442 protein-coding genes, 4 tRNA genes and 3 pseudogenes (2 of these 449 only partly in view) are annotated in these 461,373 nt (G+C 44.5%); 186 read left to right on the forward strand and 263 right to left on the reverse strand.

All coding sequences use genetic code 11. The annotated features are described in order from the left end of the window. Window positions 1–440 carry the 3' end of a helix-turn-helix domain-containing protein gene (locus MAR181_RS14020; RefSeq protein WP_013797257.1) on the forward strand. It extends 478 nt beyond the left edge of the window, so only the last 440 of its 918 coding nucleotides appear in the window; its start codon lies beyond the left edge, outside the window; the stop codon is at window positions 438–440. Window positions 441–770: 330 nt separating this feature from the next. Then, entirely contained in the window at window positions 771–1,685 is a 915-nt protein-coding gene (ygfZ, locus tag MAR181_RS14025) for a CAF17-like 4Fe-4S cluster assembly/insertion protein YgfZ (RefSeq protein WP_013797258.1), read from the forward strand. Window positions 1,686–1,717: 32 nt separating this feature from the next. On the opposite strand, the gene ung is transcribed toward ygfZ, so the two are convergent. Beyond that, the gene (gene ung, locus MAR181_RS14030) at window positions 1,718–2,440 is read right to left on the reverse strand and encodes a uracil-DNA glycosylase (RefSeq protein WP_013797259.1); all 723 of its coding nucleotides are present in this window, start codon (window positions 2,438–2,440) and stop codon (window positions 1,718–1,720) included. Then, window positions 2,437–3,330, reverse strand: a complete 894-nt coding sequence (locus MAR181_RS14035) for a phosphotransferase (RefSeq protein ID WP_013797260.1) — start codon at window positions 3,328–3,330, stop codon at window positions 2,437–2,439. Before MAR181_RS14035 ends, ung begins: the two co-directional genes overlap by 4 nt. Before the next feature lie 88 nt (window positions 3,331–3,418). Here MAR181_RS14035 and hexR point away from each other — a divergent pair, with 88 nt between their 5' ends. Together hexR and putP are read left to right on the forward strand one after the other, a co-directional pair. Further along, window positions 3,419–4,282 carry a transcriptional regulator HexR gene (gene hexR, locus MAR181_RS14040; RefSeq protein WP_013797261.1) on the forward strand — a complete coding sequence of 288 codons (864 nt, stop codon included), beginning with the start codon at window positions 3,419–3,421 and terminating at the stop codon, window positions 4,280–4,282. A gap of 410 nt (window positions 4,283–4,692) precedes the next feature. Next, a complete protein-coding gene (gene putP, locus MAR181_RS14045; RefSeq protein WP_013797262.1) occupies window positions 4,693–6,189 on the forward strand; it encodes a sodium/proline symporter PutP in 1,497 nt (498 codons plus the stop codon). A 361-nt stretch (window positions 6,190–6,550) separates the two neighbouring features. Here the strand turns inward: putP and edd are convergent, their stop codons facing one another. Then, complete coding sequence (gene edd / locus MAR181_RS14050) at window positions 6,551–8,365, reverse strand: phosphogluconate dehydratase (protein WP_013797263.1); 1,815 nt, start codon at window positions 8,363–8,365, stop codon at window positions 6,551–6,553. A gap of 382 nt (window positions 8,366–8,747) precedes the next feature. Between edd and gap the strand changes: the two genes are divergently transcribed. From gap to MAR181_RS14080, 6 genes are all read left to right on the forward strand, one after another. Further along, window positions 8,748–9,761 carry a type I glyceraldehyde-3-phosphate dehydrogenase gene (gene gap, locus MAR181_RS14055; protein ID WP_013797264.1) on the forward strand — a complete coding sequence of 338 codons (1,014 nt, stop codon included), beginning with the start codon at window positions 8,748–8,750 and terminating at the stop codon, window positions 9,759–9,761. 81 nt (window positions 9,762–9,842) lie between these two features. Continuing rightward, window positions 9,843–11,288 (forward strand): pyruvate kinase, encoded by a 1,446-nt coding sequence (pyk, locus tag MAR181_RS14060; RefSeq protein WP_013797265.1) that lies wholly within the window; start codon window positions 9,843–9,845, stop codon window positions 11,286–11,288. Window positions 11,289–11,340: 52 nt separating this feature from the next. After that, on the forward strand, window positions 11,341–11,784 hold the full coding sequence (locus MAR181_RS14065) for a methylglyoxal synthase (RefSeq protein ID WP_041651367.1): 444 nt from the start codon (window positions 11,341–11,343) through the stop codon (window positions 11,782–11,784). A 235-nt stretch (window positions 11,785–12,019) separates the two neighbouring features. Then, window positions 12,020–12,511: a 5-(carboxyamino)imidazole ribonucleotide mutase gene (purE, locus tag MAR181_RS14070; protein ID WP_013797267.1), complete on the forward strand. Its 492-nt coding sequence runs from the start codon at window positions 12,020–12,022 to the stop codon at window positions 12,509–12,511. 3 nt (window positions 12,512–12,514) lie between these two features. After that, window positions 12,515–13,582: a 5-(carboxyamino)imidazole ribonucleotide synthase gene (purK, locus tag MAR181_RS14075; RefSeq protein WP_013797268.1), complete on the forward strand. Its 1,068-nt coding sequence runs from the start codon at window positions 12,515–12,517 to the stop codon at window positions 13,580–13,582. Window positions 13,583–13,842: 260 nt separating this feature from the next. Continuing rightward, window positions 13,843–14,316, forward strand: coding sequence for an Lrp/AsnC family transcriptional regulator (locus tag MAR181_RS14080; protein ID WP_013797269.1), 474 nt, complete (start codon window positions 13,843–13,845; stop codon window positions 14,314–14,316). Window positions 14,317–14,375: 59 nt separating this feature from the next. Here the strand turns inward: MAR181_RS14080 and MAR181_RS14085 are convergent, their stop codons facing one another. Both MAR181_RS14085 and MAR181_RS14090 read right to left on the reverse strand, forming a co-directional pair. After that, window positions 14,376–15,653, reverse strand: a complete 1,278-nt coding sequence (locus MAR181_RS14085) for an MFS transporter (protein WP_144011253.1) — start codon at window positions 15,651–15,653, stop codon at window positions 14,376–14,378. Window positions 15,654–15,746: 93 nt separating this feature from the next. Next, window positions 15,747–16,904, reverse strand: coding sequence for a methyltransferase (locus MAR181_RS14090; protein WP_171810325.1), 1,158 nt, complete (start codon window positions 16,902–16,904; stop codon window positions 15,747–15,749). 198 nt (window positions 16,905–17,102) lie between these two features. Here MAR181_RS14090 and MAR181_RS14095 point away from each other — a divergent pair, with 198 nt between their 5' ends. Next, window positions 17,103–18,299 (forward strand): amino acid aminotransferase, encoded by a 1,197-nt coding sequence (locus MAR181_RS14095; protein WP_013797272.1) that lies wholly within the window; start codon window positions 17,103–17,105, stop codon window positions 18,297–18,299. A gap of 72 nt (window positions 18,300–18,371) precedes the next feature. Here MAR181_RS14095 and MAR181_RS14100 read toward each other — a convergent pair whose 3' ends face one another. The 6 genes from MAR181_RS14100 to MAR181_RS14125 form a co-directional block, all read right to left on the reverse strand. Continuing rightward, a complete protein-coding gene (locus MAR181_RS14100) occupies window positions 18,372–18,986 on the reverse strand; it encodes a UPF0149 family protein (protein ID WP_013797273.1) in 615 nt (204 codons plus the stop codon). A gap of 70 nt (window positions 18,987–19,056) precedes the next feature. Further along, complete coding sequence (gene parE, locus MAR181_RS14105; protein WP_013797274.1) at window positions 19,057–20,955, reverse strand: DNA topoisomerase IV subunit B; 1,899 nt, start codon at window positions 20,953–20,955, stop codon at window positions 19,057–19,059. Window positions 20,956–21,085: 130 nt separating this feature from the next. Further along, entirely contained in the window at window positions 21,086–21,667 is a 582-nt protein-coding gene (locus MAR181_RS14110; protein WP_013797275.1) for a YqiA/YcfP family alpha/beta fold hydrolase, read from the reverse strand. 26 nt (window positions 21,668–21,693) lie between these two features. Further along, on the reverse strand, window positions 21,694–22,158 hold the full coding sequence (locus tag MAR181_RS14115; RefSeq protein ID WP_245546165.1) for a DUF1249 domain-containing protein: 465 nt from the start codon (window positions 22,156–22,158) through the stop codon (window positions 21,694–21,696). A gap of 17 nt (window positions 22,159–22,175) precedes the next feature. Continuing rightward, window positions 22,176–23,102, reverse strand: a complete 927-nt coding sequence (locus MAR181_RS14120) for an acetyltransferase (protein ID WP_245546166.1) — start codon at window positions 23,100–23,102, stop codon at window positions 22,176–22,178. A gap of 47 nt (window positions 23,103–23,149) precedes the next feature. Further along, window positions 23,150–23,773, reverse strand: coding sequence for an NUDIX domain-containing protein (locus tag MAR181_RS14125; RefSeq protein WP_013797278.1), 624 nt, complete (start codon window positions 23,771–23,773; stop codon window positions 23,150–23,152). 92 nt (window positions 23,774–23,865) lie between these two features. Here MAR181_RS14125 and MAR181_RS14130 point away from each other — a divergent pair, with 92 nt between their 5' ends. The 4 genes from MAR181_RS14130 to pseF all read left to right on the forward strand — a co-directional run bounded on the left by MAR181_RS14130 (window position 23,866) and on the right by pseF (window position 27,425). Next, a complete protein-coding gene (locus MAR181_RS14130; protein ID WP_013797279.1) occupies window positions 23,866–24,435 on the forward strand; it encodes a DNA-3-methyladenine glycosylase I in 570 nt (189 codons plus the stop codon). A 122-nt stretch (window positions 24,436–24,557) separates the two neighbouring features. Next, window positions 24,558–25,553, forward strand: coding sequence for a UDP-N-acetylglucosamine 4,6-dehydratase (inverting) (gene pseB, locus MAR181_RS14135; protein ID WP_013797280.1), 996 nt, complete (start codon window positions 24,558–24,560; stop codon window positions 25,551–25,553). Next, window positions 25,540–26,724, forward strand: coding sequence for a UDP-4-amino-4,6-dideoxy-N-acetyl-beta-L-altrosamine transaminase (gene pseC / locus MAR181_RS14140; protein WP_013797281.1), 1,185 nt, complete (start codon window positions 25,540–25,542; stop codon window positions 26,722–26,724). The genes pseB and pseC overlap by 14 nt, the downstream gene beginning before the upstream one ends. Beyond that, window positions 26,724–27,425 carry a pseudaminic acid cytidylyltransferase gene (pseF, locus tag MAR181_RS14145; protein ID WP_013797282.1) on the forward strand — a complete coding sequence of 234 codons (702 nt, stop codon included), beginning with the start codon at window positions 26,724–26,726 and terminating at the stop codon, window positions 27,423–27,425. Before pseC ends, pseF begins: the two co-directional genes overlap by 1 nt. Here pseF and pseG read toward each other — a convergent pair. The 10 genes and pseudogenes from pseG to MAR181_RS18560 all read right to left on the reverse strand — a co-directional run. Next, window positions 27,422–28,390 (reverse strand): UDP-2,4-diacetamido-2,4,6-trideoxy-beta-L-altropyranose hydrolase, encoded by a 969-nt coding sequence (gene pseG / locus MAR181_RS14150; protein ID WP_013797283.1) that lies wholly within the window; start codon window positions 28,388–28,390, stop codon window positions 27,422–27,424. The genes pseF and pseG overlap by 4 nt on opposite strands. Continuing rightward, entirely contained in the window at window positions 28,387–29,406 is a 1,020-nt protein-coding gene (gene pseI, locus MAR181_RS14155) for a pseudaminic acid synthase (protein ID WP_013797284.1), read from the reverse strand. The genes pseG and pseI overlap by 4 nt, the downstream gene beginning before the upstream one ends. A 2-nt stretch (window positions 29,407–29,408) precedes the next feature. Then, entirely contained in the window at window positions 29,409–31,517 is a 2,109-nt protein-coding gene (locus MAR181_RS14160) for a motility associated factor glycosyltransferase family protein (protein ID WP_013797285.1), read from the reverse strand. Further along, complete coding sequence (locus tag MAR181_RS14165) at window positions 31,507–31,803, reverse strand: hypothetical protein (protein ID WP_013797286.1); 297 nt, start codon at window positions 31,801–31,803, stop codon at window positions 31,507–31,509. Before MAR181_RS14165 ends, MAR181_RS14160 begins: the two co-directional genes overlap by 11 nt. Further along, complete coding sequence (gene fliS / locus MAR181_RS14170) at window positions 31,796–32,236, reverse strand: flagellar export chaperone FliS (protein ID WP_013797287.1); 441 nt, start codon at window positions 32,234–32,236, stop codon at window positions 31,796–31,798. The genes MAR181_RS14165 and fliS overlap by 8 nt, the downstream gene beginning before the upstream one ends. A gap of 43 nt (window positions 32,237–32,279) precedes the next feature. Next, on the reverse strand, window positions 32,280–33,632 hold the full coding sequence (gene fliD / locus MAR181_RS14175; protein ID WP_013797288.1) for a flagellar filament capping protein FliD: 1,353 nt from the start codon (window positions 33,630–33,632) through the stop codon (window positions 32,280–32,282). A gap of 40 nt (window positions 33,633–33,672) precedes the next feature. Beyond that, a complete protein-coding gene (locus MAR181_RS14180; protein WP_013797289.1) occupies window positions 33,673–34,092 on the reverse strand; it encodes a flagellar protein FlaG in 420 nt (139 codons plus the stop codon). A 62-nt stretch (window positions 34,093–34,154) separates the two neighbouring features. Beyond that, window positions 34,155–35,186, reverse strand: coding sequence for a flagellin N-terminal helical domain-containing protein (locus MAR181_RS14185; protein WP_013797290.1), 1,032 nt, complete (start codon window positions 35,184–35,186; stop codon window positions 34,155–34,157). A 2,741-nt stretch (window positions 35,187–37,927) separates the two neighbouring features. Continuing rightward, the gene (locus MAR181_RS18715) at window positions 37,928–38,788 is read right to left on the reverse strand and encodes a flagellin (RefSeq protein ID WP_216086381.1); all 861 of its coding nucleotides are present in this window, start codon (window positions 38,786–38,788) and stop codon (window positions 37,928–37,930) included. Beyond that, a pseudogene (locus tag MAR181_RS18560) lies at window positions 38,785–39,265 on the reverse strand (flagellin N-terminal helical domain-containing protein); the annotation flags it as partial. The gene MAR181_RS18715 and the pseudogene MAR181_RS18560, both read right to left, overlap by 4 nt. Before the next feature lie 815 nt (window positions 39,266–40,080). On the opposite strand from MAR181_RS18560, the pseudogene MAR181_RS14195 reads away from it, so the two are divergent. Further along, window positions 40,081–41,084: pseudogene (locus MAR181_RS14195) on the forward strand (IS5 family transposase). Between the two features lie 153 nt (window positions 41,085–41,237). Here the strand turns inward: MAR181_RS14195 and MAR181_RS14200 are convergent. From MAR181_RS14200 to MAR181_RS14265, 14 genes are all read right to left on the reverse strand, one after another. Next, complete coding sequence (locus MAR181_RS14200) at window positions 41,238–42,779, reverse strand: HD-GYP domain-containing protein (protein ID WP_013797292.1); 1,542 nt, start codon at window positions 42,777–42,779, stop codon at window positions 41,238–41,240. Window positions 42,780–42,802: 23 nt separating this feature from the next. Then, window positions 42,803–44,098, reverse strand: coding sequence for a flagellar hook-associated protein FlgL (flgL, locus tag MAR181_RS14205; RefSeq protein WP_013797293.1), 1,296 nt, complete (start codon window positions 44,096–44,098; stop codon window positions 42,803–42,805). A 4-nt stretch (window positions 44,099–44,102) separates the two neighbouring features. Beyond that, a complete protein-coding gene (gene flgK, locus MAR181_RS14210) occupies window positions 44,103–46,079 on the reverse strand; it encodes a flagellar hook-associated protein FlgK (RefSeq protein ID WP_013797294.1) in 1,977 nt (658 codons plus the stop codon). Window positions 46,080–46,192: 113 nt separating this feature from the next. Continuing rightward, on the reverse strand, window positions 46,193–47,173 hold the full coding sequence (gene flgJ / locus MAR181_RS14215; RefSeq protein WP_013797295.1) for a flagellar assembly peptidoglycan hydrolase FlgJ: 981 nt from the start codon (window positions 47,171–47,173) through the stop codon (window positions 46,193–46,195). A 3-nt stretch (window positions 47,174–47,176) separates the two neighbouring features. Further along, window positions 47,177–48,265, reverse strand: a complete 1,089-nt coding sequence (locus MAR181_RS14220) for a flagellar basal body P-ring protein FlgI (RefSeq protein WP_013797296.1) — start codon at window positions 48,263–48,265, stop codon at window positions 47,177–47,179. A gap of 51 nt (window positions 48,266–48,316) precedes the next feature. After that, window positions 48,317–49,165, reverse strand: a complete 849-nt coding sequence (locus tag MAR181_RS14225; RefSeq protein ID WP_013797297.1) for a flagellar basal body L-ring protein FlgH — start codon at window positions 49,163–49,165, stop codon at window positions 48,317–48,319. A gap of 15 nt (window positions 49,166–49,180) precedes the next feature. Beyond that, on the reverse strand, window positions 49,181–49,966 hold the full coding sequence (flgG, locus tag MAR181_RS14230; RefSeq protein WP_013797298.1) for a flagellar basal-body rod protein FlgG: 786 nt from the start codon (window positions 49,964–49,966) through the stop codon (window positions 49,181–49,183). A gap of 65 nt (window positions 49,967–50,031) precedes the next feature. Beyond that, a complete protein-coding gene (gene flgF / locus MAR181_RS14235; RefSeq protein ID WP_013797299.1) occupies window positions 50,032–50,775 on the reverse strand; it encodes a flagellar basal-body rod protein FlgF in 744 nt (247 codons plus the stop codon). A gap of 130 nt (window positions 50,776–50,905) precedes the next feature. Further along, window positions 50,906–52,603 carry a flagellar hook-basal body complex protein gene (locus tag MAR181_RS14240; RefSeq protein ID WP_013797300.1) on the reverse strand — a complete coding sequence of 566 codons (1,698 nt, stop codon included), beginning with the start codon at window positions 52,601–52,603 and terminating at the stop codon, window positions 50,906–50,908. Window positions 52,604–52,615: 12 nt separating this feature from the next. After that, on the reverse strand, window positions 52,616–53,320 hold the full coding sequence (locus MAR181_RS14245; RefSeq protein ID WP_013797301.1) for a flagellar hook assembly protein FlgD: 705 nt from the start codon (window positions 53,318–53,320) through the stop codon (window positions 52,616–52,618). A 10-nt stretch (window positions 53,321–53,330) separates the two neighbouring features. Then, the gene (gene flgC / locus MAR181_RS14250; protein WP_013797302.1) at window positions 53,331–53,780 is read right to left on the reverse strand and encodes a flagellar basal body rod protein FlgC; all 450 of its coding nucleotides are present in this window, start codon (window positions 53,778–53,780) and stop codon (window positions 53,331–53,333) included. Between the two features lie 5 nt (window positions 53,781–53,785). After that, window positions 53,786–54,178 carry a flagellar basal body rod protein FlgB gene (gene flgB, locus MAR181_RS14255; RefSeq protein ID WP_013797303.1) on the reverse strand — a complete coding sequence of 131 codons (393 nt, stop codon included), beginning with the start codon at window positions 54,176–54,178 and terminating at the stop codon, window positions 53,786–53,788. Window positions 54,179–54,376: 198 nt separating this feature from the next. Then, window positions 54,377–55,213, reverse strand: a complete 837-nt coding sequence (locus MAR181_RS14260) for a CheR family methyltransferase (RefSeq protein WP_013797304.1) — start codon at window positions 55,211–55,213, stop codon at window positions 54,377–54,379. A gap of 57 nt (window positions 55,214–55,270) precedes the next feature. Beyond that, window positions 55,271–56,200, reverse strand: coding sequence for a chemotaxis protein CheV (locus MAR181_RS14265; RefSeq protein ID WP_013797305.1), 930 nt, complete (start codon window positions 56,198–56,200; stop codon window positions 55,271–55,273). A 136-nt stretch (window positions 56,201–56,336) separates the two neighbouring features. On the opposite strand from MAR181_RS14265, the gene flgA reads away from it, so the two are divergent. The 4 genes from flgA to MAR181_RS14285 all read left to right on the forward strand — a co-directional run bounded on the left by flgA (window position 56,337) and on the right by MAR181_RS14285 (window position 58,131). Further along, window positions 56,337–57,029 (forward strand): flagellar basal body P-ring formation chaperone FlgA, encoded by a 693-nt coding sequence (gene flgA / locus MAR181_RS14270; protein WP_013797306.1) that lies wholly within the window; start codon window positions 56,337–56,339, stop codon window positions 57,027–57,029. 113 nt (window positions 57,030–57,142) lie between these two features. Next, window positions 57,143–57,457, forward strand: a complete 315-nt coding sequence (gene flgM / locus MAR181_RS14275) for a flagellar biosynthesis anti-sigma factor FlgM (RefSeq protein ID WP_013797307.1) — start codon at window positions 57,143–57,145, stop codon at window positions 57,455–57,457. A gap of 37 nt (window positions 57,458–57,494) precedes the next feature. Then, on the forward strand, window positions 57,495–57,974 hold the full coding sequence (locus MAR181_RS14280; RefSeq protein WP_013797308.1) for a flagella synthesis protein FlgN: 480 nt from the start codon (window positions 57,495–57,497) through the stop codon (window positions 57,972–57,974). Window positions 57,975–58,055: 81 nt separating this feature from the next. Continuing rightward, a tRNA-Arg gene (locus tag MAR181_RS14285) sits at window positions 58,056–58,131 on the forward strand. Between the two features lie 84 nt (window positions 58,132–58,215). Here the strand turns inward: MAR181_RS14285 and MAR181_RS14290 are convergent. Genes MAR181_RS14290 through MAR181_RS14305 form a run of 4 tightly spaced genes read right to left on the reverse strand, consistent with a single transcriptional unit; the run spans window position 58,216 to window position 61,102 of the window. After that, the gene (locus MAR181_RS14290; RefSeq protein ID WP_013797309.1) at window positions 58,216–58,623 is read right to left on the reverse strand and encodes an OsmC family protein; all 408 of its coding nucleotides are present in this window, start codon (window positions 58,621–58,623) and stop codon (window positions 58,216–58,218) included. 21 nt (window positions 58,624–58,644) lie between these two features. Further along, window positions 58,645–59,457 carry an indole-3-glycerol phosphate synthase TrpC gene (trpC, locus tag MAR181_RS14295; protein WP_013797310.1) on the reverse strand — a complete coding sequence of 271 codons (813 nt, stop codon included), beginning with the start codon at window positions 59,455–59,457 and terminating at the stop codon, window positions 58,645–58,647. A 19-nt stretch (window positions 59,458–59,476) separates the two neighbouring features. Continuing rightward, window positions 59,477–60,514, reverse strand: a complete 1,038-nt coding sequence (trpD, locus tag MAR181_RS14300; protein ID WP_013797311.1) for an anthranilate phosphoribosyltransferase — start codon at window positions 60,512–60,514, stop codon at window positions 59,477–59,479. A 9-nt stretch (window positions 60,515–60,523) separates the two neighbouring features. Continuing rightward, window positions 60,524–61,102 carry an anthranilate synthase component II gene (locus MAR181_RS14305; RefSeq protein ID WP_013797312.1) on the reverse strand — a complete coding sequence of 193 codons (579 nt, stop codon included), beginning with the start codon at window positions 61,100–61,102 and terminating at the stop codon, window positions 60,524–60,526. A gap of 272 nt (window positions 61,103–61,374) precedes the next feature. Here MAR181_RS14305 and MAR181_RS14310 point away from each other — a divergent pair, with 272 nt between their 5' ends. Then, window positions 61,375–62,706, forward strand: coding sequence for a magnesium transporter (locus tag MAR181_RS14310; protein WP_013797313.1), 1,332 nt, complete (start codon window positions 61,375–61,377; stop codon window positions 62,704–62,706). 51 nt (window positions 62,707–62,757) lie between these two features. After that, the gene (locus MAR181_RS14315; RefSeq protein ID WP_013797314.1) at window positions 62,758–63,912 is read left to right on the forward strand and encodes a mechanosensitive ion channel family protein; all 1,155 of its coding nucleotides are present in this window, start codon (window positions 62,758–62,760) and stop codon (window positions 63,910–63,912) included. Window positions 63,913–63,989: 77 nt separating this feature from the next. On the opposite strand, the gene MAR181_RS14320 is transcribed toward MAR181_RS14315, so the two are convergent. Then, window positions 63,990–64,670 carry a phosphoglycolate phosphatase gene (locus MAR181_RS14320; protein WP_013797315.1) on the reverse strand — a complete coding sequence of 227 codons (681 nt, stop codon included), beginning with the start codon at window positions 64,668–64,670 and terminating at the stop codon, window positions 63,990–63,992. Beyond that, window positions 64,670–65,341: a ribulose-phosphate 3-epimerase gene (rpe, locus tag MAR181_RS14325; RefSeq protein WP_013797316.1), complete on the reverse strand. Its 672-nt coding sequence runs from the start codon at window positions 65,339–65,341 to the stop codon at window positions 64,670–64,672. The genes MAR181_RS14320 and rpe overlap by 1 nt, the downstream gene beginning before the upstream one ends. Before the next feature lie 100 nt (window positions 65,342–65,441). Between rpe and MAR181_RS14330 the strand changes: the two genes are divergently transcribed. After that, a complete protein-coding gene (locus MAR181_RS14330) occupies window positions 65,442–66,380 on the forward strand; it encodes a DUF3530 family protein (RefSeq protein ID WP_013797317.1) in 939 nt (312 codons plus the stop codon). Between the two features lie 25 nt (window positions 66,381–66,405). On the opposite strand, the gene djlA is transcribed toward MAR181_RS14330, so the two are convergent. Further along, window positions 66,406–67,197, reverse strand: coding sequence for a co-chaperone DjlA (gene djlA, locus MAR181_RS14335; protein ID WP_013797318.1), 792 nt, complete (start codon window positions 67,195–67,197; stop codon window positions 66,406–66,408). A gap of 179 nt (window positions 67,198–67,376) precedes the next feature. Between djlA and MAR181_RS14340 the strand changes: the two genes are divergently transcribed. From MAR181_RS14340 to MAR181_RS18690, 8 genes are read left to right on the forward strand one after another with little or no spacing between them, the layout of a single operon-like run. Then, window positions 67,377–69,581 carry an LPS-assembly protein LptD gene (locus MAR181_RS14340; RefSeq protein ID WP_245546167.1) on the forward strand — a complete coding sequence of 735 codons (2,205 nt, stop codon included), beginning with the start codon at window positions 67,377–67,379 and terminating at the stop codon, window positions 69,579–69,581. A gap of 2 nt (window positions 69,582–69,583) precedes the next feature. Then, window positions 69,584–70,834 (forward strand): peptidylprolyl isomerase, encoded by a 1,251-nt coding sequence (locus tag MAR181_RS14345; RefSeq protein ID WP_013797320.1) that lies wholly within the window; start codon window positions 69,584–69,586, stop codon window positions 70,832–70,834. A 6-nt stretch (window positions 70,835–70,840) separates the two neighbouring features. Next, the gene (gene pdxA, locus MAR181_RS14350; protein ID WP_013797321.1) at window positions 70,841–71,860 is read left to right on the forward strand and encodes a 4-hydroxythreonine-4-phosphate dehydrogenase PdxA; all 1,020 of its coding nucleotides are present in this window, start codon (window positions 70,841–70,843) and stop codon (window positions 71,858–71,860) included. Beyond that, entirely contained in the window at window positions 71,857–72,657 is an 801-nt protein-coding gene (gene rsmA, locus MAR181_RS14355) for a 16S rRNA (adenine(1518)-N(6)/adenine(1519)-N(6))-dimethyltransferase RsmA (RefSeq protein ID WP_013797322.1), read from the forward strand. The genes pdxA and rsmA overlap by 4 nt, the downstream gene beginning before the upstream one ends. Further along, window positions 72,658–73,032, forward strand: coding sequence for a Co2+/Mg2+ efflux protein ApaG (gene apaG, locus MAR181_RS14360; protein ID WP_013797323.1), 375 nt, complete (start codon window positions 72,658–72,660; stop codon window positions 73,030–73,032). 7 nt (window positions 73,033–73,039) lie between these two features. Further along, window positions 73,040–73,867, forward strand: a complete 828-nt coding sequence (locus MAR181_RS14365; protein WP_013797324.1) for a symmetrical bis(5'-nucleosyl)-tetraphosphatase — start codon at window positions 73,040–73,042, stop codon at window positions 73,865–73,867. Beyond that, window positions 73,864–74,187, forward strand: coding sequence for a thiosulfate sulfurtransferase GlpE (glpE, locus tag MAR181_RS14370; protein ID WP_013797325.1), 324 nt, complete (start codon window positions 73,864–73,866; stop codon window positions 74,185–74,187). The genes MAR181_RS14365 and glpE overlap by 4 nt, the downstream gene beginning before the upstream one ends. Continuing rightward, window positions 74,188–75,282, forward strand: a complete 1,095-nt coding sequence (locus MAR181_RS18690) for a tRNA nucleotidyltransferase/poly(A) polymerase-related protein (protein ID WP_013797326.1) — start codon at window positions 74,188–74,190, stop codon at window positions 75,280–75,282. It abuts the gene before it with no gap. A 32-nt stretch (window positions 75,283–75,314) separates the two neighbouring features. Here the strand turns inward: MAR181_RS18690 and folB are convergent, their stop codons facing one another. Both folB and tsaD read right to left on the reverse strand, forming a co-directional pair. After that, the gene (folB, locus tag MAR181_RS14380; protein WP_013797327.1) at window positions 75,315–75,674 is read right to left on the reverse strand and encodes a dihydroneopterin aldolase; all 360 of its coding nucleotides are present in this window, start codon (window positions 75,672–75,674) and stop codon (window positions 75,315–75,317) included. Continuing rightward, window positions 75,667–76,713, reverse strand: a complete 1,047-nt coding sequence (tsaD, locus tag MAR181_RS14385; protein WP_013797328.1) for a tRNA (adenosine(37)-N6)-threonylcarbamoyltransferase complex transferase subunit TsaD — start codon at window positions 76,711–76,713, stop codon at window positions 75,667–75,669. The genes folB and tsaD overlap by 8 nt, the downstream gene beginning before the upstream one ends. A 364-nt stretch (window positions 76,714–77,077) precedes the next feature. Between tsaD and rpsU the strand changes: the two genes are divergently transcribed. The 5 genes from rpsU (at window position 77,078) to MAR181_RS14410 (ending at window position 83,562) form a co-directional block, all read left to right on the forward strand. Continuing rightward, complete coding sequence (rpsU, locus tag MAR181_RS14390; RefSeq protein WP_009835737.1) at window positions 77,078–77,293, forward strand: 30S ribosomal protein S21; 216 nt, start codon at window positions 77,078–77,080, stop codon at window positions 77,291–77,293. Window positions 77,294–77,416: 123 nt separating this feature from the next. Next, the gene (locus tag MAR181_RS14395) at window positions 77,417–77,863 is read left to right on the forward strand and encodes a GatB/YqeY domain-containing protein (protein ID WP_013797330.1); all 447 of its coding nucleotides are present in this window, start codon (window positions 77,417–77,419) and stop codon (window positions 77,861–77,863) included. 4 nt (window positions 77,864–77,867) lie between these two features. Continuing rightward, the gene (gene dnaG / locus MAR181_RS14400) at window positions 77,868–79,841 is read left to right on the forward strand and encodes a DNA primase (protein ID WP_013797331.1); all 1,974 of its coding nucleotides are present in this window, start codon (window positions 77,868–77,870) and stop codon (window positions 79,839–79,841) included. Between the two features lie 114 nt (window positions 79,842–79,955). Continuing rightward, on the forward strand, window positions 79,956–81,797 hold the full coding sequence (rpoD, locus tag MAR181_RS14405) for an RNA polymerase sigma factor RpoD (RefSeq protein ID WP_013797332.1): 1,842 nt from the start codon (window positions 79,956–79,958) through the stop codon (window positions 81,795–81,797). Window positions 81,798–82,152: 355 nt separating this feature from the next. Further along, window positions 82,153–83,562 (forward strand): PhoH family protein, encoded by a 1,410-nt coding sequence (locus tag MAR181_RS14410; RefSeq protein ID WP_013797333.1) that lies wholly within the window; start codon window positions 82,153–82,155, stop codon window positions 83,560–83,562. A 78-nt stretch (window positions 83,563–83,640) separates the two neighbouring features. On the opposite strand, the gene MAR181_RS14415 is transcribed toward MAR181_RS14410, so the two are convergent. From MAR181_RS14415 to MAR181_RS14430, 4 genes are all read right to left on the reverse strand, one after another. After that, a complete protein-coding gene (locus MAR181_RS14415; protein ID WP_013797334.1) occupies window positions 83,641–84,264 on the reverse strand; it encodes a bifunctional 4-hydroxy-2-oxoglutarate aldolase/2-dehydro-3-deoxy-phosphogluconate aldolase in 624 nt (207 codons plus the stop codon). Between the two features lie 58 nt (window positions 84,265–84,322). Further along, the gene (gene zwf, locus MAR181_RS14420) at window positions 84,323–85,798 is read right to left on the reverse strand and encodes a glucose-6-phosphate dehydrogenase (protein WP_013797335.1); all 1,476 of its coding nucleotides are present in this window, start codon (window positions 85,796–85,798) and stop codon (window positions 84,323–84,325) included. Between the two features lie 19 nt (window positions 85,799–85,817). Next, the gene (gene glk, locus MAR181_RS14425; RefSeq protein ID WP_013797336.1) at window positions 85,818–86,792 is read right to left on the reverse strand and encodes a glucokinase; all 975 of its coding nucleotides are present in this window, start codon (window positions 86,790–86,792) and stop codon (window positions 85,818–85,820) included. Between the two features lie 104 nt (window positions 86,793–86,896). Next, window positions 86,897–87,961, reverse strand: coding sequence for a GGDEF domain-containing protein (locus tag MAR181_RS14430; protein WP_013797337.1), 1,065 nt, complete (start codon window positions 87,959–87,961; stop codon window positions 86,897–86,899). 288 nt (window positions 87,962–88,249) lie between these two features. On the opposite strand from MAR181_RS14430, the gene MAR181_RS14435 reads away from it, so the two are divergent. Further along, the gene (locus MAR181_RS14435; protein ID WP_013797338.1) at window positions 88,250–88,573 is read left to right on the forward strand and encodes a hypothetical protein; all 324 of its coding nucleotides are present in this window, start codon (window positions 88,250–88,252) and stop codon (window positions 88,571–88,573) included. Window position 88,574: 1 nt separating this feature from the next. Here the strand turns inward: MAR181_RS14435 and MAR181_RS14440 are convergent, their stop codons facing one another. Further along, window positions 88,575–89,600 carry a DUF3080 family protein gene (locus tag MAR181_RS14440; RefSeq protein ID WP_013797339.1) on the reverse strand — a complete coding sequence of 342 codons (1,026 nt, stop codon included), beginning with the start codon at window positions 89,598–89,600 and terminating at the stop codon, window positions 88,575–88,577. Between MAR181_RS14440 and MAR181_RS14445 the strand changes: the two genes are divergently transcribed. After that, complete coding sequence (locus MAR181_RS14445; protein WP_013797340.1) at window positions 89,599–90,009, forward strand: acyl-CoA thioesterase; 411 nt, start codon at window positions 89,599–89,601, stop codon at window positions 90,007–90,009. The genes MAR181_RS14440 and MAR181_RS14445 overlap by 2 nt on opposite strands. A gap of 106 nt (window positions 90,010–90,115) precedes the next feature. Here MAR181_RS14445 and MAR181_RS14450 read toward each other — a convergent pair whose 3' ends face one another. The 15 genes from MAR181_RS14450 to rlmE all read right to left on the reverse strand — a co-directional run bounded on the left by MAR181_RS14450 (window position 90,116) and on the right by rlmE (window position 105,808). Then, window positions 90,116–90,706 (reverse strand): LPP20 family lipoprotein, encoded by a 591-nt coding sequence (locus tag MAR181_RS14450; RefSeq protein ID WP_013797341.1) that lies wholly within the window; start codon window positions 90,704–90,706, stop codon window positions 90,116–90,118. Window positions 90,707–90,844: 138 nt separating this feature from the next. Further along, window positions 90,845–92,953, reverse strand: coding sequence for a polyribonucleotide nucleotidyltransferase (gene pnp / locus MAR181_RS14455; RefSeq protein WP_013797342.1), 2,109 nt, complete (start codon window positions 92,951–92,953; stop codon window positions 90,845–90,847). A gap of 164 nt (window positions 92,954–93,117) precedes the next feature. Continuing rightward, on the reverse strand, window positions 93,118–93,387 hold the full coding sequence (rpsO, locus tag MAR181_RS14460; RefSeq protein ID WP_012068748.1) for a 30S ribosomal protein S15: 270 nt from the start codon (window positions 93,385–93,387) through the stop codon (window positions 93,118–93,120). Window positions 93,388–93,473: 86 nt separating this feature from the next. After that, a complete protein-coding gene (gene truB, locus MAR181_RS14465; RefSeq protein WP_013797343.1) occupies window positions 93,474–94,403 on the reverse strand; it encodes a tRNA pseudouridine(55) synthase TruB in 930 nt (309 codons plus the stop codon). A 9-nt stretch (window positions 94,404–94,412) separates the two neighbouring features. Beyond that, window positions 94,413–94,802 (reverse strand): 30S ribosome-binding factor RbfA, encoded by a 390-nt coding sequence (gene rbfA / locus MAR181_RS14470; RefSeq protein ID WP_013797344.1) that lies wholly within the window; start codon window positions 94,800–94,802, stop codon window positions 94,413–94,415. A 12-nt stretch (window positions 94,803–94,814) separates the two neighbouring features. Further along, entirely contained in the window at window positions 94,815–97,388 is a 2,574-nt protein-coding gene (infB, locus tag MAR181_RS14475) for a translation initiation factor IF-2 (protein ID WP_013797345.1), read from the reverse strand. A gap of 26 nt (window positions 97,389–97,414) precedes the next feature. After that, window positions 97,415–98,905 (reverse strand): transcription termination factor NusA, encoded by a 1,491-nt coding sequence (gene nusA, locus MAR181_RS14480; RefSeq protein WP_013797346.1) that lies wholly within the window; start codon window positions 98,903–98,905, stop codon window positions 97,415–97,417. A gap of 28 nt (window positions 98,906–98,933) precedes the next feature. Beyond that, a complete protein-coding gene (rimP, locus tag MAR181_RS14485; protein WP_013797347.1) occupies window positions 98,934–99,395 on the reverse strand; it encodes a ribosome maturation factor RimP in 462 nt (153 codons plus the stop codon). 240 nt (window positions 99,396–99,635) lie between these two features. Beyond that, window positions 99,636–99,721, reverse strand: a tRNA-Leu gene (locus MAR181_RS14490). A 22-nt stretch (window positions 99,722–99,743) separates the two neighbouring features. Next, window positions 99,744–100,100, reverse strand: a complete 357-nt coding sequence (secG, locus tag MAR181_RS14495; protein WP_013797348.1) for a preprotein translocase subunit SecG — start codon at window positions 100,098–100,100, stop codon at window positions 99,744–99,746. Between the two features lie 3 nt (window positions 100,101–100,103). Next, window positions 100,104–100,856, reverse strand: a complete 753-nt coding sequence (gene tpiA, locus MAR181_RS14500; protein WP_013797349.1) for a triose-phosphate isomerase — start codon at window positions 100,854–100,856, stop codon at window positions 100,104–100,106. Window positions 100,857–100,950: 94 nt separating this feature from the next. After that, entirely contained in the window at window positions 100,951–102,297 is a 1,347-nt protein-coding gene (gene glmM / locus MAR181_RS14505) for a phosphoglucosamine mutase (RefSeq protein ID WP_013797350.1), read from the reverse strand. Further along, a complete protein-coding gene (gene folP / locus MAR181_RS14510) occupies window positions 102,297–103,130 on the reverse strand; it encodes a dihydropteroate synthase (RefSeq protein ID WP_013797351.1) in 834 nt (277 codons plus the stop codon). The genes glmM and folP overlap by 1 nt, the downstream gene beginning before the upstream one ends. A gap of 28 nt (window positions 103,131–103,158) precedes the next feature. Continuing rightward, window positions 103,159–105,126, reverse strand: coding sequence for an ATP-dependent zinc metalloprotease FtsH (gene ftsH, locus MAR181_RS14515; RefSeq protein WP_013797352.1), 1,968 nt, complete (start codon window positions 105,124–105,126; stop codon window positions 103,159–103,161). 61 nt (window positions 105,127–105,187) lie between these two features. After that, a complete protein-coding gene (gene rlmE / locus MAR181_RS14520) occupies window positions 105,188–105,808 on the reverse strand; it encodes a 23S rRNA (uridine(2552)-2'-O)-methyltransferase RlmE (RefSeq protein ID WP_013797353.1) in 621 nt (206 codons plus the stop codon). 99 nt (window positions 105,809–105,907) lie between these two features. Between rlmE and MAR181_RS14525 the strand changes: the two genes are divergently transcribed. After that, window positions 105,908–106,210, forward strand: coding sequence for a YhbY family RNA-binding protein (locus tag MAR181_RS14525; protein ID WP_013797354.1), 303 nt, complete (start codon window positions 105,908–105,910; stop codon window positions 106,208–106,210). Between the two features lie 208 nt (window positions 106,211–106,418). Further along, window positions 106,419–107,258 (forward strand): hypothetical protein, encoded by an 840-nt coding sequence (locus tag MAR181_RS14530; RefSeq protein WP_013797355.1) that lies wholly within the window; start codon window positions 106,419–106,421, stop codon window positions 107,256–107,258. 85 nt (window positions 107,259–107,343) lie between these two features. Here the strand turns inward: MAR181_RS14530 and erpA are convergent, their stop codons facing one another. Beyond that, window positions 107,344–107,691, reverse strand: a complete 348-nt coding sequence (erpA, locus tag MAR181_RS14535) for an iron-sulfur cluster insertion protein ErpA (RefSeq protein ID WP_013797356.1) — start codon at window positions 107,689–107,691, stop codon at window positions 107,344–107,346. 73 nt (window positions 107,692–107,764) lie between these two features. Then, window positions 107,765–109,354, reverse strand: a complete 1,590-nt coding sequence (prfC, locus tag MAR181_RS14540; protein WP_013797357.1) for a peptide chain release factor 3 — start codon at window positions 109,352–109,354, stop codon at window positions 107,765–107,767. A gap of 446 nt (window positions 109,355–109,800) precedes the next feature. Here prfC and MAR181_RS14545 point away from each other — a divergent pair, with 446 nt between their 5' ends. The 9 genes from MAR181_RS14545 (at window position 109,801) to phnE (MAR181_RS14585) (ending at window position 120,753) form a co-directional block, all read left to right on the forward strand. Further along, window positions 109,801–110,565, forward strand: coding sequence for an ABC transporter ATP-binding protein (locus MAR181_RS14545; RefSeq protein ID WP_013797358.1), 765 nt, complete (start codon window positions 109,801–109,803; stop codon window positions 110,563–110,565). 33 nt (window positions 110,566–110,598) lie between these two features. After that, a complete protein-coding gene (locus MAR181_RS14550) occupies window positions 110,599–111,471 on the forward strand; it encodes an ABC transporter substrate-binding protein (protein WP_013797359.1) in 873 nt (290 codons plus the stop codon). Further along, window positions 111,471–113,447 (forward strand): Fe(3+)-hydroxamate ABC transporter permease FhuB, encoded by a 1,977-nt coding sequence (gene fhuB / locus MAR181_RS14555; protein WP_013797360.1) that lies wholly within the window; start codon window positions 111,471–111,473, stop codon window positions 113,445–113,447. The genes MAR181_RS14550 and fhuB overlap by 1 nt, the downstream gene beginning before the upstream one ends. A gap of 300 nt (window positions 113,448–113,747) precedes the next feature. Beyond that, window positions 113,748–115,640, forward strand: a complete 1,893-nt coding sequence (locus MAR181_RS14560; protein ID WP_013797361.1) for an ATP-binding protein — start codon at window positions 113,748–113,750, stop codon at window positions 115,638–115,640. Next, the gene (locus MAR181_RS14565; protein WP_013797362.1) at window positions 115,641–117,008 is read left to right on the forward strand and encodes a sigma-54-dependent transcriptional regulator; all 1,368 of its coding nucleotides are present in this window, start codon (window positions 115,641–115,643) and stop codon (window positions 117,006–117,008) included. A gap of 219 nt (window positions 117,009–117,227) precedes the next feature. Further along, complete coding sequence (phnD, locus tag MAR181_RS14570; protein ID WP_013797363.1) at window positions 117,228–118,277, forward strand: phosphate/phosphite/phosphonate ABC transporter substrate-binding protein; 1,050 nt, start codon at window positions 117,228–117,230, stop codon at window positions 118,275–118,277. Between the two features lie 89 nt (window positions 118,278–118,366). Then, a complete protein-coding gene (phnC, locus tag MAR181_RS14575; RefSeq protein WP_013797364.1) occupies window positions 118,367–119,152 on the forward strand; it encodes a phosphonate ABC transporter ATP-binding protein in 786 nt (261 codons plus the stop codon). Next, on the forward strand, window positions 119,140–119,934 hold the full coding sequence (gene phnE / locus MAR181_RS14580) for a phosphonate ABC transporter, permease protein PhnE (RefSeq protein WP_013797365.1): 795 nt from the start codon (window positions 119,140–119,142) through the stop codon (window positions 119,932–119,934). The genes phnC and phnE (MAR181_RS14580) overlap by 13 nt, the downstream gene beginning before the upstream one ends. 21 nt (window positions 119,935–119,955) lie before the next feature. Further along, the gene (gene phnE / locus MAR181_RS14585; protein WP_013797366.1) at window positions 119,956–120,753 is read left to right on the forward strand and encodes a phosphonate ABC transporter, permease protein PhnE; all 798 of its coding nucleotides are present in this window, start codon (window positions 119,956–119,958) and stop codon (window positions 120,751–120,753) included. A gap of 79 nt (window positions 120,754–120,832) precedes the next feature. Here phnE (MAR181_RS14585) and MAR181_RS14590 read toward each other — a convergent pair whose 3' ends face one another. Together MAR181_RS14590 and MAR181_RS14595 are read right to left on the reverse strand one after the other, a co-directional pair. Beyond that, window positions 120,833–123,961, reverse strand: coding sequence for an efflux RND transporter permease subunit (locus MAR181_RS14590; protein ID WP_013797367.1), 3,129 nt, complete (start codon window positions 123,959–123,961; stop codon window positions 120,833–120,835). Between the two features lie 3 nt (window positions 123,962–123,964). Continuing rightward, complete coding sequence (locus MAR181_RS14595; RefSeq protein WP_013797368.1) at window positions 123,965–125,155, reverse strand: efflux RND transporter periplasmic adaptor subunit; 1,191 nt, start codon at window positions 125,153–125,155, stop codon at window positions 123,965–123,967. Window positions 125,156–125,248: 93 nt separating this feature from the next. Here MAR181_RS14595 and MAR181_RS14600 point away from each other — a divergent pair, with 93 nt between their 5' ends. After that, window positions 125,249–125,821, forward strand: a complete 573-nt coding sequence (locus MAR181_RS14600; RefSeq protein WP_013797369.1) for a TetR/AcrR family transcriptional regulator — start codon at window positions 125,249–125,251, stop codon at window positions 125,819–125,821. On the opposite strand, the gene MAR181_RS14605 is transcribed toward MAR181_RS14600, so the two are convergent. Together MAR181_RS14605 and MAR181_RS14615 are read right to left on the reverse strand one after the other, a co-directional pair. Beyond that, window positions 125,818–126,708: a DMT family transporter gene (locus MAR181_RS14605; RefSeq protein WP_013797370.1), complete on the reverse strand. Its 891-nt coding sequence runs from the start codon at window positions 126,706–126,708 to the stop codon at window positions 125,818–125,820. The genes MAR181_RS14600 and MAR181_RS14605 overlap by 4 nt on opposite strands. A 459-nt stretch (window positions 126,709–127,167) precedes the next feature. Then, complete coding sequence (locus tag MAR181_RS14615; RefSeq protein WP_013797371.1) at window positions 127,168–128,355, reverse strand: FAD-dependent monooxygenase; 1,188 nt, start codon at window positions 128,353–128,355, stop codon at window positions 127,168–127,170. Between the two features lie 186 nt (window positions 128,356–128,541). On the opposite strand from MAR181_RS14615, the gene MAR181_RS14620 reads away from it, so the two are divergent. Next, window positions 128,542–129,915 carry a DEAD/DEAH box helicase gene (locus MAR181_RS14620; protein WP_013797372.1) on the forward strand — a complete coding sequence of 458 codons (1,374 nt, stop codon included), beginning with the start codon at window positions 128,542–128,544 and terminating at the stop codon, window positions 129,913–129,915. Window positions 129,916–130,093: 178 nt separating this feature from the next. Here MAR181_RS14620 and MAR181_RS14625 read toward each other — a convergent pair. The 4 genes from MAR181_RS14625 to MAR181_RS14640 form a co-directional block, all read right to left on the reverse strand. Continuing rightward, window positions 130,094–130,170, reverse strand: a tRNA-Ile gene (locus MAR181_RS14625). Between the two features lie 319 nt (window positions 130,171–130,489). Then, window positions 130,490–130,972: a GNAT family N-acetyltransferase gene (locus MAR181_RS14630; protein WP_013797373.1), complete on the reverse strand. Its 483-nt coding sequence runs from the start codon at window positions 130,970–130,972 to the stop codon at window positions 130,490–130,492. Between the two features lie 91 nt (window positions 130,973–131,063). Further along, window positions 131,064–131,591 (reverse strand): hypothetical protein, encoded by a 528-nt coding sequence (locus MAR181_RS14635; protein WP_013797374.1) that lies wholly within the window; start codon window positions 131,589–131,591, stop codon window positions 131,064–131,066. Window positions 131,592–131,714: 123 nt separating this feature from the next. Further along, window positions 131,715–132,635: a LysR family transcriptional regulator gene (locus tag MAR181_RS14640; protein WP_013797375.1), complete on the reverse strand. Its 921-nt coding sequence runs from the start codon at window positions 132,633–132,635 to the stop codon at window positions 131,715–131,717. A gap of 91 nt (window positions 132,636–132,726) precedes the next feature. On the opposite strand from MAR181_RS14640, the gene MAR181_RS14645 reads away from it, so the two are divergent. The 3 genes from MAR181_RS14645 (at window position 132,727) to MAR181_RS14655 (ending at window position 134,782) form a co-directional block, all read left to right on the forward strand. Next, window positions 132,727–133,002: a DUF1330 domain-containing protein gene (locus MAR181_RS14645; protein ID WP_013797376.1), complete on the forward strand. Its 276-nt coding sequence runs from the start codon at window positions 132,727–132,729 to the stop codon at window positions 133,000–133,002. 141 nt (window positions 133,003–133,143) lie between these two features. Further along, window positions 133,144–133,614, forward strand: a complete 471-nt coding sequence (locus MAR181_RS14650; protein ID WP_013797377.1) for a DUF2867 domain-containing protein — start codon at window positions 133,144–133,146, stop codon at window positions 133,612–133,614. 244 nt (window positions 133,615–133,858) lie between these two features. Further along, window positions 133,859–134,782 (forward strand): homocysteine S-methyltransferase family protein, encoded by a 924-nt coding sequence (locus tag MAR181_RS14655; RefSeq protein WP_013797378.1) that lies wholly within the window; start codon window positions 133,859–133,861, stop codon window positions 134,780–134,782. 66 nt (window positions 134,783–134,848) lie between these two features. On the opposite strand, the gene MAR181_RS14660 is transcribed toward MAR181_RS14655, so the two are convergent. After that, window positions 134,849–136,225, reverse strand: a complete 1,377-nt coding sequence (locus MAR181_RS14660) for a glycine--tRNA ligase (protein ID WP_013797379.1) — start codon at window positions 136,223–136,225, stop codon at window positions 134,849–134,851. A 236-nt stretch (window positions 136,226–136,461) separates the two neighbouring features. On the opposite strand from MAR181_RS14660, the gene MAR181_RS14665 reads away from it, so the two are divergent. The 3 genes from MAR181_RS14665 to MAR181_RS14675 all read left to right on the forward strand — a co-directional run bounded on the left by MAR181_RS14665 (window position 136,462) and on the right by MAR181_RS14675 (window position 138,123). Further along, window positions 136,462–136,917 carry a DUF3429 domain-containing protein gene (locus MAR181_RS14665; protein ID WP_013797380.1) on the forward strand — a complete coding sequence of 152 codons (456 nt, stop codon included), beginning with the start codon at window positions 136,462–136,464 and terminating at the stop codon, window positions 136,915–136,917. Window positions 136,918–136,988: 71 nt separating this feature from the next. After that, window positions 136,989–137,381 carry a thiol-disulfide oxidoreductase DCC family protein gene (locus MAR181_RS14670; RefSeq protein WP_013797381.1) on the forward strand — a complete coding sequence of 131 codons (393 nt, stop codon included), beginning with the start codon at window positions 136,989–136,991 and terminating at the stop codon, window positions 137,379–137,381. 16 nt (window positions 137,382–137,397) lie between these two features. Continuing rightward, on the forward strand, window positions 137,398–138,123 hold the full coding sequence (locus MAR181_RS14675) for an SDR family NAD(P)-dependent oxidoreductase (RefSeq protein ID WP_013797382.1): 726 nt from the start codon (window positions 137,398–137,400) through the stop codon (window positions 138,121–138,123). Window positions 138,124–138,176: 53 nt separating this feature from the next. On the opposite strand, the gene MAR181_RS14680 is transcribed toward MAR181_RS14675, so the two are convergent. Both MAR181_RS14680 and MAR181_RS14685 read right to left on the reverse strand, forming a co-directional pair. Beyond that, on the reverse strand, window positions 138,177–138,920 hold the full coding sequence (locus tag MAR181_RS14680) for a DUF1826 domain-containing protein (RefSeq protein ID WP_013797383.1): 744 nt from the start codon (window positions 138,918–138,920) through the stop codon (window positions 138,177–138,179). Window positions 138,921–139,053: 133 nt separating this feature from the next. Continuing rightward, window positions 139,054–139,314 carry a DUF5062 family protein gene (locus tag MAR181_RS14685; protein ID WP_013797384.1) on the reverse strand — a complete coding sequence of 87 codons (261 nt, stop codon included), beginning with the start codon at window positions 139,312–139,314 and terminating at the stop codon, window positions 139,054–139,056. Between the two features lie 239 nt (window positions 139,315–139,553). On the opposite strand from MAR181_RS14685, the gene MAR181_RS14690 reads away from it, so the two are divergent. The 9 genes from MAR181_RS14690 to MAR181_RS14730 all read left to right on the forward strand — a co-directional run bounded on the left by MAR181_RS14690 (window position 139,554) and on the right by MAR181_RS14730 (window position 152,171). Beyond that, window positions 139,554–140,249, forward strand: coding sequence for a GntR family transcriptional regulator (locus tag MAR181_RS14690; protein WP_013797385.1), 696 nt, complete (start codon window positions 139,554–139,556; stop codon window positions 140,247–140,249). A gap of 14 nt (window positions 140,250–140,263) precedes the next feature. Beyond that, window positions 140,264–141,142 carry a methylisocitrate lyase gene (prpB, locus tag MAR181_RS14695; protein ID WP_013797386.1) on the forward strand — a complete coding sequence of 293 codons (879 nt, stop codon included), beginning with the start codon at window positions 140,264–140,266 and terminating at the stop codon, window positions 141,140–141,142. Between the two features lie 139 nt (window positions 141,143–141,281). Continuing rightward, window positions 141,282–142,409, forward strand: coding sequence for a bifunctional 2-methylcitrate synthase/citrate synthase (gene prpC / locus MAR181_RS14700; protein ID WP_013797387.1), 1,128 nt, complete (start codon window positions 141,282–141,284; stop codon window positions 142,407–142,409). Window positions 142,410–142,439: 30 nt separating this feature from the next. Next, on the forward strand, window positions 142,440–143,924 hold the full coding sequence (gene prpD / locus MAR181_RS14705; RefSeq protein WP_013797388.1) for a 2-methylcitrate dehydratase: 1,485 nt from the start codon (window positions 142,440–142,442) through the stop codon (window positions 143,922–143,924). Window positions 143,925–144,363: 439 nt separating this feature from the next. Then, a complete protein-coding gene (locus tag MAR181_RS14710; RefSeq protein WP_245546168.1) occupies window positions 144,364–146,319 on the forward strand; it encodes a methyl-accepting chemotaxis protein in 1,956 nt (651 codons plus the stop codon). A gap of 53 nt (window positions 146,320–146,372) precedes the next feature. Then, on the forward strand, window positions 146,373–148,454 hold the full coding sequence (locus MAR181_RS14715) for a tRNA(Met) cytidine acetyltransferase TmcA domain-containing protein (protein ID WP_013797390.1): 2,082 nt from the start codon (window positions 146,373–146,375) through the stop codon (window positions 148,452–148,454). A 263-nt stretch (window positions 148,455–148,717) separates the two neighbouring features. Further along, on the forward strand, window positions 148,718–149,710 hold the full coding sequence (locus tag MAR181_RS14720) for a TRAP transporter substrate-binding protein (protein WP_013797391.1): 993 nt from the start codon (window positions 148,718–148,720) through the stop codon (window positions 149,708–149,710). Window positions 149,711–149,864: 154 nt separating this feature from the next. Beyond that, window positions 149,865–150,542: a TRAP transporter small permease gene (locus MAR181_RS14725; protein ID WP_013797392.1), complete on the forward strand. Its 678-nt coding sequence runs from the start codon at window positions 149,865–149,867 to the stop codon at window positions 150,540–150,542. Between the two features lie 15 nt (window positions 150,543–150,557). Continuing rightward, window positions 150,558–152,171 (forward strand): TRAP transporter large permease, encoded by a 1,614-nt coding sequence (locus MAR181_RS14730; RefSeq protein ID WP_013797393.1) that lies wholly within the window; start codon window positions 150,558–150,560, stop codon window positions 152,169–152,171. 103 nt (window positions 152,172–152,274) lie between these two features. On the opposite strand, the gene kduD is transcribed toward MAR181_RS14730, so the two are convergent. The 11 genes from kduD to MAR181_RS14785 all read right to left on the reverse strand — a co-directional run bounded on the left by kduD (window position 152,275) and on the right by MAR181_RS14785 (window position 164,231). Continuing rightward, window positions 152,275–153,033, reverse strand: a complete 759-nt coding sequence (gene kduD / locus MAR181_RS14735; RefSeq protein WP_013797394.1) for a 2-dehydro-3-deoxy-D-gluconate 5-dehydrogenase KduD — start codon at window positions 153,031–153,033, stop codon at window positions 152,275–152,277. 261 nt (window positions 153,034–153,294) lie between these two features. Beyond that, window positions 153,295–154,581: an ABC transporter substrate-binding protein gene (locus MAR181_RS14740; protein ID WP_013797395.1), complete on the reverse strand. Its 1,287-nt coding sequence runs from the start codon at window positions 154,579–154,581 to the stop codon at window positions 153,295–153,297. Window positions 154,582–154,661: 80 nt separating this feature from the next. Continuing rightward, window positions 154,662–155,801, reverse strand: a complete 1,140-nt coding sequence (locus tag MAR181_RS14745) for an ABC transporter ATP-binding protein (RefSeq protein ID WP_013797396.1) — start codon at window positions 155,799–155,801, stop codon at window positions 154,662–154,664. 9 nt (window positions 155,802–155,810) lie between these two features. Further along, window positions 155,811–156,719 (reverse strand): carbohydrate ABC transporter permease, encoded by a 909-nt coding sequence (locus MAR181_RS14750; protein ID WP_013797397.1) that lies wholly within the window; start codon window positions 156,717–156,719, stop codon window positions 155,811–155,813. A gap of 2 nt (window positions 156,720–156,721) precedes the next feature. Next, window positions 156,722–157,603: a carbohydrate ABC transporter permease gene (locus MAR181_RS14755; RefSeq protein ID WP_013797398.1), complete on the reverse strand. Its 882-nt coding sequence runs from the start codon at window positions 157,601–157,603 to the stop codon at window positions 156,722–156,724. A gap of 231 nt (window positions 157,604–157,834) precedes the next feature. Beyond that, window positions 157,835–159,418, reverse strand: a complete 1,584-nt coding sequence (locus tag MAR181_RS14760; protein WP_013797399.1) for an aldehyde dehydrogenase (NADP(+)) — start codon at window positions 159,416–159,418, stop codon at window positions 157,835–157,837. 62 nt (window positions 159,419–159,480) lie between these two features. Beyond that, entirely contained in the window at window positions 159,481–160,392 is a 912-nt protein-coding gene (locus MAR181_RS14765) for a 5-dehydro-4-deoxyglucarate dehydratase (RefSeq protein ID WP_013797400.1), read from the reverse strand. 119 nt (window positions 160,393–160,511) lie between these two features. Next, the gene (locus tag MAR181_RS14770; protein ID WP_013797401.1) at window positions 160,512–161,312 is read right to left on the reverse strand and encodes an NAD-dependent epimerase/dehydratase family protein; all 801 of its coding nucleotides are present in this window, start codon (window positions 161,310–161,312) and stop codon (window positions 160,512–160,514) included. A 10-nt stretch (window positions 161,313–161,322) separates the two neighbouring features. Beyond that, entirely contained in the window at window positions 161,323–162,606 is a 1,284-nt protein-coding gene (locus MAR181_RS14775) for a TRAP transporter large permease (protein WP_013797402.1), read from the reverse strand. A gap of 1 nt (window position 162,607) precedes the next feature. Further along, the gene (locus MAR181_RS14780; RefSeq protein ID WP_216086346.1) at window positions 162,608–163,207 is read right to left on the reverse strand and encodes a TRAP transporter small permease; all 600 of its coding nucleotides are present in this window, start codon (window positions 163,205–163,207) and stop codon (window positions 162,608–162,610) included. A gap of 25 nt (window positions 163,208–163,232) precedes the next feature. Continuing rightward, complete coding sequence (locus MAR181_RS14785; protein ID WP_013797404.1) at window positions 163,233–164,231, reverse strand: TRAP transporter substrate-binding protein; 999 nt, start codon at window positions 164,229–164,231, stop codon at window positions 163,233–163,235. 262 nt (window positions 164,232–164,493) lie between these two features. Between MAR181_RS14785 and MAR181_RS14790 the strand changes: the two genes are divergently transcribed. The 3 genes from MAR181_RS14790 to MAR181_RS14800 all read left to right on the forward strand — a co-directional run bounded on the left by MAR181_RS14790 (window position 164,494) and on the right by MAR181_RS14800 (window position 167,304). Beyond that, window positions 164,494–165,219 carry a FadR/GntR family transcriptional regulator gene (locus tag MAR181_RS14790; RefSeq protein WP_013797405.1) on the forward strand — a complete coding sequence of 242 codons (726 nt, stop codon included), beginning with the start codon at window positions 164,494–164,496 and terminating at the stop codon, window positions 165,217–165,219. An 85-nt stretch (window positions 165,220–165,304) separates the two neighbouring features. After that, a complete protein-coding gene (locus MAR181_RS14795; protein ID WP_013797406.1) occupies window positions 165,305–166,444 on the forward strand; it encodes a mandelate racemase/muconate lactonizing enzyme family protein in 1,140 nt (379 codons plus the stop codon). Window positions 166,445–166,455: 11 nt separating this feature from the next. After that, window positions 166,456–167,304: an amidohydrolase family protein gene (locus tag MAR181_RS14800; RefSeq protein ID WP_013797407.1), complete on the forward strand. Its 849-nt coding sequence runs from the start codon at window positions 166,456–166,458 to the stop codon at window positions 167,302–167,304. Window positions 167,305–167,351: 47 nt separating this feature from the next. On the opposite strand, the gene MAR181_RS14805 is transcribed toward MAR181_RS14800, so the two are convergent. From MAR181_RS14805 to MAR181_RS14825, 5 genes are all read right to left on the reverse strand, one after another. Next, on the reverse strand, window positions 167,352–168,113 hold the full coding sequence (locus MAR181_RS14805) for a GGDEF domain-containing protein (protein WP_013797408.1): 762 nt from the start codon (window positions 168,111–168,113) through the stop codon (window positions 167,352–167,354). Between the two features lie 151 nt (window positions 168,114–168,264). After that, entirely contained in the window at window positions 168,265–169,623 is a 1,359-nt protein-coding gene (locus MAR181_RS14810; protein WP_013797409.1) for a sigma-54-dependent transcriptional regulator, read from the reverse strand. Window positions 169,624–169,638: 15 nt separating this feature from the next. Beyond that, window positions 169,639–171,903 carry an ATP-binding protein gene (locus tag MAR181_RS14815; protein ID WP_013797410.1) on the reverse strand — a complete coding sequence of 755 codons (2,265 nt, stop codon included), beginning with the start codon at window positions 171,901–171,903 and terminating at the stop codon, window positions 169,639–169,641. 25 nt (window positions 171,904–171,928) lie between these two features. Continuing rightward, window positions 171,929–172,903, reverse strand: a complete 975-nt coding sequence (gene epmA / locus MAR181_RS14820) for an EF-P lysine aminoacylase EpmA (protein ID WP_013797411.1) — start codon at window positions 172,901–172,903, stop codon at window positions 171,929–171,931. Between the two features lie 62 nt (window positions 172,904–172,965). Further along, window positions 172,966–173,205 (reverse strand): hypothetical protein, encoded by a 240-nt coding sequence (locus tag MAR181_RS14825; protein ID WP_041651388.1) that lies wholly within the window; start codon window positions 173,203–173,205, stop codon window positions 172,966–172,968. Window positions 173,206–173,340: 135 nt separating this feature from the next. Here MAR181_RS14825 and MAR181_RS14830 point away from each other — a divergent pair, with 135 nt between their 5' ends. Next, window positions 173,341–174,156, forward strand: coding sequence for a LysR family transcriptional regulator (locus MAR181_RS14830; RefSeq protein WP_013797413.1), 816 nt, complete (start codon window positions 173,341–173,343; stop codon window positions 174,154–174,156). Between the two features lie 39 nt (window positions 174,157–174,195). On the opposite strand, the gene MAR181_RS14835 is transcribed toward MAR181_RS14830, so the two are convergent. Beyond that, window positions 174,196–174,822, reverse strand: coding sequence for a LysE family translocator (locus MAR181_RS14835; RefSeq protein ID WP_013797414.1), 627 nt, complete (start codon window positions 174,820–174,822; stop codon window positions 174,196–174,198). A gap of 46 nt (window positions 174,823–174,868) precedes the next feature. Further along, window positions 174,869–175,750, reverse strand: coding sequence for an EamA family transporter (locus tag MAR181_RS14840; protein ID WP_013797415.1), 882 nt, complete (start codon window positions 175,748–175,750; stop codon window positions 174,869–174,871). A 139-nt stretch (window positions 175,751–175,889) separates the two neighbouring features. Here MAR181_RS14840 and MAR181_RS14845 point away from each other — a divergent pair, with 139 nt between their 5' ends. Together MAR181_RS14845 and MAR181_RS14850 are read left to right on the forward strand one after the other, a co-directional pair. Beyond that, window positions 175,890–177,308: an aminotransferase-like domain-containing protein gene (locus MAR181_RS14845; protein ID WP_013797416.1), complete on the forward strand. Its 1,419-nt coding sequence runs from the start codon at window positions 175,890–175,892 to the stop codon at window positions 177,306–177,308. Between the two features lie 144 nt (window positions 177,309–177,452). Then, a complete protein-coding gene (locus MAR181_RS14850) occupies window positions 177,453–177,887 on the forward strand; it encodes a DoxX family protein (RefSeq protein ID WP_013797417.1) in 435 nt (144 codons plus the stop codon). A 54-nt stretch (window positions 177,888–177,941) separates the two neighbouring features. Here MAR181_RS14850 and MAR181_RS14855 read toward each other — a convergent pair whose 3' ends face one another. Then, window positions 177,942–178,607, reverse strand: coding sequence for an FMN-dependent NADH-azoreductase (locus MAR181_RS14855; protein ID WP_013797418.1), 666 nt, complete (start codon window positions 178,605–178,607; stop codon window positions 177,942–177,944). Window positions 178,608–178,726: 119 nt separating this feature from the next. On the opposite strand from MAR181_RS14855, the gene MAR181_RS14860 reads away from it, so the two are divergent. The 3 genes from MAR181_RS14860 (at window position 178,727) to MAR181_RS14870 (ending at window position 182,434) form a co-directional block, all read left to right on the forward strand. Further along, window positions 178,727–179,635: a LysR family transcriptional regulator gene (locus tag MAR181_RS14860; RefSeq protein WP_013797419.1), complete on the forward strand. Its 909-nt coding sequence runs from the start codon at window positions 178,727–178,729 to the stop codon at window positions 179,633–179,635. Window positions 179,636–179,709: 74 nt separating this feature from the next. Beyond that, complete coding sequence (locus MAR181_RS14865; RefSeq protein WP_013797420.1) at window positions 179,710–180,702, forward strand: NADP-dependent oxidoreductase; 993 nt, start codon at window positions 179,710–179,712, stop codon at window positions 180,700–180,702. Between the two features lie 121 nt (window positions 180,703–180,823). Next, window positions 180,824–182,434 carry a GMC family oxidoreductase gene (locus MAR181_RS14870; protein WP_013797421.1) on the forward strand — a complete coding sequence of 537 codons (1,611 nt, stop codon included), beginning with the start codon at window positions 180,824–180,826 and terminating at the stop codon, window positions 182,432–182,434. Window positions 182,435–182,534: 100 nt separating this feature from the next. Here the strand turns inward: MAR181_RS14870 and efp are convergent, their stop codons facing one another. Then, window positions 182,535–183,110, reverse strand: coding sequence for an elongation factor P (gene efp, locus MAR181_RS14875; protein ID WP_013797422.1), 576 nt, complete (start codon window positions 183,108–183,110; stop codon window positions 182,535–182,537). A 194-nt stretch (window positions 183,111–183,304) separates the two neighbouring features. Between efp and epmB the strand changes: the two genes are divergently transcribed. Beyond that, on the forward strand, window positions 183,305–184,324 hold the full coding sequence (gene epmB, locus MAR181_RS14880; protein WP_013797423.1) for an EF-P beta-lysylation protein EpmB: 1,020 nt from the start codon (window positions 183,305–183,307) through the stop codon (window positions 184,322–184,324). On the opposite strand, the gene MAR181_RS14885 is transcribed toward epmB, so the two are convergent. Next, window positions 184,321–185,604: a ribonuclease J gene (locus tag MAR181_RS14885; RefSeq protein ID WP_216086347.1), complete on the reverse strand. Its 1,284-nt coding sequence runs from the start codon at window positions 185,602–185,604 to the stop codon at window positions 184,321–184,323. The genes epmB and MAR181_RS14885 overlap by 4 nt on opposite strands. Window positions 185,605–185,819: 215 nt before the next feature. Here MAR181_RS14885 and MAR181_RS14890 point away from each other — a divergent pair, with 215 nt between their 5' ends. The 3 genes from MAR181_RS14890 to MAR181_RS14900 all read left to right on the forward strand — a co-directional run bounded on the left by MAR181_RS14890 (window position 185,820) and on the right by MAR181_RS14900 (window position 188,386). After that, window positions 185,820–186,740 (forward strand): hypothetical protein, encoded by a 921-nt coding sequence (locus MAR181_RS14890; protein WP_144011254.1) that lies wholly within the window; start codon window positions 185,820–185,822, stop codon window positions 186,738–186,740. 42 nt (window positions 186,741–186,782) lie between these two features. Then, window positions 186,783–187,259: a LabA-like NYN domain-containing protein gene (locus MAR181_RS14895; protein ID WP_013797426.1), complete on the forward strand. Its 477-nt coding sequence runs from the start codon at window positions 186,783–186,785 to the stop codon at window positions 187,257–187,259. An 80-nt stretch (window positions 187,260–187,339) separates the two neighbouring features. Then, entirely contained in the window at window positions 187,340–188,386 is a 1,047-nt protein-coding gene (locus MAR181_RS14900) for a GGDEF domain-containing protein (protein WP_013797427.1), read from the forward strand. 4 nt (window positions 188,387–188,390) lie between these two features. Here MAR181_RS14900 and MAR181_RS14905 read toward each other — a convergent pair whose 3' ends face one another. Further along, complete coding sequence (locus MAR181_RS14905) at window positions 188,391–188,615, reverse strand: VF530 family protein (RefSeq protein ID WP_013797428.1); 225 nt, start codon at window positions 188,613–188,615, stop codon at window positions 188,391–188,393. Between the two features lie 131 nt (window positions 188,616–188,746). On the opposite strand from MAR181_RS14905, the gene MAR181_RS14910 reads away from it, so the two are divergent. Both MAR181_RS14910 and MAR181_RS14915 read left to right on the forward strand, forming a co-directional pair. Further along, window positions 188,747–189,034 (forward strand): HlyU family transcriptional regulator, encoded by a 288-nt coding sequence (locus MAR181_RS14910; protein ID WP_013797429.1) that lies wholly within the window; start codon window positions 188,747–188,749, stop codon window positions 189,032–189,034. Between the two features lie 34 nt (window positions 189,035–189,068). Further along, the gene (locus MAR181_RS14915) at window positions 189,069–190,094 is read left to right on the forward strand and encodes an alpha/beta hydrolase (protein ID WP_013797430.1); all 1,026 of its coding nucleotides are present in this window, start codon (window positions 189,069–189,071) and stop codon (window positions 190,092–190,094) included. Here MAR181_RS14915 and MAR181_RS14920 read toward each other — a convergent pair. Beyond that, window positions 190,091–190,942 (reverse strand): SDR family NAD(P)-dependent oxidoreductase, encoded by an 852-nt coding sequence (locus MAR181_RS14920; RefSeq protein WP_013797431.1) that lies wholly within the window; start codon window positions 190,940–190,942, stop codon window positions 190,091–190,093. The genes MAR181_RS14915 and MAR181_RS14920 overlap by 4 nt on opposite strands. Before the next feature lie 376 nt (window positions 190,943–191,318). On the opposite strand from MAR181_RS14920, the gene MAR181_RS14925 reads away from it, so the two are divergent. From MAR181_RS14925 to MAR181_RS14940, 4 genes are read left to right on the forward strand one after another with little or no spacing between them, the layout of a single operon-like run. Next, entirely contained in the window at window positions 191,319–191,984 is a 666-nt protein-coding gene (locus tag MAR181_RS14925; RefSeq protein ID WP_013797432.1) for a TetR/AcrR family transcriptional regulator, read from the forward strand. Next, complete coding sequence (locus MAR181_RS14930) at window positions 191,981–192,928, forward strand: HlyD family secretion protein (protein WP_013797433.1); 948 nt, start codon at window positions 191,981–191,983, stop codon at window positions 192,926–192,928. The genes MAR181_RS14925 and MAR181_RS14930 overlap by 4 nt, the downstream gene beginning before the upstream one ends. Further along, complete coding sequence (locus MAR181_RS14935) at window positions 192,925–193,869, forward strand: ABC transporter ATP-binding protein (protein ID WP_013797434.1); 945 nt, start codon at window positions 192,925–192,927, stop codon at window positions 193,867–193,869. Before MAR181_RS14930 ends, MAR181_RS14935 begins: the two co-directional genes overlap by 4 nt. Continuing rightward, a complete protein-coding gene (locus MAR181_RS14940) occupies window positions 193,859–194,986 on the forward strand; it encodes an ABC transporter permease (RefSeq protein ID WP_013797435.1) in 1,128 nt (375 codons plus the stop codon). Before MAR181_RS14935 ends, MAR181_RS14940 begins: the two co-directional genes overlap by 11 nt. A 51-nt stretch (window positions 194,987–195,037) precedes the next feature. On the opposite strand, the gene MAR181_RS14945 is transcribed toward MAR181_RS14940, so the two are convergent. The 4 genes from MAR181_RS14945 to MAR181_RS14960 form a co-directional block, all read right to left on the reverse strand. Further along, a complete protein-coding gene (locus tag MAR181_RS14945; protein WP_013797436.1) occupies window positions 195,038–195,811 on the reverse strand; it encodes a helix-turn-helix transcriptional regulator in 774 nt (257 codons plus the stop codon). A 23-nt stretch (window positions 195,812–195,834) separates the two neighbouring features. Then, window positions 195,835–196,368, reverse strand: a complete 534-nt coding sequence (locus MAR181_RS14950; RefSeq protein ID WP_013797437.1) for a YbhB/YbcL family Raf kinase inhibitor-like protein — start codon at window positions 196,366–196,368, stop codon at window positions 195,835–195,837. 332 nt (window positions 196,369–196,700) lie between these two features. Further along, window positions 196,701–197,531 (reverse strand): S-formylglutathione hydrolase, encoded by an 831-nt coding sequence (fghA, locus tag MAR181_RS14955; protein ID WP_013797438.1) that lies wholly within the window; start codon window positions 197,529–197,531, stop codon window positions 196,701–196,703. Window positions 197,532–197,640: 109 nt separating this feature from the next. After that, window positions 197,641–198,756 (reverse strand): S-(hydroxymethyl)glutathione dehydrogenase/class III alcohol dehydrogenase, encoded by a 1,116-nt coding sequence (locus MAR181_RS14960; protein WP_013797439.1) that lies wholly within the window; start codon window positions 198,754–198,756, stop codon window positions 197,641–197,643. Window positions 198,757–198,942: 186 nt separating this feature from the next. On the opposite strand from MAR181_RS14960, the gene MAR181_RS14965 reads away from it, so the two are divergent. Both MAR181_RS14965 and MAR181_RS14970 read left to right on the forward strand, forming a co-directional pair. Further along, window positions 198,943–199,848: a LysR family transcriptional regulator gene (locus MAR181_RS14965; protein WP_013797440.1), complete on the forward strand. Its 906-nt coding sequence runs from the start codon at window positions 198,943–198,945 to the stop codon at window positions 199,846–199,848. A 30-nt stretch (window positions 199,849–199,878) separates the two neighbouring features. Beyond that, window positions 199,879–200,142, forward strand: coding sequence for a DUF3820 family protein (locus MAR181_RS14970; RefSeq protein WP_013797441.1), 264 nt, complete (start codon window positions 199,879–199,881; stop codon window positions 200,140–200,142). A gap of 9 nt (window positions 200,143–200,151) precedes the next feature. Here MAR181_RS14970 and MAR181_RS14975 read toward each other — a convergent pair whose 3' ends face one another. Continuing rightward, entirely contained in the window at window positions 200,152–200,592 is a 441-nt protein-coding gene (locus MAR181_RS14975) for a GNAT family N-acetyltransferase (RefSeq protein WP_013797442.1), read from the reverse strand. A 117-nt stretch (window positions 200,593–200,709) separates the two neighbouring features. Between MAR181_RS14975 and MAR181_RS14980 the strand changes: the two genes are divergently transcribed. Then, a complete protein-coding gene (locus MAR181_RS14980) occupies window positions 200,710–201,165 on the forward strand; it encodes a GNAT family N-acetyltransferase (protein WP_013797443.1) in 456 nt (151 codons plus the stop codon). 83 nt (window positions 201,166–201,248) lie between these two features. On the opposite strand, the gene MAR181_RS14985 is transcribed toward MAR181_RS14980, so the two are convergent. From MAR181_RS14985 to MAR181_RS15005, 5 genes are all read right to left on the reverse strand, one after another. Further along, on the reverse strand, window positions 201,249–202,625 hold the full coding sequence (locus MAR181_RS14985) for a class II fumarate hydratase (RefSeq protein WP_013797444.1): 1,377 nt from the start codon (window positions 202,623–202,625) through the stop codon (window positions 201,249–201,251). A 20-nt stretch (window positions 202,626–202,645) separates the two neighbouring features. Continuing rightward, complete coding sequence (locus MAR181_RS14990) at window positions 202,646–202,999, reverse strand: hypothetical protein (RefSeq protein WP_013797445.1); 354 nt, start codon at window positions 202,997–202,999, stop codon at window positions 202,646–202,648. A gap of 205 nt (window positions 203,000–203,204) precedes the next feature. Beyond that, on the reverse strand, window positions 203,205–203,684 hold the full coding sequence (locus MAR181_RS14995; RefSeq protein WP_013797446.1) for an FKBP-type peptidyl-prolyl cis-trans isomerase: 480 nt from the start codon (window positions 203,682–203,684) through the stop codon (window positions 203,205–203,207). Between the two features lie 82 nt (window positions 203,685–203,766). Then, complete coding sequence (locus MAR181_RS15000) at window positions 203,767–204,354, reverse strand: DUF1439 domain-containing protein (RefSeq protein ID WP_013797447.1); 588 nt, start codon at window positions 204,352–204,354, stop codon at window positions 203,767–203,769. Window positions 204,355–204,363: 9 nt separating this feature from the next. Further along, on the reverse strand, window positions 204,364–205,227 hold the full coding sequence (locus MAR181_RS15005) for a mechanosensitive ion channel family protein (protein ID WP_013797448.1): 864 nt from the start codon (window positions 205,225–205,227) through the stop codon (window positions 204,364–204,366). 124 nt (window positions 205,228–205,351) lie between these two features. On the opposite strand from MAR181_RS15005, the gene MAR181_RS15010 reads away from it, so the two are divergent. Then, the gene (locus MAR181_RS15010) at window positions 205,352–205,768 is read left to right on the forward strand and encodes a YebG family protein (RefSeq protein ID WP_013797449.1); all 417 of its coding nucleotides are present in this window, start codon (window positions 205,352–205,354) and stop codon (window positions 205,766–205,768) included. Between the two features lie 323 nt (window positions 205,769–206,091). On the opposite strand, the gene MAR181_RS15015 is transcribed toward MAR181_RS15010, so the two are convergent. From MAR181_RS15015 to MAR181_RS15035, 5 genes are all read right to left on the reverse strand, one after another. Next, window positions 206,092–206,991 carry a LysR substrate-binding domain-containing protein gene (locus MAR181_RS15015; RefSeq protein WP_013797450.1) on the reverse strand — a complete coding sequence of 300 codons (900 nt, stop codon included), beginning with the start codon at window positions 206,989–206,991 and terminating at the stop codon, window positions 206,092–206,094. Window positions 206,992–207,073: 82 nt separating this feature from the next. Then, window positions 207,074–207,820 (reverse strand): amino acid ABC transporter ATP-binding protein, encoded by a 747-nt coding sequence (locus MAR181_RS15020; protein WP_013797451.1) that lies wholly within the window; start codon window positions 207,818–207,820, stop codon window positions 207,074–207,076. Then, window positions 207,813–208,763 (reverse strand): amino acid ABC transporter permease, encoded by a 951-nt coding sequence (locus MAR181_RS15025; protein WP_013797452.1) that lies wholly within the window; start codon window positions 208,761–208,763, stop codon window positions 207,813–207,815. The genes MAR181_RS15020 and MAR181_RS15025 overlap by 8 nt, the downstream gene beginning before the upstream one ends. A gap of 154 nt (window positions 208,764–208,917) precedes the next feature. Next, window positions 208,918–209,724, reverse strand: coding sequence for a transporter substrate-binding domain-containing protein (locus tag MAR181_RS15030; protein WP_013797453.1), 807 nt, complete (start codon window positions 209,722–209,724; stop codon window positions 208,918–208,920). Window positions 209,725–209,908: 184 nt separating this feature from the next. Continuing rightward, window positions 209,909–211,111 carry a cystathionine gamma-synthase family protein gene (locus MAR181_RS15035; RefSeq protein ID WP_013797454.1) on the reverse strand — a complete coding sequence of 401 codons (1,203 nt, stop codon included), beginning with the start codon at window positions 211,109–211,111 and terminating at the stop codon, window positions 209,909–209,911. A gap of 716 nt (window positions 211,112–211,827) precedes the next feature. Between MAR181_RS15035 and MAR181_RS15040 the strand changes: the two genes are divergently transcribed. The 4 genes from MAR181_RS15040 (at window position 211,828) to gshA (ending at window position 216,798) form a co-directional block, all read left to right on the forward strand. Beyond that, window positions 211,828–212,838 (forward strand): LacI family DNA-binding transcriptional regulator, encoded by a 1,011-nt coding sequence (locus MAR181_RS15040; RefSeq protein WP_013797455.1) that lies wholly within the window; start codon window positions 211,828–211,830, stop codon window positions 212,836–212,838. A 106-nt stretch (window positions 212,839–212,944) separates the two neighbouring features. Beyond that, the gene (locus tag MAR181_RS15045; protein WP_013797456.1) at window positions 212,945–213,898 is read left to right on the forward strand and encodes a sugar kinase; all 954 of its coding nucleotides are present in this window, start codon (window positions 212,945–212,947) and stop codon (window positions 213,896–213,898) included. A gap of 1 nt (window position 213,899) precedes the next feature. Further along, on the forward strand, window positions 213,900–214,886 hold the full coding sequence (locus MAR181_RS15050) for a 2-hydroxyacid dehydrogenase (protein ID WP_013797457.1): 987 nt from the start codon (window positions 213,900–213,902) through the stop codon (window positions 214,884–214,886). 319 nt (window positions 214,887–215,205) lie between these two features. Next, window positions 215,206–216,798, forward strand: coding sequence for a glutamate--cysteine ligase (gene gshA / locus MAR181_RS15055; RefSeq protein ID WP_013797458.1), 1,593 nt, complete (start codon window positions 215,206–215,208; stop codon window positions 216,796–216,798). Between the two features lie 55 nt (window positions 216,799–216,853). On the opposite strand, the gene MAR181_RS15060 is transcribed toward gshA, so the two are convergent. Beyond that, the gene (locus tag MAR181_RS15060) at window positions 216,854–218,218 is read right to left on the reverse strand and encodes a GGDEF domain-containing protein (RefSeq protein WP_245546170.1); all 1,365 of its coding nucleotides are present in this window, start codon (window positions 218,216–218,218) and stop codon (window positions 216,854–216,856) included. Window positions 218,219–218,342: 124 nt separating this feature from the next. Next, window positions 218,343–219,533, reverse strand: coding sequence for a sugar transporter (locus MAR181_RS15065; RefSeq protein WP_013797460.1), 1,191 nt, complete (start codon window positions 219,531–219,533; stop codon window positions 218,343–218,345). A 506-nt stretch (window positions 219,534–220,039) separates the two neighbouring features. Here MAR181_RS15065 and MAR181_RS18280 point away from each other — a divergent pair. After that, complete coding sequence (locus MAR181_RS18280) at window positions 220,040–220,246, forward strand: type 2 periplasmic-binding domain-containing protein (protein ID WP_083815574.1); 207 nt, start codon at window positions 220,040–220,042, stop codon at window positions 220,244–220,246. 315 nt (window positions 220,247–220,561) lie between these two features. Beyond that, a complete protein-coding gene (locus tag MAR181_RS15070) occupies window positions 220,562–222,175 on the forward strand; it encodes a methyl-accepting chemotaxis protein (protein WP_013797461.1) in 1,614 nt (537 codons plus the stop codon). A gap of 128 nt (window positions 222,176–222,303) precedes the next feature. On the opposite strand, the gene ilvY is transcribed toward MAR181_RS15070, so the two are convergent. Further along, window positions 222,304–223,191, reverse strand: coding sequence for an HTH-type transcriptional activator IlvY (gene ilvY / locus MAR181_RS15075; RefSeq protein WP_013797462.1), 888 nt, complete (start codon window positions 223,189–223,191; stop codon window positions 222,304–222,306). A 218-nt stretch (window positions 223,192–223,409) separates the two neighbouring features. On the opposite strand from ilvY, the gene ilvC reads away from it, so the two are divergent. Next, complete coding sequence (ilvC, locus tag MAR181_RS15080) at window positions 223,410–224,882, forward strand: ketol-acid reductoisomerase (protein ID WP_013797463.1); 1,473 nt, start codon at window positions 223,410–223,412, stop codon at window positions 224,880–224,882. Between the two features lie 127 nt (window positions 224,883–225,009). Beyond that, entirely contained in the window at window positions 225,010–226,464 is a 1,455-nt protein-coding gene (gene modF / locus MAR181_RS15085) for a molybdate ABC transporter ATP-binding protein ModF (protein WP_013797464.1), read from the forward strand. Between the two features lie 62 nt (window positions 226,465–226,526). Here the strand turns inward: modF and thiI are convergent, their stop codons facing one another. Next, on the reverse strand, window positions 226,527–227,978 hold the full coding sequence (gene thiI, locus MAR181_RS15090; protein ID WP_013797465.1) for a tRNA uracil 4-sulfurtransferase ThiI: 1,452 nt from the start codon (window positions 227,976–227,978) through the stop codon (window positions 226,527–226,529). A gap of 332 nt (window positions 227,979–228,310) precedes the next feature. Here thiI and glnA point away from each other — a divergent pair, with 332 nt between their 5' ends. The 5 genes from glnA to tsaC all read left to right on the forward strand — a co-directional run bounded on the left by glnA (window position 228,311) and on the right by tsaC (window position 233,648). Then, a complete protein-coding gene (glnA, locus tag MAR181_RS15095) occupies window positions 228,311–229,717 on the forward strand; it encodes a glutamate--ammonia ligase (protein WP_013797466.1) in 1,407 nt (468 codons plus the stop codon). 205 nt (window positions 229,718–229,922) lie between these two features. Further along, window positions 229,923–231,008 (forward strand): nitrogen regulation protein NR(II), encoded by a 1,086-nt coding sequence (glnL, locus tag MAR181_RS15100; RefSeq protein ID WP_013797467.1) that lies wholly within the window; start codon window positions 229,923–229,925, stop codon window positions 231,006–231,008. Continuing rightward, a complete protein-coding gene (gene ntrC / locus MAR181_RS15105) occupies window positions 231,005–232,438 on the forward strand; it encodes a nitrogen regulation protein NR(I) (protein ID WP_013797468.1) in 1,434 nt (477 codons plus the stop codon). Before glnL ends, ntrC begins: the two co-directional genes overlap by 4 nt. 145 nt (window positions 232,439–232,583) lie before the next feature. Then, the gene (locus MAR181_RS15110) at window positions 232,584–232,964 is read left to right on the forward strand and encodes a DUF3461 family protein (protein ID WP_013797469.1); all 381 of its coding nucleotides are present in this window, start codon (window positions 232,584–232,586) and stop codon (window positions 232,962–232,964) included. A 126-nt stretch (window positions 232,965–233,090) separates the two neighbouring features. Next, a complete protein-coding gene (gene tsaC, locus MAR181_RS15115; protein ID WP_013797470.1) occupies window positions 233,091–233,648 on the forward strand; it encodes an L-threonylcarbamoyladenylate synthase type 1 TsaC in 558 nt (185 codons plus the stop codon). Window positions 233,649–233,757: 109 nt separating this feature from the next. On the opposite strand, the gene MAR181_RS15120 is transcribed toward tsaC, so the two are convergent. The 12 genes from MAR181_RS15120 to amaB form a co-directional block, all read right to left on the reverse strand. Further along, the gene (locus MAR181_RS15120; RefSeq protein WP_013797471.1) at window positions 233,758–234,471 is read right to left on the reverse strand and encodes an ABC transporter ATP-binding protein; all 714 of its coding nucleotides are present in this window, start codon (window positions 234,469–234,471) and stop codon (window positions 233,758–233,760) included. Further along, the gene (locus MAR181_RS15125) at window positions 234,468–235,349 is read right to left on the reverse strand and encodes an ABC transporter ATP-binding protein (protein WP_013797472.1); all 882 of its coding nucleotides are present in this window, start codon (window positions 235,347–235,349) and stop codon (window positions 234,468–234,470) included. Before MAR181_RS15125 ends, MAR181_RS15120 begins: the two co-directional genes overlap by 4 nt. Beyond that, window positions 235,346–236,626 (reverse strand): high-affinity branched-chain amino acid ABC transporter permease LivM, encoded by a 1,281-nt coding sequence (livM, locus tag MAR181_RS15130; RefSeq protein WP_013797473.1) that lies wholly within the window; start codon window positions 236,624–236,626, stop codon window positions 235,346–235,348. Before livM ends, MAR181_RS15125 begins: the two co-directional genes overlap by 4 nt. Continuing rightward, window positions 236,626–237,537 carry an ABC transporter permease subunit gene (locus MAR181_RS15135; RefSeq protein ID WP_013797474.1) on the reverse strand — a complete coding sequence of 304 codons (912 nt, stop codon included), beginning with the start codon at window positions 237,535–237,537 and terminating at the stop codon, window positions 236,626–236,628. Before MAR181_RS15135 ends, livM begins: the two co-directional genes overlap by 1 nt. Before the next feature lie 82 nt (window positions 237,538–237,619). Beyond that, window positions 237,620–238,735 (reverse strand): branched-chain amino acid ABC transporter substrate-binding protein, encoded by a 1,116-nt coding sequence (locus MAR181_RS15140; RefSeq protein ID WP_013797475.1) that lies wholly within the window; start codon window positions 238,733–238,735, stop codon window positions 237,620–237,622. A 445-nt stretch (window positions 238,736–239,180) separates the two neighbouring features. Then, complete coding sequence (locus MAR181_RS18150; RefSeq protein WP_013797476.1) at window positions 239,181–240,290, reverse strand: divergent polysaccharide deacetylase family protein; 1,110 nt, start codon at window positions 240,288–240,290, stop codon at window positions 239,181–239,183. Between the two features lie 5 nt (window positions 240,291–240,295). Beyond that, the gene (locus MAR181_RS15150; protein ID WP_013797477.1) at window positions 240,296–241,567 is read right to left on the reverse strand and encodes a S41 family peptidase; all 1,272 of its coding nucleotides are present in this window, start codon (window positions 241,565–241,567) and stop codon (window positions 240,296–240,298) included. A gap of 22 nt (window positions 241,568–241,589) precedes the next feature. Next, window positions 241,590–242,723 (reverse strand): murein hydrolase activator EnvC family protein, encoded by a 1,134-nt coding sequence (locus tag MAR181_RS15155; protein ID WP_013797478.1) that lies wholly within the window; start codon window positions 242,721–242,723, stop codon window positions 241,590–241,592. A gap of 7 nt (window positions 242,724–242,730) precedes the next feature. Continuing rightward, window positions 242,731–244,260, reverse strand: a complete 1,530-nt coding sequence (gene gpmI / locus MAR181_RS15160) for a 2,3-bisphosphoglycerate-independent phosphoglycerate mutase (RefSeq protein ID WP_013797479.1) — start codon at window positions 244,258–244,260, stop codon at window positions 242,731–242,733. A gap of 91 nt (window positions 244,261–244,351) precedes the next feature. Next, the gene (locus MAR181_RS15165) at window positions 244,352–245,260 is read right to left on the reverse strand and encodes a LysR substrate-binding domain-containing protein (protein WP_013797480.1); all 909 of its coding nucleotides are present in this window, start codon (window positions 245,258–245,260) and stop codon (window positions 244,352–244,354) included. A gap of 122 nt (window positions 245,261–245,382) precedes the next feature. Then, the gene (locus tag MAR181_RS15170) at window positions 245,383–246,654 is read right to left on the reverse strand and encodes an NAD(P)/FAD-dependent oxidoreductase (protein WP_013797481.1); all 1,272 of its coding nucleotides are present in this window, start codon (window positions 246,652–246,654) and stop codon (window positions 245,383–245,385) included. Between the two features lie 29 nt (window positions 246,655–246,683). Beyond that, window positions 246,684–248,228: an L-piperidine-6-carboxylate dehydrogenase gene (gene amaB / locus MAR181_RS15175; protein WP_013797482.1), complete on the reverse strand. Its 1,545-nt coding sequence runs from the start codon at window positions 248,226–248,228 to the stop codon at window positions 246,684–246,686. Window positions 248,229–248,391: 163 nt separating this feature from the next. On the opposite strand from amaB, the gene MAR181_RS15180 reads away from it, so the two are divergent. From MAR181_RS15180 to MAR181_RS15215, 8 genes are all read left to right on the forward strand, one after another. Beyond that, window positions 248,392–249,267, forward strand: a complete 876-nt coding sequence (locus tag MAR181_RS15180; protein ID WP_013797483.1) for a LysR family transcriptional regulator — start codon at window positions 248,392–248,394, stop codon at window positions 249,265–249,267. A 123-nt stretch (window positions 249,268–249,390) separates the two neighbouring features. Beyond that, window positions 249,391–250,194 carry a DUF1338 domain-containing protein gene (locus MAR181_RS15185; protein ID WP_013797484.1) on the forward strand — a complete coding sequence of 268 codons (804 nt, stop codon included), beginning with the start codon at window positions 249,391–249,393 and terminating at the stop codon, window positions 250,192–250,194. A 176-nt stretch (window positions 250,195–250,370) separates the two neighbouring features. Further along, complete coding sequence (locus MAR181_RS15190) at window positions 250,371–250,790, forward strand: rhodanese-like domain-containing protein (protein WP_245546172.1); 420 nt, start codon at window positions 250,371–250,373, stop codon at window positions 250,788–250,790. Window positions 250,791–250,799: 9 nt separating this feature from the next. Further along, window positions 250,800–251,054, forward strand: coding sequence for a glutaredoxin 3 (gene grxC / locus MAR181_RS15195; protein ID WP_013797486.1), 255 nt, complete (start codon window positions 250,800–250,802; stop codon window positions 251,052–251,054). Window positions 251,055–251,123: 69 nt separating this feature from the next. Continuing rightward, window positions 251,124–251,588, forward strand: coding sequence for a protein-export chaperone SecB (gene secB / locus MAR181_RS15200; protein ID WP_013797487.1), 465 nt, complete (start codon window positions 251,124–251,126; stop codon window positions 251,586–251,588). A 246-nt stretch (window positions 251,589–251,834) separates the two neighbouring features. Then, complete coding sequence (locus tag MAR181_RS15205) at window positions 251,835–253,508, forward strand: COG3014 family protein (protein WP_013797488.1); 1,674 nt, start codon at window positions 251,835–251,837, stop codon at window positions 253,506–253,508. Between the two features lie 63 nt (window positions 253,509–253,571). Next, the gene (locus MAR181_RS15210) at window positions 253,572–254,201 is read left to right on the forward strand and encodes a penicillin-binding protein activator LpoB (protein ID WP_013797489.1); all 630 of its coding nucleotides are present in this window, start codon (window positions 253,572–253,574) and stop codon (window positions 254,199–254,201) included. Then, window positions 254,201–255,220, forward strand: a complete 1,020-nt coding sequence (locus MAR181_RS15215; protein ID WP_013797490.1) for an LPP20 family lipoprotein — start codon at window positions 254,201–254,203, stop codon at window positions 255,218–255,220. Before MAR181_RS15210 ends, MAR181_RS15215 begins: the two co-directional genes overlap by 1 nt. A 90-nt stretch (window positions 255,221–255,310) precedes the next feature. Here the strand turns inward: MAR181_RS15215 and pobA are convergent, their stop codons facing one another. After that, entirely contained in the window at window positions 255,311–256,507 is a 1,197-nt protein-coding gene (pobA, locus tag MAR181_RS15220) for a 4-hydroxybenzoate 3-monooxygenase (protein ID WP_013797491.1), read from the reverse strand. A gap of 263 nt (window positions 256,508–256,770) precedes the next feature. On the opposite strand from pobA, the gene MAR181_RS15225 reads away from it, so the two are divergent. The 4 genes from MAR181_RS15225 (at window position 256,771) to MAR181_RS15240 (ending at window position 260,838) form a co-directional block, all read left to right on the forward strand. Next, entirely contained in the window at window positions 256,771–257,664 is an 894-nt protein-coding gene (locus tag MAR181_RS15225; protein ID WP_013797492.1) for a helix-turn-helix domain-containing protein, read from the forward strand. A 107-nt stretch (window positions 257,665–257,771) separates the two neighbouring features. Beyond that, window positions 257,772–257,954, forward strand: a complete 183-nt coding sequence (locus tag MAR181_RS15230) for an RSP_7527 family protein (protein WP_013797493.1) — start codon at window positions 257,772–257,774, stop codon at window positions 257,952–257,954. Window positions 257,955–258,170: 216 nt separating this feature from the next. Next, window positions 258,171–259,940: a GGDEF domain-containing protein gene (locus tag MAR181_RS15235; RefSeq protein ID WP_013797494.1), complete on the forward strand. Its 1,770-nt coding sequence runs from the start codon at window positions 258,171–258,173 to the stop codon at window positions 259,938–259,940. 88 nt (window positions 259,941–260,028) lie between these two features. Then, entirely contained in the window at window positions 260,029–260,838 is an 810-nt protein-coding gene (locus tag MAR181_RS15240) for a UDP-2,3-diacylglucosamine diphosphatase (RefSeq protein ID WP_013797495.1), read from the forward strand. A gap of 49 nt (window positions 260,839–260,887) precedes the next feature. On the opposite strand, the gene MAR181_RS15245 is transcribed toward MAR181_RS15240, so the two are convergent. Beyond that, the gene (locus MAR181_RS15245) at window positions 260,888–261,550 is read right to left on the reverse strand and encodes a 3'-5' exonuclease (RefSeq protein ID WP_013797496.1); all 663 of its coding nucleotides are present in this window, start codon (window positions 261,548–261,550) and stop codon (window positions 260,888–260,890) included. Further along, on the reverse strand, window positions 261,551–263,416 hold the full coding sequence (locus MAR181_RS15250) for a DUF294 nucleotidyltransferase-like domain-containing protein (RefSeq protein ID WP_013797497.1): 1,866 nt from the start codon (window positions 263,414–263,416) through the stop codon (window positions 261,551–261,553). Between the two features lie 242 nt (window positions 263,417–263,658). Here MAR181_RS15250 and MAR181_RS15255 point away from each other — a divergent pair, with 242 nt between their 5' ends. The 4 genes from MAR181_RS15255 to fecE are packed head-to-tail and all read left to right on the forward strand — an operon-like array spanning window position 263,659 to window position 267,278. Next, window positions 263,659–264,546 carry a Fe(3+) dicitrate ABC transporter substrate-binding protein gene (locus MAR181_RS15255; RefSeq protein WP_013797498.1) on the forward strand — a complete coding sequence of 296 codons (888 nt, stop codon included), beginning with the start codon at window positions 263,659–263,661 and terminating at the stop codon, window positions 264,544–264,546. Next, window positions 264,547–265,548, forward strand: a complete 1,002-nt coding sequence (locus tag MAR181_RS15260; RefSeq protein WP_013797499.1) for an iron chelate uptake ABC transporter family permease subunit — start codon at window positions 264,547–264,549, stop codon at window positions 265,546–265,548. Then, the gene (gene fecD, locus MAR181_RS15265; RefSeq protein ID WP_013797500.1) at window positions 265,545–266,507 is read left to right on the forward strand and encodes a Fe(3+) dicitrate ABC transporter permease subunit FecD; all 963 of its coding nucleotides are present in this window, start codon (window positions 265,545–265,547) and stop codon (window positions 266,505–266,507) included. The genes MAR181_RS15260 and fecD overlap by 4 nt, the downstream gene beginning before the upstream one ends. Window positions 266,508–266,510: 3 nt before the next feature. Then, the gene (gene fecE / locus MAR181_RS15270; protein ID WP_013797501.1) at window positions 266,511–267,278 is read left to right on the forward strand and encodes a Fe(3+) dicitrate ABC transporter ATP-binding protein FecE; all 768 of its coding nucleotides are present in this window, start codon (window positions 266,511–266,513) and stop codon (window positions 267,276–267,278) included. Between the two features lie 6 nt (window positions 267,279–267,284). Here fecE and MAR181_RS15275 read toward each other — a convergent pair whose 3' ends face one another. After that, a complete protein-coding gene (locus tag MAR181_RS15275) occupies window positions 267,285–267,860 on the reverse strand; it encodes a cysteine hydrolase family protein (RefSeq protein WP_013797502.1) in 576 nt (191 codons plus the stop codon). A 5-nt stretch (window positions 267,861–267,865) separates the two neighbouring features. Beyond that, complete coding sequence (locus tag MAR181_RS15280) at window positions 267,866–268,204, reverse strand: hypothetical protein (protein ID WP_041651396.1); 339 nt, start codon at window positions 268,202–268,204, stop codon at window positions 267,866–267,868. 176 nt (window positions 268,205–268,380) lie between these two features. Between MAR181_RS15280 and MAR181_RS15285 the strand changes: the two genes are divergently transcribed. After that, window positions 268,381–268,971, forward strand: a complete 591-nt coding sequence (locus MAR181_RS15285) for a LysE family translocator (RefSeq protein ID WP_013797504.1) — start codon at window positions 268,381–268,383, stop codon at window positions 268,969–268,971. Between the two features lie 20 nt (window positions 268,972–268,991). On the opposite strand, the gene MAR181_RS15290 is transcribed toward MAR181_RS15285, so the two are convergent. The 7 genes from MAR181_RS15290 to MAR181_RS15320 form a co-directional block, all read right to left on the reverse strand. Continuing rightward, window positions 268,992–269,816, reverse strand: coding sequence for an AraC family transcriptional regulator (locus tag MAR181_RS15290; RefSeq protein ID WP_013797505.1), 825 nt, complete (start codon window positions 269,814–269,816; stop codon window positions 268,992–268,994). 24 nt (window positions 269,817–269,840) lie between these two features. After that, entirely contained in the window at window positions 269,841–270,689 is an 849-nt protein-coding gene (dapF, locus tag MAR181_RS15295) for a diaminopimelate epimerase (protein WP_013797506.1), read from the reverse strand. 21 nt (window positions 270,690–270,710) lie between these two features. Then, the gene (locus MAR181_RS15300; RefSeq protein ID WP_245546173.1) at window positions 270,711–271,352 is read right to left on the reverse strand and encodes a GDSL-type esterase/lipase family protein; all 642 of its coding nucleotides are present in this window, start codon (window positions 271,350–271,352) and stop codon (window positions 270,711–270,713) included. Between the two features lie 135 nt (window positions 271,353–271,487). Then, window positions 271,488–272,150: an anthranilate synthase component II gene (locus MAR181_RS15305; protein WP_013797508.1), complete on the reverse strand. Its 663-nt coding sequence runs from the start codon at window positions 272,148–272,150 to the stop codon at window positions 271,488–271,490. Continuing rightward, a complete protein-coding gene (locus tag MAR181_RS15310; RefSeq protein ID WP_013797509.1) occupies window positions 272,147–273,550 on the reverse strand; it encodes an anthranilate synthase component I in 1,404 nt (467 codons plus the stop codon). Before MAR181_RS15310 ends, MAR181_RS15305 begins: the two co-directional genes overlap by 4 nt. Beyond that, a complete protein-coding gene (locus MAR181_RS15315; RefSeq protein ID WP_013797510.1) occupies window positions 273,540–273,776 on the reverse strand; it encodes a Trp family transcriptional regulator in 237 nt (78 codons plus the stop codon). The genes MAR181_RS15310 and MAR181_RS15315 overlap by 11 nt, the downstream gene beginning before the upstream one ends. Before the next feature lie 159 nt (window positions 273,777–273,935). Then, window positions 273,936–275,966, reverse strand: coding sequence for a hypothetical protein (locus tag MAR181_RS15320; protein WP_013797511.1), 2,031 nt, complete (start codon window positions 275,964–275,966; stop codon window positions 273,936–273,938). Window positions 275,967–276,339: 373 nt separating this feature from the next. On the opposite strand from MAR181_RS15320, the gene MAR181_RS15325 reads away from it, so the two are divergent. Then, complete coding sequence (locus tag MAR181_RS15325) at window positions 276,340–276,648, forward strand: hypothetical protein (protein WP_013797512.1); 309 nt, start codon at window positions 276,340–276,342, stop codon at window positions 276,646–276,648. 40 nt (window positions 276,649–276,688) lie between these two features. Here MAR181_RS15325 and MAR181_RS15330 read toward each other — a convergent pair whose 3' ends face one another. Further along, entirely contained in the window at window positions 276,689–278,206 is a 1,518-nt protein-coding gene (locus MAR181_RS15330; protein ID WP_013797513.1) for a Ppx/GppA phosphatase family protein, read from the reverse strand. A gap of 113 nt (window positions 278,207–278,319) precedes the next feature. Here MAR181_RS15330 and MAR181_RS15335 point away from each other — a divergent pair, with 113 nt between their 5' ends. From MAR181_RS15335 to MAR181_RS15345, 3 genes are all read left to right on the forward strand, one after another. After that, a complete protein-coding gene (locus tag MAR181_RS15335) occupies window positions 278,320–278,517 on the forward strand; it encodes a hypothetical protein (protein WP_041651397.1) in 198 nt (65 codons plus the stop codon). Between the two features lie 209 nt (window positions 278,518–278,726). Beyond that, entirely contained in the window at window positions 278,727–279,992 is a 1,266-nt protein-coding gene (gene rho / locus MAR181_RS15340; protein WP_013797514.1) for a transcription termination factor Rho, read from the forward strand. A 109-nt stretch (window positions 279,993–280,101) separates the two neighbouring features. After that, the gene (locus tag MAR181_RS15345) at window positions 280,102–280,830 is read left to right on the forward strand and encodes an NAD(P)H-flavin reductase (protein WP_013797515.1); all 729 of its coding nucleotides are present in this window, start codon (window positions 280,102–280,104) and stop codon (window positions 280,828–280,830) included. Window positions 280,831–280,927: 97 nt separating this feature from the next. On the opposite strand, the gene MAR181_RS15350 is transcribed toward MAR181_RS15345, so the two are convergent. Continuing rightward, a complete protein-coding gene (locus MAR181_RS15350) occupies window positions 280,928–281,191 on the reverse strand; it encodes a YfcL family protein (RefSeq protein WP_013797516.1) in 264 nt (87 codons plus the stop codon). A gap of 76 nt (window positions 281,192–281,267) precedes the next feature. Then, entirely contained in the window at window positions 281,268–282,764 is a 1,497-nt protein-coding gene (mqo, locus tag MAR181_RS15355) for a malate dehydrogenase (quinone) (RefSeq protein WP_281001991.1), read from the reverse strand. Window positions 282,765–283,169: 405 nt separating this feature from the next. Between mqo and MAR181_RS15360 the strand changes: the two genes are divergently transcribed. Continuing rightward, window positions 283,170–283,571, forward strand: a complete 402-nt coding sequence (locus MAR181_RS15360) for a CBS domain-containing protein (protein ID WP_013797518.1) — start codon at window positions 283,170–283,172, stop codon at window positions 283,569–283,571. A gap of 19 nt (window positions 283,572–283,590) precedes the next feature. Here the strand turns inward: MAR181_RS15360 and hslO are convergent, their stop codons facing one another. Then, entirely contained in the window at window positions 283,591–284,466 is an 876-nt protein-coding gene (gene hslO, locus MAR181_RS15365; protein ID WP_013797519.1) for an Hsp33 family molecular chaperone HslO, read from the reverse strand. Window positions 284,467–284,666: 200 nt separating this feature from the next. On the opposite strand from hslO, the gene MAR181_RS15370 reads away from it, so the two are divergent. From MAR181_RS15370 to ppk1, 3 genes are all read left to right on the forward strand, one after another. After that, window positions 284,667–286,589, forward strand: coding sequence for an ABC-F family ATP-binding cassette domain-containing protein (locus MAR181_RS15370; RefSeq protein WP_013797520.1), 1,923 nt, complete (start codon window positions 284,667–284,669; stop codon window positions 286,587–286,589). A gap of 130 nt (window positions 286,590–286,719) precedes the next feature. Further along, window positions 286,720–287,709, forward strand: a complete 990-nt coding sequence (gene hemB, locus MAR181_RS15375; RefSeq protein ID WP_013797521.1) for a porphobilinogen synthase — start codon at window positions 286,720–286,722, stop codon at window positions 287,707–287,709. Window positions 287,710–287,889: 180 nt separating this feature from the next. After that, the gene (ppk1, locus tag MAR181_RS15380) at window positions 287,890–290,115 is read left to right on the forward strand and encodes a polyphosphate kinase 1 (RefSeq protein WP_013797522.1); all 2,226 of its coding nucleotides are present in this window, start codon (window positions 287,890–287,892) and stop codon (window positions 290,113–290,115) included. Window positions 290,116–290,184: 69 nt separating this feature from the next. Here the strand turns inward: ppk1 and MAR181_RS15385 are convergent, their stop codons facing one another. The 10 genes from MAR181_RS15385 to radC form a co-directional block, all read right to left on the reverse strand. Continuing rightward, window positions 290,185–290,592 carry a cytidine deaminase gene (locus MAR181_RS15385; protein WP_013797523.1) on the reverse strand — a complete coding sequence of 136 codons (408 nt, stop codon included), beginning with the start codon at window positions 290,590–290,592 and terminating at the stop codon, window positions 290,185–290,187. 1 nt (window position 290,593) lies between these two features. Next, window positions 290,594–291,562, reverse strand: a complete 969-nt coding sequence (locus MAR181_RS15390) for an ABC transporter permease (protein ID WP_013797524.1) — start codon at window positions 291,560–291,562, stop codon at window positions 290,594–290,596. Between the two features lie 10 nt (window positions 291,563–291,572). Further along, on the reverse strand, window positions 291,573–292,670 hold the full coding sequence (locus tag MAR181_RS15395; protein ID WP_013797525.1) for an ABC transporter permease: 1,098 nt from the start codon (window positions 292,668–292,670) through the stop codon (window positions 291,573–291,575). Further along, window positions 292,667–294,223: an ABC transporter ATP-binding protein gene (locus tag MAR181_RS15400; RefSeq protein ID WP_013797526.1), complete on the reverse strand. Its 1,557-nt coding sequence runs from the start codon at window positions 294,221–294,223 to the stop codon at window positions 292,667–292,669. Before MAR181_RS15400 ends, MAR181_RS15395 begins: the two co-directional genes overlap by 4 nt. 251 nt (window positions 294,224–294,474) lie before the next feature. Further along, a complete protein-coding gene (locus MAR181_RS15405; protein ID WP_013797527.1) occupies window positions 294,475–295,464 on the reverse strand; it encodes a BMP family lipoprotein in 990 nt (329 codons plus the stop codon). Between the two features lie 210 nt (window positions 295,465–295,674). Continuing rightward, a complete protein-coding gene (mutM, locus tag MAR181_RS15410) occupies window positions 295,675–296,493 on the reverse strand; it encodes a bifunctional DNA-formamidopyrimidine glycosylase/DNA-(apurinic or apyrimidinic site) lyase (protein ID WP_013797528.1) in 819 nt (272 codons plus the stop codon). A 110-nt stretch (window positions 296,494–296,603) separates the two neighbouring features. Next, window positions 296,604–296,774 carry a 50S ribosomal protein L33 gene (rpmG, locus tag MAR181_RS15415; RefSeq protein ID WP_011978459.1) on the reverse strand — a complete coding sequence of 57 codons (171 nt, stop codon included), beginning with the start codon at window positions 296,772–296,774 and terminating at the stop codon, window positions 296,604–296,606. Window positions 296,775–296,785: 11 nt separating this feature from the next. Then, a complete protein-coding gene (gene rpmB, locus MAR181_RS15420) occupies window positions 296,786–297,022 on the reverse strand; it encodes a 50S ribosomal protein L28 (RefSeq protein ID WP_013797529.1) in 237 nt (78 codons plus the stop codon). A 192-nt stretch (window positions 297,023–297,214) separates the two neighbouring features. Continuing rightward, window positions 297,215–298,282 (reverse strand): alpha/beta hydrolase family protein, encoded by a 1,068-nt coding sequence (locus MAR181_RS15425; protein WP_013797530.1) that lies wholly within the window; start codon window positions 298,280–298,282, stop codon window positions 297,215–297,217. A gap of 104 nt (window positions 298,283–298,386) precedes the next feature. Then, window positions 298,387–299,061, reverse strand: coding sequence for a RadC family protein (radC, locus tag MAR181_RS15430; protein WP_013797531.1), 675 nt, complete (start codon window positions 299,059–299,061; stop codon window positions 298,387–298,389). A gap of 94 nt (window positions 299,062–299,155) precedes the next feature. Between radC and coaBC the strand changes: the two genes are divergently transcribed. From coaBC to slmA, 4 genes are all read left to right on the forward strand, one after another. Continuing rightward, complete coding sequence (gene coaBC, locus MAR181_RS15435; protein ID WP_013797532.1) at window positions 299,156–300,400, forward strand: bifunctional phosphopantothenoylcysteine decarboxylase/phosphopantothenate--cysteine ligase CoaBC; 1,245 nt, start codon at window positions 299,156–299,158, stop codon at window positions 300,398–300,400. 9 nt (window positions 300,401–300,409) lie between these two features. Next, on the forward strand, window positions 300,410–300,868 hold the full coding sequence (dut, locus tag MAR181_RS15440; RefSeq protein WP_013797533.1) for a dUTP diphosphatase: 459 nt from the start codon (window positions 300,410–300,412) through the stop codon (window positions 300,866–300,868). Window positions 300,869–301,190: 322 nt separating this feature from the next. Continuing rightward, window positions 301,191–302,102 (forward strand): acetylglutamate kinase, encoded by a 912-nt coding sequence (gene argB / locus MAR181_RS15445; RefSeq protein WP_013797534.1) that lies wholly within the window; start codon window positions 301,191–301,193, stop codon window positions 302,100–302,102. Window positions 302,103–302,156: 54 nt separating this feature from the next. After that, complete coding sequence (slmA, locus tag MAR181_RS15450) at window positions 302,157–302,750, forward strand: nucleoid occlusion factor SlmA (protein ID WP_013797535.1); 594 nt, start codon at window positions 302,157–302,159, stop codon at window positions 302,748–302,750. Between the two features lie 31 nt (window positions 302,751–302,781). On the opposite strand, the gene pyrE is transcribed toward slmA, so the two are convergent. Next, the gene (pyrE, locus tag MAR181_RS15455; protein ID WP_013797536.1) at window positions 302,782–303,429 is read right to left on the reverse strand and encodes an orotate phosphoribosyltransferase; all 648 of its coding nucleotides are present in this window, start codon (window positions 303,427–303,429) and stop codon (window positions 302,782–302,784) included. A 117-nt stretch (window positions 303,430–303,546) separates the two neighbouring features. Here pyrE and MAR181_RS15460 point away from each other — a divergent pair, with 117 nt between their 5' ends. Beyond that, window positions 303,547–304,323, forward strand: coding sequence for an exodeoxyribonuclease III (locus MAR181_RS15460; RefSeq protein WP_013797537.1), 777 nt, complete (start codon window positions 303,547–303,549; stop codon window positions 304,321–304,323). Window positions 304,324–304,403: 80 nt separating this feature from the next. On the opposite strand, the gene MAR181_RS15465 is transcribed toward MAR181_RS15460, so the two are convergent. The 4 genes from MAR181_RS15465 to MAR181_RS15480 form a co-directional block, all read right to left on the reverse strand. Next, window positions 304,404–305,324 carry a D-hexose-6-phosphate mutarotase gene (locus tag MAR181_RS15465; RefSeq protein WP_013797538.1) on the reverse strand — a complete coding sequence of 307 codons (921 nt, stop codon included), beginning with the start codon at window positions 305,322–305,324 and terminating at the stop codon, window positions 304,404–304,406. 225 nt (window positions 305,325–305,549) lie between these two features. Beyond that, window positions 305,550–306,017 (reverse strand): PAS domain-containing protein, encoded by a 468-nt coding sequence (locus MAR181_RS15470; protein ID WP_013797539.1) that lies wholly within the window; start codon window positions 306,015–306,017, stop codon window positions 305,550–305,552. After that, window positions 306,014–307,027 carry a response regulator gene (locus MAR181_RS15475; protein WP_013797540.1) on the reverse strand — a complete coding sequence of 338 codons (1,014 nt, stop codon included), beginning with the start codon at window positions 307,025–307,027 and terminating at the stop codon, window positions 306,014–306,016. Before MAR181_RS15475 ends, MAR181_RS15470 begins: the two co-directional genes overlap by 4 nt. 177 nt (window positions 307,028–307,204) lie before the next feature. Beyond that, the gene (locus MAR181_RS15480) at window positions 307,205–308,389 is read right to left on the reverse strand and encodes a GAK system CofD-like protein (RefSeq protein WP_013797541.1); all 1,185 of its coding nucleotides are present in this window, start codon (window positions 308,387–308,389) and stop codon (window positions 307,205–307,207) included. Between the two features lie 133 nt (window positions 308,390–308,522). Between MAR181_RS15480 and MAR181_RS15485 the strand changes: the two genes are divergently transcribed. Beyond that, window positions 308,523–309,305, forward strand: coding sequence for an IclR family transcriptional regulator (locus MAR181_RS15485; protein ID WP_013797542.1), 783 nt, complete (start codon window positions 308,523–308,525; stop codon window positions 309,303–309,305). 4 nt (window positions 309,306–309,309) lie between these two features. Here the strand turns inward: MAR181_RS15485 and MAR181_RS15490 are convergent, their stop codons facing one another. The 10 genes from MAR181_RS15490 to MAR181_RS15535 form a co-directional block, all read right to left on the reverse strand. Next, window positions 309,310–310,113, reverse strand: coding sequence for an HAD-IIB family hydrolase (locus tag MAR181_RS15490; protein WP_013797543.1), 804 nt, complete (start codon window positions 310,111–310,113; stop codon window positions 309,310–309,312). 7 nt (window positions 310,114–310,120) lie between these two features. Continuing rightward, window positions 310,121–310,879 carry a DeoR/GlpR family DNA-binding transcription regulator gene (locus MAR181_RS15495; RefSeq protein WP_013797544.1) on the reverse strand — a complete coding sequence of 253 codons (759 nt, stop codon included), beginning with the start codon at window positions 310,877–310,879 and terminating at the stop codon, window positions 310,121–310,123. Window position 310,880: 1 nt separating this feature from the next. Continuing rightward, a complete protein-coding gene (locus MAR181_RS15500) occupies window positions 310,881–311,636 on the reverse strand; it encodes a glycerophosphoryl diester phosphodiesterase (protein WP_013797545.1) in 756 nt (251 codons plus the stop codon). Between the two features lie 8 nt (window positions 311,637–311,644). Next, a complete protein-coding gene (gene ugpC / locus MAR181_RS15505; RefSeq protein WP_013797546.1) occupies window positions 311,645–312,709 on the reverse strand; it encodes a sn-glycerol-3-phosphate ABC transporter ATP-binding protein UgpC in 1,065 nt (354 codons plus the stop codon). Window positions 312,710–312,713: 4 nt separating this feature from the next. Next, complete coding sequence (gene ugpE, locus MAR181_RS15510; RefSeq protein WP_013797547.1) at window positions 312,714–313,562, reverse strand: sn-glycerol-3-phosphate ABC transporter permease UgpE; 849 nt, start codon at window positions 313,560–313,562, stop codon at window positions 312,714–312,716. Then, window positions 313,562–314,437, reverse strand: coding sequence for a sn-glycerol-3-phosphate ABC transporter permease UgpA (gene ugpA, locus MAR181_RS15515; protein ID WP_013797548.1), 876 nt, complete (start codon window positions 314,435–314,437; stop codon window positions 313,562–313,564). Before ugpA ends, ugpE begins: the two co-directional genes overlap by 1 nt. An 81-nt stretch (window positions 314,438–314,518) precedes the next feature. Next, window positions 314,519–315,820 carry a sn-glycerol-3-phosphate ABC transporter substrate-binding protein UgpB gene (gene ugpB / locus MAR181_RS15520; RefSeq protein WP_013797549.1) on the reverse strand — a complete coding sequence of 434 codons (1,302 nt, stop codon included), beginning with the start codon at window positions 315,818–315,820 and terminating at the stop codon, window positions 314,519–314,521. Window positions 315,821–316,057: 237 nt separating this feature from the next. Further along, window positions 316,058–316,402: a hypothetical protein gene (locus MAR181_RS15525; RefSeq protein WP_013797550.1), complete on the reverse strand. Its 345-nt coding sequence runs from the start codon at window positions 316,400–316,402 to the stop codon at window positions 316,058–316,060. A 14-nt stretch (window positions 316,403–316,416) separates the two neighbouring features. After that, window positions 316,417–319,590 carry an ATP-binding protein gene (locus tag MAR181_RS15530; protein WP_013797551.1) on the reverse strand — a complete coding sequence of 1,058 codons (3,174 nt, stop codon included), beginning with the start codon at window positions 319,588–319,590 and terminating at the stop codon, window positions 316,417–316,419. Between the two features lie 141 nt (window positions 319,591–319,731). Continuing rightward, a tRNA-Phe gene (locus tag MAR181_RS15535) sits at window positions 319,732–319,807 on the reverse strand. A 120-nt stretch (window positions 319,808–319,927) separates the two neighbouring features. Between MAR181_RS15535 and trmL the strand changes: the two genes are divergently transcribed. Further along, window positions 319,928–320,404, forward strand: coding sequence for a tRNA (uridine(34)/cytosine(34)/5-carboxymethylaminomethyluridine(34)-2'-O)-methyltransferase TrmL (gene trmL / locus MAR181_RS15540; RefSeq protein WP_013797552.1), 477 nt, complete (start codon window positions 319,928–319,930; stop codon window positions 320,402–320,404). Between the two features lie 7 nt (window positions 320,405–320,411). Next, on the forward strand, window positions 320,412–321,512 hold the full coding sequence (locus MAR181_RS15545) for a potassium channel family protein (RefSeq protein WP_013797553.1): 1,101 nt from the start codon (window positions 320,412–320,414) through the stop codon (window positions 321,510–321,512). Between the two features lie 170 nt (window positions 321,513–321,682). Here the strand turns inward: MAR181_RS15545 and MAR181_RS15550 are convergent, their stop codons facing one another. From MAR181_RS15550 to MAR181_RS15600, 11 genes are all read right to left on the reverse strand, one after another. Next, entirely contained in the window at window positions 321,683–321,934 is a 252-nt protein-coding gene (locus tag MAR181_RS15550) for a YfhL family 4Fe-4S dicluster ferredoxin (RefSeq protein WP_013797554.1), read from the reverse strand. A gap of 53 nt (window positions 321,935–321,987) precedes the next feature. Further along, entirely contained in the window at window positions 321,988–322,473 is a 486-nt protein-coding gene (coaD, locus tag MAR181_RS15555) for a pantetheine-phosphate adenylyltransferase (RefSeq protein ID WP_013797555.1), read from the reverse strand. A gap of 169 nt (window positions 322,474–322,642) precedes the next feature. Next, window positions 322,643–323,188, reverse strand: a complete 546-nt coding sequence (locus tag MAR181_RS15560) for a YggT family protein (protein ID WP_013797556.1) — start codon at window positions 323,186–323,188, stop codon at window positions 322,643–322,645. A 26-nt stretch (window positions 323,189–323,214) separates the two neighbouring features. Continuing rightward, entirely contained in the window at window positions 323,215–324,033 is an 819-nt protein-coding gene (gene proC / locus MAR181_RS15565) for a pyrroline-5-carboxylate reductase (RefSeq protein WP_013797557.1), read from the reverse strand. A 63-nt stretch (window positions 324,034–324,096) separates the two neighbouring features. Then, entirely contained in the window at window positions 324,097–324,819 is a 723-nt protein-coding gene (locus tag MAR181_RS15570; protein ID WP_013797558.1) for a YggS family pyridoxal phosphate-dependent enzyme, read from the reverse strand. Window positions 324,820–324,913: 94 nt separating this feature from the next. Further along, window positions 324,914–326,020 (reverse strand): diguanylate cyclase domain-containing protein, encoded by a 1,107-nt coding sequence (locus MAR181_RS15575; protein WP_013797559.1) that lies wholly within the window; start codon window positions 326,018–326,020, stop codon window positions 324,914–324,916. 114 nt (window positions 326,021–326,134) lie between these two features. After that, complete coding sequence (locus MAR181_RS15580) at window positions 326,135–327,412, reverse strand: dihydroorotase (RefSeq protein WP_013797560.1); 1,278 nt, start codon at window positions 327,410–327,412, stop codon at window positions 326,135–326,137. 1 nt (window position 327,413) lies between these two features. Then, a complete protein-coding gene (locus MAR181_RS15585; protein ID WP_013797561.1) occupies window positions 327,414–328,421 on the reverse strand; it encodes an aspartate carbamoyltransferase catalytic subunit in 1,008 nt (335 codons plus the stop codon). Window positions 328,422–328,651: 230 nt separating this feature from the next. Then, on the reverse strand, window positions 328,652–329,149 hold the full coding sequence (gene pyrR, locus MAR181_RS15590) for a bifunctional pyr operon transcriptional regulator/uracil phosphoribosyltransferase PyrR (protein ID WP_013797562.1): 498 nt from the start codon (window positions 329,147–329,149) through the stop codon (window positions 328,652–328,654). Between the two features lie 65 nt (window positions 329,150–329,214). After that, window positions 329,215–329,676: a Holliday junction resolvase RuvX gene (gene ruvX / locus MAR181_RS15595; protein ID WP_013797563.1), complete on the reverse strand. Its 462-nt coding sequence runs from the start codon at window positions 329,674–329,676 to the stop codon at window positions 329,215–329,217. Further along, window positions 329,676–330,239, reverse strand: a complete 564-nt coding sequence (locus tag MAR181_RS15600; RefSeq protein ID WP_013797564.1) for a YqgE/AlgH family protein — start codon at window positions 330,237–330,239, stop codon at window positions 329,676–329,678. Before MAR181_RS15600 ends, ruvX begins: the two co-directional genes overlap by 1 nt. A gap of 270 nt (window positions 330,240–330,509) precedes the next feature. Here MAR181_RS15600 and MAR181_RS18505 point away from each other — a divergent pair, with 270 nt between their 5' ends. From MAR181_RS18505 to MAR181_RS15610, 3 genes are all read left to right on the forward strand, one after another. Further along, complete coding sequence (locus MAR181_RS18505) at window positions 330,510–330,665, forward strand: hypothetical protein (protein WP_013797565.1); 156 nt, start codon at window positions 330,510–330,512, stop codon at window positions 330,663–330,665. A gap of 94 nt (window positions 330,666–330,759) precedes the next feature. Then, window positions 330,760–331,599, forward strand: coding sequence for a 2OG-Fe(II) oxygenase family protein (locus MAR181_RS15605; protein WP_013797566.1), 840 nt, complete (start codon window positions 330,760–330,762; stop codon window positions 331,597–331,599). Window positions 331,600–331,795: 196 nt separating this feature from the next. After that, the gene (locus tag MAR181_RS15610; protein WP_013797567.1) at window positions 331,796–332,449 is read left to right on the forward strand and encodes a DsbA family oxidoreductase; all 654 of its coding nucleotides are present in this window, start codon (window positions 331,796–331,798) and stop codon (window positions 332,447–332,449) included. A gap of 83 nt (window positions 332,450–332,532) precedes the next feature. On the opposite strand, the gene MAR181_RS15615 is transcribed toward MAR181_RS15610, so the two are convergent. Further along, window positions 332,533–333,993 (reverse strand): benzaldehyde dehydrogenase, encoded by a 1,461-nt coding sequence (locus tag MAR181_RS15615; RefSeq protein ID WP_013797568.1) that lies wholly within the window; start codon window positions 333,991–333,993, stop codon window positions 332,533–332,535. 273 nt (window positions 333,994–334,266) lie between these two features. Here MAR181_RS15615 and MAR181_RS15620 point away from each other — a divergent pair, with 273 nt between their 5' ends. Then, on the forward strand, window positions 334,267–336,030 hold the full coding sequence (locus tag MAR181_RS15620) for a sigma-54-dependent Fis family transcriptional regulator (protein WP_013797569.1): 1,764 nt from the start codon (window positions 334,267–334,269) through the stop codon (window positions 336,028–336,030). A gap of 25 nt (window positions 336,031–336,055) precedes the next feature. Here the strand turns inward: MAR181_RS15620 and MAR181_RS15625 are convergent, their stop codons facing one another. The 7 genes from MAR181_RS15625 to MAR181_RS15655 all read right to left on the reverse strand — a co-directional run bounded on the left by MAR181_RS15625 (window position 336,056) and on the right by MAR181_RS15655 (window position 343,223). After that, entirely contained in the window at window positions 336,056–336,823 is a 768-nt protein-coding gene (locus tag MAR181_RS15625; protein ID WP_013797570.1) for a coniferyl-alcohol dehydrogenase, read from the reverse strand. Between the two features lie 277 nt (window positions 336,824–337,100). Beyond that, window positions 337,101–337,697: a Crp/Fnr family transcriptional regulator gene (locus tag MAR181_RS15630; RefSeq protein ID WP_013797571.1), complete on the reverse strand. Its 597-nt coding sequence runs from the start codon at window positions 337,695–337,697 to the stop codon at window positions 337,101–337,103. 21 nt (window positions 337,698–337,718) lie between these two features. After that, entirely contained in the window at window positions 337,719–338,654 is a 936-nt protein-coding gene (locus MAR181_RS15635; protein ID WP_013797572.1) for a DMT family transporter, read from the reverse strand. Further along, window positions 338,651–339,478, reverse strand: coding sequence for an arylamine N-acetyltransferase family protein (locus MAR181_RS15640; RefSeq protein ID WP_013797573.1), 828 nt, complete (start codon window positions 339,476–339,478; stop codon window positions 338,651–338,653). The genes MAR181_RS15635 and MAR181_RS15640 overlap by 4 nt, the downstream gene beginning before the upstream one ends. A gap of 72 nt (window positions 339,479–339,550) precedes the next feature. After that, window positions 339,551–340,630 (reverse strand): sterol desaturase family protein, encoded by a 1,080-nt coding sequence (locus MAR181_RS15645; RefSeq protein ID WP_013797574.1) that lies wholly within the window; start codon window positions 340,628–340,630, stop codon window positions 339,551–339,553. Window positions 340,631–340,657: 27 nt separating this feature from the next. After that, a complete protein-coding gene (locus tag MAR181_RS15650) occupies window positions 340,658–342,055 on the reverse strand; it encodes a DUF4856 domain-containing protein (RefSeq protein WP_013797575.1) in 1,398 nt (465 codons plus the stop codon). Window positions 342,056–342,248: 193 nt separating this feature from the next. Then, window positions 342,249–343,223 carry a helix-turn-helix domain-containing protein gene (locus MAR181_RS15655; RefSeq protein ID WP_013797576.1) on the reverse strand — a complete coding sequence of 325 codons (975 nt, stop codon included), beginning with the start codon at window positions 343,221–343,223 and terminating at the stop codon, window positions 342,249–342,251. Window positions 343,224–343,412: 189 nt separating this feature from the next. On the opposite strand from MAR181_RS15655, the gene MAR181_RS15660 reads away from it, so the two are divergent. The 9 genes from MAR181_RS15660 to MAR181_RS15695 all read left to right on the forward strand — a co-directional run bounded on the left by MAR181_RS15660 (window position 343,413) and on the right by MAR181_RS15695 (window position 353,392). Continuing rightward, complete coding sequence (locus MAR181_RS15660) at window positions 343,413–344,834, forward strand: ethanolamine ammonia-lyase subunit EutB (RefSeq protein ID WP_013797577.1); 1,422 nt, start codon at window positions 343,413–343,415, stop codon at window positions 344,832–344,834. Further along, window positions 344,831–345,682, forward strand: a complete 852-nt coding sequence (gene eutC / locus MAR181_RS15665) for an ethanolamine ammonia-lyase subunit EutC (protein ID WP_013797578.1) — start codon at window positions 344,831–344,833, stop codon at window positions 345,680–345,682. Before MAR181_RS15660 ends, eutC begins: the two co-directional genes overlap by 4 nt. A gap of 199 nt (window positions 345,683–345,881) precedes the next feature. After that, window positions 345,882–347,243, forward strand: a complete 1,362-nt coding sequence (locus tag MAR181_RS15670) for an ammonium transporter (protein WP_013797579.1) — start codon at window positions 345,882–345,884, stop codon at window positions 347,241–347,243. A 2-nt stretch (window positions 347,244–347,245) separates the two neighbouring features. Continuing rightward, entirely contained in the window at window positions 347,246–347,410 is a 165-nt protein-coding gene (locus MAR181_RS18510) for a hypothetical protein (protein WP_013797580.1), read from the forward strand. Window positions 347,411–347,566: 156 nt separating this feature from the next. Then, complete coding sequence (locus tag MAR181_RS15675; protein ID WP_013797581.1) at window positions 347,567–348,202, forward strand: LysE family translocator; 636 nt, start codon at window positions 347,567–347,569, stop codon at window positions 348,200–348,202. 47 nt (window positions 348,203–348,249) lie between these two features. Continuing rightward, a complete protein-coding gene (gene puuE / locus MAR181_RS15680) occupies window positions 348,250–349,179 on the forward strand; it encodes an allantoinase PuuE (RefSeq protein WP_013797582.1) in 930 nt (309 codons plus the stop codon). Between the two features lie 252 nt (window positions 349,180–349,431). After that, window positions 349,432–349,905 carry a sigma-70 family RNA polymerase sigma factor gene (locus MAR181_RS15685; protein WP_281003468.1) on the forward strand — a complete coding sequence of 158 codons (474 nt, stop codon included), beginning with the start codon at window positions 349,432–349,434 and terminating at the stop codon, window positions 349,903–349,905. Continuing rightward, the gene (locus MAR181_RS15690; protein WP_013797584.1) at window positions 349,898–350,857 is read left to right on the forward strand and encodes a FecR domain-containing protein; all 960 of its coding nucleotides are present in this window, start codon (window positions 349,898–349,900) and stop codon (window positions 350,855–350,857) included. The genes MAR181_RS15685 and MAR181_RS15690 overlap by 8 nt, the downstream gene beginning before the upstream one ends. Window positions 350,858–350,986: 129 nt before the next feature. Next, on the forward strand, window positions 350,987–353,392 hold the full coding sequence (locus tag MAR181_RS15695; RefSeq protein WP_013797585.1) for a TonB-dependent receptor: 2,406 nt from the start codon (window positions 350,987–350,989) through the stop codon (window positions 353,390–353,392). 36 nt (window positions 353,393–353,428) lie between these two features. Here the strand turns inward: MAR181_RS15695 and MAR181_RS15700 are convergent, their stop codons facing one another. From MAR181_RS15700 to MAR181_RS15725, 6 genes are all read right to left on the reverse strand, one after another. Beyond that, window positions 353,429–354,217: an IucA/IucC family C-terminal-domain containing protein gene (locus MAR181_RS15700; RefSeq protein WP_013797586.1), complete on the reverse strand. Its 789-nt coding sequence runs from the start codon at window positions 354,215–354,217 to the stop codon at window positions 353,429–353,431. Then, window positions 354,210–355,055, reverse strand: a complete 846-nt coding sequence (locus MAR181_RS15705) for an ABC transporter ATP-binding protein (protein WP_013797587.1) — start codon at window positions 355,053–355,055, stop codon at window positions 354,210–354,212. The genes MAR181_RS15700 and MAR181_RS15705 overlap by 8 nt, the downstream gene beginning before the upstream one ends. A gap of 29 nt (window positions 355,056–355,084) precedes the next feature. Beyond that, complete coding sequence (locus MAR181_RS15710) at window positions 355,085–356,116, reverse strand: FecCD family ABC transporter permease (protein WP_013797588.1); 1,032 nt, start codon at window positions 356,114–356,116, stop codon at window positions 355,085–355,087. Next, complete coding sequence (locus tag MAR181_RS15715; RefSeq protein ID WP_013797589.1) at window positions 356,109–357,116, reverse strand: FecCD family ABC transporter permease; 1,008 nt, start codon at window positions 357,114–357,116, stop codon at window positions 356,109–356,111. Before MAR181_RS15715 ends, MAR181_RS15710 begins: the two co-directional genes overlap by 8 nt. Before the next feature lie 7 nt (window positions 357,117–357,123). Next, window positions 357,124–358,068, reverse strand: coding sequence for an ABC transporter substrate-binding protein (locus MAR181_RS15720; RefSeq protein WP_013797590.1), 945 nt, complete (start codon window positions 358,066–358,068; stop codon window positions 357,124–357,126). Window positions 358,069–358,315: 247 nt separating this feature from the next. Next, on the reverse strand, window positions 358,316–359,149 hold the full coding sequence (locus MAR181_RS15725; protein ID WP_013797591.1) for an AraC family transcriptional regulator: 834 nt from the start codon (window positions 359,147–359,149) through the stop codon (window positions 358,316–358,318). A gap of 236 nt (window positions 359,150–359,385) precedes the next feature. Between MAR181_RS15725 and MAR181_RS15730 the strand changes: the two genes are divergently transcribed. The 5 genes and pseudogenes from MAR181_RS15730 to MAR181_RS18755 form a co-directional block, all read left to right on the forward strand. Next, the gene (locus tag MAR181_RS15730) at window positions 359,386–360,525 is read left to right on the forward strand and encodes an ornithine cyclodeaminase family protein (protein WP_013797592.1); all 1,140 of its coding nucleotides are present in this window, start codon (window positions 359,386–359,388) and stop codon (window positions 360,523–360,525) included. A gap of 65 nt (window positions 360,526–360,590) precedes the next feature. Beyond that, a complete protein-coding gene (locus MAR181_RS15735; RefSeq protein WP_013797593.1) occupies window positions 360,591–361,013 on the forward strand; it encodes a RidA family protein in 423 nt (140 codons plus the stop codon). A 54-nt stretch (window positions 361,014–361,067) separates the two neighbouring features. Further along, a complete protein-coding gene (locus MAR181_RS15740) occupies window positions 361,068–362,360 on the forward strand; it encodes an NAD(P)/FAD-dependent oxidoreductase (protein ID WP_013797594.1) in 1,293 nt (430 codons plus the stop codon). A gap of 51 nt (window positions 362,361–362,411) precedes the next feature. Then, window positions 362,412–363,803 (forward strand): APC family permease, encoded by a 1,392-nt coding sequence (locus tag MAR181_RS15745; RefSeq protein WP_013797595.1) that lies wholly within the window; start codon window positions 362,412–362,414, stop codon window positions 363,801–363,803. Between the two features lie 767 nt (window positions 363,804–364,570). Then, window positions 364,571–365,242, forward strand: a pseudogene (locus MAR181_RS18755) (methyl-accepting chemotaxis protein); the annotation flags it as partial. An 85-nt stretch (window positions 365,243–365,327) separates the two neighbouring features. Here the strand turns inward: MAR181_RS18755 and MAR181_RS15755 are convergent. The 7 genes from MAR181_RS15755 to MAR181_RS15785 form a co-directional block, all read right to left on the reverse strand. Further along, on the reverse strand, window positions 365,328–365,696 hold the full coding sequence (locus MAR181_RS15755) for a cupin domain-containing protein (RefSeq protein ID WP_013797597.1): 369 nt from the start codon (window positions 365,694–365,696) through the stop codon (window positions 365,328–365,330). A gap of 36 nt (window positions 365,697–365,732) precedes the next feature. Then, entirely contained in the window at window positions 365,733–366,962 is a 1,230-nt protein-coding gene (locus MAR181_RS15760) for an allantoate amidohydrolase (RefSeq protein WP_013797598.1), read from the reverse strand. Then, entirely contained in the window at window positions 366,955–368,190 is a 1,236-nt protein-coding gene (locus tag MAR181_RS15765; protein WP_013797599.1) for a pyridoxal-phosphate-dependent aminotransferase family protein, read from the reverse strand. Before MAR181_RS15765 ends, MAR181_RS15760 begins: the two co-directional genes overlap by 8 nt. Window positions 368,191–368,199: 9 nt before the next feature. Next, window positions 368,200–369,018 carry a sulfite exporter TauE/SafE family protein gene (locus MAR181_RS15770; protein ID WP_013797600.1) on the reverse strand — a complete coding sequence of 273 codons (819 nt, stop codon included), beginning with the start codon at window positions 369,016–369,018 and terminating at the stop codon, window positions 368,200–368,202. Between the two features lie 89 nt (window positions 369,019–369,107). Then, window positions 369,108–370,688: a gamma-glutamyltransferase family protein gene (locus MAR181_RS15775; RefSeq protein WP_013797601.1), complete on the reverse strand. Its 1,581-nt coding sequence runs from the start codon at window positions 370,686–370,688 to the stop codon at window positions 369,108–369,110. A gap of 5 nt (window positions 370,689–370,693) precedes the next feature. Next, window positions 370,694–371,887 (reverse strand): amidase, encoded by a 1,194-nt coding sequence (locus MAR181_RS15780; RefSeq protein WP_013797602.1) that lies wholly within the window; start codon window positions 371,885–371,887, stop codon window positions 370,694–370,696. A 98-nt stretch (window positions 371,888–371,985) separates the two neighbouring features. Next, complete coding sequence (locus tag MAR181_RS15785; protein ID WP_013797603.1) at window positions 371,986–372,804, reverse strand: MurR/RpiR family transcriptional regulator; 819 nt, start codon at window positions 372,802–372,804, stop codon at window positions 371,986–371,988. 318 nt (window positions 372,805–373,122) lie between these two features. On the opposite strand from MAR181_RS15785, the gene MAR181_RS15790 reads away from it, so the two are divergent. The 5 genes from MAR181_RS15790 (at window position 373,123) to MAR181_RS15810 (ending at window position 377,494) form a co-directional block, all read left to right on the forward strand. Further along, window positions 373,123–373,914 carry a transporter substrate-binding domain-containing protein gene (locus MAR181_RS15790; protein ID WP_013797604.1) on the forward strand — a complete coding sequence of 264 codons (792 nt, stop codon included), beginning with the start codon at window positions 373,123–373,125 and terminating at the stop codon, window positions 373,912–373,914. A gap of 9 nt (window positions 373,915–373,923) precedes the next feature. Further along, window positions 373,924–374,586 (forward strand): amino acid ABC transporter permease, encoded by a 663-nt coding sequence (locus MAR181_RS15795; RefSeq protein WP_013797605.1) that lies wholly within the window; start codon window positions 373,924–373,926, stop codon window positions 374,584–374,586. Beyond that, entirely contained in the window at window positions 374,583–375,233 is a 651-nt protein-coding gene (locus MAR181_RS15800) for an amino acid ABC transporter permease (RefSeq protein WP_013797606.1), read from the forward strand. Before MAR181_RS15795 ends, MAR181_RS15800 begins: the two co-directional genes overlap by 4 nt. Then, on the forward strand, window positions 375,220–375,948 hold the full coding sequence (locus MAR181_RS15805) for an amino acid ABC transporter ATP-binding protein (RefSeq protein ID WP_013797607.1): 729 nt from the start codon (window positions 375,220–375,222) through the stop codon (window positions 375,946–375,948). Before MAR181_RS15800 ends, MAR181_RS15805 begins: the two co-directional genes overlap by 14 nt. A gap of 190 nt (window positions 375,949–376,138) precedes the next feature. Beyond that, window positions 376,139–377,494: a GGDEF domain-containing protein gene (locus MAR181_RS15810; RefSeq protein WP_013797608.1), complete on the forward strand. Its 1,356-nt coding sequence runs from the start codon at window positions 376,139–376,141 to the stop codon at window positions 377,492–377,494. Between the two features lie 83 nt (window positions 377,495–377,577). Here MAR181_RS15810 and amt read toward each other — a convergent pair whose 3' ends face one another. The 3 genes from amt to MAR181_RS15825 form a co-directional block, all read right to left on the reverse strand. Continuing rightward, complete coding sequence (gene amt / locus MAR181_RS15815) at window positions 377,578–379,788, reverse strand: ammonium transporter (RefSeq protein ID WP_013797609.1); 2,211 nt, start codon at window positions 379,786–379,788, stop codon at window positions 377,578–377,580. 104 nt (window positions 379,789–379,892) lie between these two features. Continuing rightward, the gene (locus MAR181_RS15820) at window positions 379,893–380,471 is read right to left on the reverse strand and encodes a hypothetical protein (RefSeq protein WP_013797610.1); all 579 of its coding nucleotides are present in this window, start codon (window positions 380,469–380,471) and stop codon (window positions 379,893–379,895) included. A gap of 12 nt (window positions 380,472–380,483) precedes the next feature. Then, complete coding sequence (locus MAR181_RS15825) at window positions 380,484–380,837, reverse strand: DUF805 domain-containing protein (protein ID WP_013797611.1); 354 nt, start codon at window positions 380,835–380,837, stop codon at window positions 380,484–380,486. Window positions 380,838–381,007: 170 nt separating this feature from the next. Here MAR181_RS15825 and MAR181_RS15830 point away from each other — a divergent pair, with 170 nt between their 5' ends. Continuing rightward, window positions 381,008–382,075 carry a helix-turn-helix domain-containing protein gene (locus MAR181_RS15830; RefSeq protein WP_013797612.1) on the forward strand — a complete coding sequence of 356 codons (1,068 nt, stop codon included), beginning with the start codon at window positions 381,008–381,010 and terminating at the stop codon, window positions 382,073–382,075. Between the two features lie 8 nt (window positions 382,076–382,083). Here MAR181_RS15830 and MAR181_RS15835 read toward each other — a convergent pair whose 3' ends face one another. Continuing rightward, the gene (locus MAR181_RS15835; protein ID WP_245546175.1) at window positions 382,084–383,100 is read right to left on the reverse strand and encodes an alpha/beta hydrolase family protein; all 1,017 of its coding nucleotides are present in this window, start codon (window positions 383,098–383,100) and stop codon (window positions 382,084–382,086) included. 208 nt (window positions 383,101–383,308) lie between these two features. Here MAR181_RS15835 and MAR181_RS18160 point away from each other — a divergent pair, with 208 nt between their 5' ends. Next, window positions 383,309–384,061, forward strand: a complete 753-nt coding sequence (locus MAR181_RS18160) for a helix-turn-helix transcriptional regulator (RefSeq protein WP_013797614.1) — start codon at window positions 383,309–383,311, stop codon at window positions 384,059–384,061. A gap of 68 nt (window positions 384,062–384,129) precedes the next feature. Here MAR181_RS18160 and MAR181_RS15845 read toward each other — a convergent pair whose 3' ends face one another. Together MAR181_RS15845 and MAR181_RS15850 are read right to left on the reverse strand one after the other, a co-directional pair. Then, window positions 384,130–384,552 carry an organic hydroperoxide resistance protein gene (locus MAR181_RS15845; RefSeq protein ID WP_013797615.1) on the reverse strand — a complete coding sequence of 141 codons (423 nt, stop codon included), beginning with the start codon at window positions 384,550–384,552 and terminating at the stop codon, window positions 384,130–384,132. A 119-nt stretch (window positions 384,553–384,671) separates the two neighbouring features. Continuing rightward, window positions 384,672–385,106 carry a MarR family winged helix-turn-helix transcriptional regulator gene (locus tag MAR181_RS15850; protein ID WP_013797616.1) on the reverse strand — a complete coding sequence of 145 codons (435 nt, stop codon included), beginning with the start codon at window positions 385,104–385,106 and terminating at the stop codon, window positions 384,672–384,674. A 94-nt stretch (window positions 385,107–385,200) separates the two neighbouring features. On the opposite strand from MAR181_RS15850, the gene MAR181_RS15855 reads away from it, so the two are divergent. Next, the gene (locus tag MAR181_RS15855; protein ID WP_013797617.1) at window positions 385,201–385,482 is read left to right on the forward strand and encodes a putative quinol monooxygenase; all 282 of its coding nucleotides are present in this window, start codon (window positions 385,201–385,203) and stop codon (window positions 385,480–385,482) included. Between the two features lie 5 nt (window positions 385,483–385,487). Here MAR181_RS15855 and MAR181_RS15860 read toward each other — a convergent pair whose 3' ends face one another. Together MAR181_RS15860 and MAR181_RS18410 are read right to left on the reverse strand one after the other, a co-directional pair. Then, complete coding sequence (locus MAR181_RS15860; RefSeq protein ID WP_013797618.1) at window positions 385,488–386,081, reverse strand: DJ-1/PfpI family protein; 594 nt, start codon at window positions 386,079–386,081, stop codon at window positions 385,488–385,490. A gap of 27 nt (window positions 386,082–386,108) precedes the next feature. Beyond that, window positions 386,109–386,270, reverse strand: coding sequence for a hypothetical protein (locus tag MAR181_RS18410; RefSeq protein WP_245546176.1), 162 nt, complete (start codon window positions 386,268–386,270; stop codon window positions 386,109–386,111). Window positions 386,271–386,735: 465 nt separating this feature from the next. Here MAR181_RS18410 and MAR181_RS18515 point away from each other — a divergent pair, with 465 nt between their 5' ends. After that, window positions 386,736–386,879 carry a putative quinol monooxygenase gene (locus MAR181_RS18515; RefSeq protein ID WP_171810326.1) on the forward strand — a complete coding sequence of 48 codons (144 nt, stop codon included), beginning with the start codon at window positions 386,736–386,738 and terminating at the stop codon, window positions 386,877–386,879. 377 nt (window positions 386,880–387,256) lie between these two features. On the opposite strand, the gene MAR181_RS18520 is transcribed toward MAR181_RS18515, so the two are convergent. The 6 genes from MAR181_RS18520 to MAR181_RS15895 all read right to left on the reverse strand — a co-directional run bounded on the left by MAR181_RS18520 (window position 387,257) and on the right by MAR181_RS15895 (window position 393,836). Continuing rightward, window positions 387,257–387,412: a hypothetical protein gene (locus MAR181_RS18520; RefSeq protein WP_013797619.1), complete on the reverse strand. Its 156-nt coding sequence runs from the start codon at window positions 387,410–387,412 to the stop codon at window positions 387,257–387,259. A 250-nt stretch (window positions 387,413–387,662) separates the two neighbouring features. Then, window positions 387,663–388,310, reverse strand: coding sequence for a hypothetical protein (locus MAR181_RS15875; RefSeq protein ID WP_013797620.1), 648 nt, complete (start codon window positions 388,308–388,310; stop codon window positions 387,663–387,665). 87 nt (window positions 388,311–388,397) lie between these two features. Beyond that, the gene (locus tag MAR181_RS15880; RefSeq protein WP_013797621.1) at window positions 388,398–389,024 is read right to left on the reverse strand and encodes a hypothetical protein; all 627 of its coding nucleotides are present in this window, start codon (window positions 389,022–389,024) and stop codon (window positions 388,398–388,400) included. A 215-nt stretch (window positions 389,025–389,239) separates the two neighbouring features. After that, on the reverse strand, window positions 389,240–390,001 hold the full coding sequence (locus tag MAR181_RS18165) for a phage tail protein (RefSeq protein WP_013797622.1): 762 nt from the start codon (window positions 389,999–390,001) through the stop codon (window positions 389,240–389,242). A 4-nt stretch (window positions 390,002–390,005) separates the two neighbouring features. Further along, window positions 390,006–393,224: a hypothetical protein gene (locus MAR181_RS15890; RefSeq protein WP_013797623.1), complete on the reverse strand. Its 3,219-nt coding sequence runs from the start codon at window positions 393,222–393,224 to the stop codon at window positions 390,006–390,008. 15 nt (window positions 393,225–393,239) lie between these two features. Continuing rightward, window positions 393,240–393,836, reverse strand: coding sequence for an RNA polymerase sigma factor (locus MAR181_RS15895; RefSeq protein WP_013797624.1), 597 nt, complete (start codon window positions 393,834–393,836; stop codon window positions 393,240–393,242). 520 nt (window positions 393,837–394,356) lie between these two features. Between MAR181_RS15895 and MAR181_RS15900 the strand changes: the two genes are divergently transcribed. Continuing rightward, window positions 394,357–395,397 (forward strand): DUF4347 domain-containing protein, encoded by a 1,041-nt coding sequence (locus tag MAR181_RS15900; RefSeq protein ID WP_013797625.1) that lies wholly within the window; start codon window positions 394,357–394,359, stop codon window positions 395,395–395,397. Window positions 395,398–395,584: 187 nt separating this feature from the next. Here MAR181_RS15900 and MAR181_RS15905 read toward each other — a convergent pair whose 3' ends face one another. Continuing rightward, window positions 395,585–396,451 (reverse strand): LysR family transcriptional regulator, encoded by an 867-nt coding sequence (locus tag MAR181_RS15905; protein ID WP_144011262.1) that lies wholly within the window; start codon window positions 396,449–396,451, stop codon window positions 395,585–395,587. Between the two features lie 113 nt (window positions 396,452–396,564). On the opposite strand from MAR181_RS15905, the gene MAR181_RS15910 reads away from it, so the two are divergent. From MAR181_RS15910 to MAR181_RS15935, 6 genes are all read left to right on the forward strand, one after another. Beyond that, window positions 396,565–397,179, forward strand: a complete 615-nt coding sequence (locus tag MAR181_RS15910) for a glutathione S-transferase family protein (protein ID WP_013797627.1) — start codon at window positions 396,565–396,567, stop codon at window positions 397,177–397,179. A gap of 504 nt (window positions 397,180–397,683) precedes the next feature. Next, on the forward strand, window positions 397,684–399,303 hold the full coding sequence (locus MAR181_RS15915; RefSeq protein WP_013797628.1) for a methyl-accepting chemotaxis protein: 1,620 nt from the start codon (window positions 397,684–397,686) through the stop codon (window positions 399,301–399,303). A 368-nt stretch (window positions 399,304–399,671) separates the two neighbouring features. Further along, a complete protein-coding gene (locus MAR181_RS15920) occupies window positions 399,672–400,481 on the forward strand; it encodes an ABC transporter ATP-binding protein (RefSeq protein ID WP_013797629.1) in 810 nt (269 codons plus the stop codon). 3 nt (window positions 400,482–400,484) lie between these two features. Continuing rightward, the gene (locus MAR181_RS15925) at window positions 400,485–401,465 is read left to right on the forward strand and encodes an ABC transporter substrate-binding protein (protein WP_013797630.1); all 981 of its coding nucleotides are present in this window, start codon (window positions 400,485–400,487) and stop codon (window positions 401,463–401,465) included. After that, the gene (locus MAR181_RS15930; RefSeq protein WP_013797631.1) at window positions 401,462–402,520 is read left to right on the forward strand and encodes a FecCD family ABC transporter permease; all 1,059 of its coding nucleotides are present in this window, start codon (window positions 401,462–401,464) and stop codon (window positions 402,518–402,520) included. Before MAR181_RS15925 ends, MAR181_RS15930 begins: the two co-directional genes overlap by 4 nt. Window positions 402,521–402,630: 110 nt before the next feature. Further along, window positions 402,631–403,743 (forward strand): PA0069 family radical SAM protein, encoded by a 1,113-nt coding sequence (locus tag MAR181_RS15935; RefSeq protein ID WP_013797632.1) that lies wholly within the window; start codon window positions 402,631–402,633, stop codon window positions 403,741–403,743. On the opposite strand, the gene MAR181_RS15940 is transcribed toward MAR181_RS15935, so the two are convergent. The 16 genes from MAR181_RS15940 to MAR181_RS16015 form a co-directional block, all read right to left on the reverse strand. Beyond that, window positions 403,744–404,658 (reverse strand): response regulator transcription factor, encoded by a 915-nt coding sequence (locus tag MAR181_RS15940; protein ID WP_041651904.1) that lies wholly within the window; start codon window positions 404,656–404,658, stop codon window positions 403,744–403,746. A gap of 13 nt (window positions 404,659–404,671) precedes the next feature. Continuing rightward, on the reverse strand, window positions 404,672–408,088 hold the full coding sequence (locus MAR181_RS15945) for a hybrid sensor histidine kinase/response regulator (protein WP_013797634.1): 3,417 nt from the start codon (window positions 408,086–408,088) through the stop codon (window positions 404,672–404,674). A gap of 12 nt (window positions 408,089–408,100) precedes the next feature. Continuing rightward, window positions 408,101–408,682, reverse strand: coding sequence for a HupE/UreJ family protein (locus tag MAR181_RS15950; RefSeq protein ID WP_013797635.1), 582 nt, complete (start codon window positions 408,680–408,682; stop codon window positions 408,101–408,103). A gap of 15 nt (window positions 408,683–408,697) precedes the next feature. Further along, window positions 408,698–409,345 (reverse strand): urease accessory protein UreG, encoded by a 648-nt coding sequence (gene ureG / locus MAR181_RS15955; RefSeq protein ID WP_013797636.1) that lies wholly within the window; start codon window positions 409,343–409,345, stop codon window positions 408,698–408,700. 91 nt (window positions 409,346–409,436) lie between these two features. Further along, window positions 409,437–410,114 carry an urease accessory protein UreF gene (locus MAR181_RS15960; RefSeq protein ID WP_013797637.1) on the reverse strand — a complete coding sequence of 226 codons (678 nt, stop codon included), beginning with the start codon at window positions 410,112–410,114 and terminating at the stop codon, window positions 409,437–409,439. Beyond that, window positions 410,095–410,538, reverse strand: coding sequence for an urease accessory protein UreE (locus MAR181_RS15965; RefSeq protein ID WP_013797638.1), 444 nt, complete (start codon window positions 410,536–410,538; stop codon window positions 410,095–410,097). Before MAR181_RS15965 ends, MAR181_RS15960 begins: the two co-directional genes overlap by 20 nt. 30 nt (window positions 410,539–410,568) lie before the next feature. Continuing rightward, window positions 410,569–412,275, reverse strand: coding sequence for an urease subunit alpha (gene ureC / locus MAR181_RS15970; protein WP_013797639.1), 1,707 nt, complete (start codon window positions 412,273–412,275; stop codon window positions 410,569–410,571). Further along, complete coding sequence (locus MAR181_RS15975; RefSeq protein ID WP_013797640.1) at window positions 412,275–412,598, reverse strand: urease subunit beta; 324 nt, start codon at window positions 412,596–412,598, stop codon at window positions 412,275–412,277. The genes ureC and MAR181_RS15975 overlap by 1 nt, the downstream gene beginning before the upstream one ends. Window positions 412,599–412,611: 13 nt before the next feature. Continuing rightward, window positions 412,612–412,914 carry an urease subunit gamma gene (locus MAR181_RS15980; protein ID WP_013797641.1) on the reverse strand — a complete coding sequence of 101 codons (303 nt, stop codon included), beginning with the start codon at window positions 412,912–412,914 and terminating at the stop codon, window positions 412,612–412,614. A 19-nt stretch (window positions 412,915–412,933) separates the two neighbouring features. Further along, a complete protein-coding gene (locus MAR181_RS15985; RefSeq protein ID WP_013797642.1) occupies window positions 412,934–413,806 on the reverse strand; it encodes an urease accessory protein UreD in 873 nt (290 codons plus the stop codon). Further along, window positions 413,803–414,492, reverse strand: coding sequence for an urea ABC transporter ATP-binding subunit UrtE (gene urtE, locus MAR181_RS15990; protein ID WP_013797643.1), 690 nt, complete (start codon window positions 414,490–414,492; stop codon window positions 413,803–413,805). The genes MAR181_RS15985 and urtE overlap by 4 nt, the downstream gene beginning before the upstream one ends. Beyond that, a complete protein-coding gene (gene urtD, locus MAR181_RS15995; RefSeq protein ID WP_013797644.1) occupies window positions 414,489–415,352 on the reverse strand; it encodes an urea ABC transporter ATP-binding protein UrtD in 864 nt (287 codons plus the stop codon). The genes urtE and urtD overlap by 4 nt, the downstream gene beginning before the upstream one ends. Continuing rightward, window positions 415,349–416,482 carry an urea ABC transporter permease subunit UrtC gene (gene urtC, locus MAR181_RS16000; protein WP_013797645.1) on the reverse strand — a complete coding sequence of 378 codons (1,134 nt, stop codon included), beginning with the start codon at window positions 416,480–416,482 and terminating at the stop codon, window positions 415,349–415,351. Before urtC ends, urtD begins: the two co-directional genes overlap by 4 nt. Continuing rightward, complete coding sequence (gene urtB, locus MAR181_RS16005) at window positions 416,479–418,074, reverse strand: urea ABC transporter permease subunit UrtB (protein ID WP_013797646.1); 1,596 nt, start codon at window positions 418,072–418,074, stop codon at window positions 416,479–416,481. The genes urtC and urtB overlap by 4 nt, the downstream gene beginning before the upstream one ends. Window positions 418,075–418,164: 90 nt before the next feature. Continuing rightward, on the reverse strand, window positions 418,165–419,448 hold the full coding sequence (gene urtA / locus MAR181_RS16010) for an urea ABC transporter substrate-binding protein (RefSeq protein ID WP_013797647.1): 1,284 nt from the start codon (window positions 419,446–419,448) through the stop codon (window positions 418,165–418,167). A gap of 263 nt (window positions 419,449–419,711) precedes the next feature. After that, a complete protein-coding gene (locus MAR181_RS16015) occupies window positions 419,712–420,494 on the reverse strand; it encodes a helix-turn-helix domain-containing protein (RefSeq protein WP_013797649.1) in 783 nt (260 codons plus the stop codon). Between the two features lie 121 nt (window positions 420,495–420,615). Here MAR181_RS16015 and MAR181_RS16020 point away from each other — a divergent pair, with 121 nt between their 5' ends. Both MAR181_RS16020 and MAR181_RS16025 read left to right on the forward strand, forming a co-directional pair. Continuing rightward, window positions 420,616–421,236, forward strand: coding sequence for a LysE family translocator (locus MAR181_RS16020; RefSeq protein ID WP_013797650.1), 621 nt, complete (start codon window positions 420,616–420,618; stop codon window positions 421,234–421,236). Between the two features lie 38 nt (window positions 421,237–421,274). Further along, window positions 421,275–421,901: an MOSC domain-containing protein gene (locus tag MAR181_RS16025; protein WP_216086350.1), complete on the forward strand. Its 627-nt coding sequence runs from the start codon at window positions 421,275–421,277 to the stop codon at window positions 421,899–421,901. Between the two features lie 191 nt (window positions 421,902–422,092). Here the strand turns inward: MAR181_RS16025 and MAR181_RS16035 are convergent, their stop codons facing one another. Beyond that, entirely contained in the window at window positions 422,093–423,004 is a 912-nt protein-coding gene (locus tag MAR181_RS16035) for a LysR family transcriptional regulator (RefSeq protein ID WP_013797652.1), read from the reverse strand. 99 nt (window positions 423,005–423,103) lie between these two features. Here MAR181_RS16035 and MAR181_RS16040 point away from each other — a divergent pair, with 99 nt between their 5' ends. Further along, window positions 423,104–424,009, forward strand: coding sequence for a DMT family transporter (locus MAR181_RS16040; protein ID WP_041651906.1), 906 nt, complete (start codon window positions 423,104–423,106; stop codon window positions 424,007–424,009). 147 nt (window positions 424,010–424,156) lie between these two features. On the opposite strand, the gene fabG is transcribed toward MAR181_RS16040, so the two are convergent. Next, window positions 424,157–424,936 (reverse strand): 3-oxoacyl-ACP reductase FabG, encoded by a 780-nt coding sequence (fabG, locus tag MAR181_RS16045; RefSeq protein WP_013797654.1) that lies wholly within the window; start codon window positions 424,934–424,936, stop codon window positions 424,157–424,159. Window positions 424,937–425,090: 154 nt separating this feature from the next. Here fabG and MAR181_RS16050 point away from each other — a divergent pair, with 154 nt between their 5' ends. Then, the gene (locus MAR181_RS16050; RefSeq protein ID WP_013797655.1) at window positions 425,091–426,104 is read left to right on the forward strand and encodes a phosphotransferase enzyme family protein; all 1,014 of its coding nucleotides are present in this window, start codon (window positions 425,091–425,093) and stop codon (window positions 426,102–426,104) included. Window positions 426,105–426,106: 2 nt separating this feature from the next. Then, a complete protein-coding gene (locus tag MAR181_RS16055) occupies window positions 426,107–427,432 on the forward strand; it encodes an aspartate aminotransferase family protein (protein ID WP_013797656.1) in 1,326 nt (441 codons plus the stop codon). Between the two features lie 54 nt (window positions 427,433–427,486). Here the strand turns inward: MAR181_RS16055 and MAR181_RS16060 are convergent, their stop codons facing one another. Both MAR181_RS16060 and MAR181_RS16065 read right to left on the reverse strand, forming a co-directional pair. After that, window positions 427,487–428,323: a DUF6279 family lipoprotein gene (locus MAR181_RS16060; RefSeq protein WP_013797657.1), complete on the reverse strand. Its 837-nt coding sequence runs from the start codon at window positions 428,321–428,323 to the stop codon at window positions 427,487–427,489. A gap of 282 nt (window positions 428,324–428,605) precedes the next feature. Continuing rightward, complete coding sequence (locus MAR181_RS16065; protein ID WP_041651413.1) at window positions 428,606–428,839, reverse strand: putative antibiotic biosynthesis monooxygenase; 234 nt, start codon at window positions 428,837–428,839, stop codon at window positions 428,606–428,608. Window positions 428,840–429,060: 221 nt separating this feature from the next. Here MAR181_RS16065 and MAR181_RS18170 point away from each other — a divergent pair, with 221 nt between their 5' ends. Beyond that, window positions 429,061–430,008, forward strand: a complete 948-nt coding sequence (locus tag MAR181_RS18170; protein WP_013797658.1) for a helix-turn-helix transcriptional regulator — start codon at window positions 429,061–429,063, stop codon at window positions 430,006–430,008. A 13-nt stretch (window positions 430,009–430,021) separates the two neighbouring features. On the opposite strand, the gene MAR181_RS16075 is transcribed toward MAR181_RS18170, so the two are convergent. From MAR181_RS16075 to MAR181_RS16110, 8 genes are all read right to left on the reverse strand, one after another. Next, window positions 430,022–430,558: a DUF3833 domain-containing protein gene (locus MAR181_RS16075; protein WP_013797659.1), complete on the reverse strand. Its 537-nt coding sequence runs from the start codon at window positions 430,556–430,558 to the stop codon at window positions 430,022–430,024. Window positions 430,559–430,576: 18 nt separating this feature from the next. Continuing rightward, window positions 430,577–431,290: a hypothetical protein gene (locus tag MAR181_RS16080; RefSeq protein WP_013797660.1), complete on the reverse strand. Its 714-nt coding sequence runs from the start codon at window positions 431,288–431,290 to the stop codon at window positions 430,577–430,579. A gap of 1 nt (window position 431,291) precedes the next feature. Next, window positions 431,292–431,813: a DUF2878 domain-containing protein gene (locus tag MAR181_RS16085; protein WP_013797661.1), complete on the reverse strand. Its 522-nt coding sequence runs from the start codon at window positions 431,811–431,813 to the stop codon at window positions 431,292–431,294. 4 nt (window positions 431,814–431,817) lie between these two features. Then, window positions 431,818–433,089, reverse strand: a complete 1,272-nt coding sequence (locus tag MAR181_RS16090) for an SAM-dependent methyltransferase (protein WP_013797662.1) — start codon at window positions 433,087–433,089, stop codon at window positions 431,818–431,820. A gap of 21 nt (window positions 433,090–433,110) precedes the next feature. Then, the gene (locus tag MAR181_RS16095) at window positions 433,111–433,902 is read right to left on the reverse strand and encodes a DUF1365 domain-containing protein (RefSeq protein WP_013797663.1); all 792 of its coding nucleotides are present in this window, start codon (window positions 433,900–433,902) and stop codon (window positions 433,111–433,113) included. Between the two features lie 16 nt (window positions 433,903–433,918). Next, window positions 433,919–435,169 carry an NAD(P)/FAD-dependent oxidoreductase gene (locus MAR181_RS16100; protein ID WP_013797664.1) on the reverse strand — a complete coding sequence of 417 codons (1,251 nt, stop codon included), beginning with the start codon at window positions 435,167–435,169 and terminating at the stop codon, window positions 433,919–433,921. Window positions 435,170–435,230: 61 nt separating this feature from the next. Next, window positions 435,231–436,004 (reverse strand): SDR family NAD(P)-dependent oxidoreductase, encoded by a 774-nt coding sequence (locus tag MAR181_RS16105; RefSeq protein ID WP_013797665.1) that lies wholly within the window; start codon window positions 436,002–436,004, stop codon window positions 435,231–435,233. Window positions 436,005–436,021: 17 nt separating this feature from the next. Next, a complete protein-coding gene (locus MAR181_RS16110) occupies window positions 436,022–436,465 on the reverse strand; it encodes a nuclear transport factor 2 family protein (RefSeq protein ID WP_013797666.1) in 444 nt (147 codons plus the stop codon). A gap of 222 nt (window positions 436,466–436,687) precedes the next feature. On the opposite strand from MAR181_RS16110, the gene MAR181_RS16115 reads away from it, so the two are divergent. The 5 genes from MAR181_RS16115 (at window position 436,688) to olsF (ending at window position 440,517) form a co-directional block, all read left to right on the forward strand. Continuing rightward, window positions 436,688–437,263: a sigma-70 family RNA polymerase sigma factor gene (locus MAR181_RS16115; RefSeq protein WP_013797667.1), complete on the forward strand. Its 576-nt coding sequence runs from the start codon at window positions 436,688–436,690 to the stop codon at window positions 437,261–437,263. 6 nt (window positions 437,264–437,269) lie between these two features. Next, window positions 437,270–437,962 (forward strand): ChrR family anti-sigma-E factor, encoded by a 693-nt coding sequence (locus MAR181_RS16120; RefSeq protein ID WP_013797668.1) that lies wholly within the window; start codon window positions 437,270–437,272, stop codon window positions 437,960–437,962. Between the two features lie 168 nt (window positions 437,963–438,130). Then, window positions 438,131–438,313 (forward strand): hypothetical protein, encoded by a 183-nt coding sequence (locus tag MAR181_RS16125; RefSeq protein ID WP_013797669.1) that lies wholly within the window; start codon window positions 438,131–438,133, stop codon window positions 438,311–438,313. A 111-nt stretch (window positions 438,314–438,424) separates the two neighbouring features. After that, the gene (locus MAR181_RS16130) at window positions 438,425–438,631 is read left to right on the forward strand and encodes a hypothetical protein (protein WP_013797670.1); all 207 of its coding nucleotides are present in this window, start codon (window positions 438,425–438,427) and stop codon (window positions 438,629–438,631) included. 176 nt (window positions 438,632–438,807) lie between these two features. Then, entirely contained in the window at window positions 438,808–440,517 is a 1,710-nt protein-coding gene (olsF, locus tag MAR181_RS16135; RefSeq protein ID WP_013797671.1) for a bifunctional ornithine lipid synthase OlsF, read from the forward strand. Between the two features lie 27 nt (window positions 440,518–440,544). Here the strand turns inward: olsF and MAR181_RS18700 are convergent, their stop codons facing one another. Continuing rightward, window positions 440,545–440,679, reverse strand: coding sequence for a hypothetical protein (locus tag MAR181_RS18700; RefSeq protein WP_013797672.1), 135 nt, complete (start codon window positions 440,677–440,679; stop codon window positions 440,545–440,547). A gap of 304 nt (window positions 440,680–440,983) precedes the next feature. Between MAR181_RS18700 and MAR181_RS16140 the strand changes: the two genes are divergently transcribed. From MAR181_RS16140 to betA, 3 genes are all read left to right on the forward strand, one after another. After that, complete coding sequence (locus tag MAR181_RS16140) at window positions 440,984–441,289, forward strand: isoamylase early set domain-containing protein (RefSeq protein WP_013797673.1); 306 nt, start codon at window positions 440,984–440,986, stop codon at window positions 441,287–441,289. 387 nt (window positions 441,290–441,676) lie between these two features. After that, window positions 441,677–443,134: a betaine-aldehyde dehydrogenase gene (betB, locus tag MAR181_RS16145; RefSeq protein ID WP_013797674.1), complete on the forward strand. Its 1,458-nt coding sequence runs from the start codon at window positions 441,677–441,679 to the stop codon at window positions 443,132–443,134. Window positions 443,135–443,146: 12 nt separating this feature from the next. Then, complete coding sequence (betA, locus tag MAR181_RS16150; protein ID WP_013797675.1) at window positions 443,147–444,814, forward strand: choline dehydrogenase; 1,668 nt, start codon at window positions 443,147–443,149, stop codon at window positions 444,812–444,814. An 81-nt stretch (window positions 444,815–444,895) separates the two neighbouring features. On the opposite strand, the gene MAR181_RS16155 is transcribed toward betA, so the two are convergent. The 3 genes from MAR181_RS16155 to MAR181_RS16165 all read right to left on the reverse strand — a co-directional run bounded on the left by MAR181_RS16155 (window position 444,896) and on the right by MAR181_RS16165 (window position 448,826). After that, window positions 444,896–446,830, reverse strand: coding sequence for a bifunctional 2',3'-cyclic-nucleotide 2'-phosphodiesterase/3'-nucleotidase (locus MAR181_RS16155; protein WP_013797676.1), 1,935 nt, complete (start codon window positions 446,828–446,830; stop codon window positions 444,896–444,898). A 163-nt stretch (window positions 446,831–446,993) separates the two neighbouring features. Then, the gene (locus MAR181_RS16160; RefSeq protein ID WP_013797677.1) at window positions 446,994–447,758 is read right to left on the reverse strand and encodes a class I SAM-dependent methyltransferase; all 765 of its coding nucleotides are present in this window, start codon (window positions 447,756–447,758) and stop codon (window positions 446,994–446,996) included. Between the two features lie 390 nt (window positions 447,759–448,148). Then, a complete protein-coding gene (locus MAR181_RS16165; RefSeq protein WP_013797678.1) occupies window positions 448,149–448,826 on the reverse strand; it encodes a zinc metallopeptidase in 678 nt (225 codons plus the stop codon). Window positions 448,827–448,921: 95 nt separating this feature from the next. Here MAR181_RS16165 and MAR181_RS16170 point away from each other — a divergent pair, with 95 nt between their 5' ends. Next, complete coding sequence (locus tag MAR181_RS16170; protein WP_013797679.1) at window positions 448,922–449,509, forward strand: DNA-J related domain-containing protein; 588 nt, start codon at window positions 448,922–448,924, stop codon at window positions 449,507–449,509. A 127-nt stretch (window positions 449,510–449,636) separates the two neighbouring features. After that, window positions 449,637–450,782, forward strand: coding sequence for a murein transglycosylase A (gene mltA / locus MAR181_RS16175; protein ID WP_013797680.1), 1,146 nt, complete (start codon window positions 449,637–449,639; stop codon window positions 450,780–450,782). A 91-nt stretch (window positions 450,783–450,873) separates the two neighbouring features. Here mltA and MAR181_RS16180 read toward each other — a convergent pair whose 3' ends face one another. The 9 genes from MAR181_RS16180 to MAR181_RS16220 form a co-directional block, all read right to left on the reverse strand. Then, complete coding sequence (locus MAR181_RS16180; RefSeq protein WP_013797681.1) at window positions 450,874–451,746, reverse strand: energy transducer TonB; 873 nt, start codon at window positions 451,744–451,746, stop codon at window positions 450,874–450,876. Next, entirely contained in the window at window positions 451,743–452,174 is a 432-nt protein-coding gene (locus MAR181_RS16185) for an ExbD/TolR family protein (RefSeq protein WP_013797682.1), read from the reverse strand. Before MAR181_RS16185 ends, MAR181_RS16180 begins: the two co-directional genes overlap by 4 nt. Continuing rightward, window positions 452,171–452,599 (reverse strand): ExbD/TolR family protein, encoded by a 429-nt coding sequence (locus MAR181_RS16190; RefSeq protein WP_013797683.1) that lies wholly within the window; start codon window positions 452,597–452,599, stop codon window positions 452,171–452,173. Before MAR181_RS16190 ends, MAR181_RS16185 begins: the two co-directional genes overlap by 4 nt. Beyond that, on the reverse strand, window positions 452,589–453,266 hold the full coding sequence (locus tag MAR181_RS16195; protein ID WP_013797684.1) for a MotA/TolQ/ExbB proton channel family protein: 678 nt from the start codon (window positions 453,264–453,266) through the stop codon (window positions 452,589–452,591). Before MAR181_RS16195 ends, MAR181_RS16190 begins: the two co-directional genes overlap by 11 nt. 166 nt (window positions 453,267–453,432) lie before the next feature. Next, window positions 453,433–454,176: an amino acid ABC transporter ATP-binding protein gene (locus tag MAR181_RS16200; protein WP_013797685.1), complete on the reverse strand. Its 744-nt coding sequence runs from the start codon at window positions 454,174–454,176 to the stop codon at window positions 453,433–453,435. Between the two features lie 12 nt (window positions 454,177–454,188). After that, window positions 454,189–455,307, reverse strand: a complete 1,119-nt coding sequence (locus tag MAR181_RS16205; protein ID WP_013797686.1) for an amino acid ABC transporter permease — start codon at window positions 455,305–455,307, stop codon at window positions 454,189–454,191. Window position 455,308: 1 nt separating this feature from the next. Beyond that, entirely contained in the window at window positions 455,309–456,442 is a 1,134-nt protein-coding gene (locus MAR181_RS16210; protein ID WP_013797687.1) for an ABC transporter permease subunit, read from the reverse strand. A gap of 84 nt (window positions 456,443–456,526) precedes the next feature. Then, a complete protein-coding gene (locus MAR181_RS16215; protein WP_013797688.1) occupies window positions 456,527–457,546 on the reverse strand; it encodes an amino acid ABC transporter substrate-binding protein in 1,020 nt (339 codons plus the stop codon). 248 nt (window positions 457,547–457,794) lie between these two features. Next, window positions 457,795–458,466: a GntR family transcriptional regulator gene (locus MAR181_RS16220; RefSeq protein WP_013797689.1), complete on the reverse strand. Its 672-nt coding sequence runs from the start codon at window positions 458,464–458,466 to the stop codon at window positions 457,795–457,797. Window positions 458,467–458,624: 158 nt separating this feature from the next. Here MAR181_RS16220 and iadA point away from each other — a divergent pair, with 158 nt between their 5' ends. After that, window positions 458,625–459,806, forward strand: coding sequence for a beta-aspartyl-peptidase (gene iadA / locus MAR181_RS16225; RefSeq protein WP_013797690.1), 1,182 nt, complete (start codon window positions 458,625–458,627; stop codon window positions 459,804–459,806). Window positions 459,807–459,868: 62 nt separating this feature from the next. On the opposite strand, the gene MAR181_RS16230 is transcribed toward iadA, so the two are convergent. The 3 genes from MAR181_RS16230 to MAR181_RS16240 all read right to left on the reverse strand — a co-directional run. Continuing rightward, the gene (locus MAR181_RS16230; protein WP_013797691.1) at window positions 459,869–460,072 is read right to left on the reverse strand and encodes a hypothetical protein; all 204 of its coding nucleotides are present in this window, start codon (window positions 460,070–460,072) and stop codon (window positions 459,869–459,871) included. A gap of 248 nt (window positions 460,073–460,320) precedes the next feature. Next, window positions 460,321–460,902, reverse strand: coding sequence for a LysE family translocator (locus MAR181_RS16235; RefSeq protein ID WP_013797692.1), 582 nt, complete (start codon window positions 460,900–460,902; stop codon window positions 460,321–460,323). Window positions 460,903–460,967: 65 nt separating this feature from the next. Beyond that, window positions 460,968–461,373, reverse strand: partial view of an AraC family transcriptional regulator gene (locus tag MAR181_RS16240; protein ID WP_013797693.1) — the 3' end only. It continues 440 nt past the right edge of the window; 406 of the gene's 846 nt are visible here — the last part of the coding sequence; its start codon lies beyond the right edge, outside the window; it ends in the stop codon at window positions 460,968–460,970.

Raw genomic sequence — 461,373 nt, forward strand, 5'->3', positions numbered from 1 at the left:
ATCTTGCCCAAAGTGCAGATTATCGCCTATTGTCCACCGTACAGATTGATTTAAAATCCAATGAAGCCCTACAACGAAAAATCAACACTGTGGTTGATTATGTCACTCAAAACTACGATCAAGACATTTCACTGGCGGATGTATCAAGTCTAATCGGCATGTCTGATAGCCACTTTTCGCGTTTTTTTAAAAAGGCAACTGGCAACCGTTTTATCGAATTCGTCAATCGTGTTCGTATTAGTCGAGCTTGCAATTTACTGACGGAAACTGACGATCAAATCGCCAACATTTGCTTTCAAGTAGGCTTTAACAATGTGGCCAATTTCAATCGACGCTTTCACGAATTAAAAGGCGTCACGCCTAGAGATTTTCGCACTCAAAGCAATTTAAACACCAAAACCAATATATTGCCGATCTTTACGGACCCATCAAACGCTTAAGGAAGGTGCGAATAAGTCTTCCGAACATCAGTCTTATCAGAGAAACCGTCTATCAAGGCAAGAGTGAGCAGGAAGGTTAATACCTTTCAATCACGTTTAACACAGAGAGGCTGTTGCCGTAGCCAGTGAACTTGTTCGTACCTTCCTTAACCTTACATCTAACACGGGTTACGGTAATAATGAAGGTACCAGCTTACAGCAAGCTCTAACCTCTTCCCTCTCTATAAAGAGCAATGTATGAATGGCAACTCAGAGCATTGAAAAAAGTCTTTTCGACTCCATTAATAGGGCTTTAGACCCAACTGATCTCAACCGCCAATGGAATTCATTATGTTAGTGTCATCCGAACTTGTCAGTAAACACCTGTCTAACCCTGCGACCTACCCTAAACATGACATTGGCGTACTCAGCATCACAGGTGCCGATTCGAAAAAGTTCCTGCAAGGACAAACCACTTGCGATATGAACAAACTTTCCGCCGAAGCCGGTCTGTACGGTGCTATTTGCAGTAACAAAGGTCGCATCATCTGTAATTTCTTCATGCTGCAAAAAGACGACGTGATTCTAATGCTAATGAACCAGGATTTAATCGCCAGCAGTTTGGCCCATCTTAAAAAGTACGCGGTCTTCTTCAAAACAGACTTAACTGACGCAACCGAGACGTTTCAAATAACTGAAACCTTGTCTATCAGCCCTGAGTCGGCTAAACCAGAACAATTAGCCGAACAGCTCCCCATAGAAACAGACATGAACAGCATGCGAATGCATTTGCTGAATTACCCTTTCAACATCCACTGGCAAGTCACTGAAGCGAAACAACCTGAAGACGACATAAGTAATGCAAAGGTTGCTGGATTATCTTTATTAGCGGCTCGCCCATTGATCAAGCTAGAACAGAGTGAAAGCCTATTGCCACAGTGGATAAACATGCAAACAACGGGTGGCATCAGTTTCACGAAAGGTTGTTATACAGGACAAGAAATCGTGGCTCGTATGCAGTATCGCGGCAAATCTAAGAAACAATTGGCGCTGGCAACCTGGCAAGGTGACATAGACACCCAACAAGCCTTACTTGATGGCGAAGGCAAAAACCTTGGACAAGTCTTATCAGTGGAGCAGGTAGGCGATGATCATATTGCGCAAATCATCCTCAACCAAGATATCACAGAATTTTCTGAGCTGTTCCTTGACGGAGCAAAGATTCATTTAATTGAGCTGCCTTATCAACTGCCTTTTGCAGACTGAGTTTTATCGTCAATCAAACACACCAAACCACATCAGAAGGGCAAATGAATTTGCCCTTCTTTTTCGTCATCTTGCTCAATATCTTCTAATGCCCATTCAATGGGGTGTTTTCCTTGTTGACGTAAATACTCGTTGGTCTTAGAAAAATGCCCACAACCAAAGAAGCCACGATAGGCTGATAAAGGCGAAGGATGCACCGCTTCCAATACGCAATGTGTTTGCCGATCAATAAAGCGGCCTTTTTGCTGGGCATAACTTCCCCACAACAGAAACACAACCCCCTGTTTTTGTTCATTAAGCAGGGCAATGATTTTGTCAGTAAAGGTTTCCCAACCTTTATTCTGATGGGAACCCGCTTTACCGGCCTCTACCGTCAGAACGCTGTTTAATAACAACACGCCTTGTTCAGCCCAAGCTTTTAAATAGCCATGATTAGCAGGCTTGATGCCCACATCTTGTTGTAATTCCTTGTACATATTCACCAAAGAAGGCGGGATTTTCGTGCCAGGTTTCACGGAAAATGACAAACCATGTGCCTGTCCTTCACCGTGATAAGGGTCTTGTCCTAAAATCACCACCTTCACTTTCTCAAAGCTCGTCTGATTTAACGCCGCTAAATAGAGACTCTCTTCTGGATACACAGAAACATCAGATTGGGAGGCTAAAAACGCCTGCAGTGACACCATGTAAGCTTGGTTGAATTCGTCCGCCAATTTGGCTTGCCAATCGTTCTCCAACGTCATCCATGCCGTCATTTTTGCGCACCATTCAGCGGGGTCATAAAAGGGTTCAAACTGGGCGTTCCTTTAAATTCAAAATAATAGTCTAACGATAAAGTATCAGTAGGATTCAGTAAGTATTTTAACAGAAGCCAAGCCATTTCCCGTAATGCATAAGCGCGACAATATCTATCTAAACAATCAAGTGCCTGCTGTTGCGGCAAGGTCAACTGATATGCATCCAATAAAATTTTGGTTTGTCGTCGCGTTAGGTTATGAGATTTCACCACCACAGCCAGATCAAATAGAGGATCGCCAACACCAGTGTATTCCCAATCGATTAACCAGGTTCGCTGCTTATCCATTAAAACGTTTTTAGGATTAAGATCATTATGACAAAGCACCGCAGGCAAACCACTGGGCTGAATATCTAATTGATTCAACAATACTTGTAAATACGCCGCTTCCGCCTTTAATGCCGGATCCACCGTCAGTGCTTTGATTCGCGCAACATACAAAGCAATCACTTGCTCAACCCGATATTCATGCGAAATCAAAGAAAGCTGATGGGCCTGTTTGAGTCGCTTAGCAATTCGTTCAATGTCTTGATGACTATGATTGACTTGCCAATCCAAAGACGCTTGAGGTACAAAACGCGTCACCACAACCGGACCACTTTGCCAAATCAGTTCAGGAGACAAGCCTAATGACGCCGCCTCTCCCATCACCTGTAGTTCAGCCTGACGATTGATATAAAAAGCCTCTTCATCAATGTCAGCCAGACGCAGAATCAGTGTCGGTAAATCATTCTGGGACAGCAAAAAAACTTGATTGGTAAAACCTTCCTCTAATGCACTCATTTGATAGGCATCAATTTCAGGAAAATAGACAGAAATTTCTATTAGAAAATCAGATAGTTTGCTCATTTTTCATCATTTTATTGCCAGAATTGTAAGTGGCTGTCAGAATGACTAACTGAATCATCCGAGTCAATAGACAACTTGAAGCAGATCAATGAATAAACACGAAGACATTATTCGTAAAATACAAGAGCGCCTGAGCACATTAAGCAAATCTGAGCGAAAGGTGGCAGAAGCCATTTTGGCGGACCCCAAAACCACTATACACTCTAGTATTGCGAAACTTGCCGCCAGAGCCGAGGTTAGTGAACCAACGGTTAACCGTTTTTGCCGCAGTTTAATTGGCAGTGGCTTCCCAGACTTTAAAGTATCGCTAGCACAAAGCTTAGCGACGGGCACGCCTTATGTTAATTTAAACGTTGAACCAGACGACGCCCCAGGCGCCGTCACAGCGAAAATTTTTGAAGCGGCGAAAAGCAATCTAACCCGTGCCCAGGAACTTCTCCCTGAATCCTTAATTAGCCGAGCCGTTGACGTATTAGCGCAAGCTCGCCGAATTGAGTTTTACGGATTAGGCGCTTCTGGTCCCGTTGCGAAAGACGCTCATCATAAATTCTTCCGTTTAAACATGCCGGTTGTTGCTTATACCGATATATTGGTACAACGCATGGCCGCGGCAGGAACACACCCGGGCGATGCGGTGGTTTTAATTTCCTACACTGGTCGAACCCTGCCTCTTATCGAAACTGCTCGCGTAGCACGTGAAGCTGGTGCATCCGTTATTGGGATAACCAATCCAGGCTCTCCTCTTACGGAACATTGCTCCATTGTATTGCCGATAGAAGAGACAGAAGATACCGATATCTATACACCAATGAGCTCTCGTATTGTCTATTTGACGCTAATCGATGCACTGGCAACCGGTGTATTGTTGAAACGTGGTCCAGAATTCAATGCGCACCTCAAAAAGCTTAAGCAAAGCGTACAAGATACTCGATTGCCAAAAGTCGAAAAATAACCCCTTGTCGCCTATATAAAGAATGAAGGTCAGCCCCCTTCATTCTTTTTTTTGGTCAACCCCAAAACAAAGTAATCGCAACAAAACTACTTTATTCAGAGTTTTTTGTAATTTTGTCAGAGAATTCTGAAAGATAATCCCGCTTCAGCCCCATAGAATCGCAGTATGTCTTAAATGTGTTAAAACGAAATTCATTATCTTTACGCAAATGACGATCTTTTTAACATCTAGGCTCAAAGACTATCACAATAAAAAATCGTAATTTAACGCTTCGGATGTGGTCTAGAAATTCATTTTTATACCTCAGCTTTTCAGTTTGACTGTTTAATTAAATTCATTCTGAGATTTGTCAAATAATGCTGCTTCAAAACGCATTATTCTCTCCGTAGCATCTCAATGAGGGGACAATAATGATAGAAAACAATATGGCTATCAGCTTTACCTTTCTGGCTTACCTTGTGGTAATGCTAGGAATCGGTTTATACGCATACAAACGTACATCCAGTTCTGAAGACTACTTCTTGGGTGGACGCTCATTAGGCCCTTGGCCTACGGCACTCTCTGCTGGTGCATCTGACATGAGTGGCTGGTTACTACTTGGTCTTCCTGGTTATGCCTATGCGGCCGGCATGGAAGCCATCTGGATTGCTGGCGGCTTATTAGTAGGTACTTGGTTAAACTGGCTAATTTGCGCAAAACGTTTACGTACTTACAGTATCCAAGCAGATAACTCACTGACTCTACCTGACTTTCTATCTAAGCGCTTCAATGATAAGTCGAAACTTATCCAGACAATCTCTGCCCTATTCATCCTGTTGTTTTTCCTTTTTTACACAAGCTCTGGCTTAGTCGCAGGTGGCAAGTTATTCGAAACGGTATTTGGTCTTGATTACACTTACGCTGTCATCATTGGTACGGTCTGTGTTGTGTCATACACTCTATTCGGTGGCTTCTTAGCCGTTGCTTGGACTGACCTTGTTCAAGGACTAATGATGAGCGCTGCATTGGTCATTGTTCCTGTCATTGCGCTTGATGGCGGTTTCTCGCAATTGAGCAGTACATTGATGGACAAAAACCCTGAATTGTTAAACATCTGGACCAATACTAAAGGCGAAGCATTAAGTGCGATTGCCATTATTTCATTAGTAGCATGGGGATTGGGTTACTTTGGCCAACCTCATATCCTAGCGCGTTTCAAAGCATCTCGCTCCAACAAAGACATCAAGGTTGCTCGTCGCATTGCTGTCATTTGGACCTTCATCTCTATGGCGGGCGCCTTACTAATCGGTCTAGTCGGTTTAACATACGTCGATGCCAATCTAGCAGGTCAGTTAGACGATCCTGAAAAAATCTTCATGATTTTGGTCAATGCGATCTTCCACCCTGTTGTTGCTGGTATCCTGTTAGCCGCAATTCTTGCTGCCATCATGAGTACTGCCGATTCTCAATTGCTGGTGTCTTCTTCTGCTCTAGCCGAGGATTTCTACAAACAATTGTTCAACAGAGAGGCGACTCAACAACAAATCGTTATGGTGGGCCGTTTTGCAGTAGTCGCTATCTCAATCATTGCATTAATCTTGGCATTAAACCCTGAAAGCTCGGTACTGGGCCTAGTATCCTACGCATGGGCAGGTTTTGGTGCTGCATTTGGTCCAGCCATCATCTTAAGTTTGTTCTGGCGTAAAATGAACCGTAACGGCGCACTCGCTGGCATCGTCATCGGTGGTGTCACTGTGGTTGTTTGGAAACAGCTGTCTGGCGGACTCTTTGACGTTTATGAAATTGTTCCTGGTTTTATTCTAGCAACCTCGGCAATCTTTATTGTGAGCCTAGCAAGCGGTGAACCAGAAGAAGAAGTAACTCAATCTTTTGATGAATACGAGAAAGCATTGGATACCATGGAATAAGATAATTAGATAATCGCTTTTCCAATTAAAAGCTCGCATTCTTGATGCGAGCTTTTTTATGTCCATCATCTGGCAATAAAAGAGCACGACACCATTTCGTAAGGTACAAATAAGTCTGCTGAACTTTAGCCTTATCACTCTCTCCCAACCTCTCATCATCAAACCACATAGAACAGGCACAGCAGCGGCCAAAACCATTGATGCTTAGTTTATAGATAAGATCTAGACCAAAAAAAGGGCTCAAATGAGCCCTAAACACCATTTACTAACAAATGTTAGTAGCCAGAGGAAAAGTTAAAGAAGATGAGCATTAAGTTTGCCAATCCACTGATGGCAAACCTGAGACGCTCTCACCTCTTTATTAATCATTAAATAAGCTGCAAGCGCCTTGTTCGGCACCACTCACCAGAATACGTTGCCCACTGAATAGTTCACGACCCATTCCCTGATGTGAGGCGGTTAAATCCTGTGTCGCCGCTTCGCGATTTTGCATCTCTTCTTCAGAAATCAACAAAGACAAAGTACCTTCGTTGGCATCCAAACGCACCATGTCACCGTCTTGAATCTTAGCAATCAAACCGCCCGCCAAGGCTTCAGGGGTTAAATGAATGGCTGCAGGCACCTTACCAGAAGCACCGGACATACGTCCGTCCGTCACCAAAGCCACTTTGTAGCCTTGATCCTGCAAGTTACCTAGGAAAGGCGTAAGCTTATGAAGTTCGGGCATGCCCATGGCCTTTGGCCCTTGAAAACGAATCACGGCAATACAATCACGTTTTAATTCACCACTGCCAATGGCATCCGCCAATTCATGTTGGCTATGGAAAACGGCTGCAGGTGCTTCAATGACTCGGTTCTCTTCTTTCACGGCTGAGACTTTGATCACAGAACGACCTAAATTACCTTTCAGCAAGGACAAACCACCTTCTTTACTGAATGGGTTATCAATAGGACGAACCACATCCAGATCCAGACTTTCACCTGGACCATCACGCCAAATCAACTTACCATTTTCTAAGAAAGGTTCTTTGGTGTAGTGCTCTAAACCTTGACCAACAATAGTATGAACATCCTCGTGCAACAACCCACCTTTGAGCAGTTGCTTCACCAAGAACGCCATGCCACCTGCCGCATGGAAGTGGTTAATGTCCGCTTGACCATTTGGGTAAATACGCGTCAATAAAGGCACGACTTTGGACAACTCCGCAAAATCATCCCAAGTGACAATAATGCCCGCAGCGCGTGCATACGCCACAATGTGCATAGTGTGATTGGTTGAACCACCCGTTGCCAATAGACCGACAATGGAGTTCACGATACTTCGCTCGTCAATGACTTTATACAAAGGACGATAGTCACGACCAAGAGCGGTAATTTTAGTTGATAATTGTGCTGCGTATTCTGTTAAAGAATCGCGCAATGGATCCGTAGGATTAACAAAAGACGAGCCTGGCAATTGCAAGCCCATCATTTCCACCAATAACTGGTTGGAGTTCGCAGTACCATAGAAGGTACAGGTACCTGCACTGTGATAAGAAGCGGATTCAGCCTCCAGCAATTCATCACGAGTCGCATCACCTTGCGCGTAACGCTGACGCACCGCCGCCTTCTCCGCATTGGTAATACCAGACTGCATTGGACCTGCAGGAATAAACAGAGAAGGCAATTGACCAAAACGCAATGCCGCAATCAACAGCCCTGGAACGATCTTGTCACAAATTCCTAAGAAGATAGCGGAATCAAACATATTATGAGACAGACCAATGGCCGCACCTTGAGCAATGTTGTCACGGCTGAATAAACTCAGCTCCATGCCATCTTGGCCCTGAGTCACACCATCACACATGGCTGGAACACAACCGGCCACTTGAGCAACTGACCCCATTGCCTTAACAGCGGCACGAATTTTATCTGGATAGGCTTCATAAGGCTGGTGCGCAGACAACATGTCGTTGTAAGAAGAGATAATGCCGACATTCGCCTCTTCCATCATGGTCAGCTTTTGCTTTTCTTGTGGCTGACAAGCAGCAAAGCCATGTGCCAAGTTACCACAGGACAAAGTTCCACGATGCGGACCTTGCTCTTCAGCCTGCTTCATATCTTTAAGGTATTGATCTCGCAGCGTCTTACTTCGCGCAATAATGTCGTTCGTTACCTTAGCAACAATCGAATTCATGACTCTCTCCGCCTATTAATCTGTTTGATCACATCCCACAATGCGATCGATATTTTATGTAATATTACTACATTTTTATTTTATTTCACCCCTAAAAACCCTTTAAACGAGATTATTTTTGGCTTTTCTTGTAATTTTTTTACATAAAGAGTTCGATATTCTCACCAAATACGCTAAAATCTACTTCAACTTGTAACATCTCTCAGTATAGACTCTGATTCAGATCAAGAGTTGATTAAAACTCAATCAACTTTATAAGAATTTGTTACAAATCCTTGCTTAAAAAATTACTTATGTAGTATTTTTACGTCAAAGAACAATATTGAACGCTGAATGTTCGAATTCGAACATTCAGTCTATTTCACACTAGTTAGAGGTGAGTATGACTATTAAGGTAGCTATCAACGGATATGGACGTATCGGACGCAACACGCTTAGAGCTTTATATGAATCAGGTAAGCGTGACCAAATCCAAATAGTAGCCATCAACGACCTTGGTGACTCGAAAACCAACGCTCATTTAACCAAATACGACACTGTACACGGCCGTTTTGCTGGCGAAGTGACGTTTGATGATGAAGCTCTGTACATCAATCAAGATAAAATTCGCACTTTCTCTGAGCGCAACCCTGCCGACCTTCCATGGGCTGAATTGGGTGTGGATGTGGTTTATGAATGTACCGGTTTCTTTACCACTAAAGAAAAAGCCAGTGCACACATTTCTGCCGGTGCGAAAAAAGTCATCATTTCAGCGCCTGGTAAAGAAGTAGACGCTACTGTAGTTTACGGTGTTAACCAAGACGTCTTGACTGCCGACATGACGGTCATCTCTAACGCTTCTTGTACCACTAACTGCTTGGCACCTGTTGCTAAACCATTAAGTGATAAGCTGGGCATCGAAAGTGGCTTGATGACGACTATCCACGCTTACACGAACGACCAACGCCTATCTGATGTGTACCACGAAGACTTATACCGTGCTCGTGCAGCGGCACAGAACATGATCCCAAGTAAAACCGGGGCCGCCGCCGCCGTTGGCCTAGTGGTTCCAGAATTGGTTGGTAAGTTCGATGGTATGGCGGTTCGTGTGCCAACCATCAATGTGTCTTTGGTTGATTTGACCTTCCTAGCACCACGCGAAACGACTGCAGAAGAAGTAAACCAGATCATCGAAGATGCGATTAAAGCGGACCCTGTTTTAGCACAAGTTCTGCATGTTAATTATGATCCATTAGTGTCTTCTGACTTTAACCACAGCACTTACACGTCGAACTTTGATGCAACGCAAACTCGTGTTCAAGGTAAACTGGTTAAAATCATGGCTTGGTATGATAATGAGTGGGGCTTCTCGAACCGAATGCTCGACAATACCATTGCATTAATGAGTGCAAAATAATCAAAATACACGAAGGCTGCTGACGCAGCCTTCGTCGTCTCTTATACTTCACTTCTAGCTTACTACTCTTTGGTAAATAAAATGACTCGTAGAACTAAAATCGTTGCCACTTTAGGCCCTGCTTCAAGCTCTCCTGAAATGATCGAAAAGTTAATCTTGGCAGGCGCGAACGTCTTCCGTTTAAACTTCTCACATGGTCAACCAGAAGATCACATCAATCGTGCTGACGTGGTTCGCGCTATGGCAGAGAAAAACAATCGCCATGTTGCGATCTTGGGAGACCTACAAGGCCCTAAGATTCGTATCGCACGATTCAAAAACACCAAGGTAGAATTACAAGATGGCGCCACGTTTATTCTGGATGTGGGCTTTGATAAAAATGCCGGTGATGAAACACGAGTTGGCATCGACTACCCACAACTGGCTGAAGATTCAAACCCAGGCAATATCCTGTTATTAGATGACGGTCGAGTGGTACTAGAAGTATTAGAAGTTAAAGGCACAGAAGTCATTACCAAAGTCATTGTTGGCGGCCCATTGTCTAACAACAAAGGCATCAACCGCCAAGGCGGTGGTTTGTCTGCCGCAGCGCTGACAGAAAAAGATAAAGAAGACATCAAAACAGCCGCGGCACTAAAAGCCGATTACCTTGCTGTTTCTTTCCCTCGCAGTGCCGATGACCTTCACGAAGCCCGTGAATTGGCTCTAGCAGCAGGTTTGAAAGCTGGCATAGTATCAAAAGTAGAACGCGCTGAAGCCGTTGCTGATAACGAAACCCTAGACAGTATCATTCTTGCTTCCGACGCCGTTATGGTGGCACGTGGCGACCTAGGTGTGGAAATTGGTGATGCCGAGTTGATTGGTGTGCAAAAACACATGATCAAGCGTTGTCGCCAACTAAACCGCCCTGTGATTACAGCGACACAAATGATGGAAACCATGATCACCAGCGCCATGCCAACTCGTGCTGAAGTATTCGATGTTGCCAACGCTGTACTAGATGGCACAGATGCGGTCATGCTGTCGGCTGAAACCGCGGCGGGCGATTACCCAGAAGAAGTTATCCAGACGATGAACCGTGTTTGCTTAGGTGCAGAAAAACAGCCTGCGATTAACCGCTCTAAGCACCGTATTGATGTTACTTTCACTAGCATTGATGAAACCATTGCCTTGTCAGCTATGTACGCTGCTAACCACCTTGAAGGCGTGAAAGCCATCATCAGCTTAACTGAATCAGGCACAACACCACTATTGATGTCTCGTATCAGCTCAGGCTTGCCGATTTTTGCCCTGTCCCCAAACCAGGCAACATTGAACAAAGCGGCTCTTTATCGTGGTGTGACACCTGTGTCATTCTCATCCCAAGAATACAATGTCGACAACATCATCTCTGGTTTAGTCGATCACGTTAAATCTCTAGGCTACATTGCCGATGGTGACCTTGTGATCGTGACGAAAGGCGATCACCTTGTCAGCTATGGCACAACCAATGCTATGAAAATTGTCAAAGTGGGCGACATCGTCTAACCATCATTACCTAACTCATATAGAACGAGAGGGTTTTAGATTGCACACAAAAATGGTCACGATGGCCGCTAAAAAGCGTATCGCTTTGGTGGCCCATGACAATATGAAAAGCGAGCTCCTAAAATGGGCTCGTGTTCATAAGGACAAATTGGTCCCTCATAAATTAATGGCCACCGGTACTACCGGGAATCTGCTTCAAAAAGAGTTAGGGGTTAGCCTAGACGCTCTAATTAGCGGTCCGCTTGGGGGTGACCAACAATTGGGAGGCATGATTGCCGAAGGTAAGATCGATGTGCTCATCTTCTTTTGGGACCCATTCGAACCTATGCCTCATGATCCAGATATCAAAGCACTGCTTCGTGTTGCCGCGGTTTGGAATATTCCCATTGCTTGCAGCGTGACCTCAGCCAATTTTTTGATCTCTTCCCCTTTGTTCGACAGTGAATTTGAACGCCAAATACCCGATTACGATCGATATCTACAAGAGCGACTTTAAGTCGCTCTTTGCTTTCTAAACCAAACCAAAAGCAACGCCCCTAACCTCCTAACAACGAAGACTAAAAAATTTCGTAAGACTCGCTGTTTTGACCAAAATCAGCTATATTAGCGCCCTAAATTCGCAGCGTTTTTCTGTGTAGGCTACAAAAAGCGTCAAAACTGCGTTAAACCCCATTACCAACGTTATTCGTTACCCCTCAACACCACGTTGGTTCAAAAACAGGAGAGATATTTTGCAAGCTGAAGTCGCATTAATCATGGGATCTAAAAGTGATTGGGCCACAATGGAAGGCGCTACCGAAATCATGGATACCTTGGGCGTGTCTTACCACGTTGAAGTGGTTTCCGCACACCGAACCCCTGTCAAGCTTGCAGAATTTTCAGAAAGTGCCGCCGACAAAGGCTTTAAAGTCATTATAGGTGGCGCTGGCGGTGCCGCTCATTTACCCGGCATGGTCGCAGCACACACGCATTTACCCGTATTAGGTGTGCCCGTTCAAAGCAAAGCCTTAAACGGCATGGATAGCCTGCTTTCCATTGCGCAAATGCCCAAAGGGGTTGCGGTCGGTACATTGGCGATTGGCACAGCTGGCGCGTTCAACGCTGGTCTATTAGCGTGTCAAATTCTAGCCACTTCAAACCCAGAGTTGGCTGAGCGTATTAAGACCTTCCGCCAACAACAAACCGATACGGTTTTGGCTAACCCAGATCCAAGAGAGGTGTAAGCCATGTCTGTATTGTGGGTACTTGGCGCAGGTCAACTTGGCGCCATGCTGAAACACGCTGGCACACCACTGGGTTTAGACATTCGTCCGGTGGACATCGAAAGCCATGACACTTTACCACTGCAGCCAGATGACATTGTCACGGCGGAACGTGAAGATTGGCCAAAAACCGATGCCACAACTCAACTTGCGTCTCATCCTAACTTTGTCAATCTGTCTACTTTCCCTCAGCTGGCAGACCGTCTGACGCAAAAGCAGTGGATTGATAAGCTGGAACTGGCCACTGCACCTTGGTTTCCAGTAGAAGCCGACAGCAGCGCCGACTACGCCTACCAAACATTAGGCGACCGCGTACTCATGAAACGTCGTCGCGGTGGTTACGATGGCAAAGGTCAATACTGGCTGAAACAAACGGAAGGAACTGACATTCCTGATGACTGGAAAGGCCAAGCCATTGCCGAACAAGCCATTAATTTTGACGAAGAAGTCTCTTTAGTAGGGGTACGAGGAGCCAATGGTGAAACACACTTTTATCCTCTGACATTAAACCTACACATTAATGGCATTCTCTACGCTTCCATTTCACCACTACAGCGCCTCGCGCCTTTGCAAAGCAAAGCTGAAGCCATGCTAAGTAAACTTATGGATGCGTTAGACTACGTAGGTGTGATGGCGATGGAATGTTTCCGTGTTGGCGACGAACTCCTAATCAATGAACTTGCACCTAGGGTTCACAACAGTGGTCACTGGACGCAGGCTGGTGCCAGTGTCAGTCAATTTGAAAACCACGTACGCGCCGTAAGCGGACAGCCTTTGTCACCTGCGGAAATCAAAGGCCAAAGCATGATGGTTAACCTAATAGGCGTACCTGTGGATTACCAATGGCTTAACATTCAGGGACTTGAGTTGTACTGGTACCAAAAAGAAGTGCGCCCTGGTCGCAAAGTCGGCCACCTTAACTTCTGCTCAAATCAGCCTGACGTTCTTCAAAACGCGCTACAAACCTTGACGTTGCCAGCACCTTACCCAGAGGCCCTAGACTGGCTGAGTCAGAATTTACCGACGGACTAACCCTCCTTGCTAACATGCCGTATTCCTTACGGCATGTTATTTATACTTTGCGTTATCCCATCCTTCAATCTTGCAAAAAAATGTCTAGAAATTTGCAAATAATGAAGATTATATCTTGTTTAGTTTTCAAAACGCCTTATTCTAAAAGCACGAACTAAGCCTTCCGACTGAAACCCATTCAGCACTCAAAAAGGCAAGCCTAATAAAAAAAGCACTAATATAAAAAAACAGCACGCTACGATGCTGATAAGGAACCTTGAATGAACCATATTGAACTTGATTGCTATGATTGGCGGCTATTACGCGCCTTACAGGAAAACGCCCGACTAACCAATGTTGCACTCTCTGAACAGGTCAATCTTTCTCCCTCCCAATGTTCAAGACGCCTTCAAAGGCTTGAACAAAGCAATTTGATCGAGGCTTACTTTACGCAACTGAATGCCACCGAACTGGGTTACCATGTCACGGCCTTTGTGAACATCACCCTAGATAAGGGCAACAAAGAAGCCGATCACCACTTCAAAGAAGCCATTGCGGCCATGCCCAAAGTCTTGGAATGTTATTCTGTCAGTGGCGACGCAGATTATTGGCTCAGAGTGATTAGTGAAGACTTACCTTCTCTTTCCAACTTCCTCAATGGGTCCATTTCGGCGTTACCCAGTGTGCGAAACCTAACCTCAACACTGGTGCTGAATCGCATCAAAAACGCCCCATCAATTCCATTGCCGAACTGATATCTGTGCTGATCAATAGAAGCACACTGCATGAGTGTAAGAGTCTCTTCGCTCTTACACTAAGCCTCCGGCAAGCGAACCACCACCAACACACCAATCAATGCCAACAGAGAAAACACCAAAACCAAAGCCGGTAATGAAATCAAATTGGTTAAAAGACCAAAAACACTCATTACTAACAACATAATCCCAATCACAGTGTTGCTAACCGCCACGTACCGCGTTCTGTCATTCCCTTCTGCTAAATCCACCAAATACGTTTTACGTCCAATACGCACGCCCTGATGAGCAACACACAATACAAAATACAAAATCGGCATAAACCAAACCGTTCCGGCAAAATCCGGTAACAACCACATTATGATGAATAACAATACCCCCACCAACACACCAAGCAAGGTAGAAAACATCATTACCTGACGACTGGAATAATCAGAAAAACGCCCCCAAAAGGGCGAAGAAAGTAAAGAAGCCAAACCACTGGCAGCCATAAAAGCCCCCAATACCCAAAGGCCATTGCCCAAATGCTGCTGCGCAATCAACACATAATAGGGTGCACTCAAAGCAGTACACAGCAACAACGAGCGAGCGATCACAAAGGTCCGAAAAGACGCATTGGTTTTTAATAAAGAAAGGCTGGAAAACAATTGCCAAAAACGCACTTGAGTTTGATCTATTTCACTCTTTGGCTCATCAATAAAAGCGTATACCATGGCCGCAAAACACCAGACTAAAGCGCCAATCATCAAACTACTGGCATAAAAAATGGTGTTGCCTTCCAGTTCAAAAAAGCCGCTAAACACCATCATGAAAGCCACGCCAACGGTAATCAATCCCGCCGCGCTAGAGGACCAACCTGACACTCGACCTCGACGCCCTTTGGCAATGGTTTTCCCCAAGACATCCTTAGAGGTAATGGAATTTAAGCCTCGAGCCAAGCTAAACACCACCATCAGAGCAATGACACACCAACCTGCCTTAGCACCTTCTAAAAGCAGAGCCACCACGCCAATCAGTACCACACATAAAGCTTGCAACACACTGCCAATCACCCAAAGCCATTTTCTCAATGCCACACGGCGAATGTAATTGGCCATCACCAATTGCGGCAATAAGGCTCCCGACTCTCGGATGGGCACCAGCCAACCTAACAAATAAACCGGTACACCAGCACCTTGTAATATCCACGGCAAGGTCACTTTAGGATTGATCAAAGCATCACCTAGGTTGATCAATATCTGCGACCAAACCAGCTTTACCACATTGTCTGACTCATTTCCCTTCGACTTTGCTTTAGGCTTCGACCTATGCTCTTGCTCAGGACTCACTTGCGACATCCACAACCCCAACATTCAAAAAATAATCACACTAGCATAGCATGGCCACAACCTCATAAGGCGGAACAAGAATGAGGCAAATTAATAACATAACTAGGAGAAGGAGGTTGCTAGTGTTGCTCTGATCATCCAGTTTCTTGGGGTTAACGAGCCATCACAGAAGGCGCCAATGTCTACTTGGTAACCCTGCTCTTGCAGGAAAATCGCACGATCTAAGACGAGCCAGTATTCTAAGGCTGGTCGAAACCATTGGCTGATGGCTTGTTGTTTTTGCATGGCATGATAGCGTTGTTCAGCAAGGTGTTGGAAGGCTTCGAACGGCTGCTGAACGATCAAGTGTGTCAGCTGTTTTTGTTCGGCGGCCCATTGGCAAAACCCGACGAAGCCCTGGCTTAGGAGGGCTTTTTGAATGGAAGGCACAGCAAGATATTGGTCTGTTTGTCGGACATGACGCTGCCAAAGATCAAACCCCAAGCGATAGGTCAGTTCTTGCTTTTGCAATCGCTGCTCTCTGGCATTGGCCGTAGCAATTTGTTTTACCGCCAACTTTAAATCCGCTTTGCGTAAGCTCAGTTTAGCCTGTGAAGCCAATCTAGATAAAGGGTGATATTCTTCAGCTCGGGTAAGATGATAACAACAAGGCGCAATACAGATATGAGGCGTGTTGAGTCTGCTGACCTGCTCTAACAGCACTCGATGCAAGTCTCCGCAGGCATGCAATGCCACGACGCACTCAGCCGTTTCTAGAGGCTCTATTGACGGGTTTGTCAGCACATCCGCACAATGAAAATGCTGCTTAAGGGAAAGTTGTTGTGCTTTTTGCTGCCCTGCATCACATAAACTCTTTTGCCATTCAATACTGGCCACTTGTTTGTTCCCTTGAAAAGCCAGATATTTACCAAGGTGCCCCTTACCCGCACACCACTCCAAATAGCGATCAACCACGGGTGTACGAGCCGCAAACGCTTCAATCTGTGACCATTTACGCCCTTTGACGCCTGCCGCCAAATAAGCGGGCGGTTGAGAAGCGTCTCGCCTAGCCTGTATCGTCGCTAAAAAGGTTTGTGGCCAATGAAAAAATTGCGCTAGGCTGGGCTGCACATTGATTATCTCATCGACTTGGTCAGCATCTTCAAGGTCCACTTCCTGTTGAGCATTTAACCACTTAGCTAAGGCGGGATACGCCTCCTGCCAAGGCAAGTTTAAATTGGCAAAACTATCAAATTGCCACAGCGATTTATGTTGATGCAACCACAGATCTAAAGCTTGGAAACGGGTTTGAAGATGGTTCATAAGTAGAAGGAGTTACGCGGCCAATTAAAGTGTCTTGATTTCTTGACAGTGAGAGGGAAATTTCCCTTTTGATTGCATTGTATTTTGCCATAAATACGGCAGAATGACGTATTGTATATTGTAATCAAAAATACACTCAAGGACCCCAACCAAATCATGTTTAAGCATCTTCAAGTCGTACCAGGCGATCCACTTTTAGCTCTTATCATTGCTCACCAAAAAGACACCAACCCGAAGAAAATTGACCTTGGAGTCGGTGTCTATAAAGACGATAAGGGTAAAACACCTATTTTAAATAGTATAAAAAAAGCGGAAGCCATTTTGCTTGAGCAAGAAGAGTCTAAAAGCTACTTAGGCATTTACGGCGCAGCCGAATTCGAAGCCATTATTCAAGATCTAATCTTGGGCGACAACAACCCGATCCTAGGTTCTGGCCGTATTCGCTCAACCCAAACACCGGGTGGCACAGGCGCGTTAAAAGTCGCCGCTGATTTCATTAGTGCAAACCTATCCGGTGCGCGTCTTTGGGTAAGCGATCCAACATGGGGAAATCACGAATCCATCTTTAACTCGGCCGGTGTGGAAGTAATACCTTACCCATACTACGATCCAGCAACAAATGGCTTGCGCTTTAACGATATGATGAGCAAGTTGGAAGCTGACGCCAAAGAAGGTGATGTATTACTATTGCACGCTTGCTGCCACAACCCAACGGGGATTGATCTGCAGTTAGAGCAATGGAAGGTCATTACTGACTTTGTTAAACGTCGTGGCTTACTACCATTGGTCGATGCCGCTTACCAAGGCTTCGGCGACGGTTTAGATGAAGACATGGCTGGCCTACGTCATATGGCAGCCAATGTTGATAACATGCTGATTGCGAACTCTTTCTCGAAGAATTTCGGCATTTATCGCGAGCGTTGTGGTGGTTTAAGTGTCATTGCGACAACGACAACAGAAGCCGATGCTGCCTTCTCTATTATCGGTAAAGCCATTCGTGCCAATTACTCTATGCCACCTGCACATGGTGCGGCGGTGGTTTACACCATTATGAGTCGTCCTGAACTGAAAGCAGAATGGCAGCAAGAAGTGGCTGAGATGCGCAACCGCATCAATGGTTTGCGTGAGAAATTAGTCATGAAGTTAGCCGCATCAGGAGTCAGCAAAGATTTCAGCTTTATTAAGGATCAGCGCGGTATGTTCTCCTATTCTGGCTTGACACTAGAGCAAGTTCGTCGTCTGCGCAGTGATTACGCCATCTACATTGCCGACACAGGCCGTATGAGTGTGGCAGGCGTTAGCGATGACAACATAGATTATCTATGCGAAAGCATTGCTAAGGTCGTTGGTTAAAGCCAAGGTAGCAAGCATAAAAAACGGAGCAATGTGATTGCTCCGTTTTTTTGATTCATAGCGCCGTATCAATTAATGCAAAATACGAGTATCGGAAGCGTTTTCACCGACCTGCATTTCTGGGTGGTAATGTTGAATCAAGCGTTGCACTGAAGGCTCGATCATTTCTCGCCAAAAGCTCACTTCTTCTTCCATCATTTTATTCAGTTTGGCTATCCCGGCATCCGTACCAAACAATCTAACCGGTGCTAATGTCTCATCAAAAAAGTCACGATCACCGCCAATGCCGACCCCCAATAACTTAGCACCACGCACAAAACCAGCACACCATTCTTCCACAAGAATTTTAGATTCGCCTTCGTATTCTTGCTCCAGATAAACTGGGCTAAACTCACCGAACAATAAGCTGTTCATGGCTTCCATGTACATGATTAACACTAAGCTGAGGAACTCATCTTCTTGTTCCGCAGACTCCCAGACAGGCTGATCTTCGTCAGCCCCCCAAATAGCATTAAGCCAGAGATCAGGCTCTAATTCTTTTGCAGAACAGCCAAGTGAGGTCAGAAAACCATCTAATTCAGACACACAAAGCAGCGATCTGTCTGTACCGAATTTCAGTAAATAGTGGTCAATTTTTTCGTACAGCACTTCTTCACTGATAATTTCATCATCTATTTCTTCAGACATTCACTTATTCCAATTCATTGGACAATACTCTAAGTTTAGCTCGCCTTATTGAAGACGAAAGGTCTTTTTACTAATCCACAATCGCTAGATTACCGTAGGTTTCCAACCAATTTTTACGGTCCCCTGCGCGTTTCTTAGACAACAGTTTATCGAGCAGTTCGTCTGTATCCAGCTTATCTTCCATGGTCAATTGGATTAAGCGGCGAGTATCAGGTGCCATTGTCGTTTCACGCAATTGCGATGGATTCATCTCACCCAAACCTTTGAATCGCTGTACATTCGGTGTGCTGCGTTTGTTCTCCGCGGCAATCTTATGCAGGATGATGTCTTTTTCTTCATCATCCAACGCATAGTGAACTTCTTTGCCAACATCAATTCGATACAAAGGTGGCATGGCCACAAAAACATGACCTTTGTTTACTAAGGCGGGGAAATGACGAACAAACAGAGCACAAATCAAGGTCGCGATGTGCAAACCATCTGAGTCGGCATCGGCTAAAATACACACCTTACCATAACGCAAACTGCTTAAGTCCTCATCACTTGGATCGACTCCAAGCGCCACTGAGATATCGTGAATTTCTTGCGAGGCTAATACTTGACCGGAGTCCACTTCCCAAGAATTTAGGATCTTACCGCGCAACGGCAAAATCGCTTGAAAGTCTTTTTCTCGGGCCTGTTTTGCCGATCCACCAGCCGAATCCCCTTCCACTAAAAAAAGCTCACTTCGAGTCGAATCTTGACCAGCACAATCTGCTAGCTTACCTGGCAGTGCCGGACCTTGAGTGACTTTCTTACGAACCACTTTTTTACTGGCTTTCAATCGTTTTTGAGCACTATTAATGACCAACTCAGCGATTTTTTTACCATCTTCTACATGCTTGTTTAACCATAAGCTAAACGCATCTTTTACCGTAGCAGAAATGAAAGGCACGATTTGACGAGATGAAAGTCTTTCTTTAGTTTGACCAGAAAACTGCGGTTCTTGCAACTTAGCAGATAAAACATAACTGCAACGATCCCACACATCTTCCGCCGTTAATTTAATGCCACGGGGCAACAGACTGTGAAAGTCACAAAACTCCCGAATCGCATCCAATAATCCTGTGCGTAAACCATTCACATGGGTACCGCCCTGTGCTGTTGGGATTAAGTTGACATAACTTTCTGTCACCAACTCGCCACCTTCAGGCAGCCATTGTACGGCCCAATCTACGCCCTGTGTTTTTTCTGTCAGACCGCCCACGAATGGTTGTTCAGGCAATAAAACAAAGCCTTCATTCGCCGCAGCTAGGTAATCATTCAGTCCTTCTTGGAAGAACCATTCTTCTCGTTCTTCTTCGCTGCCACTCTGGTCAATAAAGACCATATGCAAACCAGAACACAGAACCGCTTTGGCTTTTAACAAATGCTTTAATCGAGACAGGGAAAACTTCGGACTATCGAAGTACTTTGGATCGGCACTGAACTTGACCTTAGTTCCGGTATTTTTCTTCCCAACCGTGCCAATTTCTTTTAACTCGGAGGTTTTAAAACCATGTTCAAAACCAATATGGTATTGAATTCCGTTACGCTTAACCCACACTTCTAACGAGGTCGACAAAGCATTCACCACGGACACCCCTACCCCGTGGAGACCACCGGAGAACTGGTAATTATCACCAGAAAATTTACCACCAGCATGCAGCTTTGTCAGAATCAATTCGACCCCTGATACACCTTCTTCTGGGTGAATATCCACTGGCATACCACGGCCATTGTCTTCCACACTCAATGAGCCATCTTTATACAATATGACTTCAATTCGATCGGCATGTTTGGCTAACGCTTCATCCACTGAGTTATCGATGACTTCTTGTCCAAGATGATTTGGACGGGTTGTGTCCGTATACATTCCAGGACGCTTTTGTACTGGTTCTAGTCCGCTGAGAACCTCTATCGATCCGGCGTTATATTCTTTTACTGACATGCGAGTTTTTTCTTCCAAGTTGATCGTGCCAACCTTTTGTCATTTGGTATGGCAGGCGAGTATAAAAAGATTGCACTAGAGTCTATCACTGCTTTTACAAAGTTTGAAATAGTGCAATAAAAGCATGATCTTAGTTGGTTGTTATTTCAGCAAATTTAAAAATATCGGCACTGAAACGTTGAAAGTCTGTGAAGCTATGATCACCGCCCTTTTCGTGCGTCAATTTAGCCGCATCGGGAAAAGCTTGCAATGCGGCCCGGTAGTCCAATACTTCATCCCCTTCCTGCACCATTAACCAATAACGCGGCGATGTCGGCGCGGCAACCACTAGCGCCTCTAATTCCACCATGTGCTCATCGGTCAGCTCATACATTTCATTTGTATAGGGATTCAATTGGGGACCTAAATAGTCTTTAAGTAACATCGGCGCTTGCATCGCAGGATTCACTAAAATGCTCTTGATAGCATATTTTTCCGTCAAATAAACAGCATAAAAACCACCTAAAGAACTGCCTATTAAGGTGACGCCTTGCCACAGGTTGGCTTCTATTAGTTCTTCAAGTTGCTGTATGGCCAATTTAGGCTGCCATGATAACCTAGGTGAAATAAAAGTGTCTTCTGCATGAAAGGAATGTGCCGCTTGTTTTAAGACATTGGCTTTATGAGAACACTCTGAGCTGTTAAAACCATGAATGTAGATTAAAACCGCCATTTAATCCTCTCTTAAGCAAATAGGAATTAGGCAAATTGAAAAGGTAAAGGATTGTTTAACCTGTGTCCCTGTTTCAGGCAAAGCTCTAGCAAGTCTGCCAACTGCTGATTCAGACGAAATTTTTCATCCCGATGCAACATGGCATCATTTGGATAAGGGTAAACCCCACTGTACTGGCGATGACCATCGGTTATTTCAGCAATGCCCACATCATGATACAAACGAATCGTCATAGACAATGAGGTTTCAAACAACAATTTTTTTTCGGTTTGTGGACCAAACTCTAACGCCATCTCTGAAGTGAATTTACTTTCCTGACCAAGAGTGAGTCGCAAACGGCTTTCCTGATCGCCATTCGAATGGATTGAAAAATGCCATTCCACAGCGTCCTCTTGGCCACGCATAATCCGACCGATCCGACGATAATTTAATTCGCCGAGCAGCTGTAAGCTAACCAGATCTGGGACATATTGCTTGTTTGCTTTTTTCATCACGTCAATCATTCAAGTTAAGTATTTCCTTCAGAAATCGATTTATCCGTACAGGCGTCTTTCGTTGTCAAAGCCTCTAATTGATAACCCATTCTGACATCTTTGTCGTGCCAGTATAGGTTAAACCAGTCAAAAAACACCTCTCTGTCGTTATCAGTTGGGCGAAACTCCGGTGCTAAAAATCGATCTGGTAAAGCGACTTCGCGCGTCATCACTTTTGCTTTACTCAAACGCCCACACAATACATCCCAACCGGAAATGTTGGCCTGATCATACAAGACATTGATGTCCGTAATACTGGTGATTTTATGTGGCATAGTTTGCAAGATAAACGCCACACCACCCGCTTTAGGCTTGAGTAAATTGCTATATTCACAACCTTGAGCTTGATGCTTTCGTTGAGTAAAACGCGTCCCTTCCACAAAGGTTAGAATTGAATTAGGGCGATTTAAAAGTCGCTCACAAGAACGTCGTGTCGTTTCCAAATCTTTGCCGACAAGATGAGGCTTCTTCGCCAAGGTCTCTTTACTGTAACGTTTCATATAGGGAAAGCCCATAATATAAGTCGCCGTGCCGACAAATGGCATCCAGAATAAGGCTTGCTTCATGAAGACTCTCGGTAAAGGCCGTCGACCTTTAATTTGCGCCAAGATAATAAATACATCGACCCAAGACCTATGATTGGACACCATTAAATTCCAACGACTGAAGTCGCTGGGCATACTGTCATCCAAATCCCAGTGTATATCCAGCACAGTTTGGAACCACCATTCATTCGCACTCACCCAACCATTAAATAAGCGATCAAAATAGTCTTCCGCTAGGGCTTTATGCTTCGCACTGCCCAATAACAGTGGCGCGAACAAGTGAGCCATTAAAGACCAGAAACACACATTCATGCACATGAATAAGAATGACACTAAGCCAACCACAGGCTCCAACATTGGTCTCTTTCTTAAATCCTTTAAGTTGTCTTTTATCATTGCCTTACTCACACCGTTTGCCACTTTTTAACAAGCTCTGATTTATTCAAGGCAAACCATTGCAACCCCATTATGGTACTGGCGTTTTCTATGTCTTGGCGCAGCAAATCAATGGCTTCCTGTGCCGTCATAAGATGCAATTTAATGTCTTCATTTTCATCGTCTAAACCATGTGTTCGTGTTACATCAACCAAACTGGCATCAAACTCCCCTGCGTACATACGCAGATACTCCACCAGCCCGCCTGGTGACGGCACAAACTTAAACATGTATTCAAGGCGTTTTACTTCAACACCAGCTTCTTCCATCGCTTCACGGCGCGCAACGTCTTCATCCTGCTCGCCTTCTTCTACCATACCGGCCACGAGCTCCAGCAACCAAGGAGAGGAATTTCTTAAGACTGCTGGACGAAATTGCTCTATTAACAAGACCTTATCGACTTTTGGATCAAACAACAAAACGCAAACCGCATCGTTCCGAACCATCATTTCCCTGGTCATTGGTTGGCTCCAATCACCATTAAACTTCCTGTGTCTTAACGTCAATTTGCGCATTTCAAAGAAGCCTTTATAAACGCATTCGTCCTGCAATACTTCAACATCTTCGCGACGATAACTTGGCGTAAACTTCATACTCGATTGTCCCATCCGATTCTACTAATGCTTGGCTATTTGTATTATGGTGTTTTGCTACAGATCAATTATTCCTATGAAGGAGCACGTCAATGGATAACCTACGTTGTAGCTGGTGTTTAGGATCTCCTGAGTACATTCATTATCATGACACTGAATGGGGAATCCCGATCTATGATGACCACAGCTTATTTGAATGTATTGTACTCGAAAGCGCTCAAGCAGGTCTAAGCTGGATTACCATTTTGCGAAAAAGAGACGGTTATCGTGCTGCTTTTCATGATTTTGATCCGCATAAAGTCGCTAACATGACGGAGCAAGACGTGGTTCGCTTGTTACAGGATGAGAGCATTGTTCGTCATCGAGCAAAGATTGAAGCGACCATCAACAATGCAAACGCCTTTTTAAAGATAGTCGACGAATTTGGTTCTTTTAGTGATTATTTTTGGGCTTTTTCAGGCCATAAAGTTATTGATAATCATCCCCTCTCAGCCAAAGACGTTCCTGCCCTAACGGAACTTTCTACGCTGCTTTCAAAAGACTTAAAAAAACGAGGATTCAAATTCTTAGGTGCGACGACCTGCTACGCCTTTATGCAGGCAACCGGCATGGTCAATGATCATGTTATCGGCTGCACGGCACGTGAAGCCCATAAGTCATAAACAGACGCTTGATTTAATTAATGTTTCCATCACACTAGCCGATACAGAAGGACAGTCTTTATGACTGCGTTTTGTACTTTTAGGTCGACGATTCATTTATTTACTTGGTTTGGTATTCATTCATGTTTAATAACAAAAGTATTCTTATTACTGGTGGCACAGGCTCTTTTGGCCGCCAGTATGTCAAAACTCTTTTAGCCAATTACCAACCCAAGCGACTGGTTATTTATTCCCGCGACGAGCTAAAACAGTATGAAATGCAACAGGATTTTGATGCACCTTGTATGCGTTATTTCATCGGTGATGTACGTGATAAAGACCGTATGACACAAGCCATGCGAGACGTGGATTTTGTGATTCATGCGGCAGCCCTAAAACAAGTTCCAGCGGCCGAATACAACCCTATGGAATGCATTAAAACCAACATTCATGGTGCCGAAAATGTCATCGCAGCAGCCATCGCCAACGATGTCGAGAAAGTCATTGCCTTATCCACCGATAAAGCCGCAGCGCCTATTAATCTGTACGGTGCGACCAAATTGGCTTCAGATAAACTATTTGTTGCCGCCAACAACATGGTGGGACAAGGACGAACTCGCTTTTCCGTCGTTCGTTATGGCAATGTCGTCGGTTCACGCGGTTCGGTTGTGCCTTTCTTCCAAAAACTGGTCGCCGATGGTGCTGACGCCATTCCGATCACACACCCAGAAATGACACGCTTTTGGATCACTTTACCCATGGGCGTCAACTTTGTGTTGAAAAACTTCCAGCGTATGCAGGGGGGGGAAATCTTCATCCCGAAAATTCCATCCGTGCAAATCATGGACCTAGCAACCGCTTACGCCCCAGACCTGCCAACCAAAGAAGTCGGCATTCGCCCTGGCGAAAAACTTCATGAAGTCATGTGCCCTGCTGACGATTCTTTCCACACATTCGAATTCGATGATCATTATGTCATTGCCCCCAGCATCAAGTTCCATCAGGAAGATATGAATTTTGGTCTGAATGCACTGGGTGAAAATGGCCGTTTAGTCACACCTGGGTACGAGTATCAATCTGGTAGTAACCCTCACTTTCTAAGTGTGGAAGAGATTTTGGCGTTTGATGATGGCCACTGAGTTTATTCCTTATGGTCGTCAGACCATAGATCAGGCCGATATCGATGCCGTGACAGAAGTACTGACATCTTCTCACCTTACTCAAGGCCCCAAGGTGACCGCGTTCGAGCAAGCACTGGCAACTAAGGTACATGCTCGACACGCTGTTGCGGCAAACAGTGCTACTTCCGCCTTACATTTGGCCTGTCTAGCATTAGGTGTCCAACAAGGTGATTGGGTATGGACGTCTCCCAATACTTTTATTGCTTCAGCCAATTGTGCCCGTTATTGTTCTGCCAAGGTGGATTTTGTCGACATAGACCCAGTGACATACAATCTTTGTCCTAATGCATTGGCCAAAAAATTAACCCAAGCTAAGCTCGACAATCGTTTGCCTAAAGTGGTCATCCCGGTGCATTTTGCTGGCCAATCCTGTGATATGAAGGCCATCCATCAACTTAGCTTAGAGTACGGTTTTCAGATTATTGAAGACGCGTCTCATGCCATTGGCGGACAATACCAAGGTAAACCAATTGGCGACTGTCGCTACAGTGACATTTGTGTGTTCAGCTTCCACCCTGTCAAAATCATCACATCGGGTGAAGGTGGCATGGCCACCACGAATTCTTCTGAATACGCCAATCACATGCGAACGCATGCACAGCAAGGCACGACAAAAGACCCAGAAGTATTAAGCCAACACCCTGGCGATTGGTATTACGAACAACACAGCCTAGGCTTCAACTACCGCATGACCGAGTTACAAGCGGCATTAGGTCTGTCTCAGTTAACCAAGTTAGACGACTTTATTGCGCAACGTCATGCTCAATTTGAATATTATTCAGACAAGTTGAAACACTTACCTATCACGCTTCCTCAACAAGATATTGACACCCATTCAGCGCTGCACTTATACCCAATACTGCTTCCTAAAGCACATCATAACTCAAGGAAGGCGGTATTTGATGCCTTACGGTTGGCCGGTATTGGCACTCAGGTTCATTACATTCCAGTGCATACACAGCCTTATTATCAGGCGCTCGGTTTTGCATGGGGCGATTTCCCCATAGCAGAAAGCTACTATCAAAGAACCTTAAGCTTGCCCTTGTTTTATGATTTAACTCAGGCGCAGCAAGACACAGTAATCAAAGCACTAACACAAGCATTACAAGACCATGGAGTGATCAACTAATGTTAGACAATACATCCTATCGTGTGGCGATCATCCCAGCTCGCGGTGGCTCTCAACGAATCAGCCGCAAAAATATTCGCTTACTCAATGGCAAGCCGCTCATTGCCTATTCCATTGAAGCGGCACTCAAATCCAAACTGTTTGATCGAATCATTGTGTCAACCGATGATAATGACATTGCAGAAATTGCTCGGTATTTCGGCGCAGAAACCCCATTTGAACGCCCTCCAGAGCTGGCTGATCACACCACTGGTACCACACCTGTGATGCAACATGCTCTGAACTTTTTAAGTGCTGAAGGCAAAATGCCAGACGTCGCCTGCTTAATTTACGCAACCTGCCCTTTGCTAACCGAAAAAGATTTACTCGCGGGTTTGGAATCCCTCCCTCAAAAAGGCTTTTGCTTTTCCGCTACCACGTTCGACTTTCCCATTCTACGGGCATTACATACGACCGAAACGGGTGAATTAGCCCCAATGTTTCCAGAACACATTGGCAAACGTTCACAGGATTTGGTTGAAGCAATTCATGATGCTGGGCAGTTTTATTGGGCTCGCCCAGATGACTGGTTTAACCGTGATATTTTCGGCCCCAGCTCTAAGCCATTATTATTACCAAGACACCGGATTCAGGATCTAGACACAGAAGAAGATTGGCTTCGTCTCACACAATTGATGGCATTGCAAAAACACCAAAGTTAGTCGTGCCGCATGACCTCAGCCACAACACGCTCAGCGCCCTTACCATCCACCAAATGTTGAGCGGTCAGACTAGCCTTTTCAAGCCAATCTGAATTCTCCCAAGCCTCTAAGGCCATCACCACAAGCTGACTAATCTGTGTACTCAATTGGTCTTTAGAAAGGTGATCAAATCGAATGGATCGACACCAGTTTAAAGGCAAATGCTGCTCTAATGAGCGAGTTTGATTATCCGCTATTTGCGCAAAAATAGCCGGTACACCAAGACAAGCTAATTCGTATAAGGTACTGCCCGCCGCCGAGATAGCCAATTTAGCGTCCTTCATTACCACACTGACTTCCCTCAAACCTTGATGAAAGCTGATTCCATGTTGTAGGCACAATTGCCTCACTTGCTTGGCTTGTTTCGCATTCGCCCCCATTAACACCACGATATTTTGTGCAGCAAAGCCCGCCGCCATCAAATGCTCCACAATCGGTAACGTCAAACCTAATGGATCAGTTCCCCCCATGGTAATGAGCAGTTTGTCTGCGGAAGGGCTTTTTACGGCATGAATAAATTCATCTCTCAACAAAGTATATTGGCTGCCGATTAAAGGCCGTTGGATTTGCTTTGAATAGTCTTCTTGCAGTGGGTTCAAAAGCCATTTGGCCGGAAAGGTTCCTCTGTCATTCATATCATCCAACACCAACAAATTGGGCTGGTGCTGATAGAGTTCGGCGATGTCTTGTGCCTGATAAGCGTAATGATCAAGAATGACTAAGTCCACCTGCTTTGCCATAGAAAAAAAAGCCGACTCGTGATCAATAATCAAGTCGGCTTCATTCGCAAAGGCTTTACATTGCCGTTGAACCACAAATTGACATTGCCAACCTTGTTTTTCAAATGCGGACATCAAAGCCTGGCATCGCACTCTATGCCCCATGCCAATTTCCACAGAAGCATCAGCACGAACCAAGACCATCATGCCAATAAGTCCCACGCCAATGGCTGGCCCTTTTTGACATCGACTGAAAGCGTTTTACCCAACACTTTTGGCCAGTGCTTTGGCGCCAAACCAAAAGCTGGGCGAATAATTTGCAAGTGATTTTCTGTCAGTTCAGTACCTGCGGGCAAATCTTTTGTGAGGTAAATGGAACGACGGTATTTCTTCGCCGCCTGTTCTGCATCAGAACCACCATAGATTACTTTGCCCAATGAGGCATGGGCATCACGGCAAGCCTCAACCATGGCTTTCATTTCCGCCGGTTCCATTGAGAACTCAGCATCCACACCACCCGCCTGCCGGTCTAAGACGAAATGCTTTTCGATCACATTTGCCCCCAACGCGGTCGCGGCCACCGCCACACCTAATCCTTTAGTGTGATCTGACAAGCCAACAGGACAGCCAGTATGCGCAGCTAAATCCGCCATGGTCAGCAGATTTGAGTCCGCAATTTTTGCCGGGTAAGTACTGGTACATTTGAGCAAGGTTAAAGGGTTATCGCCAATGGCTCGAATGGTCGCCACGGCGTCATCGATCTCTTCTTTGGTCGCCATCCCCGTCGACATAATGATGGGTTTGCCGGTTTTAGCGACCGCTTCAATCAATGGAATGTCCGTCATCTCAAAGGAGGCAATTTTGTACAAAGGCACATTGAGGGTTTCTAAAAATGCCACCGCGGTCAAATCGAACGGCGAACTAAACGCCACCAACCCCAATGACTCAGCCAACTCAAACAAAGGCTGATGCCACTCCCAAGGGGTCGAGGCTTTGGCATATAAATCGTATAAATTATTGCCTTTCCAAAGGCTATCGCTTTCCGACACCATAAATTCACCTTCACGCACATCCAACGTCATGGTATCAGCGGTATAGGTCTGCAACTTAATGGCATCCACCCCAGCTTCTGCCGCGGCGTGAATCATGGCTTTTGCTAATTCAAAATCCTGATCATGGTTACCAGACAATTCAGCAATAATAAAAGGCGAAGATTCAAACATAATTAGCCATTGTAGTAAGTAATAAGGTGATCATTACCCTGATCGACGTATTCGGATGCTTGTTGAAGCATGTTTGGCATTTCTTGCAAAAATTCACACCAAGGCTCAAATAGATGACGAGCACGTTTTACGGTTTCCTGCTCATCTTTGTATGCAAATAAGAATTGCACTATCAAGAATGCAGAATAGGTAAAAGATCCTAATAAAAGATCATGAATGTGTCGGTGCACACTGCCTTTTAAAAAGAAAATATGACGATGTTGAGACCACAGTAAATCGCAGACTTGCTCACGAGTGGTAAAATTTTCGTCCCACCCTTGTTGTAATTCATGACTCATCTTACTGAAATCTTCAACTGAAATGAGCGACTCTGCCGTTTCATTTAGCAAACACTCTGGTGGCTCTGTAAAAAACACGTCTTCCAGAAGAGCAATCACCTTGGCTTTATCAATTTCAGGGTTTGTTATCAGAACATCATCCACTCTCAAAGGCGTCACACCTTCTATTTTTGCGACATCTGATAAATTATAGCTCTCAAAATTTCGACGTTTTTTTAGTAAACGAATTAATGATTCTAGCTGAACTCGAGAGGTATCCATTATTCCAGTAGCGTAAACCGTGCCACCAAAGTTCCCCTCACGTTCTACCAACTTAGCTTCCTGAAATGTCTGAAAACCGGTCTCTTTACCATCTTTATAATAACCACTGTGTACTGAATGGTGGCTGGATTTATCTTTAAACCCATTATCAACCCCGATAAAGTAAACGTTGTTAAAACCAAATAAATGCACATATGACAAAGCCAGATTTGCCACAATAGGGTTGCAAAAATTTAACTGTACATAATTTTTTTGATCGCCATGATCCCTTGCCTGACTCAGGATTAATGACGTAACAGCTTCCCCCGGTTTCAACCCCATCCCAGTACGATCAAAATAATCAAAAAATTCAGGGTGCATAACATCGACTGTTAGCCCCCATATACCTTTTAAATATTCTTTATCTAAAAATAGAAATTTATCGACGGTTTGTTTCATGCGTTCAATATCAACATGAAGATCAGGGGTTATCCCTAATTTATGAAGCGTATTTAAGGTTGAGCCGCACGAAATCAATAGAACTTGGTTGCGAACGGCTTGGATCAATTCGATGCTCTGATCTAACGAAGGGCCATTTCCGAGAATAAAAACTGGAATATTCGTTACTGACTTTGGTATAGCATCTCGCCCCTGAAAATGCGCTAACTTAGTCTTAGGCAATGAACGAAGTCCTTGAGCAATACCAATCAAGGCGTCATCAAAGAACCCCCACCCCATTACTTGACGAGAGTAGTGCTTCTTAAAGTACTCAAAGGCCTTATTATTTTCTGGACTTTTATAACCCATGAACAGGTATGTTTCAGGAGCTAAAAAGTAACCATTTTCCTGTAATTGCAAGAGATAAGTGTCCGTAAATTCTTCCGGTTGAATCCCTAGAAAGAAGTGGACAGTGCGACCATCTTGATTGAAATACTCAAGAATATTTTCCCAATCAATTGCATACAATGAATAGTGGAAAAAATCTAAGTCACTCTCATATAAATATAAATGCTTGATTTCTCTCTGCTCTAACAACAGCTCAAGTTGATATCCAAGCTCTATACCAAAAACAATGGTCGCTCCAACAAAATCAGGCCACCCTTCTTGCTTCTGCATTCCTTTATTCTGACGCTCAATCTCATCTAAAATTTTATTGCTATAGAATACATGACGACTCTGATTACCGACTGAACGCTCGAGATTAAGCAATGTCTTTACGGGATACGCTAACGCGTAATCAACTTTTTCTGTTGCTTGGGATCTAGGTGAAGTAGAGAAAAGAGAAGCCCCAATGTCTTCTCTGTATACGTTCATGTCTCCCGCTTCTTCCATGTAGACATAACGTTTTTTAGGTACGTAATCTTTTAACTCTTCGTAGATGTGAGGCATGACTTCAGAAAACATCGTCATATTTTTAATATAACGGTCTGTCAGTTCATGATCTTTTTCTTTTAACCGAGCAACACCTGCTCTAAAGCTTTCTAGAAAATTTTCTGCATGCTCAATTTTCGTAGCCTGCTTATCATTCTGCATGCTTTATGCCTTTATATTTGCTTATACTTTTTCGAACTTTGATGGACTGGTACAACTGATCTTGCATTTCGAGGTGGCTCTCTTTTACCAGCTGAACAGCTGATTGATGTATAACAATGAGAGCTTTTACTTTTTCACTAAATAAGGCGTGTTTTTTTTCAGGAACAAGAGAATAAATAAAATCATTATACTCCGAGCACAAGTGCAAAATTTCTTCTATATCTTTTGATAAAACAGCTTGTTGCAGGTCATCCACTAATTTGGATAACCTTCCTATATCATGCATTCACCGCACCAGCAGACTCATTATTTGCTGTATGATAAGCCTGTTGTTTATCCGCCTCTGTTATCAAATCCCAAGCCCCCTTAATTTGTAACATCAAGGCAATAACTTGATCAATAACAGCACAGTCTTTTGAAACACTCGCTTCGTTAATACGTACGATCATATAATCGTATAAACTATCTAAATTATCGACAAGTTCAGGGTTAGCATCACGATCCAAACCATCTCTTAGCGCATTTATTATTTCAATTGAACGAGTAAGCGCTGCCGCTTTCCCTTCCCAATCTGAACGCTCAATATAGCCTTTTCCTAACGCTAATCGGTCCAACACGCCCTGCATCAAAAGCTGTATCACCCTATGAGGGTCTGCCGAGGCCAAATCGGATTTTAATGAGTCCTTTTTGTAGGCCTGAATCCCTTTTTTCCCGTACATATAACAACCTCAATAATATCTACAAAACCAACAAATCGCAGTTTTAAAGTTTAGTCAGCATAGAGTTAAGATAGTCACCTTGAGCATTCATGTTTGCTAGTTGTGTATCGAGACTAGTAAACTTGCTTCGTAAAGATGCTTCATACTTTTCCATACGTTCTTCATAGTCAGAAAGTGACTCTTCTGTATCATTTATCGACTTGTTTACGGAATCCTTTAGGGTATTATTCATTCCTCTAGGGCCAACATAGTTATCTAATAAAACATCCAGAGACTTAGCTAAACCATTTGACCCGACAAACAGTGTAGCAACACTGTCAAAATCAGATTCTACAGCACGATTAAACTTGTCTTCATCAAAGGCAAGCATCCCGTTGTCTTGCAAATCAACACCGACATCAAAAATTGAGGTAAATGGGCTGTCATCACTCGCATGAGTAGACATTAGCTCACCAGCCAACGAACTGCTTAAATTCCGTATCATGCTATTACCATTTAATACGGCTCCTCTCGCAGTACTTTGTTTGAATACCGTAATTAAATCATTATAGGCGCCAACAAATCCCTGCATGGTCTCTTTAACCTGCTCCTGATTGTAAGTTACGGCAACTTTTGCAGGACCATTTGATACGTCTAATGCCTCTATTGATAAACCAGCAATAGCATCATCAAAATTATTAGAATCACTACGAACAGTAATACCATCTACCGTAATGAATGCATCCTGGGCTTCTCCACCCTCAGAAACACTCATGCCTGGAAAAAAGCCGCCAAGAGCTGCACTGTCAAGTGTTAGGTTACTACTGTCAATATGCAGTGTATTGCCTTCCCCAGTGGTTGTTGAGGTAATGGTAAAAAAAGTATGACCTTCACCATCATTTACAAGGTTAGCTGAGACACCATGATCTTTCCCTTCGGCATTAATTTGCTCCCGAAGTCCAGATAACGTTGTATCCGGCTTAACCTCTATCTCAAAGCTTTTTTCACCAATTGATAGGCTTAACTTACCACCAGAAGAGGTGACGACTTCATCTCTAGATGAAAAAGAGGAAATATCAGAAATTAATCGGCTACCTTTGGCTAGCTGATTTACTTGAATTGAGTATTGATCTGTCGATGCTGTTTTGTCAGGTGTGACAGAGAATGTTGTCCCATCATCACCTTCAATAACGGCGTTACGACCTGAAAAAAGCTCTTCTTTATTCAGATCTTTAACATAATTTTTAAAATTGTCGATAGCAGAGCTCACTGTCCCTAGAGCAGAGAGCTCAGCTTCATAGCCTGCTAATTTGTCTTGGTATAATTTTACTTTTGTATCTCGTCTGGCGCTCACCATATCACTTACGAGGCTTTCTAGATCCATTCCTGAACCTGCACCCAATGAGCCAATTGCCATACTAAATCTCCCAGCAAAAACTGCTTATTCTCAAAACAAATCAAACTTCACTATTAACCAATGTCCCTTTAACATCACTTAATTGATTCATAATAGCATCAATTCGTTCCGACATCTTTAGAAACTCTTCCGTCGGCATTTGTCGAACTACATCACCGGTTGCTTGATCCAATACCTTAACAATATTTTTACTACGATCTTCGGTCATTTCAAATGATAGTTGAACATTTAATTGAGACATTTTGCGATTCGCACTCTCAACGGCCTCTCTATCTATCTTTGTAGTTCCAGTAAATCCTTGTTTATTTTGATTATTGGCTTTATTACTATCGGACAAATTTTGAACGGTTTTAGCACCTGCGTCCTGCTGCGATCTAAATTGCTCGCCCATACGTTGATCTTGTCTAGTCGCAACAACCCCTACAGACTGCTTAGAAAAATCACTAGAATTAATTGACATATAAGTAGCCCTCTAAAAGAAACAAAAGCTGGAACGAGGTTCCAGCTTTTTGTATCGCTATATTAACCCAATAGAGACAACGCTGTTTGTGGACGTTGATTCGCTTGAGCCAAGATAGATGAACTTGCTTGCTGTAGAATCTGTGAACTTGTAAGTTGAGCAGTTTCTTCTGCAAAATCAGCATCACGTACACGAGAACGTGCAGCCGATACATTTTCAGAAATATTACTCAAGTTACTAATACTGGAACCCAATCGGTTTTGAATCGCACCCAATTCCGCACGCTTAGAACCCACAGCAGCAATCATATTATCTAAAATATCAATCATACTTTGAGCATTCTGCATTGAGGTTACAGACGGAGTACCAAACCCCTCTTCTGTATCACCAAAGCTGCTTGATCGGCTTGCCGGTGGCTCAGGCATTGCTGGTGGAGTACCGTCAAACTCCTCACCATTTGCTTCGGCTGCAGCTTTCGAAGCTTCATAGTCAGCTACTCGGGCATCATAACTGTCCACTTCTGCTTGGTACTGTGCTTCCTCTTCAGCGTTAGAGGACAAACCAGCCATAGTAAAACCGCCATTACCGGCATAATCCTGATTTTCACCTTGACTTAGGTCAAAGCTGATTGTTTGATTAGCATCCGCACCAACTTGATAAACACCATTATAGCTTCCATCAAGTAATGCTCGTCCACCAAAGGTAGTATCCGAAGCGATACGATCAATCTCAGTAGACAACTGAGTCACTTCCTGCTGAAGCGCTTTACGGTCATCATCAGAGTTAGAACCGTTTGCAGACTGAATAGACAAAGTACGCATACGTTGCAACATATTAGTAGTTTCGTCTAATGCACCTTCCGCAGTTTGTGCAACAGAAATACCATCATTCGCGTTACGAACCGCCTGATTCAAACCATTAACCTGAGAAGTCAAACGGTTAGAAACCTGAAGGCCTGCCGCATCATCTGCCGCACTGTTAATACGTAAACCAGAAGACAAGCGCTGGAAAGACGTATCCAAAGATTTACTTGAATTCATCAACTGACGCTGAGCATTGATTGACGAAGTATTTGTATTTACGTAAAGAGCCATTATAGCCTCCTAGTTTTTTAAAAGCTGCCAAAAGCAGATCGTATAAAGTTTTCGACAAGGTTTTGAAAACCTTTAGTCAGTTTGGGAATCTTTTTTCCTCAAAGCGGAAAAAAACCTCCCTCAAAGCGGCAAAAAAATGCCTTAACTAATTGTTTTAACAAGAAAAACAAAAACAATTAAATTATTTGATTTTTTTTCTAAAAATGCCTTTTTAACGCTATAAAGCGATAAAAAAACCAAAAAAAGCGCACATTCGTGCACATATAAAAAGCACAGCCAAAAGAAACGCCTTTTCACACACTTCCTATTCTTTTAAGCACAACAAAAAAGCACCACCTTAGGCAAAAAACACCCCTTTAAGCGGCGACCTTTTACCCCTTCAGAAGGGGCAATGCCTTGCCATTGCGATTTGCGCGCTTTAGCCAACACCACTGCGATCAAAACCGTCTCAGGTGGCGCAAAAACAACCGACTATCGCAACACAAATTCATTTACTCGATAGCACTTAGCCAAGCGACCTTAACTAGTCCGCCAAAATACGAGCTAGAGTCCGAACCTCACAGCCTAGCTATCATAAAAAATCTCACTAATCGCACTAATTCCAATAAGGGACATCCCCTCTCAACCTGACAGCACGATGACTGAGTTGACACAAGTCAGCGAAAAACGATCAAGTAGCAAGTAACACCATTACAGAGAAGCTGCGAACAAATCACTTTCTCTAAAAATCTCAGTTTTGTGCCATTCAGTTAGCCAGCTCGGTTACAACTTAATTCACAATGAACACAGAATACGCATTGCATTAATCAACCAATCGACTAGTAATCTATCTATGTGCAATCACTCAAAACTAAGCTTGCAATATCGCTTCTCCGCTTATTCGAAAAACATCATTTCAGTAAGTCCTTGCCCACATCCTTAATCACTAAAACAATCAACAGGATCCTTTAGACAGCTCACCAAATTTGTTCGAACAAGACTAAGCTTCACCAAAGTAAGCGGCAGTTTTATGAGTTAGGCATGACCCAAACCAACAAAAAAAGCAACGCTCCTTCATAGGCTCAACCCGGCAACAACCCAAAAATAAAAAGCAACTTGCAGCCTGCTATCACTCAGATATACTGATGCTGCCGACTAAGCCGACACTTGATGATCATGCCCTTGGCATTTAGGCACAAAGCTACCCTGCCAAATAACATCAGCACTTGCTTACGCTACGCAAAAGCATCTTTATCCGGATCAACGCCCACATACATTGAGACGCGATTAAGATAAAACCTTATAGAAAACAAAAATCTAGCGATCAAAGACACCATTATTTTGCTCCCCAAGGCAGCTACTATTAGCAAGCATCAAGACCATTGAGACAGATTTCTCATGCCTTCAAATTCGGACTCGCCGCCCCATAAGATCAGGTCATCTGACACAATCTCTTTGCGCACTGCGATATAGGTATTTTTCGCTCTTTCCGAGCGTGCATTTCGTTAAAATTTCTCTATAAATCCACCTTCGATATCACTCGAATTCATTAATCCCACAATACAAACAGCAATCATTTAGACAAGCTAAATGCCGTTAAACCTCAAACATTCTTTATTTAAAGGAGTCATTTGCTAATCTACTTTTTACCTTGAGCTTGCTCCCTCTGTAATACCAAACTAATAACAACACAGATAGAATCACTCTCATGAAAATAAGGTCTGACAATAAACGTGAGATTCCCACCCAAACACTGTTAACAGATATCCAGGCCCTCCAAATATCCATCTATTTCTTCTCTCACTATCCCAGCCCCCCAAAGCCAAAAGCATTCACTTTTTAACCTCGGTCAAAACTGAGTTCGATGCTTTCACTCATAATCGAATGATTACGATCTTGATCTGGCCAAAGAGCTCTCATTTAAGAATTCACTACTCGTAACAAAAAACGCTTAATCAAAGCCACCAGTGAACATCATCAACTTCGCACTCAAGCTTCCCGCTAATTTATCTTTAATCTATTGACCAAGCTCCAGCAAAGAAGCGATAGATAGCCACATTTCTCACCTTACGACTCATTTCATGTGCTCAAATAGCAACCTCTAAACAAGTCAAATAACTTAGTAAAGTGAGCCTCAACAATCTATTCTTCGCTCCAAACATGTCACTATGTATCCTCTCATCCGCCCTTCAAAATGAAGCGCATTTACTAAGATACAAAATGACCTCCTTTTCTTTGACTGCAAGCCTCAAGTAATTTTCTTGCCGCCATCTATTTACGAATGACGTTCCTATCAAGCAATCTAGTAGTAAGCCTTTAATAATGAAGCAGTCTCTTATTCAGGCACTGATAAGCCTCGATACAATTCAAGCGAGACTCATCCCCTTTAGCCTAGCCACAACTTCCTTAGCAACACTTTTTCTACAAAACAATGACCTACAAGAACCCTCTCTCAAGCATTTTTGTTCTTCTAAGCTAATCTCATAATTGACCTAATATCACTGAGTCCTAAATTCCTAAACTCAGCCAACAAGCTAACTATGGCATTAGCCTAATAGATTCCCACTACAACAATTTCACTTTGCAACTCCATTAAATACGCCATTCCCATCAACACACAAAATCACAAATTTTTGGCATAAAAAAAGCCGGGAGAATATCTCCCGGCTAAAAGGCACCTCTAGGAGAGAGAAGTTGCCTACAATCCGAGAAGGGCTCACACCTCAATTTACAATCTAAAGTAGAGAGTCCTCACCGAAAAATTAATTACCCAACAATGCTAATGCTGCCTGCGGTCTTTGATTCGCTTGCGCTAGGATCGTAGAACTCGCTTGTTGAATAATTTGTGAGCTTGTTAGTGCTGCCGTTTCTGCAGCATAATCAGCGTCTCTGACTCGAGATCGTGCAGCAGATACGTTCTCTGAAATACTAGACAAGTTGTTAACTGTTGAGCTAAAGCGATTCTGTACAGCACCTAATTCCGCTCGCTTTGAGTCAACTGCTTGAATCATCACATCCAACATAGCGATCATACTCTGTGAGTTTTTCACATCGGTAATCGATACAGAGTCTGCTGTAATTAAAGGCGTACCATACTTCTTCTCTGCCTCAATTACCGTTCCATCAGGCTGCGTAACAGAGCCATCTGGATGATTAATCGTTCCATCTGGATGCGTGATAGATCCATCCGGTTGTACAACACGTCCATCCGGGAAGGAAATGCTTCCATCGTTTAATGTTGTGGTACCGTCAGCATTCAGAATAGTACCGTCTTCATTAACGACATCTTCTCTTGGCGTACCATCTTCATTAATCGGAGTACCAGTCTCATCAATCAGAACACCATGTTCATTAATCAGACGACCCTGCTCGTCGATTAAGTCATCGTTCTCATTAACTAGCTTCCCTTCTTCATTAATCAGCTCGCCGTTTTCATTAATCAAATGGCCTTGCTCGTTTATTGCATCACCATATTGATTCACAAAACCACCTTGCTCAGTTGGAATCACTTGAACAGGCTCTTTTTCCGGCTCCTCATAAGGAACACCAGAGGTTAGGCCTGAAACGGTAAATCCACCGTTACCTACAAGGTTAATCGAGTTATTAACACCACCATATTCCATCGAGAAACTGATCGTCTGATTGGCATCAGCCCCCACCTGGAAAATACCTTGATAGCTTCCATCTAGAAGGCTTCGCCCACCAAAAGTGGTAATATCAGCAATTCGGTTAATTTCATGTGCCAGTTGGCCCATTTCTTGTTGCAGTGCTATACGGTCTTCATCAGCGTTTGAACCATTTGCAGATTGAATAGATAAGGTTCTCATGCGCTGAAGCATGTTTGTTGTTTCTTGAAGCGCTCCCTCTGCCGTTTGAGCTAAAGAGATACCATCGTTTGCGTTTCGAATAGATTGATTCAAACCATTAATCTGGGAAGTCAATCGATTGGAAATTTGCAAACCTGCCGCATCATCGCCCGCACTGTTAATACGCAGACCGGAAGATAACCTTTGAAAAGCAGTGTCTAATGCCTTACCACTACTTGTTAATTGTCGCTGAGCATTCAGCGAGGACACATTCGTATTTACATATAAAGCCATTTTAATCTCTCCTAATTTTTTAATTAAAGAGACCGGCCTTTTATTTTATTTAATTATCAAGGCTTCTTTTGTCTCTTATTAAATTTATCGTCATCTCGACTTATATCTTTAATATTTTTTTCGTTTTTTACCATTAGAGCTTATTGGTTTTATAAGGTTGCTCTTTTAGGCGATACTTGGTTTATCGAACAGGATAAAAAGAACTTTAAATTTTTTTATATCTTTTTTCTAAAAAACAACACCAACCAAATAAAACACAATGAAAACAACATGTTATAACAAAACGCCTACTATATAGCAACGTCAAAAAAAACTAAAATAGATCATTTATTAAACGAAAAAAATGTTATTTTTTTTGTTTTTTTTGTTAAAGTTTTTCTGCACTTTGCCGAGCTCAAGAAGCCAAATCAATTAACTCATCACTAATAAGTCAACAACCTTAATAAAAGCCATTATCTAAAAGCCAGGAAATTTAAAAACAATTATAAAAAACCAAAATAATATGATGGTTATTTTTTAATTCAGTATTATTTGATACTAATATTTTTTTGAAAAAACCTTATCACTAAAAAGTTCAGGTAATGAAGAGATACAGGAAGAATTTAGCAAGATAGCTACGATAATCGCTCAATAGAAAGAAGAAAGAAGAAAGACTGAAATTAATAGAACAATTCCTACAGACTAAGCCACCATACTCGCTGATATCAAAATCAAAGGTAATGTTAGGGAAGATGCGAATAATTTCCTCTCATAAGACAATCGCGTTTTAAGCGTTCAAGCCTCAAGCCTCAAGCCTCAAGCCTCAAGCCTCAAGCATGTCACACCAACTCACCTTTGCCGACTGCGAGTTCAACAACAAACACCGTAAAACAGGTAAGGAAATTTCCCTTTCTCACATGAATGAGTTGATGCCTTGGGATCAACTAGAAGCGGTTATTGAGCCGTTTTATCCTAAACCAGGGAATGGCAGAAGACCTTATCAGCTATCAACCATGTTCCGCATTCACTGCACGCAACATTGGTATAACATGAGTGATCCAGCGATGGAGGATGCCTTGAAGGAGATCTCTTCCATGCGCTTGTTTGCTGACTTGTCGTTAGATAAAAACCAATTCCTGATCACACCACTATCATGAATTTCAGACACTTATTAGAGAAACACACACTTTCGCGCCAGCTTTTTAAAGAGGTGAATAGATGGCTGTCTGATGCAGACATTTACCTCAAAGAAGACACCATATCGTAGACGTGACTATAAATAGAAGCGACCAGCTCTGCCAAGAATAAAACCAAAGGAAGAGAACCTGAGATGCACCAAACTCAAAAAGGTAAGCAGTGGTTCTTTGGTTTAAAAGCCCATTTTGGTATTAACGCAAGAACGGGATTAACTCACAGCGTGAGTACAACGGCGGCCAACGTTCATGACATCACGGAAAAAGCGAACCTTCTTCATGGCGAAGAGTGTTTTGTCTCGGCCGATTCTGTCTATCGTGGCGCTCAAAAGAAAGAAGCGTAAAAAGAAGTCAAAGCAGACTGGTTGATTGCCGCTATTTGTTTTGAAACGATTGGCAAGCAAATAAGAATCTTAAAAAAACACCCTAGGAAAAATAAACAGCCCATCCGAACGGACTAGATCAAAGCCAGTATTCGAGCAAAAGTCGAACATCCCTTTAGAATCATCAAGTGTCAGTTTGGTTTTAGAAAAGCTATTTATCGTGGGTTGGCTAAAAATGACCGTAAGCTCGCCATGCTGTTTGCTCTTGCAAACGTGTTTCGAGTTAACCTGATGACCCGAGCCGCAAGGGGGGAATCCGCTTAAAAACCACTAAACAAAGTTCAATTATCTTATTTGGCGACAGAAAAGTGATAAAACAGCCATATTACTGACTGCCATTGGGCTTTTCAGAATGTTAAGACACGCAGCTCGACTTGATTGCATGTTCCTTAGAAAGATCAGAAAAGGTTTTGGTATTTATGAGATATGATTGATGAATTGCAAACCGTATTGTTGTGGATTCACTCCTTCTTCAATCATCAAATCAGATTTCAAATTAGCAGATTTATTCAGCTCAATATCAGTTTCTTCAATGAAGGCTTTGCTGGTAACACTGTACACCTGACGCACTAGGTTAGGCTGAAACGCCTTATTCAGAGTAAGAACAAAACCGATCCGACCATTTGATAAAGACACACAAGAACCCACCGGCACCCGGCCAATACTTTTCAGAAAGACCTTTATTAACTCTTTATCAAATGCCAATCCAGCTTCACGCTCAAGTTTCTCGCAGGCATTGATCGGCCCCATAGAAGGTTTATGAGCTTGCTCTGAAGTAATTGCATCATAAGCATCAATGATGGCTGCGATTTTGCCGTAAACAGAAATTTCTTGGTCCTGTTTCCCTGCGGGATAGCCCGAGCCGTCCACTTTCTCGTGATGATCATACAGCATTTGATAAACGGCTTTGGGAACACCTTCACATTTTTGTAGAATTTGTTCACCAAACTGGATGTGCTTGCGGAACAAGTCAAACTCACCATCAGTCATTTTCGTCGTCTTTGATATCATTGCAGCCGGTAATCGAAAACGCCCAAGGTCAAACAGTAAAGCCCCTAATGAAATCGCTTCTACATAAGCATTATTAAGTCCCAATGCTTTAGCAAAATGAATGCCTAGTACCGCCATACCTATAGCATGTTGCTCTAAATACATATCAGTATCTTTAACATGGCGTAGTGCCATGACCGCGAAATTATTACGAGTATGGGAATCAATTAAACGTCGACATAGCTTCTTTAACGCCTCAACATCCAGTTGCTGGCCACGTTTAAAATATTCTACCTGTTGTGCAAGCAACTCGTGGCCATCACGGAAGATTTTCAACCCTGTAACCACTTCGTCATCAAATTGAGTCGGTATAAAACGAATGTCTTTTGGCGCTTTCCTCATTAAAGCGGCACGAGCTTTTTGCTCTGCCGCCCTCTCTTTGGTCAATTTCGTCTCGCCATCAGCACCTTTCATATTGTTGTTCATACGCGCTTTATGAGACAACACCTGTTCACGAGTATTCTCATTCAATTCTTGGCGAAAATAGCGAAACAGACTCTGCCCGCGGGCATGCTTTGCTCTAAGCTCTTTAGTACTTAAGCTTGGATTCAGCTTTTTCAAACTACGCACAGAACGCCCTGCAGCCAAAGACATGCATAAAGTTAAAAAGCGCTCTTGCGCATCATAAAGGCGTTCACGACGACTGTTTAGCAAAGTGCCATCATTAAAATAAGGATCATAAGGCAGAAAGGATTCATCGAGCGGCACACGAAGTACATCAAAAGCCACTTGGCGCATTGCAATGCCGACGATACGATCTTTTTTGCCATGCATGCCTATAAGGCTTTTTATGCGTTTACTACCAAGCACTTGCGACTTGATTTTCATGATGCCGAGAATTTCCTCAACATCAAAGTAACCAACATTAATATCAGCCCCAAAACAAGACTCTATTTTAAACGCTGACATTGCTCAGTTTGAACTCCACATGATTACATTTTATTAAACAAAGATAGATTACTAACACGGGAAAATACTTTTTGTGATGCATCCAAAGCGGCTTCTCTCATTGAAAGCTGTGTGGCGGCATCGCCCATATTCAGCTCACCTTCACGACTTTGCGCTACAGCATTATTCAGATGATTAGCGGAACTAAAGTCCTCTCTATCACTGATAATATTAAGTCTTGCACCAATTTCTGAACGGCTATCACCAATTCTCTGCTGGGCACTATTGATACTGTATGTCGCACTAAAAAAAGCTTCTTCCCGATCTTCCTTGGTAGAATTTACATCCGTTAATACGGCAAGTGAATCCTTAATTTGATTTAAAACATTATCTTTTTTAGGTTTGTTTAACGTGATATCAACATTCGCTTCTGGCGCGCCCTCTAATATAAAAGACATGCCTGCAAATACAATCGGCTTCCCAATAGAATAACTACCTGAATCTATAATTTCCCCTTGACTATTGGTAATAGCATATTGCGCTTCTTTCCCTGTATAAAATTGATAATCATCCTCGGAAACATTCTCATCACGGTAATCTAATGCTGGATTTGTATCATCCATCTCTGGATAAGAAGTAACAAGATGATACTTATTCAATTCAGGCGACTCTGGATCATAGTTTTTTGCCATAAAACTATCAAAATCGGCTTGATCCTGAACCTTATCGGTTAACAACACATTGCCTGACATCAACTTTGAGGTAAAAGTTCGGTTGGTCCAAATATCTTGAAATAAGGATTTCCCAGAGTTTGTTACTGGTATTTTTAAGTCTTCTGATATTTGAGCATACTTTTGCCCTTCATTTCCTGACCAGTGATAATGACCATCACTACCAAGCATAAAAGCAGGACTAAGAGAATCAGTACCAGCAAAAATATAACTGCCATCGGCACTTCTAGAATTCATAAGATCTGCCATAGACTCAGTAATCAAAGATATTTCATGCACAATGGCGTTTATATCTTCCTGAGTATTGATGTCATTTTGGGCTTGAATGAATAAGGTGCGAGCTGAATCCAAATAAGCATTCATGCCATCTAATGCGACTTCTTGGTATTCCAAGTTTCCCGTCGCCATCTTAATGGCTTCATCATATTGTTCTAATGTACGGTTCTTACCTTCATACAATAGAATTTGACTTGCTCCAACAGGGTCGTCACTTGGCTTTATTATGTTTGTCTGAGCGGCAATTTTTCCTTGTACATCAAGAATTTTATCATTTGCTTGAGTTATCGACTTACTTGCTTGGCCATAGATTAAATTATTCGTCACTCGCATAACATTACCTCATAATCCCAAGCAAGGTCTCAAACGTCGTTCGAGCCGCAGTGACTACTTGCGCAGATGCTGAATAAGATTGTTGGTACTTTAATAAGTTCACCGCCTCTTCATCTAAACTGACTGCAGACAGCCTATCACGACGTGCAACGCTTTCATCCATCACTATTTTGGAAGCATCGGCATGACCTTCCACTTCAGCTGTTTTACTACCAACATAAGATATAAAACCTGAAAATGCCTTCATTAGAGTCGCTTTACCTGCTACTAAACCTTTAGTTTGTAAGTCAGCAAGTGCAAGGCCATTAAAATTATCAGAGACTCCCAAGTTCTCTGTCGTAATAGTAAACTCATCTCCGCGCTTGGGCTTTGAAGAAACCGATACCTCAAAACCAGCCTCTTCTGCTAAACCCGCTTGTTCAAGTAACTTCGTATACTGAGTTACATTACTAACCGAAGCAATCTCAACTCCAGATGCATCTCTTACAACGTAGGAACTCGGTGATGTAAAGTAAATTTGATGTGGTGCACTTGGATAAAGGCTTCCATCAGATGAAAAGGCCGAAGTGCCTGAATTTGTATTCGTAACAGATGTTAATGATATACGCGAATCGGATAAATTATCTGAGCTTGTATTTACTACTAGAGGAGCACCTAGGGCTAACGCCTCACCATTTTTCGCAAACATGGATAGACTAGTAGCGGCACCTTCTGTTGGCGTAAAGCGAAACACATCATCCCCATCAATCTCCTCAATATCCGCTAAACTCAAATCAAGACCAAGCTCAGCGATATTAAAATAGCCATGACTGTCTTTTACCAAGTTGTCTGGATTAAATGTAACAGGTTGATCAACATATTTTCCATTAAGGTCTATTGTCTTAATGACAAAATGATCACTATCAGTACGAGTCAACTCAAACGTATTCTTAGACACTTTACTAGATTGACCATCAGCAACTTTTACTGAGATATTTTCTGCTTTATGGAGGTTCTCTAATGATGAATAGACCTGGACTTTACCTAAAGTAAATAGATTCTGGCCAAACTCACCATTGGCATCAATGCCCTTTTTATTTTGAGTATTCATTGCATCAGCTAATGATATGGCATGTTGACCTAATGTTCTGTCAGCATACACACTAAATTCTGTGCGATAGTCAATTAAACCACCAAGACTCCCCCCTAAATTTTCAGTTTTTAAACCGACTTCATAATCACCAAAGCTAACACTCAAGTCTACTTTTTTAGGGTCAAGAGCATTAGGACGAATCATTAGCTCCGTTGTAGTTTTATCCATTACTAAGGGTTGTCCGTTCGCTAACTGAACTGTCATTAACCCATCTTTATTAAACTGGATACTAACGTCTAGATACTTAGATAATTTTTTTGCTAATAATTCCTGCTGATCACGCAATTCATTAGCTGGCGAAATAGAAAAAGTTTCATTTTTTAAAATCGCCTTATTTAAATTCGATATTTCTGACGTTATGGCATTTAAGTCATCAAGTGATGAAGCTAACTGCTCATCAATCAGCCCCTCTTGGTCACTAACAATTCCTGATAATACTTGATATTGCTGTACCAAATTTTCAAGACTCGAATAAGCTAACCCTCGTAGAGAAGAAGAAGTAGGGTCATTGTTTACTGCCTGCAAGGCGTCAAACGAATTATTAAGATAGGTGTTTAGAGAAATGCTGTCTTCAGCCAATAAATTATCTGAAGTTGAAATCATGGAAAGATAAGCGTCATAGTAGGAATGCTTAGCAGTATCGGTACGCACCTGTTGACTAACAAAATTATCCACAAGACGAGATGTATCACGAATCACAACACCGCCCACAGGGGAGCTTACCGTGTCGGTTCTTTGACGGCTGTAACCTTCTGTATCCACATTGGTTGTATTTTGCCCCGTAGTATTAATACGTGCATTACTGGACAAGAGTCCAGTCAAACCAACCGAATATAAATTTGAGCTCATAGCCCACACCTCTAGCCTTAGTTTAAATTCGCTTAAAGACGCAAAAAATCGCCTCTAAGAACTAGAGAATGCAAGAACTTTACCAATAGTGTTTTTTCAGCGAGAATATTTTTCTAAAGTCGCTCAAACCACTGACTGGACAATATGTTATCTATCTTATCTGCGTACTTAGGATCGGTTGCATACCCCCCAGCTTGCAGAGATGCGGCAAACTTTGACGTATCCTCCCCAGCGCCAAGGGCATCTTTATACCGCTCACTTGAACTCAGAAAATCCGCATAGTCATCAAAGCTTTGCGCAAAAGAGTCATAAGCTCGAAAAGCCGCTTTCTCACGCTGTGCTACACCATTTCGAAACTCTAACGTATTGACCACAGCGCGATCACCAGACCAACGTGTGTCCGCTTTTATACCAAATAAGTTAAAACTTGCCGTACCATCTTCTTTTGCTATTGGATACTTGCCCCAACCCGTTTCAAGGGCCGCTTGCGCCAGAATCGCTTTTGGATTAACACCCAATTCGTCGCCAGCTTTTTGAGCATGAGGCCACAAGGTTTCAACAAACTCTTGCGGTGACTCAAACACCACAGAAAGCGCCGACGGAGCTTTCGCTATTGATAGCGGAGGCGTCTCATCTTGCTCTTGAATAGATTGAATAAAATCGGATGAAGCACGTTTAGCCAACGCTTGAATACGCAACATATCTTGTTTGGCCACTTGATTTAGGAAATTTGTATCCTCTGTACCACCATTAGAGGACGAGGGCAGGCTCACCCGGTTTTGCTGTTGAGTTTGATATTGGCGTATCAAGGCATCGGACAATCCAATCCCCCCAGATTTAGCCATACTCTGCGCCATCTGTGAGTCCATCATTTCTTGATATTGCTTGGTTTGCGTACTGGAAAACAAGCCATCACCAATAGCTTCATTAGTACTGCGCATGTTCTTTAGCAGCATATTAATGAAAATCGACTCAAACTGCTGAGCCACTTCTTTCAAGGCGGAATCAGGGTCTTTTTTCGCCTTAGTTTTCAAATCCGTTAAGGACGAAAAGTCAGCAAAAAAATCTTGTTTTGGAGGAATTGAGTTCATCATGATTTAAATCACTACCAGATCCGCATTGATAGCCCCAGCCTGTTTTAGCCCCTCAAGGATAGCCATCACATCACCAGGTGCTGCCCCTACCTGATTGACAGCGCGTACTATGTCATTCAAAGAAGCTCCGGGATCAAACATAAACATATGGCCACTATCGTCAGCAATCTCAATTCCTGCACGTGGGGAGACTATGGTTTCCCCTCCGGTCACCTCGCCATCTTGACCGACTTGCGGGGGCTCTTCAGTAATCGTAACCGTTAAACTGCCATGAGTAATGGCGGCAGGAGAAACCTTCACATGTTGACCAATAATAATGGTGCCGGTTCTGGAGTTCACAACGATGCGAGCCCGCTCTTCCGCCACATCCACTTCCAAATTTTCTAAGATAGAGAGAAAAGTCACACGCTGACTGGGGTCACGAGGGGCCGACACACGGATAGACGTAGCGTCTAGTGTGGTGGCAACACCTTGTCCAAGCAAGTCATTGATTTTATCTGAGACATGTTTCGCTGTGGTAAAGTCAGGCCGATTCAAATTAAAGGTCAGCGTGTCGCCACGGTTAAAACTGCTCGGGACAATACGTTCCACGCTAGCACCATTTGGAATTCGACCAACCGTGGGCACATTACCTGAAGTACGAGAACCGTCAGCACCATTGCCTCCTAAACCGCCCACCACAACATTACCCTGAGCAATTGCGTAAACAGCGCCATCTGCGCCTTTTAACGTGGATAACAGTAAGGTGCCACCACTTAAGGCACTGGCATTACCAATGGAAGACGTTGTCACATCAATTTTCTGACCAGGTTTAGAAAAAGCGGGCAAAGTCGCCGTCAATGAAACCGCCGCCACATTTTTAGACGTCGCACTCACCCCTTCCGGTAAGGTCACACCAAAACGCGATAACATGCTAGCAAAACTTTGATTTGTAAAGGGTGTGCTATCGCCCGTACCATTGAGGCCAATCACCAAGCCATAACCAAATAATTGGTTATCTCGAACACCTTGTACACTTGCGATGTCTTTCAGACGCTCTGCCTGAGCCGATACTGACAAGAACCAAACGATCATTAATGCAAAATACTTCATTCAATCACCTATTGTGAGAAACCCATCGTTTCTCAATTTCAACCTTCAAGATTAATAAGGCATATCTCGAGTATTTAATAAACGGCTTACCCAACCTTGCTCACTGCCCGCGGCGACTTCACCAGTGCCAGAGTAAGTAATCCTGGCGTCCGCAACACGCTGGGATTCAACAGTATTGTCTGGGGATATGTCTTGTTTACGCACTAATCCAGAAAAACGAATGTACTCATCCCCTTGATTTAAACGTAGCCATTTTTCACCCCTCACCGCCAACAGACCATTTGAGTATGCCTTGTATACGGTTACCGTTATCGTACCACTTAAACTGTTATTCTGGTTAGCTGAAGCATTACCGGAGAAATCGGTTCCTTGCTGCGGCAATGTCGTATCCATCCTTAACTCCTGCCCCAGCACAGTCGGGTTTTCAATGGTCGCTGATGATGATTTAGAGACTGTCGCCCCATTGGCTTTATTCGAAGTCGTTGTTTCATTGAGGTTGATCGTCAATATATCACCGACCTTACTGGCTTTTTGATCACCAAAAAAGACATCCCCCATACCTGCTTGATAAATGCCACCTGTTGGCGCTTGAGCCGAGCCCATGCCATTATCATAAATAGGCGTATAATATGGGTCATCTTGCTGGATCGCCTCAGTAACCTCTGGCCCATTCAAGGGATCATTCGGGTCGGGGACAAATCCTTTACGATCTTCTTCTGCTGGCGTATCTTCTGACGCGTCATCATCTTCATCTGTTACGGCATCCACCACCGCATCGGCTACCGCACCCGCCGCACCCGCCGCGGCGGCATTCGCAACGGCCTGCTGATCGATGTCCCAAGTTAAACAGCCTGTTAAGCAGAAACTGAGTGAGGCCAACAGAAAAAGTTTTATCTTCATTCTTAATTACTCTTGTTATAACTGCTGAATCGCAAAGCTCATCATGCCATCAGCAGAGGCGATGACTTTCGAATTCATCTCATAAGCTCGCTGTGTCGTAATCATGTTCACAAGCTCTTCAATCGAATTCACATTGGATGCTTCCAACATACCTTGACCCAAAGTTCCCAGAGAATCCTCTCCCGGCGCGCCCACAATTGGTGGCCCACTGGCATTGGTTTCAGTGAAAATATTCTGACCTGCTGCGCCTAAACCAGTTGGGTTAATAAAGCCCGCTATATTGATCGCCCCTACTTCTTGAGGGTCAGCCTCCCCACTCATTCTCACAGAAACCACACCATCATCCGACACAATAATTTCTATCGCATTAGGATCAATTTGAATGCCAGGTTCTAACACCATACCACCTGAGGTCGATATGAGCCCCTCACTGTTCAGCTGGAAGCTACCATCGCGAGTGTACGCAACGGTGCCATCAGGTTGTAAAACTTGAAAAAAACCCTTGCCTTGGATAGCAATGTCTAATTGTCTATCCGTCATGTTGTAATCGCCATTAGAAAAGTCTTTCTGCGTCGCACCGACTTTTACCCCCGTCCCTAATTGCAACCCAGATGGCAATTCAGCATTTTGAGCACTTAAGCCACCCGGAGCTCGAACCGTTTTATACATTAGGTCTTCAAAGACAGCTCGATCTTTTTTAAAGGCGGTAGTCGATACGTTTGCCAAGTTGTTGGCAACCGTATTCAATTGTTTGTCCATTGCGCTTAAGCCAGTTTTACTTACCCATAATGCCGAATTCATAACCGCTCCATTCTTTCTGTCAATCTATGCTTACTATTGGTATGCACGCTTAAATGTCATCTTTGTTAAGCGGTACGTTGTAATATTCGTGCCGATGAATTGGCATTCTCTCTTACCGTATCCATCATTTTTACATTCATTTCGAAACGTCGTGCCAAATTCATAATGTGCGTCATTTCCTCAACAGCATTCACATTACTGCCTTCAATAAAACCACTAACTAATTGCACATTTAAATCGGCCTCTAAAAACTGGCCATCTCGAGTATGGATCAAACCGTCTTGCCCCTTACGAAGATTCTGAGGGTCTGGATTGACCAACTTAATCTGGTTAATCACCGCCACTTCATTTGCGGCTCCACCTTGAGGAACAACTGAAATAGAGCCATCGGCCATAATATTGATATTATCGACAGGCGGAAGAAAAATTGGTCCACCAACACCAGCTACTGGCAAACCTCGTCCTGTTACCAGTTGCCCTGCGGCATTTATTTGCAAATCACCAGCACGGGTATAAGCCTCTTGCCCCATCTCATCGTAGACCGTCATAAAACCATCACCGCTAATGGCCACATCCAAATTACGATCCGTTTGAATCATGTCACCTTGTGTGTATCGCGTCGCTGGGTTCTCTGTCATCGCATACACACGACTGGGGTAATAGTCCCCATATACTTGCATTGAACGCGCCTGCTCAAAATCTGATCGAAAGCCCGTCGTATTCACATTGGCTAAATTATTCGCATGAATTGCTTGAGCATTCATGGTCTGAACACCACCGCTCATTGCCAAATATAATGCTTTATCCATTGCCCACTCCAAACAAAAATCAGGTTATCTAGATAAGGCTCTTACAAGATTCATACCAACTTAAAAAAGGCACAAAAAAAAGCCGAAGCAAACAAACTGCTTCGGCCATAAAACTTCTCTCTCCAGAAAATTAACGAAGGTTAATGATCGTCTGCGTGACAGTATTTTCTGTTTCTAATGTTTTACTGTTCGCTTGGTAATTACGCTGTGCCTCAATAAGAGAGACCAGTTCAGACGTCAGATCAACGTTAGATTCTTCTAACGCCCCCCCTTGGATTTTCCCTAATGTTCCACTGTTTGGACGACCAATATCAGCGGCACCAGATCCTTTACTCGCCAACCATGACGTATGCCCAGACGGTATCAAACCGTCTGTACTATCGAAAGAGGCTAAAGCAATCTGGCCAAGTGTTGCCGTTTGTTGGTTAGTATAACTGGCAACTAGGAAACCATCGCTATCAAAAGACACCCCTTGCAGCTCACCAGCCGAAAAGCCATCCTGCTCAAAGGTATCAGAATTTTCTAAAGCAAATTGAGTCGAACCCACTAAATCCAGTGGCGCAATTTTACCGCGATTAGTTGGATCCAAGCCGACAATTTCAAGGTTAATAGGTTGAGCCACTTCAAAAGGCGGCAAACCACGGTAAGCCCCCATTAAATTACCCGCTGCATCAAAACTTACAGCCGTGTCCTTTTCTAAAAAACGAGTATCTTCACCCGTCAGAGGATCTTTAAATGTCTCTTCACCATCAACCGTGATTCTCATCTCATAGGTATTATTTTCACCTTGCTTAATAAAGTAATAACCCATCGTATGAGGTTCACCTAAGGAGTCATAAATACTTCGAGTATTACCATAGGTATAGGTTTCAGGACTTAACGGATCAAACGCTTCACGTGCTACAGAGCTAGGATCTCGCACATTAGTTGCTTCAAGCGTCGACGTTAAGGCCATCCCACCCAAGGTTCCAGTCACAGTAATCGGAGCTTTCGTTCCTGCCTCAATGTCAGTAACGCCTGGATTAGCCGCTCCCAGGTAGAGCAACTCAAAAGGCGCTTCATTGATACCATCACCATTGAAATCTTCACCCGCTTCAGCCGAGTTATAGGTCGCATAGGTTTCACCAAGGAAAGCCGCGCCCGTATCATCAGTGATATTACCGTCTACAGTGGCGTGCACTCGATAGGTATTTGGTAACTCACTTTTCGCATAATAATAGGTAACGATGTGGGTATTACCTTCAGCGTCTGCCACACCCTGTGTTTGGGTATAATTGTAAGTATCAGGATTAAGTGGATCGAAATCTTCCTTTATGAACGGCGGCACATCGTCACTGTTAGAGTTAAGATTGACCTGCAACTCCATTTCCGTAGTCGCTTCAGGAGAAATACGATCGGTCGGAATCTTCAAATCATCCAAGTTACCACCCACCACACCTTCCACGGCATTAAAGCCTTGAACATGACTACCAGTATTGGTTACTAGGAAACCGTTTTCGTCTAATTTGAAGTTACCTGCTCGTGTATAGGATTGGGCAATCCCAGCATCCAAAACAAAAAAGCCACTACCATCAATCGCGAGGTCTAAATTGTTGTCTGTGTAAGACAGGTTACCTGGTGAAAACTCTTGCGCCACCTTACTCACGCTCACACCGGAACCAATGCTATTACCACTACCCGCACCTAATACACTGGTATTGTATAGGTCATCAAATTCAATTCTCGATTTCTTAAAGCCCGTGGTATCAGCGTTGGCAATATTATTACCTGTAACACCTAAATAATCAGCCGAGGCTTTAATGCCAGACAGTGCAGTATTAAATCCCATAACGCTCTCCAGTTACCCTAAGATTTCTAATTCATTGGTTAATTTAATCTTGCCGTGATTTTCAACGTTCAAGATCGTGCCATCTTCACCATTAATAGTGACTCCTTGAATCCGAGTCGGGACTCGAGTTGACATCGACGATGTCTCACCCTGAGCATTGGTTGAAGTGGCGGCAAAACGATATTCACCAGACGGCAAAGAATTACCTTCATCGTCTAACTTATCCCAACTGAACTCACCCGTATCCAATGGTGCCGTTCTGACCAGGCTGTTGTTTGAATCATAGATTTTCAGGACCGCGCTCTTAGACGATTCAGGCACAACGGCTTTCACCACTAAAGGGTCTACACCATCAGTCATCTTCGCCTTATCACCATCCATCAAAATTGATTTACCAACCAAGGTGGATGCACTCAATGCCTGATTCGACGTTAACGATGTCGCCATGGTTTCCAGTTGATCCGAAATACTGGTCAATCTTTCCAATGAACTGAACTGCGACATTTGTGCCACCATATCGTTCGCATCTTGAGGCGCAGTTGGGTCTTGCCCTTTCAACTGCTCAATATAGAGCTTTAAAAAGACATTCTGGTCAGCTAACGCGCCTTCTTCCGGCTTCACTTCTGGTTTTTCGATACCGGCTTTCGATTTTGCCGCCTCGGTACCGTATTGTGAAATCAGCCCACCAAGCCCATTTTTATCAGATATATTTGCCATCTATCTGCTCCTAAGATTGCCCAAGCGTCAGCATTTTTTGCATCATGCTTTTTGCAGAGTTCATAATTTCCACGTTCGTTTGAAATGATCTGGAAGCCGACATCATGTCCGCCATCTCTTCCATTGGATTAACATTTGGATAAAAAACGTAACCCTCTTCATTCGCCATTGGATGATCTGGTTCGTAGCGAGGTTGCAGCGGCGCATCAGATTCCACTATCGCCTGAACTTGCACGCCAACGCCAGCGCCCGTCTCATCCAGTTTAGTATTTTGCCAACCGCGATCACGCATGCTGTTATTCATCATTTGAGAAAACACTGGCTTGCGAGCACGGTAAGTCTGATCCGCTGAACTGGCCGCACTGTCGACGTTTGCCATATTACTGGCAATGGTATTCAAACGAACCGTTTGAGCGCTCATTGCCGAGCCAGAAATGGTAAAGATATTACTTAAAGACATCGTCATTAATTCCCAGTCAGCGCTTTTCTCATGCCACTGATCTTACGATCCAGAAACATGAAGCTTGTATCAAATTGCATCGAGTTCTGCGCATATTCTGCCTGCTCTCTCTGCATGTCTACGGTATTCCCATCTAATGAAGGCTGCTCTGGATTGCGATAAAGCAAATCACCCGAAACATCACTTTCTGCTGCGTGAGCAAAATGTCGATCATTGGTACCTTGTAATTGCAGTCGCTTCATTTCATCACTAAAAGCTGCATCAAAACTAACGTCTCGTGCTTTATAGTTTGGAGTATCTGCATTCGCGATATTGTTCGCCAATATCGCCGCACGAGCACTACGAAATTCTAATGCTTTATCATGTCCAGCAAAGGCACCTGCAAAGGAAATCGCCATTTAACCCTCAAACAAAAAATCAAAGATAATCTTATATAGCAATTATGATGCCAAAAAAAATATTCATATTTTTCAATTGGTTATATCCATCATTTTCTAAAACGGCAAAAAGCGGCAACTTAAAAGATAGGCTATAAAAACAAAAAAAGCCCATCCTAAGGTCTAAGATGGGCTTTTCATATTCCAATGAAAGAAGGTCTAACGCGGCTTGGCTTTATAGACAATCCCAGGATGACATTGCACTATTTCAAAATAATCTGACAACCCACTCAAGGCTTCAGAACCGCCAAGAAATAAATACCCACCTGGTTTAAGGGAGGCATGCATTCTTCGTAAAATATCCTGCTTCAAATCCACCGTAAAATAAATGAGCACATTGCGGCAAAAAATCACATCAAATTTTCCCAATCCGGCAAACGAATCAATCAAATTCAGATACTTAAAATCCACACGAGAACTCAGGTGACTTTTAATCTTCCAAGTCGAATCATCTAATTTATCAAAGTAGCGACCTTGTAAGTCTGGTCCTAAACCACGAGCAATCGCCAAACTATCATACTCACCCTGTTTTGCGTGCTGCAAAATATTGGTACAAATGTCTGTCGCAACAATCCTTTCCCCAGGTTTCAATACGCCAGGGCGAGCATTCTTAAACTCTTCAATGACCATACTAATGGAATAAGGCTCTTGACCTGTTGATGAAGCCGCAGACCAAATACGCAAGGGAGCCCCCGTCATTTCTGGCAGGACTTTCTCACGAAGGATGGTAAAAGGATGTGTATCGCGAAACCATAAGGTCTCGTTAGTGGTCATCGCGTTGATGACTTCTTCCTTTAGCTTAGCATTCATTGGTCTATCAAGCGCGTCTACCAACTGCTCTATTTTAGAAAAATTTTCTCTTTCTAAAATCTTACCTAATCGGCTTGCCACCAAATATTGCTTATTATCACTTAAAGATATTCCACACACTTTCTGTAGATATTCCCTAAAGCGACCATAGCCAGCTGGGGTGATTGTGTTTGTACTGCTGAGCATTAAAACTCCATAATAAGCAGACTAAAGGACGAGCTCAGCTCGTCCCAATCCATTACGTTACTCAGATTGCACTTGTACTGTTTCAATCGCCAAACGTGCCAGCTCATCCGGCTGGAACTTGGCCAAGAAACCATCTGCACCTACTTTCTTCACCATGGCTTCGTTAAAGACACCACTTAAGGAAGTGTGTAGAAGAATGAATAAATCCTGCAATCGACTGTCATTTCGAATCGCTGTTGTTAAGGTGTAACCATCCATTTCTGGCATTTCAATATCCGAAATCACCATAGAAAATTCTTCTGTTACATCTTTACCTTCAGCGACCAAATTCTGTAAAAACTCAAGTGCTTCTCGACCATCGCATAAAACCGTGGTTGCAAAACCAACTTGTTCCATACAACGTTTGATTTGTTTTCGAGCAACTGATGAATCATCCACAATAAGAATGTGATGTTTTTTCGCATTCTCTTGTGTCCCCGAATCCACAATACCTTCTGAGATATCTTGTCGCATTGGCGCCACTTCAGAAAGAATTTGCTCCACATCAATGATCTCCACCATCTCTTTGTCAACCTGACAAACCGCCGTCAAATAATTATCATTTGATAGGCCTTTTGGTGGTGGCTGAATATCACTCCAGTTCATATTCACAATACGTTCAACACCACGTACCAAGAATCCTTGAATACGACGGTTATATTCCGTAATGATCACAAAGCACTGGCTGATGTTTTCTATTGGACTTGCCCCCGTTGCCAAACCCAAATCCAATATTGGAATGGTTCCACCACGAATGTGTGCAACACCACGAACCACAGGTGAACTATGAGGCATAGTGGTAAGTTTAGGACACTGAAGAACTTCCTTTACTTTAAAGACATTGATGCCGTAAATTTGCTTACCATTCAAGCGAAACAGCAACAACTCAAGTCTATTTTCCCCGACCAGCTGTGTACGTTGATTGACAGTATCTAAAACCCCAGCCATATACGCCTCCAAAATGTATAAACTGCATAATGAGGTAACCCCTCAAAATTGTTAAAATGCATTCACCAATGATAGAGTGAATATCAACAATTTACTAACTTATTCATAACGAAATCATAAACAAAGAGTGTTCATCATGCGAATCTCAAGGCTTTTAATAGCCTTTATTTGTCTTCAACCCCACTTTACTTACGCTCAGGCGCTTGAAGAAATAGTTAATCGCTTCATTAGTCAAGTGGAAATTCCTCGCTTGTCCGAGGTTTATCCCCACGCAACCATAACCATAAAACTGAACAATCTTGCATCTCTAAATTACCTACCTGATTGCAAAGACAATCAAATTAGCATTCAAAATCAACGACCAGAAGCTCGAAAACGAACCAACTATGAAATCAGTTGCCCTGATCCAGTTTGGAAGTCCTATCTGCCCGCCATTCAATCAATCAGCATTCCAGCCATTCGTGCCATCACACCGATCAATCGCGGTCAAATTATCTCTCAATCTAATACCGACACGGGTGAAGTGGATATAGCAGACCTAAGAGGCCAAGTTTATACTCAACAAAAACCACCCTATGGACTGATCGCTTCCCGCAACATTCGTCTCAACACCTTCATCACGGATAATTTAACGCGTCTTCCCACCCTAATAAAAAAAGGTGACGCCATTCAAATCACAGCCAGTAGTGGCACCATTACTGTTCGTATGAATGGTGTCGCGCTAGAGAATGGCGTTAAAGGTCAACAAATTCGCGTAAAAAACGCAAGTTCTGGACGAATTGTATACGCTAAAGTTGTAACTGACAGTGAGGTTCTTGTAAACTATTGAGTATATACAACTCGGCGAATATAAATTTCCTTTTTCTAAGGTAATTGACTAAAGTTTTCGTAGACCCAGCCGAAATCATAGACAGGCAAATCATTTAAGGGCGGAAAAACCCAATGGCAATTCATTTAACAGGTCTATCAAATCAGAGCACTATAAACAAAAGTGAGCGCACGCATAAAGACGATGCGGCCGCTGGTGCGACTGAACAAAAAGGCGGTGTGCAAAGTGGTGGCACACTGGCGGAAGACACAGTAAAACTTAGCGGAACAGCTCAAACGCTACAAAATCAACAAGCTAAACTGAATAACTTACCAGATGTTGATATGGATAAAGTTGAGCAAATTAAAAACGCCATTGCAGCGGGTGAATATAAGATTGACACCCAAAAACTAGCTAACAATATGGCTTCTATGGACACGCTATTTTAACCAGCGTGCCCTACACAGCCTATAAAGGGCTTATTCTATGATCCCCATCGCCCCCATCTTCATCAAAAGCAAAGGCATTTTAATTGAACTGTCTCAACTTCTTGATGAAGAACGCTCTGCTTACGGCGAACAGAACAGCGAAAACATCATTGCATTAGCAGAAAAAAAACAAACTCTACTTGATGAAATGAATGAACTAAATGAAAAACGCATCAAGGTTCTGGTTAAATTTGATGTGGTTGATCGTAAAAATCCGACTGAAGAAGAATTCAAAAGCTGGCTAAAATTACAAGATAGCTCGATGGATGAGGTTCGTTTACTCATGAAAGAGTGCGAAGCACTTCTCAAAAGCTGCAAAACAAAAAACAACACTAACGCTCAAATACTCAGCACCCTGCAAAAACGCAACAAACATCTATATGAGCTTTTACAGGGTCATAGCACTAAAAATAAAGTTTACACATCTCGTGGCTCCACTCGCCCTATCAGCAGCAAGCAAACCTTAGGTCGAGCTTAAAATCATATATAAATCAAAGTGATAAAGACTTATCGTTTGTAATCACAAGCGTTTAAGGTTTAAAATACACTCGACCACTGAGTCCTCATAGGTAAACAGGATATACCGGCCGCCTCCTAAGCAGCTATTCCAGGTTCGAGTCCTGGTGAGGACGCCATTCAACACATGACAAAAGAACCACTCTCTTGGCCAAAAAAAAGAGCCTCTCAGCTCTTTTCCTAAACCATCTAACGCCACAAAACTAGTCAGCCTCAACCAGCTCAAAGCTGTGGACAATCTTCACACCACCGCGCTCTAACATTAATGACGCCGAGCAATACTCTTCAGCAGACAGCTTCACAGCTCTGGCCACAACACTTTCTTTTAACTTTCGTCCTGTTACCACAAAGTGCACGCGAATTTCAGTAAATACGGCTGGCACAGCATCCGCACGATCAGCCTCAATCTGTGCCACACAAGACACAACATCTTGGCGTGACTTTTTTAAAATCCCCACCACATCATAAGAGGTACAACCACCTAATCCAGCTAACAAAAGTTCCATTGGTCTCGGACCAGCAAGCTGGTTTCCATCAATTTCTACTTTAAAACCCGATCCTGTTTCGGCTGAAAAATGGACATCTTCTTGCCAACTTACATTCGTCTTCATATCACACCTATCTGTCTGTCTTTACTGAAACAATTCAGCCAATTTCTCACCTGGATCAGGCGCACGCATGAAAGCTTCTCCCACTAAAAAGGCATAGATCTCATGATTGCGCATTAATGCCACATCTTCCTGGGTATGAATACCGCTCTCGGTAACAATCAGTCTTTCTTTCGGCACACTTTTCATGAGTTCAAAAGTGTGGTCTAAACTAAGCTCAAAAGTATGTAAATCTCGATTATTAATGCCCAACAGTTCTGTTTCTGTGAATTCCAAGGCCAAGTCTAATTCCGCTCGATTATGAACTTCCACCAATACGTCCATACCCAAATCTCTGGCCATGATATCTAAAGCTCTGAGCTTTTCACCAGACAAGCAAGCTGCAATCAATAAAATACAATCCGCACCAATGGATCTGGCTTCAATCACCTGATACTCATCAACGATAAAGTCTTTACGGATCACAGGCAATTGACAAGCAGAGCGAGCTTCAACCAAGTAATCCTCATGCCCCTGAAAAAAGTCTTTATCTGTCAATACAGACAAACAAGCAGCACCTGCACTTTCATACGACTTCGCTATTTCTCCTGGATAAAAAGGCTCACGCAAAATACCTTTACTCGGCGAAGCCTGTTTAATTTCTGCAATCACACCGGCTTTGCCTAAAGCAATCTGGTGCTTCAATGACTGTGCGAAACCACGCGGAGCATTGTGTACATTAGCAACGGATGCCGCCACCTCTAAGTTTCTGTATGGTGTATGCGCTTTCCTCTCAGCAATCTCTTCGAATTTACGCGCTACAATTTTCTTCAAAATGGTGGGGGTTTCTACTTGCATAACCAAGCAACTCCTATTTTTATGTGTTAGGTTCCATAAAACAGCGCGTAAAACTCGCTAGTTCAGACATTTTCACTTTCGCTGTTCCACCACCAATAACATCTTCAGCAATGTTCACACCCTCGGCTAGCGAGTCGGCTATGCCAGAAACATAAATAGCGGCTCCGGCATTTAATGCCACAATATCACGGGCAGGGTTTACTTTCCCTTTACCCTCTAGCGCAGACTTAATTAAAGACAAACTTTCATCGGCATCGAACGCTTGTATATCATCTGTGGACTGCAGAGGAATATTGAAATCCTCTGGCGAAATACGATATTCCGTAATGTCGCCCCCTTTCAGCTCTGCCACGTAAGTAGGAGCGGCAATACTGATTTCATCCAAACCATCTTCGGAGTGCACAACCATAACGTGCTGACTTCCTAATGCTTTTAAAACTTCCGCAATAGGTCGAACCCATTTGTGGTGAAAAACCCCCATTACCTGACGCTTTGCATTGGCCGGATTCGTTAAAGGTCCTAACAAATTAAAAATGGTTCTTGTGGCCATTTCTTTGCGAGGTCCAACCGCATATTTCATAGCCGCATGATGATTCGGTGCGAACATGAACCCCAAACCGATTTCTTCTACACAGCGACACACTTGCTCAGCATTTAGACCTAGAAAAATACCGGCCTGTTCCAAAACATCAGCACTACCTGATTTAGATGAAACTGAACGACCACCATGTTTGGCGACCTTGCCACCAGCGGCCGCGACCACAAACGCAGCCGCCGTCGAAACATTAAATAAGTTGCCACCATCGCCACCAGTACCGCAGGTATCCACAATGTCTTCGATCGGCAAACTGACTTTACTGGAAAGTTCTCGCATGACTTGCGCAGCCGCAGTAATTTCTTCAACCGTTTCACCTTTCATTCGCAACGCAATCAAAAAACCACCAATCTGAGCTGGCGTTGCTTTGCCGGTCATAATATCTGTCATCACAGATTGCATGTCTTCTGCAGACAGACTTTGATGCTCCACAACGGCTGCAATTGCTTTTTGGATATCCACCAGACACTCCTATCGTTTTAAAAAGTTAGCTAACAAGGCATGCCCAGCCTCTGTCAGAATAGATTCAGGGTGAAATTGCACCCCTTCAATATCAAATACTTTATGACGCAGGCCCATGATTTCATCATGCTCTCCTTCATCATTTTGGCTCCAAGCCGTCACCTCAAGGCAATCTGGCAAATTCTCTTGCTCAACAACAAGGGAATGATAACGAGTGGCCGTTTGAGGGTTAGGCAAACCAGTAAATACACCTTGATTAAGGTGATGAATTAAAGATGTTTTTCCATGCATGACATTTTTAGCACGAATCACTTTGCCACCAAAGGCCTGAGCAATACTTTGATGGCCTAAGCAAATACCCAAAATAGGCATTTTGCCAGCAAACGCCTTTATTGCCGCAATCGAAATCCCCGCTTCACTTGGCGTACAAGGTCCTGGGGAGATGACCAACTGACTTGGCGACAAGCGTTCAATGTCAGCAATGGAGATCTGATTATTTCGATGTACCACCACTTCAGCCCCTAACTCACTAAAATATTGCACTAGGTTGTAGGTGAAAGAGTCGTAATTATCTATGACTAGCAACATGTTTTAAAATAAGATCCAAAGCGAACAAAATACCCAATCGAAAGCAGCATTCAAAAGGCTAAATTCTACACCTAAGCGAGCGAACTGTCTCCTGCTGGACAAACTCAAAAAGCGCAAACTGGCTACTTTCAGTCCATTAGTCATTAAGATTCGTCATCAATCCCTAAGTAATGAAATAATATATTGCAAAAACAAAGCCTTGTTTGATAATCCCAAATGAATACCGCACACTAACCGTCAAGTATCCAAACCCGTGTTTGTAAGAGCTTCCAATGCAAAGCCAAGTTACTCAATTAATTGAACATTTGATTCATGACGAGCATTCGCCCAACTCGATCAGCCAGATGATGTCTGAATTCAGTCCAGACGATATTGCTCTTGCTCTGGAATCCATTCCATTAGACCAAAGAAAACAAGCTTGGGAGAACATAAAACAAGCCAACCGTTTAGACATCTTGGTTGAAATGCGTGGTGAATCTCGTCAATTACTACTGAAAGAGCTGGATGATAGTGAAATTGAAAATCTATTTGCCGACGTTGATGCAGCAGGCCTGCTGGAGATCACCGACTCGTTACCAGATAGATTGGTTGACCTTGCGCTTAAGCAAATGGACAACAAACAGCGTGAATATTACCAACAAGGTATCGTTTACGATGATGACATTGTCGGCCGCTGGATAGATCACGAACTCTTGATCGCCTCACAGTCTATTCGAGTTGCGGAAGCAATGCGGTTATTGAAAAAGGCCACACCAACCTATACGGACATGATTTATCTGGTGAACCGAACTGGGCGCTGGGTTGGCTGTGTCAAATTCGACAAACTGTTTAAAGCCCATGAACAGGACCCCATCTCCAACTTAATTGATGAAGAGTGTGCTGTTATTCAAGCAGACATGACTTTAACGAAAGCAGCAGAACAACTGGAAAAATCAACATTATCGGCCCTGCCCGTGGTCGACAATAATCTCATATTATTAGGCCGCTTTCATGCTGGTCTGGCCTTAGAAACCTTACGCCTTGAAAATGAAGCGCAACAAATGTCCACGGCAGGCTTAAATGAAGAGTCAGACCTATTCGCTCCAGTAAAACGCAGCGCCGCCACCCGCGGTATCTGGCTGGGTATTAACTTATTGACCGCCTTTCTTGCCTCAGCTTTTATTGGTTTATTTGAAGCGACCTTACAACAAGTGGTCGCTTTAGCTGTATTAATGCCAGTTGTCGCCTCAATGGGCGGCATTGCAGGCAGTCAAACACTAACCTTGATTGTACGTGGCTTGGCCCTTGGGCAAATCACTCGAAGCAACCTAAAGTCCCTATTAAGTAAGGAATTAAAGGTTGGTTGGCTAAATGGCATGGTATGGGCCATCATCATCGGCCTAGTGACCTATTGGTGGTTTAATAACTCCCTGCTAGGGGCTGTCATTGGTCTGGCGATTATCATCAATATTTTGATGGCCGCACTGTCAGGTGTTTTAATCCCTGTTTTACTCGATATACTGCACATTGACCCAGCCCTATCGGGCTCGGTCATACTCACCACGGTGACCGACATTGCAGGCTTTGTGGCTTTCTTAGGCTTAGGCACCTTACTGCTTATTTAAACCATTTAAACCATTTAAACCATATTACATTCATCAATACAGAGAGATTTTATGAACTGGGAAACAATGCAAACTTACTTCGGCTTAGGCGATACCGAAATGCACTGGGTCGTCAGAGTCTTTTTGGTGGTCTTAAGCACCCTAGTCGTTAACTTTATTGCCAGTCGCTTATTAATTCGCTTAAACAAGCAACTGGAACGAACCAAGACCCCTTGGGACAATGTGTTAGTGATTGCCGCCCAAAAACCCATTGGTATGTTTATCTGGTTAGTCGGATTAAGCCTAGCAGCTGAAATTTCAGGTACCAATATTGACCCTGGACTGTCCTCTCTAATAAGTTCGATTAGAGAAGTGGGCGTTATCGTTATATTAACCTGGTTTATTTTACGCTGCATTTCTCAAAGTGAAAAAGCCGTCACAAGTTCTAGCAAGGTCAAAATCAAGGTTGATTACACGACAGCCAGTGCCATTAGTAAGCTACTGAGGGCGTCCATTATCATTACTTCCGCTCTGGTTGTCCTGCAAACATTAGGCTACAGCATTTCTGGTGTCTTAGCGTTTGGTGGTATCGGCGGTATCGCGGTCGGCTTTGCCGCCAAAGATTTGCTGGCCAATTTTTTCGGTGGGCTGATGGTCTACCTAGATCGCCCTTTCGCCATTGGTGACTGGATACGCTCCCCCGATCAAAACATAGAAGGTACAGTTGAGCACATAGGTTGGCGCCAAACTCGCATTCGCACCTTTGAAAAACGCCCTCTGTATGTTCCAAACTCAACGTTTTCATTGATTTCTGTTGAAAACCCATCGCGCATGACACACAGACGCATCAATGAAACCATTGGTGTGCGCTACTCTGATTTCAGCATTCTGCCAGACATACTCAAAGACATTAAAGAGATGGTGGCAAATCATGAAGACTTAGACACCCAACAAATTTATATGGTGAATTTCAACCAATTTGGCCCTTCTTCCCTCGACTTCTTTATTTACACCTACACCAAAACAGTCGATTGGCGAACCTACCATAACGTCAAACAAGATGTACTTTTCCAAGCTATGAAGATTATTGAAGATCGTGGCGCGGAAGTTGCCTTCCCAACACAAACACTGCATTTTGGCGACGATGGTCAAATCCATTTTAGCAATAATCAATCAGCACCAAACCAACCCGTTTCCAACCAGTCAATACCTAACGAACAAGGCTAATTTCCAATAAAAAACGGTCAAGCTTGATGATGTCATCAGCCTTGGCCGTTTTTAGTCGTTCAGGCAAGCACTTGCTGTTAAACGAGTAGCTCCGCCAAATCATCAATAATGGCATCGGCTCCTAGTCCTTTCAGGTCCACCCCTTGATGGTAACCATAGGTCACTAAAGCCGACTTAAACCCCGCGTTCTGTGCGGCTTTAAAGTCCGTAATGGAATCGCCTATCATCAAGCAACGTTCAGGTTGAGCCTCAATGGATTCACTGCAATGCAACAATGGCAAAGCAGAAGGCTTCTTCTCATCTAACGTATCGCCTCCAAGGAACCAAGCAAACTCTTCGGTGATGCCAAATTCATCCAGTATCGGCTTGATGAAGACACTGGGCTTATTCGTAATCAAGGCAACTGGCACACTGTTGTACTTAAAGGCTTTTAGAATCGCAACCACATTGGGATACAGTTTAGAATGATCCGTCAGATGCTGATGGTAATGGATTAAAAACAGGCGATACGCTTCTTCATGCTTGTCTTGGCTTAGTCCAGCCCAATCCAATGCTTGCTCAATTAACTTGGCTGCGCCAAATCCCACCCAAGCTCGGACTTGCTCTTCACCCGCCAAGGGTGCCTGATATTCTGACAAAAAAGCATCTACGGCTGCGGCAATATCCGGCACACTGTCTACCAATGTTCCGTCCAAATCCAAGCACACTAGATCAGGCCAACCGTCAAACCATTTAGAAAAATACTTGGGGGTTTTCATTAACGCACACTCGCCAATTCAGCTCTCATGGCATCAATCACGGCCTGATAATCTGTCTTCCCAAAAATCGCCGACCCTGCTACAAACGTATCCGCACCAGCCTTAGCAATCTCAGCGATATTTTTTTCACTGACACCACCATCCACTTCAAGGCGGATATTACGACCACTGGCCTCAATCAGCGCACGCGCTTCGCGAAGTTTATCCAGCGCCCCAGGAATAAAAGATTGCCCTCCAAAACCTGGATTCACCGACATCAGTAGCACCATATCTATCTTATCTAAAACATGTTTCAAATGATGTAAAGGCGTCGCAGGATTAAAAACCAAACCAGCTTTACAGCCGCCATCTTTAATCATCTGTAAAGATCGATCAATGTGTTCGCTGGCCTCTGGATGAAAAGTAATATAAGAAGCACCCGCTTCAATAAAGTCACCAATCATGCGATCGACGGGTTTCACCATTAAATGCACGTCAATGTCGGCTGTCACTCCATGCTTGCGTAACGCTTTACAGACCATAGGCCCAATCGTTAAATTGGGAACATAGTGATTATCCATGACGTCAAAATGTATGATGTCGGCTCCCGCTTCCAGAACATGATCGACTTCTTCCCCTAAGCGGGCAAAATCAGCAGAAAGAATTGAAGGGGCAATGATAAAATCATTCATATCTGTCTCCAGCAGTGACACAATAAATGCAACTTAATAAAAAACACCAAACGTCGAAGACGATATTTTAACAAGGCCATCGAAAGAAGTATTGAAAACAATGCAGAAAATTCATCTCTTACTGAAGATAACATTGATTGGCTGGTTGCTCGGCCCCGCGATCAACGCTCAAGCAGAAGATGCTTCATCGGCTGACCCTGCTGCACAAAAATACGTCAAACCACAACCACAAGTAAGTCGAATTAACGCGCTAAAAGCCTCATTAGAGGGAGTTCAACTTGAACACCAAATACAAGTATTAGACGCCGAAGGTGGTCCATTTTTATCCCTCTATAAAAAATCTCAGACTCGCTCAACCCAAGGTTGCGCCATTCTTTTACACTCAGATAATGAACACCCAGATTGGCCTGAGGCGATCGCCCCCCTGCGCGATAAGCTAACAGAGTACAGTTGGTGCACGCTGTCGATAGAAGTTCCTGATGTCACTAAACGTGGTCAAGCCATTAAGACACCCAGTACAGCCCCTGCATCAGAAAGCACTGAAGAAAAGACTGTTAGTCTAGCCAATCAGGCGATTGTGTTTGCTCGAATTGAAGCGGCCATAGAGTTAGCCAAAGCCGATGGAGTTAATGAGTTTGCTTTGATTGGTTATCGAACTGGCGCCAGCTATGCCTTAGCTTTTTCTGCGCAAAACAAGTTAGCCGTACAAGCCCTAGCGCTCATTGATATTCAAACGCCAGCTGATACGTCGAGCTATCAGATCGCACAACTCATTAGAGAGACACCACAACCAATATTGGATTACTACTTAAGTCAGCCAAGTAGAAACCAACAATTTGCCCAATGGCGACAACAAGCAGGCCGTCAGAGAGAAAAACCTCAAGGCCAATACATTCAAAAAGACGCCATTCCAGATCGTGTTACAGGGCAAGACAGTCAAGCGTTATTAGTTCAAAGAGTACGCGGTTTTTTAAAACAAAATACCAAGCAAATTAGTCAACGTCGTCCACTACCTCAAGTGAATAAAGGTCTTTTTTAACCCCTTTATTCACTAAACAATCCCGTTACTTACGTGCGTTTTTAATTAATTCATAAGCCGATTGAATTTCTTGAGTACGCTCCTTTGCCAACTCAATCATTTCATCCGGTAAACCTTGAGAACTCAGCTTATCAGGGTGATTTTTACTCATTAGGCGACGGTACGCTTTTTTAATGTCAGCATCCGACATGTCCGGCGTCACCCCCAAAGCCTCATAGGCCGACTTTAATAAGTCTTTAGATCCCATACTATTATTGGAAGATTGATAGCCCTGTCTAAAGTGCGCTTGCTGTTTCACTTGAATGTGTAAAGCGTCAAACTCCGCCACACTAATGCCTAAGTTGGCACAGACTTGAGAGACAAAGGATTTCTCTTCAATACTGAAATGACCATCCGCATACGCAGACACCAACAAAACTTCTAGTAACGTTCGAGTTAAATCCCCAGGACCAACAATGCTTTTAAAATGATTCAGTTCAGCCACTAAATCAAAATTCGCCGATTTACCTTCATTAAATAGACGCTTAGCTTGCTCTTGTGCTTCAGGAGACAAACGCAATCGTTGCATAACCGACTGAGCCAGTTGAATTTCCGCCTCGGAAACCTGCCCATCCGACTTGGCCAAACGCCCCATCAATAAAAATAAAGTTCGAAAAAAGGTTTCTTGCTGAAGGCGTATATTGCCTCGCTTTGCTTGATTAAACGCACCACCTTTTTGGGCCCTATCCAACAGGCTACCAACAACATACCCCAATATTGCGCCAAGGAAATTTGACATCAAAACATAGCCCAGAATGGCGCACACAATTTTCCACATAAAGATATTTCTCCAGAATCGGTAGCCCCTATGGGCCTGCATAGATTATCATTTGTCTTATTACGTGGAGCCTCAATTGGCAGCCTCCGATTTCGGACAACAATTATTGGTAAATAAGTATACCCTGCATGGTTAAGCATTTACGCAACTACGCCCTATTTTTTCAAGGTCTTTTCATATTGCCACTTGCTCATGGGCAAGTAGATCAATGGGATTGGGCTCCTCGAGAATCCCTGACCACTGAACAAAAAGCTCAGCTAGGTCGCTATTGCCAAGGCCAATACATTAATCAATGGCAAACCAGTCAAGGGAATAGTACACAACTTCAAGCCGATCTAATCACCCGAGATCAAACAGGGGTTGTTCACTTAGAAGGCCGCGCTAACATTGCTCAGCCCAACTCTCAACTCTCTGCAGATACCATTGAAGGTGTTCCAGATGACTATTATCAAGCTTCAGGCAATGTCACACTGAGATCCGCCAATGCCCTGATTCGAAGCTCTAATAGCTACATTTCCAATAACGGTAGCACTGACACAGAATTTGAAAATGCCTCGTTTTTAAATCACAGTAGTAAATTTCGAGGTGAGGCAAAATCGTTAACGCAAGAAACAAACGGCGTCGTATTCATTGAAGAAGGTTTTTTTACCACTTGTGAGCCTAATCAAGAAAGTTGGAGCTTATATGGCAGCAGCATTGAGCTTAATCCAACGTCAGGCTTCGGGACCGCCAAGCACGTTCAGGTTCGCATTGCTGGCATCCCGATTTTTTACTCGCCTTGGTTACGCTTTCCGATTGATGACAGACGCCAAAGTGGTTTTTTATTCCCTAGTTTTGGTTATTCAGACAATGATGGCTTAAGTCTATCCACGCCTTTTTACTGGAACATAGCGAGCAACTATGACGCCACCTTCACTCCCCAATACATTCAAGAAAAAGGCGAAGGCATCGATGTTGAGTTTCGTCATCTAAGTTCATTCGGCGAAACAACCTATGAGCAATCCTATTTCTCAGATCAAGATGAAGGAGATCAGATATTACTCAAGCTAACCTCTAGTCAGCGCTTTAACCAATATCTGCAATCCGGCTTTATTTATGAAGCCAATCCCACAGAAAACGAATTCCCTGAAGCCAACAGCACTTCTATTGGTGAAAAAGACCATTATCAGCAGAGTGCTTATGTGTCTTTAAACAGTGGCAACTTCTTCAACAAGTTAACCTATTTAACCTATCAGACACCAAGCAGTTCGGATGACGAGCCCTTTGAATGGAAACCTCGTTTTGAAAGTTCATACCAAAATGTTAATAGCCTTACCGATTACAGCGCCACATTACAGTACACGGACTTTTATGATCCAGCCGAAGACAACTTTGATGGAGAAAGAATTGTTTTAAATCAGGATCTTAGCTTTGACTTTGGTAACGACTGGCTAACTTTAACACCAGGTATATTCGCTCAATATCGAGACTACCAACTGCATGACTATAGTAACAGCACGGATTCAGATGCATCTCTAGAACACATTACCAGCTACCTTGACACAGGATTAGCGTTTGAGCGCCGTTACACCAACGAAAATGGAGCATGGCGTCAAACCCTGTCGCCAAGACTGAACTACCTGTACTCACCCTACGAAAATCAAACGGATATCCCTGACTTTGATGCCAGCGAGTCTACTATTACTTACTCTAGAGCCTTCAGCCACGAGCGATTCAATGGCAATGACAGAGTGGGCGATACAGAACAAGTCAGTTTTGGGTTAGAAAGTCGTCTATATGATGAAAATAATAATGAAAAGTGGTCTTTAAAAGCTGGTCAGGTCTTCTACTTAGAGGATCGATATGTTGGTATTAGTGGCACTACCAGTGACAGCAGCCCAGTAGACGATAGCAAACACAGTAATCTGTTAACCTCTGCCAGCTATTATGGCTCTGATTTTAGTCTGACTGCCAACCTGAATTACGACCCTGATGAAGATAACATCAATCTGGCCCAACTTGTCGCTAAGCTAACGCCAGCGGACCGGATTAAAGTTAATCTGAGTTATTTGTACTCAATTAATAATTCAGACTCGGATGATGACGCAAAACAAGCCAGTTTTGGTACAGTATTCCCAATCAACCAAAATTGGTCAGCGTTCGCTCAGTACACCTACGACTTCATGGATGACGAAGCAACCAAACAAGTGTCTGGTGTTGGCTATGAAAACTGTTGCATAAAAGTCTCACTGAGCTATCAAGACTGGATTGACGATGATAATGACGCCGATCGAGGCATCTTTTTACAATTTATTTTACGTAGTTTAAGCACCGCTGGACGTAGCAACAGTAACGCCACTAGCATTGCAGACACCTACTGGAACCAAGGAAAAATCGGATATTAATCATGAAGTTATTCTCTTTTTTCGTCCTCATGCTAACATTTTCTAGTTTACAAGCAGTACAGGCCGACACCACCAAAATTGATGGCATCGCTGCCATCATCGATGCCACACCTATCCTTGAAAGCGACATTCAAAATCGCTTTCAAATCGTCAAAGACAGAGTGCCTGGCGGCATTATGACGGACAACATTCACCGTCAAATCCTCAATCAATTGGTCGATGAAACCCTGCAAGCTAACTATGCCGAAAAAATCGGCATGAGAGCCTCCAGCTCCGATTTGGATAAAGCTATTCTAGGAGTGGCAAAGAATATGAACCTTGATCTACAAGGTTTAAAAACAGTATTAGCGAGCAAAGGTATAAACTACAGTCGCTACCGTAAACAAATTGAACACGAAATCCTGATCAACAACATTAAACGCGAAATCATTAAGCGTCGTATCGTCATTTCGGAACAAGAAATTGATGATTACATGAGCTCAGAAACCAGCATCACCAAAGATAAAGACCAGATTCATCTGCGTCATATCTTGATTCGAGCCAGTAATCCAGAAGAAGCGAAAACTGAGATCAATACCATCACCCAGCAAATTCAAAACGAAGAGGATTTTATCCAACAAGCCGTTGCAAAATCAGCTGGCCAGTTTGCCATAGAAGGTGGTGACCTTGGATGGCGTCCGTTGAACCAGTTACCCCCTTTGTTTGTCAGAGCGCTTGATGCAGAACAAGGCCCTCTTGTCGGCCCACTGCAAAGTAATGCGGGTTACCACTTACTTTGGGTGATCGACAAACGCTCTGCTTCAGTGACACTGCAACAACAAACCAAAACCCGTCATATTCTGGTACGACCCAATGAAATTCGTGATATGGCGCAAACTCAAGCCTTTGCAGACGAACTCTATAATAAGCTTCAAAATGGCGCCGACTTCGCAGAATTAGCCAAAGAATACAGTGAAGACCAAGGCTCAACCCTGCAAGGCGGTGATCTTGGCTGGGTCACCCCTGGCACTATGGTACCGGCTTTTGAAGACATGATGAATGAGACAACGGTTGGTCATATCAGCAAACCTTTCCGCACGCAATTTGGCTGGCACATATTGCAAGTGGAAGGTCGTCGTGAAGCCGACATCAGTGATCAAGTCAAACGCAGTAACGCTAAACAAGCCCTAACCAAACAAAAGCAAGACATTGTATTGGGCAATTGGTTAGACGAATTGCGTGCTGACGCCTTTATTGACATCAAGGACAAGTAACGCCTCATGAAGCAAGCATCACCTGACACACTCCCAATCATCGCGATCACTTCAGGTGAACCGGCTGGCATCGGACCAGACATTATTTTAAGCGCACTAAATGAGTCGTCTTTTGCGGCTCGTTTAGTGGTTCTGGGTGATATCGATTTACTGCGCTCAAGAGCGAAGACCCTCAACCTCAAACTTGACATCAAAGCGCTTGCCACCCACTCCAAGCTGCCAGCCCATCAACCAGGGAAAATAAGTTTAATCCACATCCCCATGGCGCAAATAGCACAACCTGGACAACTTAATATAGCCAACGCACCTTATGTACTGGAGACGTTAAAGCAAGCTGGAGAAGGCTGTTTATCTGGGCAATTTGATGCCATTGTCACCCCTCCTGTGCATAAAGGGATTCTCTGTCAAACAGGCACGCATTTTTCCGGACATACTGAATTCTTTCAAGCCCAATGCAATTCACCCCACGTGGTGATGATGTTGGCAAGTGAGGCAATGAAAGTCGCTCTGGTAACGACCCATCTTCCTTTAAAGGACGTGTCTTCTGCAATAACAGAAGAGGCACTTCGCAAGGTAACACTGGCATTGCATCGAGATTTACAGACAAAATTTGGTATCGAGCACCCACGTATCTTAGTATGTGGGTTAAACCCCCATGCAGGCGAAGACGGCCATCTCGGCAAAGAAGAAATAGAGACTATTATCCCGGCACTAGACAAGTTACGTTCAGAGGGCTTGGATCTAATCGGACCACTTCCTGCGGACACCCTGTTTACACCAAAGTATTTAGAGAATGCAGACTGCGCCCTCGCCATGTATCACGATCAGGGCTTACCTGTGTTAAAATACTCTGGATTTGGTAATGCTGTGAATATTACATTGGGCTTACCCATCATTCGTACGTCCGTGGATCACGGCACAGCAATTGATTTAGCCGGCACAGGTAGCGCCAACCATGGCAGCCTAAACGTCGCCATTCAACACGCCATTAATATGGCCAATAACGCGAAAAAGTTTTCTAAATGAGCAAAGTACAACCCCATAAAGCCAGAAAAAGATTCGGCCAGAATTTCCTCCACGATCATGGTGTGATTCGCCGTATCGTTGCCTGTATTGCGCCCAAGAAAGGCCAACGCATTGTTGAAATTGGCCCAGGTAAAGGCGCCTTAACAGAAGGTATTATCAGTGTCACTGAGCGTATGGATGTTGTCGAACTTGACCGCGATCTGATTCCGATCCTGAAAGTCAATTTATTCCGTTATCCTGAGCTTACCGTTCACGAAGCGGACGCCATGAAATTTGATTTCAGCTCGTTGGTACAAGATGAACAAACGATCCGTGTTGTCGGCAACTTACCTTACAACATTTCCACCCCATTAATTTTTCATTTGCTCAGCCAAGCAAACAGCATCACTGACATGCACTTTATGCTGCAGAAAGAAGTGGTGGATCGCTTAGCCTCTCGTCCCGGTGATAACTTGTACGGACGACTCAGTGTCATGGCGCAGTATTATTGTGCCGTGGATTCTCTTTTCGTGGTTGGTCCTGAATCGTTTGATCCAGCGCCTAAAGTCGATTCCGCCATTGTTCGCATGACACCCTATAAAACTCTGCCTTTCTCAACGGCCGACGTGAAAAAGCTAGAGGATGTGGTACGCATCGGCTTCCAACAGCGCCGTAAGACATTACGCAACAACTACAAAGGTGTGTTAGATCAAGATGACTTTGCACACTTAGGCATTGATCCAAGCCTACGCCCTGAACGCTTAGACGTGAAAGAGTTTGTTGCCATCACCAACTACCTTCTTGAGAAGGAAAGTTAAATGGAAGAATACGATATTGTGGTGGACGTTAGAACCGAATATTTGGCCAGACAGTCCACACCGGATGAGTCTCGTTATGTATTCGCTTACCACATCACGATCACAAACTGCGGAACTCATGCGGCTAAACTGCAAACTCGTCACTGGATTATTACCAATGGCGATGAGCAAGTACAAGAAGTCAAAGGCAGTGGCGTGATAGGTGAATACCCTCATTTACAACCTGGGGATTCTTATCAATACACCAGTGGCACCGTCATTGAGACGGTTGTCGGTGTCATGCACGGAAGCTATCAATTCATTGCTGACGATGGCACCGAATTTAGCGCCCCCATACGCCCATTCACCCTATCTGTTCCAAATAAAGTTCACTGAGAAGATTATGGCAACCTATGTTATCGGCGATTTACAAGGCTGTTTAGAACCACTGGAAAGATTGCTCAAACATATCCAGTATCAGCCAGAACACGATCAACTTTGGTTTGCTGGTGACCTGATCAATCGTGGCCCCGAATCCTTGGACACTCTGCGTTTTATAAAATCCCTAGGTGACAAAACCAAGGTTGTCTTGGGCAATCATGACCTCCACTTGCTCGCCGTTTCTTATGGCCATGGCACGCTCAAAAAAGGTGATACCTTAACGGATATTCTGATGGCCAGTGATCGTGACGATTTAATGGATTGGTTAAGACATCAACCTCTTTGCCATTATGACGCCGAACTCAATGTCATCATGACTCATGCAGGGGTTCCGCCTTGCTGGACATTAGATCAAACACTCGCACTCGCGAAAGAAGTAGAAGGCAAGCTGCAATCAGACACAGTTGATGAATATTTTTCAGCCATGTATGGTAATAGCCCGAGCAAATGGCAGGATGATCTAGTTGGTTTAGATCGACTCAGAACCATCACGAACTACCTAACTCGTATGAGATTTTGCAATCAAAACAGCAAATTAGACTTAAAATCAAAAGAAGGCATTAACACGGCGAGCAAAGGTTTCGCCCCTTGGTTCAGTTACCCAAGTCAAGTTCCCGAAGACTGCCACATTGTCTTTGGACACTGGGCCGCCCTAGAGGGCAAGACCCAACTTAAGCATATACATGCGCTTGATACAGGATGTGTTTGGGGAGGCAGCTTAACGGCCTTGCGACTGGAAGACAAAGAACGTTTTAGTATGCCTTGTACAATCAACCGGAAGACTCCATGACTTATACTTGTATTGATATTGCAGACGCCCTTCCCATTCTGGAAGATAACGCGGCCATTGTAGATATCCGTGATCTTGCTAGCTACCAAACAAGTCACATGACAAACGCCATCAGCTTGAACAATGATAACGTACAAAATTTCATCGACAACACCAACCAAGAACGACCCATCATCGTTTGCTGCTACCATGGCAATAGTAGCAAGGGGGCTGCAGAATACCTTGCCTCTCAAGGTTTTAAAGAAGTTTATTCCCTCAATGGTGGTTTCAGTCAGTGGAGCGCTATGTTTCCTGAACAATGTGAGACAGGCCAACAATAAATGTCATATCAAGTGTACCTGGTTGGCGGTGCCATCCGTGATCGCCTACTTAAGCTTCCTGTGATTGATCAGGATTGGGTAGTAACAGGCGCCATACCAGAACAACTTGAACAACAAGGTTTTCAACAAGTCGGCAAACAGTTCCCTGTTTTTCTTCACCCCAAGACCAAAGAAGAGTACGCACTAGCACGTCGAGAAAAAAAGCAAGGCCAAGGTTACACAGGTTTTATCTGTGACTTCTCTCCTAATATCACGTTAGAAGAGGATCTCGAACGACGAGATCTGACCATTAATGCCATCGCACAAGACGAAAAGGGCCAGCTTATCGACCCTTTTCATGGCCAACAAGACCTTCACAATCGTCTGTTACGACATGTCTCAAACGCCTTCGTCGAAGACCCCTTACGGGTCTTGCGAGTGGCACGATTCGCTGCTCGTTTCCAATCCTTCGGGTTTAAAGTCGCTGACGAAACCATGTCATTAATGCAACAGATTAGCGACTCAGGCGAACTCAATAGTCTTAGTCCTGAAAGAATATGGCGAGAATTAGAAAAAGCCTTAGCAACCGCACACCCACAAACCTTCTTCAAAGTGCTGGCAGAAGCCAAAGCCATGCCAATACTTTTTTCAAATCTAACGTGGTCTGAACAAGACAACCCCGAAGAGGCATTCAGGTCACTGACGCAAACTCAGCGCTGGGCACTCATTTGCCGACACACGCCACTGGAAAAATTGAAAGTACTCCATCAGGACATTCGTTGCCCAAATCAATACAAACTCTTGGCCGAGCAAGTTAGGGATTTTCTAGAAAATAAACAACTCTGTATGTCGGCGGAGAATTGGGAAGCTTGGCTCATGTCGGTCAACGCCATTAAAAAGCCTCAGCCGTTTGAAAAATTAATTCAAATACTAACCTTGGTCACCCAAAGCAACTTAAAAGATTGGCTCACCCTAAGAAACACAATCGCCAAAGTCAATGCAGCCAGTCTTATCAAGCAAGGCTATGCAGGCGCTGAACTAGGTGATGCTCTAAAACGAGAACGTATTCGCAGTTTGTCTTCATTAAGCTCCCCTCTATTGGCCCAAAGTGATTAACATTCATCTTAAAAGCAATAGAGGGGGAAAAACTAATGCGCAAACCGTCGATACAGCTTCACACCCACCGCATCGGCTGCAGCAACTGCAGCCGGCTTACGAAGCACTAAGCGCACCGCCTGCAACTGAAAAGTAGCAGCTAAATCTGTCAACAAACGCTCAGCTAAGGTTTCAATTAATTCAAACTGATGCTCTAAGCAATAGGCTAAAATGTAATTTGAAATGGCTTCATAATCTAACGTCTTGCTAAGGTCATCGGTGGCCGCTGGCAAACGATTATCGTGCTCCATTTCCAAATCTAATAGCAAATCCTGCTGAATGATTTTTTCCCAATCATACACACCAATCACCGCTTTCGCTTTCAAACCTTCAATGAACACCAAATCAGACATTTGCAGACTCCTTTAGTGGTGGCAATTCAGCCAATGGCCAACGAGCCCGAATGGATAAATTCAATTCTGAAGATTGCCCATCCAACAAGCGTTGTGCTCCTGCATAGGCGATCATGGCACCATTATCTGTGCAAAACTCTGGACGCGCATAAAACACACTCGCCTTAATCTTTTTCAGCTGGCTCTCCAATTGTTCACGTAACCTTTGATTAGCACTAACACCACCGGCGATAATTAAACTCTTTAGGCCTTCACTTTCCAATGCTCGGCGACATTTGATTACTAAGGTGTCTACCACTGCTGTTTCAAATGCTAAGGCGGCATCGGCTTTAAATTGTTCATCGCATCGATCATCATCAAGGGCTTCATGCACTGCGGTTAAAAATGCCGTCTTCAAGCCACTAAAACTAAAATCCAGACCAGGTCTATCAGTCATAGGACGTGGAAACCTTAAACCCGATGCGGCATTGCCTTGCTTCGCTAATGCCGCAATTTGCGGACCTCCTGGATAAGGTAAACCAATCATTTTTGCTGCTTTATCAAACGCTTCACCCGCGGCGTCATCCAGAGATTGACCTAGTAATTTATATTTTCCAATGCCATCCACTCTGACCAACTGGGTATGACCACCTGAAACCAATAAAGCAATAAAAGGCATTTCAGGTTGCGACTCTTCCAACATAGGTGCCAATAAATGCCCTTCCATGTGATGCACACCCAAGGCTGGAATCCCCAAAGCATAGGCCAGAGAACGCCCAATCGTCGCCCCCGCCATTAAGGCACCAACTAGCCCAGGCCCACTGGTAAAAGCAACGGCATCTAGCTCTTTCTTAGTGAGACCCGCATCAACCAATACCTCATCGATTAAAGGCAAGGTTTTACGCACATGATCTCGTGATGCCAACTCAGGTACGACACCACCGTATTCAGCATGTTGCGCAATTTGCGAATAAATCTTATGCGCTAGCAAACCATGCTCAGTGTCATAAATGGCAATGCCGGTTTCGTCACAAGAGGTTTCAAGCCCCAATACTTTCATCAAAACAGTCTCATCTTTAATTTGCCGACATTGTACCCTAGAACGACAGAGCATGGCAGATGTCACTGGACATAGTGTTATAAAGTCATTATAATGCGCGCGTTTTCAATGTTTAAATTAAAAGGCAGGTGATTTTTCTCGTTTGGCGCTTATTCAATAAGTGAACACTTCCAAACACCCTATGACATAAAACAGATATCAACAGACAACCATGTCGTCTGTTCAGGGTTAGAAAAATTGGCCAGGTAATTTGGTCCAACTCTGTCTAACAAAAACGCGCTTTGAATGCTCTCAAATTAGAGGTATTATGCACGCCGTTTTTGTGAATAACTTAAACTTAAAACAGATTATTAAAGGTAAAAACATGCCAGCAGTTAAAGTAAAAGATAACGAACCATTTGACATCGCTCTACGTCGCTTCAAACGTTCTTGTGAAAAAGCAGGCGTTTTGGCTGAAGTTCGTCGTCGTGAATGCTACGAAAAACCAACAACGCTTCGCAAACGTGCCGCAGCCGCTGCTGTTAAACGTCACGCTAAGAAAGTTTCTCGTGAGCAGAAAAAATTCCAACGTTTGTACTAGGCCGATCTGCCATTTGGCAAATCCACTAGAAAACAAACACCTAGACCTTTCTTGTGTTTAGGTTTATAAAAACGGCTAGTTTAAAACTAGCCGTTTTTTTTGTTTAATATCCAAGAGGCCCCCATGTCAGAATTAAAAGCACACATTTCCGATACGTTAAAAACCGCCATGCGCGCGAAAGAAAAACACCGTGTTACTGTTATTCGCACTATTTTAGCGGAATGCAAACGTGTGGAAGTCGATGAACGTATTGAATTAGATGATGCTAGAGTGATTGCCATTCTGGACAAGATGAATAAGCAACGTAAAGATTCGATCCAGCAATTCACCGATGGTGGTCGTGACGATCTAGCACAAATCGAAAAAGATGAGCTGGTAATTATTTCCGAATTCTTACCAACCCAACTTACAGACGAAGAAATTGCCGACATCGTAAAAGCGGCGATTACAGAAACCGGTGCAAGCTCTATGCAGCAAATGGGCGCCGTAATGGCCATCGTAAAACCTCAAGTTCAAGGCCGTGCCGACATGGGGCAAATCAGTAAACAAGTGAAAGCACAACTAGGCTAAGTTTATGGCGGGACGCATACCAGATCAGTTTATTGACGAGTTATTGGCTCGCACCGACTTAACAGATGTGGTGTCGTCTCGTATCAGCCTAAAAAAAACCGGACAAAATTACAGCGCGCTTTGCCCTTTTCATAACGAAAAAAGCCCCTCTTTTAGCTTGAACCCCAACAAACAATTTTATTATTGCTTTGGTTGTGGTGCAGGCGGTAATGCCATCTCCTTTGTGATGGAACATGATCATCTCGACTTTGTTGATGCCATTGAAGTTCTCGCCAAAGACGCTGGCATGGAAGTACCAAGAGAACAAGGTGCGCCAGATCGCTATGAGCAAAACGCTGAGCTGCTTAAACGACTTTCTGAAAGTGCCACCTTTTACCAACGCCAGTTAATCGAACATTCAGACAAACTCAAAGCGACGGATTATCTCGCCAAAGAGCGCGGCTTATCCGGCCAAATTGCCAAGGTGTTCGGTCTGGGCTTTGCGCCAAGCGGTTGGGATAACCTTCTTAAATCGGTTGGCACCAGAGCCGAGCATCAGGAACAATTGTATCGTGGCGGTATGCTGATCGAGAAAAAAGATCAGACTGGACATTATTATGACCGCTTTCGAGACCGTATTATCTTCCCTATTCGAGACTCTCGCGGACGTGTCATTGGTTTTGGCGGGCGCGCATTTGGTGACGAAAAACCTAAATATTTAAACTCGCCGGAAACCCCTGTCTTTCAGAAAAGCCAAGAACTGTATGGTTTATTTGAAGCCAAGCAAAACACCCAAAGCCTAGATCAAGTCATTGTGGTTGAGGGCTACATGGATGTCATCGTATTGGCTCAACATGGTATTACCAATGCGGTCGCCACCCTAGGCACTTCTGTTAACAGTCAGCACATTCGCAAGCTCTTTAAATTGGTGAGTAAAGTGATCTTGTGCTTTGATGGTGATAAAGCTGGCCGCTCTGCTGCAATTAGGGGGTTAGAAGCCTCTCTTCCTGTTATGCAGGATGAAAAACAATTACGCTTCTTGTTTCTTCCGGAAGGAGAAGATCCCGATTCCTTAGTACGCAAAGAAGGCAAAGATGCCTTCAACCTTCGCCTAGAAGATAGCACTTCACTTTCCCATGTACTGTTTGATCATGCTAGAAATCAAGTCACTCTTGCCGACGAAGAAGGGGAAGCACAATTTGCTCGTAACGCCATGAGCATGATTCAACAAATTCCGAAAGAACTGACATTCCGCTCGATCCTGATTAAACAATTAAGTGAACAATCGGGCATCGACAGCGACACACTTGGACACACAGCACTGCCCAAGGTAAAACCCAGCTATGATAAAGAAGCCCCCAGTATCAGCAGTGAGTCGGAGCATTATGATTATCCAGCCCATGATGCTCCTCATCATGACTATGACGACTACCCTGCTTCGCCTTATCCAGATTACGATTCAGCACCTTATAGTAATAACGAATACCCATCACACACTGGAAAGACCGGCTACAAGAAAAAAGGCAAATTTAATAAACAAAAAGATGAGGCTTATTTTCCGCCAGCACCTTCCAGTTTAAGCAAAATAAAACAAGCTTCTTTGTGTCTATTGCTTCACCCTCACATTGCACAACACATCGACATCCCCGATCCAATCATCAATCAGGCCAGTGACGAATTGAAAATCTTCGGCAAAATATGGAGATATTTCGCAAAACACCCAGAAAAAAACGCTGGACACTTACTGGGGGAATTGGCTGAAAATATCACACATCAACCAATTGTTGATCTTTTAAACCACCAAGATGCGGGAACAAAGCAAAAAATCACCAATGCAAAGCAAGAAGTACTCGATATGGTTTCCGCCCTAGAACGGAACCTAGGATTAAATAACAGCATTGAACGCTTGAAAAACAAAGGTAATGAATCCATTAAGGATACGAGCACCAAGCAAGAACTCAGAAATTTGATGGATTTAATTAGACAGAAAAAGTCATAGAAACTGCCTAAAAATCACTCAAATAAGGCAGGATTAAGTGGATAAAACTCATTGATTTTGTTATAATATGCGGCTTGCAAAACTTCAATTGAATTTCTAACGATAGGTTGTCGAATGCCAGACACTCAACAGTCACGTCTTAAAGAGTTGATCGCCAAAGGTAAAGAACAGGGTTATTTAACTTTTACCGAAGTTAATGACCACCTGCCTGATGACCTTTCTGACCCGGAGCAGGTCGAAGAAATCATTGCCATGATCAATGACATGGGCATCACGGTTTCCGAGTACGCTCCAGACAAAGAAAGCCTTCTTATGGAAGAAGGTGACACAACAGATGAAGCGGCCGCTGAAGAAGCAGCCGCAGCCCTTGCTGCCGTAGAAGGGGATATCACAAGAACAACTGATCCAGTGCGTATGTACATGCGTGAAATGGGGACAGTTGAGCTACTTACTCGCGCAGGTGAGATCGCCATTGCCAAACGTATCGAAGAAGGTACGCGTGAAGTGATGGCTGCGATTTCTTACTTCCCTGGCGCCGTCGATGTATTGCTCAATGCGTACGCGAAAGTCCAAGAAGAAGAAGGTCGTCTCAGCGATATTTTCAGCGGCTTTATTGATGGCGATGGTGAAGAGCCGGTATTTGAAGAACTGGCCGAAGAACTTCCTATTGAAGAGGAAGCGGATGACAGCGACAGCAATGATGAAGAAGACGATTCAGAATCAAGCGAAGAAGAAACCGATAACGGACCTGATCCCGAAGAAACCGCGCTACGTTTCAATGAAATTGCTCGCATTTATGGTGAGTTAAAAGTACTGCTTGAAACGCGTAATCGCCAAGATTCTGTTGTGAAGAGCAAACAAGAAGAACTAAGCATTTCTTTTGCTCCGATCAAACTGGTTCCTAAGTTGTTCGACGAGTTGATTGATCGTGTTCGCTCACGCATGGAAAAAGTTCGTGAACAAGAAAGACTGATCATGCAGGTTTGTGTTCGTAAATCAGGCATGCCTAGAACAGAATTCTTGAAGCGTTTTCCTAGCAATGAAACCAATCCAGATTGGCTACAAGAGCAAATTGCTGCCAGTGCAAACTACTCGGCTGCACTGGAAGAAAACGAAGCGGAATTTATGCGCAGTCAGCGTAAGTTACGTGCCGTTTCAAAAGAAACAGGCCTAACGATTGCTGAATTAAAAGAGATCAACCGTCGCATTTCAATTGGTGAAACTCGCGCTCGTCGCGCCAAGAAAGAAATGGTGGAAGCCAACTTACGTTTGGTTATCTCGATTGCTAAGAAATACACCAATCGCGGCCTACAATTCTTGGATCTAATCCAAGAAGGTAACATCGGCCTTATGAAAGCAGTGGATAAGTTCGAATACCGTCGTGGCTACAAGTTTTCGACTTATGCTACATGGTGGATTCGTCAGGCCATTACGCGTTCGATCGCCGACCAAGCACGAACCATTCGTATTCCGGTTCACATGATCGAAACCATCAACAAACTGAATCGCATTTCTCGTCAAATGCTTCAGGAGATGGGACGCGAAGCAACACCAGAAGAATTAGCGGCGCGCATGGACATGCCAGAAGACAAGATTCGCAAGGTGCTGAAGATTGCCAAAGAGCCTATCTCAATGGAAACGCCAATCGGTGATGATGAAGATTCACACCTAGGTGACTTTATTGAAGACGATGGCGCTGAATCGCCTATTGATATCGCGACAATCGAAGGTCTAAGAGAGTCGACTACCACGGTACTAGCTGGCTTAACCGCTCGTGAAGCGAAAGTTTTACGTATGCGTTTCGGCATTGATATGAATACTGATCACACTCTTGAAGAGGTCGGTAAACAGTTCGATGTAACACGTGAACGTATTCGTCAAATTGAAGCAAAAGCCTTACGTAAGCTTCGTCACCCAAGTCGCTCAGAGCATTTGAGAAGCTTCCTAGACGAATAAATCTAATTCGTTTTGAAAAAGCCGCTATGGATTAGCGGCTTTTTTTATGCCTACTCACTCAAATAAAACAAGCAACAACAACAAAACTGTCATACACTCTAACTAGAGTATGGATAAAGACAGTGGGGTTAAGCTTGCTCAGAAATCGTTACTATCCAAACAATTACCTTTCTCACATCTGCCATTCAGTTGCTTGCAGAAGTAAGTTTTACGCTCTCATTTATCGCTCCATCATTCTTTTTATAAACACCCAATTTCTTTTTAAAATCGTACCCACTGCTAAGTCAACACCACTCTTTCGAAACCGTTTCTTTCTCATCAGAAAACATCACTCACATTACGGGAGTTATCGTCTATGGAAAAAATCTACGTTCTCGACACCAATGTACTACTTCATGACCCATTAGCCATTTACGCTTTCGCCGAGCACATGGTCGTCATTCCCATGACGGTGCTGGAAGAGTTAGACATTATCAAAGACAGGCGCGACAAAGACGTCAGCCGTGAAGCGAGACTTGCCATCAATACCATAGACAAGATCGTTGGTGACGCAACACCAAGAGAGCTCCAGGCGGGTGTCCCAATCCACACCCTAGACAAAGGCATGAATCCAAACGAACAAATAAAAAGTAACGAGGGCTCACTGGCCATCTTCCCTGACCAACAGATTACAGCAACCGATAACATCCCTTTTCTTAATGGCAATCATGACCATGCCAACGACAACCGCATTATTAATGTTGCACTAAGCTTACAAGCAACTCACCTAAGATCCTCTGTCTGCTTAGTCACCAAAGACATCAATATGCGTATAAAAGCCAAAGGCTCTGGGCTAGAGCGTGTCGAAGACTATCGCAAAGACAAGGTACTTGATGATATCGATCTAATGACCAAGGGCTACATTGAGTTTGAAGGCAGTTTTTGGTCAAGTGTCGACAGCGTCAAAACCGAAGCACATGGCCGTCATACCGTTCATGTCATCAGTAAGTCACTACTCGAAAGCATTCACTTAAATATGTTTATCATTGACGATGAGGATTTTATTGGTTTTGTCGTAAACATAGATCATGACTATATCTATTTATTGGACGTGAACAAACAACACCTAATGAACCAAAACTTCTGGGGCATTCACCCTCGTAATTTAGAGCAAGCCATGGCCTTTTATTTACTGCGTCATGAAAACTCTGATTTGATGGTCATGACAGGCCCAGCAGGCTCAGGTAAAACCTTACTGGCGCTTGCTTATGGCTTACAAGTAACCATGGAAGAAAAACGTTTTAATAAGATCATTGTTGCAAGATCGACACCACCGATGGCCGAAGACATTGGCTTCTTACCTGGAACAGAAGAAGAAAAAATGGCCCCTTGGTTAGCGGCCTTTGATGACAATCTAGAGATTCTGCATGGCGCAGATGAACACTCCATTAGCAGCATTGATTACGTCAAACAGAAAGCCAACATTCAATTTAAATCTTTAAACTTTATGCGAGGTCGATCCTTTAATAATGCCCTTATTATTGTAGATGAGGCACAAGGATTAACGCAATTTCAACTCAAATCCATTGTGACTCGAATTGGCAGTAACTCCAAAATCATTGTCTTGGGCAACTTAGCGCAAATTGATAATAAGTACATTACGCCATTAACCTCGGGACTCACCTACTTAGTGGAAAAATCCAAACCTTTTAAGTATGCCAGTATCATGCATGTGAATGGCATTGAGCGTAGCCGACTGGCCGAATTTGCAGAAGAAAACCTCTAATACTCAGGCAGTAGGCAACAAAAAAGGGAAGGTACCATGCGGTGCCTTCCCTTTTTTAAGGACATCAGACAGAAGTTATTAAGCAACCGATTTTGCTAACTCGGTAATCTCATCCCATTTACCCGCACGCACTAAATCTGTCGGTACAATCCAAGAACCACCGACACACAACACATTATCCAGCGCTAAATAGTCACGAAAGTTGTTTGCACCAATGCCACCTGTTGGACAGAACTTGATTTGTGGTAACGGGCCACCGAAGGCTTTCAGCGCTTTAACACCACCATTCACTTCCGCAGGGAAAAACTTAAAACGGTCATAACCGTATTCCATGCCCAACAACACATCAGAAATGGTCGCCGCTGCTGGCAAGTAAGGCACATCGTACTCTTTTCCCACCGCCAATAAATCAGCCGTCATTCCAGGGCTAATAATAAACTGAGAACCCGCCTCAATAGCTTGTAAATATTGCTCACGAGAACACACAGTACCGGCACCAACGATGGCATCAGGCACTTCTTTTCGCAACGCCGTAATCGCCTCTAGTGCGGCTGGTGTACGTAGTGTGACCTCTAATACAGGAACACCACCGGCAACCAATGCCTTACCCAATGACACAGCTTGCTCGACATCATCAACGACAATCACAGGAACAACAGGCGTTGCCGTCATCACCTGTTCTGCAGTATACGTTTGAGTCATGTTATTTTCCTTTTATCGACTGAGTGTTTATTGACTGAGCTAACTAGGTCAATACAACTTAATAATCGTGCCAGTTACGACCGTCTTTAATCGGTAAAGCCATGGACGCCGCAGGCCCCCAAGAACCAGAAGCGTACTCTTTCGGACGCTCACTGGTCTGACTCCAAGCTGACATAATGCCATCTACCCATTTCCAAGCGGCTTCTACTTCGTCATAACGCATGAACAAGGTCGCATCATTACGCATCACATCCAACAACAAACGCTCGTAAGCTTCCGGACTACGCTTATCATTGAACGCCTCTGTTAGACTTAAGTTCAAATCCACTGGCTGTAGATTCATTCCTTCACTCGCGCCTGGGACCTTATTCATCACAGTTAAAGAGATTTTCTCTTCCGGCTGCAGACGAATCACCAATTGGTTACGCTGCAGTTGGCGATTACTCTCGTCACTGAAAATACTATGTGGAACCGCTTTATATTGGATCACAATCTCAGAATAACGCTGACCTAAACGCTTACCTGTTCTTAGGTAGAATGGCACACCAGCCCAACGCCAGTTATCAATGTCTGCACGCAAAGCGACAAAGGTTTCTGTACGTGAATCAGGGTTACTTCCCTCTTCATCAAAGTAACCTTGCACATCTTTGCCTTTAATCATGCCTTTGGCATACTGGCCACGAACCGTCTTAGTGTACGCATTCGCCCCAACAATAGGACGCAACGCCTTTAACACCTTAATCTTTTCATCACGCACAGAATCTGAGTCCATGCGTCCTGGAGGTTCCATAGCAACCAAACACAACAATTGAATGAGATGGTTTTGTACCATATCACGCATGGCGCCCGCTTTATCGTAATAGCCCCAACGTCCCTCTACGCCAACGGTTTCTGAAACCGTAATTTGCACATTATCAATGTGTGCACTGTCCCAAAGAGGTTCGAATAAGGTGTTGCCAAAGCGAATGGCCAATAGGTTTTGAACCGTCTCTTTGCCAAGATAGTGATCGATTCGGAAAGCTTGTTGCTCTTTAAAATTCTTCATCACTTCGTCGTTAATCGCACGAGATGACGCAAGGTCACGACCAAGCGGTTTCTCTAGTACAACACGCATGCGGTCTTCATTCAGACCATGTGACGCCAAAGAAGAACAGATAGAGCCAAACAGGTCTGGTGAAGTCGCCAGGTAGAAAACCACATCTCGGTCATCGCCACCGACTTTATGGTCATTTAAGCGAGCAAAATCAGATTCTTGTTGAGCATCAACAGAAACATAACTCAGACGCTCTTTGAAGCGCGGCCAAACAGTATCATCACCAACACTGGATGGCACAAATTCATTTAGCGCTTCACGAACTTTAGATTGATAGTCGGCATCACTTACTTCTCGCCTCGAAGCACCAATGATTCGAGTACTGGGTGCCAGCAAACCGTCCATATCCAGATGATACAGTGCAGGCAACAACTTACGCATGGCAAGGTCACCACCGCCACCAAAAATTACGACATCACAGGCTTTTAAACTGACCTTCATTCTTTTATCTCCAACTAATCTAGGCTTTCGACACAAGATAGGAAGCGTAGCAAGCACATCCCATCAGCCCTGGGTATTCAGACATCACAACAAAAGTCGGAATCGGTGAAACAAACTCTTTCATACGACCCTTGTCTTGCATAGCTTCTCTAAAGCCACTGCACAATATTTCCTTTAAGTAGCGAGGCACAATACCGCCAGCAATATACACACCGCCTCGCGCTTCAACAGACAATACAAGGTTACCAATGACTCGCCCTAAAAACACAAAAAACTGCTCTAAAGTAGCCTTGGCAATCGGATCATTACCAGCTTTTAATGCCTCACCAATTTCAGGCGCTGACAGACGCTTCTCAATACCGTGTCGAGCGGCTAAGGCTTCATAAATATTTTCTAAGCCCATACCAGACAGCACTCGCTCTGCTGATACTCGTTTATGACGTTTACGCAAGAAAACGATAATATCGTCTTCGACTTCATTGCAAGTCGATAGATCTACATGACCACCTTCTCCAGGTAACACGATATTGGGTCCATTATCCTGAGGGACAATACAAGCCACCCCTAACCCTGTTCCAGCACCAATTACCCAGCTTGCAGCGGTTGGATCGACTTGACTCACGTCTCCCAACACCACTTTATCGGTTTCCGGCAACACTTCGAGACAATGGCCTATCGCATCAAAATCATTTAATAAGGCGACTTGCTTATCCACACCAAAGTAATTCTGTACTTCTTCACGTGTAAAATGCCAAGGGTTATTCGTAAAGCGTATGACATCTTGATTCACTGGTCCGGCAATGGCCAACACCACAGCGTCTATGTCTTTTAAATCAACACTACAGTGATCAACATAATCCGCCGCCGCATCAAAAAAAGTCTCATAGTTTTTACAAGGAAGTACTTTGACTTCAAGTGGCTCAAATTGGTGTATTGGCACCAAAGCAAATCGTGCGTTTGTGCCACCAAGGTCGGCAATTAAAGCATGGGACATATGTGAACCCTAAATTCATTTTTTTGAAATTTTACAACAAAATACAGGCAAAAAACACCGAATCTTTCAATACCAGCAGAACATAATGTAATAAAATTACAAAATTATCTTAGCTTATTTAGAAATTTAAAGACCTTCGTAGGCACGAGTCTTTTACGGTTATTTTTATAGTCGTAGAGGCGCTCATCTGCCACTTTTAACAGATGTTTGTAGTTACTTGGCGCGTCGGAGACAACACTCGCTCCGCCGTAACTAATAGTAATAGGAACTAGGTTAGATTTATACCTTAATGGATTGGATTGTAGATAATCTTGAATGGACTCAGCCACTTGAATTGCCTGATCGTACGTTTTTCCCGGCATAACGAAAACAAATTCATCCCCTGCAAAGCGAAATGCCAACCCTTGTTTATGGACGTATTTTAACAAACGCTTGGCAATGTATTCTAATACCTCATCCCCGCAGTTATGGCCAAGGGTATCATTGATGGATTTGAAGGCATCACAATCAATAAATACCACGGTGAGGTCGCGCTTTTGTTGCTTAGAGCGAGAAAATTCTCGATCCAACATTAGCTCTAACTGACGACGGTTTAATAAGCCAGTTAAAGGGTCACGGGTGGCTAAATATTCAAGCTTCTCTCGGGCCGTTACATTACTGAGACAAATGGAGATTTTAATCGCCAATTGATCCAGTAAAAACGTATCCTTGGTACTCGCATCATAGCGACTCAGATCTGAGTCTGCTTGGCAAAACAGACCAACCAATTCACCATCAATGGTCAACGGTGATATCGCCACAGAAGCAATAATATCACGATAGATGCTCGGGATGATTTCACGACAAAAACTGAGATTGGAATTCACCAATACCGTTTTATTACTCGACTTGATGATATCTATCATAGCACTGCGACGGGTAAACAGGACTCTATCTCTTAAATCAGGCAGTTTTTCAAGGCTTTCGATGAGGTGTGATAAAGGCGCCTCATTAATAAGGTTCACCCAAACGTAAGGTACGTTAAATTGTTTTTGCACTTCTTTTGTCAGGGTCGACACAAACTGATCACAACGTCCAATCGATAAAATACAGCGCTCGATTTCAAAAAACTTGCGCGCAATTTCTTCGTTATGGCGAACATTGTCTATCAGCTCATTAATGTCATGCATGCATTATGCCCTGCCGCTTGATCAAATCGGCCACTTCTTCCCTTGGTACAAACGTAACTAAAAATCTAAAAAATAATGAATCTACAAGATCTTATAGTACGATGCTTAAGTAATTTCAGCCATAAAATGTATTAAAAATGGACGGCTTAGTACAAAAAATTACAATCAGAACAAGATATTCCAACTTTTCCTCTCTTCTAGCAAGCCGTTGTTAATAATTCATTATTCTAGTTAAGAAAAATCCTACCATGCCGATACTCATAACATCACCGAACAATAGGTATGTTAATGAGCATAAGAGAAATTGTTGAAACTCAGGTCACCCAGAGTAGCTTGGCAGGAAAGTCTGTATCAGGCAGTGCCCATTTTGCTCTGATGATGAGTTTATTCAGTCAACCTGGCCCTTCTCTGATAAATGCCAAAGACCGTTTGAATCAACATCAAGCCCACGCCATCACACGCCCAATGCACTTCTCCCAAGGTATAAGTCATAACCCTGTGGCCAACATTGCTCTACTAAAAGCACTCAATCAGGAACCATTGGCAGAAGGAACACCATTCGAATACGATCTCGTTGAAAGCTTAGAAAATCAAATTAACACCCAGATTTAGCTTAATTAGACTGACCACCAACGCCCATTCCACACACATGAAATAAGGCACTCCAGGCTTTTGCATGACGTTGCGAAGCTATTTGATATTGTTGCCATTCACTTTGATCTGATGTCATATCATACTGCTTAAAAAACACCCGCATTTCCGGCGTCAGATGAGACAATTCGACCAATTCATTAAGCAACGGCAAAACCTGATAGGCTGACTGACTAAGGCGCCCCATGTAAGGCTGTACTTGTTTAACATAATGCACTTCAAATTGTTGCTTTAGATAATTTACAGGCGCTCCACAGTCCTTCTCACTTAATTGAGAGACCTGAGCCGTTACTTGATCTAAGTAGCGACGAATGTACATCAGACTAAACAACAAGCGTCCAGCATACTCACTGTCCATCAAGTGTTTTAAATCCTGTTCGAAGACATCACTTTGAATAACAGGCAAGGCTTCAACATCGCTTCCAATCTTCACAAAACGAGTCAAGGCATTTAATAAAGACTGCTGCTTTGCCGTAGAATAATTTAATGGCAAGAAGCCATTCGATAAGCTAAAGAAAGCCTCACTTTCGTCGCCATTAAAAATGGCATTCCCAAAGGCTTTAGGTAGCTCTATGCGCTTTTGCTGAGCAACCGCCATTAATTCTTTCTCTAAAGCGGAGTCATCAATCGAACAAGATTCAATGGCACGCACAATGTCGATTTCATATAAGAAGCGTTGACTATCTAGCATCACCCGCCCAAGAATACTGTTTTTCCTACCCGCAACAATACCGATATCACAGCGCTGCAAGGATAAAAAATCTATCAAGCTGACATCAAATTCCGACAAGGTATTTCGTCGATAACGTGCTTGGGGGAAACCAGTTGGCATTACTATTGCTGGAGCATCAATCTCAATTAACTGAGATCGATCCAGATCTTGGACATAATCAGACAACAGCAATTCTGCTTTAAAACGACTATCACAGCCGCTTATCAGTATAATAATGCTTAACCAAATAATTGCTTTAAAAGGTTTAAAATACATGAACAAACTACTCATTCAGAAGCGTGAAGAAATCTCCGAAACTCGTGTGGCCAAAATGGTATTTCCTGGTACGACCAATCACTACGACACGCTCTTTGGTGGTATCGCATTACAATGGATGGATGAAGTCGCTTACATCGCGGCTACCCGCTTTTCCCGTAAATCCATGGTGACCATCTCGACAGAACAGGTCGATTTCAAGCAGCCTATCCCTTCCGGTATTTTAGTTGAGCTTGTGGCTCGTGTCGTTCATGTGGGTCGAACTTCTCTTAAAGTCGAAGTATCTATTTTTCTTGAGGAGCTGCACAGTGATAAACGCACCAAGGCCATTACTGGGCATTTTAATTTTGTGGCGGTGGATAAAGATAAAAAGCCAACTCCGATCTTTGATGAAGAAGGTCATATTTAAGCAAAATATGTTTAAGCAATAAAAGGGTCAAGTTGACGAGATAATAATAGAAACGCTGCCACAACGGACATCTTGTTATGGCAGCGATAGAAACGAGAGAAAAAGATTAATTAGCGTGACGCTTGGCAATCTCAGATGCTAATTCTTCAAAGCTTTTCTCGGCTTCTAGCTTCTGATACAACGCCGCTTCGCTCTTCATCGACGTGCGCAAAATACTTTCTGCTACCCCTTCCACCTGAGAAGGATCAAGCCCAACTAAAACCACTAGACCGCCAGTAGGCGTTGGCATTTGACGAATCACACGAGAACCAACAAGTTGCTGCTCTGTCACTTGCTTGGTCACAACACTGTTCACACGATCAACCGTTTCAGCGTCGGCTGCACCAGTGGTTTCAACGTACTGTTTAACCATGTTTTGAAGGTCAACACTCAATATTTGAGCCAATTCAACTCGAGCAGACGTGGCCGCCATTTGTTTCATGTAATTTGGCCCAGCCGCTGACTTTTCACTGTAACCAACAGCAGATAAAGCCACACCATCCACTGGTGCACCGCATACCCAATCAGGCGCGGCTTGATTAGAACCATCCGCAAACACACAACTAGGAACCGCCACTTCAGGCGTATTCACTACATCTTTGCTACAAGCAACCAAAACCATGCTGGCTGCCAACACACTGACTAATTTTAGTTTCATGACTTTTTCCTTATACGACGAAACACACAACAGAATAATGAGACGACCCAATATCGTATTATTCTAGCCCATCTGTCCTGATTAAAAACAAAAAAGGTGCTTAAAGCACCTTTTTTCAACCCTAAACCTAAACTGAAATTATTCAGTAAAGGCGGCTTTCTCTTCTTCCGTTACATCTTTCATAGACAGTTTGATACGGCCACGAGCATCAACATCTAGAACTTTAACGATGACTTCTTGATCTTCCGCTAGGAAATCGGTTACCGCACGGATACGCTCTTCAGCGATCTGAGAAATATGCACCAAGCCATCTTTACCAGGCAAGATGTTAACAAAAGCACCAAACTCAGCAAGGCGAACCACCTTACCTTTGTAAAGTTTATCGACTTCTGCTTCGGCTGTAATTTCATGAATTTTCAGTAGCGCAGCATCAGAAGCAGCTTTATCTGCAGCATAGATACGTACCGTACCGTCATCATCAAGGTCGATAGAAGCGCCTGTTTGTTCTGTAATAGAACGAATCGTTGCACCACCTTTACCGATAACATCACGAATTTTCTCAGGATCAATTTTGATCGTCGCCATAGAAGGCGCATTTGGAGACACTTCAGGACGTGCATAACCAATGGTTTTCGCCATTTCACGAAGAATATGAGCACGAGCTTCAAGCGCTTGGCTTAAGGCAATGTCCATGATTTCTTCATTGATGCCTTCGATCTTAATGTCCATTTGCAGCGCTGTAATACCTTCTTCAGTACCCGCTACTTTAAAGTCCATATCACCTAGGTGATCTTCATCACCAAGAATGTCAGTCAAGACAGCAAAACCATCGTCTTCTTTAATAAGACCCATGGCAATACCAGCAACTGGCGCTTTAAGAGGAACACCCGCGTCCATCATTGATAAAGACGCACCACAAACAGAAGCCATTGAGCTTGAACCGTTTGATTCTGTGATCTCAGATACGATACGAATTGTGTATGGGAATTCTTCTTCTGTCGGCAATACCGCTTGAACACCACGGCGAGCCAGACGACCATGACCAATTTCACGACGACCAACACCACCCATACGACCACATTCACCAACAGAGTATGGAGGGAAGTTGTAATGAAGCATGAAGCTGTCTTTACCTTCGCCTGTTAGACCATCTGTCATTTGTGAATCGCGGCTTGTGCCCAAAGTACAAGTTGCAATCGCCTGAGTTTCACCACGAGTAAACAAAGAAGAACCGTGAGTTTTGCTCAACAAACCAACTTCAACATTGATTGGACGAACTGTCTTGTTGTCACGACCATCAATACGTGGCTTGCCATCAATAACACGACGACGAACAATACGTTTTTCTAGTTTCGAAAATACAGACGTTACATCCGCTTCTGTGAATTCACCTTCTTCAGTTACCAAAGCCGCAACTGCAGCATCACGCACTTGACCAAGCTGAGCGTAGCGAGCCATTTTCTCGCTAATACCGTATGCGTCTTCAATTTGCGCTGCGTAACCAGATTCAACCGCTTCTTGTAGAGAAACATTGGCGGCTTCTGGTTGCCATTCCCAGCGTGGTTTACCCGCTTCCGCTGCAAATTCAGTAATAGCACTGATCGCTGCTTGCATTTCTTTGTGTGCGAACAAAACCGCACCTAGCATTTCGTCTTCTGTTAGCTCTTGCGCTTCAGACTCAACCATTAATACAGCGTCTTTCGTACCCGCAACAACCATGTCTAGTAGAGAAGATTCTAGCTCAGAGTAACTTGGATTTAGAACATAACCAGACTCATCATTGAATCCAACACGAGCGGCACCAATTGGGCCGTTGAACGGGATACCAGAAATGGTCAAAGCAGCAGACGTTGCCAACATAGCAGCAATGTCCGCATCCAAGTTTGTGTTGGTAGACATAACAGTACAAACAACCTGAACTTCGTTCATGAAACCTTTCGGAAACAAAGGACGAATCGGACGGTCGATCAAACGAGAAGTTAGCGTTTCTTTTTCAGAAGGACGACCTTCACGCTTTAAAAAACCACCTGGAATTTTACCGACAGCGTAGGCACGCTCTTGATAGTGAACAGATAATGGGAAGAAACCTTGACCCGGCGCGGCGCTTTTCGCACCAACCACGGTTGCCAATACTTGCGCATCACCAATTGTACATAATACAGCACCAGTCGCTTGACGAGCGATGCGGCCAGTTTCAAGAGTAACGGTATCATTACCGAACTGGAAAGTTTTTGTCGTAATACTCACTGGTATTCCTTTTCATTAAAAAAATTACTTTCTCCCAAAGATCATCTTTTTAAGCCAGTACTCATATATGCTCTGAATTCTCTATAAAGCATATATGAAGTACAGGCTGCCCTTGGGAGACCAATAAAAAAAGGGCCATAATAATTTATGGCCCTTCTTCAGTCTTAGCGACGTAGACCTAGCTTTTTGATCAAGCTTGTGTAACGCGCTGCGTCTTTACGCTTAAGGTAATCCAACAATTTACGACGTTGGTTTACCATGCGAATTAGACCACGACGAGAATGATGGTCATGGATATGAGCTTTAAAGTGACCTTGTAGACCTTCGATGTTCTTAGTCAACAATGCTACTTGAACTTCAGGTGAACCAGTGTCGCCTTCCGCTACTTGAAACTCTTTAACCAATGCTGCTTTAGATTCTGCAGACAATGCCATAATCTTATCTCCGAATAATAATATGCGATTAAAAATAAAGGATAGCCGAGCATATTTTCAGTTACCCTACGCGAGTTAGTTTAACACTAATTGTTTGCTAACTCACTGGTATTTATAAGTCGTTGAGGCTTAATAAAATGATCTTTTATCACCCCTAGACCCAAAAAGCGATTTTCACCTTGATCATATAAGCGAACCAAGCTGTCTAACGCTAATTCTGTATGATTTTCGACACGACGGCCAAACACCATTTCTCTCGCTAGCAATGGCGACAATTCTACCTGATCTAAATGCGCAACGGCAGTATCCATTGACATTAATTTTGCATCAAGTTGATCTTCACCTTGTTGCGCCAGTGCCTCAAACTCTTCCAAACTCATCATATCATCTGGCGAGTAACCTGCAGTTGAAACACGGTGCAGCGAATGCAAATGCGCGCCACACCCTAATGCTTCACCAATATCTTCACCAATGGTGCGAATATAGGTGCCTTTTGAACACTGCACATCCAAGGTTAAAGTATCCGCGGTGCGAGAAATCAAGGTCAGATTTGAAATTCTCACCTGACGACGTTTACGCTCAATGACAATCCCTTTTCGCGCATACTCATAAAGAGGTTTGCCTTCATGCTTCAAGGCAGAATACATAGGCGGCACCTGCTCAATATCACCACGAAATTGATCGAGTATGGATTCTAGGTCAGCATCAGCAAGCAATGGAACAGACTCATCAGTCAGTACATCACCTTCTTTGTCCCCCGTTGTGGTTCGTTTCCCCAACTGAATACAAGTGATATAACGCTTATCTGCATCTAACAAGAATTGAGAGAATTTGGTGGCCTCACCAAGACAAAGGGGTAACATCCCCGTTGCTAATGGGTCAAGTGCACCGGTGTGGCCCGCTTTCGCCGCTCGATATAAGCGACGAACACGTTGTAGAGCTTGGTTGGAGCTCAAGCCGATCGGCTTGTTCAGCAAGACGATACCGTCTACTGAACGCCATTTCGTTTTAGACATATAACCTAATTACTCGTCTTCGTTACCGCTTTTACTTTGATCATCACGAATTGCTTCGTCAATCAAAGCTGACATACGGGTACCATTCAACACACTTTGGTCATAGTGAAAACGTAGATGCGGCATCACCCGCAATTTCACTTCTTGCGACAAACGACGACGCAAAAAACCTTTTGCGCTGTCGAGTGCGGCTTGATTTTCAGCAATGACTTCAGGCTGATCATCTTTTCCCAGAACAGTGTAATAAACATCCGCGTAACCAAGGTCTTTGGCAACGCGAACTTCATTTATGGTCACCAAGCCTAAACGAGGATCTTTTACTTCAAACTGGATCAAGGACGCCAGCTCCTTTTGGAGCTGGTCACCAATCCGACTAGTACGACTAAATTCGCCTGCCATGATTTTGTCCTATTAAAGCGTACGCGCAACTTCGATGGTTTCAAAAACCTCGATCTTATCGCCTACTTTGACATCAGTGTAGTTCTTCACACCGATACCACATTCCATACCACGGCTAACTTCATTAACCGCATCTTTGAAGCGACGAAGTGACTCAAGTTCACCTTCGTAGATCACCACATCATCACGCAAGACACGGATCTGCTTATTACGGTAAACCGTACCTTCGATAACCATACAACCTGCGATCAAGCCAAACTTAGGCGAACGGAAGACATCACGTACTTCAGCAGTACCTTGAATTTCTTCACGTAGATCCGGTGTCAACATGCCTGAAAGGGCTTGTTTCACATCGTCGATGATGTTGTAGATGACACTGTAGTAACGTAGATCAATGCTTTCACGTTCAATGAATTGCTTCGCTGACGTATCGGCACGTACGTTAAAACCAAAAATAACCGCTTCTGAAGCTAAGGCCAAAGTCGCATCTGTTTCCGTAATACCACCGACACCACTAGAAACGATGTTCACTTTTACTTCGTCAGTATTCAAATCGGTTAGAGATTTGATCAAGGCTTCTAAAGAACCTCGAACATCGGCTTTTAGTACCACATTCAAAGTACGAACTTCGTCTTTACCCATTTCAGAGAACAGGTTCTCAAGCTTCGCAGAATGCTGACGAGCAAAACGTACTTCACGGTATTTACCTTGGCGGAAGTTAGCCACTTCACGAGCTTTACGCTCATCAGCAACAACGATGAACTCTTCACCCGCATCAGGCGTACCATCAAGACCTAGGATCTCAACAGGAATGGAAGGACCAGCATCATCAATCGCTTTGCCATTTTCATCTAACAAGGCGCGTACGCGACCCATTTGAAGACCAGCTAGGACGATATCACCTTTGCGTAAGGTACCGTTTTGCACCAATAATGTCGCAACAGAACCACGACCACGGTCCAAACGTGCTTCCACAACAACACCCTTACCAGGTGCACTTGGAACAGCGCTTAATTCAAGTACTTCAGCTTGTAACAATACCGCTTCTAGAAGTGCTTCAATACCTTCACCTGATTTAGCCGATACACCAACGAATTGGATATCACCGCCCCATTCTTCTGGAACGACTTCTTGTGCAACAAGCTCGTTCTTCACGCGCTCAATGTCCGCACCTTCTTTATCGACCTTAGTGATGGCAACAACCATAGGCACTTCCGCTGCACGAGCATGCTGAATGGCCTCAATGGTTTGTGGCATAACACCATCGTCTGCCGCACAAACCAAGATAACAATATCAGTTGCTTTAGCACCACGAGCACGCATAGAGGTAAAGGCCGCGTGTCCAGGTGTATCTAGAAAGCTGACCATTCCATGTGGTGTTTCAACATGATAGGCACCGATATGCTGAGTAATGCCACCAGATTCCGCCGCCGCAACACGTGTGGTACGAATGTAATCCAATAAAGACGTTTTACCATGGTCAACGTGACCCATCACCGTAACCACTGGGGCACGCTTAATGGCTTCACCTTCATAATCGATAGCATCGATCATGTCGTTTTCCACGGCATTTTCGTCAATGTATTTAACCGTATGACCCATTTCTTCAACGACTAAAGTCGCCGTATCACGATCAATTGTTTGGTTAATGGTTGCCATCGCCCCCATCTTAAACATGATCTTGATCACTTCAGCGCCTTTAACGGCCATCTTTTCAGCTAATTCAGCAACGGTGATGCTCTCAGGCAAAGCCACTTCATGAATCATTTTAGCCGTTGGCTTCTGGAAGCCGTGCTCTTGCTTAGTGGCTTTCTTATGCTTACGACCAAGCTTACCGCCGCGACGACCAAACTCATCACCGTCATTAACGTTTACACGACTGCGTTTGTTGTCTGGGTTATTACGACCACGAGGCTTATCTTTTTCTTTGTCACTTTCATGACGAACGCCTTTCTTGCCTTTAGGGGCAACACTTGGCTTTTTACTGTCCATTGCTGGCTGAGTAGCCTTCTTTGGCGCTTTTTTCTGTTTTGGTGTTTCCACGGGTTCTGCCGCTCCTACGTCGGAGGCATTTTGCTCCGTATCATTTAGCACGCCATTGTCCTTAGTGGCAACGGTTTTTTCCGCTTCTTGACGCGCTTTTTCTTCAGCTTCAGCCTTCGCTTTGGCTACTGTCTCTTCCGCAAGCTTACGCTCTGCTTCTAGACGAGCCTGCTCTTCTGCTTGCTCGCGAGCTTGCTCTTCGGCAAGACGCTTAGCTAATTCTTCCTGCTTTTGCGCCTCTTCGTCAACATCATCACGCTTTACGTAAGTACGTTTTTTCTTCACAGCCACATTGACTGATTTGCCACCATCACCAGAAATGGTACTGGTTTTCTTACGCTGCAATGTAATGCGTTGGTTGTCAGCCGTTTCATCTTCGCCATGCTGACGTTTTAAATAGTTCAATAACACTTGCTTTTCAACTTCAGAGACTTCTTGGTCCGCTTTTGTTTGCGGAAGACCAGCCTCTTTCATCTGAGCTAGTAGCTTATCGACTGGTTTATTAACCAGTTCGGATAGTATCTTTACGGTTTGAACTGTCATTAAGTTCCCCCTTTTGTACTCAGATTTTATTCAGATTCAGTAAACCAAGGTGCACGAGCGGTCAAAATTAGGCTGGCTGCGCGCTCTTCCGTCATACCTTCAACGTCAAGCAACTCATCAACAGACTGTTCGGCAAGGTCTTCCATCGTGATAACCCCCATGGAAGCAAGTACCAAGGCAAGGTGATTATCCATCCCTTCCATTGTCAGCAAGTCTTCAGCCGGTTTTGCACCATCCAACTGCTCTTCTGCTTGAAGAGCTTGATTTAATAGAGCTTCTTTTGCCCGTGAGCGAAGTTCGTTTACTAAATCTTCATCAAATCCGTCGATGTCTAACATTTCTTCCATTGGGACATAAGCCACTTCTTCCAAAGAAGCAAATCCCTCTTCAACCATTTGAATAGCCAAATCGTCGTCGATATTAAGACCAGAAACAAACAAGTCGATAAGTTTCTGCGACTCTTCTTGTTGTTTCGCTTCTGCGTCTTCACTGGTCATCACATTCAATGACCAGCCAGTCAAAGATGAGGCTAAGCGAACATTTTGACCATTACGGCCAATCGCTTGAGCTAGGTTGTCAGCTTTCACCGCCACATCCATAGAGTGTGCATCTTCATCAATAACAATAGAGTCCACTTCAGCAGGCGCCATTGCATTGATAACCAATTGTGCTGGATTATCGTCCCAAAGAACGATATCGACACGCTCACCATTCATTTCATTTGAAACCGCTTGCACTCGTGCACCACGCATACCAACACATGCTCCAATAGGATCAATGCGACGATCATTGGTTTTTACAGCAATTTTGGCACGTAGACCTGGATCACGAGAAGCGCCACGGATCTCAATCACTTCTTCCGCAATTTCTGGCACCTCAAGACGGAATAACTCAACCATAAAGGCTGGATCATTACGTGACAAAATTAATTGTGCACCACGATTATCTTCACGAATTTCCAATAACAAGGCACGAATGCGGTCATTCATACGGAAACTTTCACGAGCAATCAACTGATCTTTTGGCAAACTTGCCTCAGCATTTTCACCAAGATCAATGATCAAGCTGTCACGAGTCACTTTCTTCACCTGACCATGAACTAGCTTGCCAACCTTCTCGGCATACAAGGCAACCATTTTCGCGCGTTCAGCTTCACGAACTTTTTGAACGATGACCTGTTTTGCTGTTTGCGCAGCAATACGCCCAAATTCTTCTGACTCAACTTCTTCTTCGTAAACTTCACCTATGCCTAAACCTAGGTTCTGTTCTTCAGAATCATCAATTGTTAATTCAAAAGCAGGATTGGAATAATCTTCATCGGCAACAATGTTCCACTGACGATACGTCATATAATCACCAGTACGCTGATCAATAGACACTCGAATTAATGCGTCTTCTTCAAAACGACGCTTGGCAGCACTCGCTAAAGCAATTTCAACGGCTTCGAAAATAACTTGTTTCGGAACATCTTTTTCGTTGGAAACGGCTTCTACTACCAAAAGAATTTCTTTGCTCATCCTTTTAGCCTCTCTTCAAGGTTAATTTTTAAAATTGTGGAACAATATTGCCTTTATCAATTAAATCAATCGGCAACAAGTATTCTTCTTGATCAACACGAACGACAATATCGTCGTTCTCAACGCCCACTAACTGTCCTTTAAACTTACGACGCCCATCAAATGGCACTCGCAAACGTAAAGACACAATTGAGCCAACATATGCTTGATATTGAGTCAAAGAAAATAAAGGTCGATCCAAGCCTGGTGAAGAGACCTCTAGGTGATACTCACCTGTAATTGGATCTTCAACATCCAAAATAGAACTCACCTGACGGCTCACACGAGCACAATCTTCAACATCAATCCCTTTCTCAGCATCTGTTTCAATAAAGATACGCAGCACAGAGTCTTTACCTTGCGATAAATACTCCATTCCCCAAAACTCGAACTCCAGACCTTCAACAACTGGACGAACAAGTTCCTCTAAAATCGTAAATTTAGCTGACAATCGCTTTCTCCGAGTATCGCGTTTGCAAAACGCAGAAACAAAAAACGGGCTCAAGGCCCATTTATGCAGTTCAGATAACAAAAAACCCCATAAAGGGGCTCTCAGTGCTTGCAACAATCAAATCGTTGCAAGCCTCCTTCTCGTAAAAAGAAGGCCGTCAATCCGGACTATTAGCAGAGTCCCAAACAACTCTGTATTAATAGCTGACATCATACAGAAAATATGACGTCAATTCAAGATTGGTGCCGATGGCCGGACTCGAACCGGCACAGCCGTAGGCCACCACCCCCTCAAGATGGCGTGTCTACCAATTCCACCACATCGGCAAAACCTTATATCAAAGCGTTCTTATTCCGTTACAGGAAGGTCAGATGACGCTTTCTTCTCCTCACCTAGAGCAGGCAATTCAACTGTTTCTTCAGATACTTGAGAGGCTGAAGGCAGAGAATCTAGAGCACCAGAGACACTCTTAGCTTGCTCACTAGCGTAAAACGCCAATCCAAAACTGGTAATAAAGAAAACCAACGCAAAAACACCGGTTAGCTTACCGAAGAAGCTACCGCCACCCTGACTTCCAAATACGGTTTGAGAGGCACCACCACCGAATGAAGCACCAGCGTCTGCGCCTTTACCTTGCTGCAATAACACCAATGCAATAATCGCAATTGCGGCGAGAACATGAAAAACTAAAATAAGCGCTTCCATCAATTAACCTGCTGCTTTAACTATGTCTAAAAATTCTTTTGCATCCAAAGATGCGCCACCCACAAGGGCACCATCAACATCAGGCATGGTAAATAACTCTGCACTGGTTGAGGCCTTTACACTACCACCATAAAGAATCTGAACTTTCTCAGAAACCGGTGTAGATAAGCTTGCCAAATTGGCTCTAATTGCTTGATGCACATCTTGTGCCTGTTGCGCACTGGCAGATAACCCAGTACCAATCGCCCAAACTGGCTCATAAGCAATGACTATATTCTCAAACGCTTGAATGCCAACCACATCAATCACCGCGGCAACTTGACGCTCACAAACAAGCAAAGTTTGCTCAGCTTCACGCTCTTCTAGCGTTTCACCGATACACAAAATGGGTTTCAAACCTGCTGACAAAGCCATCTTCACTTTTTCAGCAACCACTTCGTCTGTTTCACCATACAAAGAACGTCGCTCTGAGTGACCCACTAGAACATAAGTCACCTTGAAGTCTGTCAACATAGCCGTTGAAACTTCACCCGTATAAGCCCCTTTTTCATACTGACTGAGGTTTTGCGCAGCCAGTACTAGTCCACTTTGCTGAGCAATAACATCTGCCACTTGTGAAAGATAAGGAAATGGGGGAGTAACAACCACTTCAGCACTAGATTCTGACATCTCTAATAGACCGTTAACCAAGCTCGAAATTGACGCTTTCGAACCATTCATCTTCCAGTTTCCAGCTACTATTTTTTGTCGAATCATAATCTAGCCCTTAAATTCGAGGCGCTCATTCTATGGAAAGCCTCTGTTGGTTTCAAGTATTTATTTTTATTCCAATCACTAAGTTGGTGTTTTATTAGGCAGATTGCTTCGCCGCAACAACAGCGTCAACTTCTTCTACCAAATAATCGACCAATTCATCTACCGTTTCATCATCACGACCTTCTACCATAACCCGAATCAAGGGTTCGGTCCCAGACGCTCGTAACAACACACGCCCTAGACCATTTAATCTTTCGTTTGCCACCGCAATGGCTTTCTGCAAAGCAGGCTCTTCATTCGGGATAAAACGTTCTGCCACTCGGATGTTTTTCAGTTTTTGTGGAAACTTAACCAGCCCAGTCAATAGCTCATCCAAAGCCTTACCTTCTTCCACCATCGCCTGTAAAACTTGCAATGCCGCAACAATACCGTCACCCGTTGTCGTAATAGATCGACAGACAATGTGCCCAGATGGCTCGCCACCCAGAACCCAACCGTGGTGAACCAGTTTTTCATTCACATAACGATCTCCAACCGCCGCTCGACTAAAGCCAATACCGGTTTCAGAAAAAGCCAACTCCAAACCAAAGTTACTCATAAGAGTCCCGACCACACCGCCACTGAAGCGCCCTGTGCTCATCAAATGATTGGCAATAATGTATAAAATATCATCACCATCACGTACTACACCGTGACGGTCAACAAGAATCAGACGATCGCCATCACCATCTAAGGCAATACCTATATCCGCATCTTCAGCCAACACATTTTTACGCAACAGTTCCGGCTTGGTCGCACCACTGAACTCATTGATATTCAAGCCGTCAGGATTGGCACCAATGGAGATCACTTCGGCACCCAACTCAGAAAATACACGAGGCGCGACATGATAGGTAGCGCCATCAGCACAATCCACCACAATTTTAAGACCGCTCAACTGCAAACCAATCGGAAAGGTGCCTTTGCAATATTCAATATAACGCCCTGCAGCATCATCAATACGACGAGCTCGTCCGATCAAGCTCGACTCAACCACTTCCATTGGTTGGTCTAAATAATATTCGATGCGCTCTTCAATTTCATCCGAGACCTTACCGCCCTCAGCTGAGAAAAACTTAATGCCATTATCATAAAAAGGATTGTGGGAGGCACTGATCACAATGCCAGCACTGGCGCGAAAAGTACGTGTCAAATAAGCGATAGCGGGCGTTGGCATTGGCCCCACCAAACGCACATCAGCACCGGCTGCAACAATGCCTGCCTCTAAGGCAGATTCAAACATATAGCCTGAAATACGCGTATCTTTACCGATCAATATTTTCTTGTCTTTTTCCTTAAATACCTGACCTGCAGCCCAACCCAGCTTTAACATAAACTCAGGAGTGATCGGTGTTGTACCAACCTTGCCACGAATACCATCTGTACCAAAATACTTACGCATTATTTCTCTCTCTCAATACGTGACATTAGCGTCAACATTTCGACATGAGACCTAACATCGTGAACCCTAAATATCCTTGCGCCACGTGCATAGGCCGAAGCATTCGCACCCATAGTACCATATAAGCGCTCCTCGACTGGAAGTCCTAATATGTCCCCTACCATAGTTTTACGAGACACGCCAATCAACACCTCAAAACCAAGGCGCTTAAAGTACTCCGTATGCTGCAACAACAATAAATTGTGTGGTAACGCTTTACCAAAACCAATACCGGGATCCAGTAAAATATTAGCCGAATCAATACCTACTGACTGACACGCCGCTACACGAGTCAATAAATAATCAGACACCTCAGACACAACCGACTGATAATCAGGTTGATCTTGCATGGTTTGAGGCATGCCCTTCATATGCATCAAGCACACTGGCAACTTAGTCTGAGCAGCCGCTTGCAAGGCACCATCACGCTCCAATGCCCTAACATCATTGATCAACCCAGCTCCCAAATTCGCGGATTGCAGCATCACCTCAGGCGTACTAGTGTCTACCGACACAATGACATCAAAGCGCGACTTAATGGCTTCAACAATAGGAATAACTCGATCTAGTTCTTGTTGACAGGAAACCGGCACCGCACCTGGTCGCGTTGATTCACCACCAACATCGATCATGCTAGCGCCTTCACAAATCATTCGTTCGCTTTGACGTAACGCGGAGTCAAGAGAATTGAAGGCACCGCCATCCGAAAATGAGTCCGGTGTGACATTCAGAATGCCCATTACATGAGGAAGGGACAAGTCTAACGACTTGTCCCCAAATGACATTAACGACATGAAATATCCATATCAAAATGATTTGAAATTATTCACCTGCAGGCCGAGAAGCTTCACCAGATACTCCGTCTACATCACTTGCCTCAGCAACAACTTCCTCTGTAGGCGCTTCTGGTGCTGTTTTTTCTTCACCATTGTCTGGCGAATCAGCACTAGGATCTGACCATCCTTCTGGCGCAGATGGTTTTTTACCATCCATAATTTCTTTAATTTGCTTCGCATCAATGGTTTCATACTGCATCAATGCTTCAGCCATCACATCCAGTTTACTACGATTCTCATGCAAGATGTTCGTTGCCGTCTCGTAACAGCGATTAATAATATCTTGCACTTCTGCGTCTATAACTTTTCCAGTCTCAGGGGAGAAGTAATTCGCCTTACTTCCTGTCGGACCAGAGATGTAACCACCAGAATTATCATCTTCTTCGTAAGCAAAAGGCCCAAGTTTTTCAGACAAGCCCCATTTGGTCACCATGTTACGAGCAATACTGGTTGCTCGCTCAATGTCGTTTGACGCACCAGTCGAAACACCATCAAAACCATGAATCATCTCTTCGGCAATACGACCACCATAGAGACTACAAACCTGACTCTCTAAACCACGCTTACTGACACTGTATTTATCATCTTCAGGCAAGTACATAGTCACACCCAAAGCACGACCACGAGGAATAATAGACACCTTGTAAACCGGGTCATGTTCAGGCATTAGGTAACCAATAATAGTATGACCTGCTTCGTGATAAGCCGTATTCAACTTCTCTTCATTGTTCATCACCATGGTCTTACGCTCTGCTCCCATCAGGATCTTATCCTTAGCGAGTTCAAGCTGCTCCATGTTCACCAAACGACGATTCGAACGTGCTGCAAACAGAGCAGCTTCATTGACCAAGTTCGCCAAATCAGCACCAGAAAAACCTGGTGTACCACGCGCTATATTTTTTGGTTCAACATCGTCATCGCACGGCACTTTACGCAAATGCACTTTCAAAATCTGTTCACGACCACGAATATCAGGTAAACCAACTGTGACTTGACGGTCAAAACGGCCCGGACGCAATAACGCAGGATCCAACACATCAGGACGGTTTGTTGCAGCAATTACGATAATACCTTCGTTACCTTCAAAACCATCCATTTCAACCAACAGTTGGTTCAACGTCTGTTCACGTTCATCATTACCACCGCCCATACCTGAGCCACGGTTACGACCAACCGCATCAATCTCATCAATAAAGATTATGCAGGGCGCATGCTTCTTCGCTTGTTCGAACATGTCACGAACACGAGACGCACCCACACCCACAAACATTTCAACAAAGTCTGAACCGGAAATGGTAAAGAAAGGGACTTTCGCTTCACCCGCAATGGCTTTCGCCAAAAGAGTTTTACCCGTACCTGGAGGTCCACACATTAAGATACCGCGAGGAATCTTACCGCCTAGACGCTGAAACTTGCTTGGCTCACGAAGGAAGTCCACCAATTCTTCGGTGTCTTCTTTAGCCTCATCACAGCCTGCTACATCAGCAAAAGTTGTCTTAATTTGGTCCTCTGGCAGCAATCGTGCTTTTGACTTACCAAAAGACATCGGACCGCCTTTACCACCGCCACCGCCTTGCATTTGGCGCATAAAGAACATAAAAATGGCAAGAATAAGAAGAATAGGAAAGCTCGCCACCAACAACTGAGTCCAAATGCTCTGCTGTTCTGGCATACGACCTTCAACAACGACATTCTTGTTAAGTAAGTCATCCATCAATTTAGGATCGGACGCAGCAGGGCGAACGGTATCAAAACTGTCACCATTTGAACGCGTACCACTAATGGTATAACCGTCAACAATCACTTTCGCGATCCGGCCATCTTGTACTTCTTTAACAAACTCAGAATAAGAAATTCGGTTCGTTTCTGACGTGGTATTAAAATTGTTAAAAACTGTTAACAGTACCGCCGCAATGACCAACCATAACAGAATATTTTTTAGCATATCGTTCAAGAGCACACCTCTTAACGGTTAGTTTTAAATGTTACTGGCTATCATACCAGAACATTACCCATTAACCCTTATATTGTCTTCCTAATAAGTAAACTTCACGACTTCGCGCCCGAGAAGCATCCGGTTTTCGCGTTACAACAGAGCCAAACTGCTCTCGCATGGCTTTCAAGTATTCTTCAAAGCCCTCTCCTTGGAACACTTTTACTAAAAAGTTACCACCAGGACGCAACACATGAGCCGCCATATCCAAGGCGAGTTCCACCAGATACATCGCCTGAGGCTGATCCGAAGAACTGTTTCCACTCATATTGGGGGCCATATCAGAAATTACAAGATCCGCTTTTTGATCTCCAATCTCCGCCAAAATGGCTTCGTACACTTCTTGCTCAGTAAAGTCCCCCTGAACAAAGCGCACACCAGGCAGCGGGGCCATCTCTAAGATGTCGGAGGCAACAATGGTACCCTTATCCCCAATTAACTTTGCCGCGATTTGCGACCAGCCACCAGGTGCCGCACCAAGATCCACCACACTCATTCCAGGGCGAATCAGCTTATCCTTATCATTGATTTCAATTAGCTTATAGCTCGCTCTAGAACGATAACCATCTTGTTGAGACTTTTTGACATAAGGATCGTCAAAATGTTCCTTCATCCAATTGTTACTACTTTTTGATCTTGCCACGTTTTCATCATACCTAAATCATTCAATATTCCGCTATAATATCGCTTAACCTTTAAAGCCTCCAATAAAGAGGGTCAACTAAGATGAGAAAAATTTACTATGAGTCTGACAAACGCCCAAAAAAAGCAGTACCGTTTAATCGGTCACAGCCTTAATCCTGTCGTAATGATCGCTGGTAACGGTCTAACAGAAGCCGTACTAACCGAAATAGACAGAGCACTTGAAGATCACGAATTAATAAAAGTTCGCATCAGTATTACTGACCGAGATGTACGCAGTGCCTTAATTACAGAAATCAGCAAAGTAATGAAAAGCGAAACGGTACAAGTCATCGGCAAGGTCGCACTTTTTTACCGCGCAGCCTTAGAGCCCAATCCTAAGCTTTCGAACCTACTGCGCTAAGCAAAGATTCGCCGCGCCTACAGGGATGTAGGCTAAGCGCCCTCTAAAATGCTCTTTCTCTCACCCAAAACATCCACTCCCTTCTAAAACCACCATTTAATATAGCTTTTCAGTCATAACACTATTAGCTTTTCTAAAATAACCTCAGCCACTAAACTCTTCCTGAAAATGGTCGATAACATTGCACAGCGATCAAAGGAGCCGCACCATGCTATTTATCGAGGCATTAAACAGAGCCAGTACCAAGCAGATTGACAGGAAACTTCTTGCCAAAGGCAAGCCACGTCTGTTTGTAAGTAACAAGGACTCTGTTGACCTCAGCAGTGCCGCCCACCAAGTGAAAGAAATTCATGTAGACAGTGATATAAAAGAGTCGCTAACCGCTTCTTCTAGTATTTTTGCCAACCTACTAGAGCATGTTTTAGGGTATTTAATTCAATCCAATCTACAGGTGTATTCGCCAGAAGAATTGGATTTGGATCAAAAAGATTGGAAATTATTCCTACAGGTTCCGCCAACTGGCATGAGCAGACCTAGTTCTCAAGCTGGTTACAGCACACCTGAAGTTCGGCAACACCCACCCGCAAAACAATTAATTTTTCACATCCCAGTGAAGCCGGCTTATGGCCTTGCCACCGAAATGACACTTATGGTTTCACCTCACCAAGGTTCTCCAGAAGTCCCAAGCTTTTTCTATAACTTGCCAAAAGAGACCCGCTTACCTACGCTCATCACGCCCTATCCACCAGAGTTTATTGAACAACAGGTAACACATCACCATATTTTATTAGACCAAGATGGCGAAGCCGATCAATTATCGCCTCTTTACGCTCAGGTTAATCAAAGCAAACTAGAGGAAGGCACCATACCACCAGCCATTCATGGTTTGAGAATATGGAAAGCAAAAAATAAGGTTCTCACTCCAGCCATACTGGGTGACCAACGAATTGGCTTGGTATTTATTGGCCACCATAAACCGCTCGACAGCAGCATCATTAGCGATGAAGAGCGAGCTAGACAAGCCAACAACCTGTACACCAAAGCCTAACGAGAGCAAGCCCCCTTCATTTTTGAGCCATAAAAAAGGCCTTCACTTACGTGAAGACCTTTTTAACAAATCACAACCGCTCTACTTAAATACTGAAACTCGCACCACAACCACACGTTGAAGTTGCATTAGGGTTTTGCACTGTAAAACGAGAACCTTCTAAATTTTCTTTATAGTCGACTTCTGAACCCACTAGATATTGGAAGCTTAATGGGTCAACCACTAAGGTCACCCCATCTCTAACCACTTCTGTATCATCCTCTTGATGTTCTTCATCAAAGGTGAAGCCATATTGAAAGCCAGAACAACCGCCACCCGTTACGTACACACGTAACATCAAGCGAGCATTCTCTTCTTCTTCAATTAGAGACTTTAGTTTTGCCGCGGCCGCCTCTGTAAATTCAATTGGATCGACCGATTCAACCACACTCATTATGACACCATATATAATACTGTTACGAATAACCGAATTATCCGCTTAACCTAGTAATTTAGTCAAGTATTGATCAATGTTCTCGAGTTGCACGGAAGGTAACATCCGGAAAACGCTCTTGTGCTAGATTCAAATTGACCATGGTTGGCGCAATATAAGACAAATTATCACCACCATCTAACGCCAAATTAACCTGATTCTTGCGTTTGAACTCTTCCAGTTTCTTACCATCTTCACAATCAACCCAACGAGCCGTCGCAACGTTAACCGATTCATAAATGGCTTCCACATTGTATTCCGCTTTCAGACGCGCTACGACCACATCAAATTGCAGCACACCAACCGCACCCACAATCAGATCATTGTTTTGCAATGGACGAAAGACCTGTACAGCCCCCTCTTCTGATAGCTGAACCAAACCCTTTAGCAATTGCTTTTGCTTTAATGGGTCTTTCAAACGAATACGACGGAACAATTCCGGTGCAAAGTTTGGAATACCAGAAAATTTCAGACTTTCACCTTGTGTAAAAGTATCACCTATCTGAATGGTTCCGTGGTTATGCAAACCAATAATATCACCCGCAAAGGCCTCTTCAGCACGCGATCGATCACCTGCCATAAAGGTCACGGCATCGGAAATGCTAATATTTTTACCGATCCGTACATGATTCATCTTCATGCCTTGTTTATAGGTTCCCGACACAATTCGCATAAAGGCAATACGGTCACGGTGTTTCGGGTCCATATTGGCTTGAATCTTAAACACAAAGCCTGAAAACGTCTCATCTTTCGCTTCGACTTGACGTTCATTGGTCTGACGAGGCAATGGCGCTGGCGCCCACTTCGTCAAACCGTCCAACATATGATCGACACCGAAGTTACCCAAAGCCGTACCAAAATAGACAGGTGTCAGTTCACCTTCCATAAACAACTCGTGGTCAAATTCATTTGACGCGCCCATGACCAACTCAAGCTCTTCACGTAACTGCTGAGCCAATTCGTCGCCCACTGCGACATCCAAATCCGGGTTATTCAGACCTTTCACCACACGCAATTCCTGAATGGTATGACCTTGACCCGTTGAGTACAGAATCGTTTCATCCCGATGTATGTGATACACACCTTTGAACTCTTTACCACAACCAATCGGCCAAGTAATTGGCGCACACATGATATTAAGTTCGCTTTCGACCTCATCTAAGACTTCCATTGGATCACGAATATCACGGTCCAATTTGTTCATAAAGGTGACAATTGGCGTGTCACGTAAACGGGTAACTTCCATTAGTTTGCGAGTACGATCCTCGACCCCTTTTGCCGTATCGATGACCATCAAACAAGAGTCAACAGCGGTTAAAGTTCGATACGTATCTTCCGAGAAGTCTTCGTGTCCTGGTGTATCCAATAGATTCACCAAACAATCGTTATATGGGAACTGCATAACAGACGTCGTGATCGAGATACCACGTTCCTTCTCCATGTCCATCCAATCGGATTTGGCATGCTGCTTCGAACCGCGCCCTTTGACTGTTCCTGCCGACTGAATCGCACGTCCGAACAACAACACTTTTTCTGTGATGGTGGTTTTACCTGCATCCGGGTGGGAAATAATCGCAAAAGTACGACGCTTGTTTACTTCATTAATAAAATCGGCGTTTGCCATGTATAAAAATCTCCGCCTTGCGCAACGACAGCACAAACATAAAATACGCTCTCTGCTCCGCCTAACCAAAGGCCATAAACAACCGATATGACGCCACAATGGTCGTCAAAATCTAGGTTATCTAGAGATAAGAGCATTTAAAATTGGGCGTATTATACGCCACTGTCAGCTAAAGGCACGCCTTGTCTATGTTTTTCAATCTGCACAACCATTGAATTGAGACATGAAGAGGACTTTTTATCCTATTTGGGCTAGGGATATAGACACTAAAAGCCCCTAGACTTGATCCCCGCACAAATTCTTAACCGACTCTCTTTGCCTACCCCCTAACCAAATAGTATTGCAAACGATTTGCATTATTATTAATGAGAAGAATAGAATGTAAGCTTATGTGAGTTTGTCTCAAACAAACTTAATTCGCACACAACCCTATTTGGTTTTCTAGAATGATAGAGTCTAAAAATCTGCAGTTTCGAGTTGGTGATCGCTCACTTTTATCTGACTTTTCCATGCAATTTGAAGCGGGAAAAATCTATGCTCTGGTTGGACACAACGGTTCAGGAAAGTCGACCTTACTAAAGCTTTTAGCGCAACAGCAATCCCCGAGTGATGGCGATATTTTGCTGGATAACAAAACGTTATCCGCTTGGCCCAGCAAAAAGTTTGCTCAAAAAGTCGCTTATCTTCCTCAGCATACTCCTTCCACAGATACACTAACTGGGCGCGATTTAGTTGGTTTCGGACGCTACCCTTGGCACGGTTTACTTGGCCGTTTGACCAAGCAAGACAAAACCATTATTGAAGAAGCCATGCAGCTAACCGACACCTTGGATTACGCGGACCGCATGGTAGACACCCTATCAGGTGGTGAACGCCAACGTCTGTGGCTCGCCATGCTACTGGCTCAACGCTCCGAATACTTACTCCTCGATGAACCCCTTTCTGCTTTGGACATAGCCCATCAGGTCGACATGCTAAAGCTGATCAAAAAGCTCAGCCAGCAGCTGAATCTTGGCGTTATTATTGTTATCCATGACATTAATATGGCCGCTCGCTTTTGTGATGACATTGTCGCATTACACAGCGGCAAGTTAATTGCGGCAGGCACCGTCAAAGATTTGTTCGATCAAGAACACCTCAAGCAGATTTACGACATCGATATGCACGTTGCCGATCACCCTGCAGGCTACCCAGTTGCCATGCCACACTAACAGCCAAGGTACTCAATTTCAGTGAGAATTCCCATGATTGTTCATTCGATAAAACGTCTAGGACTGACAACTTTGTTGTTATGTCTGAGCAGTTGGACGCTGAATGCTGAGCCACAACGCTTGGTGTCCATAGACTGGTCTCATACCGAAACCTTATTAGGTTTGGGCGTAACGCCGGTTGGTGCAACTCAAAAAACCGCTTATAACGCTTGGGTTAAAGAGCCGAGTATTCCCATAGAATCAGTCGATATTGGGTTACGAACACAACCCAATTTAGAACGTTTAGCTGAGTTAAACCCCGACCATATTTTTGTTTCGCCAGCTTATCAATATCATCAAGCCAGACTGGAAAAAATTGCCCCAGTCACCGCTATTTCCATCTACGCTGAGGGCAAAGCGAATTGGCAAGCCCTACAAGACTTTACCCACACCATGGCGTCAGCGATTGGCAAAGAAGACGCAGCACAGCAACTCATTGCAGCATCTGAGAATTCCTTTCAGCAACTAAAAGCCTCCTTACCCGTCAAACCACAAGCAGATCTACTGATGATTCAATTTATGGATGCTCGTCATGTGCGGGTATTTGGTCATAACAGCATGTACCAAATCGCACTGAATCAACTCGGTATCAAGAATGCTTGGTCGGGTGACACCAATGCATGGGGGTTTGCTCTGGTCGGCATCGATAGTTTATTGGATATCAAAGGGCAATTTGTCGTAGTAGACCCACTACCAGCTGGTGCTAAAGAACATCTCGAACAAGATCAGCTCTGGCAATATCTGATTAAAAAATCGGGGCATCCGGTATTACGCATTGAGCCGGTTTGGAGCTTTGGCGCAATTCCATCCACCGTACGCTTTGCCACCCTTATCACACATGCCATTCAAGAGCAGGAGGTAAACTAATGCGCATTCTACCCTTTAGCTTCGTCAGCCTTCTCTTACTGGCCGTATTAGCCGTCGGCTATGCGCAACTGACCGCACAATTGCCCTTCAGTCTAGCCTTACAAAGTTTTGTGCACACGGATTGGCAGTCTGTCATTTCCATCAAGCTGTCTTTAACCTGGTGGCCACGACTCTTCACTACCCTGATTTGCGGTGCCGCACTAGCGGTAGCTGGGGTATTGATGCAACAAGTGTTGCGCAACCCTATTGCCTCACCTTCTACTCTGGGGGTAGCCACAGGTGCCAGTTTTGGCTTAATGCTGGCCACTCTGTACGCCCCTTGGTTAATCGAAATTTCGCACAGTCTGGTCGCTCTGTTGGGTGGCTTAATCACCATGGCATTGGTCTTTGCTTTGTCATGGCGACGTGCTTTATCGCCTACCATTGTGGTCATTACCGGTCTGGTAATTAATCTGTATTTTGGTGCCTTTAGTACCGTTCTTTTGATTCTCAATGAAGAAAAACTCTCAGGCTTGATGATTTGGGGAGCCGGCTCGCTGGTACAAACGGGCTGGGAAAATGTGCAGTATTTATTACCCAAAGTCATCATTGCCACCGGTGCCGCTTTTCTCTTCCTCAAACCCTTGAGCTTATTAGAGCTCACCGAATCCGGCGCAAAAAGCTTAGGCGTTTCCTTAGCGAAATTGCGCTTTATTTGCCTAGGTTTGGCCGTCTTACTAACGTCATGGGTGGTGGCGAGTGTTGGCGTGATCGGTTTTATTGGTTTAGCCGCCCCAGCGATTACACGCTTATTGGGCGTACGTCGGCTGGCACCCAAGCTTATTGTCGCGATGATCATTGGTGCTTTACTGCTAACCCTAACCGATTTGCTCATTCAGTCTTTACCGGGTTACATGCCAATGTACATCCAAACCGGTGCAGCCACAGCAGCATTGGGAGCGCCTTTGATGTTATGGCTGCTCCCCAAACTGTCAATGAAAAACCAAACTCAAACGGAAACAATACTGACACGCCACACACCGAAAGTACGCCACGTTGGCAAAAAATCCATTTTACTCACAGCGGCGCTCCTACTATTGGGCTTGGTTGTCTTTTCCACTGTGTCGCTGCAAAACCAAGGTTGGCAATGGCTACTATTAAACGGCGAATGGTCAATGCTGGATTGGCGTTTACCTAGATTATTAACCGCTGTATTAGCGGGTGCTATGTTGGCTGTGGCCGGAACCATCATTCAACGTATCAGTGGCAACCCAATGGCAAGCCCCGAGGTAATTGGTATTAGTTCAGGTACCGCCATTGGCTTAATTCTGTCTTTGTACACAGGTCTAGCGGCTGGCATTACGGGAATGTACATTGGTGGCTTAATCGGCGCAGCCTTGAGTATGCTAATCATTGTGTTGCTTAACCGAAAATCAGGCTTCCAACCTGAGCGCGTATTGTTAACCGGTGTGGCCATAACGGCTTTGATGAACGCCATTCAAACCATCATATTAGCGGGTGGTGATCCTCGTAACTATCAGTTCCTCGCTTGGATGTCAGGTTCCACCTACTATGTCACTTACCAAACACTGTTAATGACCTTAGCTTTTACCCTTGTGCTGGTTGCTTTGGTGTTCCTGTTCACCAAATGGCTAGATATTTTACCCCTAGGCCAAGCCAGTGCTCAGTCTTTGGGGGTGAGAGTCAGCCGTTCCAGATTAGTGTTGTTAGCCATTTCAGCTTGCTTAACTGTGGCTGCCACACTGGTGGTTGGGCCACTCAGCTTTGTCGGCTTAATGGCTCCGCATTTGGCTCGAATGCTGGGCTTTAATCGCGCGAAAGAGCATCTACTAGCCGCCGCTTTAGTGGGCAGTTTCTTGATGTTATTTGCTGATTGGCTGGGCAGACAATGGCTCTACCCACAAGAGATTCCAGCCGGCATGGTCGCCTCCATTTTAGGAGGACTGTATTTGTTGTGGGGATTGCAAAGACTTTAAGGTCGATAATTGCCGCTCAAACGTCTATATCAAAAACGTCGAGACGTTTGAGCCTAAGGTTACCCCTTAAAACAACCATCCTGAGTTCAACGTAAACAACACACATAAAACACTCTCACTTCTAGTTCACCGAAAAAGAAATGGCTTCATCAACAAGCATGGTCACAAAAAACAGCAAACACTTGTGATGGGACATTTTTGTCCTCAATATAGGCCCAAACCTAATAAAAATAAGACGTCCAAGTTGGCATCAATCTTTCATTAGATAAATAAATTATAAAAATAATAGGACATACATAAATGGGGACTCCCAGCTTTTCTTGGCTTCGTAATATTGGCATTGGCGGTAGGCTATTTTTAGCTTTTGTTCTGATATCTTCTATCACCATTGTGGCAAGTGGGATGGCAACCAATACCTATTTGCAACTCAGTGATCGTCTTCTGCTATTAAAGCAACAAGACATTCCTGGATTGGATGCGGCCGCTAGATTAAACGATAAAAGCCGACAAATTGTTGCCACTGCGCCACTGCTCGTGACCAGCGACTCTTCGGTTGCCAGAACCAAAGCCATGCGTGAACTCAGTTCTGCAATCCGAGAAATGGATTCGCTGATGCGCAACCTACCGGATTACAATCGATACTTTCTTGAACTTATTACGCAAATTAGCAACAGCCTAACACTGTTAAATCAAAGTGTAGAACGTCGAGAGGTCATCAGACAAGAACTCGCAAAGCACTCTTTGTTTATCTTTCCATTATTCCAAGATGCCATTTATCAAGTAGATCAGATCCACCCTACTCCTGAGTTAGAAGCAGTCATACATCGACTCTATTATTTCTCTGGATTAATCGAAAAAGTCAGCAACGATGCATCCTTTAACGAGTTAGACTACACCTTCTTAAGGCTAGAAAAGTTAGGCGCTGAAATAGCAGAATACCTGACCTTACTGCCACAAGTTCCAGCTTCTTTGCAGGAGTCATTATTCGACTTGCTCACAATGAGCTCTAGGCAAGGGGCGCTTTTTCAACTCAAAAATGAAGAATTAGACCTGCTCTATCAGCAAAGCTTTCTGTTAGAAAACAGCCAACAACACATTCAGCAGTTAGCGGCACAAATCAATCAATACACAAATAACACCAACACAGGTATTCGCAGCTCACTCGAAAGAGCGATCAAATCCATACATGGCAGTATTCGTAATATTTTACTTTTGTCTCTTATTAGCCTGAGCATTGCTTGTGCGATTTCTTGGTTTTATGTACGTCGCAATGTGTTGCAGCGCATCATTGAGCTACAACAGAATATGCGCGCCATTGCCAGCTCCCAATTGGACACTAAAATCCGCATTGTGGGTCATGACGAGGTCTCAAGCATGGCTCGAGATCTCCAATACTTTCAGGAAACGGCAATACAAGTTGAACAAACCAATCAAACTCTCGCCGCTGAGATCGAAGAAAGAGTCGCCGCTGAAGCACAATTAAAAGCTGCTCAAAATGAATTGGTACAAGCGGGTAAGCTCGCAGCGCTGGGTAAGCTTGGCGTCGGGATTACGCATGAAATAAATCAACCACTGACCGCCATTGCCAGCCATTTGCATACGGCTGGGCGACATATGGAAAAAGAGCAAGTGAACAAGGCACAAACCAGCTTACAAAAAATCAGCCTGCTGCTGACCAAAATCACTCGCATCACCAAGCATCTCAAAGCCTTCGCTCGTGTTGCCGGAACAGAACTCACTCCCGTTTGTTTAGACACGGTTATTCGAGACGCGATCGAACTTATGTCAAGCCAGATTGCCGATCAAAATTGCCAACTTGATTATCAGACAAACGCCTCTTCTCTTTATGTCTTAGCGGAGCCCATTCGCTTAGAACAAGTCATGGTCAACCTCATTAGCAACGCTGTTGATGCCCTATCAAGCGCCTCCTTAAAACAGCTATCCATTGAGGTGCATGAACAAAACAATAAGATAATCATTGATGTCAGTGATACTGGTATAGGCATTGAAGAAAGTCAGATAGAACAAATTTTTGACCCTTTTTTTACCCAAAAAGAAGTGGGACAAGGGCTCGGACTCGGTCTATCCATTAGCTATAACATAATCCAAGACTTTGGCGGACAAATCAGAGTTTCATCGACCCCCGAGACTGGCAGTCGCTTCACCTTAGAATTAGCAAAGGCGGAAAAATAAATGCTAAACACAATAAAAATAATCATGATCGATGATGACCAAACCATCATCGAAGCATTAACCGAAATGCTGGAACTCGAAGGCTTCCAAACTGAGAGCCACAGTCGAGCAGACAAGGCTATCTCATTGCTCAACAAAGACAGCCCTGTTGTGGTACTAAGCGATGTCAGAATGCCGAAAATGAACGGCATGAATTTACTCGCTCACTTACAAGAGTTAGATAACGAATTGCCGGTCCTGCTAATGAGTGGCCATGGCGACATCCCAATGGCCATTGAAGCCATGAAGGAAGGGGCTTATGACTTTCTTGAAAAACCCTTACAACCAGCTCAACTTATTAGTCAATTACAAAGAGCATCTGAAAAACGACAACTGGTACTGGAAAACCGCAAACTCAAACAAAATCTTGCTCAACAAACTGGGTTAGAAACCTTGATTATCGGTGAGTCAGCGGCCATCAAAAACATTCGCCAACATATCTCTTCTCTAGCACAAGCGAACGTCGACACCATTATTTATGGTGAGACTGGATGCGGCAAAGATGTGGTTGCGAGAGCCTTGCATCAATTCAGTCTAAGAAACAAAGGTCGCTTCATTGCCATTAATTGTGGTGGCATTAGTGAAAGTCTCATCGAAAGTGAGTTATTTGGTCATGAAGCGGGCTCATTCACCGGCGCCAATAAACGTCATATAGGCAAAATCGAAGCCGCAAATGGCGGCACATTATTCTTAGATGAAATCGAAACCATGCCACTGCCAGTACAAATCAAATTATTACGGGTCCTACAAGAACGCACTATTGAACGAGTCGGTAGCACCACTCCCATTCCTGTTGAGCTCACCGTTATTGCGGCCAGCAAAGACAATCTGGCGCAACTTGGTGAAGAAGGAAAATTTCGTCAGGACTTATTTTATCGACTTAATGTCGCTAGCCTCACCATTCCACCTCTCAGAGATAGACCCGAGGACATTTTACCGCTTTTTCATCATTATGCTCGAAAAGCTTCCGAGCATTTTTCTCGAGCCTTACCAAGCATCACCCCCTCCTACCTAGATTATTTAATTCAGCATCAGTGGCCAGGCAATGTTCGTGAATTAAAAAACGCCACCGATCGCTTCGTACTTGGCATCAGTGAAACATCATTAGCCTCAATCAAACGTCAGGATGACATCAATGGCAGCTATGAAGAACGTATGGACCAGTTTGAACGCCATATTATTGAAGAAGGCCTAAGAGCCACAAACGGCCTATTAAATGAAGCAGCCGAACTGCTGGATATGTCACGCAAAACCTTGTATCGCAAAATGAAAAAGCACCAATTGGATAAACAACACTTTAAAGCCACCGAAAATGAAGGACACGAATGACCCATTTCATATTTCACCATGAGACCAAAGCGTCCCAAACCAAAGGCGTGCAACGTCAAAATAACAATAACACTATGTTTTAAAAGAATTTTTAAATATTGGCATTGGCATTGCTCTATAGGGGTTAACCCGACACTAAAGTGGGGTTATCTCATCTCCGACAGCGGAACCACCCGACCGGTGATAACAATAAAAAAATACATCATGAGGAAAACAATAATGCCTATTAAATTATTGACAGGTTTAGTGCTATCTAGCTCATTACTGTTAGGCGCCAACGCTGCCCTAGCAGACAATTGTAGCTATCGTGGCGTTCTGGACGATAAATTCTGCGACGAGAACTACGATTTAGTGGCCGATCTGCCAAAAGATTCAAGCCAATGGCGTGACCCTAGTACACTTGTCTTTACGTATACTCCAGTTGAAGATCCAGCTGTCTATAAAGATGCGTTTAGTGATTTCCAAAAATACCTTAGCGATGTCACTGGTAAAAAAGTAGTGTATTACACGGTTCACTCAAATGCGGCTGAAGTCGAGGCGTTACGCTCTGGCCGATTGCACATTGCAGGTTTCTCAACAGGGCCAACCGGCTATGCTGTGAATTTAGGGGGCTTAGTGCCAATCGCGGTAAAAGGGACAGAAGAGTCTTTTCAAGGCTACAACCTGATCACGATCGTGCGACAAGACAGTGATATACATAAGATGACCGATTTAAAAGGCAGAGTGGTTGCTCACACTTCTGCGTCTTCCAATTCGGGTAACTTAGCACCGCGCGCCATCTTCCCAGCGCTTGGAATAACACCGGATAAAGACTATAACGTGAAATATTCCGGCAAGCATGACCAATCTGTGATGGGCGTGTTATCTGGCGACTATGAAGCCGCACCGGTTGCATCAGACGTCTTTAAACGTATGGTAGATGCCAAACGTATTAATAAAGAGGACTTCCGTATTATTTATACCAGCCCTCGCTTCCCTACGTCTTCTTTTGGTTACGCTCATGACCTAAACCCTGAGTTGGTTGAAAAAATCAAAAAAGCGTTCTTCACTTTCCGCTTCCCAGCCGATATGCAACAAACATTTGGTGGCGCTGATCGCTTTTTCCCCATTACTTACAAAAAAGAGTGGCAGGTCATCCGAGACATTGCTCACGCATCCGGCACAGCCTACACCAAAACTGGACTTAAACAGCTAGCCGAAGCGGATGCCGCTAAGGCCGCAGCTAAGAGAGCCAAAGCAGCGAAAGCGGCTGCCAGCAAAAACCAATAAAACCCGTATTAACTGAATACCTCATTTACATAAAGACCAGCAACCTGAACCATCAGGTTGCTCGGCACTCTTTGTCTTTAGGAAACACTATGTCTGTCACTCATAACACAGCTGAGCACTCAAACTTTCTTGAAATTCGAGGCTTAAAAAAAGAATACACAGCCGGTAACCCGATTTTAAAAGGGATCGACATTAACATTACTGAGCCTGGCATTATCGCGATCATCGGCCCCTCTGGTACCGGCAAAAGTACATTACTGCGCTGTATTAACCGCTTAATTGACCCTACTGATGGACAAATATTATTCGACGACAGTGACCTATGCCTTGCAAAGGGCGCGCAATTACGAAAACTGCGCCGTCAAGTCGGCATGGTATTTCAAGAGTACAATCTGGTCGAACGTTTAACCGTCATAGAAAATGTCCTAACAGGTCGCCTTGGCTATATGTCGGCGTGGAAAGCTTGGCGTCGAAAGTTCAGCCAAGAAGACATCAACACGGCGTTTGAATTATTAGAGGCCGTTGGCTTGAGTGAGCACGCTAAGAAACGAGCCGACAGCCTTTCTGGAGGGCAACGCCAACGAGTCGGTATTGCCAGAGCGGTCATGCAAAACCCAAGAATTCTATTAGCAGATGAGCCAACGTCTTCGCTTGATCCTAAAACGGCGGTCGAGATCATGGAGCTTTTACAACGATTCTCTGATGAAAAACACTTGCCAACATTGGTCAATATTCACGATGTAAAACTGGCCAGCCGATTTGCCAAACGTATGATTGGCATGAGTAATGGCGTCGTTGTCTATGATGGACCACCTGAAGGCATCACAGATGAACACCTGAAACAAATCTACGGAGGTGAATCATGGCTGGTATAAACTCCTCACAAAACCGTGAAAATCCCTTTAAACAAAACTGGTTTGTTACCGCAACCTGGCTCATCGTTATCTGTTACGTGGTGTATTCATTTCAGGCAATGGGCTTAAGTTGGGAGCGTTTTAATGATGGTCTAGGTCATGCCAGCAACCTTTTAGGACGAATGGTCCCGCCAAATTTTAGTCGCTGGTCTCTGTTACTCAGCGGCCTAATTGAAAGCTTAGAAATTGCCATTATTTCGAGCATTTTCGGCATTTTCATCTCTCTCTTTTTGGGCTTAGTTGCCGCTCGAAACCTCATGCCAACTTGGGTCAGCACGCCAGTAAGAATGTTGATCGCCCTTTGTCGTACATTTCATCCTGTGATCATTGCAATCTTGTTTGTAAAAAGTGTGGGATTCGGTGCGTTGGCTGGGATTTTAACCTTGATCGTGGCGTCTGTTGGCTTTATTGCCAAACTCTTTGCTGAAGCCATTGAAGAGATTTCACTGAAGCAAGTTGAAGCCATCCGAGCCACTGGAGCAGGCTTTACCAGCATTATTTTATTTTCCGTCATGCCACAGGTATTTTCGCGCTTTATTGGTTTTTCCACCTATCAACTCGACTCCAACTTACGGAATTCAACCATGGTAGGGATTGTCGGGGCTGGTGGACTGGGCGGCACGCTCTTCTCCGCCTTCCAACGCTTTGATTACGATTTTGTGGCGGCCATCCTAATCATCATTATCGCACTGATTATGTTTGGTGAATTTTTATCCAATATCGTACGCCGCATTTTCCGCTAGCCTGACCTAGGAATATACATTATGAACACAATAGATCATCACTGGCAGCGCTTTACACTAAAGCAGAAATTGTCACGCTATGCCGTTTATCTGGTACTCATCATAGCTTTTTTCCAATCCATTAAATCCGTCGAAGTCATTCCCGAATTTTTATTGGATGCACCTGAGCAAATGGCCGATATGTTTGCTCGTATGTGGCCAATTGATTTCGCGTATTATCCTGTTGCCGTTCACGACGCTATGATTGAAACACTCAACATCGCGACGCTAGGCACACTCATCACACTCATCTTTGCGATTCCGTTAGCACTAATGAATGCCAGCAATATTGTCAATTCTGCCTGGTGCCACTGGATCTCTCGATTCTTCTTAGTGTCTTCACGATCGGTTAACTCTCTGGTATGGGCTCTACTGTTTGTCTCCATTTTTGGACCTGGTGTCATTGCTGGTGTCTTAGCCATCGCCTTTCGCTCTATTGGCTTTGTCGGCAAGCTACTGGGAGAAGCAATAGAAGAAGTCAACATGGGCTCCATTGAAGCGCTGAAAGCCACGGGGGCATCTTGGCTGTCTATTTTGCTCAAAGGCTATTGGCCGCAAGTATTACCGGCTTTTTTCAGCATCGTATTGTTTCGTTGGGACATTAATGTCCGTGAATCAGCGGTTCTTGGTCTAGTAGGTGCTGGGGGGATTGGTGTGGTTTTAGACGATTCAATGAACTTATTCCAATGGGACAGAGTGGCCATGTCTCTTTTAGCCATTTTCGCGATTGTCATCGTCGCTGAAATTGTTGTGGTGAATATTCGAAAACGTTTAATTTAAAAAAAAACAATGCTTTCTAACTTGCCAATAAAAAGGAGCCAATCGGCTCCTTTTTATTAAATGCTTAAATAACGATCTCTTAAGCATCATACTCTTTTGAAGACAACCCTTCTGGGCGTTTCGGGAAGATACGACGTACAATCACAAAAAACAAAGGCACGAAGAAAATCGCCAAAACGGTTGCCGTCAATGTACCACCAACAATGCCTGAACCAATCGAAATACGGCTGTTGGCACCAGCACCACTAGACAAGGCCAAAGGCAAGGTGCCCACAATGAAGGCCATGGACGTCATGATAATAGGGCGTAAACGAAGGCGCGCTGCCAATGCCGCCGCTTCCCATACATTAACCCCTCGGCGATAAGCCGCTTCGGCAAACTCCACAATCAAGATCGCATTCTTTGAGGACAAACCAATAGTGGTCAACAAGGCGACTTGGAAATACACATCATTTTCCAAACCACGCAAATGTGCTGCCGCTGCGGCACCAATCACCCCTAATGGAATCACTAATATCACTGACAATGGTACAGTCCAACTTTCATACAAGGCCGCCAAACATAAGAAGACGACAAGGATAGAAATGGCGTACAAAATTTGTGTTTGACCACTTGATAAACGTTCTTGGTATGACAAACCACTCCAAGCCCCTGTGGTGCCAGCTGGCAGCTCATCAGACAAACGCTGCAATTCATCCATCGCCGCACCGGAACTCACACCATCGGCACCAGAACCCTGGATCTGGTATGACGCCGAGCCATTAAAGCGACTCAATGTTTTTGGACCGTAAGTCCATTCACTGTTCGCAAAAGCGGAGAAAGGTGTCATGGTGTTGTCACTGCCGCGCACGTACCAATGCTGCAGATCTTCTGGTGAAGAGCGATATCCAGCCTCACCCTGCATATATACGGTTTTCACACGGCCACGATCCACGAAGTCGTTTATATAACTGCCTGCCCAAGCACTGCTTAAGGTCGAGCTGATGTCCGACATCGACAGACCTAAAGCCGATGCTTTTTCTTGGTCTATATCAATGTGCAACTGTGGCGCTTCCGATTGAGACCCCAAACGCACTCCTGTTAATAGCGGACTGGCATTGGCATTACTCAACAAAGTATCACGCATAGACAACAGAGTGTCTCGGTCAGTGTTGCCGCTCGCTAGCAGCTGGAAAGTGAAGCCACTACTTTGCCCCAATCCCTGTATAGAAGGTGGTATCAAAGAAAAGATCATTGCATCTTTAATGCCAGCAAACGCGCCGTAAGATCGACCCACAATGGCCCCTGCACTGTTGGCTGGACCAACACGCTCACTCCAGTCTTTTAGGGCAATAAAGGCCAAACCTGCATTTTGCCCGGTCCCCATGAAGTTAAAGCCTGAAATGGTGAAGATAGCATCCACATTGGCTTTCTCAGCCACCATAAAGTGCTGTTCCACTTGGCGCATCACTTTATCCGTACGAGCCAAAGACGCCCCTTCCGGTAACGACACCATCACCATGACTCGACCTTGGTCTTCTGTGGGTAAGAAACCTGACGGCAAGTTCATCATCAAGCCAGCTAAACCGGCAACAATGGCGCCATAAACAATCATCCAACGAACTGGACGCTTGATGATGCTGCTGACACCACCAAAATACTTATTGGTCGCACGATCAAAATTACGATTAAACCAGCCACCTAAGCCTTTTTTAGCCGCATGGTGGTTGGGCTTGAGCATGGTCGCACACAAAGCTGGCGTCAGTGTCAGCGCCACCACAACCGATAGAGTCATCGCGGCCACAATGGTGATCGAGAACTGACGATAAATCACCCCAGTTGAACCGCTGAAAAATGCCATAGGTAGGAAAACCGCCGATAACACCACGGCAATACCGATCAAAGCACTGGTAATCTCTTTCATTGATTTTATGGTGGCTTCTTTTGGTGACAGTTTATCTTCTTCCATCACCCTCTCGACATTTTCTACCACCACGATGGCATCGTCTACCAGTAGCCCTATCGACAGTACAATACCAAACATGGTCAGAGTATTGATGGAGAAGCCAAACAACTCCAACACCCCAAACGTACCCAATAAGACAACGGGGACTGCGATGGCAGGAATCAAAGTCGCTCGCCAATTCTGTAGGAACACAAACATCACGATCACCACCAGTGCGATGGCTTCGAATAAGGTTTTAACCACTTCCTCAATCGAGATTTTAATAAAACTGGTGTTGTCTACTGGGAAAGATAACTTGTAACCATCAGGCAGGTTCTTTTCCAACCCAGCAAGTACGTTTTTAACCGCTTCTGATGTCGATAAAGCATTCGCGCCAGGCGCCAACATAACCGCCATACCAGAGGCTGGGTGACCATTCAAACGAGGAATGAAAGAATAACTTTCACTGCCCAATTCTACTTTTGCAACATCACTCAAACGTACCGTTGCGCCGCTATCATCGTAGGCCAATATGATGTTTTCAAATTGTTCAACCGTTTGCAATTTAGACTGTGCGGTCACCGTCACGTTCAATTCTTGACCATCAACAATAGGGTAAGCACCAAGGCTACCCGCTGCAACTTGTGTGTTTTGCGCCGTAATCGCAGCAGAAATATCCGATGGCATCAACTTATAAGACGCCAGCTTCAGTGGATCAAGCCAGATACGCATTGCATATTCAGCACCAAAAACCTGTACGCTACCAATACCATCAACACGGGAAACCGGGTCCTGAATACTGGACACCAAAAAGTCTGAAATATCGCTTGCCGTATCCGTATCCGTTTCGTCATAAATGGCCGCCACTAACAAGAAATCCGTATTGGATTTCTCAACGGTAACCCCATTCTGCTGAACCGAGTTAGGTAGACTGGAAGTCACTTGTTGGATTTTATTTTGCACTTGTACCTGTGCAATGTCCGCATCCGTCCCCTGTTCAAAGGTCACATTGATACTGGTTCGACCAGAAGAGCTGCTTGACGAAGAGAAATACAACAGACCATCAAGACCCGTTAATTGTTGCTCTAACACTTGAGTAACACTGTTTTCCACTGTTTCCGCAGAAGCACCAGAATAGGTTGCAGAAATACTCACTGTTGGGGGGGCAACGTTAGGGTATTGTCCAATCGGCAAAGTATTAATCGATGCCAGACCGACCAACATGATCGCAATGGAAATAACCCACGCGAACACCGGACGATTGATAAAAAATTGCGCTAACATAGATTAATTCCCTTGTGCTGCTGAAGCCTGTTTACTGTCAACAATCTCACCAGTCTTCTTATCAAAAACCATTGGAGAAGCCATTACTTCGCTGCCCGAGCGGATTTTCATTGACCCTTCGACCACCACTTTATCACCGGCATTAATTCCAGATAACACCAACCATTGATTACCAATAGCACGTTCTACGGTCAAAATACGCTTCTCTATGATGTTCTGATCATTCACTAGATAAGCAATTGGATTGCCTTTAACATCACGAAACACACCTTGTTGTGGGACTAATAAGGCTTGTGTGTGCGTTGCTTCATGAATCAAACCTCGGACAAACATCCCAGGTAACAAAAGATCGTCTGGATTAGGGAATTCTGCTCGTAACGTCACACTGCCGGTATTTTCATCCACACTGACTTCACGAGCTTTTAACTGACCCTCATATTCGTATTGAGTGCCATCTTCAAGAATCAAAGAGACTTTATTTGTGCCTTTTTCAACACCGTCCTGCTTCAGCAAAGTACGTTGTTTCAACTGATCTAAACTGGTTTGCGCTAAGTCAACGAAAATCGGATCCAAAGAACGTATGGTGGTCATTACCGTTGACTGGCTGCCCGTTACCAAAGCCCCCACTGTCACTTGAGAAATGCCGATACGACCATCAATTGGGGCGCGAATTTTGGTATAGCCAAGATTGATCTTGGTACTTTCTAGGGCCGCTTCAGAACCTTTTTGTTTGGCTTTAGCTTCTAAGAAAGCCACTTGAGCATCATCTAAATCTTGCTGCGAGACATTGTTTTGCTTACGCAACTCTTTGTAGCGATCATATTTAAGTTGTGCTGACTTTAGACTGGCATTACTCGACTCTAGGTCTGCTTGCGCTTGCTTATAAGAGGAAACATAAGTGGAATCATCTAATTCATACAATACGTCACCGGTTTTGACATCCTGCCCTTCTTCAAAGAAGCGCTTCTCAACGATACCACCAACTTGAGGTCGAATTTCGGCCACCAAACTTGATGTCGTACGTCCAGGTAACTCGGCAATTAATTCCGTTGTTTGTGGCTCGATTGTCACCACACCAACTGGAACTTTTTGAGCCATTGGTGCTGCAGATTTAGACTTAGCAGCCTCTTCCTGACAACCAGCAAGTACCAAAACAAGCAATAAACTTGAAGCATATTTAAATTTAGACAACATTGAGGAGACTTCCTTTAGAAACATTGAGAATGATCATTCACAAAACTATAATCTAAGCCATATCCCAAATACATGACCTAAACGTGCAAATAAATGAGAAGTAGTAAACAGCCCTGTCTTAAAGAACAACGCATACAGTGCATTATTGATGCCACAGAGCAGCATGTGCTCACTAAAGGCTTTCATAAAGCCAGTATGAGCGAGATCGCAAAATCAGCAGGTTTGAGTGTAGGCCAAATCTATCGCTACTTTGCTCACAAAGACGACATTATTCGTGCCTTAGTAGAGCAGTCTACACAAAAAAAATTACAATTCATGTCATCTTTTCTGGATAAAGAAAAATGGCTAGACCGACACTTCTTAGACGACAGTGAAGAGACGAAAAAAATCCGTGTGATGCACGCAGAAATCCAAGCCGAAGCCGCTCGTAATCCTGTGGTCTTTGAAATATGTCAGGATTCTAAAAACTGCCTACAGCAGCACGCAATTCAAATTCTGCAAACTCGCCAGCCTACCCTGAGCACAAACGAAGCGGCGTCACGCATCGAAATGTTAGTGACCTTAACCGAAGGTTTGTTGGCTCGTTGGGAGTTTCAACAGCGCCCCCTCAGCCAAGAAATGATTCAACTCTACAACAATGTGATTGATCAGATTCTGCCAGATTAAGCGGACCTGGAACGACGCAATATCGAACGAATTTGTGGCCAGCGACTCACCAACATCGCTACAAAAATCAACAGACAACCAAACACCTGGCCACCTCCCATGATTTCATTGAACCAAAAGGCAGCAAAAATCGCCGTCCAAACCGGCTCCAAGTTCATAATCACCGCCGCGTGACTAACTGGGGTTAAACTCATGCCGTAAGTTTGTAATAAAAACCGCAAACTGCTGGCGATCAAGGTACTGGCCAAAAACCACCCAGCGACACTCATGCTGATAGAATGAGGAAGAGATTCAAATAAAAGGGATAAAACCAGTAAAAGCACACCAGCGAATACCAACTGAATGGCCGTTAAGACCAAAACATGCATGCGCACAGAAAAGCGCGATAACAAATTCAATTGCAAGGCGGACCCCAGTGCCGCCCCTAAAAAATAGAAATGCGCCGCTTCAAAGTTCAAACCATCATTAAGAGCCAAAAAACCCAAGCCAACCACCGCAAAAGGCAGAGCGACCCAGATACTCATTGGTGGCCGTTCAGCAAACATAAAGCGAGCAACCAAGGGGGCCAACACCACACCCAAGCTAGTAATAAAGGCACCAACACCTAAATTTGATCCTTGATCTAATCCAGTCACCCAAAACATCATGGTGATGCCCATCACCAAGCCAACCAAACCGGCTTGTCTGATCACCTGCCAGCTTAAGCCTCGAAAGAACTTTTGTCCTGCTAGAAACAACACAAAACCAGCCACTAAAAAGCGCACCCCCATGAAAAACAGCGGTGGCAATCCGGCTAATGCTTCTTTTGAAAAAATCCACCCTAATCCAGCCACGATCGTGACCAAAACCAAAACCAACTCGGCTTTAAAATGACTTGTTTGTTTCAAGAGACATCCTTTTTTCTGAACCTGACACAAGAAGAACTTGCCCATTTCGACACAAACGAAAAAGCCTGCGTATCTCATCAAAGATACTCAGGCTTTCATAGCAACTTTTGGCTAAGGAAGCGCGTAAATTACGCTTTCGGCCAACCAATTTAAGATAGACAGCAAGGCTATCACAGCAAACAACCAAGAGTACTGCACATGGCCCACTAGTACCAGTGGAGACACCTGAGCTAATGAGGAAGCTAAAAGGATTTGCGCACCGTACAGTAAAATGCCTTGAGCCCCACACGAGAAAATATCCAACAAGCTGGCATTTGAGCTTTAAAAGTGGCGCGATAGTAAAGAATGCTAAAGCACTAAGCCCATCGTTAAACCGCATGCAGATGATTTAAATCGAAATAGCAAAAAGAAACAAAAGCACAGCACAAAAAACGTATATGGAACGTCAACTTAATGATCCTACCCTTGGGTTACATCATGACCGAATACAAAGTCCAATTTTGACTGAATCAAATTAGGTGCCACTGCGGTTACCATCTGTAAGCCTTTTAATTTGGCTTTACCGAAAAGGCCACCGTGCATGTGATACAAGCCTGCATTGGCGGCTGACATTTGCTGAATTTTAGTGGCTCGTGGCTTACGAATGGCTTCATAATTCATTAGCGCAGTAGACACAGCATTTTGACTTAGCTGATCAGCCAGCACATAAGCATCTTCAATCGCCATGGCCGCACCTTGCGCCATAAAAGGCAACATAGGATGACAAGCGTCCCCTAACAACACCACACCTTCATCATGCCAAGTAGGCAATTCAGCACGCCCATTCAACGACCACAAGAAGCTACTTTTCGCAGCGGCCAACAAATCGGTGACATCGGAGTGCCAACCAGCAAAAGCACGACGTAATTGGGCGACATCACCTTCTTCTCGCCAAGACTCAGATCGCCAATCAGATCTTTCTTCCACCGCTACAAAATTAACGTCCTGACCACCACGTAAATAATAAGTCACCAGATGCTTACCGGGCCCAGCCCAGACACAAGCTTCTGGCTTCACGTTAACGGATAATGCCTCAACAGGAATCACGCCACGCCACGCTACTTGCCCCATAAAGGTTGGCTTTTCCGGCCCCAGCAGTTGAGTTCGAACAGCGGAGTGAATGCCATCTGCGCCAATTAGCAAATCAGCTTGAACAGAACGACCATCCTGCAGTTGTAACACAACCCCAGCTTGCTCTTGTTGATAGCCTGAAACAGTCGCGTTGAGTAAAATGTCGACCCCATGAACCTGACAAGCTTCAGCCAGAATCGCGTGCAAATCCGCTCGATGAACATGCCAATAAGGTGCTCGATATTGGATTTCTGCGCCTTTTCCCAGTGGCGCTTTTAAATAGTATTCACCGCTACGATAGTCTCGAATACTGGCGTAATCTGGCTCAAACACTTTCGATTTTAAAGCGTCTGCCAAGCCTAACTTGATTAACACCCGACTGGCGTTTGGACTAACTTGCAGCCCTGCCCCCACTTCACCGAGTTGTGAGGCTTGCTCACACACCACTACATCGACCCCTTGCTTCGCTAACGCCAAGGCCGCCGTTAATCCGCCAATGCCAGCGCCTGCAATCACTACCCGCTTTAATTGATCCAATCTCTTTATCCTCTTAGCTCTCGACCATTGAGGTCACCTAATGTTCATCATGGTAGCGAATTTAGGGTTAAAAAAAAGCGACTTAAGTCATCTTTAATGGCGACACAGAAGAATATAGGGTAAGCTTCGCGCAAATCTTGTACAGCCAATCTGTACACCTGCCTTTGTCATTACACGAGTACATCTATGAGTTTCACCAAACTGGGTTTGTCCGCCCCTATTCTTAAAGCCATTGAAGAACAAGGCTATACAGAGCCTTCACCTATTCAAGCGCAAGCCATCCCAGCCGTTCTCGAAGGTCAAGATGTTATGGCAGCGGCACAAACCGGTACCGGTAAAACTGCCGGATTCACCCTGCCTTTATTAGAAAAGCTAAGCGCTGGGCCATTAGCAAAAAGCAATCAAGTACGTGCCTTGGTATTAACCCCAACTCGCGAACTCGCGGCACAGGTTGCCGAAAGCGTGAAAAATTACGGTCAACATCTACCGCTAAAATCGACCGTTGTCTTTGGGGGCGTCAAAATCAACCCACAGATGATGGCATTGCGCCGCGGAGCCGATGTACTCATCGCAACGCCAGGGCGTTTGTTGGATCTATACAACCAGAATGCTCTGAAGTTCGATCAACTGGAAGTATTGATTCTCGACGAAGCGGATCGCATGCTGGATATGGGCTTTATCCATGACATTAAAAAAGTCTTAGCCATTTTACCGAAAAAACGCCAGAACCTTTTATTCTCAGCGACTTTCTCACCGGAAATCCGTGACCTTGCTAAAGGTTTAGTGAACAACCCAGTAGAAATCTCGGTCACCCCGCGCAACGCCACCGCAAAATCCGTTGAACAATGGCTGCACCCTGTCGATAAGAAGCAAAAAATTGATTTATTAATTGATCTTATTGCTGACGGTCAATGGCAACAAGCCTTAGTGTTTTCGCGAACCAAACACGGTGCTAACAAAATCACCAAGCAACTTGAAGACGCCGGCATTCGCGCCAGTGCCATTCATGGTAATAAGAGCCAAGGGGCCAGAACTCGTGCACTTGCCGACTTTAAAGAAGGCCGCATTCGCATCCTAGTGGCAACAGACATTGCCGCACGCGGCATTGATATCGAAGAATTACCGCACGTGGTTAACTTTGATTTACCCGATGTGGCGGAAGACTATGTTCACCGTATCGGCCGAACCGGCCGAGCTAATGCCACAGGACAAGCCATTTCACTCGTCTCTGCGGACGAACTTGAGCAGCTAAAAGCCATTGAACGCCTGACCCAAAAACTGATTGAACGCCGTTATGTAGACGATTTTTTCCCTAACCACATGTTGCCAGATACCACCTTAGACATGCGTCCAATCAAGCCTAAGAAGCCGAAAAAACCAAAGCCGCCTAGAACACAACATGATCAGGCGAACCACGGTAAATCCGCTAACAAAAAGGGTCGATCCGCGCCAAAAGCGGATATGACACCAGGCCAAGGCTTACGCAGTAAACCCTTGGCACCTGCAAGACGCAATCGTAAACCTAATGGCGGCCCTAAAAAGCCAAGCGGCGACCAATAAAAGCCTGACGCGAATCAACAATTGATAAGCAAGCATTAAAAAACCACCCTAGGGTGGTTTTTTAATGAATAACACACTCAATTAGCCGTTTTTCAACTCAGCACTGGCTTCATAATCACGGGCAATAAAAAGCCCCTAGAAGTTAGCGTTAACTAACACTCTAGAGGCTTATTTTATATGGTGGGCCTGCCCCGACTTGAACGGGGGACCTGCCGATTATGAGTCGGATGCTCTAACCAACTGAGCTACAGGCCCGAAAAGCGAAACGAATTATAGCGACAAGCGATCTTGATGCCAAGCTGGTTATGACAATTTTGTGAGTTAATTCACACTATGAGAAAAAAAGTCCATTTCAACCCGACAAGGTATTAGCGAAACACAGGCACCTACTCCCAGCACTATGACCATGATTCTTTGAAAGTGTGATGGAGTGCCGCTCGGATATGAAGCTAGAGATTACAAACAGTCTTTTCTACTTATCGGTTCAATTCAATACGCCTTAGAGCTTACTTAACACGGCACGACTGGCATTGCAGACTCTATCAAGGGGTATTTAACGCATTGTGTTCAGAACCTACCCTTTTTCAGGACAAAGTGCTTTTACCATAATGTGCTGAGGACCTGATGGGCCGCCTTCGTATAAGGTTTGAGTATCTTCAAACCCCGCTTTTTCATAACAAGCTTTGGCAACTGTATTTAAACAATTTACGGTCAAAAATAGGCGTTTGAATCGGGGATATTCCTCTTCGAGATGCTCATCCAGGCAGCGTAAAGCCTGACTAGCAAACCCCTTTCCTTGATGCGCTTGATCAATAAAGAATTTCCTCAGTCCAAGATCCTTATTTTCAGCAAAGTCATGCGTTTGGTTGAATACGGTATCAAGCAGGAAAAAACCAACAATCACCTCTTGCTCATACACAATGTAAGGACGCACTTGTGCATTGGACAGTGCCAAAATATCAATCATCGCCCCTACAAACTTCTGTTGTGCTGGCAGCACCTTGAGGTCAATCACTTGGGCGACATGCTTAGTGGTCATTTTTCCAAGTTGAATCAAACGACTAACTCCCTTATTCGTTGCCCTATCGCCTTTTCTAACACACAAAAAAAACAGGCTGATCTACAGCCTGTTTTTTTTATCATAATTACTATGTAATTTCTGAGAAAGTCGCTTCACCGACCAATTTTTGAGGCGCTTTATCGTTAATCATCAGCTGAGAATCACAACCGCTAATGATCGCAGCGCCAGCTATCTTATCTTCATTGCTTTCATGTTGAAGATTAAAGACAAAGTCCACCTTATCACCAGGTGAAACTTGCAAAGGTACGATTAAACCGCACGAAGCAGAAAAGCTGCCTCCTTTTCCGAACAATTCAATTTTACCTCCCCCTTGCATTAAATTTACAGTCGCTGTTAATGCTTGCTCAGCGGGAATATCAAGCTCGTATCTGGTTTGATCAGGTTTGATGATTTGATAACCTTGCCAACTTTCGTCTGCATTCTTCATATCAATACGAACATATTCGTAATTCGTTAAATCATTGTCTTTGATAAATCCGGTGACCGTAACGGTAAAGCTTGCTTTGGGCATATCTTGAGGAACAGCTATCTTGGACACACAAGCCGTTAAACCCAACAACAAACTCACTAACAACGCACTTTTCATCAATTTCATCTAGGGGCTCCTTATTTAATCCTTTTCCCAGTAACAAAATATAACCCTATTTAAAGGCATCGAAAAGACAGTTTCATGACGAACATCATCAGAGCCAATTTAGAAAATAGGTTTCATCAAGACTCAGGCAGAAGAATGAAAGACAGTGATGCCTTTGTTGAAGTAGTGACGATAAAGCTGATAAAAACGCGTCACATGAATCGGTTTTTCTCCTTTGTATTGATGCAAAAAATAAAAGTGCCAGCTTCGGCCTCTTAGGTCAGGCAACACTCTCACTAGGTCATCTTTATTCAGATGAGCCTGTGCGAGAAACTCTGGCAATAAGGCTACCCCCATATCATTCAACACGGTTTCTAACGCTGTCGTTAACGTATTGACCTTAGCGCTATATTGCACTGCGACGCGCTGTTCATGGCTATAGTCATTGGCAAAAATTTGTAACTTTTCACGATGCCAAGCCGTTGCTATGTATTTATGCTCAGACAGATTTTCGATGGAAGTCACTTCACCATATTGTTTCAGATAACGTGGTGAGGCACAGAACACCTCAGATACCTCACCAATGGATAAGGCGCGATAATCACAGTTTTTAATGTCACCGCCAAAAATAGCCGCATCCAAATTGTGTTCTATTAAGTCCTGCCATTTCTCAGTGACCACCACTTCTGGGGTTAATTTAGGAAACTCCAAACACAAGTGTTTTAAGGCCGGAATGACAACGCCTTTTTCAAAAAAAGGTGGCACCGACACCTTAAAATGACCACTAGGCTGGTCTCTTTCACTGTCCAGTTCCGTCAGTGTCATGCTCAACTGTTCGCTTAATAACTCACTGCGGGCCAATAAGCTTTCGCCCGCCGACGTCAAGACAACGCCCCTTGTATTACGGATCAACAACTGATGACCTATCGACTCTTCTAGACGCTTGATCTGCTGGCTAATGGCCGATTTGCTCATGCCCAGTTTTTTGGCCGCGGCGGTAAAAGAACGTTTGTTTGCCACTTCGACAAAAATCAATAATAACGGGGCCAACTTCACAGTGTTCATATATTTAAACAACGAGTTAATTTAATAGATATTGTCTACTATTATTTACAAACCTAAGCTGTGTCAACAAACATAATTCAGGAGATTCAGCATGCCCAGTTACGTTATCGTTGACTTAACCCCGATAAATAAAGAAAAGCTAGGAGAGTACAGCGCCCTTGCCGCGCAAACCTTCTCCCCCTTTAATGGTCATTTTGTCGCCAAAGGAGAAACTGAAATATTACATGGTGACGGGCCACACCCGCTGAAAGCAGTGATTGAGTTTCCAGATAAAGAAAGTGCGAGAAATTGGTATCACAGCGATGCTTACCAAGCCCTTATCCCGTTACGAGAACAAGGCATGGCGTGTCATTTTCACTTAATTTAAAGTGTATTTGATTAACAAAGTATTTAGAGCGCATTTGATTTACAGAGCAAACGGATTTTCTCACATACGAAAAGACAAAGCCTCTTGACGACACAAGTCTTCAAGAGGCTTTACACCAACAAATACAGATAGGTAAGCAGGATGATAACAGTCACTTCAACAGATCTTCCCTTACAAAGTACACTCTATCAACGAATGGCATTAACGGATTTCATTGACTGCTACACAGTTGAAACCCATATGTCACCTCGTCAAGCCGCCAACATCATAACGGACTTTCCAGGATGGGCTCGATTTCTGGTGAGCATACGAAACATAGTCACCACACCATTTGGACTGTTAAAAGAAGGGCCTGAGGCGGAAGATAGGGTTGGCTTTTTTCCCGTTGAATCGGATACACCAACGGAACTGATTGCTGGCTTTAATGACAAGCATTTGGACTTTCGAGTCTCAGTTATGGCATTAGATGGCCATCTCTTTTTGGCGACCTGGGTTCACCCTAACAACCTCTTAGGACGACTGTATCTGAAGGCCATACTTCCCTTCCATACTCTGATTAGTCGAAATGCCTTGGCTCGTGTTAAAGCCATAAGCGAGATAAAACAAGCTTAAAAAAAGAGAGCATCGCATCACCTTGGTAAACCGTGTCGAGGTTTTAATCTACTCAGCTTGATAAATGGATTTTGTCCCTCAAGGTTAAGAAAGGTGTGAATAAGTCTGCTGAACGTCAGTTGACTTGTTCGTACCTTCCTTAATGATGATTCAAATTATCTTAATCATGACCAAGTTTCATTACCTTACGTCTGTCTTTATGGTTGAATGGCGCTAATAAAATTTAGGCCAGTAAAAGACAGTAATGAATAATTTAACCCTACTAGATGGCGGTATCGGCCGCGAACTTAAGCGCATTGGCGCGCCCTTCTCACAACCACTGTGGAGCGCGCAATCTTTAATAGAGGCTCCTCACTATGTTACTCAGGTGCATGAGAATTTTATTCAAGCAGGCGCTGACATAATCACAGTTAACAGTTACGCCTGTGTGCCTTTTCATCTTGGCGAAACACTTTACCAACAACAAGGGGCCACGCTCGCGCGACAAGCCGCCATCATTGCCAAAGATGCCGCAAACAACGCACCTCATCCTGTCCTCGTCGCTGGCTCACTGCCACCACCTCTTGGCTCTTATCGCCCAGATTTATTTGAACAACAGCAAGCTCTCGATATTTTAACGACACTGTTTGAAGCACAAGATGAACATGTCGACTTATGGCTTGCCGAAACCATTGCCAGCATTGGAGAAGCCAATACCCTAGTCAATGTTTTAAAAAACTCAACAAAACCTTGTTATTACGCCTTCACATTGAGCGATGAACTAGGAGAAACAGCCAGATTGCGTTCCGGGGAATCCGTCGCCGAGGCGATTGACGCCATGTTGACAACAACGAACCAAGAACAAGCAATTCAAATAAAAGAGAATGACGGCATTTTCTTTAACTGCTCTATTCCCGAAGCGATGGAACAAGCCATACGCGATACCACCAGCCAGTTAGAAAAACACCATAGACAGCTTAACATCGGCGTTTACGCGAACAGTTTCACCCCCATATCACAGGGTCATGAAGCCAACCTGACGACACAAGCTTCCCGCGATCTATCACCAGAAGAATACCTCGTCTTCGCCAAAAAGTGGCACCACCTCGGCGCCAACATCATCGGCGGCTGCTGTGGTATTAACCCCAACCACATCAAAGCACTCGCAGAGTGGAAACACGCCTTTTAAAAACAAAAATGCCGTTACAATTCACATCGTAACGGCATTTTGCTTTCGTTTTATGAACCGACTAATTTAGTCTTGGTTGATAAAGTAGTTGATCACATAAGCAGGTAATTCCGCAGCAGGCACCACAACTTGCTCCATTGTGTCACGGTCACGAACCGTCACAGGTGCGCCTTCTTTCTCGATTGAGTCGAAGTCTACGGTTACACAGATTGGCGTACCCACTTCGTCATGACGACGGTAGCCTTTACCAACGTTGCCTGTGTTTTCATAAAGGATACGACCCAAGCCCAGTTTTTGTAGCTTATTTTTCAGCTCTTTCGCCAAGGCGACGATTTCAGGCTTGTTCTTTTTCAGTGGCAGAATAGCGACTTTAATCGGCGCTAGGTGCGGCTTAAATTTAAGCACAGTACGCGTCGAACCGTTTTCCAATTCTTCTTCTGTGTAGGCTTCAGTCATCACCGCCAACAAACCACGATCTAGACCGGCAGAAGGCTCGATGCAGAAAGGCACTTCCCACTTGTTGGCTTCCAAATCACGTACGGCTAATTTTGCTGTCGAGTGCTCATTCTTTTTCACGTTTGCAGAAAGGCCGAACTCTTCTTGTGCTTTAGTGTGTGAGCCAAGGTCATAGTCCGTACGGTTTGCAACCCCTTCCAACTCTTCAAAACCATGTGGAAACTTGTACAAGATATCCACAGTCGATTTTGAATAGTGAGCCAAGTCATCACCCGTTACATATTCAAACTGAATATTCTCTTCTGTTAGACCTTGATCCAACCACCATTGCTTACGGGTTTCTACCCAGAATTCGTGCCATTTTTCATCTTCACCTGGCTTACAGAAAAATTCCAATTCCATTTGTTCGAATTCACGAACACGGAAGATGAAGTTACGTGGGGTAATTTCGTTACGGAAGGATTTACCAATTTGCGCGATACCAAATGGCAAAGCTCGTGATGTTGAATCCACCACGTTTTTAAAGTTGGTAAAAATACCTTGCGCAGTTTCAGGACGAAGGTAAGTATAAGACTCTTCATTCACCATAGGGCCGACGTTGGTTTTGAACATCAAGTTGAAATCACGCGGCTCAGTCACTTCTGTAGACCCACAATTGTCACATACTTTAATGTCTTTCATGTGGTCGGCACGCATGCGTGACTTACACTCATGGCAATCCACCATAGGATCAGTAAAAGTGTCTTCGTGGCCCGAGTACTTGTAGACGTGTTTGTTTTGGATAATGGCAGCATCCAAACCTTCTACGTCATCGCGTTCATAAACCATAGAACGCCACCAGGCCGCTTTTAGGTTGTTTTTCAATTCAATACCTAACGGACCGTAATCGTAAGCGCCCTGCATACCACCGTAGATTTCACTGCCTTGGAAAATAAATCCGCGACGTTTACAAAGGGAGACGAGTTCATCCATCGTTTTAGCTGGCATTTCTAAACACACCTTAAGCAATATTCGTTAATTAGAGACACCCAAGCATTGAGCGAGTGTCAAAGAAGGTTAATAGCCGCCCATTGTACTCTTTGACCGTAATTCGCTCAATGCCGATGTAAAGCCGATTAAAGGAATGTAAAATCTTTAATGCATGAGTCATATAACTGGAAATTGAACTCACAATGGTATAGAAATACACCTTATTTGCACATTTATATGATAAGGCTGTCTTAATGATGCGAGTCTCTGCTTCACCTTATACTTTTTTCCTAGGCACTATGGGCTTAGTTCCCTTTTTGTTTGCCACCTATTTAAGCTGGACGAACCAAACATTTTTTGACCGTTCGGGCCTATATCTGTTCATTACTTATGGGGCCATCATCTTAAGTTTTTTGTCCGGTTCTCTGTGGGGACAATTCGTTCATCGTGAATCCAGCCCATTAAGCGTGTATCTACTTATCTCCAGCAATGTCGTCGCTGTCGCGGCTTGGTTCTCTTTGCTGCTAGACATTCAGGTCTTATCGATTGCGTTGTTGTTCCTAGGCTTCATCAGCACCTTTTGGGGCGAAGCCAGATTCGCTTTCGCTAAGCAAACTCATGCTGAAAATTCGCCGTATTTGACCATGCGATTTGTGCTGACATTGGTTGTCTGCGTTTTACACCTCTTAGTTTTTTACCCAAGTTACTAATCTAACGTCTGCTTTCCTACGTAACATGTTTTAAGGCCACATAGGTCGGCCTTCCCTTGCAAGGAGATAACATGTTAACCATATTCTACGATGGCAAATGCCCTCTATGTGCCGCCGAAATGAAAAGTTTGGCTCAGTTCGACACAAATAATCGGCTGATTTTAGAAGACATACACGCCAACGACTTTCAGCAACGCTTTCCACACATTGATCCCATTGCGGCAGATCAAGTATTACACGGTCAACTCGACGATGGGCGCATAATTAAAGGCTTAGACGTTACTTGTAGCGCGTGGAAACTGGTCAATAAGCACCAATGGTTAACATTATTAAGATGGCCCGTGATGCGTTTTTTTGCCGATAAAGCCTATCTATTCTTTGCCCGTTATCGTCACCCTATTGCCGCTTTCGTGGGCGGTAAAAAGCGCTGCAAGACCTGCCATAAAGATGGTTGTGACCTTTAAAGTAGGAGTCTTTGCTATGTCAAATTTTCACGGGTTAGTCATTGGTGCCAGCAGTGCGATAGGTCAAGCCATCCTAGACATCTTAGAACAAGACCCAAATTGCAACGGCATCATTGCCGTATCGCGTTCTGAAAATAGTCAACAGAACATTGGTAAAGTCAGCTTTATTCAGTGTGACTATCAGCAAGAAAGCATTGAAAACGTGTGTCAAAATTTAACTTCTTGGCAAGGCAAGATTCATAAGGTTTTTATCTGTAATGGGTTACTGCACGACGAGACGATGCAACCTGAAAGAAAAATAGAGAGTGTTAATGCCGCCCAGATGGCTGCCAGTTTTCAAGCCAACAGCATCACACCTATGCTGTGGCTAAAATCTCTATTGCCTGTATTAAACGGCTCATCGGCCACACAAGTGGCAGTCTTTAGTGCTCGAGTCGGCAGTATTTCCGACAATAAAATGGGCGGCTGGTACAGTTATCGCGCCTCCAAAGCCGCGCTTAACATGCTAATTCAAACATCAGCAGTTGAGTACGCTAGACGCGCGAAAAACGTCAAGTTCATTGCCTTTCATCCAGGCACCACGGACACACCTTTATCGCAACCTTTCCAGCGCTCAGTGCCACAAGACAAACTCTTCACGCCAAGCTTTGTGGCGCAACAATTGCTCACCTTGATGAATACGATCCCGATGGACAATCAAGCCGCCTATATGGATTGGAATCATCAAGAGATTAAGTGGTAGGAAGATGCGAATAAGCCTTCTGAACGTCAGTCTTGTCCAGACCTTCCCTAGCCTTACACCATGTCCAAACTGAGAAACAGGCGTGGCTGCTCACGGCTCGCAGTAGGTGATCTGTGCACCACGCCTCGACCTAATGAGGTTGGCCATTCTTCGCCTTTCATTAGCGCCACGTCACCCATGTTTAAGCGATTAATATGGCCATGACTCAACAAACCAGAGTTGTGATCTTTGACATCGCCACCACGCCCCAATCGTTCCCGCTGCACATGCGCTTCATGTAACCATTCACTACCAGCTCCGGCATAAGTCGTAATCAAGCGGCAGGGGATTTTATCCACATGAAAACGAGGACACATGGCTTTTGATAAAACATCCAAACGCAGCCCGACCTGCTGTAGATCAAACAGACAAGCGAACATCTCCATCAATAACGTCACATCTTCAATAAAAACCGCTTTGCCTTCAGCTTCCGGTAACAATCTCTCTAATAATTTAGAGGCCTGCTGTGGCTTTTCTTGGCCTTTGAAGCTGAAATGGGGGGCTTGGGCGATAAAGCTATGCGCATACTTAAAGGCTTCACCTAGCGGCCTTTGCCAAATCGCCATGCCAATCTGTCGATGATAAATATCCCCTAACACCTCTCTGTGTGCTGACTTCACTGTACTCAACGACACTGGCTCAGATAGGATGGGAGTCGATTCCCCCGCTTGCCTTTCTTCTGGATCTTGAAAAGCATAAGGTATGGCATTGCCTTCAACAGACAACTCGACTTCAGATATTGGAATACAAGCTTGCATTGATGGGCTCCCCTTGTGAATATATCAAGCACAAAAGGAAATGTTATATCATAACAAACCATAAAAGAAGCATAGCGCTCTTAACATCGCATTGAACGAAGCCAATGCCTCGCTCAATACAATTCACAAAGCCTTACTGTAATAATGGGTCGTCTTTAGGTAGATTCTTTTGTATCCACAAAGCCAATTTATGCTTCATGTTTGGCAAGTCTTCTTTATCCGCCGGCAGAGCCACCACCAATTTATCCAACACAAGCAAGCGATAAATAGCCTCTACTTTTTCATTGGCAGACATAGTCGCAGAGAAACCAGCATAACCACGCTTCAAAGCATATTTTTCTCCAACTTGAATGGCTTTTTTGCTCAGCGCCGCCTCATTTTTCATTTTTTTCATTTGGCTTATCCTATTTTGCTGCTGGTAATGATGATGCATCAGATTGTCGACATATAAACATAAAACCCAGCAAAACAAATAGAATATTGTGAAACAACAAGCATTTTATCCCTTATAGAACGCCTACCCAAAGCGAGTGATAGGCATCAAAAACCAACAATTGTCGACAATATAGCTTGATAAAAGCCAAAAACACGACTATAAAGAAACACATTGTCAACAATTAAGACGTTTTACGTATGAGCCAAATCATCCCAATTAAGTCAGCGACCCTATCAGAAGACATCGCCCAACATCTAATTAACGCTATTGTGGCTGGCGATATTGAGCAAGGCAGTAAGATCTCAGAACCAGAGCTGGCCAAGCAATATGGTATTTCCCGAGGCCCTCTTCGAGAAGCCATCGTCAAGCTTGAAGGATTAGGCTTGGTCACTCGTACTGCCAATGTAGGGGCTCGGGTGATCGAGCTGAACACTCGCGACATGCTAGACACCTTTGCCATGCGCGAAGCCCTTGAAGGGATGGCCGCCCGATTGGCCGCATCCAACATGGCGCAAGCCGAAGTGAATGACCTCTACCAGTTATTGGACAAACATCAGGCTTTCTTAGACGCCAATCAAGATGAACATTACGCGCAACAAGGTGGTAATGAAGACTTCCATCTACGCATCATTCAAGCCAGTGGTAATGGTAAATTGATTCGCCTTTTAAGCCACGAACTCTATGCAGTGATTCGTATGTATCGTCGCCATACCGCCGACCAACGTAGTGATCCGCGTCAGGCCTTAAGAGAACATAAGGCCATTTTAGACGCCATTGCGAACCAAGAAGGTGATCTCGCTGAGCTGCTAATGCGCCGACACATTAGCCGAGCTTCTCGCTTGCTACAACAAGCCATGGAGCAATCCGATCACTCTCAATCCGTCAAAAAATAAAAAAGGAAAGACCCATGAGTCAGACATCTGCTGGAGCCAAATTTAGACAGGCCGTGACTGAACATTCCCCACTACAAGTGGTGGGTGCCATCAATGCTTACTGTGCCATGATGGCGGAACAAACTGGCCATCATGCCATTTACCTTTCTGGTGGCGGTGTCGCTAACGCGTCTTATGGTCTACCGGATTTGGGCATGACCGACCTACATGATGTATTGGAAGATGTTCGTCGAATTACCGCCGCCTCAGAACTGCCGTTACTGGTCGACATAGACACAGGGTTTGGAGGCGCTTTTAACATTGCTCGCACCATAGAACAAATGGAAAAAGCCGGTGCGGCAGCGGTCCATATCGAAGATCAGGTACAACAAAAACGCTGTGGTCACCGTCCTAATAAAGCCATTGTTAGTCAAGCTGAAATGGTAGATCGCATAAAAGCCTGTGTTGATGCTCGTACCGACGATCACTTTGTGGTGATGGCAAGGACCGATGCGTTAGCCGTCGAAGGCATGGAATCTGCCATTGATCGCGCTATGGCTTGTGTCGAAGCTGGCGCCGATATGATCTTCCCTGAAGCCATGCTGACATTAGAGCAATATCAGGAGTTTGTCAGCGCAGTAAACGTTCCAGTGCTCGCTAACATTACAGAATTTGGTGCCACGCCTTTATTCAGCAAAGAAGAACTGGCCAGCGCAGGCGTCGACCTAGTTCTGTATCCACTGAGTGCCTTTCGCGCCATGAACAAAGCCGCGCTTAATGTGTATCAGCATTTATTACAAGATGGCCACCAGCAGGCTGTGGTGGATCAAATGCAAACTCGTAATGAACTCTATGAGTTCCTTAACTATCACGATTATGAGAACAAGTTAGACAAACTCTTCTCGCAAAAATAAGTCTTATTCAGCAATTGGTTAGATACAATTAAATAACAGATTTTAGGAATCAATAAAGTCGACATTCTCACATAAAAGAATGAGACACAAAGCCCTATGGTGATGTGAGCTTTCTTTAAAATAATAAAGGAGAAAGAAAATGGCAAAGGTACTAACAGGCGCAGGATTAAGAGGCCAAAGCGCTGGTGAAACCGCACTCTGCACCGTTGGTAAAGCGGCAGCAGGGCTGACTTATCGTGGCTATGACATTGATGTTTTAGCCGATAAAGCCAGCTTTGAAGAAGTGGCGTATTTATTACTCTATGGCAAATTACCCAATGTCTCAGAGTTACAAGCCTATCAACAACAATTGATCGCTTTGCGGCCTTTACCGGATGCTTTAAAAGCCGTGCTTGAGCTGGTCCCGAAAGACGCTCACCCTATGGATGTGATGCGTACAGGGTGCTCTTTTCTAGGCAACCTTGAGCCTGAGCTGACTTTAGCAGAACAGCAAACAGCGGCTGATCGTTTAGTCGCCACCCTGCCCGCTATGGTGCTGTACTGGTATCGTTTTTCACACCATGGAGTACGCATTGACACTCACCACCCAGACATACCCTCACTGGCGGGTCACTTTCTCGCTATGTTGCATGACGAAGAACCGGACCCCTTGCATGTCCAGGTGATGAACGCTTCTTTAATTCTATATGCTGAACACGAGTTTAATGCTTCTACGTTTACGGCGCGAGTTTGTGCCTCTACCTTATCGGACATGCATTCTTGCATTACTGGCGGCATAGGCAGTTTACGAGGCCCCTTACACGGTGGCGCCAATGAAGCCGCAATGGACATGATAGAACCATGGAAAACCCCAGATGAAGCCGAAGCCGCTCTCCTACAAAAGCTGACAAATAAAGAAAAGATCATGGGCTTTGGTCATGCCATCTACAGTGAGCGTGACCCACGCAATGACATCATAAAAAAATGGTCGGAAAAACTCAGTGAATCCGTTGGTGACCCATATCTTTATGACGTTTCAGAACGTTGTGAAGCGGTCATGTGGCGCGAGAAAAAACTCTTCTGTAATGCGGATTTTTTCCACGCCAGTGCCTATCGCTTTATGCGCATTCCCACCAAACTCTTCACCCCTATTTTTGTCTGTTCACGAGTCACCGGCTGGGCCGCTCATGTTATGGAGCAAAGAGCCAATAACCGTATTATTCGACCAAGTGCCGACTACACAGGGCCTGATCACGCTGAGTGGATCAAGCTAGAAGATCGCCCATAAACAATCAAAGCGTTAAAATAAGGATAAGATATGAGTGCTAACGTCGATTTAAACAATCGCCCAGATTATGACAAGGTGATTCAAGACATCGCTGACTATGTGCTGAACTATCAAGTCAGCAGTCAAGAAGCCCTAGATACGGCTCGGAATTGCCTAATGGATACCTTAGGCTGTGGGTTATTAGCGTTACGATTCCCTGAATGTACCAAACACCTTGGCCCAATAGTACAAGGTACTATCGTACCCAATGGCGCCCGAGTACCGGGCACGTCACTGACGCTCGACCCAGTAAAAGCGGCCTGGGACATAGGCTGTATCATCCGCTGGTTGGACTACAACGACACTTGGTTAGCGGCTGAATGGGGCCACCCATCTGATAATTTAGGTGGTATTCTGGCCATTGCCGACCACCTTTCACAGCAAAGACTGGCTCAAGGCGAATCGCCACTCACCATGCGTGATGTGCTAGAAGCCATGATTATGGCACATGAAATCCAAGGGGTTATTGCCTTAGAAAATTCCTTTAACCGAGTGGGATTATGTCACGTACTTTTAGTCCGTATTGCCTCAACCGCTGTCGTAACAAAAATGATGGGGGGGGATCGTGAACAAATCATGGCCGCTATTTCCCAAGCTTGGGTCGATGGTTCGGCGCTGCGGACTTATCGCCATGCTCCGAATGCCGGCTCTCGAAAATCCTGGGCGGCGGGTGATGCGACATCTCGGGCGGTCCGTTTAGCAGATATGTCAATGCGTGGTGAAATGGGCATCCCCAGTGTACTGACGGCACCTCAATGGGGATTTTATGACGTCTCTTTCAGCAAGACTAATAAAGACCAAGCCATCAAACCTGAAGCACAAAGAGCATTCTCTTTCTCTCAAGGCTATGATGCTTACGTCATGGAAAACATTTTGTTTAAAATCTCTTTCCCTGCGGAGTTCCACGCACAAACTGCCGCCGAAGCGGCCGTTACCTTGCATCCTCAGGTAAAAGATCGACTGGATGAGATTGAGAAAATCGTCATCCGCACCCATGAATCGGCGATTCGTATCATTTCCAAAGTCGGCCCGCTTGCCAATGCGGCCGACCGTGATCACTGCTTGCAATATATGACAGCGGTGCCATTAGCCTTTGGAAACTTGATCGCAGAACATTACGAAGATGACTTCCATCAATCTCACCCTATTATTGATATCTTGCGAGATAAAATGGACATTATCGAAGATAAGCGCTTTACGGCTGAGTATTTAGAAGCCGACAAGCGTTCCATAGCCAATGCCATTCAAGTCTTCTTTAAAGATGGCAGCCACACGGAAGAAGTGGTGGTGGAATACCCAATTGGGCACCGTCGTCGTCGTCAAGATGGCATTCCATTACTGGAACAAAAGTTCCAAGCCAACCTTGCAACGCGCTTCCCAAGCGCTCGTTGTCAGCAAATTTATACTCTCTGTAAAGATCAAACTGAGTTAGAAAAGACACAAGTGAATCGCTTCATGGATTTGTTTGTCATCTAACCAGCCTTTCAACAATGCGCTTTCCTAGGCCATTATGTGGCATTTAGCCTAGGGAAGCTTCCACCCCTTCCTATTTCCCTATAGAACAAATTAGCTCTCTAGCTTCAAACTATCGTCCCCTTCTACTAGCTTCTACCCTAAAAAATTGCCCTATTTTAATGTTTAGATTGGCGCCTTTTTAACGAAAATCTTAATAATTTTTATTTATAGTTAATCATAAGATGTAACCTTTTGTTCATTTAAAACAACTAGATATAAACTTAATTGTTTAAGATAATCGCAAAGTTATGTAAATTTAATTTACATAACAAAGAGGAAATAATGATGAAAATCATTATGAAAAATCAACTTTTCTATATGAAAGGACTAACCATAAATGTTTTCTACAATAAAGTATGCCTCTCTTCCCAAAAAGCTTGGGCTTGGAACTCTCATCGCAGTGTTGCTACTATCTATCGCTTTAGTCGTCATTATTGGGGGGTTATTTGAAAGCCAAATTGGTGGCATTGTTACCAGCCATCAAGAAAAAGAAATTGAACTCGTCGTTAATCGCCTTAACAGTCGTTATGATTCATTCAAACAAATCTCCTTGCATAATGCCGATATGCTTGATTTCAGTCTGAATGAGGTCGAAACAAATTATAATCAGACCATGACCTTAGCCAATCAAACCATTCCGTCACTGACACTGCATGGTGAAACGCTAAATGGTCAATCGGACTTTATAACGAATTTTGCCAAAGCCGCTGGCGCGGATACCAGTATCATCATGGCCAAAAATGGTGGATTTTATCGTATCGCTCAATCCAACAAACAACTCCCCGTCTCGATTTCCGCCAACAATAAAGGCCGATCTTCCCTAAATAATAAACGAACTTTTGTTGGCCGTAATGAAATAAACCAGCAAGACTATTTTGCTATTTATAAACCCCTAAGCAATCAAACGGGCTTATACATTGAATTATTATTTCCCTTTGATAGCGTCCTTAAACCACTACGTCATTCAATAAATAGTATGCGGTTTGGCAAAACCGGTTATGTATTTGTTACGGAAGGCAGAGGAAAAGAGGAAGGAAAACTGCTCATTCACCCAACCAGTGAAGGCAAAGGACTGTACAGCCTTCAGCCAAAGCTTAACAGCACCTTTAAAAAACTCTATCAATCTGACAAGGGTGTTATTCATTATTCTCTAAAAGTTGCTGGAAAAGGCGATAAAGCCCGCCCCTCTAAAGTACTTTTCCAGTCTGTTCCAAAATGGAATTGGGTGGTTTCACTGAAGACGTATGATGATGAATACGCTGAGGAAGTGAATCACGTTCTATTAATAATGACCATCATTGTGGTCATTACAGCATTTGCCCTTAGCTTAATTCTTATTGTGTTCATTCGAAGCGCCCTGTCACCATTAAAAGAAATGTCGTCGGCGATGGAGCAACTTGGTCATGGCAACCTGGCGTTCCGCTTCCAGCGACATGCCAGCAAAAACAGCAATAATGAGATCGATGCCTTACAAGTTGATGCCATTAAAATGCGTGATAATTTAGTCAAGCTGATAACGAACATTCAAACCTCAAGTGAAGCTTTATTGGCATCAACTTCAGGCATTTCGAATGCAAACAGCGATTTAGTACAAAGCGCAAATGCCAGCCAGGATGCGAGTGCTCAAGTCAGTTCGGCCATCACTCAAATATCAACGTCAATCGAAGAAGTGGCGCAAAGCTCCAATCAAGTATCGGAACAATCCGCAAAAATGTCACACTTGACAACTCAAGGACACCATGCGGTGAAACAAGTGGAAGAAACCGTCAGCATGCTGTCGTCGGCTTTTACTAAAGCATCCAATACCATCAAAACGGTTGAACACAGCTCAAAAGACATTGGCGAAGTGGTCACTGTGATTAATAACATTGCCGAACAAACCAACTTATTAGCTCTGAATGCTGCCATTGAAGCGGCTCGTGCCGGCGAGCAAGGACGAGGCTTTGCGGTAGTAGCCGATGAAGTGCGCGTGCTAGCCCAACGCACGCAAACGTCGACAGAAGAAATTCGCAACGTGGTCGATAAGCTTCAAGCTAATAGTCAATCGGCCGTGATGGACATGGAACAAGGTTCTGAACAAGTACGCAATAGCATTGAGCAAACACATACCGCTGACCAGCTATTAAACGATATCCTGACATCCATTCAAGATGTGGAGATGGGCATCAGCAATGTTGCTGCAGCGACTGAAGAACAGAGTGTCGCGTCCACTCAAATTCGTCGAAATGCAGAAGACTTGCAAGATGCCGCCATACAAACTCAAACCATGGCCAATACGTCACAAGGGCACAGCCAGAACATTGAACAATTGGCTAACACCCTACAACATGACTTATCAAGTTTCACCATAAAATAACATTGGCGTCCTCCTATAGCCGCAGTATCATACTCCGGCTATAGGAGATTTTTATGACCCATTCTGACCACCATCGCCGCTGCTTTATATTAAGAGGGACAAGCCAACAACTGTTGTCAGAATTTTCACATCTAAGCCAAAGACTTAATACGCCTCTCATCTGTACTCAAGATCCCGAGCCCTACGACCAACTCAATCAAGGTTTATATCAAACCTGCAACTTTAAACAGGCTCGTCAGTTGCTAGGCAGCACTCAAGAAGCGGTATTAATCGATCTCACTCAAGGTGTTTCTGCTAGTGCATTAGCCATTCTTGCTGGAACGGTTCGTGGCGGCGGTCTATTTGCCTTGGGACTACCCAACGGTAACTGGCACGATTGCCTTGATGAGGATTTATCTCGTTACTTGCCTTGGCCATACCAACCCGAACAAGTTCACTCGTATTTTAAAGACTATTTATGGTCGCAGTTACAGGGAACCACTAGCCCGTTCCAAGAAAGCCTAGAACAGCAAGCCCCCTTAACGGCGTTGCCGGTTTGGTCACAAAACATCACGCTAACCTCGCAACAGCAGCAGGCCCAGAACCAGCTTCTTAACCTAGACGCAGATCATTACATTCTCTCTGCGGCTCGAGGGCGAGGTAAATCCACCTTGCTAGGCGATACACTGGCAAAACTGTCTCAAACGTCGCTCAACCTTGCTTTAGTCGCCCCTAACCAAGACGCCATTGGAACGTTAAAAGCACAATTTGAACGAAGCCTAAAGCAGCAAACGCTCTCTGCAAAATGGCCTTTCTATGCCGCTGACGCTTTACTCTCAGACACACAACAATGGGATGTTTTAATCGTCGATGAAGCCGCTATGTTCCCCATTCCCATACTTATTGAATTGGCCAAACGAGCCAAACACTGCGTCTTTAGTACCACAGACTATGGCTATGAAGGGATAGGAAAAGGCTTTGGCATCCGTTTCACTAAGCATTTGAAGCAATTAAAAAGCCGATCCAAGCAGGGAGTTATCCACTTAAAATTGGATCAACCTATCCGATGGGGGAAAAATGACCCACTTGAAAAATGGCTGAATAACACCCTCTTTTTAGGCAGCGAAATGCCTAATGAACCGATGACTAAATACCCAATTGAAACGCTTCAATATCAGGCTTTGTGCGCAAAAGATTGGTTACAACAACCCCATCAGCTAAATCATGCCTTCCAGCTGTTAGCCAATGCACATTACCAAACCTCAGCCGATAACTTACGTTGGATGTTGGATGATCCTTCGCTTTCGATCCATACGTTGAGCCATGAAAACGCGTTGCAATCTCTGGCCATTGTGTCGGCAGAAGGAGGCTTATCAGATAGCTTGAATCAAGCGGTCATGGAAGGTAAACGCCGCCCCAGAGGCCATTTGGTACCACAATCCTTACTCGCACATGAAGGCATAGCAGAAGCAGGAAAACAGTCCTTTTGGCGCATCAGCCGAATTGCCACTCAAGCACATCAACACAACCTTGGTTATGGCAGTAAACTGCTTGAAAAAATAGAAAAATCCGCACCACCAGAGTGTGATTTTCTTTGCACCAGTTTTGCTGCAACGCCAGATGTACTGCACTTCTGGCTAAAAAATGGCTATCGTATTGTGCGCTTGGGCACCTCTAAAGATCACGCCAGTGGCAGCTACTCCATTATGATGGTGAAATCACTTAACCAGTCCGCCAAAACCATTAGCATAAAATGGCAAACACGCTTTCTTGAAAAATTCACTCTGAATCTGTTGCTGCAATACCATGACCTGCCAAGCGATTTGGTGCTGCAAATCCTTGCTGGAAGCAATGGCGAAATTGGTTTGCCGAGCTTAGCCCAACTTAGCCTACAAGAACAAAACGAATTAGCCTTATTTATAAATCATCACAAGCCTTTCGACAGCATCCGTCCCGTTTTTTTAAAGGCCTGCTACCAATTAGCCATTAGCAACCAACTTGATGCTAAGGATCCAAGCCATCTACTGATGTTAGAAGCCGCATTAGGACGAAATTTATCAAGTAACCAAAGAAAGGCTCAGTTAGATGGTAAAAAAGCCATTTACCAAACCTTCAAAAGCCATTTATCAAACTTTCAAAAGCCTTTTAAAGGCTAAAATAGGCGGTTAGCCACCCATCACTTCACACACCATGTGCCAAGTCTCCCCCACAAACAACCTCCGGCCATTTCACTTCGCACGCAGAAAAAACCTAAAAAACCTTTATATTCAATATCTTAAACAAAAATCTAAAGATTTGGCACGAAATGTGTAAATAACCCCTCTAGCAATCTTTAATTTTGCGCGGCCCATTCAGGGCTAAAAATCCGGTAACCATATCCGGCAACAATAATAAATACGCTTTTTGGAGTTTTATAAAAATGAAAAAAATCAGTCTTGCTCTAACCTCTCTTGCCCTTGCGTTTTCTGCTAATACAGCATTAGCAAACTGTGATGCAGGTGAGCGTGTCGTCAAATTCAGTCACGTTACTGGCGGTACCACTCACCCTAAAGTCGTTGCAGCCAACAGCTTCGCAGATCGTGTTAACAAAGAAATGAACGGCAAATTGTGTGTAGAGGTGTTTCCTAACTCAACGCTTTTTGGTGATTCAAAAGAGCTTGAAGCCCTACTATTAGGCGACGTTCAACTACTCGCCCCTTCATTGTCTAAGTTCGGTTCATACACTGACAAATACGGTGTATTTGATTTACCGTTCATCTTTAAAGACATGGATCACGCTATCCGTTTCACTAAAACGCCAGAAGGTAAAAAACTTCTTCTTGAAATGGATGATTACGCAGGCTTTGTTGGTCTAGGTTACTGGATGTCTGGTATGAAATACTTCTCTGCCAACAAACCACTAATCAAGCCTAGCGATGCAAAAGGTCTTAAATTCCGTGTACAAACGTCTGATGTTGCAAAACAAATGATCTCAGCAATGGGTGCATCTCCACAGGCGATGGCATTCTCTGAAGTATACAGTGCATTGCAAACTGGCGTTGTCGATGGTCAGGAAAACACTTGGTCTAACATCTACACGAAGAAATTCTTCGAAGTACAAGACAGTGTTACCGAAACCAACCACCAATTGTTGGCGTACTTGTTCATGACCTCTTCTGAGTTCCTAGACAGCTTGTCTGCCGAAGATCGCACACAATTCCTTGCAATCGCAGACGCGGTTACGCAAGAAGCCAACTTATCTGTTAAAGCGAAAGAAGCGGCCAACCGTGCCAACATTCTAAAAGCTGGCGGTAAGATCAATTCTTTGACGCCAGAACAGCTACAAGTCTGGGTAGAAACAATGAAGCCGGTTTGGAAACAATTCGAAAGCTACATTGGTAAAGACTTAATCAACGCTGCGGCGGGTGCTTAAGTTAACTTGATCCTGCTGAGCTGACCCTTTGGGTCAGCTCTTTGTGGTTTTAAATGTGTACTTCTTTCGCCAAAACTCATCTGGCCATAACGTCTCACAAACACGCCACATGCTGCTTTTATTTGTTTCGCTCCACGTAAATTAGGAGACCCCCATGGCATATTGGCCACACTTATACTTACTTTTCTTCATCCTCATTCTTTGGGCCCTTGAAAGACGCTTCCCAAAAGTAATGGCTCGTGCAGAAGAAAATTTATTGATCCTTGTGATCTCTTCCATTATGGCCGTCTCTTTTGGTCAAGTTATCGCACGTTATGGTTTCAACACAGGTTGGGACGCAGCGTTAGAATTTAATACTATTGCCTTCTCTTGGTTGATCCTTTTGGGCATGAGCTATGGCATCAAAACCAATCTTCATATTGGTGTCGACATTGTTTTAAACGCTGTGCCAAAGCGCATTACAAAAGCCTTATCTCTGTTTGGTGCTGCAGCGGCTATGCTATACGGTTTGATCCTATTGGATTCTACTTGGTTAGCCATGCTTGGTGTGGATGTAAAAGGCGGTGCAATCGAGTACTGGTCGAAAATGTTCCGTATCGGCATTGGTTCAGAAGAACTGCGTTACCCTGAATTCATTCAAGAAATGTTTGGTGTACGTCCACGTATCCAGCGCTGGATCGTTTTGGTGATTCTTCCAATCAGTTTGGCACTCCTGTCTTATCGCTCTCTACAAGCCTTTATTAGCATTGCCCGCGGCAAACGCGACATGCTAATCAGCGGCCATGAGGCACAAGACCTTGTCAAAGAAAACCAAAACGTCTTGAAAGACTAGCTCAGGAGCTTAATTGTGGAATCCATTATTCTATTTTCTATGGTACTAATCTTGCTGTTTATCGGCTTGCCTGTTGGTATCTCCTTGGGCTTATCGTCCATTTTATTTATTACTTTTTTCTCCCACGACTCCTTGTCGTCTGTGGCAATCTCTTTATTCGGTGTGGGTCAGCATTACACACTATTAGCGATTCCGTTTTTCATCATTGCCTCGTCTTACATGTCGACTGGTGGAGTAGCAAAGCGTCTGATTAACTTTGCCATTGCCAGTGTCGGTCACTTCCGTGGTGGTCTGGCGATGGCATCAGTCTTGGCATGTATGATGTTTGCCGCCTTATCTGGTTCTTCCCCAGCCACCGTAGTTGCCATTGGTACCATTGCGATTGCTGGTATGCGCCAAGTAGGTTACTCAAAAGAGTTTGCGTCTGGCATCATTGCTAACGCAGGTACGCTTGGTATTTTGATTCCACCTTCGATTGTAATGGTGGTTTACGCCGCTTCGGTTGACGTTTCTGTTGGTCGTATGTTCCTCGCGGGTGTCATTCCAGGTTTGATGGCTGGCGGTATGTTGATGCTGGCCATTTATGTGGTAGCACGCATCAAGAAACTGCCTGCTGAAGAGTGGAAAGGCTTTGGCAATCTCATTCGTGGTGGTAAAGACGCTGGCTGGGGCTTGTTCTTGGTTGTCATCATCATGGGAGGAATTTATGGTGGTGTGTTTACCCCAACTGAAGCGGCTGTGGTTGCTGCGGTTTACTCCATGTTCATTGCGTTATTCGTTTACCGTGACATGGGACCTTTAAAAGGCAAAACCTGGACCAATGACGATGACACCACTCATGCACGAGTTGGCTTCAACGGCATGGTATATGGTGTTTCCTTCTTCCTTGTATGGGAAATCATGTCTTTCTTTGCCCTATCGGACAACGAAACCATTACCGGTGGCGATCGTGCGATTTGGGGTCTTATCATGTCAGCCCTATTGGCCGTCTTCTACGTTTATAAGCGTTCTAGCAAACTAGAAGAGTCCATCTCCGCTTGTTTCCTTGCCGGCTTACCCATTTGGGGACGTAACTTGTCGATGATGTTACGTGGTTTCTTCCCATCTTTGTTTGGTGAAGAGTCTCGTAAAGTGATGTTAGAAGGGACAAAAACCACTGTGATGTTGATGTTCATCATCGCTAACGCCTTGTTGTTTGCTCACACCTTGTCGGCAGAACGTATCCCTCAAATGATCACAGAGTGGATGCTTGGGGTTGGTTTTAACTGGTTTACTTTCCTAGTTGCTGTGAACATTCTGCTGTTAATCGGTGGTCAGTTCATGGAGCCATCTGGTTTGTTGGTAATTGTCGCGCCTGTGGTTTTCCCAATTGCGATGGAGTTAGGTGTTGACCCTATCCACTTGGGTATCATCATGGTTGTTAACATGGAAATCGGTATGATCACGCCACCAATTGGTTTGAACCTCTTCGTGACGTCAGGCATCACTGGCATGAGCTTGGCTCGTGTAGTGAAAGCGGCCATGCCATTCGTACTTGTCTTGATGGTGTTCCTAGTACTCGTGACCTATATCCCAGCATTGTCTACGGCTTTGCCTTACAGCATTATGGGACCAGAGATCGTGCAGTAATCGCCTTACCTCCAAACTGTTCTGTGGACACTTTGGAGGTACAAAACAGTCATAAAAAAAGAGCCTATAGGCTCTTTTTTTTGAACAGATGAAAATATCAACCTTAACGCGCTAACCAACCGCCGTCGACGGCTATGGTATAACCATTCACATAACGTGATGCGTCTGATGCTAAAAATACCACAGGGCCTGCCATGTCCTCTGGCAATCCCCAGCGGCCCGCCGGAATACGAGCCAGGATCTCATTTGAGCGCGCTTCGTCCGCACGTAATGCTTGAGTGTTGTTCGTCGACATATAACCCGGTGCAATGGCATTCACATTGATACCATGCTGAGCCCATTCATTTGCCAGCAGTTTTGTGACCCCCATCACACCGCTTTTGGAAGCCGTATAAGAGGGCACACGAATCCCTCCTTGAAAGGACAACATCGACGCAATGTTAATAATATTGCCGGAGCAGCCTTGAGAAATGACTTGTTTGGCAAAACCTTGTGACATAAAGAAAACCGATTTGATGTTCACGTCCATCACATCGTCCCAGTCCTTTTCAGTAAACTCAATGGCATCATTACGTCTAATAATCCCCGCATTGTTCACCAAAATATCCACATGACCGAACGTCTTAACGGCTTCATCTATGATGGCATCAACACTTTCAACCTTACTCATGTCGGCAATGATGCTATGAAATTGACGCCCGGTTGCTGACATTAACGCCATTGTCTCTTTAGGGTCACTACGATTCACCCCCACAATGTCCGCCCCCGCGTTTGCCAGCGCCAATGCCATCCCTTGCCCTAAGCCCGTATTACAACCCGTTACTATGGCCACCTTGTGGCTTAGATCAAACATCTCTTTCATAAAAATCACCTAATAAAAACCCGCGCTGAGACAGCGAAATGCCTCATGATGAAATCAGAATAACACAAGAAAACATTTTTTCAACTTTATAGAAACAATGTTTTATTAATTTCCCGTAGAGAGCATCCATTCCATTCTCAGCGACACTTTTATGAATTGAATTCAGAACATAGACAAGCGTCACCGCCCACTGGCGAGCAGTCCAGAATCAAAGTGCAGCACGTTTTTGCCTGCGCAAATCCGTACTGCCCGCCTTTCCCGTTACCGCATCGCACGACGTAAAATACGGTTACCCTTTTTGATAAAGTCTTCTGCGGCCTCTTCAACAGACAGGTCACCTTGGTCCATTTTTTCAATCAGCTCTTGAAACAAGCTAACAAATTGTGGGTTTTCAAAGTAAGCAGAAGTTTGTAGCTTTTTCGGCAGGTCGTTAATTTGCGCTAAGCCTGAAACGGATAAATCCGTATCTTTGATGGTGCCATCCAACATCAAAGCACGACGAGCAGCCAAGCTTAATGGCACCCCACGCGCCAACCCCATGGCTTTATATCCCGCAGGCTCATTAAGAATAAAGTTCAGCAGTTTCGCCGCTTCTTCTGGTTGATCGCTGTTTTTACCAATTGAGAACATTTGTGCAGGTTTATAAAACAAACCAGCATCGCTCGCTCCCTTCATTTGTGGGTAAAAACCCAGTTCAAGAGACATAGGAGGCATCAGGTTATCGTTGTACTTGTTAATGGCAGAGTTCCACATATACAAGCCAGCCCATTCACCATTAATCCAAGGCTTGTGCTCATACAGATTGGCGGCACCAAAACCGGCAATGTACTTACTGCTTGGTGCCACATGGTTTTTCACCATGTCTTCATAAAGCTTGAAGAACTCCAACATTTGCTCATCTGAATAGGCAATTTTCTTATTGTCTTCATCGATCATTGGAATGCCATATTTTTGAACCATGTAAGAACGGTTCATAGCAATCACATCACGGCCTTCAAGCACTAATGGGTAAAATTTTTCACCCAGCTTTTCTTTGAATACCGGACCGGCTTTCATGAAGTCATCCCAAGAAACAGGGTATGGCAAACCGGCTTTATCCCAAGTGTCCTTGTTGTAATAAAAGATCCGTGCCGCCATCGAAATGGGAATGCCGTTTAAGACGCCATTATTGGTGCCAGCCGCCAGAGCGGCGTCATCAAATTGGCTCAAATCCAACACATCACTGTATTGACGGAGGTCTTTAAAACCGTCACCACGACGAGAGAAAATGGGCATCCAATTCCAGTTGGTCTGCATAAGGTCTGGCTCTGTATTACCTGCAATCTGAGTGGTTAAACGTTCTAAGTGCCCCCCCCACCCAGTGTATTCTGTTTTCACACTGGTCTCTGGGTTTTGCTTTTCATATTCCTTCACCGCATTATTGGTAGCGGCATGTCGAGAATTCCCTCCCCACCATGACATTCGCAGATCTTCCGCACTGACATGGGTGCTGACCATTGAACCCGCTGACGCCAGCCCAACTAACATAGCTATTGTTTTTATTTTCATGCTTGCTTTCCTCGTTTTATCACACTGTTTCAACTTTTTCAGAGCCACCAAGACAATCACCTAGAGACCTCCAAAATCCATTAAAGAGAAATGTTTTCCTCAGTTTGCTTATCAAAGATATGGGCATTATTCATTTCAAAATGAAACCACTGCTCCTTACCTTTTGAATCTAATAATTGTGCTTCGACCACATCCGAAGGAACCCGAGCACACATTTCCTTCTTCTCACCATCAACCGAAAAGTGCACATAAAACTCAGCTCCCATGTTTTCCATGCGAATCACAATGCCTTTCACCACCTCACCTTTTGGCGAATTATCATTAGCCAATTTAATGAATTCAGGACGAATACCAAACACAGTATCTTCGGTGAATTTAGCGACCACTTTCTGAGCCTTTGACGCAGGTAACATCAAGGTCTGTGATGCCAATGCCAACTGATATTCATCATTCTCATTAGCACTCAGCTTTGCTTCTACCATGTTCATTTCTGGCGCACCAATAAAGCCAGCAACAAACAAATTTTTAGGGTATTTGTACAAATTGGCTGGCGTATCAACTTGCATGATATGGCCGTCCTTCATCACACAAATACGATCCCCCATGGTCATGGCTTCTGTTTGATCATGGGTGACATAAACACTGGTAGCGGAACGATTGGTTTCCTTCAGCGTCTTATGTAAATCCGAAATACGCACCCGCATAGAAGCTCGTAATTTGGCATCCAAGTTCGATAAGGGCTCATCAAATAAGAAAACTTGTGGGCGCTTTACGATGGCGCGACCAACTGCCACACGTTGCGCTTGACCACCAGATAATTGACGAGGTAAACGGTCAAGCAATGGTGTTAATTCAAGTAATTCAGCCGCTTCATTCACCTGTTTCTCAATGTCCGCTTTACTGACCTTCGCCAATTTCAAACCAAAACCTAAGTTTTCACGAACACTCATGTGTGGATAAAGCGCGTAATTCTGAAACACCATGGCAATGCCACGATCTTTCGGGGGCAAATTATTGACAATACGACCGCCAATGCTGATGGCGCCATCCGAAATGGACTCCAACCCAGCCAACATACGTAATGTGGTTGATTTGGCACAACCCGATGGTCCAATGACCACCAGGAATTCACCGTCTTCGATTTCAAGATTAATGCTGTGAACCGCTTTAAAACCGTTCGAATACACCTTGGTTAAATTTTCGAGTACAACTTTAGACATAATAACGACCTATCCTTTAACACCACCGGACGTGATTCCTTCCACAAAGTAATTTTGCGCAATAAGGAAAACGACAATTGACGGAACGATGGCAATGGATGCCATAGCAAGAATTTCATTCCACTGAGTGCCTTCCGTCACATCAATGGAGAGTTTTAACGCGAGGGCAATGGGGTACTTTTCGACACTGGAGATATAAATTAATGGCCCTAAGAAGTCGTTCACCGACCACATAAACTGAAACAGAGCGACCGATATAATCGCCGGTTTCAACATAGGCACCACTATGTACCAAAGCAGCTGATACGAGTTGCAACCATCAATCATGGCCGCTTCTTCCATATCTGTTGGTAAGCCCCGCAGGAACTGAATCAACATAAAAACGAAGAAACCTTGAGTCGCAAAGGCCATTGGTAAATACAATGGCATGTAGCTGTCCAGCATGCCCATTTCACGGAACATCAAATACTGTGGAATCAATAAAACAGACGTGGGTAGTAGAATCGTCGCCACCAAGGTGACAAACCAAAACTTCTTGAATGGGATATCAAAACGCGCAAAACCATAGGCGACAATCACCGAAGAAATCACCGTCAAAATAACCTTTGGCACCACGTAATAAAAGGTATTCAAAAAGAACCGCCCAAAAGTGTATTCCGTGCCTGTATTCCAACCATTAATAAAACCATCCAACGAAAATTCGGCTGGCCAAAGGCTTAAGGAACTGAATATTTCATGGTTCGGTTTAAAAGCGGCAGAGAACATCCAAAACAAGGGATAGAGCATCACCAAACCGCAAAACAATAAAATGATATAGCGAATCGCCGCGCCAATTTTCTGTTTACGCATCTCGATTCTAAGGTAACGAGTGTTATCGACCACTCCGCTTACTGACGGATCCATTGATACTTTATTCATGATTACTTACCCCCCTTATCGCCAGAGTAAAACACCCAATATTTAGAAGACTTAAAGGAAATCGCGGTGAAGATCGCTACGGCCACAAACAACACCCATGCCAAGGCACTGCCATAACCCAAGTCAAAATACTTAAAGGCGGTTTCATAAATGTAGAGTGAGAACAAATAAGTGGATTTGGCTGGCCCACCACCGGTAATCACATAAGGCGCGGTAAACTCTTGGAAGGCTTGAGTGGTTTGCATAATGAAATTGAAAAAGATTACAGGTGTGATCAAAGGCACCGTGATCTTAGTAAACATCTGCCACTTAGAGGCGCCATCGATCATCGCCGCTTCATACTGAGATTGAGGCACGCTTTGCAATGCCGCCAAAAAAATCACCATGGCCGAACCAAATTGCCAGACTCGCAACAAGGTCACAGAAAACATCGCAAACACAGGTTCGCCCAGCCAAGAAATCGGCTCCACGCCAAAAATCCCCAAGAAGCTATTTAACAAACCATCTAAAGAAAAGATGGCGCGCCACAACACCGCAATGGCGACACTGCTACCAAGAATGGAAGGAATATAGTATGCGGTTCTAAAGAACTTAATACCGCGTAATTTAAAGTTCAAAACGAAAGCAATAAAGAGAGCAAACGCCAGCTTAAGAGGAATCGTGAGGAAAACATAAGCAAAGGTAACGCCCATGGATTTATAGAACGTATCATCATCCATCATATAGCGATAATTTTCTAAACCGATATATTCAGGGGGATTGATCAGATCATAGTCGGTGAAACTAATGATCAATGACGACAAAAATGGAAAAGCGGTAAAAACCAGCAATCCAATAATGTACGGGCTGATATAGGCCAAACCTAACCGTCGATTTTCATACATATTGATCAACTCTATTTTGTTGTTATTGAGGTTGCATTTCGATATTAGATGAGCAATTTCATTTTTACAACAAATTAAATCATTTTTTTGAAATGCTTTTTCAAAAATAATGATTTTGCTTTTTTGATCAATTCTTCTATCACTTCTCTTTTCGTATACCCCTGTCAGAACGGGATAGCCAGACACAAAAAAGCGAGGCCATGGCCTCGCTTTTTTTACCCTAAGACGGAATCACTCGCCCAAAGTCAGTATTCCTTCTACCAGCTGAGGAATAGCCAACGGATTATTCGCTTTCACACTGCTTGGTAACAAGCTAGTAGGAAAGTCTTGATAGCACACAGGGCGTAAGAAACGCTCAATCGCGGCGCTACCAACGGATGTCGAGCGGCTGTCTGACGTCGCTGGAAACGGTCCACCATGCACCATAGCCTGACACACCTCTACTCCCGTAGGGTAACCATTGCATAATAATCGACCAGCCTTGCGCTCAAAGATAGGCAACAACTGACTGACCGCCGCAATGTCGGCATCATTCATTTGAATGGTGATCGTCAGCTGACCTTCAAAATGCTCAGCAAGTTGCTGATATTCTGCAAGACTCTGACACTGGATCACCAAACTGGTCGATCCGAACACCTCATTTTCAAGACTTTTATCCCCTAGGAACGTTACTGCATCAGTGACGAAAGCATGGGCATGACATTGATTTGGTCTATCGGATGTCTCAGATTTAGCCAGTAAACGAACGCCAGAGTGCTGCTCCAAAGCCGCAACCCCATTACAGTACGCTTGATGAATACCCGGGGTTAGCATGGTTTGTGTCCCTAACCCTTGAATATCTTCTGTCACCTGCTGCAAGAAAGCATCGCCGTCAGCATTCGCCATTATGACGACCAGTCCAGGGTTGGTACAAAACTGCCCAGCCCCCATCGCCAGAGAGGCAACAAAACCCGATGCCAAGGTTGGCGCTTCCGCTGCCAGCTTATGAGGCATCATGAAAACAGGGTTAATACTGCTCATTTCCGCATAAACAGGAATGGGCTCGGGACGATTCGCCGCAATATTCATCAACGCCACGCCACCCGAGCGGGAACCAGTAAACCCCACCGCTTTGATGTTTTTATGCGCTACTAGCGCACCGCCGACATCTGCTCCAGCGCCGAAAAGTAGAGAAAATACCCCTTCCGGCATCTTGCAGTCTCGCGCGGCTTTTTGAATCGCACGCCCAATCAATTCAGAGGTTCCTGGATGAGCAGAATGCGCCTTAACCACCACAGGACAACCTGCGGCCAATGCCGAAGCGGTATCGCCACCCGCCACGGAAAACGCCAGTGGGAAATTGCTCGCGCCAAAAACAGCCACAGGTCCTAACGGAATTTTCTGATATCGAAGATCCGCTCTCGGCAAAGGTTGACGATTCGGCAGTGCTGGGTCAATCCGTGCATCGAGGAATTTGCCCGAACGTACAACCGATGCAAACAGTCGTAGTTGGCCCATGGTTCGCCCTCGCTCCCCTTCAATACGCGCTTTTGGCAAACCTGATTCTGCCATAGCACGTTCGACCAACACCTCACCCAAAGCAAGGATTTCATCGGCAATCGCTTCTAAAAAAACCGCTCGACGTTCAAACGACAACCCGCGATATTCGTCAAATGCTTGCCAAGCCAAATCCACCGCTTGATCGACATGCTGCTGATCACCGCCCAAGAAATCAGGCCCCAATGATTCATTTGTCGCTGGGTTAATGGCGCGAATCGCTCGTTTGTGGCCTTGTACCGATTGCTGACCAATTAACATGTGCCCAGAAATTTGCATCATTTCCTCCACTTTATTTCCACTGGCTGTTTTTAATGGTTTTATCAAAAACACCAATAACGTTATGAATTTGCTTCAATTAATGCCTTCAGGCGAGCTTCTTGTTGCGCATTTGGCATAGTCAGAGGTGCTCGTACATCTCCTGCTGGACGATCAATTAACTTTGCACCAGACTTAATTAAGCTCACCGCATAGCCTTTTTTCTCATCTCGTAGGCGACAAAATGGCACAAAGAAATCTTTTACTATTGCCGTTACCGTTTCTTGCTCCCCAGCTCTCAAGGCTTTATAGAAACGGTTCGCCATGTCCGGCATGAAATTAAACACCGCCGAAGAATAGGTGTTCACTCCAATCGCTAAATACGCTTCCGCAAAGATCTCCGCCGTCGGCACACCACCGATGTAAGTTAAACGATCACCGACCGTTTTGATGATGTCATTTAAAGCAGCAATGTTGCCGACACCGTCTTTTAGGGCAATGAAATTGTCATTTTGATCTGCCAGTTGCTGAACACTTTCAGCACTTAAGATGCCATTCGCACGATTGTAGTAAATAAATTGAATGGCACTGCTTTGCATAATTTGTGAAGCGTATTCCACCACACCGTCTTCTGGACACTCAGTTAAAAATGGAGGCATTAATAATATGCCATCACAGCCAGCGTCTTCCGCTGCCTTAACAAATGTCTTGGCTTCTAACACACTGCGTCCAGCACTGGCGATTACCGGCACACGACCTGCAACTGTCTCCACCGCAATACGACAAATTTCAGTGTATTCCTCGAGCTCAAGCGAGAAAAATTCCCCCGTACCACCCGCGACAAAAACGGAAGACACGCCATGCTCGATGAACCATTCAATGCGCTGTTTGTACGTTTCTGGCTGAAACACACCTTGCTCATCAAAGTCAGTAATTGGAAACGATAATAAACCGTCACTGAGTGATGAGCGGATTGTATCAATTGAAAGTGCCATAAAAGAGTCCTCTTATTATTCAAATACCCAATTTTGGGCAAACGAAATCCCTACCTCATAAAGGCAGAAACATCATTGTTAGGAAGTTAAATGTTATTTAGAAATAGAACGAAATTAGATCAGTCATCATCTTCAAAGTGTCCCGCTGTTGCGAAAAATCCCCCCTGATAAAGCAATACTGGATGATCGGTATTTAACAAAGGGTCATTTGCTAACACCTCAGTTTCAAATTCAGCGGAAGAATCTTTCGGCTGCCAACCTAAAAAATTGGCCTTGCGATTATCCCACCATGACCAAGGGTTATTAGAGGCTCCATACACCACAGTGCAAGCCAACCGATTCACACTAAATACCCGTTTAATCAAGTCCGCCATGTCCTCTTCACTTAACCAAGTGGATAACATTCGACGATCAACCGGTTTAGGCAAACAACTGCCAATGCGAACCAAGGCCGACTCAACACCAAACTTATCAAAATAATAGCGTGCCAATAGTTCGCCGAAACCTTTAGAGACGCCATACAGGCTGTCTGGTCTCATTGGACTATCTGCATCAAGATGCGTCTCACGGGAATGAAAGCCCACCACATGGTTAGAGCTGGCAAAGAAAATGCGTTTCACCTTATGCTGTCGAGCCGCTTCATAAATATGATAAGTGCCTTTTAAATTGCCGTTTAAAATGCTGTCAAACGATCCTTCAATGGATTGGCCACCCAGGTGAACAATGCCATCACAGCCTTCAACCAAGCGTTTAACTGCGTCAAAATCCGCTAGATCGCATTGCTGGAAAGATTCACCCACCTGCAAGTCAGAAATGTCTACTCGATCAGACAACACCAATTCGTCTGCCCAGCCTGACAAAGCACGACGCATGGCCTTACCTAATGTTCCAGCTGCACCCGTTAACAATACACGTTTCATTTTTTTCCCCTTAACCACTGATCCAGTTTGGTAATGCCATCGAGATAGCAGGGACAAATGTCACCAACATCAATGCTGCTAAGATCGCTAAATAGAAAGGCCAAATGGATTTTACAGCTCGTTGTATTGGCACTTCACCAATCGCACAGCCTACAAATAAACAGCCACCAACGGGCGGTGTACACAAACCTAACCCTAGATTCATCATCAACATAATACCGAATTGAATCGGATCCATTCCCAAACTCACTGCAACTGGTAAAAAGATGGGAGTACAAATCAAAATCAGTGCCGCCATGTCCATAATCATGCCAAGCATCAGCAAGATTAAGTTCATCATTAAAAAGATAATGATCGGATTATCCGAAATCGCCGTTAAGCCAGCCGCCAATACCTTTGGTACTTCATATAGGGCCAGCATGTAACCAAAAGCGGAAGCACAACCAACCAGTATCATCACCATTCCGGTGGTTCGAACCGATCGAATCACGGCGATCCAAAAGTCCTTCAAACTGAGCGAACGGTAAACCAGAGCAGTAATTAATACCGCGTAAATAGCACCTATGGCCCCAGACTCTGTGACAGTAAAGACACCGGATAAAGCCCCACCTACCACGATAATGGCGGTAATCAGACCTGGAAATGACGCCAGAAACGCCACCAATATCACTTTCACACCAGCAAATGGCTCAGTCGGAAAATTGTGACGAATGGCAATCCAACGCGCGACCAGACCAAGCAATACACACATCAAAATACCTGGTACAACACCCGCCATAAACAAGCTCGCCACAGACATACCACCACCCGCGGCCACCACATAGAGAATCATGTTGTGACTTGGTGGAATCATAATCCCCGCAATGGATGAGGTTACGGTGACATTCACTGCATAGGCGTCGTCATAACCCTTTTCTTTCATCACTGGAATCAATAATGAACCCAAAGCCGACACATCGGCCACTGCAGAGCCGGATATCCCGCCGAACAACATACTGGAAAACACATTTACTTGGCCTAGGCCACCGCGCATCCAACCGACAGCAGACGACGCTAAACGGATTAATCGCGCTGCGATGCCCCCATGCAACATCAGCTCACCAGCAAAAATAAAGAAAGGTATCGCCAACAAAGAAAAGGTAGAAGTCCCTGCGACAATTCGCTGAAACCCTATCATTAAAGGCAGACCTTCATAAAAAAACGCCGAGATTGCCGCCATACCAAGGGCAAACGCAACAGGCACGCCGACAAAGGTCAGCAGAGCAAATAAACCAAGTAAAATCGCCAAGCCCATATCACTGATCTCCATTTACATCGGAAGAATGGGAATCTGCAGATACAGATTGACCAATAAACATATGCTGTATCGCCACTATCACGCGACAGCCAGAAAACAAACACATCAAAGCACCACTGGCCACTACAGGAAGGTAACGAATACCTTCAGGAATACCTAACAAGGGAATGGAGCGGAACCAAGCAAAATCTACCAGCTCTTTTCCATAGACCGCCATTGCCCAACCAAATGCAAAGATGCAGATATCAATCAGCACGTTAAACATCACACTGATACGCTTTGGCACGCACAAAGACAACATATCAACACTCAAGTGGGTGCGTTCATGAATGCCCACGGCCGCGGCCAAAAAGGTAATGCTGGTCACCAGTAGCATGGCCATTTGCTCTACCCAAGTTGGAGTATCGTTTAGCACATAGCGCCCAAATACCAACCAACCAAAGGAAAACACCAACACCACCAATAAGACTCCAGAGAAAGCCGTCACACTATACGCAATGGCGTCTAAAATGCGTTTCATCATTGGGTCTTTAGAAGAAGAGAAAATCATCGCAATACTCTTACCATCAAGGTCATCAAAGGGCTTGCCTGCTAACACGCAGGCAAGCACTGTTTATCACAAATTAGTCAACACTCTGAATTTGCTCAATAAAAGATTTCAGTGATGGGTTGTCTTGAACCGCTTTTGCGTAAACCGGTTTCATCGCATCGCTAAAGGCTTTTTTGTCTTTGATTTCATTGAACTTCACACCAGCCGCCAAGACTTTCTTACGACTCTCTTCGTCACGCTTAGCCCAAAGCTTACGTTGAAGTTGTGAACTATCACGTGCGGCTTTCTTTACCAATACTTGATCTGCTGGGGATAATCTGTTCCAAGCAGCAACGCTGACACACAAACATTCAGGAATAATCAAATGTTGAGTAAGTGAATAGTAGGTTGCGACTTCATAATGATTACTGGAGTCATAAGAAGGCCAATTGTTTTCAGCACCATCAACGACGCCTGTTTTTAGCGATTGGTACACCTCTGAATAGGCCATAGGCGTCGCATTACCACCTAAGGCTTCAATCATACCCACGTAAAGCTCGTTATTCATAACACGGAACTTTTCGCCTTTCACATCCGCTGGGGTTTGGATCGGTTTAGAAGTATTGTAGAAAGAACGAGCACCACCATCGTACCAAGCCAAAGACATGATGCCTTTTTTCTCCATGGCCTTACTAAGCTTATCGCCTACTGAACCATCCATCACTCGGTGCATGTGATCCAAGTTTTTAAAAATGAAGGGCAAAGAAACCACGTTGACTTCAGGAACAGCGTCGCCCATTGGCCCCAAGCTAAAGCCTGCAAACTGTATCGCGCCAACTTGTAACATCTGGATAGAGTCAGACTGGCTTCCTAATACGGCACCATTATAGACACGGCCATTGACACGACCATTGGTCACCTTGTCGGCTTCTTTAATAAAGGATTCTAATGCCACCGTAACTGGGTAATCCGTATTATGGATGTTCCACCCTTTCCACTCCGCATTCGCAGCGGACGAAAATGCCACGGCCGAAGCAGTTGTAACCAATGCCAATAGATTGCCTAATTTCTTTGCGGGAAATTTTATGATCATTGTTATGTCTCCAATTGTTATTTTAATTTTGCTGCTTACATTATTGACGACTATGAAAGCAAATGCTCAACAAAAGCCACCAAACCTTTTTTATTTGTAGCACATGAAATTAGAAACATACAACATTCATAGTATGAATTTTTTCAAAAAAGTATGAAATTTATTGTTAACCCGCTATATTTAGTAACATTCATCTTATGTGATAGTATGTTTAAGATATTATTTAGAAACATTTTTTTGCCTTTAGAAAAGTGATTAAGCTATGTCAGCACTGAAACAAAAAAAAACCAGCCTGCCACAACAAACCGCAGAAAGGATACGTCAGCGTATTAGTGAACAAGGCATGAAAGCCGGTGATAAATTGCCCACGGAACCGAACCTCATGTCCGAACTTTCGGTCAGTCGAACGGTGCTGCGTGAAGCCATTGCCAGCCTCAAAACGGAAGGGTTAGTGAAAGCCAAACAAGGTGCAGGCGTGTTCGTATCAGAACCTCAGCAAACAATTAGTTCTTTGCTACGTAACAGTACTCAGACACTGACGGATACGATTGAGTCGCTAGAATTAAGAACCGCCGTAGAGATAGAAGCGGTAGGCCTTGCCGTCACTCGATGCTCCCTTGCACAGGAAGCAGAAATCTACCGATGTTACGACGCTTATGAACGCAAAGTACATAAGAGTGAAAGCGCCGAACAAGAAGATTTTGAGTTTCATCTCGCCATTGCCAAAGCCACCAACAACCAGCATTTTGTTGACTTCTTAGAAGTGCTAGGCCGCCGCACGATTCCTCGTGCCCGTTTACGAGAAGAAGCTGGCCTACCAAGAGACCCTGATATTGATAAATCCCTTAATCGTGAGCACAAAGCCATCTTAGATGCGATCGGGTCGAGGAACAGCAAAGCCGCAAAAGAAGCCATTCGTATTCACCTCAATAATGGCTGTGAACGCTATCGAAAATTAATGCGTGAGATACAAAGAGCAAAGTCATAGTATGAATTTGTAGAATTATTCGAATGAATTGTGATATGTTTATCAAAATCCAATAACAAAAAACTCACATTGAAGGTCAGCTTGCATGAAAATTACTAAAATCATCACTCACCATCTTAGTCATTCATTAGAACATCCCTTTGAATCCGCTTCGATGCGATTCTTATCACGGGAACATTTACTTGTTGAAATTCACTGTGATAATGGCCTAGTGGGTTGGGGAGAATGTTTAGGTAACCGTCTTGTCAATGACGCTTTAATCAAGAGTATGACACCTCACCTCATTGGTGAAAACGCCCTCGACATAGAACCTATCTGGCTCAAGCTTTACAATGTTTTTCGCGACCAAGGTCAGCGCGGAGCTACCATCAATGCCATCAGTGGTATTGATATCGCCTTATGGGATTTAGCAGGCAAATATCATCAGTGTCCGACTTACCAATTACTGGGTGGCGCTTTTCGAAAAAAGATCCCCGTATACGCCACGGGCGGCTTTCGTATGGTCGGAGAAGATCGGATCGACAGCCTTTTGAAAGAAGTCAGTGAATACAAAACACAAGGTTTTAACGCCGTTAAAATCAAGATTGGTTTTGGGGTCGCCTTAGACATTGAATCCATTAAAGCTGTTCGAAACTGTTTAGGTTCTGACATAGAACTGATGATCGATGCCAATCATGGTTATGATGCTATTGATGCAGCACGAGTTGCGAATGCCGTTAGTGATTGCAATATCCTTTGGTTTGAAGAACCGGTCACCCCTGAATCACTAAGCAGCTACCATAGGCTTAGACAAACTCAACCCATTCCATTGGCGGGCGGTGAAACCTGGCATACTCGCTGGGGGATCAACGAAGCACTCAAACAGCAGACCGTCGACATACTACAACCGGATGTGTGTGGTGTTGGTGGGTTAAGTGAAGCACGAAAAATCCTAACCTTGTGCGATATCCATGGGGTCCGTTGCGTACCGCACGTTTGGGGCACAGGTGTGGCTTTGGCCGCGGCCCTTCATTTTCACGCCGTTATTCCACCTAATCCGCCGTCTTATGGCAACACTCCAGATTCACCAAGGTTTGAATACGATCAAACGCACAACCCTTTCAGACAAAGCATTATCCGTCAGCCATTGACACTCAATGAGGGCTACTTAACGGTTCCTTCTGGACATGGTTTGGGCATAGAAATTGTGCGCGAAGAACTTAGTCGATACGCCCCAAATAGTTAAAGGAGACTTTTATGACACGTTTATTATCAGGTACACCACCTAACGTTCTCCTTCCAAAAGGCAGCGTCGATACCCACATTCATGTCTACGATGCGGCGCATCCGAACCTACCCGGCGGGCCTAAGATCCCAGTCGATGGGGCCAATTTGGCAGACTATCAAAAAGTTCAAACTTGGCTTGGCCTTGAAAAAGTCGTCATCACTCAACCCAACGCCTATCAGACCGACAATCAAGTGTTATTACAAGCCGTTCAATCGCTTGGCGATAAAGCCCGAGGCATTGTAGTGGTAACACCAGAGACAACGGAAGAGGAACTGGCTCAGTGGCATGCGATGGGCGCTAGAGGTGCCCGTATTATGCAGTTAACTCAAGGCGCGGTGAGACTCAAAGATTTACTCAATATCAATGCAAAAGTGGCCAACTTTGGTTGGAGTTGTATTGTGCAATTTAATGGCCGAGAAATTCTGGATCACGCCCCATTGTTGAATAAGATCCAAGGCAATTTTAGCTTAGATCACCATGTAAAATTTCTCCCACCCGTTGCCACCAATTCAAGAGAGTTTAAACAGGTATTAACGCTATTAGATAAGGGCAACTGCTATTACAAAATTGCCGCCTGCTACGAAAGCTCAGCCAGCGGCGGACCTAACTATGAAGACGTTGCAGACATGGCCAAAGCAGCTATTCAACATGCCCCTGAGCGCATTATATGGGGCAGTAATTGGCCGCATGTATCAGGCACACCAGAGGAAGCTCCCAACGATGCAGCCTTACTAGACCTAGTACAAAGCTGGATTCCAGACGATAAAAGTCGCCAAGCAATTTTTGTAGATAACCCAAATAGACTGTATTGGTCATAAGCAAAACATGGCGCTCAAGGCGCCATGTTTTTATCTATTAACCAAACTCAATCTAAAGGCAAAACCACGTATTCGTCACGGCCAGAGCCCTTTGCTTGATACAGTGCTTTGTCGGCTACTTTAAAGGCTTTTTCAAAGGTTTGCTCGCCATAGCCAGAAAACATAGCAATACCAATACTAACCGTAAAACTTGTTTGACCAGACTCAGTATCCACTAACGTCTTTCTTACTTGATTTAGGATCTCTTGAGCAAATTGATGCGCATCTTGCTCTGTTGCATTGGTCAATAAAACGGCAAATTCATCCCCACCAAGACGACCAACCACATTGGGCTTTTTAAAAAGTGCACGTAAAATATCAGCAAACTTTACCAACACTCGATCGCCGCAAAGATGACCGTGCGCATCATTAATTTCTTTAAAACTGTCCAAATCCAACACAAAAAAAGCCGCCATGGGGACGTCTTTCATACTGAATTTATGCTGTAATGCCTTAAGACTTATTTTGTGAAAATAACCACGATTCTTAACTAATGTTAAGCTATCAGTAGAAGCAAGACGGGTCATTTTCTGCTCCATTGTGTCGACTCTCAAGAGCAAGCCGACAAGGTACCAAGACAATACAGGGGTCACGATACTTGCGATCACAATAATCATGAAGACATCACGTTGAATGTCGAGTGTGAACCCAAATAGGCTCGCAAGCACCACATCCAAAACAATGGAGATTAAAATAGCGGATACCGTTAAAAACGATACTAAGCCTGCTCGGCCAAGCGTTCGAAGAAGATGCCTTACAACAGGAGTCACGTTGCCTCCACAGCAAAAAAATTAGATAAAACCCATAGACCCGACGATAGAGTGAAAACGCGCTCTTAAGCTACCGAATAAGACTATAGCAAGCCAGCCAAACATGTAAACGATTATCAGTAAAATTAGAATTGAGCGATCTTTACCATTTTTACTGTTTGTACAAGTCTTTGTCTAAGTCGTACTTTCGCATTTTGTCATAGAGGGTTTTGCGGGGCAGCCCAAGCGCATCCATAGTGTCCTTAATTGATCCCTTCTGACGCATTAATTCTTGTTCCAGCAATGTTTTTTCAAACCGTTCTAGTTGTTCTGGCAAAGTCATGACGCCTGGGTTATTTTCATTGATAATGATTTGATCAAATTCGAAGGAACCCGCTTCTCCCATCAGCACATAACGCTCTGCCAAATTACGCAGTTCACGAACATTGCCAGGCCAATCATAGTTCAATAAGCTGTGCATACGAGCCGCTGATAAGGTCTCAGATTCTCGCTTATATTGAGCCGTCGCCACCAAACAAAAATGCTGCCACAACAATGAGATGTCATCTTTCCTCTCGCGCAGTGGCGGAATGTCTACCCGCACGACATTTAAACGGTAATACAAGTCCTCACGAAAACTGTCACCTTCACTAAGCTGCTTTAGGTCAAGCTTAGTTGCCGCTAAAATTCGCAAATCCAGATCGATGGCTTTGTTCGACCCTAACCGCTCCAACCGACGCTCTTCCAACACCCGTAGTAGACGAATCTGCATCGACATGGGCATACTTTCAATTTCATCCAGAAATAACGTCCCACCATTGGCATGTTCTAATTTCCCAATCCTTTGTTCCTTAGCATCGGTAAAAGCGCCTTTTTCATGACCAAATAACTCTGACTCCATAATAGAATCCGGTACGGCACCACAGTTAATCGCCACAAACGGCTGACCGCGACGGGAACTGTGCTCATGAATGTAACGAGCTACCAACTCTTTGCCAGTCCCCGTTTCACCCTGAATCAATATATCCGCCCCCGTGTCCGCTACATGTAAAAGCGCCTGACGCAACCGATGAATACCGGGAGTATTCCCAATAATACGAGGACCAGGGGCATTTTGAGCCGCTAACTCTAAACGTAAGTTACGATTCTCTAGGGTCAGCAAACGCTTTTCGCTGGCGCGACGAACCACCTCAAGAAAGTCATCATTCGAGAAAGGTTTTTCAATAAAATCATACGCACCATCTCGAATCGCACTGACCGCCATACTAATGTCACCGTGGCCTGTAATCAGAATAAAAGGGATTTCCGCATCGATTTTCTTCACCCTTTCAAACAACTCTAAACCACTCTGACCTGGCAAATTGATGTCACTAACAATGACACCAGGCCAGTCTAGTGCAAGCTTTTCTAACACGCCTTGAGTACTTGCAAATTCCGTCACATTAAACTCTTCTAACGCCAATGTTTGTGAAATGGCCATGCGTACGGCTTGTTCATCGTCTATCAAAATAACTTGGTTTTTATCCGTCATCTTTTCTCTCATTTTTCAGGATGGCGATTGGAACCGCGGTAAAGTCACGGAAAATATAGCCCCACCTTCTGCTCGATTTTGTGCGGTAATTTGGCCGCCCATAGCATCCACAATACGTTGACTAATGGATAAGCCTAAGCCCAACCCGACCCCTGAAGATTTGGATGTATAAAAAGGTTCAAATAAGTGTTTAATGGCCTCATCACTTAGTCCTTCACCTGAATCCAAGACATGAATAATCACCTCTGAATCCGTAGCCGATTGTGTTATCGAGACTTGTCTCAACCTTGCTGGTAAATCACCATGGCAAGCTTCCAATATCGCATCCGATGCATTAGCCAATAAATTCACTAAGACCTGTTCAAGGAAAACCATATCACCATTGACGATATAACCTTGATCGTCTGGCATCCGCAGATTGATACCAACCTCTTTGTACCTTGGTGAAATGATCTTTATGGCCCCCATAATGGCGCTTTGTACCGCAATGGGACCTTGTTGTACGTTGCCTTTTCGAGCAAACACTTTAAACCGAGAGATGATATCACTCATGTGCTGACCCAGCTGATTAATCTGCTCAAGGTTGCTATGGGCTTGTTGATAATTTTGCCGAGCAAGAAATTTCAAACCGTTGCCAGCAAAAGCGCGAATCGCGGTTAATGGCTGGTTCAACTCGTGGTTTAAACCAGCACTTAATTGCCCAAGTACCGCTAACTTAGCCGTCTGAATCAACTCTCGCTGCGTGTCTTTATGACCCGCCATTTCCTGACGCAACAAAAGGTTAGCCTCTTCGAGTTCAAAGGTACGCTCGCGAACGCGCTCTTCCAACTCAAGCTGGGCTTGCATGACTTCTTGCTCATAACGTTTGCGCTCTGTCATGTCATGAAAGGTCACCAAATAGCTACGACGATTAAGCAGTTTCATTTCACATAGCGTCATTTCGACAGGCACCAGATCCGCTGTATCCAATTGCAAACGCCCTTCCATAGTCACCACTTTAATGCCCAACTCATCATCCGCCGTCCACACCCGGTCGAATGCTGTCTGATCATCAGCACGGAATAAGCTCTGTAAAGGTTGACCTATTAGCGCACTAAGCGGTTGTCCTACCAGTCTTTCAATGGCGGGATTAAAGGATTCAACGCAATGCTTTTCGTCCAAAGTAACCAATCCAGCCTGGGTGTTCTGTATCACTTCTCGAATGTAGGCTTGATTGTGACGCGCCATCTCGTTGGCATTATAACGTTCTAACAGCATTCGACGACGCAATAAGGCCAAACCAGCAAGCAAACCAGTAATGGTTATGCCGCCGGCAAATATGGCTCGCCATAAGGCAATTTCTTCATTGATTAATTTCAACGGTGATAAAATCGAAATAGTGAAGCCCAATAACTGAATCGGACGACTCATTTTTAAGTACGAATGTCGCTCCAACTCACCATTAAGCGGATTGGCTTCCAACACATCCACCAGCATCGCCTTGTCCCCCAAAGGTTTCTGATAAGCAATGGGCAATTTCTCAATCGGTCGATCTTTATAGCGTTGAGATTCTGCAATGCGTTTAAGTTCGCTGTAGGACAAACCACGCAATACTTGATAGAGCCAACTAGGCCGCGAGCTACTGAATACAACACCGTCTGGATCCAGTAATAGAAAATCATAATTTTGATTGGCGAAGCGCTTTTCAAATTGACTGATGTCTACCTTCACCACCGCCACCCCAATGATTTTTTCGTCATCCACCACAGGGTAAGAAAAGTAATAACCACGACGATTAGACGTGGTTCCCAGCGCGTAATAACGCCCAGGTTGGCCTTGAATGGCTTGCTGGAAATACGGCCTGAAAGCAAAATTATTACCAATAAAGCTGGCATCACTTTGATAATTTGATGCCGCTATGGTGAGACCGTCTTTGTTCAATATATAACTGTCAGAAGCTTCGGTAATGCGGTTAATTTGCTCCAACTCGAGATTTAACTGGGAAATATCATGGTAAAAACCATCTCGTAGGGCTTTTTTAACTCGACCATTGGTCGCCAATAAAGTTGGCATGTGTTGATATTTTGCAATGGCACTTTCAATCACACTGGCCAGTTGCGCCAACTGCTCCTCAGAAGTTAGTTGTAAATCGTCAATTTGGCGATTTTTTAGGGCCTCTCCACCCTTCCAGATGATAACCATCACCAATAATAGAGTTGCCAACAAAGACAGGACAATGACTTTTCTTGGCGCGACAGACACAGCCGCAGCTTCACTCAACGTATCAGATAACTTGCTCACCAAAACCTCATTTTACGCAATTGGATTAAGCCCGTTCATGAGCAAATGCCAGCACCTCGGCAATGTCCTTTTTGCCACAGATTAGCATGAGCAGACGATCAACACCTAACGCCACACCGGCACAATCTGGCATTCCCTGAGCCAACGCCGTAATCAGACGTTCATCAAACTGACGCTGTGCTGATCCAGCTAGGTGCCTTTGTGCTTGATCCTCTGCAAAACGAGCGGCCTGCTCCTGTGCGTCTGTCAGCTCATAATAACCATTTGCTAGCTCCATTCCTTGCCAATAAAGCTCAAATCGAGCCGCCACAAGATTGCCTGAAGAATCATTATGTAACTTTGCCAGTGCGGCCTGAGACACTGGATAACTGTGGATAAAGCAAGGTTGCTGCTGAGCAATCTTAGGTTCAATCACACTGGCAAAAATCAATTCCAATAAAGTATCTCGGTCAGTTTCCTGCAAGCCGTATTCGGTTGCTTGATGCGCACACGCTTGCAAGTCGTCAAGACTCACCTGCCAAGGATCTAGCCCTGTAAAGTCGATAAAAGCTTGCTGGTAACTGAGGTAATCACATTGTAGGCTCGGTGCAATCACAGCTTGCAACAAGGCTTCTATTTCAGCCATCAATTGCCAATGATCCAAGCCAACGCGATACCATTCCAACATGGTAAATTCGATACTGTGACGACGCCCCATTTCTTCGGCTCGGAACACCTTTCCCAACTGATAGATAGAGCCAGCTCCTGCGCACAGTAAGCGCTTCATGGCGTACTCTGGCGAAGTTTGCAGATAATAGGTAAGGTCTTGCCCCATTGAGTGGGTGTTGGCCGTCAGCACGTCAATATGTGGATCAGAAATACTCGCAAGAGACAAACATTGAGTATCGACCTCCATCACCTCGCGCTCTGCGAAAAATTGACGTATTGAGCGGAATAACTCGGCACGCTTACCCAGCACTGAAAGGTCGGCACTAGGCTGCCATGATGCGGCATCATACATAGGAAAAAGCTCGATAAAATAAAGCCCATCATAACAAATTTATCACGCCGGCCTTTATAAATTTATGAGACATCTTTCTGATCAACGCTCTCTTTCAGATTGCCATCCCGACACTTAAAACCAAAGATTTTTTTCACCCTTGTCGCAAACGGCCCCATTCCGACAAACCAAGTCTCACCACTATACTCCTCATAAAAAGCCTGCTCTTTTTTTTGTTGCGCCGTCTTCGAAGGGCATGGAAAAGGAATATTGCTAATGCCATTATATTGTTCACTCCCTAGACGATTTTTCTGCTCCATCATCAAGCCTCCCAAGTGTGTTGAGCATGACATATCCAGCCTCAACAGCACTCTCTAAAATAAAAGTAATGATTGACCCTTACCTAGAATAAGGCGTAATGTCTTTTCGACAACAAAACAGATTAAAAAGACTATTTCATGATTGAAAAGAACATGGATTGGAATGACCTCAAATTTTTCCTCGCCGTTGCCAGACATGGAGGCCTGTCAGCTGCAGCAAAACAATGCCAACGCAGTCCTGCCACATTGGGCAGAAGAATGTATGAGCTTGAGAAACAGATGCAACAAGAGCTCTTTATCAGGCAAGATAGAGGCTATCTATTAACAACAGATGGACAAAAGTTACTCAGCGAATTAACACAAATAGAAGCGCTTATTTTGCGTCAAACATCACCATCAGAAACCTCACGCCCACTGGTAAAAATCTCCGCAGGCAGTTGGACCACTCTTGCATTAATACAACACTTGGATGAGTTTATTGGCTCGCCACCGGATCTGTTATTACGCTTTGTCTCAGAAGAAAAGAAACTCGCTATATCGCATCGAGAAATCGTAATAGGCTTTCGTAATCAACGCCCCACAGAAGAATCCTTGGTATGTCGAAAATTGGCAAAGGTAGAATTCGCTCCTTATTCGACAAAAAATGCGCCTAATTGCTGGATTAAAGTCATTGCCAATACCCCCTCGGCACAATGGCTAGATCAGCAAAAACACTTGGATATTATTTGCGAAACGAACACCCCTAGAAACAGCCTCGACTTGGCTCTTGCCAGCAAAGGCATTGCAGTCTTACCAACCTTTATTGGAGACACGCAAACTAGCTTGCATAGAGTTGATAATATCATCGAAGAACTTAGCCACGATCAATGGCTAGTCACTCACCATGAAGATCGTTATTTACCTGAGGTGCGACGTTTGATCCAGCGTATTAGGCTTGCGATGGAGCCAGCTTAAAGTGAGAGCGGAAGATCCGCTCCCGATTTCCATAAACAATTAAGCACTCAATTTACTCATCAGAATTTTTATTCCAGCAATGCCAAAAAACAACGTGAACAAGCTATCAAATACCCGACTCATTCTGAAATATAGGGTCCGAATTTTCGCTTGCGAAAACAACAAAGCGTAACCAAGGAAAAGACACATACTTTGCATACCTATCAAAAAAATAATGGATAGCAATCCATCCATGTCCACCGTGCTGGGCACGCCCATAGAATACAAGGCGCCAAAGAATAAAATGACTTTCGGATTAGTTAAATGAATTGCCAAGCCACGTAAATAATCCGCTTTAAGAGACTTAGAGGGTATTTGCTCTAATGTGATTGACTTAGGATGCAAAACCGATTTGAAAGATTTAAACGCCAAAAACAGCAGATAAGCCGCACCAAAATAACGCAATATATCGAATAACCACGCATTGGCATACATTACCGCAGCCATACCAAACGCGCCTGAAAAAGACCAAATAAAGGAGCCGGTCAAGATGCCGAATGCTGTTGCTACACCATGACGACGTCCGGAACTCATGGCGCTACCAGCAATGGCTAAGGTGGCAGGACCAGGACTGGCCGTCGCCACAAAGGCGGCAATTAAGATCAAACCATAATGAATGTCCTGCATAGTCATCTTCCTTTTTTATCTCAGAGTTTTAAGGTTACTGTTATCATCAAACAGTGCTGCGTTTTACCTTGAACACAGTCCATGTTATTTGACTGATAAACAACCCAGCAAGAATCAGTCCGCCTGCAACGATTTGACTGACCGTAATCACTTCATCGTAAAACCAATGACCTCCCAATAAACCAAACACAGGCACCAGCAAAGTCATGGGCGCTACACTGGAAATAGAGTATTTCACTATCATCTTATTCCATAACCAATAACCCAATAAAGTGGTGGGATAAGCCTGAAACAAAGCGGAAAACAAAGCCGATTGATTGAATTCCGTCATCAAATCAGTAACAACGCTAGGGCCATTCAGCATTACAGATAAAAGCACTAATGGCACAGGCGCAAACAACATCCCCCACAGATTAAAGGCAAAAATTTCACGGGTATTGGCCCATTTTACAATCACGCCATTGACGCTCCAAAAAACCGACGCCAACAGCACCAACAGAAGACCCGCCATGGTAATGGCACCACCGTCGGCACGTATGATGATTAGCAATCCCAACAACGCCAATCCAGCGCCAAATAACTTGTTGAAAGTCAGCTTTTCTTTAAGCACAAAATACCCCACCAACAAGCTACTGACGACACTCATATCCAACAATAATGACGCCATGCCTGCTGATAATCCTAGGCGAATCGATAAGGTTGTTAAGCCCCAGACACCCACACCAAAAGACAAACCATAAGCCATCAGGTAACGCCACGGCACATTAGGACGTTTGATAAAAAGCACCAGTGGAAATACCGCAAAGGTAAATCGCAAGGCCGTTAACATAAGAGGGTCAATGTTATTTACCCCCAACTTAATCACGCTGAAGTTCAATCCCCATAGGGCCATTAAAGCGAACAACAAGCAAAAATCCCTGAGTTTCATCTCTTTCTCTCTTTTCAATACCGAAGAAGTCTGCCTAGTATCACGGCAAAACCAAAAAGAGATCAGATTCAATTTTTAATAAAATTAAGAGTACAATTTTGCTATACTGTCATCACATCCTCAGGAGAGAGTTTGCGTTATGTCAAAGTTTCAACGCTTGGCCCAACACTTTATTGAGCAAATTAACACGCAAAAACTCCCCGCAGGCGCGCGTTTACCGGCTTTGCGAAAAGTTACTAAGCAACATCAGGTCAGCATGACCACGGCCACACGTGCTTATCACTACTTACAGCAAACCGGCTGGATTTATGCTCGCCCGCAAGCTGGCTACTTTGTTGCCAGCCAGATACAAGACACCCCCTTCCCTGAATTATCAAACATTTTCTTAGAGCAAAGAGACCCTAAGAAATTCGCCCCTAGCCGGGGCTACAACCCCAGTTCAGCTTTTTTCAGCCCACTTGGCACCTCTATGATCGCCCCCCATTTATTACCCAATACAGGCCTACAACGCAGTATCAAACGCGTTGCTCAACGCGCCAGTCAGCCGCTATTTCAGTACCCAGACATTCAGGGAGAAATGGCATTAAGGAGTGCATTAGCAGAACATTTGCGCCGTTATGGTCTGGCTTTTTCCAGCCATGAGCTGGTCATCACCAATGGCTGCATCGACAGTGTCAAAAAAGCCATCGAAACCCTAACCCGTGAAGGCGACACCATCGCCATTGGTTCCCCTTGTTTTAGCGGCTTATTAGATTTACTAACCACCTTGTCACGACAGGTAGTAGAGGTGCCAATCGGCCAAGACGGTGTGGATTTACAGCAATTTGAAAAGCTGCTCAAGCAAGGCATAGTCAAAGCGTCATTGTTCAGCACCAACAACATCAACCCCAATGGCATCTGCTTCTCAGATCAGCAAAAACAAGCCTTAGCCGAACTGGCGGCTCGATACCAAACCCCTATGATTGAAGACGATGTGTATTTTGAATTGAGCCATTTAAAGGACACACCATTACCCGCAAAATATTGGGATCAACAAGGCTATGTCATTTGGTGCGGTTCCTTTTCAAAAATTTTGGCCGAAGGCATGAGATTAGGTTGGTGTCATCCGGGGCGCTATTTTTCTGATTATATGCGCAAACATACCTTAACCAGTTTTGGCGTGAATGGCTTAGTGCAATCCTGCATGGCGGAATTCATCAACACAGGAGAATACCGCAGCCATGTACACAAGATCCGCTACCGAATGGGCCAACACATTCATCAATATCAGCAGTTATTAGCCAAACAGCTGCCTGACAATGCCAAGATCAGTACACCGCAAGGCGGGATGGTATTATGGGTGCATGTGCCTGGCTTAGATGCCGTACAGTTGGAAGCTGACGCTCAACCATTAAACATAGACATTCGCAGTGGCGCTGGCTTCAGCACGCATGACTTCTATACAGATTGTTTCCGCATAAATTGTGGCTGGCCACTCGAAGACAACGCAGACAAACACAATACCCGTCAACAGATATTGGTCTTATGTGAATTGATCAAAGCCAGTATGAATAAATAAGACAACGACTGATGTATCTCTAATAAAGAATCACATACCGATTCAATTTTTTTGAAGGGCTTAATCAAAATACTTCGTTACTTATTCTGTCATAAATTGTATATAATATTGCTATCACTCATAACAGATTTCAAGGTAGAAACTATGCAAGCATTTATCCAAAACATAACACGTACTTCTTCTGGCTGGGCAGGCACGATTCTTCGTATCCCAGTTGGTTTAATTCTAATGGCTCACGGCGCACAAAAATTGTTTGGCGCATTCGGTGGCTATGGTCTAGAAGGCACAGGTCAATGGATGGCATCCATTGGTCTTGAACCAGGTTACTTAATGGCATTGATGGCCGGCAGCGCAGAATTCTTTGGCGGCTTGGCTTTGGTGATTGGTTTGTTGGTACGTCCTGCCGGCATCGCATTAGCGTTCACCATGCTGATCGCCATCTTTTCCGTTCATTTCAGCAATGGTCTTTTCATGGCAAACAACGGCTATGAATACGCTCTAACCATATTGGTTGTCTGCTTGTCTTTAGCCTTTAGTGGTGCTGGCGCTTTGTCTGTAGACAAAGTGATTGCTAAATAAGCGATCTAAGTCAAAAAATAAGGTTCGACTTCTCAAATGAGAAGTCGAACCTTTTTATTTCCCTAGCAAATCAACGACTAAACTTTCTATTTGCTCTCTTGCTTTCGCGATAGACTTTTGATGTCTTACATCTTTAAATTCTTGAAACTCAGAACCAATTTCATAGAAAGATTCCGCCCCTAAGTAACGTCCAAGCTGTTTCACATGAGGGCCTAAGTGATTCATTTCTTCCCTAACGCCACCGGCTTGAAAACCAAACTCACCCGTTGAGGTTAGTAGTACCAACACTTTTCTAAACAGCATAGGCTCAATCGGAAAATCCCCTCTTTTAAGGTCGAAGGTAAAGGTATGATTTAGCCGTAAGATCTGATCAAACCAAGCCTTTAAAACGGCAGGCATACCATAGTTATGCATAGGCGCAGTAATCAAAATAAGGTCTGCTTGTTTTACTTCTTCATAGTAGGCATCCGACTGCTTCAGTACACTTCTTTGCAACTCAGAACGCTCCACTTCTTCTGTAAACGCAGCGGCTAACCAATCAACTGAAAGGTATTCGGGTGGATTGCTTGCTAAGTCCCGATAGACGACCTTAATCGAATTATTTTTTTTCATCCATGTTTGTATAAAATGTTGTCCTAATGATTTAGAAATTGATCTATGAGACAAGGATTCGTTTTCACTAAAGCGTACACTAGAATCTATATGTAATATGTTATTCATAAGAAAACCTCTGAAATTTAATGATTTTTCAGAGGTTAGTTTTCATTCAAAAGATGTGTCTGACAAACGATCATATTTTTACTATAAATAACTTTAATTCATCTATAAAGGACTACCACGTGTTTCATAAGTTACCGTCTCTCAACAGTATTCGAGCCTTTGAAGCGTCTGCGCGGCTTGGTAGCTTTAAAGCGGCAGCAATCGAACTTAATGTCACACCAACAGCGATTTCTCATCAAATTCGTGCACTTGAAGATGAACTTAATATCAGACTTTTTGAGCGAAAAACCAGAAAAGTCATGCTCACATCGGAGGGCAAGATACTAGCGGAAACGGCGTATCAGTCACTACACGGATTACTGACAAAAATTAATGACCTAAAAAAATTCCCTAACGATTTAACAGTCAGTACAACAAACTCCTTTGCAACAAAATGGTTAGTCCCAAACTTAAATCTATTTCAATCACTCAATCCAGATATCAATATCCAAATACGAGGCGAAGATGACATTGTTGATATAGAGAATGATCGCCGTTTTGATTTAGCCATTCGTTATGGAGATCCTTCTCAGCTCTCTCATAAAAACCCCCTAATTAGCTGTGCCTTGTTCACTGAATCTTTTTCCCTATACGCCACACCTAATTATTGGCATACACACCTTAAAGAAAAGCAACCTATACAGTTCTTCGCGACTCAATGGAAAAACCCAATCTTAGCGCCTCTAGACCTTGATGAGCAGCTACTTAAAAAATTCCCTCACGCCAAAGTCCAGTACTTCAATGATGAAAATTTCACGGTTCAAGCCGCATTATCAGGACAAGGAGTCGCTTTATTAGGCAAAATTTCAGCGGAACACTCAGTAAAAAATAGCTGGTTAATATGTGGAGAAGATGATTATTCTCTTCAAATTCTAGGACACGATTACTATTTAGTAATTCCTCAACGAGTTGCACACTTGCCTTCGGTCAAGGTATTTAAACAATGGCTGTTAGAAATGATGCAACATAAAAAAATCACGCCACACTAACTCCATAAAAATTGACCATTAAGTCAGTGAGAATACGCTAAAATACTTAGCAATTAATACAAGGAGAATATTACATGTCTTATCGCTCAATTAAGCTCGTTAAACGTCCTGAGCTGGAAATCACAGAAGATCTGTTTGACGTGGTCACGCAAGCCATACCTCAACCTTCGGAAGGTGAAGTATTAGTAAAACTAACACATTTATCATTAGACCCAGCAATGCGTGGCTGGATGAGCCCTGACGAAAACAGCTATATTCCTCCAGTAAAATTAGGCGACACCATGCGTGCCAGCGGCATTGGTGACGTAGTGGCCTCTGAAAATGCCAATTTCCCCGTTGGCAGTCGTGTAATGGGGTTGATGGGATTAACCGAATACGTCATCAGTAATGGCGATAATCTCAATCAGATTCCAAAAGAGGTGCCGGCAGAGGCCATTCTTTCAGTGATCGCATTACCCGGCATTACCGCCTATCACGGTGTATTTGAGGTGCTAAAGCCTGAAGCAGGCCAGACGCTTATCATCACAGCAGCGGCAGGGTCTGTGGGCTCTCTGGTTGGCCAAATGGCTAAAAACATGGGGCTCACCGTCATCGGTGTGGCCGGTTCTGATGAAAAGTGCCAATGGCTGACCAGTGAACTGGGCTTTGACCATGCCATCAACTACAAAGACGCGGACTTTGTGACGCAATTAGAACAAGCGACTCCGAATGGCATTGATCTCTTTTTTGAAAATACGGGCGGTACTGCACAAGCCCCAATTTTTGATCGCATGAATCCCCACGGTCGCATTGCGGTATGTGGTTTGATTGCTGATTACCAGAAAGCAGAACCGGCTCCTGGACCAAGCTGGGTAGGTATCATCAAGCGTCGCTTAACCATACAGGGCTTCACCATGCCAGATCACTTCCACCGCATTCCGGAATACGGTCAAGCATTGGGTGCCATGCTAGCAAAAGGCGAACTGAAATATCGCGCTCATGTGCTATACGGCATCGAAAGTGCCACCAGCGGAATCAACTTACTGTTTGAAGGTAAAAACCAGGGCAAGCTAATCGTTGAGCTGTAATTTCTCGCCGCCCTAACCCCAAGGGAAACCATTTTGGTTTCCCTTTTTTATTCTGTCATGAACAAACATAAGGTAACATCAATCCTTTAGCGCGATACCAATAACAACACGAGTGCTTTATATGGATTACATCATCATAGGTGGCGGGGCAGCAGGTTGCCTGCTGGCCGAACGCTTGTCAAAAGACCCACACCAACAAGTGACCTTGCTGGAAGCTGGCGGTCAGAACCAGCATCCTTTGGTCAAGATTCCAGCTGGCATCATAGGATTAATGCGCAGCCAAAAATTCAACTGGTCACTGCGAACTCAGCCTCAATCTCAATTGGATAACCGTTGCCTATTTTGGCCTAGAGGCAAAGGGCTTGGCGGCAGCACAGCCATCAATGCCATGTGTTATACCCGCGGCCAAGCGGAAGATTTTGACGACTGGCAAAAGCATGGCGTAAACGGTTGGGATTACCAGAATTTACTTCCCCACTTCAAAAAAATGGAAGCCTATCATCAAGGGGAAAATACTTGGCATGGCACTGATGGTGAACTGCAGGTACAGGCCCTGCGACACAAACACACTTTATCTCATGCTTTTGTCGCCGCTTGTCAGGAGTATGGCCTACCTCTTAACGAAGACTTCAATAGCGCACAACAATTGGGAACTGGCTTTTATGATGTCATGCAAAATCGAGGACAACGCTGCAGTGCCGCACATGCGTTTCTTAATGACGCTAAAGCACGTCCAAATTTAACCATTATTTCTCACGCACAAGTAGAAAAGATTCAGCTACAAGACAAACGTGCCATTGGTGTTCTGTATCATAAGCAAGGAAAGTCTCATTTTCTCAAGGCGGACAAAGAAGTATTACTGTCAGCTGGCGCCATCCATAGTCCACAGATCCTCATGCTATCTGGCATTGGTCCTAAAGCGGAATTAATCCGTCATGGCATTCATGTGGAACATCAACTGGAAGGCGTTGGACAAAATCTACAAGACCATTTGGACATCAGTCTCATTCATCTCGATCAATCTAAATCCAGTATTTCTTTCCATCCAAGTTTTTTACCGGCTGGCCTCAAAGCCCTTTCGCAATACCCAAAACGACGCGGCTTGCTAACATCAAACATAGCCGAAGCAGGTGCTTTCGTGGCCACAGAAGAAGACAACTTACGACCGGATGTGCAATTGCACTTTTTGCCCGCCGTCGAGGTAGATCATGGGTTAAACTTATGGCCAACCACTATGCATTATGGTTACACCCTTCGTGCTTGTCTGCTGCGTCCCGAAAGTCGTGGCCACATTTGCCTGCAATCCCGATCACCGTTTGATGCGCCACTGATCGACCCTAACTATTTGAGCGCAGAAGAAGACATGAACGGCATGTTACGTGCCTTTGATTGTGCCAACGACATACTGCAACAAACCAGCTTAAAAACCTTCTCTAAACAAGCCTGGCTACCAGAACAACAGACACTCAGTAACGCCCAAAAAATGGATTACATACGACAGCATGCGGAAAGCATCTATCACCCTGTTGGCACCTGTAAGATGGGCACAGACTCGATGTCCGTCGTTGATGAAACACTTAAAGTCATCGGCATAGACAACCTCAGAGTCATTGATGCCGCCATCATGCCGACCCTCGTCAGTGGCAATACTACTGCTGCGACCTTAGCCATAGCCAGCAAAGCGGTTGACAGCATTCAAGCCAAGCACAATACAACTACCCTTAATACATAACCCAAAAATAGTATTTCATCCCAAAATAGTACGGACTTAACCCACAAAAAAGGGGAAGCCATTGGCTTCCCCTTTTCAATCCAATCTTATTAGATTGTTATTATTTGCCAGTCGCACGTGAAACGTATTCACCACTGCGAGTATCAACACGAAGTACTTCACCAATGTTGATGAAAAGAGGCACGCGAACCATTGCGCCTGTGGTTAAGAACGCTGGTTTAGAACCACCGTTCGCCGTATCGCCTTTTACACCAGGATCCGTATCAACTACTTCTAGTTCAATGAAGTTAGGTGGCGTTACTGCTAATGGCGCGCCATTGTATAAAGTCACAACGTATTTCTCTTGTTCCTTCAGCCAATTCTTCGTATCGGCAATGGCATTTTCATCTGCGGCATGCTGTTCAAAAGAACCATCTATTGCCATGAAATGCCAGAACTCACCGTCTGTGTATAGATATTCCATGTCGGTATCCATTACATCAGCCGCTTCTAAGGTATCGCCCGACTTAAAGGTACGTTCCCATACACGACCGGTTTTAAGATTACGCAACTTTAAACGGTTAAAGGCTTGGCCTTTACCAGGTTTCACGTGTTCATTATCCAAAACTGCACATGGATCGCCATCGACCATTACTTTTGTGCCGCCGCGCATGTCGCTAGTTGAAATATTAGCCATACATCCTCACCGTATATGTTTAGAGAAAAAGCTCTGACTGGCGTATCATGTCAGTCTAAGATCTCTGCAAACGTTTTTATACGATTCGTTATAAAGTAGCGTTTGCAGAGATCTTTATGAGCCAAAGGCCTCATTGGCCGAAATTCGTTGGCGCAATCATAACCTAAATTAACTCAATTTTGCAGATATTTGACGTGATACCAATTCAAACCGAACAGACGCTAACTTGGCCTGAGCACCTTACTCAGGCGATTACTTCCTTAGCCGAGCTAATTGACCACTTAGGGTTACCAAAAAACTTGATCACCCAAGGCATGGCAGCACACCATAGTTTTCGTCTGTTAGTGCCTCGTCCTTATTTATCACGCATCGAGTACGGTAACCCTAACGACCCCTTGTTAAAACAGATTCTCCCCAGCCCTTTCGAAATGCAAACCGTTTCAGGCTACACTGCGGATCCATTAGAAGAAGCCGATCACACACCACAAAAAGCCATTGTGCATAAGTACAAACGCCGTTTACTGGTCATTACCACAGGCACCTGTGCGGTAAACTGTCGCTATTGTTTCCGCCGCCATTTTCCATATGGTGACAACCAATTAGCGCAAGCTGAATGGCAAAGTGTGATCGACTATTTACGAGCCCACCCGGAGATAAATGAAGTCATTTTGAGTGGCGGTGACCCACTGATGATGAAGGACTCTTTACTGGCGGATAAGCTGCTCAAGTTAGAAGCCTTACCGCAAATCAAACGCTTACGCATTCATTCTCGTCTTCCAGTGGTGATCCCTGCCCGCATTTGCGATGCCTTGCTAACCCGTTTCTCACAAAGCCGTTTAGACATTGTCATGGTGTGGCACATCAATCATGCCAATGAGGTCGATCAAGAGGTAATTGACGCCGCCTTTAAACTCAAAAAAATCGGCGTCACTTTATTGAATCAAGGCGTGCTGCTAAAGGGCATTAATGATACGGTCCAAGCGCAAGTGGATTTAAGCGAAGCGGTTTTCTCGGCCGGTATTCTGCCTTATTACCTGTTTACACTCGACCCCGTTGCAGGCGCGGCGCATTTCGACATTTCCGTTGAAGCAGCGCAGAAGCTAATGGGCAAAGTCGCCGCAGAGCTACCCGGCTATTTAGTACCAAGACTCGCGAAAGAGATTCCCGGAAAAGCCGCCAAAACGGTGTTTGCGCCGATCTTTGAATCGAATTAACGCAGTAAAGCAATTCGGCCCGTTTTTACGGCTTGGCGTATCACGGTGACATTCGGGGCAAGCTGATACAAGTCGCCATTTTGTCCAACCAGCTGTCTTGGTACATGGCTAGCTTTCGCCACCTCTGCGTTTGCCGCTAAATGGGCGGCCTCCCCATGAACAGGAATCGCGACTTCTGGCTGCACCCAAGAATACAGTTGTCGCAATTCATCCTGATATGGGTGGCCACTCACATGAATCGCTAGATTCGTATCCTGCTGTTGTAATGTGCGAATGTTTTGTCCTTTAAATTGACCAACCAAACGCATGATGTCGTTTTCATTGCCAGGAATCATCATGGCAGAAAAGAGCACCAGATCATCGGCCTCCAGCGTCAAATCAAAACAGTTATTCGCGGCCAAACGGTTTAAGGTTGCTCTTGGTTCACCTTGACTGCCTGTCGCCACCGCCAACACTTCTTCTCTCGGTAAATAGCCAATATGCGCGGCATCGATTAAAGGCAAATCCTCAGGCCAATGGCCAGTGACACGAGCGATACTCACCATATTCAAAAGTGAACGACCGATTAACGCCAAGTAACGCCCGGTTTCTTGTGCCACTCGTCCAAGCGACACCAAACGCGCCAGATTACTGCTAAAGCAGCCGACCACAACGCGATTTTTTTCCTCTTTGATGGCTGCCAACAAGCCCTGATAACAGTCACTTTCGGAAACAGAATGACCTGCTTGCAGGGCATTGGTTGAATCGCACACCATGGCGAGCATATTTTGCTTGGCCAGCGCACTAAAGCGACTGGCAACAAAGCCTTCTCCAACCACAGGTTGTTTGTCGATTTTCCAATCACCAGTATGAAATACTCGTCCAGCTGGCGTCTCAATGGTCACTGAGAAGGCATCAGGCATGGAATGGGTCAAAGCCAGCCAGGTGACCTGAAACGGACCAATCTGTTTGCTCTCACCATCATCGACAATGATAATTGGCACGTCTTGTTCTAGGCCAACTTGAGCCAATTTACGACGCAATACTTCAGCGGTAAAACGAGTTGTGTAAACAGCACATTTAAAGCGCCGCCATAGGTAAGGCACAGCCCCGATATGGTCTTCATGAGCATGCGTAATCACCATGCCAGCGAGGCGCTCTTTCTGTTCACTGATAAAGCGAGGATCCGCACTAACCACTTCCGATGTCAGCGCATCTTGAGGTGATAAAGGTTCATTAAAAGACACGCCGCAATCCACCATCAACCATTGCCCGTCATGCCCATAAAGATTCATGTTCATGCCGATTTCACCTGTCCCACCTAACGGTAAAAACCATAAATCTTGCGGCGATGGTACTAAATGACGGATAACAACCTCCTCAGTTGGTCTAGAATAATAAGCGATACCTTCCCTATACTACGTACTTTCCGATAAGATCACAGCCTGTCTGCCAACATCTCTTGTTGGGATTATGTTGCAGCTAATTTACATACGCATCACAATGGAAAATAAGTTTGAATAATTTCATGTCCAAGATGGCGAAGGCTGTCTCTTTTTTAATTCTCGCGGCCTGTGTCGCCATTTTCGCTCTGTATTTGATCCAAAAGTTTGGCGCCGAATACGCCGAAGAAAAAATCCAACAACGTATTACCGCAGCAGGGTTAAAAGCCTTTATCGAATACGACTCGGTGCATCTTGACCCATTTACCTTAACGCCATCACTGGAAAACGTGCGCTTTGGTCTCAAATCTGCACCTTGGCTCAACTTTGCTCGTATTTCGTTTAACTCATACCTATTCAAGCAACCTAATTTAGACGTGGATTTCTGGATAAAAGACACACCCGTTGATCAGCTCTCACGAGACACGGCGGCCTGGTTCCGACAAGCGGGACTCGAGCAAGTCTTAGGCAAGGGCTCTTTTCAGTCGACTCTGGACGGCGATATCTTACAATCTCATCTGAATTTAGACATCAAAGACGCCGGTAAGCTAGACCTCATCAGCCACACTCAACTCGCCACACAGGATCTCTCATTAGTGGATCTTCGTACTGATTTGTTAGCGTCTGTGGCCCTAGGTCAGCCCGAAGCCGTTTTATATCTCTATGGGGAACAGCTAAGCATTGACCAGCTAAGCGTCACATACCAAGATACAGGATTGGCTCAACACCTTTCTGGTGACTGGCCGCAACGCTTAAGAGAGTGGCGAATCGCCAAGCTGGAGCATTTGATGGATCAGCTCAAACTTGCTCCTCAAGGCACTTCTAACGCTCTGGCCCTAGCTCGTACACTCGACCAATATTTGTTAAACCCGACACAAGTGTCTCTGACATTTTCACCAAACGAGGCAATGAATTTAAAGCAATTGGCTTTAATCGCGGAGCAAAAAATGTTGGCACGACAAGCCAAGCTAAAGGTCACCTTGCTAGCCAACTAATCAGTGGCTTAAATCACAAATCAAGCCATATAGGAGCTTCCAATGCAAAACGTGACCATCTTAGTCGACGTTCAAAATATTTATTACACCACCCGCCACAGCTTTGGCCGCTCCTTTGACTATAATGCCTTTTGGCGACAAGTAACCGCCGATAGACAAGTGGTCAAAGCCATCGCGTATGCCATTGATCGTGGAGATGAAAAGCAGCGTCAATTTCAAAATATTTTGCGCGCCATTGGTTTTGAGGTAAAACTCAAACCCTTCATCCAACGCTCTGATGGTTCCGCAAAAGGTGACTGGGACGTCGGCATCACGATTGATGCGCTTGAATATGGTATGAACTCAGATGTATTAGTACTGGCCTCAGGCGATGGCGATTTTGATTTATTGGCAAAAACACTAACGGAAAAACACCATACCAAAGTAGAAGTCTATGGCGTAGAAGCTCTCACCGCTCAGTCTTTGATTCAAGCCGCCACTCACTTCACCCCAATTGATAACAATTTGTTACTAAAATAAGTCAAACTCATCTAGTCTTTTAAGGGAGAATATGACGCTCACATTCGATCGTCCTTGTTTTTCTTTTGAGATGTAGATAAATGAGCCCTGTTACCAACTCCATATTTAACGCGACTCGTAACACGCTTCACAAATGGCTGAGCTTAAGTACTGGCATCATTGTTCTGTTTTTCTGCCTACTCAATAACTGTGTGTTAGAGCAAAGAACCTTAGGCACGATTCAAATTGCACTCGCTGCGCTTTACTTTTATTTTTTCTGGGTGTCATATCACAATAAAAGCAAAGCTTGGCATCGGCATGTTTTTATTATCACCCTTTGTTGTACCGCCATTCTGGCCTTTGCCTTTTCCGACTTGAGAGCAGGAGCCATCTACTGGCTTATTGTATTGCCCGCTATTTTCTGTTTGCTTGGCGGCGCGACAGCAGGACTTTGCTACACTATTTTGGCGTCTTTTCCAGCCATCTTTATTATTTTCTATCGATCAGAGACAGACAATTTTATCCAATATCGCTCCATTCTGAACTTTGTACTGTCTTACTTCATGGTCTACGGCGTCTGCTATCTCTATGAACTACAGCAAACAAAAAACAACCAATTACTGGCCAAAATGGCGTTTGAAGACCCATTAACAGGCGCCAAAAATCGCCACGCCTTAAAACTCTTCTTCGATCATTTTAATCGTCAGGCGCAAAACATTTACATTGATACTGAATGGGCCACCCGACTGCTCATCGTGGACATTGATTTTTTCAAAACGGTAAATGATAAATGCGGTCACGAAGTAGGCGATCAGGTGCTCATCGAATTAACCGAACTACTGCAATTTTATGCCGATAAAGACAGTGTGTATCGCATTGGCGGTGAGGAATTCCTCATTATCCTTAATGATGCGTCTGCTATCCAAGCTTATGATTTTGCCGAAAATATACGTATTCGAGTCGAAAACAGCGTCTTTCGGGCCAATCATCACCAAATCAGAATTACCGTCAGTATTGGTATTGCGAAGCTCAATCAAGGACATTCATTCCATAAATTCCTAAAAGCCGCCGATAAAAACCTTTATTCGGCAAAACATAAAGGTCGTAATCTGGTCCATCACAGCGACCTAGAGGATGAAATCAATTAACCCACTAATGAAAGGTGTTGATGTAAAGCGCTTCGACCTTTTCACGAGCCCAAGGCGTCCGACGCAAAAACTTTAAACTCGATTTAACCGATGGGTCTTTTTTAAAGCAGTTAATGTTCACTAAAAAAGACAACTCTTGCCATCCAAAATGGGCCTGCAGATCGGTTACTATGGTTTCCAATGTCACCCCATGAAGAGGGTTATTGTCTTGTTTCTCTTTCAATTTCATCACCTTATTTCAATCAACTAAGAGTATAACTGAATTTCACTCAAGTTTGAGACACATCAGACACAATCGGAATTGACTAATGAGACAAATCCCAGAAGAATAACCATCATAACAATTAGGAGAAGAAACAAATGGGTATTTTATCTGCTCTAAAAGGGCTATTTTCTGGCGGCGAAGCGGCCCCTGCGAAAACCGAAGAAGCGATTGAGTACAATGGTTACCAAATTGTGCCAGCGCCGATGCAAGACGGTGGTCAATTTCGCGTGGCAGCGACCATCACCTTAGGTGAAGGTGAAGAGCAAAAAATGCACAAATTCATTCGCTCTGACTTAATGCCAAACCGTGATGAATGCATCGAAATCACCATTCGCAAAGCCAAGTTAACCATCGACCAGCTGGGCAAAAACCTGTTTAACTAAAGCATATTCATATAAACCTTATGGGAATGGCATCATGAATGTACCAATAGGACAACACTGGCGTCTTGTTAAACAGGGTGAAGACCTATTGGGCGACCGCTTTTATGCCCGTACATTTGCTTTTCCAGGCCCAAAAACGCAAGTTCATACCACTCTTATTCACCACCTAGACGAACAACAATCAGCCAAAGCCATTTTATATGTACATGGCTATACGGATTATTTTTTTCAGACAGGCTTAGCGGAACACTTTATTGCACTTGGCTATCGCTTTTATGCCTTGGATTTACAAGGTTATGGGCGCTCTATACGGCCTTCCACACCGCCAAATTGGTGTGACTCGATTGAGCAATATGGCCAAGACTTGGACATCGCTTTGGCCACCATGAAGCAAGATGGTGTCGAACAAGTGGTGATATTAGGTCACTCAACCGGTGGTCTCGTGGTCTCGACGTATTTGGCCCAGCCTTACAAATTGGCTGAGCGCGAAAATCACTATCAAATGCCGTTTCCAGAAGTCATCGGTTTAATGTTAAACAGCCCTTTTTTAGCTCTGCCCTTTCCACCAGTCATTTTGAATCGCATCCACTGGCCCATTCGAATCATCGTATCCCTGTTACCTTTTTATTTTATAAAGGCCAAAAAGGCCACTATTTACGCCAAAACATTACACCAACGGTTTGGCGGAGAATGGGATTACCGGTTGGATTGGAAACCGGCTGAGGGATTCAACTTCTCTTTCCATTGGCTAAGAGAAATCATTCAGGCACAACGCAACCTAGCGCAGAAAAGCCTCAGCATCCCAACGCTACTTTGTCATTCCAGAATCAGCACCATTGGCAAAGACAGCGTTGAAGAGACTCAACAAGGCGACGGTGTGTTGGATGTAGAGAGCATGAAACAAGCCGCCGAAAAGAGCTTTCAAAACCTTACCCAAGTGATAATTGATAAAGGCTTTCATGACTTGTATTTATCTCATGAAACCGCCAGAAGTGAGTATTTACACGCCTTGGATGAATGGCTTGGGCAACTAACCCAAGCCAAAAGCAAATCCCATTAACTGCCTTGGCGACGCATCACCCAATCCAATAAACAAGTTGGCAAAATGCGTTTCATCACCACCGCAGCATAAGTGGGCGTCGTCACATAGTAACGAGCTTTCGGACGTGGCGATTCCAAAGCATGAATCAGCTTCTTCACCACCGCGCTGGCCGGCAAAGTCTGAGAAGAGGTCACGCCTTCTTTACTCAATCGAGCAATCGCCTCTTGATAACCTTGCTGATGGCGGCTGGCCACTATATCAATGTTGTCTTTTAATGCCTGTAAAGCATTAGCACGAAAACGACTTTCAATTGGCCCAGGCTCGATCAAACTGATTTTAATCGGCGTATCAGCAAGCTCTAATCTGAGAGTATCTGTCAAACCTTCTAAAGCAAACTTACTGGCATTGTAAGCGCCACGAAAAGGGGCTGCGACCAACCCAAGTACCGAACTGTTTTGTACAATCCGACCGTAGCCCTGTGCCAGCATCAGCTTGATAACCCGAGTAGTCAGATCATGTGTACCAAACACATTCGATTCGAATTGAGTCCGTAACGCTTCAACAGGCAAGTCTTCCACCGCCCCAGGCTGACCATAAGCACCATTATTAAAAAGGGCAAATAAATGCCCGCCGGTTATCTCAAGTGCCTTTGTTAAGCCTTTTTCAATAGACGCTGAATCCGCCAAATCCAACTGAACAACATGTTGAATTCCCTGCTCCTTGATCGCGGCAATGTCCTTTTCCTGACGACAGCTGGCGACCACCAAGAAGTTTCGCTCTTGCAGCATTCGCGCCGCTTCCAAGCCTATGCCACTGGAACAACCTGTGATCAAAATCGAAAATTTCATGCTCTGTATGGTGGTCATAATGTGTGTTCCAAAAGGGTTTTTAGCATAGTAACAAATGCATTTTTAAAAAGTACAGTCTCGCCACTTCTTGCTCGAGTCTTCCCTGCTCACTTCAAACCTAACCAACTCATTGATGTGCATCACTTACCAATCTAATCAATGGCCATCATTATGTGTCATTCATGTCGTTTGAAGAGTACCGTTAACCAGCCGAACTCTGATGAGTTGAAGTGTACAGCAGCCTTTAAAATGACGATAAAAGCCATTACATCACACCTCTTTTGGTCATAAAAAATTCTTCATTTTCGAGCTGAATGAAGAATTATCTTGGTAACCCGTTAAGGTCAAATAGCCTATTATTCATCACTAGAGGAAAAAATACTGGGAGCAAAAAATGACCACCAAGATCGGCCGCCCAACGCAATCAGATGATAATAGACAGTCGGTTCGAAACCGTTTAATCACCGCCGCCAAACACTGTTTTTCAGAACAAGGGTTTGACAAGGTATCGACGCGAAAAATCGCCCTAGCCGCTGACGCAGATGCCGCAATGATTCGCTATTACTTTGGCTCCAAAACTGGCTTGTTCGAAGCCACAATAGAAGAAACGCTTGCCCCTGTTATTGAACAACTACAAACCAATCTAGCACCCAACTCGCCACCAGACCCATTGGTGTTAATGCAAACCTACTATCGCATGATTGCCAAGAATCCCATGCTCCCGAAACTCATGTTGCAGGCACTTAGTCAGCCGAATCAGCCCGAAGCATTTGGCGTTTTAACAGGCATCATAGATAAACTCATTCAAGGCTCAGAAAAATGGATCCGCTATTTTCAACAACAAAACCAGATCAACCCTAACCTCAATACAGGCTGGATTCGTCTGAGCTTTGTCAGCCTAATGATCTTTCCCGTGCTGGCACCCAAGTACCTGCAACAGCAACTTGGAGTAGAGCTCAAAGAAGAATGGTTGTTGAGCCTAGCCGATCATAATCAGACCCTACTGGAACAAGGTTTGTTTGCTTCTTTAGCCACACCCAAACAAGGTCAAACAAAATGAAAACCTTTCGTCTGTGTATGTTAATCGTAATATTCACCACGCTAAGCGCCTGTCGAACAGAAGATGGTCATCGAGCAATGGGCAATATTGAGCGAGATAGAATCAGCTTATCCGCATCGGCATCAGAACAAATCACCTTGATTCATGTAACAGAAGGGCAAATGGTTTACCAAGGTGAGCCGTTATTACAATTAGATTTACGCAGCGCCAATGCCTTAGTCGCGCAACGTAACGCCGAACTAAAACAAGCTCAGGCCGCTCTAAAAGCACTTATCTCAGGCACCAGGCCAGAACAACTGAGTGCCGCCCTTGCGGCGCTCAAGGCTAGCCAAGCGGCCAACCAAGAAGCCGAACTCAAATATCAAAGAGCCAGTAAACTGTTTAAAAGCAAGGTGGTTGGAAAAGCCGATTTTGATACAGCCAAAGCCAATAGAGACAGCGCCAAAGCCAAAGCACAGCAAGCGCATGATCAATGGCTAGAACTCAAAAACGGTGCTCGTGAAGAAGACATCGCACAAGCCAGCGCGAAAGTTCAAGCCGCTCAAGCGGCCTTAGTGTGGCAAGAAAAAGCCCGTCAAGACCTCACCATCAAGGCCCCAACAGATGGCATTATTGATACCTTGCCATGGCATCAAGGTGATCGTGTCGTTGCTGGTACTCAGCTCATCAGCTTACTCTCAGCGCACCAACCTTATGCGCGAGTTTACTTACCCGCCAGCGCCTTAACTCACCTCAACATTGGCGATACGGTAGCGGTTTTTGTGGATGGCTTCGACTCCTCCCTACAAGGACGCGTTCGTAATATCCGTTCACAACCCGCTTATACACCTTTTTATGCCCTCAATGAACGAGATAGAGCGCGTTTGATGTATCTAACCGACATTGATTTGCTGAACGCAGAAGCACTACCGACTGGGCTGGCCGTTGAGGTGCATCTGCCATGAACTCAGCAACGACTTATCAACAAACAGAATACGCCATTGACGCAAAAGGGCTAACAAAACGCTTCGGTGAAAAAGTCGCCGTTAACAAACTCGATTTACGTATTCCCAAAGGCCGTATTTATGGCTTTCTTGGCCCTAATGGTTGCGGCAAATCCACCAGCATTCGTCTACTAACAGGGTTATTAGAAGCCACTGAAGGCGAAATAAACATCTTAGGGAAACCTCTTTTAGGGCATGAAGAATCATTAAAAACACGTATTGGTTACATGACCCAAAAATTTTCTTTATACGATAACCTCACCGTGCAAGAAAACCTGATTTTTGTCGCTGCGATTTATGGTTTCTCAGGCCGTCGAAAGCAAGCCCGAATCGAGGAGCTTCTGGCCATGTACGATTTAGAAAAACAAGCGAAACAGTTCGCAGGTTCAATGAGTGGCGGGCAAAAGCAACGCCTTGCCTTAGCCTGTGCCACATTACATTCACCCGAATTGCTGTTTCTCGACGAACCAACCTCAGCCGTAGACCCTGAAAATCGTCGAGAATTCTGGGAGAGGCTGTTTGACCTCTGCACCGCAGGCACCACCATATTGGTATCCACTCACTATATGGACGAAGCCGAACGTTGCCATTCATTGGCGATAATGGAAGAAGGCAGGAAACGAGCAGATGGCTCACCTCAAGCCCTGATGGACGCCATGCCAGCCAATGTTGTCGAAGTCAGTGGTAGCGGATTGAGACAACTGAAACAAACCCTAGGTCAGCATCCAAATATCCTCTCCACCGCCCAGATTGGGGCTCACCTTAGAGTTTTAGTCCAAAAAGGGATCCACAATCCTGTCGAATTCATTTCACAACTAAGTGATGGTCGACATGCACAATTGGCTCGCCCCAGTCTTGAAGACGTCTTTGTTACCTGTACTGGAGATCGCCATGTGGATTAGGATTTACGCAATTTTCATCAAGGAGCTTAAGCAACTGTCTCGAGACAGAATGACCTTTGGCATGATTGTGATGATTCCACTCGTACAACTTATGTTGTTTGGCTACGCCATTAATACCAACGCAAGACACATCCCAGTTGGACTGGTCGATCTCAGTCAAACGTCAGAGAGTCTCGCCATTGAACAGGCGATGCTTGCCACTCAATCGGTCGACTTTGTCGCTCGCTACCCGTCCATAAAGGACGCGGAGATGGCCATCACTAAAGGCGACATTCGAGCAGTACTCTATTTGCCCTCTGATATGACGCGTCGATTGTTCACTCACCCAAATTACGATCGTCAGCAAACCCGCTCTGAACTCACCTTGCCGATTGGCCAATGGATCGTCGACGGCTCTGATACCGTCATCGCCTCCAGTATTCGAGCATTACGTAATATGCCCCTCGACGAAATCGCCAACCGCGCGGTGATACAAACGACGCCAAGTTTTGAAGTGGTTCAATACTTTAACCCCGAACAAAGGACCGTCGTTAATATTGTCCCTGGTCTGGTCGCCGTTATCCTTACGATGACCATGATTCTGTTCACATCAGCGGCCATCGTAAGAGAAAATGAACACGGTAATATGGAGTTCTTGATCACCACGCCCGTTCGACCAATAGAATTAATGATAGGCAAAATTGTGCCTTACGTTTTAGTCGGCATATTACAAGTGACCATTATTTTGAGTATGGGGCATTGGATTTTTTCAGTGCCTATTAAAGGCAGCTTACTGTCGTTATTGGGAGCCTCCCTGCTGTTTATTTTTGCCAGTTTAACCCTAGGTTTGGTCCTGTCTACGATTGCCAAAACTCAGCTTCAAGCCACCCAGATGACGATTTTCATCCTCTTACCCTCAATTTTATTATCCGGCTTTATGTTCCCCTACGATGCCATGCCAATCGCAGCACAATGGATTGCCGAAGCTTTACCTGTGACGCATTTCATGCGCATGATTCGCGCCATCGCATTGCGAGATGCTAACCTTTTATTATTGGGAAAAGATGCCATATGGCTGGGATTATTTACCCTAGGCGGGATGGTGATTGCATCATTACGCTTTAAGAAGACCTTATGATGATTTTCGGTCCAATAACTATGTAATTAAAAAATTTAGGGCAGAGATGAGTTAGAGTGTCTTAATGTATTGGCTCGGTGTAATCCCAAATGATTTTTGAAAACGTTGGCTAAAACGCTCTTGAGACTGGTAACCACAACGCACGGCAATATCGATCTGCTGACGATGACCTTGCTGTATCAAGTCAATAGCATGATTCATTCGAACTTTTGTTAAAACGGCTCTAAATTGGGTATTCTCCTCTTTCAGACGGCGAATCAAGGTTGCTCTGCTCATCGAGAAATACGTGGCAATTTGCTCCAATTGATAATCCTTCCAAGGAGCTTGCAGCATCAGATCAGTGACTTTCTGCTCAAAAGAAATCGAATGACCTTCAAAAATGAAATGCAACTTACCTGCTTCAGCCAACTGCTGATAAAAACCATGTAACCAATACGTTTGCGCCGCCTCACTTAAATCTGATATGTCCAGTTGCAATAAAAAATCGAGGCTCTTCATCAAGGCTTTACTCGGACTAAACTGTGGGGTTCGGTTTTGATCCGCTCTTTTTATACTAAGCTGAATCATCTCTTCCGGTGGCGGTAATAAAAAACTGATTTTCACGGATGAAAATCGCTCTTTCGCAGGTTCATTTTCAAACGTCAGTTGATGCCCTGCTTTTGCTAATAACAAGGTCGATGCATTAAATTCCAAGACATCATCCTGCCAAAATAGACGCTTTCGTCCTGAGCGGATTTTGAAAATACTAGGAGTAAGAATGGCCACATTACGCAGTCGCTGTGTTTGCAAACCATACATCTGGCTGACGTTAAAAAGCGGGCTCATTAATACTCCTAATGACGGATAAACTAACGGTTATATGGTGCAACTAACACGGCTTTATCGATTGCCAAACTGCGAACAGTAAAGCCAGCTAATGCAGCCGAAACACGCGCATTTAAATCCAATTTTTCAACAGGCAACGCCCAAACGGTAAATTGATAACGATGCATATTATCGCCTTTTGGTGGACAAACACCGCCAAAACCCGTACTGCCATAATCCGACTTGAGCTCAGTCGCGCCCAATTTCGTCAAATCGGCACCTTGAGGTAACGATGTCACTGAAGCAGGGATGTTGAAAGCAGACCAATGCCACCAACCGCTTCCCGAAGGCGCATCCGGATCATATACGGTAATCGCGAAGCTTTTCGTTCCCGTTGGCACACTAGACCACTCTAATTGCGGAGATTTATTCTCCCCAGAACAGCCAAAACCATTAAATTCAAAAGACTTAGGCAGCTTATGACCTTCTTGAATATCTTGGCTAGTCAGCTCAAACGCCTGACCAGCCATTGAAAGCAAACTCCCCATTAAACCTGTCATAATCACGGACTTCTTCATACATAACCTCTTACTATTTCCAACCTTAGAAGCGGTTATAGTAAAAGCGTTTAAAATGCCATCACCCAACACAAAATATCAATTTGAATTAATTTAACATTAATTTTGATACTTTATGAAATAACATAGAAAAATACAGTTTAGTATCAATAGAGAAAAGAGACCTTGCTTGAAATAGGTATTGAGGAAAGTACAGAATGGAATGCTATTCACTATTAACGCCCCTATCTAAAGCAAAAAAGCTAATGCAAAAAAGCTAAAGCAATAAAGCAAAAGCAAAAGCAAAAGCAAAAAAGCGAGCCTAAGCTCGCTTTTTTCAGTCAACCCCGTGATCAACTCAAGGCTTTAGCATGATGCTCTAGATGTTCATCAATGAAGCTAGCAATGAAAAAATAGCTGTGGTCATATCCCGGCTGACGACGTAAAGTCAGTGGATGGCCTGCTTGTTCACAAGCGGCTTCCAGGGCTTCAGGTTTCAGTTGTTCAGCAAGAAAGTTATCGGCTTCGCCTTGATCCACCAGCAACGGCAAGCGCTCTTTGGCGTTCGCGATCAGTAAGCTGGCATCCCATTCTTGCCAAGTACTTTTGTCTTCCCCTAAATAACCAGTAAAGGCTTTTTCGCCCCAAGGGCAATCCGTTGGATTAACGATCGGCGCAAACGCGGAAACCGATAGGTAATGTCCTGGATTTTTCAACGCACAAATCAGGGCTCCGTGACCGCCCATCGAATGCCCAGAAATAGAACGCTTGTCTGTCACCGGGAAATTGGCTTCCACCAAGTGCGGCAATTCTTGCACCACGTAGTCGTACATGTGGTAAGTATTTGAATAAGGTGCCACTGTGGCGTTCAAATAAAAGCCCGCTGCCGAACCAAAATCATAGCTCTCATGTTCACCCGGATAATCCGTGCCACGCGGGCTGGTATCAGGACAGACAATGGCCAAGCCCAATTCCGCCGCTTTGCGAAACGCGCCGGCTTTTTGAGTAAAGTTTTCATCGGTACAGGTCAAACCTGACAACCAATACAAAACCGGCACTTTTTGCGTTTCCGCTTGTGGAGGCAGATAAATGGCAAACGTCATGTCACCTTTGACTGACAAACTCTCATGCTTATACCGCTTCAGCCAACCGCCGAAGCTTTTAGTGCTGGATATGAGTTCCATGTTTTCTCCTTAGCATTCGCACCGTCGCAATAGGACGATGCGCATCAGTGACGTACTCTGTTGACTCATTTGAACCGAGGCAAGCAAAGCCGTCATTTTTGGCTCATACTTATTGGTCGAACAAAATGACGGTACGGATACTCTTACCTTCGTGCATCAGATCAAACGCTTCGTTAATCTGTTCCAGCGGCATGGTATGAGTCACGAACGGGTCAATTTCGATTTTGCCATTCATGTAGTCTTCTACGTAGCCTGGTAATTGGCTGCGACCTTTCACGCCACCGAAAGCCGAGCCCTTCCATACGCGCCCCGTTACCAATTGGAATGGACGAGTGGAGATTTCTTGGCCTGCACCCGCGACACCTATGATGATGGATTCACCCCAACCTTTATGACAGCATTCAAGCGCTTGACGCATGATTTGTACGTTACCGATACATTCGAACGAGTAATCCACGCCGCCATCCGTCATGTCGACAATAACTTGCTGAATTGGCGCATCAAAGTTCTTCGGGTTAACACAATCGGTAGCGCCGAATTGGGTCGCCATTTCAAACTTAGACTCGTTAATGTCAATGGCAATGATTTTCGACGCACCGGCCATGCGAGCACCTTGGATCACGGATAAACCAATGCCCCCCAAACCGAACACAGCAATCGTTGCGCCTTCTTCCACTTTTGCCGTATTCAATACCGCACCAATGCCTGTCGTGATGCCGCAACCTAGTAGACAGACTTTTTCCAACGGCGCATCAACATGGATTTTCGCCAATGAAATTTCAGGTACCACACTGTACTCAGAAAACGTAGAGGTGCCCATGTAATGGAAAATAGGTTCGCCATTGATGCTAAACCGGCTCGTGCCATCCGGCATTAAACCTTTACCTTGTGTTTCGCGAACCGCCTGACACAAGTTAGTTTTACCAGATTGACAGAATTTACACTCGCCGCACTCGGCCGTGTACAAAGGAATAACATGATCACCCGGTTTTAGCGTGGTAACGCCCTCACCCACCGCTTCAACAACACCGGCACCTTCATGGCCCAAGATCGCTGGGAAAATGCCTTCTGGATCTTCACCTGACAAGGTAAAGGCATCCGTGTGACACACGCCCGTTGCTACCATGCGAACTAACACTTCACCCGCTTGCGGATCCTGTACATCCACTTCTTCAATTTTTAACGGTTGGCCTGGTCCCCAAGCAACAGCAGCTTTACATTTCATTGCGCACTCCAAAATTGGTTTGAATTCGAGACTTTCTAAATCAAGTAAGAGCAGTGTAGTCCTAAATCATTGAGACGATAATGCTCGTATTGGCAAATTATTATTGTCATACAGCAATAATAATTTCAAAACACCATCAAATAGTTATAATATAACACTCTATTTGGATCAATTGAGGGCACCCTAATGAAGAATTGGGAAGCAATGGAAGCCTTTGTGGAAGTCGTTCGACAAGGCAGTTTTTCGGCCGCAGCCATAAAATTAAGCGTTTCGGCTTCTCATATCAGTCGCTTAGTAACGCAACTGGAATCCGAGCTAGGTTGCACACTTTTGTTCCGCACTACCCGACGGATTCGTTTAAGTGAAGCGGGGGAGCTGTATTATCAACACTGTCGTGATTTACCAGCGGCCTTGACCAGTGCTGAAGAAGTCATTTCCTCACTGAATCAAGCGCCGATTGGCGCCTTTAAAATGACCTGTGCTACGACCTTTGGTGAACGATACATAGCGCCAGTGATGAACGATTTTTTAACCAGTCACCCAAAAATTGAACTGGACCTACATCTTACCAACCGCGCTGTAGACCTGATCGAAGAAAATTATGATCTGGCCATTCGCATGGGCGCGATGAAAGATTCTAGTCTGCTGTCTCGACGCCTTTGTGATCGCAAAGAATTCCTCTGTGCTTCTCGAGAATACATTGATCAATACGGTATGCCGCATACCTTATCTGAGCTCAATAAGCATCAGTGTTTGATTGGCTCCAAAAGTCATTGGTTGTTCCAACAAAATGGCCAGCGAAAAGAAGTCAAAGTCAGTAGTCAGTGGCGTAGCAACTCTGGTCTAGCCTTATTGGACGCGGTCAAAAAAGGCTTAGGCATCGCTCAATTACCCGATTATTATGTTCAAGAAGAATTCGACTCGGGCCGCCTCGTGCCATTATTATCACAGTATCAGTATCCCTACAGTGGCGTTTGGTTGGTATACCCAAAAGTTCACCACCCTTCTCCAAAGCTAAAAGCCATTTGTGATTATTTAATTGCCTGCTTTCAAGATAATGCCCCATTTCAACCACCGCAGGCCTATGATTAAATAGGCCATTCCATTATCTGAGAGTCGGTTATGTTTGCACAAGAAGATCTAATCCAAGTGGCCCGCCAAACCATGCCCTTTGGCAAATATCAGGGACGCACCTTGATCGATCTGCCGGAAGCCTATCTATTGTGGTTTGCGCAAGAAGGTTGGCCAAATGGCAATTTAGGGACTTGGTTACAACTTGTATTGGAAATCAAAATCAACGGTTTAGAAAAGCTGGTAGAACCTTTACGTCTACCAACAGAAGAACCCAAAAATGCCCCAAAAGTCCGCATTCGCTTTGATGATTAATGAACCTCTTTAATCACGATAAAAAAACAGCACCCCATGCTCTTCTTTGATCAGTCGGAAACCGGCTTTCTGCGCGACATGAATCGAGGCTTGATTGCCCAATTTGACTTGAGCTTCAAGCGGTTCATCAAATTGCGAGAGCATTGCTTGCAGCATTTGATGCGCTAGGCCCTTACCTCGGGCACCCGGTGCCACAGTCCATGACAGTAACCAAGCATGCTCGAGCTTATCGGCTCGACAAGTCCCCACGGCACATTCGTTAAACTCGGCAATCCACAAACGCCTCTGCTTGGTCGCCTTCAATGACGCCTCCAGCCAACGTTGATGATCTGCTGCGCTTACTGGGTCCATCGAATGAGACGCTTGCCGTGTCAAGGAATCATTGCGCCAAGTCAGCAAATCATCGGAATCACTCATTTTTGCAGGTCGTAATATCAACAAGGCAGACACCGTTATCCTTAATGTAGAAGTTCAGTGGAGAGTATACCTCTAGGAGGCATAAAGTTTGCTTGTAATATGCTGGTTATTTTTTACAGTTAATCTTTATCTTCAGGAAATCAAACACGTATGGAAATCCTCATCGACGATTTATCGGGACAAGACGTTAAAACCTTAATCCAAGAACACCTAGACGACATGCATGCGACCTCACCAGCTGAAAGCGCCCATGCCCTTGATCTTAGCGAACTTAAAAAGCCAAACATTGTTTTCTGGACCGTTTGGGAAAAAGACCAACTGCTTGGCTGCGGTGCCTTAAAAACACACAACGCTAAGGAAGGGGAAATCAAGTCTATGCGCACATCCCACTTAGCTCGTAATAAAGGCATTGCCTCCAAACTCCTTAACCACATTCTCACCACGGCAAAGCAAAGCGGATTAGAAAGAATCAGTTTGGAAACGGGCCCCCAAGATTTTTTTGCTCCCGCCAGAGCCTTGTACCAAAAAAATGGCTTCAGCGAATGTGGTCCATTTGCAGATTATCAACCCGACCCTTACAGTGTCTTCATGACAAAAACACTCTGATAGTGATTATAAGGTATAAAAAAGCCAGCATGCCGCTGGCTTCATTTTTATCGATAGGCAAGGGAACTAACCCACCAACAAAACTACAGACCACCATGGGTCAATTTGGCAGGATCGAGCAAGCTGGTCAGCTCTTCACGACTTAAGTCGGTTTCCTCATCTGCCACATCAATCACAGGACGACCATCTTGATAGGCTTTTTTCGCGATTTCAGCCGCCTTTGCATAGCCAATAATGGGATTAAGCGCCGTGACTAAAATGGGATTACGGTGCAAAGCTTCGTTTAGCTTCGCTTCATTCACGGTTAACGTCGCGATCGCACTGTCTGCAAGCAACTGACCACTGTTGGCCAACAGTTTGATGCTGTTCAACAGGTTTTTCGCAATCATAGGCAACATGACATTCAATTCAAAATTGCCTGACTGACCACCAATCGTCACCGCCGCATCATTTCCTATAACTTGCGCTGCTACCATGGCCGTCGCCTCAGGAATCACGGGGTTCACCTTGCCAGGCATAATGGAAGAGCCTGGCTGCAATGCTTGCAAGGTTATTTCCCCTAATCCGGCCAATGGACCTGAGTTCATCCAGCGTAAATCGTTTGCAATCTTCATATAGGTCACTGCAACGGCTTTAAGCTGACCAGATAAAGCAACCGCTGTGTCCTGAGATCCAATCAAAGCAAAGAAATCCTGCCCTGGAGAGAAGGTTTGCTTGGTTAGCTCGGACAGTGATTGCGCAAAGCGCTGAGCAAATTCAGGGTGGGCATTAATCCCCGTACCAACCGCCGTACCGCCTTGTGCCAATTGGCTGGTTTTGCTTTTGATGTGATTCAAATTATCAATATTATCTTGCAGCTGAGCTGCCCAAGCATTAAAGGTTTGATCCAAACGAACCGGCATGGCATCCATTAAGTGAGTACGGCCTGTCTTGGTGTAGGTTGCTAGACGCTTGCCTTTCTCGATAATAGTGGCTTTTAAATGCTCCAAGGCAGGCAATAAATGGCCCGCTAATTCTAACGTCGCACTCACATGAATCGCACTTGGAATCACGTCATTACTGCTTTGACCAAAGTTGACATGGTCATTCGGGTTAATGGTTTCACCATTGTACTGACTGGCAAGAGTCGCAATCACTTCATTGGCATTCATGTTTGAACTGGTACCAGAGCCAGTTTGATACACGTCTACTGGAAAATGCTGCATCAAATCATCCGCATCCAACAGTTCATTGCAAGCATTCTGGATAGCCTGTGCTTGTTTAGGTGTAATGCACTCTAGAGCTTCATTCGCCTGAGCGGCCGCCGCTTTTATCAAAATAAGAGAACGAATAAAAGCTTCTGGCAATGGCTCATCACTGATTGGAAAATTATTAATCGCTCGTTGCGTTTGAGCACCATAAAGAGCACTTTCTGGTACTTCGAGTTCACCCATACTGTCTTTTTCAATGCGCATTTTCATTCTTAAATATTGTCCTTTTACTACTCAAAAGAAGAGATGAAATAATGGCTCAACACCCTAAGGTTATGCTCCATTTTGAAATAGTTTCTCGCGTCCTGGTAAGTCACGATCAGACGCTTAAGATGAGAGAGAGGCAAGTACACTTTATCGAGGCATGTCTGACGCCAATGAGGCGCGACATTGGTATCACACACAGTATCCAATAACACATTAAACACTCTCTGATGCAGCACAGTCGCATCGGTAATGTTCAAACGCTCAGCATATTCTTCCGTTAAATTCAGGTAGTGATACAACACCTCTGGCGAGTCGGCACATTGACCAGCCTGAATGGTTTGCTCAAGTACAGAAAATGGCACCAAGTAACGACTCATAGCCTTACCCTCCAAACATTATAAATGATAACTATTATCAATAATGTTCGGTCATTCCATTCCTGTCAAGAAATTGATAACGATTCTTATTATTTTTTAATAATTAACCATCGCCTTTTGATTGAGGTCATTAAAGGCCAGACATAAAAAAGCCCCTGCTATTAAGAACAGAGGCTTTTCGAAATCTGACCTTTTATCTAACCTTTTAGTGGTGATGACCGCCCACACCGTGTGCGTGACCGTGTGCGATTTCATCATTAGTGGCTTCACGAGTCGCTACAACTTCAATATTGAAGGTCAACTCTTTCCCAGATAATGGATGATTTACATCAACTGTGGCGTGCTTTAGACCCATTTTAACAATGGTCACCTGACGCAGGCCTTTGTCCGTTTGTACTGTCGCCACCATTCCCGCTTTCCAACGCTTCGAGCCCTGCAAATGCTTTACGGGCATTTGCTGTGTCTGGTTCTCTTTACGCTCACCATAGCCTTCTTCTGGTGATACTGTCACAGCAAACTCATCACCCGCAGCCTTTCCTTCCATGGCTTTTTCTAGACCGGGAATAATATTACCGTGGCCATGAAGATACGCGACTGGCTCTTTTCCCGCGGAAGTTTCGATCAGCTCTTCACCATGACGTAACGTATAATGAAATTGAACGACTTGATTGTCTGCAATGGACATGCATTTTCCTCATATAAATTAAAAGCGTTTGGATCGAAACTGACCAAAATAAACCGCCGAGTATTATAAAAGTTTTATGTTATTAAAACATAGACAATTCAAGGGAATCGTCTTCAATCACAATGTCACTCACCATGGAAGCGGCTAATTTTTCGAATGGCGAGTGGTTTAATTCATAGACTGGATGGTGGTCAAAGTAGTCTCGTAAGGCGACTTCGACTTTGTCTTGTAAGGAACCTAAAGTTGAGCGGATGATGTTTTCATCAAAGCGGGAGCCACTGATCACAACCTGAGTAAATCTTGGGGCCACTAAAAACAATTGCTTATCCTGTAAACGAATACCAGATTCAAAAGAAGGATTGACATCAGTTGTGAGCGAAAAGCTTTGCCCAAATGCCGACACTTCCCCCGTTAAATCACACATTAAAGCAACGGAAATCAGACCGCCATCTCGCTCCAAGAAATCTACTTTTGCCGCTTTAATCGCAAGATTTAAAACCACAGCATCGCCAGAAGTTAAAGCCAAACGCGTCTCTTTCGACTGCTCCAGCTGCTTAGCCAAATCTTTATTAACATCGGCTTCACTCACACGAAAACTATTACAGCCTGTTAATATCAAACTTGTGAATCCAAGCAATAACACATGAGCAATGGTTGAATACAGACGCATGAAATACTCCTATTCTTTAGAATCTATGAGTCGACGCTTTTCAAACCAAAAGCGCATAAAATCTTCCGTTACTTTTTGTTCAATGTCGATCGCTTCATCAGTTGGGCAAAATAACGACACGGTAAACACATTATGACCTTCCATAGTCGTGGTAATTCGAACACGTGGTTCAGGCCCCGAGATATTAATATCCAAGCGTTTTTCGATTAGGCTGTTGTAACGGATGGCCACTTCATGAAAGTGTTCGCTGTATTCACGAAGCTTAGCCAATATGTGCTCTTTAATCTCAAACAGGTTCACATCATCGGTCTGGCGTGAAATGGAAAAACTGTGGGTCACATAGCGTCGCATGTAATTCAGGTTTTGCACAGTATGAACCAATAACACACTGTTCGGCACAAGCGTAGTACGACCTGTATAAGTATAACTACCGCCTTTTAAATCCACTTCAAATAACGTAGTGGATAACCAGTCACTGTCCGTCACTTCCCCTTCAAAATTGGCAACCTTGATCCAATCACCGACTTGGTATGGTCGAGTACTGGCGCGATAAAAAGCGCCGACGATACAGGCAATGAATTCTTTTGTGGCAATCACTAATGCCACCATGAAAGCAGCAATGGAAATGGCGATATTTTGCAGCTCTGATGACCAAATCAAAATCAACCCAACGACAAATAAGAAATTAAAGGCGTTATCCGCGGCATTAATTCTTTGACGCTTTTTATCGTGATCAATATGTTGGTTAAGACGAATCGCTCGCTTGGTGTAACGACGAATTAAATACACCAAAAAAATCAACGTCAGAGTAAGTGCCAGCTCGACATGATCAGTAATGATGGATAGATCCAATTGAGATAAATCGAAAGGCATAAAGAGTCACTTCTGTACGGAATAGGACACTTTAGCAAAGTATTCCTTGAGACAACAATAAAGTGTAGACAAGACAAAAAATTATACTGTATATTTGTACAGTATAATTTTTGTGAGGTGACTTATGTCCGTCATTATTAAATACGTCGTAGAACGCCATGGAATCGAAAAAATGACTTTTACTTCAAAAGCCGAAGCAGACGCTTATGACAAGCTTCTGGATACTGCTGAAGCGCTGGAGATTATACTCAGCGGTAGCCAGCTCGTTGAAGATGATCCCCTGCGAGAGTCGTTAGCCATGTACTTGGCTGAGCACAAGAACAGTGTCATTGATGCCCTTGGCCCAAAAAAGAAAACGACAAGTAAGAAAAAACACAGCCAAAGTTCACAAACGGAACTGGCTCTCAACAAAACACCAAAATCGCCAAGCGCGTCGTTGGAAGACTTAGTAATAGAAACCGATGAAGAACAAATTTATCAGGAGGAAGAAGCGGCCGATCCATTTGAAGAAGGCGATTTTGATGAAAGCCATGCGGCTTAGTTTATGCCATGCGGCTTAATCTAATGGCAAGATTGAGTGAGCTTTTTCTAAGAAATTCATGAGGCACTAAATAGTGTTTAAAATATCAAGGACGCATACATGCCAGCTAGCTCGGAGTTAACTCACCACCTCGACTCAGTGGCTTGTTCTTTGCGTTAGCATTTAGGCTTGCAAACATCGGGATTCAAAAACCGGGGGATTAATATAGAAAGTGAGGAATACAAATACGTTTGGCAAGATGATGAACTCTTGCTGATAATTTTTGAGGGAATTGCTGGCGTGGTTGAGCTTATTAGTTGGCTGTGTTTCTAACTGACACAATGTCATTGAGCAGGCTTACTTCTGTGAGCTTGCTCTAATAACCAATCAAAAAACACTTGAGCCGCCGAGTGCAATGGGGCACTGGATTCTTTCACCAAATAAAACGACTCACTGGCTTCTACTTGTTTCGCAAAAGGCGCAATCAATCGTCCTTGTGCAATAAGCTCCGACACCATGGAAGATCTTGCTAAAGCCACGCCTTGCCCAAGCTCCGCCATACGCAGTGTTGATACCAAGGTGTCAAATTGCATCCCTCGGGAAAAATCCACTTGATCTTCGCCCATAATATTCAACCAATAACCCCAACCCTCTTCGTAGCCAAGCACATGCAGCAAAGTGTGATTGGTTAAATCAGCAGGCGTGTCCAAGCGAGTATGCTGTGGTAATGCTGGCGAACAGACAGGCATCAAACTGTCCCATGTAAGACGTTGTGACAACAAACCTTGCCAATCACCGTGCCCCCAACGAATTTCCATGTCCTCTTCGGCATCCCATTCAGCCAACCAAATATGACTAGCGTAACGAATGTCTATGTGCGGATGCAGAGCTTTAAAATCGGCCAATTTTGGTGCTAACCAATAACTAAAAAAGGACAAGCTGCCGCGTATTTTAACGAGACTTTGACTGTCGGGAGAAAAAATCTCACTGGTACCAACAGACAAACGACTGATGGCATCTTGCACCACAGGATAATAGGCTCGACCTTCTTTGGTTAAGCTCAAACCACGAGCCAAACGCTGAAAAAGTGCCACACCAAGATGACTTTCGAGTAAACGTATTTGCTGGCTAACAGCCCCTTGTGTCAGACACAATTCGGTCGCAGCATGAGTAAAATTAAGATGGCGTGCAGAGGCTTCAAAGGTATGCAGCCAATTCAAAGGAGGGAGAGATTTTTGATTCATACTCGGTGCCTAGCAAGTCGCCTTGATCATAAAGAGCAAGGCGACTTTAACCTAAAGCCCTCGAGACATAAAGTCTTGAGGCCTACAGCACTTGACCAAGGAAACGCTGTAAACGAGGGTTATCCGATTCGAAGAAGCGATCTGGCGACTCTTCAAACACCAATTCCCCATCTTCCATAAAGACTACTCGGTCAGCCACTTCACGGGCAAACCCCATTTCGTGAGTCACTACCACCATGGTCATACCATCATTGGCAAGACTCTTCATGACATCCAAGACTTCCCCAACCATTTCCGGATCAAGGGCACTGGTCGGCTCATCAAACAACATGATTTTTGGCATCATGGCCAAAGCTCGGGCAATGGCCACACGTTGCTGCTGACCACCAGACAAATGCGATGGGTAGTTGTTCATGCGTTCAGCCAAACCCACACGCTTCAGCAGCTCACGGGCTTCTTGCTCGGCTTCTTGTTTACTCTTTTTCAACACCTTGATCGGTGACAACATCACATTACCAAGAGCTGTTTTATGCGGAAACAGGTTAAAAGACTGAAACACCATGCCCACTTCTTCACGGACTTTATTGATATTGGTTTTCTTGTCAGTCAGGCTGATGTCATCAATATGAATCGTGCCTTCTGAAATGGTTTCCAACTGATTCAACGTCCTCAAAAAAGTCGACTTGCCTGAACCACTTGGCCCTATGATCACAACCACTTCACCACGCTTGATATCCAACGACACTTTTTTCAAAGCGTGACATAAATTTGGATACACTTTATCAACATTTTCAGCACGAATAATGTGCTCACCTAGCTGCTTAGTCACTGGCTGACAACCTCTTCTCTAGATATTGGATGGCCCAAGATAAAGAACCAGTAAGTACTAAATACAATAATGCGACCGTAAACCAGACTTCAAAAGGTGCAAATGTAGAACTCACCACTTCACGACCCGCTTTGGTTAAGTCAGTAATGGAGATCACAGATACCAATGAAGAATCTTTGATCAGGTTAATAAACTGACCAGCCATAGGCGGCAAAGTACGCTTAAATGCTTGCGGCAGAATAACGTTCACCATGGCCTTTACATAGTTCATGCCTAAACTGCGTGCCGCTTCCATTTGCCCTGGGTGAATCGACTGAATACCAGAACGTACGATCTCAGCAATATAAGCCCCGGTAAAAACAGACAACGCCGCCACGCCTGCCGTAAATCGATCCAGACTTAGTACTGTGCCGATAAAGAAATAGAAGATAAAAATCTGCACCAGAAGTGGTGTACCACGAATCAATTCAACGTAGGTAATGGCGAGGTAACGCAGCACTGGATTATGAGAAATGCGTGCAAGACCAGTAAATAAGCCTATGATGACAGCAAAAACTAGGGACACTACCGATAATTTCAGTGTAATCCATAATCCCCAGGTAATTGGTCCAATCGTCCAACCGGTTCGTTCAGCGACTGGATCCCCTTCAAATACTAGATCACCATCATAAATCAATACGTCATCAAACTTCTTGATGACCAGAGGATCGAGACCGATATCGGATTCAATGGTGATGGTGTTGGTGGCATCGTCTACGTAAGCAGTACCATCAAAAGGGGCACGAATTTCAGTCGGCTCAGTACTCACAATATACTGTGGAATACGCTCCCAACGCCATGTGTAGTCAATGCTTTTGCTGGAGGCGTAAATACCAAAGCCCAACCCAACTAGGATCAGCAAAAATAAGCCTTTCCATAAAAGCAGGTGTGATTTATTTTCCATCGATGAGAGGTTCCCCGTCGTGTTTCCAACTTAAATTAAGAATAGGCATCCAAACCTACTAAGACACTAGCCACCTAGATTAAGGTCAATCGCTAGCCGTTATGAAAACAAAAAGTGGCGCTGACAGCGCCACTTTTTATAACAGGTGCGGATTTTACTGGATGTTTTTCATCCATGCATCACTTACGAACCATTTGTTGTAAATTTTATCATAAGTACCATCACCTTTGATTTGCGCTAGGTAGTTATTGATGAAATTCATAAAGTCTGGATCACCTTTACGGATCGCCATACCTAGCGGTTCGTAGGTAAATGGCGTATCTAGGTGAACCAATTTGTCGCTGTTCTGTGAGCCGTAGATAGCGTTAAATGGCAAGTCGTATACGAAAGCATCCGCATTACCATTGATGACTTCTAATGCACCTTCAGATTCTGTTTCAAAAAGGTTTACTTTAGCTTTGCTTAGGTAACGCTTAGTCGCGTAATCAGCCGTCGTACCTAGCTTAGTTGCGATTGTGTACTTGCTGTTATTTAGATCACGGTAAGAACTGACTTTGCCTTCTAGGTCTTTGCTTAGCAAAATACTTTGACCAACAATGATGTAGGGATCAGTAAAGTTAACTTTCAAGTTACGCTCAGCTGTGATGGTCATACCAGAAATGATGATGTCACACTTAGATGTTAACAAGGCTGGAATGATACCGTCCCAAGCTGTATTGCGTAGATCGACTTTTACACCCATCGCTTTTGCCATAGATTTGGCAATGTCCACATCAAAACCGACGATGTTGCCTTTTTTGTCACGCATATCGAATGGCATGTAACCCGCTTCAAGACACACTTGTATCTCGCCACGTGTCAGAATGTCATTCAAGGTGGATTTTTCCCAAAGATTAATGTCTGAAGCAGACGCAACCGTTGCACTGATCATAGCAGCAAAAGCAATCAATACTTTTTTCATTATTTAATGTCCCCAATTTGAATTGTGAATTGAGAAAGACGACTAACTCGAACCTTCCCAATATTTCTTATCATAGTGTTATAACTGGCCGCACATAATACATAAATTCATTAACACAGTCCTTAGGAAATACAGGATTTCTAGAGCGTTAAAATGAGTTTGCGTACTCGCGCTTCAGGCAAGCTTACCTGCAAGAAGCATTCCGAACAAACTCAAACGCCTGTTTAAGATCAGAAATTAAATCCTCTGTATCTTCAATCCCCACGGAAATGCGCACTAGCCCTTCCGAAATACCTAATGCTTGGCGCTCTTCCAAGGTATTTTCCACATGACTCGTGGTTCTGGCTGGACCATAAATGGTTTCAACCGCCCCCAAGTTGCCCGCACAGTGCGCATAACGCAATTGCGGTAACAAACGTGTTACTGTCTCCATACCGCCTGCGAGCACAAAACTAACCATAGCACCAAAACCGTGCATCTGCTCACAAGCAATCTTGTGATTATTATGATTCGGTAACCCTGGGTAATTCACCGCGTCAACCATCGGCTCTGTTAGCAAAAATTCGGAGATGGCTTGCGCGCTTACTTGTTGCTGACGCACTCTTAGCGCCAAGGTTTTGATACCACGAATAATCAAATAAGCTGAAAATGGATCCAGTGAAGCACCATTAATTTCACGATAATGCCTGACTTTCGCCATCAAAGGCTCAGCACCACACACCAAACCACCCATGGCATCCGCATGGCCACTCAAAAACTTGGTCGCACTGTGAATCACAATGTCTACGCCCAACGCCAAAGGGTTTTGATTCAACGGCGTAGCAAAGGTGTTATCCGCCATCACAATGGCACCTACTTTTCTAGCTGCGGCCGCCAAGCGTTTAATATCAACAATTTTAAGCGTTGGGTTGGTCGGTGTTTCCAAATACAGTACATCGCAGCCTTTGGCAATTTCCGCTTCTATCTGCTCATGACTATGGGTCTCACATAACACGACATCCACACCCATACGAGGTAAAAATTCTTCGAATACTTTGTTGGTACCGCCATAACTGTCTTTGGTGGACACCACACGGCTACCATTTTGTAGAAAGGTATAAAGGGCACTACTAATGGCTGCCATTCCTGTACTAAAAGCCACGGCAGACTCAGCATTTTCCAAAGAGCAAATTTTAGCTTCTAGGGTTTCTACGGTGGGGTTGCTCATTCGACTATAAATAAAGCCGGGGGCTTCACCCAACGCCACATCATACCAATGATCGATATCTTGATAGCCATAAGCCGCACTCGCGACAATAGGCGTTTGGGTCGCTCGATATGGATGCCCTTCTTCTTCACCGCCCCATATTGCCTTAGTCCCAAGACCTATCTCTTTTTTCTCAATCACACTCACCACCTACTCAATTCTGACAAAGCTGTATCACTAATAGTGCCAACTATAAGTAAGTTACCCGATAAGTAGTAATCATCAAATTCGAGATTGAGGGTCGATTTTATTAATGGCTATTAATTTCTTATTTATACACATTTTCATAAGGGATAAGGAAGTATATGAAACGAAATATGATTGTAGCAGGCATTTCTTTTGGTCTATATACTCTTGTACCTATTTCAGAAAACAACGATATTTTTCTGAAAACCGCACTTAACTATTAAAATGATAATGTTTCGGCCTCAAACGGATCAATTGACTTCACTAGATTTCCAATCGACTTACTAATCACCAAACAAGGTGAGAAACTTCAGTTCGGTGTAGGACTAACCTATCACCTTAACCCAGAGTACGATAGTAGTTTCAGTGGTTTCAATACAACGGCAGACAATGCTCTTGGTCTTATCTTAGAAGCAAATTATAAGATATTCAGTCAGGCACACATTGGGCTACGCTATACCAACATAAAATACAAATTTGCAAGTGAGTATGATGGCAGTAACACCGCCATAACCGCGGGATATACTTTTTAATCCTATTCATTAAACATAGCCACATCATGAAAAGGCTCCAAACCGGAGCCTTTTTATATTGCACTAAACTTTAACCTTGTCTTAAAGTGTGTCTCTCAATAATCATAGATCTAACTCAACAGGCTATCGAGAATCACCTTGCAAAAGAAAAAAGGCTTCGCCACCATCTCAGATGTTGCCAAACATGCCAATGTTGGTAAAACCAGTGTATCGCGATACCTAAACGGTGAGCAGAATAAATTATCCGATCTGATGATTGATAAAATTGCCAATGCCATCAAAACGTTAGATTATCGACCAAATCACTCGGCTCGCATGCTAAAAGCGGGACAATCAAAATTGATTGGTCTGTTATTAGCGGATGTAACCAACCCTTATTCCATTGACGTATTGCAAGGCATTGAGGATGTCTGTCGTCAGCAGGGGTATATGCTGATGGTGTGTAACACCAATAATCAGCAAGACCTGCAAGCTCAATACCTAACGTTACTGGAAGCCCATCGAGTAGACGGATTAATCATTAACACTGCGGGAATGATACCAAAGCAAGTGGCACTTTTTCAGAAACTGAGCTGCCCATTAGTACTGGTGGATAGGATCAACACGTCACTCGGTTATGATTCGGTTGGTCTGGATAATCACCAAGCGGTTACCCAAGCCTGCCAACATCTGCTCGGCGAATCTTATAACGCTCTTCTGGTTATTACGGAATCACTGGAAATAGAACCGCGACAAGCGCGAGTCGATGCCATAGCTGACTTCTGCAACCAACACTCGACGCTCCATTATCAGGTATTCGAAACAGACAATATGTGCGTTGACTCGATATCGCAAGCCATTCAAGAATTCATAGGGCATTACCCACAACGTAAAAAAGCCATCTTCACCATCAATGGCGTCGCCATGATGAGCACAGCTAAGGCGTTAAAAGGACTCAATCTACAAATTCGTCAAGACATCGGCTTGATTGGCATTGATGATCCCGAATGGGCGCAATTGTTTGAAGGCGGCATCACAGTTATGCGCCAACCCTCTAAAATCATAGGACAAACTGCGTGTGAACGCCTACTAACACGCATTCAAGGTAATAAAGAAGCACCGCTGAACTTAACACTTTCCGCTGAACTGATCGTTCGAGAATCCACTTAAATAGACGATCAAACAGCCAACCTAGTTTCACTAAGATTGCATATGGAACCGGTTCCATTTATAGTCATTTATTCCAATAATAACGATAAACTGAAAGGGTTTTACCATGTCGAATATTCCAAGTTTTGTCACCATCGGAGAAGCCATGGCCATGTTTGTGGCAGACACGCCGGGTGAGTTGTCACAGGTTATTTCGTTTTCCCGCTCCTTGGCAGGCGCTGAGGTCAATGTGGCTATTGGTATGGCAAGAATGGGGTTTCACTCAACCTATATTACCAAGGTCGGCAACGACAGTTTCGGTGAGTTTATTAAAGAATCGATTCAGCACGAGAAGATTCAGACCAATCACATTTTAGAGAGCACCACGAACGCCACAGGCTTTATGCTTAAGTCCAACGTCACCGACGGCAGTGATCCAAAGGTAGAATATTATCGCCGTAACTCAGCGGCTTCGACCTTGAGTACCGAGGATATTGACAGCATCCTCTTTCATCAGCAACCTCATCTTCACCTTACCGGCGTGTCAGTTGCCGTTTCCGAGAGTCTTCGAGATGCCGCCAAGCAAGCTCTAAATTTGGCAAAAGAGCAAGGTTGCCGCGTCTCTTTTGATACCAATTTACGCCCCGCTCTGTGGCCAGACCAAGCGACTATGATTAAAGAAATCAATAACTTTGCTTTTGCCAGTGATATTGTGTTGCCGGGCATCGAAGAGGGTAAAATCCTCGCAGGAAGCGATCAACCGGAAGAGATTGCCGATTTCTATTTACACCATGGCAGCCAAGCGGTTGTGGTTAAGCTTGGTAGCAAGGGCGCATACTATAAAACCCGCACTGGTGAATCTGGTACGGTAGCGGGGTTCCCTGTCAACAAGGTGGTTGATACGGTAGGGGCTGGTGACAGTTTTGCGGTGGGTGTTATTTCCGCTTTACTGGATGGCCAGACTATGGCTCAAGCAGCACGACGTGGTAATTTACTAGGCTCTTTAACTGTTCAGGTTCGAGGAGACAGTGAAGGCTTACCAACAAGGGATGTACTAAGCGAATTAGAAAAGGCAGATTAATATGAGACCCAAAGTATTGCTCTACAAACCTCTTCCTGATGACGAACGACAACGTCTTGCAATGCACTTTGACATAATGGAGTTCGATGGGTTTCATCGTGATAATGAAATCGAATTCTTAGCGGCTTTGCGAGAAGCAGAAGGAATCATTGGCGGCTCAGGCATAAAACTGCCAACGGAACGACTTGAACAGGCCAGCAAGCTCAAAGTCGCTTCCACTATTTCCGTCGGCACAGATCAATACGACCTAGACTATCTTGCACGCCGCAACATTCCCGTTATGCACACACCTGGCGTGCTCAACGAAACCACTGCCGATACCATGTTTGCATTACTTATGTGTACGGCCAGACGCGCCCTTGAACTGTCTAACATGGTGAAAGAAGGCCGCTGGAAACACACCATAGGTCCAGACCTTTATGGCACCGACGTTCACGGTAAAACACTCGGTATTGTTGGCATGGGACGCATTGGCCAAGCCATTGCGAAGCGTGCTCACTTGGGTTTTGATATGAAAATCCAATACTTTAATCGTACCCCCAACCCACAGGCAGAGAAAGATTATGACGCCCAGTATTTGAGCTTAGAGAACCTGCTATCCAGTTCAGACTTCATCTGCGTTATGACCCCTTTATCCGCTTCGACGCAAGGCCTGATAGGTGAAAGAGAGTTTGCCTTAATGAAACCGGATTGCATCTTTATCAATGGTTCAAGAGGCAAGGTAATCGATGAATCGGCTTTGATAAAAGCCCTACAGACAAAGCAAATTCGCGCTGCTGGCTTGGATGTTTTCCAACAAGAACCTTTGCCAGCCAATTCGCCATTATGCCAGTTAGACAATGCCGTTCTGTTCCCGCACATTGGTTCAGCCACAGTGGAAACCCGTCGTAAAATGATTACTTGTGCTGTGGACAACCTGATCCGAGCCATGTCGGGAGACATTTCACAAAACTGCGCTAATGGCCATTTACTAAAGAACTCACGTTGACCAATAAACAACGATGTATCTGTCACCCGCCCGCCATCATTGGTATTTCTACTTTAAACACCTTAGGAAAGTACGAATAAGTCTACTAAGCCTGTATTCTTTGTTGAGCACCTCGGCAATAGGCTAACTATTCACATTCGGCACTCGCCTCGAATAACAGGCTCTTATCCACATGCTGAGGCAAGAGGACTTGTTCGCACCTTCCCTTACTCAAGTCTGCAACTTTTGTGGACACTGTCAGTGATAACTTGCCGCATGCAAGCTAGGCCGAGTACAATCTGAAAAATTTATTTAGCCGTATTTGTAGAAGGAACACTTCTTGACTACCTTAACCAATGCACTACAAGCATTAGCGGAATTTTGCCATCAGTCCAACTCTTCTACAGCCATCACTTTTCACCGTGGTGTCGAGCGAGAAGCCTTACGAGTCGATCGTTCAACAGGACGAATCTCCCATAAACCACACCCTAAAAGTCTTGGCTCAGCCTTAACCCACAGCGCCATTACAACAGACTACTCTGAAGCGCTCATGGAGTTCATCACGCAAGTACACCCTAGCGTGGAAGGCGTTACTCAAGAATTAGAAGACATTCACAACCTCGTTAACCATGAATTAGACCAGCTGAATGAGTCGCTTTGGCCTGCCAGCATGCCGTGTTTTTTAGAGAGTAACGACGATGTGCCAATTGCCTATTATGGAGAATCCAACACCGGCAAACTAAAGCGAGTTTATCGTGAAGGCCTTTCCAATCGATACGGTCGTATCATGCAATGCATCGCTGGCATGCATTACAACTTCTCTTTTGACGAGAGTTTTTGGTCCTTTCTAGAAACCTACAAAGGCCACACCAATCTGTCAGAAGCGGACAAGCAAACATTTAAATCGGATAGCTACTTTGCTTTGATCCGAAACTTTCGTCGTCATTCCTGGCTACTGTCACTTTTGTTTGGTGCATCACCAGCCATTGACGAAAGCTTTTTAAACAACAAACCAGATAGCCTGAGCACACTAAACGAAAAAACTTGGTTTGGGCCAAAAGCAACTTCATTAAGAATGAGCGATTTGGGTTATCAGAATAAGGCTCAAGCAGACTTATACGTTTGCTATAACGAAGTAGATACCTACATCAGCACCATCAAAAAAGCCCTGCAAACGCCTTATCAGAAGTATCAAGACATAGGTACCAAGGTGGACGGACACTATCGTCAACTTAATAGCAACCTATTACAAATCGAAAATGAATATTACAGCGACATTCGTCCGAAGCGTGTCACACAACCAGGCGAACACCCAAGTGCGGCATTACAATCCCGAGGCGTCGAGTACATCGAAGTTCGCATCATGGATCTGGACCCAAGTTCCCCTATCGGTATGCAAACATCCACACTCTACTTTATTGATGTGTTTTTGTTGTATTGCATGTTGCGCGGTGACGAGCACTTGGGAGCGCATGAATGCAGTAAATTGCGAGAGCTGCAACAGCAAATTGCTTCCCATGGACGTGATCTGGACATGGAATTCGACTTTGGTCACGGGGCCATTAAATTACGCGATAAAACAAACACAGTGATCAAAGCGTTAGAACAAGTGGCACAGTTTCTAACCACTCACACAGGAAACAAAGCGTATCTGGAGGCGGTTCAACAACAAGCCGACAAGCTAAAAGATGAAAGCAAATTGCCATCAGCACAACTGCTCAATCTTTGTCAGAATCACAATGGCTATCAAAATGCCATGCTTGAACTGTCGAAACAGCAACAAGCCGACTGGTTAACACGCCCACTTTCAGCTGAAACAAAACACGCTTTTGACATTAAAGCGGATGCCTCCATTCAAGAGCAAAAAGCCATTGAAGCCGCCGACACCCTAGACTTTGACGATTTCTTAACCACTTACCTTAAACCGCAATAATACAATTAATGCGATAGATTGGAATAATGCTCGGGCATAAGCAATCAGGTTCTGTCTAATCCGACACAACTTGATTTCTGCCCGCCGCTTTTGCCTCATATAATAACTGATCGACACGCTTTACCAGACTTTGACGAGTATCACCCTCTTGATAACCGGTTACCCCAAGGCTGATGGTGATCGCAGGGAGATCTGGCTGAGAAAACGTTTCTATATGATGTCTGAGTTGTTCAGCCAGCTGTTTAGCATCATCAGAATCACCACTTTTTAGTAGGACCGCAAATTCCTCACCGCCCAAACGAAATAAACTGTCCCGTTGTGGTTTCAGCAAACGATTCAGTTCTGTTACGAGCACTTTAAGTACCTTATCTCCAACATCATGCCCTTGCGTATCATTAACCTTTTTAAAATAATCAACATCAATCAGAATGACACTGAAAGCATAGCCTTGATGAGCCAGATGCAATACCGCCTGCATTTGCTCATCCCATTTTCGCCGATTATAAGCTCCTGTTAACTTATCGCGCGTCGCCAATTCGATTAACTCATTTTCTATTTGTTGACGGTTGTCTATTTCAGAAGAAAAACGGCTCAATAATATTTGTAAATCATCTTCCAACTCATCCAGCTCATCTTTGGTTCGCATATTATTGCTTTTAAGGTGTTCTCTTTGAGGATTCGACTCGGTCGATAACGCATGATGCAGATGATGAATTTGGCCACGCAAAGACCACACTCGTTTACGGAAAGACAAAATAATATAAAGAGTTAAATAGGTTCCAATAGCTAATGCAGAAATTCCCAGCATAGCGTTAATCAGCACAAACCTATGCTCTTGCCCTTCAACAGCATCACTTACTCTCATGGTTAACACATCGATCATTCTAAGCATACGATCACTTTCATATTCGAGCTTTTGGTCTATATCCTCCAAAACACTCCAATCTTGTAATGACATACTTTGAGTGCGAAATGCTTTATTCAGGGTCTTTTCAAAGGCGATTCTATGCTTATGCAAAAGACCTACTTTTTCCATTAGCGCTTGATGATCCGTCATTTTCAACCGTACACTGCCCAATGTCAGAGCATTATGCAGTACTTTTTCAGCCTTAAATAACTGCGACGCTAAAGCCTGGTTGAACGTTCTAAAATCTTGTTCGGTTTGATCATTTAATTGTAATTCAACCATTGGGGAGTTAAAGGAAGTAGCGTGGGGGTGCCATTGCAAAGATTCAATAAACAAATCCTGTCTTAATTGAATGACTTCCACTTCTGCGACAATTTCAGATAAAGGAACATCAATTTCAGCGACCTCCATCATATTATAATAGATACGTTGTGACTGATAAGCAGAGAAAAGAATCACCACAAAGAGAAATGACAGCAGAATGAATGACAAACCACCGACTTTTTTAGTCATAGATAATGAGAACCAATCAAACATAATTTTGTGCAGCTATAAATAAAGATGAAAAGAAGTCTGTCTAGTCTAACATAGATAGAAAAAAGGCAATGACAAACCTCTTTCATTCTAACCCCAGCTCTTAGCGAGTATCACGTATCGCACCGAATAGAATAATCAAAATCGCTAGTGCCAAAACACCTAACGCAGCCCCACTGAAACCAACACTTGGTAACCCCATTAATAATATAGCCTGCCCCCCCATCAAAGCGCCCGCCCCAATGCCCAAATTAATAATGCCAGAATATAGGGACATAATGATGTCTGCCGCACTGTTGTCGATGCTTAGCACCTTAATTTGCATACTTAAACCTATGATCATTATTGCAGCGCCCCAGAGCAAAATCACCACAATCAGCCAAGTAGAATGCTGCACAGTGAAAAATAAGCTCAGCATACAAAACGAGACAACAACACTGCTGATTACCAACATGAGTGTATTCGCCCGATCACCTAACTGGCTGAATAAAATACTGCCAGCAATGCCCGCCACCCCAAAAAGCAGAAGAATCAGAGTTGTAAAATGCTCACTCACCAAACCGATCTGCTGTAAAAATGGCTCAATGTAACTGTATGCCGTGTAGTGAGCTGAAAAAATCACAAAGATGAATAAATACATGCCTAAAAGAATACGATTCTTTAAAATTTCTGGCACCTTACTCAAGGAGCCAGAAAACAAACTTGGTAACTTTGGCAGCAAGCTAAACAAGGAGACGGCAACGACAATCGCAATCACAGTAATCACAGCAAAGGTCACTCGCCATCCCAGCCATTGCCCAATGATGCGTCCCACAGGCACCCCCAGCACCATGGCTAAACCGGTTCCGGTTGCTAACACACTGAGCGCAAAGGTTTCTTTCCCTGGTGGCGCAACGCGGATCGCAATGGACGCAGTGATCGACCAAAAAATCGCATGCGCAAAAGCAATACCAATTCGACTCACCAATAACGCACCATAACTCCAAGCAAATACCGTTAATAAGTGACTAACATTAAAAAGAACAAAGAGACTTAATAACAGGGTTTTACGCTCGAAATTTCGCGTTAGCAACATCATTGGCAAGGACATCAACGCGACAATCCAAGCGTAAATAGTCAACATCCAGCCAACTTGAGCAGGAGCAATGGTGAAGCTATCAGCAATGTCTGAAAGCAGACCCACAGGCACAAACTCAGTGGTATTAAAAATAAACGCACTGAAGCCAAGAATGAAGACACGTAAATATTGGACACGGCGGGAAACCGTTTCCTCTAGAGGGGGAATTGCTGTCATATTAATTTGTGAAAAAACCTATCGAAGAGTGAACGTAAACAAGGGAAGGTGCGAATACGTCCTCTGAAAGACCCGAAGGGCGTGGGCTAAGCTCTCTTTATTCTTTGTTAAGCTTGTTGCCAATAGACTGATATTGGACGGCGAAACTTGCCTCGAATAAAAGAGAGTGATTCCCACGCTGCCCCCTACATGAAAGTAGGGGATTAGAGCAACGCAGGAGCACGTTACCGTAGCCAGTGAACTTGTTCGAACCTTCCCAAGGCGCTCATTGTCCATTTTTTCTACAATAAAGAAACAGATAAATTATGAATTTTTATGGACACTTTTCGTGCAATTTCTCATTCTATAAAGCCCGTCTTAATCGATCGACTTTTAAGTCTTATTTAAGAGGATTTTCGGTCTGCCATTAATGACCAGAAGGCTTCTACCATAGGATTCTTAAGATTTTTTTGTTGTGTAAACAGGCCAATATCATAAGGCTCTAATTCCGGGCTCAGCTCACACTAATATTATCAGGAAAATATGTCGGTTATTTACCTGAACACTATGCTAAAAGCTTCGTCAAAGAAGATCGCTTACGTCCCATATTACCCAGCGAATTTGTTTATCAGGCACCGTTTTCTATGATTTGCCGCCGTGGTAGAAGCCGAGAGCTCTTTATACAAACGATGCGTGAATTGCTCAGCCAACAAACGGCGAAGAGCGCAAAATAGGAAGATAACCCCTCAGTAACGTCGGCTTTTTGGTTTTTAGCGAGCGCTCAATTGACTCAAAAGTGATTGCAAATGTTGAGGGGGTTCTTTAAAGTCCCACTTTTTTCTAAATGTGAGAAACTGTGCAATTGCTCTTATTTAGGAAAATGTTAACTAGAATATGTACTTAAAAGTAAGAACAGAAGGTGATTAACATCGCATAAGGCGAAAAGCGAACTGGCTTTATATAACCTGAAACTTCCTCTAAAACGTCATCATTCCCACCTAAATTAGATATAAAAATGTCCCTTTAGAATGTAGTAAAATAGGTATCACATGAATAATCTATCAATGAGAGCAAAATTTATAGCGCTTGTAAGTTCCATCATTATCGTGTTCTTAGTGGCATTGAGCGTAATGAAGTCGAAAAGTACTGACTTGGTAGACAGCTTCGACCGCTTTTATAGTGAAAGCCACGCCACTTCATTAAATTTGGAGCTCATTAAAGAAGCTCAAGTAAGCATTATGGTTAATGTAAGAGGTTTACAAGTTGCCTATCTACTGTCTTTAGATAAACAAACCCCACCCTACTTAGAAGCCATTTCGGAAGGTTACAACAAGACCCCTGGATTATTTTCAAACTTGAACGAAGGCTTTAATGGCGATACGAGTGTCTTGAAAAAACTGCAGGACTTGACCGAAGATTTTAAATACAAGACACAAAATTTTGTCAAAGCGATGCAAAATTCGGATAACCACAAAGCGCCATTTCCAGTGTTTTCTGCTTTTATCACGTCTTACAAGACGCTGATGGCGTATTTTTCTGATTTGACTGAACAAAACCACTTAGAGGTTTTAAAAGCCAAGCAGGAAACTGAAACGCTTGTATCTGAAATAGAATTTAATTTCTGGGGCGCAATTCTCATTGCCTTAAGTGTTTCGTTAACACTGGGCTACATTATTTCAAATAATATTGTGAATGGAATCCGCAATGTTCGAAGCGCCGCACAAAGTATGGCTGAAGGGCATTTGAATAAGCCTATCGCAGTCTCGGGCAACGATGAAATTTCAGATTTGGGCAACGCGATCAATGTGACAACTCAAAATCTACGTACTGTGATCAACAACGTATTGAGTTCAGTTAATACTGTTAACGAAAACAGCCAAGGTGTACTTAAGGCCAACAACGATGTTGCGGAGTGCTCACTGGAAATTATGGAGAACACTGAACAGGTTGTTGTTGCTCTTGATCAGATGTCAGCCAATAACCACACCATTTCTGACAATACACAGCAGTCTGCGGTAGCCGCCAATGAAATTCGCAAAGTGGCACAAACCAGTCTATCAGCCGCACAAAACACGCTAAACGCCATTAATGATTTAGTTGCTGCTTTAAAAGAAACCAACGGCGTTGTCAGTGAACTTCGTAATGAAACTAATAATATTGAGACGATTCTTGGTGTCATACGAGGAATTGCAGAGCAGACGAATCTGCTTGCATTAAATGCCGCAATTGAAGCAGCACGAGCAGGTGAAAGTGGGCGAGGTTTCGCAGTCGTCGCTGACGAGGTAAGAGGCTTGGCTCAACGTTCCCAAGACAGCGTTAATGAAATAGAAGCACTGCTACTGAAGCTAAACGACGCCAGCAATCGAGCGGTTAGCCAAATGGACAGTAGCCTAGTGCTCGTTGAGTCCTCTCACGATCAAGTCGCACAAGGCAATGAACTAACGAGCAATATACTGGAGCGAATTGAAGGCATTTCTGATCAAACTCAGCAGATTGCGTCCTCCGCAGCGGAACAGATTTCTGTGTCAGAAAACATCAATAGAAAAATGCACTCTGTTCGCGATCTAACGCAGCACAATGCAGAAATCGCAAAAAGCTCAGGTGTAGACATGGCCGAAAGCAGTGTCGATGTACAGCAGCAGCTTAGCTTCTTTAAGCTCTAATCGTTGCGCTATCCATACTCGTATTCACACCTAAAGTAGTTAATAACAAGTGAAGGTGTGAATACGACTTCTGATTTCAGTTATACCTTTCTCTTTCTCCTTAACGCCCGATTTACCTGAATTGGGCTCTATTTACTGGTCATTAGGCTCCAAAACGCCTCGACCATCGGGTTCTTTAGGCTCTTGTTAAGAGTGAATAAGCCAATGTCGTACGGAGCGAGCTCTGGCTGAACATCCCACACTTGCACACGCTCTTTTAAGGGGCTGTTGTCCAGTACGATGCTGGGCACAACTCCTACACCAAACCCCAAACTCACCATACTAACGATGGCCTCATTACCGGCAACCTGCGCATAAATAGTCGGGGAGATGTCTTGTTTACGAAACCATTGATCAATACTGTTTCTTGATACACCCGCTTCCGAGAGGATCATCGGAACTTTGCTCCATTGATCGGCTGTCTCAGGCGGCTGGGCCGGAACACTGGGCAAATGCTGTTCCACAGGCGCAATGAAAACGAGTGGCGATATCGTGATGGGCTTGAAGGCCAAGTTGCGCGCGACGGAAGTAGGGTGTGCAGCAATGGTAATGTCTTCTTTACCGTCTAAAATTCGGGCAATGGCTTCATCTGGGTCGCCGGTGTGAAGCTTAATTTCAATGCCCGGATGCACTTGTCGAAACTGATTTAGCAGTTCAAACAAAAAGCTGTAACTGGCCGTTACCGAGCAGTATATACTGATCTCTCCATACAACTGATCAGAATTGTCCGTCAACTCATGACGAATCAAACGCCACTGACTACTGGCATCACGCGCATAACGAAGAAATTTTTTCCCCTCTTGCGTCAATGCCACCGTACGATTGTCACGGGTAAATAACGCAACTCCGACCTCTTCTTCAAGCTGACGAATATTACGAGACAAGGCTGAGATACTGATATTACATTCATCACTAGCTCGGCCAAAATGCAGACTTTCGGCCAACGCGAGGAAATGTTTGATGGCTTTAATGTTCAATTTAGCTCACGCCTTAAGAGATTGTTGAAAGCACCATCATACAGTCATGTTGCAAAAAATGGGATACTGTATTGCAAATATATCAATTTACGAAAAGGTATGGATCCATTACAGTAGCCTCCATCGGTTACCAACCTATTTTCTCCTTGGTAACACTACTTTCATATTCGTGTGTCTTGATCACGGATATCAACACAATAACTTAGGAAAGGCTTATCATGGCTAACTATTTCAATACTTTGCCGCTTCGCGAGCAATTAGAACAACTAGGCAAATGTCGTTTCATGGACAGCTCTGAATTTGCTGACGGCGTAGACGCGCTTAAAGGCAAAAAAATGGTTGTTATCGGTTGTGGCGCACAAGGCCTTAACCAAGGTTTGAACCTACGTGATTCTGGTCTAGACGTGTCTTATGCATTGCGCCCTGAAGCGATCGCTCAAAAACGTCAGTCATGGAAAAACGCCACTGAAAACGGTTTTGTTGTTGGTACATATGAAGACCTAATTCCAACCGCAGACGTTGTATTGAACCTAACGCCTGATAAGCAACACACTCCAGTTGTGAAAGCCGTTATGCCTCTTATGAAAGAAGGCGCTTGCCTATCTTACTCTCACGGTTTCAACATCGTGGAAGAAGGTATGCAAATCCGTGAAGACCTTACCGTAATCATGGTGGCTCCTAAATGCCCAGGTTCTGAAGTACGTGCTGAATACGTTCGTGGTTTCGGTGTACCAACGCTGATCGCTGTACACGAAGACAACGACCCTAAAGGTGAAGGTCTTGCTCTAGCTAAAGCATACGCTGTAGGTACTGGCGGTCACAAAGCAGGCGTTCTAATGTCTTCTTTCATCGCAGAAGTGAAATCTGACCTTATGGGTGAGCAAACTATCCTTTGTGGTATGTTGCAAACTGGCTCTATCCTTTGCTTCGACAAAATGGTTGAAGAAGGCATCGACGCAGGTTATGCCTCTAAGTTGATCCAATACGGTTGGGAAACGGTTACAGAAGCCTTGAAATACGGCGGCGTGACTAACATGCTAGATCGTCTTTCTAACCCAGCTAAGATCAAAGCATTCGATCTTTCTGAAGAGCTTAAAGTGATCATGCGCCCTCTATACAACAAGCACCAAGATGACATCATCAACGGTACTTTCTCTCGCGTTATGATGGAAGATTGGGCGAACGATGATAAGAACCTTCTAGGCTGGCGCGCAGAAACGGCTGAGACCAACTTCGAGAAAACACCAGCGGGTGACGTTGAAATTTCTGAGCAAGAATTCTTCGATAACGGCATCTTGATGGTTGCTATGGTGAAAGCCGGTGTTGAACTAGCATTCGAAACTATGACGGCAGCCGGTATCATCGCTGAATCGGCATACTACGAATCTCTACACGAAACACCACTGATCGCGAACACAATCGCTCGTAAGAAACTTTACGAAATGAACGCGACAATCTCTGACACGGCAGAATACGGTTGCTACCTATACAACCACGCTTGCCTACCTTTGCTAGGTGACTTCATGAAAGACATCAAGACTGACGTAATCGGTAAAGGTCTAGATCTTGAAGATACTGGTGTAGACAACGCTCGTCTAATCGAAGTAAATGAAGCGCTACGTAGCCATCCAGTAGAAGCCATCGGTGGTATTTTACGTGGTCACATGGCGGACATGAAAAAAATCGTATAAGTCGATTGTTGCGATCATAACATCGCATATTAACGACACATAACGTCAAAAAGCCGAGATTATTTATAGAAATACATCTCGGCTTTTTTGTATGTACTTTAACTCATTTAATTTTTGGAAGGCGAATATGGACTCCAACATTCATTTAAACCAGCTCACCGTCGACTTTAATGAAGACTTTGAACTGAATGACATTCATTGGACCATACAAGCCAACCAACATTGGGTCATTACTGGATCGAATGGCTCAGGCAAGTCAGCGCTGGCTGCGATACTCGCAGGTATTGGGGACATTAAACATGGCGCCATAACAGGTCTACCCAAACGCCCAGCTATCGTGTCTTTTGAGACCCAAGCCGAACTCATTGCGCGTGAATTAAAAAAAGACGATGCCGACATCATGGATGTGATTTCAGAAGGGACACCGGTTCATGAAATCCTCTTTGAAAACTGCCGAGATGTCGATTTAGCAAACGATTTGATTGAAAAGTTCGGTCTTAGAGAATTACAAGAGCGCGCTTTTCGTAAGTTGTCTACCGGTGAGACACGCAAGGTCATGTTGATTCGCGCTCTTTGCAGCCAACCCGACCTACTGATTTTAGACGAACCATTTGATGGTCTAGACGCCAACACACTAAGCATGCTGCAAAATCATCTCTCATCCATCATTAACACCACACCAATGGTGTTGGTATTAAATCGTTTTGATGAAATGCCTGACTTCATCACCCATGTGGCCTACATGGAAAAGTCTCACAACGATGGCCATATCGACTCTGGTCGTCTGGCATTAACCATTGATAAAGAAGACAAGACTGCTTTCGAAGAACTCGCTCAACTGTTCCATTTAAAGACCACCAAGCTAACCATCCCAGACATTGACGCGGCGAACCAACTGCCAGAGCTTGATTCAGACCAACCGCTTGTCAGACTCACAGACATCACCATCAAATACGATGACACGGTTATTGTCGATAAGCTCAATTGGACGATTGAGAAAGGCCAGCATTGGCAACTTAGCGGCCCAAATGGCAGTGGCAAAACTGGCGTGCTATCACTGATTACCGGTGATCACCCTCAATGTTATGTGAATGATATTTTCGTCTTCGGTTTCCAACGAGGTAACGGCGAAAGCATCTGGCAGATTAAACAATTCATTGGTTACGTCTCGACATCACTACAATGGGAATACCGTGTCAGCACCAGTTGTCGAAATGTCATTATTTCTGGGCTTCACGACAGCATCGGCATGTATACAAAAGCCAGCGATGGCCAAAAGAAAATTGCCGACACCTGGTTGTCTCTACTCGGCATGAGTGATCGAGCGGATCAGCCTTTTAACAAGTTATCCTACGGCGACCAACGTTTGTTACTTATTGCCCGCGCCATGGTCAAACATCCACCACTATTGATTCTTGATGAACCCTGCCTTGGTCTGGACGACATGAACCGTCAATTGGTATTAGCCTTGATCGAAAAAATCTGCGCTGGTTCAGAAACCACCGTACTGTACGTCAATCATCACGCGGAAGATAAAATCAAAGGCATAGAGAATTATTTGGCATTAAAGAAACACAGCTAACCTTGCCTTATAAAACAAAAAAGCCAACTCATTGAGTTGGCTTTTTCAATCAAGGAAGAGGTTTAAGGAAGGTAAATCCCCACATTGGTATACCCTTTCCCTAACAAGTAAGACGCATGAATTCGGCTCATTACGCCTTTGCCACAATAGAATAAGTGGGTAGTATCCGCAGGCATGTCAGCCCATCCCGACTCCAGTGCAAAGAAAGGAATGGCTTTAACTGGACGACCACTGACCTTTAACGGTTTTCTTTCTGCCTCATCAGGATGTCGAATGTCTATGATAACTTCATCGCCTACCGGCATACGTACCACTGGCACTTCACCTTGGTACTGTTTCTCAACATCGTCCATCACATTTTGAATCGACATCACTCTAGCGTCTTCAACCGCCTTTTCTAGCACTGCGAAATCAAATTTGCCTTCTTCTCGTTCAATGCGATGCATCTTGGCTCGCGTGGTCGGCTTGACAGAAATTACACCACAAAACTCCGGCATACTGGCTGCAAAAGGAGCTGTCCCTATCTCAATCGCTTTATTTATGATTTCTTGTTTATTAGACGTGATAAGAGGACGAATAACCAATTCATCCGTTACTTGATCAATGACTTTTAAATTAATCAAGGTTTGACTGGAAACCTGCGCGACACTTTCACCCGTTACCAAGGCTTTGGCCCCAACGCCTTCCATGACTTCTGACGCCGCTCTTAGCATCATACGTTTCAGTACCACACCCATTTCGGAATTATCGACCTTAGTCAGAATCTCACCAACAACCGCTTCGAAAGGAATGGTAATGAACTTAACATTCAATGAGGATCCGTATTTTTCCCAAATGTAATTCGACACTTGCTTCACACCAATTTCATGGGCATCACCGCCAAGATTAAAAAAGCAAAAATGCGTTTTCAATCCGCGACTCATTGTAAGATATGAACTCACGGTTGAATCAAAGCCACCAGAGATGAGTGATAAAACAGAATCCTGCGACCCTAATGGATAACCACCGAGACCTTCCACTCGTTGCTCAATGATCCAGACACGGTCATCGCGAATATCAATTGGGACTAACACATCTGGATTTTTTAAGCGCACACCCAATGCACCACTTTTGGCCTTTAGACATCCGCCAATATAACGCTCAGCTTCAACAGAAGAGAAATCATGCTTACCAACACGCTTGACCCTCACCGCAAACACCGCATCTTTTAAATCCGCTTCATAGGAGGATAAAGCTTCATCGACTATGTTATCCAAAGTCGTGAGCGGAAACTCTCTGACAAATTGGAAGTGAGCAATACCAGCGACTCGAGAAAGCGCATCGGTGAAATCCTCACGTAACTCATCGCGATTAGACAATACTTCGATGAAATCCCAGTTTCCCGCGACCACCACCTCCGAGTCATATTTCTTTAACACCAACTTGAGATTATGTCTTAACTGTTTGATAAAGGCTTTTCTGACAGGACGACTTTTGATGGTGATTTCAGGGAAGAACTTAACGATAAATTTCATAGAGCTTGCGGGTAAAATACCAAGTGGTTAAAAAGAAAGCGCATTATAAAGAAAAGGACAGGGATACGAAAACTTTATATTTGCACCAAAAAGAATCACGACATCAATTATTGCACCAACACAGTTCATTATGCATATATTATGCTATTTGAGTGGTCATTAATCTGTGCACAAAAAATAACCTATCGTTTTATCTATATGTTTTTTATGGTTTTTTTTATTCGCACAAACTTCTGGCACAGCTTGTGCTTTATATTGGGGAAATCGTGCTTTGCATTGAAGCACTATCAAACGAAAAGCTATTTTGCTTTAACAACGACTGGAGAATAACTATGTCAGACAAGACCCTTGCCTTGATTGCCGAGCATGACGCGAAGTGGGTTGACCTTCGTTTTACTGATTTTAAAGGTAAAGAACAGCACGTTTCGATTCCGGCTGTTACTGTTGATGAAGAGTTCTTTGAAAATGGTCAGATGTTTGATGGTTCTTCCATCGCTGGCTGGAAAGGCATTAACGAATCAGACATGATCATGATGCCACAAGATGACACGGCAATTATTGACCCTTTCACTGAAGAGCCTACGGTTATTGTTCGTTGTAACATCATCGAACCTTCTACTATGCAAGGTTATGACCGCGATCCACGTTCTGTTGCATTGCGCGCTGAAGAGTTCCTAAAATCAACAGGTCTTGGCGACACGGCTTTCTTTGGTCCAGAACCAGAATTCTTCGTATTTGACGACGTTCGCTGGAAAGCTGACATGTCTGGTTGTTCTGTAGAAATCAATGCAGAAGAAGCCGCTTGGGCATCTAACTCTAAAATCGAAGGCGGTAACATGGGTCACCGTCCTACCGTGAAAGGCGGTTACTTCCCAGTACCTCCTGTAGATTCTCATCACGACCTACGTTCTGCAATGTGTGGCGCGATGGAAACAATGGGACTAGAAATAGAAGTTCATCACCATGAAGTAGCGACGGCTGGTCAAAACGAAATCGGTGTTAAATTTAACACTATGGTTAAGAAAGCCGATGAAGTACAAGTACTTAAGTACTGCGTACACAATGTTGCTCACGCTTACGGCAAGACAGCGACTTTCATGCCTAAACCAATCGTTGGCGACAACGGTTCTGGTATGCACGTTCACCAATCTTTCTGGAAAGATGGCGTTAACCAGTTCGCTGGTGACCAATACGCTGGTCTATCTGAAACAGCGCTTTACTACATTGGCGGTATCATTAAGCACGCTAAAGCATTGAATGCGTTTACCAACGCTTCAACTAACTCTTACAAGCGTCTTGTTCCTGGTTTTGAAGCGCCTGTTATGTTGGCTTACTCTGCACGTAACCGCTCTGCTTCTATCCGTATTCCATACGTTGCAAGCCCTAAAGGCAAGCGTATTGAAGCTCGTTTCCCTGATCCAACCGCTAACCCATACCTAGCTTTCGCGGCTATGTTGATGGCTGGCCTTGACGGCATCAAAAACAAAATCCACCCAGGCGATGCGGCTGATAAAGATCTTTACGACCTTCCAGCAGAAGAAGCATTGGCTATCCCACAAGTGGCTGGCAGCTTAGAAGAAGCGCTTAAGTGTCTAGACGAAGGTCGTGAGTTCTTAACTCAAGGCGGCGTATTCTCTGATGACATGATCGATGCTTACATCGAACTGAAAACCGAAGAAGCATTGCGCGTTTCTATGACAACTCACCCTGTAGAATTCGATCTTTACTACAGCGTATAATCCGTCATAATTTCTAATTTAAAAGCCCCGACACAGATCGGGGCTTTTTTTTGCACTAGAAAATTTACCCCTCACTAAATGCACTACAATAGTGCAGACATGCCATACATAAAAAATAAAAGACTTGATAAATAAGCGGTTTTGGATTGCCCAATGTTGGTTCGTTTTTTGCAGTTAGATTAATGTCAGAGAAGAGGCGATTAGTGTGCACAGTTTATTAATAGATCATTTATCCACTGCGGTAGTTGAATTAAACCACAAGTTAGAGATTGAGTACCTTAATCCAGCCGCCGAAATGTTATTAGCGGTCAGTCGTCGTCGCATCTATGGAAATGACTTAAGCGCGGCATTTCGCGAAGGCGAAGAAAGCATTGAAGCCTTGATGTCAGCCATTGAGTCAGGCCATCCCTTCACCAAACGTGAAGCCGAAATTGAATGCAGCAATGGGAAGAAGTTGTTTTGTGACTATACCGTTACCCCGGTTATGGGCTCTTCTAACTTTACCGAAAGCCTCATTATTGAACTCTACCCAAGAGACAGAATGAAACGCATCTCCAAAGAAGATGAAATCATTGCCAACCATGAGACCAGTAAAGAATTAGTTCGGGGACTGGCCCATGAAATCAAAAACCCGCTGGGCGGCATTCGTGGTGCCGCGCAATTAATCAGCCGAGCTTTTACTGACGAAGCTCTAAAAGATTATACTCAAGTAATCATTGAAGAGTCAGACCGGTTAAGAGATTTGGTCGACCGCCTACTGGGGCCAAGACAATTACCAAAAAACAAACCGCTTAATATTCACAAAGTGATTGAGCGCGTTAGACAACTTATTTCCGTGGAAACGGACAATCAAATTAAGCTCATTCGAGATTATGACCCGAGCATTCCAGACCTTGTTGGCGACGAATCTCAGTTAATACAAGCGTTATTGAACATTACTCGAAATGCCATGCAAGCCTTAATGGCCGATGACAACAATCAAAACAGAACCATTCAAATTGTGACTCGCACCTTACGCCAATTCACCATCGGCTCAAAGCGTCACCGTTTAGTCTGCAAACTCAGCATCATTGATAACGGTCCAGGCATTCCAGAAAATATTTTAAATACCTTATTTTACCCTATGGTCAGTGGCCGTGCAGACGGCACAGGTCTGGGACTTTCAATTGCCCAATCGGTTATCCATCAACATCAGGGCATTGTGGAATGCAACAGCGAACCTCAACACACAGAATTCAATATATTAATACCCATTGAGACGACAGTCCAAGAGCAGGAGAAACACTTATGACAACTGAAGAAACCGTATGGATTGTTGATGATGACCGCTCCATTCGCTGGGTTTTAGAAAAAACATTAGAACAAGAAGGCATTCAATGCCGTCTATTTGACTCAGCTGAAAACCTAGTACACATGATTGATAAAGAGCAGCCTAATGCCATCATCAGTGACATTCGTATGCCAGGGATGGACGGGTTAAAACTGCTTGAAAAACTACAGAGCGACTACCCTTATTTGCCCGTGATTATCATGACGGCACATTCAGATTTAGAAAGCGCCGTGGCATCGTATCAAGGTGGTGCATTTGAATATTTGCCTAAACCTTTTGACGTTGAAGAAGCGGTTAGCCTAGTAAAACGTGCCATGCTTCACCATAAAAATGCCATGCCCAGCACAGAGGACATGGAAGAAGAAGTCGAACAACAGGTCGACAAAGAGATCATTGGTGAAGCGCCTGCAATGCAGGAAGTCTTTCGTGCGATTGGCCGTTTAGCGAATTCCAACATTACCGTTCTAATTAATGGTGAATCTGGTACAGGTAAAGAATTGGTTGCCCAAGCACTGCATACTCACAGTCCAAGAGCCGCCAATCCTTTTATTGCCTTGAACATGGCGGCGATCCCGCATGACCTAATCGAATCAGAGTTGTTTGGCCATGAGAAAGGTGCCTTTACCGGAGCCAATACTCAGCGACGCGGTCGCTTTGAACAAGCCAATGGCGGTACCTTATTTCTGGACGAGATAGGCGACATGCCTGCGGAGACTCAGACACGATTGTTGCGGGTTTTAGCCGACGGTGAATTTTATCGAGTCGGTGGACACACGCCAGTAAAAGTGGACGTGCGCATCATAGCAGCAACTCACCAAGACCTAGAAACCTTGGTTCAAAAAGGGTCATTCCGAGAAGACTTATTCCATCGTTTAAATGTTATTCGTGTCCACCTGCCTAAACTGGCAGAACGTCGTGAAGACATTCCAAAACTGGCACGCCATTTCCTTAGTCGGGCCGCTGAAGAGTTATCGGTTGAGCCTAAACAACTAACAAAGGAAACTGAAAACTACCTTACTCAGCTAGACTGGCCAGGAAATGTTCGCCAGCTTGAAAACACCTGTCGCTGGTTAATTGTTATGGCATCTGGCCGTGAAGTGCTAGTGGAAGATTTACCGCCAGAATTATTAACAGCCGTTCCAAATGAGCAACCCTTCTCCTCTTGGGAAGAAGCATTGAAGAACTGGGTAGACAGTACTTTGGCTACGGGACAAAAAGGCATACTGGATCAAGCCGTGCCTAAATTTGAGCGTATTATGATTGAAACGGCGCTTGCCCACACAGGTGGTCGCCGCCGTGACGCTTCATTATTGCTTGGCTGGGGCCGTAATACCCTGACTCGAAAAATCAAAGAACTCAATATTGACCACGCCGAACAAGATGACGAGTAATACTCTCTAAATCCTCGAACAAAGCCAGTCATATCAAGGTGACTGGCTTCTTCTTATCTTCAAGCCAATTTAAACTTGCTTTTCAGACCACAATCCCATACTAATTAAGAATAAGATTTATACACTAACAATAGGGAAAATTCATATGCATCCAACACTTCAGTCAATGGGCGTTACCAGTATTCAAGACATTGAAAAATTCACTCTACGTTATGAAGCCGGCTACGATGTGTTAAAAATCTATTACCGTCGCGAAAAAGGCTCTTTGTTACCTAAAAGTAAAAAATTCAAATTTGGTCGTTCAACAAAAACGGTATTGGCCGATGGCGGTCAACAAACTTATCGCCAAGTACAAGAACCTTCTCTTGTTGTCCTAAGAGCAATGGAAGAGCTAGAGCAAATCGTTGGCAAACAACACGAAAGCAAGGCATCTAAAGAAGATCTAATTAAAGAATTAGAACACCTTGAAAAAGTTGTTAACAGTAAAATTAGTGAAATCAAAGAAAAGATTGATGCTATGTCATAAGGCTAACCTTCGGCCTTAAACAACCCATTGGCTGAGGCGTTAAGCCCAGCCAATACTGGCTCATATTAGAAATTACCGCTACAATTCAGCCCTCTTTTTTTTAACGCTTTCTTGCACTGGTCTATCATGAAACTCATAACTTCCACGGCGGAACTTGCCAATATTCTTCAACAAGGCGGCGTGATTGCTTACCCTACTGAGGCGGTTTGGGGACTTGGATGTGACCCGTTTAATCAAACTGCAGTGAGACGGATCTTAGCACTAAAGTCTCGACCAGAAGCGAAAGGGTTAATCCTCATTGCTGGTGACCCTTCTCAACTAAAACCGTGGATCAATACGCTATCGGAAGACGCCGCACAACGTTTAATCAGCAAGACGGATCGTCCAATCTCTTGGGTAGTTCCTGATACTCAAATCACGCCAAATTGGGTGCGTGGCGAGCATCAAAGCGTTGCCATTAGACTGACACAACACAAGGCCGTACAAGCACTTTGTCAGGCGTTTGGCGGTGTCATTGTATCCACCTCAGCTAATCCCGCAGGGCTTGACCCAGCCATGACAGCAGAAGACGTCAGCCATTACTTTGGTGATCAGATCGATGGCATTTATCAAGCGCCGTTGGGGCAAGCTGATCAACCATCTCAAGTTAAAGACATAGTAACTGGTAAATTATTTAGAGCCTGAGCATCGAGTTTGATAATTCTGTTGAAAACTCAATCAGTTATTCACACTCATAAAAAAACGGCGTCTTGTGCATAAAACAAGACGCCGTTTTTATTGACACTTAACGAACTCAATGGCCGCCTAGATAGGCCTCTCTCACTTCAGGGTTCACTAGTAATTCATCACCGGTTCCAGTCATGCGAATTTCACCATTGACCATAACATAACCACGATCAGCCAATTTCAGGGCATGATTGGCATTCTGCTCCACTAAGAAAATGGTCATACCTGTGCTCGCAACGTCTTTGAGAATTTCAAAGATTTGCTTCACAATAATCGGCGCCAACCCCAAGCTCGGCTCGTCAAGTAACAACAGCGTTGGACGACTCATCAAAGCTCGTGCAATGGCCAGCATCTGTTGTTCACCACCAGACATGGTTGATGCTCTTTGAGTACGACGCTCTTCTAAGCGCGGAAACAAATCAAACATCTTTCGCATGTCTTCTTCCGCATGGTCCATGCCAATTGGAATCGTCCCCATCAGAAGGTTCTCTTCCACTGTCATGCCCGGAAAGATTCGACGACCTTCAGGAGATTGAGCTAAGCCATGTGACGCCACATAGTGAGCCGATTTTTTGGAAATGTCTTCGCCACGGTAAATAATCTGACCTGACGAAATCCTGGGCTGTCCGAAAATCGACATCAACAAGGTCGATTTTCCGGCACCATTCGCGCCAATCAAGGTTACAATTTCCCCTTCATTAACGTTGAGCGAGACTTTTTTCAATGCCTGAATGGGTCCGTAATGAACATCGACATCCTTGAATTCCATTAAGCTGCTCATAGTGTCACCTCTTCGCCTTCTTCGGCTCCCAGATAAGCGGCAATCACTTTAGGGTTTGATTTAATGTCTTCTGGACCCCCTTTGGCAATGACTTCACCATGGTCTAAAACCACAATGTAATCTGAAATATTCATTACCATGCCCATATCATGCTCGATCAATAAAACCGTCGTATTATGCTCATCACGTAATACCCGTATCATTTTAGTTAAGGCTTCTGTTTCAGAAGGGTTTAAACCGGCGGCAGGCTCATCCAGACAGACAATTTCCGGATTGGTACACATGGCACGAGCAATTTCCAAACGACGTTGCTGACCATAAGAAAGTTCACCAGCCAAGCGGTTAGCAAAGTCTTTCAAATCCACCACACCAAGCCAATAAAAAGCACGCTCGAGCGCTTCTTCTTCTGACTTTTTAAATGCTTTGGTATTCAAAATGCCTGAGACCAGACTACGGTTTACCCGCATGTGTTGCGCCACCAATAGATTTTCAACCACGGACATTTCTTTGAACAATCGAATATTCTGGAAAGTACGTGACAGGCCCGCACGGTTCACTAAATGAGAGCCACCAAACATTTTATATTTAAGACGCTTAGCGAAGGCGATGGGATTAACAAAATCCCCCCCTTTAAAAGGCTCACCCAATACTTCAATCACACTGGTACGCTTACCACTGGCATGCAACATGATGTCGCCACCGGTGGCTTTGTAAAAGCCGGTTAAGCAGTTAAATACCGTGGTTTTGCCAGCCCCGTTTGGACCAATTAACGCTGAGACAGAACCCCGTTTAATTTCAAAATCTATGTTATTTAGGGCTTTAATCCCCCCAAAGTGCATGACCAAATTGTCTACTTTTAAAATACTATCTTGGCTCATTCCACCTTCCCCTCACGCAGCGCAACACCTGTCCTTGTCATACGAATTAATCCACGAGGCTTCCAGATCATCATTAATACCATCAACATACCAAATGCCAATACTCGGAATTCTGCCACCTCTCGCAACACTTCAGGTAGCACAGTCAATACAAAGGCGGCAATCACCACACCTAAAGTAGAGCCCATCCCCCCTAGAACCACAATGGCAAGGATTAAAGCTGACTCAAAGAAAGTGAAAGAAGACGGGTTAACAAACCCCTGATAAGTCGCAAAGAAGACGCCCGCCAAACCACCGGTAGAGGCGCCAATCATGAACGCTGATAACTTCACCAATACATGATTTAGACCCAGTGAACGACACGCGATTTCATCTTCACGAAGAGCTTCCCAGGCACGGCCAATGGGCATTTTGGTCAGGCGTTTTTTAACGTATAGCACCCCCAACACCACCAGCAGCAAGACAAGATAAATGAAAATGTATTTATAGGCAGAGCTATACGACAAGCCAAAGAACTCATGAAAAGGCACATGCCCTTCGCTGGCACGACGCTTAAACTCGAGTCCAAAAAGAGTGGGTAATGGCGCATTCATACCATTTGGCCCATGCGTGAGGCTCGTCCAGTTTGTTAATACCAAACGAATGATCTCACCAAAGCCAAGGGTCACAATCGCTAAGTAATCGCCATGCATCCTTAACACAGGAAACCCTAGAATTGCGCCAGCAAACGCCGCAATTATGGCTGCCAGCGGTAACATAGACCAAAAGCCCAAACCCAGATTTTCATAGCCTAACGCCAATCCATAAGCGCCAATGGCATAAAAACCGACAAAACCTAAGTCTAATAATCCGGCCAAACCCACGACTATGTTTAAGCCAAGGCCCAGTAAAACATAAATGAGCCCTAGGATAATCACAGTTAAAATATACTTGGTCGCCACAAAAGGCATTAAAAAAGCAATGACAATGACTAATGGAATCACCCAACGCAATTTGGACTTATGACCTGGTGGCAAGACATGCACACCATCGTCTTTTGAACTGTGTTTATAAAGTAAGACTTTCCCGCGTTTCGTTTGAAATAAAACAGAGGCCAGTAAACGTCCTGCCATCACCACAACCACAATCCACAGTAAACGCTTAGGCTCTGCATGAAAGTCATAACCATCCAACACAATGCCAACAATGGGGCCAAAGACAATTAGCGCTAATAAGCCTGCAATAACGGCATCTATCACGCTTTTTTTGTAATCAATACTTACCGCAGCTTGGCTCATTACACCTTCTCCACTTCAGGTTTACCCAATAGGCCACTTGGTCGAAAAATCAAGATAATGACCAGCAAAGAGAAAGAGAACACGTCTTTATAATCTGAACTAATCAAGCCAGCAAACAAGGCTTCAGAAAGGCCGAGAATGATACCACCCAACATGGCACCAGGTAATGAACCAATGCCTCCTAATACCGCAGCAGTAAAAGCTTTAATACCAATAATAAAGCCCACATAGAAATCAAAACCACCGTAATCAAGGGTCACTAACACACCGGCTAACGCCGCCATTGTGGCGCCAATGACAAACACAGTTGAAATGATTTTATCTGTGTCGATCCCCAAAATAGACGCCATTTTAGGGTCTTGCTGAGTAGCTCGACACATACGGCCTAATTTGGTTTTTTGAATAATGTAAGTCAATACGCCCATACCAATGAAAGAGGCGCACAGGATAAACAGTTTCATATAGGTCAGCTGAACAAAGCCATCACCCACATCAAAACGAATCGCGCCTGACAATAAGGTTGGCACCCCTTGCTGTTTCGCTCCTTGGCTAATTTGGACATAGTTCTGCAAAATCAGAGACATACCGATAGCAGAAATCAAGATAGAAAGGCGACTGGAGCCTCGCAAAGGACGATAAGCAACACGTTCGATCACCCAACCATAAACACCAGTCACAAAAATCGTAAAAATGAGTGTCCCTAGGATAACAACAGGAAAAGACTCAATACCGAAAAAAGACAGCATTGCAATGGCAATTGCCGTGACATAAGCGGACACCATGTAAACATCGCCGTGGGCGAAGTTGATCATACCAATGATCCCATAGACCATGGTGTACCCAATCGCAATAAGCCCATACACTGAGCCAAGGGAAAGCCCGTTAACCAATTGCTGGAGAATGATATCCATCAAAAACCTCTTGGGAACATAAACAGAAAGGCACATGGGCCAGCGATGTTCAGCCAGCCCATGATTTTTAGAGAGCAGTAAATTACATGTCTAACATGCTGTATTTGCCTTTGTCATCCCACTCGTACATAACGTAGTCAGACACTAGCAAGTCGCCTTTTTCATCAAAAGATTTGGTTCCCATAACCGTCTCAACTTTATGACCGTGTAGCCAGTCAGCTGCTTTGACAGGATCCAGATCGGTTTGTTTAAGCGCTTCTGCTACAACTTGCATCGCAGCATAGGAGTACATCACGTAACCTTCTGGTTCAATACCATCTGCACGGAATTGATTAACGACTTCTTTACCAGCAGCATAACTGGTTGGATCCGCACCGAAGGTCATCAAGACACCATCGACATACTTAGGAGAACCCGCAACCGATACAAATTCGTCCGACACGATACCATCACCTGAGATGAAGATGGCTTTTGAACCTTGCTCACGCAATTGGCGAACAAAAGGACCAGCTTCTGAATGCAAACCACCAAAGTAAACAACGTCGGCATCAACTGAACGGATTTTGGTTACTAGGGCGTTAAAGTCTTTTTCACCACGGGTCAGACCTTCATACAGCACTTCTTTCACGCCATAAGCATTCAAAGTCGATTTCATGGCATCGGCCAAGCCTTTACCATAGGTGTCTTTATCATGAATGACGGCGACATTTTTAGCGCCTAGGGTATCCACAATATAGCTAGCAGCAACATCGCCTTGCTGGTCATCACGACCACAGACACGGAAAACATTTGGCAATCCTCGATCCGTGTATCCTGGGTTAGTCGATGCAGGGGTTACCTGTAATACACCCGCTTCTTCATAAATATTAGAAGCTGGGATTGAAGAAGAAGAACAGAAGTGACCAACCACAGCGACGGCTTCATCAGAATCCACCAAACGGTTGGCAACAGAAACAGCCTGCTTAGGTTCACAAGCATCATCTGCTTTTACCAGTTTAATCATTTCACCATCGATACCGCCAGCATCATTAATCGCTTTCGCGGCCGCGGAAGCACCATTCCATAGCTGAGCACCAAATGCTGCATAAGCTCCAGTATGAGGACCTGCAACGCCGATGACCACGTCCGCATGTGCCAGTGTTACTGAACCAGCGACAGCAAGAGATATCAATGTTTTTCTAATTACCGCATTTGACATAAGAAAAGCCTCTACTCGTTTTGTGTTTTATCGTTATTATCCAAAAGCAAGAAGCGTTCCAATCAATACCAACCCCTAAACCTAGTATTGATAAAGGAAACGACAATGCAATTATTCAAGAAATGTGCACTAGAATAAGGCTACACCTTAATAGTTGTTTAAAGTTTGGTCAATAGTGGTGCACTGCTATTTACAACAAAAAGGAAGCATTCCACTACAAAAAGAGAATAAGCAAGAATAATTCACCAGCAGAAGAGGGGATTTCAGAATTTTTAACTGGCGAGAGAAAACCTTCTCACCACGTAAAACCATGGCATGAAGGCAATAAGGGAGAATGTTAGGCGCTGTGGTTAAAAAAACCAATGCCCTCCTTATAATTTAGTACAAAGCGTTCGGAAAAAATTGCAAAAAAGTCTGATCTTTATATCAAAAAAGTCTGGCTATACTATTTTTTCGCTTTCATAGAGGATTGGGGGGCTTTAAGCAGCTCTGAAAGCACCACTAAACGCACACCATCTCGCCCCAAATCAACTAACCTTTTCTGTAAATAAGACATGGTTTCTGGGTATGGGTGACCAATTGCTAAAGCACTACCATGGCGACGAGCCAGTTTTAGTAAACGAGAGAATTGTCTGTCTATGGCTTGTTCTGTTCGAATATTATCCAGAAACACATCTCGACGGACTGTCCTCAAACCATACTCTTGCGCCGTTTTTTCAGCCACACTGTCTGGACTGGTTAAACTGTCAATAAAAAAGAGCGAACGCGCTTTTAGCACCTCCATCACCCATTTCATTGATTCTGTCTTAGTGGTAAGTAAGCTGCCCATGTGATTATTAGCGCCCTGAATTCCAGGAAGGCCTTCAAGATCCTTAATAAGCACCGCTTTCAATTCTTGTTCTGACATCTTGGCATAGAGCCCACCAGGACCAAGTTTTAATTCTCTTTGGTTTTCCATCGGCGCGTGCAATAACGTCATACGTGATTGCGCTTGCGCCCGGACCGCTGTCTGATGGGCATAAGGTGTCTCAGGTAAGATGGCCAAAGCCACTTCCATCGGCAAAGCCAAAGACGCTTCCATACCACGACGGTTATAGCCTAAATCATCAATTAAAATAGCGATCTTAGGTGGTTTGGGGTGATCGTCCATAAAGCCTTTTTTCGCCATCGAGTTTTCCTCATTTAAGGGTGTCTCATCCGGCTTAGGCAAGATTGGTTGTGCTGACTCAGGAGGGAGTAAGATAGGCGCAACAATAGGTTTCCATGTGTGTTCTGAATCAATGATTGGATAAGTATTTTCAAGCGTTTTTGGCGTGGGTGTCACAGGTAAAATAGGACCAAGCCATTCAGGCTCTTTCGGCATTTTTTGTTCTGGTAGGGCCAAATACTCACTTAAATCGAAAACATCTTCCGTTTTAGAAGGCCGCTCCAAGGTAACATAGTCATCCGCAGCCCAAGCAGCCGACAAAAACAATGTATTACTACAGACAAAAAATATAATCAAAGACGCCAGTTTAACACTGGCGTCCGTTAGGTAGGTTTTCACGGGATACATCACAACTATTGAATCAGTTTAGGAAGCGTCTTTAGCAAAGTCACAGCTTGGAATAATTGGAAATCGGTTTTAGCCAGTTCTCCAATGCCGGTTACGACATCGGCACTGGTTCGCTCTTCACCACCTGTGCCATTGCCAAGATGACCTTTTAACTCAGCCTCTTTCACAAAAAACTGGCCCTCATCAAAACTTAAACTGGCTTGCGGCACCACTAAGTCTGGCTGAATGCCTTGGGCCTGGATAGAGCGACCATTTGGCGTGTAATACAAGGCCGTGGTTAACTTCACAGCATCGCCATTAGAGAGTGGTACCACGGTTTGAACAGACCCTTTACCAAAGGTTTCCGTCCCTAATATCACCGCTCGCCGATGATCTTGCAAAGCTCCTGCAACAATCTCCGATGCCGAAGCCGAACCTTCATTGACCAATACCACCAAAGGCTCTTTCTCAAATAAGGTGGTGCGGCTACTCGCAACATACTGACTTTTAGACATTTCATGACGTCCGTCGGTATAGACAATCATGCCGGAATTAATAAAGGCATCCACCACACCAACGGCACTTTGTAATACGCCACCTGGGTTATTTCGCAAGTCCAATACGACCCCTTGAATGCTTTTCTCTGCTTGCAATTTTTTGATGGCCTTATTGAACTCATCAGCCGTATCACCTTGGAACTGACTGATACGGAAATACGCGATTGCACCTTCCAACCATTTGTAAGAAACACTGGCATCTTCAACCAAACGGCGAGTCAACTCAAACGGTTGAATCTCACCATTACGCTCAATGTCTAAACTGACCTTAGTGCCAACCTCTCCTCGCATTAAGGTAATGATGTCCTGCATCCCTAAATCTGTGATCAGTGTCTTATTAATGCGTACGATCACATCGCCCGGTAGAATCCCCGCTTCAGATGCTGCAGAGCCATCAATTGGCGTGACCACGGTGAGACGCTTGTCTTTCATCTCAACTTCGACACCAATGCCGGCATAATTGCCTGACGTCAGTTCATTAAATGCCACTAACTCAGTTCTGGTGAAATACTCAGAATGCGGATCAAGACCTGCCGCCATGCCTTTTAAGGCCTTATGAAGAATCTCCTCATCCGACAGAACTTCAACATAGCCTTCGCGAATGGTTTCAAAGGTTTCAACGAAGGATTGGATTTCCGCTGTGGGTAAAACAGAATCCTGGTTCGCGTCGACAGCAAAAGCAACGGGCATGATACTCGACAACAAACATACCAAGATGCCATAACGCAGAAAATTGACCATATTCATTCCTATAAACTGTTCTCTAACCTGACACCCAAGACAATGGGTTCAGCGGCGCACCATTGTGTCGTATCGCAAAAAATAAGGCGCTATCAGGACGACCGCCTGTACTGCCTGCCATGGCTACAATATCATTAGCACCAACCCATTCGCCAACTTCTTTTAGTAAACTTTGATTATAACCATACATAGACATATAACCGTCGCCATGGTCCAAAATCAGCAAAAAACCAAAGCCGCGCATCCAATCCGCAAACACCACTCGACCTTGTGAAATAGCTCGCACAGGTTCGCCCTCTTGAGCTTTCAGTGTCACCCCCCCTAAATCAATACCACCAGAAGGCAGTTTTGCCATCCGCTTTAACGGATTGACCAGCTGGCCACGGAGAGAAGAAAAAGGCACTTCAGGATCGGGAATTTGAATATCGGCTAAGGCTTCTTCCAGTTGCTGCAATAAAGCCTGTAAGTTTTGCTGGTCCTGTTTCAATTGATTGGCTTTTTGACCCCCTTTGGCAAGGTCACTGTCCAGTTTCGCTAACAAGGTTCGTCGCTGCGACTGCTGAGAAAGCAGGCTTTTACGTTGTGATCTCAATTCAACGTCTTCTCGCGCTTGTTGAGCACGATGACTGCGAATGCTTTTTTCCACCAAATTTAGGTCATTAACTTCAGTGATAAAGCCATTAATCAATGACTGTCGGGCATTCGAGAAGTAGCGGTTATATTGCACCAAACGCTGCGCATCTTCCGAATTATTGCCGTTTAAAAAGAGTTTAATACTTTCTTCTTTGCCTGAACGATAAACCGCCCTTAATTGGGCGGCTATTTGATCGTTCTGTTGTTGGATGCTTAATTGCAGTGACCGCTGCTGAACCCTCAACTCGCTCAGCTGCTGCTCACCCTTTTTTAAGCTGTCTTGAATGCTTTGAATCTTCTTCAATAACTCTTGAATGTCTTTCTCTTTTCCTTCAAGTTGCTTTTCAACATCCGAACGTTCTGATTTGATTTCTTTCAGCCAAGTATTGAGCTTTTTCAAATCTTTTTGCAAAGCCTGAATCTGCTGTTTTGCTTCCTCTGGCGTTTGTGGTTCTCCCACCGCCAAGCTCACACTTGGCAGTAGGATAAAGCACAACAGAAAAGAACGTATAAAGCCTATCATTATGACCTCATGAACGCGTTAAGATACTAACGCCTGTCATTTCACTAGGAATCTCCATGCCCATCATATCCAACAAGGTCGGCGCAAGATCGCACAAAGAACCTTGGTTCAGCCCCAAGCCTTGGCTCGGTGAGTACAACACTAAAGGCACAGGGCCGTTTGTATGTGAGGTAAGAGGCTGAGAACCATCATCGCTTAGCATTTGCTCAACGTTACCATGGTCCGCCGTAATCAAACATTGGCCACCATTCACCTCTAATGCCGCCATAATTCGACCAAGACATGCATCCACCGCTTCCACCGCTTTCACCGCCGCTTCGAAAATGCCACTGTGTCCAACCATGTCACCGTTTGCGAAGTTACAAATAATGGTGTCGTATTTGCCCGCTTCGATCACTTCCACCAGCTTATCGGTGACTTCCGGCGCACTCATCTCTGGTTGTAAATCGTAGGTCGCTACATTAGGCGATGGAATCAATTCACGCTCTTCACCGTCGAACAAGGCCTCTTCACCGCCATTAAAGAAGAAAGTCACGTGTGCGTACTTTTCTGTTTCCGCAATGCGCAATTGCTTCTTACCTTGGTTCGCCAAGACTTCACCTAAGGTATTTTTCAATGACTCAGGTGGAAAAGCCACATCCGCAGCAATATCAGACGCGTATTCTGTAAAGGTCACGAAAGCAGACAGATTGGGCACAACTTTACGCTCGAAACCATCAAAGCCAGCGTCAGTGAATGCTCGCGTCAATTGACGAGCACGATCTGGACGGAAGTTAGCAAACACAATGGCATCGCCATCTTCCACCTTAACCGCGTCACCAATCACAGATGCTTTCACAAACTCATCATTTTCGTCACGTTCATAAGCGGCCTGAACAGCTTGCTCAGCCGTCTCGGCTTGAAACTCGCCTTTGCCTAATACAATGGCATCATAAGCGGTTTGAACTCGCTCCCAGCGATTGTCTCGGTCCATGGCATAATAACGCCCGGTCAAGGTCGCGATTTTACCAACCCCCAATTCAACCAGCTTACTCTCAAGTTCTGCGACTGGCGTTTGTGCAGAACGAGGCGGAGTATCGCGACCATCGGTAAATCCGTGTACATAAATGGCTTTCGCTCCACGCTTCGCCGCTAACTCACACATAGCCATAATTTGCTCATGATGACTGTGTACACCACCGTCCGATAACAAGCCTAAAATATGAACGGCTTTTCCGGCTGCGACGGCTTTATCTACCGCATTCACCAAAGCCGAATTGTCGAAGAATGAACCGTCTTCAATCGCTTTACCAATGCGGGTGAAGTTTTGATACACCACTCGACCGGCTCCTAAGTTCATGTGGCCGACTTCTGAGTTGCCCATTTGACCGTCAGGTAACCCCACTGCCAAGCCAGATGTTTTGATCAAAGTATGAGGGTAGTTCGCCCAAAGCTTATCCCAATTCGGTGTGTTTGCCGCCTCAATCGCGTTGGATTTAGAGGTTTCGCTGTAGCCCCAACCATCAAGGATGAAAAGGGCAGTGGTTTTTTTGTTCATGGTAATCTATCCCGTAAATTGATCATGATTATTATTTGATACTATCACAGGCTTGTAATTTTGTTACAGACTGCCCAATCTATTCAGGTCATTAATTTTGTTTATGGTGGTCTAGGACAGCTAAAAGCCAATCACGAAATACCACCACTTGCTCCAGATCGGCCTTATCAACTGGGTACGACAGAAGGTATTCATGCGGTGTGGCCACAGGCCCACCAAACGGTGCCACCAATTCACCACTAGCAAGACTTTTGTCCGCTAAAATACAGGGTAAAATAGCAACCCCCATACTGTTCTTCGCCGCCTCTAACAACATATGAAAATGCGCGAACGAAGCACCGGCAAATGAACCACTTGCTAAACCTTGCGACACCATCCAATCTGGCCAAGCATTAATTCTCGACGACAAATGCAAAAAAGGAAACTGAGTCACATCCCCCACTTGCCAAGCAGACTTACTCGCGTCTACCCTTTCTAACAAAAGCGGTGAACACACAGCTAAAACATCTTCCCTCAGCAACTGATGGGACACCGCTCTTGGCCAATGATCGCCACCGTAATGCAAGATCACATCCACAGCATCTGGATCGATTTTAGCGGCATCGTCTAATGAACGAACTTTGATTTGGAATTGTGGGTGAAGACGCTGAAACTCAGCCAGTAATGGCATTAGCCAGTATGAAGCCAGGGTAGGCAAAGCCGACAAGGTCAGAGTGGTTTTTTCATCTTCACGATGCAGCATTCGCAAGGATGCGTTTTCCATTCGATCCAGCAAGGGCACCACTTCTTTATAATAAGCGGCCCCTGTTCCCGTCAGTACCAAGCGCTTATTAAGACGAATAAAAAGGTCACGAGAAAGAAATTCTTCAAGATTACGAATCTGACGACTTACGGCACTTTGAGTTAGATGCAACTCTTCTGCAGCCTTGGTAAAGCTTAAATGTCTAACCGAAGCTTCGAAACACTTCAAAGCTGTGGAGGATGGGATATAACGACGCATGCTAGGCGCTACTCATTAGCTAAAAACATAAGCCAACCACTGTATCCTATAACGTGATAATTCCCAACCAGTAAAAAGCAAATAACGCGTAAAATCGCACCAAAAAGATGCGCATTTTTTCGCTAACGTAAGGCATGAGTTTGCTGCCCCAAATGATAAGTTTGTGCTCCTAACTCGTAAAAAATACGTTGTATCTCACGAAATGGAATGTCTTTTAGCTTTGTCATGGGCACAGATAACGCTTCTCGCTGCCCTGTTATCCATTGTGCTAACTCCATCCCCATCACAGTGCCAGGACCAATACCACGGCCACTGTAACCCGAAATACTCAACAAACCTTCCTTAAGCTGCTGACAATGAGGTAAATGATCCGCACTGTACGCAATTTTCCCTGTCCAACTATACTCCCAAGTTAATTTACCGAGCGACGGAAAAAGCTCTCTTACGCGTTGTGATGCCCAATTTGACAAGACTCGCCCTTCTGCTCCCATGCCGCCAAAAATCAACCGCCCATGTTGGTCTAAACGAAAAGAACTCATCACAGTGCAGGTGTCCCAAACCCCTTCTTTGTTTGGCAATATCTTAGCAAGCTGAGATGAGGTTAATGGCTGACTCGCTAATTGAGAGTAAGCAATGGGGACAAATTTACTCGACTGATTTGCCACACCATATTGGCAATAAGCATTGGTGGCTAAAATCACCTTACTGGCCGTCACTTCTCCAAGAGGCGTTTTGACTAACCAATTTCCCTGTGAAGACGTCAAACTGGTTACAGGTGAATACTCAAACAATTTCGCCCCTTCTTTTAAGGCCGCTTTGGCAAGTCCCCGAACATAAGACAAGGGCTGAATGGTCCCCGCTCTTGGATCAAACAAAGCCCCATTAAACTTGTCTGAGCCAATGCGAGCTTGAGCTTGCTCGGCAGACAATAAACTCACTGGTGCACCACGCAACTTTAATTGCGCAAAACGACGCTCTAATTGCGCCAAGCCTGCCTGACCAACGCCCGCGTGCAAGGTGCCATTTCGAGTCGCCTCACACTCAATGCCATATTCTTCAATGAGTTGAAAAACAGAGTCTGGTGCCACCGCAAGGGCATCATACATTCGCCTTCCCGCCTCAACACCAAGCTGCTTATCCAATAAGTCAGGCTCTAACCAAACCCCAGCATTGACTAGGCCCACATTCCGACCTGAACCACCATAGCCGAGCTCATCGGCTTCCAATAACAAGACTGACATGCCCTCTTTGGCTAAATGCAGTGCTGTTGACAGCCCAGTAAAACCAGCCCCAACAATCACTAGATCAACCTGATGCGATCCTTTTAAAGCACTCAGCTGGGGGGCGTCTGTCGCACTCGCTCGCCAAAGAGACTGACAAGGGGATTCCATCATCTACACACCCTCACTAAGCCAAGCCAAACTTACTCAAAGACAATCCCTTGCGCTAACGGCAAGTCGCCACCATAATTCACCGTATTCGTCGTACGGCGCATGTAATTTCGCCAAGCATCAGAACCGGATTCACGACCACCACCTGTGTCTTTTTCGCCGCCAAATGCACCACCGATCTCAGCACCAGAAGTACCAATATTGACATTGGCGATACCACAGTCAGAACCCGCTGGCGACATAAAGAATTCGGCTTCGCGCATGCTCTCAGTGAAGACTGCAGACGATAAGCCCTGCGGTACTTCATTTTGGATCTCCACGGCCTCCGCAAAATCTGTGTAAGTTAAAACATATAAAATAGGCGCGAAGGTTTCTTCGTGCACAATCGGCGCGTCATGAGCAATGCGTACAATAGCTGGTTTTACATAATAGCCACCTTGAGGTACGCCTTCGGTAACACGTTCACCACCACACACCATTTCGCCGCCTTGCTGCTTCGCAGATTCTAGAGCCGCCTGCATCCGCTGATAACTTCCCGCATCAATCAATGGTCCGACCAGAGTTCCCTCTGTCAAAGGGTTGCCAATCGGCAAAGACGAATAGGATTTCTCCAAACGAGACACCAAGCTGTCCACAATGTCGTCATGACAAATCAAACGTCGCAACGTCGTACAACGCTGTCCTGCTGTGCCTGCTGCGGAAAACACAATGGCGCGTAATGCCAAATCCAAATCCGCTGTGTCTGAGACAATCATGGCATTGTTACCGCCTAATTCGAGCAATGAGCGACCTAAACGCGCTGCCACCGTTTGAGCCACTGCTCGTCCCATTGCAGTCGAACCTGTCGCTGACACAAGAGGAAAGGTCTCACTCGCGGCAATGGCTTCACCAAGATCACGATCACCAATCATCACAGAGACAGAGGCTTTGGGTATGTCAGGCATATCCGCCAACACATTTTGCGCAATTTGATACATGGCTAAAGCACAGAGTGGCGCTTTTTCAGACGGCTTGAGCAAGATTGGATCACCACAAATGAGACCTAACATAGCATTCCAAGACCAAACCGCCATAGGGAAATTAAACGCCGTAATCACCGCCACTGGGCCCAGTGGCTGCCATTGTTCCATCATACGGTGGCCAGGGCGTTCAGAGACAATAGACAAACCATGCAGCATTCGTGACTGACCGACGGCAAAATCACACACATCAATCCATTCCTGCACTTCACCCAACGCCTCTGCCATAATTTTGCCTGCTTCCAGCGAAATCACTTGTGCCAATTCGTGTTTATACTTACGAGCTTCTTCACCAATACGACGAACAAGCTCACCACGACGCGGCGCAGGAATAGTACGTAAGGCTTTAAATGCCGCTTTCAATTCGGCGCTAACCTCATCTAATTGCTCTGGCGTGGCATTCAAAAAGCTGGATAGAACGGCCCCATCAATTGGACTGTTGGCAGAAAAAGCGGCACCATGGCCTAATGACATTGTGTTCCCAGTCATCACACTATAGTAAGTATCGCCCTCTTTTAGCTTGTTAATACCCAACATTTCTAAGCAAGTCTGTGACATATTTTGCCTCTTTATATAGGTCAATTCGAAAGATGCTTTCACCTTATCCCAGCCAAGATAGAAATGAGAAATATGCTTTTTCTGCTGGTGGTCTAGTTTTTTCCTATAGCACCACCTAAAACCTATCGGTATATTGAAGACTCATTTTGTCATTGAGGTTCTAATGGACATTCGATCTTTGCGTTATTTCATTGCCGTGTATGAGGAAGGCAGCCTAAGTGCCGCCGCCAAACGCTGTTTTGTGGCTCAACCATCAATTTCGAATACTGTGAGCCAATTAGAAGAAGACCTAGGCACCAAGCTCTTTGTACGACACTCAAAAGGCGTATCAGCAACCGATAGCGGGACGCAATTGTATCCCCATGCCTGTAAAATGGTGAATGACATGAGCAGCATGCGTCAGCTATTTCGTCAAACGCCGGCACCGCTTACCTTGTCTATTTCTCTTGCGCCATTTTTATCCGGCGCTTTGATAAGCCAAGTGATTAAAACCATGCTGGATGAAGTCTCTGGACTCACATTAAAACTGGTCGACGAATCGGAAAGTGCCGATCTACGATTTACTTGTCATCGTTATACTACTGAAGAAGACGTGTTTTACCCTTTATGGGAAGACGATTATGTCATCGCCATGCCACTCGACCATTGGCTATCCGACTTCCCTTCCCTATCCATTAAACAAATCGACAAACAGCCTTTTATCTCTCGCACACCTTGTGACATTTTCGAATCGTGGCACTATCTAATGCAAAAACAAGAGCTCACCACTGATGTGAGAGCGCAAGTGAAAACCGAGGAATACGCCTTGGATCTGGTTGCCGCTGGACTGGGTATTTCACTGATTCCTGAGCATTCATCCCGAGGTCGAAAAGACTTATGTCTCAGGCCCTTAAATGACGTCAAATTGAAACGCGTGGTTGGATTAGCACATCAGAAATCCCGAAGCTTTCCAGCGCATTTGATCAACACCATATTAACGGCGAAACAACAGCTATTCGTTCCAACCAGAGCAAAAGAAAGCGTTCTGCGTGCAAAATAAAGCCACTTAATCTGGTTTTAGTTCGCACAACTTTTCTTCATCATCAGATGCTTTTTTAGCTTTTGTCGAAGCCCTTAGTGATGCAGTAGAGTAATGCAAAGACAATTCATTAGGAGCAACACCATGACCTATCAGGATTTTTTCACTGCTTTATGGCAAAAGTACACACAAGTCACTCCGCAAGCACTGAGCATTCAAACTCTCTTTAAAGAGTATGGAGAGCAAGTGATCAACGATCACGTGGCTTTTCGTACCTTTAATAATTCGCCCATTTCACTGGAAAAGCTTGAGCCACAATTAATCGCTCTTGGCTATCAGGCTTATGGCGCATTTCGTTTTGAAAACAAACATCTAAAGGCTCGTTGTTACCGCCATACAGACGATTCGAAAGCCCCTAAAATTTTTCTCTCAGAATTATTAGTGGACGAGCTACCTCAAGATTGCCAAGACATCATTGGTCGTTATGTGGCTCAAATTCCTACCGATGCAGTTCATGATCCAAGTATTTTTTATGCCGGTTTATTATGGTCCACGCCTACGCATGCAGACTACTTAACCTTAGCCAAACACAGTGAATATGCCGCTTGGTTAACCACCATGGGATTGCAAGCCAATCACTTTACCGTCAGCATTAATCATCTCACCACATTCCCTAATATTGCCGCGGTTAACCAGGCGTTAATCGACCAAGGCTATGTATTGAATGACGTCGGCGGTTTAATTAAAGGCTCTCCTGAATCCTATTTAGAGCAATCTTCAACCATGGCCGATAAAATAGATTACCTGTTCGCCGATCAACAACGGAGCCTCATTCCAAGCTGCTTCTATGAATTTGCAGAGCGTCACAAAATGCCTGACGGTCAGATATTCGACAGTTTTATCGAGGGCAATGCCGATAAAATTTTTGATTCCACCAATGCTCAGTGACCTTTCAGCCCATCCATTTCTATGAGTGCACCTTCAAAAACAGGCTCAAAATGACATGATGATTTTCGTGCCTGTTCAGCAATCACCCCATTTGCTCCTTTCAAGGCTCATGAGAGTATGTACCGATTCATCTTGCCGTGTATAATGCTCGCAGTTTAAACATGGGCTTTACTATTATGATGAATCAACTTATTGAATTTTCGATCAACCACTGGGAAATGGTCGCGGTTTTTTTCGCTATCCTGATTACCTTGATTTTTGTTGAGCAAAAAGGCGGCGCACAAGGCGTAACACCTGCGGTAGCCACCACTTTGATGAATAATGAGGAAGCCGTTGTTGTCGACATTCGTACTGAGAAAGAATTCAATGCCGGCCACATCACTGGCGCATTAAGCATTCCAGCAACGAAAATGAAAGACAACTTACACCGTCTTGAGAAACACAAAGATGCCCCCATTATCTTGGTGTGCAAGTCAGGAGTTACGGCTGGCGCTAGCGCTAAAGACCTTAAAAAACAAGGTTATAGCAAGGTTTATAAGATGCAAGGCGGCATTGCTGAGTGGCAATCGTCTAACCTGCCATTAATAAAAGGTTAATGTAATATCATGGCCACTGTGACTATCTATTCGAGTGATTACTGCCCATTTTGTGTCCGAGCAAAACAGCTTTTAAACACTAAAGACGTGGCGGTTAATGAAATCTGTGTCGATGGCGAGCGTGCCCTACGACAAGAGATGATGGAAAAAAGTGGCCGTCACACTGTCCCGCAAATCTGGATTGGTGACCAACACATTGGCGGCTGCGATGATCTGTTCGCCCTTGAACGTGAGCAAGAACTAGACGCGTTGCTGTCCCAATAGCACACGTTTTAAAACGCAAGCAATACTAAACCAAATAATAACGTGAAATGATTTAAACAAGGAACAAGCATGTCTGATACAGCGGCAACTCAAGAAGCACAAACTCCACAACTGTCTTTACAACGTGTATTTTTGAAAGACATCTCTTACGAATCACCTCGCGCACCAATGATTTTCCAAGAAGAATGGAAACCAGAAGTCGGCTTAGAATTAAACACTAAAAGTCGTCAAGTTGGTGAGAATGTCTACGAAGTGGTACTAGAAATCACAGTGACGGTGAAAAACAACGGCGAAACAGGTTACCTAGTTCAAGTTCAACAAGGTGGTCTATTTGTGATTTCTGGACTAGATGAGCAACAATTACATCACGCTCTTGGCGCTTTTTGCCCTGCCACACTTTTCCCATACGCTCGTGAAAACATCGATGCAATGGTCGTAAAAGGTAGCTTCCCTGCCATCATGCTAGCACCAATCAATTTTGATGCTCTGTATGTTGAAAGCCTACAGAAGCAGCAAGGTGAAACCGCTCAGTAATAAACGCATTTGAACTTGATTAAAGTTCGTGTAAAAAAAGGAGGCCATGAGCCTCCTTTTTTTATAGCATAAGAAAGCCTTAGGCTCAGAAAATCTGATCAATATCTCAAATGGAAGCTGTGATGAGAAAGAAAAAGAAACCTTGCCCATATTGTCTTAAAGCCCGTTGGCTACTGCTGTATTTAGCTTGTTTCGCTCTATTTGGGCTGTTGGTGGTAAATCAGTTTCTGGAAAAAGGGATGTAGAGTGAAAAAGACGTTATCTTGCTTTATCTGTTTAATCGTCATCACCTTATTATCTGGCTGTGCTACTTACAGAGAAGACATAGAGGCTGGATTATCTCTTGCCAAGCAGGGAGAATGGAAAGCCGCCGAAAACAATCTCACTGATGCTCTGAACAGTTCACAAGACCAGTTACTCTACTATATGGAGATCGGCAGTTTAGCGCAAAACCAAGGCGACTTTGAACGCAGTAATGAACTGCTCGAAAAAGCCGAAAGACTGAGTGACACCTTCCTTGAAGAAAGCTTATCGAACCGCTCTTGGGCGTTGATCTCCAATCCACGCCAAAGTAATTACCGTGGTTCGGGAGTCGAACGGGTTTACATTAGCTATTTAAAATCGCTTAACTACCTTGCACTGGCCGAGCAAGCGGACACGCGATCAAAACAACGACAACTATTGGATTCTGCCTTAGTTGAGGCGCGTCGCATTGACATCAAACTGAATGAAATTCGCGCCCAAACACCAAGTTATGAAGCTCTCGATGCTAAAAAAGATCAAGCCTTCTATGAAAAAGCCATCTCTTGGTTAAGTCGTTTTTACACTGGTCGTTTAGACCGAGATAAATTTCTGTATCGTGACGATGCTTGGGCACGATACATGGAAGGGCTGCAATACGAAATTAGCGGCGAATACGATGATGCTCGTATCAGCTATCAAAAAGCCGCTGAGTTGTATCAAGATGGCTATGCCAAACAATATAATTTACCGTCCGTCACCGCGGAACGAGCTTGGTTAGATACCATCCGTATGATGCAAAAGACGGGCTTCGACGCAACTGAAATAGCGCGAACCAGCCAAGACAAATTGTCTCCCGACATGCAGAAAACACTGCAAACCTACCAGCAAAACAGCGCTGAACTCGTGGTGCTCGAACATCAAGGCTTCGTACCCGATAAAAGTGAGATGTCACTCATCCTATACGCCGAACCTCAGTCATACTCTTTGGTACTGGAGCCATTGCATGGTGGTGGACGAATGGAAGACAACGATGCTTTCCGTTGGTTTACTATGGTGTATGCCGACATTAATCCGCTGAATATGATTGCCAATTACAAAACCGGCGGGGCTTGGGGGGCCTTTTCAGGCATCTTTACCAAGCGCGTCATTCTTGGCTCAGGAATCTGGCAACAACTGCAACAATCTAATATTGATACCTTACTCACACAGCAAAGCATTCGGGTGACAGTCCCCTACTATCGTCGCTTTACTCTGGATCAACATCAAACTCACTTAACCGTCTCAAACCAAGCGGAAAAAAGTGGCAGTTTGCGCATGACGTCCTTAGCCGACATCGCTTTTCAAGAGCAACTTGCGAATGCCCAAAGGGACATATACGAAAGTATGATTCGTGAGTTTATTCGCAGCTGGCTGGCGTTTCGTATCACATCCGAAGTAAAAGACGAAGGCGCGGCTATGTTACTCAATTTTATTGGTCAAGTGTCCGTTTTAGCCACATCGGCAGCCGACACTCGAAATTGGTTAACGCTACCAGCACAAGTTCGCTTGACACGAATCCCACTACAAGCGGGGGAATATCAACCGACCTACCAGACCAATGGCAAAGACTTTTCGCTTGGCGAGATCTCATTGGAAGCCAACAAAATAAAAGTATGGAATCTACGCAACCCATATTAAATGGATTAAACTAACCAGAGCGGATTCACTAAGCTCCTATTAAGGTGATGTAAGGAAAAGACTATGAAAATTCATCAAATGACATCAATGACATGGAATGCTTTCTCCTGTCGCACTCTGTTTACCCTATTCATGGCATTGCTACTTACGGCCTGCTCAAGCGGCAGTGTTAAACGCTTGGGCGATAACGAAGAAGTGGCCTTGTCAGATCGCTGGAACGACACAGACTCTCGTCTTGTCGCAGAAGAAATGATGACCGACATGTTGACCTTCCCTTGGTTCCGAGATTTCAATTTCAACCAGAAAGGCAACCCTACTGTTATCGTTCAATCCATCCGTAATAAATCCTCCGAACACATTCCGGTTGATACCTTTATTAATGATATCAAACGCAGTCTCATTCGCTCAGGCAAGGTTGATTTTGTGGTCTCTGGTGCAGAACGTGACGATGTTCGCAGCGAGCGCGAGGATCAAGAGCTCAACGCGGCTTCTGGAACAGCCGCCGAGTTTGGCCTAGAGCAAGGTGCGGGCTTTGCCCTCTCTGGTACCATCAACTCGATTGTGGATTCCAATGGTGACCAACGTGTCAGCTTCTATCAAGTAGATCTTAAACTGATCAATATGACCACAAACCGCGAAGTATGGAATGGTCAAAAGAAAATCAAAAAGTTGGCTGACAAAGGCTTCTTCTAATGGCGATACACTCGGTCATTAAATGGCTCATTATGACTGGCTTGGCGGCCAGTCTTTCGGGGTGCTTTAGCAGTTTCAATCAAGCTTCGAAGGACAAACAATCACTACCAAGCTGGGTCAGCTCTCCGCCACAAAACCAAACACATCTGTATGGTGTTGGCAGCGCACCTAAAATAGACAATCTGGCACTGGCGTTTAGTCAGGCCGAACAAAATGGCAATGCGCAAATTGCACAACAATTGACGACTCAAGTCAGTCAGATCAACACGCAAAATACTCAAGTCTCTTCCAGTAATGGCAAAGAGCAAGTGTCAAAAGTACAAACCGCTTACACGCAAGTGGCCACCGCCCCGATTGAGTTAGAGCAAGCCACCAATGAAGAAAGATACGCTGGCAGTCACTATGTGTATGTACTGCAATCGATTGATCGATCGCGCATTGTTAGCCGACTCAAAAGCGCCATTCACGATCTTGATCTGAGCATTATCGACAACGCTGGATCACTCACCACGACACTAGGTGAAGACGCCGCGCCAGCGGATTGGCAAACCTATATGCGACTGATTCCTGCTTTCGCGCAACGCCAATCTTATGTTGAAGAATTGCAACTCTATTCGACTGAACGCACCTTAGCTGGTCGCGCCAGTGATGAGGTTATCAGCATTGAACGGCAACTGAACCAAGCACTTTTGAGTTACGGTGTGGACCCATCACAGACACCGCAAGCAAATACACTCGCCAGTGCCTTATCTGAGTTTGGTATGACACCGAAAAGCCCAGCGCTGTTTCGTTTAGTCAGTAATACAAGCCAACACAGCGAACAACAGTCTGGGCGCTATTATGTGTTCGAAGAAGGCAGTCTCGCTCTATTTGGCCCAAATGATGCTCGCTTGGCTTCTTGGACAGTCAGTGCCCGAGGCATTGCTAAAGACCAACAAAGAGCAGCGGATACCGCCACAATGAATTGGTCTAAACAAGCCATTAGCGCCATGTTTACTTGGCTAACTCGTTTGGATTAAAGCGTCTGGCAGGCATAAAAAAACGACTCACTTGGAGTCGTTTTTTTATTTTGAAAGCGTTTTAAAAATCATCAAACAATTTTAGACAAACTATTTGAGATCTTCGTAAGGTAAACCAACGTATTGCATAGCAATCACCCGGCGACCTTCTTCTGTGTCTGTGTAGAAATTCAATTCGGAACTCATAAAACGCTCATGGGTTTCAGCATCTTTGCTGCCTTCGCCACTAAAGTCATGCAACATGTTAGTCATCCACCAAGAAAAACGCTCACCGTGCCAGACTCGACGTAAGCAAATATCAGAGTATTGATTGATGCACTCTTTATCGCCTTCTTTATATACTCGCGTCATGATTTTATTCAGGGTGGCTACATCCGATGCGGCTAAATTCAAGCCTTTCGCACCGGTTGGTGGCACAATGTGCGCGGCGTCGCCCACAAGAAACAAATTACCATATTGCATTGGCTCACACACAAAAGAACGCAGAGGTGCGATGCTTTTTTCAATACTTGGACCGGTAACCAATCTTTCGGCCACATCATCTGGTAAACGATGCTTAAGTTCCGTCCAAAAATCGTCATCACTCCAGTCTTCTACCTTGTCCGTTAGTGGTACTTGAATGTAGTAACGTGAGCGAGTCGCTGAACGCATACTGGTCATGGCAAAACCACGGTCAGTTTTACAATAGATCAACTCATCATTCACCGGTGGTGTGTCAGATAAGATACCAAGCCAACCAAATGGATATACTCGCTCAAACTCTTTGCGAGACGACTCAGGAATGGTTTGACGAGAAACACCATGAAAACCATCACAACCCGCAATGTAATCACAATCCAAACGATGCTCTTTGCCATCTTGTTCAAACGTAACGTATGGACTTGCGGATTTCACATCATGCAATACCACATTACTGGATTCGTAATAGGTCGTTAGACCTTTCTCAGCTCGAGCCTCCATCAAGTCGCGGGTCACTTCCGTTTGGCCATACACCATAACAGTATTGCCTCCGGTGAGTTCTTCTAACTCAATGTTCACGCGCTTATTGTTAAACGCCAATTCAACGCCTTTATGAACCTGACCTTCACGATCCATTCGTTCACCAACGCCAGCCTCTCTTAGCAAGTCCGCCATGCCTTGCTCTAATACACCAGCACGAATACGGCCTAATATGTAATCGCCAGACACACGTTCGATGATAACGTTATCAATGCCTTGCTTTGCAAGAAGCTGCCCCAGTAATAGCCCTGAGGGACCTGCCCCAATGATTGCCACTTGAGTTTTCATGTTCTCTCACCTTCATTTATTGTTTTTGTTCAGCGCTCGCTTTTGAGCCTTTATTCAAAAGATGGCGCTATTTGACCTTCATAATAGAAGCCAAACATTCTCTTGGTTAGGTGAAATATGATCAAAAAATTGTACTTTTTGATCATTGAGGAATAGAGTAAAAAAATACAATTTGAATGAATGCCTTATTTTTATTGGCTTTACGTCAGTGTTTAGACAATAGCAAACTCACTCTATAAAAATTAAAAATGTAAAAATATCCTATGAAAAAAACTCAGATCCCGCACTTTGGTTTGTATGGGGAATCCAGCTGGATCAATGATCCAGAGTTTTTCCACATCGAAGACATAGAGGACAGAAGCAGTAATCTTGGCTGGAAAATCAGCCCTCATCGACATGCACAACTGTTCCAAATTCTGATTTTAAAATCCGGCCAAGCCAAGGTGCAGCTAGACGACCAACAGCAAAACCTACTTGGCGCTTGGGCCATCATAGTACCCGCTGGGGTAGTGCACAGTTTTCACTTTGCCCCCGATACTGACGGTCGAGTCATTAGTATCGCAGAGCCGCTACTGGAAGACGCTTACCAAGAAAAAGCCGCAAGATTCATCAAGCCTTTACTGAGCCAAGCTTGCCATATTAATTTTAATGGCAACCGCAATAACTTTTCAGAGCTATGGCCATTAATTCAGCAACTGGAGAGTGAATCGTCATACATTCGCGAAGACAGAGCTTTAATGAGTGAATATTTGATCAAAGCCATCTTGCTGATTTTACACCGTCAAAAGCAGAAAAATGGCGTTGAAAGTGCCGCTGAGGTGACTGAAAGCAGTCGCATACAAAGACTAAAAGAATTAATAGAAGGCCATTTTCGGGAACACTGGAGCACGCAAGATTATGCTCAGGCACTTGGGACTTCCACCAGCCGTTTAAACCGTTTGAGCAAAGCCTCTTTTAGTAAAAGTGTGCTGGAATTGGTGCACGAAAGATTGCTGATTGAAGCCAAACGCAGCTTAATTTATACCGCTCGTTCAGTGGATGAAATCAGTTATGATTTAGGTTTCAAAGACCCTGGCTATTTCTCTCGCTTTTTTAAGCGCGCCACGGGCATGCCACCGGGCAAGTTTCGCGTATTAAGCAATCAAATGTCTATTTGATGAATTTTTCTAACTTATTAGCTGAAAATTGATCGTTTGCTGAATAGAAGGTCAAATTTTATAATTCGTAGTGTAAAAACAAACTTCCATATTTCAGGAGACACACTATGAAAAACGATTACAAATATGATGCCTTTGGTAACTTAGACACTGATTTTTATGTTGAAAAAGCGTATGAACTTCGTCGTGCCTACTACGCACAAGCGATCAAAAAAATGACTTCTCGTGTAAAAGCCTTGTTCACAGGTCTAACTATCGCACGTCCTTTAAAATCAGCTTCACAACACTAGGTTCTTGTGTCGCTCGACTAACCTAATGTTCCCGATGATCGAAGGCTAAAATAAAAAATCGATCCGGTAACAGGTTGGTACTTTTTCGTCCCCTATCTCACCTTTTTTAATTCATCCTTATTATCGTCTTTATTTCCTCAATGCCATTCATTAAATTGTCATAAATGTGACATAAAATTCTCTATTAATTATTATACCAAATGTATTAGAGAGAAGATGAGTCAAATAGACGAAGCTGCCTTACTGCAAAAGATACTCAAAAATGGGCTAATCACGCCTTATTTCCAACCTATCTATGATTTGAGTAACGGCGAAATCTATGGTCACGAAGCCTTGTCTCGCGGCCCTAAAAACTCCACATTATTTTCCCCTGATGCGCTCTTTAGCTTGGCACTAAAAGAAGAGAAATTGCACCGGTTAGAATTACTGTGCCGCGAAAAAGCCATCAGCAAATTCTCCAAACTTAACCTTAAAGGCCGACTATTCTTAAACGTCAGTGCTTCCCTACTGGGTTCTCCAGAACACCAATCCGGCATGACATTAGGCATTTTGAAGGACTTAGGATTAGACCAAAAAGACATAGTGATCGAGTTATCAGAACAACATCCTTACGATCATAATGGTTTGCCAAGAAGCAGTGTTGAACACTATCGAAAAATGGGCTTCCAAGTAGCCATCGATGATTTAGGGGTTGGCTATTCTGGTCTACAGCTGTGGTCCGAGTTACAACCCGATATCGTCAAAGTGGATAAGCATTTTATTCAAGGCATCGACAAGGATGAAATCAAACGCGAATTTGTGCGCTCTATCCTGACCATTGCACAACGTTTGAACTGCATCTTAATTGCTGAAGGCATTGAAAATCAGCAAGAGCTAGACCAATTAATCGACATTGGTATCACCTTAGGACAAGGCTATTTCTTAGGTCGCCCAACGGAAACGCCAGCCTTCAGCACTCACCCATATTTGGTAAAACAGGCAAAGCGTCGCTCTCAGTTTCAAAATGACCACTCTGAAACCGTACAAATACTTTGTCGACCGACCCCAAGTTTGCAGCAAGATATCTTGTTAGATGAAGCCTCTTTGTGCTTTAAAAAGCACCCAGGTCTAATCACGATTCCAGTTTTAAACTTAGACGGTCACCCAATTGGCGTCATTCGTCGTCACCAGTTACACGAACTGTTTTCGACCCCTTATGGTCGCGCTTTGTATGAACATAAACCCGTTACCAATCTGTTAAACAATGACGTTCTCATTGTCGAAAGCAACGTCAGTTTAGCCAGTGTTTCTACTATGGTCACAAACCAGGAAGCCGATACCCTTAACAATGAAATCATAGTTGTTCGCGATGGCAAGTTCTTAGGGACAGGGCATTTAAAAGACCTTCTTAAGCGTATTACAGAGCTGAAGATTCAAAACGCGACTTACTCCAACCCATTAACATTACTACCAGGAAACGTCCCCATTCATCGAGAGGTCAGCCGTCGCTTACAAATCCATGATGACTTTTATGTCGCCTATTTTGATCTCAACGATTTCAAACCGTTTAATGACTTTTTTGGCTATTCGAAAGGCGATGCCGTGATTCAATTAGTGGGCTCTTTAATCAAAGATTTAGTCGCTCCAAATAATTTCATCGGCCACATTGGTGGGGATGACTTTGTAGTAATTTTTGGTGATCAAGACTGGCAGCGACAATGTCAAAATATTCTCGATGAATTCGCGAGTAAAGTAAGGGGGTTTTACACTCAAGAAACCTTAGCAGAAGGAGGTGTTTGGACAAAAAGTCGCCATGGCGACACACGCTTTCATCCTATCCTAAGCCTCGCTGTTGGCGTCGTACACCCAACTCATTGTCGCAATCATCACCAAGTGGCAGAGCTGGCCGCACAAGCTAAGAAGCAAGCAAAACAAACAGGCGGCAACCACATTCATTTACAACCTCGCCTGGCAACTGAATCAAAACAAACAATGAGAGAATTGTGATCTAACTGTCATAAAGTACTCACAAGTCTGTCATATAGCCTCTTTAATCTGTTCTTTAACAGGGCAATACCCTTTTAAGGAGGCGATTATGCAAACTCAATTTCGATCCGTGTTCATTTCCGATGTGCATTTAGGCACCAAAGCGTGTCAGGCAGTTCATTTATTGGACTTCCTACGAAGCATTGAGACGGACACCTTATACTTGGTGGGCGACATCATCGACTTACAAGCCATGCGCCATAAAGCGTATTTTGTGGATGCTCATCATCAAGTGGTGGAACGAGTTTTGGCGATGGCGAAATCCGGTACCAAGGTGATTTACATTCCGGGGAATCACGACGCTTTCTTTCGTCAGTTTGCTGGTCAAACCCTGTCAGGAATAGACATCCAATTGCATGCTCGTCATAACACTGCCGATGGTCGAAGCTTTTATGTCAGTCATGGCGACGAGTTTGATCAAATGGTGAAAATTAGTCCTTTGATGTTGGCCATAGGTGACAAAGCCCATGGATTAATGCTGTCTCTCAATCAATCCATTAATGGCATTCGACGTTTTCTTGGCTTGCCTTATTGGTCCCTTGCTGGCTACCTTAAAAGCCACATAGGCAAAGCCAAAGAATTCATCGAACGCTTTGAAACCGCGGCATTAAAATCCGCAAAAAGTCACAAGGTGGATGGCTACATTTGTGGCCATATCCATTTCGCCTCTTTTCAAATGAAAGAAGGCATTTTGTATTGTAATGATGGAGATTGGGTTGAGCATTGCACCGCTCTCACTGAGTCCACTTCCGGTGAACTAAACTTACTGCATTGGTCGGAAAACCCTAAGCATCTCAGCACTGAACCTAAGCTAGAAGGATGGGAGTTGGCCCCAAGCTACTCACGCAATACAGCTTAAAAATGGCGAAACAAAAACAGGGTTAGCTTGTAACCGTCTATTGCCTTATTTAACGAGGCGATAGACGACTTCGTCCTCCCGCCATCAGACTCAAGTCATACAAGCGGCAGTTTTTCCCTTGGTAAGCAATTTGTGCCAATAGCAACTCAGCCGTCGCAAGCGCATCGGTTAATGCATCGTGTCCTTGATAATCTGGCAAGCTGTAGCGTTCCCGACAATGATTCAAACGAAAGCCACCCTCTTGAATGGGCTGTTGCGCTCGATTCGCCTTGGCCTTTTCTAGCATCAAGGTATCGAGCCAAGTTAATCCATAAGAAGGCAAAAGATGCTTCTGCCATGCGGCTTTAAGAAAACTAATTTCCAGTGGTGCATGGTGTACCACCAAAATTCGCCCACGCAGAAAATGTCTCAAGTAGCGTAACGCACTTTCTTGTTTCTTTCCGTATTGTTGTATATCGGCATCCGTAATCATATGAATACCAACATTTTCACCGACCTCATCTGTGTCCAATACCAGGTGGCGAGCACTGTCTAAGTCAATTACCCCTTGCTTGATGCAAACCCAGCCTAAACTCACAATATGATCCTGCTTTGCATCCAATCCTGACGTTTCTATATCCAGCACAATATACTCCCAATCCGACCAAGCTCGGAGCAAAGATTGCCGTTGTTGCTGCCAGTGTTTAAAGCGAGATAGAAGTCGACACCACATTTAGCTGTAACCTCGCAGAAATCGTTGCTGAGCAATGTCTTGTACATCACTAATGATGCTAAAGGTCGTCTTCAAATGTTTTCTCTCTAAAGGACTTAATTTCTTAGGATCAAGATAAGCACTCGCCGTCCCTGATATTTGCCAATGGCGACTTTGTGCTTCAAGCCGTAAGCCATTTAAATGATCCCAAGCGTCCATCAAGTTGCGAGCCGTATCAACGCTGATTAACTGTTCGCGAATGGCCTGCTCTATTCGCTCTAACGTCGACTCCCGATATACCTTGCAAGACAAACCATACAAACGCCCTAGATCATTGATCAAAGCCAACCCCTGATGCTTCAAATCCAATTGATGTTTGTGCTCACCAGAAGACTCTAATAGAAAATGGCGAAAGAATCCCAATGGTGGTTTTGTCGCTATGGCGGCTCGAGTCAGTGTGGCGAGAAACATGCTGTTTTGCGCGACCTCGGCTTGCATCCCTTGAATCAATTGCTTTACCGGGGTGTCATCACCAAACACACAACGAATATCAAAGAAAATACTGGCATGTAGTAGCGCACTGGGGGCGGCACTTTTAATCCACTGTGCAAATACTTGCTGCCAACCTTGTTGTGTTTTACGCCACTGAGGGTTGCTGGCCATAATGTTGCCTGGGCAAAGACGCACACCACAAGACGCCAACCCTTTACAGACAAACTCGGATAAGGCAGAAAAATAAGCGGCTTCCGTGTTATCTGGTTCTCTCTCTAGCATCAAACCATTATCTTGGTCACTGCCTAAAGATTGATCCTGTCGAGCTTGCGAGCCAAACACCAAAAACTGAAAATCCATTGGTGCCTTACCCAATTCCATTAACGCCAATTCGATCAGGCGCTTTGTCAGATTATCACTCACAGTTGCCAGTACTTTACCAATGTCTGCCGGCTTCATATCTGTAACAATCAGATTGATAATCAAAGTTGGCCATTGCTGACAAATGCGAGCCAAACTTTCAACAGAAGTTTGTCGATGAATTTGGTTGATAAACAACAGAGGGCTTAATTCTTGATGTCGCAATAGATCCGCCGCGGTCAGCATGCCAACCACTTTGCCCGTTTCTTCAACAATCGGCAGGTGATGTATGTTGCTTTCACTCATCAAGGTTTGTGCTTGCATCACTAACGCATCCGGTGACAGTGTGACGGGCGAGTGAGTCATAATGTCAGACACGACCGCCTGAGCAGAGCCTCCTAACGCTAAAATACGTGATCTCAGGTCGCGATCTGTGACAATCCCCAACAAGGACTCATTTTCAAGAATTAATATTGAGCTGACTCTGGCTTCCGTCATTCGCATGGCAATGGTTTGAACGCTTTCACTAGGATCGGCTTGGACTAATTGACGAGTCATAATATGCGAAATCGAGGTGGATAATTGCAATGCTGGTGAGGCCAACTCACTATCCTGTCGGCGCGACAATTTTCGTCGCCGGTGCAATTGAGTGTGTTCGAAAAAAAGTCCAAAGGCTTCATTCTGCCTTAGCATGTCTTGAAACCGGCTCTTTTCAAACCGATACACCAAACTGTCTTCCATTGCGACGACCTTCAAGCCATCTGGATTCTGCGCCATCACACTCGACACACCAAAGCACTCGCCATCAGCAATTTGATCTACCAAGCCATCTTTTGGTGTCCGAATCTCGCACGCGCCACGGCGGATTAAGTGAACAGTGGCCGCCTCCTCCTCCAATACCAGCGTCTGGCCTTGTCGCACATACAACATAGAAACACCGGATAGAAGCTGCTTACGCTCTTGAACACTCAAGCTTGCGAAAGGCGGAGTAGACTCAATAAATTTGTGCACTTCAGGAATGTCGATGGCGGCCATATTTTTTTCTTCTTATTGGTGTAAATCACATTGTGCGCTTTTCCGTCACAGAGCTAAATCCAGTTTAGACCAATGTCTAACAAGATCATTGTGAACTTTCTTGTCTGAGATGAAAAATATCTCCTTAAATATCAAGCATCTCATTAAGATGTGAACTTTTTAGCCAAAACCACCTTGGCGGAGACAAAAATTGATTGAGAAGTGTTATCATTAATATATTCTTTAACCAATTAGGCGAAGTCATGAAACGTTTGCTTTCCGTCATTCTGTCCACATGCTTTATTCTCATTTCTTTCACCGCAAAAGCGGTTACTGTAGAAGACAGCAAGGGTAGCTTTACACTGGACTATCAACCCAAACGTATTGTCGTTTTAGAATTCTCTTTCGCAGACGCCCTCGCCGCTGTTGGAATGAGTCCGGTTGGCATCGCCGATGATAAAGAGACAGACCGCGTCCTCAAAGAGGTAAGAGATGTAATTGGTAGTTGGGCATCCGTTGGCACACGTTCACAACCCAGTATGGAAGTCATCGCGTCTTTAAAGCCAGATTTAATCATTGCTGATATTAGTCGACACGAAGCCGTGTATGCCGATCTACAGAAAATTGCGCCAACGTTAATTCTGCCTTCTCGTCGCGAAACCTATGAAGACAGTTTAAAGGCCGCCGCCATCATAGGTAAGGTCATAGGTAAAGACCAGGCAATGCAAGCGCGATTACAACAGCATAGAAAAATCATGGCGCAATACGCCCAGCAATTACCTCAAAAGATTGAGGTTCAATTCGGCGTAGCACGAGATGACGCATTGTTTTTACACACTAAAGACTCTTATGCAGGTGGTGTCATTCACGCTTTAGGCCTAGCCAATGCAGAAACAGGTCGTGATGATACAGCGTATCGTCAAACCGGTTTAGAACAATTGGTGGCGATCAATCCGGAATACCTCATCATTGGTAATTACGTCACCCCAAGCATCATTGATAAGTGGCACAACGAACCGCTATTCTCAGTCTTACAAGCGGCACGTCAAAATCACATTTATCAAGTTAATCAGAATACTTGGTCTCGATGCCGAGGCATCATGGCGGCCGAACGTATGAGTCAAGACTTAGTGAATATACTTGTACCCTAGATGAAATTGCCTTCTTTTACTCTTGCTGGCCAGTGTTTAGCGCTGACCAGTCTTATGCTGTTGATCAGTTGGCTTAGCTTGTTTACTTGGTCCAGCATCGTCATTTCTCCTCTCGATGCGCTACTCGCTTTATATCAGTTTGATCAAGACAGTATTGCACAACACATAGTACGAGACTTACGTTTGCCCAGAGTGCTTGTTGCCTTGTTGGTTGGTGCCTGTTTAGCCGCCGCCGGTGTTATTATGCAAGGCCTCACCCTTAACCCTCTGGCGTCACCCTCTGTATTGGGCGTCAATGCCGGAGCCGCTCTTGGTATGGCTTTAGTCTCCACGATCACGCCTTGGTTTGGTTTACTCGGTACGACGGTTGCGGCCATGATTGGTGGTGGCTTAGCATGGAGCTTAGTGATGCTGCTCGGCAGTGGTTGGCGTACGGGCAACGAACAAGGTCGACTCGTTCTTGCTGGGGTGGCGATTTCTGCACTGTGTGCAGCCTTAACCAAGGCCCTAGTGATTATTGAAGAAGATCAGGCCTCCGCTGTGATCACTTGGCTGGCTGGCAGTTTAACGGATGCACGTTGGCAGACATTTGACGCTTTTTGGCCTGTGGCGGTTGTCGGACTATTGGGGGCAAGCCTACTGTCGCCCAGCCTGAACCTGCTGCAATTAGGTGATGACAATGCCCGAAACTTAGGTGTGTCCATCGGGTTTGTGAAACTGATCGGGAGTTTTCTCGTCCTACTGTTAGTCGGTGCTTCTCTCGGTGCGGTCGGTTCAATCAGTTTTATCGGTTTACTGGTGCCTCATATGGCAAAACTGCTCATCGGCCAAGATCATCGACGTTTCTTACCCATTGCAACCTTACTGGGAGCCAGTTTGGTCGCCCTTGCAGACACCTTAAGTCGAGCGATTATCTTTCCGATGGAAACCCCAGCTGGTGCCATCCTCGCTTTAATCGGCGCGCCTTTCTTCATTTATCTTGTGAGAAAGAAGACCTTATGAGACTCATGTCCTGCTTTTTTATTCTCGGCTTCCTTACTCTGGCTTTAATTCTCACCAATTTACTCTTCGGTGCGGTCTCTGTTCCATTAGACACGATAGTCGACGCTTTTTTGGACCATACAAACCCAAACCACTTCACCATTCATGAATACCGATTTCCTCGAATCATCATAGCCCTCTTAGTTGGCGCTATGATGGCGCTGGCCGGCGCATTGGTTCAAGGGGTCATTCGCAACCCGTTAGCCTCTCCAGACATTCTAGGAGTCAGTCATGGTGCCGGATTAGCGGCAGTGATTTACATGACCTTTTTCCCCGATGCCGCCATTGAATGGCTACCTCTTATCGCCTTATTAGGGAGTTTTTTGGCCGCCATTATCCTATGGCGTTTGTGCGGCCAACATAGCACCACGGTCAAGTTAGCCATAACCGGGGTTGCTCTCGCCGCCCTTTATGCCAGCTGTGTGGATTTTCTTATGCTGGTCAAACCCTTGGAGATTAATAATGCTCTATTGTGGCTGACAGGCAGTTTATGGGGACGTGGTTGGACTCAACTAAGCCTTCTCTTACCCTGGCTGGCATTAATACCAGCGGCACTTTGGCTCGCAAAACCACTTAATTTGATACACCTTGGCGATGAACACGCCACCAGCTTAGGGACTCACACCAACGCAGTTCGCTTAGTGGCCTTAGCCATTGCGGTGGGATTGACCGCTTCTTGCGTCGCTATTTGTGGCCCTATTGGCTTTTTAGGCTTGGTCGCGCCTCATTTAACCCGCAAACTGGTCGGCGGTCGCCATCAAGCCTTGCTGCCCGCTACTATGCTGGTTGGGGCAATTTTACTCTTGCTTGCCGACCTAGTGGCGAGAACCATAGATCCACCAATTGAACTCCCCGCCGGCATTATGACCGCCATTATTGGGGCACCGTATTTCTTGTGGTTACTCTTGAGGTCCAAATAATTTATGTCACTTAGTACTCGACACTTATCGGTTGGCTATCATCAAAAAGCCATTGTGAAACACATCGACTTAGATTTACCTGAAGGCAAAATCATCGCCTTACTAGGCCCAAATGGTTGTGGTAAATCCACTCTGTTAAAAGCCTTAGCTCGCTTATTAACCCCTATGCAAGGTGAGGTTCAATGGCAAGGTAAAGCTTTACATAAGATTCCCTCAAAACAATTGGCCAGACAACTCGCGCTGTTACCACAAACTCAGCCGATTCCAGAAGGCATTAAAGTAAAAGACTTAATCGCCTATGGTCGCAGCCCCTATACAGGATTCTGGGGAAAAACCAATCAAGCTGATCAAGATATCATCCATCAGGTCATGCAAGAAACAGGTACATCCGAACTGGCAGAACAATTGGTCAGTGAGCTGTCCGGAGGCCAACGTCAACGTGTTTGGCTGGCCATGACACTGGCGCAAGATACGCCTTATCTGTTGCTCGATGAACCGACGACCTATATGGACCTCAACCATCAAGTTGAACTCATGCATCTACTGCGACGCCTTAATCAACAAGGCAAAACCATCATTACAGTCTTGCATGACATTAACCAAGCCGCCCGTTACTGTGATCATCTAATTGTGATGAAAGAAGGGCAAATCATTCAACAAGGCGTACCATCCGACGTCCTTACTCGAGAATTGCTAAAGTCCGTCTTCTCACTGGAGGCGCAAATTCATCAGGACCCTATCGCCAAAACTCCTATGTGTGTGGTGGAATAAGGAAAATTACTTGCGTAAAGACACCTTATCCTGTGGTAGTAAAGCGAACGCTCCTTCTTGTGAAATCACAGTAGCGTATTCCCCATGAAGGTTTGCCAGTGACATGGCATGAACATCGTCGGCACTGCGAACTAGACCAAAAAAGTCTTCCTTCTGAAAAGCAAAACAAGCGCTTTCCACAACGTATGCTTTAAAGCCCAAATTACCTGCTGAGCGTACCGTCGATTCCACCGAATTATTGGTGCTTACGCCCACAATCACCAGTGAATCTATTTGCTGCTCTGCCAGCCAGTCTGCAAGGTTGGAATGAATAAAAGCGTCCGGCACACTTTTTTCGAACACTTTTTCACCGTCTAGCGGCTCGAACGCTTCTTGAAACAAGACACCTTCTTGTTCTGGCCAAAATAAAGAATCGGGGTCAGTCGATAAATGACGAATGTGAATAACCGGAGCCTGAACCGCACGCCAATGCGCTAGTAATTCGGCGATATTATGCTCTGCATCTGGGTTATTACGTTCCCCTGCTTGTGGCCAAGACATCCCTTGCTGCATGTCTATAATGATTAACCCTACCTGCTTCATAGCGGTTACTCCTTTTCTTCAAACACTTCCGTTCGCCGAGTTTCCAACTGCTCAATGCGCTGGTTTTGTTTGTGTGATCGCCAACCTAAAACGAGTAAAGCAACCACTAACAGAAACACCAAATTTAATAAAAAATCGACATTTTCACCTATCACCATCGCCTCATCACGCAGGGCATTCAAATCTTCCGACGAGGCTTTCGATAATTGCAGAATAGCGTTACTCCGCTCAAGTTCAAAGACCGTTCGATCGAGGCTTGATGACGCCTCTTCTGTCACCTGAGATTGCGCCATCAAAGCCGATGGCATCATGATGAGCATCAACAAAAACACCTGTTTCAACATAATCCATTCCCTGTCATTTTCCCGATTTGAGCACCCGAGCTCAATGAAAATTAAGTGCATTGAGCATACTCTGCTGATTTCGATTTGAAAACCATCAGGTCAATTTTGTTCAATACCAAAAAGGTCGTCAGACACATACTTACGTTTGTTTTTACTAGCCTTTCAAGGAAGTCATTATGACCTTATCTCTCATCATCTCCATGTCGTTATTTGCCTTAGCCGCCTCCCTTTCACCCGGACCGGTAAACCTACTGTCTCTTAGCTGCAGCGCTCGCTATGGTTTACATGCTGGACTTAACTTTGTCACGGGGGCCACACTTGGCTTTATTCTGCTGTTTTTACTGATTGGTCTCGGTGTGCATCAAATTCTCAACGTGTTACCGCAACTCACAACAGTCTTAAAATGGCTGGGAGCAGGCTTTTTATTTTACCTGAGCTTTCAGTTATGGCGTGATAAAGGGGATCTGAGCATACATCAAAGTCAATCTGCACCTCGCTTCATGACAGGTGCTATCATTCAATGGCTAAACCCTAAAGCGTGGCTTGCTTCGGTTTCCGGCATTGCCGTATATATTCCCAACGCAAACACCAACGACATCCTAATATTCGCCGGACTGTACCTGCCCATATGCTGGCTTTCATTAGGGGTTTGGGTAGCGATTGGCATATTGCTGGGTCAGTACTTCCAAAGCCCAGCGAAAATGCGCTGGCTCAACCGTAGTCTTGCCGCCTTGTTAGCTGGTAGTAGTGTCTATATCTTGGTTTAAGCGTTTTGATTTAAGTGTATTTAAGTGCGGCGATACTGGTCAGGCGTGGCGGCAACACGCTGTTTAAATACCCGTTGAAAATGGGCTTGATCATTAAAACCAACACTGTGAGCAATGTCGGCAATACTTTGCCCTGTTTTCAGTGCTTTTTGCCCCAATTGAATGCGACGATTCAAACGATAAGCATGAGGCGTTAGATAAAAGTGGCGTTTAAATGTGCGCACCAAATAACTCGTACTATAGCCAAACTGCCGACTAATTTCGGCTATGGGAGTGTCATCTAAACAATGTTCATTCAAATAGTTGGCCACTTGATAAAGAGGATTATATGGCAAACTGCTCGACTTATGGTCCATGCTTTGATTCAGTCGACTAAATAATGACCGTAACCAAATACGCAATGATTGTGCTTTGTCTCGATGACTAAGATCATTGGCCATCAATTGGTCACAAAGAAAGACAAAGCTTTCATATAAATGCTCGTCTAATAACGTATCTAAGAGAGTATTTTGCCACTCAGTCTGATCTCTCAATTGATGATCAAATAACATAGTCGCGAGCCAGTCTTTATCTAGATGCATCATGTAATAAGCCCAAGCAGAATCTTGCAGCGGATTACAGGCATGCACTTCCTCTGGATTCATCATCACCAAATGCCCTTTTTGCACAACATGCAGTCGATTCATACACAGGAACTCACTTTGGCCAGCCAAAATTGCGCCGATAGACCAAGTCTCATGGGTATGTGGTGCATAACTCACCAGACGTCCATCGAGCACTTGCCTAAGCTCAACAAAAGGTAAACGATCATCTCGCCAGAAGATAGGATGGGTAGAAGGTTTCATGACGTATTCCTCATGTAAATCGACCTAATGAAAGACCTGAGCCAAACATTCCTCGTCAATCTCGCCATGACAAACAGATGTGACAGGACCGTTCATACTGATTCGAAAATCGTCACTGATTTCTATGTCGATTTGACCACCAGGCATCATGACTTCGACGCGAGCATCACACAATCCCAACTTATAAGCCACAGCTGCCGCCGCACAACTGCTGCTCCCCGATGCTAATGTATAACCCGCACCACGTTCCCAGATTTGGATCGCAATGCGATGTCGATCAATCACCTGCACAAACTGCACATTGGTGCGGTTGGGGAAATTCGGATGATGCTCAATCAAAGGGCCAAATTCTTTTGCTTTGGTTTCTGTCGCTTCGTCCGTCAAAATCACACAATGCGGATTTCCTAAGGTAACACCACTGTAAAAATGCTGCATGCCCATCACATTCAACTCTTCCAATAAGACCTCACGAGGGTCACCCCAAATCGGAATATCCTGGCTATTGAAAGACACCTGCCCCATTTCCACATTCACTCGTTTTCCCTTATCAAGCACCTGAGCCTTGACCACACCACCTAGGGTTTCAACGGTAAACTCTTGGCTCTTCACCAGTCCCAAGTCCCATAATGCACGGCAGAAAATACGCAGACCATTGCCACTTTTTTCGGCTTCACTGCCATCTGGGTTAAAAATACGCAACCCAAAATTCGCCACGCCCGATTCAAATGGTCCAATTAATACACCATCTGATGCCACCCCGTAATGGCTATGACAGATGTTTTTGATCTTCAACACCGCTGGCTCATCTGGAAACTCATCAGGTGACACCACCAAATACACATTCCCCAACGCATGATATTTTCGAAACTTCACTGACTACCTCTAGAATCTGAATTAGGACATTAATCTTTCGATATAGGGTTCCATCGCCTGTGCCCAAACCTTGTATTGGTGCGCATTAGGATGCAGAAAGTCATCCATCACATTACTGGTTAAATGACCATTTTGATCCAAGAAATGATGATTCAGATCGACAAAAAAGATACGCTGATCATCCGCATAATCTTTAATGAGGTCATTTACTTGCTGATTCAATATTCTCAGCTTTTGCGTCGGTCGTGCACTGCGAGGAAAAATGGCCAATAACAGTACTTTAGTGTGAGGTAATTTTTTCTCAAGCATGGTCAAAATCGCTTTAATACCTTGAGCGGTTTCCTGCGGTTTATCCATTCGATGACCTGTATTGTTTGTGCCGATCAATAACACCACCAACTTGGGAGAAATTCCCTCAATTTCACCCTGCTCTAATCGCCAAAGTAAGTGCTCTGTTCGATCGCCATTAAACCCCAAATTAAGCGCATTTCTAGGCTGATAATAGGTTTCCCATGTGGCTTTCCCTTCCTGCTCCCAAGCTTGAATAATTGAATCCCCAAGAAATAGCAGATCAACCTTATCCATAGTGGCCTTTTCCCGCAATTTAGCTTGGTGTCTTGGCAACCACCATATTGCTTGTTGTGGCTGGGAGTCTATCGCCAATATAGTCTTCCTGCTGTCTGGGTGAAGGTCATTCATGCCTGTTACCTGTATCAATGCATATTCCCTTATCTTGCCATAAAAAAAGGTAAGATCAGCCGACCTTACCTTTATAAGAGTGTATTTTCTTCTCAGGTGTTACAGCTGAAACAGAAAATTCTTAATTAAATCCTTACCGCCTTCAGTGGCAAAGGATTCTGGATGGAATTGTATGCCTTGAATGGGATACTCTTTGTGACGCACACCCATGATCTCAAATTCGCCGCCTTGACGAATACCATTGAGATTGGCAAAAGCCTCAACACTCAAGCTGCCCACGGCGGCGGTGACTTCCAACACCTCAGGAAAACTTTCCGCCTGCGCAATCAGCGAGTGATAACGCATGACTTCCAATTGATCTGGAATGTCGTGAAAAATACCTTCGCCAATGTGCTGAATTGGGCTGGTTTTACCATGCATAGGCAATGGCGCTTTGACCACCTTGCCACCAAATACATGACAAATCCCCTGCATCCCCAAACATACGCCCATCAAGGGGGTGGTTTTTCCGAACTCTAAAATGACATCAGCACACACACCAAAATAGGCTTTATCGTCTGGTGAACCTGGCCCCGGTGAAATAATGATACGATCTGGAGCAGCCAGTCGAATGTCTTCCAGCGTCACATCATCGTTGCGCTTTACGATCACTTCAAACTGCTCGATACGCCCCTGACTTTGCTCTGTTTGCAACACTTCACCGATAAATTGATAAAGGTTGTAAGTGAAGGAATCGTAATTGTCTATGATGTAAATTTTCACCCTTTCGCTCCTTTACTGAAACTGTCCAACACCCGCTTAGTACCAGCAAATTTACGCTGAATCTCTTCGTATTCGTCTTCAGCGTTCGAATCGTACACATTACCGCCACAGGTTTGCACATAGGCTTTGTTGCCATTGGCAAACACAGTACGAATCGGAATCGCAAACATACAATCGCCATTAAATGAAAACTGACCAACGGCACCACCGTAAGGGCCACGACCGTCACCTTCCAAATCATCGATGATTTTCATTGCTTCAATCTTAGGTGCACCCGTTAAGGTACCGGCGGGGAAATTACTGGCTAAGGCAGAAAACATGTCATGTTCTTCTGCCATGATACCGACAATCTCACTGGAAATGTGCTGCACATGACTAAAGCGTTTGATGTCCATTAAGGAGCGCACTTTCACCGTACCAAAGCGCGCCACTCGACCAATGTCATTGCGATGCAGATCCACAATCATATTGTGTTCGGCAATTTCTTTCGGATCGTTTAACAAAGCGCGCGCCAGCGCCGTGTCTTCTTTGGCATCCACGCCTCGCTTTGCTGTACCCGCTAACGGGAAGGTTTCCATTTCCCCCTGACGCACTCGGAACAATAATTCAGGGCTGGCCCCTATGACCTTCTGCTCAGCAAATTTGATGTAATACATCTGAGGCGAAGGGTTTACCTCGCGTAATTCTTCATACAGATTGACGGTGTCCCCTTCCAGCTCGAACCATTTTTTAAAGCCTACTTCGCACTGGAAAATCTTACCTTCAATGATGTCCTGCTTAACCTTAGCAACGGCTTCAGCATGATCAGACTTAGTCATGGATTCGCTCAATGGTCGCACCACCAAAGGTTCGTTTTCAGGCGTGGTTTCCGCCATCATTTGGTTGACCAAATCCAAACGATTGTCTTCATAATAAAAATAGAAAACCTCACCCGTCATCTTGTCCAAAATCAGACCATCTGTGTACAAACCAAAGCGAAACGCATCGAACATGTCACTGGCTTGCAGATCTAAGCTAGGCTCAAAATAATTCATGCTGTCGTAGCCGATATAGCCTGTCAAACCACCAGCAAAACCACGGGATAAGATATTTTGCGGTACTATGCTACGTAATAAATAATAAGGGTTGTCCGATTCATAAGCCTGAGTAGCACCATCGCGCTCCTGAATGAACAATTGTTTGCCTTCGGCCCACAACAATTTTTCAGGATCAAAGCCTATGATGGAATGACGGGAAATAAAGCTCTCTTCCCCTAGAGATTCCAACATGAAGCAGTTTTCAAAGCGTTTTTCTATTTTTTTAAATAAACCAAAAAAATCGCAATCCGAACTGATGGTCACGTATTTCGGCTTACGCGGTAACTCAATGCGAGGCGGTTGTTTGCTGTACTCAGAACTCATCTTCTTTCAATTCCTTCAATGCTCGGGAGCCACGGGTCACGGTCGCAATTCCCACACCTAATTGTTTGGCGATTTCTCTTTGAGGCACACCCTGCTCCAATAGAGACAAAATTTGTAAACGATGCAACATTTCATTGATCTCATTCGGCGTCAGCAAAGCCTTTAAGCGCTTTTCAAGCACTTGATCGCTCTCTGCCTGACGTAAAAACTCAATTAATTCCTTCATACACAAATCGCTTCATCTATTCTTATGTATTCGCGTACTAGTACAATATAGATATTGCCTTACAGGCGCAAGTAAAACTTATCCTTACTAAGCCTTATCTGAGCCATAAAAAAACGCCTACTGGAAACCCAGTAGGCGTTTTTCGTATTCTTAAGGCGCTTAACCGTTAAGCGTCAGTACATTAGTCTTACTAATACGGTGACGATAAATTTCACGCAGATATTTGATTGCATTTCGAACATTATCAATGTCCAATCGAATATCATTAATAGACACGAACTGTTGAGAATCATCGATCAGTTCACGGTATTTCTTCTCGTACATTGGCTTGATCGCATACCAGTTGGTATCCAAAATTTTGGCTGGATTTTCATGACTGCTGAAGTATTTATCCACTAGACTATCGTCAAAGTCTTCCATTTGAATCATGTCAATAATCGCGCGATCCACTTCATCTGTGTAACGGTAATCATCTTTTGCGAAACAGCGCTTCATGTAAGCGACCATCAGCGTTAAGAAGTCATCACTCAAACATGGGCTCTTGGCAATCAAAGTCGTTAAAGATAAGTTTGCCGACGCACCAATTACCAAAGCATAGCGCTTAAGCGTGGTGTTTGGACACAAGCGGTTCAAGTGCATTTTCAAGCGATTCAGCGCAGTGAAAGACAGCTTAAAGTCACGCGGCAAAGAAATGATCGACACTATAGACGAACAGTTCTTGAAGAAGTGCAAATCACTCAATTTAGAGATGTCATAGCCGCTCTTACGGAAATCTTTAATGGCTTGACGGTAACGATCCGATTCAACGGGTAATACGCTCACACCTTCAATCGCGGATGTGTCTTCGTTAAAGTGCGGTAATTCAATAGAGCGACAGAAAAGATCATCAATGTCGACCATATCCTGATGCACACCAGGTCCAACAACACTCTCCGCATACGCAACGGCGACAGGGCCTGCCAAACTCATAAACAAGTCATTGGCATCCAGACGTATGGTTTCTGAGATATCAATTCCAGCACGACGGAAATATTCTTCATCGTAATCCGTTGTCACCGCTTGAGCAGTCAGGATGTTGAAGATTTGCTGAGAAATGTATTGGTTCGCGTATTTCTCCATAGTATTCACATCAATACTATCGGCATCGCCACCATCTTCTTCTTCCGCATAACGCATAATATCGTTTGAAATCAGCATCATGGAATTCCAAGGACGAATACGTTCCATGACATCTGCAGGCACTTCGTCTTCTTCTCGTTCTTCGTTATATGAGAAGTTCCACTCTTCCGAAATGTACTTGGTTAACAAACGACCCGCGTTAATGTGCAGGGCTTCTGAAATTTCAACGTTCTTACCTGAAATATTCGGTAGGATACAAATACCAGACGTAAAAATAGGCTCAAATACAAAACTATGGCGCTTATCCACTAATTGCGAATGATCAGAACGATAATCAAAGGTTTTGCTTAAATATGAAAATTGCTGAGCCAAACCAAACTCAGATGCCATACCTGAACCTGTACCACCACCCGCACTAAAGATGTAAAAATACAATCGAGATTGGTTGGCCTTGATACCACAGGAATCCACTAAATAGGAATGCAGGTGTTTCCAGTCTTCGTTACGGAAGGTCGAGGTATCCTTATTCAGAATGATCTTCGCAAGATACTGGCCAAGGATAGGAGCATTACCCGCACCACCCGCATGCACTTCAGATAAGTCCATGATTTGTAGTTTTTTGTATTCTTCCAAGAATTGCTCACGGCCTTCTTGATTTGAAAAACGAATACGTCCTTCTATGTCTTTGTCTAGGTCACCCAGTAAGACAATCGGCTCGATTAGAAAGACCGGCTTGAAACCATCTTTACCTTCAATAGGCAAATGTTTCCGAATCCAACGCATTGGACGAAACTCTCGCTCAGTTTCTAGCAATTCTTGATTTTCCACTTCACGCATGTAATTTGCGCGTGCATCGTATACTAAAGACGCCACATCCAAAGCAATATTGGAGCCACAACGTCCTAGACCAATCAAACAAACTGACGGAAAAACCTGATCAACATTTTGCGCGCCTTCCGTCATCACCTGAGGGTGAATCTGACTACGAACAACGTCCAAGTTTTCTAAAATTTTCTCTAGGTTTGGCTCCGTATAATAGAGGTGTTCTATTGGTAGGTTGTCTTGACTCATGTGGCATCCTTTTTTGAAGCAATTTACTTACAACAGGCGATCTGCTTATCGCTACTAAGGCATTAAGAAAACAGACTTTTTGCTCTGTTAAATGCACGTTTCTTTCAATATCTATACTCGAACAATATCATCCTTATATAACAAAGGCACGAATATGATGAGACAGAACGCAATTTTTTTGTCCGTTATCATCAATCTTTTGTATAAGCTCTTCAATTAGGCTTGTTTCTTTCAAACGACGCTGTTTTTTTTAAACTAGACAACAAAAATTACATTCCACAAACAAAAAATTACACTAATTCGAACATAAAGTTAATCTTTGTACTAAGCTTATCAAAAAAGTTGTGTCTTAGATGCCTGTCGAGGTGCTACTGTGTCGATATCATCCATACCATTAAATCGCCTAACCATACCGACGATTCAGCCTGCGGTAGAAGTGCGCTCGCAAACATCATCACAACAGGAACGAGAACCTGCCGTAGACTTATCTGAACAAGCAAAACAACTTTTATCCTCATCCCAATCCAAATTAGACCAAAGCAAAGAAGACAAACAATTAAAAGAAGAAGAAGGCAAGGAATCTGTACAAGTCACCTCCAGCATTGGTCGAATGTCACGAGTGACAGGACTACAAAGGGAAGAAGTGGCGGCGTTATACCGCACGATTGAAAAACTCAACTAGCCAACATCGCAACGAAGCATGCTGGCTCATGCCTTCACGATTATTCAAATGTTAATGTGTATCCATTTGGAGCCAACATTTCTGCTTCACGCTGTAAATTGGCCAAAGTCAAAGGCCGACTGTCTAACCAGTCCGCCAGAAATTCTGCGTGCAAACGTTTCTCAGACGCCTTCAAGGTAAAGATAGGCATATCACCTTCTTTGCGATCATGATGAAGCAAAATGGATAACCTTAGTAAAATAGAAAGTCGATCCAGATCTTGCTGATCCCCTTTGGTGAAACGATACCCTAAGGATTGAGTAAATTTCCGACGATGGCGCAATATTAAATTCGCTAGCGCTTGTTGCTCTTGTTGCGAAAAGCCCGGCATATCAGATTCACTAATAATGTAGGCACCATGTTTGTGGTAGCGACTGTGAGAAATCCCCACACCAACTTCATGTAACAAGCCAGCCCAGCGCAATAAGTCTTCACTCGAAATACTGCTCAAGCCCCAATCATCTTTCACTTGGGCTAACGCAGAGAGCGCGGTTTGCGTCACCAATTTCGCTTGCTCAGTATCAATATGATATTGATTCAGCATGTAGTTTACTGTGCGCTCACGAATATCCGTTTCCGCGTAACGACCCATAATGTCGTACAACACACCTTCTCTGAGCGCCCCATTGGAAAAGTCCATTTGCTTAATATCAAAGCATTCAAACACGGCCGTAAGAATAGCGATGCCTGCTGCGAAGGTATTTTTCCGCTCAGGTTTCAATCCAACTAAATCAATGTTATCAGCGTGCCCGGCTTGAAATAAGGACTTCTGAATTTGCTTGAGGTTTTTCGGCGTAATGCCCTTTTTTCCCCAATTATTTTCCTTTACAACATTAAAGGCCGCCTTAATGGTACCGGATGAACCTATGGAAACATCCCATGCTTCATCTAGGTAGTCATCTTGAATACTGAGCAGTTCAAGACGAGCCGCTGTCACCGCTTTCTGGAAGTTTGATTTAGAAATCACGCCTTCCTTAAAAAAGCGCTGCGCAAAGCTCACACACCCCATGTGCAAGCTTTCCGTTAAAATGGGCTCTAGTTGTTTACCAATAATAAACTCGGTGCTACCACCGCCAATATCGACTACTAGACGTTTCGATTCACCATGATCCGTTGTGTTAGAGACGCCCACATAAATCAATCGAGCCTCTTCTCGCCCAGCGATAATTTCCACTGGGTGACTCATAATGTCCATAGCGCTGCCAATAAAGTCATAGCGATTTTTCGCCACACGCAAAGCGTTAGTACCCACCACCCGAACAGAACCAGGTGGCATGTCTTCAATAACTTGGGCAAATTGCGCCAAACATTCCAAACCACGTTGTTGTGATGCTTCATCTAGATAATCATTCACTAGACCCGCTGCCAACTGTACTTTTTCACCAAACTCGCCAGTGATACGAAGCTGCCCATGGGTGACTTGGGCAATCACCATATGAAAACTGTTGGACCCCAAATCAATGGCGGCTATTTTTTCGAAAGGAAAATCATGAGATTGTTGCAAAAAGAGTGACTGCATCCAGAAAACCTTATCTTGCTGAAATCAAAAAGGTGTTGAACGCAGAGTATATCAGTTAAGTGCAGAAGCATTGATGGCTGAAATCATAAAAAACCATGAGATTAAGAGCTTTTTTGGGACTCATTGAACGTTTTCTAAGAAAATCAAGGGATCAAACGATTATTTTCCCTCTGTTATGGCCCCAAAAAACCATTTTGATCAAAAAATTACCAGAAATTGCTTTTTTCCTAGTTTTCTCTATAGACCTTACCTTTAAGTCGATCTATAGTATGGATGGTCTTGATGAAGAGCCAAATGAAAATGGCCTTTAAAAGATTCCAATCAAATTGTTTCGCGCTGTATTGGCTTAGCCCTATCCGGGCCCTTATAGATAGAGCATACCTTGAACACATTGCTCGTTTTTTTGGTGCCGAGTAGCTGATACATTGTTAGATACTTCCAGACACAGATTAGTCTGGCTTAATGAAGAGCCTTTTTAATCCTGTCAATTTTCCTCAAATGAGCTAGTACAAACCCGTTTATGAACCTTACCGAATTAAAACAGAAATCAGTACACGAACTTTTAGAAATCGCATCAGAAATGGGCCTAGACAACATGGCTCGTTCACGTAAACAAGATGTTATTTTTTCCATCCTTAAGCGTCATGCGAAAAGTGGGGAAGACATCTATGGCGATGGTATCCTTGAAATTTTACAAGATGGCTTTGGTTTCCTTCGATCGCCAGATTGTTCTTACCTAGCTGGCCCAGACGATATTTACGTTTCGCCAAGCCAGATACGTCGATTTAATCTTCGTACAGGTGACACCATTGCGGGGAAAATTCGTCCACCTAAGGACGGCGAGCGCTATTTCGCCCTTCTAAAAGTAAACGAAATTAATTTCGACAAGCCAGACAGTGTTCGCAACAAAATCTTATTTGAGAACTTAACCCCTCTTTTTGCTGATGACCGTTTGGTCATGGAAGCAGGCAATGGTTCAACCGAAGACGTTACCTCACGTATCATTGATCTCGTGGCACCAATGGGTAAAGGTCAACGCGCCTTAGTGGTATCGCCACCTAAAGCCGGTAAAACCTTCATGCTGCAAAACATTGCGAATTCCATTACTCGCAATAACCCTGAATGTCACTTGATCGTTCTATTGATCGATGAACGTCCAGAGGAAGTGACCGAGATGTCTCGTACTGTTCGCGGCGAAGTTGTTGCTTCCACCTTCGATGAGCCACCAGCACGTCACGTTCAAGTGGCTGAAATGGTTATCGAAAAAGCCAAACGCTTGGTTGAGCACAAAAAAGACGTGGTCATTTTGCTAGACTCCATTACGCGTTTAGCTCGTGCTTACAACACTGTCATCCCTTCTTCCGGTAAAGTCTTAACTGGTGGTGTGGATGCCAACGCCCTTGAACGTCCAAAACGTTTCTTCGGTGCGGCCCGTAACGTTGAAGAAGGTGGTAGCTTAACCATCATAGCTACGGCGCTGGTTGACACTGGATCGAAAATGGACGAAGTCATCTTCGAAGAATTTAAAGGTACAGGTAACTCTGAACTTCACCTTGACCGTAAGATTGCTGAGAAACGTACTTTCCCAGCCATCAACATTCGCCGCTCAGGAACTCGTCGTGAAGACCTACTGACATCAGAAGATGAACTGCAACGCATGTGGATTCTTCGTAAACTACTTAATCCAATGGAAGACATTGCCGCCACCGAGTTCCTCATTGATCGACTTCGAGTCACCAAGACCAATGACCAATTCTTCGAGTCAATGAAAGGCAAGAATAAGTAAGTCTATACACAACCTGAAAAACCACTTTTTAAAAGTGGTTTTTTTTCCATTCTAGAAAGCATAACTGACATTTGTCTTTTGGCTGACAAATGCGCGACGGAGTAACAACATGAATGAAGTGACCGCCAAGGTAAAGGCTGTTGAACTGGTTAATAAAGATGTTTATCAAGTCACACTGGAAATGGAGTCTTTTTCCTTTATCGCGGGTCAATATGTCATGATCCAACTGCCAACGGGTGAGCAAGTTCCTTATTCCATCGGCAGTGCTCCTGGTGAATTACCACTATTGACGTTGTACATTCTTGTTTCCGATCCAGATTCTCTTGCTCACAAGGTAATAGAACATCTTAGCCAATCCTCAGAAGTCCGTTTAAAAGCGCCAGGTGGAGACTGTCACTTAGAAAAAGAGACATTAAACCTGTCCTCCGAGCACATTTTACTCATTGCAGGCGGTACCGGATTTGCCCAAGTAAAAAGTCTATTCAGTGACCTAGTCGCGCGTCGCTTTCAAGGAAAAATATCGTTTTATTGGGGCGTTAGAACGCAACAAGACACCTTTGCAGACGCCTGGTTAGAAAGCGCGAAGCAACATGAAAACGTCTCTGTGAATCTTGTGGTCAATGATGACTCTGATGAATGGACCGGCCGCACTGGCTGGCTGTATGAAGCCATTTTGGCAGATCATCCAGATCTAACAAACAGCCTGGCTTTCATCAGCGGCTCAGTCGGTATGGTCTATGGCACATTAGACCAGCTTGAAATAAAAGGCCTGAAAGAGAATAATTGCTTTTCAGATGTCTTCGCTTATGCGCCAAGACCTGAAAAGCCACAACTTTAATATCGTCGCTACTGAGACGACAATACATTAGAAAGACAAAAACAAAAAAGAGAAGCCCATGGCTTCTCTTTTTTTATGGCATAGAAAAAACGACGGCTTACGCTATCACAGACTGCCAAAGAACCAAAATCTGCTGCTGGTCAGCCTCTGACACACCCTCTGATTCGAGCGTTTCCTTCAAAGTGCCTTCAAAGGCAAAGTCGAATTCATCTGCCCCCTCTCCTTCTACACTGCTGTGCAAGCCCAGTAAACCTAATAAATAAGCACAGTAAAAAAGTTGATCCCCTTCCTCTGCTTGGTGCTCAAGTTCACGCAATTTATCGCACAACTGATCTGCCCGATCGGCAAATGTTACTGACATAATCTTTCTCTACTTTTTCGACTGATACAAAAAAGCTGGGCCACATTCCCAGCTTTTTAATGCAATTAAAACCTTCTTATGGTTCTAATTGCAACGTTGACAAGGTACGTTCACGAATCGTCAATAATAAATCCGTATTATCAACCAATGACTCACCGTACGAAGGCACCATCTGCTTCATTTTTGCTTGCCATTCAGCGCCATTTAGACGATCAGCAAAGCAACGCTCAAGAATCCCTATCATGGTGTTTACCGTAGTGGAAGCACCTGGTGAAGCGCCAAGCAAAGCGGCTAAAGAGCCATCCTCTGCCACAATTGCTTCGGTACCAAACTCCAATTTGCCAGCACCACTTTCGTCTTTCTTAATAATCTGAACTCGCTGGCCCGCATACGCCAACTCCCAATCTTCATCTTTTGCATCTGGGTAAAATTGACGCAAAGAATCACAACGGTCTTTATGCGACTGCATCACTTCACTGATCAAATAACGAGTCAGATCCATGTTGTTCTTGCCAACACTCAACATAGGTTTAATGTTGTTAAAGCGAATACTCTTCGGCAAGTCCATGAATGAGCCAGTTTTTAAAAATTTGGTCGTAAACCCAGCAAAAGGTCCAAACAGAATGGCCTTCTTACCATCAATGATACGTGTATCCAAATGTGGAACCGACATAGGAGGAGCACCGATAGGGGCCGCACCATACACTTTCGCATAATGCTGCTCGACCAATTCTGGTTTGTCACAAACAAGCCATTGACCACTAACCGGAAAACCACCATAACCATCGCTTTCTTTGATGTCGGATTTTTGCAGTAATGGCAATGCGCCGCCACCCGCACCTAAAAAGACGAATTTAGAGTCTACGACTCTTTCCGTACCATTCACATCCAAAGTGACCTTCCAGCGACCATCTGCTCCTTGCTCTAGGTCTGTTACTTCACTTTTTAAACTGAGTTCAAACTGATCAGAGCCTTCCAGCAACTGACTCATGTGACGAGCAATGGCACCAAAATTCACGTCCGTACCATGTTCAATACGAGTCGCGGCAAGCGGCTCATCCGAACCGCGATTTTGCATTATCAATGGCATCCATTGAGCCAAAGTGTCGCGGTCTTCCGTGTACTGCATTTCTTTAAACGCAGGGTGTGCACTCATAGCTTGATGACGTGCTTTTAGCATTTTTACATTACGCTCACCCCAAACAAAACTCTGATGAGGTACGCGATTAATAAATTCCTTAGGCGCTGGCATTAATCCTTGCTCAACAAGGTAAGACCAGAACTGCAGGCTCACTTCAAAAGCGGCATTGATGTTGACCGCTTTATCTATGTTGACTGAGCCATCTGAATTTTCTGAGGTGTAATTTAATTCGCAATACGCTGCATGCCCAGTCCCTGCATTGTTCCAACCATCCGTACTTTCTTTTGCGACACTGTCTAAACGCTCCACCATCAAGATGGACAGATTAGGATCAAGTTGTTTTAGCAATACGCCGAGAGTGGTGCTCATAGCACCGCCGCCGACGAGTAAAACGTCTACTAAATTTGAAGTCATAAAATTTCGCCGTGTCATACCCAATTGTAAAGTTGAGACTGATTTAGAAAGGGGGCTTTTGGCCAGCAGCTAGTTATTATTAGAGGAGGTACTGCAATACTTTCTTCTCGGTTCCTCAGAATACTTTCATTTGCATTGGCAAGCAGCTAGATTAAAAAATAAACAAGCTATCAAGAATTCTAAGTGGATAGGAGGTGATTATACGGATTTTGTCACCAATGTCTTGATACCTTAGTCTAAGTTTGTAGATATATTCACATTTCGAGCAACACGATCCATGACATTTTATTGACTTTAGCGACATGAAATAGGATTTTTAAGACATTAACAAAAAACTTGCTTGGATTTTGCATCTATAATTAATTCATAATATTCGTTATCACTGCACGAAATTCAATTTTCACTGGCATGGAGACTTAAGCAATGAAAGCCCAAGACATCATGGTGAGCAATGTTATCTGTGTCGATATGGATGAAAGAGTACCTGAAGTGAAAAATCTGTTACAGCAACATGGCTTTCATCATCTACCGGTTACCGAGAATGACCGTCTTGTCGGCATCATTTCAGACCGAGATATATTACGCTTGGTAAGCCCTTTTATCGACAGCGTTTCAGAACAAGCAAGGGACATAGATACTTTAAATCGTGCCGCTCATCAGATCATGACGCGTCAGCCCATTCGCGTGAAAGCCGACACACCAGTTACGGAAATTCTGACTTGGTTAAAGAAAGTCGATATTTCGTGCGTCCCAGTCGTTGATGAGGAAGATCATGTGATCGGCATCATCACTTGGCGAGATTTGGTCAATCACGCCAAGTTCTGATCATTGTCGAAACACAAACCTAATGGGTTTGCGCTTGATCCCCTAGCATGTCAACGAGGTCTGTTTCTTTGAATTCATATTGCTCTGCACAGAATTGGCAGTCGACCTTAATCACGCTCTGCTCGATCAAAAGCTGGCGAATTTCCTCGGTCCCTAACGACATCACCGCATCCAACATACGTTGACGAGAACAAGAACAACCAAACTGCATCTGTTTCGAATCGTACATGCGTACTTCTTCTTCGTGATACAAACGATGCAGTAATGTCTCAGTTTCCAACCCCAATAGCTCGTCCTCTGACACAGTTGATGCAAGGTGCGTAAAGCGATCCCAAGCATCTTTGTCACCCGCTTTGGCTTGCTCTTGCGGCAATCGCTGTAAGAACAAACCACCACATTGAGATCCGTTCGCGGCTAACCAAACCCGACTTGGTAACTGTTCAGATTGCAAGAAATACTGCTCTAGACATTCTGCTAAGGTATCACCAACCACTTCCACAATACCCTGATAACGCTGACCATTACGTGGCTGAATGGTAATCACCAAATAGCCTCCGGCCAGCAATTCTTTCAGCGACAGAGTATCTGGTACGGTTTGCTCCTCATCCCATTGCACAATGCCGCGCAAATTTTGAAATTCATCACATTCCGTCATTAAAGTAGAAAGGAAACCATTACCTTTAGCTTGCATGGATAAAACACCATCAATTTTAATAATGTCACGTAGCAAAGCAATGGCAGCGACAAATTCGCCCAACAGTTTTTCCAATGGTAAAGGGTATTCTTTACGTTGAATGATTTCTTGGTAGGCGCTGTTCAATAACACTCGTTCTCCACGAACATTAGTGTGATCAAACGAAAAGCGCTGAATCTCATTCACAGATAAATTATTCACAAAAAGCACCTTCTCAGCTCAAAGCTGATGATAAAATTCATAACATAGATGCGCGCCATTTTACCCTTGCGCAAAGCAATCATCCACTTTAAAACAGCGTAACCACCACCTTTGCTATTTCGTTTCTTATTAGGGCGCTCTAAAATACCCCCACACAGACATTAGTCCTCGTTTTTTGAGGTAAGAGACAGTTCGCTTATATGATTCAATTCACCGAAGTCAGTTTACAACGTGGTACGCAATTCTTATTGGAAGAAGCTGACCTAACCATATTTGAAGGCCAGAAAGTCGGTCTTATCGGCGCCAATGGTGCCGGTAAATCTTCTCTGTTTGCCATGATCAAAGGCGAGTTACAAGCGGACACAGGCGAAGTCATCTTGCCGGGCCAACGTCGTATTGCGTTTATGGCGCAAGAAGTTGAGGAAACACAACGATCCGCATTGGATTACTGTCTTGATGGCGACGACAACCTCAGAAAAATACAAGCGAACATCCTCAAAGCCGAAACCACTGGGGATAATCATGCGCATGCCTCTTGGCTCGCGGAATTTGAAACCGCGCAAGGCTACACAGCAGAATCTCGCGCCGAGACATTGCTGCAAGGTCTCGGCTTTAAAATGTCAGACATGCACAAACCTGTGTCGGATTTCTCCGGTGGTTGGCGTATTCGACTAAACCTAGCCAAAGCGTTAATGTGCCCTTCTGATGTTTTACTGCTTGATGAGCCTACCAACCACCTAGACTTAGACGCCGTCATGTGGCTGGAAAACTGGCTACGTCAGTATCCAGGCACCCTATTGCTGATTTCCCATGACCGAGACTTCATCGATAGCATATGTAGCCACATTGTGCACCTATACCAGAAGAAGCTGACGCTTTATAAAGGTAACTATTCAGACTACGAGCGCCAACGAGCGGAGCATCTTGCCCAACAACAAGCCAACTATGAAAAACAACAAACTAAGCGAGCCCACTTACAACAATATGTGGATCGCTTTCGCTACAAAGCGGACAAAGCTAAGCAGGCCCAAAGCCGCTTAAAAATGTTGGAAAAAATGGAACTCATCGGGCCTGCGCACATTGATTCCCAGTTCGAATTCAGCATCCCAGTAGCCGAAAAGACCTCTCAACAATTGATTAACCTGATTCAGGCAAATCTGGGGTATACATCAGAACAACAGGTTCAAACACAACAACTTGGCAACACAAACTTCGCCATCCGTGATGGTCAGCGTATTGGCTTACTCGGCCCGAATGGGGCAGGTAAATCGACCTTGATCAAATCCATTGTTGGAGAAATCCCACTCTTATCGGGTGACAGAGTCACAGGCGAAAACCTAGCCATTGGTTATTTCTCACAACACCAACTTAGTGCGCTGGATTTGGAAGCCTCCCCTGTCTTGCACATACAAAGACTGTCGCCCAAAGTATTAGAAAGCGATATTCGCCGCTACCTGGGTGGCTTTGGGTTTATTGGGGATGATGCATTGCGCGCCGTGAAAGGCTTTTCTGGAGGCGAAAAAGCTCGTCTGGCCTTGTCGTTAATCGCTTGGACTAAACCCAATCTACTTATTCTGGATGAGCCGACTAACCACTTGGATTTGGAAATGCGCCAAGCCTTAACGGAAGCCTTACAAGCCTTTCCAGGGGCTATTTTACTGGTCTCCCACGATCGTCATTTATTAAACAGTACCGTGGACGAATTCTATTTGGTCGCTGACCACCAGATTCAGGCTTTTGATGGTGATCTTGCGGCGTATCATGCCTGGCTACAAGCTCGACAAGCCCAATCGTTAAGAGAAGAAAAAGGTGAGCAGGAAGTCAAAGTGGACAAGGTGGATCGCAAAGAAGAGCGACGTAAAGCCGCGGAACTTCGTGAGAAGCTACGACCACTTCGCAAACAAATAGAACAGCATGAAAAAGCCGTACAAATAGCGCAAAGCAAGCTGGATGTTATTTCTGAGAAAATGGCCGATTCCAGCCTGTATGAAGCAAGTCAAAAAGACACTCTACAAGCCTTACTCAGCGACGAGGCACAATGGAAGAAATCGTTAGAAGAAAGCGAAGAAGCTTGGTTTGAAGCACAAGAAGAACTAGAAGCAGCGGAAGCGGAACTCCAATAAACCGCTAATAGAGTAAATAATAGGGTAAAGTCTCTCGAATTGCCTAATAGCAAGGCTTTCCCCATTACTCTGTCTTATTATTGTCATATAACTAACGTACATTCCTACACTGCGAAAAGGAGATATGTGGATGACCTTTCCATACACTCGTATGCGCCGCATGCGTAAGCACGATTTTTCTCGTCGTTTGATGCGCGAGCATCGACTCACTGCAGACGATCTAATCTACCCAATGTTCATTCTTGAAGGGGAACAAGTCCGTGAAGCGGTTCCTTCAATGCCAAACATTGAACGTGTCTCAATTGATTTCCTGTTAGAAGAAGCCAAAGAACTGGTTGAGCTCGGCATTCCAACTGTGGCGTTATTTCCGGTCATCGCGGCAGATAAAAAGTCTCTACTCGCCGAAGAAGCTTACAACCCAGATGGTCTCGTTCAACGAGCCGTTCGTGCGCTAAAACAGGCCTTCCCAGAGCTTGGCGTCTTAACCGATGTGGCACTTGATCCTTACACCACACATGGACAAGACGGCATCATAGACGATGACGGCTATGTATTGAATGACGTCACCGTAGACACGCTTGTAAAGCAAGCCTTGTCTCATGCTCAAGCTGGCGCTGATGTGGTCGCTCCTTCAGACATGATGGACGGTAGAATTGGTGAAATCCGTGAAGAACTAGAAACAGAAGGCTTTATTAACACCTTGATCATGGCGTATGCCGCAAAGTACGCATCGGCTTACTATGGTCCATTCCGTGACGCAATTGGTTCCAGCGGCAATCTTGGTAAAGGGAACAAGTTTACCTATCAGATTGATCCGGCAAACTCTAATGAAGCCATCCGAGAAGTCATGTTGGATCTAGACGAAGGGGCCGACATGGTGATGGTGAAACCAGGGTTACCCTACTTGGACATAGTTCGTCGTGTTAAAAGTGAATTAGAAGTACCTACCTTTGCCTATCAGGTCAGCGGTGAGTACGCCATGCACATGGCCGCTTTTGAAAAAGGCTGGTTGGATAAAGACTCTGTGATGATGGAGTCTCTGCTGGCGTTTAAGCGCGCGGGGGCAGACGGCATATTAACCTATTTCGCAAAAGACGCAGCACGCCTGCTGAAAGGTTAAGGAAGGTACGGACTGATTCCTACTTTCCTTTATTTCGTAAATATTGAAATAAAACCAGAGAAGCTGGTGACCAGCAGGCGGCATTGGTGTAATTTGTTTATGGCTGCCTTCAATAATTGAAGGCAGCAAAGACAAGGAATGCCAACAACATATAAAGGTATTTGGAGAGAATAGAAGCACATGTCTGAGCAGCCTGTTAACGAAGTTGAAAAAAAGGACGTTCCTACCGCACCACCAGTGGAACTGGATGCAGAATTGGTGCTTGAACCGATTCCAGAGCAACCACAAGACCCGACCAAGATGGCCATTGAGGAACGCTTACCAGAAGAAATTGATCTGGGCGATCCTGAACTGTATTTCAACCGAGAGTTAAGTCACTTGCAATTCAACGCCCGCGTGCTTGAACAGGCCATGGATGAAAACCACCCGATTCTCAACCGTTTGATGTTTTTGTGTATTTTCAGTTCCAATATGGACGAATTCTTCGAGATTCGTGTTGCAGGCTTAAAGAGCCAGCTGGAATACAGTCGTGAGAAAAACGGCCCTGATGGCATGCATCCAAAGAAGGTTCTGAACCTAATCAGTGAGCATGCCCACAAATTGGTTCGTCGCCAATACCGTATACTCAATGACATCATCTTCCCTAAGTTAGCCGAAGAGAATGTGCAATTTATTCGTCGTACTCTTTGGACAGACAAACAATCCAACTGGGTACGTCGCTACTTTCGAGACAATGTACTGCCTATTATCAGCCCAATTGGCTTAGACCCAGCCCACCCTTTTCCTAGACTGGCGAACAAAACCTTTAACTTTGTGGTTGAACTGGAAGGGCGAGATGCCTTTGGTCGTGAAAACGGGCTGGCCATTGTACCGGCACCAAGCTCCTTACCGCGTCTGGTAAAATTGCCTGATGATGTAAGTGAAGGCGGTGAAAACATGGTCTTCTTGTCTTCGATTATTCACGCTCACGCCGACCAATTATTTCCAGGCATGACAGTCAAAGGTTGTTACCAATTCCGACTCACCCGTAATGCCGATTTAGAAGTGGATTCTGATGACATTGGTGTGGATTTAGCAGGGGCGCTTCGCACCGAATTACAAAGTCGCCATTATGGTAGTTCGGTTCGACTTGAGATTGCAGAAAACTGCCCAGACCATATTGTCACCTCCCTACTCAAGCAATTTGACCTTGAGCAGCAAGATTTATATCAAATTGACGGACCAGTGAACCTAAGTCGTTTAATGGCCGTATTAGAGTTAGTCGATCGTCCTGATTTGATGTACTCCCCATTCTCTCCTGGCTTACCTAGAAAGCTGGCGAGCGCAGGTGGACTATTTGAAGCAATTCGTCAGCGCGACTATTTACTAATGCACCCGTTCGAAAGCTTTTCGCCTGTTATCGATTTATTAAGCGAAGCCGCGAAAGACCCGAACGTGGTCGCAATACGTCAAACCCTTTACCGCACTGGCGCTCGCTCTCCTATCGCTAACGCCTTAGTCGAAGCGGCTCGAAATGGTAAGGAAGTGACTGTGGTTATTGAGCTCCGTGCTCGCTTTGATGAAGCGGAAAACCTAGCCTTAGCCAGTCGACTTCAAGACGCGGGGGCCATTGTTGTTTATGGGGTAGTACGTCATAAAACCCATGCTAAAATGATTTTGATCGTGCGTCGTGAAGGCAATAACCTTACTCGTTATGTACACCTAGGTACAGGTAACTATCACGCAGGTAACGCAAGGCTGTACACGGATTACAGCTTCATGACCTGCAACAAGGAAATCGGGGACGACGTACATCGAGTCTTCCAGCAACTGACCGGAATGAGTAAAGAGCTGAAGGTGAAAAAACTTCTGCATGCCCCTTTCACTCTCCGTAACCGTCTGCTGGAAATGATTGATCGCGAAGCGAAAAATGCGAAAAATGGCGATCCATCTCGCATCATTATCAAGGTCAACTCTCTGACCGAGCAAAAGCTCGTACAGGCTTTATACAAGGCCTCACAAGCTGGCGTTAAAATTGATTTGATTGTACGTGGTATTTGTACTCTTCGTCCGGGCATTAAGGGCATCTCCTCGAATATCCGAGTGCGCAGTATTATTGGCCGCTTTTTAGAACATACTCGTGTTTACTACTTCTATAATAATCGTAACCCTGAAGTGTATTTATCCAGTGCCGATGGCATGGATCGAAACCTCAATAACCGAATTGAAGTGGCGTTTCCGTTACAGGATTACAAACAAGTACGTCGAGTGAAGAAAGAGCTGGAATATTACTTAACAGACAATACGCAAAGTTGGATTTTGCAAAGTGACGGTTCCTATCAGCTGTCGAAACCAAGAAAAGGCGAATATCGCAGTGCACAACGCGCCCTATTAAGCGAACTCGCAGACAACACACGACAAAGCTAACTTTTTTGCTATCCGCTAAAACAAAAAAACCAGTTCAATGAACTGGTTTTTTTTCGTCTTACCGATTGCTTAAGCGAGGTTTTCTGGCCCAAATGAAAAAGGCAATAACTCATCCATTGTCAGAGACTTACGAACCCCTTCTGGCCCACAAATGTGGATCATGGTGTCGGTGGAAGAAAACTCGCGAATACGCTGGCGACAACCGCCGCAAGGTGTCACTAATGCTTCGCCTTCGCCCATGACGTAGATTTCTTTAATCTGCGTCTGACCATCACGGACCATAGCAGCAATCGCCCCAGCTTCCGCACAAGTACCTTCAGGGTAAGAAGCATTTTCCACATTACAGCCTGAATACAGCTCCCCAGACACCGTCAGAATCGCCGCACCGACAGTAAAATGTGAATACGGCACATAAGCTTGGCTCATCGCGTTTTTAGCAAGATCAAACAACTGCTTGCTTTGTTTTGCATCCGGCATATTAAGCTCGCTCTTTCACATAGGGTCGGCCTACCGCTTTTGGACCCACCGCTTTACCGATGAAACCAGCAAGCAGTAATACGGTTAAAACGTAAGGCAAGACTTCAATAGCCTGAACTGGAACTTCACCAATACCAGGTAACACCACGCCTTGCATGCGAACCGCAACGGCATCGAGGAAACCAAATAACAAACAGGCAAACAACACAGGTACTGGACGCCATTTACCAAAGATCAACGCCGCCAAGGCCATATAACCTTTACCAGCACTCATGTCTTTTAAGAAGCCAGCATTATGCGCTGTTGATAAATAGGCCCCAGCCAAGCCACACAAAATGCCACATACAATCAAGGCTCTATAACGAATGAAGGCGACCGATATACCAGCTGTATCCACCGCATGAGGGTTTTCACCTACGGCTCGTAAACGCAAACCAAAGCGAGTTTTATAAATCACCCAAAACGTCATTGGCACCATAGCAAAGGCTAAATACACCAAAATATTATGACCACTTAACAGTTCAGAGTAGATCAAACCAATCACGGGCACATCCGCTAAAGCATCTGCAAACGGCAAAGTAATGGATAAGAAACGGGCATCACCTGACAAGGTCGGTGTTTGTCCACCCATACCAAACCAGTCCATCGACAAGGTCACCGTTAAACCAGCTACAATGGTATTGATCGCCACACCAGAAACAATGTGATCACCACGGTGAGTAATACAGGCAAAACCATGGACCATCGCCAACGAAACGGACGCCATGATACCAAAACATAAACCAATCCAAGCGGAGCCAAAAATAGCGGCGCCAGCGGCAGCGGCAAAGGCGCTGCCCAAAATTTTACCTTCCAGACCTATGTCTACGATGCCTGCTCGCTCAGAATACAAACCAGCCAAAGCCGCAAAAATCAGTGGCGTCGATACTCGCATGGTCGCGTCTAACATAAGTATTAATGTTTCAAACATATTGGTTCCCCTACGCTACCGCTCTGCGAATAAAAAAGCCTTCGATACGATCTTTAAACATGTGTTCAAGCGCACCAGAGAAGAGAATCACCAAACCTTGGATCACAACAACGATCTCAGGTGTGATGGTCGGGATTTCAAATGCTAACTCAGCACCACCTTGATATAAGGCACCAAACAGAATCGCCGCTAACACAATGCCAATTGGATGATTACGTCCCATCAAAGACACAGCAATACCTGCAAAACCATAACCAGCGGTGAAGTTAAGTAAGAGGTTATGGTTGACCCCCATGATTTCGTTGATGCCAACAAAGCCAGCTAAACCACCTGAAATCAACATCGCCCAAATCGTCACTTTCGCTGTATCAATACCAGCATAACGAGCAGCAGTAGGGTTTGTTCCCAATGTTCGAAGTTGGTATCCCCAGCGCGTGTGCCAGATCAATCCCCACACAAACACACAACAGACTAAAGCGACTAAAAAGGCCATATTCAAAGGAGAGTCACCAATATCAATGCCCAATGGGGAAAGCAGTTCATGCAAATAAGGCAACCAAGCGTTTTCTTCAAACGTACGACTGTTTGGCGCCATTCTGCCGTCTTCTTTTAGCCAGTTCACAATAAGATAAACCATCAAAGAAGAAGCAATAAAATTGAACATGATGGTGGTAATAACAATGTGACTACCACGACGAGCCTGAAGGTAAGCTGGAATATAAGCCCATGCCGCCCCAAATACCGCTGCGCCAATGATCGCCAATGGCGCGATAACATACAGCGGCATAGTATGATCGAGCGCCAGACAGACTAACCCAACCCCTAAACCCCCAATGTACGCCTGACCTTCACCACCTATGTTGAACAAACCGCCTTTGAAAGCAACCGATACCGCCAGACCAGTGAAGATTAAATTCGTCGCATAATACAAGGTATAGCCAATCCCTTCGTCATAACCGAAAGCACCGTAAACCAAATACCCTGCCGCCTCTATAGGGTTCTCACCAATCGCAAGAATCACCAAACCAGAGACAATAAAAGCCAATAAAATGTTCAGAAAAGGAATCAGGGCAATGTTTACCCAAGCTGGCACTTTTGCGTCACTCATGCTGATGCTCCTTGCTCTTCCTTGTTGTAAGCATTCGCCATCATCAGACCAAGGGTTCGTTCATCCGCGTCTTTAGCGTCAAGTTCGCCAACGACTGCACCATCAAACATCACTAAGATGCGATCACTCAGTGCCATAATTTCATCCAATTCTACTGACACAAGCAAAATGGCTTTGCCTGAATCTCTAAGTTTAACAATCTGTTCATGTATGTTTTCGATCGCACCAATATCAACGCCTCGCGTTGGCTGGCCAATCAGTAATACGTCGGGGTTTTGCTCGACTTCGCGGGCAATAACGATTTTTTGCTGGTTACCACCTGAAAAGTTCGCGGTTTTAAGATGTGGATTGGGGGGACGTACATCCCAATCTGCCATACGAACATGGCACTCATCTAACATGGCTTTATGATTCATTAGAATCTTGCCGTTGTAGGCAGAGGAATTATGATAGCCAAGGATGGCCGCTTCATAGGCTTCAAAACCTGTTACCAAGCCCATTTTATGGCGATCTTCTGGCACATGGGCCATCTTTAGATCACGCATTTGCGCGGCATCTTTTGGCGCTTTAGCCGTAATAGTTTGACCAGCAAACTGAATTTCGCCTTCGCTCATCGGTGTGATTCCAGATAAGACATTGAGCAATTCACTCTGGCCATTACCCGACACACCGGCGATGCCTAGGATTTCACCCGCACGCAATTCCAAGCTAACTTCTTTCAGGCGTTTTACGCCTTGGCTATCAAACTGTGTCAAGTTCTTAGCCGAAAGGAAAACATCACTCGGTTGCGCTTCGTCTTTATTGACGGTTAAACGAACTTTTTTACCGACCATCAATTCAGCCAACTCTTCCGTGTTGGTGTGCTGAGTTTCTCGATGAGCCACCATCTCACCTTGACGCATAACAGATATGTTGTCCGTCGAGGCCATGATTTCACGCAGTTTGTGGGTAATTAACAGTACTGTGACACCCTGCTCTTTAAGGGATTTCAAAATACGGAATAAATGATCGGCCTCTTGAGGTGTTAATACCCCCGTTGGCTCGTCCAAAATCAAGATGCGAGCACCGCGATACAAAGCTTTTAAGATTTCCACACGTTGCTGTAAACCAACCGGAAGTTCTTCAACGATTGCGTCCACATCAATGTCCAAGCTGTACTCTTTGGCCAAGCGTTGAAGTTCAACCCGAGCCGCAGCCATGCCACCTTTTAATAAAGCACCACCTTCAGTACCTAAGACCACGTTCTCAAGTACACTAAAATTTTCCACCAACATAAAGTGCTGATGCACCATGCCGATGCCAGCATCAATCGCGTCTTGTGAACTACGAATATCAACTCGTTTGCCGTCTACTTCGATGAACCCTGTATCAGCTTCATAAAAGCCATAAATGATACTCATCAAAGTCGATTTTCCTGCACCGTTTTCACCAATAATGCCGTGAATGGTACCAGCCGGAACTTGTAAGCAAATGTCTTTGTTGGCCTGAACGGCCCCAAAGCGTTTGCTGATATCTCGCAATTCTATTGCGAATGGCACTGTATTATTCGTCATATCAAAAAGTTATTCGTCTGCTTAAATGGAACGCTTAGAGTCTGCCTCTAAAGCGAAAACACCTTAGGTGTTTTGTATTACAAGATCTCTCTTACGTTGAAAAGCGCACACTTACGTGTGTGTAAAGGGCTCGCATATGCAAAACTGGCTTTTCAAATTTCGATTCAACCGCATCCTAGCAATATGAATGAAATACTTTACACAAAAAAAACAGTTGCCCGCGCCTGCGAGCAACTGTTTTCTGTCATAACTTAGTAGTTACAAGTATTGTCTGACATGTAGTCATGAACCTGGATTTCACCGCTCACGATTTTGCTACGAATGTCTTGGACCTTAGCCTTCATGTCCGCTGTAATCAGGCCAGCGTTGTTATCATCAAGCGCCCAATCTACACCACCTTCAGCCAAACCTAATACCTTTACACCGGATTTCCAGCTACCATCAGCAGAGCTCTTATAAGTATCATAAGCCGCTAGATCAACTCGCTTAACCATAGACGTTAGCATAGTACCTGGTTGTAAATGGTTTTGGTTAGAGTCAACACCGATCGCCAATTTACCTTCGTCTTTCGCCGCTTGGTAAACACCGATACCCGTACCACCAGCTGCAGCGAATACGACATCAGCGCCTTTCGAGAACTGGCTCTTAGCAAGCTCAGAACCTTTGGTTGGGTCATTGAAAGCAGCGCCCGTTGAACCTGTCATGTTTTGCAATACTGTCGCACCAGACGTTACGTATTTTACGCCCTGCTCGTAACCACAGCCAAACTTACGGATAAGAGGAATATCCATGCCACCAACAAAACCGACAGCATCTGTTTTAGACGCCATGGCCGCCAATGCACCAACAAGGAAAGAGCCTTCATGCTCTTTAAAGACGATAGATTGAACGTTTGGCAGATCAATCACACTGTCGATGATGCTGAAATGAATTTCTGGGAAATCTTTTGCTACTTTTTCAACAGCAGAAGACATGTTGAAACCAACAGCAACGATTGGTGAATAACCACGTTTTGCAAGACGACGTAAACCCTGTTCTACCTGAGCTTCGTTCTTCGGCTCAAATTCACGAACTTGTACACCACTCTCAGACGTGTATTTTTTCACGCCATTGTAGACACCTTCGTTAAAAGACTTATCGAACTTACCGGCTTGGTCGTAAACCACCGCTGGATCAGCTGCTTGAGCCATGCTTGCAGAGATGGCCAACGCCGTTACTGACGCAATAAAGACACCTTTCATTCCTATTCCTCTTTTTATGTAATTAATCTAGACAAATCTAACCTTGCCTAACTGGTCAAAAATAAACCTATTAATAAAATACCGCAACGAAATATGCACATTTTAACCAAAGTTTTTGCGCAAAGTTCATAAGGTACCCAAAAAATTTCGCTTTGATTGACTAAATCAATCGATATATGAGCAATTCTTGTGCCGAAACTAAACAAAAGGTCAGGTTTGGCATTTTGCACAATACACTGTACTGCGTTGTGCCTGTCGAACCTCCGTCAAAACCTTTTGACACTGGGTACATGGCAGGCCAGCTCGACCATAAACCGCCAACTCTTGCTTAAAGTAACCAGGCTTACCGTCACCACCGACAAAATCTTTTAATGTGGTGCCGCCCTGCTTGATGGCATTGGCAAGCACTATTTTAATGCACTCAACCAATTTACGCATTCTAACTTTGGAAATATTTCCCGCCATTCTATTTGGGCGAATACCGGCCTTAAACAACGCTTCATTTGCGTATATGTTGCCCACCCCAACCACGACTTTACTGTCCATAATAAAAGTCTTGATGGGCATTTTACGTCCCTTAGCTTTGGCGTATAGATAGTCCACATTAAAGTCATCTGTTAAAGGCTCAGGACCAAGATGACGTAATAAATCATGAGTTTGCCAATCTTCGGTGGTCCACAAAATAGCACCGAAACGCCTTGGGTCGGTATAGCGTAACCAGTCACCATCACCCGCAAAACAAAAGTCCACATGATCATGAAACAAAGGTGGTGTATTGGCCGGCACAAAATACAAACTGCCTGACATGCCTAAATGAATGATCAAAGTACCTTTGGCGGTATGAATACCTATGTATTTTCCACGTCGTGATAAGTGAGTAATTTCTTGCCCCACCATTTCAGTGCGCAACTCTGGGGTAATCAACCAGCGTAATTGCGGCTGGCGAATATCCACTTGAACAAGTTTTCGCCCGACTAAATGCGCTTCAATGCCACGCAGTGTGGTTTCTACTTCCGGTAATTCAGGCATCTCTTACCTCAATAACAAGACTCATAAAATACTGACCAAGCGAACAAAGTATATCTACTAGATACAAAAAAACCGACTCACTGAGTCGGTCTTTTTGAAAAAGCCAAAAATTATTTAATTTTCGCTTCTTTGTACATTACGTGCTTACGTACTACAGGATCAAACTTTTTCATTTCTAGTTTGTCTGGAGTATTACGCTTGTTCTTGTCAGTTGTGTAAAAGTGACCAGTACCAGCGGAAGATACCATGCGAATTAGATCGCGAGCGCCTTTAGAAGCCATGATTCAGATCCTTATACTTTTTCGCCGTTGGCACGAATTTCAGCAAGAACTGTTTCGATACCTTTTTTATCAATAATACGCATACCTTTAGAAGAGACACGTAAACGGATGTAACGGTTTTCGCCTTCGACCCAAAAACGGTGCCAGTGAAGGTTTGGAAGAAAACGACGTTTAGTACGACGCTTTGAGTGAGAAACGTTGTTACCTGTAACAGGACGCTTCCCAGTAACTTGACATACGCGAGACATAATTAAATACCTTTTGCTATCCAGAAAATTATTGGAAGTGTGCTTCACTTCCTCAGGCGGAGCATGGTTCCGAATGAACCAAAAATATCCCGTACCGAGGAATAGCGGCGCGAATTCTCTCACAGCACCGCGTTTCAATCAAATCATTTGTCAAAAAATGATCAATTTCCAAACCATTTTTTCTGTCACCCCTTACAAAGTATTATGAAAAGTAGTGAGAATAAGCGACACCAGCTCATCATGTATGGCTTTTCTCGTTCTGTTTCCCACTTCATCACATAAAGGATCCCTTTCACCCACACTCTCTAGGAAAGCTTTCGCTCCAATTTTACACTCAGGCAAGAAGCTGAAATGAGTCGCCTTAGCAACATAATCTATTCGTCCATTCATTACAGTTTCGGACAAAACACTGGAAGCGACAGAAATAGGAACACTTGCTTTGCTACCAAGATTAATAAAATGCATAGGAATAGAAATGGCACGCAGGCTGTGAGAGTCAAAAGCTTGCGCGACAGCAGGATCAACCAATACAGCAGATTTAATACGGTGATCTAGATTTAACCGCTCAAATTTACGCTTATCAGTCATTCTGAGATCAAAAGGAGCCATCACGACCTGTTTGCCATCAACATAACCGACCCCGGAACGAAACCAATGGCAATCCGCCATACTAGGAAAGGTCTCACAATAGACAGCGTAGCTTTCCAGATTCGCACGCGCTCCGACCAAAGACATAACGGCCGCTCCGCCCAGCGAAAACCCTAATGCCCCAACGCGTTGAGAATCGACATGCTCACGACCATCCCATACATCAAGCATATAACTCACCAACAAGGAAAGATCATCAGTACGTTGCCACAACTTAGGCGTGTCTACCGGAGTTGAGTCTCCCGATGTGGTCCCCGGGTGATTGGGCGCAGCAACAATAAAACCCACTTTTACCAACTCAGTCGCAAGCCAAGCTAACGTATCGTTGTTAGCACCAGACCCATGAGACATAACAACCAAAGGATAGCGACCGGATGAAACGTTTGCTTCTAGAACAACTGGAACTTCCTTAAAAATTCGGCTGCGAGTAAGCACCGTCGGCTTCTCGGTACTCAGCGTTGGATACCAAACCTTGAAGGCAACCTTCTCCTTTCTTAGTTCAGAAAAAACACTCAAGCTTTGCATTCCGACACGAACGTCATCAGCGGCCTGAGCCAAACTGAATAACGTTGTTGAACAAAAAACACAAAAGCCTATCAATATTCGAATCATCACATTACCTCTAGTACGTTAAAAGATAATGTGACGATAAGAAGAAAAGTCTCGTCGTTCGTCCTATATCCTGTTTTAGGACGTACTCAATCGTCTTGCAGGACTCATACATATCCTCGTTCGGCCAAAGACAAAGGTTGGCCTTCACCAACAATAAAGTGATCTAACAACCTCACATCAATCAGTTCCAACGCCCTCTTTATACGATCAGTAATAGAAATATCTGCCTGGCTAGGTTCACATATTCCTGAAGGGTGATTATGAGCAATGATAATGGCAGCAGCATCATTAGTAAGAGCCGCTTTCACAACTTCTCTAGGGTAAACTGCAGCACTATCAATGGTTCCTTGAAACAGTTCTTGATAGCGGATAAGTCGATGCTGGCTGTCCAAAAAAAGCACCACAAAGCGCTCTCTGGATGAATGTCTTAGTTGACTTAATAGATAGGCTTTTACATTGTCGACGTTCGTAAAGACCGTTTCTCTGACGAGTTGCTCCTGAAGATAGCGGCGAGACATTTCCAATACAGCCTGAAGCTGAGTATATTTGGCATCCCCCAAACCAAATCCCTGACAAAATTCCTCTCGACTGGCCGACATTAAGGTACGTAAGCCACCAAAATGCTGTAACAATTGTCTTGCCAACGCCACAGCACTCAAGCCATGAGAGCCTGTACGAAGAAAAATCGCCAATAACTCAGCATCCGACAAGGCAGCAGAGCCTTGATGAATTAATTTTTCACGGGGGCGTTCTTGTTCTGGCCAGTGTTTAATACTCATGATCTACTCCTTGATCCATGATAATCTTGTTGTATTCGGCTTCCTGCCAACACAACTAACCATATAGATCACTGAACGACTTGAGAAGTTTTTTATGTCAAACCTAGCGGCAAAACGCATTCTATTAGGCATCACAGGTGGCATTGCCGCCTATAAAAGCATTGAGTTAATTCGCTTATTCACTAAGGCCGGCGCTGAAGTGCAAGTTGTCTTAACTGATGGTGCCAAAGCCTTTGTCACTGACATGACACTACAAGCCATATCTGGCAATCCTGTTCGCAGCACGCTGTTGGACCCAAGTGCCGAAGCCGGTATGGGGCATATTGAGCTCGCTAAGTGGGCCGATCTGATTGTCGTTGCTCCCGCCTCTGCTGATTTTATGGCACGCTACGCACAAGGCATGGCCAACGATCTTCTAAGCACCCTATGCTTGGCCACAGAATCCCCTGTTTTACTAGCGCCAGCAATGAACCAAGCCATGTGGCGACACCCAGCCACACAAGCCAATGCCAATACTCTCGCAGATCGTGGTGTTTTTTCTGTGGGACCAGCCGATGGCGCGCAAGCCTGTGGCGATGTAGGCCCAGGCCGCATGAGCGAACCCTCTGATATTTTCGCTTATGTTGAACAATACTTTCATCATAAGGTTGCGGATCAAGTTAATGGTACAAAAGACCTCACAGGACAAGATTGGGTCATTACCGCAGGACCAACCATGGAAGCCATTGACCCTGTTCGTTACATCAGCAATCACAGTTCAGGCAAAATGGGCTTCGCACTGGCTCAAGCCGCACAACTACGCGGAGCCAATGTGACGCTGATTTCAGGCCCAGTTAACCTTCCAGCACCAAACGGCGTTAACCTGATCACGATCAAAAGCGCCGACGACATGCTCGCCGCTTGCCAACAAGCCATGACCAACCAAGCCGATGTCTTTATTGGGGCCGCTGCCGTTGCCGACTTTAAAATGAAGGCCATTAATCATCAGAAGATGAAAAAGCAGTCTAATGCGGATGAAATGCAGCTCACTTTAGTCAAAAATCCAGACATTATTGCCACCCTGGCGAGCCAAAAAGGCGCAAAATATATCGTCGGCTTTGCTGCTGAAACTCAAGATGTCATACACTATGCAAAAGACAAACTGGCACGCAAAGGATTAGACATGATCATCGCCAACGATGTCTCTAGAACGGACATTGGCTTTAATCAAGATCAAAACCAAGTAACAGTGCTCACCAAGGAGCAAACTTGGTCTTCCGAGCTTGCAACGAAAAACCAGCTGGCCATCCAGCTAGTTGAACATATCCATACTCACTTCAAATCCACTTTATCTAAGTAAGAGAACCTCATGAAACAAGCCATTCAATTAAAAATCCTCAGCGACAAAATTGGCAACGAAATCCCGCTACCAACCTATGCTACCGAAGGCTCAGCGGGATTGGATTTAAGAGCCTGTTTAGACAAGGCCATTGAACTGGCGCCAGGCGAAACTACTCTATTACCAACGGGCCTGTCCATTTACATTCAGGATCCAAATCTAGCAGCCACAATTTTACCTCGTTCAGGTTTAGGTCATAAACACGGCATAGTATTAGGCAATCTAGTTGGCTTAATCGATTCAGACTACCAAGGCGAGCTAATGGTGTCTTGTTGGAACCGTGGCAACACAAGCTTCACTATTGAACCGGGTGAGCGAGTGGCCCAATTAGTGCTACTGCCTGTTGTACAAGCAGATTTTGACATCGTCACCGAATTTGAAGAAACCGAACGCGGCGCAGGTGGCTTTGGCCACACAGGCACAAAATAACAAACCGCATCCAAAGGGTGAGTTTTACTCACCCTTTTTCCTCACATAATCGCATTAATTCAACTATTTCTCGATGACTCATCGAAATTTACTTTCATAAGTCAGTAGTTGGTAATTTTCATACACTTTTCGGTAGTTAATCCGCTAAGTTCACGTTATTATTTCAACCCTAAGTGGTTGCTTACACTCGTTATCCGCCTTGTATGTCATCGTTTTACCATGGCGGCCTAATATTTTAATACTTGATGTCTATGTCTCTTTCCGTGCATTGAACATGATGACAGGCAACTTTTTCGTTTAGCGTAACAGGAGTAATTAAAACGTGGCTTTTTCTCGCGAATCTGCTTTAGATGTTGCTAAGGTCTTGAGTGAATCTCTACCTTATATTCAACGCTTTGCTGGTAAAACATTGGTCATTAAATACGGCGGTAACGCCATGACAGATGAAACACTACAGGCTGGATTTGCTCGAGACATCGTTTTAATGAAAGCCATCGGCATCAACCCCATTGTGGTACACGGTGGTGGTCCACAAATTGGTGACATGCTGGCGAAACTAAACATTGAATCTAAATTCATTAATGGCATGCGGGTGACCGACACGGCCACCATGGATGTAGTAGAAATGATTCTTGGCGGTCAGGTCAACAAAGAGATCGTTAACCTAATTTGTGAGGCCGGTGGTAAAGCCATTGGTATCACAGGCAAAGACAGCCGCTTCATCAAAGCGAAAAAACTTTTTGTAAAGCAACAGGTAGAAGGCGCAACTGCACCAGAACAAGTGGACATTGGTCATGTTGGCGAAGTCGCCAGTGTCGATACCGAGTTCCTTAAATGGTTTGAAAGCAGTGATTTGATCCCTGTCATTGCCCCTATTGGGGTAGACGAAGAAGGTCATGCCTACAACATCAATGCGGACTTAGTGGCCGGCAAGGTGGCGGAAGCCGTAGGGGCGGAAAAACTGATGTTGCTGACGAACATCTCAGGTGTTCAGGATAAACAAGGTAATGTCTTAACTGGGTTAAGCACAGCGCAAGTCGATGCCCTGATTGCTGATGGCACCATTTATGGTGGTATGCTACCAAAAATCAGTTGCGCTTTATCGGCCGTGAATGCAGGTGTGACCAGTGCGCACATTATTGATGGCCGAGTGCCTCATGCTACATTATTGGAAATCTTTACTGACACAGGTGTTGGCACATTAATCTCCAATACCAAAGCGGGTGTTCAATAAGCACTCGCGATATTAAAGATACTTGGACAATAGGTTATTACTGGGTACGAGACCATGAGCAATAAAAAAATCGATCGCCGCACTCAAATCTTGCAAGCGTTAGCACAAATGCTAGAAAGCAGCCCAGGTGCTCGCATCACAACGGCTGCACTTGCCAAACAAGTTGGCGTTTCAGAGGCCGCTCTGTATCGCCATTTTCCAAGTAAGGCGAAGATGTTTGAAGGCTTGATCGAGTTCATTGAAGAATCCCTTTTTTCTCGTATCAATCGTATTATTCAAGAAGAAACTGACGTTGTATCTCGTATTGAAATGATGATGACGCTGATCCTCGGATTTGCTCAACAAAACCCAGGCATGTGTCGATTGCTCACAGCGGACGCTTTGTCAGGTGAGACGGAACGCCTAAGAGTGCGTATTGCACAGCTATTTGATCGCATCGAAACACAGCTGAAACAAGTCATTCGAGAAGCGGATTTAAAACAAGGTTTGCGATCTAAAATGGGCGTGGCACCAACGGCGGATTTTTTGCTGGCGGTGATCGAAGGCAAAGTTCGTCATTATGTTCGCAGTGAGTTCAAAACTAAGCCGATGGAAGCTTGGAAGGAACAGTGGCCTATATTGGCACAAAACTTGATGCAGAACCGCTAAGACTCAGCCATGCCGAGCCTTAGCGCAGCCATTAGATACCGTATTGGTCTCGGTAAGCTTTTACCGCATCCAAATGCTGGGCAAATTCAGGTGAGTCTTGCTCAGCCAGATAGGTCATGATGTCGTTGAGTGACACTATGCTGATGACAGGCATACCGAAGTCACGCTCAACTTCTTGAATAGCAGATAATTCGCCCTGGCCTCGTTCTTGACGATCCAGTGCGATAAGCACACCAGCAGGCAATGCGTTCGCTTGTTGAATGATGGCCATGACTTCGCGGATGGCCGTTCCTGCGGTAATTACGTCATCAATGATCATGACGCGACCAGCAAGAGCGGCACCGACTAAAGAGCCACCTTCACCGTGAGTTTTTGCTTCTTTGCGGTTGAATACGTATGGTGTATCTAGATCATGATGATCGTATAAGGCAACGGCGGTAGTGGTTGCCAATGGAATGCCCTTGTAAGCAGGGCCAAATAGAACATCAAATGGAACATTTGCTTCCATGAGAGAGGCCGCGTAGAAACGACCTAACTTTGCTAATGCTTGGCCTGAACTAAATAAGCCTGCATTAAAAAAGTAAGGGCTTACACGGCCTGATTTAAGTGTAAATTCGCCAAAGCGCAAAACGTTTTGCTCAATAGCGAATTTAATAAAGTCTCTTTGGTAAGGTTTCATACCGACTCCAGAAAGATAAAAATTCACAACACAGCGTCACCGAGATGGTATAAAAAGCCATGCTAACTTAGGATAGGCGCTAATATAACACACGGCTAGGAATTGTAGGGACCAGAAATGAAGGTCATCAGCCTTAATGTAAACGGTATAAAACAAGCAGCCGATCGCGGCTTTTTTGAATGGATGGTTCGTCAGAACCCAGATGTTGTGTGTCTACAAGACATACAGGTCGATGAACGCAGCCTAAATGACAGCGTTTTCTTTCCACCTGAATACAACACGTATTTCTTTGATTCGATGGAAAACCCTGATCAAGCGGGCGTTGCCATCTATTGTAAGAGCATGCCAAAGGCCATTATGACTGGCATGGGTTTCCCTGAATGTGACTTTGAAGGTCGCTTCATTCAAGCGGATTTTGACAAGGTCAGTATTGGTGCTTTTTTAACACCACATGGATCGAATCATGAAGAAACCCTACAAGAGCATAAATATCGCTTTATGGAAGGCTTTAAGAACCATTTGATTAAAACCCGCCGTAAGCGCCGCGAATTTATTTTTTGCGGCACCGCGAATGTGGCTCGCTCTCCGATCGACGTCAGTAGCTGGTTTGTGAATCAGCGAAATTCTGGTTTCTTACCAGAAGAGCGCAAATGGATTAATGAAATCTTCAACGAGCTGGAATACATCGATGCTTTCCGTCAGGTAAATAAGCAAGATAAACAATACACTTGGTGGCCTGACTACGAGCGCGCTTGGAAATTGGACGAAGGTGGTCGTTTGGATTATCAAATCGCCACACCAGGCCTGAAAAACTTGATCCAAGGTGGCACAATCTACAAAGGTCAGCGTTTCTCTGACCATGCGCCATTGATTATGGAATACAACTTAGACTAAATGTTTAAGTGGTCACAAAAAAACCGCTGAATGCATCTGACATCCAGCGGTTTTTTTAATGATAATAGCCGAGAGAAAACCTAGTCTTCCATTAGCGGCTTATGCTTCACCTTTAGCTTCAATTGGTGAATCTCACCTGGCGCAATCACATAAGCGTCTGACAAGGCATTACCGGCTTCAACACAAACAAAGCGACAATAATCCTCTTTGTCCATATCGGCACGTTTCTTTGCCAACTTGCCACCCGGATTCCACAATACTGTACTGCCACTGCCTTCCGTTTGAATAATCAAGCGACGCTGCATATCAGGGTCATGAATCTCACATTCTTCTGGCGATGACACATACACTCGATCCATATGATTGCAAGGTGTCACTACGCCTTGCTGCTGATATTCACGACCTTCATCAAATTTATCAACATACGTAACTTGATCCAAGCCATGTACTTGCGCGGTTTTATTATCAGCCACATGGAAATAAGTATGTAAGGCTTCACTCACTGGCATTGGCTTATCGGATAGATTCGCAGCGGTAAAATTAATGCGAAAACCCTTGCTGGAGAAACGAAACACTTGCCGCAATTCAAAGGCATAAGGCCACATTTCTTCAATCAACGGATGGTCTTCCGAGGCTAGACGAATCACAATTTTCACATCGCCATTTTTAAAGCGCCCAGCTTCAATAAACTCCCAACGAAAATAACGTGCCAATCCGTGTGCGGGAAAATCTTCTTGCTCTTCATTGGCACCAAACCAAGGCCAGCATACAGGCACACCAAAATGGCGACGCCCAAAACGGCCTTCACCACCTTTGTTCTCCGATTGAAAAAGGAGATCAGGTTGACCAGACGGTGTAAAGCTCACCAGATGCCCACCCCATAGAGCAATGACGGCGCTAAAGCCAGGTTGATCTATGATAATTTCATCACATTTTTTTAAGCTTGCGGGGCGTATTTCCCCCCCCAGCTCTTCCAACTCTTTCATCAGTTGGCCATTCATTTATCACCCCAGTTACTATTTCTCATACGCACATAGTAACCCCACAAATGACGATTACAATAGTTTGTGTTTATACCGAAAATTCGAAGGCAAAAATTCTCCCAAAAGGAATGAAATAATGCTCAACCTAAAAGGTCTTTTAGGCCATAAAACACAAGAAGAATAAGTGTCCGAAAGGGTCTGATTTACAAGCATAAAAAAGCCACCCTGAGGTGGCTTTTTTCATTAGGTTTTTGTTGTGCCTTGGCGAATGGCATCAAAGGCCATCTTGTTGGTTGCCACATCAGTGACATCATACACCACCAAACACACTTGATTAATGGAGCCATCAGGACCAGAAATAGGACGTATTGCGATGTTTTGATACATGTAATCGGCAATACTGGTGAGTGGTCGATAGCATGTAAACTTGAACAAATGAGATCGCTGTTCCCAAGAAATGTAGATGGGTGTTTTCAAGCTAAACACATTGTCCAATTTTTGCTGCAACCAGTTTTGATCAAGGTCAGGAAATACACTGAATAAAGACTGCTGCTTAGCAATTGAAGAGCTCACACCACTGTGATTCTCCATAAAGCTGTTCCACAACTGCACTTTATATTGTCGATCCAACACCACCAGCCCCACATCAATGTGGTGCAATAGGTCAAACATCCAATGAAAATCGGCTAAGCCATCAGATTGCATACTCATTCGTCCTCCGCCAGAAATGACAACAAGTGCTCTAATGTCGGTACCGAATCTTCTGTGAACAATAACATCAAATCACAATTGATCTGGTAATTCTCCACTTCATAAACAATTTCGACCGCTAATGTGCGTTTCCAAGAAGCTTTTTTCACATTAATTAAATCCGCGATTTTGACATGCTGACCAAGTAACGTTGGATGACCATGGCTGAAATCAATATTCAATTGCTTACCAACCGCGGTCATAAAAGGCCCTACGAGCACAGAGGACACATCCATTAAGAGTTCTGTTTCATGTTCTCGAGAACTCACATCCGTCATCCCCAACAAGGTCGCCATGTCTGGAAAACTGGAGTCGTTAAAAATCAGCAAAGCCTCAAAGGCAATACCGGATCCCACGAACCCTTGGGACACCGCGGAACAGCTATCCTCTTTAACACTGTACTCCAGTGCCATTTGCAGCTCGCCCACTTCTAGGATGTTGACTCTCGGTACCGGCAACTTAATAAAGACATTGAGCATTTCCGCCAACACACTCGCAGCACGCCCCATGGCAATATTAGAGACTTCTTGCAAGGTTTCTTGCAACGTAAAGCTTTCCGCCGCAGTAGCCACATCATTAGGCGTCACACTCGCTTGAGCATTTGGCGAGAATACCCCTAGCTCCAACAACAATGTACGGATGTCCTCTGTCGCCGCTGGTTTTTTATGGAACGCCGCCGCACCCATTGCTTTCACACGCTCAATGGCTTTGGGCTGTACGTCACCAGACACCACAATTACAACAGGTGCTTGAGAGAAACCTTGAAGGGCTTCAAGGGTTTCATAGCCATCTTTTATTGGCATATTCAGATCTAAGAATAAGACATCAAACGCATTCGCTGCTATTTGCTCCAGCGCATCTTGACCATTCTCAGCAAATTCAATTTCGACATTCCAGTCATTTGGCAAAACCTTTGCCAATTGCTTCCTTGCCATTTTTGAATCATCACATATCAGTACTCTTGTACCCATGACAGTTCTCTTATTATCTAGTACCGCTACTATGACAGCTAAGGTGATGTTTCGAGAAACACAAAAGTGTTACGTCTCGTAATTTTTTTTATCCCACTCCAACCAACGTATATTCTATGCTTGTTCATATTTAAAGCATTCCTACTATAAAGTAGCACAAGTTCTCAAAAATCGCTGTTATACAAGAGACAACAAGGCCTTAGCCACCAGTCTTTCATCGTACTTTTCAGGTTTATGAGTGATCAGAGGCGTTTTAATCACCGCCACATTGAGCCGGGTCAGTTTATCAAAATCCAATTCACCATAATTATAACGATCATCAAGCAATATGTAATCCAATGCTGAATAATTCGCATGCTCAGGCACATCTTTTATGATGGCAGCGATTAAGCGCTCGACTCGTTCCGTTAAAGATAAACCTAACTGTTCTGGGTCCGTTCCTAAATTCGGCACATAGACCTTTGGATTAGGATTTTGACAAATGGCTTGCCCCACACCCTGCGGCGCCAAATTGGCCAACAAGCTACTGTAAAAGCTGCCTGGTGGGTAACAAATCAAGTCCGCCGTTTCGATAGCGTCTTTTCGATCGTCAGCAATCGGACGGTTAGTTGGTTGTGGTTGGGTTAACCCCTTATTGAGCCACATGCGTTTAATCGGACTGGCAAGCGCTGAAGTTTCTTTGCCTGTAATATTATGTTGTCCTAATACCACATCGCCATTTTCCAGCTCAACACCCAAATGCAGATCCGCATCCAGTGTGGTTTTTACTTCTCCAAGCGCCTTGATCAGACGAGAAAACAAGAACACGATCGGGTCAAGCTGGTGCTGGTTATTTAAAAAGCCTCCCGCCATAATCAGATTGCCAATGCTTGCTCCGCGTAAATCAAACCCTTCATCTATTTCAGTCTGGGTCACCGCCAACTGGGTTTGAATCAAGGCCTTCATCGGGTTCGGTATATTGGTGATTAACTCGTGCTCACCTTTAACCAAAGCATCCAATTGCGCACTTAGTTCAGACATGGATTCTGTACTGCTTAAACGATGAGTGAACAAAGCGTACACTTCAGGCTGGCCCAAAACAGTTTCATCCGCCAGCGCCATTAAGCGACTTCGCAAATCGCCCACGGCAGGAATATCAAATGCGGCTCGTAACCTAGCGGAACTACCACCAGAATCAAACGGAGTCACCAAATGTATGGAATGATGGGTATATTCTTTAAACACACGACTGATTTTATTTAGTGCTGAGCCACCACTAAAAAACAGCACCTTTGGCCCTTGCTCAGGCAAACTCTGATAACGATGCACACGAACAAGATCTGGCATTACCATGCGTCGCCAGATACGTAAAGCATTCGCCATATTAACCACTCCGTCTATATTGACTCTTGATCCTACAGAAAACGAAAAAGCGTTTTAAAATATATTCTCTTAACTGACAATGTTAAGATAAAACGCATTCTAACCATAACATGTTTTACAGACAGGAAAGATCATGGAAAAAAAAACCGCTGGTTCTTCTCTTAGCAAAGCACTCAACATGCTAAATCATGTATGTACCTCTCCTGTACCATTGCGCTTTGCTGAACTGGTTGACCTGTCTGAATTGCCTAAAGCCACCGCTCACCGTCAACTTAATACCTTGTTAGAACATGGCCTAGTACGCTTTGATGAGCACAAACAAGCTTATTACCCAGGTTATGGATTATTGGCTTTAGCGCACCGAACTTGGGCCAACTTAGACATTCGAGATGTGGCCGCCTCACCCATGCGTGATTTATGGTCTAGCACCCAAGAAACCATTCACCTAGCCGTTTTAGATGGCGCTGAGGTGATCTACATCGACAAACTAGAAAGCCCTAAAAGCTTGAGGCTATATTCCGCTGTTGGCAAAAAAGGCCCTGTTTATTGCACCGGTGTTGGCAAAGCGATGTTGGCGTTTTTACCACCCAAAAAACAACAACAGGTCATCTGCGAACAAGCCTTTATTCGTCATACTGAGCATACACTCACCACACCGAAAGCACTGCAAGACAATTTACAGCAAATAAAAGACACTGGTATTTCACTGGACCTTGAAGAGCACGAAATAGGAATCAAGTGTGCTGCAGCGCCCATTTTTAATTCACGGCATGAGGTAGTGGCCGCCATCAGTGTCACCGCACCAGCGTTTCGCACTCATGATGATATTTATGAAGAAATGAAAGGTGCAGTAAAATTGGCCGCCGAGGTGATTTCAAAACACCTCGGCGATTGCGAATACTCCGACAATAGATAATCGCTTAAATTGAGCGAGACGCCAAAACCACCTGAGCTAACTCTGCAAAACCTAGCCCTCCAGGTTCACTGGTTTGAAACCTAGGATGATGCTGCATTTGCGCTAAATGATGAGCAATATTGGCCACCCCGACACTAAGTGGAAAACGCGCAAACATACTCTCGTCATTAGGCGCATCCCCCACATACAACACTTGCTCACGCTGCTGTTGCTCGCTCAATTGATACACCTGACTCAGCACCCGTTGCGCCATCGCGAATTTGTCATAACCAGCAGAACACACATTAATGTGAATCGAACTAGCACGTGCGTTTAGCCCTAGCGCTAACAACGCCTCCAAACAGGCTTCTTTGGAAGCAATAGCTGGAGGATTAACATCTTGAGCATAATCAATCGCCACATCGGTCAGACGATAGGCCTGATCACGCGCAAGCTTTAAGTCTGGAAACCCACTTAAAACACCCTCAACTTGCGACAAAATTTGCTGTTGCTCGGCGCGCATCTCAGATTCTTCACGCCAAAAACTATAAGTCAGATGTTGTCGTTCATCACGACCAATAAAACACGCTCCGCCCTCGGTTATGACCCCTTCAACCGGCAAAGCCCTAGCAATCATATCCGACCAACCAGCACAACCGCCGGTCACTGGAATAACTTTTATGCCATGAGCCGCTAGTTCGGCTAAAGATTGCAAGGTTTCTACTGGCAATTGCCCTTGCCAGGTTAAGGTGTCATCGAAGTCCGTTAAAATAAACCGTAAGCGCTGACAATCCTGCATTGCCAACTCAGAAAGAGCATAAATAGACATAGTCACCTTATGAACAAAGTTGTATTTGAACGCCATGCAAGGTGAGTAACTGCTTTTGCTTTTCGGATAATTCATCAGTGAAAATTTGATCAATCGCCGAAAAATCATGCACCCGTGCCATGGCCTTTCGCCCCCATTTATGCCGATCAGCCACCAGCAAACTGTGTCGACTCTGATCCACTAAAACACGACTGACGGCGGCCTCTTCTGGATCAAAATCCAATACCCCCTGCGCCTCATCTAATCCACCACAACCCAACACGCCATAATCAAAATAATATTGCCTTAGGCCTATTAAGGTTTCCTCACCCACTAAATCATAATGGCGGTGCCTCAACTTACCCGCCAACACTCGAACACGAATATGAGGGTATCTGCCAAAGATGCTGGCGACGGTAAGATTGTTGGTGAACACTTGTAAGTGTTGATGAGAAACCAAGGCTTTCGCCACATACTCAACCGTTGTCCCTATGCCTAAAAAGACCGACGCACCGTCAGGAATAATCTCAGCGACTCGAGCTGCAATCGTGGCTTTTGACTCACCGTTTAGTAACTGACGATGATCAAAAGGCAAATTCTCGGTACTTGATAGAGGCGCCACACCACCATGGGTACGGCGCACCAAATGACGCTCCGCCAGCAAATTAATGTCTTTGCGAATGGTTTGAGAAGACACATTAAAACGAGCAACCATGTCTTCCACTAACAAGGCGTCTTCTTGCTGAACCCAATTTAAAATTTGATTCTGTCGGTCACTTAATGCCACATTAAAGCCTTTCATTTTCGACTAAAAATGCAAACTGAGTCGGGTCATCGGTAATCACTGCATCCATCCCCCATTCCCAATGAGACGCCACCAAATCAGGGTCATTTGGTGTATAACAAAGCAACTTATACCCTGCAGCTTTCACGGCTTGCGCTTGTTCTTTGGTTAAAACGCTATAGTCACAATTCAAACTGTAGGCTTCAATGCTCTGTAGTTGAGCTTGCCAGTCATCAGGAATGGCTTCATACAATTGAGCCAAATGTCGCCCATCAGCAATCTCGTAGCACAGTTGCAACGCCTGATGATTAAAGCTAGAAATAATCAATTTATTATTATCCTGCCAATGATCGCGCAATACGGCCATCACAGCTGGCACTATATTCTCTACATCTTTATCAGCGTGTTTGATTTCCAAATTGAGACCCAATCCCAATGACTGGATACATTCCAAAGCTTCTAACAAAGTGGGCACTTTTTCATTGTTAAAAGCCGCTGAAAAATACCCTCCAGCATCAAGTCTAGAGACGTCCGCAGGAAGCAATAGACGGGTTTCCCCTGTGCCGTTCGTGCAACGCTCTAGCGTGTCGTCATGAAAGATCACCAAACCGCCCTCTGCGATCAGATAAACATCAATTTCAACCCAGCTTGCACCGGCTTCAGCCGCGGCTTTAATCGATGACAAGGTGTTCTCTGGTGCTAGCAAGGCTGCACCACGATGCCCCATTACTTTCGTATCTAAAACTGTGTCCGCTGTCATTACTCATCTCACAAGCGTTGTTGCGTTACGGCATCAAAAACATGCCAATGTTCCATAGGCGCTTTTAACCACAATAACGAATTGATTTCAGGCCAATGAGGGCCAGATAAACGAACCACCATAGGCTCCTGCTTTACACCCAGACCCACCGTGCCGTGTATGAGGGTTTCAGCTCCTAACGATTCTACCGCTTGAATGCGTAAAGCGAAATCGGCATTTTCCTCACTCACCACCTCTAAATGTTCAGGGCGAACTCCCCAGATAATGCTACCTCTATGTTCATGAACCAAAGGTAAGGACAACTGATCTGATAGACGAATGCCTTGTTCATCTAAATTGGCTGGCAACAGATTCATCGAAGGCGACCCGATAAACGCAGCCACAAATGGCGTAGCAGGCTTGTTATACAGCGCCATCGGCGAACCAATTTGTTCAGCCTTACCTTTGTTTAGCACCACTAAACGATCTGCTAACGTCATGGCTTCGACTTGATCATGCGTCACGTATAAGGTGGTCGTACCCAATTTTCGTTGCAACTGACGGATCTCGACTCGCATCTGCACTCGCAATTTAGCGTCTAGATTCGACAGCGGCTCATCAAACAAAAACACCTTGGGGTCCCGCACCATGGCACGCCCCATGGCGACTCGCTGACGTTGACCACCGGATAACTGTTTTGGTTTTCGTTCTAACAATTCTTCGAGTCCCAACATGTTCGCCACAGAGGTGACTTTTTTCGCTATGACCTCTTTGCTCTCACCGCGATTCTTCAGACCATAGGCCATATTCGCATACACTGTCATATGAGGATAAAGTGCGTAGTTTTGGAACACCATGGCAATGTCACGATCCGCAGGCTCTTTGTCATTGACCTTTGCCCCTTTGATCATCAAATCGCCTTGCGAAATGGTCTCAAGCCCCGCCACCATTCTCAGCAAAGTTGACTTACCACAACCTGACGGACCAACCAAAACAATGAACTCACCTTCTTCTATCGTCAGATCGATACTTGGAATCGCGTGATACCCATTGGGGTAGGTTTTACCAATATTGTTTAATACTACATCTGACATTTTCTTATTTCTCCGCGTCCACTAAGCCCTTCACAAATAACTTCTGCATACCGATCACCACGGCGACCGGCGGAATCATGGCAAGAAGCGTCGTGACCATGACATGGTTCCATTCAATATCCCCCTGATCCACCGCCAACATGCGTTTAATACTCATTACTAAGGTGTAATAAGCATCGTCTGTGGTGATGATCACGGGCCATAAATATTGATTCCAACCGTAAATAAACATAATGACAAACAAGGCGGCGATGTTGGTACGTGACATGGGCAACAAGATGTCGAAAAAGAATCGAATCGGCCCTGCCCCATCCATTCGTGCCGCCTCAATCAGCTCTCCCGGCATGGTCATAAAACATTGTCGGAATAAGAATGTCGCTGTCGCACTGGCAATCAAAGGCAAGATCAAACCCGAGTAACTGTTCAACATGTCGAGATTCGCCACCACCTCATAAGTCGGCACAATACGTACTTCCACTGGCAACATCAGAGTAATAAAAATCACCCAAAAACACGCGCCCCGAAAAGGAAAACGAAAAAACACAATGGCATAAGCCGATAGCAATGAAATGAATAACTTACCGACAGTGATACCAAGAGCCATGATGAAAGAATTCAGCATCATGTACCAAACAGGCACATCCACACCAGAGCTGGCCTCTCCTAAAAATACGGATCGCCAGTTCTCCACCGCTTGATCCCCAAACCACAATGGAATTTCACCGGCCCCAAAGGATGAACTAGGGTGAGTCGATGCCACCAACGCCACCCAAACAGGCAAGGCCACAACCCCTATTCCCAGCAACAGGGAAAAATGACTAACGAAGGTAAGCCAAGGACGATTTTCTATCATTAGTATTCCACCTTACGTTCAATGTAACGGAACTGAATCACCGTCATAATGCCAACCAAAAACATCAACACCACAGATTGAGCCGCTGAGCTACCCAAGTCTAAGCCAATAAAACCGTCATTAAAGACTTTATACACCATGGTCGCTGTGCTCACGCCAGGACCACCTTGCGTGGTCGCATCGATCACCCCAAAGGTGTCAAAAAAGGCATACACTAGATTGACCACCAACAAGAAAAAGGTAGTCGGCGACAACAGAGGAAACACTATGGTCCAGAAGCGTTTAAATGGGCTGGCACCATCAATCGATGCCGCTTCAATAAGAGAACGAGGTACCGCTTGTAAGCCAGCTAAAAAGAACAAAAAGTTGTAACTGATTTGCTTCCAAGTCGCTGAAATCACTACCAGGGTCATAGCTTGGTCGCCATTCAAGAAATGATTCCAGTCGACACCAAAGTACTGCAGCCACAAGGCAACCGGCCCCATACTGGGATCAAACAATAGCCACCAAAGCACACCAGCCAAAGCTGGGGCGACCGCATAGGGCCAAACCAGTAATGTTTGATAGGTTAATTTACCGCGAATCACTCGATCCGCCATCACCGCCAGCCAAAGCGCAATAGCCAAACCAGAAAAGGCAACAGAGAAACTGAACACCAAAGTGACCCAAATGGACTTGTAATACTGCGGGTCATTAAACAGATAAACAAAGTTATCAAAGCCAACAAACTCTCGGCTTAAACCAAACGCGTCTTCTTGATAGAAGGCTTGTTCAAACGCTTGCTCTGCCGGCCACAAAAAAAAGATAAGAGTGATAACAAGCTGAGGTAAGACCAACAGATAAGGTAATTTTTTATGAGGAAAATACACAGACATTAATACCGCGCCTTGCCATAAGTTGAAACACAAAACCCTCGCTCATCATGAGCGAGGGTCACCGTAACCAACTGACGTTAATTACTTATTGGCTCTTTCAAACTTACGCAGCAACACATCACCACGTTTAACCGCTTCGTCTAACGCAGCCTGAGCGGATTTTTGCCCTGCCCAAACGCTTTCTAACTCTTCGTTAATGATGTCACGAATTTGTACAAAGTTACCCAGACGTAAACCTTTGGAATTTGGCGTTGGCGTACCCGATGTCATCTGAAGCACACCGGTCTCTGTACCTACATTTTGAGCATAGAAACCTTGACCTTTGGTTAGATCGTAGGCGGCACGGGTAATGGGCAAGTAGCCTGAGAATTGGTGCCAATCAGCTTGCACTTCCGCACGTGATAAGAAGCTTAGAAAAGACGCAACGCCTTTGTATTCTTCTTTCTTATGACCTTGTAGTACCCAAAGAGACGCACCACCAATGATGGTATTCTTCGGCTCAGAGATAGCGCTGCCTTGGTAAGGAAGCTGTGACACACCAAAATCAAACTTGGCGTTTTTCTTAATACCAGCATAACCCGCTGAGGAGTTCATAAACATCGCACATTCTTGGCTGTAGAATTTTGGTGCTGAGTCACTGCGACGACCACCATAACTAAAGATACCGTTCTGTTGCCACTCACCCATTTTCTCAATATGTGCCACTTGCAACGAACCATTGAATGTCAATTTCGTGTCGAGACCACCAAAACCGTTTGCTTCACTAGCAAAAGGCACATTGTGACGAGCACTGAAGTTCTCTAACTGAACCCAAGACTGCCAAGCCGTCGTGAAACCACATTTAACACCATTGTCCAGTAACGTCTGAGAAACGCTTTCCATTTCTTCCCAAGTCGTTGGTGGATTCTTAATGCCAGCTTTCGCAAACAAGTCTTTGTTGTAGTAAAGAACTGGCGTTGAACTGTTGAATGGCATAGACAACATGTTGCCGTCTTGATCAGAGTAATAGCCAGTAACAGCACTTAGAAAGCCACTTTGATCAAATGACTGACCTGATTCACGCATTAATTCATAGACAGGGTAAATTGCCCCTTTTGCCGACATCATACTGGCCGTACCCACTTCGAATACTTGCACTATGTGTGGTTGTTTTTTTGCTCGGAAAGCCGCAATTGCGGACGTCATGGTTTCCGTATAATTTCCTTTATAAACAGGCTTTACGGTATAGGCATCTTGAGAGTCATTAAATGCTTTGGCGATCTCATTTACTTTTTCACCATTCGCACCACCCATTGCATGCCACCATTCAATATTGGTTGCTGCAAAGCCGGAGCTTGCAATAGAGAACCCAATCACCGCTGACGCCAATTTCAGTTTATACATTTCCGTGTTCCTCACAATGAGTTGTTTTTAGAAAAGAAAGAACGACTATAGAAACTAAATATTTCAATTTGATGATAGATAGGTTTCATTTGAAACACAAATTCACCCAAATGAAACAACAAAGGAAGTTTAAATTCATAAAGCGGAGAATAAACAGACGTTTACACGTCATTCACTATTGATTTGAAAGATTTTAGTCGAAAAGAAAAGAGATTAACAAAACGGAGAATGTACAGATTATTTTAGAATTTCGTGTTTTAAAGCCAAGGAGAGACGGTCAAATTCTGTGTTCAAGACGATTAAGGCCTTATCTAATTGAGACGTCGCTTCGTCATCGATAATGCGCTGCAAATCGGCAAGTTTATCGCAAAACTGATAACCCGATACCTCTAAGCCAGCCCCTCTTAAACGGTTTGCAACCAAAGCTAAATTGTCCCAATCTCGCTCCATGACATAAATGTCCAGCAATCCCAACAAGCCTGTTGCTTCTTTCAGAAACTCCACGGCCACCAAGATCATCAGCTCTTCATTACGAGCAAGGCGACTTTCAAAGTCTGAACTATCAAATGTGACTAAATCCAATACAGTCTTGCTCCCTAGTCTGTTTGTTTAAGCCATTTCGTCAGTGCTTCCACCAACTTGTCTTGGGACACAGGCTTCGCGATGTGGTCATTCATACCCGCTGAAAAACACTCATCTTGATCTCCCTTCATTGCATTGGCACTTAATGCAATAATTGGCACATTTGCTGGCGTTTCAGTACCATCGAACTGCCTAATATGACGCGTTGCCTCATAACCGTCCATCACTGGCATTTGACAATCCATCAACACCAAATCAAAAGTCATTTGTTGGGCTAAGGTCACTGCACGCTCACCATTTTCAGCAATCACAACCTCAACGCCATACAGATTCAATAAGCCGCGCGCGACTATCTGATTCGTCAAATTGTCCTCTGCTAACAACACCTTAGCATTAAAAACAGGGCTATTTTCTAGCGCGGCATTATTACTCTTGGTCGCCATGACTTCTCCTAAAACGGGTGATTTCAGACTTTCTAAAACATCCAGTAATGGCTTGCTAAACACAGGCTTCATAACAGACGTAATCATCATACTATCACTAAATTCAAACGCTGAGCGAGATTGCAGTAAAACTTGCTGAATCTGCTTTTCTTGACACACACGCTCCAACTTATCGACGTCATGAGAAGACGCCTTTTTTAATACATCAGAATCCAATAGAAGCAGTCTTTCAAAACCCTTATCACTGGCTAAAGCCTCACTTAAACCACCAAAGCTGGTAACCTGACAGCCTAATGAGTCAAGCACACTCACAACATAAGAACGGCCTGTATCATTCTGATAAATGAGCGTCACGCTGGCATCGTAACTCACTGTCTGAGGCGCCTCAATGGCACTCACTTGGATTGGGATTTGTACATAAAAACTCGACCCAACGCCTTTCTGAGACTCTAAACGAATCTCACCTCCCATCGCAGCCACAATTTCCTTACTGATGGCCAACCCTAAACCCGTACCACCAAAACGTCTGGTAGTAGAACCATCCGCCTGCTTGAAACGCTGAAATAAGCTCGACTGAGCCTCCTCAGATATGCCAATTCCTGTGTCCTGAACCGTGAACGATAAAACGTGATGATCGTCCGCTTGTCGGTCAATCGTCAGAGTTAAATTCACCTCGCCGACCTGAGTAAATTTTACTGCATTACCCACCAAATTCATGATGACCTGTTTCAGTCTCACACGATCACCAGACAAGGTTAAATTGGGTACTAAGGTAGCCGGCACATTTAAAATGATGCCTTTTTCTTCCGCTTTAAGACTGGCGATATTCGTCACTTCCTCGACCAAAGCGCTTAATAAAAAAGGCTCAGCCTCGATACTCAGTGCCCCAGCTTCAATTTTAGAAAGATCCAAAATATCATTGATGACATCTAACAAAGACTCAGAGCTGTGTTTTGATAAAGTCGCCAAATGTGTTTGGTTGGGGTTTAACTTGCTGTTTAATAACAAGGTCAAACTGCCAATCACACCATTCAATGGCGTACGAATTTCATGACTCATATTCGCCAAAAACTCACTTTTAGCACGATTTGCCTGCTCCGCTTCGTCTTTTGCTCTACTTTGCTTCAATTCAGACAACTTAAGGCTGTCGTTCGCTAATTGAAGATCTTTGGTACGCAACCGAACTTTGTTTTCAACGTCGGCTGCATGACTGCTAACAATTAATAAAAACCAACCAAACAAACCCGCCACAAATAAACTAAAAGCCAAAACTAGCTGAACAATCCACGGCTGCTTAAAGAAATAACTGTGGCTAACTTGATAAAGCTGCCAAGTTTTTGCACCAACGCGAATATCGGCTTTCACGGCATGTTGAAAATCACCTTTTTCATAAGTGGCTAACAAGTCAGAAACGGATAGATTCGCTGCCATATTTTTAGCCACTAACACAGGCTCGCCTCCATAACCAAATTCGTCCACTAAATACAAATCCGTGTTCGGCAAACGGCCTTTTTGAACTATGGTATCGGTTAAGGTCGACAAGGTAATAATTGAACTGGCAACCCCTAGAAAGGCATCCGTCTGTTGATCAAAGAAAGGTAAAAACAGCAAAACCCCTTTAGTGTCCTTTACAAGGCGCAACGGAGAAGTTGGATAAACCTGTTTATTTTGAATGGCTTGATCCAATGCAAAATGTCTGTCTGCTTGAGAATAGACATCATAACCAAGTGCGTCAGCATTGAGCTCAAGTGGCGAGAGAAAGGTCATCACAATGTGTCTATCCCTGGGGGTTACGGCTACTAAGTCGCCCGTTAATGACCTTTCCTTCACCTTAAATTCCCGATCTTGGTAAAATCGCTGGATTCTCTTTTCGAATGCTGAAATATTGTTGCCCGCCACTGAAAAATTCAATGAAACACCAATAATCGAATCGTCCCTTTGCATCACACGATCAGAAAAAAAGGCAAACTCTTCAGCATTGATTTCTTCACTGCCGTCAATGAAAGCCACAAAGCTATAAAGCATATCCACCGCATTTTTTACACGATTCGAAATAGAGACGTCTAACAATTCAGCGTTAGACTGAAATTCCTTAACTTGCCGATTCCATTCCGCATAACTTCCGCCCCAAGACAAAACGGCAACTATTAACAAAACCACAACAAGGCCGTTCATTAACCGCATTGGACGATCAAAATAACCGCCAAATAGAGATGGCAGAAATACTGCTAACCAAGGCACGATAAAGATGACACCAATCATGTCACCAGCCCACAAAACACTCCAGTTTAGCCAATACTGCGAATACTCTATGGCACCAAAAAACAATAAAGAGGAAGCCTCAATACTTGCTCCTATCAGCGTTGACAACACCCCACCGAGCACCACAAAACGCATCGCCTGACGACTGCGATGAAACAAACGCGGAACATCAACAAAACGACGCACCAAATAACCACCAACACAGGATTGCAAGGTTGCTCCCATTGCAATACACACAGGTAACGCCAAAGCAAACGTTTGATTATTCGACCAAGTAATAAAAACATTGATGAGTACAGAACCAAGGAACACACCGAACGGAGCATATTTTGGGAAGAACATAACAGCGACGAGTGCCAAGCCAGATGCAGGCCAGATAATCGTTGAATAACCTGGGGATACGGCCACCGCCAGACCAACTGCTCCCAACACCGAATAACCCAGCGCTGTCAGCAAAATGACCTTTGCGATTTTTGTCATCATAAAATCCCTTAAAATAAGTCATCTAAGCATAGACAAACTGAGTCAGGGGATAAGTAAGATATTGGTTATGTTATGTAATAAAGAGGATTACAAAATCCCATAAAAAAAGCCCGCTAGTAAACTAGCGGGCTTTCTTCATCATGGTGCCCAGAGACGGAATCGAACCGCCGACACGAGGATTTTCAATCCTCTGCTCTACCGACTGAGCTATCTGGGCAAGTGGGGCGTATTATAGAGAAACCTTTTTTAGGGTCAATAGTTTTTTTTGAAAAAAACATAAAAACTTAGTTTTCTCTGATTGTCTGGTATTATCTCTAAATATCAAGGAGATAAATTCATGCTACACATTGTACTTTACCAACCTGAAATCCCACCCAATACAGGTAATGTTATCCGCCTTTGTGCAAACACTGGCTACCACCTTCACCTAATCGAGCCTTTGGGCTTTGAGTTAGAAGATAAAAAGCTACGTCGTGCGGGCTTGGACTATCATGAGTTCACTCGTTTAAAGCGCTACCCAGATTTCCAAGCTTTTCTGGATCAAAATGAGACAGGCACTGTGTATGCTCTGACAACAAAAGGCAGCCATACTCATAGTGAAGCAGAATTTGCTGCGAATGATGTCTTAGTGTTTGGCCCAGAAACACGAGGCTTACCCGCTGACTTTATCGAAGCCTTGCCAGCAGCCCAGCGTCTGCGACTGCCTATGCAGACTAATTCTCGTAGCTTAAACCTTTCCAATACCGTGGCCGTGATGGTCTATGAGTCATGGCGGCAACTCAACTATGCCATGCCTAGTGACATACAAGCTTAGGAGCCCAATGAATTCTCTTAGCCTCCTGTTAAAACGTAAAAATAGCCGTCGCCAATTTCGTAAAGAAGTGCACCTTCACGAAACCACTGACTTAAAAAAGCGTCTGTTACTGTTCGCCGGCGTCATTGCTCTTCACAGTCTCGCCATGATGTTGTTTGAGGATTTAAATTGGTGGCAAGCTTTCTGGCTCACCATGACCTCAGCCAGTACAACCGGTTATGGGGATTTATCCGCCGTCAGCTTTTGGGGACAGCTTTGTACCATCGTATTAATTTACGGAATGGGCATAACCCTACTAGCACAAATTGCCAGTGACTATGTTGAACTCAGATTAATGCGTAAAGAAATGCGCATCAAAGGCCGCATGAGGTGGGATCATATGCAAGATCATATTCTTATTATCAATACTCCAAAATATGACGCAGAGCGTTATCTAGGCTTGTTGGTAAATCAGATCAACCAAACACCTGAATTAGCCGACACGCCAATTCAAATTCTCACCACAGCCTTTCCCGATGGTCTGCCAAACGACCTCAGGTTACAAGGCGTGGTTCACCATACAGGTGATGCCTTAGAAGATGGTATGTTGCTGTCTGCTGGCATACAAAGTGCCAAATACGTGATTGTGTTGTCACCAGATAGCCGCAACAATCATTGTGACAGCTTAATTTTTGATGCCTTACATAGGATCAAACAGATTGGCTCGTCTGCGTTTATTTTGGCCGAAGCCATTAATGATGGGAATCGCCCTCGTTTCAAAGCGGCTGGGGCAAATGCTGTGATTCGTCCAATTCGAGCCTACCCAGAAATGCTAGTACGGTCTTTGATCGCACCGGGAACCGAGCAAGTACTGGAAGACTTGTTTCGCCATCAAGGAGATCACACCATTCGTCTAGACATCTGCTTGTCTGATGTTAGCTGGGCTCATGTGGTCACAACGCTGATCCAAAAAGACATAGGAACGGCACTAGGTTATGTGAAGCAAGGTGGGGATATTGTCACTCACCCTCAGTCCAAAGAGATGATCGACGCTAAGGGTCTGATTATTCTCGTAAACGACAATCAGCAGTTGCCTGAAGCGGAGCAGATTCGCCGTTTATTTGTCTAAATCGCTTAACTCATAATGAGTGACGACTGAAAGCTAACTTTGCAGCTTGATAGCCAAGGAAGGGTCTATACCATCTATGTTTTGAAGTAAGGGGAGAAAAGACAAACCAACACGGGCACGAATAGAACTGGCGAGGATGCTGACTAAAATCAGCGCCCCCCGCGATGCGGTTAAAGTTGACCTGTTAATGTCAGGTACTTTTCCATCAACTGCTCTTCCGTTTCTTTATGATTCGGATCCAGAGGAATGCAGTCAACAGGACAGACCTGTTGACACTGTGGTTCGTCAAAATGACCAACACACTCAGTGCATTTTGAGGGTTCAATGACGTATATTTCTTCCCCTTGAAAAATGGCCTCATTCGGGCATTCAGGTTCGCATACGTCACAGTTTATACAATCATCGGTAATAATAAGAGACATTCGTTCTCTCCAAAATCGCCATAGATTCTACAGCGCAATCAAACAAATCAGCTTTACAGCGTTTGATAATGTTCCTGAAGTACTCGTTTCACTTCAGGGTTCACAAATTGTCCAAAATCACCATTAAGTGAAGCAATTTCTCGAACTAACGTAGAAGAAATATAGGAGTGCTTCTCTGAAGGCGTCAAGAAAATGCTTTCCACATCGGGCGCAATCACACGATTCATATTGGCCAATTGGAATTCATATTCAAAATCCGACACAGCACGCAAGCCACGAATAACGACCTGACCATTCACTGAGCGAGTAAACTCAGTTAACAGATTATCGAAACCAAGTACTTCCACATTGGGTAAATGCCCAAGCACTTTCTTTGCCAATGAAATACGCAATTCATGGGACAAGGCCGGACGTTTTTTAGGGCTCGCAGCCACCGCAACTATTACTTTTGAAAATAGTTTTGAGGCGCGATCAACCAAATCCGTATGGCCGTTTGTAATAGGATCAAATGTCCCCGGATAAACCGCAATCGTACTCATAGCTTTCATCCAAAAAATTAACAAGGGAGCAGGAGCTAAGGCTGTTTTATTACATGTCGCCTATCTTCACTCCCATTTAGGGGTCGCATCATATAGGAATATGCCGATCTTCTCAATTCGACACATTCCTCTGCCTATTTATCCGCGTGATGCCCCGCATCACTTAGTTCTATCCGAAACCGTAAAAAGCCAAGGCTTGTTTCGAAAAAGAAATGGCCAAGAAGATAAAGATAGGTGATAAATCCAATCCTCCCAACGGCGGAATAACGCGCTGACAAGCACTATACAAAGGTGCAGTGATCTGAGCAACCAGCATCGCACCTGGATGATTCGCCCCTGGCGCAACCCAGCTTAGGATCACTGAAATCAACATTGCCCAAAAGTACAAGTCTAACAAGTGATACAACACCCCGACGACAGTCGCAATAAAATATTGCACCGGTTGAGCGTTCACACCATGTGCAAAGTTAATTAACAGCAGGGTGAGGAGTTGCACAATCAAGGCTAATACCAAAGATGCCGTGTCAAGACGACCTATCGACGGTATTATTTTACGCAATGGAATGATAAATGGACTGGTCGCTTTTACCACACCCTGACTAATGGGGTTATAAAAATCGGCTCGAGTAAGCTGCAGCACCATGCGCAGCAGTACAATGAATAAATACAGGTTACCAATGACTTGTATTAACATCACGAATGGGTTTGATTGCATTACCATTTTCCTTAGTTAAATGTTGTCTAGGCTGAAAAATCGTCAGCCATAACCTTTGAACGATCGATACAGGCTGTCATGGCATCCGCTACTACTTGATCAATATTGGACGCTTCAAAAGACAATAACGCTTGTTCGGTGGTGCCATTTGGTGAGGTAATATTTTGCCTCAACTGTGCGATTGGCTCATCGATTTCAACCACCATTCGCGCAGCCCCTAACATAGCATGACTCGCCAGTTTGCGACTGCTTTCTTCGTCAAGGCCTTGTTGTTTAGCCTCTTTTATCATGGCTTCCACAAAGCGGTAGAAGTAAGCAGGGGCACTACCAGATAACGCAGTCACCGTGTGCATCTGAGCTTCATCGTCCACCCAGACTGAGTCACCAATACTGGCGAACAATTCCGTAACCCAGACTTTTTGAGCTTGAGTTGTTTGAGTATTGGCGATTAAACCCGTCATCCCCGCACCAATTTGCGAAGGCGTATTCGGCATGCTTCGAACCACAGCAACAGAACTATTCAGCCAATGAGATAACGCAGCGATTTCCACTCCTGCGGCCACTGATATGTACAACTGGTCTTGACGAACCTGTGATGCAAACGCCTCAATCACAGACTGCATCTGAGCAGGCTTTACACATAACACAATCACATCAGCTTGTTGAACGGCTTGCAGGTTATCTGCCAACATAGTGATGCCATATTCACCCGCATAATGCGCGCGTTTTTCTGCCGTTCTTGACGTGCCAATAATGTTTTTCGCTGGGTAGCCACTCGCCAATAATCCACTAAAAATGGATCTTGCCATATTTCCAACGCCTATAAAGGCGATACTTGGTGTCATTTTGTATCCTAATATTGTGTTTTTAATCGTTATAGACGCTTATCAAAAGTCGACATATTGGCGTTAATGGGCATAATCTCGTGCCCCAAAAATCGCAGTACCCACGCGAACCATAGTGCTCCCTGATGCAATCGCGGCGGGCAAATCACCCGACATACCAATGGATAATGTGTCTATCATGCGATCGTATTTGGATAATTCAAGAAACGCCTGCTGTAAAGGTTGGTAAACCTGGCACTGAGCTTCATAGCTTTGCTGAGGCGCCGGAATCGCCATCAAACCTCGTAACTGAAGATTCGGCAAGCTTTGAACCAATTCAACCATCACGGGTAATTGTTCTAATAAAATACCTGATTTGCTTTCTTCACCACTGATGTTGACCTGAATACACACCTGTAGCCTTGGCATTGCTTCAGGCCTTTGCTCACTTAAACGACGCGCAATTTTTTCGCGATCAATGGAATGTACCCAATGCATGGTTTCGGCAATTTGGCGTGACTTATTCGATTGAATCGGCCCAATAAAATGCCACTCTATGTCTGTGAGTTCTGATAATGCGTGGTGCTTGTCAAAAGCTTCTTGGACGTAGTTTTCGCCAAAGGCCCTTTGTCCTGATTGGTAAGCAGCCTTTATGTCGTCGAGGGGTTTGGTTTTGCTCACAGCCAATACACGCACACTGGTTTGATCACGACCTGCGTCTAGTGCCAACTGCTCAACTTGTTGCATCACCTGAGAGAGGTTTTGTGTTACCTGATCGGCATGAGAGTGATTTGTGTCGAGTGCCATGCTTGTGCCTCTTACTGTCTTAATCAAGCAACTGAATAACATACCTTATTCACTTGCCAAGTAGAAACACATGATACCACTAAAGGAAAAGCACTTATAAAGAATAAAACTCATTGCTGGTATCGTATAAGGCACCATGAAACTCAATTTGATAGCCAGACACATTTTTCAATGAATTGGCAGCAAAATGCGCGGCCTGATACAGAGCTTCTAAGCTAGAATGTTCAGGATAAAACCCAATGCCAATGGAAACACCCGATCCAATCAAACCATTACTGACATACTTTTCATGCTCCATGGACGCTAAAAGTTTAGTTGCAACGACTTCCGCATCCGATAGATTCTGAATGCGAATTCCCATAACCAATTCACGTTCATCATAGTGCGCTATCAAATCATTCTCACGCACTGTTTCACGGATCAATTCCGCTAATACTTTTAGCTCTTCGTCCTCCACTTTCTTCTTAGAAAGCAATTGTATAGAGAACATGGCTGCACGCTGAAAATGACGACGAGAATCTTTCAGCACTATGCCAAAACTGTTTTCAAAACTGAAACGACGCAACAGACCGGTAACAGGGTCTCGATGATTATCTTCTAATAATTGATAATCTGCTTTTTCACGAATAAAGACTGCATCCAGCCAAGAACTGTAAGCATCCAATGCGGTTTCCATCAGTTCGCTTTCTAACTGCTGCTGATGCTTTTGAAAAGCCAGCATGATGTAAATTGCACCCTGCTCGTCTGAGTTACTGACCATGGACACATCAGAAAAATTATGGGTGTTTAGGAAAGTTTGCCAAGACTGCCAGTTCGCCGCATTGAGGATGTCAGACTCGTGACGTTTTTGACAAGAAGGGGCTGCCGCGAACGAAATAAGTGCTTGAGGAACATCCGCCAACATACCTTTCGGATTCAAAAGACTTTCGCTCACTAGATCTGAATACTGGAGTCGCCACTGTAGACAATCTTTGTCACATATTAAAAATAAACAATAAGACTGTGACAACTGTGATTTTATCTTTTCACGAAATCGGTTCAACAAAGAACTTAAAGGCGCTCCTTTAGAGATAATTTGCATCATCTGAGACATATCACTGTACAAGCTCTTAATGAAATCTCGTTCTTTCTCTAAAAAAGACACACGAGTACGCAACGCTTGCTGTTCATCCAACAGTGATTTTGAAGATTCTATAGACATAAAACAATACAACCAGTAGCAAATCCTTGTTTAGCTAGATTAACCACCTAAGACAAAAAGTAAAGAATTTGTATAGATAAGTTGGCTAAAAAACCAACTTATCCTGCAAATCAGCTACGAAAGTTGATAAATTCGCTGTCCAGATATGTAAGTTGCCGTCACTTGCCCGATAAACTCATCTTCAAAGTAGGGAGAGTTGTGACCTTTCGTTTTGCGGTTCTCATACGTCCAATGCCATCTAGAGGTACTGTCAAACAGTATAAAGTCAGCAAAACTGCCTATTGCTAACGACCCTGCTTCCAAACCAAAACACGCCGCTGGACCTGACGTTAGACACGTTAGTAAAGTCGAAAAATCCAAGTCCCCTTCATCCAACAAGGTCATAGCCAACGGCAATAGAATTTCAACGTTTGCCATGCCGGGTTCAGTGGCGGCAAATGGAGCGATTTTCGCCATTTTTTCATGGGGCTGGTGATCAGAACATATCGCTGAAATCACACCTTGTTTGATGCCTTCGATTAAGGTTAGACGATCCCCCTCACCACGCAATGGTGGCAACACATGGAAGCGCCCATCAAATTGGTTCAACACATCGTCACTTAACAGGATATTATGCAAGGCCACATCCGCTGATACGTCCAACCCTGCCGCTTTCGCATCCGCTATCATTTCGATCGATTTCGCACAAGACAGACGAGCAAAATGGGCGCGTACGCCAGTTTTCTCTACCAGTAATAAATCTCGCATTAAAGCAACGGTTTCCGCTGTATCCGGAATGCCTGCCAATCCGTGCATAGTGGAGTACAGACCTTCGTGGGCACAACCGCCATCCGACAAGCTTTTATCTTCTGGATGAAACACCACTAAAAGATCGTGTGTCGCCGCGTATTCCAGAGCACGCGATAATACTTTGGCACTTTTCATTTCATGACGACCATTCGATACCGCCACACAACCCGCTTCCGTCAGCGCCACCATATTACTGAGCTGTTCCCCTTCCAAACCTTGTGTTAAGGCTCCGATAGGAAACACATTAGCCATTCCCGCTTCATCCGCTTTATCTTGAATTAATGCCGCTACCGCTGGTGTGTCGACTATCGGTTTGGTATCAGGAGGGCAAATCAAAGTGGTGACACCACCCGCAACTGCCGCACGACCTTCGGTCGCTATGCTGCCTTTTTGCGTTTGACCTGGCTCGCGCAATGCCACCGCCAAATCCACTAAACCAGGCAGCACCCATTTGCCCGAGGCATCCACCACCTCGGCCTCTTCGAAATCGGCTGGGGCCTCACCTATCGCCACAATTTTTTGATCTTCAACAAACAAATCTAGGATAGCATCAAGGTTTTGACTAGGATCGATCAAACGACCATTCTGAACTCGTAATTTCATACTACTTCTCACCCTCGCTGCCTTGGTCCGTTTCGGCTTTCTGCAGTTGACCACTCATCGCCATAGACATCACGGCCATGCGTACTGCAATCCCATTGGTCACCTGATTCAAAATCACAGAATGACCACCATCCGCGACTTCTGAAGAAATCTCAACACCTCGGTTAATCGGCCCAGGGTGCATCACTATGGCGTCAGGCTTAGCCCAAGACAAGGACTCTTCCGTCAAACCATACAAGCGGTAAAATTCACTTTCACTTGGCAGTAAAGCACCCTGCATGCGTTCTTTTTGCAACCTCAACATAACCACGACATCAACGTCTTTCAGACCCGCCTCTAAGTCATGACAGATTTTTGCCCCCATTTCAGAGAAGAAGCCTGGCACCAATGTCTTAGGCCCAACCAAGCGCACTTCATCCACGCCTAGCGTAGTGAGCGCTTGCAACTGAGACCGAGCCACTCGGGAATGCAAGATGTCGCCAACAATCGCAACTTTGAGCCCTTCAAATTGCCCTTTATGACGGCGTATGGTCAACATATCGAGCATGGCTTGAGTTGGGTGCGCATGGCGACCGTCACCAGCATTGATAATGGCCACATTAGGCGTGCAATGTTCGGCAATAAAATGCGCCGCGCCACTGTCCGAATGACGAACCACAAACATGTCGCTTTGCATGGCTTGCAAGTTTTGCAAAGTATCCAGCAAGGATTCGCCTTTTGAGGTAGCAGAGGTTTCAATGTTGAGGTTAATCACATCGGCAGATAATCGCTTAGCTGCCAATTCAAAAGTGGTGCGGGTACGTGTGGAGTTTTCAAAAAAAAGATTGACCACGGTTTTCCCTCTCAACAGAGGAACTTTCTTGACCGATTGTTCGCCCATCGTCAGAAAAGAATCGGCCCGATCCAAAATCTCCGTCAGAATCGTTTTGTCCAAACCGTCCAAGGTTAAAAAGTGTTTTAACTGGCCGTCGTCGTTTAGTTGTAATGCCCGTGATTCGGATCGCATCATGGTTTGCTTTCCTCAAGCTACAAAGGCGGAGTTCGCCTTTCTCTTTAAAACAAAATAGGTCGATAAGAAAATGCCCGGTACAGATAACTGCAACCGGGCATTAAGAACATCAAGTAACAAGTCCACCTATTTTTCGGTGAAATCCAGTACGACCGATTACTTTTTCATAAAACTTATCCATAGGGTAATTGTCGTACTTGTTCAGCAAAAAATAAAGGCTTGAAAACAGATTAATCTGTCTCAATCACAGAAACCGCAAGCGGTTTCGGCCCAGTTAACTTAACCCTTTGATCAGGATTAAGCTTCAAACTTTCTCCTACGATGTCAGCCGCGATTGGCAACTCGTGCTGACCAAGATCGTATAAAATAGCTAGGGTAATACTAGCAGGGCGTCCGAAATCAAAAATTTCGTTCATTGCGGCGCGAATGGTACGCCCCGACATCAATACATCATCCACCAGAATCACATGACGATCCTCAATCGCTGGCAGAGAAGTCTGATTGACCTTAGGATTCAAGCCTGCTTTGGTAAAATCATCTCGATAAAACGTAATGTCCAAAGTGGCTAACGGATCTTTTGTTGGCGCTGCAGACATTAGTTGTTCCGCTACCCACACTCCACCAGTATGAATCCCAACCACAATTGCATTCTCGATTTGTTTAGCTTGGCAGTAATCTGCTAACTGCTGCTTCATTGAGGCCAAAGAAGGCTCTAAATCTAATGTCATTTTGTTATTAACCTGTTTTGAAACTCTAATCTGTCATCACACACCGTTTACTGACAACGCCGATCTTAATAGTGTTCAGCAAACCATGTTTCCAAAATCATCTGCGCGGCCAACCCATCGACAGAGTTGTCTTTAAAATTCCGATTACCGCCACGTGCGATCACTTGCCCTTTCGCTTCATAAGAAGACAGTCGCTCATCCATCATATGGTATGGCAGGTTAAATCGTCCATGTAATCGTTTGGCAAATTTCCGCGCTCGTTGGCACATTTCATTCTCTTGTCCATCCATGTCGAGCGGCAACCCAACCACTACGGCATTAGGTTGCCATTCTGCAAACACTTTTTCAATTTCATCCCAATTGGGAATGCCATCACGTGCTTTGATCGGTTCTAAAGGCTGAGCCGTTCCCGTGAGACTTTGTCCGATCGCCAACCCGATTCGAGTGGTGCCAAAATCAAAACCCAATACGGATTGCGTCGTATTGGGTTTTGCTGTGTTGTTTTCTGGTGACGCACTTGCTGTCATTAACCATGTCCTATGTCCGGTGAAAGTCTCGTCATATCAATGCCCAAAACTTGAGTCGCTGCGGTAAACTGAAGCTCACTTGGCGTATTGAATAATACGTCTAAATCCGCTTCACATACCAGCCAATCATTGTTCGCAATTTCCGTTTCCAGCTGTCCATCTTCCCAACCTGCGCAACCAAGTGTGATACGAAACGCATTCGGTCCCTGACCTTGCGCAATGTCCTCTAAGGCCTTCAAAGATGCCGACAAAGACACATCGGAGGTGACAGGGAGCGTATTATTCCATCTTTTATCCGCAGTATGCAGAATAAAACCGCGCTCCGCTTCAACCGGACCACCGGTATAAATCGTTTCGGTTAACAAATCTGGATGCTCTATTGGCATACTCAAATGATCGGCCAATTCACTAAAATCAATATTAGAAGGGCGATTAATAATAATCCCCATCGCGCCTGCTGGCGTATGTTCACAAAGATAGATCACAGTATGTTCGAAGTGCGGGTCATTAAGGTGCGGCATTGAGATTAGAAAATGATTTTTAAAAGAATCAAATACAGTCATAACATGAGCCCTCTTTATCAAATAAAAAACGCAATTACTGGATTAAAAAACACTGTGCCAGCCTGGCAGAAGAAATACATGTAGAAGAGCAAAGAATGCGACCAAATCAATAAAGCCGCCACTGTCAGTATAGGACAAACTGAGAATTTACCTAGCCAATCCTCACATTTTATTACGAAATCACTTCAAAATTGTCCATTCAGTTAGTAAACTAGAGTTCAATCGAATCATCAATGATTAAATCCTCTTTTACGGAATAGGGTCATAAAAATGCCGCTCAACTTACTCAATTTTGGACAAACAAGTACGACGTCTGTCGTGGCTGTTGCCTGCCCAAAAGCGTTAAGTTTGTCCCATTGGACACAGCATTTTCAGGCAGAAACCGTGGATTTACGCTACTTTTTCCATAGTGGTTGGTCTTCTTAGACTGATATTTGTATCGCTTTTATCCATTACGCCTTTTTAAGGGGTATATCAAAACGACAAATACACACTTTTATGCGGAATAAAGGACACTATGATGACATTACAAGCCATTGACTATACAAGTAAAAAAGCCCAAGAAGACTTTGTTAAATCCCTTCACGAAACAGGGTTTGGGGTCTTAAAAAACCACCCTATACAACAATCTTTGGTAAGTACTATCTACCAAGAATGGCAGCACTTCTTCGATGGCGAAGACAAACAAAATTACCTTTATCATAAAGGCACACAAGACGGTTTTTTCCCCGCTGACATCTCTGAGACAGCCAAAGGTCATTCAAAGAAAGACATCAAAGAATACTTCCATTACTACCCTTGGGGACAATGTCCACTTGAGCAAAAAGCATTACTTGCACAGTATTATTCTGAAGCCAATGAACTCGCGTCTGAATTGCTTGGCTGGGTTGAAGCACACACGCCAGCTGAGGTAGCAAAACACTACTCTCAATCTCTATCCAGTATGGTGGAAGACAGTGACCAAACCTTACTGCGTGTTTTGCATTACCCACCATTGAAGGGTGATGAGGAGCTGGGGGCGATTCGTGCTGGTGCGCACGAAGACATCAACTTACTGACTATCCTACCGTCGGCTAATGAGCCTGGCTTACAAGTCAAAGCCAAAGATGGCTCTTGGATGGACGTACCTTGTGACTTCGGTACCTTGATCATTAACATTGGTGACATGCTACAAGAAGCCTCTGGTGGCTACTTTCCCTCTACGTCGCATCGAGTCGTGAACCCGGAAGGTGCAGATAAAACCAAGTCACGTATTTCCTTACCTTTGTTTTTACACCCAAAACCAGAGGTAGTCTTGTCAGATCGCTATACCGCCAAGAGCTATTTGCATGAACGCTTAGTCGAATTGGGCGTGATTTAATTGAACTCTAAAAGAAAAAAGGCGACGGTTTAAGTCGCCTTTTTTCTTTCTAGTGACCTTAGATGGTAATCCCCTTCTCTATCCTTACGTATCGTGCAAATTCTGCGCATCTTGCTGGTTATTTCAGCTAAATGCCTTTAATTTGTTTGGAATGCCCATAACAAGTTTCTAATCATTATTTTTTAGGTATGACATTATGAGCACCTCTCTTAATATTCAGTTTGTTTCAGACATCATGTGCCCTTGGTGCGTTGTCGGTCTGGGGAATTTGAACAAAGCTCTAGATCAATTAGATGACTCTGTTACCGTCGATCTAACGTTCCAACCCTTTGAGTTGAACCCAAATATGCCTGCGGAAGGACAGAATGTTCGTGAACATATCATCGAAAAATATGGCATATCCGAACAAGAATCCGATCAAAACCGAGCCATGATTCAAGCCCGCGGTAAGGAGGTCGACTTCAACTTTAATTTTACCTCTGACAGCCGTATGCGAAATTCATTTGATGCGCATCGCCTTCTGCATTGGGCAGGTGCTCAAGGCAAGCAAGCTGAATTAAAAGCGTCCTTGTTTAAAGCTCACTTTACTCACAACCAAGACGTGAGCGACTATTCAGTATTAGCCAATCTAGCCGCCAGTGTGGATTTAGATTTAGCCGAAGCGAAGGCCATATTAGAGGGTCAGCATTATGCTGATGAGGTTCGAGAGCAAGAAGCATTTTGGCAGCAAAACGGCATCAGTTCCGTACCGACAGTGATCATCAATAACAAATACGCGATCTCAGGTGGGCAACCGGCAGACGTTTTCAAAAGTGCTTTGGAGGAAATTATGGCAAAAGACGCCGAATAAATTCTTCATATATTTTTCAATAGCAAACAATAAAATGCCCCTACCATGGGGCATTTTTGTTACTAACGATTCACCTCACCAGACTAAAAAGGATAAGGTGTAGCACTCGCTTTTACCGTCATCCATTGCCAGTGAGTATACAAATCCCAATCTGCAGGACCACAGACTGCATTGCCATTGCCCGATGCACCACAACCACCAAATGGGTTAATGCATTCATCGTTTACCGTCTGATCGTTAATATGCAGTAAGCCAACATGCAGCTGAGAACCAATAGCCTGAGCACGAGAAAGATCGTTCGAAATCACCGCCCCAGCCAAACCGTACTCAGTATTATTCGCCAGCTCAATCGCTTCATGATCGTCTTTAAAGCTCACCAAGTTCACGACTGGACCGAAGATTTCTTCATCAAACGAGCGCATCCCTGGAGTCACACCGCTCAGCACGGTAGGTGCATAAAATGGACCATTAAAGGTGCCACCCACTTCCAACTTAGCACCAGCAGCGACCGTATCCTTTACAATGGAATTAATTTTCAGCATCTGACGTTGATTGATAATTGGCCCAAGTGCGACTTCCTCCGTTGCAGGATTACCAACGGGCAAATGACTGGCCTTTTCAACGATTTTTGCGGTGAGTGCTTCAGCAATGCTTTCTTGTACCAGAATGCGTCCTGATGCCATGCAAATTTGTCCTTGATGGAAATAGGCTCCCCAGGCAATATTACTGGCTGCCACATCTAGATCCGCATCTTCCAAAACAATCAAAGAGCTTTTTCCTCCCAACTCTAAAGACACTTTTTTCAAATTTCGGCCACAGGCTTCACCCACTTTACGACCCGCTGCCGTCGACCCAGTGAACGCCACCATCTGCACTTCGGGTGCGGCACACAAGGCTTCACCCGCTTCCACACCACCAGGTAACACTTGGAATAGACCTTTTGGAAAACCGGCTTCTTCCAATGCCATGGCGAGAATAAAGCCACCTGTAACAGGGGTTTGTGGATCAGGCTTAGTGACTACAGCATTGCCTGTTGCTAGCGCTGGTGCAATAGAACGAATGGATAAAATCAGAGGAAAATTAAAGGGCGAAATAACACCAACAACACCAAGTGGTTGACGCTTTGCATAAGATTGACGATCTGGCGTAGAAGGTAAGGTTAAACCATTTGGCTCCAATGTCATATTGGCAGCCAATTGAAGAATTAGAATAGCTTCTTTGATTTCATGCATTCCTTTAGGAATGATGCCACCCGTTTCACGGGCCACATAAAAGGCAAGATCATCAAAATTTGTTTGCAGAAATTGTGCGGCTTTATGAAATAAAGCGGCTTTGTCGCGAGGTGCCACCGCAGACCAAACCTTCTGAGCTTGGCTGGCTTGCTGACAAGCCGTATAAATATCGTCGGCACTGGCCATCGCCACTTGGCTTAATACTTCTCCAGTTGCAGGCTCTATCACCTCTTGTGTTTGCTTGGCCACAGGCCAATCACCATTAAAAAATTTACCTGACCACTTTTGTGATGCCAATACAGAATTAGACATAGGTTTGTTCTCCTGTTTATTTTTATTAGAAATCCACTGTCATGGGATTCCAATACAAGAGCAATCCTTATGCCGCCTGCAATAGACTCTCGATAGTAATTTTCAATAACAAGCTAACACATTGAATTAAATGATATTTTAAAAAAAATAAGAAAAGAACATCGCCTTAAACACTCTATCTTCACGCTAATGGCTTGACGATATCATCAAAATCGATTCAGACTTAAAAACTAAATTGATCATTTCATCAAGTGAATGAGGAAGTACAAAATAATGACAAACACACATCGTATTTCACTGGCTGACATGGCGAAAGAGAGTCGTAAGGTCTTATTAAAAGGCAGTTCAAAAGAACTCAATGGACAACACTACCCTTCCTTAGATGACCTTACTGAGTGCCTCTCATTTTCGCCTGGCGATGGTCGTATCTGGTTAGAAGATCAACGCATGATATTGCTGCACAGCTCATCCTTTGGCTTACTGAGACAAGAATTAATCGACTCCGTAGGGTTAGAAAAGTCCCGTGACATTTTAACAAGAACAGGCTATTTATCTGGCATAAGGGACGCGGATTTAATCCGCAAACGCTGGCCAGATGCAGAACCAGCCGCCATTTTCGAAGCAGGAACAAGACTGCATGGGTTAGAAGGCTTGGTGAAAGTGGAAACGGTTCATTTTGAGTTTGATACCGAAAAAGGCTTGTACCATGGTGAATTTCTTTGGCACCACAGCGCCGAAGTAGAAGAACACATTGCCGCTTACGGTCTTGGCAGTGCCCCCGTTTGCTGGATGGAATTAGGGTACGCCATAGGGTATGTATCAGGTCTGGTGGGATCGCTTGTGGTGTTCCGCGAAGTCGAATGCCAATCTATGGGGCATTCAGTTTGTCGAGTCATTGGAAAATCAGTGGAACTTTGGGACAGTGTTGAAGAGGACATTCGCTTTCTTAATGTGTCGTCGAAGAACACCAAAAAAGAACTCAAATCGGCGCCGGAATTTGAATCCGTAACGCCAACGGAAGCATCCGAAGAAACGACTATGATTGGTGTTTCAGCTGCTTTCAGCGCCGCCAATCATGCCTTACAAAAAGTCGCTCCTACCAGTGCTACTGTGCTATTTACAGGGGAATCCGGTGCTGGCAAAGAATTGTTTGCCAGCATGTTGCATCAGTTCAGTCGCCAAACAGGTCCATTTATCGCCTTTAATTGTGCTGCGCTACCTGAAAACCTGTTGGAATCTGAGTTATTTGGGGTTGAAAAAGGGGCTTTTACAGGCGCTTCTCACAGTCGACCGGGGCGCTTCGAACGCGCCAATGGCGGCACATTATTTTTGGATGAAATTGGCACTCTCAACCTAACTGGCCAAGGTAAGTTACTGCGAGCCCTACAGGAAAAAGAGATTGAAAGGGTGGGCGGTATATCCCCCATTAAAATCAATGTTCGAGTCGTTGCTGCGACCAATATTGATCTCAAAGCCGCGGTTAAACGAGGTGAATTTCGTGAAGATTTATTTTTTCGCCTGAATGTTTTTCCAATACACCTGCCGCCGTTACGAGAAAGAAAAGCGGACATCCCCCTATTAGTCGATCACTTCTACCGCTACTTTTGTCAGTTACATCAAAGAGCGCCAACAGGCTTCACTCAGAATGCTCGCCGTGGTTTATTTAATTACGACTTTCCTGGCAATATTCGAGAATTACAAAACTTAATTGAACGGGGGGTGATTGCTTCTGAGGAACATGAATTGATTGAATTACACCACCTATTCCGTAACGAAGCGATCCCAGATGAAGTCATTTACTCCGTTAATCAACAAGGCGCATTAAGTCAAGCACAGACGATGCAAGAGTCAGATGACGTACTCGCCCGTATATCTCAATTTGTTGCAGGAGAAACCTCATTGGATCTTGAAGCATTAGAACTCAGTTTATTGCAGCAAGCTGTTGACAGTGCAGAAGGCAATCTTTCTGAAGCTGCTCGACGAGTCGGTTTAAGTCGACCTCAATTGGCGTATCGACTTAAAAAAAGGCCCAATTAAGGGCCTTAAGGATATCTTCCCTCGATTAGATGTAAGTGGACGCCAAACCACCATCAATCGGAATGTTCGCGCCACACACCCAACGCGATTGATCTGAGCATAAAAAGGCAATCACTTCTGCCACTTCATCTGAGTACGCTGGACGAATCATACGACCCGCGTCTTCTTGCACTCGCTTTTCTCCTAGCATAGAGACGAAATCGCCTAAAATTGGCGTCATTACTGGGCCAGGTGCGACACAGTTCATACGAATAGCATGATCTCTAAACCAAGCTAAAGCCTGTTGTGTCGTCCACACAATCAGGGCTTCCTTAAAATATTGGTAACAGGTTTCTTGTTCAACTGGGTGCTTGGCTAGCCATTTCGCACCATCATCATAATGCTCAATCGCAGCCAGCTCTTTGTGCTCAACCAAACGTTCCGGCCAAGCGGCACCCAAGATAGAAGCCACATTCACAACACTGGCTCCCTGACTAAACTGTGGAATCAAAGATTGCGTTAAGTGTCTCAAACCAAGGTAATTTACTCGACCAACTAGGTCTGCTTGAGAGGTGCCCGGTACACCTGCAATATTACACAACCCATCAATTTGATCCGGTAACTGCTTGATCGCTTGATCAATTGCATCAGGATCTCCAAGGTCAATTTGGATAAAACCGTCTAGTGTCAAACTGGCCTCATTGCGATCCATTCCAATAACCTTAGCACCGTGAAATCGAGCCAGTTTTGCGACATCTGCTCCAATACCTGAAGACACTCCAGTAACAACAATTGTTTTATTCGCTAGCATCATATTCTCTTCCCCTTATTTTTATTATGAAATATATGTCATCAGCACTTACTCTTAAGAAAAGCACTCAGATTGAGGGAATTGCATGGACTGTGCCCAAACACAAAAGAGCCGAATTAAAAAATCATATTAAACATCTAATCCATTGATATTTATTTGTTTTATAGAAAAAAGTAGAGAAACACTAAAGGCTATATCAGCTCTTTAGCCAAAAAGCCTCTTTAATCAAATGATAAAAAAGTCATGATGAACACAAGGTAGGTTTGATGATTTCAGAGAATCAAGCCTCTGGTTTTAACCTGATTTTTTGACGAATTCGGCTCAAAGCCACTGGTGTAATGCCCAGATAGGAGGCAATTTGTTGTTGCGGAATCGAATCTTTCAGGTCGGGGTAATCAACACAAAAGTCTAAATAGCGACGCTCTGCAGAATGTTCAACAAAAGCACTTTCTCGTTGATCTTTCTTGAGGAATATTTGCTCCATAAAACGACTGTAGTAAGTTAAGAATCCTAAGTCTTGATGCATTTGTTCATAAAACGACAACCAGTCATAGGAGCTAATAACACAGTCCTGTAAAGCTTGAATACCAAACAAGGTTGGAGAATTTTCCACCATGGCCCGCGTTGAACCAATGACTTTCGGCGCTCGCACAAAGGTTTTAGTAAACTCTTTGCCTTCCTCTGAAGTGTTGACATAACGAACCAAGCCTTTATGAAGAAAGAAAATCCTTTGAGCATACTCACCCTGACGGAACAAATAGTCTCCTTTACTGACCGCATGAAACGTCATCGGGAGAGTCAGCGATTGCCAGTTAATCTCATAGCCTTGCTCTGAAAAGTATTGCTGAAAACTGACCAATAACTGTGCTTTATCCATTTTGCCTACCTATTCCTTATATTAGGTCACTAATTTAGCCATTTTGTTCTGATAATCAATCATATACAACGCAATCAACAATATACCTACACCAGCAGCAAAGCCAACATTCAACAACAAACTCCAATTCAATGTCGTCAGCGCCACATAGCAAGCCACCCAGACAGGTATCGTGTATGTGGCAGCCAATAAACGATTCGCGCCTAAGCGGATCACTAGCTTTTGCTGCAACATGAAGGTAAACAAGGTAGTAAAGATGGTTAAATATAAGGTATTAGACCAAAAACCCAGTTCCAGCCATTCAACTTGCTCCAAATGCCCCCATAAGAGAGTGATGGGCAACAGCCACAGAGAACCAAACAGCATAATCATAAAAGCCCCTTGCAAGGCACCAATAGAACGTCCCCACTTCTGAACCAAGACCACGTGTAACGCCAACAAAACACAAGATGCTAAAAAGACATAATCGCCTTTATTCCATACCAACATGCCCGTATCTTGCGTGGAAAACAGCACCATCATTGCTCCAATCGATCCTAATAAGAAGCCCAATACTTTTCCCCACGAAGTGGATTCTTTTAACCACACTCGCGCCACGGCAACGCCCATTAAAGGCACTAGAGTATAAAGAACCGATGTATGCAGTGGCGTGGTCGATTCCAGTGCAACAAACATCCCAATAAAAAAACCAACTAAGGCACCACTGATCAAAAAGTAATGCAACAATCTCTGCGGAGAGGAAAAAAGGCCTTTGAGTGTCCAAGTTGATGCATCGCACTGTGACCCACGCGTTCGGTAATTATTCAGAAAAATTACCGCCGTCATGAGCCCTAAAGCCACGATAAAACGAAGAAAAGATGTGGCAATTGGGCTCGCATAAACCGCCATATTGCCTGACACGACAAAAGAAGAAGCCATCAAAATAGCCCAAACGAAAAGCAGCACAAAAGGGTTCATTCTGCCTCTCCCTCTAATGCAAGTAACCTTGGTGCCACAAAACGGTCAAATAAATGCTGAGCAATGACAGGTTCGACATCCACATTAAACACCTGCAACAAGGTGGAATGGAGGTCTTCTGCTGAACAGATAAAACGCTCTTCTTCATGACCATTCTGACGGGTGAAAAGCACATGATTGCGTATACCAACCGTGCGATTGAAATCTTTAATGCTGGCAACCAGGTTATTCACAAACGCTGCCTTAGGGTATTTGGATGAAAAGAAATTCCCTATCACACAATCTTCATCTGTGTATTCAGCCAAATCAAAACGATACAAGGTATGAAAGCTGCCAGACCTTTCTATCTGCAAATCATACTCACCGCCCTGCTCCACAATTCGATAGTTTTCATGACCGATTTTCTGCTCCAAACCTGATTGCAGCAGCAAGGGGGAAATAGGACAATCTGCGCCAAAGCCAACATCAAGGAGATACGCCTTTCCATCAATATTGACCAGCGTAACGCGATGAGTACGGGGACGATCTATTTCTTGTCCATTTAATACCCTAGCCATCACCAAACGTACCGAATAACCAAGGCTTTTCAATAACTCAAATGCTAACTTATTGTGTTCAAAGCAATACCCACCTAACCCATGGACCACAATTTTTTCATAAACATTGGTTAGATCAAGAGACACCTCTTCTCCGAGCAGTACCGCCAAACTATTAAAACTGTACTTCGCTATGTGTGCCGCCTGCAATTGCCCCACAAATGCCAGTGACAATTCCTCAGGTGTCGATAGCTTGAGGTCAGTTAAATAAGCGTGTAAATCAGACATCCGTATTTTTCCTCTGGGTTTCACAATAGTCAGCAGAGTACATTGAAATACAGTTAGAAGAATTAACCTAGGTTAAGTGGCATAAAAAAGTGAGGTAGTGGAAACAAGAATCATAATAACGACTGGCATTTTCGCCAAAAGGTGACGTTTCATACTCTCAAACGCATATCGAAAGGGCTCTACATACATGGCTAACAATCCCTTGTCATCAAAACTGGTATTAGTACCGAATACCAGATCTTGTTGCCAATCTGCTTGCTTCCAAGAACCAAATATTCTGTCCCAAAGCGCTAATACCACACCAAAATTACAGTCATAGTCCTCCACCGCAGAGGAATGGTGACGCTGGTGTTGTGCGGGTGAAATCCACCATTTTTCACCACGGCCATAACTCAAAGTCACATGGGAATGACGTAGATTGGCACCCAATACATTAAATACGAAGGTAAATATGGAAACGCCCCATACTGTGTAAAGCGATACCTGCCCAGGAAACAAACTGACAAAACCAGCAATACAAATAGCTTGAATCAAGGACGAACGCAAAAAGAATAACATGCCCTCCACAGGGTGCGTACGGAACACAGTGATAGGCGTCAACACTTTTGCACTATGGTGCACCCGATGAAACGCCCATAAAGCAGGCCATTTATGCAACATGCGGTGCAAATAGAAACGGCTAAAGTCGTCTAGCAGAAAATAGCACAAAGTGAATAAGGCAATGACATAGCCAGTTGGTAAGCTTATTAGGTCACCCAAGTGTGGCGACCAATTCTGACTTTGATAATACAACCAGGTGGTCAGTAACACGCTGCTGAGCAATCGCGGCGACAAAAACGCCATCACATAGCGATTGATAAAGAAAATGGCATAGTCGATTCGGGCCGATTTGTGCCACCAAACCCTAGGCGAAAAAAGTCTTTTGAGGTGTTGTTTGAATTGACCAGGATAACGCCAAGCAATAAAACCAAGCGCCACGACGAAGGCCGATACCAGATACCAGATCGACACCCGTTTCTGCACGCTTTGTAAATCCGCCAGCGTCTGCTGTAACACGCTCATCAACCAGTCAAGATACGTCATGGACACATAAGAGAAAGCTAAGACACTATTAAAATAGCAGAAATCACATGAAAATAAGAGAAGGCCCATGACCTTCTCTTATTTGATGCTCACACATTAGTCGTTTTCAGCACTCACACCCGTATTCAGGTTTTTCATTAGATCAGAAATCCCTGCAGTACGATCATTCAGCTTCGCTTTCAATGCAAATTTCTCAGCCAAATGCACTTGCAGTTTCAGCATGTTCAGCTTGTACTCATTCATAGAAATACTCTTACCTTGAATGAAAGCACCGTCTGCACCCACTGCAACCACTTGCGAATCACCGAACAACACCGGACTGAAACCGGTTAAGCGATTCAACTGAACTTGCGTCTCGCCCAACTCACGACCAGCCGCTTGCAGCGATAAAGTAAAGCCTTTCAACTCCCCCCAATGTTTCACATAGTTGCGATATGGCTTAGCAATATCACCATTGGACTTCTCGGCTTGTTGTAAAGTTTCAATGTCTTTGTACACACTGCCAGCGTATTTAAACGCCGCCTCGGCAATGACTTTCTGCCAGTTGCCAGCAATCACTTTGGCGTAGGCTTGCAACTCTTGTCGCTCAGTATTAGACAGTTTCTCACCTTGCGCATCTTGGATCAGCTTACGACCATCGTAAAAGGCTTTCATGATGGTATGGAAATATCTTGTGCCACCTGACGCATCAACACTTGCTGCATAATAGGCATGAGCAAACGCCATTTCAGATTTCAGATCCACCGCACCGTCTTTATTGAAGTCGGCCTTAGCAAACACTTCTGGCTTCATTTTCGTGATGTTGACGACTTCTTTTGGCGTTAAGCGCAAAGAATGAATGGGGGCGCCAAAGTAACCAAAGGCTTCGTCCCAAACATGTTCTTTGCCTGTGTACGCCACACCGTCTTTGTACGCTTTGTCATTAGGATGCACATCCGCACCTAACTTCTCATCCAAATAATGGTTTACCGCTTTGTTATAGAACACGGCACCCATGGAGAATTTAGAGATCAACTGAATGTAGTCGTAACCATTAACTGGGTCGAAGCCGCCTTTTGTTTTTGCCGCTTGCACTATCATGCTGTTTAGCACTTCAGCCGCCGTCATATTACCTGGCCAGCCTGTTACCACACCCTTGTAAGCACTGGTGGCCAAATCTTTTCCTGATGACAATTCATCCATTTTGGTTTGTTTAATCGCAAAGCCTTTCTTAGAAACTGGGTCGATAATGTCACGACCAGCCGCCGTTCCTGAGAAGTATAGATTCAACTCGTCAAGCAGAGCTTGATTGTCGTTACCCTTGCCTTGCTTACTCAACACCTTGATCGAGTTATGCAATGCGTGACGCGCTATTTGTCCGCCATATGACACTGAGCTTGTTTTATCGCCCTGATAGTCCTTTAAAGTAATGCCAAATTCATAGGTTGGTTCTGCTGCCTGCGTGGCCCCCGCCATGCTTAACATCAGCAAAGATAAAACCCATTTATTTTTCATATTGAACCTCTAGTCATACTCACGCTGAGTATTTTGTTATTTTAAAATATGCAAAAAAATCGCAAGAAGGAACAAAGATACTATTGATTCTTATTTTTACTTAATGAAAAAAAACTATTGATTTATATAAAGTGTTTATAACTGAGTATAATAAAGAAAAACGAAGGCTAAAAGAGAGAACCTAACGACAAAATTAACATCGCCACTCTAAGGTTTGAGAAGGCTGCTCTCCAAACAATTGTTTATAATCTTTGGCAAATTGACTCAGATGCCAAAATCCCCACTGCGCGGCAATTTGGCTAACGTTAATGCTATTCGACGTCGTATCAAAACTGGCCTGTACAAGGGCACGCCGTACCCCATTTAAACGAGTAAAACGCAGATATTGAATTGGACTGACGTCTAAAATACTTTCAAAACTGTATTGCAATGTGCGCCGACTCACATTGGCGACTTCACACAATTGCGTTACGGTTACTGGCTCATCCATATGCCCATCTAAGAAATCTCGAGCACAATCCACTACTTTCTTACGATGATGATAACTTTGTGTTTTCGCCGGCTGAGGCGTTTCCACTTTCAGTACTTCCAGTAACGCCATCAAAACAATGTCTTTTTGCAAGCGTGAAGGTGTCTCATTTTGGGTGACGGATAACATGCGCTCTAGTAAAAACCTCACATCATTTAAGGTTTTTTCTGGCACGCCTAAACGGCCATATTCCGTGAGCTCTTTCCAGTTTAAATCCACACCATGAATGTTAGCGGTTGCCATCAGGTTCGATTGATCCACCACCAAACCAAATAAATCGTAATCTGCTGGGGTCGATAAATGAAACTCGCCACCGCCAGGACGACACATGATGGTGTCTGGACGTATGGTCAAACCATTGATTTTACTAGGCTCTTGCCCTGCTAACGGGATACCAAGCCAGACGGAATCCGGCCACACAACACACTTTTGCTGTAACGCTTGGCTAGTGTGTTCACAAAACACCTGTAAGCCGTCAAAAGGCAACTCCACAATGCGGCCATAAAAACTACCACGACTGGTTTGATCATATTCTTGCTGCCAGTTCGTCAGATTACTGGCATGCAAATCTGCATCATGCGCTTCTGAAACACGAACCGCAGAGCCCCATTTTGGTGCGCTTTCGGTCATATTTAACATAACAACCTCACAAATAAGACCCTAACAAAACAATAACTCATTGATATTTATTGAATTTTTTAAATTTGCCATTATTCGATAACTCATTTCTGACAAATTGCATAAAGTAGGTATCAGCAAAACTTATGCCTTAATTCGCAATCCATCGCCTTAACGCATTAACACTTGAGTTTATTAAGAGCTGGTTTTATGAGTCATCACAACAAGACCTTCCAATTTCGTCACGCCATAGGCGAACGCACCTTTGGCTTCGTTGACCTTGCTGAACTGATGGCAAAGGCCACTCCTGCTCGCTCTGGTGATCGTTTAGCTGGCGTGGCAGCGGAAAGTGCGGAAGAGCGTGCTATCGCACAAATGACTTTAGCCGATGTCCCTCTCACTCTCTTTTTAGAACAACTCCTAGTCCCCTATGAAGAAGATGAAATCACTCGCTTAATCATAGATGAACACGATAAAACAGCCTTTGCCCCCATTGCTCACTTAACCGTTGGCGGATTTCGTGATTGGTTATTGAGTGATCTGGCCAGTCCAGAAATACTTCAACAAATTCGAGCTGGCGTTACCCCTGAAATGGCAGCGGCGGTTAGTAAAATTATGCGCAACCAAGACCTCATTTTGGTCGCCAAAAAATGTCATATCAGAACAGCTTTTCGTAACACCATAGGCCTTCCTGGGCACTTATCAACGCGCTTACAGCCCAATCATCCGACCGATGACCTCACTGGCATTGCGGCTAGTATGTTAGACGGTTTGCTGTACGCCAATGGCGATGCGGTCATCGGCATAAACCCTGCCACCGATAATGTTCAGCAAGCCAGTCGTTTGATTAAAATGATGGACGACGTTATTCAGCACTACGACATACCAACTCAATCTTGCGTTCTGACTCACGTCACCAACACCATCGAATGCATAGAACAAGGTGCACCCGTTGATCTAGTATTTCAATCGATTGGTGGCACGCAAGCCACTAATGATAGCTTTGGCTTTAATCTAGCGACGTTGGCTGAAGCTCAAGAGGCTGCCTTATCCTTGAACCGAGGCACGGTTGGCAACAATGTGATGTATTTTGAAACAGGTCAAGGCAGTGCTCTGTCCGCCAATGCAAACCACGGACTCGACCAACAAACCTGCGAAGTAAGAGCCTACGCCGTAGCCCGCAAATTTGACCCACTGTTGGTCAACACTGTAGTCGGCTTCATCGGACCAGAATATTTGTACGACGGTAAAGAAATCACTCGCGCGGGTCTCGAAGATCATTTTTGTGGAAAGCTACTCGGCCTGCCAATGGGTTGCGATGTTTGTTATACCAATCACGCAGAAGCTGACCAGAACGACATGGACAACTTGCTGACACTATTAGGCGTGGCCGGTTGCACCTTTGTCATGGGCATTCCCGGTTCAGACGACATCATGCTGAACTACCAAACGACCTCATTTCACGATGCACTTTATGCACGACGTGCCTTGGGTTTAAAACCGGCACCGGAATTTGACGCTTGGTTAGCCAAAATGGACATTTTTAAAAATAACCAGCAGTTCACCCTAAACCAGCAACTGCCTGACGCGTTTCAACCTTCTTTACAGCGCTTAATTGGAGGTCGGTCATGAAGCATGATGACGATGCTCTAATCGATGCAGTAACAGAAAACAGCTGGCGAAAACTCAACGCATTTACCGATGCTCGTGTTGGCCTTGGGCGCTCCGGAGTGAGTGTGCCTACTCAACATTTACTGGCGTTCCAACTGGCTCATGCACAAGCAATTGATGCGGTTCATGCGCAACTCGATAGTCAGCAACTGTCACAACAAATCATGGCCCAGGAATGGGCTCCAAGCTGTGCCCCCCTATTTTTGCACAGTCGCGCGACGGACCGCGCAACCTATTTACAACGACCGGATTTTGGTCGTCGCTTAGATCAAGCTTCTGTCGACAAATTAGAGCATCACCAAAACACCACAGGTGACCGTTATGATTTGGCGATCGCTGTTGTAGATGGCTTATCTTCTTTAGCGGTAGAGCAAAATACCTTGCCATTTTTGGACGCGCTTTTTTCTTACCTAAACCCAAGTAAAAATAACCAACAGCAAACTTGGTCAGTCGCCCCCATCTGTTTTGTTGAACAAGGTCGAGTCGCCCTAGGAGATGAAATTTGCGAAAAGCTAAACGCCAAATGCGTCATTGTGCTAATAGGTGAGCGTCCTGGCTTAAGTTCTCCAGATAGTTTAGGGCTTTACCTTACTTGGGGTGGCAAAGTCGGCTATACCGACGCCTATCGAAACTGTATTTCGAATATCCGACCGGCCGGGTTGGTGTATCAAGAAGCCGCTCGTAAAGCCTATTACCTATTAAGTGAAGCGAGGACCTTGAAACTGTCCGGTGTGAAACTCAAAGACCGATCCGATGATGACCACATCACAGATCTTTCACAGGAAACAGAAAACTTTTTAATTTCATAACCTGAAGCATGGTCGCTACAGGTCACTAGATATTCTGCTGGGTCCCCCAGTGGATATCAGCTTTATGGCCCATCAGAGCCACCAAGCTGAATAAGTAATCATGGAACGACCATCAGAAAACAGCGCATAAGATGCTGACTGATAAACAGGCCACTTGTGGCCATTAAGCAACTAAAAACCCACAGAAAGGAACAAAACTATGGCAACAGAAACCCCAACTTTGGAATCCTTGCAAGCATCCCTTGATGCTCAGCAAGCGATTTTCAACATGCACCAAGCAATGAATGTAGAAGTCTTCTACTGGTGGTGTACCGCCATCATGGTGATGATTCACGCAGGCTTTCTTGCTTATGAAATGGGTGCATCTCGCAGTAAAAACGCCCTAGCAGCAGGGGTGAAAAACATTCTTGCTTTGGCTGTTATCATCCCAACTTTCTACCTGTTCGGCTGGTGGATTTATAACGCCTTCCCTGGTGGAATCATCCCAGCTGAAGCGGCTTCAGCACTTCCGTGGTCGCAAAGCATGGGGCCAGATGTACAAGACATGGGAACTGGCATATTCTGGGCAGCTTTCGCTCTGTTCGGTGCGACAACAGGTTCCATTATGTCCGGTGCGGTTATTGAACGTATTCGCGTCAGTGCATTCCTAATCCTAACCGTTATTCTTGGTAGCGGCGTGTGGATCCTAGCAGGTGCTTGGGGCTGGCACCCAGACGGCTGGATGCTAACTGAATTGGGTTATCATGATGTCGGCGCTTCCGGTGTTGTTCACGCGATTGCTGGCTTCTTTACCCTTGGTGTATTGATCAACCTAGGACCACGAGTGGGCAAATTCATCAATGGAGTGCCTCAACAGATCCGTGCTCACAACCTACCAATGACGTTAATTGGTTTAATGATGATCATCTTCGGTTTCTTCGGCTTCCTTGGCGGTTGTATCATCTTTAACGGTGGTGAAACAGGTTGGACAACCATCTACAACAACCCAACTAACTTATCCGCCTTCGCCTTTAATACCCTAATGGGCTTTGCTGGTGGCGTGATCGGTTGTTACATTGCCACTCGCGACCCATTCTGGACAATGTCAGGTGGTCTGGTTGGTATTATCTCGGTAGCAGCAGGTCTTGATCTATACGATCCAGGTTTGGCTTTCATTATCGCGACTTGCGTTAGCTTTATCGCCGTGGGTGCCGCGAAACTACTTGAGAAAAAAGGCATTGATGACGCTGTTGGCGCAGTGGCTGTACACGGTGTCACTGGTGTTGTGGCTGTTATCTTGGTCGGCGTGTTTGCTGGCGGTACGCCAAACGTTGGTGGCAACCCAGCCATCAGCTTATATGGCCAAACAGTATGTGCCATTGTGATGGCGGTATTAGGCTTTGTACCTGGCTACTTCGTGTCTTACTTATTGAAGAAATTCAACATGTTACGCGTACCAGAAAACGTCGAAGTACTGGGTCTTGATGAAGTTGAAATCCTAACCCATCCTTACCCTGAAACAGTACCAGCGAAAAGCAGTGCACCTACAAATGTCGGTGATCTAGAAGCGAAAGGAGCATAATTATGGGAACGTCTATTACTACTTGGGATAATGTATCAGCGTATTTTACCTTTGCAGATAACCCACTTGCTCTGATGTTATTCAGTTTAGGGGTGGCTGGCATTGTAGTTGGATTAATCCGATTCATTATGAAACACGAAAAAGAAGCGTTTGAAAATCACAAATAAGCGACTTCACGTTTTATAATCTTATGCAACTCAAAACGCTCGATGTTCTTCATCGGGCGTTTTTATGTTAAAAATCGCCCACGAAACATTCAAAAGAGATTTTTTATCGAACTAAATTAAAGTGTCATAACTTCTAAAATCACCAAGGAAATGCTTATGGACTACCATACTCTGTTAATTTATACGGTCGTTGCTTTTTTTTACGTCATCAGCCCGGGGCCTGCGGTATTTCTTGCCCTCTATAATGGAGCCTCTCGCGGACTAAAAGCAGTCATGGTTTCGGCGTTAGGCAATATCATCGGCCTCTTCTTATTGTCATTCCTTTCAATCAGTGGCTTGAGCGCCATTTTAATGGCATCTTCGACCTTATTTATGGGCGTCAAAATCGTTGGCGCAGCTTATCTTATTTATTTAGGCATCAACCAACTTCGCGCTACAGGTAAATCATCAACCCGAGACAATACTAAAATCGAAGGCAGTGAACGTGGTTTATTTTCTTACTTTAAGGAAGGACTTATTGTTGCGGCGACAAACCCAAAGCCGATTTTATTTTTCGCCGCCTTGTTCCCACAGTTTTTAGATATGACCCAACCTATTCCTCTACAATTTATTCTGATGACAGGTATTTTCATGCTGTTTTCCCTTCTATCCCTCACCCTCTACGGCTACCTAGCACAGCAAGCCAAAACTCTGGTACGCCATTCAAACATAGGGAAATGGTTTCAACGCCTCAGTGGTGGCCTTTTTATCGCCATGGGAATAAGTTTATTTCAAGTTAAAAATGCCAGCTAATCTGCACCACAGCTAAATTGGACAAAGACATAATAGGAACGGATAAAATGAAACATTATTTAGAAAGAGATTTTGCCGGCTACGGCCGCAAAGGACACCCTGATGTTCAATGGCCAAATCAGGCCCGCATCGCCGTACAGTTTGTCTTGAATTTTGAAGAAGGCGGCGAAAACTGTGTCTTACATGGTGACGATCATTCCGAAACTTTTTTGTCTGAAATGTTCGGAGCACAAGCTTATAAAGACCGTCATATGAGCATGGAATCTCTCTACGAATATGGTTCTCGTGCTGGTGTTTGGCGTATCTTAAATGAATTTGAACGCCGTGGTTTACCCCTAACTGTCTTTGCGATTGCGACCGCATTACAACGTAATCCCGATGTCGCCAAAGCCATCGTTGAAGGCCAGCATGATATCGTCTGTCATGGTTTAAAGTGGATTCATTACCAAGACATGTCCATCGAAGAAGAACGACGCCACATGCAAGAAGCACTGGACCTAATTGAAAACCTTACTGGTGTAAAACCAATGGGTTGGTACACGGGACGAGACTCTCCGAATACCCGAGCCTTAGTGGCAGAGCAAACTCAGCTAAAATACGACTCTGACAACTACGCGGATGACCTCCCCTATTGGGTCAAGGTTCCACATCATAGTGAGGCGAATCAAACCAAGCCTCACCTTATTGTGCCCTACACACTCGACTGCAATGACATGCGTTTCTCCTCTCCTTATGGCTTCAGCCACGGTGAAGAGTTTTTCCAATACTTGAAAGACAATTTTGATTGCCTGTATGAAGAGGGCAAAACCACCCCCAAAATGATGTCCATCGGCATGCATTGCCGAACGCTAGGCAAACCCAGTCGCTTCATGGCACTGAAAAAGTTTTTAGATTACGTTGAATCCCATGACAAGGTCTGGATAGCCAAACGAGGAGACATTGCTGAACATTGGATTAATAACCACCCGGCAGAGTGATCTGAGTATAAATGAACGGATGAAATAAACGAAAACCTTCACCAAAAATAAAAACGCCCTTGTAAAAGCCCCTACAAAGGCGTTTTCTTCCTTCCTACATGACGAACAAGCATTGTCTCTGCACTTTATATTGACAAAAAAAACATAAAACACTCTAATAATAGTAATTATCATTTACATTAATAGAGGAACCATTTCATGCCGCACAATCCGATCTCAAACGTGCAACATGACGTAATGCATTCTCTGTATATGAATCACCACAATTGGTTATACACATGGATACGTCGACGTTTGGACAATCAATTTGATGCGGCTGATTTAACTCAAGATACTTTTTTACGCATTCACGCTAAACAGAATGTCGATTTAATTAATGAGCCTAAAGCCTATTTAGCGACAATTGCGAAGGGTCTTGTTAGTCATTTTTATAGACGTAAATCATTAGAGCAAACCTATCTAGAATATCTAGCAAAACAGCCAGAAAATTTAGCCCCTTCAACAGAAAACCAATTTATTATTTTACAAACTTTAGAAGCAATAGATGCATTGCTTAATACCCTCCCAGGCCATGTCAAAGAAGTCTTTTTAATGTCGCAGCTAGAGGGAAAAAAATATCAACAAATCGCCGATGAGATGACTCTGTCCCTCGCCACAGTAAAGCGATATATGAAGCAAGCTTATGTTCATTGTTTTGTGTTGATGGAGAACGATTTTTTTGAATAAAATATCCAAAAAAAGCATGCTAGAAGCCGCAGACTGGCTTGTTAAGCAGCAAGAAAAACCATTAACACCTGCCGAGCAGGCACAATTAGAGCACTGGCAGCAATCTTCCGATAACAATCGCTTTGCATGGCAACGCGCTCAGCGTTTTATCAACCAAGTAGACACACTACCAAAAGACATCGCTTATGCTGTGTTAAACCGTCCTGATGATAAAGAACGCCGTTTAAACATCGGCAAACTAGCACTGCTATTAGCCACAGGACCTATTGCTTGGGGGGCCTATAAAACGGTAGAAAACCAACACTGGCGAGCAGATTACCGTACGGCAAAAGGTCAAATGAAACGGGTTACCTTGCCCGATGGCACTCAGGTGACACTCAACACAGCCACTGCTTTCGATGCGTTTTTTGATGGCAAAGAACGTTTATTAGCCTTACGAGAAGGTGAAATTCAACTTCATGTTGCCAACGTAACGTCTCAGGATTTCAAACCATTCATCGTCTCAACCCAAGAAGCTTTTTTATCACCTTTAGAGGCCAATTTTACCGTTCGCCAATACCGCCACGCCACTCGCCTCGGAGTGATTGAAGGTCGTGTCGAAGCCGTGCCTAAATTTGCAGATCACAAGGAGAAAAACATCATTCTAACTGGTCACCAAGCTGAACTATCAGACCATTCACTTTTATCTCACGAAACCTTATCTGCTGACACCATTTCTTGGCTAGATAGCATGTTAGCGGTGCACAACATGCCACTTCATCGGTTCATTCAAGAAGTCTCACGATATCATCGAGGACTCTTACGAGTATCACCTGAGATTGAAAACATACAAATATCTGGTGCTTTTCCTATTGCCGATGTAAATATCATACTCAACATGCTATCGAATACATATCCCATTGATATAAAACACCATTTAGGAAATTATTGGATCACACTTGAAGCCGTATAGCGTGTGAACTACCGTCTTTCAGAACCAAAAAACAAACTTACTCTTATTTTTCTGACACCTTTTTCCTTTTCAAGTGGCTTATTAGTTAGACAAATAATAAGCATGATAACTTTCAAAAAGGAGGTAGCTGTGTCTGCCCATAAAAACCGACTATCAAAAACACGACGCCATACAGCCATTCATACTATGTTGGCCTGTAGCGCTTTGCTATTAACAGCTAGTGTGAGTTCATTGTCATTAGCAGAAGACAATTCGAACCAGAGTAATCAACAGCTGCTTCAAATAGAGGCTGGCGATCTCGGAACAACACTCACAGCGTTTGCCGCACGCCACAACATCGCTCTGTCGTTTAATCCGACACTCACTCAAAACCTTAAAAGTGACGGTTTATCTAGCCATACCACGCCAATCGACTTAATAGAGCAACTGCTGTCCACTACCAATCTCATGATAAAGTCTAATCAAGATGGCACTTACAGTCTGATAGATCGTCGTCAATTCCACTCTGAAACTAAATCCATTAATCTGAATCCATTAATTATTCAAACCAGTCGATCCAACACCAAGCAAGAAGACAGCCCGCAAGTGGTAACGGTCATTACACAACAACAGATCGAGGAACAGCTTGCCATTAGTACTGACAGTTCCCAGGCACTCACCAACCTTCTTCCTGCTTATTCCCCCAATACTCAAAAGTTGAACAACAGTAGCCAAACATTTCGTGGCCGCTCGGTGTTATACATGATCGACGGTGTACCACAGTCTAATCCTATTCGAGAAGGCAGTCGTTCAGCCCATACCATCGATCTATCCATGGTGGAGCGCATCGAAGTCATTCATGGCGCTACAGCCGTACACGGCTTGGGCGCGACCGGCGGCATCATCAACTTTATTACCAAATCCAATCGCTCAAGTGAATTAAAGCAACATCTTGATGTGCAATTAAGTACACCAACCGATGGACTAGACAGCGACACTCTTAGCTACAAAATTGGCTATCAAGTCGAAGGCGCACAAGACAATTTTGATTATTTAGTTGGCTTGACCAATGAAGTGCAAGGTATGTACCTCGATGCCGATGGTAACTACGTAGGCTCAGCGACAGTGCGTGGCGATGTCATGGATTCCAAGAGCTATGATGCTTTTGCTAAATTGGGCTACTGGCTAGGAGATGACAAACGCTTAGAATTCGAATTAAATCAGTATCAAATGAAAGGACGCATGAACTTTGTTGGCGTCGATGGGGATAGAGATAACGGTGTCGCCACCAGCTCAGAGAAGGGCTCACCTCGAGGATATGCGCCTTACAACAAGGTGCAAACCACCAGTCTTTCTTATACCGACAGCGACCTTGATGGTATGGCACTAAAAGCACAACTCTTCCATCAGGATTTTGAAGGTCGTTACGGCGTATCAGACTCAGGAAGCTTCCAAGATGCCAGTAATGGTATTACTTACGATCAGAGTCAAAACCAGTCAGAAAAACTTGGGGCAAAGTTTAGCCTAACCAAAGACGACTTATTAAATCACGACCTGAGCGTCACCGCGGGATTGGATTTATTACAGGATACGACCAGCCAATCATTAATATTAACCAATCGTCTGTATGTTCCAGAAACGGATTACACCAATTACGCGCCTTTTGTTCAGTTCGAATACACGCCAATAGAACGCTTAGTGCTTCAAGCTGGAGTTCGTTACGAACACGCTCAACTGGATGTCGACACCTACCAAACAGTTGCCGCCAACAATAGCGTCACTGTCGATGGTGGTACGCCTAGTTTTGATGACACAGTCTACAATGCCGGCGCGGTGTTTAAATTAACCCCAACCGTCAGCCTCTTCGCCAACTACTCTCAAGGCTTTGGAATGCCAGATGTAGGACGCATATTGAGAGGGGTTGATACCAGCGGTCAAGACGTTGACACACTCATCGATCTTTCTCCCATACTGACTGACAACTACGAAGTCGGCTTTCGTTTAGACCGTCACCCTTATGATTTAGAAGTTAGTTATTACGAATCCAATTCAGACTTAGGCAGTCGTATCGTCGAGGTAGATGGTCTGTACATTGTAAAACGTGAAAAGAAAGAAATCCAAGGAGCTGAAGCATCGTTAGGTTTACAACTCAATGAAGATCATAAATTGCAAGTAAGTTATTCCTTCATTCAAGGCAAGTCCGATACAGATGGTGATGGCAAAGTTGAAACCAAACTAACCGGTGCCAATATTTCACCTAATCGCTTAATTACTTCATGGCATGCTCACTGGAATGAGAAATTATCCTCTCAATTACAAGTCAGTCATGCTTTTAGTCGAAGCTTTGATGATGAAGACCTTGATTTTGATGGTTATACCTTAGTTGATGCGTCTGTTGGTTACCAACTTCCTGTGGGTAACATGAACATCGCCATCGCGAACCTATTAAACGAAGATTACTTCACCTACTACTCACAAGCTGCTTACGCAAATGATAGTTACTACTTTAAAGGCCGTGGGCGCACAATTACCCTAGCATACGGTTTGGACTTTTAATTCACACTACCAAGCTTAAGCCTCCAGATAGGAGGCTTAACGCTTTTTCAAAAGCAAAGGACAAGAACCACAATAAACCGCTGGCTCAGTTGCCAAATAGTAGTAACAACAAGTACGTCTTACGCGAATCGGTTTATCGGATAAGGCTGTTTGTTGCTTAGCTCGATAAAACACCGTCAATGGGTTTTCTGACAAGCCAAACACCTCGATCGATTTCGGGTCTAGTAGGTAAGTAAAATCCGCCTGAGCTTGAGTCATTTGAGCATCTGGTATATTCGGTAAAATACGTTGTTCATAAATACTAAACACTCGGACGGCCACATTTTCCCAAAGGATCCGTTTTGGCACTTTGGTTAAACGATGAAACTGTTCAACGAGTGGCGTGAGGTGTCCGGCAAACACCTGACTCAAGATGTCTTTTCGCCATGCCCTTCGACCTTCTGCTTGATCCTTATCTTGAACCGTGACCGCTAAATTTTTTAGTGGCATCTTAGATACCCACATTCTATTTTCTAATGGGTATTCAAACACACAATTTTTAAGTGTCCCATCCAGGCCTTTATTGAAACGAGACATAGCATAGAGAATCGGAGCTAGGCTCAAAAACGCAACGCGCTTCATCACCAAAGACGCGGTCACCTTTAAATTTGGCGCGCCCAGCTCTGGCATGATTTTTTGCAAGGTTTCCTGACACAACACATCATCCAGCAGCTTAATAGAGTCGATTGATAAGCGTTCGTCTTGCTGGTCTTGCTTTAGACCAAACGCAGACAATGCTTGCCACTCTTCTGGCAGTAGAACAGGACGATGAGCGAATTCAGCCACGCTTTGATTCCTTGGAGCCGACGTGACGACCTTTACCATAGGGAATACACATAGGCGTTCCAAACAGTGGATCTTCACTGATATGACACTCCATATCAAAGACGGTTTTCACCATGTCATGGTTTAGAATCGTTTCCGGCGCCCCTTGGCAAAACACCGCGCCATTTTTAATAGCGATCATTTTATGAGCATAACGAGCCGCAAGATTGAGATCGTGTAACACCATCAAGATGGTCGTTTGTTGGCTTTGATTTAATTCAAACAAAAGGTCTAAGATTTCTATCTGATGGGTTAAGTCTAAATAGGTTGTCGGTTCATCAAGCAATAAAACGTCTGTATTTTGCGCTAACGCCATGGCAATCCAAGCACGTTGTCTCTGGCCGCCAGATAAAGCATCAATCGAACGAGCAGCAAACTCCGTCATATTGGTATCTTGTAACGCTTTCTTTACCAAGGTTTCATCTTCTTCCGTCCAACTTTGAAGCCAATTCTGATGAGGGTAGCGACCTTGACGCACCAGCTGTTCAACCGTCAGTCCTTCGGGAGCAATCGGTCCCTGTGGCAAAATAGCCAACTTACGTGCCACGTCTTTTCCACTTAACGAATGGATATCTGCGCCTTCTAACAACACTTGTCCTGATGACGGTTTTAACAAACGAGCAAAGGATTTCAATAAGGTGGATTTTCCACAGCCATTGCCACCGACTAACGCCGTAATCTGATTCGGCTCAATGGCTAAACTCAACGAATCGATTACCGCTTTTTTGTCATAGCCCAGTGACAAAGACACACTTTGCAATGGATGACTTGCTAATGAATAACGTTCAGACAAACTCATGGTTTAAAATCTCATGATGGCTAACCGACCTAAAAACGTTGTCGATACAGTAAATAGATAAAAAATGGTGCCCCGATCGCTGACACAAACACACCGGCGGGAATATCCAATGGCTGAAACAACAAACGGCCACATAAATCCGCTAACATCACAAGGCAGGCTCCTACGAAAGCCGACATTGGCAATAGAAACGCAAAACTGCGAATCACCAAGCGGCGAGCAATATGGGGGGCAATTAATCCCACAAAACCCACCGCACCAGCATACGCAATCGCTGGCGCCGCCATAAATACACTTAAAAACAACAGCGCTAAACGCAATGTTTGCACTGAAACCCCTAACCCCGTTGCAATTTGATCCCCTAGTTCTTGCGTGTTCACCCGGCGAGCCAAATAAAACGCCAAAGGCCAAGAAACACACAACCAAGGCAACAAGGCTTTAACATCAGCCCAACTTGCCCCATAAACACTTCCGGTTAACCAGATATAGGCCGTGATACTCGTTGCTAGAGGACTGGCCGCAATCACAAAAGTGGTTACCGCTCCCATTGCGGATGAAACACCAATCCCGACTAACACTAAGCGCATCGGTGTGACCCCACTATTCCAGGCCAACCCATAGATCAACAAAGCGGACAATAAGGCTCCTGCTATTGCAAAGAAAGGTAGCCAAGCCAAACCAATAACCGATGCGAAAAAAGATAAAAAGCATACGGCAGCAGCCGATGCGCCACCGGTAATACCTATGATGTCAGGAGACGCTAAAGGGTTTCGAATCATAGACTGCAGCACCAATCCTGACGAAGCCAGTGCAGCCCCTACCATCACCGCCATTAAAACTCTGGGCAAGCGTAAGGTTTCGATAACCAATTGAACCTTGCTATCACCATGACCAGACAGAGCCGAAACTACCTTAACAAGGGGGATAAACTTTTCACCCAAACTAAGTGAAATTAGAGAAATTAGTAGGAAGACACATAAGGTTATAAAGGTCGCAAAAATTGACCCCCATGGCATGGAAAACGACAAAAAACGATTGCGCACTCGCAATAACTTATCCACGTTCACCACCTTTTCGAGCTAAATAAAGAAAGAATGGCGCTCCTAATACGGCAGTCGTGACACCAATGGGTACTTCTTCCGGCATAATAAGAAAACGGCTGACTAAATCAGCTAACAATAAAAGCGTCGCTCCCCATAAAGCACTAAGCGGTATCAGCCATTTGTGATCATAACCCACCACTGATCGCACCATATGCGGCACCATCAAGCCGATAAAACCAATGTTTCCGCCCAGTGCTACCGAGCCACCAGCCAAACCAATAATCAAAAGACTTAACACCACTTTAATGACTACCGTGTTCTGTCCCAAACCTTTTGCGACATCATCCCCAGACAGCAAAATATTAATATGCGGGGCAGCTACCATAGCGAATACAATTCCCAAGATAAAAAGTGGTACCAGTGGCACAACCAAAGCCAGATCACGTCCTGATACAGAACCCGCGACCCAAAATAAAACACTGTCTAAACCTTCTTGGCCGATCACCAAAACCCCTTGGGTAAAGGCCATAAACAAAGCCGATATTGCCGCACCAGACAGCACAATTCGAACCGGTGACAAACCATCTTTTCCGATACTTCCCAACCCATACACCAAAGCGCCAGCCACACTTGCCCCTATGAAAGCCAGCCATAAAAAAGTATTGAGAGACGTTACTGAGAAGAAGGTTGAGAATAAAACAATCGTAAAAACGGCACCTGCATTGACGCCAAAAATGGAGGGAGATGCTAGAGGATTACGTGTTAGCGCCTGCATAAGTACACCGGACACTGCCAACGCGGCACCGACTAGACAAGCGACCACAGCCCGAGATAAGCGCGTAGTACGAATAATCACATGATCGATCGACTGTGGATCGAAACTGATAAACGCCATTCCCGCTTGCTTAAAAGAAATCATATATTGCCCGAAAGTAATACTGCTAAAAAAAGCGCACAACAAGCACAATAGAGACAATATAAGAATGCCAAGTTTCACAACAGGATAGCGGGACAACATAAACAAACTATTGATCAGATTGAGGCAATCGATAGATTTGATAGAGCTGGTCCAGAATGTGATTGGCTCCTAAAATACCACCTGACAATAACCAAGCAACACGATCCACCTCATATACTTGTTTATTTCTGGGGGCCGTTAATATTTTCCAAAGTGGGTGGGCTCGCCAAGCATCATAATTTTGCTTAACAGCCGCATCGTTGGAATGCAAAATCATAAAGAACACATCCGCATTCACACTCGGCAATGCTTCTTTTGTTTTCAGTTTTATCCCCCACCCCGTCTTATTTGGCATAGGAAAAGTAAAACCAATTTCATTTAGCACCACACCGGAAAAACTTTGCTGTAAATACAAACGTAAATGATCAACACGAACATTTAACACAGACGCTTTTAGGGGCCAATTGGCGACATTTTTTTGAATCAAATCACGGAACCGTTGAATGCGCTGTTGAAAGTCCTCCCAAATCCGCTTCCCTTCTCTCCCTTTACTAAGAGATTGAGCAGTTAATGCCAATGTCGCTTTAAAGTCATAGACATTTTCCGCTAACACAGTCGGCGCAATTTTAGACAGCTGTCCATATATTTTTTCGTGGCGGGATTTTGTGCCTATGATCAAATCTGGCTTCAACGCAACAATCGCCTCTAGATTCGGCTGAGTTTCCAAACCGACATGAGGCACGCCGTTTAAGGCTTCTCGTAAATAAACATAAGTGGGTTTCTGCGCCCAGGACTCGACAACACCAACAGGCGTAATGCCCAAAGCGACCGCAGAATCTGTTGCTCCTTGGAATAAAGTCACCACTCGTTTCGCTTCTACAGGGACTTGAGTCGTTCCCATAGCATGGGCAATCGTCTCCGTTTCGGCCGCCGAGATTTGCCTAATTGGAAACATCAACAAAGAAATGATGAAAATAGAGACAAAAGACGGCTTAATCCAATGTAACAGCATGATGTGTAACTTCCCTTAATTTAAATGCCAACAACGCACTTAATTAAATATGATAATAGTTATCATCATTATATACATTAGCGATTATAAAATACCAATCTTAGCTTGTTCACCGATGCCAGTTCGTCAAAAATAGGAGCGACACTCAGCCATTAGCCTTTTCGCCCGTAAAACCTATACAATATGAGACGTACGCGACAGCACCAAACATGAGCAAAAAACGCTTCCTTATGGTGCTTTTAATAGATTAGTAATAACGAATTCGATTCAAATAAGCTTCGCTTTTCACCTGGTTCTGATACCTCAAAGGCGTCTCTGATACCAACCTTTTGAACTCCCGCAAAAAATGCGATTGATCACTAAAACCAAGATCACAAGCTAAATCAGAGAACACCACTTGCTGCTTATGGTTGATGTCATAAATAGCCGATTGGCAGCGAATAATGCGGCAAAATGCTTTAGGGGACATGCCCATTTCATCTCGAAATAGACGCTGAATAGTACGAAGTGTGTAACCGGTTAACTCTTCTAAATCAGCCAGTCGTATATTGCCTTTTTGCTCACAAATATAACGAATCACCATAGCCGAGAGCGCTGAAAACTGGCGTGATCCTTTGCTCGAAAAAAAGCGTTCCGCAACTGACACTTGATCAGAAAAGCATTTTGCATCAACCACTTGCTCAAACATTTTCTGAGCTTTTGGTGCCATATCTAACAAGTTAAACTGATGTTCCACTAAGTCTTCTGCACCAATATCAAAGAGATCTGAAATGATACCAGTCTCAAAACGCACACCAAAATATCGGTGTCGATGAATAAACTCAGGGTTGGTTGCTTCTAATGTCGTACCACAAACACGGGCAACTGGATTGGATTCATCACAGTCAAAAACAATATCAACACATCCGTCAGGAATGGCAAAGGCAGTTTCAGCCGATTTATCAGCATCAAAACGATAATAATGCGAAATTTCTGGCTGAAAAGAGGGGCTCACTGAAAAGTCTTGTTCTGCGCTCAACACAAACCAAGGTTGTTTTGAATGGATACAAGACACCTGATCAATAACAGAAACTGACAACATGTTTCAGGCCTCAAGCAAATCAATAAAAACTTGAGGCAGCAAGATAGGTGCCAGATTGTTTGCACCTAAACTTTTTTTACAATGTCGCAAATATTCAATACGAACCGATTATCTCTCTCTAGGATCAACTCTATCTGCTGTTTTTAAGTCGTTAGGTGCCTTTCAGTAACCTAATGTCCTAACTCCCATTCACCCAAGCAGATGAAAAATAATGATGACAAAGCTGAGGCATACCAATGTCAGATAATACCAAAATAGATTTTATCTACCTTTCTGAACAAGACATGATCAAGGCCGGCGTAACGGATATGCCGAAATGTGTGGACACCATGGAAGAAATGTTTGTCCTGCTGCATCAAGGTGACTATCGAATGGCTGGGCCAAACAGTGACTCTCATGGCGCCATGATTACTTTCCCTGAAGAGTCCCCTTTTCCAACCATGCCTAAACCAACCGCAGACCGTCGTTTAATGGCCATGCCAGCCTACTTAGGCGGTGATTTTCAGACTTGTGGCGTGAAATGGTATGGCTCAAACATCGCCAATCGTGAAAAAGGCCTACCCCGTTCAATCCTAATGATGATCTTGAATGACATCGATACCGGCGCACCATTGGCTTACATGTCAGCCAACCTTCTGTCTGCCTACCGTACAGGTGCTATTCCAGGTGTCGGTGCTCGTCATCTGGCTCGCAAAGATTCCAAAGTCATTGGTTTGCTTGGACCAGGTGTCATGGGGAAAACCTCTGTTGCTGCTTTTATGGCTGCTTGCCCTGACATCGACACCATTAAGATCAAAGGGCGAGGACAAAAGAGTTTAGACGACTTCATTGCCTGGACCAAAGAAACCTTCCCTCAAATTACCAACATCCAAATCGTTGACAGCATTGAAGCCGTGGTCCGCGATTCTGACATCGTCACTTACTGTAACTCAGGTGAAACGGGAGACCCATCGACTTACCCAATGGTAAAACGTGAGTGGGTAAAAGCCGGGGCTTATTTAGCCATGCCTGCCAGCTGTAGCCTTGATGACGAAATGAGCAAAGACGACGTCCGCAAAGTGCTCGATAGCTCAGGTTTATACGAAGCCTGGTACGAAGAAGTGCCTAAGCCAGCTCACAACCATATTCCCCTCGTCGGCATGCGTTTCATGGATATGATCGAAGAAGGCTCGATGAGCAAAGATAAACTGGAAGATCTTACCGAGATTGTGGGTGGCGCGACACCTGGCCGCCAGAACGACGAAGAAATCATCGTGTTATCGGTTGGTGGCATGCCAGTAGAAGATGTGGCATGGGCGACCAAGATTTATCGCAACGCTCTAGAGAAAGACATTGGCGTCAAGCTCAACCTTTGGGACACACCAGTACTCAGATAATTCCTCTATTCCTTGGAGACAAAATTTCCAAGGAATGACATTTATTCCGATTTTAAGGCAACACAATGACAGACATTATCAAGCTAAAAACAGGTTCTAAGTTCGAAGAAATTGGCAGCTACTCACGCGTTGTCGCGGTCGACAATTGGATCTTTGTATCCAATACCGCAGGTCGAAACCCCATTACCAAAGAAATACCAGCCAATGCACTAGAGCAAACAGAGCAAGTATTCAACAACATAGAAACCGCTCTTGAAGCCGTGGATTCCTCTCTGGCAGACGTCGTGATGTCACGCGTTTTCATTCAAGACCCAGCAGACACACACAAAGTAATGGAATTTATTGGTTCAAAATTTCAAGGCATTGATCCTGCTACCACAGTGACATGCCCACCACTTGGCTCAACGGATTACAAGGTGGAGCTAGAAGTCACAGCATTTCGTGGTGCCTCAACAGCCAATGTCACGAAAATCAACACAGCCCAATAAAGCAAACGGGCTTAGGTTTTGCCTGAGCCCTTTTTTAACCCAGGTAACCTATTTATGACCAAAACACTTGATGCTGTTAACACCAATAGTACCCTACCCAACGTTACTTCTGTGGTTATCATAGGGGGAGGCATTGTCGGTATTAGCGCGGCACTGACTCTAGCCGAACGCAACATTCCAGTTGTCTTACTGGAAAAAGGCCAGGTCGCTGGTGAACAATCCTCTCGAAACTTAGGGTGGATCCGAAAAACCAGCCGCCACCTTCATGACGTTCCTTTAGCTCAAGCGGCTGACAAACTGTGGGCGGAAATGCCAGAACGTGTTGGCCAGTCAGTGGGTTACAAACAATCCGGTATTATGTTCCTCGCCAAAACAGACGAACAAATGGCCATGCATGAAGCTTGGTTAAGGTCAGTCGCATCCCTTGATCTGGGTTCAAAAATGCTGAGTACGAAAGAGATTGAACAACGAGTGCCTGGCGGCCAAGGAAACTGGCAAGGTGGCATTTTTACCGCTTCTGACGGTCGCGCTGAACCCGCTATCGCCACCAGCGCGATGGCCAAAGCCGCCATCGAAAAAGGGGCCATTATTGTCCAGAACTGTGCCGTTCGAACACTCTCAACTAGCGCGGGAAAAGTCAGTGGTGTGGTCACAGAACAAGGCGAGATTCGTTGTGACCAAGTTCTCTTAGCTGGCGGAGCATGGTCTCGACGCTTCTTAGGGAACTTAGGCGTTGCCTTACCAACCCTACCCTTAATCTGCTCTGTTTTTCGCACCAAGCCAATGGAAGGGCCAACAGACATTGCGGTAGGTGGCCCGGATTTTTCCTTTCGAAAACATCAAGACGGCGGCTTCATTATTACTCAGCGCGGTAAATTAGACGCCCCCATTACCCTAGACCACCTATTAATTGGTCATAAATATTTAGACCAGTTAAAAGCCCAGCGAAGTTTTTTAAATGTGTCTTTTGGCAAAGCCTTTTTTAACGACCTGATGCAATCTCGTCGCTGGAAGGCGGATCAAATCTCGCCCTTTGAAAAAATTCGCACAAATGACCCTAACTTCAACCCCAACCTGAACCAAGATGCCTTAAATAATTTAACGCAAGCTTGGCCGGTTTTCGCTAAAGCGCAAATCGACGAAGCTTGGGCTGGTTTGATCGATGTCACCCCAGACTCGAACCCTGTCATTGACCATATCGACGCCCTCCCAGGTCTGACGGTGGCGACTGGTTTCTCAGGTCATGGGTTTGGAACTGGGCCTGCAGCAGGTCAATTGGCCGCTGACCTAGTGACCAATTCAACGCCATTGATTGACCCAAGCCCTTATCGGTTTAGTCGACTGTAAACATAATTTTAAGAAAAGCGTCTAAACGCTTAATAACAAGAGGAACGTAATATGTCAGACATCACTCAAGGGGTTAGTTCAGCAGCTTCAGCTGCTGCTAACCAATCAAAAAAACTCGGCCTGCCGACTATGATGGCTATCTGTGTCGGCTTGGTGATCGTACAAGGTGCCATGATTTCTGCCCTACAAGGCATAGGAATTGGTGGTATGGCCTTCATTGCCGCCATGATAACGGCTCTGGTTCTGGCACAATTCAATGCCATGAGCTTTGCTGAACTCTCCCTGATGTTTCCAGAAAAAGGTACGCTAGCGACCTACACGCAAAAAGCCATTGGTCACTTCCCCGCTATTGTTTCCGTCTTTGCTGGTTATGTGGTTGTCGCCATCTTAGCTCTACCAGTTGAGATGTTTCTCGTGGATGCCATGTTGGGGCAGCTATTACCTGGCTTCTTACCAGAGAAAGCCGCCCCACTGATTATTCTTGGCTTGTTCACCATTACCAATTTAATTGGTACAGATGTGTTCGCTAAGGTTCAAAACCTGCTTGCCTTTATTTTGATTACAGCTTTGATCTTAATCGGTTTGGTCGCTATTACTGGCGCAGGCGAGCCACACCCAACTCTAGCTGGTCCAAGCGTTGATTGGAGTTTTGGTGGTGTATTAGATGGCAGTTTCATTGGCTTAGTGGGTTTAGCCCTTTGGACTATGGTTGGTGTAGAATTCATTTGTCCTTTGGTCAATGATGTCAAAACACCAAATAAAAACATCCCACGTGCGATGCACCTTTCCCTATTTATGATTTTCTTCATTTTCCTAGGGTTTACCTATGGTGCTAGTTTGTACTTAGACATTCCTAGCTTACTGGAATCTCCGTTACCTTACCTTGATTACGCCAATGCCGTATTTGGTCAATCTGGTTTAATCATTGCGACGGTAATGGCGTTGGCCGCAACGTGCAGTACTATGAACACGGTTCTAGCAGCGGTTCCAAGAATGCTTCAAGGCATGGGAGATCAAGGTCAAGTATTCCCAATGCTAAAGAAAACAAATCGCTTCGATGCTCCTTGGGTCGGCACTTTGATGATCAGTGTTGGTGCCAGTATTCCTTTCTTTGCATTCAGCATTGACTCATTAATCGTACTGGTCATTGCCGCCACCACAAGCTGGTTGTTAGCCTATTGTGTTGCTCATATTAATGTCATCGTATTACGTAAGCGTCAGCCAAATCAGCCTCGTCCATATCGTACGCCTTTCTACCCTCTACCACAGATATTAGGTGTGGCAGGCATGCTTTATGTGGCATTAAACAACTCACCAACACCTGAAATGACACAAATGGTTTACAGCATTACTGGCGGCATCCTACTTGTCATCGGTATTATTGGCGCTGTGTGGGTGAAATTTGTTATGAAGCGTGGCTTATTTGAAGTCGACGCAGATTAAGATCTAGAAATAAGACCAACATAGATGTAGGTCATTAGGGCTTACTCAGAAGCTTTTTCTGAGTAAGCCCTAAATTGTTTTTGGTTAAGTTCTGAAAGTCAATATTGGCATATGGGACTTCAGAACTTGGCTCGGTTAAAGTGGAAATTACCGCAGGATGCCTTGTCATTAGGACAACACAGCAGCAGTAGAAGTTGTCATAGCTCAATGGACTTTGTCGTAGCTTATCTAGTTGAGTTACGAAAGAGCACCTTTTCAAAGGGTGCCTTTATTTTTAGCGCCAAGATCTTTAGCTTAACTCTCATAAACCATCAGCCATCTGATTTATTGATACTTGTTAATTAGGAGTCACCCTACATATGATGTTTGGCAACAAAAAACGAATTGAACTTGAAACAGCTCTAACTGAAGCACAAGAAGAAAAGCACAACTTATCGACAAAACTGGCTCAAATAGAAGCCGAATTGACCCAGTTGAAAGAAAGCCAACAATCTACCGTTGAATTGGAAGATAAAACCCCCTTCTTACTAGAAGCCAACCAACCTAGCCTTTCCTTCGTACTTGGCTCAACCAACAAAATTTTAGAATTACTTTTTGAACCTATGAGTGAATCAGAAGGTTCAGATGTGCTTATCCAGCAAAACAAAACAGATATTTTTGAACTAAAAGAAGCCATTTCTACCATTGCCTATAAAACGCAAATCAGCCTTCAAGATGTAAACTCTCTGCGTGATACTGCCAATGAAATAAAAGGCTTTACCGACACCATTCAAAGCATTTCAGAACAGACCAATCTATTAGCCTTAAATGCCGCCATTGAAGCCGCACGGGCAGGTGAACACGGTCGTGGGTTTGCCGTTGTGGCTGATGAAGTCAGAACTTTAGCAAATAAAGCAAGAGAATCAAGTGAACACATCTCTCTCTTGGTTCAAAGAATTGACGAGAACACAAATAAGGTCAGCCGACAGATTGATGGCCTTCATAACGACACCATCAGCACCAACCAATCCTGTGAGCGCTTAAGCCTCTCTTTTAATGACACAGCAGCGCATTCAGAGAAACTCATAGCGTCCGGCTATCAATCTATGGCCTATGCCCATGTTGCTGCCGCCGTGCTAGATTTAACCGTATGGCACAATCAATTTCTGATTAAAGCATGGCAAAAGCAGCCCCAAGACAAAGCTCTTGATATCACAACGACTTACTTAGGTGACTGGTATTACAACGGCACAGACAATGAATTCAACTTCCGACAACAAGCCGACTTCATCGCGCTTGGTGACACACTATTAAAAATCAATGAATTGATGACAGAAATGACAAATGGAGTCATTGAAACAGATCAATTAGTTGCTTTAGAGGAAACGTTTTCAACTTACATGAAACAAGTTGAACAGGCACTGACAAGAACTCAAGAATACATCTTAAGTCATGTTTAATGATCTATTATGAGCCCAGCGTCTGAATAGAAGATCTAAAAATACATTTTCTATTCAGACACTTAACTCTTACTTCAAGTCTAAATCACGCCAATACGACACTTTCTGGTAGTGTCACAAAAATGGAATGACGCACTTCATTAAATAACGCTTTACTGCAATGCCCTTCACCTTCCGTGTCCTCAAGCAAAAGCACATCGCCAGCGCCAAATTGACGCGTTTCTCCAGACGACACCATAAACTCGCAGCGTCCCGTTAGAATGAATAGCAATTGTCGTTGCGGCGCTGGATGCCATTTAAAGTCATAGTCACTAGGAGTTTCACGAAACATCATTTCACCAACAGGAAATCGCTCAGATAAGAAACCAATAGGGCCGCCGTCTTTTAACGCAATATCCAGTTCAGCAAATTCACTTTTGCCATTTGGCTGATTAAATATTCTCGTGATCTTCATCTAATGTTCCTTTGCAAAGCCATATAAGGCACTTTATTAAACAGGTAATGTTCGTAAGGTCTGATCTAACACCGCCAAACTCACTGCTACATCCTCTGCCTTAATGGCTTCGGCAGGATGATGACTAATGCCTTTATCACATCGCATAAATAACATGGCCACAGGACAAATATCAGCAATAGCCATGGCATCATGACCCGCCCCAGAAGGCAGAGTAAGAGGCTGATGGCCAATCTGTTGTATCGCCTTTCTTAGCACCTCTTGCAGCTTGCTATCACAATGGACCGCACCAGCAGCGTGAGTCTGCTCCATATTCAAAGTCACTTTTCGTCGCTCAGCAATGGCATTAAGCGCTTCAACAATCAGCCCCAGCGCCTGATCTCGCTTATCATCAAACTCACTGCGAATATCCAAAGAAAAATGCGTCTGACCAGAAATCACATTGACCCCATTTGGTCGATTATTAATCTGTCCAACGGTGGCGACGACACCTTGTTGCTGGGCGATCGTTTCAATGACTAAGACCATTTCACTCACCGCACACAAAGCGTCTCGACGTAATGGCATTGGCACCGTACCTGCATGACCCGCCATGCCTGTGACTTGAAGATCAAACCGCTTTGCGCCTGCAATGGCACTCACGACCCCCACTGGGAGATTTTGCTCTTCCAATACCGGCCCTTGTTCGATGTGCAATTCTAGATAGCCTAACAGTTGATCAGTGTCGATCTTCGCTTGATGTACTTGATCAAAGTCCAGACCAAATGCCTGCATGGCTTGGCGCAAGCTTGTTCCATTCTCATCAGGAAGGTCAGACCAAGTCGCAGGCCATTGCCCAGTTAATGCCCTGCTGCCTAACAAAGTTGAGCGGAAACGAGTACCTTCTTCATCGCCAAAACCAACGATATCGAGATGAAAAGGCAAGGAAACACCATTATCGGTCAAGGCTTGTATTAACGAAATTGGCGCTAACACCCCTAACATACCGTCATATTTCCCGCCATTTGGTACCGTATCAAGATGACTGCCAATCAAATATTTAGGCGCATCCTGTTGTTTTGATGGCAAACGACCACACAAATTGCCCGCCGTATCCTGCCAGACCATCATACCCGCTCGCATCATCCATTCGCCGACCAACTGATTGGCCTGCTGGTGTTCTTTGGTCAAATAGCGGCGGTCTAAGCATTCCTCAGATTGACTGATTCGCCCGAGTTCATCACAACGATCCATCACTTGTTGGGCGACCTTGTCATAGTCAATCATGACGCGTCTCCGTGGCACCAGCGTAAACGGCCATAGCCGCATCCACACCAGCGCCCGCTGGTAACACCAGACCCGCGCGACGTAAAGCCGTTTCCAACGATTGCAGAGTATGCAATACCGCATCCTGACGGGCGTTATAGCCCATGGTGCCGATGCGCCAAACTTTGCCTTTCAAGGGTCCGAAGCTGGTACCGATCTCAATGTTGAAAAGATTCAACAAATCATGACGAACCTGCTCACCATTCACGCTTTCGGGAATGTAGACGCCAACGACGTTGCTCATTTTGTGTTTCAAATCGCCATAAGGTCTCAAGCCCATAGCTTGTATACCTTGCAACATGGCGTTCCCAGCCATTTGATGACGTTTCAATACCGCATCCTGACCTTCTCGTAATAGCTCAATGGCGCATTGACGAGAGCCAAACAACATGGTCGCCGCTTCGGTATGATGATTTAGCCGCTCTTCACCCCAATAATCCATGATCATAGACAGATCAAAATAATTGGAACGGATACGTTGGCCTTGTGCGTCTTGATGATGACTATCGCGAATGCCTGCTTCCACATGGTGGCGCTTACGCACCACGTCCACAAAACGTCCACTCATGGAAATAGGCGCACTACCGGATGGACCACCCAAGCATTTTTGTAAACCCACTGATACCGCATCAACCTGCCATAAATCCGTCTCAAACGGGTTACCAGCAATCGACGCGGTGGCGTCTGTATAAAATAAAACATCATGAGCACGGCAAATTGCCCCAAGCTCTTCCAGTGGCTGCAACATGGTCGTCGATGTATCGCCTTGCACTATGGCCAATACTTTTGGTTGTACTCGCTTAATCGCATCTTCTATTTGCTGCGGGTCAAAGACTTCGCCCCAAGGCACTTCAATAGTATGAACCTGAGCATCGGCACGTTCGGCTATTTCGGCTAACAAATGCCCAAAGCGGCCAAAAATCGGAATCAGCACCTTGTCACCCGGTTCTAAACAGGACACCAATGCCGCTTCAATGCCTGCTCGGGACGTCCCATCAACGAGAAAGGTCTGTTGGTTTTGAGTCTTAAATACCTGACGGTATAACGCCATGACTTCATTCATGTAACTGGTCATCGTCGGATCGTATTGACCGACCAACTGAGTAGACATGGCCGACAAGACTTGCGGATAACAGTTAATCGGACCTGGTCCCATTAACAATCGAGGAGGAAGCGTCAAAGGTTGCATCTTAAACTCCTAGGCCAAAACCTGATACAGCATCTTCATGCCGGTGATGATCAAAACGACCGCGAATACCTTCTTCAATTTAGCCGCATCCAAACGGTGTGCTAGAGCGGCCCCAACTGGCGCGAAGAATACGGTTAATGGGATAATGCAGGCCACGCCAATCAGATTGACTAAGCCAACGGTTCCAAATGGTGAGCCCACTGGCGTTTGACCGACAATCAACAAGGTCAACGCCGCTGGTAATGAAATGATCAAGCCCACCGCCGCCGCCGTGCCAACCGCACGATGAGCTGGGTAATTACAGAAAGTCAGGATTGGCACAGTCAACGTACCTCCACCAATCCCAACCATGGCGCTGAAAAAGCCAATACAAGTCGCCATCACACTTTGCCCAACTGTCCCAGGTAAGGATTTAAATAGGCTGTCTTTTTTACCTAACAACATATTCAAAGCAGACAAGGTTGCTATCACCCCAAACAATAGCGTCAGCCACTCCCCATCGACTCGTGTGACAAGGAAACTGCCAACCATCACACCCACAAAAATGAACAATCCCCAACGCTTCAGCAAATCAAAATCCACATTACCTTTCGCTTTGTGAGCACGAATAGAACTGATAGACGTCGGGATAATAGTTGCCAAGGACGTAGCCGTTGCCACTAACATCGCGGCATCCGCACTGACACCTAATCCCTGATATAAAAAAAACAACACTGGCACGATGACAATACCGCCACCAACACCCAATAAACCGGCTAACACTCCGCCCACCACACCAGTGGCCATCATGGCGAGAATCATGGAATAATTTTCCATTATGAATGACATGTTTCTGTTTGCTCCTTGGTAAATGTATTTCTCAATAAAATGATTACTTAATAATGATTGCTTAATAGCACGGTGACTTAATACCAGTGCTATGAATTAAGCCTACTGACAATGGCTAGACCATCACTTCTCGGATCGGTTGCTGCCTCCGCATCACCCTCTTGATGAAGTACGACAGCACCGGCATGGCCCATTAGTTCATTACACGCCTCCACGATCACCAAATCATGACCCCGTTGCTGTAAGGATTCTGCGGCAATATCAGCAAAATCACGCTCTATTTTTAAATTATGACTTTCGTCTCCCCAAGTACGGCCCAATAGCCAACGCCCAGCACTAATGGCCTTATCCAAAGGTTGATTATGGTAGACGTAACGGCTAAATAACGCGGCTTGAGTTTGTGGCTGACCTTCTCCACCCATGGTGCCGTAACTGATACGACGTCCATCTTTCAATTCCGCAAAAGCAGGGTTCAATGTGTGGAAAGGTTTCAGCTTCGGCCCTAAGGCTTGTAGGGAATTCGACTCTAACGAAAAGGACGAACCACGGTTGTTCCAGACAATACCAGTGGATGGACTGACCACGCCACTGCCAAATTCCCAATACAAACTTTGAATGTAACTCACCATTCGGCCCTCGGCATCACAAGCCCCCATCCAGATTGTATCGCCCGGTTTTGCCTGATGAGGCCATGCCTGTGCTTTCTCTAATTGAATGCTGTCTAACATGGCGTCAAGGGATTCGGGCTTCAGTAGACGGGACAAATCCGTCGGCACCCGAGACACATCGGTAACATTCTCATTACGTGCAATAAAGGCTTGCTTAGTGGCTTCGATTAACAAGTGCGCCATGTCCGTTTCGTCATGGCCAAGCGTATGCAAACGGTCATACAAGGCCAAAATGAGCAAGGAAGCAATGCCTTGTGTTGGCGCGGGTAAATTATACAAAGTGCCTTGGCTGGTCGTAACACTCAAAGGAGTGACACGTTTGGCTTGATATTGCTGAAAGTCAGACAATCGTATTGGCGACCCTGCTGCTTCTAAATCTTTCGCTAAGTTTTCAGCGATGCTTCCTTGATAAAAATCGTTTAGGCCTCGTTCGGCCAATTTTTTTAAGGTGTCTGCCAGCACGGGTAAGGTTAAAACATCACCCGATTGATGCAATTCCCCTGCGTTCAAAAAAGTCGAAAAGCCTTGCAACGTCGCCAGATCTGCAAAGGTTTTTTGCCCTGCGGCCAAGTAACTGTCGGTCACTTCACTGCCATGCTCGGCCCACTGAATGGCATTATTCAACAGCTCAGACAAAGGCAAATTATCCTGCCATTCCGCACTAATGCTTAACGCTTCTTGCCAACCTGCCACGGCACCCGCCATGGTCAAAGCGGCTTTGCCGCCTCGACTTGGAATGGTTTCATGGCCTCGATAAAAATCCTGATCCGCCCTTTCGGCAGAAACACCAGAAGCATCAATGGCGATCGGCGCTTTTCCTGGTTCACTGATTAACCAGAAACCATCGCCGCCTAATCCATTCATATGTGGATAAACCACCGCAATGGTCGCAGCAGCGGCAACCATGGCTTCAATCGCCGTGCCACCTTGTTCTAAGATGGCTTGTCCAGCCTGTGTGGCCTTAAAATGTGGCGCCGTAAACGCAAGGTTATTCACACTCATCTATCTCACTCCAACAAGCTTTTGGCGTACTCAATCAAGGCTAAATCGCTGCCTTTTGGTCCTACAAGGGAAAGACCACACGGGGCACCCTCTAATTCGCAAACAGGTAAATGCAATTGCGGCAATCCCGCCAATCCTGCAATCGCCGTAAGGTCCATTAATTGATGACGATATTCGGCTAAATCCTCCTCACTGGCGGAAAATAAGGGCGCTAATCCCGGCGTCGTCGGCAATAATAAAACCGCACCGTCTAGGGCATCCGTTAACCACTCAGTGAACAAGGCTCTTTGTCGCAATGCGGCGCTTTCATCTGCTTCTGAAAGGGTCTGACACCAATCAAATCTTTGTGCTATATCCGTGGCAAAATCAGGATCCACTTCTGCTATCCACTGGCCATGTTCTCGCTGTATTTCTCGACCTTGTAAGGTTCGAAATGTGGCACTTGTCTGCCACTTATCGGTATCAATCACAAAACGCTCTTCACTCGATAATTTACCGTCATGCCGCCATGCTGCCAGAACGTCTTGTAAGGCTTGTTGATGGGCGACTTGGCGAAATAAATTGTCGACCACCAACACACGTTTGAAGGTATTGTTTTTAGACCAATCAGAGGTCGACAGAGGCAACAAGACTTGCGCGGTTTTTTCGAGCACATCCAGGTGTTTCGTCACCCAGCCAACGGTGTCAAAAGAAGGCGCGAGGGCGACCAAATGCTCCGCTGAAATTGCCCCATGGGTCGGGCGCAAACCAAATAACCCTTGATAACTTGCAGGAACACGAATCGAACCGCCTGTGTCGGTTCCCAAGCCTATGTCGGCTAACCCCAAACTGACGGCCACAGCGGAGCCAGATGTGGAACCTCCAGGCAAACGATTTGGTGTCACAGGGTTTTCTGGCGTGCCGTAATGAATATTTTGTCCATTAAGGCTGTAAGCCAGCTCATCAGTAATGGTTTTACCAACAAACTCAGCCCCATTTGCCATTAAGGTCACGACACTGGGAGCAGTAGAATTGGGTGTGGGATGGGTAGCGAGCCAAGTAGGGTTGCCTGCCGTTGTTGGCAAACCCTGCATATGAAACAAGTCCTTTACCGCCAATCTGAGCCCTGTTAGTTGACCTAGTGAGGCGCTTTTAAGCGAGTCTGACGAAACACTTTCCGGCTGCGATAAAAATGGATTTTGTATGATGAAATGTTTCATAGCTCCCCCTTGTTAGAATCTATGAAACATTCGTTTCAATCATTTGTCAACTGAAACAAAAGATCATTGACGGTAACGTCAATGCACTAATACCTAGATTACGGCTCAAGTTCATTAAGCGTTTCATACAAAGACGCGATCTCTTTGGTTTGCTTTCTGGCCTCATCCCCCAAACATGCATAAACCCGATTGCACAGCATCGAGATTAAGCTCATAGGTGCGGCGTAACTATCAAATGGACTTTCGTTCCCCAGATGACACAGCAACACATGTGACACCTGTTGATTGTAAATTTGCCCCGTCGGATCGGTAATCAAGACTGTTGAACGGCCTTCCAGTAAATCGACAATTTGTTTGAACTGACGAGTGCGGCGACGGAAGCCAAGTAACACAATGACTTCATCTTCCAAAATATCCTGTAAATCCTCACCCAAGGTTTGCCCAGGCTGAGGCAACAAGCGAACAGAATGACGTACTTGCTGTAATTGCTGTCGGAAGTGCAAGGCCAACGGATAAGCATTGCGGAAACCAATCAGGGTAACCCGACTGGCGTTCGCTAAACTGGCGCTGATGTCATTCAAGGTCTCAGGACGCAAACCTTCGAACGTCAGCGATAAGTTTTTGAGCTCTTGCTCCGTTTGATCCAACGAAGTGCCTTGGGTAAAGATCGGCACACCACTTTCACGCAAAGCTAGCTGCGCTTGTTTCGCACTCTGATGAGAGTCATACCCCAACTGACGAAAAAAGCGACTCACAGTGGCTTTTGATGTGTTGGTATTGTCGGCTATCTCAGCGGATGTCTGGCTCACAATCGCCAATGGGTGCTGCTGTAAGTAATTAGCAATGACGCGCGCCGACGAAGACAAACTCGGATAGTTCTTTTCAATCAGGGATAACACATCCTGTTTAGTTGTCACTTAGAAACCTCAATCTCATAAATATTGCATTAAGTTAATCGATTCTCGTTTAACTGCCAACCGAAAGCGACGCTTTCTGCATAGCCGCACCAGAAAAGTTATAGACATTCTTTTCACGCACCATCACGGGACGTGAAAACCCCGTTTACCACCAATAACAACCAAGACAAACCATCACTCCCCCAACTCGGCCACTTCATGAACATGGCGTATTTGTTACAAGGCACAGTCTTTAAGAAACTTTTGTTTCATTTTGGCACAAGTGTTGCAAATTGCGTTTCAGGCATTCAATCAAAACGAAAAAAAGGACCCCTCTCCATGAAACGCATTGTAAAACTATTGAGTAATACCCTAGTTGTGGCCGCGTGTTTTTCGGCTCTAAACGCTACGGCAGACGTGCTAGATGACATTCAAGAGCGTCAAACCATTCGTATCGCCGTACCACAGGATTTCCCACCTTTTGGTTCCATTGGTAAAGACTTACAACCACAGGGCATCGACGTCGATATGGCAAACTACATTGCCAAAGAGCTGGGCGTAAAGCTAAAAATTGTGCCGGTCACCAGTGCTAACCGCATTCCTTATCTGCAAACGAAAAAAGTCGATTTGGTTATTTCTAGCTTAGGCAAAAACCCAGAACGAGAAAAAGCCATCGACTTCTCAACCCCTTACGCGCCCTTCTTCCTTGGGGTATTTGGTGACAAGAAGGTTATGGTCGACAGCATGAGCGATTTGGCCAACAAAACCGTTGGGGTAACTCGTGGTTCGGTCGAAGACTTAGAACTTGAAAAAAATGCACCTAAGTCCGTCAATGTACGTCGCTTCGAGGATAACAATACTACCCTAACGGCCTATTTATCTGGACAAGTTAGTTTAATCGCAACAGGTAACCTAGTTGCAACAGAAATTGCCAAACGCCAGCCCAGCAAAGCGCCTGAAGCGAAATTCATGTTGAAAGACTCCCCTTGTTACATTGGTATGGCTGAAGGGGAAGCGGCACTTCAAACTAAGGTCAATGAGTTGATTCAAAAAGCACTGGCTTCTGGCGAGCTGGATGCCATTTCCATGAAATGGTTAAAAGCACCGCTTCCTAAAGGCTTTGGTGCTTAAGGCTTCAACATGTTGCATTTTTCGGATCTATTGCAATACACAGATGTGTTCTTCAGTGGTCTTCTGACCACTGTGGAACTCACCCTTTTAACCACAGTGTTAGGCATTGCCCTTGGCAGTAGTTGCGCTGCCATTCGACAGTATGGCAATACTGTCAGTCAGCGCATGGTGGCGGTTTATGTAGAGTTAATCCGCAACACGCCCTTTATTGTACAGCTGTTTTTCATCTTCTTCGGCTTACCGTCTCTCGGACTAAAACTGTCTCCTTGGCAAGCCAGTATGATCGCCCTCACTATTAATCTTGGTGCCTACAGCACGGAAATTATTCGTGCTGGTTTGAACAGCACTCCCAGAGGTCAAATTGAGGCAGCCAAGGTACTGGGTATGACCTTTCGCCAAACCCTAACCCGCATCATTTTCACCCCTGCGTTTGAAAAGATTTACCCTGCCCTGACCAGTCAATGCATTATCGTCATGCTGGGCTCGGCAGTGATTTCCCAAATTTCCGTTGAGGACCTGACTTACGCAGCCAATCTAGTGCAGTCTCGCAATTTCCGCGCCTTTGAAAGCTACTTGGTAACAGCATTCTTATACTTAGGACTGGCCATCGCTCTGCGGTTCGTCTTTAACCAAATTGGCAAACGACTGTTTGCGTATCGAGAGGCGAGATGATTCAGTTCTCTAATTACGACATCATCAGTAATCTGCTGTATGCCACACAATGGACAATATTGCTCTCCATCGCAGCCTTTATTGGTGGCACCAGCGTCGCTTTGTTACTGACGGCCGCTCGACTCACTCGTAATACTGTCGTGCAAAAATGTGTTCGCCTCTATGTGGAATTATTCCAAGGCACGCCTTTGCTGATGCAAATGTTTTTGTGTTTCTTTGGCTTATCCATGTTGGGGTATGAAATTTCCGCTTGGAGTGCTGCGATTCTCTCGCTGACACTCTTTACCAGTGCATTTTTAGTGGAAATCTGGCGCGGTTGCATCGATACCTTACCCAAAGGCCAATGGGAAGCCAGCCGCTGCTTAGGGTTAAGTTTTCTACACACCTTGCGTCATATTATTTTACCGCAAGCCATTCGTGTGGCTGTTGCACCGACCGTGGGCTTTTCTGTACAAGTCATAAAAGGGACAGCTCTGGCTTCGATCATAGGTTTTGTCGAATTGACTAAAGTCGGCACCATGCTTAACAACGCCACCTTTGAACCATTCAAGGTCTTCGCTCTGGTCGCGCTTATCTACTTTATGCTGTGCTACCCACTTTCTTTGTACAGCAAGTATTTGGAGAAAAAATTCCATGTCTCTCGTTAACCTACACCAAGTCCACAAATACTATGGCGATCACCACGTATTAAAAGGCATTGATTTAGACATCAATGCTGGCGAAGTGATTTCGATTATTGGCAAAAGCGGCTCTGGCAAAAGTACCCTATTACGTTGTATCAATGGTTTAGAAGAATACCAACAAGGTGGCATTACGCTGGATGGAAATGAAGTCACCACGGAAGACATTCAAGTACGTCGCCTAGCACTGAGTGTGGGCATGATCTTCCAGAACTTTAACCTTTTCCCTCATATGACAGTGGGGGAAAACATCATGTTAGCACCCACCATTGTATTAAAGAGAAGCAAAGCAGAGGCGGCGGACATCGCCAAAGCCATGCTGGATAAAGTCGGGCTGGCAGAGAAATTCGACAGCTATCCCGAGAAACTTTCTGGCGGCCAACAACAACGTGTAGCCATTGCCCGAGCACTCGCTATGTCCCCGAAAGTTCTGCTGTGTGACGAAATCACCTCAGCACTTGATCCAGAACTGGTAGGCGAAGTCTTAAAAGTGTTGGAGCAACTGGCGAAAGAAGGCATGACCTTGATTCTTGTGACGCACGAAATGAATTTTGCCCGCGATGTCGGTAGCCGTGTCGTGTTCATGCATCAAGGCAAAGTCTGGGAACAAGGCGATTCCAAACGTCTATTATCTGACCCTCAAACCGATGAACTAAAACAGTTTATCGGCGCAGTACTCTAGTAATAACAGGAAAGCGTCGCTAGTAAGCATCCTCCCCGACCTAAAAAAGAGAAAGCCATTAACGCTTTCTCTTTTTTCAATCACCCTCATCACACGTTATTTCAATGTTGATCTCAAATAACCCTGTCGTGAGACAAATTTAGACTAGAGTAAAAGTAAGCCTCATTTAAAAACACAGGAAGTTTGCGCTATGTTCCGTTGGATCAACACGTCACTCAACCGAAAAATTGGCAGTGTGCTTGTCGTATCATTAAGCTTTCTATTACTCGTCATTGGCTATTCTATTTATCAGGTAAAAACCATACATGACGAATTAAAAGAAGTGTCGCAGGTCGATATTCCCCTAACAGAAATCATCACTCAAATTGAAACCCTGCAACTGCAGCAACATATTGCAATGGAACGCTTCCGCCTTTTAATAAACCACCAACATAAAGAGCAAGAACCTATTTCCTCTTTGTCATACCGTAATCAAGAAATCGTCCGCTTACTCAACCGCGCCACTCAGTTAATAACGACCAACTTGCAGAATGATACAATCCATTTTAAACCAGAAGAATACCTGCATATTCTTGATGAGATAAACACCTTCTATAAACTGAACTTGACCTTTGAAAAGCAACTTGAAGACAACCTAGAAAAAGGTCAACTGTCAGATGAAACCTGGCAGCCAATCGAGGTTATGGCCTCCCATTTAGACACCAAGATACTGGCTATATTAGAGAAAATAAATCAGCTAACGTTTGAGGCCACTCGCTATACCGAAGCACATCAAAGAAGCTTCATGATGGTAGAAACAGGTCTGGGGATTTGTGCTTTTCTACTAAGCTCTTTGCTGGCCCTCTATATCATACATATTATTCGCACTCGAATTCACCACATACACCAGCAAGTAGAACAACTGCATACATCATTAGAGCTCGGCGAACCAATAGCAAAGCCCAATAATCAGACCTCTAAGCCAAATGATGAATTAGGCGAATTGGAACTTGATCTTAAAAAAATGATCTCTCGTCTTTCTGAGGAAATGAATACCCGTAAAGAAGTCGAGCAACAGCTTATGACACTGGCGACCAAAGACAAACTCACCAATACCTATAATCGCCATAAGTGGTCAGAACAAATTCATTTCTTAATTAATCTGTCTGAACAAGGTAAAAGCTTTAGTCTAATTTCACTGGATATTGACCATTTTAAACGCATAAATGATTCCTACGGACATCAAGTTGGCGATCAAGTCTTACAGCATCTGGGGACTTTGTTGCAGCAAGAAGTCAGTAAAATAGACATGGTTTTCCGCATGGGCGGGGAAGAGTTCCTCATATTATTAACCGGACAAGGACAAAAACAAGCCAAAGAGAGAGCAGAGCACCTTCGCAAGCAAATAGAACACTTCCAGAAAGTAGGGTTACCTCGATTTACCGCCAGTCTAGGTGTCACTAGCTACCACTCAGGTGAAACCGAAGACAGCCTAATGACTCGCGCCGATAACGCGCTCTATCGTTCAAAAGAAAATGGTCGAAACTGCGTCACCACCTTAGAATGACGTCAATCTAAATGGTTCAAAAGCAAACAAGAGAAACAAGCGGTTAACACTTGTTTCTCTTGTTTTCGCTCAGGATGTCATGATCATTGCAAGCTCATGCGAGTTTTAAAGCTAGATGTCACTTCTTCAAATGATGCAGATACCTCTAATAGACGCTGACCTGATTCTTCAATAGAAGCCACTTTCTTCAAATTATCGGAGCAAGATGTCTCGATATTTTCAACGGATGACAATTGCATTGTGATAGTATCTTTTTTCGTTTGCGCCATGTCATTAATGATCGAATTCGCGTCTTGGATTTTAATCACATCATCATTACTCTGAGTCAAACGTACAATGGTCTGCGCCATCAATTCATTACTTTCTCTGACCAAGAGTTTGTTTTCACTCATCAATTGATTAGCGTCCTTTGTTCGGCTTTGCAGAGCGTCAATCACTTCCGCAATTTCTTTGGTGGCATGACCTGTCTTACTAGACAATTGACGCACTTCATCCGCCACAACAGCAAAACCTCGACCACTTTCTCCCGCACGAGCAGCTTCAATCGCCGCATTGAGAGCCAGCAGATTGGTCTGCTCAGAAATCTCCTGCACACCCGATAGAATGGACACAATTTGCCCAGTATCAACCTGCAACATTTGCATGATATCAAAGGCTTCATCTGCTTTGGTTTGAATATCCATCATCATGCTCTTCATCTTTTCAACTATATTAAGAGACTCAGAAGAACTGCCTTTCACTTCATTAGAGCGAACACTGATGTCTGAGGTTAGCTGCGCAAAATCATGCAAAGACTTATGCAATTCGGCCGTCATCTTAGAGACACTGGCTACATCTTGTAACTGACGTTTTACCGCCAAACTGATATCGGAAGTGTTTAGATTCATCTCTTTAGCTTGAGAATTTAAGTCCAGTACGCCTTTTGAAAAATTCGCATAGGTTTTCTCGACCTGATCCAGTAAGCGGTTAAACATAATGGCCACATCACCATTTTCCGTACCATTTTCGACGTCCAAACGTTTGGTTAAATCCGCCACCACATCTGGGCTGCTATGAGCCGCGACAAAGGCATGCATGGCTTCAAGCGTTTCCACGACACCACTTGAAGCGCCATGCTCTACAATATTTAACCCTTCTTTTTCATGATCAAATTCCACCCGCAGCTTATTCATCGCCTTCAGCAACCAAAACATGGCCAGCCCCAAAGAAAACGCCCAGATGAAAACCGTGATGACCCCTTTGAATTGCACCATTAACTGATCAAATCGATTGTCATAATTCAAATTCTCAATGGGTGCAAACAACGCCAGTAACAAGGTTCCAACCACCCCTGCAATGCCATGCACAGTCACGGCATTCACTGGATCGTCTAGTTTAAATACCCGTAACATGATCTCTTCACTAAAATACACAACGCCCCCAGTGATCAAACCAATCACCACAGCACCTGCCGGTGTCACCACCGCACAACCTGCCGTAATGCCCACCAAACCGCCAATCACGCCACTTAGGACTTTTTCGATACTGATGACTTTATCTTTATTAAAAAGATTTATGACAAAGCAAATGAGCGCCGAGGACGCCGCCGCCAACATAGTATTGGCAATAATCCCGGCAATATCTGTGGTTGCTTCAAGCGTGCTGCCGCCATTAAAACCAAACCAACCAAAAAATAGGATAAAGGTCCCAATAACCGCCAAAATCAAACTATGACCATGGATTTTTTTCAGCTTACCCTGCTCATCAAAGCGACCGACCCTTGGCCCTAACATAATCACACCGGCCAAACCGACCCATGCTCCAACAGAATGCACTACCGTTGAGCCTGCAAAGTCAATCATACCTTGCTCGGCTAACCAGCCCTCGGCGCTCCAAATCCAATGACCCGAAACTGGGTAAATAAGAGACGTCAGCACTAATGAAATCAATACATAGGACATAAACTTCATTCGTTCCGCCACCGCACCGCTGACAATGGTTGCAGCAGTGCCAGCAAAGGTCGCTTGAAACACAAAAGACGCCAACTCATGCGGCGTATTTAGGCCATTCAGCATAAAATGACTGCTGCCCCATAACCCCATGACATCACTGCCAAACATAAGGCCGAAGCCCCATAGCCAAAAGGCAAAAATGGCCACCACAAAATCGGTCATGTTCTTCATAGCCACATTAATAGAGTTTTTTGCTCTAGTGAGACCCGCTTCTAAAGCGGTAAAACCCGCTTGCATAAACATAACCATTGATGCAGCAATCATTATCCATATTAGGTCTAGCGTTGACTGTATCTGTTCCACGATTAAAACCCCTCTAAAATTAAAGTACAGCAATCGTTATTCAGGAAGACGTAATTCATTGTTATACCAGGAAAAGTTTAGCAATTTACATACCAAGACTGTGTTTATATGAGATTTAAGCCACTTTTTTTGAAATTCATCACCAACAGATCACAAGACACCTGCTGTTTATTTAGTCCAAAAATCGATCCCCAAGACCACTCTTCAGGATTCAGTACAAATCCATAATTTAAACCAAGTCCAGATTCAATTTGGATGTCACCCGCTGTTTCATCGCCAACCGCCTTGATATGATAGTGTTTACTCGTCACCTCATCTCCTGATAACAGCCGCTGAACAATGTCTTTTTGATAGATGCGTAAACGAATAGGCTGACCACGATAGATACCAACATTCGTGCCACCAAAATCCCCAGCAGCAATACGTATTGGCATGGCAACACAGTTTTGAGATGTGGTTCGAACTATCATTTCTCCTTTTCCGACCACGCCTCGTAAGTTGAATAACGTACCAACTTTCGGCGAAGGTATGATCACCATGGCACGGATCTGAGGCGACACATGTCCAAAGACAGTGCCTTGAATCACCTCTTCTTCGGAGGAAGAACAAGCTGACATAAGTGTTATGGCGCACAACAGGCATAACATGGTGGATAAGTGGGGGAATTTATTAACACTTTTCATATTAGACTCCCCTCATAGCATCTGGTTATTTTGTGGATAATCCCCTAACGGGTCATCTGGCTCAGTCGGTAACGCCAACAACACGAGCAAAATAACCATGCCTATCGCAGGCACTAACAGCACACATAACCACCAAGCCGAACGATTGGTATCGTGTAACCTGCGTACTGTCAAAGACAGCATGGGCAAAAAAGCCAACACGCTATAAAGCGCGTCTACTCTCCATGTCACTTGAAATACCCTTTCCAACATGACAAACACGAACGAGATAAAACAGTTCACTAAAAAGAACATCCAAAATGCTTTTAGTGACGCTCTTCCTGAAAATTGCGCGTAACGTTGCCACGCATCCAAATACCAGTTCATACTGTTCTCCTAAATAAAAATGATCGAAGGGTAAAAACTAGATGGATGAGCGAGAAATAGCGTCCTAGATCCGGTTTTAGGACATCCTTGATGACTTTTTAGGACATAATAACGAGCATTGAACAGATAAAAACGATACCTCAAAGACCAACACATCAGACGGAGCTAACATGATCGCCATTCCATTGCCTTTTGTGGTCGCCCTATTGTTGTTTATTTTGGCTATTTTGCTGTTCCTGCGTCGGGAAGAAACCACGCCTTCGGCATTTGTCTTTATTGCATTGTGTGCGTTAACAACGACAGTCGTTGGACTACGCTGGACCTTTGATTATTCATTGTTTCGCTTAATCCAACCTATCTTGGCATCTTGTATTCCAGTGACAGCCTGGTACTGTTTTTCCAGAGCTCACCAGCACCATACCTTTCAAATCTGGCATGTATTACCTCCCATTTTTGTCACCTTAGCGTCTTTCACTTATCCATTTTGGCAACCCCCTTTGGACCCGATGTTAACGCTCCTGTTTGTGGTGTATGGCATTGCCTTGATTCGAGCGTCTTACAAAGCCTCCAACCTTCCTGAACAAGTACGATTATCAGACATTGACAACGCACTCAAAGCCGAACGCATTGCCGGTGCTATGTTATTAATGTCAGCGCTTATTGATGGTGCGTTGGCCATAGACTTTTCCTTCTTTTCTGGTGCTCACATAATGATCATTCTCACGATTGGTCATGCTGTACTTCTGCCCGTTTTGGCGATCGCCGTTATTATGATGAGCTTGAGTCTGGCACCGGACCAGCGAGATGCTTCCCAAAACGATGAACAAACGACAACAGAGGAAGCACCAAAAGATAAGCCTAACCAGCCTTTATCCGCCGATGAAGTAAATGGCATTGTCCACAAAATTGATGTTTTGCTAACAACAAAAGAAGTCTTTCTTGACCCCGATCTCACCCTTGATCGACTGGCTCGTAAAGCCTGCATCCCTGCTCGACAAATATCAGCCGCCATCAATCAAGTTTATGGACGTAACATTTCACAAGTGGTTAACGAATATCGAATTGAACGAGCCAAAACACTGCTGTTATCGACCAACAAAGCCATCACACAAATCTATTTAGACTCTGGCTTTCAAACTAAGTCCAACTTCCATCGGGAGTTTTCCCGAGTAACAGGGCAAACTCCTAGCGCTTTCCGCCACTCAATGCGAGAGGAGCAGAACACAGATAGCGTTTAACTAAAACGTTAATAGGTCGTTATAAAATCGACTATTTGCTGAAACATCGCACGATGTAACTCTGCACGCTGACGATGATCGCCATCTTGGCAGACAATGCCATCACCCGGTTCTTCCTGCTCGATTATCTCAATCGCACCGGGTTTACACAGCGGCATAAAACTAAAATGCGCCGCGTCTGGGTAAACAATATAGCGGCGTTTGTTTTCCGCTATATATTTGGCGAGAAAACCTGATTCCTGCGCTTGAGGCAAGTCACCTATGTCGACACCAGCCGCGAGTATTAACGCCGGTACCGCCAAGGTTTGCAAACTGTGTTTAGAAAAGCTTCTCGCAAGACCTAAGTCCATCGACACGACCCTTCTAATACGTTCATCGCGCAAGCTTGGTATCCCCAACGGTTTGTCATCCAACAAACCTAACTCAGCCCGTAAGCCACACACTCGCGAGTTGGGTGAGGGCAAACATTCCGACGCCAGCTGCTCGATATCGACCTCTGCCCCCGCTAAATTCATCACAGTCCAACCACCCAATGAATGCCCTATGGCCGTGATGTTGGTTGGGTCAATAAAGCGTTTTAAATCCGTCACCATTAATAACCAATCTAATAAACGTGACATATCTCGCGGACGCGCCCACCACTTCGCCGCCTGATTTGATGCATGATCAAACGACGTTGTACCTGGGTGATCCAGTGCGGCCACCACATAGCCGTCTTGCGCCAATTTCGTGGCGAGCCAATTTTGATTTCGCCAATTGCCACGATAACCATGTGATATCACCACCAGAGGAAACTTACCCGCCAATGGCGTTCCGATTCGTACCACTTTGGTTCCAAAAAATACCGGATTCTCGGCAATTTTCTCTGTCGGAAAAACGTCCTTAGACGGGTACCAGACACTCACTTTTAATGGGCGATCACTATTACCATACAAAATGGTCTGATCAAATCCCACACTTGAAGCCGCGGCATAACCACAGCAGGACAAAAACCAAAACACCAAGCAAAAATAGATTTTCATCATCACACTCCTTATTAACACCCACATTTGTCAGTGCAATATGATGAAATACGTGGAATTTTGCGTCCTAAAACAAGATCGAGGACAAATAAAGCCGAATCTTCATAAATTACATTCATGGTATATACTTTCTATTGTTACTTATTTGTCATCTTATCCCTGTAGCCTGACTTGGTAGGCAAGAATTCAATCTGATTGGAGTGCAACAAGTATGAAAATGAAAGATCAGTTAGACAGCCCTCAACCGATGAAAAAGCCAAAAGCTAAATCCAAAAAGGCTGAGGTAAAGAAAAAAAAGCAGGCCAAGTTAAAAGCGAAAAAAGCAGAAAAAGATAAGAAAGCCCTCAAGAAAGTGTCACCTGTGGCAAGCAAAAAAGACAAAAAGTCCGCCAAGCTTGAAGCAACTGACAACAAGAGCAAAGCCATTAGCGTCAAGCAACCCGAGACGGAAGTAACAGACACTCCTGCGGCAGACAGCACGCTTGTCGAAAAGACCATCAAACAAGTGGCCAGTCAAGACTCAGCCACTAGTACCACACCTGCCGAGCCGAAACCGGTTCAAAGAGCCACACGACGCCCTCGTACCACCAGACGCAAGCCATCCGTAGAGGATATTCAAGCTCTGGCAGAAAATGCGAACCGTCAACGAGCTTCAAAAAATTTGGCAACACTCACTCAAGATGAACAAAAAATTGCCACTCAAGATGTGGTGAAACGTCTTTTAGTAGGCGACCTTAGTCAAGGTGAGGCATTGCGAGAATTGCGGGTGAAAGTACTGGGGTTAAGACAAGAAGCCTATACGGAACTGACCGGCGTCTCTCGGAAAACCTTATCCGAAGTGGAAAATGATAAAGGTAACTACACCGCGGAAATCATCAACAAGATGTTTAGACCTTTCCAGCTAAAGGTGTCTTTAGTTCCTGATTCCAGTGAGGATTTAAAAGCCATTTTAAATCAAAGATAATCGTAAACAGCCCCTACAAAACCAGATTCGTAGGGGCTGTTTGGTAAAAGATTCAGAATCTATATGGCTTACTTGATGTCGAAATTCACATCGATGTTGCCACGTGTAGCGTTAGAGTAAGGGCACACTTTGTGAGCCGTTTCGACTAATTGCTCAGCAAGATCTTTTTCGATACCAGGAAGGTTTACTTCCATATCAGCGCTGATCATAAAGCCTTCGCCTTTAGTGTTTGGGCCAATGCCTATGGTCGCTGTAACCGTGAGTTCTGCTGGTAATTTCACTTTTTGCTGAGACGCAACCAGTTTCAATGCACCGATAAAGCAGGCTGAGTAACCAGCGGCAAACAATTGCTCTGGGTTAGTGCCTTCACCACCAGCACCACCTAACTCTTTTGGCGTGCTTAGGGCAACATCAAGACGGTTATCAGAAGCAATAGAACGGCCGTCACGACCACCAGTACTGGTGGCTGTTGCTTTGTATAATGCTTGCATAATAGAACTCCTAAATAATGAATAAAATAGTTATCGCGATAACAATAGAATTAAAATAAAAGCTCATTGATTTGAGCTAATGAAACTATGTTATCGCGATAATTATAATTGCGCAACCATTATTCGATTAATCTTGCTTTTAATCGGTTTAACTGCTCCCGTAAGGCAATCACTTCTTGCATCTCAATGCCGCAAACTTCTGCCACACAACGATTCACCTCTAAGCCATGTTTTCGTAAAGCACGGCCTTTTTCTGTCAACGCGATACTCAAACTACGATCATCTTCAATCCCACGCAAACGCTGAACTAAGCCATCACTCTCCATGCGTTTAATCACTGGGGTCAATGCACCCGATTTCTGCCCTAAGGCTTGTGCAATGTGCTTGAGACTAACACCGTCTTTTTCCCATAAAATCAACATGATGGTATATTGCGGATAAGTAAGACCAATTTTCGCCAACGGCTCTTTATAGAACTGAGTCATCGCCAAAGACGTTGAATACAAGGCGAAGCAAAGTTGGTTATCCAGTAACAGAGGATCATTAGGTTTCATAAGGGCTCACAGAAGCATTTAGATTATTTGGCTAGTTTAACGAAACTTTCATATCATCGCATTACATTAGTCAGACACAAGAAGAAGGTAAAATATGACAAAAATAACACTCACAGGGCATATTATGGTGCCTCATCAAGATCTCAATCAGGTGCAGCAAGCACTTCCAGAGCACATGAAACTTACCCAAGAAGAAAAAGGCTGTTTGACCTTTACCGTGTCACAAAATGTCCACAACCCATTAAGGTTTGATGTGTACGAAGAATTTATTGATCAAGCCGCATTTGACTTACACCAAGCCAGAGTCAAAGCGTCATATTGGGGGCAAGTCACCCACAACGTGGAACGCTTTTACAGTGTCTCTCAAGGGGAATAGTCTTTTTAGGTTGGATTTTTCGTCCAATCAAATTCCATTTGTCGCGCTGTTTTTTCTGCCAGAACGTCACTGTGTAACAAGCTGACCAATTGCAAACTCATGTCGATGCCAGCCGATATGCCGGCCGACGTCAGTTGTTGGTCTTGTTGCACCCAGCGTACGCCTTCCACAACATCGAGCTGAGGATACAATTGCTGTAAGTCCGCTATGTCTTCCCAGTGAGTGGTCACCTTGTTTGATCGAAACACACCGGCTTTGGCCAACAAAAAAGCACCGGTACAAACAGAAGCCAACCAGCTGACTTTTGGTGCCTGCTGAGCTATCCAATCTAACACGTCGGACTTATTCACTTCTTGCGAATGATCGCCGCCTACCACCAGCAGAACATCCAATTCGGGGTGGTCCTTAATGCTGTAATCTGGCACCACTTTGTAACCTGCTCGCGCAGATACTGTTTGCCCATCTTCACTAATCAAATACACCTCAAAAGGTGTATCCTCACTGACTCTGGCTGCCGTCGTAAACACTTCAAATGGCCCAGAAAAGTCTAGAACTTCCGCCAATTCATAAAGATAAATGCCGATTTTAATAGGTTTCATAGTTTCCCTCGCAACTTTGCCTCATGACTAGGATTGTAACTTGGCGATCACCTCTTCGATCCACTTTACGGTCAACCATTCCGGTGCGGAAGCAGAGCGAGTAAAGGCAATTTCAATGCTCGGTAAACTGGGTAAGATATCACTCTCAATCACCTCTAACTGATCACTGACACTAACACTGGCTATCAATCAAGACAACAGCCCAAAGCATCCCTCTTTTTGTCAAAAAAGCTGGGGAGAGAAAGGTTTTGAGCGCGGCGAACACTACTTTTTTTAACAGAAAACCAACAGCCCATTTCTTGTGTGGCTTACGAAGTACCCACCAATTCAAAAGGTGTTCGTAAAGCCTATTTAAACCATCTATCCGTGTTACCAGATCAACAAAGCAAAGGTATCGGCTCATTGAACAAGCCAAAGCAGGACAGCTGAGTTTCATCAGCATTCGCGTTATAGGTGAACACATTAGGTTACAAGATTAGTATGAACAACTTGACATCATGAAAGGCGACACCAAACACTTCGACCACCTGCCTTTTCCGTTACATATATGATGTATGATCTTCAATAATCTTTTACATACATAGAGGCCTTTGCGTTATGCCATAAATCACCCTAAGCGGCCATATTAGAGCAATATAAGATTTAGAAGCGGTATTGGCAGAACTGTCCAACCACATCGCGCTGACGCAACAAGAAGCAGGTTGCATCAGCTTCAAAGTAACCAGAAATTCAGACAACCCATTACGTTTTGATATGTATGAAGAATTCAATGGCCAAACAGCGTTTGAAAAGCACTAAGCCAAAGTAAAAGCATCTTATTGGGGTAACGTAACGAGGAATGTTGCAAGGTTTTATACCTTAGATCAGCTCGAATAGCTTAAAAACACAAGGCTACTATGGTTGGCAATAAACACTAGTGTAAAAATATCACCTGTTCCTATGTTTAAATGTTTGAGGAATAAGGACGCCCACACAGGAACTGCACAGCATTTTATCATTCCGTTCCGTATACCAAATAAGTCTCTACCATAAAATTTAAGCCATTGAGCTGCCAATCTCTAGCATGCATCTGACCGACACTAAATCGGTTAAGATACTCATTCCAGTAAATTCAAATGGATTATCTAATATCCAAAACTCTTCCCACTCTTCTTTAGAGTTCCAACGAGCAATGGTTAAAACGTATTGCCGCGAACTTCATCTCGCAGCAAACAACTACCATGATCGCCCTTGTAAACTTCACGGACAGTTGCGCTGGTTTGCTTCCAAGATTCATTAAATGCATGCACGTTTTCTGGAGCAACGCGCCATTCATAAATTACTCGAATCATAATCACTTCTCTTTAATACAATTAAGATAAGAGTACAGCCATAATACAGAACTATAAAAGCACAGCAGTCTCTTTCTTTGTAGCCCTTTTTTTTGCGTAAAAACAAGCCGAATATCATTTTATTTAACATTAATAAAAAAATAAAATTCCTGCTAGAACAAGATAATAAAAACGAAAAAGTGTTGTTCACAACATTTAATGACGTTTATATTTTATGACTAAGAAGGAAAGGTTCCTGTAAAACATCTCGTTAAAGATAGTAATTAATGTCCGGTTCACGTTCTTCAAAGCGAAACTCCCATTTGTAATCACGCATTTCAACATACACATCAACTGCTGAAATACAGGAATTGAAAGAGTAATAAGTCATATCGGTAAAAGACTGCACGGTATAATTTTGACCTTTACTAATTGGAGCGATCACACTGAAATAAAAAGCAGGATCATACTCAAATGTCGCTGTCATACCAAAATCCATATGTGGCATGGTGACAACTTGGCTACCACTTACAAGCCAATTACAAGAAACGGGGCGCCGTGGGCAAGTACTATTACGAACACCGTATTGGGATGGCGTTAACCGCTGCCTTGCACTGGCTTTGGATTGAAGTTGCAATTGTGGAGATAAGCCATCTGGTGTAATGGCATCGCATAGTTGCCCGACAAACATAGGCACTTCGGCAGAAGAAATAATGCTTTTTTTTTGCTTACCAGATACCTGTATCTGAGCAGAAACCGTTGGATCAAAAACAAATTCTTCACAGGCACTATCGGAAATAACTAGCTCTTGCCAAGCACTTAATCTGTAGTCTGTGCTGTACAATATTGGGCGTAAAAACACGAGTATGGACTTACCAAACAAGTTCGGATCGGTCATATGGACATAAAACTTCAACATACTTGTATCCTTGTTTTGTTTATAATCATTAAGGGTACCGAGAGAAAGGCCGTACTTCCATGTACGGCCAGTGTATAAAACAAAACCTTACGATATTGCTTCGAAATCAAAGGTCCATAGTCCGTTCACTTTTGTCAGACTAACATCAACTTCAGTGGCGGTAATGGGCATTTGATATTGAGTCATATCAGAGAAATTCTGCACAATATAGGTTTGGCCAATCATTGGTGGAGAAGCCACCATAAAATAAAAATTAGGAATGTATTCAAAGCTACAAGTCATATTGGCATCAACCTGTGGCATGGTAACGACAGGCTTATCGTTTACAAACCAATTGGAATCAAATTGAATGAAAGGTGAAGTTTTATTGATCACACCACATTGCTGAGGTGTTAATTTCTGTTGAGCCAAAGCCGTTGGAGCCAGCTCAAGCTTTGGTGATAAATCACTAGGACTAATTGCCTGAAAGAGTTGCCCAGGAACAATATTTTTTGTCCCCGAAGTAATGGTATTAGCCGGATTCTCACCAGAACTAGTAACGTTTGTTGATATAAGTGCTTCGTATTCAAAGGTCTCGGTTGAACCCGCTGACCCTTGTAACACTTGCCAAGCATGAATACGGTAGTTGCGTTGAGGATTTTGTGGTTTTAAGAAGACTAAAACCGTTTTCCCCTCCATGCTTTGTACATCCATAGTAACGTTAAATTTTGTCATGTCTAAACTCCTTATTAAGTTTTAATCTAGGCTTTGTTCTACTACTTGTGTTCGACTAAGCTTACTGGGGTCGAACATTGAAATATTTCCCTGATAACATCAGGAAAATACATTCGATACGGTCATAGACTGATCTGCGCCCTTTCTTATTGCCTATCCTTACTTATATAACGAATCATCTTTAGTTTTTGTGAACTCAGAAATCACAAAAAAGTTTAAAAAAAGCCATGATCCGAACGATGCTTAATAATGAAATTCATATACAGGTTTTTAGCGCGCGTTTCTTGAGATGTTTTTACCGTCATATCCGGATATTTGCTTGTATTATCCGTTGTTTTAAGAGGATCTGTTGTATTGGCATTGGTACTTTGATTGAACGATGCATTCCCCTTATCAGCAATGGAGCCAAGACTCTCTGCCTCTTGATATTGGTGTTGATGTACTTGTAAAGCGTCCAGTTGAGTAGAGCCTACGGCATTGCCTTTCCATCCATCACTATTACTGGCTTGCCGTGACGTTGCATCTGGGTCACGAAATGAGTCGGATTCAAACTCCTCAGCGTTTACATTAACGCCTCGCACAAATCTCCCTCGAAAGTCAGGTAAGTAAAAATGCCCTTCATCCTTTTTACCGTAAATAAAGCCAATGACACGGAAAAGCGCAGGATAAGCACCAATGGGAACAGGACTGCCATCACAAAATAACCAGCCCTGCAATGCCAGTGCTTGCTGATAACCCTCCGCCTTAGGATCTGGATAGCCCCCAGTGTTGGAATTACTACTATTGTCTATAGGTCCGGCATAAGGGATTACCGTACCGATGGGACTGGCGACAGAAACGTCGTTTGATATTGCCCCTCCAGTTACCGAACCAAATAATTGCAATACTTCCTGATTGAAATCTGGTATCCCCAAAGAAGAAAAAGATGGGAAGGTGAAGAAACCATGATCAAAAGCTCCTCTATATGGCTTTTTCATTGGTTTATTCCTCCCTACCTAATGGATGAACGCTACCTTGATCAAATGAGGGTAGAGTATCTGATGAATCTAGTATCATCATGGAAGTTGGAATTTCTGTTTGCCATTGTTGAATATCCTTTCGTGTATTTTTTTGTATCAAGAAATCTTTCCAGTTACTCACTAGATAATGTTCAGAAACAAAAACCGGGGTACGTTCAGCCTGGCCTAACCAAAACAGCCCTTCTGATTTCAGGTAGTAAATAACAGGGAGGGTATAGGCGGGTACAATCGGTACAATAATTCTGGCAGCACCCGCTGCAATAAAGGCTGAGAGGTTGTTAGCAGAGTCTTCTGTAGTCTGACGCTTCTGTTCAAGCTTGAGCCAATCTGGACGCTCACTATCATCTGGGCCAAAATAATCAGGATAATAGGCGATAGTCATATCTCCCCAACTTAGCGCGCAGTCGAAAAATGGAATGAGTTGAAAATTAATAACATCTCCATACCAAGCGGATTCCGATGGATTGGCAATTTCTGTTTGTTGACTAAACAACTTAATGAGTAATTGAATCCCCTGCTGCTTTAGCTGCTGCTCCTGAAAGCCCAGACCACTGCTGTCCCGTTTTTTAGGAAGCAATGTGTCGATTTGTGCTTCGATCGCCTCCATATAATGGGCCTTGTCTCTGAGGTAAGCCGCCATGATGGCGTCAAAGGTTTTCCTTTGCCATTCGATGTAGATATCTGTCTTGTCATTAAGTTGGCAAGTGAGGGTTAGTGTTACTGCATACTCGACCGCAGTAGTAATTACTGCAACGGGTAACGAAGCTCCAGGATCTCTTTGATAAATAATTGAGGCATGAGCAGGGCTTGGATCGCTAAGACTTTGAGTATGATCGCCAATCAATAAATCCAATGTGACAGCACTGGCCCCTTCAGGAAGAAGATAGGCATAGGCAATATCAAGGCTCTTGGCCTCATATTGATCCGGTACTTTTAATGTAGTGGTAGTCAGTGGAGGATTTCCTATCAAGGTCTGGCTGACTGTCACCTCTGCTGCTGGTGGAGCTTTGATATTCTCGGCCAAGTATTCATTTGATAATGGCAAATAGTTACTGCGGGTTATGTCTGCCGGAGAATTAATTGGTGTTGTCGCATTAGGATCGTAAGGCGCTATAGGTAAATGCAAGTTTCGGTCGAAGAGACCATTCTGCCGATCAATAAAATTAGCGGCGGGGGAAGGTAAAATCATCTCTACCATCAACCGCTCTCCTTCATAGTACAAATGTGTGCTAAAAACTTCGCTAATCCAGCGATATAACCCTGTCAAATGAGATTGACCATTCACATTTTCGTAGCGATGCATTTGACTGCTAGATTGCATGGAATTAGTCAGTTTATGGCGGCGTTGATCAACACTACTCTCCAGTTTATCGACAAATTGACGCTCTACTGAGCGTGCAAATTCTTGCGCATCAGACACATAGTTAAAAGGGCTTGATTCTGTACCGCTGTAATCCCCAGGGAGCTCAAAATAATCGCCACTTAGCGTCACATTCAACCCAGAACTATCGTACTGCTGTTGGATGTTTTCGAAAGTTTTTTTGATTCCAAGCAAAGGCGAAAGTTCTGATTGCCCGTCCAGACGTTCTTCTATATTTGTTTTATCTTGAGAGTGTGATCCGATGGTATGAGCTGAAATCGATTCTTGCACAGATGAAGTGGCAATTTCACGAGTTTGTCCACGCATAACATTTTCAACATAAGCCAGCTTTCCTGATCGGTAGCACATAAGCCTATGTTCCAACATCATGAGTTCGGCAAGGCCTAACAGCTTTAGGTAGGGAGTTTCTGTGCCGCTATCGATATCATCACTGTCTGCTTGGTCGCTTGAGTGTATGTCTGTGGTGTTGGTTAAAGGAACAGGAAATATTGTCGCATCAAGCAAAATGTTGGCACTAAGTACCGCTTTAATACTATGTTCGTCTGTCAATAAATCCGCTTCGTTTGCTTCTATTTCCGCCGCATGACAGACCATCAGGGCCGCAATGATTGCTGATTGTTGAGCCGGTTGGCAATTTAGTACCAGTAGAGCAGTCAAGCTGTCCTGTAGACGAGACTTTTGTTCGGCGTATTGGCTTTGAGAAACAAACTTATTAGCTGGTATTTGGAGAAGTTCATTCAGACCTGAAGCTAAATCTTTTGGGCTAGACGCTAAAAACACATCAATTTCAGGGGCGATAAGACGGTTGAATGGTGTTGGCATGCCCGTTATTTCTTTGACACATTGCCCTGCATAAGGGGCTTTATTTGTGATAAAAGTCGCTGCTTCAGTCTGCATATTCTTCCGAGCATTACTACCTGTGCGCTTACTTGCTAAAGCCGATTGAAAGGCATTTTTGTTGGTGATCGAAATAAACTGTTTATGAATATCTACTTTAGAAGGCAAGCGAATGGCTTTTGGATAACTGAAGCAACTACAACATCGCGGTTCTGAGACATGATGATTTTTATACATAGAGCTGCTTTCTTGAGGAGAGGTATTCGAACAGGGTTGACCAATCACAATGGTATCTGGTGCTGTAGTGTGTGTATCTGGGGTATTGGCTAACCACTTAGCCAATAGGTGATGGATAGTTTGTTTGCTATTGGTGTCATAGGGAACCGTCGCAGCTAATGTTGCACGACCATCAGCTCCGATACGTTGAGTAACAGAACATTCCAAATCTTCATTGGGTGTAGGCAAACTTGTTACCCAACGCGAGAGGGAAGGAGAAAGCTTCGCAGTCCCAACCTCAGTACCTTCATAAAACAAGGTAGTGGTCGATTCCATACAAGCTTTTTTGGCTCCCTCTACCCACCAATCTGCCCGCCATCCATGATTAAGATCCTTGCTACCATTGGTTGCATCGCAAGGCGTAGAATCGTTACAAATCAGCCAATGGTGGATATCTTTAGTACGTTCGCGAGCCTCTCCAAACCTAGCTTGTATAAACAACTTGATCACATCTCCATAAATAAGCTCGACCGTACCGCTGACCGTCTGCTGAGTACCTTTAATGTTGAAAGTATCACATTTATTGCTAGGACTAAGGTGACAATGTTGTTTCCCTCCCTCAAACTCCAGAACAAGGTCAGCGTTGATCATTCCGTCGATAAGTTCCGACGTCCAAACGACATAAAGACCCTGCTCCTGCCATGTACCTGAATCTGATTGAGAGTTGTTCATTATTGTATTCGCCATACCTTTATTCCTTTTTCAAAAGAAAAATGCGTTGCTGCCCTCAGTATGAACATGCATCGCCAGAGAGTGTCGTAATGTGGCTCTTGCCTCTTGCAAGCGCTTTCGTGCATTGCTGTGACTAATATCTAGTTCAGTAGTGATTTCTTTGTAGCTGTAGCCCCAGAGCAGTCGCCTTATGGCAACCTCAAATTGTTTTGGTGGCAAGCAGTGCAAAGCAACACAAATATCTTTGTATATCTGCTGCCCTGACATAATTTCGGCGGGGGACTCTTCCCGCGGAGCCTGAAAAAATGCATCTATTTCAATGTACTCATGACGTTGTGAATAAAGTTGATTTTTTCTGTAAATATCAATGCAATAATTTCGGATAATGGCACATAACCATCGCTCTAGATCATTTTCTTCTTCTAATTTTTGTTTATTGGCTATCAGGGTGTAATACAACTTTATTTTAACCTGACTACAAAAATCCTCTGTGTCCTCCTGAGTGTAGGTGTATTTTTTGCAGATCCGATAAATAGATAAATCATTACTTTCTATCATTCTCCAAATGCTTTCTGAATATTGATTAGATGACTTTTGCGATCCTTTCTTATAAACCATGAGCTCCATCAACATATTTCCTTATTTCAATATCAGCTTAAAAGTAGAAGTTCGATAAAAGAAACTACACCTATTGAAAAGAGACGAATTCCGTTGAGTTTTTGTGAGTAATTTTTTCCAAAGAAAAATCGCTATCAGGGGGAAATAGTCGGTATAACTTGTAAGAACGTATAAATGAACTGCCTACAACATCTATGAAAATCAATCTCTTAAAAGAATAAAATGTATTGAATAGAGGAAAGAAAGAAGAAAATAACTTTGTCAAAAGTGATGAAGGATATTAATAAAAAACAAACATATTCATATTAAAAAATGATCACAAAAAAAATTATTTTCGTTATATGACTATGTTAATCAAAATTTTCAAACCGGAAATTAAATTGATTAACCATTTATTTCAAGGATTATCTTTATTTCCCATAAACACCATTATTACCTTAACTCAAGAAATTAAGATTATTTTTGGTGCTATTAAAACTGGTTAATTTAGCATGATTATTTATCACCCATTAAATAAGGAAATGTATATATGAAACATAATTTTTCGGATGTAATTAGTGCACTAGGTGAATTTGTTCAGGTTGTAGAATATAACATTAATCGATCAGATAAGAGCGGCAGTGAAGAAAAGCCAACGACAAAAGCAGGAGTCATAATCACCAGTGAAGGCCTAACAAAAACAGAGAATAGCTCTCTAAATACCTTAACCATTGCAGCAACAATAGACAGTAGCAGAGATGACAATGGCTTCCTCGCAAACATGATGTCGACGTATCAATCGGCATCCAATACAGGCGATAGAATAGGGTCTGATGATACATCCCAACAAGCCTTTACTAACTTGCGGGATATTCACGGGGATGTGTCTATCATTGTTGGGCATGGGGCATCTGGAGTTATTGGAACAGGAGATGGTGACAGTAGCGGAACAATCGAGCAATATATGGAAGCAAGCAACCGAACTACTTGGGAGCCTTATGCCAGAGATGGGGTAAATGGGAAGAGTTTGGTGCTTTTTGGCTGTAATGTTGCAGAAGGACAGGTTGGAGCCGATTTTTTGCAAATGGTTGCCAATACTGTCAATAAGCCGGTTAGTGGTTGGACAGGAACTGTATGGGCCGATGGCACATCCGTAACAGCAGATGGCTCATTTCTTACAGCCTCACCTGGCAGTACTCTTAAAGCAAAACCTAGCGTGGTGAAACATATGTCTGATCCAAATAAACAGAGCTTTAAAATTAAATCGGGCGGCCAGTATCAGGACGTTGACTTGAACGCCGTAAAAAGCGTGCATGTTTCTGTTATTACAAAGGGGCCAGGATGTGTAACCAAAAATAGAGAGTTCCTAGGAGAAAAAGCAGCAGAAATATTAAGGGAAATCGATTTTGATCATCCTCGTATTGAAACTACCAAAAAACCAGGCGCGAAAGTAACCGCTCAATTGTCGGTCAAATATGATAATGCCATACGGGCTTTTAATATCTTGGGAACATCTTTATTACAGGATACCTATTGCCCAAGCCACTATTATTATATCTCTCAGAAATTGGAAAATATTTTTGTAGAGTAGTTCTATAAACGGCAACCTGTTTGAAATCCCCCCAATAGTTGGATATGCAACATTGGGGGGTCTTACAGTCAGCTGCCGTCGTAAACACTTCAAATGGCCCAGAAAAGTCTAGAACTTCCGCCAATTCATAAAGATAAATGCCGATTTTAATAGGTTTCATAGTTTCCCTCGCAACTTTGCCTCATGACTAGGATTGTAACTTGGCGATCACCTCTTCGATCCACTTTACGGTCAACCATTCCGGTGCGGAAGCAGAGCGAGTAAAAGCAATTTCAATGCTCGGTAAACTGGGTAAGATATCACTCTCAATCACCTCTAACTGATCACTGACACTAACACTGGCAATGGCTGAAATAGCCTTTTCCGCCACCAGCAAGCTTTCGATTAAGGCCAAATTCGAGGTCACACAATATAGATGATAATCCACGCCTTTCTTTTGCAAACCATCAATCGCACTGGAATGAAATTTACACCCAGGCTCATACATGGCCAAGTTCAATGGCGACAAAGACGCTTGCCAATCAAAGCCTTTCTTGGCCACCCAGACGCCTTTATCCTGATATAAGGCCAAACCTTCATCGCTGCCTGGTGTTCGTGTTACTAAAGCCAGATCGACCTCGCCTTTGTCCATGAATTCTCGAAGCTCAATGGACGTCCCCGTGCGAATGCGAAATCTGAGTCCAGGGGCGGTCTCTTCCATGGTTGTCATAATCAATGGCAATAAATTAGCAACATAATCATTGGGGCAACCAAGGTGAATCAAGGCGCCTTGTTGCGGACCTTTCAATGACATTAATGCCTGTTCTTGTAGCTGTAAAATTCGCCTAGCGTAATGCACTAAACGCTGTCCATCTTCCGTCAACACTTGCTCTCGGCCTTGTTTCACAAACAATTGGGCTCCCGCCTGCTCTTCTAAGCGCTTCATCTGCATACTAATGGCAGATGGCGTGCGAAAGGTTTGCATCGCGGCCCGCTGAAAGCTGCCATGATCCACAATCGCCACTAGGGTTTTCAGTAATTCCGTATCCACCGCATGCCTCTGTTTGGATTCCATTGACTAGATTCATCAAAATGGCTTAACAGTGCCATCAATTAAATTCGCTTTTCATCACCTTGGCTTACCGCCATGATGATCACATCCTCTTTTTGCCCTGTCGGAGTACTACCATGATATTGCACGATTTTTTGCCTTCTGGAAACGGTTATAAAATTCGTCTAACTTGCGCCAAACTTGGTCTTTATTATCAACTAAAAGAATACGATATTACCCAAGGAGACACTCGCACAGAAGCGTTTCTCGCCCTCAGTCCGAATGGTAAAATACCCGTACTTGAACTCGATGATGGACACTGTCTGAGCGAAAGCAACTCAATCCTGTTATACCTTGCTGAAGCCCATCAATCTGATCTATTGCCAAACGATCCTCTCGACAAAGCAGAAGTAACTAAATGGTTATTCTGGGAACAATACAGTCATGAACCTAACATTGCCTCAGTACGTTTTTGGTTGACCCATAACGCCATGACAGAATTAAAAGAAAAAATGCTGCCGGAGCGTATTCAACAAGGTCATGCCGCACTCACATTGATGGATGATCAACTATCAAAGCAGGATTTTTTAGCGGGTAATCGTCTCACGCTTGCCGACATTTGCTTATTCGCTTATACCCATGTTGCGGAAGAAGGCGGTGCTTACCAGCTGTCTGATTACCCCAATGTGCAGCGCTGGATACAAGACATTCAAGCGCAAAACTGGTTTATTCCTATTACTCATAGGCAATAAAGACCACCTAATCAAACTCAGTTATTCGTTTAAGGAAGGTACGAACAAGTCCACTGATTACGGCAACGTGCTCCTCGGCAACCGCTCCTGCATTGCCCTACTACACCACATCCTTGTGGTTATGCGTTACTCTAATCCCCTACATCCATGTAGGGGTCAGCGTGTGGATCATTATCTATTATTCGTGGCAAGTTTCGCCGTTCAATATTGAACATATTGGCAACCCGCTTAACGACCGAGCAACGCCCCCTCTGACTGATGAAGGCTCTTATGTTAAAAAACACAGTGCTTCGTCAGTCTTCTCCCCCTCTTCAACAACTCTGTACCTAACTGGTCAGATAAAAAAAGTTACAATTTTTTTTTGCACATACACAATAAAGTGCCACTGTTAAATAAGCGCTATTGTCTTTTCGTGAAGTTTTGAATGTTGTAGACCGTTGTATAGCAAGGAAGTTATTCTATCCTATAAATTAAATTTATGGTTTCACATTCAAGGAATACTCCATGTCACTATTTCAAACCATTCGAGGTCGCTATACCTTTGCATTTGGCGGACTGGCCGTCACATTTTTAGTCGTCGTTATTGCGGCGCAAAGTCTAGTTAACTACTTACAAAACAACATGGGGAAATATGCCTCTGGCTCTTCCCTTATCCAAAATGCCGATCGAGATTTATATCAATCACGTCTCGCCTTAGCCTCATTAGTATTCTCTAAACACGGCGTAGATGTCGCAGAACAAGAAAGCATCGTGCTTGAGAACGCTCAACAAGCCTATGATCGTATGAAGTCCTTCCAAACCATGACCAAGGACCTGGATGAAATACGAGACTTATTGATCAACTTCGAAGATCAATATCAAACATGGCATCAACAGGTTGAGTTCATCATCACACTCACCAAACAATACCAATATGATCGTGCCATTGTGAAACTCACAGGGGAAAATCAGACCAGCTTTACCCAACTCCGCAATTTATACGATCAATCGGAAGAACGCATCAGTGAAGTGGCCGCTAAAGAACTAGAGAGCATCCACGCATACACTGAGAACTTTAAACTGTCCGTGGCCATTTTAGCCGTCTTGGTGTTAATTTTGAGCGTTTCCCTTGCTTGGTTTGCACCACGAAACATTTCCCGTTCAATTAAAAGAGTGACCTATGGAGTGCATGAAATCAGCGCCGGAGACGGAGATTTAACACGCCGTATCAACAGCACTAAAAAAGACGAAACGGGCGAATTAAGTCGAGAACTGGACCTTTTTGTCGGCAGACTTGGTGGCATTATTGGTGAAGTTCGAAATGGCTGTGAGCACATTCGTGAAGAAATGGTTGGGCTCGGCACCTCAGCCCAAGAATCTGCTAAACTCAGCGAGCGCCAGCACCAATCATTGGACTTTGTGGTCACCGCGGTCGAAGAAATGGGCGGCGCAACCAGAGAAGTCGCACAAAATGCCGCCCAGACGGTCGATGAGGTTCAGGAATTAAATCGCTCCGCCGACCAAGGAGTAGAACAACTCACAAATGCAATCAATCAACTGGATTCCTTAGCCAAGCAAATTCAAGGGGCCGCGTCTGTAATTGACCAACTCTCTACTCGATCCGATCGCATTGCATCAGTATTGGATGTCATCTTAGGCATTTCTGAACAAACCAACTTACTGGCACTTAATGCCGCTATTGAAGCCGCTAGAGCAGGAGAACAGGGTCGAGGGTTTGCCGTGGTAGCCGATGAAGTGCGAGAGCTGGCCAGCAAGACACAAGCCTCGACCGAGGACATCCAAGGTATGATCAACGATTTGCAAACGGGTGTCAGCAGTGCCGTAAACGTCATCAGTGAAAGTGTTGAAATGGCAGGATCCAGTGCCAGCCTCTCCCATCAAACCATGGAAGCCATTAATACGGTCAAGCAATCGGCTGATCGCATTTACGACTTTACCACTCAAACCGCCAGCGCAACCGAGCAGCAAAGTAAGGTCACGGATGAAATTAATGAAAACTTATCCGCTCTGTCTGAAATGTCCAAAGATGTCATGGAAGTTTCAAAACGGATCAGTCATTCCGTTAATGAAACACTTGCTAACTCCAATGAATTATCAAACAGGGTCAAACGCTTTATCGTGTAACCCATCAATAATAGCGTACGACATGGAAAGTCACACGCTATGAGCGTTAATGTCATCCGCCCCGCCCTACCTTATTCTGATCAGTATCTAATCACTTCATGGAAAGATGAGACATTATCAATTAAATCCGCTTGTTCCGACTATTTCAGAGGTCTATAGTCTGGGGAAGGTGCGAACAAGTCCTCTTGCCTCGGCAATTGCTCCTCGGCAACCACTCCTGCGTTGCCCTACTATTCGTACCTTCCCTGGCCAAACTGTACATACCCTATCGATTCTATATTAGACTTAGCGTATTATGTTACGGTATAACAATTTTAACAGAGCCTATCTGCTTGACTAAGACAATAGCAATACCATCGCACCTCTCCATGACAGACCTATTTAAAAGTTGTCATCCTGCCAGTTTAGCGCTATCAAACATCAGCTGGGCACATTCAACGACTCAACGTCCTTTTTTACACAACCTAGATCTGCAAATTGAATCCGGTGAAATGCTGGCGGTAGTCGGACCCAATGGCTCAGGCAAAACCAGCTTATTGCGCTGTCTATACCGCATGAACAAACCCGATCAAGGTAAGGTAACCCTTGATGGTCAAGATATCTGGTCGCTTTCAGCTGCGCAATGCGCAAAGCGTATTGCGACTGTGCTTCAAGACACTGGCACTGTACTCGGATTAAGTGTCTTTGAAATGGTTGAAATTGGTTTAACACCAAACTCTTTAAGCTGGAAACGCACTCAAAAAGACACCCTGATGGTGGAAAGTGCACTACTGGCATTGGATGTACTGCATCTCAGCCATCGAACTTTTGACACCTTATCTGGCGGTGAAAAACAACGGGTTATGATTGCGCGTGCATTGGCGCAACAGCCAGATGTATTGGTCTTAGATGAGCCAACCAACCACCTTGATATTCGACACCAACTTGAAGTACTCGAATTGCTGTCGACTCTACCCTGTACCATTGTAGTGTCCTTGCATGACCTTTCTCTCGCAGCCACCTACGCCGACCGAGTCTTGATCATGCAGTCCGGCCAAATCGTTGACTGCGCGCCACCATTAGAAGCCTTTACCCAAGCTCGCATACGACAAGTGTTCTCTGTGGAAAGTGTCACTCACTCGCAACCACAGAGCCTACGGCCCAGCTTTTCATTTTATTTAGAGACAACCGAGGACTAAGTGATGACCAAAACCCATCCAAAAAACATATGTTCCAACGCACTCATTAGCACCAGTTTTTCATTGGCTTTATTCTCTCTACCCGCTCAAGCACATGACTACCCCGTTACCGTTCAAAGTTGCGACCGCCAAGTCACATTCGAACAAGCCCCCAAAGCCGCTGTCTCAAACGACGTTAACCTCACCGAAATGATGTTAGCCCTCAAGTTACAAGATCACATGGTCGGCTTTACCGGTGTATCTGGTTGGAAAACCCTCGACCCTAAATTGCGCAAAGACATTGGCCAACTGCCTGAACTTTCTGCCAAGTACCCAACCAAGGAAGTCTTATTAGGCGCGGACGCGGATTTCTATTTTGCCGGTTGGAATTATGGCATGCGGGTTGGCGGTGGCGTGACGCCGCAGACCCTAGCGCCGTTAGGCATCAAGGTATATGAATTAACAGAGAGCTGTATTCATATTATGGACAAGCCAAAAGTGTCAATGAAAGACATGTACTTAGATTTGCTCAATTTAGGGAGAATTTTTAACGTTGAAGAACGAGCAAAAGAACTTGTCTCCAACTATCAAGAGGAATTAGCCGATTTTCAAGCATCTTTACCGCCGCTGACCAAGCCTATCAAAGCCTTCGTTTATGACTCTGGAGAAGAGCAACCTTTCACATCAGGGCGTTTTGGTATGCCTTCTGCGCTCATACAAGCCGCAGGAGGCGATAACATCTTGGACGATGTGGCGAAAAGTTGGACACAAGTCGGCTGGGAATCAGTCATTGACCGTGCCCCTGATGTCATCATCATTGTTAACTATGGCCAGGTAACCGCTGAGCAAAAAATTCAATTTATGCGCTCTAATCCAGCGTTTAAAAACATTCCTGCGGTAAAAAATAATCAATTTGTGGTGTTAGAGTATGTTGAAGCCACCCCAGGCCCACGCAACATTGACGCGGTAAAGCGCCTCGCGAAAGCCTTTAGAGCAGCTCAATGAAACTAGAATCAAGCGTTAAAACCTCACATTACGCCATTCCAATGCCATGGTTAATTCTGCTGTTAACAAGCCTATTGATTTTTCTAATGGGCTTAGCCATCAGCCTAGGCTCTGTATCAATCGCGCAATCAACCGTTTGGCACATATTGGCTCACAAGCTCTCTCTTACCGATATGACTTCATATTGGTCGATGGGCAGAGAGAACATTGTGTGGCAAGTACGCTTACCGAGAACCCTCTTGGCTGGGATGGTTGGTGCCGCCCTTGCCGTGGTCGGCGCCGCTTTGCAATCTGTCACTCGTAACCCCTTAGCTGACCCTCATTTACTGGGTTTTTCCTCCGGTGCCGCATTAGGGGCCATCATTGCTCTTTTGCATACTGGAATGATCTTAGGGGTCATGACAGTGCCTATCTTTGCTTTTGGCGGGGCTTTATTTGGCATTTTCTTGGTGCTAAGTGTGGCCAACTTTTCCGCATCATACAGTGCTGGTAGGCTGATATTATCAGGGGTGGCGGTTGCTTTTATGTTAACCGCATTGGGGAATATGTTTATCTTCTTAGGTGATCATCGAGCCGCTCATACCGCAATATTTTGGATGCTAGGTGGACTTGGATTAGCACAATGGGGACAACTCTGGTTTCCTCTTATTGCCCTGCTATTAGGTTCCTCTTATCTGATTCACAAAGCCCGTTATCTCAATGCCATGATGCTTGGCGATGAAAGTGCCAGCACGTTAGGCATTCCCGTTCGTCGATTTCGTCTAACGGTCATCATCGTCTGCGCGCTATTAACTGGGGCGGCGGTGGCCTTTGCCGGTGTTATTGGCTTTGTTGGTCTAATGGTGCCTCATATCGTGCGCCTCTTGGTGGGGGGAGATTATCGAAAATTGCTCCCGCTTTGTGCTCTCATTGGTGCTATTTTTCTGGTGATGGCAGACATTGCCTCACGTACCATCATGCCTCCAGAAAACATGCCCATTGGCACTTTAACCGGATTAGCAGGTGGCATTGCCTTTGTCTTACTAATGCGTCAAAAACGTCATGTGGCCTTGTAAAAGTATCATCATGAGATAGGCACATCCGTACTAAAGACACATTAATCACTTGCTTTATTGTCTTCACCACCTAAAATACTGTTTATACATACAGTATTTTAGGTGGTGATATGTCCTCTTCTCTCCCTCCATTTCCTTCATCATTTCGCTCTGCGCTTGATGCGCCAATTAAAGGGCGAGGAACCAGCAGTTCATTAGAAGGTCGCTTTGCAAAACAACATGTCGAACTTGATGAAAACGATGACAACATCATTGCTCGTGATGCGGCTACTCCTGCAACACAGGTGCGGCATGAAAGCGCCAAAAGCCTCATTCGTCGCAACACCTCACCAGACGTTCCGTTTAACTTATCCATTAACCCTTACCAAGGGTGTGAGCATGGTTGTATTTATTGCTTCGCGCGGCCCACTCACGCCTATTTAGACTTATCACCGGGTCTGGATTTTGAAACCAAACTGGTGGCGAAAACCAATGCCGCGTTTTTGTTTGAAGAGGAACTGTCAAACCCTAATTATCGTTGCGAACCCATTGCACTGGGGATCAATACCGATGCGTATCAGCCCATCGAAAAACAATTGGGCATCACCCGTGATCTATTAACCATTGCTTTGGCGCATAAGCAACCCATTTCCTTAATCACCAAAAGTACGCTCATCCTCAGAGACCTAGATGTATTAGCTGAGATGGCAAAGCAAGGTTTGATTCATGTCGCCATCAGTGTGACAACCTTAGACAATGATTTAAAACGGATTCTAGAACCTAGAACAGCCTCGGGGCAGCGCCGCTTAGAGGTCATACGTCAGTTAAAAGACGCCAACATTCCGGTGACCGTCTTAGCCGCACCGGTTATTCCCTTTATCAACGATCATGAGTTAGAAAACATCATCGCCGCCAGTGCCGCCGCCGGGGCTCAAGCTATCCATTACATCATGCTACGTTTACCTCATGAGGTCGCACCGCTTTTTCGAGAATGGCTGCATCAGCATTATCCAGAACGAGCCGATCACGTACTGCAACGCATCATGGACATGCGCGGTGGTAAACTCTACGACAGCCGATTTGGGAAACGCATGACAGGAGAAGGCCTATTTGCCGATGTGATCAATCAGAGATTTCGTATTGCTCGCAACAAACATGGTCTGAGTGACCAAAGGACAAGCTATTTAAACTGCCGACAGTTTGCTGTACCACCCAAAACGGGCGATCAAATGGGATTGTTTTGACTACTCGGCATTGGCCTGAAGTCGTAAGGCGACGCCTGCGGCTGACGTTCGATTTTCTACGCCCAATTTAGGGAAAATTTGCTCTAAATGTTTGTTCACTGTACGCGGGCTCATCTCTAGTATTTCAGCTATCTCTCGATTGGTTTTACCATTGGCAATCCAATGCAACACTTGAGATTCTCGTTCCGTCAACGCCAATTGTTGACGTAATAGCTCGGCCCCCGTGAGACGATCACCGTCCTCCAATTTAACAAGAGCCTCGCCTTGCTCGGTCATCCCGATGAACTTCAGCGTCAAAGGGTATTCTAGATTTTTCAATGGCAAGCGGTTGCCCTCCGTTGGCGAATGGGCAAGCCAATTTTTGACTAACAAGGTCAGTTGTTCCGCTCGCCAAACGGTCGTCATTCTTGCTTTGGCCATTAACGCGTGAGTTTGTGGTGTCGCCCAAGCAATCTCACCAAGCTCAGAAAATGTCATCAAATTCTGCCCCATACTGTCTAAAGCAAATTGAGCATTGTTATTGAGCCGAGCATTCGATAAATGCACTTTCATACGAGCAATCAGTTCATTTGGCTGAATGGGCTTGGTCAAATAATCGACGCCCCCCGCCTCTAAGCCTCGTACTATGTCATCAGTATGATTCAATCCCGTCATGAAAATAACCGGGATATTGGCCAAAGCCGGATCAGCCTTGAGTGCTTTACAAGCCTCAAAACCATCCATATTAGGCATAATGGCATCCATTAAAATAATGTCTGGACGGATACGTTTCGCAATCGTTAAGGCTTGTTTTCCCTCTAAAGCCACAAGCACATCCATATGAGCATCTTCGAGCGTATCGTGAATCAGACTCAATGCATCCGCCGAGTCATCGACGACCAGCACAATGTCATTTTTGTGATTATCACTCTTCATTAGAAAATTTGTCTCACATACTTCGTTGCTGTAAATACTGAGCAATGCCATCAAACTGAAACGCCTGATACAAAGCTTCTAATTGATCCAAGTCTTGTGCCCCTAACATGTCATCCGCCGTGACTTTATTTAGGCACTCACGCACCCCTTTTTTATACCCCATTTCAGCAAAGGCGATAAGCTCGCGAATACTTTCATGGTCTGGTATCAAGCGGCCTTCTGTGGCTTCATCCACCGATTGTTCGATCTGTCGATCAGAGAAAACCGTCGTATCATTGGTGTCTTGGTAAATCCATTCCACGGCTAACCAATGCTGAACTGCTTCCAGTAAATCACCATTTTTCACTGGCTTAACAAGATACTGGTTAAAGGCCTTTTGCTCATCCGGTTGACGCTGGCTTTCTTGTACATCCGCTGACAACATCACAATCGGTGCCGAGTACTCTTGGTTTCGTAGGCATTTTGCCAAAGTTAAACCATTCATCCCTGGCATGGACACATCAAGGATAAAGAGATCAGGAGAGCGGCTCGGTAGCGCTTCTAAACACGATTCCGCATCAGGCGACTCAATCACATGAAAACCCAGCGGCGCCAAAATGTCAGACAGTAACCCTCTCACAATAGGGTCATCATCAACAAGCATAATACTTCGCTGGAAACCTCGATAACCGACAATTCGACGCGTTATCTGAGAGACGTGTTCGCCATCACTGACCCAAGGTAGCATCAAGGAGACCTTAAACTCACTGCCTTCCCCCAAAGACGATTGCGCTTGTAAATCACCGCCCATAATTTCCGTTAACAGTTTAACAATGGTTAAGCCCAAACCTGTGCCCGGTAAGTTGGCGGTACTTAAGTCTCGAACACGTTCAAAAGGATCAAACACTCGCTGTAAATGTTCTGGTTTTATCCCCAAGCCTGAATCTCGTATGACAAACTCCGCCACCTGATTACGGTAATTCACTTCAAATTGCACATTACCTTGAGGAGTATATTTCACCGCATTAGACAGCAAATTAATCAATATTTGGCGCAAACGCTTTTCATCTGTTACCACATGCTTTGGCAAAGGGGCGAGGATTTTGGATTGAAACTGAATGCCTTTCGCTCGTGATTGCATGGCAAACATACTGTTCAACTGATCAATCAGCTTGGGTAAATCCACCGTATTACGATAAAGATCAAACCGACCCGCTTCAATTTTAGAAATGTCTAATAAGCCTTCAATTAAATCGGCCAAATACAAACCACTGCGGTGAATAATGTCCAACCCATTCTGATGACCCGAAGGCGTATCCGGCTTCTCAGACAAAAGTTGTGCGTACCCGATAATAGATTGCAAAGGCGTTCGCAATTCATGGCTAATGCCACTTAAATAACGGCTTTTTGCTTCATTCGCCTGCTCTGCTTGCTCTTTAGCACCCTGTAGCGCTTGGTCGGTTACTTGGTGAGCCTCGATTTCACGGGTGAGTTTCCGCGTTTGTCGGTTGGATTCTTTCTGCGCCACCACACGACTTTCATGAGCCAACAAAAACAACCAAGACAATACACCAGAGACGATCAATAAGGTGAAAAACAACGCCCACATGGTTTCCTGTAACAGGATCGCTTCACTTTGGTTCGAGGGCGACATTTGCCGGTAAATCAACATCATCAAGGCGCCATTAATGATGTTGATTACCAACAGTAAAGATGCAAATCGCCCGAGTCGGCTACTGATGGTTTTTACCAGGCGCTTGGGCAAGAACAGCTTCAAAAAGTAAGCACTTTGCTTTGAAATACTGGCATTTGGCTTACAACTGTCCAAACATCGCACATCCAGTGAACAGCATAAAGAGCAGATTGGTAGCTGGTAAGCCGAGCAAAAACTCATGTCTTCTGTTTCAAACGCATTTTCACAAATGCCACAGGTTAATATCACCATAGCATGCCGTTTCTGCGCCACATTAATCAAAGGCACTAATTCTGGGCTTTGTCTTGCAATGTAGTACTTGCCTTTCGTTATCCAAGCAATAAAAGGCACACACACAAAACAAGTGGCAATGGAGATAAAGTGCGACAGGCTTTTAGCAACCTCTCCAAATAGCCCCAAATAGCTCATTAAGCCTAGGCTTGTTGCCACCAACATAGAGCCGGTTCCTACAGGGTTAATGTCGTATAAATGAGCACGTTTAAACTCCAAATCCTTAGGACTCAGTCCCAAGGGTTTATTAATCAATAAGTCGGCAGAGAGACTAGACAACCAACTCACCGCGCTGATGGCAAACACACTTAAAATAGCCCCTAGTGCCTGATAAATACCAAGCTCCATCAGCAACAAGGCAATGGTCACATTAAACACCAACCATACCACTCGACCAGGATGAGAGTGGGTTAATCGAGAAAAGAAATTCGACCAAGCAATCGAGCCTGCATAGGCGTTAGTAAGGTTTATCTTCATCTGACAAATGAACACAAAGACGGCTGCTAAAATCAGAGCCGTAGTCGGCGAGGTAGTCAAAAATAGGAAGATTTGCTGGTATAAAAAAGTAGGATCGGTCGCTTGCACGGCGGTTGCGCCATCACTGATGGCCAAATAAGCCAAAAATGACCCCAACAGCATTTTAATCGCGCCTATAAACACCCAGCCAGGGCCAGCCAGCACCAACCAGAACCACCAGCGCTTTTTATTCTCTTGGTTCTTTTTCGGAAAAAAGCGCAGGTAGTCGACTTGCTCACCAATCTGCGCCATCAACGCAAATAAGACAGAAGCGGCGGCACCAAATAAGATCCAATCAAATTCTGTGGTCTCAGGTAAATGCTGAGGTACATACTCAGTCCAACCACCAAAATTTTGATATTCCTGACTGACGACAACACCAATGGCAGCGACCTGTAATACTAACCAAATCCACTGTGTACCATTCTGAAAACGGCTTATTGCACGGATACCATGAGTCACAATTGGAATCACAAACAAAGAGGATAAAGCATAACCAAGGGGTAAGGGTATGCCTAACAACACTTCCAACGCTGAGGCCAAAATGGCGGCCTCTATGGCAAAGAAAATGAAGGTAAAGGTGGCATAAATTAGAGACGTAATGGTCGACCCAAGGTAACCAAAACCCGCTCCTCGCGTTAATAAATCAATGTCCAAACCATGCTTAGCGGAGTAATAAGCAATTGGAAAGCCAGTAACAAAAAAGACCGCTAGCACCACAAGAATAGCGGCCACTGCATTAGTAAAACCGTAACTCAGAGTAATGACCGCCGCTAACCCCTCTAACGCCAAAAAGGCGGCGGCACCCAACGCAGTGTGCCCCACCCTTTCGATGCTCATGGTGCGCCCTTGTTTGGAAGTATAACGAAGAGCGTAATCCTCAAGGGTTTGATCGGCGACCCACTTGTTATAGTGGCGTCGCACTTTAAAGATTTTTTGCGTGGCGGTCATTTACACAATCAACTAAAGCATGGCTAAAGACATGCCTATCGCTGCAATAACAGTGCCTATAGCACGATTGATAAATTCTGTCCCTTGGCGATTCAGCCATTTTCCCACCGCGAAGCCTGCACCTTGTAGCAGAATGGATGCCATCATAAAACCAACTGCATATTGCCAGAACATTCCATTGACAGGCATTTCGATTGAATGAGCCGCCCCATGAAACATCGCAAAACCACCCGTCATCAACACACTAAACCCAAGCGGTAGTCGTTTGGCCGCCAAAATCAAAGTGCCCAACACAATCACGGACAAAACAATGCCCTGCTCAACGAAGGGCAGGCTTGTCATTAGCATGCCAGCGCCGCCGCCAACCAGCATCATCACCAAAAAGGTGAGAGGCACAGCCCATTGAACTCGCCCGCCAACTTTAGCGGCCCAAAAGCCAACCGCAAACAGGGCTAATAAATGATCCAGTCCACCAAAGGGGTGACTCAATCCAGCCATCCAACTGGTTGTTTGATGCCCCGAATGAGCCAGAGCCGTTGTCGACACTATCATTAATATCAGACTTAAACTCACCTTACTGATGATTAACTTCACACTGCTTCTCCTCGCCTAAACAACGGCTTTCGCTGGGGGTAATGATTTTGCTTCTAACATGCCTTCTGACACAATAAATTGGATAATGTCATCCAAGCCTTGTGCGGCTTTTAAATTCGAGAACACAAATGGGCGATCTTTTCGCTGCGCCTTAGCATCCGTATCCATGACTTCTAACGAAGCGCCCACCAAGGGAGCAAGATCAATCTTATTAATGATTAATAAGTCTGACTTGGTAATGCCCGGTCCGCCTTTTCGAGGAATCTTGTCGCCAGCGGAGACATCAATTACATAAAGGGTTAAATCGGACAACTCTGGGCTAAACGTGGCACTTAGATTGTCTCCGCCCGATTCAACAAACACCACATCGAGCGCGCCATGACGATCCAACAATTGGTCAATGGCTGCCAGATTCATCGACGCATCTTCTCGAATTGCGGTATGCGGACAACCTCCGGTTTCCACCCCAACAATACGATCGGCTTCTAATGCTTCATGACGGGTTAAAAATTTGGCATCTTCTTGGGTATAAATGTCATTGGTCACCACCGCAATATTGTAGTGTTCACGCATGGCGGAACATAAAGAGCGTAACAAGGCCGTTTTACCGGAACCCACTGGACCGCCGACACCAACCCGAAGCGTTTGTTTTGGTTTATTCATATGATGTTTCTCCTAACCGGTAAACCTGTTCGACCGGTAAACTAAATTCATGTCAAAGCGATAATAAAATGGGCGCTTTGAACTCCTAATATTAAGACCGAAATAGCCTAGAATACTGCGTTTCATGTAAACTACTGGCAATGGCTAAAGCGGGTAAACCGGCACCAATGTCCTCTTCTTGCATCTCAGCGGCGATGTTAATCGCCTCGGATAAAGCGGGCTGTAATTGTCCAATTAATCGCTGTGATTGGGTTTGCCCTAGCGGCACCAATTTCGTCGCCGCCGCAATTTGGTTTTCCAACCAAGACCAAGCAAAGCCCAATGCCGCCGTCTCAAATTCGATCTTCCAATAACGGGCTGCGACGGCGAAAAGTACAACGAAACTTATCTCTTCCAGTCGCTCAAAAGGCACAGGTACGTCCAGACTACGTAATAACCGGGCCAATGCTTCCCCCATGGCCGTGTCATTCAAACGCAATTCTTTGGTTTCTCGGCACGCCAGTACCAAATCATTGATTGCCACTAACCGCTCTTGGTTTTGCTCTTCCCAAGCCTGCATCGCCAGCCGTAAAATAGGCAAGTCAACCCGCGAAAAAGACTGCATTAACTGAAGGTGAGTCCAATCTGCGACGTCTTCTTGCTTACTCACCCAGCCACAATCAATGGCGTATTCCATCCCTTGTGAAAAGGCATAACCACCGACCGGCAGACTCACACTACTGAGTTGCAGTAAGCGCAATAAAGCATGGTCAGTGGTGGTGATGACCATGGCTATATGCTCCTGATTCGGGATTAAAGACGTCGCGTTCGTGAGTAATCACCAAGCCCAGCATATGCAACATATCCTCTAGCACGTGATCCGGTTTGATGCGCAGCCATCTTTCTCCAACCTCGACTTTAGTGTGACGATTACCAAGGTGATAACAGGCTTTGGAAAAAGTCAGCCAATCATCACAGCTGGCATGTGCCACGTCTTCCGTTGTACCAACCACTCGAATGGTTTTGCCACATTCTGAGCGCAAATATTCCCCCACTAAAAGCGGTTTGCCACGCTCCAAAAACACACGTATTTCTTCGTTATTGTCACCCACTAATTTAAGGCGACCTCTTTCTCTCTGTTCGTATGACAAAGTCACAGTGGTGTACACATCATCATGACAATGGGTTCCAAGACGGGTGTAAATATCCAGCATAAAGTGTCCTATGACGCTCAAAATATAGATTTAAAATAAGTTATAAAGTTGTGACAATGGTAATGTTTCAGCCGGTTCACAAGTTAACAGTTCACCATCAGCTCGTACTTCATAAGTCTGCGGATCGACTGTGATGCTTGGCATCCAGTGGTTATGGATCATGTCTGACTTGCTGATATTACGAGTATTCTTACAGGCCACAAGCATGCGATCTAACCCCAGCTGGTACTTAACATCGTTATCGAGTGCCGCTTGTGACACAAAAGTCACAGAGGTAGCCGCACTGGCTTTACCAAAGGATCCAAACATCGGACGATAATGTACAGGCTGAGGGGTTGGAATAGAGGCATTAGGATCCCCCATAGGTGCATTAGCGATCATCCCGCCCTTAATGATCATTGACGGTTTCACCCCAAAAAAAGCCGGTTTCCAAAGCACTAAATCGGCAAGTTTTCCGGCTTCAATCGACCCCACTTCATGACTAATACCATGTGTAATCGCAGGGTTAATGGTGTACTTGGCGATGTAACGTTTCGCGCGGAAGTTATCACAACCTAATGCTTTATCTTCGGCCAAAAGACCAAACTGTTGCTTCATTTTATGAGCGGTTTGCCAAGTTCTAGTAACCACTTCCCCCACTCGGCCCATGGCCTGAGAATCCGAAGAAATCATTGAAAAAGCCCCACGGTCATGAAAAATGTCTTCCGCGGCAATGGTTTCTTTACGAATTCGAGAATCGGCAAACGCCACATCTTCAGGGATATTGCTGTCTAAATGGTGACACACCATCAACATATCCAAATGCTCGTCCACAGTATTGTTGGTATAAGGTCGTGTCGGATTTGTTGAAGAAGGCAAAACATTAGACTGCCCTGCCGCTCGAATGATGTCTGGGGCATGACCGCCACCCGCACCTTCCGTGTGATACGTATGAATAACACGATTTTTAAAGGCCTTTAAGGTACTGTCGACAAAGCCAGATTCGTTCAAGGTATCGGTGTGAATCGCCACCTGAACATCGTACTGTTCAGCAATCGACAAACAGCAATCAATTGAAGCCGGGGTGGTTCCCCAGTCTTCATGCAGTTTTAAACCACAGGCCCCAGCTTCTAACTGCTCGGCTAATGCCGCTGGTAAACTGGCGTTACCTTTACCGAGAAACCCTAGATTCATTGGCATACTGTCTGTGGCTTGTAGCATCTTGCCCATATACCAAGGCCCAGGTGTACAAGTGGTCGCATTGGTACCAGTTGCCGGTCCAGTACCACCGCCAATCATGGTGGTAATACCAGAGGTTAAGGCTTCTTCAATTTGTTGCGGGCAAATAAAATGAATGTGAGCATCGATGCCTCCAGCGGTAAGGATGGAGCCTTCACCTGCAATGACTTCAGTACCAGGTCCAATCACTATGTCTATGTTGTCCTGAACATCTGGATTACCGGCTTTACCCACTTTGAAAATGCGGCCTTCTTTGACGCCAACATCTCCTTTAACAATGCCCCAATGATCCAACACTAAGGCGTTGGTAATCACCAGATCGACGGCCACATCATTCGTTTGTTGGCTTTGTCCCATACCATCTCGTATGACTTTACCACCACCAAATTTCACTTCATCGCCATAGTTTGTGAAGTCTTTTTCAACCTGAATCCACAGGTCTGTATCACCCAAACGCACACGGTCACCGGTGGTCGGCCCAAACATCTGTGCATAACTGTGTCTGTCCATCGTCGCCATTAGTCTGTTCCCTCCGCCATTAGTGTCCCCATCACATCACCACGGAAACCATAAATCGTCTTTGAACCGGCATATTCCACCAACTCGACTTCACGGCCTTGGCCTGGCTCAAAACGCACCGCGGTACCTGATGCAATATTAAGGCGATATCCCTTTGTCGCGTCACGCTCAAAGGTCAATGCGGGATTCACTTCATAAAAATGATAATGAGAGCCGACTTGAACCGGACGGTCTCCTGTATTTTCGACACGAATGACTTGTGTCTGACGGCCTTCATTCAACACTATCACACCATCAGCAACCTGAATTTCACCTGGAATCATCTGGCCTCCACCACTAATTAATCGGGTTATGTACTGTCACTAACTTGGTGCCATCTGGAAATGTCGCTTCCACTTGCACCTCATGAATCAGGTCTGCCACCCCATCCATCACTTGGTCTATGGTCAACAATGTTTTACCGTAAGCCATTAGTTCCGCGACACTCTTACCGTCTCGGGCACCCTCAATAATTTCCATCGTGATGAATGCCATCGCCTCAGGGTAATTCAATTGTAAACCGCGATTTAACCGCCGTTCCGCTAGTAACGCGGCGGTAAAGACCAATAGTTTGTCTTTTTCTCTCGGTAGTAATTCCATAATCCAAGCCTCTACTTAATTACGTCGCCCAAATTCTTGGCGCACACGCTTGTCGATGTATTAATGCTGGTCTGAGTATTTGCCAACACCTTATAAACAAACGCTTCATTTTTTCACTGTCAGCGTTCAAACTGCGTATGACGACGAACTCATCCACTAGGGACACACCCGCTAAGCCATCAAATTCTTCACACAATGAACGTAACGCCCCTAAATCTTCATCGCTTAATGCATCCAAAGTCCCTGCCACCATAAAACCATTGACCGGATACCCTTGTAATCCCGCTTTGGCCGCCATTAAACCATCCTCTTTGGGATGGATAAGTAAGCGCTCACGTAATCTCAATCGCCCATTAATGCTAATCTGAAAAGTTTGATCTGCCTGACCTTGAGCAAAATCCAACTGGTTCGCAGGTAAGCCAAAGCAGGTTATTTCCCAGCCAATAAAACGAGCTCCACGTTCCAGATTAACTTGATTGACCAAGCGAGTATTCGCATCGGGATAGAGAATTGTTTCCTGTGGCAACCACTCTAAGATGGCGTCTTTTGGCACCTTTAGGTAGGTTGTTTGAGATTGCAGCGTGCGGTCGGGTCGAGCACGATACACTCGCCCAGCGCCTGGTGTGGTGACCAGCACATGAGTGTTCGGCTGCTGTCGTGATTCAATGATCAACTCGTCCCCCGACACCAAACCGCCCGGAGGATGCAATAAATACACATGTGCCGTGTCTTTGCCTTCAGGATAAAAAGGCTTCTGCACATACAGTGGCCCCTTGTGGTCACAAGTTTTTAAGACTGTCCCGCGGGCACCATAGGTAAAACCTAACCGCAAATACGCTTGCCACTGACTCACTGAAAGCTTTTCTTCTACTTCTACTAATGCCAGCGTCATACCGCCAAATACTGCTTAATCAATTCGTCGTTGAGGTTTTCCATTTTATCAGCGGCCACAATTCGCCCCTTTTCCATCAAACGAAATTCTTTGCCGACACGACGAGCAAAGCCCAATTTTTGTTCAATCAAAATCACCGTAAGATTCTCTTCCGCATTTAATTTCAAAATAACATCACCAATTTGTTTCACGATATTGGGCTGAATACCTTCATTTGGCTCATCTAAAATGAGCACTTTTGGCTCCAGCACCAACGCCCGACCAATGGCTAACTGCTGTTGTTGGCCACCGGATAAATCGCCCCCTCGGCGATGCAACATTTCCTTTAACACAGGAAACAGTTCAAACACCTTTTCAGGAATGTCTTTTCGTTTCTTGACCGGCAAACCTATGCGCAAATTTTCTTCTACCGTTAACATCGGGAAAATATCGCGCCCCTGTGGCACATAGCCGATTCCCGCATAGGCACGTTGCTCCGCACTTTGTTTATGTAATGCGTCTTGTGCCATTAAAATTTCGCCGCGCTTAATCGGTAACAAGCCCATAATGGCCTTCATTAAGGTGGTTTTCCCAACCCCATTGCGACCCATAATGCAGGTAATCGAGCCGGGCTCTATGTCCAAGTCCAGATCCCACAAAATTTGCGTGCCACCATACAGCTGGCTGACTTTCTTCATACTAATCACAGCTCAGCCTCCATCGCGTCTTCGCCCAAGTACACTTGGATCACATCCTGATTACTTTGAATCTGATCCATGCTCCCTTCCGCCAAAACCGACCCTTGGTGTAATACCGTCACCGTACGAGCAATGCTGCGCACAAACTCCATGTCATGCTCCACCACAATCACCGTTCGCTCTCCAGCCAGTGATGTTAATAACTCAGCCGTTCGCTCTGTTTCCTGCGCCGTCATACCTGCAACAGGTTCATCGATTAATAACAGCCTAGGATCTGATACAAGGAGCATGCCAATTTCTAGCCATTGTTTCTGACCATGGGATAAAGCCCCTGCTTTCATAAAACACTGCTCTTTCAATCCAATAATGTTCAGCACTTCATCAATGCGATCCATTTCTGTTGGCGACAAACGAGAAAATAACGTCTGAATCACTCGCTTATCGGTTTTCAAAGACAACTCCAAATTGTCGAACACAGTCTGCTCTTCAAACACTGTCGGCTTTTGGAATTTCCGGCCAATGCCTAACTGCGCGATGTCGGCCTCGTCCTTACTCAATAAATTATGCGTTTGCCCAAAGAAAACAGAACCGGAGTCTGGCGTGGTTTTACCCGTTATAACATCCATCAAGGTGGTTTTGCCTGCACCATTGGCACCGATCAAACAGCGCAATTCGCCATCTTTTATGTATAAATTCAGGTCGTTCAATGCTTTAAAACCATCAAAGCTTAAATTCAACCCTTCTACATATAGGATCATTTGGTTTGATACATCCACGTTCGTGATCTTTTCCGGCGCTAAAAAGGGCCACACCAAATCACGTCGAAACGTCTCTCTAAAACCTTGAATAGACTGATCAATGGCCTTCATTTTGAAGCCTCCTGTGTCACACTGGCTTGGCGCTTCGATTGAATCTGTCCGTACAATCCAATCAAGCCTTTTGGTAAAAACAAGGTCACTAAGACAAACAAAGCGCCCAAGGCAAATAACCAACCATCCGGCATAATCGCGGTAAAACGGGTTTTAGCGTAATTAACCAATAACGCACCGATAATGGCGCCGATCAGCGTGCCTCGGCCACCTACGGCGACCCAAATAACGATCTCAATGGAATTAATAGGGGAAAATTCCCCAGGATTGATAATCCCCACCTGTGGCACATATAAGGCACCAGCAATCCCGGCAATTACCGCCGAATAAACGAACAACCAGACTTTATAACGCTCCGTGCGATAGCCAATAAAACGAGTACGGGCTTCCGAGTCTCTGACGGCCAACGTCACCTTACCCAAACGAGAAGACAAAATGCGCTGACTCACCAATAACACCAACGCCAACAACAAAGCGGTGGTTATAAACAACGCCACTCGAGTGAGGTCGGATTGCAAATCAAAACCGAGAATTTCTTTAAAATCGGTTAACCCATTGTTACCACCAAAGCCCATTTCATTGCGAAAAAAGCTCAATAATAGTGCATAAGTTAAAGCTTGCGTCATTATGGACAAGTACACCCCTGTGACTCGTGAGCGAAACGCCAACCAACCAAACACAAAAGCCAGCAACCCAGGCACTACAACCGCCATGATCATGGCAAACCAGAACTGGTCCATCCCCAGCCAGAACCACGGCAATTCCTGCCAATCAAGAAACACCATAAAATCGGGCAAAATCGGGTTACCATAAACGCCCCGATCACCAATTTGGCGCATTAAATACATGCCCATGGCATAACCGCCTAAGGCAAAAAAAGCACCGTGCCCCAAACTTAAAATGCCGCAGTACCCCCAGATAATATCCACCGCCAACGCCAACATGGCATAGCAGAGGTATTTACCCAGCAAGGTAATGCTGTAGGTACTGACATAAAAAATGGACTCCTGTGGTAGCAGCAGATTCGCCACCGAAGCCAGTACCGTCATGGATAACAAGATCACCACAAAAGGTAAGGTATATTGGCCAGACGTTCGGCCAGCTTTAAACCAGCTGATTAATGAACTCATTCTGCGGCCCTCCCTTTTTGTGGGAACAGTCCTTTAGGACGTTTCTGAATAAATAAGATGATAAACACCAACACCAGAATGGCGGCCAAGACAGCCCCCGTGGTTGGCTCAAGGAATTTATTGGCAATGCCTAAGGTAAACGCGGCCACCAAGGTACCCAACAAGTTACCCACCCCGCCAAAGACCACCACCATAAAGGAATCAATGATGTAAGCTTGGCCTAGATTGGGACCAACATTGGTCAATTGCGATAACGCCACCCCAGCGATGCCGGCAATGCCAGATCCTAAACCAAAGGTCATAGCATCTACCCACTCGGTTTTCACCCCCATGGCTTTGGCCATATTGCGGTTTTGCGACACCGCTCGAACATTCAAACCCAGGGCACTTTTTTTCAGTATCAGCACCAAAGCAATGAACACTAAAAGCGCGAAGGCCAAAATGTACAATCGGTTCAAAGTAAGGGACAAAACAGGATTAATTTCCCATGAGCCACTCATCCAGCTCGGCGTCGACACTTGACGGTTTAGAGGAGAGAAAATGGTTCGGACAAGTTGCTGCAAAATCAAACTGATACCAAAGGTCGCCAACAAGGTTTCCAAAGGACGACCATGCAATCGACAAATCACCAGTCGTTCAATGACGACCCCCATTAAGCCAGAAACCAGAAAGGCCGCAGGAATCGCTACCCAAATTGAGTAATCAATGTAATTCGGCATAATCAGCTGCACCACATAAGTGGTGTAAGCACCCAACATGATCATTTCACCGTGCGCCATATTAATCACGCCCATCACCCCAAAGGTGATCGCCAGACCAATCGACGCCAACAAAAGTACTGAGCCAAGGCTCAGGCCAAAGAACAGCTGGTCAACAAAAGCATAACGTTCAACACTCTGATTAATCTTGTTCAGCGCTTTCTGCGCCGCCGAGGCGACGACGGCGTTGGTGTCTTGGGTTAATTCAATCAGCCCATTTCTCACATCGTTTTCCAAACTCTGAGCAAGAAACTCAATGGCCGATAAACGCACACTCTGACTGTGTTGAGAGTCCTTCGCGACATACAGTGACAAGGCCGTCTGCATCATTTCCTGTACCGATGCATTGGGTTCATTGGGATACAAATCTTCTAAGGTGTTAAAGGTCTCGGCATCCAAGTCCGCCATCAACTCACGAACAGCCGCTTGACGTAATTCGGTGTTCTTTGAAGTCAGCTGCAAACGCGCAATGGTGCCTCGCAACAAGCCTCTTAATTTATTATTCACTTTAATTTTGCGGACTTTCTTACTGGTAAGATCCGCTTGTACTTGTTGATTAAACGCATCCACATAAAGCGTACTTGAATTGATTTTTTGTTTTACCAACAGCTGGCGATCGTCACGTTTATAATACAAATTTCCACCCAGCCAAGCCCTAAAAATAGGCAACAACGTCTCATCTCCTTGTGCTTCAAGCTGCTCAAGCATGTTTGGCATTTGCGATAATTTGGCCTTGGTTAACTGCTGTAGCAAGCTCTGTGTCTCAACCGCCAGACTTAAACTGGGTATGGTGAGCACCAGAAAACACAAACAGAGACGTAAAATACGGTTCACGAGAATTCTCCGGAATAGATCGAATCGAGGGGCAGTAAAAAAGGCTCCTAGCATGCTAGGAGCCAAGCTTTAACCCTGGGGGTGGTCAAATTAGTAATTTTGGCCTGAGCACATTTTGGTCTCAGTGTTGTAGTTGCCGCATTTCAAAGGATCGGTCCAATCAGCAACCAAGTCTTTCGAACCCGGCAAGAAGTCAGACCAAGCATCACCTGGCACCACACCGTCTGTTTCCCATACGGTTTCAAATTGACCATCGTCCTGAATTTCGCCAATCAACACAGGCTTACTCAAGTGGTGGTTTTTATTCATCACCGCAATGCCACCGGTTAAGTTAGGTGTTTCTTGACCTATCATGGCTTTTTCAACGGCATCTACGTCTGTGGTTCCGGCTTCCGTCACCGCGTTTGCCCACATATTAAAGCCGATAAAAGTGGCTTCCATTGGGTCGTTTGTCACGCGCTCTGGGTTCTTGGTGTAAGCTTGCCACTTGGTGATGAACTCTTCGTTTTCATCCGTCTCAACACTTTGGAAATAGTTCCAAGCGGCCAAATGACCAACCAATGGGGCCGTATCTAGACCAGAAAGTTCTTCTTCACCCACGGAGAAAGCCACCACTGGAATGTCTTCTGAAGAAATCCCTTGGTTACCCAATTCTTTGTAGAAAGGTACGTTAGCGTCACCATTGATGGTTGAAACCACTGCGGTTTTCTTACCTGCACTGCCGAATTTTTTAATGTCAGATACGATGGACTGCCAATCAGAGTGACCAAATGGCGTGTAATTGATCATGATGTCGTCTTCCGCGACGCCCATGTCTTTTAGATAAGCTTCTAGAATCTTGTTGGTGGTACGTGGGTACACATAATCGGTTCCCGCCAATACCCAGCGCTCTACTCCCAGCTCGTCTTTCAAATAATTCACCGCAGGAATCGCCTGCTGGTTCGGCGCAGCGCCTGTGTAGAAAACATTGTAAGAGGACTCCTCCCCTTCGTACTGAACAGGATAGAACATCAAACCGTTCAATTCTTCAATGACAGGCAACACAGACTTACGAGAGACGGACGTCCAACATCCGAATATCACGTCTACTTGGTCTTCAGTAAGCAATTCACGCGCTTTTTCTGCAAACAAAGGCCAGTTAGAAGCAGGGTCAACCACCACAGCTTCTAATTTTTTACCCAGTAAACCACCTTTTTTGTTCTGTTCTTCTACCATCATCAGAACGGTGTCTTTCAACGTGGTTTCCGAGATGGCCATGGTGCCAGAAAGGGAATGAAGTACACCGACCTTAATGGTATCGGCGGCGAGAGAAGGAAACGCAATAAGCGTTGCACCACTGAGGGCAATCGCTGAAGCAAGGGTTTTAATTTTCATGGAGTCGTCCTAATTGTGATTTTTGATGCATTCGGGCTGTTCACAGAGGCACGAGTTATCATGTTATTAAGACCTTGTGAGCAGTCTGTCCAGTATTCAAAAAAATAGGAACCGGGGATATGCGCCAATTACCCTATGGAGGTACGTTAAATGACGTAGTGGTTTTTTTTTTGAGGGTGCCCGAGCGCGATTTCATCGTTTCTTATTGGCTTTCTTTTCCAATTGGCCAAGTGGATTAATAGTCGCTTTTGCGTGGCAATACATTAATGATGAGCTAACAAGTGGCGTTTACGATATTGACTCGGTGTCAGTGAAAACAACCCTTTGAATGCATGGCTATAAGCCGCATCCGATTGATAACCTAACCCCAATGCTATTTCTTGAATGGAGGCCTTTTTTTCTAACCGCTGTAACGACAGCACCAATCGAATATGTTGTCGCCACAATGAAAACGACAAATTAAATTCTTTCGCACACAGTCTCGATAAGGTTCTCTGTGACGCACCTATTTTGTCCGCCCAGTCGTCTAATGTGAATGGCAAATCCGGCTGAGCATTTAACGCCGAAAATATCGTCTTGAGTCTTCTATCTTCAGGGATAAGCAAAGGTATCTCGTAGCTGTCGGCCAATCTTATTTGGTCATGTAACACTTCTAATAAATGAGTGATCATTTCTTCAGAGTATTCATCTAACCCTCGCGCCACGATCAGTAAAATCAGTTCTTTTAAAAACGGTGTCACGAAACAAGATTTGTCTTCGCTTTTATAGTCCACCTTACTGTCTGGGTTTAAATAAATCGCTAAAAACTCAGTGTGTGTGACAGCAATCGACTTGTGAGGCGTATTGGCCGGAATAAACAACATCCCGTTATGTGGAACAATAAAGCTTTTGTCACCGACCGTGGATTGAAGCAACCCAGAAGAAGGAAAAAGCACTTGGTGCCATGTATGTTCATGTAAGGTTTCAGTAACGCCCGCCGCCATCCATTTCGCCATGGACATCACCTGCTTATGACCAAATTTCTGTATGTCTTGATTGATGTGCATAGAATGGCAACTTATCGATAGTTTATGGCTTTATAAATACATTAAGACAAAATAATTTACGTTAGCATCATATCTTACTTAATACACCCAGCTCAAATTCACCAATTTATAGGAATTCTCTATGTCAACTTCAGTCTGGCTCGTTTATTTTGCAACCGTTCTCGCCTTTATGTGTACACCTGGCCCAAGTCATATTCTCATGTTATCAAATAGTCTCAATAACGGGTTTGCGCGCTCTACAGCAACAGCCGCGGGGGATTTATCAGCCAACTTTCTACAAATGCTAGCTGCCTCGGTTGGTCTAGCGAGTATTCTTCAGTCCTCTTATGACTACTTCATCATAGTGAAATGGGCGGGGGTCATTTATCTAGCCTATTTAGGGCTGAAATTGTTTTTTTCTAAGAGCGCCAGTATTGAATCCCAACCACTCCGCTCGCTGCGATCTCTATACTGGCAAGGCTTCATCACGTCGGCAGCGAACCCCAAGGCGATTGTTTTTTTCGCGGCCCTATTTCCACAATTTCTCTCTGAATCGGAACCCCTTGCGCCTCAATTCCTAATACTGAGCATTACCTACCTTGTTATTGATGGCTCATTCTTATGCTTTTATGGTCAATGTGCTGACTATTTCGCCCGCAAGCTTCGTTCTCGGGCGGGGCAATATTTAAATAAAATATCCGGCAGTTTGTTTATAGCAGCCTCAATATTGCTCGGTTTAAAAGACATAGAAAAAGTAAAATGAACGATTGGGAGAATATGATGCAACTTATGTCGATTAATGTGTCAAAAATTAAACAAGTGACCTATAAGGGACAAAGCATCTCAACAGGGATTTTCAAGGAGCCGATAAAAGGAAAGTTTACAGTCAACAAAGAAAACATAGAGGGCGATGAACAAGCCGATTTGGAAAATCACGGCGGACCTCATAAAGCCGTATACGCATTTTCTTATGACTATTACGATTACTGGCGCACCGAGCTTGAAGATTCAAGTTTGAAAATCGGTATCTTTGGTGAAAACCTCACTGTTACGTCGCTAAACGAATCAAACATCTATATTGGCGATCGCTTTCAACTAGGTGGCTGCATTTTAGAAGTGAGCCAACCGCGTATGCCCTGCTACAAGCTTGGTATTGCGCTAAATAACCCTAAAGCGCCTAAACGCTTTATCGAAAGCTACTGCACAGGGGTGTATTTTAGAGTGATTCAAGAGGGTGACATTGAAGTCGGCAATCAACTCATACGGATTTATCAACAGCCAGATGCCATTAGTATAAAAACACTCTTTCAAGCTTACTTTGATCGCCAGTATGACGGTGCTCAAGACATATTTAAGCAAGCACTTCTTATTAAAGAATTAGCACCGGCCTGGAAAAAGGCCATCACCAAAAGGCTTTCAAGAGATTAACGGGATACCTCTAGCGTCATTGACTTTACAAAGCGGCACACCCAAACGTTGAGCATGGAAGAATCGTGAAAGAAGAATATTTCTTCCATTGGGTAGACGCACGACCAACATCAAAAGCCGCATTACAAATAGTGGAAGCAGAAGGATCTCATGACCCTCATTGAAAACCTTACTCGGTGATTGCGGACTCATCATGGCTTAAATCGATCTTTAAGGAAATCCACGAAGGCTTTAATCTGTTTGGGAATGTATTTGGACTGAGCATATTGCGCAACGATGTCCCCTTGATAATTACCATCAACATGCCAATCCTTGAGAATCTCGATGACCTCATTCGATTCAAGTTTGTCTTGAATCGAAAACTCGGGAAACACAGAGATGCCGATATGCTTTAACACAGCTTCACGACGTATTTCACTATGATTAACAGAAAATGAGCCACGAACATTAATAGACATCTTTTTATTGTCTTTTGTAAATCCCCATACCCTATCCAACGGGTTTTCCCCAAGACAAAGACAATTATGTGAAATCAGGTCATTAGGGTGATCAGGAACACCATGCTGTTTTAGATAGTCAGGACTAGCACACAATACCAAACGACAATGTCCTAACACTTGCCCTATTAACCCTTGCGCTGGGTTATCTGTAATACGAATGATGACATCCACTTCATCACTGATTGGATCAATATAGTGATCGACCACTTTCAGTTGCAGAACCACCTTAGGGAAGGCTTGCATAAAGTCCAATACCATTGGCATGAGTATCTGCTTTGAAAGCGCCTTGGGAGCCGCCACTCTTAATACGCCAGACACTTCAGTTTTATCCGATTGTGCCGCCGATATGGCCAATTGAGCCGAGTGCATCATGTCACAACAAAGGTTGTACACGTCTTGACCTGTCGCGGTCAATTTCATCTGCCGTGTTGTTCTTTGCAGCAGTTTTTCTTCTAGCGTATTTTCCAAACGAGTAATGGATCGACTGACAGAGGAAGGTGCCATGCCCAGTTTAATGGATGCTTTAGAGAAGCCACCAGAATCGACAACCTTAACAAAAATTGCCATTTCGGGAAGCAGTGGAATCAATTGATTCATGTCCATAACGCAAAAATCCTTTGCAAATTAGCCATATTGTTTACCGTAAGCTAATTATAGATACTCTCCGAGTCAATGCTTATCAAGGAGTTCCACAAAGTGGAAATGACAACTAGCCTAGCAAATAAACCAGAGCGTCGGTTCCCACTCACAGAGTGTTTGCTATTACTGGTGGCGATATTTTGGGGAACCAGTTATGGGTTAACCAAAAGTGCTTTGGTTTACACCAGTGTTCTGGTCTTTATCGCTATTCGCTTTTCAATGACATTTCTTTGCCTATTGCCGATGATTGTCAGAGATTTTCGTTTAGGACGAAATAGGGATTGGCGAGTCGCCCTACCTACAGGGCTCATTTTGTCGGCCATCTTTTTCTGTGAAGTCTATGGTGTGGCCTATACTACCGCGTCAAACGCGGCCTTCTTAATCAGTTTGTCGCTTATCTTCACGGCCATTTTAGAAGCCCTTTTATCACAACAAAAAGCCAAACAATTGCTGTGGCTAATGACACTATGCGGTGTCAGTGTGCTCGGCGTTTTTTTACTGACCGGAAAACAAAATCAAACACTGTCTCTCAATGTGGGAGATTACTTTATTTTAGCCGCCGCTTTGCTTCGTGCCTGTATGGTCACGTTAACCAAACGCTTTACGGAAAATAAAGCCATTACCACCACGACGCTGACGGCCATTCAATCTTTGGTTGTCGCCGGCGTGGCGTGCCTTGTCTTAGTCGCATCACTTCCTGACAATTCAGTGTCCCTTCCCTATGAATATGAGTTCTGGGTGACCATTATTTACCTTGTGTTATTTTGTACCCTGTTTGCTTTTTACGTTCAAAATTATGCTGTCAGAAGAACATCTCCGACACGTGTTGCGCTGTTGATGGGAAGTGAACCCCTGTTCGGCGCTCTTTTTGCGTTACTCTGGTTAAATGAATCTCTCACCTTACTGCAGATAATCGGCGCAGGGCTTATTCTACTGAGTGTGATTATCACGTCCTTACAACGTGCTTAAAGAAGCCTTATCATCAGAGAAGTCTTATTCCGCCCAGCAGAGCGGGATAAGGCTCTCCATCCCCAGACAAAAATAGTGGAAGGTCTAATTTTTCGCGGTATTCATTAAAGGGTCTAAATGACCAGAGAGAACAAGATCCAATGATGATTACATTTCGTTTATCGCATCCAAGCTTTCTGGCAATATTTGACCACCATCTACGACAATTTGCTGACCTGTGATGTAACAGGCTTCGTCAGTCGCGAAAAACAACGCAGCATTACCTATGTCCTCAACCGAACCAAGCCGTTTCAATGGGATCGAAGCAGCCATGGCCTTAAGGTAATCTTCCCCCAAATCAGCAAGCCCTTCGGTCAGGATGTTACCTGGCATCACCGCATTAATAGTGGTATTAAATGGCGCTAATTCCATCGCTGCGGTTTTTATGAATCCCAATTGACCTGACTTGGATGCACCATAGTGAGACCAACCCGGATAACCTGTTACTGGCCCAGTGATGGATGATGTGACAATGACACGCCCCTGTCCTGCTTTCTCAAAATAAGGCAAACAAGCTTTTACCGTCAAAAAAGTGCTTTTCAGATTAGTCGACATTACTTCATCCCAGTCATCTGGGGACAGTTCAGTCATTTTCTTTTGTGGAAAAATACCGGCGTTAGCACACAGAATGTCAATTCGTCCAAACGAATCAACCGTTTTCGATAGCAAGGCTTGCACCTCCTGCCAATTCGATACATCACATAGAAAATAGTCGGCTTGACCGCCATCAGCGATGATGTCTTCCACTGCGTTCTTTGCATCTTGCTCACCACGAGCCGCAATCATAATTTTCACACCTTGTCTCGCAAACACACCAGCAATACCTTTGCCTATGCCTTTTGATCCACCAGTCACTATAGCCACTTTTCCAGAAAGAGATGCAAACATGCTGAAACAACCTCGCTTATCTGATTAATATTTAATCAAAATTCACACATTGGAATTAACATTGCAAGAGATGATTCAAGCGAGTCATTCAATAAAATTCATCCATGAAAAATTTGTTTATTGATGAATAAATGTGCAATAAGGGAGATTGAGTGTGTATAACGAACGCTTTATTGAACGCATTAAAGAAGGTCTATACGGGTTACTTCCGTCATGGGGCATCAGTAAGATGGCTGAAGTTAGGCTACTAACCTTATCTGAGAACGCCACTTTTCTGGTGCGCGATCCACACCAATTTGCCCCCATCATTATTAGAGTACACCGACCTGACTACCATACTTTTGAGGAAATTCGCTCCGAACTCGACTGGCTCCAAGCTTTAACCCAAAGTGGCACAGTAAAGGCGCCAGCACCAATTAAACGCACCGATGGCTTATTGATAGGTTCTTTTATGGACTCAGGCCAACAAAGACATGTAGTTGCCTTTGAGTTTTTAGATGGCGAAGAACCTAAAGCGGATGACAATTTAGTTTCAGGATTCGAAACCCTTGGTGCCATATCAGCAAGACTTCATAATCATGCGTTAAATTGGCCCTTACCAGAGCATTTTGTGCGCAAGAGCTGGACCTATGACACAGCATTGGGCGACACCCCATTATGGGGTAGCTGGCGCCATGCTCTGGATTTACAACCAGAACAGGAAAACTTACTGGAACAGCTGTGTTCTGTCTTGCAACATAAGCTCGCAAACTATGGTAAAGGAGCGGATCGCTTTGGTTTAATCCATGCTGATTTGCGACTAGCGAATCTCTTGATCGATGACGGTCAGTTATCTGTGATCGATTTTGATGACTGTGGCTTTAGCTGGTTTATGTATGACTTTGCTGCCGCCATCTCTTTCCATGAAGAGGAAGCCTATATTACTGATTTACAGGCGGCTTGGCTAAAGGGTTATCGATCGGTACGAGAGCTATCCTTGCAGCATGAAGCCATGATTCCTACCTTTATTCTGTTTCGTCGTTTGTTATTAACCGCTTGGGTTGCTAGCCATTCAGAGACGGAAACAGCAAAAGACGTTGGCCTAGGCAAATTTACTCAAGGTACAGTAACCTTGGCAAAGGCCTATCTAGATAATCTGGCGACTGTCGAGAATCAAAACCGGAGGTAAGCATGACGGACTTCTATCCGAAATCAAACAAACCAGCACAAATCCTCGACATGAATGCATTTGACCGAGATAAATCTAAGATCAGCGGTGCGGTGCAACGTAGGTTGAACAATGTCGGAGCCTCTTCGGTTCTTTTTTACCGTGAACCAATCGAAATGGTCTCCGCAAAAGGGGCCTGGATGACAGCCGCTGATGGTAGTCAATATTTAGATTTCTACAACAATGTTCCTTGTATTGGTCATTGTCACCCTGCGGTTATTGAGGCCGTCTCTCAACAACTGTCCAAATTAAACACCAATACTCGTTATATTGTGGCCATTGTTGATGAGTATCTGGAAAAGCTCAAAGCGACATTTCCCGCCTCTTTGTCTAATGTGGTGCTTACTTGCTCAGGCAGTGAGGCCAATGATCTGGCCATGCGACTGGCCTGTAAATCAACGGGAGGAACGGGCTTTATCGTGACAGAGTGTGCTTACCATGGTAATACCGCCTTTGTTACGCAAGTGTCGCCATCCAGTTTAAAAAATGAAACCTTGCCGAATCATGTGATAGCGATTCCGGCTCCCTCTGTTCAAAACTATGGCGCAGATATTGAACAAGGATTTACCAATCGTGTACAAGCTGCTATCGATGAGCTCTCACAGCGCGGTATTAAGGTCGCGGCATTATTATTAGACTCTATTTTCTCTTCTGACGGAGTCTTTAGCCATCCAAATGGATTTTTACATTCTGCCGTCGAGGTTATTCATCGTGCTGGCGGCGTCTATATTGCCGATGAAGTTCAACCGGGTTTTGCCCGCACTGGTGAGAATTTTTGGGGGTTTTCAGCCCACGGTGTGGTGCCAGATATCGTCACTATGGGCAAACCCATGGGCAATGGTTTTCCCATGGCTGGCATGGTGACCAACCCCCACTTATTGGATGCCTATTGTCATGATGTGGGTTATTTCAATACTTTTGGTGGCAATCCGGTTGCCGCGGCGGCGGGCCTGGCGGTATTAAATACGTTGGAAAGCGAACGCTTGCAAGACAATGCACGTATTCTCGGTGATAACCTTAAAACTCGTCTTATCAACATAGCAGAACAGTCATCCATTATTGGTGAAATACGTGGTTCAGGATTGTTTTTCGGCATTGATATCCAAGCCCAAGGTACACACAGTGCCGAACTCACCATTCAGGTGATAGACCGCTTACGAGAGCAAAAAATACTCGCTGGAGCAGCGGGTAAACAAGGGTCAACATTGAAATTACGACCACCGCTTTGTTTGACCCAATCAGAAGCGGATTTCTTCATCGAAGGTTTTCGAAAGGTTGCCTTAGCCTAGGAAATCATGAGGCACCTAAGGCCTCTCAAAAAAATAAACAAACCTTAAAAGAATTCAAATCAAACCATTCAAAAATTGCAGCCATTCTTGGAGTTTGTTATCGAGTGTTTGTTGCTGTTCTTCGGTCAACGAGGTATTTAGGTCGGCCAGCATTTGGGCATATAAGGCTTTATTATGTTCAGAAGCGGCCTTGTGTTGCGGCGTTTTATATTGCTCAGGATTGGTAATGATGTCACTCAGTTGTTGGGGGAATTGTGGTGAGTTTTTATTCACAAACAGGTCTTTAATCGTCTTTTGAAGCCTCGTTTGATACGCCATTCTCAACTCAAAGGTTGACATGAATTGCGGCACATAGCGCTGTAGGATTTGTCTTTGCTCTGGTGTCAGCTTACCAATATTCTCTTCCACTCGTTCTGTCAGATCTTCTTGTCGATCTGCTAAACGCTCTTCTTTGCTTTCCGCCGCCACTCTGGATTGTCTTTCCTCTCGGTTTTTCTGCCATTCCGATAAAAAGTCTTCTAGCTGTGAAGTTGACAATTGCGGTGCCAGTACGGCCAATTCTGGCGCGATTTTATCCCGCAAACGTTGAACGCTCTGTTGTACCTCATTGAACACTTGCAACCATTGCTTCTGGTCAAGGGTGCCTTTCTGGAGTTGTGCTCTAAGAGTATTAAGCTGAGTCCGGTAGGTTTTCAGCTCTACCGAGCGGTGCCAAGCGTGCCATGAATCAATACGCTCATCCAAAAGCGCCTTTTGCTCTGCGGTCAACTCAATATAGTCATCTACATACCAATACAAAAGCCAATCAAGGTTGTTATAGACAAAGGATGACGAACAAGCACTCAACAACAAGCTAAGCAATAGTACCAGCGAAAATCTTGTCTTTTTCATAGGGACTCCGCCCTCTTAGGTCCGTTGACATAAATCCATTTTATATTGGAATGATACAGCCTTTTCAGTCAAGCTTTCTTTTGGTTAGTATGATGATTTATACCGAGCTTCACTATTGAACAAACTTTTTATTCAAGAAGGCACGGATGGAAAAACTCAAGCCCCCCATAACCTGCCCGACAAATAATGCGCCCTCTGATCAATGATGCGAGGAGTGCCAACGCACTTCTACGCTCTTCTACGCTCTTCTACGCTCTTCTAGAACGGGCTTGGCTTACCCTATTAAGTTCTCACCCAAGTAAACAATTTTTTATTCAGAAATGCCAAAATGCTACTCATAATGGGGACAATAATGATCGTCATAATGAGCAAGCGCAATGGTAAATTGAATTGACCTATATAGGGGTCGAGCAAGGGAAAAAACAGGTTTAATAAAGGGTAAATCGTAAGCCAAACCAACAGCATGGCTTTCCATTTTTTAGGAGCACTTGGCTTAAGAGTTTGATCGTTTGACACTTTACTTCTCCTTACTTTTAAACGGATAAAAGGACAAAACACTCGCCACCCAAGTGGTTTTACTAGTCGCATGTTGTGTTCATCCTCTCAATCCATTTCACTTATCGAAATCAGAGGAAACTATGCTAGTATTTTTTACTATTGATTATCATTTGTATTTTTATGCAATCCGACATAAAACGTATTCATTTCGGTAAGCAGGTGTGAAATGGGAATATTCGATGACGTATAGAGTGAATCAAGACGACATTATTTCGGTGGATCAGCCATTAAATGGTCGTCAAAGGCAGCTCTTACCGGAAGCATTAGGCGCTTGTTACGTCGATAGAGAAGTCATCGAACCCGGCATCGCCATTGCTTATTCAAGTTATACCGCCAGCCAAAATTTCGTTGAAGAAAGCCAGATTGAAACCTCAGAGGCAAGATTGAGTTTAACGTTTGGCTTATCCGGACAATCTATTTATCAGTGCAAAAGTGCCTTAGCAGACGACTTGGTCTTTTCGGCAAACCACGCCACATTGACGACCTTTGGCAATAGCGAAGGAGAGCGAATATATCAAGAAGGGCAAAAAATCGATCAGTTTCGGATACTCATAAGCGGAAGCTCATTTGATCGTCTTAGTATTCCATTCCCCAAAGAAGCCAAGGATGTCGCTTATCCTACTCAGCAGCAACATGCACTCACCAGCCCGAACACCTTGCATTACTTAAAACGACTGATGACGTTGATGCACTCGAATCAACCAGAGCGACCTTTAGAGAAGCACATTCTAGTACTGAATTTATTAAGTGAACAATTGTCGTTATTGCAGGAAGATCGCCAACAATATCAACCGGCGTTTCACCACAGAGACGAAGCGAAAATCATCTCAGCAAAACAATATATGATTCAAAATATGTCCCTTCCCATCACCCTCGCCAACGTATGTCAGGCGGTTGGCATCAGCGAAAGTAAGCTCAAACAAGGCACCAAAGCCATCTATCAATTGTCACCACACCAATTGCTTTTGCAAATTCGTATGGAAAAAGCCTGGGAACAATTAATGACCGGCAGCAATGTGTCTCAAACCGCTTACTTTGTCGGCTATCAACACGCTTCCAATTTCAGCGCGGCGTTTAGTCGCTATTATGGTTTTTCACCTAAATCTCTGCTCGCTCAAAAACAGTAAAGGCAAGATCGAATTACACCTTCTCAATCACTATAGACAAGTAACCCACTTCAAAGCCGAACTTGGTCATCACGGATTCGTTGATCACCACCCCGTCTTTAACCATGTACATGCGATCGTCAACCGTGACCTCAATAATGTCGCCATCGTAAGGCACTTGCAGTACGTATTTCATAAATAAGGCGTTGCCCGCGATGTTGATTTTCCCTGTGCCCACCACGTCATTCGCTGTGGCTATGTATTGCCCCGATTCATTTGGCGTCATGGTCCAAGTACGGTTCTGAATCTCACCATCATCAAACACAAACACTTCTGCCAAGGTACCCACCCCGTTTTCCCAGCGACCGTCCAAGGTGGCATTGAAATAACGAATCACTTCACCACTGCGATTCTTCAAAATACCATGGGCACGCAGTTCGCCTGAAAAGAAGGATTGCAAATCGAATTTCGGCGTATTGTTGGCGTAAATAGAAACGTCTGCCGTGGAACAAGCAGACAAGGTAAATACGCTCAATAACACCAAGAGCCATTTTTTGTATGTTATAAGCATCCTTTAAATCCTCTATTTTCAGTCATGGTATTGGTAGTGAATATCAACGCTTTGGTATTTCCCTGCGGTGTTACTGATGTTGGCTCTGCCAGTAAAACGCATAAGCCTCAGAGTGGTTGAATCATACGTCACGACAATAGGGTCGACAGCCATTTTGACCAGCCAAGATACCGGCGCTAAAGTAAAACAAACCGCGCTTGATAAGGTATCGGCTAAGCAATCAGCCTGTTGAAAACGAAAGGAAAAAGTCGTTCGTTTACTGGGGACTAAATACTCAATGTCCATGGCTTTGCCAGACATCAGAGGTTGCCAATATTGACGAACAAAAGCGTCGAAACCGGCGTCTATGACCATGTTGGCGTTATCTCGAATGATGTCGGATTTTTCTTCGCTGCCACTCTGTTTTTGGTATCGCACTAGGAAGCCATCGCCAATTTGTTGCACGTCAATGCTTTCACCATTGCGCTCATTCAACTGTTGAAAACTGGGGCGTATTAAGGAGTTCGAAAAATCGATTTGTTTGCGAGCAAACACAGTGCCATCCGGCTCAGAATAGATCACCTGATGTTGCGCCTTGTCTAATTTGATGTGTTTTTCCGTATATAGCAGATCACCTGTTTCCAAACTAAAGGCTTGCCCTATGGCAGAACTCGTCGTATCTGCAAACAACAGACTATTGAAAAACAGCATAACAATGCTGAGCACAAAACGAAGTGAATACATCAACATCATGTTAATCCTTCCTATCAGTCAGTTGCCATTTATCCGTCAGCCATACGCCGAATGGCAAGATCATGGTCCACAAGACGGCGACAATTAACAAGCTGTAAACTAGTGGGGAGGCCAAGGTAATACCAGCCATTTTCGCACCAGCAAAATAGCTCATGGTCGGGCCAACCAAGCCAAAACACGCCGCTAATGCATATCGCTTACTTAAAAAAGACAAGCTATGGGCAAATAAGGTCGCCACGCTGACCCACAAACACAGCAGCCAGATTGGCGGCACACCTAATGCTGTCCAAGGCTCTGTCGTCGAGGTGAAAAGCGACAGACGAAACAGGCTGCCATCAACAACAAAACCTAATAACAAGAATACAGCAATCAATCGCCATTCATGACGGTTTTTCATAATGAAGACATGATGAAAAACGAGATAACAAACCGTGGCCAACAGCGCCCAAAAGGCCCCCGTAAGAAGGCACACAAACCATATTGTTTGAAACAAAACGGCATTGATGATGGCCTTCCTTGTCATGGTATTAGTCACTTGAAGGAAGGCTTAGGCGATGTTCAGGTTTGGCGAACACAAACTGCCCAGTACTAATCGCCCGTTCTTTAAAACCGCCTTCGCAGTAGGCTAGGTAAAAATCCCACATCCGACAGAACACGTCATCAAAGCCCAGTTTAACGACTTCTTGCCGTGCCTCATGAAAACGTATTCGCCAATCCGCTAAGGTTTTCGCATAATGCTCTGTGATGTCCTCCAAACCGACAATTTGCATATCCGTTTTGGCTGAAATCTTATTCGCAATCACTTGGTTTGACGGTAAGCAACCACCCGGAAAAATGTAGCGCTGTATAAAGTCCACAGAACGACGAGCGTAATCGTAACGCTGGTCTGCAATGGTAATGGCTTGTATCACCATTAGACCTTCAGGTTTTAATAATTCACTGCATTTGGAGAAATAACTGTCGTAATATTCGTGGCCCACCGCTTCAATCATTTCAATCGACACTAGCTTGTCATATTGACCTTGTAAGTCGCGATAATCGTCCAGTAAGAGAGTAATCTTGTCTTGCAATCCTTCCGCATGTACACGCGCTTTCGCAAAATCATATTGTTCTTGTGAAATGGTTGTCGTAGTGACTTGGCAACCATAATGTTTCGCCGCATGAATCGCCATGCCCCCCCACCCCGTACCGATTTCCAATAAGTGATCGGTTTCTTTGAGTTGAAGTTTTTGGCAAATACGGTCCAGCTTAAACACTGACGCTTCTTCTAAAGACACTTTTTTCTCAGGGTAGAAGGCGGCAGAATACATCATGGTTGGATCGAGAAAGAGTGAAAAAAAGTCATTGCCTAGATCATAGTGAGCGGAGATATTGTCACGCGAACCTTGCTTGGTATTGGCATTCATTTTATGCAGTATTTTGGTGCCAATTCGCGACCAAAATGGTCTTTTCTGATCCATTTTATTGATCAAATTGAGGTTCGCCACCATCAGACGGATCACTCCAACCAGATCCGGCGAACTCCAGTGTCCTTTCATATAAGCTTCACCTGCGCCAATACTGCTGTTGAAGAAAACGTCTCGATAAGCGTGACGCTCTTCGACTCGAATGTGCGCGATGTGCTTGGCGGCGTGACGTGCTTCCCCGAAAGAAAACACCATACCCTCTTCCTCTAGCGTAAGGTGGCCAATCGCAAGGCGATTCAGCATGGCAAACACCATTTTTCTGGCCATAGTATCGAGGCGAGAAGGAGTGGATTTATTAGTTTGTTTCTGATTTTCTGCGCTGACCAAACTCATACTAATGGAACCTCTTAATCGTTATTCTGCTTTAGTGAAGGTTTTTGGGTGACTGTAAAATGGCACTCTCTTTAGCCACAATCTCATAGCTTGCCAATAGATTCCCAATGCCACTTTTGTCGTCATGAAAGGATAGGAAAACAATACCTTACGTAAATTAGTTGAATTCATTGGCTGTCTTGTCAAAACCAAAGTCGCATCAAACACAGACGCTTGTGAACCCAACTCTTTATTCTGCATGTGCACGCTTAGCTGACGACTTGGCAGACTGCTGCGCCAATCATAAAAATGAGTCATCGGATGAAATGGCGATACGTGCATGGCTTTGTTGAATTGGATACGTTGAACCTTATGTGTTGGATCACATTTCAAAGCATAAGCCACTTTTTCACCCCAAGGAGTGTTGGTCACCTCTAGCAACATGGCTTGAAGCTGCTCTTCTTGATCAAAACAGTAATAAACCGTAATGGGATTAATAATAAAGCCAAAATAGCGACAGTTTGTCAGCATTCGAACAGGCCCATTCAGGCTTAAGCCAAGCTGCTTGAACACTTCACCTTGAACGGCCTGTTTAATGGGAAGCGTTGGGCCGCCAAAATAGTCTTGTCGGACAAAACGAGCCAATGACCATTTCTTCATTGACCACCAAGAACTCATTGAAAAGACTTGATCCAATTCGTCTAGGTCGAAATACATCATAAAGACGCGATACTGGAAAGCATGACGGCGAGGCGTAAACCGACGATGACGTACCGTGCCATAATAAATGCCACTGTGCAGTATTTGGTGAGTCTCAGGGAAGACCGTATTCATGTGACTATCCCCAGGGTTACCATGTTACCCCCAGGCCTTCTGCGACTCGCACTCCGCTCCAACAACCGTCTTCATGGAAACCATTGCGCCAATATGCGCCACAAAACCAAGTACGATTCACCCCATTAATCTCAGACCAACGGGACTGAGCTTGGATGCCTTCTAAGGTGAAGGTAGGGTGAGCATATTGGAAGCGACCGAGAATCTTACTCTGTTCAATCATATCCGTCTGATTCAAGGTCACTAGGTAGGTGGTATCGCTGTCTAGATGCTGAAGAATGTTCATGTTGTAACTAAGCGTGGCCGCCTTGTCTTGCGCATCGCCCAATTGATAATTCCAGCTTGACCAAGCCAACTTAGCTTTTGGTAATAAATGGGTGTCCGTGTGCAATACCACATCGTTATTACGGTAAGGAATGGCATTTAAAATGCCTTTCTCGTCAGCGCTTGGATCCGCCAACAAAGCCAGCGCTTGATCACTGTGGCAAGCAAACACCACCTCATCAAATGCCTCGCTACGGCCATCTGAAAATTCAATCTCCACACTGCTGTCTGAACGATGAACCTGTTTGATGTCTGAGTTCAATACTATTTTGTCTTTGAAGCTCTTTACCAAAGGTTGCAAATAGGCAGACGAGCCCCCCTCAATCACTCGCCATTGAGGTCTATGATTGACACTCAAAAGTCCATGGTTTTTAAAAAACCGTACGAAGAATGCAAGAGGGAAATCCATCATTTCATCCAACGTCGCAGACCAGATAGCACTGCCCATCGGAATCAAATAATGCTCGGCAAAGCGTTTCCCATAACCACGCTCTTTCAAGTATTCACCAAGGGGAATACCTTCTTTTAATTGACCGGCTTCTAGGTCTTGGATGGCTTCTTTATTAAAACGCAGAATGTCTTTGATCATGCCCAGATAAGGCAAATTCAGTAGATTACGGCGTTGGGCAAACAAGGTATTCAGATTATTACCACCGTATTCCAAACCGGTTCGCAGACAACTGACGCTAAAACTCATTTCCGTCGGCTTAGAAGTCACGCCAATTTCATCCATCAGACGAATGAAATTTGGATAGGTCCAATCATTGAAAACAATAAAACCTGTGTCTATGGCTCGAATTTTTCCGGCTTCTTGTACTTCTACGGTGGCCGTATGGCCCCCAATTCGCTCCGCTGACTCAAAAAGCGTGACTTCGTGCTGTCGTTGTAACAAGTAGGCACTGGTTAGGCCGGATATCCCTGAACCAATAATGGCGATTTTCACTCATCGTCTCCTTAAAATGAGATGTCTCAATAAAGATATTCTGCAACTGTGTTTTTTGTCGTTACGAATTGTCATGTTTGTTTGGCGCGAACTTTCCCAACCACCATTTAGGCAGGTGACGACCTAGCCAAAGCAAGGCAGACAAACGCTTAGGAAAGGCAAATTCATAAGGACGACCTTGTAACGCTTGGTCGATTCGTTTGGCCGCCTCATCGGACGACATTAGAAAAGGCATATCAAAGGTATTTTTCCGAGTTAAGGGGGTATCCACAAAGCCAGGCAAAACACAGGTCACATCGACGCCATCGGCGTTTAAATCCATACGCAGCGATGACAGAAAGTAACGAATAGCCGCTTTGCTGGCACCATAGGCTTCAGCACGAGGAAACGCGGCTTGGACGGCTTGAGAACTGACACCCACAAGGAGTGGTTGAGAAGCGCGTTTGAGCAGTGGCAAACAAACATCAACACTGTTTACCAATCCAAAATAATTCACCGACATGACCCGTTCCATCATCTGCCAGTCGGTTTTTTCATCCTCTAAATCAAGGTATTCGCAGGTTCCGGCATTTAATATGACACAATCTAAATGCGGAACCAGTTGGCTGAGGGTGTCACGAATGGGTTCGATTTGTTCTTTATCAACCATATCGAACGCCACGAAAGAAAGATGACTATCTTGCTTCACTAAATCCGCTAATTCACCTTCTGAACGAGCACTGGCAATCACTCGCCAACCGGCTTGCAAATAGCGCTTTACCAGAGCGAAGCCGATCCCTGAACTCGCCCCCGTAATCCAGACAATACTTTGTGCCTTGCCATTTAGCTGCTCCATTGCTGCCTCCTTTTATCCTACACGGCTAGGCGCTTTTTTAGGCCTTTTACCACGCTTCCCAATAGTGGTACATGCTCGTAGATCAGTTGACCTAGATCGTAAACATCTTCATGAAAATAAATGCGATCATGAAATTGCACCTGACTCATACCGCGGACCGTGATGGTGTCTTTCCCTAAGCGCGGATGCTTAAAATGCATGTTCCATTTAATATAGGCCATATCTTCGGAAACAATTTGATCAAGATACTCAAAGCGCCCACTTTGCACATTGACGCTCATGTCTGACAAATAAGTGTGCAGCGCTTCGGCTCCTCTTAGCTCATGCACTGGGTCCTTAAAAAGCACATCATCAGCGTAAACCTGATCTATACTTTCTAACTTAGGGTGCTTCACATCACGATAGAAATCTTTAAATCGATCGATTAGCTGAAGATTAGGTAGCGTTTGAGAATCCGTCATACACATCACTTGTCTTTGTCATTACCGTTAAGGACATAATTTTATCCATCCGATTTGGAAACGTTGCAAATCGCTAAATGGATCACTTTTTTATTTTAGATATTTTTCCATCTGACAGTGATCCGAAACGAATCTCCCCACGTATGAATGATATTGAGAGACGAATATTGAACAATATACTGACCCGGCCGAGCCGGCCTTCCTCCTAAAGCGGAGCAATAAATGGACAGTGCAACCAAAATAGAACTAGACAAACAAAGGGTGCATGACATGTTTGCCATTGCTGAGCAGCGGGATCAGGTCGCGTTGGCACGTTTATTCGATCACTATGCGCCAAAGATTCGCAGCTTTTGTTTGGCTGCTCAGCCGGGCGCCAACTTAATGGCTGACGATATCGCTCAAGAAGTGATGATTCGTATTTGGAATAAAGCGCACACCTACAAACCGGAAACAGCCTCTCTCAACACTTGGGTATTTACCCTTGCCCGAAACGCTCGGATAGATTACCTGCGTAAAAACAGCCGTTATCAGTCTGATATTGACCCAGATTACCTTTGGCAAAATATTGTCGATGAAAACTCGGATCCTTTTCAGGAGGCGCAGCAAAAGCGAGATCAACAAATGATTCAGCAAAGTCTTAAGAAGCTGCCAGTTGATCAGCGACAAGTACTGTCCAAAGTGTACTTGGAAGGTAAAACGCACAAAGAAGCGGCGGAAGAGTTATCTCTACCGCTTGGAACCATAAAATCTAGAGTCCGCTTGGCACTCCAGAAATTGACCATTTACGTAAAGAGGTAGTATTTGATGACTCACTACCATCCATCAATAGAAACACTAACAGATTATGCGGCAGGCGCTTTGTCTCTGTCGCACTCTTTGTGTGTTTCAACCCACTTAGAGCATTGCTCTGAGTGTCAGCAACAAGTGAAAAAATTAGAGATCTTGGGAGCACAGCTGTTTGAACAAAACCGCATGCCACCACAAGAACTAAGACATTTGAAAGATCAATTGTTTGCCAAATTAGAACAGCAAGACACTTCAACTGAAGCAACTCAGACAGTGGGAGTGGTTGAGCGTATCAAAGACAAAGGCGGCAAGATTCCGAAAAGCCTGCGTCAATTTATTACCAAAGGCTACGATGATCTGACCTGGATGCACTTGTCACCTTCGTTTAAGATCGCCACACTGCATAATGAAGAAGGCGGCGCACAGATTGCGCTGACACGAGTCAAAGCGGGCGCTCACATGCCCACTCACACTCATACAGGTGATGAAATCACTCTAGTATTGGAAGGCGCGTTCTCCGACGAAACGGGTATTTACCGACAAGGTGATTTCATCAGTCGCGATGCTCGGCACAAGCACAAACCAATTGTCACCAAAGACGCTGAGTGTATTTGTTTGACGGTTCTGGATGCCCCCATTGAATTTACTGGCTGGTTTACCCGCCTGTTAAACCCAATATTACGTCGTTACCACCCTCATACCAGCTTGTAATATCGCCACCCGCCCGTAAACACACAAACAGTTCGCGAAGGATCGCTTCTGTTTCTGACACCACTTAGATAAAGCCATTCATTTGTGGATGTTTTTCATCCACAACAAGAAAAAAATGTGAAACTCTGATATAGTGGTTGCTCAATTAAACAACAAGGACTATCAGTCATGGCAACAAAAAAGAAACAGCCTGCCGCCTCGGAAACCTCGGAATCCATCGAAAAGCAAATGCAAGAATTTCTCGCGAAAGGCGGTCAAATTAATAAAATCGATTCGGGTGTGAGTGGTCAATCTCAATTAACTGGATCGCGCCATATTTCTTTGGGCAACAGCAAAACAAAAGCGCAATGATATCCTCAGGCTTGCACATGTTACGACACAACAACATCGCTTCTTGATAAGCCATGGTTGATCCAACAAAATTTGTGTGAGCCTGCCCGTTCCTACCTGGTTGGACTGCTTATGCTAAGTGAAACTGATCGTCAATTTTTCAAGCCATTTTGGCGTCGTGTGGTTGCCACATTAACTTGCGCCGTTTGGGCGAGCATTGAATGGCTCTATGATGAACCCATGTGGGCAAGCTTTGCCGTACTACTCACTCTATATTGCCTATGGAACTTTTTTTATCGCTTTGAAGATGACATAAACGAAGACGACTCGGCTCAATAACTCCCCTCTCTGTCACTCTAAAATATAGCAATAGAAACTAGCGACCTCAGAATGACTGACTTTTTTCTGTTATAAATTGGTCATTGTTTCGCCACATAAGCGTCACCTCTTTGTCACACAGACACTCTAATCTGAACAATAAATCATCAAAAGTTTATTCAGAGCGGAGCGCCATTGTGATACAAGTCGAGCAAATGATTGCTAGTAAGTCACCTCAGTTTTTCGACAAAAGCCCACTAATCACTCGCCCAACCTTAAGCATCCTAAAACGCTTATTCCATGAAAGTGAAGTGAACCTATTTTTGGAACAAAACGACAGCTGTGCTGGCTTCGAATTCATCGATCGTGTCTTGGATCATTTCAACTTTGGTTATCAAGTCAGCCAGATGGACCGCCGTAATATTCCTGCCGTTGGCCGCGTTATGATCATTGCTAACCATCCATTAGGTGCGCTCGATGGTTTAGCACTATTACGCTTAGTCGGTGAAATCCGCCCCGATGTTAAAATCGTTGCCAACGATTTATTAATGGGCTTCGATGGATTGAAAGACTTAGTGTTACCGGTCGACAACCTAGGTGGAAAAACCGGCCGCCAACAGCTCAAAGCCATAATGAATTGCCTACATAATGAAGAAGCCATCATCATTTTTCCGGCTGGCGAAGTCTCTCGCATGTCACCCAGTGGCGTGAAAGACCAAAAATGGAACCAGAATTATTTAAAGCTAGCGCAAAAAACCAACAGTCCATTACTGCCAGTGCACATTGGTGGCCGTAACTCCATGCTGTTTTACACCAGCTCATTAGTGTATCGCCCGTTATCGACGATTCAACTTGCGAATGAAATGTTTCGTCAGCGTAATCGCAAAATTCCCATGCAAGTGGGGCAAGCTATTCCGATTCAGGAACTGGCACAATTACCACTGAGTGATAAGGAAAAGAACAAGCTGGTCAAACGCCATCTGTACCGTATCGCCAAAGGCAAAAAGCCTTTATTAAAGACAGAAAAGACCGTCGATCACCCACAAAATCGACAAATGATCAAACACGAGCTAAAACAGTCCGAACATCTTGGCAGCACTAAAGACAACAAGCAGATCTATTTATTTGATTACGACCCATCTTCCGTAACGATGAAAGAAATCGGCCGTTTACGAGAAGTGGCTTTCCGCAAAGTCGGAGAAGGCACTGGGGAAAGATCGGATTTAGACAAGTTCGATCAATATTACCGTCACTTGATCCTTTGGGATGAAGAAGAGCTTGAGATTGTTGGTGCGTATCGTATTGGTGAAGTGGCTCGCTACATGAAAGAAGAGTCAACCAACCGTATCTACAGTGCTGAACTGTTCCGCTACTCATGTGATATGGAACCGTATTTTGAACAAGGCATCGAACTTGGCCGCAGTTTCGTACAACCAAAGTATTGGGGTAAACGCAGTCTGGATTATTTGTGGTATGGCATTGGTGCCTATTTAAATCGCCACCCTGAAATTCGCTATATGTTTGGCCCAGTGAGTTTAAGCAACAGCTATCCGCAAGCGGCAAAAGATTTCATTGTGTCATTCTATAAACTGTACTTCTCAGACAATGAATATCTGGCCAGATCCTTCACACCCTATCAGGTTAACCCTGAACACAAAGACATCATCCAGAATATGTTTACTGGAGACAACTATGAGGAAGACTTCAAGGTACTTAAGGAACAACTCAGCCACTTTGGTGCCAGCGTACCAACCCTGTTCAAACAATACAGTGAATTGTGTGAACCAGGTGGCGTTCGCTTCCTAGACTTTGGTGTCGATGCCGATTTTGGCTATTGTGTAGACGGGCTGGTCCTGGTCGATCTGAACACAGTCAAGGAAGCAAAAAACAAACGCTACCGAGGTTAACGAGCCCCAACTAAGCATGGCCAGTAGTTATCGGTTATCGTGGTGACGATGATGAACAGCGTGCTCTTGCTCTTTATCGGTTTTTTTCGTCGCCACAAGATAGATGATTTTAGCAACCAACAATAGACTTAATATGATTAGGACAACCATTTGAATATTCATAAAACACCTCTTCTATTTTTTATAAGTGCCATTTGAGTGTAGTTCAGATATTTCTGCGTAATTGTGAATTTACGTCCTATAATATTAAAGGTGGATTAAGCACCACATCAAGGCAATTCAGCTATCGTTTAGCGAAATCTGACCTAAAAGCGTCTTCTGTTAAGGCATCATCCAACAGGCTTTTGTATTGCCATTAATGAGTTATTAAAGCTGGCGTGAGCCTTGCTTTATACCATGTTCACCCTTTCAGGCTTTTGCAGTAGCCTTATTATTGTCTCTCTTGTTAGATCATATGGAGCTGGAAATGATTGAGAAAACCTACCTAAAGACTAAGCCAGAATGCAAAGTAAAATTCTCCTTACCTGCGGAAGCCATCGGCGATGCCAATAAGGTGTCGGTCGTAGGTGACTTTAATAATTGGGACAAAGAAGCCAACCCTTTGAGGAAGCAAAAATCGGGACTCTATGCATCGACAATGAATTTAGAAGTCGATCATACCTATCAATTTCGTTATGTGGCGGACAATACCCTTTGGATTAACGACGAGATGGCCGACGCCTATGTGCCAAGCCCAGTTAGTCATGACAGCAATGGTGTCCTCAACCTTTAAACCTCAATGTTTGGGTGTAAGCCTAAAACAAACACATAACACCTCTCAGCACCTCATGATCCAGTTGATGGCATGAGGGGCTGCCTTTTATTTGTTCCTAAAAAATTCCCACACAATCATGCCGTCGTCAAAACCATGTTTATAACGCATTTTTCCTCACGTAAAGTCCCTATCACTTCTCACAATGACTTAAAAACCAACTAAGCTATAGCGGCGTAAAGATGAGAAACGACTTGCAGATTACCATTTACGCCTTCCGCCCTACTCGGGCTGAAATTGACACATAAAAATGTTACAATGTTTTTTATTAAACGCGCATTTAATAAAAACCTGAGTGCTTTGATCCTGTCATCGAGGCACTGAACCAAACCAAAAGAGGCAATCAACATGGCACATCAGCAGCAATACATTCACGGCCGCTACCATGCATCCACCAGCGGAGAACATTTCGAAAGCATTAACCCAGCCACTGGGGAAATCATCGCGACGGTAGAACATGCTGGTCAAGCAGAGCTAGATGCTGCCGTTGAGTCTGCCAAACAAGGCCAAAAAGTATGGGCAGCGATGAGCCCAGTTGAGCGCGGCCGCATCCTTAAAAAAGCCGCTGAGTTGCTTCGCGAACGCAATGAAGAGTTGGCTCGTTTAGAAGTACTAGACACAGGTAAACCACTACAAGAAGCCATCTGCGTCGACATTGAAACGGGCGCCGATGTGATTGAATACTACGCGGGTCTAACCGATAAAATCCAAGGCGAATACCAAGACCTAGGCAATGGCAACTTTTTCTACACACGCCGTGAGCCATTGGGAATTTGTGCCGGTATTGGTGCTTGGAACTACCCGATCCAAATCGCCATGTGGAAATCAGGCCCAGCCCTTGCTGCGGGCAATGCGATGATCTTCAAACCATCCGAAGAAACCCCTTTGAGCGCACTAAAACTGGCGGAAATTTTCACCGAAGCGGGCCTACCAAACGGTGTTTTCAACGTCGTTCAAGGCGATGGTCGCACTGGTCAAATGATTACCGCGCACCCAGAAATCGACAAAGTCTCTTTTACCGGCGAAGTCGGCACGGGGAAAAAAGTCATGACCGCATCGGCACAAACGCTTAAAGAAGTGACCATGGAATTAGGCGGTAAATCCCCCATGATCATCTTCCCAGACATGCCGGTTGACCAAGCCGTCTCAGCGGCCATGCTGGCAAATTTCTATACTCAAGGTGAGGTTTGCACCAATGGTACGCGCGTCTTTGTTCATGAAGACATCTTAGAGGCGTTCACCAAAGAGTTAAAAGAACGTACCGAAGCCATGATCATCGGTGATCCTATGGACATGGAAACCCAAGTAGGTGCACTTATCTCAAAAGATCACATGCAAAAAGTGCTGGGGTACATTGAAGCCGCGAAAAACGCTGGGGCAACCTTGCTATGCGGCGGCTATCAAGTAACGGAAAACGGCTTGGACAAAGGCGCGTTTGTGGCTCCAACGGTTTTCACCGATTGCACCGACGATATGCCGCAAGTAAAAGACGAGATCTTTGGCCCAGTAATGTCCGTACTAAGCTTCGAAGACGAAGACGAAGCCATTGCCCGTGCCAATGACACCAAGCTTGGTTTAGCGGCTGGTGTCTTTACAAAAGATTTTGCCCGTGCGCATCGTGTGATTAGCCAGATGCAAGCCGGTATTTGCTGGATCAATGCATGGGGCGCTTCCCCTGCAGAAATGCCAGTAGGCGGTTACAAAGAGTCTGGGATTGGCCGCGAAAATGGCATCGACACACTGTATCACTACACTCAAAACAAGAGTGTGTTTGTTGAGCTAAACGATATCCCTAGCCCTTACTAAGTGAGAGAAACCATGACAAACGAAACTTACGACTATGTGATTGTCGGTGCAGGATCAGCAGGTTGTGTGTTAGCCGACCGATTGACAGAAAGTGGTGAACACAAGGTATTGCTGCTGGAAATGGGCGGCTCAGATAAAAGCATCTTTATCCAGATGCCAACCGCACTGTCTTACCCAATGAACAGTGACAAATATGCATGGCAGTTTCATACGGAAAAAGAGCCTGGTCTGGATGATCGTGAAATGCATTGCCCGCGCGGGAAAGTATTAGGTGGCTCCTCTTCTATCAATGGCATGGTCTACGTACGAGGCCATGCTTGTGATTTTGATGAGTGGGAAGAACATGGGGCCAAAGGGTGGAACTATCAGTCTTGTCTACCTTATTTCAAAAAAGCCGAATCATGGAAAGGCGGGGCTGACTTGTATCGTGGTAGTGAAGGTCCTCTTGCGACCAACAATGGCAACGACATGAGCTATAACCCACTCTATCAAGCCTTTATTGAAGCAGGAAACGAAGCTGGCTACGGTAAAACCGACGATTACAACGGTCAACGCCAAGAAGGCTTTGGCCCAATGCACATGACAGTGAAAAACGGAGTGAGAGCGTCTACGTCTAACGTGTATTTACGTCGTGCGATGAAGCGCGCCAACCTTACTGTAAAAACGGGTGTGCTGTCCCACAAGGTGTTATTCGATGGTAAAAAAGCCGTTGGTATCGAATACAGCAAACATGGCAAAGCACAGCAAGTCAGCGCGACTCAAGAAGTCATTCTGTCAGCTGGCTCTGTTGGCTCACCACAACTGTTACAACTGTCGGGGGTAGGCCCAAAAGACGTTCTCGAAAAAGCCGGCGTTCCTGTGCTTCATGACCTACCAGGGGTGGGGGAAAACCTACAGGACCATTTGGAAGTCTACTTCCAATACCGTTGTAAACAGCCTGTGACCTTAAATGGCAAGTTGGACTTGATCAGCAAGGGCTTGATTGGCACTCGCTGGATCCTATTCAAAAACGGTTTAGGAGCCACCAACCACTTTGAATCCTGCGGCTTTATCCGTTCTCGAGCAGGCTTAAAATGGCCAAACATTCAATACCACTTTTTACCTGCGGCAATGCGCTACGATGGCCGTTCAGCCTTTGATGGTCATGGTTATCAAGTGCACGTTGGTCCAAACAAGCCAGAAAGTCGTGGCAAGTTATGGATTGAATCTGCGGATCCGGCGGCCAAGCCGCGGATCGTGTTTAACTACATTTCCACCGAGCAAGACAAGCAAGATTGGCGCGATACCATTCGCCTAAGTCGAGAAATCTTGCAGCAGTCCGCTTTGGATGACTACCGTGGTGAAGAAATCCAACCCGGCCTTAACGTGCAAACTGATGAAGAAATTGATAAGTGGGTAAAAGACAACGTCGAAAGTGCTTATCACCCATCTTGTACCTGTAAAATGGGCGATGATAATGACCCTATGGCAGTGCTCGATGCGTCTTGTCAGGTTCGTGGCTTAGAGAGCTTGCGCGTGGTTGACTCTTCCATCTTCCCAACCATCACTAACGGTAACTTAAATGCCCCAACCATCATGGTAGCGGAAAAAGCAGCTGACATGATTCTCGGTAAAGCAGCATTACCAAGTTTGGACGCACCCGTCTGGATTCACCCAGAATACGAAACCAAACAGCGCTAAACCAGTACTGAAACAAAAAAGCGCATGGCAAACTCTTTGCCATGCGCTTTTTTTAACTCCGCCATTCACGGAAAAAACCACTTATTTCAATTCAAAGACCGCAAAACCTTTGCTGTCCATAGACTGATAAATCATGTTGTCACCCGCCGCTTCTTTTGCTTTTGACGCAGTAGAGAACAAGACTTTCGCCTGACCAAAATCCGTAAAGGACCAATTGTTGTCTGCCGCTGGATTAATGCTTTTTTGGCTTAACAAGTAGTTCGCCACCACATCACGGTTTTTGTCTGGCGCATCAATGACAATGGTGTCTCCGGACAAGTTCGGGAAGCTACCACCACCGCCTGCACGATAATTGTTGGTCGCCACAAGGAAGTCTGCTGTCATATCCATGGGTTTACTCTGGAACATCACATCCACGATACGGTGAGCATGTGGATTCGTGACCTTGCCCTCAGCGTCATAGCGCGCTGCTTGCGTCACATCGATACGGTAAGAGATGCCATCAATCACATCAAAGTTATAGGTTGGGAAAGACATATTCACCAAATCTTGAGCGGTTTTTGAGCTCGCATCGATTTGATTAAACTGACCCGCCGCTCGCTCTAGCCATTCCACCACTTGCGCCCCGGTTAACTTCACCACTTTTAGATCATTTGGGTAAATGTATAAGTCACTCACATTCTTCAATGCGATATCACCTTTAGGCACATCCGTGTAGTAATCTGGACCACCACGTCCACCAGCTTTGAACGGCGCCGCTGCGGATAGGATCGGCAAACCTTCATAAGAAGTACCACGGACAATGTTTTCCACATACCAAACCTGAGCATTGTTAACGATCTGAATGGATGGGTCATCTTGCACTAAGGCAAAGAAGCTATTGATGTCTGCGGTTGATACACCCACTTTGCGACGCATATACGCTAAAGTGCCTTCGTGTTCGGTTTCAACCGCATCGTTAATGGTTGCATCCGCTTCAACTAATGGGATGGTGTTACGGCCTTCACGACGAGAAATAGCACGAACTTCGGCTTTACCATCTGCCACTTTCCAACCATCGCCAGAAGGTTCAAGCGTCAAATCAACAACCCCTAGATGAGATCCCCAAAATCCCGGCATGGTCGCTGGCTTGCCATAGACAGTTCCTTTATCACTGTTCACCCCTTCAAATTGTCCAATCGCTTTGTCACCAGGGAAAACTCGATGAGAATGGCCAAATAAAATCGCATCAATGCCCCCAACTTTCGCCAAATGGTAAGAGGCATGCTCTTCCCCTTTCAGATAAGGCGAATTCATCATGCCACTGTGAGGAATAGCGATGATCACATCCGCGCCTTTTTGCTTCATTTCAGGTACGTATTTATTAGCTGTTTCAATGATGTCTTTTGCAATGACCTTGTCGGTGAGATTGTCTTTATCCCACGTCATAATTTGCGGTGGTACAAATCCAATGTAACCAATATTCACGGTTTGCTGTTGACCGTCTGAATCAAGGAAAACCTTTTCTTTGATCAAATAAGGCTGGAAGTAAGGTTGATCATTTGACGGATCTTGGTCGCCATCGTCGACATACACGTTGGCACTCACGTACGGGAAGTTCGCACCGCTCAAACTCTTCATCAGAAAGTCTAAGCCGTAGTTGAATTCATGATTGCCGATATTACCCACATCATAATCCAGCAAATTCATGGCCTTAAAGGCCGGGTGAGTTTCACCAAAACGTAAAACACGACCTTTTGCGACGTAATCCCCTAGTGGCGTACCCTGCAGCAAATCACCATTGTCGACCAATACGGAATTGGTCACTTCAGCGCGTGCGGCCTTGATCAAGGTAGCGACGCGAGACAAACCAACCGCATCGCTTTGTTTATCGCCATAGTAATCATAATCCACCAAATTCATATGAATATCCGTGGTTTCCATAACTCGCAAGTCAATCGTAGAGGCCTGCGCTAAGGAAGCAAAGGCTAAAGAAGAGGCTAAAAAAGCCGCCCTCTTAGAAAGGTCGAACGTCATGTTACTACTCCATCAAACTAAGTTAATATTCCAACTTTTCAATACTTACCAAATAGTCAGTTTTTGATGATAGAACGAAAACGTGATGACTTCATGATTTTTTTATGACAACAACAAATCTCTTTGCTACACCCAATGCCTCTAGTTCTGATCCCCGATCTTGTTATGAATTTTGTGCATCGGTCTTCCTTGCGATGTACACACCGTAGCTAAAATACGCTTTGTATTTTTCATACAGTGCCATTTCATGGCGCTCTGCCTCAACGATGGCTTGGGCCTCTGCACTATCTCCATTGCGACTCAAAAAGGCATCAAAACTCTTGCGCATTGGGTCATAATAATGATCAAGCCAACAATGTTCTGGCAGAGCGAAGTATCCGATCGGTGTATAGCCGCTGTCTTCTAGTAACGCGATCTTTGCCGAGGCGGTATCTGTCTCTGGATATTCATTGTCCCAATAATCTTGAAGCGCCAATGGACGAGAGCTTGTAAGCCAAGTAATCTCTGAAACAACCAGCAGCCCGCCAGGCTTCAAATAGCGCTTCCAATCTGCGATCCCCTTTTCAAAACCAAGATTATAGATAGCCCCTTCAGACCAAATAACATCGAAAGTCTCATTCTCAAACGGAAGCTGTTCCATTGATGCGCAAAGAGGGTTGATTTTGTCTTCTACTCCCTCATCCCGAGCGCGAGCACTCAGAACATCGATAAAGTCCTGAAGGAAATCTACGGCCGTAATTTTTGCGTTCAAAAGACGAGCCAACGTCAATGTTGAGGCTCCAGTGCCACAACCAATATCGGCAATGTTTAATGGCGTATTTCTGTCTAATCCCGCCATACTAATCGCTTTTTCAGTCTCAGCATCACTACCGGGGCCTTGTCGATTAGCGTCTTTATGCATATCGATAAGTAATTTCAATTCATCCACAACTGCTTTCCTCTGGGTTGGTCGCCATTGACATAATGCGTGCTTATAGGACGACATAATGGAGGTCTATCATGTCTGACCATAGCATATTATAGAGTGGCTTAGTCTCTCACCAAAAAGCGTGTTGAAATCACTTACATTGAAGACCAAGGTGACACAGCCTCCCTTCACTTTGGTCGTATCTTTCCTAGGAAGGAGAAGGGAAAAATACGTTGACCCAAAGAGAATCAGAAAAACCAAAAACAACTTATACTGTCAAATAAAAAACAGTTTTAGATGTTATTGAATACCTGAAGCAATGCGTCTTTCAGTACTTAAATAAAACCTATTGGTGACTTTTGCCTCTCTTAGACAAAAGTCACCCGCTCAGTGAAACGCTAACCAAAGCAGCTAACGCTTAAACCAGCGCCAGACAAAAAGAATGCGCATCAACGCGGCGGCAACATAGGTCATCGCGCAGGCGGTTAAAATACGTTTTACCTTGGGCAAATCCTGCTGCGGGATATAATTTCCCTGCGTTAGGATAGGCAAAGCTTTTTTAAAACTGGCGTCCCACTCTTCCGGCAAAATAGCAACCTGTACAAACACAGCTAACAATCCAGACAAGCCAACCACAGCAGCATGCAAAGGCACAGCATAAGGCAAATGTAATATGGCCGAGATCACTGGCCAGCCCACTAACAAACCTGCCGTTAGACGATGAATACCGTGTGCTAGCGGTAAATACCGTGAACTCAAACGCGAAATTGGCTGCTGGGTTTCATGAGCAATGGCATGCCCCACTTCATGAGCCGCCACTGCCACCGCCGTCAGTGAACGCCCGGCTAGCACACTGGGACTCAAACGCACCCTGTGTTGTACGAAATCAAAATGATCCTGCCCCTCTTTTGCGGCTTCGACTTTGACCTCATTGAGCTCAAAGCGCTTCACCAGATGATTGGCAAATTCCCCCCCTGTACCAGGAAGATCGGCTCGGTTCTTAGCGTAACGTTTTAAGGTATATTTCACCCAAAGGTTTGGACCAAATATCAGCCCTAATGCTAACGCCCCCACCAACACCCACAACATAATGTCACCTTTTTTCGTTATCTTCTCGAGCCAAATTTGGCTCTTTTTCTAATCATCACATACACTGTATGTCATTATTACTGGGAAAATGGATTATGAAAAACCCTCTCATTGCGCCCATACTGGCAATCTTAAAAAACCACCCAAATGGTACCAGTGAGTTTGACATACTCAAGTCTCTGCAACAGCAACTCCCTGAATTCAATCAACTGGCTGAGGACAATAATCTACAGCTGTTTCGCCAACACTTTCTTATTATGAACGCCCTTTACCAACTTCAAAGCCAACTTTGGCAAGAAGAAAACCTCATGCTCAGCATTCAAGCCACGCGCATTCACTTGTTAAATAATGAGCAAACCTCTGTGTCGGAGAACACCTATGTTAATAATAGTCCGGATGCCAAACTGGCCGCTTATTATTTGGATTGGAATGAATACGAACAAACGGATGTTGATGATGTTAGGCGTTTACTGGACAGTTTTTACAAGGGCATTTGCCTCACTGGCGACCGACAATCAGCATTGCAAACACTCCAACTCACCATAGACAATCCCAGCAAGTCAGAGATAAAACAACAATATCGAAAACTCGCACAACAACATCACCCAGACCGAGGCGGAGATCAAGAGATCTTTATTAGTCTACGAGAAGCCTATGAACAGCTCATGCTAAAAGTCGGTTAGCAAAGTGTAAAAAGCCATCCAAAACATTGCTTTCACAGGCATAAGTACTCAAGATGAACATGCGCTGTCATTCGCGGTCAAAGATTGAATGAACAACTTCTTTTTGTTAAAACGAGTTTTATTTTTTATGTCCTTTGCTACTTTTTTGATTCGCTCTCGTCCTACCTTACGCCCACTTTATTTCACAACTTTTGCCCTACTCGCCGCATGCAGTTATAACGAAATTGATCAATCCAATGACTTTGAAAATAATGGTCGTGACAGTAGCGCATTGAAGCGCAACAGCCTCTACTTAAAAGAAAGTCTACCGCCTGGATTACCTTACCCAGATAAAACGTTTCGTGACGGTTTAGCGCAACAGACCGCTTATCTAAATCGTTTATCAGATCGCCAATATCAACTCGAAAACACACAGGTCAGTTTAGCGGATTTGAAACACGTGTCCTATGAGCTGTCTTTGTGGCTCGACAACCCTAAGTACAGCCCGCATATAGTCGCACATCAATTGGCCGGACAGGACCAACGAGGTAATGTGCAGATTACCGGTTACTACGTTCCCATCATGCCGGTGAAACACTTTCCTGACGAAGAATTCCGCTTTCCGCTTTACCGTAAACCAACACAAAAAAATGCCGAAGGGGGTTACCCATCTCGGGAGGAAATTGACTTCGAAAACGCTTTAGCAGGACAAGATTTAGAGATCGCTTACACGGCCAGTTTAGTCGATAATTTCTTTTTGCACGTTCAAGGCTCTGGCGTCATTGAATATGAAGACGGTGAACAGCGTTTATTGTCTTGGGGCGGCGTCAATGGTCACCCTTATCGAAGTATCGGCAAAGAGCTGATTGAGCGAGATGAAATTGATCGTGCGGACATCTCTGCACAAAGTATTCGCCAATGGTTAAAGGATCACCCTGATCGTATGCGCGAAATACTGTCCACCAATCCAAGCTACCTCTTCTTTAGTGAAGGCCAAACAAAACCGGTTGGTGCCGCCAACGTGCCACTCACGCCTTTGTATTCTGCGGCAGTCGATCCAAGCGTCATCCCACTAGGTTCCATTTTATTAGCGCAAGTGCCTAAGTTGGATCAAAGCGGTGAATTGATAGGTCATGAATTTCGCTTACTATTGGCGCAAGACAAAGGCGGCGCAATTAAAGGCGCTGGCCACATAGATTGGTATCAAGGTATTGGAGAAGAAGCTCATCGCTTGGCTGGCCAACTCAAACACTTTGGTAAAGTATGGTTATTATTGCCTGCGTCAAATAAATAGCCACAATATAAAGCCACTAAAAAATAAAGCCATTAAAAATGCCGCAGCGGATAACCGTTGCGGCATTTTCATTTACCCTTTGTCAGCACACTTACCTTAAGTCACTCAATTTGAAGGATACTGGAATGTTAATTCTCAATTCCGCCTCCTGCATATCCTTCGAGAATTTTGGCAAAGGCGTCGCCTTTCGAATCATCTTGATCACGGCTTTGTCCAAGCGCTTATAGCCTGAGCTTTTGGTGATCTTCACATCAGAGACCGAACCGTCGGCATAAGCAATAAAGGATAAAGACACCACCCCTTCTTCATTACGTCGACGCGATTGTCTTGGGTATCGCTTACTCTTCGCCAAGACCGCTTTAAGTTTGGAGAAGTAAGTCGCTTTTGCACCTGGGTTGCCACCTGTCGTCACCGCATTACTGCTGCCGGTTGTGGCCTTCATGTTGGCCATAGAAGGTGGGGCGACTTTTTTCGGTGTCGCTTTCACCACTTTCTGAACAGGTTTTGGCTCTGGTTTTGGTTCTGGTTTTGGCTCTGGTTTTGGCTCTGGCTCTGGTTTTGGTTTTGGTTTTGGTTTAACCTTTTTCACTTCAATTGGAGACGCTTGCTTTACCTCAACCGGCTTTGGCTCAACAATCGGTTCGGGCTCAACGATCGGTTCGGGCTCAATAATCGGTTCAGGCTCTATAACAGGTTCGGGGGCCGGTTCAACTTCTGGTTCTGGCTCTGGTTCAACTTCGGGTTCTTCAATCGGCTCTTCAACTTCCTTAACCTCTTCTTGAGCGAGCGTCGTTTGTGCCGCAACCCCCAAGTCTCCCATCATGCCCAAATCAAACTCGATACCTTGGACACCCGCCGCTTGGCTTCCTTCAGAGTCGTGACTGTAGAAGGCAAAGTAAAACGCACCAGCGTGAACCGAAATAGCCAAACCGCCCGCCACAAACCAATGACGTGCAGAGATCATTGTGTTCCTCGCTCTAACTGAGTCGCTAAACTCACTTTAGTGAGTCCAGCTTGCCGAACTTGATCAAACACAGGTCGCAGTTTTTCTAGAGGGATATTGCCATCGGCTTTGATTTGCACCCAAAACCCATCTTTGTCTTGTGACGATGCAAACTCACGCTCCAGATAGTCTTTCACATCCTCTATCTGAAATACCTCATCTTCCACATACAGCTCATTATTTAGGCCCACAAAGATCGCTACACTGGGGTCTGTTTCAGCACGATTATCATTTATAGATTCAGGAGGAATGACAGCAATCGGATCCGCTTTCTGAATTTGCCCTGCCACCATGAAAAAAACCAACATAAGGAAAACCACATTGATCAAGGGCACCATATTGTCGTCATTTGAGGCATTTCGAGCGGCGTATTTTTCCCCTATTTTCATTCTGAGGGTGTCTCCGGCATAGCAAACGCATTGGCAATGGAAACCGTATTAGCGCCGTTCTCTTTCAGGCGGTCAGCCAGTTTCATTAGGGATTGCAAGGTCACGCCGTCTTCTGCCTTTATAATGAAAACCCCATCGTTGTTTTCTTCTACTAAAGACTGAAAAGCAGCTCTGTCAGATAAACTAACAGCTCGATCCGTTAACCAAACTTGGTTGTCATTGAGTTTAAGCGTCAGAATAAGGTTCTCACTTTCACTCTCAGACTTTGGCGCGTCGGAGGCCACAGATAAAGGTGTGTCCACAATGCGCCAAGGCACAAAACTGGACGTCAACATGAAGAACAAAAGCAAGATAAACACCACATCGATTAATGGTGTTAGGCTGATGGCATTCTTGCGCTTTGGCTGAGTCAGCTTAAGCGGCATGAAGCATCTCTTTCTCAGCCTCTTCCACTAACTCTTTTGCCTTTGGGCTAGTAAAAACCTGAGTCACAGCATCGTTCATGTTGTGAGCAATACGTTCTACTTTTCGCTCCAACCAACTGTGTAAAACCACAACTGGAATCGCGACCGCCAAACCAACCGCCGTGGTCAAAAGTGCCTGCCAAATACCACCAGATAACACAGAGGGATCAACTTGATTTCCTGCACCTTCCATTTGCTGGAACGCGGTAATCATACCCAATACTGTACCAAGCAAACCTAACAGTGGACTCAGCGTCGCAATGATTTCCAAAGGTCGTAAGAAAGTGCGTAATTGATTCAGCAGATTCATGGCGCGACGTTCTACTTCTTCACGGATCAGATCCGCCGTCATTGAACCATTGACCAAGGCTTCCATTGAATAAGCCACTAGGCTGTCAATCGGACGCTTTGGCTGCAATTTTTCTAACGCTTTTTCAACATTATTGTTGCGCCATTCAGCCAGCGCAAAGTTGGTTGTTTTTAAACTTTCAGCACGCAAAGAAGAAAATTGCCAAAGCTTAAGCAACACGATCGTAAGCGCGACGACAGAAAACACCATCAAAATCCAAACAACAGGTCCACCGACCTGTAAGAAATCAACTATTTTCTGCTGAACTGCATCTTCCACAATACTCTCCAAGTGAGTAAAAACATGATTTCAAATGGTATTCATTCTCAACCACATTTTCAATAGCTGAATTGTGGAAACGACGCAATATAGTAATCAGATATTACATAAATAAAGGGTTTTACTTGCGTATCACTCTAAATCCATTAAATGACACGATCTGATTTCAATGAGCCAGTATTTGGTCTAGGAAAATTTTGGCTCGCTCCGTTTTCGGCCTCACAAAAAACTCTTCTGGCGCAGAAATTTCAATCACACTGCCAGCTTCCATAAAGACAATGCGATCCGCGAACTCTTTGGCAAATCCCATTTCGTGAGTCACGCAGATCATTGTCATCCCGTCTTTAGACAATGAGCGCATAATTTCCAACACTTCAGAGATCATTTCAGGATCAAGTGCTGAGGTTGGCTCATCAAACAACATGATGTCTGGAGACATGGTCAACGCTCTTGCGATAGCAACACGCTGCTGCTGTCCTCCTGAAAGCTGTCCAGGATACTTCTGCTCTTGATCTCCAATTTTTACTTTATTAAGCAAATCACGCGCGATTTCATTCGCTTGCGGCACAGACATACCCAGCACATGACGTAAGCCAAAAGTACAGTTATCCAATACCGTCATATGAGGAAAAAGATTAAAATGCTGGAATACCATTCCCGTATGACGACGGATTTTTTCAATGTCTTTAACATGGTCGCTGATGGTAATATCGCAAATGGTGATATCGCCTTCATCATGTTGTTCTAGATTATTAAGACAACGAATCAAGGTGGACTTGCCCGAACCTGATGGCCCACAAATCACGATGGTTTCACCCTTGTCTACCGCCAAATCGATATCGCGTAGTGCATGATATTTATCGTACCATTTATTCACTTGATCCAGTTTTACTACAGTTTGTTCAGACATAATGCATTCCAATTAATGTTTTGTGCGTTTGATGCGTCGCTCTAGATGCGCACCGTACTGTGCAATAGAAAAACAAGCGATAAAGAAAAATGCCGAAATAATAATCGGACCTTCCGCATGAAGACCAAGCCATTCCGCATTATGAAAAGTCGCATTAATCGCGCCCATCACCTCTAATAATCCCAGAATCATCACCAAGGTGGTTTCTTTAAATAAGCCGATAAAGTTAGTGATTAGCGCCGGAACTGAGTTTCGTAATGCTTGCGGCATAACGACATAAGCCATGGTTTTCCAGTAGCCACACCCCATTGCATAAGACGCTTCAATTTGACCTTTTGGCACAGCTTGAATCGCACCACGAATAATTTCAGCTTTGTACACAGCCGAAACAAAAATCAGCACAAATAAGACACGGAATAAAACATCAATAGACATACCACTCGGCAAGAAAAGCTGTAAGACCAATGACGCCATAAAGAGGAAGGTAATCACAGGTACAGATCGAATAATTTCAATGTAACCTGTGCAAGCCCAACGTAAAATAGGCAACTGTGAACGCCTACCGAGTGCCAACAAAATGGCCACAGGCAACGACAAGCACATGGCAATAATGCCCAAGAAAAAGGTTAGTGTCAGACCGCCCAACGCACTGGTTGAAATGTCTTCAAAGATGAATCCACCTTTCAGTAATAACCAAAGCACAGCGGGCAAGGCAAGGATATAAACTACTATCCATTTTTGTGGAATTCGTTGACTAAACAGCAAAGGAAAGGCAAACAACCCAACCGCAAAAGCGGAATTTACTCGCCACCGCTCAGACTCTGGAAAAGGCCCATAGAGGTAGTAATCCATGTATTGTCGAATCGGAATCCAACACGCTGCATTTGGAGTGCAATCGGCTCGGCTTGTTCCGCTAAAGGTGGCTGAGAAAAACAACCAATCCAAAGCGGTTGGCAACGACATAGACAAGAGTGTTATAAGGGCTAACGTCACCACGCTGTCTAACCAAGTGTTAAACAAGTTACGCTTAACCCAAATCAGAATTCCTTTAAAACGAAAAGGCGTCGCTTGTTTCGCTCTCGCTTCAACAGGTTTGCCGGTTATTTTCTCGATGTTCATTTGATGGCTCATTTTAACGCCCTTTCAGCTGCATGGCTTTGTTGAAACGCCCCATAATGGCTGCCAGTATCAGATTCAAAAAACCATAACTCACCATGACAATCACAATGCATTCAATCGCTTGACCTGTGATGTTTAAACTACTGCCTCCCATGGTGCCCATGATGTCCATAAAACCAACCACTGAACCCAAAGCAGCCGCCTTTAAAACGTTAATATAAATCGATGTCATTGGTGGAATAATCGAATGGAGTGCTTGAGGAATAATCACCTTATTCATCACAATGTTATGTCTAACACCAAGCGCCAGTCCCGCTTCCATTTGCCCCTTTGATATCGCCAAAATACTGCCTCTAATAACCTCAGCTCCATGGGCGGCAGAGTAAGTACTTACAGCAATAATTAACATGATAAATTCAGGTGGAAGTGTCCAACCATATTTAAAGTTGAAACCAACTAGCTTAGGTAGGGTAAAACTCATGACAGGTGTAAAGACAAAGCTTACCAAGGCAGTCAACATGACCGTCATCAACAACACAGAAACTAAACATCGTCCTGTTGTCGAGACATGCTTTTTGACAAAAAAGAATAATCCAATCCATAGCGTAATGAGCATGAAAGAGGCCATCAGACCATAATTCCATTCCACACTAGGAACCGATAGTCCGCGATTCGAAAGAAACGATATATCACTAAAATTAAATGCCTGACGCACACTTGGCAGCATCAATGACAAGGTATACCAAACTGAAATATGCACCAGAATCGGCACGTTACGTACATATTCAACAAGACATAGGGACACTTTAGAGAGTAGAAAGTTATGTGACAAACGCATAATAGCCAAACACAACGCCAAGGCAGTCGTTAATAAGATAGCGATAACAGCAAACGCTACCGTATTAACCATGCCAGCCGCCCAAGCAATTAAGTGAGTGGAGGTTTTCGGGTCAAAATGAATCAAGCTGTAGCTGATATCATAACCCGCGCGTTGAAAAAGAAAATCAAAGCCACTCGTCAGACCTGCGTCGCGCATATTGGTCGCGGCATTCAGAGCAAAGTAGGTTATTCCAAAACAAATGACCGCGAAGAAAACAAGCTGAATAAGAGTGTCTCGAACTTTGCGGTTATATAAAAAAGAATGCATAAACAACTGCCATCATTGAACCTTACAGAGGTTAATCATACTAAAAAGCCAGTTTGTCTTAAGACAAACTGGCTCAAACCATCATTAACGGAACGGATAGGCGTATAACAAACCACCTTTGGTATAAAGGTTGTTTAAGCCACGATCAAAGTTAAGCGTGGAACCTTTGCCTAAATTACGTTCAAAGATCTCACCGTAATTACCTACCGCTTTAATTGCGTTGTAAGCCCACTTATTATCCAAACCAAAGTTCTCACCCAAACTTCCTTCTGTACCAAGTAGGCGCATCACAGCAGGTTTACTGTCCGTAAGTTTGCTGTCTACATTTCCCTGAGTGATGCCCATTTCTTCTGCCTCAATCAATGCCATTGCCGTCCAAGTTACCACTTGGCGCCACGCGTCATTGCCTTGTTTAACATATGCTCCAAGTGGCTCCTTAGAAATACGCTCGGGTAGAATAATGTTAGCCGATGGGTCTGGCATTCCTTGACGATTCGCCGCTAGTGCAGAGGCATCGTTGGTAACAGCATCACAACGATTTGCCAAATACGCAGCGTTTGATTCGGCACTGCCTTCAACAATAAGAGCGCTATAGCTCAAATTGTGAGATTCAAAATAATCATTAATATTCTTTTCACTGGTGGTACCAGGATAAGTACAAATTGTGGCGCCATCTAACTCTTCTATTGAATTCACGCCCAATTCTTTTTTAACCATCAAAGCTTGGCCGTCATAGAACCAAGGTATGGTGACATCAACACCATTTAAGCCATCACGTGTTGCAGTAAAAGTGGTTGAGCGAGCCAACATATCAATTTCATCTGTAACAAGGGCAGTTAAACGATTTCGAGAATTCATGGTAATAAATTCAACTTTTGAAGCATCACCAAATACCGCTGCAGCCACCGCCTTACAAAGCTCCGCGTCTAAACCTGTCCAGTTTCCTTTCGTATCAGGTGTTGCAAAACCCGCTTTACCTGGATGGATACCACACTTCATAACACCACGAGCTTTGACTTCTTCGAGCTTGTCCGCTGCATAAACAGAAGCACTTGCGGATAAAACGCCAGCACCAATGATGGCCGTCGCAATTAGTTTTTTCATTGTTGTAATCCTATGTTGAGTTCCGATGTGACAAGAAGAGAATACTTTGGATACATATATTCAGTCAAGAACGATAAAATGGATACATAAAATCAAATACATGTTTACTATTGAACACATATAATTGATTTGAACAATATCAAAAAGAAAAGTCTGCACACGACAAAACAGTATATGGCATTACCTTTTTAGGAATATTTTCCCTAAAAAGGTAATTGAGAAGGCGAAGTATGCTTGTTCTGGAAGGTTTACAGTGAGGGGGTTTGACGGCGCTTTAATTGCTGTGATTTCAGCTGTTCGGCCAGTGAATAAGCGCTCATCATGATGTGACTCTCTAACGCATAGCAAGCACCTTCGATATCTTGACGTTCACAACGGTCAATCAATTCATCATGCTCACGCAATGAACGCGGCGTATTACGGTGACTTAAAATAAAAGACTTTAAACGCGCGTAATGACGATGATGCAGATCCTTGATGACATTTTGCATCAAAGGACGATTCGCTGGTTTATACAGAATTTCATGAAACCTATAGTTCAATGGCGTCCACTCTTCTGGCGCACATTTTTTCAGTTTTTCATTGATTTCACGAGCTTTTTCTATGTCTTCCACTCCCATCAAAGGAATAGACAATTCCAATAATTTAACCTCAATAAGCGCTCTCAGCTCACATTTTTCGAGAAAACTTTCGGGAGAAATCGTGGTCACGGTTGCTCTTCCAGTATCACGGATTTCGACTAACTCTTCTCCCGCCAATATCTGTAAAGCTTCACGGACTGGCGTTCGACTTACTTGATATGAACTCGCAATATCCACTTGAGAAAGCGCCATTCCCTCAGGATATGTTCCATCTAAAATTTTAGCTCGTATGTCTTCCGTCACAGACAACACTGCTTTTTGTTTATTATTTTCGCTCATGAAAGCCTATCTAATTGAGATTAATGCGTTTTCTGAATAAAACCGCACAAAATATAAGCAGCATTTTAGCATAGAGTCACTCTGTCTGCGAATATATACGATTGAAACTTGATTAATGTACTCACTTAATATAAAAATGCATTAAAAATGTATCCATTATGGCTTTATATATGTTCACTCTCGTCAAAAATGCAAATGTATATGCTCCTGAAGCACTTGGTATCAAAGATATTTTGATTGCCGCCGGCAAAATCTTACAAATCGAAAATACCATTGATTCTTCAAACATGACTGACATCAACATCCTAGACGCAAAAGGAAAAACATTGATTCCAGGTTTTGTCGATGGTCATGTTCATTTAATTGGAGGAGGCGGCGAAGGCGGTTATCACACACGGACACCAGAAGTACGACTAAGCCATTTAACGCTATCAGGCATCACGACGGTTGTCGGGTTACTTGGTACTGATTGCTCTACCAGACATAACGATAGCCTGTATGCCAAAGCGAAAGCACTAACCACAGAAGGGGTAAGTGCTTATATGTTTACTGGTGGCTATAAAGTCCCCTCGGAAACCATAACCCAATCCATTCAACGGGACATTGTCTTTATTGATCGCGTTATAGGTTTGAAAACGGCTGTTTCGGATCATAGGTCATCACAACCTCAAACCGAAGAGCTGTCACGAATGGCTTCTGAAGCCCGAGTTGCGGGTTTAATTTCGGGAAAATGCGGCCGCGTTGTTGCTCATCTGGGTAATTCAACCACAGGCTTTGAACCACTACTCAATGTCATAAAGCATTCAGATATTCCCATCTCTCAATTCATCCCAACCCATGTAAACAGAACGGAACTTTTGGCCGACCAAGGTATGGATTGGCTTAAACTCGGCGGTTATGTTGATTTAACCGCAGGCATTAACCCTGACAAAGGCGCAAGAGGGAGTGTTAAAGCGTCAACATTCCTCGCCAGATGTAAATCTAACAAGATTGATACCAGTAAAGTTTGCATCAGCTCGGATGGTAATGGCTCTGTGCCAGTCTTCAACGAAAAGCGCGAGCTTATTGGTTTGAAAGTAGCTGGATTTGGCTCTTTACTGTATCAACTAAAAGAAATGATTCAAGTTGAAAAAATGTCGATCTCCGAGGCTATTATTCCTTTCACACAAGCACCCGCACAGTGTCTAGGATTAGCCAGTAACAAAGGGGAAATCGCATTAGGAAAAGACGCAGACTTCTTGATCCTAGACGATAACCTCGACTTAAGGCATACCTTTGCTAAAGGCGTTTGCCACGTCAAAGATGGTATCGCTCAAATCAAAGGGACATTTGAGGACTAAACACAAAGACGCCTTGTGCTTTTTAAAGAGCAAGGGGGCACCGACTCCCCCTCAGCCCAGCTCTATTTTGTGGCCACTAGCTTAGTTGCAGCCATCAATTCTTTCGCCAGGGTGAACACATTCCCTTTGCGCACTTCTAGTTCAAAGTCGTCTTGCAAAATGCCCATGTCTTTGCGTAACTCATGGGATAAAGAAGCCAGTTTTCTACGCGACCCATAACGCTGAAAACACAATGAAACCTGCTGTATTAATGCAATAAAAATCATATCAACGCCCTCACCAAATTAACGATCTGAAGGTTAATCATAGAGGTCTTAGCCGGCTCTCTGTAGAGGCAGGTAGACACTTTCTAGAACATACAGAAGACCATACAGAACATCTGTATGGATACTTTTAAATCATCCTGTATGGTCACCAAGGCGTTATTCAACAAGTTATACGGCATAACAAGCTTTCTCATACCTCCTTTCATCATCTGCCAGCATAAATGGCAAAAAACAAAAGCTCGCTGTCATTAAGCAAATACAAACCGATAAGCAACATAGAAGAGTAACAGTGACATCAAGCGGTTCACCCACGCCATCACCTTAGAATTCATCGCAACACTTTTTAATTGAGACCCAGCGAATAGATACACACTTGGCGCCCCGCAGGCCATCGCAGCAAGAATCAAAGACCATATGGCAATGTCCATTCCGCTAATCTCATATCGCGGATACTGTACCGTCACAATGGGCACGATCGCCACCAAGGCTTTTGGGTTACAAAGCTGTAAGATCAGGCCGGTTTTAAAGTCAATCATGGACGCTTCTGTTACGGTGGTTTTCGAGTGAAAACTGGCTTGCATGATTTTCACGCCCAGATAAGCAATATACAGCCCGCCCAAGGTCGCAATAATCGACTGATAACCTTCCGGTATGATTTCACCGCCAAGATAGCCAAGCAGAAGAAACAGAATCAACATCGCCAGACCAACACCAATACAGTAACCAAACGCTCGCCAGCCTTGCCCGTTAACGCCAGCTAAAAGTGCAAGGGTATTCGCTGGGCCCGGGCTGTACATGACCCCAAAGGCGTAGACGATTATTTCAAGCATAGAAAAACCTCAAAAGATAATTTGATAAAGATTAAAAAAAATGAATCAGTGAGTGCGCAATTTCGCTAGGTTCGTAACAAGGTGCGCCTAAATTGATGAGGAGTGACACCAAACATGGGTTTAAAGCGTCGATTAAAATAACTCACATCCGTGAAGCCAAAGGTCAGCGCGACATCCGTCAATGACATGCCCATTGAAAGAGCTTCTTTGGCGCGGTTGATACGATAATTTTGCCAATATTGATGCGGTGTCATACCGAAATAGTCACGAAAGCAACGTAACAAGTGATACTTAGACATGTGTGCGACTTGGCTTAACGCGTCGAGAGAAACCTCGTCACTGACATGCGCATGTAAATAGTCTCTGACTCGTTCGAATACAGGGTCTTTTTTCGCGCGACGTTTGGACTTACCTAGACGAACAGAGCGCTGAATGCCCTTTTGGTGAGCTAAATATTCAGCAAATTCAAAT

This window comes from Marinomonas posidonica IVIA-Po-181 (assembly GCF_000214215.1).
In the GTDB taxonomy this organism is placed as follows: domain Bacteria; phylum Pseudomonadota; class Gammaproteobacteria; order Pseudomonadales; family Marinomonadaceae; genus Marinomonas; species Marinomonas posidonica.

Bases quoted from the DNA above. Each gene is read 5' to 3' on its own strand.
- MAR181_RS14225 (WP_013797297.1), bottom strand. From the start codon at position 49,165: ATGAAGATAAAACTTTTTCTGTTGGCCTCACTCAGTTTCTGCTTAACA.
- MAR181_RS14900 (WP_013797427.1), top strand. From the start codon at position 187,340: ATGAGCCCTGTTACCAACTCCATATTTAACGCGACTCGTAACACGCTT.
- MAR181_RS15985 (WP_013797642.1), bottom strand. From the start codon at position 413,806: ATGACGCTGGCATTAGTAGAAGTAGAAGAAAAGCTTTCAGTGAGTCAG.
- MAR181_RS15810 (WP_013797608.1), top strand. From the start codon at position 376,139: ATGTTCCGTTGGATCAACACGTCACTCAACCGAAAAATTGGCAGTGTG.
- MAR181_RS14945 (WP_013797436.1), bottom strand. From the start codon at position 195,811: ATGAGCCCGCTTTTTAACGTCAGCCAGATGTATGGTTTGCAAACACAG.
- djlA (WP_013797318.1), bottom strand. From the start codon at position 67,197: ATGTGGAAAATTGTGTGCGCCATTCTGGGCTATGTTTTGATGTCAAAT.
- MAR181_RS15185 (WP_013797484.1), top strand. From the start codon at position 249,391: ATGACCTATCAGGATTTTTTCACTGCTTTATGGCAAAAGTACACACAA.
- MAR181_RS16165 (WP_013797678.1), bottom strand. From the start codon at position 448,826: ATGTTGTGGGTGTTGGTGGGGGCGTTAGCATTAGGGCTGATATTTGGT.
- MAR181_RS14035 (WP_013797260.1), bottom strand. From the start codon at position 3,330: ATGAGCAAACTATCTGATTTTCTAATAGAAATTTCTGTCTATTTTCCT.
- MAR181_RS15360 (WP_013797518.1), top strand. From the start codon at position 283,170: ATGAAAGCCCAAGACATCATGGTGAGCAATGTTATCTGTGTCGATATG.
- MAR181_RS14595 (WP_013797368.1), bottom strand. From the start codon at position 125,155: ATGTTGTCTAAATTTAAATATGCTTCAAGTTTATTGCTTGTTTTGGTA.
- MAR181_RS16215 (WP_013797688.1), bottom strand. From the start codon at position 457,546: ATGAAAAAACTAATTGCGACGGCCATCATTGGTGCTGGCGTTTTATCC.
- MAR181_RS15480 (WP_013797541.1), bottom strand. From the start codon at position 308,389: ATGGCGAATGCTTTACGTATCTGGCGACGCATGGTAATGCCAGATCTT.
- pobA (WP_013797491.1), bottom strand. From the start codon at position 256,507: ATGAAAACTCAAGTGGCAATCATTGGGGCAGGTCCCTCAGGGCTATTA.
- MAR181_RS14990 (WP_013797445.1), bottom strand. From the start codon at position 202,999: ATGAGTCGTTACTTGGTGCCATTTTCTGTACTTGAGCAAACCATTCAG.
- MAR181_RS18160 (WP_013797614.1), top strand. From the start codon at position 383,309: ATGAAAATGAAAGATCAGTTAGACAGCCCTCAACCGATGAAAAAGCCA.
- MAR181_RS14685 (WP_013797384.1), bottom strand. From the start codon at position 139,314: ATGAAAAAAATGAAAAATGAGGCGGCGCTGAGCAAAAAAGCCATTCAA.
- flgM (WP_013797307.1), top strand. From the start codon at position 57,143: ATGGCAATTCATTTAACAGGTCTATCAAATCAGAGCACTATAAACAAA.
- MAR181_RS15485 (WP_013797542.1), top strand. From the start codon at position 308,523: ATGGAAAAAAAAACCGCTGGTTCTTCTCTTAGCAAAGCACTCAACATG.
- MAR181_RS15655 (WP_013797576.1), bottom strand. From the start codon at position 343,223: ATGTTAAATATGACCGAAAGCGCACCAAAATGGGGCTCTGCGGTTCGT.
- parE (WP_013797274.1), bottom strand. From the start codon at position 20,955: ATGTCAGTAAAAGAATATAACGCCGGATCGATAGAGGTTCTCAGCGGA.
- secG (WP_013797348.1), bottom strand. From the start codon at position 100,100: ATGGAAGCGCTTATTTTAGTTTTTCATGTTCTCGCCGCAATTGCGATT.
- MAR181_RS18700 (WP_013797672.1), bottom strand. From the start codon at position 440,679: ATGAATATTCAAATGGTTGTCCTAATCATATTAAGTCTATTGTTGGTT.
- MAR181_RS15910 (WP_013797627.1), top strand. From the start codon at position 396,565: ATGATATTGCACGATTTTTTGCCTTCTGGAAACGGTTATAAAATTCGT.
- MAR181_RS15960 (WP_013797637.1), bottom strand. From the start codon at position 410,114: ATGGTCATCACCACCACTGACCATGCTTTATTGCGCTTACTGCAACTC.
- MAR181_RS16230 (WP_013797691.1), bottom strand. From the start codon at position 460,072: ATGATTTTTATTGCATTAATACAGCAGGTTTCATTGTGTTTTCAGCGT.
- MAR181_RS14220 (WP_013797296.1), bottom strand. From the start codon at position 48,265: ATGAAGTATTTTGCATTAATGATCGTTTGGTTCTTGTCAGTATCGGCT.
- MAR181_RS15135 (WP_013797474.1), bottom strand. From the start codon at position 237,537: ATGGATATCATTCTCCAGCAATTGGTTAACGGGCTTTCCCTTGGCTCA.
- MAR181_RS16220 (WP_013797689.1), bottom strand. From the start codon at position 458,466: ATGAGCGAAAATAATAAACAAAAAGCAGTGTTGTCTGTGACGGAAGAC.
- MAR181_RS14165 (WP_013797286.1), bottom strand. From the start codon at position 31,803: ATGCATGATATAGGAAGGTTATCCAAATTAGTGGATGACCTGCAACAA.
- rsmA (WP_013797322.1), top strand. From the start codon at position 71,857: ATGAGCAAAGTACAACCCCATAAAGCCAGAAAAAGATTCGGCCAGAAT.
- pseI (WP_013797284.1), bottom strand. From the start codon at position 29,406: ATGTTTGAATCTTCGCCTTTTATTATTGCTGAATTGTCTGGTAACCAT.
- thiI (WP_013797465.1), bottom strand. From the start codon at position 227,978: ATGAAATTTATCGTTAAGTTCTTCCCTGAAATCACCATCAAAAGTCGT.
- flgK (WP_013797294.1), bottom strand. From the start codon at position 46,079: ATGAGCTCAAATTTATATTCGGTTGGTTTGACTGGACTCTTGTCCAGT.
- tpiA (WP_013797349.1), bottom strand. From the start codon at position 100,856: ATGATTCGACAAAAAATAGTAGCTGGAAACTGGAAGATGAATGGTTCG.
- MAR181_RS14790 (WP_013797405.1), top strand. From the start codon at position 164,494: ATGTCAGCACTGAAACAAAAAAAAACCAGCCTGCCACAACAAACCGCA.
- MAR181_RS16125 (WP_013797669.1), top strand. From the start codon at position 438,131: ATGGCAACAAAAAAGAAACAGCCTGCCGCCTCGGAAACCTCGGAATCC.
- MAR181_RS14740 (WP_013797395.1), bottom strand. From the start codon at position 154,581: ATGAAAATAAAAACAATAGCTATGTTAGTTGGGCTGGCGTCAGCGGGT.
- MAR181_RS15385 (WP_013797523.1), bottom strand. From the start codon at position 290,592: ATGCCGGATGCAAAACAAAGCAAGCAGTTGTTTGATCTTGCTAAAAAC.
- eutC (WP_013797578.1), top strand. From the start codon at position 344,831: ATGAAGCATGATGACGATGCTCTAATCGATGCAGTAACAGAAAACAGC.
- folP (WP_013797351.1), bottom strand. From the start codon at position 103,130: ATGTCGTTAATGTCATTTGGGGACAAGTCGTTAGACTTGTCCCTTCCT.
- fhuB (WP_013797360.1), top strand. From the start codon at position 111,471: ATGCGCATTCTACCCTTTAGCTTCGTCAGCCTTCTCTTACTGGCCGTA.
- flgF (WP_013797299.1), bottom strand. From the start codon at position 50,775: ATGGATAAAGCATTATATTTGGCAATGAGCGGTGGTGTTCAGACCATG.
- MAR181_RS15240 (WP_013797495.1), top strand. From the start codon at position 260,029: ATGCAAACTCAATTTCGATCCGTGTTCATTTCCGATGTGCATTTAGGC.
- MAR181_RS14795 (WP_013797406.1), top strand. From the start codon at position 165,305: ATGAAAATTACTAAAATCATCACTCACCATCTTAGTCATTCATTAGAA.
- MAR181_RS14310 (WP_013797313.1), top strand. From the start codon at position 61,375: ATGCAAAGCCAAGTTACTCAATTAATTGAACATTTGATTCATGACGAG.
- MAR181_RS15245 (WP_013797496.1), bottom strand. From the start codon at position 261,550: ATGTGGTGTCGACTTCTATCTCGCTTTAAACACTGGCAGCAACAACGG.
- MAR181_RS18170 (WP_013797658.1), top strand. From the start codon at position 429,061: ATGACGTATAGAGTGAATCAAGACGACATTATTTCGGTGGATCAGCCA.
- MAR181_RS14835 (WP_013797414.1), bottom strand. From the start codon at position 174,822: ATGCAGGACATTCATTATGGTTTGATCTTAATTGCCGCCTTTGTGGCG.
- MAR181_RS15900 (WP_013797625.1), top strand. From the start codon at position 394,357: ATGAAACATAATTTTTCGGATGTAATTAGTGCACTAGGTGAATTTGTT.
- MAR181_RS16095 (WP_013797663.1), bottom strand. From the start codon at position 433,902: ATGAATACGGTCTTCCCTGAGACTCACCAAATACTGCACAGTGGCATT.
- MAR181_RS15685 (WP_281003468.1), top strand. From the start codon at position 349,432: ATGAATCACCACAATTGGTTATACACATGGATACGTCGACGTTTGGAC.
- pdxA (WP_013797321.1), top strand. From the start codon at position 70,841: ATGAAGCAAGCATCACCTGACACACTCCCAATCATCGCGATCACTTCA.
- epmA (WP_013797411.1), bottom strand. From the start codon at position 172,903: ATGTATGATGCCGCATCATGGCAGCCTAGTGCCGACCTTTCAGTGCTG.
- glpE (WP_013797325.1), top strand. From the start codon at position 73,864: ATGACTTATACTTGTATTGATATTGCAGACGCCCTTCCCATTCTGGAA.
- MAR181_RS15530 (WP_013797551.1), bottom strand. From the start codon at position 319,590: ATGATGACAAAAATCGCAAAGGTCATTTTGCTGACAGCGCTGGGTTAT.
- MAR181_RS15890 (WP_013797623.1), bottom strand. From the start codon at position 393,224: ATGGCGAATACAATAATGAACAACTCTCAATCAGATTCAGGTACATGG.
- apaG (WP_013797323.1), top strand. From the start codon at position 72,658: ATGGAAGAATACGATATTGTGGTGGACGTTAGAACCGAATATTTGGCC.
- MAR181_RS15790 (WP_013797604.1), top strand. From the start codon at position 373,123: ATGAAACGCATTGTAAAACTATTGAGTAATACCCTAGTTGTGGCCGCG.
- MAR181_RS14830 (WP_013797413.1), top strand. From the start codon at position 173,341: ATGATTGAAAAGAACATGGATTGGAATGACCTCAAATTTTTCCTCGCC.
- MAR181_RS14845 (WP_013797416.1), top strand. From the start codon at position 175,890: ATGTCAAAGTTTCAACGCTTGGCCCAACACTTTATTGAGCAAATTAAC.
- MAR181_RS15800 (WP_013797606.1), top strand. From the start codon at position 374,583: ATGATTCAGTTCTCTAATTACGACATCATCAGTAATCTGCTGTATGCC.
- MAR181_RS14850 (WP_013797417.1), top strand. From the start codon at position 177,453: ATGCAAGCATTTATCCAAAACATAACACGTACTTCTTCTGGCTGGGCA.
- MAR181_RS14825 (WP_041651388.1), bottom strand. From the start codon at position 173,205: ATGATGGAGCAGAAAAATCGTCTAGGGAGTGAACAATATAATGGCATT.
- MAR181_RS15740 (WP_013797594.1), top strand. From the start codon at position 361,068: ATGACCAAAACACTTGATGCTGTTAACACCAATAGTACCCTACCCAAC.
- MAR181_RS16180 (WP_013797681.1), bottom strand. From the start codon at position 451,746: ATGATCTCTGCACGTCATTGGTTTGTGGCGGGCGGTTTGGCTATTTCG.
- pseC (WP_013797281.1), top strand. From the start codon at position 25,540: ATGATGGCCACTGAGTTTATTCCTTATGGTCGTCAGACCATAGATCAG.
- MAR181_RS14430 (WP_013797337.1), bottom strand. From the start codon at position 87,961: ATGCATGACATTAATGAGCTGATAGACAATGTTCGCCATAACGAAGAA.
- MAR181_RS14545 (WP_013797358.1), top strand. From the start codon at position 109,801: ATGATAGAGTCTAAAAATCTGCAGTTTCGAGTTGGTGATCGCTCACTT.
- MAR181_RS15650 (WP_013797575.1), bottom strand. From the start codon at position 342,055: ATGAAAAATAAATGGGTTTTATCTTTGCTGATGTTAAGCATGGCGGGG.
- MAR181_RS15290 (WP_013797505.1), bottom strand. From the start codon at position 269,816: ATGAAACCTTCTACCCATCCTATCTTCTGGCGAGATGATCGTTTACCT.
- MAR181_RS15705 (WP_013797587.1), bottom strand. From the start codon at position 355,055: ATGAGTTTGTCTGAACGTTATTCATTAGCAAGTCATCCATTGCAAAGT.
- MAR181_RS14085 (WP_144011253.1), bottom strand. From the start codon at position 15,653: ATGTCGCAAGTGAGTCCTGAGCAAGAGCATAGGTCGAAGCCTAAAGCA.
- MAR181_RS15670 (WP_013797579.1), top strand. From the start codon at position 345,882: ATGGCAACAGAAACCCCAACTTTGGAATCCTTGCAAGCATCCCTTGAT.
- MAR181_RS14950 (WP_013797437.1), bottom strand. From the start codon at position 196,368: ATGAAGAAGTCCGTGATTATGACAGGTTTAATGGGGAGTTTGCTTTCA.
- MAR181_RS16055 (WP_013797656.1), top strand. From the start codon at position 426,107: ATGACGGACTTCTATCCGAAATCAAACAAACCAGCACAAATCCTCGAC.
- MAR181_RS15320 (WP_013797511.1), bottom strand. From the start codon at position 275,966: ATGAGTCAAGACAACCTACCAATAGAACACCTCTATTATACGGAGCCA.
- dnaG (WP_013797331.1), top strand. From the start codon at position 77,868: ATGGCGGGACGCATACCAGATCAGTTTATTGACGAGTTATTGGCTCGC.
- ntrC (WP_013797468.1), top strand. From the start codon at position 231,005: ATGACAACTGAAGAAACCGTATGGATTGTTGATGATGACCGCTCCATT.
- MAR181_RS14065 (WP_041651367.1), top strand. From the start codon at position 11,341: ATGGTCACGATGGCCGCTAAAAAGCGTATCGCTTTGGTGGCCCATGAC.
- MAR181_RS15050 (WP_013797457.1), top strand. From the start codon at position 213,900: ATGAGACCCAAAGTATTGCTCTACAAACCTCTTCCTGATGACGAACGA.
- ugpB (WP_013797549.1), bottom strand. From the start codon at position 315,820: ATGTATAAACTGAAATTGGCGTCAGCGGTGATTGGGTTCTCTATTGCA.
- livM (WP_013797473.1), bottom strand. From the start codon at position 236,626: ATGAGCCAAGCTGCGGTAAGTATTGATTACAAAAAAAGCGTGATAGAT.
- betB (WP_013797674.1), top strand. From the start codon at position 441,677: ATGGCACATCAGCAGCAATACATTCACGGCCGCTACCATGCATCCACC.
- flgJ (WP_013797295.1), bottom strand. From the start codon at position 47,173: ATGATGAACTCAATTCCTCCAAAACAAGATTTTTTTGCTGACTTTTCG.
- MAR181_RS15850 (WP_013797616.1), bottom strand. From the start codon at position 385,106: ATGAAACCTAATGATCCTCTGTTACTGGATAACCAACTTTGCTTCGCC.
- MAR181_RS14200 (WP_013797292.1), bottom strand. From the start codon at position 42,779: ATGTCAGCGTTTAAAATAGAGTCTTGTTTTGGGGCTGATATTAATGTT.
- MAR181_RS15155 (WP_013797478.1), bottom strand. From the start codon at position 242,723: ATGATAGGCTTTATACGTTCTTTTCTGTTGTGCTTTATCCTACTGCCA.
- slmA (WP_013797535.1), top strand. From the start codon at position 302,157: ATGAGCAATAAAAAAATCGATCGCCGCACTCAAATCTTGCAAGCGTTA.
- betA (WP_013797675.1), top strand. From the start codon at position 443,147: ATGACAAACGAAACTTACGACTATGTGATTGTCGGTGCAGGATCAGCA.
- rpoD (WP_013797332.1), top strand. From the start codon at position 79,956: ATGCCAGACACTCAACAGTCACGTCTTAAAGAGTTGATCGCCAAAGGT.
- ilvC (WP_013797463.1), top strand. From the start codon at position 223,410: ATGGCTAACTATTTCAATACTTTGCCGCTTCGCGAGCAATTAGAACAA.
- MAR181_RS14980 (WP_013797443.1), top strand. From the start codon at position 200,710: ATGGAAATCCTCATCGACGATTTATCGGGACAAGACGTTAAAACCTTA.
- mltA (WP_013797680.1), top strand. From the start codon at position 449,637: ATGTCCTTTGCTACTTTTTTGATTCGCTCTCGTCCTACCTTACGCCCA.
- MAR181_RS15600 (WP_013797564.1), bottom strand. From the start codon at position 330,239: ATGACTGTATTTGATTCTTTTAAAAATCATTTTCTAATCTCAATGCCG.
- MAR181_RS15170 (WP_013797481.1), bottom strand. From the start codon at position 246,654: ATGATGGAATCCCCTTGTCAGTCTCTTTGGCGAGCGAGTGCGACAGAC.
- MAR181_RS15190 (WP_245546172.1), top strand. From the start codon at position 250,371: ATGATGAATCAACTTATTGAATTTTCGATCAACCACTGGGAAATGGTC.
- ugpE (WP_013797547.1), bottom strand. From the start codon at position 313,562: ATGATAGAAAATCGTCCTTGGCTTACCTTCGTTAGTCATTTTTCCCTG.
- MAR181_RS15560 (WP_013797556.1), bottom strand. From the start codon at position 323,188: ATGCAATCAAACCCATTCGTGATGTTAATACAAGTCATTGGTAACCTG.
- MAR181_RS15150 (WP_013797477.1), bottom strand. From the start codon at position 241,567: ATGGTCAATTTTCTGCGTTATGGCATCTTGGTATGTTTGTTGTCGAGT.
- coaD (WP_013797555.1), bottom strand. From the start codon at position 322,473: ATGAGTACGATTGCGGTTTATCCGGGGACATTTGATCCTATTACAAAC.
- MAR181_RS14755 (WP_013797398.1), bottom strand. From the start codon at position 157,603: ATGTATGAAAATCGACGGTTAGGTTTGGCCTATATCAGCCCGTACATT.
- kduD (WP_013797394.1), bottom strand. From the start codon at position 153,033: ATGAAAGAGATGTTTGATCTAAGCCACAAGGTGGCCATAGTAACGGGT.
- MAR181_RS14920 (WP_013797431.1), bottom strand. From the start codon at position 190,942: ATGACCACCATACAGAGCATGAAATTTTCGATTTTGATCACAGGTTGT.
- MAR181_RS14095 (WP_013797272.1), top strand. From the start codon at position 17,103: ATGTTTAAGCATCTTCAAGTCGTACCAGGCGATCCACTTTTAGCTCTT.
- MAR181_RS14785 (WP_013797404.1), bottom strand. From the start codon at position 164,231: ATGATCATAAAATTTCCCGCAAAGAAATTAGGCAATCTATTGGCATTG.
- MAR181_RS15045 (WP_013797456.1), top strand. From the start codon at position 212,945: ATGTCGAATATTCCAAGTTTTGTCACCATCGGAGAAGCCATGGCCATG.
- ygfZ (WP_013797258.1), top strand. From the start codon at position 771: ATGTTAGTGTCATCCGAACTTGTCAGTAAACACCTGTCTAACCCTGCG.
- MAR181_RS15070 (WP_013797461.1), top strand. From the start codon at position 220,562: ATGAATAATCTATCAATGAGAGCAAAATTTATAGCGCTTGTAAGTTCC.
- MAR181_RS15860 (WP_013797618.1), bottom strand. From the start codon at position 386,081: ATGAAACCTATTAAAATCGGCATTTATCTTTATGAATTGGCGGAAGTT.
- flgL (WP_013797293.1), bottom strand. From the start codon at position 44,098: ATGCGAGTGACGAATAATTTAATCTATGGCCAAGCAAGTAAGTCGATA.
- MAR181_RS15260 (WP_013797499.1), top strand. From the start codon at position 264,547: ATGAAATTGCCTTCTTTTACTCTTGCTGGCCAGTGTTTAGCGCTGACC.
- MAR181_RS14590 (WP_013797367.1), bottom strand. From the start codon at position 123,961: ATGTTAGCGCAATTTTTTATCAATCGTCCGGTGTTCGCGTGGGTTATT.
- MAR181_RS15550 (WP_013797554.1), bottom strand. From the start codon at position 321,934: ATGTCTCTTATTATTACCGATGATTGTATAAACTGTGACGTATGCGAA.
- MAR181_RS15215 (WP_013797490.1), top strand. From the start codon at position 254,201: ATGGCGATACACTCGGTCATTAAATGGCTCATTATGACTGGCTTGGCG.
- iadA (WP_013797690.1), top strand. From the start codon at position 458,625: ATGGCTTTATATATGTTCACTCTCGTCAAAAATGCAAATGTATATGCT.
- MAR181_RS18520 (WP_013797619.1), bottom strand. From the start codon at position 387,412: ATGATTCGAGTAATTTATGAATGGCGCGTTGCTCCAGAAAACGTGCAT.
- MAR181_RS14660 (WP_013797379.1), bottom strand. From the start codon at position 136,225: ATGCCAGCTAAAACGATGGATGAACTCGTCTCCCTTTGTAAACGTCGC.
- MAR181_RS14305 (WP_013797312.1), bottom strand. From the start codon at position 61,102: ATGTTGCTAGTCATAGATAATTACGACTCTTTCACCTACAACCTAGTG.
- MAR181_RS15250 (WP_013797497.1), bottom strand. From the start codon at position 263,416: ATGGCCGCCATCGACATTCCTGAAGTGCACAAATTTATTGAGTCTACT.
- MAR181_RS16205 (WP_013797686.1), bottom strand. From the start codon at position 455,307: ATGAGCCATCAAATGAACATCGAGAAAATAACCGGCAAACCTGTTGAA.
- MAR181_RS15620 (WP_013797569.1), top strand. From the start codon at position 334,267: ATGACAAACACACATCGTATTTCACTGGCTGACATGGCGAAAGAGAGT.
- MAR181_RS14770 (WP_013797401.1), bottom strand. From the start codon at position 161,312: ATGAAACGTGTATTGTTAACGGGTGCAGCTGGAACATTAGGTAAGGCC.
- grxC (WP_013797486.1), top strand. From the start codon at position 250,800: ATGGCCACTGTGACTATCTATTCGAGTGATTACTGCCCATTTTGTGTC.
- MAR181_RS15390 (WP_013797524.1), bottom strand. From the start codon at position 291,562: ATGTTTGAAACATTAATACTTATGTTAGACGCGACCATGCGAGTATCG.
- nusA (WP_013797346.1), bottom strand. From the start codon at position 98,905: ATGAGCAAAGAAATTCTTTTGGTAGTAGAAGCCGTTTCCAACGAAAAA.
- MAR181_RS15585 (WP_013797561.1), bottom strand. From the start codon at position 328,421: ATGATGCGATCCGAATCACGGGCATTACAACTAAACGACGACGGCCAG.
- MAR181_RS14800 (WP_013797407.1), top strand. From the start codon at position 166,456: ATGACACGTTTATTATCAGGTACACCACCTAACGTTCTCCTTCCAAAA.
- MAR181_RS16040 (WP_041651906.1), top strand. From the start codon at position 423,104: ATGACAACTAGCCTAGCAAATAAACCAGAGCGTCGGTTCCCACTCACA.
- MAR181_RS14160 (WP_013797285.1), bottom strand. From the start codon at position 31,517: ATGCAGAATGATAAGCAGGCTACGAAAATTGAGCATGCAGAAAATTTT.
- MAR181_RS14620 (WP_013797372.1), top strand. From the start codon at position 128,542: ATGAGTTTCACCAAACTGGGTTTGTCCGCCCCTATTCTTAAAGCCATT.
- hemB (WP_013797521.1), top strand. From the start codon at position 286,720: ATGACCTTTCCATACACTCGTATGCGCCGCATGCGTAAGCACGATTTT.
- pseB (WP_013797280.1), top strand. From the start codon at position 24,558: ATGTTTAATAACAAAAGTATTCTTATTACTGGTGGCACAGGCTCTTTT.
- MAR181_RS15770 (WP_013797600.1), bottom strand. From the start codon at position 369,018: ATGTCATTCATAATGGAAAATTATTCCATGATTCTCGCCATGATGGCC.
- MAR181_RS15060 (WP_245546170.1), bottom strand. From the start codon at position 218,218: ATGACTAAAAAAGTCGGTGGTTTGTCATTCATTCTGCTGTCATTTCTC.
- MAR181_RS15855 (WP_013797617.1), top strand. From the start codon at position 385,201: ATGACAAAAATAACACTCACAGGGCATATTATGGTGCCTCATCAAGAT.
- MAR181_RS14530 (WP_013797355.1), top strand. From the start codon at position 106,419: ATGCTATTTATCGAGGCATTAAACAGAGCCAGTACCAAGCAGATTGAC.
- MAR181_RS15925 (WP_013797630.1), top strand. From the start codon at position 400,485: ATGACCAAAACCCATCCAAAAAACATATGTTCCAACGCACTCATTAGC.
- MAR181_RS14435 (WP_013797338.1), top strand. From the start codon at position 88,250: ATGAGCATAAGAGAAATTGTTGAAACTCAGGTCACCCAGAGTAGCTTG.
- MAR181_RS15180 (WP_013797483.1), top strand. From the start codon at position 248,392: ATGGACATTCGATCTTTGCGTTATTTCATTGCCGTGTATGAGGAAGGC.
- MAR181_RS15370 (WP_013797520.1), top strand. From the start codon at position 284,667: ATGATTCAATTCACCGAAGTCAGTTTACAACGTGGTACGCAATTCTTA.
- MAR181_RS14745 (WP_013797396.1), bottom strand. From the start codon at position 155,801: ATGTCTAAAGTTGTACTCGAAAATTTAACCAAGGTGTATTCGAACGGT.
- MAR181_RS15345 (WP_013797515.1), top strand. From the start codon at position 280,102: ATGAATGAAGTGACCGCCAAGGTAAAGGCTGTTGAACTGGTTAATAAA.
- MAR181_RS15125 (WP_013797472.1), bottom strand. From the start codon at position 235,349: ATGAGCCAAGATAGTATTTTAAAAGTAGACAATTTGGTCATGCACTTT.
- MAR181_RS14675 (WP_013797382.1), top strand. From the start codon at position 137,398: ATGTCAAATTTTCACGGGTTAGTCATTGGTGCCAGCAGTGCGATAGGT.
- flgB (WP_013797303.1), bottom strand. From the start codon at position 54,178: ATGGCGATTTCCTTTGCAGGTGCCTTTGCTGGACATGATAAAGCATTA.
- MAR181_RS15880 (WP_013797621.1), bottom strand. From the start codon at position 389,024: ATGACAAAATTTAACGTTACTATGGATGTACAAAGCATGGAGGGGAAA.
- phnE (WP_013797366.1), top strand. From the start codon at position 119,956: ATGAACACAATAGATCATCACTGGCAGCGCTTTACACTAAAGCAGAAA.
- MAR181_RS15825 (WP_013797611.1), bottom strand. From the start codon at position 380,837: ATGAACTGGTATTTGGATGCGTGGCAACGTTACGCGCAATTTTCAGGA.
- fliD (WP_013797288.1), bottom strand. From the start codon at position 33,632: ATGGCAATTGGCTCATTGGGTGCAGGTTCAGGAATGGATCTAGAAAGC.
- MAR181_RS14725 (WP_013797392.1), top strand. From the start codon at position 149,865: ATGGCATATTGGCCACACTTATACTTACTTTTCTTCATCCTCATTCTT.
- MAR181_RS14330 (WP_013797317.1), top strand. From the start codon at position 65,442: ATGCAGAAAATTCATCTCTTACTGAAGATAACATTGATTGGCTGGTTG.
- MAR181_RS15500 (WP_013797545.1), bottom strand. From the start codon at position 311,636: ATGACAGCGGACACAGTTTTAGATACGAAAGTAATGGGGCATCGTGGT.
- MAR181_RS15965 (WP_013797638.1), bottom strand. From the start codon at position 410,538: ATGCTGGATATTTACACCCGTCTTGGAACCCATTGTCATGATGATGTG.
- radC (WP_013797531.1), bottom strand. From the start codon at position 299,061: ATGAGTATTAAACACTGGCCAGAACAAGAACGCCCCCGTGAAAAATTA.
- MAR181_RS15580 (WP_013797560.1), bottom strand. From the start codon at position 327,412: ATGAAATTACGAGTTCAGAATGGTCGTTTGATCGATCCTAGTCAAAAC.
- MAR181_RS15795 (WP_013797605.1), top strand. From the start codon at position 373,924: ATGTTGCATTTTTCGGATCTATTGCAATACACAGATGTGTTCTTCAGT.
- MAR181_RS16085 (WP_013797661.1), bottom strand. From the start codon at position 431,813: ATGACAAGGAAGGCCATCATCAATGCCGTTTTGTTTCAAACAATATGG.
- MAR181_RS15210 (WP_013797489.1), top strand. From the start codon at position 253,572: ATGAAAATTCATCAAATGACATCAATGACATGGAATGCTTTCTCCTGT.
- MAR181_RS14885 (WP_216086347.1), bottom strand. From the start codon at position 185,604: ATGAACATGAATCTTTATGGGCATGACGGGCAATGGTTGATGGTGGAT.
- flgA (WP_013797306.1), top strand. From the start codon at position 56,337: ATGCGAATCTCAAGGCTTTTAATAGCCTTTATTTGTCTTCAACCCCAC.
- MAR181_RS14715 (WP_013797390.1), top strand. From the start codon at position 146,373: ATGACCCATTCTGACCACCATCGCCGCTGCTTTATATTAAGAGGGACA.
- MAR181_RS14560 (WP_013797361.1), top strand. From the start codon at position 113,748: ATGGGGACTCCCAGCTTTTCTTGGCTTCGTAATATTGGCATTGGCGGT.
- ppk1 (WP_013797522.1), top strand. From the start codon at position 287,890: ATGTCTGAGCAGCCTGTTAACGAAGTTGAAAAAAAGGACGTTCCTACC.
- MAR181_RS15610 (WP_013797567.1), top strand. From the start codon at position 331,796: ATGAGCACCTCTCTTAATATTCAGTTTGTTTCAGACATCATGTGCCCT.
- MAR181_RS15465 (WP_013797538.1), bottom strand. From the start codon at position 305,324: ATGAATGGCCAACTGATGAAAGAGTTGGAAGAGCTGGGGGGGGAAATA.
- MAR181_RS16190 (WP_013797683.1), bottom strand. From the start codon at position 452,599: ATGCCGCTTAAGCTGACTCAGCCAAAGCGCAAGAATGCCATCAGCCTA.
- MAR181_RS14550 (WP_013797359.1), top strand. From the start codon at position 110,599: ATGATTGTTCATTCGATAAAACGTCTAGGACTGACAACTTTGTTGTTA.
- MAR181_RS15015 (WP_013797450.1), bottom strand. From the start codon at position 206,991: ATGAATCAAAAATCTCTCCCTCCTTTGAATTGGCTGCATACCTTTGAA.
- MAR181_RS16090 (WP_013797662.1), bottom strand. From the start codon at position 433,089: ATGAGTTTGGTCAGCGCAGAAAATCAGAAACAAACTAATAAATCCACT.
- MAR181_RS14525 (WP_013797354.1), top strand. From the start codon at position 105,908: ATGAGTCTGACAAACGCCCAAAAAAAGCAGTACCGTTTAATCGGTCAC.
- MAR181_RS15490 (WP_013797543.1), bottom strand. From the start codon at position 310,113: ATGTCTATTTATGCTCTTTCTGAGTTGGCAATGCAGGATTGTCAGCGC.
- trpC (WP_013797310.1), bottom strand. From the start codon at position 59,457: ATGCAAGTAGAAACCCCCACCATTTTGAAGAAAATTGTAGCGCGTAAA.
- MAR181_RS14100 (WP_013797273.1), bottom strand. From the start codon at position 18,986: ATGTCTGAAGAAATAGATGATGAAATTATCAGTGAAGAAGTGCTGTAC.
- MAR181_RS15165 (WP_013797480.1), bottom strand. From the start codon at position 245,260: ATGCGTCGTTATATCCCATCCTCCACAGCTTTGAAGTGTTTCGAAGCT.
- MAR181_RS16105 (WP_013797665.1), bottom strand. From the start codon at position 436,004: ATGGAGCAGCTAAATGGCAAGGCACAAAGTATTGTCTGGATTACGGGG.
- ugpA (WP_013797548.1), bottom strand. From the start codon at position 314,437: ATGTCTGTGTATTTTCCTCATAAAAAATTACCTTATCTGTTGGTCTTA.
- hexR (WP_013797261.1), top strand. From the start codon at position 3,419: ATGAATAAACACGAAGACATTATTCGTAAAATACAAGAGCGCCTGAGC.
- MAR181_RS15920 (WP_013797629.1), top strand. From the start codon at position 399,672: ATGACAGACCTATTTAAAAGTTGTCATCCTGCCAGTTTAGCGCTATCA.
- MAR181_RS15255 (WP_013797498.1), top strand. From the start codon at position 263,659: ATGAAACGTTTGCTTTCCGTCATTCTGTCCACATGCTTTATTCTCATT.
- MAR181_RS15400 (WP_013797526.1), bottom strand. From the start codon at position 294,223: ATGACGAATAATACAGTGCCATTCGCAATAGAATTGCGAGATATCAGC.
- phnE (WP_013797365.1), top strand. From the start codon at position 119,140: ATGGCTGGTATAAACTCCTCACAAAACCGTGAAAATCCCTTTAAACAA.
- pseF (WP_013797282.1), top strand. From the start codon at position 26,724: ATGTTAGACAATACATCCTATCGTGTGGCGATCATCCCAGCTCGCGGT.
- MAR181_RS15030 (WP_013797453.1), bottom strand. From the start codon at position 209,724: ATGAAAAAAGTATTGATTGCTTTTGCTGCTATGATCAGTGCAACGGTT.
- pyk (WP_013797265.1), top strand. From the start codon at position 9,843: ATGACTCGTAGAACTAAAATCGTTGCCACTTTAGGCCCTGCTTCAAGC.
- MAR181_RS15280 (WP_041651396.1), bottom strand. From the start codon at position 268,204: ATGTTGAAACAGGTGTTTTTGTTGATGCTCATCATGATGCCATCGGCT.
- MAR181_RS18150 (WP_013797476.1), bottom strand. From the start codon at position 240,290: ATGTATCCCGTGAAAACCTACCTAACGGACGCCAGTGTTAAACTGGCG.
- MAR181_RS15235 (WP_013797494.1), top strand. From the start codon at position 258,171: ATGAGTCAAATAGACGAAGCTGCCTTACTGCAAAAGATACTCAAAAAT.
- trmL (WP_013797552.1), top strand. From the start codon at position 319,928: ATGCTACACATTGTACTTTACCAACCTGAAATCCCACCCAATACAGGT.
- MAR181_RS14290 (WP_013797309.1), bottom strand. From the start codon at position 58,623: ATGAAGACGAATGTAAGTTGGCAAGAAGATGTCCATTTTTCAGCCGAA.
- glmM (WP_013797350.1), bottom strand. From the start codon at position 102,297: ATGCGTAAGTATTTTGGTACAGATGGTATTCGTGGCAAGGTTGGTACA.
- MAR181_RS14870 (WP_013797421.1), top strand. From the start codon at position 180,824: ATGGATTACATCATCATAGGTGGCGGGGCAGCAGGTTGCCTGCTGGCC.
- MAR181_RS15735 (WP_013797593.1), top strand. From the start codon at position 360,591: ATGACAGACATTATCAAGCTAAAAACAGGTTCTAAGTTCGAAGAAATT.
- MAR181_RS14265 (WP_013797305.1), bottom strand. From the start codon at position 56,200: ATGGCTGGGGTTTTAGATACTGTCAATCAACGTACACAGCTGGTCGGG.
- puuE (WP_013797582.1), top strand. From the start codon at position 348,250: ATGAAACATTATTTAGAAAGAGATTTTGCCGGCTACGGCCGCAAAGGA.
- folB (WP_013797327.1), bottom strand. From the start codon at position 75,674: ATGTCTGATTTGGTGTTCATTGAAGGTTTGAAAGCGAAAGCGGTGATT.
- MAR181_RS14320 (WP_013797315.1), bottom strand. From the start codon at position 64,670: ATGAAAACCCCCAAGTATTTTTCTAAATGGTTTGACGGTTGGCCTGAT.
- MAR181_RS15730 (WP_013797592.1), top strand. From the start codon at position 359,386: ATGTCAGATAATACCAAAATAGATTTTATCTACCTTTCTGAACAAGAC.
- MAR181_RS15835 (WP_245546175.1), bottom strand. From the start codon at position 383,100: ATGATGAAAATCTATTTTTGCTTGGTGTTTTGGTTTTTGTCCTGCTGT.
- MAR181_RS14985 (WP_013797444.1), bottom strand. From the start codon at position 202,625: ATGAAAATGCGCATTGAAAAAGACAGTATGGGTGAACTCGAAGTACCA.
- rpe (WP_013797316.1), bottom strand. From the start codon at position 65,341: ATGAATGATTTTATCATTGCCCCTTCAATTCTTTCTGCTGATTTTGCC.
- zwf (WP_013797335.1), bottom strand. From the start codon at position 85,798: ATGAAGGTCAGTTTAAAAGCCTGTGATGTCGTAATTTTTGGTGGCGGT.
- MAR181_RS14125 (WP_013797278.1), bottom strand. From the start codon at position 23,773: ATGAAGTTTACGCCAAGTTATCGTCGCGAAGATGTTGAAGTATTGCAG.
- MAR181_RS14670 (WP_013797381.1), top strand. From the start codon at position 136,989: ATGTTAACCATATTCTACGATGGCAAATGCCCTCTATGTGCCGCCGAA.
- MAR181_RS15915 (WP_013797628.1), top strand. From the start codon at position 397,684: ATGTCACTATTTCAAACCATTCGAGGTCGCTATACCTTTGCATTTGGC.
- MAR181_RS14930 (WP_013797433.1), top strand. From the start codon at position 191,981: ATGAAAACCTTTCGTCTGTGTATGTTAATCGTAATATTCACCACGCTA.
- MAR181_RS15935 (WP_013797632.1), top strand. From the start codon at position 402,631: ATGTCCTCTTCTCTCCCTCCATTTCCTTCATCATTTCGCTCTGCGCTT.
- MAR181_RS18510 (WP_013797580.1), top strand. From the start codon at position 347,246: ATGGGAACGTCTATTACTACTTGGGATAATGTATCAGCGTATTTTACC.
- amaB (WP_013797482.1), bottom strand. From the start codon at position 248,228: ATGTCACAGACTTGCTTAGAAATGTTGGGTATTAACAAGCTAAAAGAG.
- gpmI (WP_013797479.1), bottom strand. From the start codon at position 244,260: ATGAACAAAAAAACCACTGCCCTTTTCATCCTTGATGGTTGGGGCTAC.
- MAR181_RS15110 (WP_013797469.1), top strand. From the start codon at position 232,584: ATGCATCCAACACTTCAGTCAATGGGCGTTACCAGTATTCAAGACATT.
- MAR181_RS16200 (WP_013797685.1), bottom strand. From the start codon at position 454,176: ATGTCTGAACAAACTGTAGTAAAACTGGATCAAGTGAATAAATGGTAC.
- MAR181_RS14565 (WP_013797362.1), top strand. From the start codon at position 115,641: ATGCTAAACACAATAAAAATAATCATGATCGATGATGACCAAACCATC.
- MAR181_RS14365 (WP_013797324.1), top strand. From the start codon at position 73,040: ATGGCAACCTATGTTATCGGCGATTTACAAGGCTGTTTAGAACCACTG.
- MAR181_RS15725 (WP_013797591.1), bottom strand. From the start codon at position 359,149: ATGTTGTCAGTTTCTGTTATTGATCAGGTGTCTTGTATCCATTCAAAA.
- MAR181_RS14965 (WP_013797440.1), top strand. From the start codon at position 198,943: ATGAAGAATTGGGAAGCAATGGAAGCCTTTGTGGAAGTCGTTCGACAA.
- MAR181_RS15805 (WP_013797607.1), top strand. From the start codon at position 375,220: ATGTCTCTCGTTAACCTACACCAAGTCCACAAATACTATGGCGATCAC.
- glnA (WP_013797466.1), top strand. From the start codon at position 228,311: ATGTCAGACAAGACCCTTGCCTTGATTGCCGAGCATGACGCGAAGTGG.
- MAR181_RS15310 (WP_013797509.1), bottom strand. From the start codon at position 273,550: ATGAGTTCTGAGTACAGCAAACAACCGCCTCGCATTGAGTTACCGCGT.
- MAR181_RS14720 (WP_013797391.1), top strand. From the start codon at position 148,718: ATGAAAAAAATCAGTCTTGCTCTAACCTCTCTTGCCCTTGCGTTTTCT.
- MAR181_RS18690 (WP_013797326.1), top strand. From the start codon at position 74,188: ATGTCATATCAAGTGTACCTGGTTGGCGGTGCCATCCGTGATCGCCTA.
- putP (WP_013797262.1), top strand. From the start codon at position 4,693: ATGATAGAAAACAATATGGCTATCAGCTTTACCTTTCTGGCTTACCTT.
- coaBC (WP_013797532.1), top strand. From the start codon at position 299,156: ATGTCAAACCTAGCGGCAAAACGCATTCTATTAGGCATCACAGGTGGC.
- modF (WP_013797464.1), top strand. From the start codon at position 225,010: ATGGACTCCAACATTCATTTAAACCAGCTCACCGTCGACTTTAATGAA.
- MAR181_RS16020 (WP_013797650.1), top strand. From the start codon at position 420,616: ATGTCAACTTCAGTCTGGCTCGTTTATTTTGCAACCGTTCTCGCCTTT.
- infB (WP_013797345.1), bottom strand. From the start codon at position 97,388: ATGACAGTTCAAACCGTAAAGATACTATCCGAACTGGTTAATAAACCA.
- MAR181_RS15470 (WP_013797539.1), bottom strand. From the start codon at position 306,017: ATGAGTATGCAATCTGATGGCTTAGCCGATTTTCATTGGATGTTTGAC.
- MAR181_RS16170 (WP_013797679.1), top strand. From the start codon at position 448,922: ATGAAAAACCCTCTCATTGCGCCCATACTGGCAATCTTAAAAAACCAC.
- MAR181_RS18165 (WP_013797622.1), bottom strand. From the start codon at position 390,001: ATGAAAAAGCCATATAGAGGAGCTTTTGATCATGGTTTCTTCACCTTC.
- rpsU (WP_009835737.1), top strand. From the start codon at position 77,078: ATGCCAGCAGTTAAAGTAAAAGATAACGAACCATTTGACATCGCTCTA.
- MAR181_RS15780 (WP_013797602.1), bottom strand. From the start codon at position 371,887: ATGAAACATTTCATCATACAAAATCCATTTTTATCGCAGCCGGAAAGT.
- MAR181_RS14395 (WP_013797330.1), top strand. From the start codon at position 77,417: ATGTCAGAATTAAAAGCACACATTTCCGATACGTTAAAAACCGCCATG.
- truB (WP_013797343.1), bottom strand. From the start codon at position 94,403: ATGTCTAAAACGAAATGGCGTTCAGTAGACGGTATCGTCTTGCTGAAC.
- MAR181_RS15065 (WP_013797460.1), bottom strand. From the start codon at position 219,533: ATGACAGCAATTCCCCCTCTAGAGGAAACGGTTTCCCGCCGTGTCCAA.
- MAR181_RS16235 (WP_013797692.1), bottom strand. From the start codon at position 460,902: ATGCTTGAAATAATCGTCTACGCCTTTGGGGTCATGTACAGCCCGGGC.
- MAR181_RS15640 (WP_013797573.1), bottom strand. From the start codon at position 339,478: ATGTCTGATTTACACGCTTATTTAACTGACCTCAAGCTATCGACACCT.
- MAR181_RS15940 (WP_041651904.1), bottom strand. From the start codon at position 404,658: ATGAAGAGTGATAATCACAAAAATGACATTGTGCTGGTCGTCGATGAC.
- purK (WP_013797268.1), top strand. From the start codon at position 12,515: ATGTCTGTATTGTGGGTACTTGGCGCAGGTCAACTTGGCGCCATGCTG.
- MAR181_RS15545 (WP_013797553.1), top strand. From the start codon at position 320,412: ATGAATTCTCTTAGCCTCCTGTTAAAACGTAAAAATAGCCGTCGCCAA.
- phnC (WP_013797364.1), top strand. From the start codon at position 118,367: ATGTCTGTCACTCATAACACAGCTGAGCACTCAAACTTTCTTGAAATT.
- MAR181_RS15605 (WP_013797566.1), top strand. From the start codon at position 330,760: ATGACATTACAAGCCATTGACTATACAAGTAAAAAAGCCCAAGAAGAC.
- MAR181_RS15945 (WP_013797634.1), bottom strand. From the start codon at position 408,088: ATGACCGCCACGCAAAAAATCTTTAAAGTGCGACGCCACTATAACAAG.
- MAR181_RS15475 (WP_013797540.1), bottom strand. From the start codon at position 307,027: ATGGGTACAAGAGTACTGATATGTGATGATTCAAAAATGGCAAGGAAG.
- MAR181_RS16035 (WP_013797652.1), bottom strand. From the start codon at position 423,004: ATGGACATGAATCAATTGATTCCACTGCTTCCCGAAATGGCAATTTTT.
- MAR181_RS14970 (WP_013797441.1), top strand. From the start codon at position 199,879: ATGTTTGCACAAGAAGATCTAATCCAAGTGGCCCGCCAAACCATGCCC.
- prpB (WP_013797386.1), top strand. From the start codon at position 140,264: ATGAGTCAGACATCTGCTGGAGCCAAATTTAGACAGGCCGTGACTGAA.
- MAR181_RS14410 (WP_013797333.1), top strand. From the start codon at position 82,153: ATGGAAAAAATCTACGTTCTCGACACCAATGTACTACTTCATGACCCA.
- MAR181_RS15275 (WP_013797502.1), bottom strand. From the start codon at position 267,860: ATGAAGCAGGTAGGGTTAATCATTATAGACATGCAGCAAGGGATGTCT.
- MAR181_RS15830 (WP_013797612.1), top strand. From the start codon at position 381,008: ATGATCGCCATTCCATTGCCTTTTGTGGTCGCCCTATTGTTGTTTATT.
- MAR181_RS15140 (WP_013797475.1), bottom strand. From the start codon at position 238,735: ATGTCAAATGCGGTAATTAGAAAAACATTGATATCTCTTGCTGTCGCT.
- ung (WP_013797259.1), bottom strand. From the start codon at position 2,440: ATGACGGCATGGATGACGTTGGAGAACGATTGGCAAGCCAAATTGGCG.
- MAR181_RS14680 (WP_013797383.1), bottom strand. From the start codon at position 138,920: ATGCAAGCTTGTATTCCAATATCTGAAGTCGAGTTGTCTGTTGAAGGC.
- mutM (WP_013797528.1), bottom strand. From the start codon at position 296,493: ATGCCTGAATTACCGGAAGTAGAAACCACACTGCGTGGCATTGAAGCG.
- MAR181_RS14280 (WP_013797308.1), top strand. From the start codon at position 57,495: ATGATCCCCATCGCCCCCATCTTCATCAAAAGCAAAGGCATTTTAATT.
- MAR181_RS14940 (WP_013797435.1), top strand. From the start codon at position 193,859: ATGTGGATTAGGATTTACGCAATTTTCATCAAGGAGCTTAAGCAACTG.
- MAR181_RS14185 (WP_013797290.1), bottom strand. From the start codon at position 35,186: ATGGCTCTTTACGTAAATACAAATACTTCGTCAATCAATGCTCAGCGT.
- flgC (WP_013797302.1), bottom strand. From the start codon at position 53,780: ATGTCTTTAAGTAATATCTTTACCATTTCTGGCTCGGCAATGAGCGCT.
- MAR181_RS15005 (WP_013797448.1), bottom strand. From the start codon at position 205,227: ATGCCTTTCGATTTATCTCAATTGGATCTATCCATCATTACTGATCAT.
- MAR181_RS15405 (WP_013797527.1), bottom strand. From the start codon at position 295,464: ATGAAAGGTGTCTTTATTGCGTCAGTAACGGCGTTGGCCATCTCTGCA.
- MAR181_RS15025 (WP_013797452.1), bottom strand. From the start codon at position 208,763: ATGGAAAATAAATCACACCTGCTTTTATGGAAAGGCTTATTTTTGCTG.
- MAR181_RS14645 (WP_013797376.1), top strand. From the start codon at position 132,727: ATGCCCAGTTACGTTATCGTTGACTTAACCCCGATAAATAAAGAAAAG.
- MAR181_RS14665 (WP_013797380.1), top strand. From the start codon at position 136,462: ATGATGCGAGTCTCTGCTTCACCTTATACTTTTTTCCTAGGCACTATG.
- MAR181_RS14080 (WP_013797269.1), top strand. From the start codon at position 13,843: ATGAACCATATTGAACTTGATTGCTATGATTGGCGGCTATTACGCGCC.
- urtC (WP_013797645.1), bottom strand. From the start codon at position 416,482: ATGAGTTCATTAATCAGCTGGTTTAAAGCTGGCCGAACGTCTGGCCAA.
- erpA (WP_013797356.1), bottom strand. From the start codon at position 107,691: ATGAGTGTGGTTGAATCGGTCGATCCAATTGAATTTACAGAGGCGGCC.
- MAR181_RS14110 (WP_013797275.1), bottom strand. From the start codon at position 21,667: ATGGCGGTTTTAATCTACATTCATGGTTTTAACAGCTCAGAGTGTTCT.
- dut (WP_013797533.1), top strand. From the start codon at position 300,410: ATGAAACAAGCCATTCAATTAAAAATCCTCAGCGACAAAATTGGCAAC.
- MAR181_RS15395 (WP_013797525.1), bottom strand. From the start codon at position 292,670: ATGAGTGACGCAAAAGTGCCAGCTTGGGTAAACATTGCCCTGATTCCT.
- MAR181_RS16130 (WP_013797670.1), top strand. From the start codon at position 438,425: ATGCTAAGTGAAACTGATCGTCAATTTTTCAAGCCATTTTGGCGTCGT.
- MAR181_RS15845 (WP_013797615.1), bottom strand. From the start codon at position 384,552: ATGCAAGCATTATACAAAGCAACAGCCACCAGTACTGGTGGTCGTGAC.
- rpmG (WP_011978459.1), bottom strand. From the start codon at position 296,774: ATGGCTTCTAAAGGCGCTCGCGATCTAATTCGCATGGTATCTTCCGCT.
- MAR181_RS14895 (WP_013797426.1), top strand. From the start codon at position 186,783: ATGCAAAACGTGACCATCTTAGTCGACGTTCAAAATATTTATTACACC.
- MAR181_RS15330 (WP_013797513.1), bottom strand. From the start codon at position 278,206: ATGCAGTCACTCTTTTTGCAACAATCTCATGATTTTCCTTTCGAAAAA.
- ureC (WP_013797639.1), bottom strand. From the start codon at position 412,275: ATGGCGACGATGGACAGACACAGTTATGCACAGATGTTTGGGCCGACC.
- glk (WP_013797336.1), bottom strand. From the start codon at position 86,792: ATGTCCCATGCTTTAATTGCCGACCTTGGTGGCACAAACGCACGATTT.
- MAR181_RS14115 (WP_245546165.1), bottom strand. From the start codon at position 22,158: ATGAAAAAAGCAAACAAGCAATATGTCCCAGATCTGGTTAGCTTACAG.
- MAR181_RS15000 (WP_013797447.1), bottom strand. From the start codon at position 204,354: ATGCGTCTGTATTCAACCATTGCTCATGTGTTATTGCTTGGATTCACA.
- MAR181_RS15635 (WP_013797572.1), bottom strand. From the start codon at position 338,654: ATGAACCCTTTTGTGCTGCTTTTCGTTTGGGCTATTTTGATGGCTTCT.
- MAR181_RS14810 (WP_013797409.1), bottom strand. From the start codon at position 169,623: ATGACGGATAAAAACCAAGTTATTTTGATAGACGATGAACAAGCCGTA.
- MAR181_RS14760 (WP_013797399.1), bottom strand. From the start codon at position 159,418: ATGCAAATTTCTGGGCACATGTTAATTGGTCAGCAATCGGTACAAGGC.
- MAR181_RS15930 (WP_013797631.1), top strand. From the start codon at position 401,462: ATGAAACTAGAATCAAGCGTTAAAACCTCACATTACGCCATTCCAATG.
- fghA (WP_013797438.1), bottom strand. From the start codon at position 197,531: ATGGAACTCATATCCAGCACTAAAAGCTTCGGCGGTTGGCTGAAGCGG.
- MAR181_RS14180 (WP_013797289.1), bottom strand. From the start codon at position 34,092: ATGTCAATTAATTCTAGTGATTTTTCTAAGCAGTCTGTAGGGGTTGTT.
- rpmB (WP_013797529.1), bottom strand. From the start codon at position 297,022: ATGTCTCGCGTATGTCAAGTTACTGGGAAGCGTCCTGTTACAGGTAAC.
- MAR181_RS14445 (WP_013797340.1), top strand. From the start codon at position 89,599: ATGAACAAACTACTCATTCAGAAGCGTGAAGAAATCTCCGAAACTCGT.
- MAR181_RS15755 (WP_013797597.1), bottom strand. From the start codon at position 365,696: ATGAAGATCACGAGAATATTTAATCAGCCAAATGGCAAAAGTGAATTT.
- fliS (WP_013797287.1), bottom strand. From the start codon at position 32,236: ATGTACGGGAAAAAAGGGATTCAGGCCTACAAAAAGGACTCATTAAAA.
- MAR181_RS15675 (WP_013797581.1), top strand. From the start codon at position 347,567: ATGGACTACCATACTCTGTTAATTTATACGGTCGTTGCTTTTTTTTAC.
- urtD (WP_013797644.1), bottom strand. From the start codon at position 415,352: ATGAAGGCCATTGATCAGTCTATTCAAGGTTTTAGAGAGACGTTTCGA.
- MAR181_RS14775 (WP_013797402.1), bottom strand. From the start codon at position 162,606: ATGGGCTTGGCGATTTTACTTGGTTTATTTGCTCTGCTGACCTTTGTC.
- efp (WP_013797422.1), bottom strand. From the start codon at position 183,110: ATGGCTAATATTTCAACTAGCGACATGCGCGGCGGCACAAAAGTAATG.
- ureG (WP_013797636.1), bottom strand. From the start codon at position 409,345: ATGAATAAACCAAAACAAACGCTTCGGGTTGGTGTCGGCGGTCCAGTG.
- MAR181_RS15765 (WP_013797599.1), bottom strand. From the start codon at position 368,190: ATGCAACCTTTGACGCTTCCTCCTCGATTGTTAATGGGACCAGGTCCG.
- MAR181_RS15460 (WP_013797537.1), top strand. From the start codon at position 303,547: ATGAAGGTCATCAGCCTTAATGTAAACGGTATAAAACAAGCAGCCGAT.
- MAR181_RS14600 (WP_013797369.1), top strand. From the start codon at position 125,249: ATGAGAAGTAGTAAACAGCCCTGTCTTAAAGAACAACGCATACAGTGC.
- MAR181_RS14440 (WP_013797339.1), bottom strand. From the start codon at position 89,600: ATGTATTTTAAACCTTTTAAAGCAATTATTTGGTTAAGCATTATTATA.
- rho (WP_013797514.1), top strand. From the start codon at position 278,727: ATGAACCTTACCGAATTAAAACAGAAATCAGTACACGAACTTTTAGAA.
- MAR181_RS14905 (WP_013797428.1), bottom strand. From the start codon at position 188,615: ATGAAATTGAAAGAGAAACAAGACAATAACCCTCTTCATGGGGTGACA.
- MAR181_RS16075 (WP_013797659.1), bottom strand. From the start codon at position 430,558: ATGCTTATAACATACAAAAAATGGCTCTTGGTGTTATTGAGCGTATTT.
- tsaC (WP_013797470.1), top strand. From the start codon at position 233,091: ATGAAACTCATAACTTCCACGGCGGAACTTGCCAATATTCTTCAACAA.
- tsaD (WP_013797328.1), bottom strand. From the start codon at position 76,713: ATGAAAGTATTGGGGCTTGAAACCTCTTGTGACGAAACCGGCATTGCC.
- MAR181_RS14960 (WP_013797439.1), bottom strand. From the start codon at position 198,756: ATGAAATGTAAAGCTGCTGTTGCTTGGGGACCAGGCCAACCGTTAAAA.
- MAR181_RS15720 (WP_013797590.1), bottom strand. From the start codon at position 358,068: ATGCTGTTACATTGGATTAAGCCGTCTTTTGTCTCTATTTTCATCATT.
- MAR181_RS14315 (WP_013797314.1), top strand. From the start codon at position 62,758: ATGAACTGGGAAACAATGCAAACTTACTTCGGCTTAGGCGATACCGAA.
- MAR181_RS16140 (WP_013797673.1), top strand. From the start codon at position 440,984: ATGATTGAGAAAACCTACCTAAAGACTAAGCCAGAATGCAAAGTAAAA.
- proC (WP_013797557.1), bottom strand. From the start codon at position 324,033: ATGACACCAAGTATCGCCTTTATAGGCGTTGGAAATATGGCAAGATCC.
- MAR181_RS15775 (WP_013797601.1), bottom strand. From the start codon at position 370,688: ATGAGTGTGAATAACCTTGCGTTTACGGCGCCACATTTTAAGGCCACA.
- fecE (WP_013797501.1), top strand. From the start codon at position 266,511: ATGTCACTTAGTACTCGACACTTATCGGTTGGCTATCATCAAAAAGCC.
- prfC (WP_013797357.1), bottom strand. From the start codon at position 109,354: ATGGCAAACGCCGATTTTATTAATGAAGTAAACAAGCGTCGTACTTTT.
- MAR181_RS15645 (WP_013797574.1), bottom strand. From the start codon at position 340,630: ATGGGCCTTCTCTTATTTTCATGTGATTTCTGCTATTTTAATAGTGTC.
- MAR181_RS14690 (WP_013797385.1), top strand. From the start codon at position 139,554: ATGAGCCAAATCATCCCAATTAAGTCAGCGACCCTATCAGAAGACATC.
- MAR181_RS14995 (WP_013797446.1), bottom strand. From the start codon at position 203,684: ATGTCCATTGCAGACAATCAAGTCGTTCAATTTCATTATACGTTACGT.
- MAR181_RS14655 (WP_013797378.1), top strand. From the start codon at position 133,859: ATGAATAATTTAACCCTACTAGATGGCGGTATCGGCCGCGAACTTAAG.
- MAR181_RS14260 (WP_013797304.1), bottom strand. From the start codon at position 55,213: ATGCTCAGCAGTACAAACACAATCACCCCAGCTGGCTATGGTCGCTTT.
- MAR181_RS18715 (WP_216086381.1), bottom strand. From the start codon at position 38,788: ATGGAATATGGTGGTGTTAATAACTCGATTAACCTTGTAGGTAACGGT.
- fabG (WP_013797654.1), bottom strand. From the start codon at position 424,936: ATGTTTGCATCTCTTTCTGGAAAAGTGGCTATAGTGACTGGTGGATCA.
- MAR181_RS15285 (WP_013797504.1), top strand. From the start codon at position 268,381: ATGACCTTATCTCTCATCATCTCCATGTCGTTATTTGCCTTAGCCGCC.
- MAR181_RS15625 (WP_013797570.1), bottom strand. From the start codon at position 336,823: ATGATGCTAGCGAATAAAACAATTGTTGTTACTGGAGTGTCTTCAGGT.
- MAR181_RS14415 (WP_013797334.1), bottom strand. From the start codon at position 84,264: ATGACTCAAACGTATACTGCAGAACAGGTGATGACGGCAACGCCTGTT.
- secB (WP_013797487.1), top strand. From the start codon at position 251,124: ATGTCTGATACAGCGGCAACTCAAGAAGCACAAACTCCACAACTGTCT.
- pyrE (WP_013797536.1), bottom strand. From the start codon at position 303,429: ATGAAACCTTACCAAAGAGACTTTATTAAATTCGCTATTGAGCAAAAC.
- MAR181_RS14925 (WP_013797432.1), top strand. From the start codon at position 191,319: ATGACCACCAAGATCGGCCGCCCAACGCAATCAGATGATAATAGACAG.
- MAR181_RS15615 (WP_013797568.1), bottom strand. From the start codon at position 333,993: ATGTCTAATTCTGTATTGGCATCACAAAAGTGGTCAGGTAAATTTTTT.
- gap (WP_013797264.1), top strand. From the start codon at position 8,748: ATGACTATTAAGGTAGCTATCAACGGATATGGACGTATCGGACGCAAC.
- MAR181_RS14750 (WP_013797397.1), bottom strand. From the start codon at position 156,719: ATGAATAAAGTATCAATGGATCCGTCAGTAAGCGGAGTGGTCGATAAC.
- MAR181_RS15315 (WP_013797510.1), bottom strand. From the start codon at position 273,776: ATGAAGGAATTAATTGAGTTTTTACGTCAGGCAGAGAGCGATCAAGTG.
- prpC (WP_013797387.1), top strand. From the start codon at position 141,282: ATGGCAAAGGTACTAACAGGCGCAGGATTAAGAGGCCAAAGCGCTGGT.
- flgG (WP_013797298.1), bottom strand. From the start codon at position 49,966: ATGAATTCGGCATTATGGGTAAGTAAAACTGGCTTAAGCGCAATGGAC.
- prpD (WP_013797388.1), top strand. From the start codon at position 142,440: ATGAGTGCTAACGTCGATTTAAACAATCGCCCAGATTATGACAAGGTG.
- MAR181_RS16080 (WP_013797660.1), bottom strand. From the start codon at position 431,290: ATGATGTTGATGTATTCACTTCGTTTTGTGCTCAGCATTGTTATGCTG.
- MAR181_RS15895 (WP_013797624.1), bottom strand. From the start codon at position 393,836: ATGGAGCTCATGGTTTATAAGAAAGGATCGCAAAAGTCATCTAATCAA.
- MAR181_RS14245 (WP_013797301.1), bottom strand. From the start codon at position 53,320: ATGGCAAATATATCTGATAAAAATGGGCTTGGTGGGCTGATTTCACAA.
- MAR181_RS14840 (WP_013797415.1), bottom strand. From the start codon at position 175,750: ATGAAACTCAGGGATTTTTGCTTGTTGTTCGCTTTAATGGCCCTATGG.
- pyrR (WP_013797562.1), bottom strand. From the start codon at position 329,149: ATGACATTAGATTTAGAGCCTTCTTTGGCCTCAATGAAGCAGCAGTTA.
- pseG (WP_013797283.1), bottom strand. From the start codon at position 28,390: ATGATGGTCTTGGTTCGTGCTGATGCTTCTGTGGAAATTGGCATGGGG.
- MAR181_RS14765 (WP_013797400.1), bottom strand. From the start codon at position 160,392: ATGGCACTTTCAATTGATACAATCCGCTCATCACTCAGTGACGGTTTA.
- MAR181_RS14240 (WP_013797300.1), bottom strand. From the start codon at position 52,603: ATGGGATTTAATACTGCACTGTCTGGCATTAAAGCCTCGGCTGATTAT.
- MAR181_RS14935 (WP_013797434.1), top strand. From the start codon at position 192,925: ATGAACTCAGCAACGACTTATCAACAAACAGAATACGCCATTGACGCA.
- MAR181_RS14640 (WP_013797375.1), bottom strand. From the start codon at position 132,635: ATGAACACTGTGAAGTTGGCCCCGTTATTATTGATTTTTGTCGAAGTG.
- MAR181_RS16015 (WP_013797649.1), bottom strand. From the start codon at position 420,494: ATGCACATCAATCAAGACATACAGAAATTTGGTCATAAGCAGGTGATG.
- MAR181_RS16115 (WP_013797667.1), top strand. From the start codon at position 436,688: ATGGACAGTGCAACCAAAATAGAACTAGACAAACAAAGGGTGCATGAC.
- MAR181_RS15715 (WP_013797589.1), bottom strand. From the start codon at position 357,116: ATGTTGTCCCGCTATCCTGTTGTGAAACTTGGCATTCTTATATTGTCT.
- MAR181_RS15010 (WP_013797449.1), top strand. From the start codon at position 205,352: ATGTCCGTCATTATTAAATACGTCGTAGAACGCCATGGAATCGAAAAA.
- MAR181_RS15980 (WP_013797641.1), bottom strand. From the start codon at position 412,914: ATGGAATTACTACCGAGAGAAAAAGACAAACTATTGGTCTTTACCGCC.
- edd (WP_013797263.1), bottom strand. From the start codon at position 8,365: ATGAATTCGATTGTTGCTAAGGTAACGAACGACATTATTGCGCGAAGT.
- MAR181_RS15225 (WP_013797492.1), top strand. From the start codon at position 256,771: ATGAAAAAAACTCAGATCCCGCACTTTGGTTTGTATGGGGAATCCAGC.
- MAR181_RS14130 (WP_013797279.1), top strand. From the start codon at position 23,866: ATGGATAACCTACGTTGTAGCTGGTGTTTAGGATCTCCTGAGTACATT.
- MAR181_RS16060 (WP_013797657.1), bottom strand. From the start codon at position 428,323: ATGAAAAAGACAAGATTTTCGCTGGTACTATTGCTTAGCTTGTTGTTG.
- MAR181_RS16210 (WP_013797687.1), bottom strand. From the start codon at position 456,442: ATGCATTCTTTTTTATATAACCGCAAAGTTCGAGACACTCTTATTCAG.
- MAR181_RS15660 (WP_013797577.1), top strand. From the start codon at position 343,413: ATGAGTCATCACAACAAGACCTTCCAATTTCGTCACGCCATAGGCGAA.
- rpsO (WP_012068748.1), bottom strand. From the start codon at position 93,387: ATGGCATTGTCTGCAGAATCTAAAGCAGCATTGGTTAAAGAGTTTCAA.
- phnD (WP_013797363.1), top strand. From the start codon at position 117,228: ATGCCTATTAAATTATTGACAGGTTTAGTGCTATCTAGCTCATTACTG.
- urtA (WP_013797647.1), bottom strand. From the start codon at position 419,448: ATGAAAATTAAAACCCTTGCTTCAGCGATTGCCCTCAGTGGTGCAACG.
- MAR181_RS15230 (WP_013797493.1), top strand. From the start codon at position 257,772: ATGAAAAACGATTACAAATATGATGCCTTTGGTAACTTAGACACTGAT.
- MAR181_RS15820 (WP_013797610.1), bottom strand. From the start codon at position 380,471: ATGAAAAGTGTTAATAAATTCCCCCACTTATCCACCATGTTATGCCTG.
- MAR181_RS16185 (WP_013797682.1), bottom strand. From the start codon at position 452,174: ATGAAAATAGGGGAAAAATACGCCGCTCGAAATGCCTCAAATGACGAC.
- MAR181_RS14910 (WP_013797429.1), top strand. From the start codon at position 188,747: ATGGGTATTTTATCTGCTCTAAAAGGGCTATTTTCTGGCGGCGAAGCG.
- MAR181_RS16155 (WP_013797676.1), bottom strand. From the start codon at position 446,830: ATGACGTTCGACCTTTCTAAGAGGGCGGCTTTTTTAGCCTCTTCTTTA.
- MAR181_RS16120 (WP_013797668.1), top strand. From the start codon at position 437,270: ATGACTCACTACCATCCATCAATAGAAACACTAACAGATTATGCGGCA.
- MAR181_RS18505 (WP_013797565.1), top strand. From the start codon at position 330,510: ATGCCGCTCAACTTACTCAATTTTGGACAAACAAGTACGACGTCTGTC.
- MAR181_RS14650 (WP_013797377.1), top strand. From the start codon at position 133,144: ATGATAACAGTCACTTCAACAGATCTTCCCTTACAAAGTACACTCTAT.
- MAR181_RS16110 (WP_013797666.1), bottom strand. From the start codon at position 436,465: ATGACGGATTCTCAAACGCTACCTAATCTTCAGCTAATCGATCGATTT.
- ruvX (WP_013797563.1), bottom strand. From the start codon at position 329,676: ATGACAGCAAGTGCGTCACCAGAAAACAACACAGCAAAACCCAATACG.
- MAR181_RS14865 (WP_013797420.1), top strand. From the start codon at position 179,710: ATGTCTTATCGCTCAATTAAGCTCGTTAAACGTCCTGAGCTGGAAATC.
- MAR181_RS15425 (WP_013797530.1), bottom strand. From the start codon at position 298,282: ATGATTCGAATATTGATAGGCTTTTGTGTTTTTTGTTCAACAACGTTA.
- MAR181_RS15350 (WP_013797516.1), bottom strand. From the start codon at position 281,191: ATGTCAGTAACATTTGCCGATCGGGCAGATCAGTTGTGCGATAAATTG.
- MAR181_RS15630 (WP_013797571.1), bottom strand. From the start codon at position 337,697: ATGGATAAAGCACAGTTATTGGTCAGTTTTCAGCAATACTTTTCAGAG.
- MAR181_RS14120 (WP_245546166.1), bottom strand. From the start codon at position 23,102: ATGTTGGAGCCTGTGGTTGGCTTAGTGTCATTCTTATTCATGTGCATG.
- rbfA (WP_013797344.1), bottom strand. From the start codon at position 94,802: ATGGCAGGCGAATTTAGTCGTACTAGTCGGATTGGTGACCAGCTCCAA.
- MAR181_RS15905 (WP_144011262.1), bottom strand. From the start codon at position 396,451: ATGGAATCCAAACAGAGGCATGCGGTGGATACGGAATTACTGAAAACC.
- mqo (WP_281001991.1), bottom strand. From the start codon at position 282,764: ATGACACGGCGAAATTTTATGACTTCAAATTTAGTAGACGTTTTACTC.
- MAR181_RS15745 (WP_013797595.1), top strand. From the start codon at position 362,412: ATGTCAGACATCACTCAAGGGGTTAGTTCAGCAGCTTCAGCTGCTGCT.
- MAR181_RS14635 (WP_013797374.1), bottom strand. From the start codon at position 131,591: ATGAAATTGATGAAAAGTGCGTTGTTAGTGAGTTTGTTGTTGGGTTTA.
- MAR181_RS14450 (WP_013797341.1), bottom strand. From the start codon at position 90,706: ATGAAACTAAAATTAGTCAGTGTGTTGGCAGCCAGCATGGTTTTGGTT.
- fecD (WP_013797500.1), top strand. From the start codon at position 265,545: ATGAGACTCATGTCCTGCTTTTTTATTCTCGGCTTCCTTACTCTGGCT.
- MAR181_RS15575 (WP_013797559.1), bottom strand. From the start codon at position 326,020: ATGTCTATAGAATCTTCAAAATCACTGTTGGATGAACAGCAAGCGTTG.
- ugpC (WP_013797546.1), bottom strand. From the start codon at position 312,709: ATGTCAGATGTAGTATTAAACAATATTGGTAAAACCTACCCCAATGGG.
- MAR181_RS14345 (WP_013797320.1), top strand. From the start codon at position 69,584: ATGAAGTTATTCTCTTTTTTCGTCCTCATGCTAACATTTTCTAGTTTA.
- MAR181_RS15570 (WP_013797558.1), bottom strand. From the start codon at position 324,819: ATGGCACTCGACACAAATCACTCTCATGCCGATCAGGTAACACAAAAC.
- MAR181_RS15875 (WP_013797620.1), bottom strand. From the start codon at position 388,310: ATGTTGAAGTTTTATGTCCATATGACCGATCCGAACTTGTTTGGTAAG.
- MAR181_RS14915 (WP_013797430.1), top strand. From the start codon at position 189,069: ATGAATGTACCAATAGGACAACACTGGCGTCTTGTTAAACAGGGTGAA.
- MAR181_RS15760 (WP_013797598.1), bottom strand. From the start codon at position 366,962: ATGATTGACTATGACAAGGTCGCCCAACAAGTGATGGATCGTTGTGAT.
- MAR181_RS15975 (WP_013797640.1), bottom strand. From the start codon at position 412,598: ATGATTCCAGGTGAAATTCAGGTTGCTGATGGTGTGATAGTGTTGAAT.
- MAR181_RS15120 (WP_013797471.1), bottom strand. From the start codon at position 234,471: ATGAGCAGCTTAATGGAATTCAAGGATGTCGATGTTCATTACGGACCC.
- MAR181_RS14855 (WP_013797418.1), bottom strand. From the start codon at position 178,607: ATGAATAACATATTACATATAGATTCTAGTGTACGCTTTAGTGAAAAC.